Consider the following 450,199-nt stretch of genomic DNA (forward strand, 5'->3'; position numbering starts at 1 on the left):
CCGCCCTGACTCTCACGCAGCTCTCCATCTCCCGCACCTGACCCGCCGACGCGCGCATCGAGCCGCCCGAAAGCGGCACCCTTCCCTCGTCGTACCCGTGTGTCTGGAGACCCCATGAAGAACTCTGTCAAAGCGACCCTGATCGCCATCGCCGTCGCCATCGTCCTGCTGATCGCCGGAATCGTCTTCGCGATCAGCCAACAGCAACCCGCCGCGCCCGCGGAGGGCGGAGAGCCGCAGCAGACCGTCCGCACCGATTCCCATGTGCTCGACGACGGGGGCGAGGGCGCCGTGACCGTGGTCGAGTTCCTCGACTTCGAGTGCGAGGCGTGCGGGGCGTTCTACCCCGTCGTCGAAGACCTCAGGGAGAAGTACGACGGCGAGATCACGTATGTCGTCCGCTACTTCCCCCTGCCCGGGCACATCAACTCCACGCAGGCCGCGCTGGCCGCCGAGGCCGCCGGGCAGCAGGACCGCTTCGAGGACATGTACCGCCGTCTGTTCGAGACGCAGGCGCAGTGGGGCGAGCAGCCCGAGGAGACCCCCGAGGTGTTCCGCGGGTTCGCCCAGGATCTCGGGCTCGACATGGGCGCGTACGATGCCGCGATCGCCGACCCGGCCACCGCGGAGCGCGTGCAGTCCGACAAGGCCGACGGCGAGAAGCTCGGGGTGAACAGCACGCCGACGTTCTTCATCGACGGCGAGAAGATCGTGTTGCAGGAGTGGGATGACCTCGAACAGGCCATCGAGAAGGCCGTGAACGGCTGACGTGGAAAGGCGGATCGCGCGGCTTCCGTGTCGAAGCCGCGCGGTCCCGCCGCACCGATATTCTGGCCGCATACCCAGGAGAGGGCCAGAATGACCATCGACATCACGACCGCCTTGCAGACGACCCACAACGCCCGCGAACTCGCCGGGATCCCGACCTCGGGCGGCGGCACGCTCGCCTCCGGTCTGCTCTTCCGATCGGACGCGCTCGCCGCGCTGACCGACGAGGGGATGCAGGCGCTGGCCGACCTCCGCATCGGCACCGTGATCGATCTGCGCACCGAGGGCGAACGCGCACGCGCCGCGGATCGCCTGCCCGACGACGGCAGCGTGACGCTCCTGACTCTGCCCATGCAGGGCGGCGCGATGGACGAGATGGTGAAGCAGCTGCTCCCTGCAGCCAACGGAGCGGGACTCTCGGTGACCCAGGTCGCCGAGGTGCTGAAGCAGGTGCCGACGTTGGAGGAGCTGTACGTCTCGATCCTGGCGGCCAGCGCCACCCCGTTCGCGACCATCGCGCGGACGGTGCTCGAAGCCTCGCGCACCGAACGACCCGGCGTGCTGTTCCACTGCACTGCGGGCAAGGACCGCACGGGGCTCGCCGCCGCGATCCTGCTGCTCGTCGCCGAAGCACCTCGCGAGGCGATCGTCGAGGACTACACGCAGACGGAGAAGAATCTGGCGCGGGGTTTCGCCGAAGCCCTCACCGCACTGATCACCTCGCTCGGCGTCCCCCTCACGCCGGCCCTGAAGACGCTCGCGACCGAGGCTCCGGCATCCGCCATCGAGGCTGCGATGGACTGGATCGACGACAACCACGGCGACGTCGCGGGCTATCTGCGAAGCGGCGGTCTGACCGACGACGAGATCGCCGACCTTCGTCGAGTGCTTCGTGGGGAGTAGGAGTGCCCGCGCCCGTGCGGACGCAGCCCTCGCTACGCTGAGCGCATGACCGAGGAGCACTCCCCCTCTCCCCATCCGGTGATGGCCGTCGTCCGGCGCATTCCGGCGACGCTGACGATGGTGCTGCTGATCATCGCGGTGGGGGTCGTCTGGAGCGGCCTCTGGGCGCCGTTCGAGGACACCGCACTCTTCCAGACAGTCGCCTACGGGCTCCCGAACCTCGCCGACGGCAAGTGGTGGACGCCCCTGACCGGCACGTTCTTCGTGAACCAGCCCTGGGTGTACCTGTTCACGATCGCAGGCTTCTGGGGTATGGGTTACCTGGAGTTCCGTCGCGGATCGCGCGTGGCGCTCGCCTACTACTGGCTCGGTCAGCTGTTCGCGATCTTCGCCACCGCCCTGCTGCTGTACGTGCTCTCGCAGTTCCCGTGGGCGTGGGCGGCGGAGCAGGCCCAGGCGCTCGACGTGGGAGCATCGGGCGGCACCATGGCGTGCATCGCCGCCGCGGTCGGCCTGTTCCGTCCGCCGTGGCGGGTGCGCGGCTGGCTCATCCTGCTCGGCTTCGTGTTCATCGCGATGCTCTTCTGGGGCAAGGTCGCCGACCTCGAGCACCTGCTCGCGGTGCTGCTGATCCTCGTCGTCGACCGATCGCTGCGGGTGCGGCACACGACGGTCCGCGAGCAGCGGCTGATCGCCGTGGTGGCGATCCTCGTCCTGGGCGCCGTCGAGATCATCACGACCTTCCTGCCCACGGACGGACCCTTCGGACCGACCGATCCCGCGTCGGGAGGATTCATCGACCTTGCGATCGACCTCGTCGTGATCCTCGTGCTCGTGAACGGGCTCCGTCGCGGGCGGCGCTTCGCGTGGGTGCTCGCGATCCTGCTCGGCCTGTTCAACGTCTCGGGCGCCGCGCTGGTACTCACCCTCATCATCATCACGAGCCAGGCGGAGCTCGATCTGCGCTGGGACGGTGAGACCGAGCTCGCGATGGCCAACGGCTTCCTGTGGCTCATCATGCTCGTGTACCTGGTGTGGGTGCGACGCGCGTTCCGAGCCAAGCGCCGCGCCAAGCTGGGCATCCAGCCCGCTCCGAACGTCGATGACATGAAGCGCGAGCTGCGCACTCATGGCGGCGGGACGCTCTCGTGGATGACCACCTGGGAGGGCAACAGCTATGCCCGGGTGGCCGGCGGCATCGTCGCGTACCAGCGTCGCAACGGCGTCGCCCTGGCCCTGGCCGACCCGATCGGCCCGGCGGAGACACGCGCAGAAGCCGTGAACGATTTCATCCACGCCGTGGAGCTCGCCGGCCTCGTTCCCTGCTTCTTCAGTGCGGATGAGGCCACGCGGGCGGCCGTCCCCTCGACCTGGCGCAGCATCGTCGTGGCCGACGACACGATCGTCGACCTGCCGGGGCTGGAGTTCACGGGCAAGCGCTGGAACTCGGTGCGCACCTCACTGAACAAGGCCGGTCGCGAGGAGATGACCTTCCGCATGACGCACCTCAAAGCGGAGCCGTGGGGTGTGCAGCAGCAGCTCAGAGCGATCTCGGAGGCCTGGGTCGGAGACAAGGACCTGCCCGAGATGCGCTTCACCCTCGGCACCCTCGACGAGGCCGAGGATCCGGAGGTGAGGCTCGCCCTGGCGCTCGCTCCCAACGGCGACGTCGACGGTTTCCTCTCCTGGCTGCCGGTGTACGGCGACGACGGTGCGGTGCGGGGCTGGACCCTCGACCTCATGCGTCGCCGCGAAGGCGGTTTCGGGCCCGTCATGGAGTATCTGATCGGCTCCTCGGCCAAGCAGTTCGCCGAGGAGGGCGCGCAGATCATGTCGCTCTCCGGCGCGCCCCTCGCCCACGACTACCCGCCGGACGCCGGGATGATCGCCGCTCTCAGCGACCGGCTGGCCGATGCGCTGGAACCGGTGTACGGCTTCGGGTCGCTGCATCGGTTCAAGCAGAAGTTCCACCCCCGGTACGAGACCATGTATCTCCTCTTCCGCGACGAGAGCGACCTCACCCGCATCGGTGGAGCACTCACGCGGGCGTTCCTGCCGGATGCGACGCTGCGCCAGTTCGCGGGTGCCGGGCTCGAACTCGTACGGGGCGGGAAGGACTGACGGAGCCCACGCCGTCCGAGAACGCGTCGGGTGGGTCGATCTCCGGATGGCGTCTGTTCTCTCCGACGGCGTGAGACCACGTGAGTACGATCGGTGTCGTGCTCGATGAAGACCGCCTCCGCTCGATGGCCGACGAACTGAGCCGGGTTCCCGGCGTGCGTGCCGTCGCATTGGGCGGCAGTCGCGCCCGCGGGACGCACCGACCCGATTCCGACATCGATCTGGGGCTCTACGTGGACTCGGATGTCGACCGCGCCGGTATCGCGCGCGTGGCGAGCGGGTGGACGGGCGAACCCGTCGAGGTCGCCGAGCGCGGCGGATGGGGACCCTGGGTCGACGGCGGCGCCTGGCTGATGGTCGACGGCGTGCCGGTCGACCTCATCCTCCGCGACGTCACCCGCGTCGGAGAGCAATGCGCTCGCGCCGTCCGCGGCGAGTTCGCCTTCCACACCCAACCGGGTCACCCCCTCGGCTTCCTCGATGTCGCCTATGCGGGCGAGGTGGCCACCAGCGTGCCGCTTCGCGATCCGGAGGGACTCCTGGTCGGTCTGGCACGGAGCGTCACCCCCTATCCCGCGGCGCTGCGCGAGGCGTTCCTCACGAGCCTCTGGCAGGTCGACTTCCTGCTGAACGCGGCCGTGAAGGGCGCGAAGGCGGGAGACGTCGCATACGTCTCCCTCTGCGGAACCACGACGGCCATGCTGACCGCGCACGCCTGGCACGCCGCCGCCGGGAACTGGGTGACGAACGAGAAGGGGCTGGTGCCGAACGTGGCACGCCTCCCGATCGACTCGGCGGGATTCAGCGCGTCGGCGGCACTGGCACTCGGGAATCTCGGCACGACGCCGGAGGAGTTGCTCGCCTCGATCACGCGGTTGCGGGAGCTGCCGCGTCCGGCAGCTCCCGCAACCTGATGCTCAGCCGACGGTCTCGACGGCTTCGACCGGAGTCGCTCCCACACCATCGGTGACCGGGCGCTTCGCGGTGTTCGCGATGTGTGCACGGCTGACCACGATCACGGCGACGATCATCAGTGCGACACCGAGCCAGTACGGGGCGGCGTGGCTGACCAGCGCGTAGAGCGCCCCCGCGATGAGCGGGGCGGCCGTGCCCATGGCCGCGTTCAGTGACTGCGTCGCTCCGCCGAGCCAGCCCTGCTCGTCGTCGCCCACCGCGTTCGACATGGCACCGTCCATCGCCGCCTGGGATGCTCCCTGGCCGGCAGCGAGCATGAGCGCACCGACGATGAACACCCACGGCTGGGCGAAGATCGACGCGACGATGGCGAGCGCCGCGAGACCGACCATCTGCGCGACGATGCCGCTGATGATCACGCCGCGCTCACCGATGCGCGGGAGCAGGATGCCGAGCAGCACACCCTGGATGAGGATGTCGATGATGCCGACGGCCGCGGTCAGGAGTCCGATCTGCGTCGGCCCCCACTGGATGGAGTCCAGCGCGAGGACGCTGAAGTTGTTCACGAAGAAGCCGAACGGCAGGGCGAGCAGACCGAAGCCGATCATCAGTCCGCGCAGCTCCTTGCGCCCGAACGCCTCTTTGAAGACCGCGAACGGCTGCACGTCACGCAGCCGGATGGCGCTGATGCGATTGCCGGGCTTGAGGCTCTCCGGAAGCAGGAAGATGCTGAGGATCGCGATCGTGAGGGCGACGGCGGAGGTGAGGAAGACGGGAAGCTGAATGCTCACCGCGGCGAGCAGACCACCGATCCCCGGGCCGACCATGGTGCCGATTCCCGTGAGAGCGCCGAGGAGACCGAAGCGTTTCGCCCGCTGTTCCGGCGGGGTGATGTCGGCGAGGTAGGCGAAGAGGGCGGGGAGATCTCCCGCGGTCAGGCCTTGGATCATGCGCGCGAGCACGAGGACCCAGATCGCACCGCCGATGCCGAACAGCGCCATCGAGAATGCGGCGCCGAACGCGGCGACGATGATGACGGGTCGACGACCGAAGCGGTCGGAGAGCCGGCCGAGGAAGGGGGCGACCAGGAAGGCGCAGAGGCCGTTGACGGCCTCGAGCACGCCCACCCAGATGGCGAGGTCGCTCTCGTGCGAGACGTATTGCAGCACGACGAAGGGCAGGACGGGAAGGACGACCGTCATACCGATGACGGTGAGCATCGTGAGCACGATGAGCATGATCCACGCGCGGTTCTGATCCCGTCGCGTGAGGACGTTGGGTGAAGTCATACCGAAAGTGTACCGATACCAGTTTTGGTGTCAAGCCAGGTTTGTAGTCGGTCCACGATAGACTTCGGTCATGACGAACCCAGAGCCCCTCGGACGCCGCGAGCGCAAGAAGGCCGCGACCCGCAAGGCGATCTCCGACGTCGCGACGATGATGTTCCTCGAGCGCGGCTTCGACAACGTCAGCATCCGCGAGGTCGCCGATGCGGCGGACGTCTCCCCTACGACCGTGTTCGCGCACTTCCCGCAGAAGGAGGCTCTCGTCTTCGACGAGGACGACGAACAGCGCGACCGTCTGGTCTCGGCCGTGCGCGACCGGCCCGCAGGACGCACGATCAACCGCGCGATCCACGACTTCTTCGCCGCCGAGATCAGGGCGAACTTCGACGAGCACGGTGATGACGTCACCCGCGTGTTCATGCGCTTCCTCAACGAGACACCCGCCCTGCGCGATTATGCCGCGAAGATGTGGCTCCGACACGAGGATGCCCTCGCCGCGGCCATCGCCGACGAGCTCGGGCTCGCCGAGCCGGTCGCCGAGATCCGCGTCTACGCCCGATTCGTCCTGCAGATGCAACTGCTGATCAACGACAGCGAAGATCCACTCGAGACGGTGGACGCGGGATTCCGGGTGCTCGCGAGTGGCTGGGACCCTGTCGAAGAGCGTCTCGCCAGGTGATTCTCCGGCGCCGGGTCAGTCGTCGCGAGGGCGTCGTCGCAGACTCTTGACGTCGGTGCGCCGCTGCTTCGCCTTCAGCCGGCGCTCCTTCGACCCCCGACTCGGCTTCGTCGGCCGTCGCGGTGGTGCCGGCGGGCGCAAAGCCTCTGCGACGACGGCGACGAGCCGCTCCCGCGCCGCATCCCTGTTGCGCAACTGGGCACGGCGCTCGGACGCGGCGATCGTCAGCACTCCATCGACCAGGCGACCGCTCAGTCGGTCGAGCAGCCTCTCGCGCTGATGCGGTGAGAGCACCGCGGAGTTCGCCGCATCCCAGACGAGTTCAGCGCGGGAATCCGCGGTGTTGACGCCCTGTCCCCCCGGCCCGGATGACCGCGAGAAGCGCCACGACAACTCGGCCTCGGGGATCGTGAGACCCGACGAGACCCGCAGACCGGGGCGATGGGCGGAAGGCATGTGTCCATCATCGGCCCTCGCGGGGCCATCGCGCCTCACCCGGATAGCATGGCGATGGCGGCAGGACCTGTTTCCCGAGCAGTCGGCGCCGCCTCATGCGGAGCACGAATGAACTCATACCGGCAGGACGACTGGGCAGCGAGCCCGTCGTATCCGTCGACCGTGAACGAGCCGTATCTGATGGGCACCGGCGTGGTCACCGCCGAGGACACCGGCACCCGCCCGCTCTCCCCTCCGCACAGCCACGCCGACCCGATGCTGGCCTGGTGCTATCGCGGCACGGTGTGGGTGCACCTGCAGGACACGAGGTGGCGCCTCGCTCCCGGTCAGGGCGTGTGGATCCCCGCACGCACCCCGCACACGGCCCATCACGAACCCGACTCGACCGGCTGCTACACGTACATCCCCGACTCATCGCTGATCGCCCCGATCGACGACATCACACGGGTGCTGGTGCCGCGCGCGGTGCAGGAGATGCTGCTCCACCTCGGCATCAACGACATGCCCACCCACCTGCGCGTGCGCATCCAGTCGGTGCTCATCGAGATGCTGCAGCAGCCGCTTCCCGAGGCCGCGAGCGAATGGGGCGAGGTGCCGATGCCGGCGGATGAGCGGGTCGCCCCGCTCGTGCAGGCCGTTCTCGCCGACCCCGGCGACCCCCGCAGTGCGATCGAGCTGTTCCTCGCGCACGGGCTCCACGAGCGTACGGTCCTGCGCATCTTCCAGAACGACGTCGGCATGAGCTTCGGGCGGTGGCGCACCGGCGTGCGGATGACCCTCGGGGCGCGCCTGATCGTCGACGGCACTCCGATCGGTGCGGCCGCGCACCGCTGCGGCTACGCCACGACGAGCGCCTTCTCCGCCGCGTTCAAGGAGCGCTTCGGGCTCACCCCCCGGCAGCACGTGGCGCGCGTGCAGGCCGACGCGGCGCACCAGCTGTACTGGCGGTGACCTCGGGGCGATCCTGATCCCCTGACGGCGAATCCGACCGTTGTTGTCGGTTCCGCGATACAAGTCGTCGCTCCCGCGACACTGAGCGCAGGATCCGCGTTCTAGCATCGTTCTGTTAGGGCATGCTTACCTAACTTCTCGCCGCGTCGACGCGGCAACACCCTCCCCCCTTCCCGAAGGAGAACCATGTCGCTCGCTTCTGCGCGCCCGAAGATCCGCCGAGGCTCGGCCCTCGTCGCCGCGGCCGTCGCCGCCGCCCTCACCCTCGCCGGGTGCTCGTCCACCCCCGAAGAATCGAGTTCCGCCTCCACCGCAACAGACGGCGTGGTCATCGAGCACGGCCACGGCAAGACCGTGATCCCCGAGAAGCCGCAGCGCATCGTCACCCTCGGCTGGATGACGGCCGACATCGTCGCCGCCCTCGGCACCAACCCCGTCGGCATGGAGGAGGTCTGGGGTGCAGGCGACAGCGGCTACCAGCCCTGGTTCGAGGACTATGTCACCGAGGAGTACGGCGAGACCCCCGAGATCATCCCCTTCCTCGAGGACGGCCCCAACTACGAGGCCATCAAGGAGCTCAAGCCCGACCTGATCCTGAGCCTCTACTCCGGCGTCTCCGACATCGAGTACGAGCGCCTGACCGAGATCGCCCCGACCGTCCCCTACATCGAAGGCCCCTGGAACCCGGGGACCTGGGAGGACATGACCCGCACGGTCGGCAAGGCACTGTCCGAGGAGGACAAGGCCGATGAGCTGATCGCCGAGACCGAGAAGCAGATCACCACCCTGGCCGGCGAGCACCCCGAGTTCGAGGACAAGACCTTCGTCTGGGGTCTGACCCTGAACGAGGGCGGCACCGACCTCGGCGTCTACCTCGAGTACGACCCCCGCGTGCGCATCACCGAGGCCCTCGGATTCACCTCGACCCCGGCGATGGACACCTTCCTCCAGACCGCGGAGGGCGACAACTGGTACACCGGCGTCAGCCTCGAGAACCTCTACGACGTGGAGGCCGATCTGTTCGCGGCCTGGGGCGGCAGCGCCGACGAGGGCACGTACACGGTCGAGAACAAGGTCGTGTCGCGCTGGAACCCGATCGCCAACGGCTCGTACGTGATCTACGCCGACGACGCCGAGGCCTCGGCCATCAGCGCGCCCACCGTGCTCTCGCTGAAGTACATCCTGCCGACGTACGTCGACGACCTCGCCGGGGCACTCCAGGGCGAGCCCACCATCACCGGCAAGTGATCCGAGAGATGTCCCTGGCGACGGATGACGGCACGGACGTCTCGAACACGGGTGCGGGGAGTCGTGCAGTCGACTCCCCGCACCGTAACGGGACGCTCGTGGCGGGACTGGTCATCTCGGTCGTGGTGCTGGCCATCGCCGCCATCGCCTCGCTCGCCGTCGGTGCCCGCGCGATCGACCCCGTCACCGTGCTGCAGTCCCTCTTCTCCTACGACGACGAGAACCCGCTGCACCTCATGGTCATGGAGCTGCGTGTGCCGCGCACCCTGCTCGGCATCGTCGTGGGTGCCGCTCTCGCGGTGTGCGGCGGCCTGATCCAGGCCTTCACCCGCAACCCGCTGGCCGACCCCGGCATCCTCGGTGTGAACGCCGGTGCATCCTTCGCCGTCACGTTCGCCGTCGGTGTGCTCGGCCTCACCGCCCCCGGCGCCTACGTGCCCTTCGCCCTCGGCGGAGCCTTCGTCCTCACCATGCTCGTCTACATACTGGGCTCGTTCGGAGCCTCGGGGGCGACCCCCATGAAGCTCACCCTCGCCGGCGTCGCCCTCGGCGCGGCCTTCACCGGCTTCACCACCGCGATCGTGCTGCGCGACCACAGCACCCTGCAGGTGATGCGGTTCTGGGGCGTCGGCTCGATCGGTGGACGCACCCTCGACCAGCTCACCTGGGCCGTGCCTCTGATCGTCGCCGGTCTCCTGATCGGACTCCTGTGCGCGCGCTCCCTGAACGCCCTGGCCCTCGGCGACGACCTGGCGCAGGCCCTCGGTGCACGTGTGCGCGTGACTCGCATCCTCGTCATCATCGCCGTCACCCTGCTGGCCGGAACCAGCGTCGCCGCCGCCGGACCCATCGCCTTCGTCGGGCTCATGATCCCGCACGTCGTCCGCTGGTTCACCGGCCCCGACCAGCGCTGGGTGCTCGGGTACTCGATGATCATCGGCCCCGCCTTCCTGCTGTTCGCCGACATCCTCGGCCGCATCGTGCTCCCGAACGGGGAGATGCGCGTCGGCATCGTCACGGCCCTCCTCGGAGCCCCGATCCTGATCATGCTCGTGCGTCGCAAGCGGGTGAGCGGCCTGTGAGCATCGACCAGAAGCCCGTCGCTGCACCCCGCGCAGACGCCGCGCCTGCCGCGTTCGTGCCGGTCGATCACGGACGCCGCCTGTTCCGGATCGAGACCGCGCGGATCGCCGCGCTCATCCCGGTGCGATCCGTCGTCGTCAGCCTCCTGCTGGTCGTCGTGATCATCGGCGCGGGCCTGTTCTCCATGACTCTCGGCGCCTACGAGGTCGACTTCGCGGCCGTCATCCGAGCGATCTTCGACCCCGCATCCGACCCCGACATCCGCCAGGTGGTGTTCGAATGGCGCCTGCCGCGCGTGCTGTTCGCGGTGCTGTGCGGAGCAGCCCTCGCGCTCGCCGGCGGCATCTTCCAGTCCCTCACCCGCAATCCGCTCGGCTCCCCCGACATCATCGGCTTCGGCATCGGCGCACAGTTCGGTGTGACGCTGGTCATGATCGTCTTCGAGCTGAACACCTACATGTTCAAGGCGGCGGGTGCGCTCGTCGGAGGCCTGTTCACCGCGCTGCTCGTCTACGTGCTCGCCAGCAAGAACACGATGTCGTCGTTCCGGCTCATCATCGTCGGCATCGGCGTCTCGGCGGGACTCGGATCCCTCACCTCGTGGATCCTGATCTCGGTCAGCGTCGAGAAGGCCATGATGGCGGCTACCTGGGGTGCGGGCTCGATCGCCTCGCTCGGCTTCGACCAGCTGATCCCGGCGGCGATCGTGTTCGCGATCGTGACCCTGCTCTCCCTCCCCCTCGCCCGCACGCTTCCCGTGCTCGAGATGGGCGACGACGCGGCGACCGCCCTCGGCATCAGTCCCGGTCGCACCCGTCTCGCAGCGATGGTGTTCGGCGTCGCCCTGGTCGCGCTGGTGACCGCCGCGGCCGGCCCCATCTCCTTCATCGCCCTCGCGGCCCCGCAGATCTCGCAGCGCCTCACCCGCTCGAACACCCCGATGGGCACGGTGCCCGTGATGCTGACCGGCGCCGCCCTCGTCGTGGTGTCGGACGCCGTGGCCCAGCTCGTCGCTGTGCCGGTCGGCGTCGTGACGGTGTCGGTCGGCGGCCTCTATCTCGCCTGGCTGCTCGCTGCCCAGTACGCGCGCCGCACCTGAAAGGAACACCCATGACCGCTTCGCTGCGGGCCCGCGACATCACGCTGGGCTACGGGGACACCCCGATCATCTCCGACCTCACTCTCGAGGTTCCCGACAACTCGTTCACGATCATCATCGGACCCAACGCGTGCGGCAAGTCGACCCTGCTGCGCGGATTCGCCCGGCTGCTGCGCCCGACCACCGGCGCCGTGCTGCTCGACGGCGACGAACTGCGTTCGCTCAAGCCGAAGGAGGTCGCCCGCAAGCTGGGTCTGCTCCCGCAGTCGTCCCTCGCCCCCGACGGCATCACGGTCGCCGATCTCGTCGGTCGCGGGCGGTTCCCGCACCAGAGCGCCCTGCGCACGTGGAGCAGCGCCGACGAACGCGCCGTGTCCGAGGCCATGGCCGCGACCGGGGTCACCGATCTGTCGCGGCGCCTGGTCGACGAGCTCTCCGGTGGGCAGCGGCAGCGCGTCTGGGTGGCCATGGCCCTCGCCCAGCAGACCACGCATCTGCTGCTCGACGAGCCGACGACCTTCCTCGACATCGCGCACCAGATCGACCTGATGGAGCTGTTCGCCGACCTGCACCGCAGCGGCACCACGCTCGTCGCCGTGTTGCACGACCTCAACCATGCGGCCCGTTACGCGACGCACCTCGTGGCGATGCGCGACGGGGCCATCGTGGCGCAGGGCGATCCGCGCGCGATCATCACGGCCGAGCTCGTACACGCCGTGTACGACCTTCGGTGTCGTGTGATCACCGACCCCGTCTCCGGGACGCCGCTGGTGCTCCCGCTCGGTCGGCGGACACCGTGACGCCCACGCCGCGGAGGCTCTTCGGGATCGCGCTGAAGTCGGAGGGGCGTGGCATCGCCCTCGCCGGAGCGACCGCGCTGCTCATCGTGCATGCGCTCGCCGAGGCGACGATCCCCGTGATCATCGGCGCGACGATCGACCGCGCCGTGCTCCCCGCCGACCCCGCAGCTCTCGCGCTCTGGCTCGGCGTGCTGGTCGGCACGTTCCTCGTCCTGACCCTGAGCTACCAGTCGGCGTCCCGCCTCATGGTGTCGATCTACGGCTACGGCGAGCAGGCGCTGCGCCACCTCACGCTCTCCCGGATGCTGCGACCGCGGCTCTCCCGCCGCACGGTGACCCCCGGTGAGGCCCTCACCTTCGTCACGTCGGACACCTATCGGGTCGCCGGCGTCGCCTGGTCGGTCGCACAGCAGTGCTCCACGATCGCCGCGATCCTCGGAGCCGGTCTCGCGATGCTGGTGATCTCGCCCGTCGCGACGCTCGTCGTATTCGGCTCGACCATCGCGATGATGTTCGTGATGCAGGTCGTGTCGCGCCCGCTGGAACGCCGTGGCCTCGTCGAGCAGCAGGCGGCCACCGAGGCCGGGGCGGTCGCCGCCGACTTCATGAGCGGATTCCGGGTGCTCGTGGGCATCGGCGCCCGCGAGGAGGCCGTGCGCCGCTACATCGCCGCGAGCGACACCTCTCGACGCGCCGCCACGGCGGCCGGCCGATCCCTCGCGTCATACGAGGCGGTGAGCGCAACGCTGGCCGCGATCGCGACCACCGCGCTGGCGGGTATGTCGGCCTGGTTCGCCTCCGAGGGCCGCATCAGCATCGGCGAGCTGGTCACGGTGCTCGGGCTCGCCCAGTTCATCAGCGGCTACCTCGCGTATGCGGGCTCCTTCCCCTCGAACTGGATCCACAAGCTCGCCTCGGCCAAGCGACTCGCCGAGGTGATCGACGCCGACGACCTGCTCGATGCGCCCGTCGCGGCGGCCGCCCCGGCACGACCGGCGGAGGACGTCGTCCTGACCTTCCGCGCGGGATCCGCCTCCGCGCCCGTCGAGGTGCGCGAGCGCGAACTGCTCGGCATCCGTCCCGCCGACAGCGACACGGCCCGCGCCCTCTCGCGTCTGCTCGGTCTGCGCACCCGACCCGACCGCGGCCGGGTCGCGCTCGCGATCGACGGCGAATTGCACGACCTGACCGACCTCGACCCGGTCGAGTATCGCCGGCGCGTGGTAGCCCCGCCCCACGGGCAGACGATCGTGAGCGGCTCCCTGCGCGAGGCCGTGCGCGGTCACGGCGTGGAGGACCAGCCGCACGCGCCCTTCATCGAGATGGCGGCGCTGCACGACACCGTGGTGCAGGTCGGAGGGTGGGAGTCAGAGGTAGGAGAGGCCGGGCGACGCCTCTCGGGCGGACAGCGCCAGCGCATCGGCATCGCCCGAGCCCTGCACGCGGAGGCCGACGTGCTCGTGCTCGACGAGCCCACCTCGGCCGTCGACGCCATCACAGAGGCGCACATCGCCCGCGCCCTTGCAGAGCACACCGAGACCGTGATCGTGATCACCACCTCGCCGGTGCTGCTCGGAGCCTGCGACCGGGTCGTCGAGCTTCCCTCCGAAGGATCGGATACACGCCATGAGTGACTCGACCTCGACCGCCGCGCTGCTCCCGATCGCCTCCGGCTCCCGTGTGCGGGCCGTCGTGGGTGGGTTGCTGCGACAGCATCCCGGTCGTACCGCCGCTGTCGCCGCGCTGTTCCTCGCGGCATCCGCTCTCGGGATCGTGATGCCCGCGTGCCTGGGGCGCATCGTCGATGCCGTGTCGTCCGACGCGGGCTTCGCGACCATCGCCGGGTGGGTCGCCGGTGCGGGTCTGGGCGCCATCGGTGCCGCTGTGGTGATGCTGTGGGCCGTGCGCGTGCTCACCGGCTTGGTGCAGGACATGCTCGCGAGCCTGCGTGAAGACGTGTTCGCCTCGGCGATGCGGCTGCCCGTCAGCGCGGTCGACGACGGAGAGAGCGCCGATCTGCTCTCCCGCGTGACCGGCGACGTCGATGCCGTTGCCGAAGCCGGAGGGAACGTCGCTCCGACCCTGCTGTCCGCGGGGTTCGCGATCGGCGTCTCGGTGGTCGCGCTGACCGCTCTGGATCCCTGGCTGGCGCTTGCGGGCCTCGCCTCCGCGCCGTTCTACATCCTCGGTACGCGCGCTTTTCTGCGGAAGTCCCGCGTGGTGTTCCGCGAGGTACGGGTGCGCGAGGCCGCGCGCAGCCAGGCCGTGCTCGACGCCGTGGAGGGCATCGAGACCCTCACCGCGTTCAACGAGCAGGAGCCCGCTCTCGAGCGGGTGCGCGAGCGCGCGGTGGCGTCGATCCACATGCAGATCGAGGGCGTGCGGGTGACGAATCGCCTGTTCCGCTGGATCAACGGCGGTGAGCTCGTCGGGCTGGCCGCGATCCTCGGCGCCGGATTCCTGCTGCAGTCCGCCGGCGCTGTCACGGTAGGCGCGGTCACCACTGCTGCGCTGCTGTTCCATCGCCTGTTCGGCCCGGTCGGACAGCTGATCTTCGGACTCGACGACATCCAGCGGGCAGCCATCGGTCTCGCGCGACTCGTCGGGGTCATCGATCTCGCGCCCGCGCCGGCCGCCCAGAGCCCGGAGACGGAAGCTGCACCACCGGCATCCGCGGGCATCGAGGTGCGGGACGTGACGTTCCACTACCCCACCACCGGCCGGGGGATCAGCGGCGTGACCCTGCGGGTCGACCCCGGCACCACGGCGGCGCTGGTGGGCACCTCGGGGTCGGGCAAGAGCACGCTGGCGCGCGTCATCGCCGGACATCACCCGCCGACGTCGGGAAGCGTGCACCTGGCGTCCCGCACAGACGCCCCGTACTACCTGTCGCAGGAGCTGCACCACTTCCGGGGCAGCATCGCCGACAACCTGCGCCTCGTCGCCCCCGAAGCGAGCGGCGACGAGATGGTGGCGGCGCTGCGGGCGGTCGGGGCGCAGTGGGCGGTCGAGGCGATGCGTCGTGAGGAGTCCGCAGAGGGCGAGAGCTCGTCCGCCGATTCCGTCGTACCGCTCGACGAGGGGCGCATCCAGCAGCTTGCGGTCGCCCGCGCCTTCCTCGCCGACTCGGATGTGGTGATCCTCGACGAGGCCACCGCAGACGTGGGGCTCCACCACCGCGAAGCCGTCGAAGACGCGATCGCGGCACTGCGGGAGGGACGCACGGCGGTGCTCATCGCCCACCGACTGCAGCAGGCAGTGACCGCCGAGCAGATCGTCGTCTTCGCCGACGGACGGATGACGCAGCGCGGCACGCATGAAGAGCTCCTCGCGACCGAGGGGCTCTACCGCGACTCCTGGCTCGCCCAGACCCGCAGCACATCCACCCGCACCGAGCCATCCCCCACCCAAGAGATTCGCCCTACAGAGACGGAGACTCCGTGAGCATCCACCGCGGCATCGTCAGCAGCACGACCACCCTCACCCCGACCCTGGTCCGCGTCACGCTCGGCGGCGAGGGGGTCGCCGACTTCCTCAGCACCGGCATCGGCGACGAGTACGTGCGGGTGTTCTTCCCGCACGGCGAAGACCCCAAGGATGTCTCATTGCCCGTACCGGCGGGCGACTGGTGGGAGACGCCCGAGGGTGCACCCGAGGCCCCGATGCGGACCTATACGATCAGCGGCGTGCGCCCGGATGCCGGCGAACTCGACATCGACTTCGTGATCCACGAGGCAGGTGTCGCGGGCCCCTGGGCCGCGCGGGCGGAGCCGGGGCACGTACTCGGCTTCAACTCCCCGACGGGCCTGTACTCGCCGCCGGAGGGCATCACCTGGCAGGTGCTCGTCGCCGATCTCACCGGACTTCCGGCCGTGGCGCGCATCATCGCCGAGGCCCCGGAGGGCGTGCGCACGAGGGTCGTGCTCGAAGTGCCGAGCGAGGAGGACCGCGTCGCTCTCGAGGTGGGCGCAGACGTCGAGGTGACCTGGGTGGTCGGCGGCAACGGCCACGGACCCAGCGCGCTCGGCCCGCTCGTGCGCGGCATCGTCGACGACCGGCTCCCGCTCGACAAGGGCTACGTGTGGGTGGCCGGCGAGACCGTGGCGCTGCGCGACGTGCGCAAGTACCTGCGCAAGGAGCTCGGCCTGCCCGCGACCCGGTTCAAGGTCGTCGGCTACTGGACGCCGGTCGCTGCCTGGGACGAGAAGTTCGCCGCCCTGCCCGAGTCGGTGCAGAAGGAGTTGGACGCGATCTGGGCCGAGTCCGAGGGGGATGAGCCGGAGGACGTGCAGGTGCGCTTCGAGGAGAGGCTGGACCAGTTGGGGCTGTGAGGCGGATCCTCCCCGGGAACCCCGTCGTGTTCCGGTCGCAGTTCCTGCCGTTCTGCGTGCGTCGAGGCGGCAGCAACTGCGACCGGAACGGGTGAGATGCCTTCAAATGGACGCGACGGCGGGAGTCGAACCCGCAACGCCTTCAGGTATGAACTGAGGCCCGGGACCGCCCGGATCGCCGCGATGGGACTGACGTTACCCGGCCGTGATCTTCCCCGCCAGGATGGTTGCCTGGGATAACCCTATGAGTCTGCGGATGACGCCTCTTCGTCACCCGGCGTCATCCGGCTCCGGGGCGTCGAGGGCGCGCAGAAGTCGTGCGACCGCCTCGCGCAGCTCGCTGCGGTGCGGATCCGACAGGGCGACCGTGTACTCGATGCCCTCCGGGATCCAGAGCAGTCCGTACATCGCCTCGCGCCAATCGGAGCCACCGACCGGCCAGCGGGTGTGCTCTTCCCCCACAGCGGTCGCGCCCTGCGACCAGGGCCCGAAGCGCTCCTGCATCTCGGCGAGCGGCAGCTCCATCACGGCGGCCGCCTCGACCTTCTGCGGCGACCACGACGAGGCGACGAGCACGCGCTCCTCGATCTCGTCCTCCGTGATCTCGCGACGGGTGAACAGCACACGCGTGTGTTCCACCGCGGCGATGCGGTCGACGCGGAACGTGCGCCAGTCGTCCCGATCGAGGTCCCAGCACAACAGGAACCACTTGCGACCGGCCGGGGCCAGGGCATGCGGCTCGACGCGGCGCACGCTCTCGCGCCCTTCCCCGTCGAGGTACCGCAGGCGCAGCCGCTCGGTGTCGCGGGTGGCGAGCGCGATCTCCCCCAGCACCTCGGGTGAGACCACCGGCCCTTCTCCGATGCGCGGCGCCTGCACCGATGCGGCGAGCGCGTTCACCCGTTGCCGCAGCGCCGATGGAAGCACCTGCTCCAGCTTCGCAAGAGCCGTGAGCGTCACGTCGGGTCCGCCGACCAGCTGCTGCGTGGCGGCGATGCGGAGTCCGATCGCCATGGTCACCGCCTCGTCGTCGGTGAGCAGCAGCGGAGGCACGGCGCTCCCCGCCTCCAACCGGTATCCGCCCGCCGCACCGGGCGTCGACTCGACCCGATAGCCGAGTTCGCGCAGCCGATCGACGTCGCGGCGCACGGTGCGCTCGGTCACTCCCAGCCGGGCGGCGAGTTCCGTCCCCGGCCAGTGCCGGTGCGTCTGCAGCAGGTTGAGCAGATCGAGAGCACGGGAGGTGGTGTCGGTCATGCGTCTCAGATTGTCAGAATATGCGGACAGGATCTGTCCGCATTGGTTCTTACGCTCGCTCCCATGAACGAATCCCTCATCGAGACCGAAGGCCTGACCAAGGTCTTCACCGTCAAGAAGACGCCGGTCCACGCCGTGACCGACGTCTCCTTCACCGCCGTGCGCGGAGAGCTCGTCGCCTTCCTCGGTCCCAACGGCGCCGGCAAATCGACGACTCTGCGGATGCTGACCACCCTGATCCCGCCCACCTCCGGCCATGCGCGGGTCGTCGGCCACGACATCCGCTCCGACGCGGCCGGGGTACGCGCACGCATCGGGTATGTCGGTCAGCTCACGAGCGGCAGCTTCTCGCAGCGCCTACGCGACGAGCTGCTCAGCCAGGGCGCCTTCTACGGCATGTCGCGTCGGGACAGCGCCCGGCGAGCGGACGAGCTCATCGACTCCCTCGATCTCACGTCCTTCGCGACCCGCAGTGTGCAGCAGCTCAGCGGCGGACAGAAGCGCCGACTCGACATCGCGCTCGGACTCATGCACGCACCTCCCCTCATCTTCCTCGACGAGCCCTCCACCGGACTCGACCCGCAGAGCCGGGCGAACCTCTGGGAGCACATCCTCGACCTGCGCACGCAGCACGGCACCACGGTGTTCCTCACCACGCACTATCTGGAAGAGGCCGACCGCTACGCCGAGCGGGTGATGGTGATGGACAAGGGGCGGATCATCGCCGACGACGACGCCGCCTCCCTCAAGGCGACCCTTGCCGGCGACGTGCTCACCTTCGGATTCGCGGATGCCGCCGAGGCGGCGAGCGCCCGCGCCGTGGTCGCCCGTCTCAGCCCGGCGCCGGTGACCGCGGACGGGCAATCGATCTCCCTCGCCGTGCAGGACGGCGACCGGCTGCTCCCGGTGATCGTGCGCGAACTCGACGCCGCCGGGATCCTGGTCCGTCGGGCCACAGGAGTACCGCCGACGCTCGATGACGTCTTCCTCGCCCTCACCGGCCGCACCCTCCGCGATGCCGGAGAAGGAGCGGATGCCACGGGCGAAGCATCCGCTCCCGGCACCCCGAGAACAGCCCCGCCTCCGACAACCGCACGACAGGAGTCCTCTCATGACCGTCAACGACACCCTCGTGCGCCCGAACCTCGCGCGCGACACCCGGAACGTGCTGACGCGCGAACTCAAGCCCGTGCTCCGCGACCCTTTCACGCTGATCTTCAGCCTGCTGCAGCCGCTCATCTTCCTCGGGCTGTTCGCGCCCCTGCTGATCGGCGACTCCGGACAGCCGGCCGGTGAGACGCTGGCGTGGTTCGTGCCGGGCGTGCTGGTGATGATCGTGCTGTTCGGCACCGGGTCGACCGGGTCGAACCTGCAGTACGAGATGATGACCGGCTCGCACGAGCGCACTCTGGTCGCCCCGCTCGCCCGCTCCTCGCTGCTGGTCGGGCGTGCTCTCAAGGAGATCGCACCGATCGTCGTGCAGGCTCTGGTGATCGTGCTGATCGCCTGGCCGTTCGGATTCGCGGCCGACATCCCCGGTCTGCTCATCGGCCTGGCACTGCTTGCCGTGTTCGGAGTGGGTCTCGGCTCGCTGTCGTACTCGCTGGCTCTCGCGACGAAGGATCGGGAGTGGCTGTTCTGGGGTGTGCAGCAGTCGCTGATCTTCCCGCTGCTGATCCTGTCGGGGATGCTGCTGCCCCTCGACGCGGCGCCCGACTGGATGCGAGCCGTCGCCTCGGTCAACCCGGTCAACTGGGTCGTCCAGGCCGAGCGTGCCCTGTTCGCGGGAGACCTCGGCGATGTCACCGTGTTGTGGGGCTGGGTCTCGGCGCTCGCCGTCGCGGTCGTCGGACTGATCGTCGGAGTGCGCGCGATCCGTCGCAGCAACTGACCGCGCCCGGTGGTGCGCCGCTGCGGGCATGCCGAAACCCAGACGCAGTGGCGCATCATCCGCGCGTCGTGGCGCGACACCCCGACGGTGGAACGAAGCGTCTGGGTTTCGGCAGCGCCGAGGAGCGCGCTCGCTCAGCGCCGGAGGGAGTCGTCGAACGGGTTCGGCTCCAACGTGTAGTCGGTCGACGCGTCCGCCCAGGTTCCGCCGTCGGCGGGCAGTCGGCGTCCGCGCACCGCGGCCAGCGCTCGGGTCGCCGGCGCGCCCATGGCCAGCGCCACCGTCCCTCGTATCGTGCGATCCTCTGCGCCGAGCACACTCGCCCGATGCCAGGCCTCGTGCAGTGATCCGCCGCGGGCCGACGGCACCCGCCGCGCCGGCAGTGCCCCTGAACGCCGCAGCGCCACGAGCTGCTCGACCCGCTCCCACCACGTCGACTCGCCATCGGGGTGGAAGTAGTTGTCGCGCAGCCAGTCAGGGTGCGGATGCCGGAAGCGCCCCGCCACGACCTCGCTGCGACCGCCGAGCAGCCCGCTTCCCACGAACACCGTGTTCAGCAGGTCCTTGCTCACCCCGAACGCGTCGAGGGCGATCACGGGCACACCGAGAGCCGTGGCCTCGATCGCGGCGGTGGAGCTCACCGTGACGAGGCCCGCGGCCGTCTCGAGCGCGGTGCTCATCGAGTCGTAGGAGAAAACGAGGTTCGGCGGCAGGCGCGACGGCAGCAGCCCCGCATACGGTTCGCGCTCGAGGTGGGTCTCCGACTCCCCCGGCCGCGAACGCAGCTTCACCACCACACGGCGACCCGGCTCGGCCTCGGCCGCCCGCACGAGCATGGCCGCGATCTCGGCCCGCTGGTCTTTCGCGAGCGGAACGAGGGCCTGCGCGGCGAAGACGACGTCGGTCGCCGGTGGCTTGACCGGGGCAGGCCGCGGAGGGCGCTCGGCGACCGCGACGCCACCGCCCCGAGAGGCAAGACCGGCTCGCCGACCCGCCACCGCATCGATGCCGACGCGCTCCGGACGCAGCATGCGCTGCCGCCGCCGGGCGAACGGGAGGGTGGCGAGCGCCACCGGCGTCTGCACCCCGATGCGGCGGCCGAGTTCTTCGAAGGCCCGCACCTCCCTGTGGGAATGCACGACCAGCAGATCGGTGTGGCGGCGGTAGTCCAGCGCCCCGCGCTGGGCGGGGATCGCCATGCCGGGCAGTCCCGAGACCGTGACCGGTCGATGCTCCAACGCGTCGATCACGCGTCCCATCAGCCGCACGAACGGTCCGCGCCCCGCGAGCAGGACCACGTCGGGGCGCTGTCCGGCCAGCCAGGCCTCCGTCTGCGCGAACCCGATGCGGGTGACGTCATCCGGTCTGAGCGTCGTGCCGGCGAGAGCCGTGCGCTGCTGCTCCGCGCTGGCCGTGAGCGGTGTGCGCACGAGCAGCAGGTGCGGGCGCACACCCGGCACGGAACCGAGAAGGGAGGCGGCCCACTTCACGAACGAGTCGGCATCCGCGATGGCGACGACGCGGATGCCGGTGGCCGCCGTCATGCCGGAACGCGGCGCAGCTTCGCCATCGGCGCACGCTCGCTGTCGAACACCCGCTTGACGCCGTCGCCGGTCGCACGCTCGATCACACGGATGTCGCGTACGAGGTGCTCGAGGCCCGTCGGCTCGAGCGAGGCCGCATGGTCGGATCCCCACATCGTGCGGTCCAGGGTGATGTGGCGCTCGACGGCGACGGCTCCGATGGCCACGGCGGCGAGAGAGATCTGCAGTCCGCGCTCATGACCCGAGTAGCCGACGGGCACTCCGGGATAGCGGTCGCGCAGCGTCGCGATCACCCGCAGGTTCGCCTCTTCCGGCTCCAGCGGGTAGGTCGACGTCGCATGCATGAGGACCACCCGATCGGTGCCGAGCGTGTCGAGCGCCCGGTCGATCTGCTCGATGGTCGACATGCCGGTGGAGAGGATCACGGGCTTGCCGGTCTCTCGCAGCGCGATCAGCAGTTCGGTGTCGGTAAGGCTGGCCGAGGCGACCTTGTGGGCCACCACGTTCAGGTCTTCGAGGAACGCGACGCTGGGAACGTCCCACGGCGAGGCGAACCAGTCCAGGCCGAGCATCGTGGCGTGGTCGCCGATCTCGACGTACTCGTCGCGCCCGAACTCGACACGACGGCGGTAGTCGAGGTAGCTCATCACACCCCAGGGCGTCTCGCGCGGAACGTCGCGCATGTGCTCCGGCGTCGAGATCTCCGGAGTGCGCTTCTGGAACTTCACGGCATCGGCACCGGCTCGGGCCGCGACGTCGATGAGCTTCTTCGCGATGTCGACGTCGCCGTTGTGGTTCAGGCCGATCTCTGCGATGACGTAGGCAGGACGCCCGCCGCCGATCACTCGTGAGCCGATGCTGACAGTCATGATTCCTCCGGTGTTCGAGCGTTGGTGCTACCCCTCCTTCCTGGATACGGGCCGAGGATGAACACCGGGCGACCGCCGGGTTACCGGCATCGGTCAGCTCGACAACACCCGCTCGATCAGCTCCCGCACCGCACCCTCTCCACCTCTGCGACGCAGCACGACACGGGCCTCTTCGATCACCAGCGGATGCGCGTTCGCGACCGCGACCGGCCACCCCACGATCCGCATCGCCGGCAGGTCGTTGACGTCGTTGCCGAGGTAGGCGATGTCGCCGAGAGGCACCTCGTTGTCGCGCGCCCAGTTGCGCAGCGCCGTCTCCTTGTCGTCGATGCCGTGCAGCACGGGGACCCTGAGCTTGTCGGCGCGAGCGCGGACCACCGGATTCACCTCGGTCGACAGGATCAGCAGCGGCACGCCGGCTCGGCGCAGCAGGGCGACGCCCATGCCGTCCTCCCGGCTGACCCGCACCCGTTCACCGCCGTCGGCGTCGATGATCGCGGTGTCGTCGGTGTGCACGCCGTCGAAGTCGGTGACGACCGCGCGGACCGGGATGGGCGTGGGGGCCTCGTGCAGGCGGGCGAGCGCACGGGCGACGCGGAGTTGATCCGCATCGTCGATCTCGATCGCCGTCCACTCCGGCACCGCCGCGATGCGGGTCCTGCCGAAGAAGCGATGCCTGTTCTCGCGGAAGCCCGCGGCCCGGAACACATAGAACGCGCCGGTCTCGAGGTGGTGCGGCTCCCGGTCCTGTCGGCGCGGGCGGTGCGCGGCTTCGTGGTTGATCGCCACCGCCTCGCTCCCCTCCCCTTCCCGCCACAGGAACCCGTAGGTCTCGTGAGCCGAGAAGACGCTGTCGGCACGGTCGGCACGGATCTCCTCCACGGCGTCAGCGAGCGCATCGCTCGGGATGAACGGCGAGGTCGCCTGCAGGAACGCCACGATGCCGACGGCGTCTCCGTTCGCCTCGAGGTCGTCCAATGCATGCAGGATCGCGCTCTCCGAGGTCGCGGTGTCACCGGAGAGCGCCGCGGGGCGACGGACCACCCGCGCGCCGGCCGACGTCGCCACCGCAGCGATCTCGTCATCGTCTGTCGAGACGACGACCAGATCGATGCCGGGTGCGGCGGCCGCGGCGCGGACCGCACGCTCGACCAGGGGCACACCGCCGACGCGCTGCAGGTTCTTGCGTGGCACCTGCTTCGATCCCCCGCGCGCCGGGATGATCGCCACCGTGAGGGGCTTCCGCTCGTCCATCGTCCACATCCTCGTCGTCGCCATCGTCATCGTCCGCGTAGCGCCCGCCACGCACGCCCTGCCCGCCTCCTGGCCCCGAGGGCGTGAAGGCGCCACTCCTCGATCCTGCCCACTCCCCCGGCAGGACGCAGCGCACGACGCAGGGCGTTCTCCGCCGGCGCACCGGGCAGCCGCAGCTCGGCGAGCCGTCGGGGCGTGAAGTACCGAGCACGCTCGTCGGCGTCGAGGCCACGCAGCAGTTCCTCGGCCCGACCCCGCAGGTGGCCGGCGATCTCCGGCTGCATCGCATAGCCGACCGCGTCGATGAGCAGCTGCAGTCGGGCAGGATCGGCGTAGGGCGAGTCCTCACGCGTGAGGGCGTCGACCAGGGTGACGGGAATCCGGTTGCTGTTCTCGAAAGGCGTCAGGGCGGCCAGCACGGTGTCGTTTCCCGCCGAACCGATCGCCCGGCCGAAGAGCGCATGCACGGTCGGCAGCGCGGTGGAGAACCCGGCGACCACCGCCACCGCGTCCAGTCGCTCGGCGAGCAGTTCCGCGGGGAGGGGGCCGCGATACTCCTCGAAGTCGATGCCGCGACGGGCCGCTGCCCCTTCGACGGCGGCGGTCACCAGCGGCGGAGCGGCCGGATGTGGTTTGAACACGATGCGCCGCGGTCGCCACTGCGCCGCGCGGTCGACCAGGCGCGTCTGCAGATCGATCTCGGCGGCCGCCGTCATCAGTCCGAGCGCCGACAGGTACTGTCCGAGCACGAGCACCGTCGAGCCGGACTCGTCCGGAGGCTCGGTCGAGCCGGCATCCGTCTCGCCCAGGGCGGCGGCGAACACCCGCGGCGGCACCGGCACGACCTGTGCACCAGGTGACCCGACGAGCGGTCGGACCCCCGGTACGACATCGGCGTAGACGACCTGTTCGATGCGTGCGGCGACGGAGTAGGGGATCCGCACCCGCATCGGCGAGTACGTCATCAGACCATCGCCGATGATCGTGATGCGCGCCTGCGGGAACAACGCCATCAGTGTGCGGGCCGGCGCGACCTGCGGACTCTGCACGAACAGTTCGAGATCGTGAGGATCCAGATCCCACGCGCGTGCGAACAGCCGCTCCAGCATCGGCAGGTCGGAATCGGCCGGCTCCCACGAACTCGGATGCATGGGCCCGAGCAGGTCTTCCCACGGCTCGATACGGTCGAACCGCGCACGCAGAGATCCGAGCGCCGGGTCGTGCGCGATCCCGACCACCGTCTCGGGCACTCGAGACGAGGTGAAGGGAACCAGGAGGCGCTCGCCGACGGACGCGTCGAGGAGTCCGGAATCGATCCCGGCGACGGCCGTCGCCAGGCCATAGGCGCTGTGGAGCGCGAAGATCTGCGTCATGCCGCACGCCCTGCCTGTCGGAGGATGCGCGCGAGCACGCGGCGGCGCGGCCCGCCGAGGCGCCCCAGCACCGCAGTCACCTCATCAGTGGGGAGCCGGCGGAGCATGTCGCGGATCCCGGATCGCATCTCCGTGCGCAGCTGTGGGCTCATCCGCCGTGCGCGCACGAGGTGGTGGGAGCTGAGGGCGAGTGCGGTCCAGACGACCTTGGGCAGGAAGCGCTCCGCCTCCGCGTCCTGCTCGACCACTGAGACGACCTCATTCATGGCCCTGGCGAAGTCGAGTTGCCGCCGATCGTGCACCTGCGTCAGCGATGTGGCGACGCCCCGGCGGTAGAGCAGGGCAGGCGCATCGACCACAGCGAACGATCGGGCCTGCAGGTGCAGTCGCCAGATCCAAGGACGGTCCTCCGCTGTGAACAGGCCCTCCGGGAACGCCGCGAGACCGCTGTCGATGATCCGGCGGTGGAAGAGCCCTGCCCAGGCGTAGGGATAGTCGACCATCGTCGACTCGTTCTCGGGCAGGATCGCCTCTCGCGGCGGTGTCACCCGCTCCCGCCACGGGTGCGGTGCGCGGACGAGCGCCCGCTGTCCATCGGTCACCGTGACGTGGTCGGTGCGCACGAAGTCGCAGCCGAGCTCCCGCATACGCGACAGCAGTACCTCGAGCCGCCGCGGCTGCATCCAGTCGTCGCCGTCCAGGAAGCAGAAGGCGTCGCCCTCGACATGCGCGAGGCCTTGATTGCGGGCCGTCGCGAGCCCGCGCGCCGTCGGATTCCGGAGCACCTCGGCGTAATCGAAGCACTGCGCGTACTTCTGCATGAGCTCGCCGGTGTCGTCGCGGGACCCGTCGTCGATGGCCACGAGCTTGACCGCTCCGGCATCGTCGAACTGGCGGGTGAGGGTTTCGAGCGTCGTCCCGATGTACTCGCCGGCGTCTTTCGCGGGCAGGATGACGGTGACGAAGGGTGTGCGCACAGGACTCCCGGAGACGGACGGTGTCCGGGAATGGTGCCAGGCGGTCGTTGCCGGATGGCGACGCGGAGGTGAACGATGGGTGTCCACGGAGACGAGCACTGAGGTGTGGTCCCGCACCCGAACGGAACCACACCTCCCAGTGCATCGCACTGCCGAACGTGACACGTTCGGGATGCAGGATCGCAGATACGACCCCGCGGGCCACGGGGTCGTCTGACCCCCATCAGACTCCCCCGAGACGTTCTTCGTCGTCGCATTCGTTCCCAGAGACGAAATCGACCTCCGGTAACATAATACATGCCAGCATGATGGAATCTACGCGCCGCGATGCCGCGCTCTTCGAGGTTCGGTTCGCACCCGCGCGACGCATCGACGACGATGGGAGCATGCTCTGGCCCTTCGGATCGACCTGGCGTCCCGTGCGGCAGCGTCGTCGCGACACCGTCGATCTGCGATGGCTCAGCGCGAGGACGTGGACCAGGCGCTGGTACCCGCAGGGCGTCGACGTCGGCGAGTGGCGCGGGCGACGCACCCTGGCCGTGAGCTGGTTCCGTCAGGAGCTCTCCGGGGAGCACCTCGCCTCCCGCGTCACGCTCGTCGATCTGGAGCGCTCGCGCCACATCGACATCCTGCTCGCGGTCACCGATGACGAGGGCGAGCTGCAACCGGCGCGGATCCACGCCGGTGGGCTCGCCTGGTTCGGGGATCGCCTGTTCGCCGCGGCCACAGGACGCGGTGTCTGGGAATTCGACATGTCCGACATCCGTCAGGTGCACGGCGCACTCGCTCAGCGACTGGCCGGGGCACGCCGTCGCAGTGGACGCACGACGGCGCTCATCGCGGTACGCACCCGCGCGCATCCGATCGCGCTGCGCTGCTCGTACCTCGGCCGCGTGTTCGACGACGCTGGCGCGTCGTTGCCGCGAGTGCTCATCGGTGAGCACCGCACGGATGACAGCGGCCGGATCGGCGAGTTCATCGTCCCCGCGAGCGCCGAGGACGACTTCGCCGAGGTCGATCGCTTCACCCCGGGCATCCCGCGGATGCAGGGGGCCGTCCGCTGGGGCGATCGGCACTTCGTGTCGCAATCCGACCGTATGCACCCCGGTACGCTCTGGAGCGGCCGGCGCGAGGCGCTCGCTCCGACTCCGGTGCCGCTGCCGGTCGGATGCGAAGACCTCGCCCTCGACCTCGAGGCGGGACTGCTGTGGTCGCTCGGCGAGCACCCGTGGCGGCGCGTGGTGCGCGGCATCCCCTTCCCCCGACTCGGCATCCCCCGCAGCACCGACGACGGGACCGCCGACGGCACCCGCGACGGAGGCCGTCCGCAGCGAACGTAGACTGGAGGGGTGAAGAAGCCCGCGCCTTTCCTCGTCTACACCGTGCTGCGGCTGCTGGCGTTCCTCGTCCCGCTCGCCATCCTCTGGGTGTTCTTCCCGATCTTCCGAGAGTTCTGGTGGCTCGCCGCGATCTTCGCCGCGCTGATCGGCATGAGCATCTCGATGCTGTTCCTGCGTACGCCCCTCACCGACGCCTCCGCCCGGTTGCAGGAACGCCGCGAGAGCCGCTCATCCGCCGGACAGGCCGATGCGGACGCCGAGGACCAGGTCATCGACGAGTCGAACGACTCGATCGACGGCGACGCCAGGGCCTGAGCGCCCCGGCTGCGCTCAGCCGACGAACGCCCAGAAGAGGGCGCCCGCGTAGAGCAGCGACGTCAGCGACGTGAGCGCCAAAGCGGTCACGAGTTCCTTGGGCTGACGGTAGGACCACACGATGGCGATCGCCGGGAGCCCTGCGAGCAGCGCCAGCAGCGAGATCCATGCGATCGGGAACGCCAACGCCAGGAAGGCCGCGATCCCGAACGGCGCGATCACGAAGAGAGTGAACAGCACCTGGGTGGCCCGGCGTCCGATCAGCACCGTCAGCGTGCGCTTTCCCACTTCGCGGTCCTGATCGATGTCCCGCAGGTTGTTCGCGAGCAGCACGGCGCAGGCGAAAAGGCCGGTCGCGATCGCACCGAGCCACGCCTGCTGCGGCAGCGCGAAGATCTGTACCCAGGTCGTGCCGAGGGTGGCGACGAGCCCGAAGAACACGAACACGAAGACCTCGCCGAGGCCGTAGTAGCCGTAGGGCCGCTTGCCGCCGGTGTAGAACCAGGCGGCCACGATGCAGGCGGCGCCCACCGCGAGCATCCACCACTGTCCGGTGCGCACGACGATCGCCAGCCCGACGAGCGCGGCGAGCGCGAAGAACACCAGCCCGATGATGAGGACGGTGCGCGGCGCGACCCGCCCGGATGCGGTCAGGCGCGCGGGCCCTACCCGGTGGGCATCGGTGCCGCGCACGCCGTCGCTGTAGTCGTTCGTGAAGTTCACGCCGATCTGCAGCAGCACCGCGACGGCGAGACAGGCGAGCGCGATGACCCAGTGGAACTCGGGCCCGGTGCTGCGCGCGGCTCCCGTGCCGATCACGACCGGCGCGATCGCGAGAGGAAGGGTGCGAAGACGCGCGGCCCCGACCCAGTCGGAGGCCGTCACGGGGCCCGCTTCGATCGCCGGACGCTTCGCCGGGTTGCCGCTCGTGCGGACCGGGGTGCGCTTCGCGGTCGGGGTCTTCTTCTTGCGCTGGGAGGATGCTGCCACGCAGGGAATCCTACTGGCCGGGGCGATGCCCGACCTCAGCGTGAGGGCCCATCAGGAGTTCGGGTTGCTGTCCTTGCCGTCGAGCCACAGGGTGTCGGACGCGTCTGCGTGGGCACCGCCCGTGCCCACGTGCTTGTCGCTGATCTGCGGGCCCTTGGTGATCACGTGCACGAGCGCCATGGCGTGCCCCTGACCGAGTTGGTAGTCCTCTTTGAGCCACGCGACGATCGGCGTCGCCTTGGTGGTGCGGTCGAACCCCTTCTCGGTCGCGAGCGCGATGAACTGCCGCGGGGTGAGGCCGGTCTTGGTCTCGATGTTGTCGAGGTATGCCTGGAAGGACATCGGTGCTCCTGTGGTCAGTCCTCATCGAGGAACGTCTGGATGATGGTGGCGGAGGCGTGGATGCCGATGATGCGGAGCACCCCGTCCCCCACGTTGGTGAAGCGGTGCGGGATGAAGGCGGGCCCGGTGGCCGTGTCTCCCACCCCGGCCACGAAAGTCTCCTCGCCCACCGTGATCGAGGCAATGCCCTCGATCACGACCCAGGTCTCAGGATAGGGATGCCAGTGCAGCCCCGGCCCTTCCCCCGGCTGGTTCTCGACGAAGAAGTACGACACCTCGGCGCCGTGCTCGGCTCCCACGAACCTGCGGCTGCCGCCCGTACCGATGCGGATGTCCGCCCCGGAGACGACCCCGTTCGATGGTGATGTGCTGTTCATGGCACCAGTCTCGACAGACTCGCGAAGAGTCCCTAGAGTTTCGACGTGGATCGAAACTCCGGCCCGATCGAGGGCGTCGAGCACCCCGATCACCGCGTCGAGTTCCACCTGAGCCCGGGTGACGTCGAGGCGGTGCGGTTCGGCATCTCGCCCGGACACGAGCTCGCGCACGCGGTACGGGTACTACGGCGACCGACCGCCCACCCCCTGCAATGGGGGTGGCTGCGTTCCGTACGCGACCGCCTCCCCCGCGACGACGTCGCGCTGCTCGCCACTGTGATCGGCGACGACGGCTACCTGCCCGACTTCCTGACGACCACGCCCCGCTGGGACCTCACGCCCGAGATCGAGCTCGACGAACTGCGTGCCGCATCCCTCGGCCCGATGCGCGTCGACTTCGGGAAGATGGTGGCGCGGTCGAGCGGAACCCGGCGAGAGGCTCTCCGCGAGATGCGGGATCACCCCGCCCGCGCCCGCAGCCTGATCGCCGACGCGTGGGGCGCCGTGTGGGACGCCGCACTCGCCCCGGTGTGGCCGCAGGTCGACCGGCTGCTGCGCGCCGACATCGCCGTCCGCACACGCACGATGGCGAGCGCGGGCATCGCCGGCATGGCCGGCGATCTGCACCGACAGGTGACCTGGGGGTCCGGTGCCGTCCGCGTCTCGCTGCGCCGCCACAGCGAACAGGTCGACTGCTGGGGAAGCGGCATGGTCCTGGTCCCGTCCGTCATGTCGTCATGGGGATGCATGGTGCTCACCGAGCCGCCGGCACAGCCCACCCTGTTCTATCCCGCCCGGGGAGTCACGGCCGGATGGGCCCGCGACGCCACCGAGATCGCCGACGCCCTCGGCGCCCTGTTGGGGCCGGCCCGAGCGGCCATCCTGCTCGGCGCCGGCACGGCCCGCACGACCTCGCAGGTGGCACGCGATGCCGACATCGCGATATCGACGGCATCGCACCACCTCTCGGTGCTGCGGGGCGGCGGTCTCATCGCCAGCGAACGCCACGGCGCCAGGATGCTGCATCTGCGCACGCCGCTGGGCGAGGCGATGGTCGGCGCGATGCTCTGACGCCCGCTCGTCCGACTACTCGGTGGAGCCCACCGGGATGATCGGCCGGTGCTCGTAGTACGTCTGCAGGACCACGGTCGTGCGGGTGCTGACGTTCGCCGCGAGCCGCACGTCGCGCACCAGTTCTTCGAGCGCACGCGGTGACGGAACCCGCACGAAGAGCATGTAACTGGCATCGCCGGCGATGGAGTGACATGCCTCGATCGCGTCCAGGTGCTCGAGCAGCTCGGGCGCATTATCGGGCTGCGCCGGGTCGAGCGGGGTGATCTCGATGAACGCCGAGAGCGGCGTGCCCACCTGCTCGGGGTCGAGGATCGCCTGGTATCCGGAGATGACTCCCCGCGTCTCCAACCGACGTAGGCGCGACTGCACCGCCGAGACCGACAGCCCCACCGCATCCGAGAGCTGGGAGAGCGTGGCACGGCCGTCACGGGAGATCGCGGTCAGGATCGCGCGGTCGACAGAGTCATCCATGGCTGTAAGATTATCGTCAGGATTCCGTTTGTGCAGGAATCTTTCCGTCAAAAACTCCGATCGGAGGTCCCGATGTCCCTTCTTTCCGCCAACAGTTCCGCTGTTCAGGCCATCGTCGGCGAACCCGAGGTCGTCGAGGACGCATCGATCGCCGAGCAGTCGACCGCCTGGGCACAGCTCAAGGACGCGGCGATCGCGATCCGCGAGATGCAGATCAAGGACGGCTCGATCCCGGACGCCGCTCATCATGCCGCGGCCCGCGAGCTGGTCGGCGCCATCACCGCCGCGATCCACGCGCTCGCCCCGGCCTTCCCGCACGACGCCGAGTATCTCGCCGCCTCCGTGGTCGACTTCGACCGCTGGTCCGCCTCGGACTTCGGCGTGCCGGACTTCCTCGACTCGCTCATGGCCTTCCAGCCGCAGCAGCACCGCGTCGACGGCATCCGTCACCTCGTCGTGTTCCCGATGTACACGCAGAACGGATCGAGCGACCGCCTGGTCGAAGCGCTGATCGTCGAGACGATCTGGCCGGAGTTCATCGCGGCGCTCGAAGCGGGCGACTACGGCAACAAGCTGTTCGTCTCGCTGCGTCTGGTCGACTTCACGCCCGGATACGACACCAACTCGGCCGTGCTGTTCCCCGAGACCGTCGCGATGCGCGAGATCCCGTCCTTCACATGGGGCGCGATCTTCCAGGACCGCGAGGCGGCCCGCTACCGTCGCGTCACCCGTGCCGCTGCCGAGATCACCAACCTCGACCTGCCGGAGCGCGCGGCCGCGATGCTGGACGATCAGCAGGTGGCAGAGAAGACGTTCGTGATGTGGGACATCATCCACGACCGCACCCACATGCGCGGAGACCTGCCGTTCGACCCGTTCATGATCAAGCAGCGGATGCCGTTCTTCCTCTATTCGCTCGAGGAGATGCGCTGCGACATGACGGCGTTCCGCGAGTCCGTGAAGATCGAGCGCGCCCTCGCGGCACGCATCGACGCCGGCGAGGAGCTCACCGCGACCGAGCAGGAGATGCACGACTACGCGCACCTCGTGCAGTACGCGGTGATCTTCGACCGCATCTTCCGCTTCTCGATCACGGGCACCCGCACCCGCAACTACGACGCGGTCGGCGGGCAGCTGCTGTTCGCATGGCTGCACCAGCGCGGCGTGCTGCACTGGACCGACACCGCTCTGGCGTTCGACTGGGACAACGTGCCCGATGCCGTGGTGGCTCTGGGCGATGCGATCGACGACCTGTACTGGCACTCGATCGACCGCCCGAAGGTCGCGCACTGGCTCGCCGCATACGAACTGGTGCGCGGCACGCTCACCCCGCACCCGGCATCGCAGTGGGCTCGCGGGCTCTCGGACGAGATCCTCGCCGGTGCGCCGAAGGGCTACACGGACGCCGTGATGGACGACGAGTTCCCGCTGTCGATGTTCTTCGAGACCCTCGACAAGAAGATGAAGCCGGTCATCGAGTCGACTGTCGGCATCCGCGGTACCGACGACTGAGGATGAAGACCACGCGCGCACCGCGCGCGTTCCGAGTGTGACGCTGGGGCGCACCGCGCTGCGGCCGGAACCTGTTCTGCGGATCTCTCCGCGGGTTCCGGCCGCAGAAGCCCCGACGACGCGGAAGAGTGGACACATGGCTGAACGCACCGATTCGAACGCCGCCGGACGCACCGTCGTCCTCGCCGGAGCGACCAGCGCCGCCGGCCTCGCCGCCACACGCGCACTGGTCGCCGCGCATGCCCGTGTCATCGCCACCGGCCGCTCCACAGAGCGCCTGCGGGAACTCGCAGATGCCGGGGCTCAGGTCGAGGTCGCCGATGCGACCTCCCTCGACGCGATGACCGCCGTGGCCTCGCGGATCGGCCCCGTGGATGCGGTGGTCCCGCTGGTCGGCGGCTGGCGCGGTGGTGGAGGGCTGGCCGGGCAATCCGACGCTGACTTCGCCGCCCTGCTGCCGGCACTCGAAGCGGTGCGCGCCACGAGCCGGGCGTTCGACACTGCCCTGCGCGCCTCCGCGGCCGGACGCTTCGCGATCGTCTCCTCGACCGCCGTCGCACGTCCCCTCGCCGGCGGGGCGAACTACGCCGCCGTCAAGGCCGCGAGCGAAGCCTGGGCCCGAGCGGTCGCGCAGGGGTATGCCAAGGCGTCGCGCGAGGCCGGGGAGCCACTGCGGGCCGCATCCGTCGTGTTCCGCGCCCAGGCGCTCGACGCCGAGGTGCTCGCTGCACGGATCGTCGCGCTGTGGGATGCGGACGCCGCCGAGCTCAACGACCGGGTGTTCGACGTGGCCTGATTCCGCCCGGGATCACCGACGCGGTCCCCCGGATTCGGGGGGAATCCCCGGCACGACGGGCGGCGCGTCCGCACGCCGGGTCACGACGGGCTCGGTCTCGTCATCGTCCGGTGTCCGGTCCGAGATCTCCTCCTCCGCCCCCGCGATCTCCTGCTCCGGAGCCTCTGCGTACAGCTCTGTGAGCTTGCGGTACGAGCGGGTGAAGAAGGCCAGGGTGGCGGCGACGACCATGATCAGTCCGGCGAACAGGCAGATGAGCGCGATGCCTCGAGCCTCTCCCTCGCCGAGCAGCCACCCCCACTGCCGCTGCCCCTGCGCCGTGTCCATGTACGGGATGATCAGGAACTCGGCGATCGGTGCGATCAGGAATGCGGTGATCGGGGCCGCTGCCGCCTCCATCGCGGCGGCCACTCCGAACACGCGCCCCTGCCGCTCGAACGGCACGACCTTCTGGATCACGGTCTGCTCGGCCGCCTCCACCGGAGGCACCAGCGCCATGTACACCCACATGCCGACCACATACAGCGGCCACCACTCCCGCAGCATGAACACGGAGCCCAGCAGCCCCATCGCGATGACCACGAGCAGCATCGTGCGCATCGGCTTCGGACCGAGACCGAACTTGGCCACGAGTCCCCCGCCGACCAGGAATCCGGTCGACGCGAACGCCAGGGCGAATCCCCAGGTCTGGGCGTCGAAGAGCGTCAGCCCGTAAGGATCCATGAGCGCCATGTAGACGCCGCCGATGAGGTTGTTGAACGTGGAGAAGATGATCAGTGCGAAGAGGCCGGGAGCCAGCCGGATGGCCCGCACGCTCCCCCGGAAGTCGAGCGCGCTCGACGCGTTCGGGTCGGGCTCCGGATCGCCCTCGGGGATGCGTACGAACAGCAGATGCACGAACGTGAGCGCCATGGTGGCGATCGCGATCGCGAGCGTCCACCCCATGCCGAGGAAGCCGATCGAGAGTCCCGAGAACACGCTCGTGACGAGGAAGGCGATGCCCTGCACCGTGCCGACCAGGCCGTTGGCGTTCGCACGTCTCTCTTCGGGGATGAGCAGGGTGACCGTCGTGGACAGCGCGATGTTGCGCAGCTGCTCGATGACTCCGCCGAACAGGATGATGCCAGAGAACAGCCAGAACCACGGTCCTCCCAGGTTGAGCAGGGCCGCCTCGGGCTGCCAGAGGTAGAGCACCCCGGCCACCAGGAAAGCGGCAGCCGAGATGACGCTCGAGATCACCATGACGGTGTGCTTGCGGTTTCGATCGACGATCGTGCCGAACGCCATCGCGAAGAACGCGACGAACAGCATGTAGGCACCGCCGATGATGCCCGTGGCCAGCACCGACTGCGTCTCGATGTAGACCCAGAACGTGAGCGCGAACCACAGGAAGCTCGTCGTCACGTTCGCGATGAGCGTGTTGACGAGGACGTTGGCGAAGGCCCTCTTCGCTGCGGTGCGCTGCATGCCTAAGAGGGTAGGACCGGCCTCCGACATCCGGAAGCCCCTCTCCGGACAGAACATCGTCGTCGCACCGCAAGCACCGGCCGGACAATTAGGCTGGGGAGGTGAGCATCCAGCATGACCCCGCGATCCGGGGCTTCGCCAGTGACAACTACTCCGGTATCCACCCCGAGATCCTCGCGGCGATCGTCGCGGCGAACGGCGGCCACCAGAGCGCCTACGGCGAGGACGCGTACACCGCGCGCCTGCAGGAGGTCTTCCAGGAGCACTTCGGCGAGGGCGTGGAGGCGTTCCCGGTGTTCAACGGCACCGGCGCGAACGTGACCGGCCTGCAGTCGATGCTGCCACGTTGGGGCGCGGTGATCGCCGCCTCCACCGCGCACATCAACGTCGACGAGGCTGCGGCGCCCGAGAAGATCGGCGGCTTCAAGCTGCTCACGGTCGCCACCGACGACGGCAAGCTCACCCCCGAGCTGATCGACCGCGAGGCCTGGGGCTGGGGCGACGAGCACCGCGCGCAGCCGCTGGTCGTCTCGATCACCCAGACCACCGAGCTCGGCACGCTGTACACGGCCGACGAGATCCGCACGATCGCCGACCACGTGCATGAGCGCGGCATGAAGCTGCACCTCGACGGCGCACGCCTCTCGAACGCCGCTGCCGCCCTCGACCTGCCGCTGCGCGCGTTCACCCGTGACGCGGGCGTCGACGTGCTCACCTTCGGCGGGACGAAGAACGGTGCCATGCTCGGCGAGGCGATCGTCGTGCTGAACCCCGAGGCCTCCCACGGACTGAAGTACTCGCGCAAGTTCAACATGCAGCTGTCGTCGAAGATGCGATTCGTGTCGGCGCAGCTGATCGCCCTGCTCGAGAGCGACCTCTGGTTGCGCAACGCCCAGCACGCCAACGCCATGGCGGCCCGTCTGCGTTCCGAGATCGAGGCCGGCATCGCCGACGGCTCCATCCGCGGCGTCGGATTCACCCAGCCGACCCAGTCCAACGGCGTGTTCGCCACGCTCCCCGACGGAGTCGCCGACCAGCTCCGCGACTCGTTCCGCTTCTACGACTGGGACGCGGCGCGCAAGGAGGTGCGGTGGATGTGCGGCTTCGACACCGAGCAAGCCGACGTCGACGCCTTCGTCGCCGAACTCGCCCGGCTCACCACGGTCTGAGCGCCGCGAAGGCCAGCAGAGCAGACGTCAGCGCAGCGGACGTCAGCGCATACGACGTCAGCGCAGCAGACCGAGGCTCGCGAGAGCCTGGCGGATGAGCGTGCCCCGGCCGTTCTCCATCTCGGCTGCGACCGCGTCGGAACCGGCGGCCTCCGGCGAGAACCAGGTGACCTCGAGAGCGTCCTGACGCGGCTCGCACGTTCCCGTCACCGGCACCACGAACGCCAGCGACACGGCGTGCTGCCGATCATCGTGGAACGCACTCACCCCGGGGATCGGGAAGTACTCGGCCACCGTGAACGGCAGCGGCTGCGGCGGCAGCAGCGGGAAGGCCATCGGTCCCAGGTCGTTCTCGACGTGGCGGAAGAGGGCGTCGCGGATCGTCTCACCGAAGCGGACGCGACCGGACACGATCGTGCGCGTCATCTCGCCCATCGGAGTGGAGCGCAGCAGGATGCCGATCTCGATCACCTGGCCGGAGCCGTCGGTGCGCACCGGGATCGCCTCGACGTAGAGCATCGGCAGACGGCGCCGAGCCTCTTCGAGCTCGAACTCGCTCAGCCAGCCGGGATTCGCGTCGGGCGCGGGCCGGTTCGAATCCGGGAAGTCACCGAGACCGTCGTCATCGGGCTCCGGATCGGGATCAGGTGTGCGGACGGCCATGTGTCCTTTCTACCAGCCGCCTCCTCGAACCGACACCGCGTGCACGTCTGTCGTCCCTGGCAGGATGACGGTGTGAGCGAGAACCTGACGATCGACGACACCGCGACCCGATGGTCGTCCCCCGACCGCGCGGGGATGCCACTGCTGGTCCTGCTGCACGGCTACGGCGCCGACGAGCACGACCTGTTCGGACTCGTCCCCTTCCTCCCCGAGGGCATCGCCGTCGCATCCGTCGCTGCGCCCCTCGCACCCCCGTGGCCGATGCCGGGGCGCTCCTGGTATCCGATCGAGGGGCTCGACGGGCGCAGCTCCGAGGCCGTGACCGTCGCGGCGGAGGCATTCCTGCGCTGGCTCGACACCGCGGCGGCCGATGCCCCCTCGGTCGCCCTGCTCGGCTTCTCTCAGGGCGCGGCGGTGTCGCTGCAGGCTCTGCGCCTGGCACCGGAGCGCTTCGGAGCCGTCGCGGTCCTGAGCGGCTACGCGGCACCGGGCGAGCTGCCGAACGACGAGTCGCTGGCAGAACTGCGCCCGCACGTGTTCTGGGGTCGGGGCACGCACGACGACGTCATCCCGCCCGCGTTGATCGATCACACCGCGCAGTGGCTGCCTGCGCACTCCGAGCTTTCCGGACGGGTGTACACCGGCCTCACGCACAGCATCTCCGAGCAGGAGCTGACCGACGTGCACCGGTTCCTCACGAAGTGGCTGGAGGGGATCACCAACGGCTGATCAGAGCTCGGGCTTCTCGTCGGGCTTCTCCTCTGGCTTCTCCGCGGAAGCGCCGGGATCGCCGTCAGGGCCGTCGTCGGTGTCGTCGCCGTCAGGGCCGTCGCTGTCAGGGGCGTCGTCAGGGTCGCCCTCAGGCTGTCTTCCCGGGCGGGAACCCCCGCCCGACGTGATGGCGACGGAGAGCGCGACACCGATCGCCACTCCGATCCCGATACCGAGCGCCCAGTTCTGCAGGGCGGCGCCCATCGACGCTCCGATCGCCACCCCGAGCGCGAGCCCGACGCCCAGCCCCATGCGCGAACGCGACTCCTGCGGACTCGGATCCTGATCTGCCATGACTCCACGGTACGGACCCGTCGGCTCGACGGCATCCCCCACGCGACGGAGATTCGACACGCCCGGGAGTTGCGCGATCCTGACAACCCCGGGTATCGTCGGGGAGTCCTGTCCGCCGTGTCTGGAAGTCCTTTGATCTGATCCGTCGCCTCCGCGCTCTTCTTTCCGCGCGCTGACCCGACGATCGCCGACTCCACGGCAGACCCTCTCCTCTCGCATCCTGTGACGCGTGTCACGGCCCGGCAGGGGCTCGGTGTCAGTGCACCCTCGCACTCGACAGGAGACACTCATGTCAACTCCCACCACTCTTCACGCGTCGGTCATCCTCGACCGGCTCACCTTCGCCTGGCCCGACGGCTCGGTCGCGCTCGACGGCGTCTCGGGCGCATTCGGCTCGGGACGCACCGGCCTGGTCGGTCGCAACGGCGCGGGCAAGTCGACGTTGCTGCGGCTGATGGCCGGCGAGCTCGAACCGACCTCGGGCATGGTCACGGCATCCGGCGAGGTCGCGTACCTTCCGCAGCAGCTGACTCTCGACGTCGACCGCCGCGTCGCCGAGCTTCTCGGAGTGTCGGAGGCGCTCGACGCCGTGCGGGCGATCAGCGCCGGCGACGTCGATCCCGCCCACTTCGACGCGGTCGGCGACGACTGGGACATCGAGGCGCGCGCCGAGGCGTCCCTGGCGGAGGCCGGTCTCGCGCCGGACTTCCTCGACCGCAGGGTCGGAGAGCTCTCCGGCGGGGAGGCCGTGCTCGTGGCGATCGCCGGCATCCGCCTGCGCCGCGCACCGATCACGCTCCTCGACGAGCCGACCAACAACCTCGACCGTGACGCCAGGGCGAAGCTCGCGGCGATGGTGCGCGCCTGGAAAGGCACGCTCATCGTCGTCAGCCACGACCTGTCGCTGCTCGAGCTGATGGACGATACCGCCGAGCTGTACGCCCAGACCTTGAGCGTGTTCGGCGGTCCGTATTCGGAATGGCGTGCGTGGCTGGACGCCGAGCAGGATGCCGCGAAGCAGGCCGAGGTCACCGCCGCCCAGGTGCTCCGCAAGGAGAAACGGCAGCGGATCGAAGCCGAGGTGAAGCTCGCCCACCGCGCGCGCACGGCGAAGAAGGCGGAGATCGAGAAGCGGGTCCCGAAGATCGTCGCGCACGGCCGGAAGATGGCCGCCGAGGTATCGGCCGGCAGGCTCCGCACCGAGGTCGGAGCGAAGGAGGATGCCGCGCGCTCGGTGCTCGACGAAGCCGGGCGACGGGTACGCTCCGATTCGTCGATGAAGATCGAGCTGCCCGACCCTCAGGTGTCGCGCAGCCGCCGCATCGCGACGGTCGGCGATCACGAACGCGCGTGGGTGATCCAGGGGCCGGAGCGGGTCGCGCTGATCGGACGCAACGGCGCGGGGAAGACCACACTGCTGGGGCGGTTGGTCGCCACCGGCGTTCACAGCTCAGGAGCAATGACTCCCGTCGGGCCGCAGGGGCGGGAAGGAAGCGGATCCGAGACGGAGGTCCTGAGTTCCGTACGGCCAGCCCTGCATGCCGAAGCCCATACCGACCTGATCGGCTACCTGCCGCAGCGGGTCGACGGCCTCGACGAGGAGCGGTCGGTGTTCGAGAACATCGCGGCCGCGGCGCCGCACGTCCCGGAGAAGGAGCTGCGCAACCGCCTCGCGCGGTTCCTCATCCGAGGGGCCACCGCCGAGCGACCGGTCGCCGCCCTCTCCGGTGGCGAACGCTTCCGCGTCGCGCTGGCGAAGCTGCTGCTCGCCGACCCGGCACCCCACCTCGTGGTGCTGGACGAGCCGACGAACAACCTCGACCTCGACACGGTCGACCAGCTCGTCGACGCCCTCCGCGCCTACCGCGGGGCCGTGCTCATCGTGAGTCACGACGATGCGTTCCTGCGGCGGCTCGACCTCGATCTGACACTCCAGATCGACGCCGACGGCGCGCTCCAGGAGGTCTCGCTGGAGCAGTGACGCGCGGGAGGACGACAACGCGCGGAAGACGACGACGCGCGCCGGGACTCCGTTTCCTCGGCGCGCGCCGTCGTCGCACCGGAACCGTCAGACGAGGCCGACCTCGTAGGCGAGGATGACGGCCTGCACGCGGTCGCGCAGATCGAGCTTGAGCAGGATGCGGCCGACGTGGGTCTTCACCGTCGACTCCGACACGAACAGGCTCTCGCCGATCTCGGTGTTGTTGTATCCCTTGGCGATCGCGAGGAAGACATCCCGCTCGCGTTCGGTCAACACGTCCAGCCGCGAATCGACCGCCTCGGCCTGTCGGGGAAGACGGGTGGCGAACAGGTCGAGCATCGACCGTGTGACGCGCGGCGAGACAAGGGCGTCACCGGCGGCGATCGCGCGGATCGCGGCGGTCAGCTGCGCGGGCGGGGTGTTCTTCAACAGGAACCCGCTCGCTCCTGCGCGGAGGCTGCCGAACGCGTACTCGTCGAGGTCGAAGGTCGTGAGCACCAGCACCCGGCTCGACGGCGTGCTCCGGACGATGCGCCTGGTCGCCTCGATCCCGTCCATCTCCGGCATCCGGATGTCCATCAGGATCACGTCGGGTCGCAGATCGGCCGCGAGGTGCACGGCCTCCGCTCCTGAGACGGCCTCCCCGACCACCTGCATGTCATCTTCGGCATCGAGCACCATCCGCATACCGCGACGGATCAACTCGTGGTCGTCCACGATGAGCAGCCGGATCTTCTCCTCGGTCATCCCTGTTCCTCCTGTTCGGGAAGTTCCACCCGCACGCGCCATCCGCCCTCGGGGAGCGGACCGGCGTCGACCGTCCCGCCGGCCAGCCGCGCACGTTCCCGTACGCCCACGAGGCCGCGGCCCGATCCGACCGAGGCCGCCGGCGGGCCCTGCCGGCCGTCATCGGTGACCTCGATCACGAGGACCTCTCCACGGAGATCGAGACTCACGAGCACCTCACGCGGGTCCTTGGCATAGCGCAGCGCGTTCGTGAGCGCCTCCTGCACGATGCGGTGGATCGTGTTCTGCAGCGCCGGTGACCCGGGCGCCGCCCCTTGCATATGCACCGTCACCGGCAGACCCGCGGAGCGGAAGGTCTCGACCAGGGCCGTGAGTTCCGCCAGTCCGGGGTTGGGGCGCAGCGGGCTCTGCTCCTCGCCGTCGTCCGCGTCGTCGCCGAGCGCGCCCAGCAGCTGGCGCATCTCGACGAGCGATTGCCGTCCGACCTCGCCGATCTCCTGGATGGCGCTGCGCGAACGCTGCGGATCCTTCTCCGCGAGCGCGCCGGCGCCGTCGGCGAGCGACACCATGACCGACACGCTGTGCGCGACGACGTCGTGGATCTCGCGGGTGATCCTCGCGCGCTCGGCCAGCGTCGCGATCCGCGCCTGCTGGTCACGTTCGCGTGCGAGCTGGTTGGCGCGGTCGAGGATCGCCCCGATGTAGCGCCGCCGGTCACCCACGGTGACTCCGAGGAGCGCGGCGATCAGCATCACGACGAGGAACAGCAGGCTGCCCGGCACATACGTGAAGCCGCCATCGGGGGCACCGCGGCGCAGCCAGTCGAGAGCGGGGAGCACCACGACCCCGGCCAGCACCGTCACCCCGAAGGCGACCCATCCGCTGCGGTTCGAGCGGTAGACGAAGAGCGCGTAGAGGGCGAAGCCGACGCCGATCGGCTCGGCAGGCGTGTCGGCGATGAGCGCGACGACCGCGACGACCGCGAAGACCGCGAACGTGAGCCACGGCCGATGCCTGCGGAAGAGGAGTCCTCCCGCCGCAAGAACGCCCAGCACTACCGGGACGACGATCGGAGCGAGCGGAGTCCAGTCGCCCGAGGAGAGGGGAGCGACGACCGCCCAGAACACGCTCACGATGAGGTAGGCGAAGGTGAGCAGACCGTCGAAGAGCCAGGGGTGGTTTCCCCAGAACCGCCGGACGACCCCCGGCGGCCGCGGCAGGTCCACCGACCGGACCCCGCTCTCGCCGACGGATGCTGACTCTCGCATGTGACGACTCTACGCACCGCACGTCGGGTTCCTCAGCGGGAGACGGCGACGAGCGCACCCGTCGCGGTGCGACGCGCGGTGCTCTGATGCGGGTCGAGGGTCGGCGCCACCGGTTTCCACGTCTCGCGCCGCACCGCACGACGCCGCTGCGCGACCGCCGTGTCCATTCCGAGGATCGCGAGCCACCCCATGCCGATGGTGGTCGCGACGAGCTCGAAGATGCTGCCGATGTCCGTGCGGAACTGCAGCAGGGAGAGGATGCCTCCCGCCGCGGCGATCACGGCCGTCGAGATGCCTGCGCCGAGCGACAGCACCCGGAGCGTGCGCCGACCTTCGACGAAGGAGACCTGCAGCATCGCGAACGCGGCCAGGGCGAAGGCGAGCACGGCGACCGTGGTGTGCACCAGATCCTGCCAGGTGAACGCGGGCCCCACCGGCAGCGGGCACCCGGTCGTGCACGTGACCTGCGAGGCCACCAGGAACAGCGATGATGCCATCGCCACCGAGAACGACGGCGACCAGATGCTCAACCACGGCACCGTCGAACGCAGCCCGCGCGAGGCCCAGGCCACAGCGAAGCCACCGGTGACGAGGAGCAGCAGTGCGAGCTCGAACCATCCCGCGGTCGGCTCGCCGTCGGCTCCGAGTCCGCTCACATACAGGACGCGGTCGATGCTCAGACGGGCGACCCAGATGATGGTCAGCGCGACGGCGACGAGCAGGCTTCCGACGATCGAGGCGACGATGCGGAGAGCGTTTCCGGCGGACGGAGGGGTGGTGTTCTCGGTGGGCATAGGGAGACGGTATGAGCGGAGGCCACCCCGTCGCGTCGGCCCGAAGTGCCCACTGTCGAGGGGCGTCGTACCGAGGTACGACGCCCCTTCGCCGTCGCGATGTGAGGGGAACGACCTCCGCCGAAAGCCGTCGCTTCGCGGTCGCGGGAGGTGTGCGCATGCGAACCTCCCGCCTTCCGCCGACATCGTTCACGACCCCGATGTCCCCGGCCTCGACGAAGATGGAGGGATGAGCGACGTGCTCGACCGTTTCACCTCCGCGACGCAGGACTGGTTCCGGGGGGCCTTCCCCGCGCCCACGCCGGCGCAGGCAGGCGCCTGGAATGCGATCTCCGCGGGCAAGCATGCGCTCGTGGTGGCACCGACCGGGTCGGGCAAGACACTGTCGGCGTTCCTGTGGGCGATCGACAGCGTGTTCCGGGAGCGCATGGCGGAGACCGCCCCTCCGGCGAAGGGCGAGCCACGCACGCGCATCCTCTACATCTCTCCGTTGAAAGCGCTCGGCGTCGACGTCGAGCGCAACCTCCGCTCGCCCCTGATCGGCATCGGACAGTCGGCCAGACGGCTCGGAGTCCCGGCGCCGGCGGTGACGGTCGGCGTGCGCTCGGGCGACACGACCTCGAGCGATCGGCGCAAGCTCGTGTCCGACCCGCCCGACATCCTCATCACGACCCCCGAGTCTCTGTACCTCATGCTGACGAGCCGCGCAGGTGAGACGCTGCGCGGCGTGCACACCGTGATCATCGACGAGGTGCACGCGGTCGCCGCCACCAAGCGCGGCGCGCACCTCGCCGTGAGCCTGGAGCGCCTCGACGCGCTGCGCCGCGCGAACGGCATCGAGACTCCCGCGCAGCGCATCGGACTCTCGGCCACCGTCCGCCCGATCGACGAGGTCGCCCGGTTCCTCGGCGGCTCGGCTCCGGTCGAGATCGTCGCGCCCCCCGCATCCAAGACCTTCGAGCTCGGCGTGGTCGTGCCGATGGATGACATGACCAACCCGCCGCCCCCTCCCGGTGTGCCGGGGGATGCCGCCGATGCCGAGTACTCCGAGGTCACCGGCTCGGTCTGGCCGCACGTCGAGGAGGCGATCGTCGACCGCATCCTGCAGAACAACTCGACGATCGTGTTCGCCAACTCCCGTCGGCTCGCCGAGCGCCTCACCGGGCGTCTGAACGAGATCTACTCCGAGCGGATCGGCGTCGAACTTCCGGCGGCGACCGTACCCGCCGCCATGATGGCGCAGGCCGGAGCGACCGCAGGTGCCGATCCCGTGCTCGCGAAAGCGCACCACGGTTCGGTCTCGAAGGAGCAGCGCGCGCAGGTCGAGGAAGAGCTCAAGTCCGGCGTGCTGCGCTGCGTCGTCGCGACGAGCAGCCTCGAGCTCGGCATCGACATGGGAGCGGTCGACCTCGTGATCCAGGTCGAGGCACCACCCTCGGCGGCCTCCGGTCTGCAGCGGGTGGGCCGCGCCGGTCACCAGGTGGGCGAGATCAGTCGCGCCGCGCTCTTCCCGAAGCACCGCGGCGACGTGCTGCACACCGCGATCGTGACCGAGCGGATGCTCGCGGGCAAGATCGAGGCGATCCAGGTGCCGCGCAACCCGCTCGACATCCTCGCGCAGCAGACCGTCGCCGCGAGCGCCCTCGGAGCCATCGGGGTCGAGGAGTGGTTCGAGACGGTTCGCCGGTCGGCGCCCTTCCAGGCTCTTCCGCGTTCGGCCTACGAGGCGACGCTCGATCTGCTGGCCGGTCGATTCCCGTCCGACGAGTTCGCCGAGCTGCGCCCTCGACTGGTGTGGGATCGCGATGCCGGCACGCTGACCGGGCGACCGGGAGCACAACGGATCGCGGTGACCAGTGGCGGCACGATCCCGGACCGCGGCCTGTTCGGCGTCTTCGTGGCCGGCGAATCGACGGGCGCGCGGGTCGGCGAGCTCGACGAGGAGATGGTCTACGAGTCGCGGGTGGGCGACGTGTTCACGCTCGGTACGACGAGCTGGCGGATCGCGGAGATCACCCACGACCGCGTCAACGTGATCCCTGCCTACGGGCAGCCGGGCAAGGTGCCGTTCTGGCACGGCGACGGGATCGGCCGGCCGTTCGAGCTCGGCGAGGCTCTGGGCGCGTTCTCCCGCGAGGTGTCGGCGGCCACGCCCGAGAAGGCGGCGCAGAGACTGATCGACGCCGGACTCGACGAGCAGGCGCGAGCGAACCTGATGGCGCACCTGACCGAGCAGCGCGAAGCGACGGGCACGCTCCCGACCGACCGCACGCTCACCGTCGAACGCGGTCGCGACGAGGTCGGCGACTGGCGTGTCATCCTGCATTCCCCCTACGGCATGAAGGTGCACGCACCCTGGGCGCTGGCGATCAATGCCCGGGTGCGTGAGCGCCTCGGCGTCGAGGGGTCGGCGGTCGCGAGCGATGACGGCATCATCGTGCGCATCCCCGATGCCGAGGCCGAGCCGCCCGGCGCAGAGCTGTTCGTGTTCGAGCCCGACGAGCTGGAACACCTGGTCACCGAAGAGGTGGGTGGCTCCGCCCTGTTCGCCTCCCGCTTCCGCGAGTGCGCGGCGCGGGCACTGCTCATGCCCCGCATGAATCCCAACAAGCGCACCCCGCTGTGGCAGCAGCGACAGCGGTCGGCTCAGCTGCTCGAGGTGGCCAGGCGCCATCCGACCTTCCCGGTGATCCTCGAGACCCTGCGCGAAGTGCTGCAGGACGTCTACGACCTCCCCTCGTTGCGCACCCTCGCGACGTCGATCGCCGACCGCCGCATCCGCCTCGTCGAGACCGAGCCCGGCCAGCCCTCGCCGTATGCCCGTGACCTGCTGTTCGGCTACGTGGGCGCCTTCATGTACGAGGGCGACTCCCCTCTCGCCGAGCGCAGAGCGGCCGCTCTCTCGGTCGACCCCGCACTGCTCGGCGAGCTGCTGGGCACGGTCGAGCTGCGCGAACTGCTCGACCCCGACGTGATCGCCCAGTTCGAGCGCGAGGCGCAGCGTCTCGACCCCGATCGCCGAGCGCGCGGACTCGAGGGCGTCGCCGACCTGCTGCGGATGCTCGGCCCCCTCGACGCCGACGAGGCGACGGCCCGCCTCGACCCCGACTCGATCGTCGACACCTCGGCAGCCGCCCTGCTCGACGAGCTGATCACCGCGCGCCGGGCGATCCCCGTGACCATCGCCGGCACGAGCCGGGTCGCGGCGATCGAAGATGCAGGACGCCTGCGCGATGCCCTGGGCGCTGCGCTCCCGACCGGTGTCCCTGTCGCCTTCCTCGAACCCGTCGCCGACCCGCTCGGCGACCTCGTCGCCCGCCATGCCCGCACGCACGGCCCGTTCACGACGGATGCCATCGCCGCCCGGTTCGGACTCGGCGCCGCGGTGGCCCGGCACACCCTGCAGCGCCTCGAGACCGCGGGGCGGATCACGAGCGGCTACTTCCTGCCGGAGGCGGCGGGCAGCGGCGATGCGATCGAATGGTGCGACACCGAGGTGCTGCGCCGCCTGCGGATGCGCTCGCTCGCCGCGATCCGTGGATCGGTCGAACCGGTCTCCCCCGAGGCGTACGCCCGATTCCTGCCCGACTGGCAGCACATCGGTCGCCCCCTCGACGGCGTCGACGGCGTGCTCAGCGTGATCGAGCAGTTCGCCGGTGTTCCGATTCCCGCGAGCGCCTGGGAATCGTTGGTCCTCCCCTCCCGCGTGCGCGACTACTCCCCCGGGATGCTGGATGAGCTGACGGCCGCCGGCGAGGTCATCTGGTCGGGGCACGGCACGCTTCCGGGGCGCGACGGCTGGGTGTCGCTGCATCCCGCCGACATCGCGCCCTTCACCCTCCCGGAACGCGACACCGAGATCGCCTCCGACTCCCTGGAATCACGTATCCTCATCGCCCTCGACGTCGGCGGCGCCTACTTCGCCGGCCAGCTGAAAGAGATGGCCGCGGCCGAGAACGAGCAGTCCGTGCTCGAGGCGCTGTGGTCGCTGACGTGGTCGGGCTACGTCACCAACGACACCTTCGCCCCGATCCGCTCTCTCCTCGCCGGCGGCTCGCAGGCACACAAGGTGAAGCGCCGCGCCCCCCGTGCCCGCACCTACCGCGGCGTGTCCTTCACCGGATCCGCCGCACCGCGGCCCGCGTCGATCGGCGGACGCTGGTCGCTGCTGCCCGCACTCGAGACCGATCCCTCCCGTCGGGCGACCGTCACCGCCGGCCTCCTGCTCGACCGCTACGGCGTCGTGACCCGCGGCGCCGTGCAGGCCGAAGGCGTGCCCGGCGGCTTCGCGCAGGCCTATCGAGTGCTCGCCGGTTTCGAAGAGGCGGGGCACTGTCGCCGCGGCTACGTGATCGAGAAGCTCGGCGCCGCGCAATTCGCCGCCTCAGGCACCGTCGACCGACTGCGCACCTACGCGGGCCTCGCCGATCCACCACCCCGCACGGCCGTCACCCTCGCCGCGACCGACCCCGCGAACCCCTACGGTGCGGCGCTCGGCTGGCCCAAGCTCGACGGGGTGTCGCACCGCCCCGGGCGCAAGGCGGGCGGTCTGGTCGTCCTGGTCGACGGCACCCTGGTGCTCTCCCTGGAACGCGGTGGCCGCACGGTGCTGTCGTTCAGCGATGACGTGGACGTGCTGCGTGCCGCCACCGCCGACCTCGCTGCCACCGCGCGCAGCCGACGCCTCGATACCCTCACCGTCGAGAAGATCAACGGCGAGGGGGTCTACGGCACCGCACTCGCGCTCGCCCTGCAGGAGGCCGGCTTCGTGGCGACGCCGCGCGGATACACCCTCCGCAAGGTCGTCTGAGCGATGCCTCTACGCTGGAAGCCATGATCCGAGAGTTCGCCGCCGGCATCCGTACGCTGCTGCGCGGATTCGGCCTGTGGCGCACGCGGCCCGGTCTCATGGTGCTCGGACTGATCCCCGCGATCATCGCGCTGATCCTGCTCGCCGCCGCACTCGTTCCGCTGATCATCTCGCTGCCGTCGGTCTCCACCTGGCTGACGCCGTTCGCCGCGGGGTGGCTCGAACCGTGGCGCGGACTGCTGCGGTCCGCAGTGAGCTTCGTGATCGTCGCGGCGGCGCTCGCCCTGGCCAGCGTCGTGTTCAGCGCTCTGACCCTGACGATCGGCGACCCGTTCTATCAGCGCATCTGGCACGCGGTCGAGGTCGATCTCGGTGACGCTCCCCCTGCCGACGGCGGCGGCTTCTGGAGCGCCCTCGGCGAAGGGCTCCGACTGGTCCTGCTCGGCATCCTGATCGCGGTCCTCGTGCTGCTGATCGGCCTCATCCCGGCCGTCGGTGGATTCCTCGGCACCATCGCCGGTGTCGTGCTCACCGGTCGACTGCTCGCACGCGAACTGACGGGCCGCGCCTTCGACGCCCGCGACCTCAGCCCCGCCGACCGAGCCGTGCTGTTCTCCGGCAGCCGCGCACGGGTGCTCGGCTTCGGTGTCGCGACCCAGCTCTGCTTCCTCATCCCCGGCGGCGCCGTCGCGATCATGCCCGCCGCCGTCGCCGGGAGCACCATGCTCGCGCGGGACATGCTCACCCGCGCCGGAACCGCTGCGCTGCCCACGACGACGACCCCGACGCCGCCCCCGCCCGCGCCCCTCGGGGCTTCCTGATGCCCGAAGGCGACACGGTCTTCCGCACGGCCCGACGCCTCGACGAAGCGCTGGCCGGTGCGGAGGTCACCCGCTTCGACCTCCGCGTCCCCCGGTTCGCCACGCTCGATCTGACCGGGCAGCCCGTGCACGGCGTGGTTCCCCGCGGCAAGCATCTGCTCATGCGCATCGGCGACAGCACACTGCATTCGCATCTGCGCATGGACGGCGCCTGGTTCACGTACCGCCCGGGAGAGAAGTGGCGGCACCCGGCGTTCAAGGTGCGCGCCGTCGTCGGCACACCGCGGAGTGAAGCCGTGGGCGTCGACATCGCCGAGATCGAGGTCGTCGCCACGCGCGACGAGGACCAGCTCGTGGGGTACCTGGGGCCGGATCCCCTCGCCGACAGCTGGGACGCGGCCGAAGCGGTCAGGCGTCTCGGGGCCGATACGCGCAGCATCCATGTCGCGCTCCTCGATCAGCGCAACGTCGCGGGGTTCGGCAATGAGTACGCCGCGGAACTCCTGTTCCTGCGCGGAATCCTGCCGACCACGCCAACGCCGGACGTCGATGTGTCCACCCTCATCGATCTCGGCGTCCGCACCATCCGCGCCAATCGCGACCGCCGCCACCGCACCTTCACCGGCATCGATCGCCCGGGTCAGGGCACCTGGGTGTACGGTCGCGCCGGGCGCCCGTGCCGACGCTGCGGAACCCTCATCCGACGCGGCGAGCAGGGCGCCGATCCGACCCGCGAGCGCGTCACCTTCTGGTGCCCCTCCTGCCAGCGCTGACCACATCCATCCGCGGGAATGAATCCGCCTCTGCCGTGGTTGTTGATATATCCGGAGAACTCCGGAGCACGGGAGGAATCGTGGGCAAGAACTACGTCGACATCGAGAACGACCAGGGCGCGACGCTGCGGTATCGCAAGCACGCGAACGGCCGGGGGCTCGTCGCGCACGGCGCGAAGGTGCACCCGAAAGCGCACATCGAGGCCGGTGCGTATATCGAACCGGGGGCGCGCGTCGGCGCCGGGGCCACGATCGCCCGCGGCGCCTGGATCGACGAGGATGCCGTGATCGGCGAAGGCGCGTTCGTCGACGCGCACGCGCACGTCGGCCACGGTGCGGCGATCGGCGATCACGCCTACGTGGGTGTCCGCACCGACATCGGCGCCGGAGCGCGCATCGTCCGCGGCGCCAGGATCGGCGACGACGAGACGGTCGCCGCGGGACTCACCATCGCGACGGACCAGAAGGGCCTGTGGCTCGCGGCCTGACCGCCCGAGCCCTCGGCAGCATTACTGCTGCCTTTCCAGATGCCGGAACCGGCGTGAGCCGGTGATCGCCAGAACACCGAGCGTGACCAGTACCACGCCGAGTCCCGGTAGCGCGCTCGGCGACAGTCCACTGTCCGCCAGCGTGTCGGCTTGCGATGTACCGCCATCCGACGTGTCCGGGTCAGGCTCCGGCGGGAGCGGGATGAGTGTTCCCTGCCCGACGCCGCGTGCGGTCTGACGTTCCGCGAACCCGACGAACGAGACGGTCTGCGTGGACCCCGCATCGCTCGTCGCTAGCACCGCCTGGAACTCGGGCTGTTCATCCGAAGTGATGCCGGCGATGAGCCGGAACTCGCGGAGCGTTCCGGCCGGCACCTGTGCTTCCGGCACGACGCTGACGACCTGCGTGGCCGAATCGAGTCCCCCCGACACGGGCGTGCAACTCGCGGTCGGGATACCGACCGGCGCACCGAACTGCGCGTCGCTCGGATACGGATCTCCCGGCGTCCACGCGGCGTCGCGGTATTCGAGATGCAGCGCCGCGCAATCCACGACGCTGGCACCATCCATCAGGGCGAGATCGAGGTTGTACAGCGGAATAGCGCTGAAGTACCTCCACTCGAGGGATGTGTCGTCGAGCACCGTTCCATGTACGCCTACGGCCTCGGTACTGACGTCGGTGATGCGATAGATCCTCACCGTTGCAGGAAACTCGCCACTGGACACCGCGATGGGGATGCCGAAGGCCGACGGCGTCGCTGCGGCGGCCGAGGCGCTCACCCTGGCTTGAAACGTCCCGGAACCGCTGACGGCGGTATGCGTGTCCACGTACGCGGCGAACGTCACCGTCACGGTGTCGCCTGCCCCGGTGCCGATGGCGATCGTCTCACCGTCCGCGGAAAGGATGGGGAAGGGCGCCAGGTCGGCGACCGACGTCGTGACGCCTCCAGAGCTCCGGAACGTCATGGTGGCGGTGTCGCCGGCTGTGGCCTCGTCGGGGAGGGTGAAGGCGAACGACACATCGACGAGCGATCCATCGGGAATCGACGTGGGATCACTCGTCTGCTGCCACGGCGTTCCCAGCACCGGCGAGATCGTGATCGAAGTGAACACGTCCCCGATCTCGGCGGCCGAAGCCTGCCGTGGCGGCGAGGCGAATGCGAAGGCGAAAGCCAGCAACGAGACGGCCCCGATCGCTCCGAATGCTCTTCCTGCACTCATTTTCGCTCCGTCCCGCTGTGCTGCCGATGGCTCGGCGCCCGGTTCGTTCAAGGCCAGAGTCTCGCGAATCGGAGCGACGCACAAGCCGGTTCTGCGCCACGACTACAGCAGGCGCCGCTCCGACGCCCATGCGGTGAGTTCGTGCCGCGACGACAGCTGCAGCTTCCGCAGCACCGATGACACGTGCGTCTCGACCGTCTTGATCGAGATGAACAGCTCCGACGCCACCTCCTTGTAGGCGTACCCGCGGGCGATGAGGCGCATGACCTCCTGCTCGCGCGCCGAGAGCCGGTCGAGCTCGTCGGTCGCGGTGGCGGTCTCTCCGGAGACCGCCCCGAACGCGTCCAGCACGAAGCCGGCGAGTCGCGGCGAGAACACGGCGTCTCCCTCGGCCACCGCCCGCACCGCGCTGCTGACCTCGATGCCGGACGAGCCCTTGGTGATGTAGCCCCTGGCCCCCGCACGGATCACCCGCACCACGTCGGCCGCCGCATCCGAGACGCTCAGCGCGAGGAACCGTGCGCCGGTGGGTGCCGAACCGCGGATCACGGCTTCGCCGCCGGCCGCATCGTCGCCGCTTCCGCCCGGGAGATGCACGTCGAGAAGAACGACATCCGGCCGTGTCGCGCCGATCACGGTGATGGCGGAGGGCACGTCGGCCGCTTCGCCGACCACGTCGACGCCCGCGTCGAGATCGGCACGCAGGCCGGAGCGGAAGATCGAGTGGTCGTCGACGATCACGACCCGGATGCTGTCAGCCACGTTGTTCCTCCCGAGCGGGTGCCGGCCGCGCGGCCGGGCGATCCTGGAGCGGGCCCGTCATGATCCGCAGGTGCACCTCGGTGCCGTTCTCGTCGCTGCGGACCGCTCCGCTGCCACCCGCACGCCGCATGCGCCCGATGATCGACTCCCGCACGCCCAGCCGATCGCTGGGCACGTCGTCGAGGCGGAACCCTGCACCTCGGTCACGGATGAACACGTCGACGCCCGAAGCGCTCCCCTCGATGTACACCGAGATCTCGCCACCCGCATGACGGGCTGCGTTCAGGATCGCCTCCCTGGCGGCCGCCGCGAGCTCCCCGCTCGCACGTTCGGTCGACAGTCCGGCCGAGACCACGTCGATGCGCACCGGATAGTCGAGCTCGAGAGCTCCCGCATAGTCGCGCAGGTCTGTCGGAAGGTCGCTGTCGGCCGGGGCGTCCCCGTCGTACAGCCACGCGCGCAGCTCGCGCTCCTGCGCCCTGGCGAGGCGTGCGGCCTCGCTGGAGGCCCCCGCCCTGTTCTGGATCAGCGCCGTTCTGGATCAGCGCCAGCGTCTGCAGCACCGAGTCGTGCAGGTGCGCGGCCATCTGGCTGCGCTGCTCCTCGCGGATGCGGCGCACGCGTTCACCCGAGAGCTCGCGCCATCGGGGGATCAACGTCGACGACACCACGGCCGCGAGTCCGGCCAGAGGAAGGAGCACGAGTGCCACGCCGGATCGAGCGATCGGCCAGGACAGCAGGATCGTGAACAGCAGAGCCAGCAGCAGGATCGAGAGGATCCGGATGCTCATGCTGTGCCGGGGTCCTCGAGCCGTGTCCGTGCGGTCGACCAGCGTGGCCCAGAGCCCGGCACCCGTCGCAAACGCCGCCGTACCGCCCACGACCAGCGCGGCGAGGTCCGGCGGGATCGATCCGCTCAACCAGTCGCTGCCCCCGCGCCAGACCAGCACGACGAGCATCCCCACGGCCGCGGGAGTGAGCAGCAGCCAGGCCACCGGCATCCGCCTCGTCGGCGCGCCCTCCCCCTCCTCCCACGGCGTGAACATCCAGCACCAGGCGTAGAGGAGCACTCCTGCGCCGCCGCACAGGGTGAGGGCGATGAACAGTGCCCGCACGGTCCACACCCGCACGCCGAGATGACGCGCGAGCCCGGTGCTGACGCCGGCGACCAGGCAGTCGCGATCGCGCGTCAACGGCGGGCGCGGCGGTGCCGCGGCACGCGGGGGTCGCGCGGGAACGTGCGCCGAAGAGGACATGTGGCAATCCAATCACCCGCACGTGTGCTCCGGGGGCTCCCCTGCCCGGAATCAGGGTCCGTTCAGGGGTTCCCCCCATGGCAGCAATCCCGCTGTCGCCGCCAGGATCGAAGCATGACGATTCCGACTGCGCCCCCACCCCCCGCCGACCCCGCCGCTCCGGCCGTCGGCGCTCCGGGCACCGACATCCCGCGCGGTGCCGATCGCTTCCTGCTCTGGGTCGCCGGTCTCGGCGTCGCCCGTTCCGAGGGCTGGCTCGGCGGTGTCGCCGCCGGCATCGCCGCCCGCCTCCGCATCGACCCGCTGATCGTGCGGGGTGTGCTCGTGGTCGCGGCCCTGTTCGGACTGCCGGTGATCTTCCTCTACGCCGCCGCCTGGGCACTGCTGCCCGACATCGACGGACGTGTGCATGTGCGCGACCTCCTGCGCCGCGATTACCAGCCCGTGCAGTGGGGCATCCTGGCGATGGCCGTCATCGGCCTGTTCCCGACCGCGCCCCTCGCCGGCCGCCTGTTCGGGCTCGGATACGACGGCTGGTCCGCTCTGTCCCTCATCAGCTGGATCCTCGGGCTGGTGCTCGTCGCCGGTCTGCTCTTCCTGATCGTGCGCGCGGCCAGCCGCACCCCGGGTGCTTCCGCGTCCGATCTGCCGATGGCTTCCACAGATCAGACGGCCCCGGCCGCGTCCGCTCCCCTCGACGGTTCGGGTACCGCCGAGGGGGCGGACGCCACTCTCTCCACGCAGGCGCTCCCCGCTGCCGACACCGTGACGGAGCCCGCCGCGCCGGATGCCGGGCTCGGGCTGACCCCGCCGGCGCCGCCGGCCCCGCTGCCGCCCGGATCCCAGGACCCTCTCGCCCTCGAGGCGTGGCGCGCCCAGCATGCCGCCTGGAAGGAACAGGATCAAGCGTGGCGGCGCCAGCAGCAGGATGTCGAACGGGCCGCCCGCGACCAGCTGCGCCGGGAGCGACAGGCTGAGGCCGCCGTGTTCGCCGCGGAGGCGGCCGAGCGCCGCCGCATCCGCCGCGCATCGAACCCGCGAGCGGGCTTCGCCTTCGCCGCGACCATGATCGGCCTCGCCATCATCACGGGTGCCGCCGTCGGTCTCGTCGCCGGTGGGGAAGCCCTCGGCGGGGCACTGGGCCTGCTCGCCGCCGCCCTCATCCTCGCCCTCGGGATGATCGTCGCCGGGGCGTTCCGTCGGCGGAGCGGCTTCCTGGCCTTCGCGACAGTGCTCACGCTGGTGGGCGGACTGGTGGCCGGTGCATTCTCGGCCTTCCCCGGCGTCACACTCGGCTATGCCTCGATCGGCAACAACGCGCCCGCTCATGTGCGCCAGCCCTTCGGAGATGTGTACGTCACGCTGAACCCGCACGACGACAGCCCCCGGTCGATCGTCGTGGACAAGGGTTCCGGGAACACCTTCATCTACGTGCAGCCGGGAGTGGAGCTCGATCTGCGGGCCACCGTCGATACGGCCACCGTCTCCTGGACGCGGCAGGATGAGGAGAGAGGCGGGATCGTCGACAGCGGCGTCTGGCCCGTCGAGGAACGCGACGGACGCTCGTCCGTGTCGGAGAAGATCGCCGCGGAGAACGCCTCGACGACCACGGTCCAGCCGGTCACCGTCCATCAGTCGAGCGGCGAGATCGCCGTCATCGTCATCGAGCCCGCGAAGGAAGACCAGTGATGAGCACGCCGACGATCACCGAGACGACCACCCCGCCCCGCACCCGTTGGGCCGCCATCATCTGGGGGCTCCTGTTCGCCGCCATCGCGGGAGGTGCCCTCTGGGCGCTCGCCGACGAAACCCGACGCGAAGCGGTCGCGGACGCGCTCCTGGCTCTGACCCCGCCCACGATCATCACGATCCTGCTGCTGACCGCGGGGGTGCTGCTGCTCGTCGGCGGCGCCACGGGACTCATCCGCCGGGCGCAGCGCAAGCTCGCGGCCGCGACCCCCGCTGCGTCACCGGAGGTGCCGGGGCCGCTCGCCGAGTAGCCTGGTCCCCATGGCGAATCAGGGAAGACGGCCCGCGAAGGGCGCAAGCCGCGGCACGCCGGTTCGCCGGAACAAGGCCGCTCCTGCCGAGCGCTTCCCCCCGCAGAAGCCGAAGAAGAAGACCACCAAGGTGGTCTTCGACTCTCCGCAGCCCGAACCCGAGGCACCGCGCACCTTCCGTCTGGGCGCGGTGCCCGGCGCGACGCCCGGCAAGTGGGTCGATGCGTGGAAGCAGCGGATGCCGCACGTTCCGCTCGAACTCGTGGAGATCGAGGCGGCGTCCTCGCGGGCAGCGCTGGACGATCTCGATGCCGCCCTGGTGCGCCTGCCCCTCCTGGACGAGTCGTTGCACATCATCCCGCTCTACGACGAGCTCCCCGTCGTGGTCGCCGCGGCGGACTCGCATCTGATGGCGGCCGATGACCTCACGGCGGCAGACCTGGAGGGTGAGATCGTGATCGCGCTGACCGACGATGTGCTCGGTCCCCTCGATCTCCCGGGCGCACTCCCGGCGACGTTCGCGGCGCTCCCCACCGATGACGCGATCGCGACCGCAGCATCCGGAGTCGGCATCGTGATCGTCCCGATGTCGCTCGCCCGCAAGCACCACCGCAAGGACGCCGACCACCGCATCCTCACGGACGGACCGACCTCGACCGTGGCCCTGGCCTGGCCCCGCGAGCGCACCACACCCGATGTCGAGACGTTCGTGGGCATCGTCCGCGGCCGCACGGCAAACTCCTCGCGCTGACGACCGCGACGGCCGACCGCCGCACGCTCGTTAGAATCTCCTGATGGCCTCGCTTCTCTACATCTGCGTGCGTCCCGAGATCGGGGCGGCGGATGCCGAGCACGCTTCGTTCCGGCGGGCGCTGGGCGTGGACGTGGTGGACCGGCTCGACCTGCTGCAGACGCCGTTGCACATCGAGCGCCTGCGCGGCTACCGCGGCGTCGTGGTCGGCGGCTCGCCCTTCAACGTCTCCGACGCCGTGAAGACTCCGGAGCAGATGCGCGTCGAAGCCGATCTGCGGACTCTCGCCGATGCGGCGATGGCGGCGGAGATCGCGGTGTTCTTCACCTGTTTCAGCATCGGAGTCGTCACCCGCATGCTCGGTGGAGACGTCGTGACCGACACCCCCGAGCCCGCGAGCGCCACCGTGATCGAGACGACCCCCGAGGGCGCGCTCGACCCGGTTTTCGGTCCCAGCGGCTCCGCCCTCACCGTGTTCACCGCGCATAAGGAGAGCGCAGCGAACGTGCCTCCCGGTGCGGTGCTGCTGGCGACGAACGAGGTCTGCCCTGTGCAGGCCTACCGCGTGGGCACGCACCTGTATGCGGCGCAGTTCCACCCCGAGCCCACGCCTCGCGACTTCGCCGACCGGATGACCTTCTACCGCACCACCGGCTACTTCGACCCCGACGAGTTCGACGCGGTGCAGCAGCAGGTGCTCGCCGCATTCGTCACCGAGGGCGCAGCACTCCTGCGCCGCTTCGCCGAGACCTTCGCCTGAGTCGGTCCGCCGGAGTCGCTTCGCCGGAGTCGCTTCGCCGGCGTCAGCTCGACGCGGAGTCGCGCAGCAGCGCCACGCGCTCGCGCAGGTATGCCTCCAGCGGCATGAATCCACCGGCGGTGCTCCACAGCACGGAGGGGACCGCATCGATGAGGGCGAGCGGACCCGAGGAACCGCCGGCATCCACCGCATCGACGTCGATCACGCTCCACCCCACGTGCACCACGTCGCCCTCGTCGAAGCCGCCGCGCAGGGCCTCGGCACGGCGCTCGGCGCGCTCCCTCGCCGACTCGGCCGTGTAGCCGCGGCGACCGGGGTCGGCGGCGCGCAACACTTCATTCGTGGCCAGCGCATGCGTATCGGTCAGCAGCAGCACGCCCAGGTGCCAGGCCGCGCCGACCCGCACGATGCGACGCCCGCGCCACCGGGAGTCGCGCTGCTCGCCGAGGCCCTCCTTCGGAGCGTCCTTCAGGTCCTTCACGGCCTGGGTCAGGAGGGCGGATGCGGTGGTCACAGTTCTCCCTGCGTGGATTCGGCGGCGTGCGTCGGCCCGACGACCTCGGCGCGATCGCCGCGGAGCGTCATGCCGATGAGCGGATACAGCAGCACCGACAGCATGCCGGCCCCGACCAGCGCCGCGGCCGTGCCGGTGTCGAGCATCTTCTGGTCGACACCGATGGCCGTCACCGCGACGATGATCGGCAGGCCGGTCGCGGCGAGGAGCCCGAGGGCCGCCCGATCGCGCACGCTCGCACCGTGCGGAACAGAGAGCTGCGCCGCCGATCCACGGATCACCAGCAGGGCGACCAGGAAGATCGGCACCATTGCGAGCGCGGACGACGAGGTGAGCAGCGCCTGCAGGTCGAAGGTGACGCCGGTGTAGAGGAAGAAGATCGGCACGAGGAAACCGAAGGCGATCGCCTCGATCTTGCTCTCGACCTCTTCCGCGTCCTTCTTCGGGGCGCGCGCCATGATGATGCGCCAGATCGCACCTGCCACGAAGGCGCCGAGCAGCATGTCGAGGTCGAGCATGACGCTGAGGCCGACGAGCGCGGCGATGAGGAGGATCACGAAGCGTACGCCGAACTGGTCGGAGGTGTGCAGCGTGGCGCGCACGATGCGGTGCAGCCGTCCATGCGGCACACGATTGGCGAGAAGCACGGCGAGACCGGCGAGCACGACGAAGGTCAAGAGGATCACGGTGGCGATCGGCGTCGTCCGCGTGCTCAGGAAGATCGAGATCGCGATGAGCGGCAGGAACTCGCCGACCGCGCCGATCGCGCTGATCGCACGGCCGAAGGGGGTGTCGAGCTCGCGGGCATCGCGCAGGATGGGCATCAGCGTGCCCAACGCGGTCGAGCTCAGCGCGATGCCGATCACCACCATGCCCTCCCCCGGCGCGAAGAAGAACCCCAGCCCGATGCCCAGCAGGACGCTGAGCAGCCACCCGAGCGATGCGCGCGCCAGCGGCTTGCCCGCGACCATCTTGAAGTCGATCTCGGTTCCGGCGACGAAGAACAGCAGCGCCAGGCCGAAGTCGCTGAGCTTCTCGAGCAGCGGTCCCGGCTCGACCCAGCCGAGCACGGCCGGGCCGACGAGGATGCCGAGCACGAGCTCGAACACGACGATGGGCACCCGCACCACGGGTCGCACACCACGCGCGAGCAACGGCGCGGCGACCGCCAGCAGGGGGATCAGCACCAGACCGAGGTCGCTCGCTTCCATGCTCTCAGGGTAGGTGAGCCCGCCGCCTCGCGGGTGACGCGCTGCGGGTGATCTTTCGCGATTCGCCCGCTCGGCGCATCCACGGCAGAATCGATGCACACCCTCGAGGAGCCCCCATGTCTCAGCCCGATACCGCCCGCCTGCTCATCGCCTGCGACGACCAGCCCGGCATCGTCGCCGCCGTGGCCGGCGTGCTCGCGCAGCACGGGGCGAACATCATCTCGCTCGATCAGCACTCGACCGACTCCGAGGGGGGCCGCTTCTTCCAGCGCACGGTCATCCACCTCGACGGGCTGGCGGCCGCGCGTCCCGCACTGGAGGCCGACATCGCGGTCGTCGCCGAGCGCTTCCGCATGGAGTGGTCGCTGCATGACGTGGCCCGTCGCAAGCGCGTCGCGATCTTCGTCTCGAAGTACGATCACTGCCTGATGGAGCTGCTCTGGCGCACCCAGCGGGGACAGCTCGACATCGACATCACGATGGTCGTCTCCAACCACCCCGACCTGGCGGAGGCCGTCCGCTCGTTCGGGGTGCCGTTCGTGCACATCCCCTCCGGCGACAAGTCCGCGATGGAGGAGCGACAGCTCGAACTGCTGCGTGGCAACGTCGACCTGGTCGTGCTCGCCCGCTACATGCAGATCCTCACCGACGACTTCATCACCCGTCTCGAAGCCCCGGTGATCAACATCCATCACTCGTTCCTGCCCGCGTTCATCGGGGCGAACCCGTATGCGCGCGCCAAGGATCGCGGCGTCAAGCTCATCGGCGCGACCGCGCACTACGCGACCGCCGACCTCGACGAGGGACCGATCATCGAGCAGGATGTCACGCGCGTGACCCACTCCGAGTCGGCGGCCGAGCTGCAGAGCCGCGGTGCCGACGTCGAGCGCCTGGTGCTCGCCCGCGCCGTGCAGTGGCACGCCGAGGACCGCGTGATCGTGCACGGAAAGTCCACCGTCATCCTCTAGAGCAGCGTCTGGCTCGTGGAGCAGCGTCTGGCTCGCGAGGGTTCCGGTCGCACTTCCTGTCGCTCCGAGGCCGTCAGCGCGGCAGGAACTGCGACCGGAACGCCGCAGAGCGAGCGTCAGCGAGCGTCAAGGAGCCCCCGGAACCCCCGCGAGCAGTTCGGCGAACACGTCCGCGGCGACGCCATGGCGCACGAGCGGCGCGGCCTGCCCCATCCACAGCGACTGCAACGCGCCCAGGTTCTGCTCGCCGGCCGCCGTGCGAAAACGTCCGGTGAGCCAGTTCTGCATCGGGAACGGCGCGATCGTGCCGCTCGCCTCGATCGCCCGCACCACGCGGTTGCGCGCACCCCGGGCGAGGCGTCCGCTCATCGCGCGCGTGAGCACGGTCTCGTCGGCGGCGGTCGAGCGGATCGCGTCACGGTGCGCCTGGTTCGCCGCCGACTCCGCCGTCGCGAGGAAGGCCGTACCGACCTGCACACCGGTGGCGCCCAGAGCGAACGCCGCGGCCGCACCGCGCCGGTCGGCGATGCCTCCCGCGGCGATCACGGGCACGTCGACCGCATCGACGACCTGCGGGATCAGGGCGAACGTCCCGACGAGCGACTCCTCGGCAGGGCGCAGGAACGACACCCGATGACCGGCGGCCTCCGCGCCGGTGGCGACCACGGCATCCACTCCTGCTGCGGCGAGCGCGACCGCCTCCGCCACCGTTGTCGCCGTGCCGACGATCCGGACGCCGCGACGTCGGGCCTCCTCCACCAGCGCGTCGGAGGGCACCCCGAACACCACGCTCAGCACCGCGGGGTCGATCTCCCAGATGGCGTCGAGCTGCTCATCGAGGGAGGGCGTATAGCGCTCGGGTCTTCCGGGAACCTCGACCCCCACGGCTTCGTAGAAGGGCTCAAGTGCCTGCGCGAACACCGTGTGCTGCGGGTTCGGTTCGACCTCATCGCCTCTGGGCAGCCAGATGTTCACCGCGAACAGTCGATCGGTCAGGGAACGCAGCTCGGCCCCGGTCGCGCGGATGCGATCGCCGTCGTAGCCGTACAAGCCGAACGATCCCAGTCCGCCCGCATCGCTCACGGCCGCGGTGAGCGCCGTCGAGGAGAGCCCGCCGAAGGGGCCGAGGATGATCGGATGATCGATGCCGAGCAGGGCGCGCAGGTCACTCATGCTTCGACGTTACGCCCGCGGCGCAGGTATCGTCTCCGTTCGGATCGCGCGAACGGTTGCATTCGAGCCGCCGATGCGACGCTTCGCGCGATTCGAAGCCGGGGCGAAGCGCAGACCCCGGTGATACCCTCGTCGCAGGGAGGAGCGCGCACATGAGCGAGTGGTTCGGGCAGATGCTGAGCTTCGTCGCGACCGCGCTCGGTCTCGTCTCGATGCCCGACGCGGCGGCTCTCGGCCTCGCGATCGCGCTGCTCGCCGTGACCGCCCTCACGCTCGCCATCGTGCTGAGCGTGCGCCCCGGGGCCACAGCCGACGCCCCGCATCCGCTGCGGGCCATCGACGTCGGCACCCTCCTCACGCAGAGCGATCCCGATGCCGCGGGGCATCCGCGCCCTCGGGCGCCGGGAGTCGCGACCGCCGCGTAGTCCGTTCACACGACGGGACCACGCGGCTTTCGCCGACCCTTCCCGACGCCACGAACGGACACCCGCATGGACATCTTCGCCTTCCCCCCTCTCGCCGCCCTCCTCGACGCCGCCTATGGCGCCCTGACCGGGCTCTCCGACCTCCTCACCCCCCTCGCCGGTGCCTCGGCGGCCGCCCTCGCGGTGGTCCTCGTCACTCTGCTGGTGCGGGCGCTGCTCATTCCCGTCGGCATCTCCCAGGCCAAGGCCGAGCAGACCAGGGCGCGCCTCGCCCCGAAGCTGCGTGAGCTGCAGCGCCGCCACAAGAAGAACCCGAGCGCTTGCAGAAGGAGACGCTGGCGCTGTACAAGGCCGAGAACACGTCGCCGTTCGCCGGGATGCTTCCCGTGCTGGCACAGGCCCCGGTCGTCGGCATCCTCTACACGCTGTTCCTCCGACCGGAGATCGCGGGGCACCCGAACGAACTGCTCGCACACGACCTGTTCGGTGCGCCGCTCGGGACGAGCCTGGTGTCGGCGCTCTTCGGCGGCACGGCGACCCCTGCCACGTTCCTCGTCTTCGGCGCGCTGCTGGCGGTGATGATCGTCGTCGCCGAGATCACCCGTCGCGTCTTCCGTCCGGCACCGGTGGAGGGCGACGATTCTCCGCTGAACTCCCCCGCCATGCTGCGCGTCGTCTCGGCGATGCACTACCTCACCGCCGTCTTCGCCGCGTTCGTCCCGCTCGCTGCCGCGCTGTATCTCACGGTCACCGTGGTGTGGACGCTCGTGCAGCGTGTCATCCTGCGGCGGCGGTTCCCGCTGCCGACGCCCGCGGTCAGTCGGGCAGCGGTATCGGCGCGGTGAAGGGGCCGGAGGGGCCGCCGTCGCGACGGTCCCTCCGTACGCCGAGCGTGGTGCCGACGCTCGCGGCGATCACGAGCCCGACGGCGAGCATCCGCAGCGGTGTCGCGTCCTGCCCGAGGATGAGCCACCCGGCGAGGGTCGCGAACGCGGGTTCGAGGCTCAGCAGCACCCCGAACACCCGCTGCGGCAGACGGCGCAACGCCGCGAGTTCGAAGCTGTAGGGGATCACCGACGACAGCACCGCGGTGATCGCCGCGAGCAGCAGGAGCTGCGGGTCCATCGCGACCGTCGATGCGGCGGGGATACCGACCGGGATGAGGAGCACGGCCGCGACCACGAGGCCCATCGCCAGTCCGCTGCTCCCGGGGATCAGCGCGCCGACACGGGCGCTCATCCGGATGTACATCACCCAGAAGCCGGCGGCGATGAGGATGAACACGACCCCGAGCGGATCGAGCGGCTCGGCGCCGATCATGCCGTCGATGCCCAGGACGACCATGCCGAGCAGGGCGACCCCGACCCAGGCGAAGTCCGCGAGCTTGCGGGTGAGCACGGCGGCGAGCACGAGCGGACCGAGGAACTCGATCGCGACGGCGGGGCCCAGCGGGATGCGATCGATCGCGGCGTAGAAGAAGCCGTTCATCGCGGCGAGCGAGACACCGAAGAGCACCGCGGCGAGCCACTGCGGGCGGGTCCACTTCCGCGGTCGCGGGCGCACGATGACGACGAGCAGGATCGCGGCGATCGCGACGCGCAGCGAGGTCACGCCCCACGGCCCGAGCACGGGGAAGAGCTGGGCCGCGACCGCGGCCCCGAAAGGGAGCGAGAGGCAGGAGCCGATGACGAGCGCGACCCCCACGAGGGGACTGGACGCGGCGGGCTTCTGCACCAGACAAGCTTAGGCGGCGGCCCCCGGCCGGACCGCCGCCTCGACGCAGATCAGAGAGCCTTGCCGCCCGTGACCGCGATGACCGATCCGGAGGTGTACGACGACTCGGACGATGCCAGGTACACGTACGCCCCGGCCAGTTCTGCCGGCTGTCCCGCCCGGCCCAGCGGGGTGTCGTCTCCGAAGGTCGCCAGCCGCTCGGCGTCCCACCCGGTCGCCGGGATCAGCGGCGTCCAGATCGGCCCGGGCGCGACGGCGTTGACCCGGATGCCCCTGGTTCCTGCCTCCTCCGCGAGCGCCTTCACGAACGCCACCTGCGCCGCCTTCGTCATGGCGTAGTCGATCAATCCCGGCGACGGGTTGTAGGCCTGGACGGACGCGGTCACGATGATGCTCGCTCCAGGCTCGAGCCGGGGGTAGGCCGCCCGTGCCGAGAACAGCATTCCCGCGAGGTTGGTGTCGAACACCCGGCGCATCCGCTCCGTCTCCAGGTTCTCGAAGCCGTCGATGTCGTGCTGGTAGCCGGCATTGAGCACGAGCACATCGAGTCCGCCGAGCGCACTCCGCGTCCCCGCCACGATCTCGGTCGCGAACGCCTCGTCCCGCAGGTCACCGGCGAAGCCCACTCCGGTGCGTCCCGCCTCGCGGACCAGGGCGAGGGTGTCCTCCGCGTCGTCCTGCTCCTCGGGCATGTGCGCGATCGCGATGTCCGCACCCTCGCGTGCGAAGGCGATCGCCACGGCCCGCCCGATGCCCGAGTCTCCGCCGGTGATGAGGGCGCGGCGTCCGTCCAGGCGGCCGTGGCCGACGTAGGTCCGCTCGCCGTGGTCCGGTTCGGGCCTGGTCTCCTCGGTCAGTCCCGGCTGGTCCTGGTGCTGTGCGGGGAAACCCTCCTCGCGGTGCGCGTGCCGTGGGTCGGTGGTGTCGTCGGTCATGGCCGATCCTCCTCGTCTCGTCGGACGTGTCGTCGTCGGAGCAACCCTCCCCGATCGTCCCGTCCTTCGTCAGGGGGTTGACAGATCTCGCCGTTCGCCAGGGTGCCGTCGATGTCCGGGGCGCAACGCCGAGACCCACCGACGGATGCTCCGCGCCGGTGGGTCTCGATGAGGTGCGTGGGCTCGAGGAGAGCCCCGGAGGTCAGAGCGGGGGCGTGACCGGAACCTCTCCGGCACCGGGCTCGTCGCCGGCCTCAGCCGGTTCGGGAACCAGGTACAGACCGCTCGGAGCGTTCGCCGTGAACGCCAGCGCCTCGATCCACGCGCGGTTGATCGAAGGCTGACGGCTGCCGAAGTACTTGAAGACGAGCGAGCTCCCGGGCTGGATCCAGACGGTCGTGCGCCCGCCGCCCACGCTCGCATCTTCGCGCCAGCTGAACGGGAACGGCTCGCCGCGCCGCAGCTTCGCGGTGATGACGAGTTGCAGGTGGGTGAGGGCGCGGTCCTCGATCTCGGTCTTCACGCCGCCTTCGTAGACGAACTTTCCCATTGGTGGTGCTCCTTGGTCGCTGCCTGGCCGAGACGACGGCTTCGATCCATTGTCGCGCACTCCTCCGCCGGATGCCGCCCTCACGGGCAGGTGTGCCCGATGCCGACTCGATACACCGAAGTCAACCCCCTCGGCGAGACATCGACCGGAGCCTAGCCTCGGGGTCACTCGAACTCGAGAAGGGCAATGCCATGAACGACCGACACATCGACGACCGTCCCGACGAGGGCTACACGCCGACGACCACCCACGCCCAGTGGGGCGCGGGAAACCCGCGGCTGCGCATCACGCGGGACGACGAACGCACCGAATTCGCCCTGGAAGACGACGTGGTGCGCATCGGCTCGGCCGACGGCAACGAGCTGCGCCTCGCCGACACCGACCCCGTGCATGCCACGATCACGCACGACGACCGCGACGAGTATGTGTTGACCATGCACGGCGAGGGCGAGACGAACGCGAGCCTGGGTGTGGACGCGACCCATGTCGATGAGGACTCCGAGACACTGCGCACGGGAGCGCACTTCACGGCCGGTCCGTGGACTCTCGTGTTCGCGCGGGATGAGTTCGCCGATCACGGTCGCCCGTACGGAGGCCGCGCGGGCGGCGAATACTCCGACCAGCCGCTCCAGCCTCCTCGCCCCGACTATGACGAGAGCGAAGAGCGATGACCACCACCCGCGATCTGATGACGCCGAGTCCGCGGTGCATCGGGGTGAACGATTCGCTGCGCATCGCCGCGTCCGTCATGGCGGATCTGGATGTCGGCGCCCTGCCGATCTGCGGCGAGGACAGCAAGCTGAAGGGCATGCTCACCGACCGCGACATCGTCGTCGGAGCGATCGCCCTCGGGATGGACCCGGAGACGACGCCGGCGTCCGCACTCGCGAAGGGCAGGCCCGTCACTGTCGACGCCGACGACGACATCCGTGTGGCCCTCGATCGGATGCAGGAGAACCAGGTGCGACGCCTGCCGGTGATCGCCGATCGGCGGCTGGTCGGGATCGTCAGTCAGGCGGACATCGCCCGTTCGCTCTCCGCGGCGACGACCGGCAAGACGGTGGAGAGCATCTCACGGTGACCCTGCACGACGACCCCACAGCCGATCCGGACACCGAGACGGACGACGCGAACGACACCGAGACAGACGGCGCGAGCGGCGGCCCCGGCATGCGCAGCCACATCGCGCGACTGAGTGAGCTGGCCGCCGAGCGACCGCTGCGGGTCGGGGTGGCGGAGTCGCTCACCGCCGGCCTGCTCGCGCACACCATCGGCTCCGGCGACGCGGCCTCGGACTGGTTCGCCGGCGGCGTCGTCGCCTACCGGACCGACGTCAAGGAGCGGGTGCTCGGGCTGACACCGGGGACCGATCCCTGCTCCGCCTCGTGCGCAGAACAGCTCGCCGCGGGGGCACGGCGCCTCTTCGACGCCGACATCGCCGTGTCGACCACGGGCGTCGGAGGCCCCGAGCCGCAGGGGGGTCACCCCGCGGGGACGGTCTACCTGGGCTGGGCCACCGCTGACGATACGGGTCATCGGAGGCTCGCTCTGGTCGGCGACCCGGAAGAGGTCCTGGCCGCGACCGTCACCGCCGCCGTTCGCCTGCTCGCCTTCCATTCCGAGGGGCTCCGCCCGCTCGGGCCCCTGCGCGGTCAGGACGCCGACGAGTAGCGTCGGCGATCCGGGCGTCACTGCCCCGGGATGAGCCCGATCCGCAGGGGCGCGCCCGGGCCGGCGGCTGCCGCCAGAGCCGCGTCGATCTCGAACAGCCCGCGCACCGCGCCGACCGCATCCGCGAACGGGTAGGCCCGCCCCCGTCCGGCGAGGAAGGCCACGGCATCGGCCAGCTCGGCACCGGTGTAGTTGTGGACACCGGCGACCGTGACCAGCCGTCGCACGATGCTCTCGGCATCGAACGGCACCGGGTCGGCGGGGAACACGCTCCCGACGAGCACGACCGTTCCCCCGACCGCGACACCCGCGAGTGCCTCGGCCACAGCATGCCCCGAGGCCTCGATCACCACGTCGGGTTCACGGGCGAGACCCGTCGCGCCGAAGCGTGCGGCGAGCGCACGTCGATCCGGATTGGGGTCGAGCACCTCGACGGTCGCGCCCTGCTCGGCTGCGATGGCCGCAGCCGACAGCCCGACAAGTCCGGCCCCGTGAATCCGCACGGCGGCCCCGTCCAGGTCGCGGTCCTTGGCGGCCCTCGCCACCGCCGCCCAGGCGGTCGCCGTGGCGCACGACGCGGGGGCGAGCACCGAGGCGGGGAGCGCCTCCGGCACGCGCACGATGGCCGTCCCCTCCCGCAGCTGCACATGACTCGCGAAGGCTCCGGTGAGATCGCCGTGCGCGCCGACGCGGTCGTGTCCGTACTTCCCCAGGTCGCGGCATTTCTGCGGCATGCCCTGCAGGCAGCGGTCGCAGCACCCGCACGACACCGTGACCGACCAGACCACCCGGTCGCCGATCCGCAGCGGAGTGCCGTCGACGGTGAGCGCTCCGGCGTCGCCGGTCGCGATCACCCGCCCGACGCTCTCGTGTCCGAGCACGAGCGGCGTCGGCGCGGATCGACGGCCCTGCACGGTGTGCACATCGGAACCGCAGATCGTCGACATCTCGACCGCCACGAGCACGTCGCCGTCGGCGAGCGCGACCCCGGGCACGGCGATCGTCTCGTGCGGATGGCCCTCGCCGATCCAGACCATCGCGGTCGCCGCCGGGCGCAGGGCGACGTCTCTCCGGTGCCCGGGAGGACGGATCAGCAGCGTTCCCATGTCGGGCCTCTCAGGAGGTGGCGACGAGCGGGAGCAGTTCGCGCTGGACGAGCACGCCGCGCAAGGCGGTCACATCGCTCAGCACGGCATCCGCCCCTGCGGCGCTCAGCGCCGGACGATCGTGTGCACCGGTCAGCACGCCCGCGACGAATCCGGCACCGGCTCGGCGGCCCGACTCGACGTCGCTGACGGTGTCGCCGGCGACAGCGACGGCCTGGACAGAGGCGGTCTGCGTGCGCAGCAGCGCGGTGAGCACCAGGTCCGGGGCGGGACGCCCGCGTCCGGCATCGATCGGCGACAGGACGAGGTCGACGAGATCGCCCCAGCCCAGACCGTCGATCAGGGCGTCGCGGGTCACCGGGGCGAAGCCGGTGGTGAGCACGACCGTCAACCCGGCATCCTTCAGCCCCTGGATCGCGTCGGCGGCGCCAGGGACCTCGGAGACTCCCTGCTCGGAGACGATCTCGGCGTACGCGCCCTCGAACGCGGCGGTCGCCCGTGCGGCCGACTCGGCGTCGCCACCGGAGAGGTGCGTGAAGACATCGATCTTCGACTGCCCCATCGTCACACGCACGTAGTCGAGCGCCTCGTCCCACGGCATCCGGTCCGCGACGCCCGTGCGCTCGGCGGCGCGCTGGAACGCCTGTTCCACGACGCCGTCGTCGAGCACCGTGGTTCCCGCCATGTCGAGGACGACGAGTTCGAGAGGAGTGGTCATGATGTTCCTTCCATTGCTGCCGCCCACCCGAAGGCGGCGGTGAGATTCTCTTCGGCGAGCCCCAGCCCTGTGGTCATCCCGATGCCGGTCGTGGCGGCGAGCACCAGCACACCGTCGTCGGTCCGGTCGATCAGGAACTCCTGCCGCCCCTTCGCGTATACGCCCTGCCACCGCTCGATCACGCGGGGCGCCGGCGCATCGAACAGCGTTTCCGCCTCGCTGAGGAAGGCGGTGAAGGCGGCCTCGGGCTGGAACGGCGCCGGGGCCACGGCGGTGGAGTGCGAGTCGCCGATGATGAGCGTGCCGTCGGGGAGCTGCGTGTACATCTGGTTGAGGTCGATCGCGGCGAGGTCGGGCCGCTCGGTGTGCAGTCGCTCCCGCAGCACGGCGGCCTCGAGTCCGTCGGAGAACCGACCGTAGCGGACGAGCGACCAGCCGGTGAGCAGCGGCGCCGCCAGCGGATGCCGGAACGACACGGCCGCCCGCATCATGTCCAGGGCGCAGCGGACCACCCCGTGCCGTTCGGCGACCTCGGGGAGCAGCTGATCGATGTCGTGGTTCACGGCGACGACGACGCTCCCGCAGGCGATCGGACCGCGGGTGGTCTCGACACGTCCGTCTCCGACCGCGGTGACGGCGGTACGGAAGCGGAACTCGACACCCAGACGAGCCAGGTGACGCACGATGGCATCCGCCGCGGTGCGCGGATCCGTCTGCAGGTCGGTCTCGATGTGCGCGCCGCCGATGAGTCCCTCGGCACGGAGCGGGGCGAGACGCAGGAGCTCCGTGGAATCCAGCATCCGGATCCCGCCCTCGCGGGAGGCGGCCTCCAGCACGGCGAGCTCATCGTCGTGCCGGGCGGCGACCAGCGTGCCCGACTCGCGCAGCCAGAAGCCCGCATCGTGGGAGAGGCGCAGCCACAGGTCGCGCGAGATGTCGGCGTACCGCCGGGCCTCCCCGCCCTGAGCCCCGATGCAGAGGTGCCCGAAGTTGCGGATCGTGGCGCCGACCGGTGCCTCGGTGCGGTCGACCACGATCACGCGCAGACCGCGCCGGACCGCTGCGTAGGCCGCACCGAGACCGACGATCCCGGAGCCGACGACGACCACGTCCGCCGTGTCGAGAGGACGATTCATCGGAACACCTTCCGCATCCACATCGCGAGCCCTTCGACCACCAGCACGGTGGCGAGGATCATCAGCACGATCGCCGTCACGGTCTCGTAGCGAGAGCCCTGGCTGGCGTTGAGCAGGTAGTAGCCGACGCCGCCGCCGCCGACGATGCCGAGGATCGTCGCCGCGCGGATGTTCGTGTCGAGCATGTAGAAGCTGTGACCGATGAGCGCCTGCATCCCCTGCGGCACAGTGGCCGAGGTGTAGGTCTGCAGTCGTGTCGCCCCCACGGCCCGCAACGCCCGCTCCGGCCCGCGATCGACCTCTTCGAACGAGTCGGCGATGAGCTTGCCGAGCAGCCCGATTCCGCCGATCGCGAGGGCGATGACGCCGGCCTGTGCGCCGAGGCCCGTGATGACCACGAGCACGATCGCGAGGATCAGCTCCGGGATGCCCCGGATGCCGACGAGCAGCAGACGTGCCGTGCCACGGGCACCGGAGCTCGGGGCGACGTTGCGTGCCGCGAGCGAACCCAGCAGCAACGACGGGAGCAGGGTGAGCACGGTGGCCGCGAGGGCGATCGCGACGGTCTCGCGCATCGCCTGGAACATCGCGCTCGCGTCGTAGTTGCCGAACGACGGCGGCCAGAACTTCTCCGCCACCTCTGGCAGCTTGGCCCAGAACGTGATGAGGTCCATCCAGTTGATCTGGCTGACCACGACGCTGCCGATCACCACGAGCACCGCGATGACGCCGGCGATCGTGTGGCGCACGCGCTGCGCGGTCCAGGGCCGCCGCACCGCGGTCTCCGGGCTGGCCGCCCAGGCGGGGCGGGCGTCGGGTGCCGATGCGGCGTTCGCGCCGAGACGCGGATGCAGGATCCTGTCGATCCACGATCGGGTGTGCTTCTGCTCGCCGAGCATCGCGCCGCGGACCATGCTCGAGACGATCTCCATCGCGACGCACAGGATGAAGATCACGAGGGCGATGCCGAGGCCCTTGCCGTAGTTGAGCGACTTGAACGCATACGACATCTCCAGGCCCAGACCGGCGACGCCGACGTAGCCGAGAACCACGCTGCCGCGCAGGTTGATGTCGTTGCGGTGCAGCACGGTGGCCACCCAGCTGGGCAGCACCTGCGGCAGGATGCCCGATGTGAACTCCTGCATCTTCGAGCCGCCCGCCGCACGGATGGCGAGGCGGGGGCCTTCATCGATCTGCTCGATCGCATCGGCGAACATCTTCGAGATCATGCCGATCGAGTGGATGCCGATGGCGAGGATCCCGGGAAGGGTGCCGAGCGAGAACATCAGCACGAACGCCATCGCGAGCACCACGTCGGGAAGCGCACGGGTGAGCACGCCGATGAACCGCGCGGCTGCGCGCCATCCGTTGCCCGGCGTGGTGTTGGCGGCGGCGAGGTAGGCGATCGGCACCGACAGCACGGCGGCGAGCAGCGTGCCCACGAGCACGAGTCCCACGGTGAGGGCGATCAGCCAGGCGAGGTCGCCAGGGGCGGGGAAGGTGAGACCGCCGACGCGTGCCATGAAGTTCTCGGCGTTGCCCCAGCTCTGCACCATCGCCGGGAGGGAGATGTCGACATCGCGGACGGCGAGGATGCCGAGCACCACGAGGGCGACCAGGGTGAGGGATGCCGCGATCCGCTCCGGCGAGATCGGACGCTTCGGGGCACGCTCGGCGACGCTGCGCCCGCCGCCCTGACTCACGGGGCCTCCGCCGCGTGTGGCGGCATCCGTCGCGGAATCGAGGGCCGTCATGATGCGGCCACCTGCGCAGCCGCCTCGACCAGCTCCTCGGCCACGGCACGGATCTCGGCGGTCGTGGTGGCGACGCGGCCGTAGATCTCCATGACCTCGGCCTTGGTGAGACCGTCGGTCGGGGTGTCCAGCACCACTTCGCCGTGGCGCAGACCCACGATGCGGTCGGCCCAGGAGATCGCGAGGTCGACCTGATGCAGGCTGCACACGACCGTGAGTCCCTCGTCGGCGGCGATCTCCCTGATCAGCGCCATGACCTGCTCGCTCGACTCCGGGTCGAGCGAGGCGACCGGCTCGTCGGCGAGCAGGATGTCGGGCTTCTGCATCAGGGCCCTGGCGATGGCCACGCGCTGCTGCTGCCCACCCGAGAGGGTGTCGCTGCGCTGGTAGGCGCGGTCGAGGAGCCCGACGCGGTCGAGGTGCTCGAGCGCGGTGAGCTTTGCCGCCCGCGAGTAGCCCCAGAGACCGAGACGCGGCCCGCGCACACCCGACAGAGAGCCGGTGAGCACGTTCTCGAGCACGGTGAGAGAGGGAACCAGCTCGAACTGCTGGAAGATGAACCCCACACGGCTGCGGAGGTCGCGCAGTGCCCTTCCCTTCAGCGACGGGACCTGGGCGCCCAGCACCTCAACGGAGCCCGCGGTGGGGATCTCGAGGCCGTCGAGGTGGCGCAGCAGGGTCGACTTCCCCGAGCCGGAGAGGCCCAGGAGCACGACGATCTCTCCGCGGGACACCTCGAGCGAGGCATCCTTCAGCGCGGTGGTCGTCCCGAAGGTCTTCGTCACGCCGTCGAGGCGGATGAGGGCGTCGGATGCCGAGGCGGTCATGTCGTAGCTCCTGTGTTGTCGTGAGTCGTGCGGTGGTGCCCTCCGTCTCGTCCGGGGTGAGGCGGACGAGACGGAGGGCGCCGGGTGAGGCGAAAGGTCAGGCCGGGCTCAGGCCTTGCACTGCTCCGCTTCGGTCTCCTTGCAGATGTCGCGGATCAGGTCGTAGTACGCGTCGTCGACCGGCTTCGTGGCGTAGAACACGCTGCGGAAGGCGTCGGTGTCGGCACCGTCGATGCCCGCGGCGATGATGTCGTCGATCGTGATCTCGGCGAGGCCGTCGATGAGCTTCTTCGAGACGTCGTCCGGGAGCGTGGAGGAGTAGACCAGCGGCGCACCGGGCACCATCGTCTCGTCGACGACCTTCACCTTGTCCGACTTCTCGACCTCGGAGTCCTCGGCGAAGCCCGCCTCGCACTCCACACCCTCGCCGACCTTCGTGACGCTGACATCGTGCTTGCCGGCGAACACCGGGGTGATGTCGGTCTTGGGGTCGATGCCGGCCTTGAGCAGGTTGTACGACGGGAACAGGTAGCCCGAGGTCGACGACGGGTCCACGAAGCAGACCTTCTTGCCCTTGAAGTCGTCGATGCTCGTGATGTCGCTGCCGACCGGGACGATCGCCTGCGAGAAGTAGCCCGGCTCCTGGCCCTCTTCGGTCACGATCGAGGAGATCGGGGTGAGCTTGGCACCGTTGTTGGTGGCGGTGACGTAGGTGAATCCGGAGAACGACGCGACGTCGACCTTGCCGGCGACCGCGGCCTCGATGAGTGCGGCGTAGTCGGTCGACTCGTGGTACTCGACCGTCTTGCCGGTGATCTCGGCGATGTAGTCCATGAGCGGCTGGTAGTTCGTCTCGGTGTCGACCGAGTCGGGCACGACGCCGAAGACGAGCGTGTTCTCGTCGACCGCGAATCCGCTGGCGGAGGACGACTCGTCGGCACCGGGTGTGCCGGCTGCGTCGGCCGAGCCGGAACAGGCGGCGAGGCCGAGGGCGAGGAGCGCGACGCCGGCGAGGGCGGGAAGAGCGCGAAGCTTCATGAGGACCTTTCAGGGTGTGAGGGGTGATCCACGGAAGACTCTCTCAGGTGCCACGCCGAGATATGTACCTAACTCGGAAGAGTTCAGGGCTCGTTTACCGAGCATTCGCCTGGATGAACACTCCTCGAACGTGATCGCGCTCACCGAGATGGCGAAGTAATGTACCTATGTGGCCGAAGCTGTGTACACCCAGATCGCGGACGACCTTCGCGCGCAGATCGCGGCGGGCACCCTGCGCCCGGGCGACGACGTCCCGACCGAGGCGGACCTCGCCGAGAAGTGGCGCACATCTCGCGGTCCGATCCGCAACGCCCTGGCCGCTCTGCGCGGCGAAGGCCTGATCGAGACGAGCCGCGGGCGGCCGGCGCGCGTGGTCGCCCGCAAGGCCAATCAGGCCGTCGACGTGTCGGTGCCGTTCACGCGCTGGGCTCGGGAGCTGGGCGTCACCCCGGGGGCACAGACGCAGGAGCTGAGCCTGCGGCGCGCCGGCGATCTGGGAGCAGCACTCGGCGTCGACGCGAGCGACACCATCGTGAGCGTGGTCAGGCTGCGCCTGCTCGACGGCCGGCCGACCATGCTGGAGCGCCTCCACTACACGGAGGTCGCGGGACGACGACTGTTCGAGGTGAACCTCGACGAGGTCTCGATCACGGAGTACCTGGGCTCGGTCGGACACCCGATCGTCACGCTGCAGCACGTCATCGATGCGGTGGCCGCCGACGATCAGGATGCCGCACTGCTGCGCGTGCCCCGTGGCACGCCTATCCTGCGCCTCACACGCACGTCGCGCGATGCGGAGGGGCGGATCTTCGAGGCCTCGGAGGACCGCTACCTGAGCGAGGTCGTGCGCTTCACGGTCGCCGCGTCGGGGATCTCCACCGACGGCCATTTCATGCGTGCCGTCGGCGCCTAGCAGGACGTGCATGAGCACCGGTCGGGAGGCCGGAGAATCGGCCGTTAACGCAGAAGGCGATCGCGAGCGCGCAAGGTGTTTCAGAAGCCAGAAAGACCGCGCCCGCGATCGCAGCGCTGGGGACGCTTTATCTGGGGAGCCTTCAGATTACGGGAGGCTGCAACGCGTTCCACAGGGTCGAACGTCGAGACTTCTCTAGACTTTCGTCTAGGTTCTCGCGGATCGTGGAAGGGGTGCTCACACACTCTAGAGCATCAGACGACCGGAAGTCGGGCCGACACGACCCAGAATCCCTCGACTTCGCCGGCGCTGAACTCGCCGCTCGCGCCCATGACGCGCTCCGCCATCCTTCCCAGGCCGGTGCGACTGGAGGAGAGCTCGCGGCGCGGCGTCGTCGGGAGCGGGCTGCGCAGCGTGAGGTGGGCGACGTCGTCGTCCACGGCGAGGTCGATCTGCACCTCACCGGGTCCTGCGTATTTGAGGATGTTCGTGGCGGACTCGCGCACGATGCGCGCGAGGACGATCTCGACGGCACGCGGGATGCGCTCGTCGCGGGGGTCTCCGTCGCGGGCCACGGAGTGACCCGCGGATTCGAACTCGCTCTGCGCCTCGTCGATCGCCGCTGCGAGGTCGCCCGTCTGCACACTGGACGACTGCGGACCGTCGTCCGCCAATTCGATCACGAAGCGAAGATCGGTCATCGCCTTGCGCGCGGCGACACGGATCGCTTCCTGCGAATCGGTGCTGGTCTCGGGGTCTTCGAGCATCTGCACGTGCAGCGCCACCACCGTGAGGTGGTGCGCGATGCTGTCGTGCAGCTCACCGGCGATCCATCGTCGCTCGGCGAGCACTGCTTGACGTTCTTGTTCCGCGCGCTCCTCGAGTTCGCGTTCGAGGCGACTGCCCCGAGCGAAGGCGAGCCGCAGGGCGAACCCGACAGCTCCGGCCACCGTGGCGAAGATGAGGAACAGACCGACGTTCACATCGGTGTCGGCATCGCCGTTGGCGACGAGTGCTGCAGCGATGAGGAACGCACCGGTGTACGACAGGATCAGGGAGGTCCATCCCAGCCTCATGACCAGCCCGGCCGCGACAGCGGCTGCGGTCAGAACCTGGGACTCGGTTCCCACGAGGAATGATGTCGCGAACACGACGCCGAGGGCGCATGTCGCGATGAGTGGATTCCAGAGATAGAGGGCGAACGCTGCGGTACATGCGACGCTCACCAAAAGTGCGACCGGGTTCACACCCGGCGTGGTGAAAAAACCTATGACGTCCGTGGCGATGGTGATGGAGACGATGACCAGGACGACGATCCGCTCGATCGCGCTGAGCTTCTCGCCCCGACCCAACCGGAACGAATCCGCAGATCGTCGGGTGGACTGGTCGAAGGCCATGGTTCACTATCTCCTATTCGCCAGGTACGCTAGCGGACGAGACCAAAAAACTTGCCAACCTGCTGCCAGAAAGTCATTACGTTCACCTCCATTATGTAGTCGTTCGTCGATGTCTGTATTCATCTTCTCGGCGAACAACGCGGCGCACATCTGTCTCACGTCTAGAGGTTTTTGGCCAAAGGTCTACATGACGTCATCGAAGCGCTCCCGCCGTTAGGCTTCCCCCTATGCAGGAAATCCGTGTCGTGATCGTCGACGATGATCCATTGGTCCGTTCGGCGCTGTCGCACTTCGTGTCGCGTGACCCGGAGATCACCGTGATCGCGCAGGCGGAGGACGGCCTCGAAGCGATCGCCACGGTGGAACGCGAGCAGCCCGATGTGGTGATGATGGACGTGCAGATGCCCGAGATGGACGGCATCGAGGCCACCGGCGTGATCGCCGAGCGCTGGCCGCACGTCCGCGTCCTCGCGGTGACGACGCTCGACGGCAGCGACACGGTGCTTCCGATGCTCAGCGCCGGCGCCTCCGGCTACCTGCTCAAGGACTCCAGCGCCGACGACATCGTCACGGGCGTCCGCGAAGTGCACAGCGGCGCCAGCTCCCTCTCTCCCCGGATCGCCTCGATGCTGATCAAGCACGTCCGCGAATCTACGCCCGTGGCGGCCGACGCCGACGCCCTCGAGCCGCTCACCGAGCGCGAGGTCGAGGTGCTCCACTGCCTCGCCCAGGGCATGTCGAACGCCGAGATCGCCAAGGCGCTGATCGTCTCCGAGGGTACGGTGAAGGCGCATCTCGGCCGCATGATGTCCAAGTGGCACCTGCGCGACCGCGTGCAGATCCTCGTGACGGCCGCGCACGCTGGTCTCGTCAGCTTCCGCTGATCACCACGCGAGCAGGACGATCCCCGCGACGACGACGAGCGACGCCGCGATCCGCCAGGCGGGACGCGACTCCCGCAGCACGAACACCCCGAACAGGCTCACCAGCACCACGCTGACCTCGCGCAGGGGGGCCACCAGCGCGACCGGTGCGATCTGGATCGCGGTCAGCACCAGGATGTACGACAGCGGCGACAGGATGCCGAAGGCCAGGATGCGGCGCCATTGCGTGCGCCCGAGCGCCCACACCGCACCCCAGCGCCGACGCACCGCGATCGAGTAGAACGGCACCTGCAGCAGCGTGGTTCCGACCATGAACGCGACCGGCGAGAGGCCCCAGGTGCGTACCGCGTGCGCGTCCCAGATCGTGTAGACGGCTATCGCGACACCGGTGAGGAGCCCGAAGACGATGCCGGGATCGAGCCGCCGAGAACCCGCCCCTCTCCCCCGGTCGACGAGTCCGATGGCGACGACGCCGACGATCACGGCGGCGACGCCCACGAGCGCGACCGCCGAAGGACGCTCGCCGAGCAGCAGCACGGCCACGATCACCGAGAGGAAGGGGCCCGTGCCCCGCGCCGTCGCGTAGACGGTGGAGAGGTTGCCCTCCCGGTACCCGCGCTGGAGCACCGCCATGTAACCGACGTGCAGCACCGACGAGACGGCGACGCCGAGGGCGAACGACCCCAGGTCGTCGGCCCCGAGACCGCCGGTGAACGGCACCGCGCCGATCCACACGACCGTGCTGCCGACTGATCCCCACCACAGGAACGGCGCTCCGGCCCGGCTGATGCCGTGCGCGATGATGTTCCACCCCGCGTGGGCGATGGCGGCGCCGAAGACCAGGACGAAGGCGAGTGGAGACACGACGAGACCCTTCCGTCCGGCGCGCGGCGCGACGAACAGGGTCCTCCGGGCTTTTGTCCTGTCAGATGACGGCTCTCCTGTGGAGGAGGGCCGTGGCGCCGCTCGGACCAGACGGGCGCGAACCCCGGAACCCTAGGCGCTATCGGGACGAGCCTAACGCGACCGGATGAACGGCGGGGAAACGACGACGCGCCCCGCTCGATCATCGGGCGGGGCGCGTCGTGCGGATGGAGCGGCGTCAGACCTCGACGTCGCGGCGACGCACGCGGGCGATCAGCAGCACCAGGGCCCCGACCGCGAGCAACGCGAGCGCCCAGCCGATTCCGGTGATCACGCCACCCGTGGCGGCGAGCCCGTTCAGGTCGACCGTCGCGGTGGCGGCAGCCGTGACCGTCACGGCCCCGCCGACGCCACTCGCCGTGGCCACGTTGACGACCGTGCTCGCCGCGATGTCCGCCGTGGTGAGGGCGTAGGTCACCGGACCGCAGCTCGCCGTGGCGCCGGGAGCGAGGGCGGGGATCGCGCAGTCGACGACGCCACCCAGCTTCGGGTCGTCGATCTTCACGTTCGTCAGCGTCACCGCTCCCGTGTTGGTGACGGTGAACCGGAAGGCGATGGTGTCGCCCGCGTTCATCTTCCCGTTGCGGTCGGCATCGACGTAGTCGCCGCCGGTCTTCGTCAGGGCGATGGCCGGCTGTGCCACGAGCGGGGTCACCACGGTGTCGGTCGCGACCGGCGGGATCTCCGAGGTGCCGGTTCCCGTGGCGGTGGCCGTGTTCTCGATCTCGCCCGCATCGATCTCGGCCTGCGTGAGCACGGCAGGGGCGCCGGCCGCGCAGACGGTCGACTCACCCGGGGCGAGCTCGGTCGCATCGCACGTGACCGCCGCCCCGAGGCGCGGGTCGCTGACCGTGACGCCTGTGAGGGTCGTCGTGCCCGCGTTCGTCACGGTGAACGTGTACGCGATGGTGTCACCGGCATCCGTGCGTCCGTTGCCGTTGGCATCGACCACGGCTGCCGCGGACTTCAGCAGCGTGATGTCGTCGGTGCCCGCGACGCGCACGTCGGCCTCGTCCTGGGCGTCGGCGCTGCCGTTGCGCGACTGCCCCTCGACGGTGGCCACGTTGTGCACGGTCCCGTCGTCGACGTTCTGCTGCGTGAGCACATAGTCGACCGGCCCGCAGGTGACCTCGTCACCCGGACTCAGCTCGAGACCGTCAAGAGCGGCGCAGTCGACCCTGCCACCCAGCAGTGGGTCGTCGAGGATGATGTCGCGCAGCACCGTCGTGCCGCTGTTGCGGATCGTGAACGTGTAGCCGACCGTGTCACCGGCTCCTGCCCGACCGTCTTCCCCGAGCGCGATCGCTCCCGGGGTCTTGGTCAGCTCGATCGAGCTCGTGCCCGTGATCACGACGTCGGCCGATGCGTCGTCGCTGACCGGACCGAGCGGGCTGGTGCCGGTCGTCGTGGCGGTGTTGCGGACGATCTCGGCCTCGATGTCGGCCTGGGTCAGCGTGTACGTGAACGAGCCACAGTCCGAGGTGCCGCCCGGCGCGAGAGCACCGACCGCGCAGAGGGTTCCCGCACCGAGCATCGGGTCGGTGATCACCACACCCGTGAGGGTGGTGGTGCCGAGGTTGCGCACCGAGAAGGCGTAGTCGACCGTGTCACCGGCACCGATGAAGCCGTCGCCGTCGGCGTCGAGCACGCGCCCGACGTTCTTGAGCAGTTCGATCGCCGCGGTACCGGTGATGTCCACGTCCGCCTGCGCGGTGTCGGTCACCGTGCCGATCGGTGCGTTCGCCGTGACCGCGGCCTCGTTGTGCACGAGCCCGCCGTCGATGTCGGCCTGGGTGAGCGTGTAGGTGATCGGTGTGCAGGAGACCGACTGCCCCGGTGCGAGCGCGATTCCATCGAGCTCGGGGCACGTCACGGTTCCGCCGAGCATCGGGTCGGTGATCACCGCGTCGCGCAGCGTCGTCGTGCCGTTGTTCGTGACGGTGAACGTGTAGTCGATCGTGTCACCGGCTCCGACGGCGGAGTCGCCGTCCACGTCGACCACGGTCGACGGGTTCTTGGCGAGACTGATGCCGTTGGTCGCCGCGATCGTGACGTTCGCCTCGGCATCGTCGGTCGCGGGGCCCTGGGCCGACTGGGCCGTCACCGCGGCGGTGTTGCGCACCGTCCCGGCATCCACGTCCGCCTGCGTGAGCGTGTACGAGACCGGCGCGCAGGTCACCGTGCCGCCCGGTGCCAAGGGTGCGGCGAAGGCCGCGCACGCCACCGCACCGCCGAGCAGCGGGTCGGTGATCGCGGCACTGGTGAGCGTGACGTCGCCGGTGTTGCGGACCGTGAAGGTATAGGCGACCGTGTCACCCGCACCGATGCGTCCGTCGCCGTCGGTGTCGGTCGGAGCGCTGACGCTCTTGACGAGTTCGACCTGCGGCGTTCCCGAGACCGGAACGGTCACCGTCGAGGTGTTGTCGCTCGGGTCGGGGTCAGGAGTGTTCGAGGTCACCGTCGCCGTGTTCGACAGCGTCGCACCCGCGATCGACGGGTCGACCGTGCCGCTCACCGTCGCGGTGAAGGTGGCGCCGACCGCGAGGGTCGGCTGCGTGCACGCGAGCTGCGATCCGGTGACCGTGCACCCGGGGGTGGCGGTCGACGGATTCAGCAGGCCGGCGGGAAGGGCATCGGAGACCGCGACGGCGGAGGCGATGCTCGGCCCGTTGTTGGTCACGACGAGCGTGTAGGTCACGGCGCCGTTGAGAGGAGCCGGGTTCGCCGAGATCGTCTTGACGATCGCGAGGTCGGCGGAGGGCGTGACGGTCACCGACGCGGTGCCGGTGTTGTTCGACGTGTCAGGATCCGGCGTACGCGAACTCGCCGTCGCGGTGTTGGTCAGCTGTCCTTCCGTGTTGACGGTCGCGGTGACGGTGATCGTCTCGGAGTCGCCCGGCAGCAGGGTGCCCACCGTCCAGCGCGCGTCCTCCATCGACCACGTGCCTGTCGACGGCGTGGCTCCGGTGAGCATGAACCCGACGGGGAGCAGCTCGTCGAGCACCACGCCGGCGGCCGCCGACGGACCTTCGTTGGTGACCGTGACCTCGAACGTCGCGGTCCCGCCGAGCGGAACCGTCGGGGTCGAGGTCGTCTTGACGACGCTCACGTCGGCGTTCGGCGCGAGCGTGACGTCGACCGTCGAGGTGTTGTTGTCGGTGTTCGGATCCGGAGTCCCAGAGGTGGTCGTCGCGGTGTTCGACACCACGCCCGTCGCGGTCGTGCTCCACGTGCCCGTGACCTCGATCGCCACCGATCCCCCGGGAGCGATGTCGCCGAGCTCGCACCCGACCGTCCCTCCGACGATCGAGCAGCCCAGTCCGTTGACGACGACGTCGAGGAATCCCGCCGGGAGCGTGTCCGAGACCGAGGCGCCGCGGGCGACGGAGGGCCCCGCGTTCGCAACCCGGAGCGTGTACGTGAAAGAGCTCCCCGGCTCGCCCGTCGTCGGCGCCGTCTTGACGATGCTCAGGTCAGCGCTCTGGACGACCTCGACGTCGACCGAGCTGGAGTTGTTCGTGGTGTCCCGGTCGGCCGCGGGGGCCGCGACGGACGCGGTGTTCGTCACGGTGCCGACGGGTGCATCGGCGTCGACCAGAGCGTGCACGACCACGTTCGACGGTCCCCCGACGAGGAACGACGCCCAGGTGCACATGATCGAACTCGCGGTGGATGTGCACGTCGCGCCGGGCGGGGCGTCGACACCCGTCACCGAGAACCCTTCGGGCACGGTGTCGACGAGCGCCACGTTCACGGCGTCCGACGCACCGAGGTTGCGTACAGCGAGAGTGAAGTCGATCGTGTCGCCGGCCGAGACCTGCGCGGCGGAGGCCGTCTTCACGACGGCCATGTCGGCGATCACATCGGGCTGGAAGCTGGTCGACGAGACGTTGTTCGCCGGGTTCGTGTCGGTCGTGCTGGTCGTCACCGTCGCGGTGTTCTGCAGCACAGCGGTGGCGCCGGGGTTGATCTCCACCACGACGAAGGTTTCGACGGAGCTCGCGCCGGGGGCGAGCGTACCCACCTGGCAGGTGAGCATCGACCCCTGGGCCGTGCACGTGCCCTGGCCGGGATCGGCGCTGATGAAGGTCGTGTCCGGGTCCAGCGGGTCGGTGACCACGACGTTGCGCGCCTCGGACGGCCCGGCGTTGAAGACCGAGAGGGTGTAGGTCACCTGCTCGCCGGCGACCGGCGTGGACGGGGAGAACGTCTTGACGATCGACACGTCGGTCTGGGCGGACATCGTGCTGACGACGCTCGCGGTGTTGTTCGCGAGATTCGGATCGGTGCGGGTGCCCGAGACCGTGGCGGTGTTCGACAACGAGGCCCCGGGGTCGCCCGACGGGGAGAGCGTTCCGGTGATCTTGATCTCGGTGCTCTGCCCGACCGCCATGTCCGGTACGGCGCAGTTCACCGTCGCGGTGACGGTGCACGTCACGTCACCCGAGTCGACCGTGACGTTCGTGATGCCTGCAGGGATGGGGTCGGTGACCGTCACCCCTGTCGCGGTCTGCGGGCCGTTGTTCGTCACACCGATCGTGAACGTCACCGGCTGGCCGGCGACCAGCGGATCCGTGTCGATGCTCTTGGTGATCGCCAGGTCGGCGGCGGCGTTCACAGGGGTCTGGGTCTCCTGGCTGACCGAGGTGCGGTCCTGGCCGACGACGTTGTCGCGGAAGGCGACCCGTGCCTCATTGACGATCGTGGTCGCCGCGGCCGAGACATTGACCTTGGCGTCGAAGGTGTAGCTCGTGCTCGCTCCCACGCCGATGGACCCTCCGGCGGTGGCGGTACCCCCGTCGCCGAGGCGCACCTGCACCGTGCGGCTCCCCGAGGTGTACGAGCCGCGGTCATCGCCGGCGGCGTCGGTGAGGGCGCCCGTGCCCGCTCCGCTGATGATCTTGAGCGAGCCCGGGACGAAGTCGATCCCTGCGGCGAGCACGTCGGACGACACCGACTGCAGCGCCGGGTTCCCGCCGCCGTTGTTCGTGGTGACCGTGTAGCGCAGCGTGTCGCCCACCTCAGCGGTCGTGCCTCCGCGCGTCAGATTGGTCACCGACTTGTTCGTGATGAGACAGGGGCCGGTTCCGAAGGTGATGTCGTCGAGGAAGTTGCCGACGGAAGCGCTGCCACCAGCCGAGCTGACCGCCTCGAAGCCGAAGCGCGTCACCGTCTGACCCGCGGGAACGGTGTACGTGCCGGTGTGCGCGCCCCAGGCCGTGTTCCCGTCGGAGAGGTTGGGGCCGCTCTGCACGAGGGCTCCGGTCGGGGTGCCGATCACGACGCGCATGACGTCGGTCCCGGTGCGCCCGCGGTGCTTGAGCGACCACGACAGCGTCTGGCCCGGCGTCGTCGCCACGTCCTGATAGAGCCGGCTGGGGCTGTTCGCGTTGAGCTCGGCGAACTGCCGCCCCGCGGCGGCGGTGACGCCGTTGAATCCGCTGCTCCACAGCTCGATCTGGTTCAGGCTGTCGTTCGTGAACCACCCGGGGACCTGGTTCTCGTCGGGGAGCGACACCGAGGCGTTCGGGATCACCGGCGCCTCGAACCCGCCGTTGACGAGGGCGACCGTTCCCTGACAGCTGGTCGGGGTCTGCGCCGCCGATGCCGATGTCGGAGCGACCGCTTCGGTGACGACGGTGAGGCCAGCAGCCAGCAGCAGTACCGAAGTCGCCCCCGCGATGGCGCGACGAATGGACAGACGTGGGTGTGCACGCATGTGAAGTTCTCCCCGGTTCACGGAAGAGCCCGAACCGGCATCTCCCCCGCTGGAAGGCTAACCCGGGTGTAGCCGAAAGTGGTAGACCCGCCTTCGGACGAAGTCCCCGACTACGCTCGAAGCACCGCGTTCTCCAGGAAGGTCACGACATGCCCGTCACCCCCGCAGCCCTCGCCCACGCCGAGGACCTCGCCGACTTCGTCGCCGCCTCGCCCTCGAGCTACCACGCGGCGGCCGAGGTCGCTCGACGACTGGAGGAATCCGGGTTCACGCGGCTGCACGAGGAAGACGAATGGCCTCTTCAGCCCGGTGGGCGCTTCGTGGTCGTGCGCGACGGCGCGGCGATCGCCTGGGTCGTGCCGTCGGACGCCGCGACCACCACGCCGGTGCAGATCTTCGGCGCGCACACCGACTCCCCCGGGTTCAAGCTCAAGCCGCAGCCGACCACCGGTTCGCGGGGCTGGCTGCAGGCTGCAGTCGAGGTGTACGGCGGACCGCTGTTGAACTCCTGGCTCGACCGCGAGCTGCGCCTCGCCGGGCGACTGGCGCTGGCCGACGGCCGTGTCGTGCTGGCGGACACCGGCGCCCTGCTGCGCCTGCCGCAGCTCGCGATCCACCTCGATCGCGGCGTCAACAACGGGTTGGCCCTCGACAAGCAGACCGAGACGCAGCCCGTGTGGGGGCTGGGCGACCCGACCGAGGCCGACATCCTCGCCGAACTCGCCGCAGCGGCCGACGTGGCAGCGTCCGAGATCCGCGGATACGACGTGGTCATCGCCGACTCCGCACGCGGCGCGGTGTTCGGCAAGGACGACGCGTTCTTCGCCTCCGGCCGTCTCGACGACCTCGCCTCGGTGCACGCCGGCGTGGTCGCACTCGCGACGCACGAACCGCCCGCGGGCGCACCGATCGCGGTGCTCGCCGCGTTCGACCACGAGGAGCTCGGCTCGGAGTCCCGTTCCGGGGCCGCCGGCCCCTTCCTCGAAGACGTGCTCGAGCGCGTGTACTCGAGGCTGGGCGCCGATGGATCCGCGCGCCGTCAGGCGTATGCCTCGTCGTGGTGCCTGTCGAGCGACGTCGGACACTCGGTGCACCCGAACTATGCCGCCAAGCACGACCCCGTAGTGCAGCCGGTGCTCGGCTCGGGACCGATCCTGAAGATCAACGCCAACCAGCGCTATGCGACGGATGCGATCGGCACGGCGTCATGGCGGAGCTGGTGCGAGCGCGCAGGCGTCGCGACGCAGGAGTTCGTGTCGAACAACAGCGTGCCGTGCGGCTCGACGATCGGCCCGATCACGGCGACCCGCCTCGGCATCCGCACGGTCGACGTGGGCATCCCCATCCTTTCGATGCACTCCGCACGAGAGCTCGCCGGGGTCTCCGACCTGCACGATCTGGCCCGCACCGCGCAGTCGTTCTTCGCCGGCTGAGCACGCGGGCGGATCCGGCCCACGCGAAGTCCGCCCGGCCGCGCCCCCGCAGTGCCAGGATGTGAGCATGACGGACATCAAGCCGGCCCTCATCGAGCGTGCGGGCATCGAGATCATCCCCGAATCCGAGCGCACCGCGAAGCCTCGTGACCTGTTCTGGCCGTGGTTCGCGGCGAACGTCTCGGTGTTCGGCATGTCGTACGGCTCGTTCGTGTTGGGCTTCGGCATCTCGTTCTGGCAGGCGACGCTCGTCTCGATCATCGGCATCGTGGTGTCGTTCCTGCTGTGCGGGCTCATCGCGATCGCCGGCAAGCGCGGCTCGGCGCCCACCATGGTGCTCTCCCGCGCGGCGTTCGGCGTGCAGGGCCAGAAGGTTCCGGGTATCGTCTCGTGGCTGACCTCGATCGGCTGGGAGACGTTCCTCGCGATCATGGCGGTACTCGCCACCGCGACCGTCATCACGCAACTCGGCGGTGACGGCGACAGCATCTGGCTGCGCATCGTCGCGACCGTCATCGTCGCAGCGCTGATCGTGACCGCCTCCGTGCTCGGCTATCACACGATCATGAAGCTGCAGTCGGTGCTCACCTGGATCACCGGCGTGGTCACCGTGGTCTACATCGTCCTCGCGGCGCCGGCGATCGACTTCGCCGCCGTGCTGGCCCGCCCCGACGGCGGTGTCGGTCAGGTGATCGGCGCGCTCGTGATGGTGATGACCGGATTCGGGCTCGGCTGGATCAACATCGCCGCCGACTGGTCGAGGTACCAGAAGCGCACGGCGTCCGACGGGGCGATCGTCGCCTGGAACACGATCGGCGGCTCCGTGGCACCCGTGATCCTCGTGGTGTTCGGCCTGCTGCTCGGCGGCTCCGACGAAGACCTCATGAACGCGATCGCCGCCGACCCGATCGGCGCGCTCGCCTCGATCCTCCCTCCCTGGGTACTCGTGCCGTTCCTGCTGACGGCCGTGCTCGCGCTCGTCTCGGGCGCGGTGCTGGGCATCTACTCCTCCGGGCTCACCCTGCTCAGCCTCGGCATCCGCATCCCGCGCCCGTCGGCGGCCGCGATCGACGGCGTGATCCTCACGCTCGGCACGATCTTCGTGGTGTTCTTCGCGACCGACTTCCTGGGGCCGTTCCAGAGCTTCCTGATCACTCTCGGTGTGCCGCTCGCCTCGTGGGCCGGCATCCTGATCGCCGACATCCTGCGTCGGAAGAAGGACTACGACGAGGAGGCCCTGTTCGATCAGAACGGTCGTTACGGCGCGTGGGACTGGACATCGATCGCTACCCTGGTCGTCACGAGCGTGATCGGTTGGGGCCTGGTCGTGAACAACTTCGCCGAGGATGCCGCGTGGAACAACTGGCAGGGCTACCTGCTGTTCCTCATCGGCGGCAGGGACGGCGAGTGGGCATACGCGAACCTCGGGGTGTTCTTCGCGCTGGTGCTGTCGTTCCTCGTGACCTACGTCGCCAGGGCCGCGAAGATCCGGCGCCAGGAGGCCGTGTGAGCACTCCGGCGGCCGGGGACACCTGGCTCGTGGTGATCGATCCGCAGGCGATCTTCGCCTCGCCGGCGTCTGCGTGGGGTTCACCTTTCTTCGCCGAGGCGATGCCGAGCATCCGCGCCCTGGCGGAGGCGTTCGGCGACCGCGTGCTCGTGACGCGCTGGGTGCCGACCGCCGATCGGTCCACCTCCTGGGGCGACTACTTCGCGGCCTGGCCGTTCGCCGACCAGCCGCCGGGCGACCCGCTGTTCGCCCTGGTGCCCGAAGCGATCGACCTCTCCCCGCATCCGAGCCTCGACCTGCCGACGTTCGGCAAGTGGGGCCCCGAGCTCGAAGCGGTGGTCGGTCGCGGAGGGCGCCTGGTACTCGCCGGGGTCTCGACGGACTGCTGCGTGATCTCGACGGCTCTGGCCGCGGCCGACGCGGGTGCGCACGTCACGATCGCCGCCGATGCCTGCGCCGGCTCGACTGCGGAGAACCACGCGACCGCGCTGCACGTCATGGGACTGTATCCCCCGCAGATCACCGTGAGCGACACCGCCACCGTGCTCGGCAACCGCTGACGGCGGGCGTGGGCCTCAGTCCGAAGCTCGCACGGCGGCGGCGATGTCGGTCGGGGAGCCGTGCCAGGGCGCGCCGTGACCCGGCAGCACCCAGGAGGCCGAGACCGCGGCCAGGCGGTCGAGCGAGGCGAGCGCCTCGTCGGGCTCGTCCGTGAAGGGCGCGCGCTGCGCCCCGGTCCGTCCCGTGAGCACGTGCCGAGTGGTCAGCGCGTCGCCGACGAACACCGCGTCGACGGCCGGCACGTGCACCGCGATGCTCCCCGGCGAGTGGCCGGGCATCCCGATGACGACCGGAGCACCGGGCAGATCCAGCACGTCGCCGTCGCCGACTTCCGTGACGACCGACACGTGATGTGTGCGCAGGGCGTTCTTGCGCAGGCCGTAGGCGAAGAAGCCGAGCGTGGGCCCGATCTTCGCCGGCCCCATCGCGGTCTTCGGCTTCTCCCCGGTGCGCACACGATGGCTGTCGGCCGCATGGATGAACACCGGCACTCCCGCCTCTGTGCGCAGCCGCTCGGCGAAGCCGATGTGATCGCCGTCGCCGTGGGTGAGGACGAGTCCGCGGATGTCGGACAGCGAGCGACCGAGCGCGGCGAGTTCACGCTGCAGATCGTGCCAGTGCCCTGGCAGCCCCGCGTCGATCAGGGTGATGCCCTCGGGCAGGTCGATCAGGTACGAGGCGACGATGTCGTTGCCGAGGCGGTGCAGGTGCGGTGCGAGCTTCATGGCGGATCCTCTCGGGATGATTGCGATGGCTACGTTACGTAGCTATCATGGCTATTGTCAATAGCCATCCAGGGAGGATCCGATGCCGACACCGGAACGCACGTCCACCGACGAGATCGTCGCGGCCGGACGGGAGATCCTCGAGGTCGCGGGACCTTCGGGCCTCACGATGCAGGCGGTCGCGAACAGGGTGGGCGTCCGCGCCCCCTCGCTCTACAAGCGGGTGCGGGACCGGGATGCTCTGCACGCCGCCGTCGCCACCGCGTCGATCGATGCGCTCACGGCGCGGCTCGAAGCCGCGGGCGACGACATCGGTGCGCTCGCTCATGCCTACCGCGACTTCGCGCACGCGCATCCGGAGGGCTTCCGGATCATGTTCACGATCGCGGCTCCGCATGACGCGCTGGAACGTTCGGCGGCACCCCTCATGCGCGCCGCCGCCTCCCTGGTCGGTGACGACGACGCGCTCGACGCCGCCCGTCTGTTCACCGCCTGGGCGACCGGCTTCCTGCAGATGGAGCTGTCCGGAGCGTTCCGGCTCGGCGGCGACGTCGACCGCGCTTTCGAGTACGGCCTGCGTCGACTCATCGCCGGGATGGCCGGCTGAACCGCCACGGGTTCGATCACTGTCGCGCACCGGCATCCGCAGCCGGACTCGCGCACCGGGGCCGCCGGGCTACTTCATCGTGTCGAGGATGCCGACGAGGTCTTCGAACGTGGTGAGGGGATTCAGGATGGCGAAGCGTGTGTTCGGACGCCCGGCATGGGAGCTGGGGACCACGAACGCCCGCTGCGAGTCGAGCAGGGCCGCCGACCATCGGTCGTAGTCGGCACGCTCCCAGCCGTCGCGCTCGAACACCACGATCGACAGCTGCGGGTCTCGCACCAGACGCAGCTCCGGACGTCGGGCGATCTCCGCGGCGATCCGTCGCGTCAGCGCGAGTCCGGCACTCACCGCCTCACGGTAGGCCGTGACCCCATAGGTCGCGACCGAGAACCACATGGGCAGGCCGCGCGGGCGACGCGTCAACTGGATGGAGTAGTCCGAGGGGCTGAACTCGTCGACGTCGGTGAGGATGTCGAGGTATTCGGCATGCTGCGTGTGCGCCCGGCGCCCGCTGTCGGGGTCGCGGTAGATCAGCGCGCAGCAGTCGAACGGTGCGAACAGCCATTTGTGCGGATCGACGATGACCGAGTCGGCGCGCTCGACGCCGGCGAAGATGTGCCGCGCTTCCGGCGCCAGCATCGCGGTGAGGCCGTAGGCACCGTCGATATGCAGCCAGAAATCGAACTCGTCCTTGAGCGCCGCGATCCCCTCGATGTCGTCGACGATGCCGAAGTTGGTCGAGCCGCCGGTCGCGACGACCGCACAGATCTCGTCACCGTGCGCGAGGAGGGCTTCGCGCACGCCCTCCGCACGCAGCACGCCGTCGTCGCCCGCAGGAACCAGCAGCACGTCGGCATCCATCACCTTCGCGGCCGACTTGTTCGAGGAGTGCGCCTCGACGCTGCACAGGATCTTCCATCGGCTCGGCAGCTCCTTGCCGGCCGCGATCAGCCGCGCCTTCGCCGCCTCGCGCGCGGCGACCAGTGCCGAGAGGTTGCCGATCGTGCCGCCCTGCACGAACACTCCGCCCGCGGTCTCTGGCAGCCCGAACTCGCTCGCGAGCCACGACAGCACCTCGTTCTCGGCGTGCACGGCCCCCGCACCCTCGAGCCAGCTGCCGCCGTAGAGTCCGGATGCCGACACGACGAGGTCGAACGCGATCGCCGCCATGGTCGGCGCTGTCGGGATGAACGACAGATACAGCGGGTGGCTCGTGGTCAGGCACGCCGGGGCGAGGACGTGCTCGAACACGCTGAGGGCCCGCGCGGCCCCGAGTCCCGCATCGGTGATCGTGGGCCCGACGAGGCGGTTCAGCTCGGCCTCGGACTGAGGCTTGTCGAGCGGCACGTCGGCGGCGAGCATGCGACGACGCGAGTAGTCGAGCACGGCGTCGACGATCGCCGTCGATTCGGGCGAGGCCGCGTGCATGCGCACAGCATCCATGGGCGTTCCTTTACTTGTCATCAGATCGGGAGTCGGCAGATCGGGAGTCGGCAGATCGGGTGTCGGGCGGTGCGGTGTCGAGCGGTGCGGTGTCGAGCACGGCCGACAGTGCACGCCTGGCCAGGTCGGCGCGGTCGCGGGGCGCCCACTTCACGAGGGAGTGCGCGTTCATTCCGTCGACCATCGCGAGCAGCAGCCACGCGGCCATGTCGGCGCGGCCGGCCGCGATCGCACCGGTCGCCGCGACCCGGGCGAAGATCTGCTCCAGCGCGCTCTGCCACGCGTCCATCTCCTGCCGCACGCGGGCGGCGAGCGCCTCGTTGCGAGCACCGAGCGCCCACGCCTGCACCCAGATCAGGGTGACGTCGTCGCGGTCGGCGTCGAGGAGTGTCTCGATCAGGCGCAGCAGACCGGCCCGCAGCGCGGCGGGGCCGTCGGCGCCATCGAACGCGGCGATCACCTCGTCGCGCTCAGCCGCCACGATCAGCCCGAACACATCGGCGACGAACGCGTCCATCCCCGGCCGGTAGTGCGCCACGAGCGCCGGAGTCACCCCGACGCGAGCGGCGACCGCCCGCACGGTGAGGCTCTCGAGACCACTCTCGCGCGCAAGGCCGATCGCGCCGTCGAGGATCGAGTGATCGCGCTCCTCCGGCGACATCCGGCGAGCGCCCGCACCTGTTGACGTGGTCTTCATCAGGGGTTACCGTAACACCTGTTGATCGCATGTTCAATAGAAGAACCGGCAGCAGCGAGGAGATCACGATGAGCTGGCGCATGCCCACCGAGACCGCACGTCACGAGCGCACCTGGATGGCGTTCCCTGCAGAGGGCGAGACCCTCGGCGACACCGACACGGCGCGCGAAGAGGGCTACGCCACCTGGACCGCCGTCGCCCATGCGGTCGCAGAATTCGAGCCCGTGTCGATGCTGGTCGACCCGAGCGAGGTCGACAGGGCCCGGCGCATGCTCAGCAGCAGCATCGAGATCGTCGAAGCGCCGGTCGACGAGTTCTGGATGCGCGATTCCGGGCCGACGTTCGTGGTCGACGACGACCGGCCGGGAGTGCTCGGTGCGGTCGACTGGATCTTCAACGGCTGGGGTGCGCCGGAATGGGCCGAGTGGCGCAAGGCCGCGCAGCACGCGCGCATCGTCGCCGGCGCCGTCGGGGCGGAGCTCGTGAGCTCCACACTCGTGAACGAGGGCGGCGGCATCCACGTCGACGGCGAGGGCACCGTGCTCCTCACCGAGACCGTGCAGCTCGACCCTCGGCGCAACCCCTACGCCGACAAGCAGCGGATCGAGGCCGAGATGGCCCGCACGATCGGCGCGACCACGGCGATCTGGCTGCCCCGTGGGCTCACTCGCGACTACGACGACTTCGGCACGAACGGCCACGTCGACATCGTCGCCACCATCGTCTCGCCCGGGCGGCTGCTGCTGCACGATCAGCAGAACCCCGAGCACCCCGACCACGCCGTCACCCGTGAGCTGCGCGCCCTGCTCTCGGAGCAGACCGATGCCGCCGGGCGCCGCTTCGAGGTGATCGACCTGCCCGCACCCTCCACGCTGACGGACCAGGAGGGGCCCGTCGACTGGAGCTACGTCAACCACCTGGTCACGAACGACGGCGTGGTGGCGTGCGGCTTCGGCGACGAGAAGGCGGATGCCGCGGCGCGCGCGATCCTCGCCGACGCCTACCCCGGACGCCGGGTCGTCACGGTGGATGCGCGCCCGCTGTTCGACCGCGGCGGAGGGATCCACTGCATCACTCAGCAGCAGCCCGCCCTCGACGGAAGCCACTGATGTTCGACGTGGTGGAGGCATCCATCGCCGAGCTGCGGCGCGCCCTCGAGACCGGCGAGACGACCGCGGTCGAACTCATCGACGCCTACCTCGCGCGCATCGCCGCCTTCGACGCCCCCGGCACGGCTACGGCGCTGAACGCCGTCGTCGTCGCCAACCCGGAGGCCCGTGCCGAGGCGGCGGCATCGGATGCTCGTCGCGCCCGCGGCGAGGCCCTCGGGCCCCTCGACGGCATCCCCTACACAGCGAAGGACAGCTACCTCGTGCGCGGCCTCACCGCCGCCGCGGGAAGTCCCGCTTTCGCGGAGCTCGTGGCCCAGCGCGATGCCTTCACGATCGAGCGGCTGCGTGCGGGCGGAGCCATCTGCCTCGGGCTCACGAACATGCCTCCGATGGCGAACGGCGGCATGCAGCGTGGCGCCTACGGTCGCGCGGAGAGTCCGTACAACGCGGCCTTCCTCACAGCGCCCTTCGCCTCCGGCTCGTCGAACGGCTCCGGCACGGCGACGGCGGCGAGTTTCGCCGCTTTCGGCCTCGGCGAGGAGACCTGGTCGAGCGGCCGGGGCCCCGCGACCAACAACGCGCTGTGCGCCTACACCCCCTCACGCGGCGTGATCTCGACCCGCGGGAACTGGCCTCTCGTGCCGACCATGGACGTCGTGGTGCCGCACACCCGCTCGATGGCCGATCTGCTCGAGGTGCTCGACGTGATCGTCGCCGACGACGCCGAGACCCGCGGCGACTTCTGGCGGGCGCAGCCGTGGGTCGAGCTGCCCGCCGCATCCGCCGTCCGCCCGGAGTCGTATCGCGCCCTCGCCGCGGACACGGCGCGCACGCTCGTCGGTGCACGCATCGGTATCCCCCGCATGTACATCAATGCGGACCCGGATGCCGGCAGCACCGAGAGCCCGGGCATCGGCGGCCCCACCGGCCGGCGCATCGACACACGGGCGAGCATCATCGCGCGCTGGGAGGCCGCCCGCCGCGTCCTCACCGCTGCCGGAGCGACAGTGATCGAGGTCGACTTCCCCGTGGTGTCGAACTACGAGAGAGACCGTCCGGGGGCGCACACCATCGCGACTCGCGGCCTGGTGTCACCCGAGTACCTGCACCGCGAGATCGTCGACCTCTCGGCGTGGGCGTGGGAGGACTTCCTGCAGGCGAACGGCGACCCGGGCCTGCGCTCGCTCGCCGAGGTCGACGGCGCCAGGATCTTCCCGCATCCGGAGGGCGCGCTTCCCGACCGTTACACCGGGTTCGACGACGATATCGCCGAGTATCCGGACTGGGTGCGCCGCCATCCCGACGTCTCATTCAGGGACATGCCCGAGCTCGAAGACGGGCTGCGCGGCCTGGAGGAGACCCGCCGCCGTGACCTCGAGGTGTGGATGGATGTGCTGCGGCTCGACGCCGTGGTCTTCCCCGCGATCGCCGACGTGGGGCCGGCCGACATGGACGTGAACCCGGAATCCGCCGACCTCGGCTGGCGCAACGGCGTGTGGATCGCGAACGGCAACCTCGCGATACGTCACCTCGGCATCCCGACCGTCACCGTGCCGATGGGACTGATGAGCGACATCGACATGCCGATCGGGCTGACATTCGCGGGACGGGCGTACGACGACACGCGACTGCTGCGTTTCGCCTCGGCATTCGAAGCGGCAAGCGGCCCTGGCACGCGTCGCACGCCGCCGACGCGCACCCCCGCGCTCTGAAAGAGCCGCCAGCGTGACATAACACTCCTGTGACGCTCGCCACGATAGTGATATGTTCGGCGCATGCACACCGAGAACGAACGCGCCCTCGAATCCGGTATCGTCACCGACCTCTCGGGGCGGATGACCTACGGCTCGTACCTGGCGCTCGACCAGCTGCTCACCGCGCAGCACCCGGTGAGCGCACCGCAGCACCACGACGAGATGCTGTTCATCATCCAGCACCAGACCACCGAGCTGTGGCTCAAGCAGCTGCTGCATGAGCTGTCCTCCGCTCGCGAGCTGCTCGCCCGCGACGACCTGCGCGAGGCCCTGAAGCGCATCGCCAGGGTCAAGCGCATCCAAGACGTGATGACACAGCAGTGGTCGGTGCTCGCCACGCTCACCCCCACCGAGTACGCACAGTTCCGCGGGGCACTGGGCAACTCGTCGGGCTTCCAGTCCGTGCAGTACCGGGCGGTGGAGTTCGCCCTCGGCAACAAGAACGCGAAGATGCTGAGCGTCTTCGCCGACCACCCCGCCAACCTCGCTCTGCTCACCGCCGAGTGGGAGAAGCCGACCCTGTACGACGAATTCCTGCGTTTCGCCGCCCGCCGTGGGCTGCCCATCCCGAGCTCGATCCTCCAGCGCGACGTGCGCGAGCCGTACCGGGAGACCCCGGAGCTGGTGCCGGCGATCCGCGAGATCTACCAGGATCCGAGCCGGTACTGGGACCTGTACGAGGCGTGCGAAGACCTGGTCGACCTCGAGGACAACTTCCAGTTCTGGCGCTTCCGGCACCTCAAGACCGTCGCCCGGACCATCGGAATGAAGGTCGGCACCGGTGGCTCCAGCGGGGTCGGATTCCTGCAGCGCGCGCTGGACCTGACGTTCTTCCCCGAGCTCTACACCGTGCGCACCGAGATCGGCAGCTGATGAAGGCCGCGACGTTCTTCGACGGGACCGCATGGCGCGAGGGCGTCGTCGAGCTCGCCGACGGGCGCGTGCGGCTGCGCGATGAGCGCCCCACCCCCGACCTCCCCCGCATCCGCGGCGCCATCACCGGCGGATTCACTGACCACCACGTGCACCTGCAGCTCGTCGCGCACGGCCTGCTGGCAGGGTCGCGCCTCGGCCGCGTGATCGACCTCGGCGGCAACCCCCAGGTGCTGAGCCGGCTCGCCGTGCAGGCGGTCGCGATCGACTATGCCGGCGCTTTCCTGACCGCTCCGGGCGGTTACCCCTCCGACCGCGACTGGGCACCGGAGGGCTCCGTCCGCGAGATCACCGACGCGGATTCCGCCGCCGCCGCGGTCGCCGGGATGGCGGCGGCCGGAGCCACCCGCCTCAAGGTCACCAGCAACAGCGCCGCAGGACCGGTGCTCTCCGACGACCTCTTCCGCGCGATCGTGCGGGCGGCCGACGAGCACGGCCTTGCGGTCGTCGCGCATGCCGAAGGGGCGGGCGAAGCGCAGCGCGTCGTGCGTCTCGGCGCCTCCCACCTGGCCCATGCCCCGTTCACGGAGCGCCTCGACGACGCGGAGATCGTGCGCCAGGCGGCCTCGGCCTCGTGGATCTCGACGCTCGCGATCCACGAAGACCCCGAGCGCGCGATCGCGATGGACAACGTGCGTCGCTTCCACGCCGCAGGCGGGACCGTGCTCTACGGCACCGATCTGGGCAACGGGCCGATGCCGGTCGACCTGAACCCGCGCGAGATCGCCGCCCTCCGCGAAGCCGGGCTCGACGACGCCGCCCTCCTGCGCGCACTCGCGCCCGGGGATCCGTTCGACCCCACCTCCGTGCTCCTCCTCTCGGGCGGACCAGCCTCGACCGCCGATCCGCTCGACGCCCGCCCCCTCACCCCCGCAGACCTGAAGGTGTGACATGACCATGACGCCCGACTCCTCGCTCCTCGACCTCGCCCGCGCTCTCGATGCGGCCGACCCGCTGCGCGCCCACCTCGATGCGTTCGCCGAGGCTCCCGGCGTCACCGCGTACCTCGACGGCAACTCGCTCGGGCGTCCCCTGCGCGATGTCCCCGAGAAGATCGCCGCCTTCGTGCGGGACGACTGGGGCACGCGGCTGATCCGCTCGTGGGACGAGCAGTGGATGGCGCTGCCGATGGAGCTGGGCGACCGCATCGGACGGGTCGCTCTCGGCGCCGCCCCCGGCCAGACCGTCGTGGCCGATTCGACCAGCGTGCTGATCTACAAGCTCATGCGCGCCGCCGCGTCGGCCGATCCGGACCGCACCGAGCTCGTGATCGAGGCGGGCAACTTCCCCACCGACCGGTTCCTCGCCGAGGGCGTGGCCGCCGAGACGGGGATGACGCTGCGGTGGATCGAACCCGACCCGGTGCACGGGGTGACCATCGCCGATGTCGAGGCCGTCGTCTCCGCACGCACCGCCCTGGTGTCGCTGAGCCATGTCGACTATCGCTCGGGAGCCCTGGCCCACATGCCGGGTATCACCGCGACGGTGCGCGAGGCCGGCGCCCTGATGATGTGGGACCTGTGCCACTCGGCCGGCGTCGTGCCGATGCAGCTCGACGAGTGGGGTGTCGACATGGCTGTCGGCTGCACCTACAAGTACTTGAACGGCGGGCCGGGCTCCCCCGCCTTCGCCTACCTCCGACGCGGACTGCAGGGTGTGCTGCGCCAGCCGATCCAGGGCTGGTGGAGCGCCGCCGACATCTTCGCGATGGGGCCGGAGTACGTACCAGCGGGCGACATCCGCCAACTGCTCAGCGGCACGCCGCCGGTGACCTCGATGCTCGCGATGCAGGGCATGCTCGACCTCATCGAGCAGTCGACGGTCGAGGGCGTGCGGGCGAAGTCGCAGTCGCTGACCGATCTTGCGGTGCAGGCCTACGACGAGCTGCTCGCCCCTCTCGGCGTGCGACTGCTCAGCCCCCGCGACGCCGAGGTGCGCGGCGGTCATGTGACGATCGGCCACCCCGACTTCCGTGAGGTCACGCGGCGCCTGTGGGCGGACGGCATCATCCCCGACTTCCGGTTCCCGGATGGCATCCGCCTCGGCCTCTCCCCGCTCAGCACTTCGCACGTCGAGACGGTCACCGGCGTTCTCGCGGTGCGTGACGCGTTGGAGTCCGGTGACCTCTGACCCCGCCGTCGCCCCCGTGCTCGACGACATCGATGCGCGCCCCGGCAGCACCGCCTCGCTGCTGCGGACGTTCATCGGCGTCTTCCTGCGCCCGCTCGGCGGATGGATCTCGACGGCCGACCTGGTCGCTTTCGCCGGCGACCTGGGCATCGAAGCGGCACAGGCACGCACGGGTGTCGCCCGCCTCAAGCAGAAGGGCCTGCTGCTCGCCTCGCGCGAAGAGCAGATCGGCTATCGCCTCAATCCCGCAGCCACCGGGATGCTGGAACGTGGGGATCGACGCATCTTCGAGATGCGGGAGATGACGGATGCCGACACCTGGTGCCTGGTGTCGTTCTCGATCCCCGAGAGCGCACGGAGCGTACGCCACCAGTTGCGTCGACGGCTGCAGTGGATCGGCGCGGGTGTCGTATCGCCGGCGCTGTGGATCTGTCCCGGCCACCTTCAGGCGGAGGTGGAGCAGATCCTCCAGGAACTCGACGTGCGCGGCTGGGCGACGCTGTTCCCGACATCCGTGCCCGTCCCCGCCGGCACGCTGATCGAGGCCGCGGCGCAGTGGTGGGACCTGGAGGCGCTGCGCGGCGAGCATCTCTCTTTCCAGGGCGCGCTCGCGACGCTGCCCGCCGAGCCGTTCGCCGCGTACGTGCAGCTGATCGACCGTTGGCGGGTGCTGCCGTACACCGACCCGGGGCTTCCCCCCTCGATGCTGCCGACCGATTGGCCCGGTCGTCGCAGCTTCGACGAGTTCGCCCGTCGGTCGGCGGAGCTGGCCGCACCCGCCTGGGCGCATGTGCGCGCCCGGATCGTCTAGCCCGCCTGCCCCGCGACCTCGGCGAGGAAGCCGGCCACGTGCTCTTGCAGTCGCAGGATGCGCAGGTCGCGCGCGAACTCGCGGTCGAACCCCTGGTAGGCCAGGGGCGGCAGGATGCGGACATTGTGGTTGCAGCCGAACTCGGCGCAGGTGAGCACGCCCACGCTGTCGCCCTTGCGTCCGGCCGGCCCGGCCTTGCGCGCGACGTACAGCTGCACGTCGTTGCGGAGCGTGACGTCTTCGCACCATGAGCATTGCGCCCGCGCGATCACGCGCTGTTCGGCGCGCTGCAGGAAGACGCCGACCGGGGCGTCGTCGATCCAGCTGACGACGTAGGCCCGGCGGGGCATCTTCGGGTCAGCCCAGCCGAGGAAGTCGAGGCGATCGAAGTCGATCTCGGCGAAGCCGTGCGGCAGGGTCAGGTCGGAGACCTCCTTGCGGGAGGCGTTGAGGAAGGAGGCGCGGATGCCGCGCTCGTCGATGGGACGCATGAGAATGAGTGCTTTCGGGGTGGTCGCCGCGAGGGCGAGTCGATGGGAGGAAGGTCCCGGACGCGGATGCCGGGTACGTCACGACACCGGGGACGGGGGTTCCGCCTCCGGTGGGTCCTCAGCCTCTGTCTGCGGCGCGGAAGGCGCCTGCAGCTCCGTTCTGCGCCCCGTGGGCGCTCATCGACGACAGCACCCGGCGAGCTTACACCCGTTTGTTTCACTCCGTGTCGACCCGCCTGGGCACAGCGCGACGGGCGTCTTAGTCTTTCCGGAACGTCCGACCAGAAGGAGACCACCGTGTCCACGCCGCTGAACCGCCTTTCGCCCCTCCCGGTGCGTGAGCGTGCGGCGTGCATGTGCAGCCACGGCGGCCGGTGCTCCTCCTTCGCCCCCGGCCATGCTCTGCACCTCATCCAGGCACGCATCGCCTCGGCGACGCCCACGGAGTGGGTCGACGCCCTGGTCGAGTCTGCCGACGCCGTATCGGGAGACCTCGTGGTGCGCACGCTCGACGGCGAAGCGCACGATCTGTGGAACGGCTCCGGCGCTGCGCTCGAAGCCGCTCCGGGCACCCCCGTCGCACTCCACGCGCGCTACGGCGTGCTGGCCGTCGGCGGCACGCAGTTCAACGTCGCAGCCGTCTGATCGTTCTTCCTGAGCCCCGACCCTTCCCGACAGGTAAAGCCACTACCGCGCCCGCGGCAACGTCGTCGTGACAATTCTGCAGCGCGAGGACCAGGGTAAGCAGGTATGGCCGAACGGTGGATTCGAGAAGCTGCTCGCTGCGTCCATGTGGTGGATCTACGCCGGCGGTAACGCCTCCGCGTCGTTCTACCGCAACGTGTCCGACCTGATCGGCGACTACGAATACACCGAACGCTCCACCAGCGCCGGCCGTGGCAGTGGCTCCACACAGGTCTCCCGCCGCACGGAACGGATCATGGACGTCGCAGATCTCGACGCCCTCTCCGTCGGCCGCATGATCGTCTTCGCCTCCGGATGCCGGGCCGCGCTCGTACGGGCGCGGCCGTGGTTCACAGACAAGCGCCTCCGGCAGCTGGTCGCGATGCGCCCCGAACGTGTGCACCACCAGGTGGAGGAGGACGCTTATGTCTGAGACCGCCGAAGACGGCTTCGTCGTCGACGAGCTCGCGATCGCCGCCGCTGCGATGGACGTCGCCGCTGCCGAGAAGGCTCTGCACAGCGCCGAGGAGAAAGCGGACGCCGCCGACGATGCGCTGGCCGACGCGAACGACGATGTCACTGTCGCGGAAGCGAAGGTCGATGACTACACGAGCGACGACGCGAAACTGCCCTGGCAGGTTGCGGCCGCGCAACGCGAACTCGCCAAGAAGACCCGCGCACACGCACGCGCAGCACGGCGCCACGAAGAAGCCCACCACGAGCTCACCCCCGCACAACGAAAGCTCGACGTCGCCCTCGAGACGCTGGACGCGGCGAAGAGCACACCGGTTACCGAGGACGACGAAGACGAATCATCGGTCTCGTTGCTCGCATGGAGTGTCCCTCTCACCACCGCGCCGCCTGAGCTCGTCGAGTGGGTGGAAGGCACATTCCAGGACTACCTCACCGGCACGATCGGGCTCGTGAAATCCGGGCGATGGTGCATCCGCTGGACCGAGCACCCCGACGCCGTGCACCGGCTCGCCGGCATCTACGACGAATGGACCCACATGCGCCTCCGCATCAAGGGCGCCCCCCCTCACTACACACCTTCTACCGCGAGATCCTCGACTACCACATCCCACAATTCACCAGCCGCGAGTACGGCGTCTTCCAACGATGCGACGGCGCCGGCCACGAACCCCACGAACGCATGGACACCGACTAGCCCGCCACCTCAGGCAGCCGATGTAGTAGAATCAAAAACAGCGACGGGCCGGTTACCGGAACGTTGCACGCCTAGGACCTCGCATTGCGGGGTCCTAGTTCTTTTACGGCTCCCAGGTGTGGTTGTGCGCCGTCATCTCGTCGAGGATCCCGCTGAGCCTGGACATGACGCGCACCGCCTGTGGGTGGCGCTCCGTCTGCGTCGATCGGCGCCGGTGCAGGTAGGCGCCGAAGTCCGCGATCTGGAGCCCATTCACGGAGTGCGACGGAGCGAAAGAGATAGGCGCCACGATCGTCGAGAGCGTCGAGCTTCGGTAGCCGGGCGTGCCCCACTTCTGATATCCCTCGAACTGGTCGAGATGCTGCGCCTGAGTAGCGATCTCATCGGCGACGACAGTGACCTTTGCACTCATGTGATGGTCCCTTGAGCGCTCGTGCAACCGCTCGAGCGTGTGCCCCAGAACGATCGCATGTGGATGGTCCGGGTACTTGTAGCGGGCATGCAGCCTCTGGAGATCGAGCCCTCGGAGCACGAACCGCACGCTGCAGTCAGATGCAGCCTGGAGGACGGCCGCATAGATGCCGGCGGCCTCACGGTGCTTCCCCTTCAGCGGAGCCCAATCCTTGCGCCCGTTCATGAGCTCGTCGGCGTGGAACTCAATATCAAGCGGGGTTCCGTGCGCGTTGTGGGTTCTTACCCTGATCTCTGTGAGCTTGGCGTCAACGCACGCCCAAGCAGCTTCGTCGGCGACGGCCGCAGCGACGTAGTAGCGATCTGTCGTGTACGACTCGTCAACATAGGCATAGAACACGGTTCTACGGTACCGCCCCCACTTGCGCTGAAGAGAGCGCCTACCCATTCGAAACCCCAGCACCGTCCAAAGAGAGGAGCACTCAGGTTCTGACCCACTCGGGCCATAGTGGAGACAGAACTGATGGAACTTCGACGATCGGTGGGGGCTAGAAGAGCATGGAGCACGTACAGGCAACTGTTCTAGATGTAATAGAGAACGCATTGGGCGAACGCGGCGACCGACTGGCCTGGGGCAAGTTATCCCGAGCCCAGCTTGAGGATCTTCGCGACCGGCTGCTGGAGTTTAGTCAGGCAGACGCAGAACGCGCCGCGCCTGAGGGGACTCACGTGATGGGGGGAATGTTCGCTCGGTACTGGGAGGATCCCGTAGCTCGAGCGGAACTGAGTGACGCTCTTCTCTACTATCCACAACTCCTCGCACTGGACCCGTTCGCCGACTTCTTCGCTGACACCTCGGCCCTGCCGACCCTGCGCGATCTTCGGTACATGCGAAACGGGCGTGAAACAATGCGGATCAGCACCGGTGGCGCTATCTGGGCTCATGCCGACTCCGCCGCGAGCTTTGGCGACGATTGGGCCGGTGTCGCCGCTCGCCTGTCGGAGATCTCTCGAAACTTGTATGAACTCGAGATACCGATCCGATCCGGCGTGATCATCCTGCGCAACCAATGGGCTGTCTTGAGGAGACGCCGATCCGCTCTAGAAGCATCAGTTCGGTTCGATGCCCGCTCTGAACGAATGCAGACCGTGATGCGCTCCCTCCAGGATGAGGACGCAAGGCTGCCACTCTGGGACAACCTGCGAGGCTTCCACATCACTGGCAGCGGACGGCTGAAGCCTGCCGACGCAGCGTGGGAATATCAACACTTCTTCTTCTACCTGGCAAAGACACTGGCCGTCGCGGACTCCGCGCAGGCCACGTATGCGCCCAGTCGGCCTGGAGATCTCGCGCTGCTGAAAGCAAAGGTCAACGCAACGCCCACGGCTGGCTACCCACCACAGATACTTGCTCAGGTGTCCTCGATCGTGCTGCCCACGACAGACGTATCCATTCGCGAGGCGGCGGCGATACGAGCGTCCTCTGCCGATTTCGCTGACTGGCGTGCGCAGTTACGCACGTTTGCCCGCGACGCAGGAGCCGCGACACCTCAAGAACTAGAGGAGCGCGCCAAAGACGTATTCGAGCCTCAGGTTCGACGCGTAGAGCGAGAACTCTCCGGCCAGAAGCAACGCGCCACCAAGGCCGCGGTGACAGAACTTCTCCTGTACGGCACCATCTCGACGCTTGCCACCACAGCCACTTCTGACAACCTGGCGTTAGGCGCAGCCGTAGGCGCAGCAGCAGCCGCAACCACGGGCGTCGTGAGCTGGATCCAACACGCCTACCGCAAACCGCAGCTGCACGGTGCAGACGCGGTCCTGGCAACACTGATGCGATCGGATCGGAAGTAGTCGAACGATGCTCCGCGTCCCGATTCTCAGTAGTTCTGGGCGGGCGCGATTGAGGCCGGATCCGCACGGTAGTGTTCCGCCATGGATCCCGTGTCAACTGCAGCTCTCGGCGCCGCTTCAAAAGCACTCAGTGACAGCTCGGCCGAGGGCACGAAGGTCGCTGCCAACCTCATTACCCGCCTATTCGGCCCGAGCGCTGATGTAATCGGGGAGAATTGGGCAGATCGCCTTCGAGAAGGCAACCTTCGACGCCTTCTCGCCAAGACTGAAGCGCGCGAAGCTGCAGCAAGCGCACGAGGCGAAGATCCTGGGTTCGCAAGTACACGGGTAGCATCACAAGTCTTTGAAAGCGCACAGTTCACGGACGCCGCCGTCGTCTCCGAGTATCTGAGCGGAGTTCTCTCGTCTTCCCGCAGCCCGTCCGGCCATGACGACGCCGGGGTCGCCTGGACGTCGGTCGTTTCCCGGTTGTCGAGCGACCAACTACGACTGCACTACGCGATATATGCCAGCCTCCGGCCACTGGTGCTGGCAGACCCTCCCGAGCGAGTGTCATCGCTTCATTCGAGGGATGTTGTTCTTGACCTCCGCGAGCTTCGACAGCTGTCCGCCGAAGACGACTACGAACGTTTCGCCGACGCAGTGGATGGCTTAGTGCGCGAGAATCTGATCGATGGGCACTACAGCTACGGGCCGCGGGAGAAGGTCTTTGAACAAGAACTACAGCACAACAACGTCGCGTTCCTCAGCGCGTTTGTGATCAAGACCGCGCTCACAGTTCACGGAATCCGGCTATTTCTATGGGGCAACGGCTCCGGACGTCTAGGGGTGGACGCGTACGCGGACCCTAACGTGGACCTCTCCGCTGTTGACCCAGACGAGATGCCCAGCCTCGTCGATGCCGCCTTCTCCGATCGAATCCTCAGTATTCGGTCACCAGAGCAGTCATTTGGTTAATGAGGAATAACCGATAATGGATCTTATTTCAGTTCGGTTGACGAATGCTCCTCCGGAGTGATCGAGAAGATCGCCGCAATGATCCCCGATCACCAGACTCTCCCTTGCCCTCGATTCGCGCTTCCAAAGCAGCTGCTCCCGGCCACTCAGAGTTGAGTGGCCGGGAGCCCGCTTTTTCGGTCAGATGGACTCGAAGCTGTTCCAAGCTGCGTTCTACCGCGGGCGCACCGCTGGTTGCGCAATTGAGGGTCCTTCCGTCATTTGCTGGGAGGGCCCTCCATCGGCCGAGGCTTAGCCGTAGGTGACGGCGGTACCGGTGGGCGTGACCTTTAGTTGCAGGTATCCGGGGATGCTCCCCCAACCCGCGAGGCCGGTGGTGAACGAGTACCGGATACGAGTTCCGTTGTCGTAGGTGTTGACCGCCTCGTTCGAGACGGTCATGGTCACAGACACGAACTGCGCTGTTCCGTTGATGTACTGAGCCTTCGAACCACCGCTCCACTGCTGGTAGTTCGCCTTGAAGCTGTTGCTCGCCGTTACGCCGTGGTAGTAGATGTGGCAGTTGCTGGCGTATCGCACGCCCGCGCTGTATCCGAACTTACAGCTGGTGATGCCACTCGCACGGCTTGTGAGCGGAGTCACCGTGTAGTCGCCGGTGTATCCATCATCGAGGAAAGGCGCGGCGGCTGCGACCATCGCCGCGAGTTCGGCCTGGGTAGCTTCCTGACCGATTTCCTGGCCGGTCTCCGTGACGGATCCGTCTGCGAAGTGCTCGGTGGTGACGGTGTATCCATCGCGCACCTCAGTCTCGACGTCGACCGGCGCTTCCCCCGTCATCGAGTCCCACAGCACCCCGTCCTCGAGCTTCTGCACAAGGGCGTCCTGCGTGTCCGGATCGACTGCTACGGTGCTCAACGCTTCCCGTATCGCTTGTTCGTTCGTACTGGACAGATCTGATCCGGCAGCGTGTGCCGGGGCCCCAACAAAGAGGACGGCGCTCAGAGCTACCGCCGTTGCAAGGGTCGTGCTGAATACTTTCATGAGTTCTCCATCTCTGGCCTATTTCGGTGGACGGCGCGGAACAGGAACCAGAGAAGCGGCCCGACGATGGGCAGGAAAACGATCACGAAGAACCACACGAGCGACACAATGAGAGTCATCCGAGGTGCCCGTCGAAACAAGCTCACCAGCGCCGCCCCCGTGAGAACGAGCACCGGCACCAACCCAATGGACCACACGATGTCGTAGGGAGCCATGCGCACCGCCTCTCTTTCTCCGGTCTGTTCACTGCCAGGCCGGTTTCTACCTCCAGGCAATCATCACTCGCCACCGGCTGTCTGTCCCCTCTTTGGTGGACAGAAAGGGAATCGAAGTAGTGCTAAACGGCGACGAGGCCCACGACGGCACGGAATCGTCAATCTGCGCGACTACTCAGCGCTGTTCAAGTGCCCGCACGACGGCCACCGCGGGCAGACCCGGATCTACCAGTTCGACATCGGTCTCGACGAGACGATCCGTCGCCACGCAGGACGGCCACTGTTGAAGAAGTTCGGCGAGGACACGATCCGCGACCGGTACGACGGGTGGCAACCGCTCCCCTGGCACGACGAAACGCGCGTACGCGGGACGACGTTTCGACCGAAGGTCTGGTGACGTCGATCCTGAAGGACCTCAGCCTTCAAGGCTCCCCACGGCGGGCGATTGAGGGCGAATAGTCCTCGCAGCGATAAGCCGGATATCCAGTCATATCGTGTCCTGGACGCTCCGACGAGCAGCGCCCAGGCGTTCGTCACAGCCGGGCGCGATCGCTTCACGGCGCCATGTCTCGCGCAGCTGCTCGGAAGGCTGGGGAGCTGGTTCATTGCCGTGCTTGCTGATGAACTGTCGCCGCGCTCTCTCGTAGGCCTCCTCGGCAGTGCAACGGCGGAAAAATGTGGCTTCAGTCGCGTTGACGCGCACCTGTTCCACCATCGCGTAGTCACGTTCCCAGGTTGCGATGCTTGCGCGTTCGTGTGCTCCAACGCGTTCGTGTTCGGCGCTGGATACCCCCTCGAGTGCGCTCCGGTACTCCTGCTCGAGCGCGGCGATCCCGGCAGCGGGGTCGGTGTCAGAGATCCCCGGGGGCCGTTTCTCCCAGCTCGCGGTTGCGAGCTCGTCGCGCAGCTTCAGGTCGACGCCGGGGGCGGGGAGGACGATGCCGTGGAGGTCGCGGCTGATGTTCTCGCAGGCGGCTTCGACACCGCGGTCTCCGGATTCGCGGCGCAGCGCTCCGGTGAAGATGGAGCGTGCTTCGGCGACGTCGACGTCGCCGGCGACCAGGTGCAGGGTGTTGTGCTCCCGGCCGCGGGTCGCGGAAACGTAGACGGCTTGCGCGCTGGACGAGTCGGTGACGATGTCGTGCGCGAAGTCGACGGTGGCGCCCTGGACGCCGTACTCAGTCGAGGCGTAGGCGAGGTGCGTGTGCCTCGACGTACTCGGCGGGTAAGCATGCCTTCCGCCCGTGCTCCTTCACGGTCACAGATCCGTCGCGGTGGACGCGGGCGACGGTCCAGGTGTCGCGGTTCACGACACGCAGGTCTTTGTCGTTGCTGCGGGTCATGATGCGGTCGCCGACACGGATGTTCAAGCCGTCGCTGCCGGCGACCTCAACGGCCGGTGTGCGGGTGAGGCTGGCGCGGGCGCGCGCGTCTTGGGCAAGGGAGTTTAGCTGTGTCGCGGCGTCGTTGGAGGTGACGACGACGGTTGCGCCGGCTTCTGCCTTGCGGACGACGTCCGTGCTGATCGCTGCCCATGCTTCCGCGTCGGTGGCGTGGATGGTGATGTTGCCGCGTTCGAGCCTTCCGGGTTCGTGACGGTCGCGCATCGCGATCGTGAGCTTCGCGTACTCCTTGTCCTTGAACCGGTGCACTTCGGTGAGGTCGATGGGGCGCCGGGATGCCGCGACGGCCAGGTCAAGGACACCGCCGGGTCCGACGGCGGGCAGCTGCGCACGGTCGCCGATGAGTGCGACACCAGCCCCGGTTTTGTCAGCGATGGTGATGAGCGCGTGGGCGAGGTCTTGGTCGAGCATGCCAGCCTCGTCGATGACGATCCGGGTCGATGCCGCCTGAGCCCGCCTCCGGTTCAGGCGCTCGCCATCAGCATGTCCTTCATGGCGGTGCAGGCATCCATGCAGGCCTGGCACGCCTGAGCGCACATCCGGCAGACGTCGCTCTCGTCGGCATGCCGCGCGCACGCGTCCATGCACGTCCTGCACATCGCGATGCAGGCGTTCAGCATCGCCATCATCGACGCCGGGGTCATGCCCTGCATCCGCATCATCGACCGCATCATGGTGTTGCACATGTCGGCGCAGTTCATGCACGCCGGTGAGCAGTCCATCATCTGCGTCGAGCACACCGTGCAGGCCTGCTCGCAGGCAGCGCACGCATCCATGCACGCCTGCATGACGGCCATGTCCATCATCTGCATGTCGGGCATCGACTCCATGTTCTTCGACATGGCGCCCATCATCATCGAGTCCATCGCACACCGCTTCCTTGGTCGAGGTCCGCGGGCAGGACCACCCGCCTGGCGCCAGGCTAGTCCTTCCCGGTGCATGAGTCGATGGGCGCCGAACGTTGTCATGGTGCGAGCCGATTGTCAATCCCGTGGCCGCTTCTCCGCAGGAGTGAGAGTGTCGGAAGCAATCGATCCGCCTACGAGAGGAGCCGCACATGAGTGCCGCAGACGACATCAAGAACGCCGCCGAGAAGGCCGCCGGAAAGGTCAAGGAAGGCGTCGGAAAGCTCACCGACAACGAGAAGCTCGAAGCCGAGGGCAAGGCGGATCAGGTCAAGGCCTCCGCCAAGCAGGCCGGCGAGAACGTGAAGGACGCCGCGGGCAAGGCCGGCGACAGCGTCCGGGACGCGTTCGAGAAGTAAGACGCCCCACACACCGAAGAGGTGAGGCCCGCCGAACGGCGGGCCTCACCTCGATGGGTCAGACGTGTGGAGTCGTCAGACCTTGCGGCTGCCGCTGATCGCTCGGATCAACCAGGCGATCACAGCGATCGCGAGGAGGACGAGCCCGACCCACAGGAGGAACTGGAGCGACTGCACCAGTCCTCCGGTGATCGCAAGGATCACTGCGACGACGATGACGATGATCAGGAGGATGTTCATCGGTCTTTCCCTTCTTTCGGCAGGCGCGAACGCCCGACTGTGGTGCCTCCACGCTAGCCGTGGGAAGCGTTATGCCCGAGGGGGTTGACTTACCCCCTCCGAGTGCGCGAAGGAGACGAGCACATGCCAGGAAGACGCGACAACTCGCTGAAGGATCCCGAGCTGTACGAAGAGCTGAGGAAAGACGGCGCCTCGAAGGAGAAGGCCGCGCGCATCTCGAACGCCGCGGCGAAAGAGGGGCGCAGTGCCGTGGGGCGCCGCGGCGGCGAACACGGAGACTACGAGGATTGGACCGTGCCGGAGCTGCGCGCGCGTGCGAAGGAACTCGGTCTGACCGGCTACAGCGGCAAGCGGAAATCCGAGTTGATCTCCGCGCTCAGGAATCACTGAGGCCGGGGATGGCGCGCTTCGGCATCGAGGAGGAGTTCCTCTTCCTCGATGCGCACTCGCTGGTGCCCGTGACGCTCACCGCCGGCACTCGCGAGCGCATCACGCGCCTCCGGACGGGCGGAGAGGTGACGAGAGAGTACCTGACCTCGCAGATCGAGTGCCTCACCGAGCCGGTCACGACCGCGACGGACGCTGAAGCGCAGCTGGCCCATCTGCGCGGCCTCATCGGATGGCACGCCCAGGATCAGCATGCCATCGCCGCCGGCACCGGCACCCCGTTCGCCTCCACCCGGTCCTCCGCTGTATCGCCCTCGCCGCACTACGACGACGTCGCATCGCAGCTCGGACATCTCACGCGCGACCACGAGGTCAACGGGCTGCACGTGCACGTCGAGGTCACCGACGACGAGGAGCGGGTCCGCGCCCTGAACCGGGTGCGCGGCTGGCTCCCCGTGCTGCTGGCGCTCACCGGGAACAGCCCGTTCGTGAACGGACGGGATTCCGACTTCGCCAGTTGGCGCAGCATCCTGATCCGTCGGCTGCCGTCGTCATGGGCGCCGCCATGCTTCCGCGACTACGACGACTATCGCTCGGGTGTGCAGCGTCTCATCGACGTCGGCGCGCTCACCGATGCGGCGTCGCTGTCATGGTCGGCCCGGATATCGGAGCGGTACCCGACCGTCGAGGTCCGGGTCTTCGACGCCCAGCTGACAGCCGAGGAATCGGTGTCCGCCGCGCTCCTCTCCCGCGCGCTCGTGCTCACCACCGATCTGCCGCTCGCCGACATCGGCGTCGACGGCATCGACGCCTCTCTGTGGACGGCGGCCCGCCGAGGGATGGACGCACGCCTGCTCGATCCGAAGACCGGCGAGGCCGAAGACGCCTGGAAGCTCGCCGACCGCATGCTGTCCGCGATCGCTCCCACGCTCCGCGAACTCGGCGACGAGGATCGGGTCCGCGACGGCATGGATCGGCTGCGCACCGACGGGTCCGGTGCGCAGCGCCAGCGACGCGCCGTCGCCGAGGGCGGGACGCGTGCCCTCGGCGATCTTCTCCGCGCAGGGACAGCCGCACCGCTTCCCGCCCCCGCAGAGCAGCCGGCCTGATCTTCGCCGGCCCTGATCTTCGCCGGCCCCGACGTCCGACGACGACGGTATGGTCGGCCTGTGGCCTCCTTCGCCCCGCTCCAGCGCCTCGTGATCTCGATCGCGGTGCTCGCGTCGTTCGTGACGTTCCTCGACGGCACGGTCGTCAACGTGGCGCTGCCCGCGATCAGTCGCGAGCTCGGAGGCGGCATCACCACCCAGCAGTGGGTCGTCGACGCCTATCTGATCACTCTGAGTGCCCTGATCCTGCTGGCCGGATCGGTGTCGGACGCCTACGGCCGGGTGCTGGTGATGCGTATCGGGCTGATCGCGTTCGGCGTGGCATCCATCGCCGTGGCCGCGGCATTCGATCCACTCGTCCTGATCATCGCCAGGGCCGCGCAGGGGGCCGCCGGTGCGCTGCTGGTGCCGAGCTCGCTCGCACTGATCACCGCGACCATGCGCTCCGACGTGCAGTCGAGGGCGATCGGCGTCTGGACGGCGTTCACCACGGGAGCACAGCTGGTCGGTCCGCTGCTGGGCGGATTGTTCGTCGACTACCTGTCCTGGCGCTTCGTCTTCCTCATCAACGTGATCCCGATCGGCATCACTCTCCTCCTGCTCTCCCGTCTTCGTCTGCCCGAGCATCCCCGTGGCATCACGGTCGACTGGTGGAGCGGGGCGCTGTGCGCGGTCGGACTCGGCGCCGTGGTCTTCGCACTCATCGAACAGCCGAATCTGGGGTGGCAGTCGCCCGCGATCTGGATTCCGGCCGTGGCCGGCGCCGCCCTGTTCGCCCTGTTCCTGTGGCGTCAGCAGCATTCGGCGTCGCCCCTCATGCCCCTGTGGCTGTTCCGGGTGCGCGACTTCGGCTGGGGCAACCTCGCCACCTTCTTCGTGTATGCGGCCCTGTCGCTCAACGGCTTCGTGGTCGGCGTCTACCTGCAGCAGGGGGCGGGCCTCAGCGCGACCGCCGCGGGATTGGCCAGCCTGCCCATGACCATCCTGATGATCCTCGTCAGCTCGCGCGCGGGCCAGTGGGCCGGCCGGTGGGGACCGCGCATCTTCATGACGGTCGGACCGCTGCTCATGGCCGTCGGCGCCCTCATGCTGCTCCTCGTCTCGGCCGACTTCGACTACTGGTGGCAGGTGCTGCCGGCGATGATCGTGATGGGCCTCGGGCTCTCGCTCACGGTCGCTCCGCTCACGGCCGCGATCCTCGGAGCGATCGACGAGAACCACTCGGGTATCGCCTCGGCCGTCAACAACGCCGTCTCGCGTGTCGCCGGGCTGCTCGTGGTGGCGATGCTGTCGACGATCGTCGGCGGTGCGCTCGACCTCGACGGGTTCCACAGCGCGGCATGGGTCACGGCGACGCTGCTCGTGATCGGCGGCGTGGTGTCGTGGATCGGCATCCGCCGCAATCCGGCCGAACCGACACCGGCCGACGCCGCCGCGACCGGCCCCGTGCCGCGATGACCGTGGCCGCACTCGCGCGAGGCCGATGGGCCGGTCTGATCGTCGTCGGAGCGCTCGCGCTGACGGCCTGCTCCCCCGCGCCCGCGCATTCGCCTTCGTCGGGCGTCACCCTTCCGCCCTCCGGCTCGGTGCCCGACTACCAGCTGGGCGGAGCCTACGCACCGGACCCCGAGGTCGGCATCGTCGGGCGGGACCGGAGCGCCGAGCCCGTACCCGGCGTGTACTCGATCTGCTACGTGAACGGCTTCCAGACGCAGCCGGGCGAACTCGCAGACTGGCCGCGCGATCTGCTGCTCCAGCGCGGGGGCGAGGTCGTGTTCGATCCGGACTGGCCGGACGAGGCGCTGCTCGACACCTCGACCGCGGAGCATCGAGACAGGATTTCCGAGACGGTGAAGCCCTGGATCGACGACTGCGCGGATGCCGGCTTCGACGCGGTGGAATTCGACAACCTCGACTCGTACTCACGGTCCGATGGTTCCCTCTCGTTCGACGACAACCGGGCACTGGCCTCGCTCCTCGTCGATGCCGCCCACACCGCGGGACTCGCCGCCGGGCAGAAGAACGCCGCCGAGGACGCGGCTCCGCTCCGCGCGCGGGCCGATTTCGACTTCGCCGTCACCGAGGAATGCGCCGCGTATGAGGAGTGCGAGGCCTACACGTCGGTCTACGGCGACCACGTCATCGACATCGAGTACGCCGACGAGCTCCCGCGGTCCTTCGCCGAGATGTGCGCCGACGACGCCTCTCCCGCCGCGATGGTGCTCCGCGACCGCGATCTCGTCACACCGGACGACGGCGCCTACGTGTTCGAGACCTGCGGCTGAGCGATCCGGCTGCTCAAAGACCGTCGTCCTCGTGCCAGTGCTCCTGCCAGCGCCAGTCGATCGGCTCGGATGCCCGCTGATAGCGGATGTCGGTGGAGAGACGGATACGCCCCTGCGGGTCGACGTTGTCGGTGCTGGCGTGCACCACGTACGACGAATGGACCATCACGTCGCCGGCCCGGTAGTCGGCGAGCAGCCACCGCGCATCGTGCGCCTCGGCGAGAGCGGGGAGGTCGGCCGTGATCGACGCAGCCGGGGGCCTGTCACCGCGCTCCCGCTCGGCGGCGAGGGCCCAGTGGTGGCTGCCTTCGAGATAGGTGAGACCGCCCTGCTCGACGGGACAGTCTCCCAGGGGGATCCACATCGAGAGCACGCGCTCGCTTCCCTCGCGCAGATAGACGAGGTCGTAGTGTGCCTGTGTGGCGGTGCCGATGCCCGATTCGCCCGGACGGATGTGGCGGATGATCTTGCGCCGGTGCAGGTGCACGTCATCGCCGAGGAACCATTCGAACCACCCGCGGATGTCGGGGTGTCCGGTCAGCGCCGCGTATCGCTCCCCCGGAACGATCTCCTCGAACAGGGCGGCGCGGATCTTCGCCCTGTCGATCTCTCCCTGCGCGCCGATGCCGACGGCGGGATCGGAACCGTGCTCCGTGATCCCGGTGTCCGCCATCGCCGTGAAGTAGTACTCGCGGAACGAGGCGACCAGCTGCGGATCGAGCTGCTGCGGCAGATAGAGATAGCCGTCGCGACGCAACCGATCCCACAGCGCATCCTTGTCGCTGCGAATGGCGTCCGGCACGGGCTCCATCCTGCCCAGGCGGGACGGAGAATCGTCGAGGGTGTATCCGTTGGAGGTGAGCATGACTCCAGCGTCGGCGACACTTGGACTTCCGTCCATGGACTTTTCCGCCGGATCATTGGATTATCCGGGATGAACCGACCGCGACTTGGAGTATTCAGTCGAAGCGCGATCGGGCCTGCTGCCGGCGGAACGCCGATGGCGCGGCCCCCGTGCGCCGGCGGAAGAGTCGGGAGAAATAGGCCGCGTCGTCGTAGCCGACCTGCGCGGCGATCTGGCCCACATCGAGCCTGGTCTCCGCCAGGAGCGACTGGGCCTGCGCGATGCGCACCTCGATGACCAGATCGTTCACTGTGAGCCCGGTCGCGGAACGCACGGCATCCCCCAGCTCGCGCGCGGTGAGCCCGACGGCGGCTGCCCGCTCGGCGACCGAGAGGGTCCGGGTCGCACCACGAGTGACGAGGTCGACGATGGTGGCACCGGCCGCCGCCCCTTCCGCCGGATCCGCGGCATCGAGGATGGCGAGCAGGAGCCGTTGCGTCGCGACCGATGCGGCGATCTCCGCCCGCGCCCCCACCGCGGCGACAGCCACGCAGAGCTCACGGAAGATCGCATCCGCGTCTTCGACCGGCCGGAGGAGTTTCTGCACCGGCCGGTGGCGCCCTCCCAGTCCGGTCGTCTCGAATGCCGCGAAGGGCTCGCCCTCGAACAGCACCCAGTGCTCCGACCACCCCCGGGCGTCGGAGCCGTATCCGTGACGGACTCCGGGCGTGAGCCAGATCACCGCCGGGCCCGCCACCGGCACCTGCAGGCCGCGCGGCTCGTACTCCTCGTAGGTGCCGCGCCCTTCGGAGATGTAGACGAGGCCGCGGGTCGGGAGTGCCCGCTGACGGAAAGGCGGCTGCAGGCCCGCCTGTTCCCCGGCTCCATGGCACGAGATCAGGAATCGTCGCATCGCATGGCGCGGTGAGGCGTAGTGGGACCAGGAGGCCGTCGGCGTCATCGACGTCAGCCTACTGCCGCGCCCGCAGTCCACCCCGCGCATCGCTCCGGCAGCTCCCGCGCGTGGCTCACGGAAGAGCCCACGTCAAGTCCCTGGCCGGATCCCACCGTTCCGCGCAGGATACGGAGTGTCCGCATCGATTGGGAGCTCGACACATGACCTCATCCGCCCCGGCAACCGCCCCGGCATCCGCACCAGCCCTGGCATTCTCCGACAGAGGGCCGGTGAGCAGCGCCGTGATCGCGCATCTCACCGGCGCGGAAGACGCCGGCGACCACACCACCCTCGCCGAGGAGGTCGTCGCGGCGAGCGCCGACGTCGTCCGCGACGACGACGTCCAGCTCGCCCTGTTCGTGCTCTACGCCTCCGCCTACGGATCGCTCCCGCAGCTCGATCCCGATCGGGAGTGGGATCCCGCGCTCCTCGCGACCCGGTGCCTGCTCGAAGCGGCCTTCGAGGGCGAGTTGCGCGCGAAGGTGCCGATGCCTGACCTCCCGGAGCCGACGGTGGATGCCGTCGGTCGAGCGCTCTTCGCGCTCGCGGGCGCCGATTCCGGACCGAGTCTCTCGCGGTACTTCGCGAAGAAGGCCACCGAGGCGCAGGCGCAGGAGATGCTCATCCAGCGTTCGGCCTACACACTGCGCGAGGCGGACCCGCACTCCTGGGCGATTCCTCGATTGGACGGACGCGCCAAGGCGGCGCTCGTCGAGATCCAGTCCGACGAGTACGGCGGCGGACGCCCGCATCGCGTGCATGCCACCCTCTTCGCGCGAGCGATGCGTGCGGCCGGTCTCGATGACACCTACGGCGCATACATCGACGATCTGCCCGCCGTCACGCTCGCGTCACTCAACATGATGTCGATGTTCGGACTCAATCGCCGCCTGGTCGGTTCGATCGTCGGACACCTGGCCGCCTACGAGATGACCTCGTCGATTCCCTGCCGCCTGTACGCCGACGGTCTGCGCCGGCTGGGGTTCGCCCCCGATGTCACCGAGTACTTCGACGAGCACGTCGAGGCCGACGCGGTGCACGAGCAGATCGCCGCCCGAGACCTCGCCGGCAGCCTCGCCGAGGACCGCCCGGAGCTCCTGCCCGACATCATGTTCGGTGCCGCCGCCGGCCTCACGATGGACGGGTGGGGCGGGGCGCACATCCTGGAGTCCTGGTCCGCGGGTGCCTCATCCCTCCGCGAACGGACACCGTCGTGAGCGGCGAGGATCGCGCGACGATCACGCCGTACCCCGACGGCCCGCTGCTCGTGCGGGGCGAGATCGATCTGCGCACGGCCGACGGCGAGCAGATCGCACAGCACCGCCGCACGGTCGCACTGTGCCGCTGCGGCCTCTCGGCGCTCAAGCCCTTCTGCGACGGCACCCACAAGCCGGCGGGCTTCCGCACCGACGACTGAGGCTCCCTCCGCGGCGCGGCGTCATCGCGTCATCGCGTCATCGCGTCAAGAGCGGATCGATGCCCACCGCCAGGAACAGCACCGCGAGATAGACGATCGACGCGCGGAAGACGAGCATGGGGCGCAGCTCCGCACCGCGCCGGTCGCGCACGCGCATGCGGTACGCAGAGAAGAGGAAACCCGCGCCTGCGGCGAGTGCCGTCACCACGTACAGTCCGCTGACTTCGGCGACGAGCGGGAGGGCCAGCGAGCACACGACCGTCGCCACGGCGAACCCGATCACCCTGACGGCGACATAGGCCGGGGCGCGCGTCGCACCGAGCATCGGCACGCCCGCACGCCGGTAGTCGTCCCGGTACCGGATCGAGAGCGGCCAGTAGTGCGCCGGAGTCCAGAAGAAGACCACGAGGAACAGCACGACGGCCGGCCATTCGATGCCGCCTCGCACCGCGCTCCAGCCGACGAGCACGGGAACGCACCCCGCGACACCGCCCCAGACCACGTTCTGCTCGGTGCGACGCTTCAGCAGTACCGTGTAGAACGCCACGTAGAGCACGAGTCCCGCTGTCGAGAGCGCAGCGGGCAACGGACCGACCAGAGTCAGCATCCACACGACGGAGCCTGCGGCGAGCACCCACGCGAAGGTCAGCCCAGCCCGCGGTGAGACGATGCCAGTGACCAGCGGACGCTGAGCCGTCCGTTCCATCAGCGCGTCGCTCTCCCGCTCGATGTACATGTTGAACGCACCGGCGGACCCGGCACTCAGCGCCCCGCCGATGAGCACCGCCGCCATCAGACCCAGATCGGGCAGGCCATCGGCAGCGAACACCATGACCGGGATCGTGGTGACGAGGAGGAGCTCGAGGATGCGGGGCTTGGTGAGTTCGACGTACGCGCGCAGGGTCTGCAGCACGCGCGTTCAGCCCTCGGGCCAGTAGTAGCTGTCCGGGAGCGCGCGGGCTCCGAAGATCGCCTGCCCCACGCGCACGCAGGTCGCCCCCTCTTCGACGGCGATCTCGTAGTCGCCCGACATGCCCATCGACAGCTCGCCCGCACCGATCAGGTCGGGGGCGTCTTCTCTGGCCTGATCTCGCAGCGTGCGCAGCAGGGAGAAGCACTCACGTACGCGGGTGTCGTCGGGGGTGAGGATGGCGAGCGTCATCAGGCCCCGCACCCGCAGCGTCCCGTAGGAGGGAAGCGCCTCCAGGAATGCCGGGAGCTCTTCGGGGGGCATCCCGAACTTCGAGTCCTCGGCCGAGGTGTTCACCTGCACGAAGACATCGAGGCTGCGACCCGCGGCCTGGAGACGCCGATCGAGCGCCTCGGCGACGCGCAGCCGGTCGAGAGCCTGGAACTCCGCAGCGAATGCGGCGACATCTCTCGCCTTGTTGGTCTGCAGGTGTCCGATGATCGACCACGACACATCGAGGTCGGCGGTCTCGCCGTTCTTGCGCACCGCCTCCTGCACCTTGTTCTCGCCCAGCAGGCGCATACCCGACTGGATCGCGACCCGGACGCGATCGGTCGGAACGGTCTTGCTCACCGGCAGCAGCGTCACCTCGTCCGGGTCACGGCCCGCTCGGCGCGCCGCCGCGGCGATGCGTGCTTCCACGCCCGCGAGGTTGCGCCGGAAGTCCTCGACGGTGAACGCCGTGGGATAGCGGTCGTCGGAGCCGACCGGTGCTTCCATTTTTGACATAGGTCAAACTGTAACATAGTCTTAGGCCGAATCGACCGGGCGAGGTCCTTCGCTCGGCACCGCTCACCCAAGGAGCCGCCATGCCCTCGTCTCTCGTCCTCCCCGACGCGTCCGCCGCGCCTTCCCTCCTGACCGAGGTGCCCGGCCCGCGCAGCCGGTCGATCCACGAACGTCGCACGAGAACGGTCGCGCGCGGTGTCGGGAGCATTCTGCCGGTGTACATCGCGCACGCCGAGGGTCCCTGGGTGACCGATGTCGACGGCAACCGCTTCCTCGACCTGGGCAGTGGCATCGGCGTCACCACCATCGGGCACGGCAATCCGGCCGCGATCGCCGCCGCCGCCGCACAGCTCGAGCAGGTGACGCACACCCTCTTCACGGTGACCCCCTATGAGGGCTACGTGCGACTGGCGGAGCGCCTCGCCGAGAAGACGCCGGGCGACCATGAGAAGCGCTCGGTGTTCGTGAACTCCGGCGCGGAGGCCGTCGAGAACGCGGTCAAGATCGCTCGTCGATACACCGGTCGCCGCGCGGTCGCCGCCCTCGACCACGCCTTCCACGGGCGCACCAACCTCACACTCGCGATGAACCACAAGGCCGCGTACGGCACCGGGTTCGGGCCCTTCGCCCCCGACATCCACCGCGTGCCCAACTCGTACCCCTACCGCGATGGACTCACCGGCGCGCAGGCGGCGCAGCGGACGATCGCCCACCTCGAACAGCGCATCGGCACCGCCGACCTCGCCGCTCTGATCGCCGAACCCATCCAGGGCGAGGGCGGATTCGTGGTTCCTGCAGACGGATATCTCCCCGCCTTGCAGGAATGGTGCACGCGCAACGGCGTGGTGTTCATCGCCGATGAGATCCAGACGGGGCTCGGCCGCACGGGCACCTGGTTCGCGAGCGAGCACTTCGGCGTGATCCCCGATCTCGTGCTCACGGCGAAGGGCATCGCGGCCGGACTCCCGCTCGCCGGCGTCACCGGTCGCGCCGAGATCATGGATGCGCCCGACCCGGGTGGGCTCGGGGGCACCTTCGGCGGCAACCCGGTCTCCATCGCCGCCGCCCTCTCGGTCTTCGACGAGCTCGACCGCGGCGACTTCTTCGCGGAGGCTCTGCGCATCGGCGCACGCCTCCAGGACCATCTCGCCGCCCTGGCCTCCCGCCACCCGTTGATCGGAGACGTCCGCGGGATCGGCGCGATGTACGCGTTCGAGCTGAGCGACCCCGACACGTCGCTGCCGGCAGCCGGGGCCGCGTCGGCGATCGCGGCCTACGCGGCCCAGCACGGCATCCTGCTGCTGACCGCGGGCAGCGACTCGAACGTCATCCGATTCCTGCCGACGCTCACGACCACCGACGATCAGATCGACATCGCCATGGACGTGATCGACCGCGCCCTGACGACGCTCGACTGACGCTCTACCGGCACGTCAGTCGACCCCGCCGGCGGTGTCGACCACGAGGACGCCGTCCCGCCACCGAACCGCGCGGAGGTCTGCGACCACCACGTCGGGATCGCCGTCGGCCGATCCTGCTCCGACGCCGACGACGAATCCGGCACCCGCCGCGCGAGCCGAGCGGATCCCCGGGACCGAGTCCTCGAACACGATGCAGTCCTCGGCAGCACGCGCCAGCCGGTAGGCGCCGAGGAGGTACGGGTCGGGTTCCGGCTTACCGCGAGGCACGTCCTCCGCCGCAACCAGGGTCGGAGGCCGTGGCACGTGGGAGCTCTGCAACCGGGCCAGCGCCACGGCGCTATTGCTGCTCGTCACGACCGCCCAGACATCACGCGGCAACGACCCCACGAGGCGTGCGGCACCGGGGATCGCTCTCGTATGCACGGCCGCCTCGATCTCGAGGGCGACCAGTTCTGCAGTCGCGGCGGCCGCGGCATCCGGGCCCACCAGACCCGCGACGACTTCACTCGGCCTCATGCCATGCGGCGCATCCCGGAGGAAGTCGAACGACGGGGCGTGCCGACGCGCCCAGGCCTCCCAGGCGGGAGCCGCCGACGCGACCGAGTCCACCAAGACGCCATCGCAGTCGAACAGCACGCCGGCGCGTTCGAACTCCCAGGAATCTCCGCTTCGCACATGTGATAATTTTGGCATAGGCCAAAACTATCATCGGCACGGGGGGACCGCGCCACGGAGGGGACCACCATGCCAACGAGGATCGCCGTCAACGGGCTCGGCCGGATCGGCCGCAACCAGCTCCGCCTGCTGCTCGCCCGCCGCTCGGAGCTCGAGCTCGTCGCGGTGAACGATCCGCGCGGGCCCCGTGCTCTCGCCGAGCTGCTGCAGCGAGACGGTCACAGCGGTCCGTCGACCCGCGGCGTGCGGTTCGACGACAAGCACCTCTTCCTCAACGGCCACGCGATCCGCATGTTCACGGAGCGCGATCCGCTGCGGCTTCCGTGGGCGGCACTGGGGATCGACATCGTGATCGAGTCCACGGGGGCCGAGACCCGGTCCGAAGACGCGAGGAAGCATCTGACCGCAGGGGCCAGGAAGGTGATCATGACCGTTCCCACCGCGGGCGACGACGGCACGTTCATGCGCGGGGTCAACGAGCACACCTACGACCCGACCCGGCACCACGTCATCTCCAGCGCCTCCTGCACGACGAACTGCCTCGCCCCCGTGGCGAAGGTCTTCCATGAGGCTTTCGGCATCGACGCCGGCCTCATGACGACGATCCACGCCGACTCGGCAGACCTTCTCCTGCAGGACATCCCGCACTCCGATCCACGATCCGCCGGAGGGAAGGGCACGAAGATCTCCGCCGGCGACACCGGGGCGGCGCTGGCCATCGGACGCGTGATCCCCGAACTCGAGGGCCGTCTCGACGGCTTCGCCCTGCGCGTCCCGGCGATCAGCGGTTCCATCACGCATCTCACGGTCACCGCTTCCCGTCCGGTCACGGTCGACGAGGTCAGAGCCGCTTATGAGACCGCCGCCGACGGCCCGCTGAAGGGCATCCTGCGCTGCGCCGACGACGAGATCGCCATCGCCGACACCGTCATCGATCCGCATTCGTCGATCCTCGATGCCGGGCTGATCCGGGTGATCGGGTCGCAGGTGAAGATCTCCGCCTGGTACGACGACGAGTGGGGGTACTCGCACCGTCTCACCGAGCTCGCCGAATACGTCGCAGAAAGGCTGCCCGCATGACGAACGCCACCCCGTGGGAGCGCACCGCGCTCGCCTTCCGGCACGTGCACTTCGAAGACCTGGGAAACATCGAACCGCTCCTGCGCGAACGCGGGTATCGCGTGCAGTACGTCGACCTCGGGATCGAGGCCATCGACATCGAGCGGGTGGATGACGCCGATCTCCTGGTCGTCTTGGGGGGTCCGATCGGCGTGCACGACGCCGACGGCTATCCGATGCTGCATGCGTCGAAGGAGGCCGTCTCCCATCGACTCCGCTCCGGGCGGCCTCTGCTGGGGATCTGTCTCGGCGCGCAGCTGATCGCCGAGGCGCTGGGTGCCGAGGTGCGCCCGACAGGTGCGGTCGAGATCGGCTATGCACCGCTCGACCTCACCACGGAGGGCCTCGATTCGCCGTTGCGTCCGCTCGACGGCATGCCGGTGCTGCACTGGCACGGCGACGCCTTCACGATTCCCCCGAACGCCCGCCATCTCGCCTCTACGCCCGAGTTCCCGAACCAGGCTTTCAGCACGGACGCCGTGCTCGCCCTGCAGTTCCACCTCGAGGCCGACCACCGCACGATCGGTCGCTGGCTGATCGGCCACGCGCACGAGCTGCACCACAACGGCATCGATCCGCGCATCATCCGCGAGGATGCCAGAGCCTACGGACCGAAGCTCGAGAAGGCGGCTCGTTCCACCATCGCCGCCTGGTTGGATGCGGTCGAGAAGCCGACTTCCCCCGCCTGACGCCGCCGCCTACGAGGCGCGCAGCACACGCAGAAGCCGACCGTGCACGCAGAAGGGGCCGGGTCCGCACGGACCCGGCCCCTTCTGCGTGGCGGCGTTCAGCTCGCGCGACGCAGCGCCACGCTCGGGAAGTCGATCGGGACATCCAGAGCGATGTTCACGTAGTTCGTGAACAGATTCAGCGCGACCTGTGCGATCGTCTCGACGATCTGCTCGTCGGTCCAGCCCTGCGCGCGCACGGCGTCGACGTCCGCCGAGGACACCTGGCCGCGTTCCTCGACGAGCTTCAGCGCGAAGGCGAGCAGTGCCGCCGTGCGCGGGTCGTCGGACTCGCCGCTCTGCGCGGCGGTGAGCGTCTCGCGGCTGAGACCGGCCTTCTTGCCGAGGGCGGTGTGCGCTGCGAGGCAGTACTGGCACGAGTTCCGGTCGGCGACGGCGACGGCGATCTGCTCGCCGAGCGCCGCGCCGAGGGATCCTCCGCCGAAGGCACCGAATGCGCTCCACATGCTCGTGAGAGCAGCAGGAGAATTGGCGACGGCGCGGAACATGGCCGGCACGGCTCCGAAAGCGCCGGCGATCTGGTCGAGCTGCTCCTTGACGTTTCCGGTGGCGTTGTCGCGGTCGATGAGAGGGACGTTGGGCACGGGATGCTCCTTCGATGACGGGATGGGCCCGGATCCGGGCTCACTTCAGTCTTTCGAAACATATCGGACGATACGCACCAAAGAGTCTTGCTTTCATGACATATCGTCCACGATACTGAAGGTATGCCCGCCGTCGACCGCCTCTCTCCCCTGCTCGAACGCTTCCGCGTGCGGACCCGGCTGTTCCACAACGGCCCCCTCTGCGGAACGACGGTCTTTCCGGCGAGCGGCGGCCACGGCTTCCTGCACGTCCTGCGCCGCGGCGAGATGGAGGTGACGCACCGCCGTGCGGACGGCAGCTCAGAGCGCGAGGTCATCACCCGACCGAGCCTGCTGTTCTTCCCCCGCCCGATCGACCACTCCTTCCTCAACGCACCGACCGATGAATCCGACTTCGCCTGCGCGACGCTCGACTTCGACGGCGGCGCCACGCACCCGCTGGTGCGCACTCTGCCGTCGTCGATCGTCCTGCCGCTCGACGAGGTCGAGACGCTCAGCCCCGCACTCGACCTGATGTTCTCCGAGGTCGACAACGTGCGGTGCGGTCGCCCCCTGGTGGCGGATCGCATGTTCGAGGTCGTGCTCATCCAGTTGTTGCGGTGGATGCTCGATCACGCCGAACGACTCGACCTCCCGCCAGGCTTGATACCCGGCCTCGCCGACGAGCGGCTCGCCCCCGCACTGGTCGCGATGCACGAGGCCCCAGGAGAGTCCTGGAGCCTGGAGGCCCTCGCCCGCACCGCCACGATGTCGCGAAGCGCATTCGCCGCCCGCTTCAAAGAGGTGCTCGGGCGCTCCCCCGGCGACTATCTCACGGAGTGGCGGCTCACGATCGCCCAGGAGCAACTGCGCGCGGGCGTGTCCGTGAGCACCGTGGCGGCGGAACTGGGCTACGCCAGCTCATCGGCGTTCTCGCGGGTGTTCGCTCAGCGCATCGGGCACTCGCCTCGAGCGTGGCTGACGCTCGCCGCGTGATGATCGACCGTGACAGGTCCGTGTGACGGAACCGATCAGCGACCGGCCGCGAGCACCGCTCGGAGCCCATCGATCACCCGTTCGAGATCGGCGGACGAGAGTGAGGGATGAACCGGGATGGAGAGCACTTCCTGCGCTGCCCGCTCGGTCTCCGGCAACTCCGCTTCCGGGGCGAACCTCTGCAGGGACGGCAGCCGATGGTTCGGGATCGGGTAGTAGACGCCTGCGCCGACCCCATGCTCGTCCCGCAGGGCATCACGCACACGATCCCGCTCGCCGTCGGCGATGCGGACGGTGTACTGGTGGTAGACGTGCTCGGCTTCGGGAGCGACCGGAGGCACGGTGAGACCGGGGAGGCCGGCGAGCTCGGCATCCAGCAGGGCGGCGTTCCGCTGTCGCTGCCGCGTCCACTCTCCCACCTTGCGCAACTGCACACGCCCCACCGCAGCATGTACCTCGCTCATGCGGTTGTTGTACCCGACGATCTCGTTCGCGTACTGCGTCTCCATCCCCTGATTGCGCAGCAGGCGGACGGTCCTGGCGAGATCGTCCCGAGCACACGAGACGATGCCGCCCTCGATGGCGGTCATGTTCTTGGTGGGGTACAGGCTGAACATCCCGAACGCACCGATGGTTCCCGCCGGACGTCCGCGCCAGGCGGCTCCGTGCGCCTGCGCGGCATCCTCGTAGATGGCGAGTCCGTGCTCTGCCGCCAGCGCTTCGATGCCATCGACGAGGAAGGGGTGCCCGTACAGGTGCACGGGCATGATCCCCTTCGTCCTCGGGGTGATCGCCGCCCGCACCCGTTCGGGGTCGAGGGTGAAGTGCGCCGGCTCGATGTCGGCGAAGACCGGAGTCGCCCCAGCAAGGACGACGGAGTTGGCGACGGCCGCGAAGGTGAAGGAGGGGACGATCACCTCATCCCCCGGACCCACGCCTGCGGCGATGAGCCCGAGCAGCTGACCGCTCGTGCCGGAGTTGACGGCGACCGCCGTCCGTCCGTCGAGGAACTGCGCGGAGAACTCGGCTTCGAAGGCTGCGACTTCCGCCCCCTGGGCGAGCATGCCGCTGCGGAGCACGCGTTCGACGGCGGCGACCTCGTCATCGCCGATGATCGGCTTGGCGGCGGGAATGAATGCGCTGTCCATCGTGGAAGCCCTTCGTCGGCGGCGGCTCGCATGAGCCCGGTTGAGGTGGAGGCAGGAATCGAACCTGCGTGCACGGTCTTGCGGACCGCGACCTGGCCACTCGGTCACTCCACCGGGTCGGATGTGCTCAGCGTCCTGGCGGCGAGTACCCGTTCAGGAACGTTCCGAGCCGACGGAGCGCGTCGGTGAGCACTTCGGCCTCCGGAAGGAAAGCGATTCGGAGGTGGTCGGGCGTCTGCAGGTTGAAGGCCCTGCCGTGTACGAGGAGGATTCGCTCGGCGTCGAGGAAGTCGAGCACCAGCTGCTCGTCGTCTTCGATGCCGTGCACCTCGGGATCCAGTCGCGGGAAGAGGTAGAGCCCCCCACCCGCCGGCTGCGTATCGACCCCGGGAATCGCCTCGAGCGCTTCGAGGGCCGCATCCCGTTGCCGCGTCAGCCGGCCGCCGGGCGCCACCAGAGCGTCGAGCGAGTCGTCGTGGGTGAGGGCCGCGGTGATCGCGTGCTGGGCCGGCACCGACGCGCACATGCGCATCGAGGCGAGCAGACGCACCCCGGAGAGGAAGGGATCGTCGCGGTGGAACCCCGTCGTCGTCATCCATGCCGCACGGTAGCCCGCGACACGGTGGGTCTTGGACAGCCCGGCGAACGTGACGCACGGAACGTCGGGGGCGACCTGCGCCATGGACACATGCGCGTATCCCGGAAAGACGACCCGGTCGTAGATCTCGTCCGAGAGCAGCAGGAGGCCGTGGCGCCGCGCGAGCTCGGCGATCCGCTCGAGGACCGTACGCGTGTAGACCGCACCGGTCGGATTGTTCGGGTTGATCACCACGATGGCCGCGGTTCGCGGACCGATCGCCGCCTCCATCGCGGCGAGGTCGGGCGTCCATCCTTCGGCCTCGAGGCACGGATAGTGCACCGCTCGCCCTCCGGCCAGCACGGTCGACGCCGTCCATAAGGGGTAGTCAGGGCTCGGGATGAGCACTTCGTCGCCCGGCTCGAGCAGCGCCTGCAGCGTCAGCCCCACGAGCTCCGAGACGCCGTTCCCCACGGTGATGTCGTCGATCCCCAGTGCGGGAAATCCGGGGCGCAGCGCGTAATGCGCTCCGATCGCTTCGCGGGTCTCGGGAAGACCGGCCGACTCGGAGTAGCCGTGCGCCTGAGGCAACGCCGAGCGGAGAGCCTCGACGATGGCCGGCGGGGCGTCGAAGCCGAACGGGGCGGGGTTGCCGATGTTGAGACGGAGGATGGACTCTCCGCGCTTCTCCAATTCGGCCGCGCGCTCGGCAACCGGTCCGCGCAGGTCGTACAGGACGCCTTCCAACCGCGAGGAGCGTCCGATCCGATGATCGGCCCTCTCCGGCCGGGACGTGGTCACGCCTCCACCCCCGCCGCGCTCGAGCCCCCGGCGACCCCGACGAGGTCGTCGACGAGGCGCTGCATCTCCGCGTCGTCGAGCGTGTGCACGGTCAGGCGAAGCTGGGTGGAGCCCTGCGAGCTGCCGGGATCGAGCGCGAACTCGGAGCCGGGGCGCACGAGCCACCCGCGCGAAGCGAGGCGACGGCTGATCTCCGTCGCATCGTCGCGGACGTCGACCCACACGTTGAGCCCGCTGTCCGCCTGCGCATGCATCCCCTGTTCGACGAGCATCGACACGAAGAGGCGGTTGCGCCCCGCATAGTGCGCGCCCGCCTCGATGATGAGCTCCCGGGTCTCGTCATCGCGCAGCATCGTGGCGGCGAGCCGCTGCATCACATGGCTCACCCACATGGTTCCGGGGCTCAGGCGCAGCGCCAGACGCTGAGCGGTCACCCGATCGGATGCCGTCACCGCGAGGCGCATGTCGGGCCCGAGGAACTTCGACACCGAGCGGACCAGCGCCCACCGCTGCTGCGTGGGGGCGATGATGCTCTCGTAGGGCGTGGGTGCGAGCATCGAGAAATGGTCGTCTTCGATGACGAGCACGTGCGGATGATCGGCGAGGACCTCGCGGAGCTCTCGTGCGCGTGCAGGACTGGTGCCGACACCGGTCGGGTTGTGGGCACGCGGCGTGCAGACGATCGCGCGCGCGCCGCTCTCGAGGGCCGCACGCAGGCCGGCGACGGTCATCCCTTCGCGATCGACGGGGATGGTGACCGGCACGTATCCGGCGAGACGCGCGGTGTGGATGCTGGAGAGGAAGCACGGGTCTTCGAGCCCGACGCGGTCGCCCTGCACCAGGGTCTGGGCCAAGAGGCGCTCGACGGCATCGACCGCCCCGGCGGTGATCGACAGGCGGAACGGACGCGGATGGTCGGCCGCGATCCACTCGGTCGCCCATTCGGCGAGGTCGGCGTCGATGACGGACTCACCGTAGAGCACGTGGCCGGGCGTGACAGCGGCGAAGGCGGCTGCGAGGTCGGGAAGGTGGGCGGGATCGGGATTGCCGCTGCCGAGATCACGCAGCACCGAGCCGGGGGTGAATCCCTCGTCGGGGTTCTGCGCCGGCCCGAGCACCGTGGTTCCGGTGCGGCCACCCGTGGCGGCGATGCGCGCGGTGACCAGCGAACGATAGGCCGCCAGCACCGTGTTCCTGTTCACGCCGAGGCGAGCGGCGAGGGATCTGACCGACGGCAGCTGGTCTCCCGGAGCGTATGCGCCCCGCTCGACGAGGTCGCGCACGCTCTCGGAGATCTCCGCCGCGGTCGACCCGACGATGCCATCTTCGACGTCTTCGCGATCGGGTGCCTGGGCCATGGTTCGACCGTAGGCGATCTTTTGACCTATGTCAAAAGATCCGCATGGTCTGCTTCGACTTCGGGGTGCGCACGTCGGAGGCACCGGGCACGATGGGGGCATGACCGACGGCTACGAATCGGACTTCCTCGGGAAACGGCTCCCCCTCCCCTGTCCCGAACGCGAGATGCGTTCGCTCCCGTATCCGCGATTCACGGTGCTGCTCGACCCCGAGCGGCGTCTCGCGGCGGTCACGGCGGTGAACATCGACGGCGCCACGCTGCAGGACCTGCCGCGCACCGGCGACTGGCGACTCGACGACCGCCTCCCGGCCGACGAGCAGACGGGACCCGAGGTGTACACGCGGAACGACCTCGACCGCGGGCACCTCGTGCGGCGACGAGACCCGGGATGGGGACCGACGCAGACCGCGCGCGCCGCCAGCGAGGCGACCTTCTTCTATCCCAACGCTGCACCGCAGGCTGCGGGATTCAACCAGTCGAAGGAACTGTGGCTCGGCCTCGAAGACCACGTGCTCGCTTACGCCGAGAGCACCGATCAGCGCCTGTCGGTGTTCACCGCCCCGGTGCTCGCCGAGAGCGATCCTCCCTACCGAGGCATCCGCGTGCCCCTCCGCTTCTGGAAGGTCGCCGCGTGGCAGGGACCGGATGGCCTCGCCGCCGCGGGCTTCGTGCTCGATCAGTCCGACCTCGTCGACATGCGGGATGAGACGCTCGCCGTCCCCCCGCTCGGCGCCTTCCGCACGTTCCAGGTGCCGATCGCCGACATCGCCGCACTCACCGGCATCGACCTCGGAGCACTGGTCGAGGCGGACACGCTCCCGCGACCGGGAGCGCGGGAGTCCGGATGGCGGACTCTCGACACCGCGGGCGACATCGTGCTGTGATCCGGGAGCGATCGCGCCACACTGGACCGATGGAGTACAGCGGAGTGGTCCCGACCGATGCCCCCGACCCGAGCATCGAGTCCGATGCCCGATTGCAGAGCCTCCCCTTCCCGGTATTCGAGCTGAAGCCGCAGCGCGCTCTCACGCGACTCCCCGTGGCCGGCTTCATGGAGATCTCCGGCGCAGCGGGCCGCGACGAGGTTTCGGCATCGTTCAGCTACACGCTGTGGCGGCACCCCGACGACCATGCCGATCCCCGCAACGAGATCGAGCTGGACGAACCCACACGGCGCTCCCTCACGGAAGAGCCGCCCTGGGGTCGTCCGGCCTGGCTGATCGCGCAGGTGCAGGCCCTCCGGTACCCGATGCTGTGGGAGGCGGTGCGGACGACCTGGCATGCATCGCCCGGCCGGGAGGGGGCCTCTCTCGCCGAGCAGCTCGCCGCGCACACCGACCACATCCTGCGCAACCGCTTCCGCGGCGAGCTCGGCCTCTCGACCGACCCCCGTGCCGACGCCGACGGGACCGGGAAGACCACGGCCGCCTCGGCATCGGACGCCTCGGTCGAGGTCGACGGCGAGGAGCATCCCGCGCTGTGCGTCGACACCGACCCGTTCGTCTACAGCATCGGCTTCCGGGTCGACGAGCACGTCGTGTGCACCGCGGTGATCCCGCGGGACGCTCTCGCCCTCATCGACCTCGCCCTCACGCGCCTGTCGACGCCGCCTCAGACTCCGGCGCGCACCGACTCCAGCGACGGGTAGTCGCTGTATCCCTCGGCGGTCCGGCCGTAGAACAGTTCGGGACGCGGGTCGTTGAGCTCGGCTCCCTGGATCCAGCGCTCGACCAGGTCGGGATTCGCGATCACGGGACGACCGGCGGCGACGGCGTCCGCCCGTCCGTCGGCGACGAGCGACTCGGCCTCATCCTTGGTCGTCTCCGCCGCGAAGCCGGTGTTGACGATCAGGGGCGCACCCGCCGTGCGACGGATGTGCTGCACGAGCTCTCCGGCGGGGTCGGCGTTGAGCACGTCGATGAACGCGAGGCCGAGCGGCGCGAGACCCTCGGCGAGGGCCGTGTAGGTCGCGCGGACATCCGCATCGTCCTCCTCCAGCACACCCTGGATGTTGTGCTGCGGCGACAGGCGGATGCCGGTGCGGTCGGCTCCGACAGCACCGGCGACGGCCGCGGTGACCTCGATCGCGAAGCGCGCGCGGTTCTCGGGCGATCCGCCGTACGAGTCCTCGCGGATGTTCGACACCGGCGAGAGGAACTCGTGCACGAGGTACCCGTTCGCGCCGTGCACCTCGACACCGTCGAAGCCGGCGGCGATCGCGTTGCGGGCGGCCTGCGCGAACTGGTCGACGACCTCGGGGATCTCGTCGAGGGTGAGCGCATGAGCAACCGGCAGATCGGCCTTGCCCTCGGGCGTGCGCGTCTGCCCGGGTGCCGCGAGCGCACTCGGACCGACGACTCGCGCCTCGCCCGAGATGGCGGGGTGCCCCACACGGCCACCGTGCATCAGCTGCATGACGATCGTTCCCCCCGCGTCATGGACGGCTGCGGTGATCGGCTTCCACCCCTCGATCTGCCCGGGCGTCACGATGCCCGGCTGCCCGGGGTACGACTTGCCTTCGGCGACCGGCCACGTGCCCTCGGAGATGATGAGCCCCTGCCCCGCACGCTGCCGGTAGTACTCCTCCATCGTCGCGGTCGGGACACCGTCGTCATCCGCACGGGTGCGGGTGAGAGGCGCCATGACGACGCGGTTGGACAGCTGCAGGGCGCCGAAGACGGCGGGCTCGTAGAGATTCACAGTGGGAGGTAAGGCGCGAGGGGATCAGCATATTCCCGGTCGGCGTTTCGCTCCGCCGGACGAGGTCGGTCGTCTCCCTCAGCCGCCGAGGCCGGCGAGCAGATCGGCGAAGTGGTCGAGATCGGCCGCGGTCCAGTTGCGCAGCCGCTCGCCGATGCGCCCCTCATAGCGCGAACGGGCGAGCGCCACCCGCTCCTGCGCCAGGTCGGTCGCCACGAGCACACGGGCCCTGCGGTCTTGCGGGTCCGGCACACTCTCCACGAGTCCGAGCTGTTCGAGCTGTCGCACCTGGCGGCTCACCGCCGACTTGTCGGTCTGCAGCCGTTCGATGATCGCTCCGGCCGAGGTCGCCTTTCCCGTCGCGATGGAGGTCAGCACCTGATAGCCGAGGGGCTGCAGATCGGGATGCACGGTCGCTGCGGCCTCACGCCAGCCGATGCGGATCCGCGCGAAGAGTCGACCCAGTTCCTGCTCGACCCTGGTGACGGCCTGGTCGAGGTCGGCGTCGCCCAGCAGGTCGGTCGCGGCAGCGGATGCACGGGTCTCGCCAGGGGCCCCCGCGGCATCATCGGCGGCATCATCGGCGGCATCATCGGCGGCATCATCGGCGGCATCATCGGCGGCATCATCGGCGGCATCATCGGCAGGGGCGTCGGAGGAGGCGCTCATGCTCGCCAGTGTACGGCGAAGCCCCGCCGTCGATCGTGACGGCGGGGCTTCGGGTCAGACCTCGGCCAGCAGCCGGAAGGCCTTTGACGCCGCCCGGATCTCTTCGGGAGTCAGCTCATCGATCACGGCCTGGAGACGGGTGCCGTAGTCGCGGCGGACCGCGGCGAGCGCATCACAGGCCGTGGCGGTCACGCTCAGCACCCGCAGCCGACCGTCGCGCTCGTCGGGGCGGGACTCGAGGAGACCGAGCTCTTCCAGCATCCGCACCTGACGGCTGATGACCGACTTGTCCATCTCGAACCGCTCGGCGATCTCGTGCGCGTTGGCCGTTCCCGCCCTGTCGATGAAGGTCAGCAGTTTGTAGCCGGCCACCTGCAGCTCCGGGTGGACCCGGGCTGCGGATTCCTTCCACAGCGACCGGGTCCTCGCGAAGATGAGGTTCAGATGCGCCTGGAGGTCACCGAGCGCACTGTCGACATCCGACGCCGCGACCCCTGCCGAGGCCATGACCTCAGCGCTCCCCGTCCCGGTCTTCGCGGGCAACGTCATCACGGGCACGATCGTCGCGCTCGAGAACGCGGACCGCACCGGTCGCGGGGGCGCTGCCGGCACCCTCGATCCGGATGGTTCCGGTGGAGAGCGAGGCTCCGACCTCGGCCTCGGAGACCTCGATCACCGATTCCTCAGCCTGCTCGAGCATCTGCTCGGCGGCGTTCTTGGTCGACAGCGGCTTGTTCTTGATGAACGCGATCGCGATGATCGCGATCACCGCGAGCGGGATCGCGATGATGAAGGAATCGGCGATGCCGTGGCCGTATGCTCCTTCGACGATCGTGCGGATCGTGTCGGGCAGCTGACCGACCTTGGGGACGTCACCCGAGGCGAGGTGCTTGAGCGCGTCGATCTCGGCGGGTGTCGACGGGACGAAGCCGTCGAGCGCATCGGTGATGTAGTTCGCGACGCTGGTGGACAGCAGCGAACCCATCACGGTGACGCCGATGGTGCCGGCGATCGTGCGGAAGAAGTTCACGTTCGACGAGGCGGCGCCCAGCTGCTGCGGAGCAGTGTCGTTCTGCACGATCAGCGTGAGGTTCTGCATGACCATGCCGAGGCCGGCGCCGAGCACGAACATGTAGACGGCGACGAGCGGGAACGGGGTGTCGTAGCGGAGCGTGGCCATCAGGCTGACGCCGGCGGTCGCGAGGACCGACCCGGTCAGCATCCAGCCCTTCCACTTGCCGAAGCGGCTCACGAGCTGGCCGATGATGATCGACGCCCCCATCTGGCCGATGATCATCGGGATGGTCATGAGGCCGGACTCGGTGGGCGTGGCGCCACGGGCGAGCTGGAAGTACTGCGCGAGGAACACCGACGTCGCGAACATCGAGACGCCGATCGCGATCGAGGCGATGACCGACAGGGTGAAGGTGCGGTTGCGGAACAGCGACATCGGGACGATCGGTTCCTTGACGAAGAACTCGACCGTGATGAACGCGGCGATCGCGACCGCGGCGGTGACGATCAGCATGATGCTCGTCGAGGAGTCCCAGTCGAACTGGTTGCCGCCCATCGAGACCCAGATCAGGAGGGTCGAGACGCCGACCGCGAGGAGCACGATGCCGAAGTAGTCGATCGAGACCTTGGTGTCGCGCTGGGGCTTCGGCAGGTGCAGGGTGAACTGCAGGAGCACCAGGGCGAGGATCGCGAACGGCACGCCGACGAAGAAGTTGGAGCGCCAGCCCCACACGTCGGTGAGGAGTCCGCCGAGCAGCGGGCCGCCGATGGTGCCGAGGGCCATGATGCCGCCGACGACGCCCATGTACTTGCCGCGCTCACGCGGGGAGATGATGAGGGCCACGGCGATCATGACGAGCGACATCAGGCCGCCGACGCCGATGCCCTGGATGACGCGGACCGCGATGAGCATGTTCGTGTCGGTCGAGAAGCCGGCGATCACGGTGCCGACCGTGAAGAGGATGAGGGAGATCTGGACGAGCACCTTGCGGTCGACGAGGTCGGCGAGCTTGCCCCAGATCGGGGTCGAGACGGCGGTGGCCAGAAGGCTCGCGGTGATGACCCAGGTGTACTGGGACTGCGTGCCGCCGAGGTCGGCGATGATGACCGGCATCGAGGTCGACACCACGGTGCCCGAGAGCACGGCGACGAACATGCCGACGACGAGTCCGGAGATCGCGGTGAAGACCTCGCGAGCCGACCGGGTCGTCTCGGGGGGTGCGGATGGGGTGTGTGTCACGGGGTAACGCTCCTGCGTAGAAAGTTGATCGAGGTCAACCATACGCCTTTAGTTGCCAAAGCGCAACTAAAGGCGTATGTGCTCGCGTCGTGCTTCTGCTCGGCGGAACCGAGCGGTACCGTGTCAGCGTGTCGACTGATTCCAGGAGCGGACGGGCGCCCGGCGCCCCGGCCTCTCTCGACGCGGCCATCGGGGACGTCGACTGGACCGTGCCTCCCGCCGGATCGACGAGATCGTGGTTCCGCGCCCCCAGCGGCGAGTTGTCCGTGATCTCGCTGGGCGCACCCGAGCGTCCGCGCGTGGTCCTGGTGCCCGGGGCCACCGGCTCCAAAGAAGACTTCGCCCTGATGCTGCCGCTGCTGGCCGAGGCGGGGTACTTCGTGCAGTCGTTCGACCTCGCCGGGCAGTACGAGTCGCACGCGGCCGGCGCAGACTCCGCCTACACGTACGAGCTGTTCATCGCCGACCTGGTCGCATTCCTCGACGCGGGCGCGCCGGCGCATCTGCTCGGGTACTCGTTCGCCGGCACCGTCGCACAGCTGGTCGCCGTCCGTCGCCCCGACCTCGTGCTCTCCCTCACGCTCCTGACCACTCCTCCCGGTTCCGGCAACGTGTTCGCGAGCATGAAGTGGCTGGGACCCCTCGCCCCGATCGCGAGTCCTCGTCGCGGCGCCGGCCTCATGATCTGGGGGATCGTGACGAACAAGAACCGGGTGCCCCCACGGCGCCTCGAGTTCGTCCGCTCGCGGTTCGCGCTCACGAGCAGACGCAGCGTCGATGAGATCGTCGGCCTGATGATGGCCGCTCCCGATCTGCGCAGCCGCGTGCGGGGATTGCCGATGCCCAAGCTCGTCGTCGCGGGATCGCACGACCTGTGGCCGCTCGCCGCCCACGAACGGTATGCACGCGAGATCGGCGCGGAGTTCCGGGCGTACCCGACGGGACACAGCCCGAGCGAGACCACACCGCACCAGCTGACCGCCGACCTGCTCGATCTCTACACGCGGGCTCGCGACTGACCCGCCTCCGGCGTCACCGACCGGCTGCGGACCTATCGGCCTCGCGCCGAGCCCGGCGCCGCTGATGCAGAGGCTCCGGCGACAGATGCAACCGCACCGTGGGCAGCACGTAGCTCAACCGCCGTCGCAGAGACGCCCAGTCCTGGAACGGTCGCGCCGACACCTCGACCACGAGGCCCCGATCGCGCAGCACCGTCATCTCCGGACGCACATGGAACGACAGGTCGAAGTCGTCGTGGATGTTCGTCGCCTCCCGATGCACCTCTCCGCTCAGCACCCGCCAGACGGAGGCACGCATCGCCATGTTCGATCCATAGAGGGGTGCGTGCCCGAGGACCGGAGTCATCGAGGCGTACATGCCGCCGATGTACAGATGCGTCCCCATCCAACGCACCAGAGGCGTCGAACCGTAGAAGCGCGGTTCGCCGGTGACGAAGTCGACGTCGGGGCGGTCGCGGAAGGTGCGCTCGATCCGCTCCACCCAATCCGGCCCCGGGCGGGAATCGGCGTCGAGCCGGGCGATGATGTCGCTCGTCGCCGCGTCGTAACCGGCCGCCGATGCGCGCGGGATGCCCGGGACCGGCTCGGTGACGACCCGTGCCCCGAACCCCTCGGCGACGGCGACCGTGTCGTCGCTGCTGCCGTTGTCGACGATGACGATCTCATCGGCGATCCGGGTCTGATGCTCGAGCGCCCGCAGACACACCTCCAGCAGGCGGGCGTCGTTCCGTACCGGGATCACCACGGAGACGGAACGAGAGAAGGCGGTCGTCATCGTCCCCCCATTGTGCGCGTAGCCGACCGTTTCGGCCGTGTGCCCCGCCCTCACCCGAAACTGCGTCGTGCAGAAGCTACTCCGCGGCGGGGAAGTGAGGTCGCGTCCCACTCCCCCGCAGCCGGTCACTCGATGGCGTCGTCCGCTCGCTCGCGCCTGGTCGTGCTTCCGTGCGCCGGGATCAGACCGAAGTCGGTGAGGAGCTCGCCCATCTGGGTGTTGTCGAGCTTGTCGAGAAGCTTGCCCTTCACGAAGTTCGGCCCGGGGATGTGCACGGCCTCGCCGTCGCGCAACCGCGCGGTCGCCTTCAGCAGGTAGCGGATGTCGTAGGTGGAGTTGAACACCTCCGGCACACCGCGCTCGATGTCGAGCAGCTGATAGGTCGCCTCCATCGCGGTGCGCACCGAATACTCGGTCGTGAAGATGGTGTCGCGGGTGGTCTCGGCGAACTGACCGAGGAAGGCGAAGTTCACGCTGCCCTCCGGCACCACCTGCGGGCGGTCGCCGGCCTTGCGCGGCAGGAAGAACGACGTGACGTACGGCATCATCACCGGCACCGTCTTCGCGGCGGATGCGGCGAGCTCGGGAATGTCCGCGACGGGAACCCCGAGGTGATACAGCCACTCCTGCGCGATCTCCTCGCCCGTGCAGTCCTGCATCGGCTTCTTGATGAAGTCGCCCGGCGTCTCGACGAACAGCCCGTACACCCACACCACGATCTCGTTGGGCTTCTGCGCCTTGAAATGCGGCTGCCGGTTCACGGTCCAGCTCATCAGCCACGACGAGTCCTTCGCCGTGACGATGCCACCGGTGACGACCTTCCCCGAGAAGGGGTCGCGCTGCGCGATCTTCTCGATGTACGCGGGGATGCGCTCGTCGATCGTGGTGACCGTCGCCGACTCCCACTTCGTCTTGTCGATGTCGTTGCAGAACACCTCGGGGCGCCCGAAGTCGGGCGACTTCGCGGCGACCTTCTTCCAGAAGTCCCACGCGGGGGCGGAACCGTCGAGGAGCCGGGGCGCCGTGTTCTGATCGCCGTTGTCGGAGTTCTCCGTCAGCGACCCGATCGTCATGAGGCACAGATCGTCCGGTCCGAGGTCCACGCCACCGGGCTCGCCATCCACGATCCAGTCGATGCGCGTCGCCTGCTTGCGCCCGTCCGTGAGGTCGAAGTGCACGTCGGTGACGGTGTGATGGAAGCGGAACCGCACCCCGTGGTCGTCGAGGTACTTCCGCATCGGCAGCACGAGCGATTCGTACTGGTTGTACTTCGTGAACTTGAGCGCCGACAAGTCGGGGAGACCGCCGATGTGGTGCATGAAACGGTGGAGGTACAGCTTCATCTCCAGGGCGGAGTGCCACTCCTCGAAGGCGAACATCGTGCGCCAATAGAGCCAGAAGTTGCTCGCGAGGAACTCCTCGCCGAACACCTCATCGATGCGCTTGCCCTCCATCTGCTCCCGCGTGGCGAGGATCACATCGATGATGTCCTTCTGCGCCTTGTCGGAGAGCGTGAACAGCTTGTTGGTGTGGGCGTCCTGCCCCTGCTTCTCCGTCACCCGGCACAGGGACGAGTTCGGGTCGTCCTTGTTCAGCCAGTAGAACTCGTCGAGCACGCTGGCGCCGTCGATCTCGAGCGATGGCACCGAGCGGAACAGATCCCACAGACACTCCATGTGGTCCTCGAGCTCGCGCCCGCCGCGGATCACGAATCCCTTCTCCGGATACTTGATGCCGTCGAGCGCTCCACCGGGAAGACCCAGCTCCTCGAGGATCGTGATCCGCTCGCCGGCGATCTGGCCATCGCGGATCATGAAGATCGCCGCCGCCATCGCGGCGAGGCCGCCCCCGACCAGCCACACGGTCTTGTCGTCCGCCCCTTCGGGTTTGCGGGGCCGCGCGAAGGCCTCGTAGTTTCCGTTGCTCCGATACATGTCGATCTTCCTTCCCGCCCATCGGTCGATTCGCGTCCAGTAGACCGCAGGAGCGCGAGGAACGGAAGGCGGGCCGGGGCATCTCACCCGTAGTAGACCGGGCTGGGAGAATCGACCCATGACGGATTCCTTCGAGGCGCTGATCGAGGCCGGCGACACCGCTGACGTCACCGGGTGGGACTTCGCCTGGCTGGATGGCCGAGCGACCGAGGAGAGGCCGCCGTGGGGCTACGCCCGCCTGCTGTCCGACCGTCTCGGCACCGCTTCGGCGTCGCTCGACATCCAGACCGGGGGCGGCGAGGTGCTCGCCGAAGCGGCGTCTTTCCCGCCAGCGGCCGTGGCGACCGAGTCGTGGCCCCCGAACGTGCGTCGCGCGACGCAGCTGCTGCACCCCCGCGGCGTGGTGGTCGTCGCCGACCCCGACGAGCCTCCACTGCCCTTCGCCGACGAGGCCTTCGACCTGGTGACCAGCAGGCACCCCGCGACGATCTGGTGGTCGGAGATCGCACGGGTGCTGACGCACGACGGCACCTATTTCGCGCAGCACGTGGGGCCGGCGAGCGCGTTCGAGCTGATCGAGTTCTTCCTGGGCCCGCAGCCCGAGGCACGCCGCGGACGCCACCAGGATGATGAGGTCGCCGCCGCGGAGGCTGCCGGGCTCGAGATCGTGGACCTGCGCACCGCGCGCCTGCGCATCGAGATCCACGACGTCGCCGCCGCTGTCTATCTCCTGCGCAAGGTGATCTGGTGGGTGCCGGGATTCACCGTGGAGAACAGCCGCGACCGACTGCGCGACCTCCACGACCTGATCCAGCAGGACGGTCCGTTCATCGCGCACTCGACCCGTCACCTCATCGAAGCGCGCCGCCCCTAGCGAGCGCCACCGCCGCGGCAGGCATGCGCACTCAGTACACGGTCCCCATCGCCTCCCGCACCTCGTCGAGGGTCGCGTCGGCGATGCCACGGGCACGCTCGTTCCCCCGGCGGAGCACGGAGCGTACGAGGTCGGGATCAGCGGCGAAAGCTCGGCGGCGCTCCCGCAGGGGAGCGAGGAACTCGTTCACAGCGGTGGCGGCGAGCGACTTCAACGCGCTGCTGCCGCCGTCGCCGATGCGATCCGCCAGCTCCTCGGGAGAGACGTCCAGGCACAGAGCGGCCGTCGTCAGAAGCGCCGAGATGCCGGGGCGATGCTGCGGGTCGAAGGTGATCCGCCGATCCTGATCGGTCCGTGTGCGACGGATCGCCGCGACGGTCTCGTCCGGTGTCATCGACAGCGCGATCGCGTTGCCGTAGCTCTTCGACATCTTCCGGCCGTCGAGCCCCGGCACCTCCGGGGTCGCGGTGATCAGCGCCTCCGGAACCGGGAAGATCGCGCCGTACCGGTCGTTGAACCGCCGAGCGATCACCCGCGTCATCTCCACATGCGGCAGGTTGTCCTTCCCCACCGGCACGAGGTTGCCCTTGCAGAAGAGGATGTCGGCGGCCTGATGCACCGGGTAGGTCAGCAGCAGCCCGCTGAGCGCCCGCCCCGACGCCTCGAGCTCCGATTTGACCGTCGGGTTCCGGTGCAGCTCCGCCTCGGTGACGAGGCTGAGGAACGGCAGCAGCAGCTGGTTCAGCGCCGGAACCGACGAGTGGGTGAAGATCGTCGTCCGCTGCGGGTCGATCCCCGCGGCGAGGTAGTCGAGGACCGCACCGTACACGTTGTCGCGCACGTGCGCCGTCGTGTCGCGATCGGTGATGACCTGGTAGTCGGCGAGCACGAGGAACGTCTCGACCCCGGCATCCTGCAGCCGCACGCGCTCCCGGATGGTGCCGAAGAAATGTCCGAGGTGGAGCGCCCCAGTCGGGCGCTCCCCCGTGAGCACGCGGAACCTTTCCGGGTGCCGGGCCACGGCGTCGGCGACCTCCGTCGATCGCTGCGCGGTCGCGGTGAACGAATCCATCTGTCTCTCCCTGCGTCGGGAGCCGCACGGAGTTCTCGGGTGCTGTCACGAACTGCCGCGCAGCCCGTGATCTTGCTTCAACCGGCTGCTATCGCAGCCACCACCATGCGGAGAGGTTGAAGTTCATGGAACAGATGCTATCGCGCACCGCGACCCAAGGAGTCACGACGGATGCCGACGCCGACCGCTCACGGGGTGAGCCGGTGCAGATCGCGTGGGAAGAGCGTCACCTCACGGATGTTCGACGCCTCGATGAGCCGCGACACCCAGCGCTCCAGCCCGATCGCGAAACCGCCATGCGGCGGCATCCCGTGGGCGAAGGCCGAGAGGTACGCGGAGTAGGCGTCGGGCGATTCACCCCGCGCCTCGATGGCCGCGACGTACTCGGAGTGACGGTGCAGGCGTTGCCCGCCGGTCACGAGCTCGAGGCCACGGAAGATCAGGTCGAAGCTGTTGCTCCACCGCGGGTCGTCCGGCTGGGAGTGCGTGTAGAAGGGCCGCTTGCGCATCGGATACCCCTCCACGGCGAGCACGTCGCTGCCGTACCGCTCCTTCGCCCATTCGCCGAGAGCGCGCTCGTGCGCGGGAGCCAGGTCGGGCTCGTCGTCCGGGGCGCCGACCCGCCGCAGCGCGTCCTGGAAGTGGATCACCGGGATCTCGTCGGGGATCGTCGGAAGAGCGAGACCGAGGCGCTCGACGGCCTCCGCGCTCTCGGTGCGGATGCCGTCGATCATGCCGAGCAGGACCCGATGCAGCAGCGCGAGCACATCGCGATGGTCGCGGATGAAGCCCAGCTCGGCGTCGAGCGACACGTATTCGGCGAGGTGCCTCACCGTGTCGTGCGGCTCGGCTCGGAACACAGGCCCCGTCTCGTAGACGCGCTCGAAGACGCCGACCAGCTGCTGCTTGAAGAACTGCGGACTCTGCGCGAGGTAGGCGGTGGTGCCGAAGTAGTCGACGGGGAACACGTTGGCCCCCGACTCCGTGACGGAGTCGACGAGCTTGGGCGTCTGGATCTCGGTGAATCCCTCGGCGTCGAGCGTGTGACGGAATGCGCGCATGCTCGCCGCCGCCAGCTCCCACTTGGCACGCTGGGCAGGATGCCGCCAGGTCACGGCCGCATGGTCGAGCACGGTCGGAAGCGCGGCGTCGAGTGTGGGACGCCACAGCTCGACGACCGGGGTGCGCGCGGGCTCCGAGAGCAGGGTGATGTCGGGAGCGGTCACCTCGATGCCGCCGGGGGCATGCGCGTTCGCCGTGGCCGTACCTTCGATGCGCACGACCGTCTCCTCACCCGGCAGGCCGCCCTCCGGCAGCTGTTCGGGCCGGAACACGATCTGCGCGAGTCCGGTGCGGTCGCGCAGGATAAGGAACGACACGGTGGCGAGTTCCCTGCGCCGATGCACGTGTCCCATGAGGGTGATGCGCGCGCCAGGGGGCGTGAACGGAAGCCGGGCGGCGAGAGTGCGAGCGGGGTCGGATGACGACATGATTCCTCCAGGTGGCGAAAGCCCTGGAGGTGCGGGCGGGGGCTAGATCGCGGTGCCACCACACCTTCGCCGATCGCTCATCGGCCTCTCGTCGATACGCCGGACGCGCGGGAGCCGCCTGCCCGAAGGCCGAGGGTCGTCACTCCCTCGCAGCTGCCGTCGCCATCGTAACATCGCGCTCACCCTCTCCCCCGGCACGTGCTTCGCTCACGAGCACGGCCGCGACGCCGGCAGCACACAGGACGAATCCGAGGAGCGTGATGACGGTGAGCGGCTCCCCGAGCAGCAGCGCTCCCGCGGCTGCGGTCGTCGGAGCGACCAGGAAGAGCAGCGCGTTCAATGCTGTGATGCCCACCCGGCGCAGCAGCCACCAGTACAGCCCGTAGGCGGCGAGAGTCGGGAAGGCGGCGGCGAATCCTGCGGCGAGCCAGAACGAGACGGATGCCGGGGGCGCGAGCGCTCCGAAGACCGCGGCGATGGGCACGAGTGCCACGGCCGTCACGGTCACGTGGATGGCCAGCGTGACGAGGGTGCCGGTCCGCGGCGCCGAGCGGCGCTGGAGGAACGTGCCGACGATCAGACAGGCCATCGCCAGCGCCGGCCAGACGTAGGCGAGCGGGTGCGCCTCCGAATCGTCGAGCTGCGACCGCACGACCAGGAGCACACCCGCCGCCCCGACGAGGAGTCCGGCCCACTGCACTCCGCGGACGCGCAGGCCCAGCAGCGGACCGACCAGGACCGCGACGATGAGCGGCTGCACTGCGTCGATCAGCGCGGTCGTCCCTGTCGCGACGCCCGCCGCGATCGCCGCATAGACCGATGCACAGTAGCCGAACTGCGCGAAGAAGCCGATGAGCGCCTGCCGCCCGACATCGACGCGAGTGATGCCCTCGGAGGCCCCGGTGAGCACCACGATGACGACCAGGATCACCGCGAGCGGCACGAACCGCCACACGAGCAGGGTCAGGGGCGCCACGGCCTCGACGGCGATCGCGGGCACGAGGAAGCCGGAGCTCCACGTCACGACGAACGCCGCGGAGGCCAGCACCGTCACCACGAGACGAAGTACACCGATCTGTTTACTCATCTCGATGACTATACAGGTCGGTGTAGTCAGAGCGGTATAGTGAAGACATGGCCGTCCCGGTTCCCGAACTCGCCCCGCTCACCCCCGGCGCCACCCGCGTGCTCGACGCGGCGTCACGACTCTTCTATGAACGCGGCATCCATGCGGTCGGCGTCGACACCATCGCCGACGCGGCCGGGGTCACGAAGAAGACGCTCTACGATCGGTTCGGCTCGAAGGAAGCCCTGGTCATCTCCTACCTCCAGCACCGCGACGCACTCTGGCGCGCGCACGTCGCCCGGCACCTCGACCGCACTCCCGAGCCCGGCATCGATCGGGTCCTCGCCGTGTTCGACGCGGCGATCACCTGGTCCGACGAATACAGCCCGAAAGGGTGCAGTGCCATCAACGCCCGAGCGGAGATCGGCGACGGCCACGACGGCCACCCGGTCTTTCCCGAGGTGTCGCGGCAGAAGGCCTGGCTGCTGGAGCTGTTCTTCGAGCTGTGCCGCGAAGCGCGCCTCTCGAAACCCGCACTGATGTCGAAGGCCATGATGCTGCTCTACGAAGGTGCGATCGTCACGGTCGGGATGGAGACCTTCGCCGAGCCGTTCCAGGTGGCGCGAGAGCTGGCGCGCACCACTCTGGAGCAGGACCGGCGCTGACCGACCCGTCAGCCGATCGACCGCTGCGGAGCCCCGGTCCGGCGACGGACGAGCGGCATCACGGCAGCGGCGACCACGACGATCGCGGCGACCAGCACCGCCGTGGTGAAGCCGCCGACGACCACCGCGGCGATCGTTCCCAGAACCGCGATCCCGAGACCGCCGCCCAGCGCGAAGCCGACCTCCTGGATCGCGCCGACCTGACCGGCGTCGTCTTCGGTGGTGACATCGAAGAGCGCGGTGGCCGCGAGCGTCGCCCCGATGCCGAAGCCGAAGCCGACGAGAGCCAGCGGCGCGGCGACGACCTCGGGATCGGTGAAGAGCCACGCCATTCCGCCGGCCTGCAGCAGCAGCGCCCCGACGGTGAGCGCTTCGGCCCGCACCCAGCGGAGCGCGATCGGGGCGATCACTCCGCCGATCGCGATGGCTGCCGCCTGCGGGAGGATCGCGAGACCGGCATCGGCGGCGCTCCATCCTCTCGTGTCCTGCAGGTGCAGGCTCACCAGGAGCACGGATGCCGAGGAGACGCCGCTCGCGACGAGGATGCGGGTGATGGCGGGACTGAATCCCGGGATCCCGAACAGGCGCATGTCGATGAGCGGTTCGGACAGCCTCCGCTGGCGAAGGACGAAGAACACGAGACTGCCGACGGCGACCACTGCGGCGATCCCCGCCGGCACGGGGGCGACGAGCGCCTCGTGCAGGGCGAAGGCGAGCGCGCCGAGAGCCACGATCGACGTGGCGATGCTCGGAAGATCCCATGACGGCGCCCGGGAGCTGCGGGAATCGGGCACCAGCCAGAGGGCGAGCACGCCGGCGAGCACTGCCAGGGGCACACTCCCCAGCAGCAGCCAGCGCCATCCCGGCCCCTCCGCGAGGAGCCCACCCAGAACCGGTCCCAGCGCACTGCCCACTCCGAACGTCGCCGTCCACAGCCCGTACGCCAGCACTCGTTCCCTGGCGTGGTACTTCGCACCGATCGTGGCGACCACGCCGGCGACGACGAACGCCTCGGCGACGCCGAGGAGCGCCCGGACCGCGATGAGCAGCAGTCCGCTCTGCGCGAATCCGCCGACCGCGTTGAGCACCGCGAATCCGGCGAGGCCGATCAGCACGATCCGCTTCCGCCCGAAGGCGTCGCCGATCCGCGCCGCGAGGATGAGCGTCGCTGCGAGCGAGAGTGCGTAGACGTCGGCGAGCCAGAGACCCTCGGTGTCGCTGAGGGCGAGCTCGCCGCGGATGGCCGGAAGCGCCGTGGAGACGCTGCTGATGGCGAGCGCGCCGATCAGGATCCCGAGCAGCAGAGGCACCATCGCGAACCAGAGACGAAGGGTCGAACGCGCAGCGGTCACGGTGGGGGTGGAAGTCACGTGTTCAGTCTGTAAAGTACAGACAGAAGCTGCAAGTACGGTCATTCCTGTCACGTACTGACACCACGGATACTATGGGCGACCGGCACGAGGAGGGTGCGATGAGGGAGAAGACCGAGCGGATCGTGCGCGACTGGTCGGAGTCATGCGACGCCGAGGTGTCGATAGCGGTCCTCGGCGGGGCCTGGAAGCCGAGCATCCTCACGCTTCTCGGCGAGCACGAGGTGCTGCGGTTCGGAGAACTCGGGCGCCTCTTGGAGAACCCCACCGCGCGCGTGCTCACCCGCCAGTTGCGCGAGCTGGAGGAGGACGGACTCATCACCCGCACGGTGTACCGGCAGGTGCCGCCGAAGGTCGAGTATCGCCTCAGCGAACTCGGCACGACCGCGACGCCGCTGCTCGTCGAACTGACACGGTGGGGCACGCAGTACGCCGAACGGCAGCGCGCCTCGGTGACAGCCGGCACGTCCGACGACCGGGATCCGGTCGTCGGCTAGCGGTCTGCTCCCTCGCTGTCGAGGAAGACCCCGACGCGCTCGCCGTCGTACACGAACTGCAGCGCCGTTCCCGAGGGGAACCGTTCGCTGAGTTCCTTCGGCGCGCTGCTGTCGAACGGGACCTCGACGGTCGCGGGGAACGTGCCGACGGCGCAGCCGGTGTAGATGGGTCCGTCATAGCTCCAGCTCGAGGAGGCGTCGAACTCCTCCGCTTTCGGAACCTGGTCGGCGCGGGCGACGGTGAAGCACTCGCTTCCGATGCCCCCGCCGCCATACCCTCCCGTGGTCTCCATCAGAGCCAGGCCATAGAAGTCGAACACGGCGGAACTCGGGCCGGCCCCCATCCACCCTGCCGGGATCTGCAGGGCCGACGTGGGTTCGAGGGTGGCGATCTGCGGCGCTCCGGAGGAGACGGCGACGGGAGCGATCTTCACGAGAGCGAAGGTGACGGCCGCCGAGATCGCGGCAGCAGCCACGATCGCGACCCACCACAGGACCGTGGTCGTGCGCTCCGAGAACCAGGCCGCCATGCGCTCCGCCGGTTCCTCCTTCGGTGCGACCGGATCCGACGGATCGGCGGGAACATCGGCGGGGGCGTCGGCGAACACGTCGAGCGCATCCCCCTCCGGCTCCGGCGTGCCTTCTCCCGGCCATGTCTCGTGCCGAGCGGAGTCGGCCGATCGGTTTCGGGCGGCCCGCCCGAGCTGCTCGACGTCGGGAACGGGCATGACGGCATCGGTCACCGCGGGCTTCGGCTGCTGCATCGCTTCCAGCTGCTGGAGGCGCCGGAGCGCGGCCGGGTCGTTCTCGATGTCCGCCGTCGGACCATAGGCGCGGGCCCGCAGGACGCGGAGCTCGTCTTCAGCCGCAGTGCTCATCTCCGGCATCGTCTCACAGGCCGGAGGATCAGCCGCAGAACGCCGAGGCCGAGTCCTTGAGCTGCTCGATCGCCTCGACCGTCTCGGGAGCCTGCAGGTCTGTCATGCCGCCGATCTGCGTGGCACCCGAGCGGATGAGGTCTCCCAGCTGGCCGTCGACATTCGCCGCGAGCCCCTCGAGCGATGAGACGAGCTCATCGCGGGCGGCATCGGCCTGCTCCGCCGAGACCTCACCCTGGTCGAGCAGCGACTGGTACTGCCCGTAGGCGTCGTCGATCGTCGTGCAGGTCGCCTCCACGTCGATGCCCACGGCGTCGCCGGCCATCTGCGTCACCTGCGAGCACCCGGCGAGGAGCCCGGCGGCGAGTCCGGCAGCGAGAACGACGGGGAGGACCACGATTCGGCGCATGCCACGAGGGTAGCCGGTCCGCCTGACGGCCTCCTGCGCCGCGTGCGATCTCCTGCGGCGCGTGCGACCACGGGCGTGGAGCATGCGCACGGGCGCGCCCGTCTATCATCGCAAGCGCACGATGGCCGAGGAGGTGGGCACCTGATGAAGGTCATGCTCGTGGACGACGATGCGGAGATCCGCCTCGGTTTCACGACCGCTCTGCGACGCCGAGGTCACACCGTCGATACAGCCGAGGATGTCGCCTCGGCCCGCCGGCTCGCCGAACTCATCGTCCCTGATGTCGCGATCATCGACGTCATGCTCCCGGACGGCGACGGGTTCTCGCTGTGCCGAGAGATCCGCACCCGATGGGGCTTCCCGACCGTGATGCTCACCGCGCGAGACGAGGATGCAGACGTCGTCGTCGGCCTCGACGCCGGAGCCGACGACTACATCGCCAAGCCCGTCAGCGTGGCCGTGCTCGAAGCACGCCTGCGGACGGTTCTGCGTCGCAGCTCCCGCCTCACCGTGGAGCCCCTGCGTGTCGGGTCGCTCGAACTGCACGAGGACTCCGCCGAGGCGCTGGCCGACGGCGAGCCCCTCCCGCTGAGCGCCACCGAGTTCCGGCTCCTCCATGAGCTGGCCCTGAATGACGGACACGCTCTGAGCCGCTCCCGACTGATCGACGCGGTCTGGGCGCAGTCGCCGCCCGACACCCCGCGGGTCGTGGACACCGCCATCCAGCGGCTGCGTGCCAAACTGACCGCAGCGAACGTCTCGACGCCGCAGCTGGAGACCATCCGCGGGATCGGGTACCGGCTGCGATGACCGCACGTCGTCGTCGCCCCACCCTCCGTGCGGCGATCGCGCTCGCCCTCGTGGGCAGCACGATCGCGGTGTCGGTCCTCGTCACCGGGGTCGTGGTGCTCACCGCGGGACGGATCGTCTACGAATCCCGGCAACAGGGGCTGCTCGACGAGTTCTCGACCACCGCGGACGCCCTGTTCACGTCCATCTCCACCGGGTCCCCCGAGGACACCTGGAAGTACTACGCCGAGATCCTTCCCGGCGAGACGGTCATCATCGACCTCGACAGCGGCCGGAGCGCGGGCGAGCTCCGGCCGGACCAGGTGCCGGATGCGCTCGCCATCGACGACACCCGTCGCTCCGGAGACCTGACGTCGCTGATGACCACGCTCGAAGGACGCGATGTCTTCTTCGTCTCCGTGGTGCGGGACGATCTCCCCCAGGACCCGAACGCCCGACTCGCCGTGGTCACGGCGTACTCGATGGAGCCGCAGCGGGAGCAGGTGCGGGAGCTCGTCATCTCCGGGGCGCTCCTGAGCGGCGGCGTGGTGGTGCTCGTCGTGCTGCTCGAACGCCTTCTCGGCGGAGCGTTGACACGCCCGCTCCGCCGTCTGGTCGACACCGCGCAGGCGGTCGGGTCCGGCGAGGGGCCACCGGCGTGGAAACCGTCGTTCGACGACGTCGACCGGGTAGCCGATGCTCTTCGCCTCTCCTCCGAACAGTTGGGGTCCACCATCGCGCAGCTGCAGCGCCGGGAAGCGGAGTCCCGACGGCTCGTCAGCGACGTCGCCCATGAGCTGCGCACGCCCCTCACGTCGATGATGGCCGTCGACGAACTCCTCGACGACGACGAGCAGACGACGGCGGAGGAGCGGGCGGTCGCCGCCGCGGTCGTACGCACCGGAACCCGCCGCCTGCATTCGCTGATCGAGCACCTGCTCGAACTCTCCCGCCTCGACGCCGGGGTCGCGCGCGTGCACCGCACGACTCTCTCTCTCCCCGATCTGCTGGACGACGTGATCGACGCGACAGGGGTCGATCACGTCGAGGTGTCGGTCTCCCCCGATCTCCGCATCCACACCGACCCCGCCCGGCTGCACACCGTGGTGGCGAACCTGCTCACGAACGCCTCCAGGCACGGGCGACCACCCCTCACCGTCCGGGTGCACGAAGACGGGGACGCGGTGCACATCGACGTCGGCGACCAGGGCCCCGGCATCGCCGAGGCCGACGCGGAGCGGGTGTTCGACCGCTTCGTCACCACCGACCGTTCGCGCCCCGACGGGGTGGGAACGGGGCTCGGTCTCGCGATCGCCCGCGACAACGCACGGCTCCTCGGCGGAGACCTCACACTCCTGGTCCGGTCTCCCGGGGCGACGTTCCGTGTGACCATGCCCCGCGTGTGACACTCGTGTGACATTCCTCCTCGACACTGGCCGTTCGCCGATGTCGAGAGGTCGTGCCCATGAGTCTTCCCCCGTCCCCTTCTCCGCGCAGACAGGCGTCTCCGAGCGGACAGCGCCGGAGACGCCTGCGGCGCTTCCTCACCCTGACCGCAATCGCCGTCCTGGTCATCGGCGGAGGAACGGTCGCGGTCGCGGCGATCCGGTTGTCGCAGAACGTCACCACGGTCGACCTGCACCCCGCACGCACGGACGAGCCACCCGTCGTCGCGGATTTCGACGGCGAGTTCGACGTGCTGCTCGTCGGTTCCGACGGTCGCGCAGGGCAGGGGGCACAGTACGGTGAGGGCGGCGACGTCGAAGGCAGCAGGAACGACGTGACGCTGCTGCTGCACGTGAACGAGTCGCACGACGCGGCCACCGTGATCTCCTTCCCGCGCGATCTGCTCGTCGACATGCCCGCATGCACCGACCCCGACTCCGGGAAGACCTGGGATGCCGGTCACCGGGTGCAGTTCAACGAGTCCCTCGCCCGCGGCGGACTGGGGTGCGTCGCCTCCACGGTCACGGCACTCACCGGGATCGATCTCGCCTACGCGGCGGAGATCAGCTTCACCGGGGTGATCGACGCTTCCGACGCGGTCGGCGGCGTGCCCATCTGCTTCGCAGGTCCGGTACACGATCGGCACTCCGGCTTGGAGATCCCCGAAGCCGGGACCTACGACCTCAGCGGAGAACAGGCTCTGGCGCTCCTGCGCTCCCGCTACGGCATCGGCGACGGGAGCGACCTCGCCCGCATCTCGACGCAGCAGGTGTTCCTCTCCTCTCTGGTGCGCACGCTCCGCGATCGGTCCACCTTGACGGATCCGGTGAAGCTGTACGGGATCGCCGATGCGGCGACCAGGAACATGACACTGTCCACGCCGCTCGCCGACCTCGGCACCCTCGCGTCGATGGCGAAGGTCTTCAGCGACCTCCCCCTCGAGAACCTCGCGTTCGTCTCCTATCCGCACCTTCCGGCGGGCGATCGTGTCGTCCCCGATGAGCAGGCCGCGGCCGCGCTGATGGAGCGGGTGACCTCGGGCGAGACGGTGGACATCAGCGCCGACCACACCGGCCGCGGCAGCGAGCTGGCCACCCCGCCGGTCGCCTCGCCGTCCGAAGGACCGACGACGACGCCCGGAACCGAGGCGCAGCCCGGCACCGAGACGCAGCCCGAGAGCCTGCCGGCGAACGTCGACGGGCAGAGTGCGGCGCAGGACACCTGCGTGCGCCCGTACTCCGGGTAGCGCGGGAGACTCCGCCGCCACCCGGGACTTTCGACGGTTCGACCGTCACAAAGACCTCTCGGGAAGGTACTCGGCGAGGTCTCGGCGGCTGGTCGTCGCGGTCTTCTTCATGATGCGGTGCAGATGGCTCTCCACCGTGCGCACGCTCAGCACCAGCTCCGTGGCGATCTGCTGGTTCGACCAGCCCATGGCTGCCAAGCGCGCGAGTTGGATCTCGCGCTTCGTCAGCAGGATATCCGCGCTGCGGAAGCGTGCCGCGTCGAACGTCCCCGGTTCGAGACCGGCGATGAGTTCCTCCCCGGCACGGCGTACGCGTTCCGCATCCTCCGCATGACCCGCGTCTTCGAAGAGCTGTGCCGCGCGGTCGTAGGCGTTGACGGCGAAGCCGGCGCGTCCGGTGCGCAGGAGCCGCGGTGCGGACTCCTCCAGTTGCGTCGGATTCTTCGTGACGAGTGCCTCGACATATGTGCGAAGGGCGCCGACGAACTCCCCCTCGACGGCATCGAGACGCGGACGGAGCTCCTCGAATCGCTCGGGATCAGGCCACAATTCCAACTCGATCAGATGCACCAGCACCGCGCTCCACCGTGCCCCGCGTCGCCAGAGGCGCTCAGCACCCTGGAGAAGCTCCTGACGTGCGGTATCGGCGCGCCCGGCGGCGAGCTGAATCTGGCTGCGCGGCCAGCTCGTCGACATGGCGGGAAACGGTCCATCCGAGATCGCGAGGCGCTCCGCCTGGTCCAATCTCGTCTGGGCGAGGCCTGCGCTCCCGGTGCGTCCCGCCACGATGCTCCCGATACACAGCGCTCCCAGAAGCGAGGTCGGCGCGTTCGAGCTCGGAGTCCCGACCGCGAGCGCCGTCTCCACCAACGTCGTGGCCTCCCGATAGTCTCCGCGGACCAGCTGGCACAGCGCAGCGAAGTAGGCGGTCGTGCGCACGGCGGTGGCATCCGCGGAGGCGCGCGCGTGATCGAGCGCACTGTAGGCGAGAAGAGTGGCTTGGGCATGTTCGCCTTTCGCGAGGCGCACCAGGCCGCGAACGGTCTCGTGATCTGCCCAGTCCGCGCCCAGACTGTGAGGATCCACTTCAGCCAGCTCCTCCTCCGCGGCCATGATCCGTCCGGCGATGAGGAGTCCGGCGGCCCGGATGACGCGGACGAATCCGCGAACGTCATCGGGGAGCCCCTCTGGTGGCGCGACTTCATCGCGGATGTCTCCGTCGTATCCCTCATAGAGCAGCTCCAGACGCATCCGCGCCGCCTGCAGCGCTGGACGGAACTTCCCTGCAGACGACTCACCGTCGCGCAGCAACTGCTTCGCCTGTGCGACGCTTCCCCGTCCGGCGAGCCAGGCCGAGTGCCAGCCCCGCAATCGCACACTCGCCATGAGGTCGTCATCATGGACCGTGCGGTCGAGGATCGAACGAACCTCCCGCTGTCCGAGGTCACCGGCGCCCAGCGCGAGCAGATACGCGAAGGCGTTCCTCGCGCTCGGGTCCTGCTCCCATCCGGCTCGAGCGAGAAGGAGTCGCGCGCGGGCCGCGTCCTGCACCGAGCGAACGAACATCGCGTCCGGCTGCGCGGCGTGGAGGTCGCTGACGTCGGTGACCCCGCGAAGGATTGATTCATCCGCGATGTATCCCGCGTCCCCGCGCGCCAACCGGGCGGCACGCGCAGGAAGCGCGAGGTGTCGGAAGTACTCGGCGATCAGAGGCGGAGCGACGGCCGACCGCAGTTGACCGTTGACCGGCTCGAATGTGAGAAGAGCCTTTTCCTCGAGCTTCTCGACGAGAGCCCCACCGAGGAGAGCCACGGTGCTGTCGAGATCGAGCGGGCCACCGAGACTCAGGCGTTCGAGCGCACCTCTCTCCCGTCGCCCCAGCGGTCCGATGTGGCGTTCCACGAGACGACCGAGCGTCGGGCTCCACAGCTCACTCTGCGCCACCCATACGCCGTCGACCAGAACCAGTTGCCCCTCCTGGATACCGACCTCCCAGATGCCGATGGCGAGGCCCGCGAGCCCTCCGGACTTGCCGAAGATGCGGCTCAACGTCGCGGGGTCGATCGCCGCGTCGGCGCGCTGTTCCAGCAGAGCCTCGAGTTCATCCAGCCGCAACGGCTGCAAGCGGAGTTGGTAGGCGCGTCCGAGGTGAGGGTTGCGCGCTCCCTGAAGCACTTCCTTGACGCGGCGGTGCGTCGTCACGACGGGGAACATCATCTGGTGCTGAACCGCCCGGATGACCCCCCACGACGCGTCGTCGAGGTGGTCGGCATCATCGACGAGCACGACGAAGTCCGCCTGCGCCGCCTCTCTGAGGCGTTGGGAGTAGCCACTGACGTCCGGCAACCGCGACACCTGCGCGGGGTCACCGAAGAACGCCGCGAGTGCTCCCAGCGGAACGCGCTTCAGTCCGGGCGCGCCGGCAATCAGCAGGACGGAGAAGCCGCTCGCCCGCAGCACCTCCTGAAGGCGGCGCAGGAAGGTGGTGCGTCCGTTACCCGGCCGACCATAAACCGCGACGTCGACACCGGATCGGACGTAGGCGACCGCATCGGTGAGGGCAACCTGATTGCCGAACATGCGTTCAGTTTGGCCTGGAAGGACAGAAGAAGCGAGGGATCGGAGGAATCGAGACCCCGATCGGGTCTCAAGAGGCAACGAGGTGGGCTTCGATCACCGTGTTCTGGACCGAGCGCGCGCCGGAGGGAAGCTGCTGACAGGTGATGATCACGAGCCGTCCCGGACGGTCGGCCCACAGCGCGGACTGCGCGGAGAGCTCCCCTTTGTCCACCGAGTACGACGAGTCCACCGCGTAGACCTTCTCTCCCACCAGCACCTGCGCACCCGCGGGCACGGCGGCACGTCCGTCGGCGACATCGATCAGGTAGTTGCCCGGCGCGACGCCAGGAGCGGGGATCGAGTGCATGACGACGTAGGTCGTGCCCGCAGACGGATCATCGGGGACGCCCAGGTTCCGCACGGTGTACGCCGATGTGAACCCCGGTGGGGTGATCTCACCATCGACCATGTCGAGCCCGCCGAGCGGCACGTCCAAGCCCACCGACGGTACGGCGAAGCGCTCACCGAGGTCCTCGACGACGTTCATGAGGGCGAGGGACTGAGGGGTCTGGATCGGGTCTTCGAGCACCACCGCGTTGCCGGCCATGTCTCGTGTCGATTCCGCAGGCGCGGAGGGCTCCTCGCCCGCGCCGAAGAGAAAGGTAAGTGCTGCCGCGACGACGATCAGAACCGCTGCGCCGGCGATCCACACGAAGGGGAGCCTGCGCTCGCGCCGGACGGACGCGGTGTCGGCATCGCCGGGAGTCGGGGAGACGGTCGGAATGTTCATGTCATCGAATCTGTCAGGAGGGAGCGGGAGAAAGGACGAGCCCGCGAAGGACGAGACGCACCGAGAAGCCGGCCCACGTCGTCATCGAGACGACGGGGCCGACCTCGGGACGGAGGACTCAGCTACGCTGCGCCCGGACCTTGCGGAAACCGATCACACCGGCCGCCGCCGCCAGCAGTGCGAGCAGCGCGGATCCGCCGACCGCCCAGGGAGCCGTCGAGTCCGCATCGGCGGCGAGCGCTCCTCCGGTGTGCACGGAGGGTCCACCCGCAGTCGCCGTGCCACCGTCGGAGGTGTCGGCCCCGGTGCTGTCATCCGGGATCGGTGCGGATGCTGCGCTCACGGTCCAGAGGAACGTGGTGTCGACCGTTGCCGCCGAGTCGGAGGATGCCGACACGGTGACGGTGTACTCACCGGCCGCAGTAGGAACGCCCGAGATCACACCGGTCGCGGAATCGATGGTCACTCCGTCCGGCAGGTTGTCAGCCGAGTAGCTCAGCGCGGATGAGTCGCTCGACGACGCCTCGACCTGAACCGCCACATCATCGCCGACGGTGTTGACCTGGTCGTCGACTCCGGTCACGGTGATGGCCGGCACGGGAATGTCGTCGGAGGCGGCGACGGTGAGGGTGCTCGTGGCCGCGGCCGTGGGAGTGATCGCGCCCGTCGTCGGGTCCATTGCTGCTTCGAGCATGCGGCCCTCGGAACCGAACAGAGGGTGGAAGCCGTATCCGCCGGCAATGACCTGCAGGGCGGAACCCTCGGCCGTGTCATCGTCGACCGTGACCTGGAACGTGGCGGTCTCAGGGTCTCCCGAGCCGTTGTCGCCGACACCGGCGGGGTCGAGCTCGGCGGTGCTCCAGTGGAGGCGGTTGTCTGCATCGATGTCGACGGAGCCGCTCGTGGTCTGCAGCGAGCCGTCGACGAGGGTGGCGTGCGTGAGAAGGTCCGTCAGATCAGCTGCGGCGACGACGTTCTCGTTCGCGTTCCACAGATGAGTGAGCGCCGTGAGCGAGTAGGTGATCGTATCCCCCGCCTGCACCGTGCCCCCGGTTGCGGGAGTGCTGGCGAGTGTGAGTTCCTCCGAATACCACTGCGGGACATCCCATGTCGCGCGACAGTCCGTTTCGGTGCCGGTCTGGCAGTTTCCCGGCACCGTGTCGGTGCTCGTGGTGAGCGTGCTCGCCGAGACGGTGGCGTACTCGGAGTGGGTATCCGTGGTCCACGCTCTCATGGTGAACGGAGCAGAGACGAGAGCAGTCTTTCCTGCGGGGACCTCGAAGCTCAGGTGCTTCTCCTGCGTTCCGGACCAGGTGAGCGGAACTTGGGAGCCGTCGATCGTCACGGTCGGTGCAGACGTGTGGCCCAGGATGTCCTGTCGCCATTCCTGACCGTTCGTGCCGGAGACGCCGAAGGTGAGGTCGACGACGCCGGATTCGTCGGTGTTGTTCGAGGCAGCGATGCTGACGATCTGCTCGTCACCGTTGGCCCACTCGGAGGTGGGGTTGACGGCGACGTCGAGAGCATCCGTCTCCGCAGCGCTCGCGGCAAGCGGGGCGGCGAAGAGCCCCCCGGCGAGGATGGCGACCGCGCCCGCGCTGAGCGCGAAACGGCCGGACTTGGTGTTTCTCATGCTGTTCCTTACCTCGGCACCCGAATGGAGGATCGGATGCTGCTGTCGATGGGCACGGTTCGTGTTGTGCTGTCCCCCAGATCCGCGGACCGTGCACAACCCACCCCACCGCACCGCGGGGAGCTCTCCAGAGGACGGGATCCCCTTGACGTGGCACTTCCGAGCGATTGCAGTGATGGCCACGAGTCGCCTCAGTGGCCGCGCACGCCGGCATCAGAGGAAGTGCCGCCGGGGAATCGTGACGCGCCCCGCGTCCTCCCGCCGATACCTACGTCGACGGCGGCGACCACTTCACGCCTTACGAACGGCACCTCAGTCGGGGGACATCGATACGGAGTCGAAGCTGAACTGCGATCGAACGACTCTCCGGCTGATGTGATGGGACCGGTGATGCAGGCGGTGGGGACCGTCTTCATCTCGGGAGCGGCCTCTTCCGCTCCTCCCACTGCTGGCTCCCCGGCCAGCGGAGGTGGGTGACCCGCGCTCTCCCCAGTGTCCCGGTCACCCCCTCCATCCTCCTCGGGCGCGATCTCCGGTCGGTCGACTCTCGGACGCGGTCATCGACGGAGCGGGCCCCGGGAGGATCTGCTTCCCGGGGCCCGCTCCTTCGCACGACGTGGACTATCGTGCGGCGCTCGTCACGGCGAACCACCCGTCAGGGTGAACGGGACGGTCGTGGCATTGCCCGCCACGTCGTACACGATCAGAGTGTTCGCCCCGGCGACGGCTCCGAACGCTCCCGGCTTCACGAAGTTGAGGTCTGACCAGACGTTGTCCGTCAGGTCTTTCCCCACCCCGTTCAGGACCAGCCGATCCACCCTGCCCGCGTCGTTGAGCTTGTACGACACCAGGCCGTACGAGCCGCCCGCACCGACGGTGAACGCTCCACCGTCTTTGACGGTGACCGCGGGACCGGTGACGTCGAGGGTGAATCGCACGGTGGTGGCGTTGCCGGCCACGTCGTACACGACCAGGGTGTTCTCCCCCTCGACCGCCCCGAACGCGCCGGGGACGACACCGTTGAGGTCCGACCAGACCGCGTCCGTGAGGTCCTTCGGCACCCCGTTCAGCGTCAGCCGATCGATCAACCCGACATCCTGGAGCTGGAACGATGCCCTGCTGTAGGCGCCGTCCCGTCCGACCGTGAACTCCGCACCGCTCTTGACCGTCACCGCGGGCGCCGTGGTGTCCACGGCCGCCGCGGTGATCGAGAGGTCGCGCAGGCGCCCGAAGTTGTCGAAGGAGCCGAAGCCCACCCGGCCCTCGGGGAACGTCGTGTCGTTCGCGGTCATCAGCGGGGTGTCGAGGCCGTCCACGTAGACGGCGATTTCGCCGCTGTCGACGCAGCGGACCACACGCACGTCGTGCCACTCCTCGTCCGTGACCGCCGGTGGAGCACCGATCGCGCCGTCCCACTGATCGTCGATCCGCTCCCGATCCGCCTTGTTCACCTTGAAGATGCCGTTGTGCGGGTAGATCGAGTTGTCCTGCGAGAGGTGTGCGTAGTAGTACTCCGTGTCCGACTTCCAGCCGAACACGATGATCACGTCGCGGTTGTTCACGGAGGCCTTCTCGTCGAGGCGCACCTCGCCGGTGAGATCGAACGAGCCGAGCTCCGGCCCCTCGGTGAGCACGGCGTACTCGAACGGCCGGCGGATCCCGTCGTTCGGGTTGGTCCCCGCCTCGGTGAGCACGATCTGGTCACCGGGGAAGTCCCACTTGGCCGGTGTCCGCGGCGCCCAGTCGCCCTCCTCCATCACGTCGGTGATGACCTCGCCGTCCGGTGTGCAGGTCGGCGGCGTCGGCGGTTCGACCGGCGGCACGGCGTACAGCGCATACTGCGCCGCGACCTGCTCGGCCGTCGGCACCGTGTCGAGCAGCATGATGTCGTCCATCCGCCCGTTGAACGGATTGGCCTCCTTCGTGTTCTGCGGGAAGCTGCCGCCGATCTTGATGCCGGCCGGTGCGGTGTCGGACGTGGCTCCTCCACCCCACGGGTTCGCCGCGGTGTACTTCCCCGCGAGCTCCTCGCCGTTCATGAACAGCTTCATCTCGCCCGCCGCGAAGTCGAAGGTCGCCGCGAGGTGAACCCACTGCCCCTTCTTGAGGATCTCGTTCCACGGCAGGTCGGCCGCGAACGTCCACGAACCTGCGCCGTCGACTCGACGCCCGAGCGCCACGAGCTTGAGCTCGCCGTCGACCGTGATGACCTCGAGCAGCGCCCGCACCGCGTGACCGTCGGAGGTACCGGTGAGCACGCCCGCGAGACCGATCGCGTTGTACACGTCGTCGGGGTTCGCCGTGCCCGAGTTCGGGGCCGGGTGATCGCCGGTCGGCTTGAACCACCCCATGACGGCGGCCTTGTCGGTGTCGGCGAACGCGCCGAGCGAATCGACGCCGTCCGCGTCGTAGATGCCCGCCTTCCAGTCGTCGTTCGACGCGGTCCGCGGACTCATCTGCTGTGTCTGCAGGGCCTCTCCCGCACCGGGATAGGCGCGGTCCGCGACCCGCATCTCGACCCCGCCGTTGATCAGCGAGATATCGGTGCCGGAGCGCCCCTGATCGACCTCGATCGTCGGCGTCGCCGCGTCCGGGTGGTCGAAATCATGGTGCGTGACCACGTTCGGGGCGAGCGCCGGAAGGACGAACGGGTTGGTCGGCTCATCGACCGTCCGCGCCCCTGTGACCTTCCAGATCTTGCCGTTCGCCTTGGAGACGAGGTAGAGCTCGCCGTCGGCGTCGGAGCCGAACCGCAGGTCGACGCGTGTGTCGCCGACCAGCTTCTGGAACGTCGTCTCCTCACCGTCGGCGAAGACCCGCAGTTCCTCGATCGTGGCGAGGTCGTCGATGTCGCCGTCGTTGCGCACCATCTCCTCGGCATCCGTGGACAGCACCCAACCGCGCACCAGATCGGTGAAGAGGTAGCGCCCCTGGAGTTCGGGGATCTCACCGCGATAGACGAATCCGCCGTTCACGGCCACTCCCGCATCACCGGTCTGGCCGGGGTCGCGGTTGTGATCGTAGGCGGCCACCGGGTAGGTGAAGCCGTTCTCGGCCTCGTCCGTCGGCAGCGGGAAGATCTGCCGGTTCTCGGCGAGGAAGGAACCCTCCCGCACCGACCAGCCGAAGTTGTCTCCTGGTTCGACGGCGTAGATCGACTCGACCTGCCACTCGCCGATGTGCGCGAGATACATGGTGTGGTCGCCCTCGGTGTCCCAGCTGATGCGGTGCGGGTCGCGCATGCCCACCGCGTAGATCTCCGGCAGGGCATCCGCCTCGTCCACGAACGGGTTGTCGGACGGGACGCCGTACTCGCCGTTCTCGCTGTCGTCGCCCGTGGGGTTCACGCGCAGGATCTTGCCCTGCGGTGTGGCCAGATCCTGCGGGTTGCCGTTGCCGACACCGTTGCCGCCGTCTCCGACCAGGATGTAGAGGTTGCCGTAATCGGCATCGCCCTCCGACACCGTCGGGTTGAACGCGATCTGCTGCACGGTGTGCACCCGACCCGCGAACGGGATGCGCATGACTTCGCGGTGCGTTCCGGCGAAGGTCTCCGCCGACGGGTCGTCGGCCTTCCACTCGGTGATCACGCTGTGGAACGCGGTGGTGCCGAAGGCCGGGAAGTCCGGGGTGTCTTCGGTCAGCGCCGTGCCGCCCTCGGTGTGGACGGTGTAGAACAGCCCGTTCTCGGCGAAGTCGGGGTGGAACTCCGCGGAGCCGAGGCCCGTCCCGAGCCCTGCACTGTTGTGGAAGTTGTCGATGAACTCGTTCCGGACGTTGAGGTATGGGACGTATTCGCCCGATTCCTTGTCGACCAGGTAGAGGATGTCGTTGTTGTCGGGCACCATCAGCCGGCCGGAGTCGTCCGGCACCTCGTCGAGGTGCGTGATGCGGTTGTGGCGCACGAGGCGCGGGTCCTGCGTGGCCGGCGTCGTCTGCGACGCGGGCAGCTGCGCGAGCTCGGTCACCTCGATGCCGAGGTCGGCCATTCCCGGGTCGGGCAGCGGGTTCAGCAGTGGCTCGTTCGCCGTGCCGCCCGGTGCGCAGTCGCCCGGGTTGCCCGTCGCGATCGCGAGGTTCTCGCCCGTGTTGTCGACGGCCACGTCGTCGAGCAGGAGGCGACCCGTGCTCGTGGCGCCGTTCTTCCAGAAGAATCGGTCGAGCGCGCCGTTCACCGCCTGGCGGAAACCGAACTGCTGCTCGGCGCCCTCGGGGAGGCGGGTCTGCTGCTCGTATGCGCCGCCCTGGCTGTACACGGTGACCTTGTCGGCCGCGTTGTCGGCGACGATCCACACGCACTGCCAGGCGTCCTTCGACCACACGCCCGCCGGCGCGAACGACCCGCCGTCGCGCACGCGCAGAACGTCGTCGTTCTGGTTGTTCACGTAGGCGCGGCTGTGCGCGTAGTCGTTCGGCGCATCCACATCGGTCACCCCGAAGGAGGTGTCGACGCTGCCGGTGCGCAGGAAGCGGAAGAACAGCGTGCCGGTGGTGCCCTCGGCGATGGCCGGGATCGCGCGATACGACTGCTGACCGCCGCCGACGGACTCGACGACCTGGTTGTTACCGTTGAGCGGATCGGCGATCACACGGGGAGCCGCGGACGACGTCCATCCGTCCTGCCCGTTCAGTGCGACGCGCTCGTAGGCCTCGAAGTCGACGAGTTCGGTGAACGGCTCCGCCGCGGCAGCAGGGCTCGTGGTCAGCAGCGCTCCGACCACGGCGGCCGCGGCGACGACCGCACCCGTTCGTCGTATGCCGAAGGATCGAGGAGGCGGTGCGACCGATCGGGAACTCGAGCTCGCGGTTCGCATGATTCGTTCGTGCATCAGAAACCTCTCAACGTCGTCGTCGTGTGGTGTCGTGCCGATGGTCGTGCCCCTCTCCGGGCCGGCACTGCAGCGGAGAAGGCTCGAGCGGTACTGCAGTTCGGGGCATAAGCGCCTTCGGAAGCGCTTTCGCCGGATGGACGGGAAAGGCGGGAGGAGGCCGTCGCTGCCTCCTCCCGCCCGGGTTTCATCCCGCGTCGGGGACGGCGGGCTTGCCGCCGAGATACAGCGCGGCGAGGGTCGGATCGGCCAGGAGCTCGGATGCCGGACCTGAGATGTGCACGCGGCCGAGGTCGAGGACGCACCCGATGTCGGCGGTCTCCAGCGCGCGCCGGGCGTTCTGCTCGACGAGCAGCACGGCGGTGCCCGCATCGCGCATGCGCACGATCTGCTCGAACACCTTCTCGGTGGTCTTGGGGTCGAGACCCATCGACGGCTCGTCGAGGAGCACGACCTTGGGGCTGACCATGAGCGACCGTGCGAACTCGACCTGCTTCTGCTGGCCGCCCGAGAGCAGGCCGGCGAGCTGCTTCCACCGCTCCCCCACGATGGGGAAGAGGTTCTGCACGAACTCGACGCGCTCCTGGATGACCTTCTGATCCTTGAGCGTGAAGGCGCCGAGCATCACGTTCTCACCGACCGTCATCTCGCGGAACACGCTGTGTCCCTGCAGCACGTGCGCGAGCCCGTGACGCAGCATCGACTGCGGCCCCTCCCCCGTGATGTCTCGGCCGTCGACCTCGATCGTCCCCGACCGGGGCTTGAGCATGCCGCTGGCCACCTTGAGCACGGTCGACTTGCCGGCCCCGTTGGGGCCCACGAGGCAGACCACCGACCCGGGCGGCACTTCGACGGTGAGACCGCGCAGCACGAGCGCCGCACGGCCGTAGCCCGCCTCGATGTCGCGCAGCTCGAGCAGATTCTTCGCTTCAGACTCCAAGGTAGGCCTCCAGGACTCGGGGGTCTTGCTGGATGATCGCCGGGGTCCCCTCGGCGATCTGACGCCCGCGGTCGAACACCACGACGTGGTCGCACAGGCTCATGACCATCTCCATGTTGTGCTCGACGATGATGAACGTCTTGCCCTCGTCGTTGAGCTCGCGCACCAGGGTGGCGATGCGTCCGATGAGCGCGGGGTTCACGCCTCCCGCCGGCTCGTCGAGCATGATCGTGTCGGGTTCGGCCATGAGCACCCCCGCGAGCTCCAGCAGCTTCTGCTGGCCGTAGCTGAGGTTGCGCGCCTCGGCGTGCTCGAGGTGGTCGATGCCGACGCGTCGCAGCCATCCCCGCGCCCGTTCCACCTCGTCCGGGTCGGCTGCCGATCGGAGCTGATGCCAGACGCTCGGACTGCGTACCGCGACGAGCAGGTTCTCCATCACCGTCATGCGCGGGAACACCCGGCACAACTGGAAGCTGCGTCCGATCCCGGCGCGGGCGATGCGGTCAGGCGACTTGCGGGTGATCGCCTGCCCCCGGTAGCGCACCTCTCCCGAGTCCGGCTTGATCATGCCGGTCACGCAGTTGAAGAAGGTGGTCTTGCCCGAGCCGTTCGGCCCGATCAGGCCGTTGACCTTGCCCTCCTGGAACGTGACCGTGGCACCGTCGACCGCTGTGACGCCGCCGAAGGACTTGGTCATCGAGACGGTGTTCAGGCTCTCGAGCGTCGTGGACTGTGCGGTGGGGGCGTTCATGACGAGGTCTCCTTCGTCGGGACATCCGCTGTTCGGGTCTTGTTCTGTTCGAGCAGTTCGCCGGCCGTCACCTCACGGATCGACGCCGCGTGGGACTTCCGGGTGAAGAGCCCCTTCACGGCCGGGATGATGCCGTCGGGCATGAAGAGCACGACGATGCCGAGCAGGATGCCGGTGGCGATGAGGTGGAACTGGGTGTCGCCGAACTCGAGCTTGAAGTACTCGAGCGCGATGCCGACGACGACGGCCCCGAGCAGCGGGCCGAAGAGATTCCGCACCCCGCCGAGCAACGCCATCAGCACCATGTACGAGCCGATCAGGATCGAGAACTGGAAGATCGGGTCGAGATCGCCGAACCACAGCGCGTAGAGTCCGCCGCCGAGCGCGACGAACAGCGCCGAGAGCACGTAGGCGATGAGCTTGTACCGCGTGGTCGGCACCCCGAGCGCCTGGGCCTTGTCCTCGTCCTCGCGGATCGACTTGAGCGCCGTTCCGAACTTGGACCGGTCGATGATCCACCACACCACGAGAACTGCGGCCAGCAGCCCGGCGAACAGATAGTAGAAGATGCGGTGGTGCTCCGGCCGCAGCACGTCGAACGGACGTGGCACGTTCAGTCCCTCGGATCCGCCGGTCACATCACGCCAGCTCTGGAACACCAGCAGCATGATCAGTACGAAGGCGATGGAGACGATCACGAACGAGGCGCCACGCACCCGGAGGGCGGCGATTCCGATCGGGATCGCGATGATCACGACGAGCACGGCGGCGAGGATCCAGGCCACGAACCCGGGAAGGTCGAGGAACTTGATCAGCAGTCCGGTGCCGTAGGCACCGAGCCCGAAGTACGCGGCATGCCCGAGGGAGATGTAGCCCGTGAATCCGCCCATGAAGTTCCACCCCGTCGACAGCACGGCGTAGTTGAGGATCACGACGCCCGCCGAGAGGATGTACGGGTTCGGGGCGATGGTCGGGAAGGAGAGCACGAGCGCGGCCCCGACGATCAGGAGGACGATGCCCACCCACTTCGTGGAGGGGCGACGCACAGGGGCGGGTGGAGCGATCACGACCGTCTCGGTGGCGATCGGCTCTCTGCTAGAAACGCTGGGCAAGACGACCTCCGAAGAAACCTTGCGGACGGAACATGAGCGTGGCGAAGAGCGCGACGTAGAACACCGTCTGCGCCCACGTCGGCCCCAGCGGAAGCTGGAGCAGGCTCTGCGCGACTCCGAGGATGAGAGCCGCGATGGCGGCACCGGGGATGCTGCCGAGTCCGCCCACGACGATGATCGCCATGAGCGGCCCGATCCAGTGCCAGTGCAGGGAGGGGTAGATCGTGGCGTCGAGCGAGAGCGCGGTGCCGCCGATCGCCGCGGTGGCGAGCCCGAGTCCGAATCCGTACCCGGCGACCCGATCGGTGTTGATGCCGACGAGCCGCGCAGCCTCGGGATGCTGGATCGTCGCCCGCAGCGCCTGACCGAACTTCGTGTACTTGAGCAGCACGAAAAGGAGCGCGAGGGCCACGGCCGCGAGACCGAACGCGATGAGCTTGACCACCGGCACCTGTGCGCCGAAGAAGTCGAGGCTCGCGCTGGCGTACGGCAGCGGGATGCGGCGCTGGGTCCCCGTGAAGAAGAACCCGAGAGCTCCCTCGATGATCAGCGCGACGGCGAAGGTGAGCAGCACCGACATCATGGTCAGAGTCAACGGCTTGAGTCGCGAGACGAGCAGCCGCTGCATCACGACGCCGGTCACGAAGAACAGGGGCACGGTGACGATGAGCGAGACGAGCGGATCGATGCCCGTCTCCCGGTTGAACCACCACGCGAGGTAGGCGGCCAGGATGAGGAAGGCCGAGTGCGCGATCATGACGACGCGCATGATCCCGAAGTACAGCGTGAGCCCGGCCGCCAGGAGGGCGTAGAGCCCTCCCAGCAGGACGCCGAGGATCAGGCTTTGCAGCAGCAGTGATCCACTCACGGGTGGATCACCACGTCGGCTTCGGGAAGAGGAAGTCGGCTTCCTTGACGTCCTCGGGGAGGACGATCAGGATCTCGCCGTCGATCCACTGCTGGATGAGGTGGGCGCCGGTGGGCTTGCCGGTCTCATCCCAGCTGAGCGGACCGACGACGGTCTCGACCTCGTTGTCGCGCAGCCAGTCGATGAGCTCCTGCTGGCACTCGCCCTGCTCGGCACAGCCGACGGCTTCCACCGCAGCGGCGACGACCTGACCGGTCGTGTAGGCGTTGGCCTCGTCCTCCGACGGCGGGTTGCCGTGCATCTCGGTGTACTTCTCGACGAACTCGATGTTGCTGGGGAACTGCGACTTCGGCGAGTACCCGGTGGGGGCGAGGATGCCCTCGGTCGCACCGCCGATGGCGGCGGCGAACTCGGGGTTGGTCGGAGCGGTGGAGAATGCGGCGAGCTCCGGCTGATAGTTGAGCTGCTGCAGCGCGATGATCAGGTTGACGGCGTCCTGATACTGCGTGCCGCCGATCACGATGTCGGCGTTCGACTGCGCGATCTTCGCCGCGATGGTGGAGAAGTCGGTGGTGTTCGGCGGGTACACCTCGTTCACGAGGATCTCGACGCCGGCATCCTCGAGCTTGTCCCTGAGGCCGTAGGCCGTGCCCTGCGCGAACGGGTCGTCCATCGAGGCGACGGCTGCCGTCTCCGGGCGTTCGCCCTCCGGGAGCGCGAGCAGGTAATCGGCGAGGTTGTTGTAGTGGTCGTTCGCGATGGCGGGAGCGGCGTAGAAGAGGTTGTCGAAGCCCTGATCGAAGACTTCCTCCGCGGCACCGGCCGGCTCGACGAAGAGCATCCCGTACTCCTGCGCGACGCGGGCGGAGGGAACCACGAGACGTGTGGAGAACGGACCGAAGACGAGGTCGACCCCGTCCTGCGCGATCAGCGACTCGTAGTCGGAGACGACCCGGTCGGCGTTGGACTGGTCGTCGAGGATCTTCAGTTCGACCTGTCGGCCCAGGAGGCCGCCGTTCTCATTGACGATGTCGCGCCAGGCTTCGTAACCGCGCTCGACGCCTTTCCCCGGCTCCGAGAAGTCTCCCGTGAGCGGCAGCGAGATGCCGATGACGATCGGATCGTCGGAGCCACCCCCCTCGGATTGATCGCCGGTCGCCGAGCAGGCCGAAACCGTGAGCGCGGCGATCGACAGCGTTCCGATCGCTGCAGCGATCCGTCGACCGTATCTGGGTGCAGTCATCCGAGTCTCCTACGTCATCGTAGCGAAAGCGCTTTCGTAAGCGCTTCCGCCACTATAGTGGGACCGAAGAACGAAGAGCAACCTTCCGCGCAATCAGCGTTGATCTTGCTCCATGGGGGAGGTTTCGTGAAGCGTGAAGGGGCGCCACGACTCATCGATGTGGCCGAAGCCGCCGGGGTCTCGCTCGCGAGCGCGTCACGAGCCATGACCGGCGGCTCCGGAATCTCTCCGGAGGTCGCCGCGCATGTACGCGGGATCGCGACGCAGCTGGGATACGAACCCAACATGCACGCACGGGGCCTCGCCGGGGGGCTCGTACCGACGATCGGCCTCGTGGTGCACGAGATCGGCGACCCCTACTTCTCCGACATCGCGAGCGGTGTGATCCGCAGCGCGGCCCTCGAGAACCGTTCGGTGCAGATCGCCCAGGCCGACCGCACGCCCGACAGCGAGCTCGCGCAGGTGAAGTCGCTGCTGCGCCAACGCGTGGGGTCGATCATCATCGCCGGATCGGGATACGCCGATCCGGATCGCGAGCAGGGGATGACCGAGGCGCTGCTGGACTTCACCCTGGCCGGCGGCCGTGTCGCGGTCATCGGTCGCCACCACCTGCCGGTCGATGCCGTGCTGCCCGACAACCAGCGCGCCGGAGTCTCCGTCGGACGACACCTCGCGGAACGGGGACACCGCCGGATCGGCGTCGTCGCCGGTCCACTCGACCTCAACACGGTCGCCGACCGTATCGCGGGCCTGCGTGAGGGCACGGACGGCACCGGCGTCGAGCTGACGGTGGTGTCCAAGGCATTCACCCGCGAGGGCGGCATCGAAGGCGCCCGCGAGCTCCTCGACCGCGACGTCACCGCCATCGTCGGGCTCAACGACGCGATGGCGATCGGCATCCTCAGCGAGCTGCGGCAGCACGGCATCCGGGTACCCGACGAGATGTCGGTCGTGGGCTTCGACGACATCGCCGTCGCCGCGGACGTGGCCCCCGCCCTCACCACCGCGCGGATCCCGATGTTCGAGATGGGCCAGCACGCCGTCTCCCTCATCCTCCGCCCCGCGAGCGACGAGGCGCGGACGATCGAGACCGCGCACGAGCTCATCATCCGTCAGTCGTCGGGCCCGCCCCGCGGCTGAGCGGACACCCACGCGGATGTCTCACGCGACGCTTAGAATGAGGCGGCGGAGGGAGGCAGACATGACGATCGCTCAAGCTCGATCACGTCGGGTCGAAGACACGATTCACAGCGCAGAGATCGAAGGCCTGGAGGTCACGCCCGAGACCCGTGCTGACGCCGACTCCTACGTTGCAGGAACGATCGACTCGCATGAGCTCGTGGATCGGGTGCGCGCACGGTATGGACTCTCCTGAGTTCGCCGACCCCTATCTGATTCCGCACAGCAATGTGCTCCGGAACCTCGTCGGAGCCGCAACAGCCGAGACGCTCGCCGCCGCTGAGGCCGACCTCTCCTTCCGCCCGTGCGCTACAGCTCCTCGATGCACCTGTCACCCCGACCAACGATCTCCGGGAGCTCCAGGCAATCCACCGGCACCTCTTCCAAGACCTCTATGACTGGGCGGGGAGTCTCCGCACGGTTGATGTTCGCAAGAACGTTCCCGGCGCTGACTGTTTCCTCCCTTACGGCTTCATCGAGCGTGCGTCCGGCATCTGCTTCTCCGAACTCGCCGCCGATCACTTCCTGGCCGGCCTGCCTCGCGCTTCCTTCGTCGAGCGGCTCGCCTACCACTACGAGAAGATCAACTACATCCACCCCTTCCGCGAGGGGAATGGGCGGACCCAGCGCATCTTCTGGAATCGCGTTGCGCTCGAAGCGGGCTGGCAACTCGACTGGCGCCCGGTCCACGGCGAGGAGAACCACCTGGCCGCGCGAATCGGGTCCGATGACCAGGACCTCCGTCCCCTCATCTCTATGTTCGACAGGATCGTCACGGAACCCGATACCTTCGACTCTGCCGGCTGGACGGCCGACGAGATACGACGCCTCTCGATCAATCGATCGGATGATCGAGGCACGCACGCCTGATCCAGCCGATCCCCCCTCGTCCGAGCCACCCCGGGCTGAGGGACTGTCGTGGACCGTCAGGAGTTGCCGGCCGTCGACTCCAGCTTCGCCATTACCTGGTTGATCGTGAACGACGCCGATTCCTGCCGTGCCGGGAACTCGACGAGCGTCTGCAGCATCCGCGCGACGTACGCCTGTGCCGGGACGAACAGGAAGACGTGGTCGAGCACCCAATCCCAATAGGTGTTCGATGTGATGTCGGCACGCTCGTATGGATCGGTGCGGAGGTTGAACAGCTTCGGGAAGCGCAGCTCGATGTAGGGCTCCTGCCACACCTGCAGCGTCCCCACGGCACGCTGCTCGAGGAACACGAGCTTCCAATTCTCGAAGCGCAGCGCCGTGAGGTCGCCGTCGTCCGAGACGTAGAAGAAGTGTCGACGTGGGCTGTGCTCGACGGCACCCGTTATGTAGTCCAGTTGGTTGTTCCCGTCCAGGTGCACCGTGAAGTCCGTGCCGTGCAGCTCTGTTCCCGCCTTCAACCGCTCGGCGATATCGGTGTCTCCGACGGCGGCCAACAGCGTGACGAACCAGTCGTTGTGGCTCACGATGCCGTTGAGCGTCGTACCGGCGGGAATGTGTCCGGGCCAGCGGACCATCGCGGGCACGCGGTACGCGCCCTCCCAGTTGGAGTTCTTCTCATTGCGGAACGGGGTCATACCCGCATCCGGCCAGCTGTTCATGTGCGGGCCGTTGTCGGTGGAGTACATGACGATCGTGTTCTCGGCGAGCCCGAGCTCGTCGAGCAGGTCGAGCAGACTCCCCACGACGTCATCATGGTCGAGCATCGTGTCGTGATAGTTGGACTGCCAACGCCCGGCCCGCCCCTTGCTCTCCTCCTTGGTGTGGGTGCGGAAGTGCATGTGCGTCGAGTTGAACCAGACGAAGAAGGGCGTATCATCCTCGGCCTGGGCGCGGATGAAGTCGGCGGCCGCATCGCGGAACTCCTCGTCGACGGTCTCCATGCGCTTCTTCGTCAACGGACCGGTGTCCTCGATCCGCTGGGTGCCGTCCTCGTTCGCCCACGAGTGGAGCACACCCCGCGGGCGGAACTTCTCACTGAAGCCCGGGAATTCCTCGTCGGTCGGATAGTCGGGGTGCTCCGGCTCCTCCTCGGCATTGAGGTGGTACAGGTTGCCGAAGAACTCGTCGAAGCCGTGCGCGGTCGGCAGATGCTCGTCACGGTCACCGAGGTGGTTCTTGCCGAACTGACCGGTGGCGTAGCCGTGGTGCTTGAGCGCGTCGGCGATCGTGGGGTCTTCGGGCTGCAGACCCAGCTTCGCCCCCGGCATCCCGACCTTGGTGAGTCCGGTGCGATACGGGTTCTGGCCGGTGATGAAGGCCGCGCGCCCCGCGGTGCAGCTCTGCTCGCCGTAGTAGTCGGTGAATTTCACACCCTCGTCGGCGATACGGTCGATGTTCGGCGTTCGATAGCCCATGAGGCCGTCGGAGTACGTGCTCAGGTTGCTGATGCCGATGTCATCGCCCCAGATGATGAGGATGTTGGGCTTGTCAGCCATGACGACTCCTTGCTTCGACGCGTGAGACGGGGCGATCGCCCTCGCTCGAAGCCAAGCACCTTCTCGCGGCTGCGCCCAGGGCGCCTCACTCGGAGCGGGTGAGACGGAATCCGATGTGCGACATACCGGTGTCCTCGGCCTGCGGCGAGCGCGCAGCCGGGCGGAAGCGCAGGCAGTAGTCCGGTGAGCAGAGGTGCGACCCACCCTTGAGCACGCGGCGCGGGATGTCGGGGAAACCCTCCTGCGCGCTGGCGACGGCGAGCAGGTTGGTGCGCTTGCCGGCGTCGACGGGGGTGTCGGAGAGGCGGATGTGCCGAGGGGTGTAGAAGTCGGTCGTCCACTCCCAGACGTTCGCGATCATGTCGTAGAGGCCGTAGCCGTTCGGGGGGTACGAGCCGACCGGCGCCGTACCTCCCACGCCCTGGTTGTCGTAGGGGAAACGTCCGAGCCACGAGTTCGCCTGGGCGATGCCGCCCGGGTAGGCCTCGTCGCCCCAGGCGAAGGGGGCGCCGTCCACTCCCCCGCGTGCCGCGTACTCGTGCTCGGCTTCGGTGGGCAGCCGCATCCCCACCCAGTCGGCGTAGGCGACCGCGTCTTCGAACGCGACATGCACGACCGGATGCTGCGGGCGATCGTCGATCGTCGAGTCGGGTCCGAACGGACGACGCCAGTACGCGCCGGGCTGCCAGCGCCACCAATTGCGCCAATCGCCCAGGTTCGTCGGCCCGGAGGTCGGTGTGAACACCATCGCGCCCGGCACGAGATCGGCGGGATCGGCGCCGGGGAACGCGGCAGGATCGAGCTCGCGCTCGGCGACGGTGACGTACCCGGTGGCGTCGACGAACTCGGCGTACTGTGCGTTCGTCACCTGGTAGCGGTCGATGAAGAACGAAGCGACCTCACGCCGGTGCGCCGGGCGCTCGTCGGGATAGAAGTCGTCTGACCCCATCAGGAAGGTCCCGCCCGGGATGTGGACCATATCGCGCGCGTTCGTCACGTGCTCAGCGTAGTGTCCGGGCTCTGCGACATCCGGACCGATCTGGAAAGATCATCCGCATGATCACCGTTCATCTGCGTTACGAGATCGACCCCGACAAGCTGGACGACTTCACCGAGTACGGGCGCACCTGGATCCGGCTCGTGGAGAAGCACGGCGGCACCCACCACGGCTACTTCCTGCCGAGCGAAGGCGACAGCGACGAGGCCTTCGCCCTGTTCACCTTCCCTTCCCTCGCGGAGTACGAGGTCTACCGGACGGCCTCGAAGACCGACCCGGAGTGCGTCGAGGCGTTCGACTTCGCGCGCAGGACGCGGTGCATCCGCCGCTATGAGCGCCGCTTCCTCAGTCCGGTCTTCGAGGGGGTGTAGGCATGAACCCGCCGGCCGTCGACGTCTCGGCGCTCACGGACGTCGCCACGCTGTCGACCCCGCGACTTCGCCTCGAACCCCTGGGCGTCGCCCACCTCGACGGCGTGTGGGAAGGGTTGCTCGACGACGAGAGCATGCGGCTCACGGGCACGCGTCAGGTGTTCACCCGCGAGGCGGTGGTGCGACACCTCGATTCCCTCGCCGACCGCGACGATCGCGCCGACTGGGCGATCATCGAGCTCGGCTCCGAGGAGTACGTCGGCGAGATCGTCCTCAACGAGCTGGAGCCGGACGATGCGTCGATGAACTTCCGCATCGCGCTGAATCCCGGCCGGCTCGGGCGCGGCTTCGGCACCGAAGCGACCCGCGCCGTTCTCGATCACGCGTTCGACCGCATCGGGCTGCACCGAGTGAGTCTCGACGTCTTCTCGTTCAACCCCCGCGCGCAGCGCTCCTACGAAAAGGCAGGGTTCCGGTACGAGGGCCACCAACGCGACACGCTGTTCTGGGACGGCGAGTGGGTCGACTCGATCCTCATGTCGGTCTTGAGCACCGACGAGCGGCCCGCCGCTCCCGAAGCCGTTGACATCGCGGATCGCCCCGAGAGAACCGCGGTTCCGCGGCCCCTGAGCGACTTCCCGTTACACGCGTCCGTCGCCGTGTCGGACATCGACCGCGCCGTCACCTTCTATGAGGGCACTCTGCGGCTCCCCCTGGCACGGTCGGGTCCGAGCGCGCGGATCTCGGGTGGCAGTCGCGTCTATCGCTCAGGCGGCGACGAGGCATTGCACGTCTATCAGTCGACGACCGCAGGCACCTCGCAGGCGACCGTCGCGACCTGGCACGTCGACGACCTGGATCAGGTTGTCGACGAGCTCGCGGCGAACGACCTCGATTTCCTGCGCTACGACGGACTCAGCCACGATGCTCGGGGCATCACGGCGAGGGCCGGCGGAGGTCGGATCGTGTGGTTCGCAGACCCCGATGGCAACACGTTCGCCCTGGAGAGCGACCGCTGATCGTCGCTGCTCCGACGCGGGTTCTTCGGAAGTGCCGTCGGAGGCGGGTCGGAGGTGCCGGCGCCTGGCTGCGGTCAAGACGAGGCCCGACCGGCGACCGCGCGCGATCGACGAGCGCGTGCGGGCGGAGTGATCAACCCGCCGCGATCCACGATCGCGTGAAGCCGAGCACGCCGCTGCCGTCGGTGTCGGCGAGGGAGACACCCACGAACCGCGTCGCACCCTCCGAGCTCTGCCAGCGGAAGCGGTATTCGTCGGAGAGGACTGCCGCCGCGATCGCCGCCCCCGCGGATTCGGCGGACTGCGCGTTCGCGAAGGCCCCGGTGCTTCGCACGATGTACGCATCCAGGAGCGAACCGTAGGGACCACCGCTCTCCGGCCGGATCGCGTTCTCGACGAAGGCGCTGGCGACCGCGGCTGGCTCGATCACGCTGATCCCGACACCGAAGCGCTCGGCGACCACCGCGAGCGACTGCATGAAGCCCTCCACGGCGAACTTCGCCCCGCAGTAGGCATCGGCGAACGGCTGGCCGACCGCGCCGCCGACACTCGTCACCGTGAGGATGCGGCCGTTGCCACGCTCGCGCATCCCCGGCAGCACGAGCTTGGCGAGGTTGACCGGCGCCAGGTAGTTGATGTCGAGCTGCGCCTGGATCTGCTCCATCGTCAGCTGCTCGGCGGTGGCGACGTTTCCCTGTCCGGCGTTGTTCACCAGGACGCGGATGCCGCCGAGCTCCGCCTCGATCTCGGCCACCAGCCGGGCCGCGGCCGCATGATCCACGACATCGAGGGCGCGCACGTCGACCTCGACGCCCGCCTCGGCCGCAGCGTCCCGCAACGCCCCGGCCTTCCCGGTGTCGCGCATGGTCGCGACGACGTGCAGGCCTCGTCGTGCCAGTTCGACGGCGGCGTGGAGCCCCATTCCGGACGAGGTGCCGGTGATCAGTGCGATGTCGTTCATCAGGCGACTCTACGACCCGCCGTCCGGAATCCCCTGACGGTCACGACCCTGGACTGACGCATGCATCCGCTTCCAGCTAACTTGCACGTTGATGTGCACGTAATGTGTAAACTCGTCCTGTGAAACAGAGCTGGCGGGTCTACAAGCGCGACGTCAAGAGACTCTCCCGCGTCCCCAAAGCGTGGATCATCATCATCGGGGTGCTCATCACCCCTGCCCTGTACGCGTGGTTCAACATCAACGCGTTCTGGGACCCCTACGCCCACACCGCGAACATCCGCGTGGCGGTCGTCGACCTCGACGAGGGCGCCACCTCCGACCTCACCGGCCACATCGACATCGGCGCGCAGGTGACGGAGCAGCTCGAGGACAACGACCAGCTCGGCTGGACCTTCATGGGCGAAGACGAGGCCCAGGAGGCCGTGAAGAAGGGCGACGTCTACGCGGCCATCGTCATCCCCGCCGCATTCAGCGAAGACCTGCTCAGCATCACCAGCGGCGACTTCACGCAACCGTCGCTGCAGTACTACGTCAACGAGAAGGCCGGGGCGATCGCGCCGAAGATCACCGACGTCGGCGCCTCCGAACTCGACAAGCAGGTCACGAGCGCGTTCAAGGAGCAGGTGGCACTCGCGGCGACGAACGCGCTGAAGGACGTCGGCGACTCCACCGAGCTGCGGCTGCTGAACGCCAGGGACAACACCCTCGATGCGTTCGACCAGGCGACGCAGACACTCGCCTCGGCCCGCGAGAACCTCGCCGAGACCCAGGACGGGCTCGCCTCCTCGCGCGGCACGCTCTCGTCCGCACGGAACACGCTCGGCGACGTCGACAAGACGCTCGGCGATGTGCAGAAGTCGCTCGCCCAGACGCAGTCGATCATCGCGGAGACGCAGAAGGAGGTGATCGCGTTCAGCGACAGTGCCACCACCGCGTTCCTGCGGGGCACGACGCTGCTCGCCGACGTCTCATCGAAGGCGAACGTCTCGATCACCCGTCTCACCCAGAGCCTCGAGCAGGCGGGGGTGCGCATCGACGCCGGGATCGACGACGTCTCGAACGTGCTGAAGGCGAACGAGGCTGCGGTCACCCGACTGCAGGCGCTCCTGGACGACACCGATCTCAGCGAGGACACGAAGCAGCGCCTGACCGAGGTCATCGCCTCGCTGCAGCAGCGCAACGCCACCGACCAGCAGCTGCTCGCCGACCTCAAGGACCTCAAGACCGCCGCCTCCGACACGGTGCGCTCCGTTCAGGCGACAGCCGACGCGGTCGACCAGGCGATGCAGGACACCCGCGACGCCTCATCGGCGATGCGCGACATCCTCACCCGCACCGTCCCCTCACTGAACAGCGCCATGTCGCAGCTGTCGGCGAGCGTCGGATCGCTCTCAGGGGCGCTGGACGCGCAGAAGGGCGTCCTCGCACAGGCCGATCAACTGCTGGCAGGGTTGGACTCGCAACTCGTCGCCACCTCGTCGGCACTGGAGAGCTTCGACAACGACCTCGCGGGCATCGAGCAGGGTCTGCAGACGTCGCGCACCGACGTCGTCGCGCTCAACGCTGCATCCGAATGGGGCCTGCTCGGTACCCTGACCGATCTGGAACCCGAGCAGATCGCCCAGTTCATCTCCTCTCCGGTCGAGGTCGACGAGCACCTGGTGTTCCCGGTCGACACCTACGGGTCGGCGATGGCCGCGCTCTTCACGAACCTCTCGCTGTGGATCGGCTCCTTCGTGCTGATGGTGATCTTCCGCGTCGAGGTCGACACGGAGGGCGTCGAGGGCGTCACGGTGCGCGAGGCCTACTTCGGCCGCTTCTTCCTCTTCGCGACGCTCGCCGTGGGCCAGGCGCTGATCGTGTGCATCGGAAACCTCATCATCGGCGTGCAGACCGTGAGCGCCGCCGCGTTCGTCGGCACCGGTGTGCTCATCGCCCTCGCGTACGTGAGCATCATCTACGCCCTCTGCGTCGCGTTCGGGCACGTCGGCCGCGGTCTGTGCATCCTGCTGGTGATCATGCAGATCCCCGGTGCGTCCGGCCTGTACCCAATCGAGCTGATGCCCGGATTCTTCCGTGCGATCTATCCCCTCCTCCCCTTCTCCTACGGCATCGACGCCATGCGGGAGACGATCGGGGGCTTCTACGACGGCCACTATTGGCGCTTCCTCGGCGCCCTCGCCGTGTTCGTCGCCCTCGCCTTCCTCCTCGGACTCGTCCTGCGTCGCCGCCTCGCGAACTTCACCCTGCTCTTCAACCGGCAGGTGCTCTCGACCGACCTCCTCATCGGCGAGAAGGTGCAGGTCGTCGGCAGCGGATACCGGCTCACCGACGTCATCCGGGCGCTGTCGAACCGCGCCGAGTACCGCGACGACCTCGCTCGGCGGGCCGAGCCGTTCACACGCCGCTACCCGACGCTGCTGAAGGCGACAGTGCTCACGGGTGTCGCGGGGCTCGTCGTTCTCGGCGTCCTCACCTGGGCGCTCCCCGGATCGAAAGCGCTGCTGCTGGGACTGTGGACCCTCTGGATACTGCTCGTGATCGGGTTCCTCGTGGCCATCGAGTACATCAAGCACAGCTTCGAGCACGGCGCAGAGGTCGCTGCTCTCGACGACGCCGAACTGCGCCAGCTCGCTCTCGCCGGCCCCGCCGGCCCTGCAGCGGTTCTGCGACCCGCGGCTGATGAGTCGTCCGCCACCGTCCCGTACGTACCGGTCGCCCCGGTCGCACCGGTCGCACCCGCTGAGGCGGATGACCGGGACACCTCCGAGGCGCCGCTCGCCGGCGCCGAGGCCGACGCACTGCTCACGGAGTGGTTCGATCCGGAAGCACAGTCGGAGACCACCGGCGACACGGAAGCGGAACCGGAGGCCGACCCCGCGGCTTCCGAGCCGACGGAGGAAGCGACCGCCACCGGGGCGGCAGACGACCCGCTCCCCCCGGAGGAAGAAGCACCCACCGCAGACGACGAGCCCGCCGACGACGAGCCCACAGAAGGGGAGGACCGCGCGTGAAGGACATCCTGCACCTGACGGCCCGCGACATACGTCACGCGACCCAGAACGTGATGGCGTGCATCGTTCTGTTCGGCCTGGTCGTCATCCCCTCCCTGTTCACCTGGTTCAACGTCATCGCCAGCTGGGACCCGTTCGCGAACACCAAGGACCTGAAGATCGCCGTCGCCAGCACCGACGCCGGGTACGAGAGCGACCTCGTCCCGATCCGGGTGAACGTCGGCGAGCAGGTCCTCTCCCAGCTCCGCGGGAACGACCAGCTCGACTGGGTGATCACCGATGAGCACGACGCGATCGATGGGACCAAGTCGGGCGAGTACTACGCCGCCATCGTGCTGCCCGAGACGTTCAGCGCCGACATGCTGACGTTCTACGCCGACGGCGGCGACCGCACGCACATCGCGCTCTACACGAACGAGAAGAAGAACGCCCTGGCGCCGAAGATCACCGGCCAGGGCGCGGAGGGGGTGTCGTCCGCGATCAGCGACACGTTCGCCGAGACACTCGGCGACGTGGCGCTCGGCCTCGTCTCGTCGATGTCGGACTACCTCACCGATGAAGACACGCAGGCGACGCTCACGCGCATCGAGACTCGACTGGGAAGCGTGGGCGCTCAGCTGCGCTCGGGCGCGCGCACGGCCGACACGTTCACGGCCCTGCTCGAGACGAGCCGACCGCTGCTGGACAGCGCGTCGGCCCTGGTCGACGAGGCCGGCGACGCGTTCTCGGACACCTCGGGCGCTCTCGGCAGCGGAGTGGATGCGGCGAGCACGCTGAAATCGACCCTGCAGACGGCGGCGCAGTCGCTGGCGGACGCCCTCGAGGCCACATCGAACAGCTACGACGCGGTGGGCCAGCGCATCGACGAGCTCTACGCAGGTGCCGCCTCGCTCAGCGGCAGCCAGGTGCAGGCGATCACCACGCTCGCGGAGCGCGTGCAGCAGCAGATCGATCAGTATGCCGCGGTGAAGAACACGCTGGTGACGCAGGTCGGACCGAACCTTCCCGAATCCGCCCAGCCCGACTTCGACGCCGTGATCAGCCGACTCGACGAGGCGATCGCGCGGCAGCAGGCGCTGCAGCAGCGCCTGCAGACTGCGGCGACCGAGATCGCGGCCGGCAACGACTCGGCACAGAGCTCGCACCAGGAGATCACGGCGGCGATCGCCGAGGCCAAGAAGGCGATCGCCGACGCCCGGAGCACCTACGACGACGGGCTGAAGGCGCAGCTGAACGCCCTGTCGTCCACGCTCACGCAGATCGGGTCCGACGTGTCGGCGATCCGCTCCGACCTGTCCGGCATCACCTCCGGGCTGTCCGGAGCATCCGACTCCGTGCTGTCGACGCTGTCGCGAGCGCAGGAGGCCACGACGCAGCTGTCCGCATCGTTGAACGCCCTGGCCGACAGGTTCGACACCGTGCAGCAGTCGATCGCGAAGGCCGCGGACACCGGCGATCTCAGCGCGCTGATCGGCGCCGATCCGGGTGTGCTGGCCACGTCGCTCGCCGAGCCCGTGCGCCTCGATCGCACCGCGGTCTTCCCCGTGGCCGGGTTCGGTGCGGCCATGGCCCCGCTGTACATGATCCTCGCCCTGTGGGTCGGTGCCCTTCTGATGACGGTGACGATCCGCGTCGATGTGAACGCCGAGACGCTCCCCGACCGCCCCGAACTCACGCCGACGCAGAAGTACCTCGGCCGCTACGGCATCTTCGGTCTGGTCGGTCTCGCGCAGAGCACGTTGCTGACGCTCGGCCTGATCCTCTTCGTCCAGATCGAACCCGCGCATCCGCTTCTGCTGATCCTGGCCGGGTGGGCGATCTCGACCGTGTTCACGCTCATCGTGTACACGGCGGTGGTCGCGTTCGGCAACGCGGGCAAGGCGCTCGCCGTGCTGCTGCTCGTGATCCAGATCTCCGGGTCGGGCGGTGCGTACCCCCTGCAGCTGCTTCCGGACTGGTTCCAGAGCGTCAGTCCCTTCCTCCCCGCGACCTATGCCGTGAACATGGTGAGATCGGCGATCGCCGGCGTCTACCAGGCCGACTTCTGGTGGGCGCTCGGCGCACTCGCGCTGTTCATCGTTCCGGCGCTGCTCCTCGGACTCGTGCTGCGGCGGCCGTTGATGACCTACAACCGCAAACTGGTCGAGGCGCTCGCGTCGACCAAGCTGATGTCCTGATCCCCGCGCCCCCGAAGGACCCGAAGTGACCGCACCGAACCCGCCGCGTCGACGCGACGCCCTGGCCAACCGGGAGGCCCTGCTGCGCGCGGCGCAGTCGGTGCTCGCGACCAACCCCACGGCGTCGCTCGATGTCATCGCGCAGGCGGCAGGCCTCACCCGCCGCGCCGTCTACGGACACTTCGCCGACCGCGACAGCCTGCTCCGCGAGGTGATCGCGGTCGGTGCGCAGCGGTTCAACGCGATCGCCGAGACGACCGACGAGTCCGACCCCCGGGTGACCCTGGCACGGATGGCGACGCGGCTGTGGCGGGAGGCCTCCGCCGTGCGCGCCTCGGCCAACATCGCCCTCGACGATGCGCATCTGGCCGATACCGTGCTCGCCCTGGCGCCGCTGCGTCGCCGCATCCGCGATCTGACCAGCGTCGGAGTGGACTCGGGGGCGTTCCGGGGAGACATGCCGGCCGATCTGCTCGCCTTCCTCATCGAGGAGACCGCCAGAGCAACGCTGCGCGAACTGCGGCTCACCACGACCGACGCGGATTCGACCGTCGTCCGCGTGGTGCTGAGCATCGTGGGCCTCTCGTGGACCGAGCAGGCCGAGCTCATCGCCGCGCACCCCGAGGTCTTCGCGCAGGACTGAACCCTGCGTCCCACACCGAGAGCTGCGACACCGAGATCTGCGACACCGAGATCTGCGACACCGAGATCTGCGTGCAGTGCGGGGCTCTGGAGCAGGGCCGAGGGGACCGTTCCGTACCGTTCCCGGCCCGGCCGGCCCGGACGCGAGACCGCTCAGACGATCGCGTCGTCGTGCCGCGGCACCCCGTCCTCATCCAGGACCTCATCCGGGTCCGACTCCACCGGCGATGAGGACCGATCATCCGCGCGCACACGGAACCAGAGCGTGAGCTCGGTCAACGCTCTCACCGCTGTGCCGACATCCGATCCCGCATCCAGATCTGCGAAGGAGTCCCGGTACCCGGTGGGAGCACTCGCGCGGCGCTGCAGTGGCCGATACCCCATGGTCCAGTCCGCGAACCGACGCTCGCGGATCGGTTCCTCCAGGAGCACCCGCAGATCATGGTGTCGGGAATCCCCTCGGATGCTCTCGAGCACGCGCGCCACGGTGTCCGGATTCCCTTCCAGCACCTGAATGAACCGCCCCTCCCGATGAAGGAGCATCCCGGTGATGCCCCGTCGAAGATTGAGACGTCGACACACGGTCAGCAGATGCTCGAGAGCCGTCGCGCGAAGCGGCTGAGACGCGGTGCTCGTGTACACCAAGGAGATCAACCCGGGTGCCGTGCCGCCGTTCACAGCGCCACCCCCTGCTCACCGTCGCGGACCGTCGGCGAGGGCTCCCCCGTCAGCTGCTCCACCGCGTTCGTGGCTGCTGCCAGCGTCGCGAAGTCGCCGAGCATACGGGACCGGGCGTCGAACGCGCGATACGCGCCGCCCGCCTGCCTGTCGACATATCCGAGGAAGTCGCCGCGGCGGCTCCCGACGTGGAAGCCCTCCTCGACGCACGCCCAGAGGACGTCATGATCAGGTGGGGCAGAGTGCGGCACCCCAGCAGAATATGCGTGCGGCGCGCTCACCGCGCTCCCCTTTACAGCGGCCCAGCGGGTGCGCTAAGCGCGGGTACCGTGCTCGATGTCGATGTCGACCGCGGGAATCCCGAATCCGCCGTCGTCCTCGTCGTCGCCGGGGGTCCGCTGCGGGAACAGGGGGTGCATGCGGATCTGGGCGGCGTCTTCGGAGAAGTCGGGGTCATCGCCGTCGGAGGTCTGCGGACCGACGAGCAGATCGTTGCCGACGCCGACGATCAGGTCAGCGGAATCCTTCTTCCCGTCCACCACGATGGGAAGCCGCAGAGCCGCCGACTCCCCTTCACTCGCGAGGGCGGCGGCGAGAGCGACGAGCGCCTCGGCGACGTCGTCCGTCGTGACCACCTGTTGGCCTGCGTACGATACGAGTTTCATGTCTCCGACGGTGCCATCACGCGGAGCAGGCCCCAAGGGGGTTGTGCGGACCACGTCCGACGCGCTAACCGCGAGCGAGTGCACCCACGACCGGACAGCCTTCCCCCGATCACCCGCCCGGGCGGGAGAATGGAGCATATGTCCGCGAGATCCCGCCGGCCACTGCTCTCCTCCGTGCGCCGTCTGCTGCACACCGATCCCTCGGCCGTCGCGCACACCGAGGCGATGCCCGTCATCGACGAGCGCACGGTCCCCCGGGTGCTCGATCTCGCGACCCGCATCGGTGAATCGATGTTCGCCGTCGGCGCCTCAGCACACGAGGTCACGCTCGCGATCACCCGTGTGTGCGATGCCTACGGGATGCGGGGCGTGCAGGTCGACGTCACCTACAACTCGATCACGGTGTCGTTCCATCTGAGCGGCGAGGTCTGGCCCGAGACCCTCGTGCGCGTCGTGCGTGTCACCGCTCCCGATCACGCGAAGCTGCAGCGCGTGCAGGCCCTGGTCGCCGACATCGACGGCGGCCTCGACCTCGAATCCGCGCGCACCACGTTCCGCGCCATCCGACGGGTACCGTTCCGGTACCAGCAGCCGGTCGTGATCGTCGCGCGCGCCCTGCTCGCCGTCGGCGTCAGCATCATGCTCGGCGCCGCCCCGATCATCGTCGGTCTCACGTTCGTCGCGGCGCTGTGCGCGGCACTGACACAGGCGGGGCTCGCGCGACTCCGGGTGCCGCTGTTCTTCAGCCAGATCGCCGGAGGATTCGTGACCACGGTCGTGGCTGTCGTGGTCTCCGCGCTCGGTACCGCCGGGATCGAACCGTTCGTCGGCATCCGCCCGTCGATCATCGTCGCCTCCGGCATCGTGCTGATGCTCGCCGGCCTGACCGTGGTCGGCGCCGCGCAGGACGCGATCGACGGCTTCGCCCTCACGGCCGGCGGACGCATCCTCGATCTCACCATGCAGACACTCGGCGTGGTGATCGGCATCCTCGTCGGCCTGGAACTCGGCGGCGTCCTGGGCTTCACCATGGACCTCCCCGACGACCCCGCGCCGTTCGGACCGCTCGTGAACCAGTTCGCCGGAGCGATCATCATCGCGGTCGCCGTAGCCGTGTTCAACGGTGCCGGCATACGGATCATCCTCGTCAGCGCGCTGCTCAGCGCTGTCACCCTCGCCGGCTACTCGACATCGGTGGCGCTGAACCTGCACCCCGCGGCGGCGAGCGCGGTCGGTGCCCTGCTGGCGAGCTTCCTCGGGATGCTGATCGCACGCAACCTGCACGTGCCCTCGGTCGCGGTGACCACCGCCGCGATCGTGCCGCTCGTCCCGGGAGTCGCGGTGTTCCAGGGGCTGCTCGAGATGGTCCACGCGGCCGGCACCTCCACGGGCATGCTGCTCGCGGGGGGATCGCTCATCGATGCGGCGGTCATCGGCATCGGCCTGGCCTCCGGCGCCTCGCTCGGCCTCTATCTCGGCACCCCGGTGCGTGCCACGCTCGCGAGCGTGGCGAAGACGCGGGCCCGCGTCCGCCGCTGATCGGCGCCCACGGTGTTACCTGCTCGTCGAGTGCACGGGATCTCGCCGAGTGCACGGGGTGTTCGCGTCGACAGACCGTGCACTCGCGCGCACGCCGTGCACTCGGTGAACCGCGAGCACCGTGAGCACCGCGGGTTGAGCAATATATCGGTTCGGATTACAATTCCAGTGAATTCTGGCGGGCTGAAGAGCGCCCGTTGACCGCGCGGACGCATGCACCGCGCCGCGCGGGGTGGTGCGCTCCTCGGCAGCCGATACCGGTCCACCGATGGGAGTGTTGAGTTGTTCACAATGCCCGATCCCCGATTCGAGCTGAGGAAGATCACCGATACCGAGTGGCTGATCCTCGATCACCGCTATGCCCAGAATGACTCGCGACGCACGGTCGCGTGCATCTATGAGGTCGATGCCGCGGAGGTGGAGGTCGTCTGGCTGCGAGACCTCCCGCTCGCGAGTTCGTACATGACTGCCGCCGACGTGTGGGAAGACGTCCAGCGTTTCCATGCGCCGCGCCGCGCCGGCCGACCGATCCCGATCCCGATCCCGCATCATCCGCCCCTCGCGACCGCCTGACCGGGCGATCACGCTCACGCAGGCGGGATTCTCCGCTCGCTCGCGCACGCCTGTCAACGGGCAGACGTGCACGCCTCACAGGGGCAAGACTGGGCGATCAATCCACCTCGGTGAACGGAGAACATGATGTCAGACCCGCAGGACCACACGGACGACACACCCGCAGTCGAAGCCCAAGGCATCGATCCCGACATGCCCTCGACCGACGACGGCCCCGAGACAGACGAGGACGAGGACGAGAACGACAACCTCGGTGCGGAGAAGGGCAAGGGCACCCCTCCCACGGTGCCGCCCACGGGCGGTGGCTCCGAGGGTGTTCACGCCGAGGATGCTCGACGCGACTGACCGGAGTGGAGCGCCGTTGCATGCTCCCGCTCCAGGGACGGTGACGCGGGCTTCGGGCTCGGAGAAATGGGTGCCGGGCTCGGAGAAGTGAATGGCGGACGGCGGGGACGGGAACGATCTCCGACTGTTCGCCGATCACTTTTAGCCGAGCTGATCGAGGACGAGTTCTCCGCGGGCGTTGAGGTTCTCCATCATCCGCTCGATGCGCTTGGTGTCGATCTCGGGCATCTTGGAGCCGTCGAAAGCGAGCGCCAGCGGAATCGCGGGGTGCATCCAGATGGTGAGCCGACCGGCAGGGTTCTTCTCCTCCGGCAGCCACGTCATCATGAAGCTCTCGTGTCGACGGAGCTTCGTGCCGATCACGATCTTCAGGTGCGCCAACGTCGCATCGTCGATCACGATCGGAGGGCGTGAACTGTTGTACTCGAGAGTTCCCATGCTCCGAGAATACGCGCCTCTGCGCGTCTCCGAGCCCGATGTCGACGCGTGATCGAGGCCGGACGGCCACCACCAGGCAGCCGCCTCTCAGTGTCCGTGCGCAAGCTGTTGGATCAGAACGACAACGCTGCCGAGCGCAACGAGGATTCCGAGCGCGATGGCCTGTTTCCACCATGGAGCGTCGGTCCGGCGTACGGCCACGTAGCCGATCAGTCCGAGGATCGCGACGTAGGTGATCGATGCGATCGTGAGAGCGGTTCCCAGATCGATCCACCCCAGTACAGCGAGGAGAAGGACGAGGAGAGGCACCGCCGCTGAAGCCATCGCCGTCCCGGTCAGACGAAGGAGTCGGCCGAACTCGCGGCGGTCAGGGAAGGTCGCATGCACGGCCAGGTGCGCCAGCAGCTCCGCGACGAATCCAGCGATGGCGATCGCGACGATTCCGACGAGGAGCGTGATGGTCGCGCGACCAGCGTCGGTGTGGGCGACGTTCGAGTTCTGGACGAGCACGATGGCGAGCCCCGTGAACGTGGCATAGACCCGCTCCTTGATCGACGCGGTGTCCACCCCCACCTCCTCGTCGTGGGTGCGCCCGTCGTCGGAAAACCGCATGCGCCGCAGATTATCAGCCATCACCCGCGGGCCCATGTCGGATGTCGTAGCCTCGACGCATGGTGAGTCCCAGCGACAGCGCGGTCGTCGAAGCCCGGTCGGCTCCGCGGACCACGGCCGGACGTTCGCTGGCGGTGATCGGACTGACGATCCCGCTCATGCTTCTGATCGACTACGCGGTGTCCTACGCAACGGTCATCGCACTCTTCGGCGGTCTGCCGTTCGTCCTGATAGCGGCGATCCTCATCGCGTTCGCCGTGCTCGCAGGCGGTATCGCGCTCCTGAGCACGGCGTTCACGGGACGGCCGGCGATCCTCGGTGGAGTGGTCGCTGCCGGGGTGCTCACGTGCGCGGGGGCGTTCGGGCTCGTGCACGGCATCCTCGGTCCCCTGGCTCTTCAGACCGATGCCCTGCTGCATGTCGCGGTGTGTGCTCTCGCGGCTCTCACGTTGGGAATCTTCCTCGGGCCGCTGCCGCTGCGGGTCGCAGGCGCGGTGTCCGCCGCGGCGCTGGTGGCCGTGCTGGCCCTCGTCCCGACACCGACCGAGACCGCGGCCGTCGATCGCGCGAATGCCGAGGCCGACCGTTCGGCCGAGGTGAAGGCGAGCTGGATGAGGTCGGGGAAGTTCCCGCTCGTGACCGACCTCGACGATTGGTCGAACGTCGAAGTCAGAGCGACCGGGACGGATGCCGCCACCTGGGTGCGCAGTGACACCGGCTCCGTCGCACGCATCATCATCCAGTGGAACGCGGTCGAACCCGACCCCCTCGCGCCGTGCAACTTCATCGGCGGACCCGGACGGGAGTGGGATCGGGGTCCCGACCAGCTGCCGTCGTGGTGCGTGCGCACAGGCGACCAGTGGTCGCGGTCAGACGGTACTGCCGTCTACAGCTACGACGCGGGCACCGGCACCACGATGTGGATCATGGCGTTCGGCGGGTACGACGCCGAACGTGTCGGCGGATCGAACGCTGCGACCGCGGAGGACATCGCCGCTCTGATCCCGTCGCTGCACCCGATGAGCCGGGAGGACGCGGAGCGCTACCTGCTTCCGACGTTCGACGGCATCGACAGCCCCGAGGTGCAGACGCCCGACCTGTGAGTCGACGTCACGCGTGAACCCCGCCGCCCGTTCAGGCGGAAGGCGCATGGGGCAGTGCCAGATCCACGAGGCTCACGACGAACTTCCCCGGCTCCTCGAACATGCACAGGTGTGCGGAGTTCTCGAACCAGACGACGTCCACCGACGGCGCCGACACCTCGTCGATCCAGCGTTCCACCGGAGCCGTCGGAGTTGTCCAGTCATGGCGTCCGAGGAACTGCAGCATCGGCACCGCGAACGAGGTCTTCGCACGAGCGTCGAAGGACAGCAGCGCCGGAAGCACGTGGGGCATGGTCACCTGTTGTCCGACGCCGATCAATGCCCGCTCATCAGCCGTGTAATACGGCGACAGCCCGGCCGCGTCCGTGAAGTAGGCGAAGTCCGAGCGGTAGGCGGAGAGTCCGCCGTAGTGCTGCGCCCATCTCCGGCACGTCACGATGCGCTCGATCGTGAGAGGCTGCGTGCCGGGATACTCGCCGAGCGACTGCAGTTCGGCGATGGCCTGCTCATTCCCGTCCGTGAGTGCGCTGCGCATCGCGAAACCGAAGCTCTCGGCCTCGTTCTCCGGACCGGAGATCACCTGCCCGACCCCGATGTAGGCCCAGAGCAGGTCCGGCCGCCGCTCCGCCAGGGTGAGGCCGATGATCGTTCCCCAGCTGTGCCCGAGTACGCCGACCGTACTCACCCCGAGTTCATGCCGGAGCCAGGCGATCAATTCCTCGAGGTCTTCGACGTACCGCTCGACGCTCAGATCCATCCCGTCGTGCGCCCCCGCCGCAGACCTCCCACTGGCACGCTGGTCGTAGTTCACGACGGTGAAGTAGTCCTCGACCGCGCGTTGCCAGATCCACGATGACGGCAGCGAAGGGAGGGCCGGGCCGCCATGGCAGACGATGAGCACAGGGTTGCGGGTATCGCGCCCTCGAATCGAGACGAACTGCTCGACGCCGCCGAGCTCGACGAAGGTCGTGCGATCGATCGCTTCGGGATTCGGGAGGCGGCAGAGATCGGCGATCACTGCGGGGCCGTTTTCGTCGGTCATGCCGTCACACTAGCGAGACGTCGGTACGGTCTTCCCTCCCGCCGCCCTCTCGCTCGCAGAAGTGTTCAGAGCAGTGCGGCGACCTTCTCTGCCGTCTCCTTCGCGGAGCCGGGGTTCTGGCCCGTGACGAGATTCCCATCGACGACGGCATAGGAGACGAACGGCAGCAGCGCCTTCTCGTACAGGGCGCCGCGCTTCTTCATCTCCTCCTCCGCGTTGTACGGCACGAGCTTGTCCACACGGGCCAGCACCTCCTCCTGCCAGGCGAAGCCGGTGACCTTGCGACCGTCGACCAGGAGAGAGCCGTCCGAGAGTCGCGTGTTGAGCAGACCGCAGTAGCCATGGCAGACCGAGGACACGATCCCTCCCCGCTCCCAGATCTCTCGCGTGATCCGCTGCAGTCCTTCACTCTCCGGGAAGTCGTACATCACCGCGTGACCACCGGTGAAGAAGATCGCGTCGTAGTCGGCGGAATCGACTTGGTCGGGCCGCAAAGTGGTCTCCAGCAACGCCATGCGTGCGGGGTCGGCGCGCCATGCCTTCGCTGTCTTGTCGTAGCTGGGGAACTTCAGCGACCGGGGCTCCAGCGGCGAGGGCCCGCCAGCCGGACTGACGATCCGCTGCTCGAAACCTCGCTCCTCGAAAACCTCCCATGCATGGGTGAGTTCCGACAACCAGAGCCCGGTGGGGTGGTCGGGGTCGTCGTAGTGTCCGATGTTGGTGACGACGTGCAGGATGCGTCTGGTCATGCGAGTCCCCCGGGGATCGAATCGGCCGCCGATGGCGGTGCCGCATGGGTGGGGATCGCGAAGATCGCCGCAACGGACGACCGCACCCGCTCAGCCACCGCTTCGGCGGGTTCGGGACGGAACTTGCCGTCGAGGTGCAGGAAGGCGAGGCCGTGGGCCATGCTCCACAGCGCCGTGGACAGGCTCGGCACGTCAGCCCCGGGGAACAGCTCTTCGATCGCGTCGTTCAACACGGCGTGCAACCCATGGGACGCCCGCACACGGTCGCTGTCGGATTCGTCGCATTCGTTGCCGAACATCAGCCGGAAGACCGCGGGACGACGCAAGGCGAATGCCACATAGGCGATTCCGAGCTGCGTGATGACGGCGGGCGCCGGCGAGGCGGCGGGGACTCGTTCCAGAGCGGCGGCGAGGTCGGCCTGCAGGTCCTTGAAACCTTCGACCGCGACGGCGGAGTCCAAGGCCTCCCGGTCGGCGAAGTGCCGATACGGGGCGGCCGGCGACACCCCCGCCCGACGCGCGACGGCGCGAAGCGAAAACGGCTCCCCGGCCTCGAGAGCCTGTATCGCCGCATCCAGAAGAGCTGCACGGAGATCGCCGTGATGGTAGGTCTTCTCAGAAGTTGACACCGATAACATCCCCTCGTACGATCATGTAAGCAGTGTAAACATACCGTGTCGGATATCGCAATCGAAACGCCGCAATCGAAAGTCGAGTCGAGGAATGCAGACCATACTGGGCGCGAACGGACAGATCGCCGTGGAACTCGCACGCGAGCTGAACCGGAACCACACGTCCGACCTCAGACTCGTCAGCCGCAACCCCCGCAAGGTCAACGCCACCGACACCCTCGTACGAGCCGATCTTCTCGACGCCGTACAGACCGCCGCCGCGGTCGACGGCAGCGACGTCGTCTACTTCACCGCCGGCCTGCCCGCAGACACCGAGCTGTGGGAACGGCAGTTCCCGACGATGGTGAGGAACGCCCTCGACGCGGCCCGCGCCGCCGGCGCGAGTTTCGCCTACTTCGACAACACCTACATGTACCCGCAGGATGACCGGCTGCAGACCGAGGACACGCCCTTCGAACCGGTCGGCCCGAAGGGCAGGGTGCGTGCGGCGATGGCGTCGATGGTGCTCGACGAGATGGCGCGCGGCGACATCCCCGTGCTGATCGCCCGCGCGCCGGAGTTCTACGGCCCCGGGCGGACGCAGAGCTTCACGAACGCGCTCGTCATCGACAGGATCAAGAGCGGCAATCGTCCGCTCGTACCGGTGCGCGACGACCGGCAGCGCACTCTGATCTGGACGCCGGACGCGAGTCGTGCCCTCGCGACGCTGGGCAACGCCGCCGATACCTTTCACCAGACGTGGCACCTCCCCACAGACTCCGACCGTCCCACCTATCGGCAGTTCGTCGCCATGGCAGAGTCCGCCTTCGGTCGACCAGCCGGGTCCGGGTACACCGTCGTCCCGAAGTGGGCGCTGAGCGCGGCCGGTCTCGCGTCTCGCCAGGCGCGTGAGATCAGAGAGCTCCTGCCGCGGTACGAGCACGACAACAGGTTCGACTCATCGAAGTTCGTCGGGCGATTCCCGGAGTTCGAGGTCACGAGCTACCGTCGCGGCGTCGACATCATCCGCGAAGAAGCGGTCGCGTCGAGCTTCTGACGGGGCGACGCTTACCGCCCGCTCGTCGGTGCCACGGGCTCGTGGACGTCCCTACGCGTTCGACCGCGCCTCATCCCGGAACTCGATCGCACTCACACGGTGAGTCCGCCATCACGATTCACCGATCCGAGAGCGATTCATCGCCGCGGTCAACCCCCTGACGTTCCCCCTCCGTCAGGAGTAGCTTCGCGAGACCGAACGAAGGAGACGGATATGAGCGACCCGAAGAACACGCAGGGCACACCGGGCCCCGACGAAGAAGCTGACACCGCATCGGGCGGCGCTCCCGACGACGGGCCCGACACCGAAGAGGTGCTCGAGGCGGAGACGACCGACGAGAACGGGAAGCCGCTCGAGAACCCGTCCGGGGGGTGACCGATCGGGCCGGAGCCGCCTCCTCGCCGGAGCCTCAGACCCTTGCGGGCACGAGCTCGTCGCGAAGGATGTCGGCTCCCGCGCTGAGTGCTCGGAGCTTGCCACGCGCGACGTCACGCGACACCGGAGCCATGCCGCAGTTCGTGCTCGGGATGAGCTTGTCGGCGTCGACGAATCGGAGGGCGTTGCGGAGGGTGTCGGCGACCTCGTCCGGGGTCTCGATGGTCGGGCTGGCCACGTCGATGGCCCCGAGCATGACGTTCTTTCCTCGAATGAGCTCGATGAGGTCCAGAGGAACGTGCGAGTGGTGGCTCTCCAGTGAGACGGTGTCGATGATCGAGCGCTGCAGAAGCGGGAAGGACTTCTCGTACTGCCGCCATTCCGCGCCGAGGGTCGCCTTCCAGTCGGTGTTCGCCTTGATCCCGTATCCGTAGCAGATGTGCACCACGGTCTCCGCGCGGAGTCCTTCCGCCGCTCGCTCGAGCACCGCCACGCCCCAGTCCTGCACATCGTCGAAGAAGACGTTGAATGCCGGCTCGTCGAACTGGATGATGTCGACCCCGGCTGCTTCGAGCTCCTTCGCCTCCTGGTTGAGGATGGTCGCGAACTCCCACGCCAGCTTCTCGCGGCTCTTGTAGTGACGATCGTAGAGAGTGTCGATCATCGTCATCGGGCCGGGCAGCGCCCACTTGATCGGCTGATCGGTCTGCTGACGCAGGAACTTCGCATCCTCCACGAACACGGACTTCTCGCGGCTCACGGCCCCGACCACCGTCGGCACGCTGGCGTCGTATCGGTCGCGGATCCGCACGGTCTCGCGCTGGTCGAAGTCGACGCCGGAGAGGTGCTCGATGAACGTGGTGACGAAGTGCTGTCGGGTCTGCTCCCCGTCGCTGATGATGTCGATGCCGGCCTCGCGCTGCTCTTGGACGGCGATGCGCAGAGCATCCTGCGTACCCTCGATCAAGGCGTCGCCCTGCAGTTTCCACGGAGACCAGAGCGTCTCCGGCTCGGCCAGCCAGGAGGGCTTCGGCAGACTGCCGACGATCGAGGTGGGGAGCAGCTCGCGCACGATCGACGATCTCTGGTTCGTCATCCGACGGCCACCAGGGATGCGGCGGAGGTGCCGGCGGCCCACTGCTCGAGCAGCTCACCGTGCGGGGTCATGAGGTGCGCATCGGCGTACTGCCCCTGCTCGGCCGCGAGCCGGCTGCGCTCCTCGCGGTCGTAGGCGATCTTGGTCACCGAGTAGTCCTGCTGTTCCAGAGTCGGCCGGTAGATGCTCGCGGCCTCGGAGTTCGCATTGTAGATCTCCGGACGGTAGATCTTCTGGAACGTCTCCATCGTGCTGATCGTGCCGATGAGCTGGAGGTTGGTGTAGTCGCTCAGCAGGTCCCCGCGGAAGTAGAAGGCCAGCGGGGCCACGCTGCCTCGCGGCATGAAGTACCGGACCGAGAGGCCCATCTTGCCGAAGTACTCGTCGGTCAGCGAGCCGTCCTTCTGCTCGTACTCGACACCGAGGATGGGGTGGTGGTTCTCGGTGCGGCGGTACGTCTTGCTCGTCGAGACGCTGATGCAGATGACGGGCGACAGCGAGAAGCGCTCCCGGTAGGCCTCGGAATCGAGGAAGTGCTGGAAGAGCTTGCCGTGCAGGTCGCCGAAGTCGTCGGGGACGGCGAAACCACCCGCGGCCTCGCTGGCCGCCGGCAACCGCACACTGAAGTCGAAGTCGCGGATGTACGACGAGAAGTTGTTGCCCACGATCCCCTGGGTGCGCGTGCCCGTCGACCGGTCGACGATGGTCACCTCCAGCACCTCGAGAAGAGGGAACTCCCGATCCTCCGCCTCCGTGGCGAACTGGATCGCGACCGAGACGATCTCGAGTTCGAGGGTGTAGCGGTCACGGCTCGGGTTGTCCCAGTGCGCCAGATCGTTGAACCGCCGGTCGATCATCGTCAGGGCATTGCGGAGGTTCTGCTGACGGTGCTCGCCGCGCGCCAGATTGGCGAAGTTCGTGGTGATGCGGGAGTCGTCGGAGGGCGAGTAGTCCTCGTCGAAACGGGTCGTCGTGATGCGGAACGTGAATTCGGATGCCATGAGCGGCCAATCGGTGGGATGATCGGCCGGGCTCGGCCTCGATCGGGGGTTTCTCCATGATGACGAGTGCGGGCGCCCATCGGGTAATGCGCGCGAACTATGCCGTGACATAGGCTAAATCTATGGCCAAGCGTTCGAGCGGCATCACCCTGCAACAGCTCACCTACTACATCGAGGTCGCTGCGGAAGGATCGATCAGCGCCGCCGCCGACCTGCTCTACGTCGCACAGCCCACCATGTCGGCGGCGATGAAGGATCTGGAGAGCAGAGTGGGGCGCGTGCTCCTCCTCCGCTCCGCCCGCGGCGTGACGCTCACGACCGACGGTGTGGAGTTCCTCGGGTACGCCCGGCAGGTCGTCGAGCAGGTCGCGCTCCTCGAACAGCGCTACCTCGGTCGTCCGCCGTCGCGACGCCTGCTCGGAGTGTCGACCCAGCACTACTCGTTCGCTGTCGACGCGTTAGTGCGGATGGTGAAGGCGACCTCGGCTGCCGAGTACGAGTTCTCGCTGCGGGAGACGCGGACGTGGGACATCATCGAAGACGTCCGCACGCTCCGCAGCGAGCTGGGGATCCTCTACCGGAACGACTTCAACCGCAACGTGATCGACAAGCTGCTCCGCGACTCCGGGCTCGCCTTCCACCCGCTCTTCGTCGCACAGCCGCACATCTTCATCTCCCGCAAGAACCCCCTTGCCACCCGAGATCGCGTGACCCTCGACGATCTCGCCGACGTGCCGAGGCTCACCTTCGACCAGGGTGCGAACAACTCCTTCTACTTCGCCGAGGAGATCCTCTCCACCCTCTCCAGCCCCCAGGACATCCGCGTCTCCGACCGCGCGACCATCTTCAACCTGATGATCGGCCTCGACGGCTACACCATCTCGACGGGCATCATCAGCGACGACCTCGATCCCGAGATCGTCGCCATCCCGCTCGACGTCGACGAGAACATCGAGATCGGCTGGATCGGGCATGCGGCGATCCCCCTCACCGAGCAGGCACAGCGCTACCTCGCCGAACTGCGCACGGTGGTCTCCGAGTTCGGGGTGGAGTTGCTCGGCTGAGGGGTACGCCTCCGGGGGGAGAGGAGCTCCGCTCCACAGGGCACCGAAAGATCGTGCACCCCGCCAAAGATCTTTATACAATGGCTTATACAGAGCTTCCGCGAAGGAGGAGCCATGGCCGTCACATCGATTGACATCGACCCCGACGAGCTTCAGCAGGCCAAGAAGCTTGCCGGCACGACCTCCAACCGCGAGACGGTGGATCTCGCGCTGCGCACGCTCATCGCGGTGCGCCGCCAGCCCGCCGCCGTGGAGCGCATCATCGCTCGCCACTTCGACACTGACCAGATCGACGCGCCGACGATCGCTCCGGACACGGGTCCGGATCCCGACAAGAGCGCTCCCCGGGAGAAGAGCACCGTTCGGTGACCACTTACCTCGTCGACAACAGCATCTGGCAGAAGGCAGGCAGGAGCACGGCGATCGGCGACAGGCTCCGGGCCCTGTCGCCGAATCACCTGATCATCACGTGCCCGCCGCAGGTCCTCGAGTACTGCCACTCCGCGCGCAATGCGAAGGAGTACGCAGAGTTGCGTGCGGACATGGAGGGGCTGCTCCCCGCGTGGGAACACCCCGACGAGCGTGACGCCCTCGACCTTCAGCAGGCGCTGTGGGACACAGGGCTCATGAGAGCAGCCGCAGCCTTCGACTGCCTCATCGCCGCATACGCGGTCGCCAACGACGCAGTGATCCTGAACTCGGACCAGGATTTCGGGTACATAGAGATGGCGACTGAGGGACGAGTCCGCCAGGAGTACGTCGCGGCCTGAGGTCAGACACATGTGAGCGTGCGGCGCCATCGAACTTCCAGGCAAGAGCGCTCGCTCTCGGAGAGCCCCGTGATGATACGGAAAAACCCCCTCACTCGGAGGGGGCTTCCATGGCGGTGACGGTGGGATTTGAACCCACGGTAGGGGGTTACCCTACACAACTTTTCGAGAGTTGCACCTTCGGCCGCTCGGACACGTCACCGCGGAATAGCTTACGCGACGCGGGGCCTGCACGCGAATCGAGACCCGCAGGTCACCAGGCGGCGGCGACGTCGGCGTGCGTGCGCAGGATGCCCTCGGTCGATCCTGCGGGCGCGCGGCCGATGCCGCACTCGGTCGCGACCCCGAACTCGGGGGCGAACGGAGTCGCGGCGGCGACGCGACGGGCGGCGCCCTCCACCCCGTCCTCGCGGTGCACGAGGCCCAGGTAGAGCTCGCCGACCGGGGCGAGGCCTGTGAGCGGGGCGAAGTAGGCCTCGTCGTCGTGGTCGATCGGCACCGGCAGGTGCAGCCACGTGAGCGGACGGGCGGATGCCGCCACCACGGCGTTCGCGTAGCGGACCAGGTTCGCGGCGTCTCGCGGCTCAAAGAAGTGCTTCTCCCCCGCGTCGCCGTAGCAGAGGTGCACACCCACCTCGACGTCGGCGGGCACCGCATCGACCAGTGCGGCCAGGCGCGAGACCAGACCGTCGAACGGGTCGCCGGGCCACCACGCCTCCATGACCGCTCCGTAGCCGGCGGCGCGCTCGATGATACCCATCTCGCTCGCGACGTCCCACTGCACCGCGAGGTCCTCGTGCGGGATGGCCTCGAGGATCTCGTCGAGCTCGCGCAGGATCGCGGCGGTGTAGACGGGCTCGATGGCCGCGCGGTCATCGCCGTGGAAGAACGAGGAGATCACGGCGAGGGGCGTCGGCAGCGACACCTGGAACCGCACGCCGGCGGGCACCGCGCCCTCGGCCCGCAGTCGCTCGAACACCGCATACGACTCGATCGCGGCGGCGGCGTACCCCAGCGGCGGCATCTCGATGCTCGCGGCATCCACTCCCTCGGCGATGCGCAGGCCGCGGGCGTCGATGCCGGCGGGGAACGGGATGGGTTCGTCGCCTGTGCGCTCGATGCCCTCGGCCTCACCGATCACGTCGGGCTGGAACATGATCCAGTGGAACCGCTTGCCGACCTCGCCGTCCGGAATGCGACGGAGCCGGGTGCCGAGCAGTTCCGCAGCGGTGCGGATCGTGGTCTCGGCATCGTCATAATTCACGCTGCCCACGAGGAGGGCACCCTGCGGCTGAGTCATACCCTCAGGATATCGACGCTCCCGGCGGGCCAATTCCCCGGCGAGACCCCCACGCTGCGATGGGCATTCGAGTTAGGATGGCCTAAGAACCCGCCGCCTGTGGGGGCAGCGATGACGGGAAGGTATTCATCATGGGCTTCATCACGTCCGAGGCGCTGTCCGAGACCGGCTACGTGGTCCTCGACGACCACACCTCCGCCACCGATCCCGCCGAATGGCTGGGCCTGGAGTACGTCGGCTGGCGCTCCTCCGGCATCACGCGCTTCGCCCCGCTCACCAGCTATGCCGGCGACGTCGACTGCAACGGCTTCTGGAACCACACCCCGCCGCGCACCGACAAGGATGGCGTCTGGGTCGACTCGCAGGTCGCAGTCGCCCCGACGCTGCAACGCCGGGCACAGGAACCGGGCGCCGGCATCGGCCGCTGCCGCGTGATCGAGCTGCAGCCGAACGAGTACGCCGACGCGATCTACAACCTGCACCAGGACGACAACAACCGCCTCAACGAAGAGGGCACCGGCTGGGTCGTCCGCGGGTTCTTCAACCTCTCCGACGACACCGAGTCGATGTTGATCCTGCGCGCCGACCGTTTCGATCCGGCGACCGAGATCCGCCTGCCGCTGCGCGCCGGCTCGCGCATCATCGTCGACACCCAGCGCTTCTGGCACGCGGTCTGGCACCGCGGCACCGCCCCGCGGTACGCGCTCATCACGTCATGGACCAGCGGCCCCGAGCTCGACGCCTACATCGCCGCCAACCACGGCGACCCGCACCCGAAGACCGTCGACCTCGACCCGCAGTTCGTCGACGATGCGCAGGTCGAGCTGCACCGCCGCATCGAAGAGCGTCGTCGTGCCTTCGAGGCGCAGGGCATCGTGATGGAACCGCCCGTCGACATGAACGTCTGAGGCGACGGCCCGCGGGTCTCCCCACAGGCTCCTTCTCGCTGCCCCTCAGATCGTGCGGCCGTCGTGAATCCGCACCACGCGGTCGACCGTTCCCGCGGGAGGCGCCACGTGCGAGATCAGCAGCACCGACTGCTCCCCCGCGGCCTGCAGCAGATCACGCAGCAGGGCATTCGATGCTTCCGGATCGACCCCCGCCGTCGGCTCGTCGAGGACCAGCACGGGGAAGCCGCGCAGCAGCGCCCTGGCGAGCGCGATCCGCTGCGCCTGGCCACCGGACACCAGCGCACCGCGGTCGCCGACCCTCGCATCGAGGCCCCCACGCTCCCGCACCCAGTCACCGAGTCCGACCCGCTCCAGCACCGCCTGCAGGTCTTCGTCCGAGGCGGAGTCCCGCGCGAAGAGCAGGTTCTGGCGGATGTCCTCGTCGAACAGCTGAGGGCTCTGCTCGCACAGCCCGATCACGCGTCGCAGCGCCGGACCCGAGAGCTCCGCGGCATCGCGACCACCGACCAGATACTCGCCCTCCACGCGCAGGAAGCCGACCAGGGTCGCCGCGAGCGAACTCTTGCCCGCCCCGCTCGGCCCCGCGACCAGCACCCGTTCGCCGGGTCGGAGGTCGAGATCCACGCCTCTCAGAGCGGGCGTCCCGCCAGGCCAGGTCGCACGCGCGTCGCGCAGGCTTACAGCCGGGGTGCCTTCGAACTCGACGTCATCACCCGCGTCGGCGCGCAGCTCGTCCGGCATCCGCTCGGGCAGCACGTCGACGATGCGCTCCGCGCTGGAACGCACGCTCCGCCACGATGCGGCGGCGATCGGCACCGCGCCGAAGATCTCGAACACCACCATCGGCACGAGCACGGCCACGGCCAGCCACGGCCCGTCGATCGAGCCGTCCGAGAGGCCGGGAGCCGCCGCGGCGAGCGCCCAGACCGAAGCGACTCCGGCGACCGCGGAGACCACGCCGGCGGCTACGGCCTGCGCGAGCGAGGCACGGTCGACAACGCGTCGCAGCGCGGCATCCGCTGCGGTGATCCGTGCACGGGCCTGCTCCTCCGCGCTATAGGCGATGAGCACGTCGAGGCTGCCGAAGTAGTCGACGAGGGCCGCCGAGAGCTCGGCCCGACGTTCCGAGACCTGCGCTTCGGCGCGTGAACCGAACACCCACCCCAAACCGATCGCGGCTGCCGCAGCGACGAGCAGGCACACGGCCAGCGTGAGCGCGGCGGCGGGCGATACGAACGCGATGAACCCGACGGCCCCGACAGCGACCAGAGCGGCGACCCCGAGCGGCTGCACCACCCGCAGCGGCAGGTTCTGCAGGTTCTCGACGTCGTCGACGAGAGCTGCGAGCACCTGTCCGCGATCCGTCGCGCCGAGTCCCGCTGGCGACAGCGGGATGAGTCGGCGCACCATGTCGGCGCGGGTCGAGGCGAGTTGACGCAGCGCGGCATCGTGTCCGCTCAGGCGCTCCAGATAGCGGGTGACCGCGCGCGAGACGGCGAAGAAGCGCACACCGACGACGGCGATCGACAGCGGCACCAGCGAGTCGACGATCGATGCGCTCACGATCAGCCACCCGCTGACGGCGAGCAGGCTCACGGCGGCGGCGGCCGAGAGCAGACCCCAGATCAGACCCGGCACGAAGCGGCCGAGCGGCGGTTGCGCGAGTCGCAGGATGGCGCCGACCCGGTGACCGCGGGAATGCACGGTGTCGGTTGTGCGGGGTGCAGTCATGCGTTCACCCCCAGCTCCACGATCTGATCCGCGATCTCCCGTGCGGTCCGACGGTGGGAGACGAGGAGGATCGTCGCACCGGCATCCGCCTTCTCGCGCAGCGATCGCCACAGCCGGTCCTCGGTCTCGGGGTCGAGTGCACTCGACGGCTCATCGAGTGCGAGCACGCGTCCGGACGCCGATGCCTGGCGATACAGGGCTCGAGCGACAGCCACTCGCTGCGCCTGCCCACCCGACAGCCCCGCTCCCTGCACGCCGAGCTCCAGCGCGGGGTCGATGCCCTCGGCGCAGGCATCGTCGAGCGCATCGCGCACCCGGTCGGCGTCCGGCTCAGGATCACCGAGGGTGACGTTCGCCGCCACGGTCCCGCGCGTGAGGCCAGGTGCCTGTCCCGCCCAGGCGAGCCACACCGACGGCGCGATCCCCCTCACGTCCGCGCCGCCGTAGGACGCTGTCCCCTCGAACTCGACCGCGCCCCGGAGCGCGGCCAGCAGCGACGACTTCCCCGACCCGCTCGGCCCTTCGAGGACCGTGATGGTCCCCGGCCCGGCAGCGAACGACACCGGCGGCAGGTCGCGCACCCGCAGACCCTCGACCACGAGGTTTCCGCCCTTCGCCGGTTCCCCCTGCATGACCGATTCCCGGATGCCGGGGGCTTCGACGGCGATTCCTCCGGCATCCGTCGAAAGCTCCTGCAGCCGTGCGCGCTCCCCCGCCGCATCCAGCACCTCGAACACGTCCTCCGTCGCCGCAACCCCTTCGGCGGCAGCGTGGAACTGCACCCCCACCTGCCGGATGGGCAGAAACGCCTCGGGAGCGAGCAGCAGCACGAACAGCCCCACCTCGAGAGTCAGATCACCCGACAGCAGCCGGAAGCCAACCGACACCGCGATCAGGGCCACCGCGATCGAGGCCAGCAGCTCCATCGCGAAGCCGGACAGGAACGAGAACCGCAGCACCTTCATGGTCTCGCGGCGGTACTCGTCCGCGGTGACCTCGATGCGGTCGGCCGCACGCCGGTCGCGTCCGAACAGTCGCAGCGTCGACAGCCCCTGCACCGTGTCGGCGAAGCGTGCCGCGAGGCGCTGCAGCGTCTGCCACTGCCGGGTCTGCACGGTGCGGGTCGCCATGCCGATCAGGATGAGGAACAACGGGATCAGCGGCAGCGTGATCACTGCGGTGAGTCCGCTCGGCCAGTCCTGCCACCACATGACCGCGACGAGCACCGGAGTCGCGATCACGGTCAGCACGAGCTGCGGGATGTACCGGGCGAAGTAGGCGTCGAGAGCTTCGAGCCCGTGACCGGCCGTGACCGCGAGCGCCGTCTGATTGCGCTGCGCGAGCCACCCTGGCCCGAGCCTCCCGACCGCAGCCACGAGCGCCGTGCGCAGCTGCATCCCCGTCTTGGCGGCCGCCCGTGTGCCCGCGGCATCCGAGGCCGCGATGAGCAGGCCGCGCAGCAGAGCCGTGAGCAGCAGCCAGAGCAGCGACGAGGTGACGTCACGCCCCGCGAGCGCCCCCGTGATCGCATCGGTCAGCAGCCACGCGAAGGCGATCGTGACCGCCGTCTGGACGACGCCGATCAACGCGGATGCCGCGAGGAAACCCCTCGCGGCACCCGCGTATCGCAGCAGTCTCGGATCGACGGGTTTCACGCGTGCGCCGGAGCCCCCTCGATGGATTTCCGGGTGACGCGCTTGCGGAACACCCAGTAGGTCCACGCCTGGTACGCGAGCACGAGCGGCATCGCGATCAGGGCCGTCCAGCTCATGATCTGCAGCGTGTACGGGGTGCTCGAGGCGTTGGCGATCGTGAGGCTGTAGGCCGGGTCGATCGTCGACGGCATCACGTACGGGAACAGGGCGGAGAACAGCATGACCACGGCGAACATGACCGTGAGCATGCCGGCGAAGAACGCCCACCCGTCGCGACGGACGAGCGAGAAGCCGACCGCCGCGATCAGGCTGACCGCCGCGAGCGCACCGGCTGCGATGACCAGCCAGAGCAGCGGAGCCTCGCGGCCCATCGCGATCGCGACCGTCCAGATCACCGTCGCGGCTGCGACGAGGATCGTCGGGATGGCGGCCTTCTTCGCGAGCTTCTGCGCATCCTCATGCACCTGACCATCGGTCTTGAGTGCCACGAACAGCACCCCGTGCAGGAAGAAGAGCAGCAGCGTGGTGACGCCCACCAGCAGTGCGTAGGGGTTCAGCAGGGAGAAGAAGCCGCCGACGAAGATGTGGTTCTCGTCGATCGCGACGCCCTGCACGATGTTGCCGAACGCCACACCCCACAGCAGCGCGGGAACGACCGAGCCGATCACGATCATCCGGTCGAAGCCGGCCTTCCACTTCGCGCTGTCGCGCTGGTGCCGGTACTCGAACGAGACACCGCGCAGGATCAGCGCGAGCAGGATCAGCAGCAGCGGCAGGTAGAAGCCGCTGAACAGCGTGGCGTACCACTCGGGGAACGACGCGAACAGCACGGCGCCGGCCACGATGACCCAGGTCTCGTTGAGATCCCAGACCGGGCCGATCGTGTTGATGACCTGTCGGCGCGAGACGTCGTTCTTGCCGAGGAACGGCAGGGACATGCCGACTCCGAAATCGAAGCCGTCCAGGACGAAGTAGCCGACGAAGAAGAAGGCGACGATGAAGAACCAGAGTGTTGCGAGATCCATGATGCTCCTCCCTCTCAGTAGACGACCGACGGCAGCTGGGCCGTCTCGTCATGCGGCTTCTCTTCGGTGTCGGGCCCCTTCTGGGCGGCCCGGATGATGAGGCGGATCTCCACGACGGCGAGCGCCGCATAGATCGCGGTGAACGCGATGAGCGATATCAGCACCTCGAGCCCGCTGACGCCCGGCGAGACACCGTCCTGCGTCGTCATCAGCCCGAACACGATCCAGGGCTGTCTGCCCATCTCGGTGAAGACCCAGCCCATGATGTTGGCGGCCAGCGCGAGCGGGAACGACCAGATGGCGACCTTCCACATCCACGGTGCGACCGGCTTCTTGGCGCCCTTGCGGGTGACCCAGAGGCCCGCGACGGCGACGAGCGCCGCGGCGATGCCCAGGCCGATCATCCAGCGGAAGGCCCAGTACGTGATCCACAGCACCGGGGCGAAGTCGGTCAGACCGGTGGCGGCGTAGGTCTGCGCGTACTCGGCGTTCAGATCGTTGATGCCGTGCACACACGCGTCGAGGGTGTGTGTCGACAGCAGCGAGAGCAGATAGGGCACGCGGATGGAGAACAGTTCGGAGCTGCCGTCCGGGGTGCCGAGCGTGAAGATGCTGAACGAGGCATCGGGACCGCAGACCGTGTTGAACGTGGCCTCGGCTGCCGCCATCTTCATGGGCTGCGCAGCGTACATCGCGAGGCCCAGCTGGTCGCCCGTGAGCACGACGCCCGCGGTCGAGACGATCATGGCCCAGAGCCCGAACTTGAGCGAGATGCGCATGGTGTCGAAGTGCTGGCCGCGCGAGAGGTGCCAGGCCGAGACCGAGATCACGACACCGGCGGCGAACATGAACGCACCGAAGATCGTGTGCGGGAACGCGGCGAGCGCGACGGGGTTGGTCAGCAGCGCCCAGAAGTCGGTCAGCTCGGCGCGGTTGGTCGCCTCGTTGAACGTGTACCCGACGGGGTTCTGCATGAAGGCGTTGGCGGCGATGATGAAGTACGCCGACAGGATGCTGCCGATCGAGACGCACCAGATCGTGGCGAGGTGCAGCTTCTGCGGGAGCTTGTCCCAGCCGAAGATCCAGAGGCCGATGAAGGTCGCCTCGAAGAAGAAGGCCAGCAGGCCCTCGAAGGCGAGCGGGGCGCCGAACACGTCACCGACGAAGCGGGAGTAGTCGGACCAGTTCATGCCGAACTGGAACTCCTGCACGATGCCGGTGACGACGCCCATGGCGAAGTTGATCAGGAAGATCTTCCCGAAGAAGCGGGTCAGGTGCAGGTACTGCACCTTGCCGGTGCGCACCCACGCGGTCTGGAAGATCGCCGCGACCAGCGCCATGCCGATCGTGAGCGGCACGAAGAGGTAGTGGTAGACGGTCGTCAGGCCGAATTGCCATCGGGCCAGAGCGAGCGGATCAAGCCATTCCATGCACGACTCCTGTTCTGTGGTGCCGCTGCTTCGTGCTGTGACGCAGCGTTCCCTCGACCAGCGGCGCGGTGGTGTCGCGCAGCTGCACGGTGCAGTCCGACGGGAGGACAGCGTCGCGCACGCACTCGGCTTCGAGTGGTCCGCCTGCCTCGTTCAGGACGCCTTGCATGAGTTCCAGGTGCACGCGGCACAGCATCGGGCGGTCTTCCGACCGTCCGGCGGCGTGCGGGCACGGGCTGAGGTCGACCGTGAGACTGCGGTCGTCGAGCACGGGCTCGAAGCCGCTCTCCTCCAGGTGCTCGACGAGCGCATCGAGCTGATAGGTGGCTTCGCGACCGAGTCCGGACGCCGCGTCGGGGAGCATGCTCCGCATCAGGTCGCCACGGCGGGCGGCCGCCTTCGCCTTGTCTCGGGCCACGGGACTGGAGGCCCCTGGCGCTCCGGTCGCCGCGCTGTACAGCGTGCGCGGTCGGCCCCGTGTCGTGCGGTGCTCGATCGTCGGGATCACGTAGCCGCCCTCGATCAGGCGCTGTAGGTGCTCGCGGATCGTGTTGGGGTGCAGCCCTGTGGCTTCGCACAGCTGGGTGATGGAGAGCTCGCCCCGGGTCTGCGAACTTCCCGCTTCGAAGAGCAAGTGCAGGATCTGCACCCGGGAGTAGCTCGAGATCGGCCCGCACACGGGCCCGCCGTTGGCCATGAACCCAGTATCCCGCGACACTGCGAGTTTGCCGAGAGGATGGGCCGTGAATAAACACCTGGCCGATAGGGATGTCTGATGCCGGCGATAGCCTGGGGGCATGGCCACCCGGAAACCCGCTCCTCCTGCGTACGTGTGCACGGAATGCGGGTGGACCACCGCCAAGTGGGTCGGACGCTGCGGCGAGTGCCAGCAGTGGGGAACGGTGCAGGAGCAGGCAGCGCAGACCGGCATCCTCCGTCGGGTGGGGCCGGTCGCGCCGACGGCCGACCGTGCCGCCCGGCCCATCACGCAGATCACGACGCAGGATGCACCGCGTCGTTCGAGCGGCGTCGGCGAGTTCGACCGTGTCCTCGGCGGCGGCATCGTGCCGGGGGCGGCGATCCTGCTCAGCGGTGAACCCGGCGTCGGCAAGTCCACGCTTCTGCTCGAGGTGGCAGCGCAGGCGGCTCGCGGCGGACGCCGTGTGCTCTACGCGAGCGCCGAGGAATCCCCCGGTCAGGTGCGCCTGCACGCCGAGCGCACTGGCGCGCTGCACGACGAGCTGTATCTCGCGAGCGAGACCGATCTGGCGACCATCCTCGGCCACATCGACGAGGTCAAGCCCCAGCTGGTGATCGTCGACTCGGTGCAGACCGTCTCGTCGTCGCTGATCGACGGTGCCGCCGGGCAGCCGAGCCAGGTGCGCGAGGTCGCGGCCACCCTGATCCGCATCGCCAAGGACCGCGATCTGCCGATCATCATCGTCGGCCACGTGACAAAAGACGGTCAGGTCGCCGGGCCCCGTGTGCTCGAGCACCTCGTCGACGTGGTGTGTCACTTCGAGGGCGACCGTCAGACCTCGCTGCGCTTCGTCCGCGCGCTCAAGAACCGCTTCGGTCCGACCGACGAGGTGGGCTGCTTCGAGATGACCGGCGACGGCATCGCCGAGGTGCCAGACCCCTCAGGGCTCTTCCTCTCGCAGGGGGCGACCGAGCCAGGCACGTGCGTGGCGATCTCGCTCGAGGGTCGACGCGCCCTCCCCGTCGAGGTGCAGGCGCTCACGGTGCCGAGCAACGCCCCGAACCCGCGCCGCATCGTGCACGGCGTCGACTCTTCGCGGGTCGCCATGGTGCTGGCCATCCTCGAGAAGAGAGCCGGCATCGCGACCGGCAGCCTCGACGTCTACGTGTCCACGGTCGGCGGTGTGCGCTTCACCGAACCCGCGGCCGACCTCGCGATCGCCATCGCCGTGGCGGGTTCCATCCAGCAGATCTCGGTTCCGCGCACGGTCGCGGCGGTGGGCGAGCTGAGCCTCGCCGGGGAGATCAGGCCGGTCACGCAGGCGGCCCAGCGACGCTCCGAGGCCGCGCGCCTCGGCTATGAGCAGGTGGTCGACGATCGTTCGAAGACGCTCCGAGCCGCGCTGAGCGATGTGCGCGCGCGCAACACCTCACGCCGCGCCGACCGCGACATCCCGCCGTTCTGACCGGTACCGCGCCGACGGGAGGCTGGGCTCAGGCGTCGAGCGCCTTGAGCAGTTCGGCGGGGTCCGCCTGCATCGGGTGGGGCCCTGCGATGTCGAGGAAGACCGTGGTGATCGGATGCGCCGCCAGGAACTTCCGCAGCCACTCCGCGCTGTAGATGCCCACGCCCGGCGGCAGATTGGCCGGCTTGTTCTTCGCGTCGCTGAACAGCAGCAGCGCGAGGTCACCGGTCTTCGGGTCACGGTATGTCCACACCTCGCCGCTGTCGAGCGGGTTGTCACGCGCCCCGGGCTTGATCAGCGGCACGACGGTGGTGCCGTGACGGAGAGCGAGAGCGACCGCGGCGACGTCCTGCTTCTCCAGGGCCTGTGCCAGAGCATCCGACCGGAAGTCCTCGGGTGCGGGCTTGTTCTTCGCGGACTTCGCCTTCTTCGCTGCCATGTGTCCAGCTTATTCACGGCGCAACCCGCAGAGCACCGATTCGGCCGTGGATACGATTGGGGCCCTCTCGAGTCCCACATTGGGGACTGGGGTACTCGAGAGGGCCCTCGGACTCTCGGGCGGCGGTGTCGAAGCGCTGGGGACGCTGTAGTTCGACGCCACTGGGGATGGCTTGGTGCCGCTAATGCGGAGAGTCGCTTCTATGGTATCCCAAAGACCCACGGATGTCAGCATCGCGGGGGGATGACCGCCGATGTCGCTCCGTTTCGTGCGAGATCCGCCGATTCGCAACGATTTCCGACGAGGTTCACCGGGATCCCTTCGAACTCAGCGGAGCGCGATCCGGCACGACTCAGTAGAGCAGGATCTGCGCGCTCGACGGGCTCGTGAACCCGCCGATCGAGACCTCGACGTGGTACGAGGCTCCCCCGCCCGGTGCCCGCTGTCGGTTCTCCTGCGCGCAGGTCTCGACGCTCGAACGCGTGCGATCCCAGGTGACCGGGTCCTTGCTCGTGACGGTCGTGCCGGCCGTGAGCGTGGCGATCATGCTGCTCGGGTTCTCCTGGCAGTCGGTCGAACGCCACCACACGTCGGCACCGCTGGAGATGGTGAAGGACTGGGTCGTCGATCCCACGTCGATCGTGCAGTCCTTCGTGCCCTTGTTCGTGAGCGAGATCGAGAGCTTCGGCAGCACGCCGGCTGCGTACGTCTCGGCGTCGGTCACGGCCGCGACCTCGATGTCGGCCGCCTCGCAGGGCGCGACCGCCGGAGTCTGCTCGGCTGACGGATCGGGGGTCGGCGACTCTCCGTCAGCGGTGGAGCTGGAGGAGGGCGAGGGAGATGTCGACGGCGTCGGAGACGGGGTGGACGCCGTGCCTGCGGCAGCCCACGGTCGCGCGATCAGAAGCCACGCTCCGATGCCGATGGCGGCGACGGCCAGCACGAGCGCGATCAGGACGACCAGTCGCCGACGACGGTACACGGCGGCGGAAGGACGAGGCATGTCTCCAGGCTAAGCGATCCTCTGCCACGACCCGGGGAGGCCCCTCGGCACGGACCGGCGAAGGAGTGTCAGAGCACCTTGAGCATGCGGGTGTTGCCGAGGGTGTTCGGCTTCACGTGCGCGAGATCGAGGAACTCCTCGACACCCGCGTCACCGCTGCGCAACAGCTGCGAGTACACGTCGGGGTCGACGACCTGCTCACCGATCGGCGTGTAGCCGCGTCGTCCGAAGAACTCCACCTCGAAGGTGAGGCAGAACAGGCGGGTCAGGCCGAGCATCCTGGCGTTCTCCTCGAGGCGGTCGACGATCGCACGTCCGACGCCGTGGTGCAGCCAGTCGTCGCGCACGAGCAGGGTGCGCACCTCGCCGAGGTCTTCCCAGATCACGTGCAGCGCACCGCACCCGATCAGCACCCCGTCGGCCTCTGCCACGACGAACTCCTGCACGGCGCCGTACAGCACCGCCAGATCCTTGCCGAGCAGGATGCGCTGCTCGACGAGCGGCTGCAGCAGGGTGCGGATGCCGACGATGTCAGCGCTCCGCGCCGGTCGGACGATGTACTCGCTCACACCACAAGCCTAGAACCCGAGACCCGGCGGCACCTGTACCGGACACAGGAAAGGGGCGGATGCCGCAGCATCCGCCCCTTCTCATGAATCGACTGAGGTCACTCCCCGCTGGCGACCGCCAGATCGGGGGTGCCGGCGATCGCGCCGCCGCCGGTGTTGACGCCGACCGCGACGGGGCCGCCGTCGCGCGGGCCGTGCTCGAAGAGGAACTGCCCGTCCTTCGCGTCGACCTTCACGTGGTCACCAGAGTTGAGCTCACCGTGCAGGATCTTCTCCGAGAGACGGTCCTCAACCTCGTGCTGCATCGCGCGACGCAGCGGTCGGGCACCGAGCGCGGGGTCGAACCCGATCTCGATGAGGCGCTCCTTGGCGGCCTGCGACAGCTCGATCGTCATGTCGCGGTCCAGCAGACGCTCGCCGAGGCGCTTGGTGAACAGATCCACGATCTGCACCAGCTCCTCCTTCGAGAGCTGCGGGAACACGATGATGTCGTCGACACGGTTCAGGAACTCGGGCTTGAAGTGCCGCTTGAGCTCTTCGTTCACCTTGCCCTTCATGCGGTCGTAGCTGGTCGAGTCGTTGCCCTCGATCTGGAAGCCGACAGGACCGCCCGCGATGTCGCGTGCACCGAGGTTGGTGGTCATGATGATGACCGTGTTCTTGAAGTCCACGATCCGACCCTGACCGTCGGTGAGTCGACCCTCTTCGAGGATCTGCAGCAGCGAGTTGAAGATGTCCGGGTGGGCCTTCTCGATCTCGTCGAAGAGGACCACGCTGAACGGCTTGCGCCGCACCTTCTCGGTGAGCTGGCCACCCTCTTCGAATCCGACGAATCCGGGAGGGGCACCGAACAGACGCGAGACGGTGTGCTTCTCACCGAACTCGCTCATGTCGAGCGAGATCAGCGCAGCCTCGTCGTCGAACAGGAACTCGGCGAGAGCCTTGGCGAGTTCGGTCTTTCCGACGCCCGTGGGGCCGGCGAAGATGAACGAGCCCGAGGGACGCTTCGGGTCCTTGAGGCCGGCACGCTGGCGACGGATCGTCTTGGAGAGGGCGGCGATCGCCTCTTCCTGACCGATGACGCGCTGGTGCAGGGCCTTCTCCATGAAGACGAGTCGGCTGGACTCCTCTTCCGTGAGCTTGAAGACCGGGATGCCGGTGGCCTGTGCGAGCACCTCGGCGATCAGACCCTCGTCGACGACCGCGGAGGTCGCGACGTCGCCCGCACGCCACTGCTTCTCGAGACGCAGACGCTCGGCGAGGAGGCTCTTCTCCTCATCGCGGAGGGCGGCGGCCTTCTCGAAGTCCTGCTCCTCGGAGGCGATCTCCTTCTGCTCGCGCACGGCGGCGATCTTCTCGTCGAATTCGCGCAGCTCGGGCGGGCTCGACAGGATCGACAGACGCAGGCGTGCGCCGGCCTCGTCGATCAGGTCGATGGCCTTGTCCGGGAGGAACCGGTCGGAGACGTAGCGGTCGGCGAGGTTCGCCGCGGCCACGATGGCGCCGTCGGTGATCTGCACCTTGTGGTGCGCCTCGTAACGGTCGCGGAGTCCCTTGAGGATGTTGATCGCGTGCGGCAGCGTCGGCTCGTTGACCTGCACCGGCTGGAAGCGGCGCTCAAGCGCGGCATCCTTCTCGAAGTGCTTGCGGTACTCGTCGAGCGTGGTCGCACCGATCGTCTGCAGCTCGCCACGGGCGAGGAGCGGCTTCAGGATGCTGGCCGCGTCGATCGCGCCCTCGGCGGCACCCGCACCCACGAGGGTGTGGATCTCGTCGATGAAGACGATGATGTCGCCGCGCGTGCGGATCTCCTTGGTGACCTTCTTCAGGCGCTCCTCGAAGTCACCGCGGTAGCGGGAACCGGCGATGAGCGAGCCGAGGTCGAGCGAGTAGAGCTGCTTGTCCTTCAGCGTCTCGGGCACATCGCCCTTGACGATCGCCTGGGCCAGCCCCTCGACGACGGCGGTCTTGCCGACACCGGGCTCACCGATCAGGACGGGGTTGTTCTTGGAACGGCGGGAGAGGATCTGCATGACCCGCTCCGCCTCCTTCTCGCGCCCGATCACCGGGTCGAGCTTGTTGTCGCGCGCGGCCTGGGTGAGGTTTCGGCCGAACTGGTCGAGCACCGCGGAACCACCCTGGGTGCCGGCCGGCGAGTCGTTGGTCTGCGCACCGACGGAAGCCGGCTCGCGACCGGGAGCTCCGGAGAGCAGCTGGATGACCTGCTGGCGAACCTTGTTGAGGTCGGCGCCGAGCTTGACGAGCACCTGGGCGGCGACGCCCTCACCCTCGCGGATGAGGCCGAGCAGGATGTGCTCGGTGCCGATGTAGTTGTGGCCGAGCTGCAGAGCCTCGCGGAGGCTGAGCTCGAGCACCTTCTTGGCGCGCGGGGTGAACGGGATGTGCCCGGTCGGCTGCTGCTGACCCTGGCCGATGATGTCCTGCACCTGCTCGCGCACGGCGTCGAGGGAGATGCCGAGGCTCTCGAGGGCCTTGGCGGCGACGCCTTCACCCTCGTGGATGAGGCCGAGCAGGATGTGCTCGGTCCCGATGTAGTTGTGGTTGAGCATCTTCGCCTCTTCTTGGGCGAGGACGACCACTCGACGGGCTCGGTCCGTGAATCTCTCGAACATGCTGTGACTCCTTATTCGCACGGGGCGAAGCGCTGACACCTGTGGCGTTCTCTGCGCCTGTACATCGAGAGTAACCACCGTGCGGGGCACGTATGCCCGTGTTCGCCGTGGGCATACCGGGGCTATGGCAGGCGGTGTGACGCGGTGTCGAAAGCGACGGGGATTGACGAGCTTATCGATTGTCGTTATCTTATCGTTTATCGCTAACAACGATCATCGATAAGGAGCGATCATGACCTCGACGAAACAGGGCACGCTGTCCCGCGGCGACGCCGCTGCACTCATCGCCTTCTGCGTCGCCGGCGTGGCGATCGCGGCGTACATCACGGTCTTCTCGATCATCCGCATCATCACCCTGCTCAGCGGCACGATGATCCCGGTGATGGTCGAGTTCGTGGATCAGCCGATCGAGGCTCCGCTCGGCGCAGGTGGTGCGAACATCACCCTCGAACTGGACAGGGCGATCCTCACCGCCCCGACCCTGCCGGGGATCGCGATCGGCGCGGGCGTCCTCGGACAGCTCGCCCAGATCGTCGCGATCATCGTCGTGATCGGATGCCTGATGCTGCTGGCGCGCAGCATCCTGAGCGGCACAGTGTTCAGCCGACGCAACACGCGACTCGTGATGGTCGCCGGCATCGTCGGCCTGCTCGGCTTCGCGGCCGTGCGGTTCTTCGACAATATGCTGGCCAACGCTGCCGTCTCCGTGCTCACCGAGAACGCTGTCGACAATGCGGTGATCAGCATCGAGCCGTTCACCTTCATCCTGGCTGCGTTCATCATCTCGGTCATCGGCACCACGTTCGTGATCGGCGATCGACTGCAGCGCGAGACGAAAGGATTGGTCTGATGACCACGACGAAGACGACTTCCCCGGCCACCCGCTCCGAGACCGCTGACGCCATCACCGTGATCCTCTACGCTGCAGCGGCGCTCGTCACCGTCGCATTCGCCACGATCCTGCGCGTCGCCGGCACCTTCCGCGAAACGGGGATCGCGTGGACGGTCCCCATCGACCAGCAGCCGATCTCCGCCACGACCGACTCCGGTGCCATCTCGATCGAGGGGTTCGCGGACGAGGCGATGGTCATCGCCGACGGGGTGAACGCGGCCTCGGTCACGGCCATCATCGCCGCCATCGCGCTGTGGGCTCTCGCGGCCGTCGCGGTCATCGCGGCGGTGACGCTGGTCGCCTGGAACTTCCTCCGCGGACGCTTCTTCGTCCGTCCGAACGCGCGAGCCTTCGACGTGATCGGTTGGACGCTCGTCGGCGCTCCGATCCTGATCGTGATGTTGGAGACGATGGGCCGCAACGGCGTCACCTCCGCTCTCGGCATCGGCGACGGGGAACCGGTGCATCCGATCGAGTTCTGGAGCGTCGCGCCGATCTTCGCCACCGGCGTGACGGTGGGCCTGATCGCAGTGGCATTCCGCCGCGGCATCCGGTTACAGAACGAGAAGCTCGCGCTCGAGAAGGAAACGGAAGGACTCGTCTGATGCTCAGCTTCGGTTCGGACGAGGTGTGGCCGTCCCTGCTCAACATCGGGATCGCGCTCGCGGTGATCGCGGTCATCCTCGGTGTCGTCGTGTGGAGAGGGCGCCGGAGGGGCAGCCGCACGATCGCGCTCGACGCGGCACTCACGCTCTCCGGGTGGTGGATCCTGATGTCGGCGGTGGGCGCTGTGATCTACATCTTCAAGGCGTTCACCGTCCCCTGGGCGGAGTTCGACGGTCAGACCCACGTGTATCTGGATTGGCCGGCCGGTCTGGCGTGCTCGGAGTTCGGTGACAGCGCAACGACGATGCTGACCTGTGGCAGCGAGCAGCTCTCCGAGTTCACTGTCGGCCAGGCGTCGCTGGGGCTCCGGCTGCTCGCGGCGTCCGCACAACTGAGCAGCCTTGCTCTGGCCACCATGCCCGCGGTCATCGTGGCGGTCATCTGCTTCCAGACGTTGCGGGGCCGCGCGTTCTCGCGCTCCGTGACGCGCGGCCTCACCGGCGGCGCGATCGCCGTGCTCGTGTTCGGCGTGGCGGCCGATCTCCTGAGCGGTATCGCAGCCACAGCCGGCCTTCGCGAGGTCTTCTCACCGGACAGCGAGTGGTACCCATCGTTCTACCAACTGACCGTCACGCCGCTCCCCTTCGTCGGCGCGCTCGGGCTGCTCGCTCTCGCCGCCGTGTTCCGTCAGGGCACACGTCTCGAGCAGGAAAGGGCGCAACTGCAGCAGGAGAAGGCGGTTCTCGAGAAGGACACGGAGGGACTGGTGTGAGCCCGGCGGAGAGCGACGACGAGTTCACCGGCATCCACTGCCGACTCGACGAGCTGCTCGCCGAACGCGGCATGACGCTCACCGAGCTGAGCGCCGCGGTCGGGGTGAGCATCGTGAACCTGTCGGTGCTGAAGAACGACCGCGCCCGTGCCATCCGCTACTCCACACTGCGCGCGATCTGCGAGGCCCTCGACTGCGAGGTCGGCGAGCTGCTGGTGCTCACCCCGCGCTGACGGGGAACGCTCTCCCCGGTCGCAGTTCCTGCCGCCGGTGGCGCGTGCAGGCGGCAGGAAGTGCGACCGGAACCGGGCCTTCCCGCCGCACCGAACGGATTCCGGCTCGCAACGTCATCCTTCGTCATATCCACCCAGGGAATTCTCAGGGAGTCATAGCGTTGGGCCTCATGGCGCGCACACGGTGCGCCGCGATTCTGGAGTCCCCACCCTCATGAGCACCACCGCACGCGCCCAGAAGGCGCCTGATACCCGCGGACCGGTCCGGAAGCTGCTGACCTCGTTCGGCTTCCAGATCCTCGCCGCTCTCGTCCTCGGCATCGCCGCCGGTCTGATCGGCCGCCAGCTCGGCGCGACCGCCGAGAACCCGACCGGGCTGTCCGCGACACTCGACACCATCGGCAACTCGTATGTGACGCTGCTGCGCGCCGCCGTCGTCCCCCTGATCTTCACAGCGATCGTCGCCAGCATCTCGAACCTGCGCCGCGTGCAGAACGCCGCACGCCTGGCGGGCCAGACGATCCTGTGGTTCGCGATCACCGCGTTCATCGCCGTGATCATCGGCATCGTCCTCGGCCTCGTGATCCAGCCCGGCAACCGCGCCGGCGAGGGCCTCGAACCGGGCGACCCGTACACCGTGGGCACCTGGTGGAACTTCCTGCTCGGGCTCATCCCGCAGAACTTCCTCGGCCTCACCGTGAGCACCAACCCCGGAGCGGCTGAGGGCACCTTCTCGTCGAGCGTCGGCTTCAACATCCTGCAGGTCATCGTGGTCGCGGCCGTCGTCGGCATCGCCGCACTCAAGGCCGGTAAGAAGGCGGAGCCGTTCCTCGTCTTCACCGAGTCGCTGCTGAAGGTCATCCAGCGCGTGCTGTGGTGGATCATCCGCATCGCCCCGCTCGGCACGTTCGGCCTCATCGGCTCGGCGGTCATCAAGTACGGCTGGGAGAAGCTCGCCTCCCTCGGCTGGTTCGCCGCCGCCGTCTACATCGGTCTGGCCCTCGTGCTGTTCGTGGTCTACCCGATCCTCGTGCGCACGCACGGCCTCTCGATCAAGCAGTACTTCTCGGGCGTCTGGCCCGCCGTGCAGCTGGCCTTCGTCAGCCGCTCCTCGATCGGCACCCTGCCGCTCACCGAGCGCGTGACCGAGCGCAACCTCGGTGTGCCCCGCTCGTACGCCTCGTTCGCCGTGCCGCTGGGCGCGACGACCAAGATGGACGGCTGCGCCGCGATCTACCCGGCCATCGCCGCGATCTTCGTCGCGCAGTTCTTCGGCATCGAGCTGAACTTCGTGCAGTACCTGCTGATCGTCATCGTCTCGGTCGTCGGCTCGGCCGCCACCGCCGGCACCACGGGTGCTGTGGTGATGCTCACGCTGACGCTGTCGACCCTGGGCCTCCCGCTCGAGGGCGTGGGACTGCTGCTCGCGATCGACCCGATCCTCGACATGGGCCGCACCGCGGTCAACGTCGCCGGCCAGGCGCTGATCCCGACGATCGTCGCCAAGCGCGAGGGCATCCTGAACGAGGAGCTCTACAACGCGCCGCGTGAGGGCCTGCCCTTCGCCGACGACTCCGGAGACGACGACGCTCACGAAGCGGATGCCTCCGCCGACAAGGAACCGGTCAGCGCCCGCTGACCTCGCCGCGGAACGGCAGAGCGCCTCGTCCCCTCGTGGGGCGAGGCGCTCTGCCGTTCGAGCATCGAAGCGGTCAGGGGATCAGGCGCGGCCCTCCTGGCGCGTGGCGCCGCGGGTGTCGAGGGCGAGCTCCTCGGCGTCCATCGCCGCGATCAGCTCGCGCATGACCTCCTCATCGAGGTTGCCCGCGTCGCGTTCCGCGAGGAGGATGTCGCGACGCACCTGCAGCCACCCCTTCGACAGGGCGACGAGGTCTTCGTAGGAGGGTCGGCTCGCGGCATCCTCCACCTTCTGCGCCTCGTCGGTGTCCTTCTCGACCCGTGTCATCCGCTTGGTGAAGGCATCGAACACCCGGAGGTCGACCTCCCCGTACTTCGCCTCCCACTCGACCCGCTTCTCGGCGAGGAACTTCTTGCCGGCCTCACGGCTCTTCGCGCGCACTTCGGCGAGCGCCGCCTCATCCTCCTCCTCGTCCACATCGCTGGCGATGCCGAGGCTGCGGATGAGAAGAGGCAGGGTCAGACCCTGGATCAACAGCGTTCCGACGGTGACGATGAAGGCCACCACGACGATGGCGTGCGATGCCTGCGCGTCGAGGGTCGCGAGGTCGGCGGCGGCCACCGCGATCGCCAGCGTCACGACGCCGCGCATGCCCGCCCACGAGATGACGGCACTGTCCTTCCACGTGAGCGTGAGTCCGGCCATCCGGTCGCGCACGATCTGACTGCGCAGCTCGTCGGCGGTGTAGTTGCCCCAGCGCCGCGACTTCTGATGCCGTTTCTCGAACTCGCCGGACTCGACACCACGATCCCAGCGCTCGAGCTTGCGGCGGTCCTGGAAGTTCGCCCACGCACTGGTCGGATAGATGTAGAGCGGCCGCACGATGACGACCACGAGCAGCACCGCCCCGGAGAGCAGCAGGATCTGCCCGACCGACTCGCTGCCCAGGTCGCTGAGCACACGGGGGAACTGCAGCCCGATGTAGGCGAACACGAAGCTCTCCAGCAGCAGGTCGGCCGAAAGCCACAGCGGCTTCTCCTGCTGGCGGGTGGTGTAGTCGGTGCGCGGCGAGTTGTAGCCGACGTACAGCCCCATCGCCACGACCGCCAGGACGCCCGATCCGAGCAGATGCTCGGCGATCGCATAAGCCCCGAACGGCGCGAGGAGTCCGAACGTGCCGATCACCACGGGATCGCTGATGCGCATGCGCAGCTGGTGCAGGACGATCCCGAACACCAGACCGACGGCCACACCCACTCCGACCGCCACCAGGAACTGCCAGATGCCGCCCCAGATCGAGACGGTGGCGCCCGCGAGGATCGCGGCGAAGACGCGGTACAGCGTGAGCGAGGTCGCATCGTTGATGAGGCTCTCGCCCGAGAGCACGGTCATGATGCGTCGCGGCAGCCCGAGCCGACGGCCGATCGCCGCAGCGGACACCGCGTCCGGCGGAGCCACGATCGCGCCCAGGAGCAGCGCGCCGGGGAGGGTGAGGGACGGCAGGATCCACCATGCGACGAAGCCGACGGCCACGGCGGTGAGAAGCACCAGCCAGATCCCGAGCCGGCGGATCTGCGGCAGGCTGCGCTTGAATCCGACGAACGACACATCGAGCGCGGCCGAGTACAGCAGCGGCGGCAGCACGAGGCTCAGGAGCACATGCCCATCGATGTCGAGGTCGGGCACGAAGGGCAGGAAGGATGCGGCGAGCGCCACGATCGTCACCAGCAGCGGGGCCGGCCAGCCTCGCCAGCGTGCGAACGCGGCGATCGCGACGGACCCGACGAGGACGTAGAAGATGCCTGCTTCCATGCCCCCACGGTATCGGGGGAATGGAGGCGCTCAGGTGCGCGTTGTGGTTGAGGATGTCCGATACAGCTCTCTCCGTCCTCGACCTCGTTCCGGTGCGCACCGGCCAGACCAGCGCGAAGGCCATCGCCGCCTCCCTCGCGCTCGCGGAGACCGCCGACCGTCTCGGCTATCGCCGCTACTGGTTCGCCGAGCACCACAACATGCCGTCGGTGGCGTCGACCACTCCCCCGGTGCTGATCGCCGCTGCGGCCACCCGCACCTCGCGTGTGCGGCTGGGCTCTGGCGGAGTGATGCTGCCCAACCACGCACCGCTCATCGTCGCCGAGCAGTTCGCGGCACTCGAAGCGATCGCGCCGGGACGCATCGACCTGGGCCTCGGCCGGGCACCGGGAAGCGACCCGGTGATCACGCAGCTGTTGCGCGGCTCGGGGACCACCAGCGACGTCGAGCAGTTCCCCCGCCACGTGCAGGACATCGCGGCCCTGCTGTCGGCAGACGGGGCTGCGCTGCGTTTCACCTCCGGCGGGGAATACACGGTGCGTGCGACGCCGGCCGCGACCGGCACCCCCGAGGTGTGGCTGCTCGGGTCGAGCGACTATTCCGCGCAGCTCGCCGCCTCGCACGGGCTGCCCTATGTCTTCGCGAACCACTTCTCGGGGCAGGGCCTCGAGCGCGCGCTCGACCTGTACCGCACCGGCTACCGTCCGAGTGAGGAGCACCCGGAGCCGCACACGTTCCTCACCGTGAACGCGGTCGCCGCGCCCACGCAGGAGGAAGCGGAGGCCCGTGCACTCCCCCAGCTGCGGATGATGGCACGGCTGCGGCTGAACCAGCCGCTCGCCGCTCTCGAGACCGTCGAGCAGGCGGCGGCGGCCGTGACGGATGCCGCCACCGACGAGGTCGTGCGGGCCGCCCGTTCGCGCTGGTTCGTCGGCACCGGCGAGAGCGTCGCCGCCGAGCTGCATTCCTTCGCCGAGCGCTACGGCGTCGACGAGGTCATGCTCTCCCCCGTCGCCGGCGCCTACGACGCCGAGGCGAACGATGCACCGACCGGTCGCGCACAGACACTGGAACTGATCTCCGCCGCACTTCGCAGTTGACGTCGCGCGCCTGTCAACCCCTGGCTTTCCCGGCGGCACAGGCGTAGCGTCACGAACAGTGCCGTCGACAGGGGCGCGGCCCCCTCGGCGAACGCACTGTCGGCAGCAGCAGAAGGAGTTCGACGATGAGCACGACCAAGACTCTCGCCCTCTGGGTCGCCTACGGACGCAACGGTGTCGTCGGCAGCATCCGCCACGACGAGGACGGCTACACGGTCACGATGGTCGGATCGGATGCGACGACCGGAACCTACCCGAGCCTGGCCTCCGCGAAGGGTGCTCTGCACTCCCATATGGCTCCGGGCAGCGACTGGCCGCGCTTCCAGGAGCACTGAACCACCCACACTGAACCACCCGCACTGGACCACGGCATCCGCCCGGGTCGCGTACGGGGATGGCGCGCAGCGGGCGGGTGACGTCAGGCTTCCGGCTCGCCGGAGAGGATGCCGCGCAGCCAGTCGCGCGCCTCGACGAACACGTCATCGGAGTAGCGGTCGGGGTACTGCACGATCTGCCGGTCCGCCCGCGGATACGACCCGAGGAAGACCACACGAGGGCTGAATCGACGGATGCCGAGCAGCGCGTCGGCCATGCGCTCGTGCTCGATGTGCCCGTCGGCGTCGATCACGAATCGGTAGCGCCCGAGTTCGTCGCCGATCGGCCGCGACTCGATGAGCGACAGGTTGATGCCGCGGGTCGAGAACTGCTCGAGCATCTCCAGGAGCGAACCGGGGTGGTCGTGCGGGAGCTCCACGATCAGCGAGGTCTTGTCGGCACCGGTCGGCTCGGGCGAACGGGTCGTGCGGGTGACCAGCACGAAGCGGGTCACGGCCTGCGCGTTGTCGCCGATGCCGTCTGCCAGCACCTCGACGTCGTAGTGGTTGACGATGCCGGGTGCCGCAATGGCCGCCTGCGCGGGCAGCGTGCCGTCGAGGACGCCGATCGCGGAGGCGACGTTGCTCGACGCGGGAACGTGCGAGTGTGACGGCAGGTGCGCGCCGAGCCACCCATGACACTGGGCGTAGGCGACCGGATGCGCCGCGATCACCTCGACCTGGTCGAGTGTCGTCCCCCGCGGAGCCACCAGCACGAAGTTCACCCGCACGAGATATTCGCCGATGATGCGCAGCCCCGGAAGCGTGGCCAGAGCATCCTGCGTGGTGGACACCCCGCCCTCGATCGAGTTCTCGATCGCGATCATCGCGGCGTCGCTCCGACCCTCGAGCACGTCGGCCAGAGCCTCGCCCACGTTGTGCACGGGTCGCCAGTTCTGGCCGCGGGCCTCGGCCACCTGATCGAGCGCCGCCTCCGTGAAGGTTCCGGCAGGGCCGAGATAGCTGTAGGTACGGCGTTCAGTCACGGGTTTCACCTTAGCCCTCGGCGGGCCGACGGCTCGTCCGGGCGACTTCTCGGATGCGGTCCCGCCGAACAGGGGGCAGACTGAGAGGATGACCAGCCGTGCCGGCCTCCCCGCGGAGGAAAGTGACCTGATCGATGTCGACGAACTGATCGCCGCCTACTACGACCGCACGCCGAACCCCGAGGTTCCCGCGGAACGCGTCGTGTTCGGCACCAGCGGTCATCGCGGTTCCTCGCTGTCGAACAGCTTCAACGAGAACCACATCCTCGCCACGACGCAGGCGATCGTGGACTACCGCGACGCGCAGGGCATCACCGGCCCGCTCTTCCTCGGCCGCGACACGCACGCGTTGTCGCTGCCCGCCGAGCGCAGCGCGATCGAGGTGCTGCTGGCGAACGGCATCGACGTGCGGGTCGACTCCCGCGACTCGTGGGTGCCCACTCCGGCGCTCAGTCACGCCATCCTCACCTACAACCGCGGCAAGGCGGCCGACGACCCGAGCCGCGCGGACGGCATCGTCGTCACCCCCTCGCACAACCCTCCGCGCGACGGTGGCTTCAAATACAACCCGCCACACGGAGGACCCGCCGACACCGACGCCACGGGCTGGATCGCCGACCGCGCGAACGCCCTCATCGCCGCCGGACTCGACGGCGTGAAGCTCGAGCGCTTCGCCGACATCGACTGGGATGCCCTCACCGGCTACGACTTCCGAGACGCCTACGTGCGCGACCTGCCGTCGATCATCGACATCGACGCCATCCGCAGCGCCGGGGTGAGCATCGGCGCCGACCCGCTCGGCGGAGCCTCCGTCGAATACTGGGCACTCATCGCCGAGATGCATGACCTCGACCTGACCGTCGTGAACCCCGAGGTCGATCCGACGTGGCGCTTCATGACGCTGGACTGGGACGAGAAGATCCGGATGGATCCGTCCTCACCGTCGGCAATGGCCTCCCTGGTCGCGAAGAAGGGGTCGTACGACGTGCTCACCGGGAACGACGCCGACGCCGACAGGCACGGCATCGTGACCCCCGACGCCGGACTGATGAACCCGAACCACTATCTCGCGGTCGCCATCGACTATCTGTTCTCGCACCGCGACGGCTGGCCGCGCGACGCCGCGATCGGCAAGACCCTGGTCTCGTCGATGATCATCGACCGGGTCGCCGAGTCGCTCGGACGGCGTCTGCTGGAGGTTCCGGTCGGGTTCAAGTGGTTCGTGCCGGGACTCCTCGACGGCTCGGTCGCCTTCGGCGGCGAGGAGTCGGCCGGGGCCTCGTTCCTCCGCAAGGACGGCTCGGTCTGGTCCACCGACAAGGACGGCATCCTGCTGTGTCTGCTGGCCGCCGAGATCATCGCCGTCACCGGCAAGACCCCGTCGGAGCGGTACCGCGAGCTGGAGACCGCCTTCGGTGCCTCCGCGTACCAGCGGGTGGATGCCCCGGCGACGCCCGAGCAGAAGGCCACGCTCGGCCAGCTCGCCCCCGAGGCCGTCACGGCGACCACGCTCGCGGGCGAGGACATCACCGCGAAGCTCTCGCATGCGCCCGGCAACGGCGCGGCGATCGGCGGCCTCAAGGTGCAGACCGAGCATGCCTGGTTCGCCGCCCGCCCGTCGGGCACCGAAGACGTCTACAAGCTCTACGCCGAGAGCCTGCGCGGCCCGGAGCACCTCGCCGAGGTGCAGGCCGAGGCGCGCGCCGTGGTCTCCGCCGCCCTCGAAGGCTGAGCGGGCTCCGACCGTCGGAGGGAGGGCCGGCGGTCGGAGGGCCGGCGGGCCGGCGGTCGGAGAGCCGATGGCCGGGACGCTTCTCGGCTCAGCCCCGCACGATCCGGTGCGCTCGATCCTGCGCGGCCCGTGCCAGGTCGGCACCTGCGGCGCGCAGCCAGCGCACGGGTTCGGTGCGCGCAGCCTCCGACGATCCGGCCAGATCGGTGAGGGAGGCGGTGGCCGCGAACAGCGCGGTGTCGGCGTCCGGGGTGATCCGACCGGCCGCGAGCATCGCGTCGGTCCCCGCGACGGCGGCGAGTCCGGCGAGGAACGAAGGGACCTTGCCGTCACCCGACTGCCCATCGTACGAACCCTCCCCCGTGATGACCACGTCGGCGCCGGAAATCGCGGCGTCGAGGCCGATGAGGTCGGCCACCTCGGCGGCGCCGGGAGCGAGCGCGCCTCCCCAGGCCACGAGCGCAGCGCCCGTGCCCCCGGCCGCACCGTTGCCCTCGCCCGCGGGATCGACGCCGAGCAGCACGGCGAGACGACGAAGCCCGTCGTCGACGAGAGCGATGTCGTCCGGCGATCGCAGGCCCTTCTGCGGGCCGAACACCGCGGCGGCGCCGCGCGGACCGGTGAGCGGATTGGTGACGTCGGTGAGCACGCGCACCTCGGGTGCCGGGCGCAGGGCGGTCAGATCCGCCGATGCGACGGAGGCGACCCCACGCGCACCGCGGGGAACCGGAGCCCCAGCGGCATCGAGGAACAGCGCACCGAGCGCCGAGAGCATCCCGGTGCCACCGTCGGTGGAGGCGCTGGAGCCGATGCCGACGACGAGTCGCGAGACGCCATGGTCGAGAGCCGCGGCCAGTGCCTGCCCCAGACCGGTCGTGTCGGCATCCCACGGACGCAGCTCGCGCAGCAACTCGATCCCGGAGGTCGACCCGAGATCGATCACGGCCGTGCCCGCCGGGGTATCGCGCGTCGGCGGGAGCAGCAACCAGGAGGTGTCGATCTTCTCGCCGGCCGGTCCGTCAACCGTGATCGGCATCCGCACGGCGCCGGGCACCGCCGCCTCGAACGCAGCCACCGTGCCCTCGCCGCCGTCCGCCATCGGCCGGTGCACGAACTCGGCGGTGGGATCGACCGTCGCCCAGCCGTCGGCGAGGGCCGTCGCGGCATCCGCCGCCGTGATCGTGCCCTTGAAGCTGTCCGGGGCCAGCACGACCCGCGTCACCCGGTGATCCCCGGGGTGCTGTCGCGCACGATGATCTCGAGCGGCAGGGGCGCCTGCTCCCATTCCGCATCGACCGTCGCGCGGAAAGCCTGATATCCGACCTCGCTCAACGGCACGCGCACGGTCGTCAACCGCGGGGTGGCATCGCTGCTCGCCGGCACGTCGTCGAACCCGCAGACCGCGATGTCGCTGCCGACCTCGCGCCCGGATTCACGGATCGCGGACATCGCACCGAGGGCCACCACGTCACTGATCGCGAAGATCAGGGTGCCGGGTGCGATGCCGTCGACGAGAGCTTCTCTCATCTGGGCCGCCCCCGACTCCCGGCGGAAGTCACCCCGTCGCACGCTCTCGACCGCACCGCCTGCCGCCTCGAACCCGGCGTGGAAGCCGGCCAGACGATCATCCGAGGTCCGGACTCCGGCCGCCGCCCCGAGCGCGATCGCCGAACGGTACCCGAGCTCGGCCATCCGTCGGCCGAGCGCCTCCGCCCCGGAGCGGTTGTCGATCTCGATTCGACGCTCGCCCTCGCCGTCCGGCCCGAACGCCACGACCCGGCCGCCCAGGCGCACGAACTCCGCGAGTTCCTGCGCGGTCTCGGTCTCCGTGGGCTCCTGTGTGCGCGAGGCGGCGAGGATCAGACCTCGCGGCCGCTGCCCGCGAAGCGCACGCACGATCCGTGCCTCACGCGCCTGGTCGCGCTCGGTGATCGCGATCGTCACGACCAGGCCCTCCTCGTCGGCGCCGCGGGCCACACCCGACGCGATCAACCCGAAGTAGGGGTCGGCGATATCGGCGACGAGGAGGGCGATGACCGGTGATGTGCCGCGGGCGATCGACTGGGCCGAGACGTTCGCGGTGTATCCGAGCTTCTCCGCCGCTGATTCGACGCGTTCCCGGAACGACTCGGCGACTCGGCGCTCGGAACCGTTGAGCACCCGGGAAGCTGTCGCCAGGGAGACCCCGGCTTCTCGGGCGACGTCGTGCAGTGTGGGCGCCGGCCCCCGGGCGTGGCGCGGAGACCGCGTCGGCGACGGCCGCTCCGCGGACGTTGCGGGCTTGGTCATGACCCAGATCCTACTTCCCGACACGTGCGCCCGCCGGCACGGACGTCGGGTGGCTGCACGGCTGTCGGCCCGGATCCGCGGTCTTCTCCGTGCATCCGTGCATCCTCCTGAGAGGCGGTAAGAGACCGGTGTCCGAACACCTTCACGCGAGATGCGGAGAGACCGCGGCGGCGAACGTCTCGGCGGTGCGGCGCACCACGCTCTCGGGATCATCGGCCCAGATCTCGGCGTTGAAGATCTCGACCTCGATGTCGCGGTCGTACCCGGTCGCGACCACCGCGCGGGTGAGGGTGCCGAAATCGATCACGCCCTCGCCGGTGTAGTGCCGTGAGAGCAGCACGTCGGATGCGAGAGGCGTCTTCCAGTCGCACACCTGGTACGTGGCGATGCGTCCTTCACGACCGGCCCTCGCGATCTGCTCGAGCACCTGCGGGTCCCACCAGATGTGGAAGGTGTCGACGGCGGCGCCGACCACCTCCGGATCGAAGTCCCCGGCGATGTCGAGCGCCTGGCCGAGCGTCGAGACGACGGCGCGATCGGACGCGTACATCGGGTGCAGCGGTTCGATCGCGAGCGTCACACCGGCCGCCTTCGCCTCGGGAGCCAGCACACCGATCGCATCGCGCACGCGCTGCCGAGCCCCGATCAGGTCGCGCGATCCCGCGGGCAGGCCGCCCACGACCAGGACGAGCACAGCGGTCGAGCCCTCGGCACCGGCCGCGGCCAGCGTCGCGGTCTCCTCGATCGCCCGGCGGTTGTCGTCCAGCGCCGCCGCCCGCTCCGCCCCGTCCGGCAGCGTGAAGAACCCACCACGGCAGTGCGTCGAAAAGCGCAGGCCCGAGTCGCCGAGCATGCGGGCCGCGACGTCGAGGCCGACGTCGTTCACCGGCTCACGCCACAGTCCGATCGCCTCCACACCCGCGGCCGTCGTGACCCGCAGGGCCGTCGCGAGGTCGGCATGCTTGATGGTCGCCTGATTGATCGACAGGCGCGGGTCCGGGGCCGGCGCCTGGGCCTGGGCCGGGGAGGGGAGGCTCATGCGTCCACGCCGTTCAGACGCAGCATGCCGTGCCACCGCTCGCGGGCGAGGTCGGGCTGCTCCAGCGCCAGGGAGGCGTTGGCGAGCTCGATGATCCGGCTCAGGTGCGGCAGGCTGCGCGCGGAGTGCAGCCCGCCCACCATCTGAAAACCGGGCTGATGGCCGTTCATCCACGAAAGGAAGGCGACGCCCGTCTTGTAGTAGAACGTGGGAGTCGCGAAGACCTGCCTGCTCAGTTCCTCGGTCGGTCCGAGGATGCGCCGATACCGTTCCGGGTCGCCGGCGTCGAGTGCCTGGATCGCCGCCGACGCGACCGGGGTGATCGCAGCGAAGGCGCCGAGCAGGGCGTCGGAGTGCGTGCGCACGCCCGCTGCGTCCCCCGTGTCTTCCCCGAGTGCACGACCTGTCGCCGAGTGCACGCCCTGTTCACGCGAGGGAGCCGTCCGCTCGGCGAGATCGCGTGCAGTCGACGAACCCGCCGCGGCACCTCCGATCAGGCTCACGTAGTTGAAGTCGTCGCCCGTGAACATCCGGACGCCCTCGGGGAGACGATCGCGCACCGAGACCTCGGACTCGGCGTTCAGCAGGCTCATCTTGACTCCCGCCACCTTGTCCGGATTCTCGGCGATGATCTCCAGGAGCACGTCCGACGCCGGCTGCCAGTCGTCCGCGCCGAAGTAGCCCGCGAGTTCGGGATCGAACGCCGCACCGAGCCAATGCAGCACGACCGGAGTGGTCGCACGCGAGAGGACCTCTCGATACACACGCCGGTAGTCGTCCGCGTCCGTCGCGGCACGGGCCAGGTGACGGGAGGCCATGAGCACGGGGCCGGCGCCCTGCTCCTCGGTGAAGTGCAGTTGCTCGAGGTAGGCGGAGATGAGCTGGTCGAGCGAGATGTGCGGTTCGGCGATGTGGTCGGTGTTGACACCCACCACGACGGATCCGCCCTCCTCACGGGCGACCTCGGCGCTGCGGGCGATCAGCTCGCGGGTGGCAGCGGCGTCCAACCCCATGTTCCGCTGCGCGGTGTCCATGGCATCGGCGACGCCGAGACCCCACGAGTACACGTTGCGGCGGAACGCGAGCGTGGCGTCCCAGTCGATGTCGGCCGCCTGCCCGGGAGTGTTGTCGGCGTGCACCTTCGGCACGACGTGTGCGGCGGCATACGCGACGCGGCTCTGCAGCGGGCCGGTCGGGCGCGTGTAGGTGCCGGAGTCGTTGAGGGCGACGTCAGCGACATCGCCGTTCGCGCGGAGGAGGCGCAGGGTGCTCATGCTCACCTCAGTCCAGCGTCAGCTGCGACAGGGCGATCTTGCGACCCTCGGCGCTGGAGGTCAGACCGGCCTCGGCGAACTGCACGCCGCGCGCGCCCGCGAGCAGGTCGAACGGGTAGTCGGTGCCTTCGACGTACGAGACCAGGTACTCCTGCCATTGCTGGCGGAACCCGTTGAGGAACACGTCGTTGGTGGGTACGTTCTGCCAGTCGGCGTCGTAGTCGCGGGTGTCTTCCAGATCGGGGTTCCACACCGGCTTCGGCGTGGCATCACGCGGCTGGATCTTCGCCCCGAACAGTCCGACGACGGCGGAGCCGTGCGTGCCGTCGACCTGGAACTCGACGAGCTCGTCCCGGTTCACCCGCACGGTCCACGAGGAGTTGATCTCGGCGATCACGCCCCCCTCGAGCTCGAAGATGCCGTAGGCCGCGTCCTCAGCGGTCGCGGTGTAATGCTCGCCCTTCTCATCCCAACGGTCGGCGATGTGCACCGCCGCCTGCGCGTAGACGCTCTCGACCTCGCCGAACAGGTTCTCGAGCACGTAGTTCCAGTGCGGGAACATGTCTGTGATGATCCCTCCGCCGTCTTCCGTGCGGTAGTTCCAGCTCGGGCGCTGCGCGGGCTGCCAGTCGCCCTCGAAGACCCAGTAACCGAACTCGCCACGCACCGAGAGGATGCGCCCGAAGAAGCCGGAGTCGATCAGACGCTTGAGCTTCTGAAGTCCGGGGAGGTAGAGCTTGTCATGCACGACGCCGGTCTTCACTCCCGCCCGGTCGGCGAGGCGGGCGAGGTCGAGCGCCTCGTCGAGCGATTCGGCGGTGGGCTTCTCGGTGTAGATCGCCTTGCCGGCCGCGATGGCCTTGCGGATAGCCGTGGCCCGGGCCTTGGTCACCAGGAAGTCCGCGTAGATCTCCCACCGCGGGTCGGCGAGGGCGGCGTCGAGGTCGGTCGTCCAGTCGTCGATCCCGTGCTTCGCGGCGAGTTCGGCGAGCTTGGCCTCGCTGCGGCCGACGAGGATCGGCTTCACCGTGATCTTCGAACCGTCGGGGAGCTCGATACCGCCCTCGTCACGGATCGCGAGGATCGAGCGCACCAGGTGCTGCCGGTACCCCATGCGTCCGGAGACGCCGTTCATGATGATCCCGATCTCGCGGGTGTTCGCCTGTGCCATGGTGTTCCGTTCCTGTCGCGGGACGCTGTCGTGCTTTCACCGAACGGGCGGGAAAGCGCTTTCCGAGATCATGGCATGAGATGAGCGACGATCGCAACCACGGGTGGGGATCCCACGATCGGCCCGCCGGGAGGCAGACGATTGCGCACGGCGGACGCTGCAGCGTGCGCGGCAGCCGCGTCGTGCGATTCGACGCACAGGACGGCCGACCGATTCGACGCGCAGGGCCGCCGACCGGTTCACTGCGCGGGGTAGCCGGCCCGCACGGGAATCAGCGCGACGCGGTACTGGCGCGCTCGACGAGTGCCGTCGGGATGACTCCGGATCCCTCTGCGGGCGCAGCGCCTTCGATCGCGTCCACCAGCGCTGACACCGCACGCTGGGCGAGCGCGGCGAAGTCCTGCCGGATGGTGGTCAGCGGCGGGCGGTAGTTCGCGGCGTCCGGCACATCATCGAAACCGATCACGCCGACGTCTTCCGGCACCCGACGGCCGTAGTCGGACAGCGCCCGCAGCAGCCCGAGCGCCATCTGATCGTTGGCGCAGAAGACGGCGGATGCCGTGCGCAGTTCCGCGCCGGCGGCGTACCCCGAGTCAGCGCTCCAGTCACCCCGGACGACGGCGGGCGGACGGACGCCGGCGGAGACGAGCGTCTCCCGCCATCCGCGTTCTCTCTCGGCCGCCGCGAAGGAGTCGGCTGGACCGGCGAGATGATGCACCCCGCCTCCCCCGAGGGCGAGAAGCCGGCGTGTGGCTGCGGCGGCGCCGCCCGCGTGATCGCTGTGCACCGACGTGACCCCGTCCTCGCTCGAGGCGTCGACGACCACGAGGTGCAGCCCGGCAGGCCGCTGCGCGTCGGAGACCAGGGCCGATGCCTCGTTCAGGACGATCGCACCGTCGACCTCCTGCTCCGCGAGCCGATCGAACGCGTCAGCGACGCCGCGGGTGGCGGTCACGAGGGTCACCGCGTACCCCCGTTCCGCCGCAGCTTCGGCCGTGGCCTGCAACATCCGGGAGTTGCCGACGGTGGCGAGGGTGGTGACGACGAGTCCGATCGTCTGCGAGCGCCCGGTGCGCAGAGCTCGGGCCGCGCGGTGGGGGCGATAACCGAGCTCCGCCATCGCGTGCTCGACGCGGGCACGGGTGTCGGGGTCGACGCGGGGGCTGCCGTTGACGACCCGCGAGACAGTCTGTCCCGAGACACCGGCACGGGCAGCGACCATGGCCATGGACACCCGTCCGGACGGGGGATTCCGACGATTCGACCCCGATCCGTCGACGCGGTCGCGTCGGCTCTGCCCCACCTCATCCTCCATCCGCTACGACGTCGCGCCGGCCCCGCCTTCTATCTCAGAGGCGTGCGATCTGCCTCAGAGGCGTGCGCGCAACTCCGTCATGTTGACGTTACCACGGCGTTGTGCGTACCATGTTGACGTGAACACGGACGATCTTCCTGAGTTGCGCACCGAGACTCTCGGCGCCGGCGTCGTCAGACGCGCCACCACCCTCGCCGACGGCCGCGACCTCATCTACTACGACGATCCCGGCACCGCGCTGGGCGCCGACCGAGCCGTCGACGCGCGTGCCCTCGACCCCCGCCCGGAGACCGCGACGATGCGTCTCGACGTGCTCACCGGCGACTGGATCACGGTCGCCGCGAACCGACAGAACCGCGTGATGATGCCCGGCGCAGACGCCGACCCGCTGGCCCCGCAGACACCCGGAAACCCCTCCGAGGTGCCCTCGCGGTACGACGTCGCCGTGTTCGAGAACCGCTCGCCCGCGTTCGGACCCGCCCTGGCCGCAGCGACGGGCGCCGCACCCCGGGCGTCGAACGCTCCTCGCGGGCTCGACGACCTCGCGGCCCTCGGCCTCGGCCGCACGCGCACCGCCGTCGGCCGCTGCGAGGTCGTCTGCTTCAGCCCCGAGCATGCCGGATCCTTCGGTACACAGACCGTCACCCGGGCGCGTACCGTGATCGAGGCATGGGCCGACCGCACCGCCGCACTCTCGCAGCTGCCCGGCATCGAGCAGATCTTCCCATTCGAGAACCGGGGCGAGGCGATCGGCGTGACCCTGCCGCACCCGCACGGGCAGATCTACGCCTACCCGTATGTGACCCCGCGCACCACCCGCGTGCTGGAGGCGATCGGCCGCACCGCCCCCGACCTGTTCCAACACATCCTCGAGTCCGAGCAGGCGTCCGAGCGCGTGGTGTTCCGCGGCGAGCACTGGACCGCCTTCGTGCCGTTCGCCGCACGCTGGCCACTCGAGGTGCACCTGATGCCGCACCGCCATGTGCCCGACTTCGCCGAGACCACTGAAGCCGAGCGTGATGAGCTCGCCCCGCTCTACCTGCGGCTGCTGCGCGGCGTCGATGCCCTCTACGACTCCCCGACGCCCTACATCGCCGCGTGGCACCAGGCCCCCGTGCACGTCGGGCGCGACACCGTGCGCCTGCACCTTCAACTCACGAGCCCGCGCCGTGCCGCCGACAAGCTGAAATTCCTCGCCGGCTCGGAAGCGGCGATGTGGGCCTGGGCCGCCGAAGTGCCTCCGGAAGTCGGTGCCGCACGCCTCCGCGAAGCGATCGAGCGCGCCTCGCACGACCAGCCCGACACCGGAGATTCTGCATGACCGCCGCACACGACGATGCCCTCGCCCTCTTCACCCGCCTGACCGGGCGTGAACCCGACGGAGTCTGGTCGGCGCCCGGGCGCGTGAACCTCATCGGCGAGCACACCGACTACAACGACGGGTTCGTGCTGCCGTTCGCCATCCCGCAGCGCACGGTGGCCGCGGTCGGTCGGCGCGATGACGACCGCGGTCGCGTCCTGGTCGGCTCCACATTCGCCGAAGAACCGGTCGAGGTCGCCCTCGACGAGCTCGACCGGCTCTTCCCCACTGCACCCGGCTCGCATCCGGCCGTCCCGGAGTGGGCCGCCTACCCGCTCGGGGTCGCCTGGGCGCTCGGTCAGGCGGCCGCCGAGCGCGGACCGTTCGGCGGGATGGACATCGCCATCGCCTCCGACGTGCCCGTGGGCGCCGGGCTCTCGTCCTCGGCCGCGATCGAGGGGGCGACATCCTCCGCCTTGAACGACCTGTGGGGCACCGGGTTCGACGGAACGGCCCTCGCCCGCATCGGACGACGGGCCGAGAACGAAGCCGTCGGCGCCCCCACAGGGATCATGGACCAGATGGCGTCGATGCTCGGCCGGCCCGACACCGCGATATTCCTCGACTGCCGCACACTGGAGACCCGGCTCGTGCCTCTCGGCGTCGCCGAGGCAGGCCTCGCGATCCTCGTGATCGACACCCGTGTGAAGCACGCCCACTCCACCGGCGGCTACCGCGAACGCCGGGCCTCGTGCGAACTCGGCGCCTCGATCATGGGAGTGCCTGCGCTGCGCGACATCTCGATCGACGACCTGCCGCGCGCTCAGAAGCTGATGGACGAGGTCACCTTCCGGCGCGTGCGTCACATCGTGACCGAGAACCAGCGGGTCCTCGACACCGTGCGGGTGTTGCGCGAGCAGGGCGTCCGAGCGATCGGCGACCTCCTGGTCGCCTCGCACGCATCGATGCGCGACGACTTCGAGATCTCGACCCCCGAACTGGACACCGCTGTCGACACCGCTCTGAGCGCCGGCGCCCTCGGTGCACGGATGACCGGCGGTGGGTTCGGAGGTGCCGCGATCGCCCTCGTCGAGCAGGCTGCCGTCGCATCGGTGTCGGATGCCGTGAACGCCGACTTCGCGAAGTCGCGGTTCGCGCCGCCCCTCCTGTTCACGGTCACCCCGTCGGCCGGCCCCCGCCGCGACGCCTGACAGAATGATCCATCGGGCCGCGACGACTCCGCGGCAGGAGAGGAATGCAATGTCCTGGATAGTCACCGGAGGCGCCGGCTACATCGGCGCCCACGTCGTCCGCGCTCTCGCGGATGCCGGGCTCACCCCGGTCGTGCTCGATGACCTGTCCAGCGGCGTCGAGTCCTTCGTGCCCGAGGGCGTGACATTCGTGCGGGGCAGCATCCTGGACCGTGAGCTGGTCGAGAAGACGCTGCGCGACCACGGTGCCGAGGGCGTGATCCACGTCGCGGGCTTCAAGTACGCCGGCGTCTCGATGCACCGCCCCCTGCACACCTACGCGCAGAACGTCGAGGGCACGCGGGTGATCCTCGAGGCCATGGAGGCCGCGGGAGTCTCGAACATCGTCTTCTCCTCCTCCGCCGCCGTGTTCGGCACGCCCGATGTGGCCCTCGTCGTGGAAGACACCGCCAAGAAGCCGGCCAGCCCTTACGGCGAATCGAAGCTCATCGGCGAATGGCTGCTGCGCGACCAGGCGATCGCGACGGCGGAATCCGAGCGGCCCCTGCGACACACCTCTCTGCGGTACTTCAACGTGGTGGGTTCCGCCGATCCAACGGTCTACGACGTCAGCCCGCACAACCTCTTCCCGATCGTGTTCGAGGCGCTGCTGGCCGGGAAGACGCCCCGCATCAACGGCGACGACTACGCCACGGAAGACGGGACGAACGTGCGCGACTACGTGCACGTCGGCGACATCGCGGCCGCCCACGTCGCGGCCGCGCAGCGTCTGTCCGACGGCCGCCCGATCGAAGCCGCCTACAACCTCGGCTCCGGCGACGGACTGAGTGTGAAGCAGATCATGGATGCCGTCGCCCGCGTGACCGGCATCGACTTCACCCCCGAGATCGGCCCGCGCCGCCCCGGTGACCCCGACCGCATCGTCGCGACCGGTGAGCTCGCAGCCCGCGACCTCGACTGGACCATGCGGTACTCGGTCGACGAGATGGTGCGCACGGGGTGGGAAGCGCGGCAGGCCGCTCGCCCCTGACGGTCAGAGGTCGCGGGAGCGGATCGGGTACGCCCAGAAGCAGAGCCAGGCGAGGGCGGTGAACCCGAGCGGGATCACCGCGAGCATCAGCCGGATGCCGCCGTCGACGCTGTCGGGCTGCGTGTCACCGAGGGCGGCGTCGAAGCCGGAGGCCGTGAGCACCACGGCAGCGACGATCGCCTGCAGCACCACCGAGCCGCGCACCACGAACCCGTTCACCCCGAAGTAGGCGCCTTCGCGACGGTGACCGGTGCGCACGGCATCGTCGTCGATGATCTGCGCGAGCATGACCTCGAGCAACTGCAGCAGGCCCCCGACCCCCACGCCGACCGCGATCCCGACCAGCGCCGCGCCGATCACGTTCGACGGCGCGAGGTAGCCGAGCACGGACACCCCGAACACCGCGACGCTCCACAGCACAGCGGTGCGAGGTGAGGTCCGGCGGACGACCGCGCTCCACAGCATGATCGACGGGATCGCGGTGACGAAGATGGCACCGAGCAGCAGGCTGCCCTGCCCCTCCGGCGCATGCAGGGAGTAGCGCACGTAGAAGGGGATCGCGGCGAGGATCACCGCGATCGAGGTCTGCACGAACAGCGAGCCGAGCACGTACGGAACGAACGCCCTGTTGCGGAACGTGTACTTCAGCTGGTCTCCCCAGCGCATCGCTTCCGACGATGCCGTCGACTCCGCATCCGGAAGCCGGCGCTCGATCATCCCGCCGAAGAACGACCAGACGAGCAGCACCAGGCAGACGGCGGCGAGAACCAGGGCCATTCCGGGCCACCCGATCGCGCTGTACAGCGCAGGGGCGCCCGCGGTGCCCAGGACCATGCCGAAGATCGCGAAGATCTGTCGCGGCACGTTGCCGCGGGCGCGTTCCTCCGTGGTGCGGAACATCTCGGGGAACAGCGCCGAGATGTTCAGCACCACCACGACGAACGCGATGTCGTACACCGCCACGACGACCAGGAACCAGGTGATGAGGCCGGCGACGGGGAGCTCCGGCGGCATCCAGACCAGCGCGAATGCGACGACCAGCGGCACGATGCCCAGGCCGATCCACGGGATGCGCCGGCCCCACGGAGTGCGCAGTCGGTCGGAGATCGTGCCGACGACGGGGTTGAGCACGGCGTTCAGGATGCCGTGAGCGATCATCGCGACCGCCACCCACGTGGCCGGTACGGCGAGGTGCGAGACGTAGAAGTACACGACGAAGGCCGAGAACGTCTGCGCCATCAGCTGCGTCGGGAAGCCCGAGGCTCCGAAGGCGATTGCCTGCGACCTGCTCGGGGCCGCGTCGAGGCGTCGGTCGCGCACCCGATCGCCCAGGGAGGTCACCGCGCGTCTCCCCGTTGCAGGTCGCGTCCCCGCTGCAGGTCGCGCAGGTCGCGCCAGCCGATGCGCACGAGGCCCTCATCGTCGATGGCCTGCCGGACCGCGGGGTCCTTCAGCAGACGAAGCTCATATCCGCGCTTCGTCGCGCTGAAGTCCACGGCGGCGCGGAGCTCATCGTCGTCGACCATCGGATGGAGGTAGATCTCCGTGACCCCTGCCGGCACCGCGCGCAACAGCGCGATGAAGCCGTCGCGCATCTGCGCGTACGTCTCCTCGTCCGGCGTGCCTTCGCGCAGCAGCTCGAACGGGTGCGACCAGAGCCGGTCGATGATCTCGACGCCGGAAGCATCGGCGGCCGTTGCCGCGGCATCGAGTTGAGACTGGAGCGCGGAGTCCTCGCCCACGCCGTCCATGCTGCGGGGCAGCCGGAACGGGAGGCCGTGGCGTGCAGCGAGCTCGAACACCGGCTGGAGGAAGCCGCGTCCGGTCACGAGCCCGTAGACAGAACCCATGTGGTTGTCGAGATGCGTCACATCGACGCCGGCATCGAGCGCGGCCTGCACCTGAGCGGCGAGTTCGGCAGCGACGTCGTCGTCGGCGGCGTTCCGCTCGACGGAGAGCACATCGGTAGGGAAGAAGCCCGCATCATCGACAAGGGTCGTGGCGGTGCCGGTGAGCGGGCGCCACCGGTAGCGCGCCCATTCGCTGGTGAGCACGAGATGCACGCCGATATCGAGATCGGTGCGGGATGCGGCGAAGGCGAGCGCCTCCGGCGACCACGAGCACGGGACCATCACGGTCGACGAGTCGATGCTCCCGGATGTGAGCAGATCCATGATCGCGGTGTTCGCCGCGTGGCACATGCCGAAGTCGTCCGCATTGAGGATGATCGCCCGTGCGCCGGGCGGGAGGCCGAGTCGGTCGGCGAGATCGGACGGTGCGGTCATCGGGAGTCCTGTCGGGTGGTTCGAGCGACACTGCTCGGGCGGGCGATGTTCGGCGGGTGGTGTTCAGCAGGCGTTGGGGGCGGGGTGTTCAGCGGGCGCTTTTGGGGGCGGGGGTGAGGATCCGGGTGAAGAGGTCGCCTCTCAGTGCGGCCGCAGCCTGGTCGACGGCGCCGATGAGCGGAGCCTCAGGCCCGAAGGAGGAGACGAGGAACCGCAGCGGGAGCTGCGCGTCATACTCGCCGGCGACGCGCTCGATGGCAGCGACGAGCACGGGATGAGCCGCCTTGCCACCGAGGACGAACGCCTCAGGGTCGAGCACCAGCCCCACGCTTCCGGCCACGAGAACGATGCGGCGGGCGACCTCGGAGATGATCTGGAGCGCTCCATCGTCTCCGTGGACTGCGGCCTCCAGATGATCGCTGAGAGATGCGGCGGGATCGCGACCGACGCCGAGCGCGAGGTCGCTGACGACTGCATCGCCCACGAGGGGAGCACCGATCGGGATGGGGGTCTGCGGCAGGTACATGACCTCACCGGCGACGCCGGAGAATCCACGGTGCAGCGCGCCGTCGATCACGATGCCCGCTCCGAGTCCGTCGTCGAGGAGCAACAGCGCGAAGCTGGTGAGGCTTCCTCCTCCGCCGCCGGTGAGTTCGGCGAGGGCCGCGAGGTTGACGTCGTTCTCGATGCGGACAGGACAGTCGAGGGCCGCGGCCAGTGCCGCACGGAAGGCGCCGCCGTCGGGACCGAGGTCGTCACGGATGCCTCCGTCAGCGGTGACGATGCCGGGCACCCCGACGACCGCGAGGTGCACGGCGCCCTTCGCCGCCTTCAACGAACGGCGGCACTCATCGACGAGCCCGACGATGTGGGCGACACGGTTCTCGGCGTCGGGGAACGGCGAGTGCGCCTCCGCCCGCACGATCCCGGTCGCGTCGACCAGCACGACGTGCGCCGCGTGGTGATCGACGTGCACGGCCGCGGCGAATCCGAGGCGCGGATGCAGGGCCACACGTCCGGCGGCGGGACCCCTCGTGTCCCGGTCCACTCCCGCAGGCGCGACTGCTCCGGCGTTCTCGAGCATCCGCAGCACCTGAGTCACAGCGGTACGCGACAACCCCGTGGCGGACATCAGCTCCGAGCGGGTCTGCGGGCCGCTGCGGGCGAGGGCCTCCAGGATCGCGCGGCCGTTGAGCGTGCGTAGCAGGCCCTGCGGTCCCGCGAGTGGTCTGGACATAGGTGTTCCGGAGGCGCCTCTCGTTTCGCGTACTTCACCCGGCTTCTGAGGCGGGCGCAGTGCCCGCCAGCATGCCACATCGCGTCGCACCAGTCGAGACTTCGCGCCGATTCCGGTGCCGGTGAGTGCGGTGGGGCAAGTCACGGTCACGGTCACGATCAGAGCCTCGAGTCGGCGCGGCTCGGCTCGGCTCGGCTCGAAACGGCACGGTACGGCACGGCTCGAGTCGGCTCGGTGGCAACAATTCACACCCTGAGTGGTGGCGTCACACCCTGAGTGGTGCCGCGCGGCTGATGGCCGGCTCTCTGCGCCCGCCACCTCGGGATCGCCGTGTTCGCCACTGCCGGGTCGGGTCCCACCAGGCGGGGCCACGGATGTGCGGGATGCCGTGGCGCATGCGGATCTCCCATCCGCTGGTGCCGAGGGTGCGGTGGTGGTGCCAGCAGAGAGCGACGCCGTTGTCGGTGTGGGTGCGCCCGCCGCGCGCATGCTCTTGGACGTGGTGGATCTCGCACCACGTGGCGGGGACATGACAGCCGGGAATGAGGCATTCCCCGTCGCGGATGGCGATCGCGCGGCGTTGATGGGCGGTGAAGATCCGGTCGGTGGCGCCGATCCCGATGATGCGCCCGCCGGAGTCGAACATCACGCGCTGTATTCCGCCGGCGCAGGCGGTGTGCGCGGCGACCCGGATGGGAACGGGGGTGTCGATGCCGTCGATGTGGGCCCATCCGTTTCCCGTGGCGTAGTCGTCGGCAGCGACGGTCACGACCAGGGTCGGGGCGGCGCCTCCGAGGCGAGGCATGTCGTCATGGCGGGCGGCGATCCCGAGCGCGGCGGCGAGGATGTCGTGCTGCTTCTGCGCCCGAGATCGGGTGTCGACCATTCGGCCCGGATCACCGGATGGAAGGTCACCGTCGTCTGGCCCCGTGGGCTCGGTATCGCGACAGGGGGATTCTTCCGAGGGTCGGAACATCACTCCGGGGAGGGGAGGCCCGTCGACTTTCGGATTCAGGTAAGCGTCGAAGATGCGTTGCAGTTGTCCCGCGACTTCGGGCAGGAGCCCGCCTCGGACCGGGATGACCCCGTCTTTCGCCCGCCCCAAGACGATCCCCCGGGCGCGCATCGCGATGTCGTCCGCGGGTTCGGCGCCATCAGGATCGAGGTACTGCACGATGACCTGCGCCAGAATCCTCAAGTCCTCCGGCGTCGCCGCCGGCGCGGAGTCTCCTTCGACGCCCGCACCCGAATCCGCTCCTGGAACGTCCTGTGCACTCGCACCCGCGGCCGGGATCCCCCGCGAGTAGGCCGCCAGCTCCCCGTCCGCGAGCAACCGGTCTGCTGTCCCGACACGGATCCCGGCCTGTTCCACCGGCCCGATCGCGGCCAACAACCCGGCCACACCGAGGGCCCCGTCGAGTAGCGCCGCCCGCAGTTCGGGCCATCGCGCGGGCGAGCGGAACCCGGATGACAACTCCACCTCCCGGCGCACCGCCCGCGCCGCCTTCAGCATCCGCCCTGCACCGGGCCCGTCCGTCCGCAGGACCCGCTGCAGCAACTCGCTCATCGTCCGGCACCCGAACTTCCCGCAGAATCCGGCCTCTCCCGACCCGGCGGGACGCCCATCGACCGACGCGACCGCCTCCACGACGACTGCCTCCGCCCGCCGCTGCACCTCACCCGCCACACGCAACAGGTCCATCTTCACCGCATCGGACATCACCGCCATCGCGTCAGAGTGCAACACGGCATCCAAGTCGGTCACCACCTGTTCGAGCACTTCCACGGGGTTGTTCATGGGTCGAGTTAACTCGGGGTACCGACATTCCTTCCCGGATAAACCCCGATCAGAGCAATATTCCGGAACACGCGTAGAGCTCATGCGTCCTCCACGAACTCACCCCGAATCCGTCTTTCCACATCTCAGGTAGAGGCGTGATGCCGCCGCCCCCGAAGGTCCGACGCCGGTAGCAGAATCGGTACATGAGCATCGACACGACCCACACACAGAAGCCCATGAGCAAGAGCACCGATGACCGAGAGGCGAGTCGAATCATCCACCCTCGATTTGACGCTCGCGGTTTCGCGAATTAAATTACAGATCGGTAACGGTGGCATCCGGGGGATCGACCGCCGCGCACGCCAGCCTCCCGGAAGGATCCCGTCACGAATTCCCTGCCACCCGAGCGCGATCACGACGCCTCGGAAGCTCCCACCGAAGTCCCTGACTCATCCCGACCGCTTTTGCGGCGTGACCTGCGACGCTCCGTTTCCGCGGACTCGCAGACCCGCCGCCCGGCGAACACCGCCCATGCTGCTGCGGTACCGGAGACGACCCCGGAACCCGATCCGGCCGCCGCCTCCGCAGCAGTCACAGGGCCCACGCACGCAGCAGACACGGAACCCGCATCCTCTGCAACCCCCACATCCCCCGCGCCGGAGACAGTCCAGGCCGCACCCGACGCGGCTACCCCTCGCGCACAGCCACAGCCACAGCCACAGGTTCCCCACACCCCTCGCGCCTGGGATCCTCGCCTGCGCCCCCGCCACATGGCACCGAAGTCGACGCCGAAGACGGCCCCGACCTCTCGCGGCGAAGCCCGGCGACAGAAGCGCCAGTGGGCGAAGACCAAGGCACTCGGCGCCACGCTGGCGATCGGCGTGATGATCACCGGGGCAGCGCTTCCCGCCCTCAACCCCGCGGGTGGCCCTGCCGCCGCCGCCAGCTCCAGCGTCTCGACCCTCGCCGACGGCACCGCGCAGTCCTACACGGCGAAGTCCGAGATCCGCGCTGTGATCGACCCCCGGGGCAGCTTCTCCGCGACCACGCCCGAGGAGATCAAGGAGACCCGTTCGCGCGCCGCCGCCGCAGCAGTCGCCGCCGGCATGCCGCTCTCGAGCGCGATGGACATCCCCCTCGCCGGACGCATCGTGATGCCGATGGCCGATGGGACCTACTCGTTCACCGACGGCTTCGGCGCCTCGCGGCCGGGACGTTCGCACCTCGGGCAGGACTTCGCCGCCCCGGTCGGCACACCGATCAATGCCGCCATGAAGGGCTGCGTCTCACGGTCCACGGAGAGCTACCAGGGCTACGGCGTGACGATCCAGATCGAGAGCATCGTCGACGGGCAGGCCGTGAGCACGGTCTACTCGCACATGACGTACGGAAGCCGTGCGGTCGAGGTCGGTGATTGCGTCGACGAGGGGCAGTACATCGGCGACGTCGGATCGACCGGCTACGTGTTCGGCTCCTGCCTGCACTTCGAGGTGCACATCAACACCGCGCCCGTCGACCCGCTGCCGTGGCTCAAGAAGAACGTGAGCTGATCGGCGTCGACCGCCCCCTTCTCCCGTCTGCGGTTCACCGTAGGGTGGATGGATGAGCTCCCTGGAGATCCGCAGCGCCCGCGCGGAGGACGCCGACGACATCGCCGGGGTGCATGTCCGCTCGTGGCAGGTCGCCTATCGCGGGCTCATCGACCAAGCCGTGCTCGACGGCCTCTCCATCGACGAGAGAGCTGTGGGCTGGCGTCGCACCCTCGCCGAACCGTTGCCGACGAGCCTCGGGACCGTCGTCGCCCTGCGCGACGACCGTATCGTCGGATGGGCTTCACTCGGCTCCGGACGCGACCCCGACGGGGTCGCCGACGGCGAGGTGTACGGCATTTACGCCGATCCCGCCGCCTGGTCTACGGGCGCGGGTCACGCCCTGTTGGAAGCCGCCGAACAGCGGATCGCCGAGGCCGGCCACAACCGCGCCTACCTCTGGGTGCTCGACGGCAACGAACGCGCCGATTCGTTCTACGCCCGCCACGGCTGGATCGAAGACGGCGCGATCAAGATCGAGGAACGCCCCCAGCTCACACTGCGCGAGCATCGTCGCGTGAAGCTGCTCGGCACCTGACCTCGCACCTTCCGGCACCTGACCTCGCACCTTCCGGCACCTGACCTCGCACCTTCCGGCACCTGACCTCGCGCCTTCCGGCACCTCAGTCCCGCCTGCCCTCCGTCCCGCCTGCCGTCCCGCCCTCCGGAACCTCCGGCACCGCTCAGTCGAGAGCGCTCATGACGTGCTTGATGCGGGTGTAGTCGTCGAACCCGTATTGCGACAGGTCCTTGCCGTAGCCGGAGTGCTTGAACCCGCCGTGGGGCATGTCCGACACGAACGGGATGTGGGTGTTGATCCACACGCAGCCGAAGTCGAGGTCGCGAGAGAACCGCATCGCCCGGGCATGATCCGTGGTCCACACCGAGGCGGCGAGCGCGTAGGGCACGTCGTTCGCCATCCGCAGAGCCTCGTCGTCCTCCGAGAACGCCTGCACCGTGAGCACGGGTCCGAAGATCTCCCCCTGCACGACCTCGTCGTCCTGTCGTACTCCCGACACGATCGTGGGCTCCCAGAAGTACCCTCGATCGCCCTGGCGGCGTCCGCCGGTCTCGATCGTCGCGTGCGCGGGGAGCCGGTCGATGAATCCCTGCACCTGCGCGAGCTGCGCGGCACTGCTCAGGGGCCCGTACAGCACCCCCTCCTCGAGCGGGCCACCGGTGCGAGCGTGCGTCTTCGCCCGGGCGACCAGAGCGGCGACCAGCTCATCGTGCTTCGATTCGTGCACCAGCACCCTGGTGGCGGCAGTGCAGTCCTGTCCGCCGTTGAAGAAGGCACCGGTGATGATGCCCTCGACGGCCTTCTCGATCGACGCATCCGAGAACACGATCGCCGGAGCCTTGCCGCCCAGCTCGAGGTGCACCCGCTTGACGTCGTTCGCCGCTGAACGGGCAACGGCCATACCGGCCCGCACGGATCCGGTGATCGCCACCATCTGCGGCGTCGGGTGCTCGACCAGCGCGACACCGGTGTCCCGGTCGCCCAGGACGACGTTGAGCGTGCCGACGGGAGTGTGCCGGGCAACGATCTCCGCGAGCAGCAGCGTGGTCAGTGGCGTGGACTCCGCGGGCTTCAGCACGACGGTGTTCCCGGCGGCCAGCGCGGGGGCGATCTTCCACACGGCCATATTCAGCGGGTAGTTCCACGGCGTGACCTGACCGATCACGCCGACCGGCTCGCGCCGCACGAACGAGGTATGCCCGGCGAGGTACTCCCCCGCCGCCCGACCCTCGAGGCTGCGCGCCGCACCCGCGAAGAAGCGCAGCTGGTCGACCGACTGCATGATCTCGTCGGCCACCAGGCTCGCGCGCGGCTTACCCGTGTCCTGCGATTCCAGGTCGGCGAACTCCTCCGCCCGCGCCTCCATCTCATCGGCGATGCGGAACAGCGCCAACTGGCGGTCGGCGGGCGTCGTGTCGCGCCAGATCGGGAAGGCGGCGGATGCGGCGGCGTAGGCGGCATCGACGTCGACGGCGTCCGACACCGGGAGTTCCCCGTACGTCCCTTCGGTGACAGGATCGAGGAGCGGCATCCGCTCGGCACCACTCGCGTCGACGAAACGGCCGCCGATGAAGTTCTGCAGCGGCGCGGAGTTCTTCAGAAGATGACTGGGCATGGCGCCATCGTACCGACATCAGTACGGAATCTGAAGATCCAGCAATATGAAACAACTGAATCAGTTGCAGATTGTTGGCATGACTGACAATATCGACACATGAGTACGAAGTCTTCCCAGCCTGCCCTTGATGACATCTCGAAGCGCATCGTCGAGCTGCTGCAGGAGGACGGGCGACGCCCCTACGCCGAGATCGCCCGCGAGGTCGGCCTCAGCGAGGCTGCGGCGCGCCAGCGGGTGCAGCGGATGACCGAAGCCGGGATCATCCAGATCGTCGCGGTCACCGACCCGATGCAGCTCGGCTTCCACCGTATGTCGATGATCGGAATCCGCGTCTCGGGCGATCCGCGGGAGATCGCCGAAGAACTCACCCGGATCCCCGAGCTGGCGTACGTCGTCGTCACGCTCGGCACGTTCGACATCCTCGTCGAGGCCGTGTGTGAGAACGACGAGCACCTGATCGACCTCATCGCGACCCGCATCCGCACCATCCCCGGCATCACCCACACCGAGAGCATGCTCTACGCCGGTCTCTACAAAGACCTCTACAACTGGGGCACGCGCTGACGCGCACCCCGCTCCCGTACCTCGCACCCGCACACCACGGAGAGAAACCATGGGCACCACCGTCTTCGAACGTCAACAGCCGTCGCCGTCCGTCATCGACGACTCCCTCCGCGACACCGCGCTGCGGGTGTTCTGGCTCGACGACGTCGACCGGCCGACACATCCGCGGCTGAACGGCACGGTCCGCGCCGACCTCGCCATCGTCGGCGGCGGGTACGCCGGACTGTGGACGGCGGTGCGCGCCAAGGAGCGCGACCCCGAACGCCGCGTCGTGCTGCTCGAGGCCTCGCGCATCGCCTGGGCGGCCTCCGGCCGCAACGGCGGCTTCTGCGAGTCGAGCCTCACACACGGACACGAGAACGGCGTGAACCGCTGGCCAGAGGAGATCGACCGCCTCGAAGAGCTGGGACACGCGAACCTCGACGCCATCGGCGAGACCGTCGAGCGCTACCGGATGGATGCGGAGTTCGAGCGCACCGGACAGCTGGCCGTCGCCATCGAGCCCCACCAGGTGGAGTGGTACCGCGATGAGCCGGGCTTCCTCGACCGCGCAGCGGTGCAGGCCGAGGTGCACTCCGAGACGTTCCTCGCCGGCGACTGGGACCGCGACGGCTGCGCGATGGTGCATCCGGCCAAGCTGGGTGTGGAGCTGGCCCGCGTGGCCGCCGACCTGGGCGTCGAGATCTACGAGCACAGTCTGGTCCGCGCCATCGAGGGCGACGGATCGGGACCGATCACGCTGGTCACTGCGAACGGCCGCGTGATCGCGGATGCCGTGGCGCTCGGGACGAACGTCTTCCCCTCGCTCCTCAAACGCAACCGCCTGATGACCGTGCCCGTGTACGACTACGTGCTGATGACCGAGCCGCTCTCCTCCGAGCAACTGGCCTCGATCGGCTGGTCGAACCGACAGGGGCTCGCCGACAGCGCGAACCAGTTCCACTACTACCGGCTCACGGGCGACAACCGCATCCTGTTCGGCGGCTACGACGCCATCTACCACTTCGGCGGCAAGGTACGTGCGGAGTACGAGGACCGCATCGAGAGCCACCGCAAGCTCGCCTCGCACTTCTTCACGACCTTCCCGCAGCTGGAGGGTCTGCGCTTCACACACCGCTGGGCCGGGGCCATCGACTCGTCGAGCCGCTTCTGCGCGTTCTTCGGCACCGCCCGCAAGGGCCGCGTGGCCTACGCGACCGGCTTCACCGGGCTCGGCGTCGGGGCCGCACGCTTCGCGGCCGACGTCATGCTCGACAAGCTGTCCGGTGAGGAGACCGAGCGCACCGCGCTGCGGATGGTGCGTGAGAAGCCCATCCCATTCCCGCCCGAGCCTGCCGCCTCGATCGGCGTCAACCTCGTCCGCGCCGCGATGAACCAGGCCGATCACAACGAGGGCAGGCGCAACCTGTTCCTCAAGACGCTCGACGCCGTCGGCATGGGCTTCGACTCGTGAACGGTCTCGCCGCCGGGGCGGGACTGGATGCCGCAACCCTGCCTCTGGCACACGAGTCACTGCCTGCGGATGAGGTGCTCGCCGGCGCGCCCACGACCGCCGCGCAGGAACTCGCGACACTCGGCGGGACCGAGATCGGCGTCTGGGAGATGACCCCCGGCACCGCGACCGACACCGAGGCCGACGAGGTGTTCGTCGTGCTGTCGGGCCGCGCCACGATCGCGTTCGCCTCGTCCGGACTGCCCGACCTCGAGGTCGGTCCCGGCTCGGTCGTGCGCCTCGCCGAGGGCATGCGCACCACCTGGACCGTCACCGAGACCCTCCGCAAGATCTACATCACCTGACGCGCTCGAATCGCGCGAAGGGCTGCATCCCCGGACGAGATGGAGCCGTTCGCGCGATTCGAAGGCGAGAGATCAGCCTTTCCGAAGGAACCAGACGCGGCGCTCCTGATCGCGCCGCAGCCAGGGCAGGAACGCCCACCACAGCAGGAGCGCGACCGCCGCGCCGCCGATCAGTCCGGCGCACGTGTCGGTGAACCAGTGCGCGTTGATGAGCGTGCGCTGCCACACCATGCCGACGGCCAGGAGCACTCCGAACACGATCCAGACGCGGCGCGCCCAGACCGCGGATGCCGGGATCAGTGCGAGCACCGTGATGATGATCGCGGCCATGCTCACGGAATGTCCGGACGGGAACGAACCGTGGTCGACCTGCACGAGCGGTCCGAAGAGTCCGCCGGCCACGTCTTCGGCCGGGCGCGGCCTGTCGACGAGATTCTTCGTGAGCTGCGACAGCAGCCCTGGGCCGGTGAGCTGCACCGCGATCACGAACAGCGCGGAACGCCAACGCCCCATCAGCGACAGCACCAGCGGGAGGAGGATCATCATGAGCACCGCGCCAGGGAGCTGACCGAGATGCTGGAACATCTGCGCCAGCACGAAGCCGGGCAGCGTCGATTCCGGTCCGACCCCGACACCTCTGCGCCACAGCTCGTCGAGGCCCTGCGTCCACGGCGCATCGGGCGCTGCGAGCACGCCGATCGCGAGAGCCACGAACACCGCGAGCAGCCCGAGAGCGGTCCACAGCATCCACCGAGGGCGCGGCGAAGCCACCGGTCGGGTGGCATCCCCGACCGCGACAGCCGTGGTCACGACGGCGTTCCCAGCAACGGCCACACGGAGGCGTAGGCGTCGGACATGTCGCGGGTCGGCACGTCGTAGACCCGCGCGATGCCCTTCGATCCCTGGTGACGCGGCCAACCGGGGTCTCCCCCGACGATGAACGCGACAGCGGCGCCGTGCACCTCGTCAGCCAGCTCCTGCGGCGGGTTCGGACCCGCGAGCGGCTCCATCGCCGGACCGTCGAGGCAGTCGAAGAAGAACGGCACATCGAGGCAGTGCTCGGCGAAGCCGAAGTGTCCGGACGGCCACGAGAAGCGGTACAGCCAGGTGGGAGCGGCGCCGCGGTCGGCGACGATCTTCAGCAGCGCCGAGCGGAACATCCGGTCCGTCAGCAGCCGACCGCCCACCCGGGCGTTGCCGAGTCCGGTGATGTCGGCGTTGGCGGCGAGGTACTGCCGACGCGCACTCTTCGGCAAGCCGAGCTTGTTCAACAGCAGCGACCTCGGCACCCAGCGCAGCTTCTTCTCGGAGCCTGCGAAGACCATCGTGAACTCGTCGTCGGTCGCACCGATCACGAGCGGCTTGTCGGCACCGACACCGGCGCGGAGGGCCTCACGCGTCGGGCGTGGCATCAGGTCGCCGTCGACGGCCGGACCGAGCGGAAGGCCCTCTTCGACCACACTCCCGAGCGAATCAGGACCGAGCTCGGTCGCCTTCTTCTGCAGTTCGAGGATGCGGTCCTCGGACAGCGTCGAGAACCCGGCCACGGTGGGCGCGACCCGGGCCGCTGCGGCGAGTCCGCGCCCGAAGGCCTCGGCGCGGGCCGGAGCCACGTCGGCGAGCGCACCGGAGATCGCGTACACGCCGTGGAACAGATGCTGCGCCTTCTCCATGCCGAGCAGGGTCAGCACGGCTCCTCCGCCGGCGGATTGCCCGGCGATCGTGACGCGCGACGGATCCCCGCCGAACTCGGCGATGTTCTGCTGCACCCATTCGAGGGCGAGCAGCCAGTCGCGCACGCCCCGGTTCGAGGGGGCATCCTCGATCCAGCCGAAGCCGTCGAAGCCCAGGCGGTAGGAGAGCGACACGGTCACGACGCCGTCACGGTTGAAGTTGCGGCCGTCGTACCAGGGACTCGCGGGTGAGCCGGCGAAGTATCCGCCGCCGTGGATCCAGACGAGAACGGAAAGACCGGCGCCCTGCGCGGCAGGGGTCGGGTCCGGCGTGAAGACGTTCACGTTGAGCGTCGAGTCGCCCTCGACGCTCGGTTCGGGGATGAGCGTCACACCGGGGTCGCCGCGCTGGGCCGTGGCGGCGAACTCGAGCGCATCGCGCACTCCCTCCCACGGCGCTTTCGGCACGGGCGCCTGAAAACGCAGCGCGCCTGTCGGCGCCTCCGCGAACGGGATGCCCAGGAACGCCGCCGACCGCGGATTCCCGCGCCCGCCCGTGGTCGGGCGCCAGCGGCCCCGCACCCGTCCGGCGGCCGTGGCCACCTCGACGAAGTCGGCGGTCGTCTCGAAGTCGGTATCCGTCATCACAGCATTCTCCTGCTCATTCCCGGTCATCAGCGCACTCCCTTGATCGGCGCGGTCGCGACGGCGGCGAGGATCACGAACACGATCGCGAAGACGAAGAGCATCGCGTAGCCGCCGACGGACGTGATGATGACACCGCCGATGGCGGGACTCAACGCCTGCGGCACATTGGTCGCGACGTTGAGGATGCCGAGATCCTTACCCGCCGAGACGCCCTCGTTCGGCAGCACCTCGGTCATGAGCGCCGCATCCACCGACATGTACAGGCCGAAACCGACGCCGTTGATGATGCTCATCAGGACCATGCCGGTCATGTTCGGCTGCAGCAGCGGCATCGCGAGGCCCGCGACCATCACGGCGGAGGCGGCGTAGATGAACACCTTGCGGCGCCCGACCCTGTCGCTCCACCACCCGGAGAGGGCGATCGCGATGAGCGTCGGGATGAAGGCCACGAGTGTGAGGGTGACGACGGCCCCCTGGGCATCCGCGAGTGGCAGGCCGATGTAGTCGGTGAGCATGTACAGCTGATACGCGCTGACGACGAAGTAACCGAGGATCAGCAGGAACCGCGCGGCGAACGCCCAGGCGAAGTCCGGGTGACGGCGCGGGTCGATCCAGAATCCTCGGAAGAATGCACCCCAGCGGAACGCATCCACGGCCGCGTGCTTCGACGACCAGTCGCGGTTCACGAGTGCGAACAGCAGTGCCGCCACGATCACGGCACCGCCGAACACCGCGTAGCCGATGCCGATCTGCGCGGCGAATGCACCGGCGAGCATGATGCCGACGGTCATGCCGACCTGCGTGCCGAGTCCGATCATCGCGCTCGCCCCGCCGCGCTTCGAACGCGGGAACCGATCGGCGGTGATCGCGGTCAGGGGCGCCTGGAAGAAGTTCAGCGCCACCTGGATGATCACCCAGAACACCGTGATCCAGAGGATGTCGGTCAGCGAGCCCAGCCCGAACAGAAAGATGCCGCCGATGATCGCGCCGAGCACCATCCACGGCACGCGGCGTCCGAAGCGCGAGCGCGTGCGGTCGCTCAACGCCCCCACGATCGGCTGCGCGAACAGCGTGAACACGAAGGAGATCGTGGTCACGACGGCGAGGTTGCCGACCTTGTTCGCCTCGTCGATCATCAGGATCTGACTGGGAAGAAGAATCGCGATGAGTCCGCCGTAGGTGGCGAACAGCGTGAGGGAGGCGATCAGCAGGCTGGGCAGCAGCCGCCGGTTCGCCGGCGGACTCGCCGCCGGCTCCCCCGCTTCGGGCGGGACGGCGCGGATGGTGCCGGTCGGCGCCAGTTCGGCGGCGGGGTCGAGCGGGGACACGGACATGTCGGCTCCTCGTTGAGCGGAATGTTGAGCGGAATGTTGAGCGGATCTGATCAATACCAAACGGCATTCGGTATTCACCCGACATGCTGACAGATCGTCTCCACCCTTCGCAAGTCATTCACGAACGTTGTTTGGTTTTTGTGATCCGGTCGTGACGGTTACCCTGGAGCCATGGCGACACGAGGGGCGTATGCGAAGGGTGTCGCGAAACGCGAGGAGATCCTCGAGGCCGCCCTCGCCGTCGTCGCGGAGCACGGATACCGCAAGGCCTCCGTACGCGAGATCGCGGATGCCGCCGGACTCAGCCCCGCGGGACTCCTGCACTACTTCGGCAGCAAGGAAGAGCTCTTCGTCGCGATCCTCCGCGCCAGAGACGACCGCGACGAGCAGGAATACGCGGGCGAAGACGCCTCCTCCGCGTTCCTCGCGGTCATGCGCCACAACACCTCGGTACCCGGTCTCGTGCAGCTCTACGCACAGCTGGCCGCCGAGGCCGGAGACCCCTCCCACCCCGCCCACGCCTATTTCCGCGAGCGCACCGAGCGGGTCGAGGCCTTCACCCGCGCGCAGGTCGCCGAAGACCAGAAGGCCGGACGGATGCGCGACGACCTCGACCCCGCCTGGGTGGTGCGTACTCTGCACGCCCTGGCCGACGGGCTCCAGGCCGCGTGGATGCTCGATCCGTCCCTCGACATGGCCGCCGAGATCGAGCAGTTCCTGGTTCTGCTGCGTCCGGCCTGACGACCCGCCTCAGTCGAGCGTCGTCGCGACGGCGTGCGGCATTCGGGCCCTCATGATCCGGACCGCCTCGGGGTTGTCGTCGACGAGCACGGCGTCGCGGCCGAGCGCCGAGGCGACCGCTCCCGTCGTGCCACTCCCCGCGAACAGATCGAGCACCCGGTCGCCGGGGCGACTCGACGCCGTGATGATACGCCGCAGGATCCCCTCAGGCTTCTGCGTGGGGTAGCCGGTCTTCTCCCGTCCGGTCGTCGGCACGATGGTGTGCCACCAGACGTCGGTGGGGAGTTTGCCGCGCGCGGCCTTCTCGGCCGTGACCAGCCCGGGCGCCATGTAGGGCTCGCGGTCGACCTCGTCGGAGTTGAAGACATACTCCCGTGGGTTCTTCACGTAAACCAGGATCGTGTCGTGCTTGGTCGGCCAGCGGCTGCGCGACTTGGCGCCGTAGTCGTACGCCCAGATCAGCTCGTTGAGGAAGCAGTCCCGTCCGAAGACCGCGTCGAGCATGACCTTCGCGTAGTGCGCCTCGCGATAATCGAGGTGCAGGTACAGAGTGCCGTCGTCGGCGAGCAGCCGCCAGGCCTCCTCGAGCCGCGGCATCAGGAAGGCGCCGTAATCGTCGAAGCGGTCGTCATAGGCACGCAGCATCCCGCGTACGCGCTCGTACGCATGGCCGTGGAAGCCGTGCCGCACCTCGGTCCCCGGCTCGGACTCGCCGGCACCCGGTGCAGAACTCAGGACGACCGGCTCCGTGTTCCCGGTTCGGACGGCTGCCGTGCCTGAATCCGCGCTCTCCTCCTGAGTCATGAACGTCCGCCGCGCAGTGACCACCTGCCGCTCCTGCGTGCGGCCGGTGTTGAACGGCGGATCGAGGTACACCAGGCTGAAGGACCCGGAGGGCAGGGTCGCCGCGACGGCGAGGTTGTCGCCCTCGACGATCGTCACCGCCCCCGGCACGACCGGCGCGATCACCGGCATGACGTCAGGCGCCACGCCCTGCGGGTCCGCCGCGGCGGGAACAACCGGGTCCGGCGCCGTCACGGCACCCGATGCAGCCACGCCTCGGTGGCGAACTTCGACTCGACGAGCGCCTCGGCGTCGGCGTACTCGTCCGCAGAGATCGAACCGGTCTCGGCATGGGTCAGCGAGCGGAAGGTGTCCTTGAAGCGCTCGATGATCTCGGCGCGCTCGAGTCCGGTCTGGCTGCGCAGCGGATCGACGCGCTTGGCGGCGGATGCAGTGCCCTTGTCGCTGAGCTTCTCGCGGCCGATGCGCAGCACCTCGGTCATCATCTGCCCGTCGATGTCGTACGAGAGGGTGGCGTGGTGCAGGACGCCGCCGTTGGCGAGGCGCTTCTGGGCGGCACCGCCGATCTTGCCGGTCGGGCTCGCGATGTCGTTGAGCGGCTGGTAGACCGCGTCGATGCCGAGCGAGCGCAGCGCCTGCAGCACCCAGTCGTCGAGGAAGGCGTAGGAGTCGGCGAAGGTCATCCCCGCGACCAGGGATGCCGGCACATAGAGCGAGTACGTGATGATCTGCCCGGCGGCCATGAGCATCGCACCCCCGCCGGAGATGCGGCGGACCACGTCGAATCCGTGCTTCGCGGCACCCTCGGGGTCGACCTCGTTGCGGTACGACTGGAACGAGCCGATCACCACGGCCGACTCGTCCCACTCCCAGATGCGCAGGGTGGGTCGGCGGCGCCCTTCGCCCACGCGGGAGGTGAGCACCTCGTCGAGGGCCAGGTTCATGCGCGGCGAGACCGCCTTCTCGTGCACGATCTCCCAGTCGAAGTCACGCCACCCCGGGGCGGTCACGAGTGCGCGGCGCACCGCGGTGCCCACGGCCTCGGGTGTGAAGCCGAGCAGCTGAGCCCCGTCGGGGAGGGCTGCGCGCACCGCGGTCGCGATCGCGGTCGCATCGGACTCCACGGGCAGCCCATCGACCGCGGCGTTGATGTCGTCGAGCGCCGAGTCGGGTTCGAGGAAGAAGTCTCCGGCGAGGCGGAAGCGCGAGATCCGGTCGTCTTCGATCTCGAGGTCGACGACGACGAGCTTTCCCCCTGGGACCTTGTATTCACCGTGCACGGTTCCAGCTTAAGGCGCGCAGCCCTCGTTCCGGCGGTCAGCCTCCGAGCACCACCACGCGCTCTCCCGCCCTGATCGGCGTCGAATACCTGTTGCCGGCGGGCGGCAGCGGGCACACGAACTGATCCGAGAACGCACACGGTGGCAGGTAGGCGCGGTTGAAGTCGATCACGGCCGTGCCGTCGGCGGCGGGTTCGTCGACAGGGAGGAAGCGGAAGCGGTAGGTCTCGAGCCCGTTCGTCCCGTCGGCGAACACCGCGCTCAACGCGCCCTGAGCGCTCCTGGTCACGGTGAGCGTCTGCGGCGCCCCCGCCAGCTCGAACCGCAGCCGCCCGGCGACGGGAGTCTCGCGCGCATCGCCGTCGACCGAGGTGATCACGATCCGCTCGTCCGGGGTCTCCTCGAACACGGCCGGCAGCCGCCAGCGCTCATCGGGGGCGTAGGCGTCGATCGCCGTGAACCACTCGCGCTGCGGGCGCGCCGGATTCAGCACACGCAGGGCGAGCGTGCCGTGGCGCTCGAACACCCGCAGCTCACGCCGGCCGAGACGGATGCTCTCGCCTCCGCGCAGCACGACGGTGGATCCCGCCTGGCCGAGCTCGCTGCCACGGATACCCCCGTCGCCGGTGAGCGCCCAGAGCCCGGGGATGCCGTCGACGGCCGCCGCTTCGGTGATGAGCCAGTTCGTCGACTCGAGCGCCGACGGACCGTACTCCGAGCCCGCATAGCGTTCGCGTGACGCGTGCCAGTCTTGCCAGTCCTTCACGAAGCTCAACGGAGCGCTCCCTCCCGGCGAGGGAACCGCACAGCGGGGGCTCTCCTCGCTCATGCGCGGAATATTGCCCCGAATCTACGGGGGCTCCGCGGCCGGCGAGGCGGTCGTGTCACACGCCTTCACCGCGCGTAACGCCGCGTCATACCGGCATCGTCGGAAAGATCTCACACCGAGACCCACGCTCTCCGCCGACACCCATGTTCACGTACGCGCGCCACGGTGGGTATGGGCGCGGGCCGTGGGTCTCGCCGATGGCGACGTGAGTCTCAGCGCGCGGGGATGTGCGTGTCGAGCCAGGCGAGCACGTCGGCTCGCACCTCTTCCTGCTGCAGCTCGGCGAAGATCTCGTGCCGCGCATCCGGGTAGACGAGCGTCGTGACGTCGGTGAGACCGGAACGGCTGCGGTACTCGTCGGCGAGCTTGTGCACGCTGCGGGGTCCACCCACCGGGTCGTCGCGACCCACGAGCAGCAGCATCGGGATGTCGTGTCCCAGGTCCTTGGCCGGACGACCGTAGAGCTTCGCGGCCTCGATCGGGCCGAAGAGCTTGAGCAGTGGCACGTCGGTGGTCAGCGGATCCTCATCGAACGCGGCCCAGACGGCGGGGTCGCGGCTGAGCCATTCGAGACCGGTCGCGCCCTCGCCTGCCCAGCGCGCGTTCAGGGGCGCGGCGTTGAGCGACCCCGGCATCCGCAGTGCCGAGCCGGAGAGGATGACAGCGTCCCAGGCTTCCGGGTGGTCGTTGACGAGCATCTGCGCCAGGAACGAACCCCAGGAATGACCGAGCAGCACGAGGGGCAGATCGGGGTTCTCGTCGCGGATGATGCCCGTCAGCTGCCAGACGGCGTCCTCGGCCGCGCGCAGCCCGCCCTTGCCCAGACGGCCGAGCTTCTCCGGGCCGCCGTGCTGACGGATGCCGGTGCGACCGTGTCCACGATGGTCATCGGCGTAGACATGGAAACCGGCAGCGGTGAGCGCCGCGATCAGCGCGCCGTACCTCCCCGCGTGCTCGCCGACGCCGTGCAGCAGCTGCACCACGCCGCGGGGAGTCCCCTCGGCGGGATGGACGTCGTAGACGATGTCGACGCCATAGGCATCGGTGAACTCACGGGTATCCATCACGGTGCGAGCCTACCCATCACGCGAGAGGGCGGCTACCGGGCGAGGCGGGCGGCTACCGCGCGAGGGCATCCCGGATCGCGAAGGCGATGTCGCGATCGGTGACCTCGTATCCGCCGACCCCGTCGGAGGCGGAGCCCATGCGCACGCCGCCGTCCTGGGTCACGGCGCGCTTGGCGGAGAAGTGGATCGCATCGACCCCCGCCGCCGCCAGAGCTGGGGCGCTGGCCACGTCGACGCCGCTGCCCGCCATGATCTCGATCTCGCCCTCGGCTGCGGCGACGAGGGCACGCAGCGTGTCGATGCCGTCGATCGCCGCGGACGCTCCCCCGGACGTGAGCACACGACGCAGGCCCAGCTCGCGGGCGCTCTGCAGTGTCGCGACAGGGTCGGCCGTCACATCGATCGCACGGTGCAGCGTGGCGGGCGCTCCCCCGGCCGCGTCACGCAGACGCGCCATCGCGAACAGGTCGAGACGCCCGTCGGCATCCAGGGCACCGATGACCACACCGGAGGCACCGGAGGCGATCGCACGGCGCACGTCGAGCTCGGCGACCGCCAGCTCGTCGTCGTCGTAGTGGAATCCACCCGCGCGTGGGCGGATCAGCACGTGCACCTCGGGGCCGTCGGCTCCTGCCGCCTCGACGGCGAGTTCGAGCGTCGCCGGCGACGGGGTGAGTCCGCCGAGGGCGAGGGCGGTGGCGAGTTCGACGCGTGCAGCGCCGACCTCCTTGGCGATCCGCACTCCGGCGGGGTCCTGCACGGCGATTTCCAAGGCGAGCGATCGGGTCACCCCTCCATTGTGCCCGCTCTCCTGCCGGCATCCGGAAAATTAGATAGGCTATCTAAGTAATGTCTGCGTCTGATGAATCCCTCGACCTCACCGCCACAGACCTTCGCATGGCCACGTTCCGGCTGGCCCGCCGCCTTCGCTGCGCCCGCGCCGCCGACTCGATGAGCGACGCGCAGCTGGCGGTGCTCGCCGACCTGCGCATGAACGGACGCCGTACGATCTCGACCCTCGCCCAGCGCGAGCGCGTCACCGCACCGTCGATGACCAGCACGATCAACGGCCTCGAAGAGCAGGGCTTCGTCGTGCGCACCCCCGATGAGGACGATCGCCGCCGCGTGCAGGTCGACATCACCGAGGCCGGCAGCGAGATCGTCGTCGAGACCATCCGCCGTCGCGACGAGCTGCTCGCCGACATGCTGCGCGAGGTCGACTACTCCGAGGCCGAGCTGACCACGCTGCGTGAAGCCAGCGCCCTGATGAGGCGGGTGGTGGAGCGATGAGCGCCATGTTCCGCTCCTTCGCGAACATCAACTACCGGATCTGGTTCGCGGGCGCCCTGATCTCCAACGTCGGCGGGTGGATGCAGGCCACGGCGCAGGACTGGGTGGTGCTCACCGAGCTCACCGACAACGACGCCACCGCGATGGGCGTCACGATGGCCCTGCAGTTCGGGCCCCCGCTCGTGCTCGTGAGCCTGACCGGGTGGGTGGCCGACCGCTTCGACCGGCGGCACATCCTGTTCGCCACCCAGTCGGCGCTGCTCGCCCTCGCGATCGCGGTCGGCGCGCTGCTGCTCGGCGGCCTCATGACCCTGCCGATGATGTTCGGCTTCGCCCTCGGATTCGGCATCGTGAACGCGTTCGACGCTCCGGCTCGACAGGCGTTCGTCTCCGACATGGTCTCCACCGGCGACACCTCCAACGCGGTGGCCCTCAACTCCGCGTCGTTCAACCTCGCCCGTATGGTCGGACCCGCCGTCGGCGGCCTGCTGATCGTGGCGATCGGCTCGGGCTGGGTGTTCATCGTGAACGCGGCGACGTTCCTGGCGATGCTGCTCGCCCTGCTGCTCATGCGCCGCAGCCTGCTCGCCCCACGTCTGAAGAACCGCAATCGCGGGGGGCTCGCCGACGGGTTCCGGTACGTGTGGGGGCGCAGCGACCTGCGCGTGGTGTTCGTGACGGTCTTCCTGATCGGCGCCTTCGGCATGAACTTCCCGATCTTCGCCTCGACCATGGCGCTCGAGTTCGGCGCGGGCGCCGACGGCTACGGCGTGCTCAGCTCGGTACTCGCGATCGGATCCCTCATCGGGGCGCTCCTCGCCGCCCGGCGCGATCGCGCCAGAGTGCGCGTGGTGATCCTCGCTGCCGGAGGTTTCGGCGTCGCCGCGTTCGTGTCGTCGGCCATGCCCACGTATGCCTCCTACGCCGTCACTCTGACCTTCACCGGCTTCATGATCGTGACGCTGCTCACCACCGCCAACGGCTACGTGCAGATCACGACCGACCCCGCTCTGCGCGGACGCGTGCTCGCCCTGTATATGGCCGTCATCATGGGTTCTACCCCCATCGGGGCCCCCATCGCGGGATGGGTCGCCGACACGTTCGGCCCGCGGGCCGCGATCATGCTCGGTGGCACGGCCGGGTTCGTGGCCTGCGCGATCGGGGTGATCTGGGTCGCGACCTCCGGCCGACTCCGCCGGGACGAGAACCGCCGGTTCCTGCTCACGCTCGACGAGACCCGCCCGCTTCGCGTGATCGAGGTCGACCCGATCGAGTTCAGCGACGAGGCCGCCGTGACCACGCCGATCCGCACCGCCGAGAAGCGCGACCTCGGAGACTGACCCTCGTCGCGGGATTTGTCAACGCCCTGCACGACCCGGGGCGACCGGTCGTACCGTCTGTGCATGGACGAGAACACGGAACGCACCCCCCATCCGCAGGATCCGGCAGAGGGCGCGCCCGGCGTCGGAGCACCGGACGAAGACTCCGGCCAGGGCGACGGCACCGGCGGCGCCATCCAGGGCGACAGCTCGCGCGGCGAATCCACGGGCGGCGCCATCCAGGGCGACGCCGGCCAGGGCCATCGCGCAGCGCTCGGTGGCGACGAGCACACCGAGGATCAGCTCGACGCGGACAACGCCGCCGAAGAGGACACCCTCAAGACGCTCGATCCGGATTCCCCGCCCGCCTGAGCGTGCACGAAGGCAACGCCACCGCCAGCCGTCCATCCCCAGAGACGGCCCTCCCCCGCGGTGGCGTTGCTCGTGTCGCGTCGAGCCGCGCGGGTAGGGTTCTGCGCGTCGGGCCTAGGCGCCCAGCACGAGCTTGAGCTGCTCCACCGCCCAGTCGAGCTCGGTCGCGCGGATCACGAGCGGCGGAGCGATGCGCACCGTCTGTCCGTGCGTGTCCTTGACGAGCACGCCGCGTTCGAGCAGCTTCTCGGCGATCTGACGCCCGGTGCCCTTCGCGGGATCGATGTCGACGCCGGCCCAGAGCCCGGCGATGCGCACGGCCGTGACGCCGTGCCCGATCAGCGGCTGCAGCGCCTGCTCCAGGTGGGCGCCGAGTGCGCGCGCCCGCTCCTGGAACTCACCGGTCTGCAGCATCTCGACCACGCGCAGGCCCACGGCCGCGGCCAGCGGGTTGCCGCCGAACGTCGACCCGTGCTCGCCCGGTCGGATGACGCCCAGCACGTCGGCGTCGCCGACCACGGCGGATACCGGGAGGATGCCGCCGCCGAGCGCCTTGCCCAGGAGGTACAGGTCGGGCACGACGCCTTCACGATCGCACGCGAAGGTCTCGCCCACGCGGCCGAGCCCCGCCTGGATCTCGTCGGCGATGAACAGCACGTTCTTCTCGTCGCAGATCTCGCGGATGCGGCGGAGGTAGCCCTCCGGCGGGATCACGACACCGGCCTCGCCCTGGATCGGCTCGACCAGCACGGCCGCCGTGTCGTCGGTGATGGTCGCGGCGATGGCATCCGCATCTCCGTACGGCACCACATCGAAGCCCGGCGTGTAGGGGCCGAAGTCGTCACGCGCCGTGTCGTCGTCGCTGAAGCTGACGATCGTCGTCGTGCGGCCGTGGAAGTTACCGGCCGCGACGATGATGCGCGCCTTGCCCTCGGGGATGCCCTTGACGCGATAACCCCAGGCGCGGGCGACCTTGATGCCGGTCTCGACGGCCTCGGCACCGGTGTTCATCGGCAGCACGAGATCCTTGCCCGCCAGCTCCGCGAGCGCCGCGGCGAACGGCTCCAGCCGGTCGCTCTGGAACGCACGGCTGACGAGCGTGACCCGGCCGAGCTGCTCGGTGAGCGCGGCGACGAGGGCCGGATGCCGGTGGCCGAAGTTCACGGCCGAGTACGCCGCGAGCAGGTCGAGGTAACGCTTGCCCTCGACGTCGGTCACCCACGCACCCTCCGCGCGGGCGATGTTCACCGGCAGCGGGTGGTAGTTGTGGGCGACGTGCGGCTCGGTGCCCGCCTCTCCCGCCGTGGCCGCTGTTCCCGGGGTCGCTGTTCCCGTGGTCTCGTCGACCGCGGTCACTTCGCACCCCGCAGCTCGAGCGTGCAGCACTTGATGCCGCCGCCGCCGAGCAGCAGCTCGGACAGGTCCACCATGATCGGGTTGTAGCCGCGCTCGCGCAGCTGCTTCTCGAAGCCCTTCGCCCTCGGCGAGATGACCACGTTGTAGCCGTCGCTCGCCGAGTTCAGGCCGAACACCGAACCGTCCTCGTCAGAGACCAGGATCGCGTCGGGGAAGCGCTCCTCGAGGATCGCACGGCTGGCGTCGTCGAAGGCGCCGGGGAGGTAGGCGATGTTCGCGCGCTCCGGGCCGCCGTTCTCCACACCCTGCACCGGATCGAGCACGGCGATCGCGGTGTCGAGGTGGTAGAAACGCGGGTCGACCAGGTTGAGCGACACGACCTCGCGCCCGAAGACCTCGCCGACCTCGCGGTGGCTGTCGCCCGTGGAGCGGAAGCCGGTACCGGCCAGGATCACGTCGCCGACGAGCAGGAAGTCGCCCTCGCCCTCGTTGACCTCCTTCGGCATCACCGTGTCGTAGCCGGCGGCACGGAACCAGTCGGCGAAGGCCGGCGACTCGCCCTGACGCTCGACGAAACGGAACTCGGGCACGTAGGCGCGACCGTCGATGAGGAATCCGCCGTTGGCCGTGTAGACCATGTCGGGGTAGCCGGGAAGCGGCTCGATGAGCTCGACCTCGTGGCCCAGCTCGATGTACAGGTCGTGGAGCTTCTGCCACTGCGCGACCGCGTTGGCGGTGTCGGTGGGCTTGGTCGGCTCCATCCACGGGTTGATGGAGTAGTTGACCGTGAAGTGCTCCGGCTTGCACATGAGATAGCGGCGGTGGTGCGCGGTGCGGGCGGGGGCGGTGGAGACGGCGGCTTCAGGCGTCGACATGGGTGCTCTCCTCGTGGGACGGGCGCGGCGGACGCTGTCCAGGGGCCCGGCGGTCCTTCGACCCTTCGCTCGATCGAGCGGGCGTCGGGGAAGATGCGACTCGGGCACGCCGAGGTCCATTCTGTCACCCGCCCCCTGTACGCCGCCAGAGCGCCGACCGTTCCCCTCCAACCCCGCCCCGCCCCTCCCCGTCCCATCTCCGTCCCCCATCTCCGTCCCCCACCCCCGTCCCATCTCCGTCCCATCCCCCGACCCCGTCCCCCGACCCCCGGCCCCCGGCCCCCGATCGCTCCGGTCGCACTTTCTGCCGCCGAAAGCGTCTGAAGGCGGCAGGAAGTGCGACCGGAACACGCAGAGGGTGCGACCGGAACACGCAGAGGGTGCGACCGGAGGGTCAGAGGGCGGAGCCGGTGACCACCAGCTTGCCGACGGTGTGGCCCGCCTCGAGACGGGCGAGAGCGGCGGATGCCTCGGCGAAGGGGTACTCCCGCTCGATCACGGGAACCACGCGGCCATCGGCGACGAGTTCGAGGAGCTTCGCCAGCACCTCGGGACGCGGCGTCGCGGCGAGTGGTCGGATGCTCCGCGAGCCGATCGACAGGAACACCGCGCGGAGCATCCGCGGGATCGGGCCCAGCACGTGTCCCCCGTCGCCCGTGACCAGCACGACCGTGCCGCCGGGAGCCACGAGACGCTTCAGCTCCCGCAACGGCATCCCTCCGGCGATGTCGACGATCGCATCGAATCGGCCGTCCGGCAGCGCACTCAGGGGCGACGTCCGGTGGTCGAAGGTGCGCACGGCACCCAGCTGCTCGATCAGCGGTGCGTTGCGGTCACGGCAGGACGCCCAGACCTCGGCGCCGCGGAGAGCTGCGAGCTGCACCGCGAACGTGCCCACCCCTCCGGAGGCACCGATGATCAGCACTCTCGGCGCGCCATCGGCGCGAGCACGTTGCGTGAGGCCGACGCCCGCGAGGTCGAGCGCCTGCCAGGCGGTTCCCCCGGCCACCGGGAGGCACGCGGCGGTCTCCGGGACGATATCGATCGGGACGGGAACGAGCCGCGCGGCGGGAACGCTCACGTACTCGCCGAGACCTCCGCCGCCGACGAGCTCACCCACCACGTCTTCGCCGATCTCCGCGCCCACGACGTCGGGTCCGACGGCGACCACGGTGCCCGCGACCTCCATCCCGCGCACCGGGTGCTTCGGGCGGGTCAAGCCGAACACCGGACGCACGAGCAGCGGATCGCCGAGCAGGAGGCGCACATCGCCCGCGTTCAACGCCGTGGCGCGCACCCGCAGCAGCACCTCGCCGCGGCCGGGCGTCGGAACCGGGATGCGCTCGAGGGCGACGCCGTCGGCCGGACCGTACGTCTCCCGACGCCACGCCTTCATCGAACGGCTCATGATGATGCTCCTGACGTGTCGGGGTATTCGAAGATGTCGTCGAGCCCCACGCCGAACGCGCGGGCGATCTGGAAGGCGAGTTCGAGTGTCGGCGAGTACTTCTGCTGCTCGATCGCGATGAGGGTCTGGCGCGTCACGCCGACCGTGCGCGCGAGCTCGGCCTGGGTGAGTCCGGCCTGTTCGCGATGCGCGCGGATGGTGTTCGAGACGCGGGTGGGCTTGACCATCAGACGAGGCCCCGCCGGTAGGCGACCACCCGGGCGATGCCGCCGATGAACGCCGACACCGCGAAGCCCGCGAACATGGTGTTCGCGATCCAGAAGACATCGGCGCCGACGGCGCACAGCGCGATGACCCCGAGACCGGCGATCACGACGAAAGCCTGCTCCACTCGGCCGCCCATGCGGCTGATGTCGCGGTCGCGGATGTCGGAACGGCCGACACCGTCGGGCTCTCTCAGCCCCGCGATGATGCCCCACCCGACGCTGAGGATGATCGTCGCGACGATGCCGCCGCCGATCACCCACAGCATGAGCGGGAACCAGTCGACAGCGGTGAGCGGCCCTCCCCCGGCCTGCTGGAGCACCAGCACGACGTAGACGACCATCACGATCGGGCTGACGATGAGTCCCGCCCAGGCATTGCGCTCTTCGTAGACCATGACGACTCCGATGTAAAAGATTATTGACACGCTCAGCGTACGTCCGTCGGTGAGGTGTGTCAAGAATTCTTTACACCAGGCTCAGATCACGTCGCTGCTCCACGGGTCGAGGTTGCCGTAGCGGTGGGCGGTGATCGAGATCGACTGCTCGTGCACGAACGGCAGCAGCTCGATGCGGGCGGCGGCCGTCACCTCGCCGTCGTACACCGCCAGGTCGGGGTCGCCGGCGGAAGCCGTGGCGAGCTTCGCGCGAAGGGCGGCGACACCGTCCCGCCCGCCGACCAGCCGCACCCGATCGCTCACCGGCAGCGCGACGCCCTCGGGTGCATCGTCCTGTCGCTGCAGCCGCTGCAGCCACTCGTCGTCGCTCTCCAGGAACACCGGGGCATCCAGGTCACCGAGAGCGCGACGCACCTCGCCGGGCACCCCGACCGGGGTCGAGATGACGAACTTCGCCCCTGACCGCACACCTGCGATCACGACGCGCAGCAGATCCTGCAGTGCCGCATCGTCGGTCGCGCGGACCTCGACCGGCACCGGGCGATAGCGGAACAGGTTGCGCTCGACGCCGAGACGCGAGACATCACGGACCTGCCCGAACTCGCGGTCCCAGGCCAGCGCATCCGACAAGGCCGAGCGCCGCAACCACTCGAACGACTCGTAGGCGAGCGACGACTGGGCCGCCTCGATGAGGGCGGTGATGCGGGAGTCGAGTCCCCGCAGATGCAGCGTGCTGGAGGCCGGCCCTCCCGGCAGGGAACGCCAGGACCCCAGACCGATGAGGTAGTTCGGGCCGCCCGCCTTGGCACCGGGGCCGACGGAGGAGCGCTTCCACCCTCCGAACGGCTGGCGCTGCACGATGGCTCCGGTGATGCCGCGGTTCACGTAGAGGTTGCCCGCCTGCACACGGCCGAGCCAGAACGCGAGCTCCTCCGGGTCCTGGGTGTGGAGTCCTGCAGTGAGGCCGTAGGCGACGGCGTTCTGCATCTCGACGGCGCGCGCGAGCGTCGGCGCATGCATCACGCCGAGCACCGGCCCGAAGAACTCCTCGGTGTGGAAACGCGACCCCGGCTGGACGCCGACACGCACCCCGGGCCGCCACAGACGTCGGCTGCCGTCGTCACCCGCCGCGAGCGACGGTTCGATCAGCCATTGCTCGTCGCCCTCCAGCTCGCTCAGCGCCCACGCGAGCTTTCCGGTCGGCTGGTCGATCACCGGGCCCACCTCGGCCAGCGGATCGGTGGGCTGCCCGACGTGCAGCGACCGCACGGCGTCGGCCAGCTGGCGCGCGAACCGGGCGGAGCGTCCGACCGGTCCCACGAGGATGGCGAGCGAGGCCGCCGAGCACTTCTGCCCGGCGTGTCCGAAAGCGCTCTTGACGAGGTCGGCGACCGCGAGATCGAGATCCGCCGAGGGGGTGATGATGATCGCGTTCTTGCCGCTGGTCTCCGCGAGAAGCGGCAGATCGGAGCGCCAGGAGCGGAACAGCGCCGCCGTGTCCCACGCGCCGGTGAGGATCACCCGGTCGACGGCGTCGTGCGTGATGAGCTCGCGGCCGAGCTCCCCCTCCTCTATGTCGACGAGCGCGAGCAGGTCGCGCGGCACCCCCGCCTGCCACAGGGTCTCGGCGATGACGGCGGCGCAGCGGCGGGCCTGCGGAGCGGGCTTGAAGACGACACCCGAACCTGCGGCGAGCGCGGCGAGCACCCCACCCGCGGGGATCGCGAGGGGGAAGTTCCAGGGCGGCGTGACGACGGTGACGGATGCCGGAACGAACACGGCGCCGGCGATCGCGTCGAGCTCGCGCGCCTTGGCGGCGTAGTAGCGGGCGAAGTCGACGGCTTCGCTGACCTCGACGTCGGCTTCCGCCAAGACCTTGCCCGTCTCGGAGGCCGCGACCTCGATGAGGTCCCCTCGCCGCGACTCGAGTGCGGCCGCCGCACGCAGCAGCACCTCGGCCCGCTCGGCAGCCGGCCGCCCACCCCAGGATGGAGCGGCCCGGCGCACGCCCTGCACGATCCGCTCGAGATCCTCGGGATCGGACACCCGTGCAGACGCGATCGTGGCGTCTCCCAGATCGGAGGCGGCGATGCGCTCGCGCACCTCGCGTGCCCACTCCCGGTTCGCGGGGAGAGCAGGATCGGTGTCGACCGTGTTCGAGAAGCCCGGAGCGCCACCGGCATCCTGGTCCAGCTCGCGCGCCGAGTACACGGCGGTCTCGAGGAACGCCTCGCGCCCGCCGTCGTCGGATCCGCGCGAGATGCCGAGCACCGCCTTGGTGAGGTCGGTCTCGGGCACCGGGGCTGCGGGTGCCGTCCGCACGGACTCGTGCACGGGCGCGCTGCGGTCCTGCATGCGACGCGGGCCGATGCGGAGCGTGGCGTCGGCCGACCTGTCGAGCGCATCGAGGAAGCGATCCTGCTCGCGCACGAACAGCGCCTCGTCCTCTCCGAGCCGGAACGCGGCGGAGAGGAAGTTGTCCGACGAGGCGTTCTCCTCGAGCCGGCGCACCAGATAGCTGATCGCCACATCGAACTCGGCGGGCTCGACCACCGGCACGTACAGCAGCACGGGGCCGACCTCACGCGAGACGGCCTGCACCTGCCCCTGCGCCATGCCCAGGAGCATCTCGAACTCGACGGCCTCGCGCACCCCCCGTTCTCCGGCGAGCAGCCAGGCATAGGCGATGCCGAAGAGGTTGTGCCCTGCGATGCCGAGCTTCACGGCCGCGGTGTGCTCGGGCTGCAGAGCCCAATCCAGACAGCGCAGGTAGTTCGCGTCGGTGTCGAGCTTGGTGTCGTAGGTCGCGGGCGTCCACCCGTGCATCCGGGCCTCGACGTTCTCCATCGCGAGGTTCGCCCCCTTCACGAGGCGTACCTTGATGCGGGCGCCGCCGTGCGCGACACGGTCCCGCGCCCAGGCGGTGAGCTCCTGCAGGGCGGGCAGGGCGTCGGGCAGGTAGGCCTGCAGCACGATGCCCGCTTCGAGCCCGGCCAGGCGCGGGTCCTCGAGGATGCGCGTGAAGACCGCGATCGTGAGGTCGAGGTCGCGGTACTCCTCCATGTCGAGGTTCAGGAAGGTGCCGTCGGCCGCCGCCGTCAGGTACAGCGGGAGCAGTCTTTCGACCACCTCGTCGACGACCTCGTCGAACGCCCACATGGAGAGGTGGCTGATGATCGCCGAGACCTTCACCGAGACGTAGTCGACATCGGGACGCCGGATGAGCGCATGGATGCCGTCGAGCCGTCGCCGCGCCTCCGCCTCGCCGAGCACGGCCTCGCCGAGCAGGTTCAGGTTGAGACGGGAGCCGCTCTCCCGGATCCGCTCGATCGCCGCCCCGAGCTTCGCGGGTCGCACATCCACCACGAGATGCCCGACCATGTCACGGAGCACCCGACGGGCGATCGGCACGACGGGTGACGGCAGGACCTGCGCGACACCACCACCGAGACGCACGGCCGAGCGCAGGTACCAGGGCAGGAACTCCGGCACGATCGGGGCGATCCGGTGCAGCTGCGAGGCTGCGGCGGTCAGGCTCTCCGGGCGCATGACGCCGTCGACGAAGCCGAGGGTGAACGGCAGCCCGTTCGCGTCCTGCAGCACGCCCGCGAGCCGTGCGGCCGCGGGGTCGGGTTCGATCGCCGCGGCCTCGATCGCCCACCGCCGAGCCAGCTCGACGGCACGGTCTGCGAGGGGTGCGGATGCCACGGCATCCGGCGGGAGGTCTGCCATGGATTTCAGCCTAGGTCTGGAGCAGGATCCTCCCGCCGTTCGAATCGCGCAAATGGTCGCTTTTCCCGCTCGGATGCAGTCATCTGCGCGATTCGAAACGGATTCAGAGCGCCGCGATGATGTCCTCCACCCGCTGTTTCGCATCTCCGAACAGCATCGACGCGTTGTCGCGGAAGAACAGCGGGTTCTGCACCCCTGCGTACCCGGCGGCCATCGAGCGCTTGAACACGATGACGCTCTCGGCCTCCCACACCTTCAGCACCGGCATCCCGGCGATCGGGCTCCCCGGGTCCTCGGCGGCGGCCGGGTTCACGGTGTCGTTCGCGCCGATGACCAGCACCACCGAGGTGGAGGCGAGGTCGTCGTTGATCTCGTCCATGCTCAGGACGATGTCGTACGGCACCTTGGCTTCGGCCAGCAGCACGTTCATGTGACCGGGCAGCCGTCCCGCGACCGGATGGATGCCGAACCGCACATCGACGCCCCGCTCGCGGAGCCGCCGGACCAGATCGGCGACGGGGTACTGCGCCTGTGCGACGGCCATGCCGTAGCCAGGGGTGATGACGACGCTGTCGGCGGCGACGAGCATCTCCGCCGCGCCCTCGGCGGTGATCTCGCGGTGCTCGCCGTATTCGGTGTCGTCGGAGGTCGGCGCCGCGACCCCGAATCCCCCGGCGATGACGGAGAGGAACGAGCGGTTCATGGCCTTGCACATCACGTACGAGAGGTACGCACCCGACGATCCGACGAGCGCGCCCGTGACGATCAGCAGGTCGTTGTTCAGGAGGAACCCCGCCGCGGCGGCGGCCCAACCCGAATAGCTGTTGAGCATCGAGACGACGACCGGCATGTCTCCGCCGCCGATCGAGGCGACCAGGTGCCAGCCCAGGGCGAAGGCGAGCACGGTGACCGCGATCAGGAGCCACAGCTGCTGGTCGTTCACGAACCACACGGTCAGGGCGACGAACGCGATGAGAGCCCCGATGTTGAGCCCGTTCTTGCCCGGGAGCATGAGCGGCTTCGACGACATCTTCGCCGAGAGCTTGAGGTACGCCACGATCGACCCGGTGAAGGTGACGCCGCCGATGAAGATCCCGATGAACACCTCGGCGTTGTGGATGCCGACGAGCTCGGGGGCGATCTCCGGGTGCGCGAGGTAGCCGTTCCAGCCGACGAGCACCGCGGCGAGGCCGACGAAGCTGTGCAGGAGCGCGATGAGCTCGGGCATGCCGGTCATCTCCACGACCCGCGCTCGCCAGAGCCCGATGGCCGCCCCGATCAGCACCGCGGCCACGAGCAGGCCCAGCCCGAGGAAGGCACCGGTGCTCCATGCGTCGGCCATGGTGAGGGCGACCGTCGCGACCAGCGCGATCGCCATGCCCGCGATGCCGTAGACCACACCGGAGCGGGCGGATTCATGGCGACTGAGGCCGGCGAGGCTGAGGATGAACAGCAGGGCGGCGACGATGTAGGCCGCCCCGGCGAGCGCGTCGACGGTCATTTCCGGCCGCCCTTCGCCGATGTCCCGAGTGTGAACATCGCGAGCATTCGTCGGGTCACCGCGAACCCTCCGAAGATGTTGATGGAGGCCAGCAGCACCGCGATCGCGGCGAGCACCTGCACCACCGGCAGCGGCGACGTGATCTGCAGCATCGCGCCGACCACGATCACTCCCGAGATGGCGTTGGTCACCGACATGAGCGGGGTGTGCAGCGCGTGATGCACCTTGCCGATCACGTAGAAGCCGATCACCACCGACAGCACGAGCACCGTGAAGTGCTGCGGCAGCGGGGCCGGGGCGAACGCGTTCACGGCGAACAGCGCGGCGACGCCCACCACGATCAGCGTGACCTTGCGGGCGGCGGACATCTTCTTCGGCGGTACGTCCTCGACCGGCGCCGCCGCGGCCTTCGGGGCGGGAGCGGCGGCGACCTGCACGGCAGGCGGGGGCCAGGTGACCTCGCCGTCGCGCACGACCGTGACCGAGCGCTGCACGACATCGTCGAAGTCGATCACCAGCCGCCCGTCCTTCGCAGGCGTCAGCAGCGCCACGAGGTTGGCGAGGTTCGTGCCGTAGAGCTGGGAGGCCTGTGCGGCCAGACGCGAGGCCAGGTCGGTGTAGCCCAGGATGATCACACCGTTGTCCGTGACGACGCGCTCGCCCGCGACCGAGCCCTCGACGTTGCCGCCCTGGCCCGCGGCCATGTCGACGATCACGCTGCCCGGCTTCATCTGTGCGACATCGGATGCCGTGATCAGGCGCGGCGCCGCGCGTCCGGGGATCAGCGCAGTGGTGATGATGATGTCCACGTCGGCGGCCTGCTCGGTGTAGATCTCGGCGGCCCTGCGGTCATAGTCCGCGCTGGTCGCCTTGGCATAGCCGTCGGTGGAGGCCGCGACCTCGACGTCGACCGGGAGGTAGCTGCCACCGATCGAGGTGACCTGGTCGGCGACCTCGGGGCGCGGATCCGTGGCGCGGACGATCGCACCGAGACTCGATGCCGCGCCGATGGCCGCAAGCCCCGCGACTCCGGCTCCCGCGACCAGCACCTTCGCCGGCGGCACCTTGCCCGCGGCGGTCACCTGCCCCGTGAAGAAGCGGCCGAACTCGTGCGCGGCCTCGACGACGGCCCGGTACCCGGCGATGTTCGCCATCGAGCTGAGCACGTCCATCGACTGTGCCCGCGAGATGCGCGGCACCGCATCGAGCGCGAGCGCCGTGATGCCGCGCTGCGCGAGCGACTGGACGAGATCGGGGCGCAGTGCCGGTGAGAGCAGGGCGATGAGGGTGGCGTCATCGGAGAGGAGGGCGATCTCCTCCGCCCCGGGAGCTGTGATCGCGAGGACGATCTCGCTCCCCCAGGCCTCTGCGCGATCCACCAGCGCCGCACCCGCCGCCGCGTGCTCGGCGTCGGGGTACGAGGCCGCAGCGCCCGCTCCCCGCTCGACTCTGACCGTGTGGCCCAGCTTCCCGAGCGACGCGATCGTCGCCGGGGTGGCCGAGACCCGCGCTTCGCCCGCAGGCTCCCGCACGATGCCGATGACTGCCACTACTTCCTCCTCCGCCCGTCTGCGTCGACGGGATCGCCGGGGCGTCTGCGCCCCTGACTTCCCGCTCAGAGTACTGAGGAGCGCTCCGGAAGCGCCCCTCCTTCGGCTCTGTGACAGGGAAAGAAGCGGGGTTCTTACGGAAAGCGGAGGAGGAAGATCTCGGGGCGCTCCCCCGGCGGCGAAGCGATCGTGTTCGGATCAGGAGGTTTCGACGAGCGCGGCCTGCGGAATCGGTCGGCCGCGAAACCACCTCCGCGATGGCGGAAGGAACAGCAGCACCGATTGACCGCCGCAGACCAGCACCGCCCAGAGTCCGAACGGCGTCGCGATCAGCAGCGCCATCATCGCCAGCGCCTGCACCACGACGACCCACCGCATCCACGCGGTGCGTCGGGCGAGCCCGATGAGGATCGTCATGTTCACCAGAAGGCCGAGCAGCACCACGACGCCCCAGAGAATCGACGATGTCCCGTTCGCCGGCGTGGGGAAGGCGCGGAAGAGCCAGACCAGGATGAACCCGGCCGCGATCCACGCCGCGACGAGAGTCGCCGAGAGCAGCATCGGGAGGACGATCGTCACGGGCATCCATTCCCGATCTGCTCGCGGGCGCTCCTGCGGCATGGATCCTCCCGACGTCATCGCGCTCAACCGTGCTCGTCTCGCGCGACACCCACCCTAAGGTCCGCCCGCCCGGGGTGTCGACAACCGCTCAGCCCCAGACGCTCGGCGCCTTCACGCGAACCGGCGGGAGCGCGGATGCCGCGGCCCAGTCGTGCACCCACGCATCGATCTCCGGCACGCCCTCGGGCTTGCCGACGGCGGCGAACAGCTCTTCGTTGCTGACGGTGCCGCCGGTACGGCGCAACATGCGCGAGCGCACGATCACCCGCGCGTAGATCTCTCCGTCGACGACGGCCCTGTGCTCGAGGAACACCGCCTTGTCGTCGTGCCCGATGAAGCGCGACTGCACCTCGAACCGCTGCCAGAGCTGGAGCGACTTGCGGAACGTGACCGTCTCGCTGGAGACGACCGCGTACCAGCCGCGGTCCTTCATCGCGTCGAACAGCCCGGTGCGTATCAGCAGATCCCAGCGTCCGAGGTCGAAGAGCGACAGATAGCGCCCGTTGTTCATGTGGCGCAGGATGTCGATGTCGGTCGGCAGCGTGGTCAGGTGGATGCTGCTGACCGACGACGCATCGAGAGTCCTCCCCCGCCGCACGCGGCGGCGAGCGCCGAGGATCACCAGGAGGGTCCGCCAGATCACGTTCACGAAGAATGATCGTAGCCAGGCGTGCACGATTCGCGAACATCATTGTACGAACCCTCCATGCCCGCGTATCGGGCGTCATCGAACATCCCCTCGATTTCCTCTTCGTGGACGCCGCGCGTAGAGTCACGAACATGAGCGCCGAAGCCCAGCCTGAAGTCATCGTCCGTCCGGTCCGTGATGTGGATGCGGAAGCCCTCGGTCGCGTGCATGCGCAGTGCTGGCACGAGACCTACGACCACCTGATCAGCAAGGCGGCACTGGAGAAGGTCTCGCCCCGCCGCATGGCCGAGCTGTGGACGCACTGGGCCTCGCAAGGCCCCGAGTTCAAGATGAACGCCGCGCTCGTCGACGGCGAGATCGTCGGCTTCGTCGGCTCCGGTCCTGCCCGCGACAAGGATGCCCCCGCGTTCCGCGAGCTGTACTTCATCTACCTGCTCGACGCGTGGCACTCGACCGGCATCGGTCAGAAGCTGTTCGACGCGGCCGTCGAGAAAAACGAGCCGCTGTACCTGTGGGTGGCCGAGGACAACCCCCGCGCGCACCGCTTCTACACGCGCAACGGATTCCACCTCGACGGAGCATCGCACACGGAGCCGTTCCTCGGCGAGACGCTGACCGAAGTGCGCTTCGTCCGCCCCTGACACACCGCCGCGCACGCACGCAGAACGGGCCGTCTCCCCTCGGAGGCGGCCCGTTCTCGCTGTCGGTTCCGGTCGCTCCGGCTCAGAGGCGCTCGATGATGGTCACGTTCGCGATGCCGCCACCCTCGCACATCGCCTGCAGGCCGTACCTGCCGCCGGTGCGCTCGAGTTCGTTCAGCATGGTCGTGAGCAGTCTGGTGCCGGTCGCACCGATGGGGTGCCCGAGGGCGATGGCCCCGCCGTTGACGTTGACCTTCTCGTGCGGGGCATCGAGTTCGCGCATCCAGGCGAGCACGACGGGCGCGAAGGCCTCGTTCACCTCGAACAGGTCGATGTCGGCGACACCGAGTCCCGCGCTCTCCAGAGCGTGCCGGGTCGCCGGGATGGGCGCGGTGAGCATGAGCACCGGACTGGCACCGCGAACGGTCATCCGATGGATGCGCGCGCGGGGCGTGAACCCGTGCTCGCGCACCGCCCGTTCGCTGGCGATGAGCACGGCGCTGGAGGCGTCGCTGATCTGCGACGACACGGCAGCGGTGATCCGTCCCCCCTCCCGCAGCGGTGCGAGTCCGGCCATCCGCTCCAGGGTCGTGTCCCGCCGCACCCCCTCGTCGTTGGCGAGGCCGTTCAGGGGCGCGATCTCGTTCGCGAAACGCCCCTCGTCCTGAGCGACGGCCGCACGACGGTGGCTCTCCAGGGCGAACTGCTCCATCTCCGCACGGGAGATGTCCCATTTCTCGGCGATCATCTCCGCACCGGCGAACTGCGAGATCTCCTGATCGCCGTAGCGCTCGCGCCACCCGGAAGACTCCGCGTACGGGGTGGTGAAACTGTACTGCTCCCCGACGGTCGCGGCCGCGGTCAAAGGAACCTGGGACATGTTCTGGAGACCGCCCGCGATGACGAGGTCGTTCACACCGCTCATCACGGCCTGCGCCGCGAAGTGCACGGCCTGCTGGCTCGATCCGCACTGACGGTCGATCGTGACGCCGGGCACGTGCTCGGGGAATCCGGCGACCAGAGCGGCGGTGCGTGCGACATTGCCCGACTGCCCGCCGATCGCGTCGATCGTGCCGAGCACGACGTCGTCGATCGCGGCGGGATCGACACCGACGCGGTCGACCAGCGCCCGCAGGCTGTGTGCCCCGAGATCAGCGGGATGGATGCCGGAGAGCGATCCCCCACGCCGCCCCACCGGGGAACGGACCGCGTCGATGATGTATGCCTCGACCATGATCTTCCTTCCGTCGCGGGAGACGCGGTGACGTCAGCGGCCCGAGACCTTGCCGAACGCCTTCGCGATGGGCGCGAGCACGAGGGGCCGGGCGGCCACCCAGCCGATCGCGATCACCACGAGCGAGAGGATGAACACCCAGAATCCGGTCCAGGTGACCGCGTCCTGCGAAGCGAACATGTGGTTCAGGTTGCGCAGGAAGCCGGTGAGCATCACGAGGGCGACGTGGGCGATGATGAACGCCACGAAGTAGAGCATGATCGGGAAGTGCAGCGCGCGCGCCCACTCGACCGGGTAGGCCTTCGACAGCTTCTCGGCCTTCTTCGGCCAGAGCCCCGACATGCGGAATCCGGTGATCGCCGCCAGCGGCGCGGCGATGAACACGGTCGCGAAGTAGGCGAGCTGCTGCAGGCTGTTGTAGTTGTTCCAGCCGTTCTCGTGCGGCCAGTCGAACGAGACGTACTGGAGGGCCGCCGACAGCGCGTTCGGGAAGACCTCCCAGCTCGTCGGCACGATGCGCACCCAGTGACCGGTCACGAACAGCAGCACCACGAAGATCACGCCGTTCACGAGCCACAGGATGTCGAGCGACTGGTGGAACCAGAGGTTCAGGCTGATCTTGCCCTTGGCGTTGCCGCGGGGCGTCCAGAAGACGGTCGGCCGCTTCTCGGTACGCACCTGGAGCCCGGAACGGATGATCAGCACCATCAGGAACATGTTGAAGAAGTGCTGCCAGCCGACCCAGGGCGAGAATCCGGGTTCGACCGCGATCCCCGGCTCGTACTCGCCCGGGAAGGCTGCGAGGAAGTCCTGCATGAACGGGAAGCTCAGGAGTGCGCGCACGAACGCGATGGCGGCGCCCGCGAGGACTCCGAGCGCGGCGGCGCCGAACAGCACGGCGACGGCCTGGGGCCACGTCGGACGGCGTCGACCGGTCGCAGCGGCGGGTACCTCGGCGATGCGACGTGGCGCGCGCCCGTTCCAGACCGTGCGCGTCCACGGCAGCGGGGTCGCGACGTCGGCGATGGCGGGTGCGTTCACGGGCGCCGCGACGACCGGGGTGCTCTCCGGTCCGGTGCTCTCCGGTCCGGTGCTCTCAGGAGCGATCGGCGCCGGAGCCACGGGCTCGACGGATGCCGCGACAGCGTGTGTGCGCGGGACGGTGTCTGCGGCGGGCCACGGCTCGCCGCCGACTACTCGGGGCAGGCCACGACGGACACCGCCTGCGGCAGCGATCGGCGCTTCGGGTGCGCTGACGCTGACGGCGGGCGAGGGTGCGGTCGGGGGTGCGGTCGTGGCAGCGGTCGAGGCACGAGCCGTCGCCGGTGCGCTCCCGGTCGCCGAAGATGCGGGAACTGCTGTCCCGACAGCCGATACCGGCTGCGTCGTCTGCGGAGCGGGGGTCGCCACGGCGGCGGCGGGAGCGACGGCGACCGATGGCGGCCAGGGCTCTCCGCCCGGCACGCGTGGCAGGCCGCGACGGATTCGCGCTGCTCCGGCGGTCGCCGCGGGAGCGGGGCTCCCGGTCGGTGCTGCGGTGGCCACGGCTGCCTGATCCACCGCTATGACGGACTCGCGGTCGGCGGGGACGGCATCCGGCGTCGCCGCAGGCTCAGCCTCTGTCGACGTCGGAGCCTCGGTTGCCACGGCAACCGCCGGCTCCTCCACAGCCGCCGCATCGGCGGGGGGCCAGGGCTCCCCGCCCGGTACACGCGGCAGACCGCGTCGCAGCATCCGCGTCGCCATGGCTACTTCTTCCGCGCCTCGAGGGCGGCGATCACCTGCGGCACCACCGCGAACACGTCGCCGACGATCCCGAAGTCCGCCACGTCGAAGATCGGCGCCTCGGGGTCCTTGTTGATCGCGACGATGTTCTTCGACGTCTGCATGCCGGCACGATGCTGGATGGCGCCGGATATGCCGAGGGCGACATACAGCTGCGGCGACACCGAGACACCGGTCTGGCCGACCTGATGCGACTGCGGGATGTACCCCGCGTCGACGGCGGCCCTGGAGGCACCCACCGCGGCACCGAGCGCATCGGCGAGCTCTTCGACGAGCACGAACTTCTCCTTCGAGGCGAGACCTCGACCGCCGGAGACCACACGCGTGGCTCCGCGCAGGTCGGGACGGGACGAGGCGACCTCGACCGCCTCGACCGGACCGGCCGTCGCCGCGACCGCACCGGACGGGGTGACGTCGAGCACCTCGACCGAGTGCGACGGCACGGCCTCGGCGCGCGCGTCCACCGCGCCCTGGCGCACCGTGATCACCGGAGTGCCGAACGTGGGTGCCGAATCGACGAGGTAGGCCCCGCCGTAGACCGAGTGGTGGGCGACGACACCCTCGTCATCGCGCGACACTCCGACCGCGTCGACCGACAGTGCGCTCTTCGTGCGCACCGCGAATCGTCCGGCCACGTCGCGTCCGGAGATCGAGTTCGAGATCAGCACGGCGTCGGGGCGCACCTGGGCGGCGGCCGCCTGCAGGGCGTCCACGATCGGCACGGTCAATGCCGTCGGCTCACCGTCGGCGGTCAGCACCACCGATGCACCCGCCGCGGCGGCCTGATCCACCGCGGCCGGACTGCCGCCCACGATCAGCGCGACCGGCGTGCCGATCGTCGAAGCCGCGCCGATGAGCGCCGCCGTGCTGCTCGCGACGTAGCCGGAGGGGTCGACGTCGACGAGGACGAGGATCGGGTTCTCGGAGGATGTCATCTCACACCAGCCTGTTCTGCACGAGGTAGTCGACGAGCTTGTCGGCCGCGTCACCCTCATCGGTGATCTTCACGCCGGCCGCCCGCGGGGGCTTCTCCGACACAGTGGTCATGATGGTGCGCGGAGCGACGGACGGATCCGCCGAAACGTCGAGGTCGGCGAGCGCGAGCACCTCGAGCGGCTTCTTCTTGGCCGCCATGATGCCCTTGAAGTTGGGGAACCGCGCGTCGGGAAGCGCCTCGGTGATCGAGATCACGGCGGGCAGCGGCGCCGAGACCGGCTGGCTGCCGGCATCCGAGCCACGGACGCCCGAGACGCCGTCGGCGGTGATCTCGACCGACGTGAGCGCGGTGGCCTGCGCGAATCCGAGGTGTTCGGCCAACATCGCGGGAATGACGCCGCCGGAACCGTCGGTCGACAGGTTGCCCGTGATCACGAGGTCGGGGGCGCCGCGGCGGATCGCGGCGGCGAGGACCTCGGCGGTGAGACCGAGGTCGGCGCCGGCGAGCTGCTCGTCGGCGATGTGCACGGCCGAGCCCGCACCGATCGCGAGCGCCCGGCGCACGGACGCGGTCGAGCCCTCCGGAGCCATCGAGACCGCCACCACCTCGGTGCCGTCGTTCTTGTCGGCGTAGCTGAGCGCCACTTCGAGCGCCCGCTCCGTGATCTCGTCGAGGACCACGTCACCCGCCGCACGATCGGCGAGGCCGGTCTCGAGATTCAGCTTGCGATCGCCATAGGTGTCCGGCACCTCTTTGACCAGGACGAAGATCTTCATCGATTGCTCCTCACGACTGCTGCAATTCTAGACCGCGATACTGAGTTCCAGCTCACCTGCGACTGAGACTCATGGATGTCCACAGCGGATGCGTCGCGCGCCGTCGCCGCCCCCCGCGCTCGCGCCACTACCGTAGAGAAATGGCCCGACCCCGTCCGCTCCCCATCGATCCGCTCGCCGAGGCGAAGCGGCAGTGGCTCGCGCACGGTTGGACGGATGCCGCGGACGGCATGGCCCTGGTCACTTCGGTCATGCGGGCCCAGCAGCTGCTGCTCGCCCGTGTCGACGCGGCCCTGAAGCCCTTCGCTCTGAGCTTCGCCCGCTACGAGGTGCTGCGTCTGCTGGCTTTCAGCCGCGCCGGCAGCCTGCCCCTGTCGAGCGTGGTCGCCCGCCTCCAGGTGCACCCGACCACCGTGACGAGCACGGCGGAGCGCCTGGTGCGCGACGGTCTGGTCGCGCGTGAACCGCACCCCCATGACGGACGCGCTGCGCTGCTCGTGCTGACGGAGTCCGGCCGGGAACTGGTCGAGCGCGCCACACAGGCTCTCAACGCCGACGTGTTCGCCGAGCCCGGTCTGAGCCGCGACGACGCCGCCGAGCTCGTCGCGATCGTCGCCCGGCTGCGCAAGGACGCCGGCGACTTCGCCGATCCGCGCCCGCAGCCCGAAGCCCTCTGACATGCCCCGGTTCGCGCTCGAGACGATCATCAGCGCGCCTCCTGCCGAGGTGTTCGCCGCATCGCTCGACCCGGCACTGCACGTGAAGAGCATGGCCCGGTTCGGCGAGACCATGGTCGAGGCGCCGGCAGGCGGCGTGTTCACCGAGGGGACCACCGCGACCTGGCGGGCACGCCACTTCGGCATCCCCTTCCGCCTGCGCTCGATCGTCTTCGACATCGATCCTCCCCACGCGTTCTCGGATCGGCAGATCTCCGGTCCGTTCGCGGCATTCCTGCACGAGCACCGTTTCGAGGAGCATCCGGCCGGCACGCTCATGCACGACACCGTGACCTTCCGCTCGCCGTTCGGCCCGCTCGGCCGAATCGTCGACGCGATGTTCCTCGGCGGGTACATGCGCCGCCTCATCATGGAGCGCAACGCGATTCTCGCCGCGGAATTCGAGGAGCCCGGGCGTACCCTTTCGGCATGAGCGAACTGCGCCTGCACACCGTCCTCACCGGCCGCGGCCCCGCTGCGGCGATCCTCCTCAGCGACGAGCAGGTGGCCTCTCTCGGCGCCGGCAAGGCGTTCCCGGTCGCCGTCACGATCGGCGGACGCACCGCCCGCCTGCGTCTGGCGCGGATGGGCAGCGAGAACATGATCGGTTTCAGCAAGGCCGTGCGCGCCGACCTCGGACTCGAGATCGACCAGGAGATCGACGCCGTGATCCGGGTGGACTCCGCCGAGCGCACGGTCGACGTTCCGGCCCAGCTCGCCGCGGCCCTGGACGCCGACCCCGCGCTGCGCACCGCCTTCGACGCCCTGTCGTACACCGCACGCAAAGAGCACGCGAGGAGCGTGGCCGAAGCGAAGCAGGAGGCGACTCGCGAACGTCGCATCACGAAGATCGTCGACGCGCTCCGCGGCTGACTGCTCCCCGATTCCGGCAGACATCTCGTCAGGCACTCGTCTCGTCAGGCACTCGTCTCATCAGGCACTCGTCTCGTCACACGCTCAGCGGTTCTGGAAGTCGGGTGCCCGCTTCTCCCGGAAGGCCGACATGCCCTCCTTCTGGTCCGCGGTGTCGAACAGCGCGGCGAACGCCTGCTTCTCGTGAGCCAGCCCCTCGGCGAGGGTCGTCTCCATCGCGGTATCGAGCGCGGCCTTCGCGGCGTACACCGACGGCAACGACTTGGAAGCGATCGTGTCGGCGAGCTTCGTCGCCTCGGCGAGGAGATCGGATGCCGGCACCACGCGCGACACGAGCCCGGAACGCTCCGCCTCCTCTGCGCCCATGAAGCGCCCGGACAGCACCAACTCGGCCGCCTTGTAGTATCCGACCGCACGGATCAGGCGCTGCGTACCGCCCATCCCGGGGATCACTCCGAGGTTGATCTCGGGCTGCCCGAACTTGGCGTTGTCGGCCGCGATGATGATGTCGCACATCATCGCCAGCTCGCATCCACCGCCCAGCGCGAAGCCGGAGACCGCGGCGATCACGGGTGTGCGCACGGCCGCGAAGCCGTGCCAGACACCGAAGTGATCGGTCTCCAGCATCTGCGCCGCGGACATGCCCTCCATCTCCTTGATGTCTGCACCGGCGGCGAAGGCCTTCTCGGAGCCGGTGACGACGATCGCACCGACGCCCTCGTCCGCATCGAAGGCGAGCGCCGCTGCGGTGACCTCCTCCGCGAGCCGACTGTTCAACGCGTTCAGCGCTTCCGGGCGGTTCAGGGTGATCCACCCCACCCGTCCGCGCTGCTCGACCAGGATCGTCTCGTACTCGGTCATGTCGCCCTCTCCGTCGAAGTACCGATCATCACACGCGGTCGTCGCGGATGTCGGTGATGATGCCGGAGAAGTCTCGCGTCGCGCCGTCGCCGGCCGCGAAGACGGCGTAGATCTCCTGGGCGAGCCGGCCCATGCGCGCATCGGTCGAGGTCTGCTCGATCGCCTGCAACGCGAGCCCGAGATCCTTGGCCATCAGCGCGCCGGCGAAGCCCGGCTGGTAGTCGCGATTGGCCGGGCTCGTGGGCACCGGACCCGGCACGGGGCAGTTCGTGGTGATCGACCAGCACTGGCCCGAGGCCTGCGAGACGACGTCGAAGAGCGCCTGATGCTCGAGTCCGAGCCGCTCCCCCAGCACGAACGCTTCGGCGACCGCGATCTGCGAGACCGCGAGCACCATGTTGTTGCAGACCTTGGCCGCCTGTCCGAGTCCGGGACCGCCGCAGTGCACGATGCGCTTTCCCATGATCTCGAGCAGCGGCAACGCCGCGGCGAAGTCCTCGTCCGAGCCGCCGACCATGAACGCGAGCGTGCCGTTCTCCGCACCGACCACTCCGCCCGACACCGGAGCATCGACGTTGCGGTGACCGGCGGCGAGCGCGAGAGCGTGTGCAGCGCGCGCCTCGTCGACGGCGATCGTGGAGGATTCGATGAAGAGGGTGCCGGGTCGGGCCGCCGCCAGCAGTTCTGTGCGATAGGCCTCGATGACGTGCTTTCCGGCGGGGAACATCGTGATGACGACGTCGGCCTCGGACACCGCGTCCGCGCCGCTCGGGGCCACGCGGATGCCGGCCACCCGCGCCGCCTCGACGGCGGCGGGGACGAGGTCGAAGCCGTGCACCTCGTGACCGGCTTCGACGAGGTTCTTCGCCATCGGCAGTCCCATGTGGCCCAGGCCGAGGAACGCGACGACCGCCTTCGACGAGGAGGCGTTCATGATGCGCTCCGCGTCTGATCCCCGCCGCTGCGCTGGACCGACGCGGAACCCGCAGGTCGCAGCATCTCGCGTCCGACGATCAGTCGCATGATCTCGTTCGTCCCTTCCAGGATCTGGTGCACGCGCAGATCGCGGACCACCTTCTCGATCCCGTAGTCCTGCAGGTAGCCGTAGCCGCCGTGCAGCTGGAGGGCGCGGTTGGCGACGTCGAACCCGGCATCGGTCGCGAAGCGCTTGGCCATGGCGCAGCGCATCGTCGCATCGGGAGCGTGCTCGTCGACCGCCTGCGCGCCGTCACGCACCATGAGGCGTGCGGCGTGCAGGTCGGTGCGCATGTCGGCGATCGCGAACAGGATCGACTGCTTCTCGGCCAGCGGCTCTCCGAACGCCATCCGCTCGTGCACGTACTGCACGGCCTTGTCGAGCGCCCACTGCGCGCCGCCCAGCGAGCAGGCGGCGATGTTGAGCCGTCCGCCGTTGAGCGCCGACATCGCGATCGCGAAGCCGCGGCCCTCATCACCGAGCATGGCGGACGCCGGAACCCGGACACCGTCGAGGATCACCTGACGGGTGGGCTGAGCGTGCCAGCCCATCTTCTTCTCCGGTGCGCCGAAGCTCAGCGCTTCGGAATCGCCCGGGACGAGGAACGCGCTGATGCCGCGTGCTCCCGGCTCCCCCGTGCGCGCCATCACGACGTAGACGGCGGCCTCCCCGGCTCCGGAGATGAACTGCTTCACCCCGGTGAGCACGAAATGGTCGCCGTCGCGCACCGCGCTGGTCGCGATGTTCGCGGCATCCGACCCCGCGCCCGGCTCGGTGAGGCAGTAGCCGCCGAACTCGGACATGGCGGTGAGCTTCGGCAGCCATTCGCCGCGCTGTGTGTCGTCGCCGTAGGTGTCGATCATCCAGACCACCATGTTGTGGATGGAGATGTAGGCGGCGACGGCGGGGTCGCCCTTCGCGAGCTCCTCGAAGATCGCCACGGTGTCGAGGCGGCTGAGGCCGCTGCCACCGAACTCCTCGTCGACGTAGATGCCGCCGAGGCCGAGCTCGCCGGCACGGTTCAGCGACTCCCTCGGGAACAGGTGCTTCTCATCGCGTTCGGCGGCGTAGGGGGCGAGCTCGGTCTCGGCGAACTCGCGGACGGCGCCGATGATCGCCTCGCGCTCCTCGGCGGTGGTGGTGACGGTGGTCATGGTCATCGTGATTCCTTGTGGGAGGTGTCCGGGGCTAGTGCATGGTCGGGATGACGAAGCTGGCTCCATCGCGGATGCCTGCCGCGGGCCACCGACTCGTCACCGTCTTGGTCTTCGTGTAGAACCGGAAGGCGTCGGTTCCGTGCTGGTTGAGGTCGCCGAATCCGCTGCGCTTCCAGCCGCCGAACGTGTAGTACGCGATCGGGACCGGGATCGGCACGTTCACGCCGACCATCCCGACCTCGACACGGGCCGCGAAGTCGCGGGCGGCGTCACCGTCGCGCGTGAAGATCGCGACGCCGTTGCCGTACTCGTGCTCCGAGGCCATCCGCAGCGCCTCCTCGTAGTCGGCGGCGCGGGCGATCACCAGGACAGGGCCGAAGATCTCCTCGCGGTAGATCGCCATGTCGGTGGTGACGTGGTCGAACAGGGTCGGGCCGAGGTAGAAGCCCTCCTCGTGCCCGTCGACCGTGAAGCCCCGGCCGTCGGCGAGGAGCGTCGCCCCCTCGTCGACCCCCTGCTGGATGTAGCCTTCGACCCGTTCGACGGCGGCTCGCGTGACCAGGGGCCCGTAGTCGACGTCGGGTGCGAGAGAGGGGCCGACCCGGAGCTGGGCGACACGTTCGGTGAGCTTGGCCGCGAGGGCGTCCGCCGTCTCCTGCCCCACCGGCACCGCGACCGAGATGGCCATGCAGCGCTCACCCGCCGAGCCGTAGCCGGAGCCGATCAGTGCGTCGACGGCCTGGTCGAGGTCGGCATCGGGCATCACGATCATGTGGTTCTTCGCTCCGCCGAAGCACTGCGCCCGCTTGCCGTGGGCCGCGGCCGTCGCGTAGATGTACTCGGCGATCGGGGTCGAACCGACGAAGCCGACCGCGCGGATGCGGTCGTCCGTGAGCAGGGTGTCGACGGCCTCCTTGTCGCCGTGGACCACGTTGAGGACGCCGGCAGGGAGGCCCGCCTCGAGGAACAGCTCGGCGATGCGCACCGGCACCGAGGGATCGCGCTCGCTGGGCTTGAGCACCACCGCATTGCCGGCGGCGAGAGCGGGCCCCGCCTTCCACAGCGGGATCATCGCGGGGAAGTTGAAGGGGGTGATCGCGGCGACGACCCCGAGCGGCTGGCGCATCGAATAGACGTCGATGCCGGTTCCGGCGCCGGTGGAGTACTCGCCCTTGAGCAGGTGCGGAGCGCCGGCGGAGAATTCGATGACCTCGAGACCCCGCTGGATGTCGCCCTTCGCGTCGTCGACCGTCTTGCCGTGCTCGCTCGCGAGCAGCTCGGCCAGCGACGTCATCTCCTGCTGCACCAGGTCGAGGAACCGCAACAGCACACGAGCGCGCTTCTGCGGATTGGTCGCCGCCCATGCGACCTGCGCCTCTTCGGCGTTCGCGATAACGCGACGCACCTCGTCGGCCGAGGCCAGGGGCACACGGGCCTGCACCGCTCCGGTGCTCGGATCGAACACGTCGGCGAAGCGACCCGAGTCGGGAGTGAGAAGCGATCCGCCCACGAAGTGCGGGATAGTACGAGTCATTGTGTGACATCCCTCCGTGCCGTCGTTGGCACATTGGGGAGTTTACTCGGAGTACCGGATATTTACTAGGATATCCTTGTATCGCCCCGCGCCCGCCGCTCGACTCGTGATCGAGGTTGTTCGCGTCTCGTTCACCACCGCGTCATCTCGCCCGGGTACAACTGCAGGTGCGCGGACAGAGACTCAGACCGGATCGGGTGTCACGTCTACCGCGCGCACGGTGAGCGCTCTCGCTCCCGTCGCGGCTCCCACGCCGCGAGACCCCCGCCGAATCGGGTCGGCGGGGGTCCTCCTCGTTCAGGCGGCGACGGCCTGGGCCACGCCGCATCCGAATTAGAATCGACGGTGCGCTGCCACCCCTGGCGCATCCGCTTCGGCGTTCTCACCCCGGACGCCCGTTCCCCCGAGGACCGCACCATGTCCGAACCCCTCACCGTGTCCATCCGCCGCGAAGTCGACCCCGAGCGCATCGTCGAGGCGACCGCCTGGGTGCAGACGGGGGTGAACCTCGCGACGAAGTATCCGGGCTTCCTCGGCTCGGGCTGGGTGCGCACCGGCGAGGACTCGCAGGTCTGGCACATGCTCTACCGCTTCGCGAGCGAGGATTCGCTCACCGCCTGGGAGCAGTCGGCCGAGCGGGCATGGTGGTTGTCGATGGGCGAGGGCTTCGTGCGCAGCGAGCGCTCCAAGCGTCGCACCGGAATCGAGGGGTGGTTCGACGAGCCGACGACCGGGACGATCACGCTCCCCGCGTCCGACGGCAGCACCGAGACCGTCACGGTCGCGCCCGCTCCGCCGCGCTGGAAGCAGGCCACCTCGATCTGGCTCGGTTTCTTCCCCGTGAACCTGGCCTTCACCTACGCGATGAGCCCTGTGCCGGGCTGGAACGAGCTGCCGATCTGGCTGCGCGTGCTCGTCACCACTCTCGTGCTCACGCCGATCATGGCCTACTGGGTGCTGCCGTTCGTGACCCGTTCGCTGCGGAGCTGGCTCACCCGCTGAGGCGCCGCACCTCTTCCGCATCCGTCACGCGACGGCTGCCCGCAGCGCCCGATCGATCTCGGCCACCGCAGCCGTGAGCGGACCTGGCCGGCGCACCAGGTAGAGGGTGTTGATCGGCGGATCGTCGGTCTCGCGCAGCACGACCAGCCGACCGTCGGCGAGCTCCTCGGCGATCAGATAGGTCGGCAGCACCGTGATTCCCGCTCCGGCGACGGCTGCGGCGGCGAGCGCCCGGAGGTCGGACACGATCAGCGCGGGCTCGCGCTCGAGTCGAATGCCGAACGCATGCCGCCAGTACCGCCGCAGGATCGGTACGTCGTGGGCGTAGGCGAGAAGGGGGACGGTGTCGAGGTCGCCCGGTGCGAGCGCGGACGAAGGAGCGAGACCGAGGGAAGGGGCCGCGACGAGCACGAAGTCCTCATCGACGAGGGCCGCAGAAGGAAGGGCGCGGCCCTTCGGTCGGACGGCGGAGATCACGAGGTCGAGGCTTCCGGCACGGAGCTGATCGAGCAGGTCTTCCGCGAGCCCCGCGGCGACCGTGATCCGTTGCCCCTCCGCGATCATCGACGCCAGCGCGGGCATCAGCACCCGCTCGACGAACTCCGCTGCGCCGCCGATTCGCATCGGGGGCGCCTCGGTCGGCGACGGGCTTCCGAGGGCGAGGGCGAGCGCGTCGAGCGGACCGGACAGGCGCGCAGCCAGGTCATCGGCGCGAGGGGTCGGGAGGATCCCCCGCGCGTGACGGACGAAGAGAGGCTCCCCGATGCTCCGCTCCAGAGCCTGCAGCTGCGTCGTCACCGAGGACTGGGCGACTCCCAGCGTGCGCGCCGCCGCCGACACGGACCCGGAGCGGTGCGCGGCGAGGAAGGTGCGCCACAGTGCGAGGTCACGCAACCCATCGCCATTCCGATCACTCATATCGGAAATCTATCGGAATCGGATGCGAGAGCTGTCCGTTGTCCTCGATATCCCATCCTGCACGGCGTCTGCCGTCCGACCCCTCTGGAGCACGCATGTCCTCTGTTCTCTTCGTCGTCACCGCCGCCCGCACCTGGACCCTCACCGACGGCACCGCGCACCCGACCGGTTACTGGGCCGAGGAGCTGCTCACTCCCTATCGCGCGCTGCGCGACGCGGGTCACTCGGTGTCGTTCGCGACCCCGGGCGGCGTCGCCCCCGTCGCCGATGCGTCCAGCCTCTCCGAGGGCGACGCCGAAGCGATCGCCGCGATCCATCAGCTCGCCGCCCCGCTGATCCTGGCCGACGTCGACCCCGCGGACTACGACGCCGTCTACTACCCCGGCGGGCACGGTCCGATGCAGGACCTCGCGGTCGACGAGGACTCGGCCGCGCTGATCACGGCGACGCTCGCCGCCGGCCGCCCGCTCGCGGCCGTCTGCCACGGACTGGCCGCCCTGCTTCCTGCCCGCACCGCAGCCGGAGAATCGGTCGTGGCCGGACGCCGCATCACCGGGTTCACCGATGAGGAGGAGCGCATCGGCGGCCTCGCCGACCGCGCACCCTTCCTGCTCGAGAGCGAACTGCGGGCCCGGGGCGCCGAGCTCGACATCGCCGCCCCGTGGAGCGACAACACCGTGATCGACGGCCTGCTCATCACCGGTCAGAACCCGCAGTCATCGGCATCCGCCGCCCGCGCGCTCATCGCGGCGCTCTCCTGAGCCGTCGCCGGCGCCGCGATCATCGCGGCGCCGGTTCTGCTCAGGCCCCCGATTCCCTGCCGCTCGCCTTCGCCTTCCCTCCGGACTCCACCAGCGAGAGCGGATCCGCGATGTCTTCCAGCGACTTCCCCGCGGCGCTGACCCCGAAGACCCCGCAGACGATACCTCCGAACATCATGATCGCCGCGCCGAGCACGTAGCCCCAGAACAGCGGACCCCGGTCCCCGCTCTCGGCGCTCTGACCGATCAGGGCGCCGTAGAGCACCGGCGCGATCGCTCCGACCAGCTGCCCGATCGAGAAGATGTACGAGATGACCTGGCTCCGGAGCTCCAGCGGGAAGATCTCGCTGACCGTCAGGTAGGCCGCGGAGGCGCCGGCCGAGGCGAAGAAGAACGAGGCGCACCAGAATGCCGTGTGCGTCGCGGCGTTGAGCACTCCGGCGTTGAACAGGAAGGCGCTCACGAGAAGGATGAGGCCGGCGAGCATGTACGTGCCGAACAGCATCCGCCGCCGACCCCAGGTGTCGAAGAAGTGCCCGAGGATGAGCGCGCCTGCGAGGTTTCCGACCGCGAACACGATGAAGTACTGCGATGCCGACGCCGGCGGGGTGTCGTAGAAGTTCTCGAGCACCAGCGCGTACGTGAAGAAGATCGCGTTGTAGAGGAACGACTGCGTCACCATCATCGTGATGCCCACCAGGGTGCGCCGCGGGTATTTGCGGAACAGCACCTTCGCGATGACGAGGAACGGGACACGGCCGTACTCCTTGACCGTGATCGCCTTGCTCTCGTCGACCGGCGGGATCGTCTTCCCCTCCTTGCGGATGCGCTCCTCGATCTCGTCGACATTGCGCTCCGCCGCTTCCTCGCGCCCGTGGGTCATCTGCCATCTCGGGCTCTCCGGGATGTGTCGGCGCATCCAGATGAGCAGAATCCCGAGAACCGGACCGAGGAAGAAGCTGAGTCGCCAGCCGATGTCCTCAGGGAGGATGTCGGTGTTCAGGAAGAACACGTTCGCCACGGCGCCGAGCGCCGCGCCGCCCCAATAGGTGCCGTTGATCGCGATGTCGACGCGGCCCCGGTACTTCGCCGGGATGATCTCGTCGATCGCCGAGTTGATCGCCGCATACTCGCCGCCGATGCCTGCACCCGCGACGAACCGCCAGATGTAGAAGAACCAGGGCGCGAAGGCGAGTCCGGCGACGGCGGATCCGACGAGGTACACCGCGAGCGAGACGAGGAACAGCTTCTTGCGTCCGAGGCGATCGGTGAGGCGTCCGAAGAAGAGCGCTCCGAACACCTGCCCGAGCAGGTAGCACGTACCGGCGAGTCCCACCTCGGCCGGTCCCATCCCGAGGGTGGCGGCGTAGCCGTTGGCGGCGACGATCTGCACTTCGAGGCCGTCGAGGATCCACGAGAATCCGAGTCCCACGACGATCAGCCAGTGGAATCGAGACCAGGGCAGCCGGTCCATGCGTGCGGGAACGAGCGAGCGGACCTCCTTGACGGTGGTGTCGGATGCGGACATGGACCCTCCTTCGTCCGGGACGCGCGTTCGTCCCGGATACGGTCTTACTCCCGTCGCGCTCCCCGGCGCATCCGCTTGACCCCGGGCTGCCGGCACGCTACAGCCCCGAATCGCGCGAATGGCTCCATCCCGGGCGGAGATGGAGCCATTCAGGCGATGGGAACGCGGAGCTCAGGCGGAGACGTGCCGCTCGTCCGGGCCGTCGTAGAAGGACAGCGGACGGATCAACGCGTTCGCCCCGGCCTGCTCGATCACGTGCGCGGTCCACCCCGTCACCCGCGCCGCGACGAACAGCGGCGTGAAGGTCAGGGTGTCGAAGCCGACCAGGTTGTACGCGGGCCCTGAGGGGTAGTCGAGGTTCGGGTAGATGCCCTTGCGCGCGACGAACTCCGACTCGAGCGCATCGTAGAGAGCGGCGACCTCGGGGCGGTCGTAGTGCTCCACGAGGGTGTCGAGCGCGGCCTTCATGGTCGGCACCCGAGAGTCGCCCTTCTTGTAGACGCGGTGCCCGAAGCCCATGATCTTGCGCTTTTCGGCGAGCGCCTTGTCGAGCCACGGCACCACGTTGTCGGCTGTGCCGATGTCATCGAAGATGTGCAGCACGGCTTCGTTGGCGCCACCATGCAGCGGGCCCTTGAGAGCGCCGATCGCACCGACCACCGCCGAGTAGATGTCGCTCAGGGTCGAGGTGATCACGCGCGCGGTGAACGTCGAGGCGTTGAAGGAGTGCTCGGCGTACAGGATCATCGAGCGGTTGAACGCGTCGACCACCACGTCGTCCGCTTCTTCGCCGAAGGTCATCCAGAGGAAGTTCGCCGAGTAGTCGAGGTCGTCGCGCGGCGCGATGATCTCCTGTCCACGACGGCGACGCTGACCGTAGGCGACGATCGCCGGGAGGGCGGCGAACAGGCGGATGCTCCGCTCGAGGTTCTGCTCCGGACTGCCGCCTGCATCGAGCACGGAGCCGCCGGCACCGGGATCGGAGGCACCGATCAGGCTGACCGCGGTGCGCACTTCGTCCATCGGGTGCGCATCCAACGGCACCAGATCGATCGCGGTCTTGACGTTGTCGGCCAGCGCACGGTGCTTCCGCTCCTCCAACCGGAACGCCGCGAGCTCCTCGGGCGTGGGCAGCTCACCGTTCCACAACAGGTACGCGACGGCTTCGAACGGCTGCGTGTCGGCCAGCTCCTGCACCGGGTAGCCGCGGTACAGCAGGCTGTTCGTCTCGGGGTTGACCTTCGAGATCGCGGTCGTGTCGACGACGACTCCCGCGAGGCCCTTCTTGATGTCCGGCTCGGTCATGGTCACTCCTTCGTGATGGTGAAGTTGAAGACGCCGGAGTCGAAGTGGTTGTACGACTCGTAGTCGATCAGATCGTAGAGATCGGCGCGATGCTGCATCTCGCCGAGCTTCGAGGTCAGGTGCCCCTCCTCGTTCAGAGTATCCAGTGCGCGGCCCGCAGCCCCCATCGAGATGCGCAGCAGCGACACCGGCCAGATGACCAGGTTCACTCCCGCGTCGCGCAGCTGGTCGACCGAGAAGAGCTCGCTCTTGCCGAACTCGGTCATGTTCGCCAGGATCGGCACGTCGAGCGCCTCGGCCATGGCCTCGAACTCGGCGAGCGTGCGCATCGCCTCGGGGAACACCGCGTCGGCACCGGCATCCACCAGGGCCTTCGCGCGGTCGATCGCCGCGTCCAGCCCCTCGACCGCCCGGATGTCGGTGCGCGCCATGATGAGGAAGTTCTCGTCACGACGGGCGTCGGCGGCGGCACGGATGCGCTTGATCGCGGTGTTCTCGTCGACCACGGCCTTGCCGTCGAGGTGGCCGCAGCGCTTCGGGTTGATCTGGTCCTCGATGTGCGTGCCGGCGAGGCCCGCGTCTTCGAGCTCCTGGATCGTGCGGGCGACGTTCATCGGCTCGCCGAAGCCGGTGTCGGCGTCGACGATCGCGGGGAGGTCGGTCATGCGGGCGATCTGCTTCGCGCGTCCGGCGACCTCGGTCAGCGTGGTCAGGCCGATGTCGGGCAGCCCCAGGTCGGCGGAGAGCACGGCGCCGGAGATGTAGACGCCGTCGAAGCCCTTCTGCTCGATCAGGCGGGCGCTCAGGGGGTTGAGCGCGCCGGGGAAGCGCAGCAGTTCACCGCTCGCGAGCCGCTCACGGAACAGCCGCCGCTTCTCGGCGGGGGTGACGGTGGAGTACAGCATCAGAACAGTCCTGCCGGCGTGGGTGCGGCCTCGAGCAGGCCGAGCTTCGCGACGATCGACAGCTCACCGACCTCGGCAGCCGTCAGCTCGGGCAGACGCTGCACGAGGGCGAGGAACCGCTCGATCTCGGCCGGCTCGAGCACGGGCTCTGCCAGCAGACGGAACTTCGCGATGTAGTTGTCGCGGGCGAACGGACGGGCTCCCAGCGGGTGCGCGTCGGCCACGGCGATCTCGTCGACCACTGTCGAGCCGTCGGTCAGGCGGATCTCGACGCGACCTCCGAACGCCTTCTCTGCCGGGTCCTCCGAGTGGTAGCGGCGGGTCCACTCGGCGTCTTCGGCCGTGGTGATCTTGTGCCACAGCGCGACGGTGTCGGCGCGGCCCGCGCGCTCGGGGGCGTAGGAGTCGACGTGGTGCCACCCGCCATCCTGCAGCGCCACCGCGAAGATGTACGGCACCGAGTGGTCGAGCGTCTCGCGCGAAGCGGTCGGGTCGTACTTCTGCGGGTCGTTCGCGCCGGAGCCGATCACGTTGTGGGTGTGGTGGCTGGTGTGGATCACGATCTGATCGATGTTCGCGGGGTCGCGCAGCGCCGGGTTCTCGATGCCGAGCTTGCGGGCGAGGTCGATGAGCGCCTGCGCCTGGTACTCGGCCGAGTGCTCCTTCGTGTACGAGTCGAGGATCGCGCGCTTGGGCTCGCCGGCGGCGGGCAACGGCACGTCGTACGCCGCGTCCTTGCCGTCGAGCATCCAGGCGATCACACCGTCTTCGCCCTCATAGATCGGGGCGGGACTGGTCTGTCCGCGCATCGCCCGGTCGACGGCTTCGACGGCCATCTTGCCGGCGAAGGCCGGAGCGTGCGCCTTCCAGGTCGAGATCTCGCCCTTGCGGCTCTGACGCGTCGCGGTCGTGGTGTGCAGCGCCTGGCCGACGGCCTGGTAGATGGTCTCGACGTCGAGACCGAGGAGGGTGCCGATGCCGGCCGCGGCAGACGGGCCGAGGTGGGCGACGTGATCGATCTTGTGCTTGTGCAGGCAGATCGCGCGCACCAGGTCCATCTGGATCTCGTAGCCGGTGGCGATGCCGCGCACGAGCGCCCGGCCGTCCTTGCCGGTGTGCTGTGCGACGGCGAGGATCGGCGGAATGTTGTCGCCGGGGTGCGAGTACTCCGCCGCGAGGAAGGTGTCGTGATAGTCGAGCTCGCGCACGGCCACACCGTTGGCCCAGGCCGCCCACTCGGGGCTGGTGCGGTGGTCGAGGGCGGCACCGAAGAGGTTCGCTCCGACGCCGCCGGTGGAGACAGGATGGCTGAACGCCTGCGCGCGGGCCGCGTTGATCGGGGCGCGGGTGAGGGAGGCCGCCGCCACCGAGGCGTTGTCGATGATGCGGTTGATGATCATGTCGACGACGTCCTGCTCGACCTCGACCTGATCGGCGGCGACCTGGGCGATCTTCCAGGCGAGCTGGTCCTCCCTGGCGAGGTTCTCGTCGCTGCGGTGCACGCGGACGTGGTGGGTGACAGTCATTTCTTATCCTTCACTGGTGCGGGGGTCGACGGTGGTGCGGGGGTCGAGCGAATCGAGGATGCCGGCGAGCGCGTTGTGCAGGTGCACGTGCGTGGCGTGGGCGGCGAGGTCGCCGTCGCGCGCGGCGAGCGCCTCGGCGATGGTGCGGTGCTCTGCGGCGGAGGCGGCGAGGCGGGCGGGCTTGTCGCGGGCCATCCGACGCACGCGCACGAGGTGCGTGCGCACGGTGCGCAGCGCCGAGGCGATGTAGTCGTTGGCGACGGCCGCATCGAGCGCGGCATCGAAGCGGGCGATCAGGGCGTAGTACGCGTCGCGTCCCTCGACGGCGTCGAGATCGACGTGTGCGAACTCGTCCGCGAGTGCCGCGAAGAGCTGCGCGTCTCCTCTGGCGGCGGCGAGACGGGCGGAGCTCTCCTCGAGGGCGCGGCGGATCTCGAAGAGGGAACGGATGTCGTCGGCATCGAGACCCGCCACCACGGTGACCCGCGGCGACTGCTGCACGACGAGCCCGTCGGCGATGAGGCGCCGGAGCGCTTCGCGCATCGGCGTGCGGCTGACACCCAGCCGCTCGGCCTGCTCGACCTCGCCGAGCACGACGCCGGCTGCCAGCGTGCCGGACTGGATGTCGTCGAGCAGGGCCGCGTACGCACGATCACTCGCGGAGGTGCGTTCGACGGCGATGGTCATGCCCTCAGTGTATACATAAAGCCAGGCTGCGGGCTCAGAACTCTTCCTCAGCCCGCTTCCCGTATACATTATCGGCCGCGGACATCGGCTCCACAGGCACCGGCCCCACAGGCACCGGCTCCACGAACTCCGGCGCCGCGGGTTCGCCCAGCTTGACGACCACCACACCCACGAGCACCAGCACGCCACCGAGAGCCTGCAGCAGGTCGGGGAGCTGTCCGAGCAGCAGCCAGCCGAACAGGAGCGCGGCGACCACCTCGGCGAGCGCCACGAACGAGGCGAGTCGCGACCCCAGCATCCGCGTCGAGGCGATGCCGAGCAGGTACGCGAGCGCGGTCGCGACGACGCCCATCGCCAGCACCGGCACGAACCAGGGCACACTGCCGAACCGGTAGGCGATGTCGTCGGTCGTCCACCGGATCGGCAGCACACCGATCGCGCCGGCCACGGTGAGCCCGAGCGCGCCGAGCAGCAGACCGCTGCCGGCGAGAGCGATCGGCGGCAGCCCCGTGTCGGCTTTGGCCGAGAGCACGAAGTACGTCGCCGCCCCCACCATGGCCCCGAGCGCCCACAGGATGCCGGCCACGTTGACGTCGGCGCCGGTGAGGATGTCGAGCATGAGCACCAGTCCGACGAAGGCGATGGCCGCACCGATGATGCTCCGGCGTGTCGGACGCTCCCCCCGCCGCAACCAGAGCCACAGCAGCACCGCGATCGGAGCGGTGTACTCGATGAGCAGCGCCAGTCCGACATCCATGACCGCGACGGCCTGGAAGTAGAAGAGCTGGGTCGCGGCGACTGCCAGCAGTCCATAGGCGAGGATCATGCCCGCGTTGCGCCGCAGCAGCCCCCACCGTCCGCGCAGGGACAGGATCGCGGGGATCAGCAGTACGAGCGCGGCGACCCAGATGCGCGCGGTGACCGCGGCACCGGGCGTCCATCCCGCATCGATGAGCCCACGCGCCCATCCACCCGACATTCCGAAGGCGAAAGCCGCGGCGATCGCCAGCGGCAGCCCGAGGCGCACCCCGCGGGCGGACGCGACCGCCCTGTCACTGCTCACCGTGCTCATGATCGATGATGCTACTCGCGCGCGCTGTAAGATGTCAACATGATCTTCACCGATGACACGGAGGAGGCGCTGCGGTCCGCCGTCTGGCTGGTGAACTCCGCCGAACAGCCAGACACACTGACCGACCTCGACGATGAAGACACGTTCCTCCGCGAGTTCCCGTACACCGGGCGCCTCGACCGCGACGAGCTCGAGGTGGCGTCGCTGCGCGAGCTGCGTCCACGCCTGCGCACCATGCTGCTGGCACCGCGCGACGAGATGGCCGCGCACGTCAACGACGCCCTTGCGGAATCACGCCTCACCCCGGCTCTGCGCCGGCATGACGGCGTGGACTGGCACCTGCACGCCGTCGCCGACGAGCAGCCCTTCGCCGAGCGCATCCTGATCGAGACCGCGATGGCCCTGATCGACGTCATCCGCGCCGACGAGGGGTCGCGTCTCACCGTGTGCGAGGACGACACCTGCCGATCGATCGCCCTCGACCTCTCGCGCAACCGCTCGAAGCGGTACTGCTCGACCACGTGCGCGAACCGCAACGCCGTCGCCGCCTACCGAGCGAGGCTCGCGGCCGAGTGACCCGGCACTGACTCCGACGCCTTCCCCCCGGCTGCGCGCTCCGGCCCCGGCTGACCCCGCGTTCCGGTCGCGCGTGGCCCCCGCGTTCCGGTCGCACTTCCTGCCGGGTTTTTCCCGATCAGGCGGCACCAACTGCGACCGGAGCAGCAGTATCCGGCACCAACCGCGACCGGAGGACCAGCAGCCGGCACCAACTGCGACCGGAGGACCACCGCCGACCGCCGCACCGTGCGCAGATGCGCGCCGCGGATCGCGCGCGGGAGCGATCCGCTCTGGACGCCACCTGTCATAACAGGTACAGTGAACCTGTCATTACAGGTTGCGCAGCGCCGCAGCACCGTTACGAGGAGCACCGATGCCCGAGTTCCATACCCCGCCGATCTCTCCGATGGCGATCGCCTTCGACGCCGAGAAGCTCACGCTCTCCCCCGAGGGCCCGACCCTCACCCGGCGGATGTCCGACCTCGAGGGGCTCTTCCTCGACGCAGATGCCTGGGCTGCGGCATCGGCCGGCGAGAACCCCGTGGTCTACACGGTCGTCAGCTCCCCCGTGCCCGAGATCGACCGCGAGCTGCCGCAGTCGATCACCACGATCATGCCCGGCGACACCTCCGGCGAGCTCTGGATGACCAAGGGCCACCAGCACCCGGACCACCAGGGCGAGATCTACCTGGCGTTGAAGGGGCAGGGCGGACTGCTGATGTTCGACGGCGAGCGCACCGAGTGGCTCGACATGCTCCCTGGCACGATCGGCTACATCCCTCCGGGCTGGGCTCACCGTTCCGTCAACACCGGCGACGAGCCCTACGCCTTCCTCGCGGTGTACCCGGGAGGAGCAGGACACGACTACGGCTGGGTGCTGGAGCACGGCATGGGCTCGCGCGCCTACCGCGGAGCCTCCGGCGTCGACCTGCGTCCCTACGCGGAATAGGCTCCGGCCATGATCATCGCGCACGACCTGGGCACCACCGGGAACAAGGCGTCGCTGCACCACGATGACGGCCGTCTCGTCGCCTCGGTCACCGTCCCCTACCCCGCGCACTTCGCCGCGGGCGGGGTCGCCGAGCAGGATCCCGCCGACTGGTGGGATGCGGTCGTCGCCGCCACGCGCGATCTGATCGCCCGCACCGGCACGGCCCCGACCGACATCGCCGGACTCGTGGTGAGCGGCCAGATGATGGGTGCCGTGCTGCTCGACGCCCATGGTGAGCCCGCACGCCCGGCGATCATCTGGGCCGACACCAGGGCCGGCGCGCAGCAGCGCGAGCTCGAGGCCGCGATCGGCGCCGAACGCGCCTACGGCATCCTGGGCCACCGCCTCAACCCCACCTACTCCGTCGAGAAGGTCATGCGGGTGCGCGACAACGAGCCCGACACCTGGGCGCGCGTGCGACGCGTCTGCGTCGCGAAGGACTTCATCGTGCTGCGCCTGACCGGGCGCCTCGCGACCGATCGCTCCGACGCGTCGGGCACGAACGCCTACGACCAGGCCGCGGGCACGTGGTCGGACGAGGTGCTGCAGGCTGCGCGCCTCGACCCGGCGTTGTTCCCCGAGATCCTGGAATCCACGCAGATCGCCGGCACGTTGACGGATGCCGCAGCCGACGCCCTCGGCCTCCCCGCGAGCGTGCGTGTGGTGATGGGCGGCGGCGACGGCCCGATGGCCGCCGTCGGCTCGGGTGTCGTCGCGCCGGAGGACGGCCCCTACGTCTGCCTGGGCACATCGTCGTGGATCTCGTTCGCGGCCGACGCCCCGCTGCACGACCCTGCGATGCGTACCTTCACATTCGACAACGTCGTGCCAGGCTCGTTCGTGCCGACCGCCACCATGCAGGCCGGCGGCGCCTCGGTGCAGTGGATCGCCGAGGCCCTCTCCCCCGATCCTGCGCACCCCGAGACCGGACGACTGACGGCCGAGGCCTCCGCCGACGTCGACACCGACGATCTCTACTTCCTCCCTTATCTGCTCGGCGAGCGCTCTCCGATGTGGGATCCGGAGGCGCGGGGCGCATTCGTCGGCCTCGCCCGCCACCACGCCAGGGCGCACCTCGTGCGGGCCGTGCTGGAGGGCACCGCGTTCAACCTGCTCAGCTGCATCCAGGCGTTCCGCGAAGCCGGCACCGTGATCGACCGCATCGACGCGGTCGGCGGCGGAGCCCAGAGCGACGTATACCTCTCGGTGCTCGCCGACGTGTGGGGTGTGCCCGTGCGCCGCCGGACGATCGTCGAAGAGGCGAACAGCCTCGGCGCCGCGGTGACCGCCGCGGTCGGGCTCGGCCTCACCGACTTCTCGGCCGCCCGCGCCCTGAGCGAGGTCACGGCCGAGTTCATTCCGGATGCGGCACGTCACGCCGTCTATGCCGAGCGGCACGCCCGCTTCGCCGACGCCTACACGGCTCTCGCGCCGTGGTTCGCCGGACGGCCGCGCTGATGGGCGTCATCCTCGTCACCAGCCGCTCGTTCTCCGACGGCGACCTCGACCTGGTCGAGCGCGCGGCGCAGGCGGGTCACCGCATCCTGCGCGGGCCTGCCCACCACGACCTCGACGAGCTGCGGTCGCTGCTGCACGGTGCCGATGCGTGGATCGCGGGCACCGGGTCCGTCACCGACGCGCATCTCGCGGCAGCCCCGAAGCTCAAGGTGGTCGCCCGCTATGGTGTCGGCACCGAGTCCGTCGATCTCGACGCCGCGCGCGACCGCGGCATCCCGGTGACCAACACCCCCGGTGCCAACGCCGACGCGGTTGCCGACCATGCGGTCGGACTGATGCTCGCGGCCCTCCGCTTCGTGCCCGACGGCGACCGCCGCGTGCGCGCGGGCGACTGGGGTGTGCGGCGTGGTCGCGAGCTCGGCGCCGCCACGGTCGGCATCGTCGGCTTCGGGCGCATCGGCCAGGGCGTCGCCGCACGGCTGAGCGGCTTCGGACCGCGCGTGCTGGCGGCCGATCCGTTCCTTCCCGACGATGTCGTGCGGGAGCGGGGTGCGGAGCCCGTCTCGCTCGGCGACCTGTTCCGCGCGGCCGACGTGATCACCCTGCACGCTCCGGGCGGGCAGCGGCTCGTCGACGCCGAGCGCCTCGCCGGCATGCGGCCGGGAACCGTGCTGGTCAACACCGCCCGCGGCGACCTGATCGACGAAGCCGCCGTGGCACAGGCGCTGCACGACCGCATCCTCGCCGGCTACGCGGCCGACACCCTCGACGGCGATACCGCGGCGCACGACAGCCCGCTGCTCGCGCCGGAACTCGCCGACCGCGTGATCGTCACCCCGCACCTGGGCGCACAGACCACGCAGGCGGTCGACAACATGGGCTCCCTCTCGCTCGCTGACGTGATCGCGATCCTCGCAGGCGCCGAGCCCGCCCACCCCGTTCCCGCCCCCACCGCTGTCCCCGTCCCCGGCCCCGCCCCCGTCACCGAGGAGACCCGATGACCACCACCGCCGACGTCGTCGCCACCGCACACGCTCCGGCATCCGCCGACTACATGGGCTTCGTCGGGGTGACCACCGCGTCGTCGTCGATCATGAAGGTCTTCCCCCTGTGGGCCGACATCCTGGAGCTGCCGACGCGCACCCTGGTCGGCCACGACCTGCCGATGGATGCCGATCCCGCGCAGTACCGCGCCATGGTCGAGCAGATCCGCGACGACCCCCATCACCGCGGCGCGCTCGTCACCACGCACAAGATGAACGTGTACGCCGCGGCATCCGACCTGTTCGACGAGCTCGACCCGTTCGCGGTGTCGTGCTCCGAGATCTCCAGCATCTCGAAGCGCGGCACTGTCCTGTCGGGGCGGGCGAAGGATCCGATCACGGTCGACCTGGCGCTGAACGACTTCCTTCCCGCCGACCACTTCGCTCGCACGGGCGGTGCGGTCGTGATCCTCGGGGCCGGTGGATCGGGCACCGCGCTGAGCTGGGCACTGGCCGAGCGGGCCGACGCCCCGTCGAAGATCACGGTCACCGCCCGCACACAGGACAAGCTCGACCACCTGCGCGAGGTGCACCGTCAGCACGGCACCCGCGAGGGCCTGATCGACTACGTCGTGACGGCGACCCCCGCAGAGGCCGATGCCCTTGTGGCTGCGGCCCCCGCAGGATCGGTCATCGCGAACGCGACCGGACTCGGCAAGGACCGCCCCGGATCGCCCCTGACCGACGCCGTGGTGTTCCCCGAGGGGGCGTACGCATGGGAGTTCAACTACCGCGGCTCGCTCGAGTTCCTGCACCAGGCCGAGGCTCAGGCATCCGCCCGCGGGCTGCACGTGGTCGACGGGTGGCGCTACTTCATCCATGGCTGGTCGCAGGTGGTGGCCGACGTGTTCGAGCTCGACCTCACGCCCGACGTCGTCGAACGGCTCGCCGAGGCCGCGGAGTCGGTGCGCTGATGCCCACCGTCGTCCGAACCGTGCTCGGCGACATCGCCCCTGCGCTCCTCGGGCGGGTGGACTATCACGAGCACCTGTTCCAGGTGACTCCGCTGCTGCCGGGCGACGAACTCGACGACGAGAAGGCCTCGGGCGAAGAAGCCGCCCTGCTGCAGGCGAGCGGGTTCGAGACGATGGTGGATGCCACGCCGTTCGGTCTCGCGCGCGACCCCGCAGCCCTCGCCCGGATCAGCGCCTCGACCGGGCTGCACATCGTCGCGACGACCGGACGACACCGGGAGGCCCACTACGGCGCGGACCATCCGATGCAGGTGTGGACCGCCGACCGTCTGGCCGCCCTGTTCATCGCCGACATCACGCGCGGTATGCCCGCCGACGACGGGGAGATCTTCGAGACGCCCGACGTGCCGCTCGCCGCGGCGCCCGATGGCAGCCCCGTGCGTGCGGGCCTCCTCAAGGGCGGCGCCGACTACTGGCGCATCAGCCCGTTCGAGCGCACCACCCTGATCGCCGTGGCCGAGGCGCACCGTGCGACGGGCGCCCCGGTCATGGTGCATCTGGAGTTCGGCACGGCAGCCCACGAGGTGCTCGACCTGCTCGGGGCCGAGGGTGTGCCCGCCGACCGTGTCGTGCTGGCGCACGCCGACCGCGACCCCGACCCCGGGCTGCACGCGTCGCTCGCCGAACGCGGTGCCCACCTCGGGTACGACGGCTTCGCGCGTCCGCGCACCCGCTCCGACGCCGAACTGCTCGCCCTGACCGTCGCGGTGGTCGAGCGTGGCGCCGGCGACCGGATCGTGCTCGGCGGCGACGTCGCCCGGCGCACGAGGTACATCGCGTACGGCGGCATGCCCGGACTCGCCTACCTCGGCGACCGCTACCTCCCGCGCCTCCGCGCGGCCGTGGGAGACGAGGCCGTGCACCGGATGCTCGTGTCCACCCCGGCGCGGTTGCTGACCCTCTCACCCTGACCCTGCCGCCCTGATCCGCGCCCTGAGCACGAGCATGGCCATGAGCATCCGCTTCCACCCCCGACACCCCGAGGAGACGCCGTGTCCGAGCCGACCATCCTGCACGCCACGTTCACCGCCCGGCCCGGAGCCGGCGATCGCGTGGCCGCCCTGGTGCGTGACTTCGCCGAGGTCGTGCGCGCCGAGGAGGGCAACGTCGTCTTCGATGCGACCCGGCTCGTCGACGACCCCGACCGCTTCTTCGTCTACGAGGTCTACCGCGACGAGGTGGCCTTCCAGGCGCACATCGCCGCCCCGGCCGGCGTCCCCTTCAACGCGGCGTTGCAGGAGCTCATCGTCGAGCCGTCGTCGCAGCTCACCTTCCTCCGCCGCCTCTGACGGCCCCACGCCGTCACGCGGCGCCGTGTCGCCGTGGCACGCCGTCCGTGACCATGCGGGGTGAGACCTCCGTGTGGGTGGGACCGCCGCGCGCGCTCCCGGCCTCTCCGCCCTGTTCACCTGTCGGAGGAATGCACGCATGTCGGAGGAATCGCCGGCGTCCGCTCCTGCATCCGGGAGACCTTCCGACATCCGGCACACGCGCACACCACACGCGCACAGCACACGCGCCCACCCCGAACAGGAAGAAGCCCCCCACCCGAAGGTGAGGGGCTTCTTCATGCATGCGGTGTCACTCGTAGAGCACAGCCGCGATCTTCGGGTCGTCGATGTTGCTCTTGTCGTACCAGTACGAACCGGTGTCGTAGAACTTCTCGACGTCCTTGCCGTTGGCGGCGTCGTACGCGGCCTGCACGACCTGGGCACCGATGCCGATCGGGTCCTGCGTGATGGCACCGGCCATGGTGCCGTCCTTGATGGCGTTGATCTGTGCGGCACCGGAGTCGAAGCCGACGATGGTGATCTTGCCCTTCTCGAGGCCGAGCTCGTTCACGGCGTTCACGACGCCGATGGCCGAGCCCTCGTTGGTGCCGTAGATGCCCTTCAGGTCGGGGTGTGCCGCGATCAGGGTCTTGGCGATGTCAGCCGACTTGAGGTGGTCGCCGTCGCCGTACTGGATGTCGACGATCTCGATGTCGGGGTAGTCCGCCTTGATCTTGTCGACGAAGCCGTCGCGACGCTCGACACCGGTCGAGTTGATCTGCGAGTGGCCGACGATCGCGACCTGTCCTTCGCCGCCGATCAGGTCGGCCATGTGCTCGGCAGCGAGCGCACCGGCGACCTTGCTGTCGGTGGCCGACAGGCTGAGCCCGACGTCACCGTTGCAGGGGGCGTCGAAGTAGACGACGGGGATGTCCTTCGCCTTGGCCTGCTCGAGCGGAGCGACGCACGCCTCGGGGTCGAGGGCGGCGTAGGCGATGGCGTCGGGGTTCTTGTCGATCGCAGCGGTCAGCATCTCGAGCTGGCCGGCGATCTCGGTCTCGGCTGCGGGGCCCTCGAACGTGATCTTCACGCCGAGCTCCTTCGCCTTGTCCTCTGCACCCTTCTTCACGGCCTGCCAGAACTGGTGCTGGAAGCCCTTCGAGACCATGGCGATGTACATCTCGCCGTCGTTGCTGCCGCCGCTGCTCGAGCCTTCCTCGATCACGTCGCCGCCACCGCCGGCACAGCCGGCGAACACCAGTGCGGATGCGGCCACGAGGGCCACGAGTGCGGTCTTCTTCCCGAATTTCATGAAAACTCCATTGTTTGGGTACGGCTCGGTTTGTTCTGTGTGGATGCCGGACGGGCCGGCGCTGTGGACATTCCAGGTGCCTGTGCGGATGTCTCCGCGGAGCCGGCCGGAGCCGGAGGACGACGACGGGCACGGGTTTCGCCGCCGTCCAGGTCTCAGGTGCGCTGTCGGTTGCGGAGCGAGTCGAGGAACACCGCGAGCAGCACGACCACGCCGACGACGATGTTCTGCCACTCGGGCTGGATCGACATGATGCGCAGGCCGTTCACGAGCACGCTCATGATGAGCGCGCCGATCACGGTGCCGAGGATCGATCCGCGTCCGCCCAGCAGCGAGGTGCCGCCGATGATGACCGCGGCGATCGCCTGCAGTTCGTATCCGGTGCCGATCTGCGGCTGGGCCGAGTCGAGGCGGGAGGCGATGACGATGCCCGCGACGCCGGTGAACGCCCCGGCGAACATGTAGATCAGGATCGTCCAGCGACGGGTGTTGACGCCCGAGAGGCGCGTGGCCTCCTCGTTCGATCCGATCGCGAACGTGTAGCGGCCGAGCAGCGTCTTCGACAGCACCAGGTACGCGATGATCGCGAGCACGGCGGTGACGAGCACGGCGTTCGGGATGCCGGGGATGATCACGCCGAGGGCGATCTTCTTGAAGTCGGGGGCCGAGGTGGAGAAGTAGATCGGTGCGACCCCCGAGATCACGAGGGCGAGGCCGCCGGCGATCATCATCATCGCGAGGGTGGCGATGAACGGAGGAAGCCGGAGGAACGTGATGTTCACGCCGTTGACGAGTCCCATCAGCACACCGGTCAGGATGCCGCCGATGACGCCGACCCACACCGGGAGCCCCATGTTCGTCACGAACACACCCGTCATCACGGCGCAGAGCGCCATCCCGGTGCCGATCGACAGGTCGATGCCGCCGGTGATGATGACGAAGGTGGTGCCGAGGGCGAGGATGCCGATGACGGCGGTCGACAGCAGCACGGTGGCGATGTTGCTGAAGGTGAAGAAGTTGGGGCTGGCGATCGAGAAGAAGATGATCAGCACGATGAGCGTGCCGAACGCCAGCGACTGCTGGAACTGACGCTTCAGGAACGCCCCGACGTCCCTCTTGTCCGTGTTCTCGTTCACGGCGGTCTGGATGATCGTCGTCGTCGACGATCCGGGCTGCTGCGGAGCGCTCATCAGTCTTCCTCCCCGTGGGCTGCGAGTTGCATGATCTTCTCCTGGCTTGCTTCCTCGTTGCGGAGCGTCCCGGTGATGCGACCGTTGGCGAAGACCGCGATGCGGTTCGCCACACGGAGGATCTCCGGGAGCTCGGATGAGATGACGATGATGGATTTGCCTGCGTCAGCGAGCTGCTGCATGAGGCGGTAGATCTCCTCCTTCGCGCCGACGTCGATCCCTCGGGTCGGCTCGTCGAAGATGAGGATGTCGCAGTCGCGCATCAGCCACCGGGCGATGACGACCTTCTGCTGGTTCCCTCCGGAGAGGAGCTTGACGACCTGGTTGACCGATGGCGTCTTCACGCGCAGCTGCTGCACGTACTCCTTGGTACGGTTCTTCGCCTTGCTGTCGCCCATCCAGCCGATCGCATTGGCGTAGGAGCCGAGCGAGGCGAGCACGGTGTTGAACGTCACGTCCTGCTCGAGCATGAGTCCGAGGAGCTTGCGGTCCTCCGAGAGGTATCCGACACCGTGGTGCACGGCATCCGCCGGCTGGGCGATGCGCACCGCGCGACCGTCGATGGCGATCGTGCCGCTGTCGCGGTGGTCGGCACCGATGACCGCACGGGCGGTCTCGGTGCGACCAGCGCCCATGAGCCCGGCGAAGCCGAGGATCTCACCCTTGTGCAACTGGAACGAGACGTCTTTCAAGAGGCTCTTGGTCGACAGACCCTGCACTTCGAGGACCACGGGGTCGTTGGCGTGCTCGCGGGCCTGGGGGCGGGTCCCCTCGTCGATCACACGCCCGACCATCATCTCGATGATCGTCGGGATGGTGATCTCGGACTTGTCGAGTGATCCGATGTATGTGCCGTCACGCAGGACGGTCACGCGGTCGGCCAGACGGCGCAGCTCGTCCATGCGGTGCGAGATGTAGACGATCCCGGTGCCGCGCGCCTTGAGCTGCTCGATCAGCACGAAGAGCGTCTCGACCTCGGTGTCGGTGAGGGCCGAGGTGGGCTCGTCCATGATGAGGACCTTGGCGTTGAAGGACAGCGCCTTGGCGATCTCGACCATCTGCTGCTCGGCCACCGTGAGCTCGCCGACGAGCTGACGGGGGTTCAGGTGGATGTCGAGGCGCTGCAGCAGGTCGGCGGTCTGCGCGTTCAGCTTGCGCTCCGACAGGAACGGCCCCGTGGTGGGCTCTCGCCCCACGTAGATGTTCTGCGCCACGGTCAGATCGGGCATCAGATTGAGCTCCTGATGGATGATCGTGATGCCGAGCTCCTGCGCCTGGAGGGGGCTCGTGAGCTCGACCTCCTGACCCTCGAACGTGATCGTGCCCTCGTCCTTGGTGTAGATCCCGGAGAGGATCTTCATCAGGGTCGACTTTCCCGCGCCGTTCTCGCCCACGAGCACGAGCACCTCGCCGGCGTGCACCTCGAGGTGCACGTCTTTCAGCGCCTGCACGCCGGGGAATCCTTTGCTGATCCCCTCGACCCGGAGGATGGGTCCACTCATGCGCTCACCTGCTTCCTTGAAGGTTCTGCTTCGACGTCGACGGATCATTCCGTCGCAAACATCGGATCAATTCTGCGTCCTACGCTACGGGCAGCGCAAGTTGTATCTAAATGTATCTAATGACGGCCGGATGGGGAAGACCTGTAATGACATCTTGATCTTCCGATGCTCCCCCGGCCGGATTCCCACTCAGTGGAGGCGGATCGACTCGACCGCCACGAGCTTGTCGCGGATGTACGCGTTCGCGTGGGCGCCGAGTTCGACGTTGTCGTTCCAGAGGTTGCGCCAGATGCCGAGCATGCGGCTGAGGTCGGGGGCGACGACCGCCGACGAGAACGACTCGAAGACGATCGGACCGTCGTAGCCGATGCGGCCGAGCGCCTTGAAGAACGTGTCGAAGTCGACCGTCCCGGTCCCGAGATAGCCACGGTGGCTCTCGCCGATGTGCACGTAGCGCAGGGCGGGGGCGGCATCGAGGACCGGCGCGAACATATCCGACTCCTCGATGTTCATGTGGTACGTGTCGATGTGGATCCCGAGGTTCGGCCGATCGACCTCGGCGACATACTCCAGAGCCTGCCTCGCCGTGTTCAGCACGTTGGTCTCGTAGCGGTTCACGACCTCGAGCGCGACGGAGACCCCACGCTCGGCGGCATGGTCGGCGACCCGCGCGATCGCGGCCTTGCTGCTCGCGAGCCCTTCGGCCGTCACCGGCTCCATGTACTTCTTCATGGCGCTGTAGATCACCCCGCAGAAGTGCTGACCGCCCAGATCCGCGAGCACGTCGACGGCTTTCAGGAGCAGGGCTTCGCCGGCCGCGACGATCGTGGGGTCGGAGCTGGTGACGTCGGTCGCCTCGGAGAGTCCGAGCGAGGCGCTGACGGCGAGGTCGTACTCCTCCAACGCATCCTTCGCGACGGAGACGTCGAACGAGAACGGGTCCATCAGCGGGAACTCGATGAGGTCGAAACCCGCCTCCTTGGTCTTGCGCACCGCCAGACGGATGCCCTCGGCATCGAAGTTCCCCGTCCAGACGAGCCCGTGGCAGCCGATGTTCATGAGACCTCTCCCAGCGGGTGTGCGGCACCGTCGCCGTCCGGGGTTGGCACGTGCCAACCCCGGTGTGCGAGTCACGCTACGTCGGTCGGACGAGCCCTGTCAAGAACTTTCTTGGCACGTTGCAACTCCTCCGATATCCTGAGGCCGCCGACGTGGTCAGGAGCCCCGACCGACGCGGCGACGATGAAGACAAAGATGACGAAGGAGCCCCATGCCCGCGAGCGTCAAGGACGTCGCCGCCCTCGCCGGAGTCTCCTCCTCCACCGTCTCCAACTACCTCAACCATCCGCACGTGCTCGGAGCCGCGACGCGGGAGCGGGTGCGCGCGGCGGTCGAACAACTCGGCTTCGTGCCGAACGAATCCGCCCGTCAGCTGCGTGCAGGATCGAGCAAGGCTCTCGCGCTCATCCTTCTCGACGCCTGGCTGCCCTACTTCCACGACCTCTCGCGTGGGGTCGAGGACGTGGCGCGAGAGGGCGGCTGGTCGCTGTTCTTCAGCAACAGCAATCGCGACGACGCGCAGGAGCGGCGCAACCTCGACATGTTCGAGGCGCACCGGGTGCAGGGCATCGTCATCTATCCGCTCGGCGACGTGGTGCCGCGCCTGGAGGGGCTCGCCGATCGCGGCATCCGTTCGGTCGTCGTGGGCCCGATCCCCGACTCGTCGAAGGTCGCCTCCGTGCTGTTCGACGACCGCGCCGGGGGGCGGCTCGCCGGCGAGCATCTCGTCGGACTCGGGCGAGAGCACATCCTGTTCCTCGGCAATCCGGCTGTGAGTCAGTCGAACGACCGCCTGGCCGGGCTGCGCGAAGCGGTGGCCGGCACCGACGTGACGGTATCCACGATCGAGGTACCGCACCTGGCGACAGAGGACGGCCTGCAGGCCGGCGCGCAAATCATCGCGATGCCCGCCTCCGAACGACCCGACGCCGTGTTCGCGGCGAACGACATGGTGGCGCTCGGCGTGCTCACCACGCTGCTGCGCCACGGAATCCGCGTGCCCGAGGAGATCGCGCTGGTCGGCTTCGACGACGTGGCGCAGGCCCACCAGGGCGTCGTACCGCTCACGAGCGTGCGGCAACCCGGCTACGAGATCGGCCGCGCCGCCGGGGCCGCCCTGCTGCAGCAGCTCGCCGATCCCTCGGCTCCCCCGCCTGCGACGACGCCGTTCCCTGCCGAGCTAATCGTGCGGGAATCGACCGTCGGTCGCTGAACTCGGCGTTCACAACTCCCGGTGTTCACAGCTCCCGGGTGTTCACAACTCAGGAGAAGAGAGCAGCTCAGAGTCGAAACGGCCGATCCGGCCGCCTCCGCCGAGGCCGTTCCCGGGTGGTGAACGGCGTCACGCCGACGCGTGCCCGACGACACCCTTGCGCAGCAGCGCGTTGCCGTACTTGCGGGTCTCGCCCGTGCGCACGAGCAGGTACGCGGCCTTCGCGACCTCGTAGTAGGCGAACCGCTCGACGAAAGCCGTCGTATCCACGGCCGTCCCCGCCGCGGCCATCAGCTCGTTCTGCACGTCGAGCACCTCGCCGTCAGCCGAGGTCATCAGGTCGATCCCGGGCGCATCATCCAGAGGGAGCACCGTGCGGATGGCCGCCACGACCTCGGGCGTCGTCGTGCCGGGGAGGTCGATCACCCGTGCGCCCAGACCCCATGCCGGGAAATGCGCGTCGGCGACGACCACGGCATCGGAGTGCCCCATGCGATCGAGGTGCAGCAGCAGCTCTCCGGTGAGCAGGGGATGGATTCCTTCGAGCACGAGTGCTCCTCTCGGTGAGGCGTCGGGTAATTCCGGCGACGGGTCGATCAGGCGGGGATGAGCCCTTCCGCCGCCAGGTTCTCCCACAGGGCCGTCGGGATCTCGATCGCTGCGTACTCCGCATTCTGCCGCAGCTGCGCCGGGCGGCTGCCGCCCACCACGACCGATCGCACGACGTCGGACTGCAGCGGGAACTGAATCGCCGCCGCGGGGAGCGGCACGTCGTGGTCGGCGCACACGGCGGCGATGCGCACGAGCCGGTCCCACAGCTCGTCCGGCAGCTGCCCGTACTCGTAGCGTCCGTCGCGACGCGGCTCGCTCGACGCGAGCAGACCCGAGTTGAAGACGGATGCCGCCACGATCCCGGTCCCGGTCTCGCGGCATGCGGGCAGCACATCGACCGCAGCCGGCTGTTCGAGGAGCGTGTAGCGACCGGCCACCATGACGAGGTCGAGGTCGGCCGAGCGCACGGCCGCCGCGAGCGCATCCGACACCATCGACCCGATGCCGATCGCGGTCACCTCGCCATCGGCGCGCAACCCCTCCATCGCGGGCAGAGCCTCGGCGAGCGCGAGGTCGAGGTCGTGCCGCTCAGGGTCATGCAGGTAGAGAAGGTCGATGCGCTCGATGCCGAGGCGCTCGCGCGACTCGTCGACGCTCGTGCGGATACCCGCTTCCGAGAAGTCCCACACGCGCTGCAGGTCATCGGGAACGTGGAAGTCGTTCGCGGTGTCGAGACCGCCGCCGACGTGGTCGGGGTTCGGCCGCAGCAGGCGCCCGGCCTTGGTCGAGAGCACGTACTCGTCACGCGGCTTGGTCTGCAGGAAGGCCCCGAGCCGACGCTCGGAGAGTCCGAGCCCGTAATGCGGCGCCGTGTCGTAGAAGCGGATGCCGCTCTCCCACGCGGCATCCAGCACGGCCCAGGCCTCGTCATCGGTCAGCGGCCGAAACAGGTTGCCCACGTTCGCGGCACCGTAGCCGAGCGTCGGGACGGTCAGCCGGTCAGGCACTCCCGCGCGATCAGGCACCGACATGTGCACCCTTCCAGGTGTAGGTCGCGATGCTGTCGGCCTTCATCTCCATGCCCGTTCCCGGCGCGGTGGGTGCCATGTACGAACCGCCCTGGATGTCGGTGGGCACGACGAAGTGCTCGTGCAGGTGGTCGACGAACTCGATCATGCGGCCCTCGCGCGTGCCGGTGACGGCGACGAAGTCGAACATGGACAGGTGCTGCACAGCCTCGCACAGGCCCACACCGCCGGCGTGCGGGCAGACCGGCACGTCGAACTTCGCGGCGAGCAGCAGGTTGGCGATGTTCTCGTTCACGCCGGCGACGCGCACGGCGTCGATCTGCATGACGGAGATCGCCTCGGCCTGCAGCAGCTGCTTGAAGATGACGCGGTTCTGGGCGTGCTCGCCCGTCGCGACGCGGATCGGTGCGACGCCGCGGGCGATCTCGGCGTGACCGAGCACGTCGTCGGGGCTGGTGGGCTCCTCGATCCAGGCGGGGTGGAACTCGGCGAGCGCGTTGACCCACTCGATAGCCTCCGACACCTCCCAGCGCTGGTTCGCGTCGATCGCGATCGGGAAGTCGGGCCCGCACACCTCACGTGCCTTGCGGAAGCGGCGGATGTCGTCGTCGAGGTCGGCGCCGACCTTGAGCTTGATCTGGGTGAAGCCGTCGGCCATCGCTTCGCGGGCGAGGCGCTCGAGCTTCTCGTCGGAGTAGCCGAGCCATCCGGGGCTCGTGGTGTAGCCGGGATATCCGGAGGCGAGCAGTTGCTGTTCCCTCTCGGCCCGACCGGGCTCGGCGGCACGCAGGATCTCGAGGGCGTCGTCGCGGGTGAGGGCGTTGGTGAGGTACCGGAAGTCGACGAGGTCGACGAGCTCCTCCGGCGTCATACGGGCGAGCAGCTGCCAGAGCGGAAGGCCGGCGCGCTTGGCCTTGATGTCCCACAGCGCGTTGATGACCGCGCCGATGGCCATGTGCATGACGCCCTTCTCCGGCCCGAGCCAGCGCAGTTGCGAGTCGCCGATGATGTCGCGGAACGTGCCGCCCATGTCGTCGAGGAGGGGCTCGATCTCGCGACCCACCAGGTGACCTGCCAGCGCGTCGATGGCCGCGACCTGCACGTCGTTGCCGCGGCCGATCGTGAAGACGAACGCGTGGCCCTCGATGTCGTCGTCGGCGTCGGTGCGCACGATGACGTACGCGGCCGAGTAGTCGGGGTCGGGGTTCATCGCGTCCGACCCGTCCAGGCTCAGGGACGTGGGGAAGCGGATGTCGGTGGTGTCGAGGGCGACGATACGGCTCACGGGATTCCTCTCGATGCGCGGCTGATTTCTTCCGCGCGGATCTCTTGGAGTGTAAACATCGGATGTCTATACTGTCAACGAGACCGGCCGCCTCATCGCGGCCTCCCGACCGATCAGGAGAAACATGAAGTTCGCGCGGCTCGGCACCCCCGGGAATGAGATCCCCGTCCTCGTGGAGGGCGACCGATACCTCGACCTCCGCCCCGTAACATCCGATGTGAACGGCGATTTCCTCGAGGGTGACTTCGTCGCCCGCGTCGTTGCCGCCCGCGATGCCGGAGACCTCCCCGAACTCGCGGACGCCGCATCGCTGCGCGTCGGCGCCCCGATCGCCCGCCCGAGTGCCGTGATCTGCATCGGCATGAACTACGCCGCTCACGCCGCCGAGTCGGGGTCGGAGCCGCCCACCATCCCGATCCTCTTCCTCAAGACGCCGAACACGGTCGTGGGCCCGAACGATGCGGTCACGATCCCCCGCGGCAGCGAGAAGACCGACTGGGAGGTCGAGCTCGGCATCGTGATCGGCACCCGCACCGCCTACCTCGACTCCCCCGACGAGTCGATGGCGCACGTGGCCGGCTTCGTCGCCGCGAACGACGTCTCCGAGCGCGACTTCCAGATGGCCGTCTCGGGCGGGCAGTGGTCGAAAGGCAAGATCGCGGCCGGCTTCAACCCCACCGGGCCCTGGCTCGTCACCCCCGACGAGGTGGATCACCACGCGCTCGGTCTTCGCAGCTTCGTGAACGGCGAGCCGCGGCAGGACTCGAACACGAGCGACATGATCTTCACCGTCGAGCACATCGTGCACCACCTCTCGCAATATGTGACGCTGGAGCCCGGTGACCTCATCCTCACCGGCACGCCGCAGGGCGTCGCCCTGTCGGGCAAGTACCCCTATCTCGCCGCGGGCGACGTGGTCGAGATCGAGATCGACGGCCTCGGCCGTCAACGGCAGGAGTTCGTGGCATGGGAGGCCCGGAAGTGAGCGCATTGAACGGACTGGTGGCGATCGTCACCGGTGGAGCATCAGGGATCGGCGCGGCGATCGCCCAGCGTCTGCACGCCGACGGAGCGCGCATCGCGGTCCTCGACCGGGACACCACGGCGGCCGACCCCGCCTTCGCCGCCTTCACAGCCGATGTCTCCGACCGCAAGAGTGTCGACGCGGCGGTGAGCGCCGTGGCCGAGCGGTTCGGGCGCATCGACATCGTCGTCAACAACGCCGGCATCGGCGCACAGGGCGACATCACCGCGAACGACGACGACGAGTGGGCGCGCGTGCTCTCGGTCAACGTCACAGGCATCGCCCGCGTCACCTCGGCAGCCCTCCCCTGGCTGCGGAAGTCTCCGTCCGCCGCGGTCTGCAACACGGCATCCATCGCCTCGACGACAGGGTTGCCGCAACGGGCGCTCTACAGCGCGTCGAAGGGAGCCGTCGCAGCCCTCACGCGCGCGATGGCCGCCGACCACCTGCGCGAGGGCATCCGTGTGAACGCGGTCAACCCCGGCACGGCCGACACCCCGTGGGTGGGCCGACTGCTCGATTCGGCAGCCGACCCCGCCGCCGAGCGCGCCGCCCTCGAAGCACGCCAGCCGCACGGACGCCTGGTCAGCCCCGACGAGGTCGCCGCTGCGGTCGCCTACCTCGTGAGCGCCGCAGCGGGATCGACCACCGGCACCTTCATCGAGGTCGACGGCGGTATGGCCCAGCTGCGCCTGCGCGCGGAGTAGCATCCGCCTGCGTTCCGGTCGCAGTTGACGCCGCCTCCGTCGCGCGAGGGCGGCAACAATTGCGACCGGAAGCGCAGAGACCGACGCCGGACGACGGCAACTGCGACCGGAACCACCGAGACCGACCCCACGGCAGCAACCGCGACCGGAGCCGCAGGAATGCCGGGCTAGCCGCGGTGACCGCGGATCCAGCCCCGGAGGCCCGATCGCGGAGCAGCATCAGACGGGATCCGCCGCGGCTGAGCGGTGCGATAGAACCGCTCGGCGTTCCCCCACAGGAGGGCGTCGAGGTCGTGGCCCCGCGACTCCGCCCACGCCACGACGGTGTCGGCCCAGCGCGACCGCGCGGTGGGCTGGTACGTCGCGGAGCCGTCCTCCGGCGCGTGCGGGTCGCCGGGCTCGGCGGGGCCGATGGCCGAGACCGGCCAGTCACTCCCCCACATCAGGCGCTCGATCCCGAAGGCATCCGCCGCCACGTCGAGGAACGGCTCCAGCTGCTCGGCGTTCCAGTCTCCGCCTGCCTCTCCCGGCAGGCCGGAGAGCTTGCAGAAGGTGTGCGGATGACGGGCGAGTTCGGCGAGATCGCGAGCCCACTCCGCCGACGGCGGGAGCGGCGAGGCCGCCGTGCCGACGGCAGGCTTGCCGAGATGGTCGAGCACGATCCGCAGCTCCGGGATCGCACCGGCGAAACGGGCGATCTCCGGGAGCTGATCGGCGCGCACGCACGCGTCGAAGGTCAGATCGCGCGCGGCGACCTCACGCGCGCCGGTCACGAACGCGGCCGAGACGGCCAGTCCGTCCGGCTCGCCCTGCAGGTTGTGCCGCACTCCGACGACGAGGGGCTCGGCCATGAGCCCCTCCAGGTGCGCGACCGTGTCGGTTCCCCGGTCGAGACGGATGCCGGCGACGATCCCGACGATGCCGAGCGCAGGCGCCAGCCCCGCGACCCACTGCACCTCGTCGAGGAAGTCGTCTTCGATGGTCTCCGCCTGCACGAACACCGACTTCTCCGGGTGCGCGGCGGACAGGCGGGCGAGCTCCAGCTCCCGGTCGGCGAACCGGTACGCCAGCGGCCCCTCGAGCCAGGTGTAGGTCAGCACCCCCGGATCCCAGAGGTGCAGGTGTGAATCGAGAACGCGCATGGCTCCATCCTGCCGGAGACATCCGATCAATCGCTAGGATGACGCCATGGCAGTCACCGACGAGGCGATCGAGAAGATCAAGGCGATGATCGTGGCGGGCGAGCTCGCCCCCGGCGATCGCCTTCCCCCGAGAAGGAGCTGTCCGAGCGGCTCGGCCTCTCCCGCAGCTCGATGCGCGAGGCGGTCAAGGCGCTGGAGGTCATCCGGGTCCTCGACGTGCGACGCGGCGACGGCACCTACGTGACGAGCCTCGAACCGCATCTGCTGCTGGAGGCGATCGCGTTCGTCGTCGACATGCACGACGACGACTCGATGCTCGAGATCTTCGCGGTGCGCCGCATGCTGGAGTCGCAGGCGACAGGGCTGGCGGCCACCCTCGGCACGGAGGAGCAGATCGCCGAGCTGCAGGACGAGGTCGATTCGGTCGACGCGGCCGTGACCATCGAGTCTCTGGTCGACCACGACATCCGGTTCCATCGCGAGATCGTCGCGATGTCCGGCAACGCGTACCTCGCGAGTCTGATCGAGCATCTGAGCAGCCAGACCGTGCGCGCCCGCGTGTGGCGCGGCCTCACCGAGGGCGGCGCGGTCGAGCGCACCCTGTCCGAGCACCGGGCCATCGCCGACGCGATCGCCCAGCACGACTCCGCCCTCGCGACCTCGCTCGCCACCGCGCATATCGCGGGCGTGGAGCGCTGGCTGCGCCAGGCCGCGGCGAGCTGACCCCGCCTGCGGACTTCAGCGGACCGCGCTCACGCGCCCAGGCGCACCATCGCGGCGTCGAACTCGGCGGCCGAGCTGTCGCTCACCTCATGGAAGAGCACCCGGTCGAGCACGTCCGGCGCAGCAGTGAAGTACGGCACTCCTGCAAGGCGCAGACCGGTGATGTCGTCCGGCGAGCGCAGCGATGCGGCGAGCACGTTCGAGTCGCTCCCCGCGCACACCTCCTGCATGCGGGCGATCGTCGCGTCGCCGTCGAGGCCCGCGTCGCGCATCCGTCCGAGGTATGGAGCGATGTACTGCGCACCGATCGAGGCGCACGCGAGGGCCTGCGTGACCGAGTACACGGCGGTGACGAGCACGGTGGCGCCGTCCCCCACGAGAGCGGATGCGGCGGCGAAGCCCGCCGCCGTGGCCGGGACCTTCACGGCCACGCGGTCGCCCAGTGCGCGGATGCCCTCGGCATTGCGGAGGAAGGACGCGGTGTCGCCGCCCCAGGTCTGGAAGAAGATCTCGCGCGCCCCCTCCGACTCCCACCGGGCGTAGAGCTCGGGGATCTCGGCGGCGGTGCGGCCTCCCCGTTCGAGGATGGTCGGGTTGGTGGTGACACCGTGCACCACACCAGCGGCGAGCAGTCGGGAGACACGGTCGACGTCGGCGCTGTCGACGTACAGGCGTGGCGCGATCGGGTTCATCGGGGTCTCCTCGCGGACAACCTGTCGTTACAGGTGCGGTTTCGGCTAATGTAATGACAGCCACCGCGGTCTGTCAAAGCGTCGGCTACGCCTGCCGTCGAGGAAGATCAGGAGCGAGATGACCCCCGCACACCCCGAGGACCGTACCGGCGTCGTCATCGTCGGCAGCGTCACAGCCGATGTGACCACCTTCTCCGGGCGTCTGCCCGCCAGGGGCGAGACGATTCTCGGGGACGAGTTCACGCTCATGCTGGGCGGCAAGGGCGCGAACCAGGCTGTCGCCGCCGGGCGCTCCGGTGCGCGCACGAGCTTCGTCGGCTGCGTCGGAGACGACCTGTTCCACGACCTGGTCGTCGACGGGCTGACCGCGGCCGGCGTCGACCTCGCGCACCTGCGCACGGTTCCCGGCCCGACAGGCGTGGCGCACATCCGCGTCGACTCGTCGGCGCAGAACGACATCGTCATGGTTCCGCTCGCCAATGCCGCCCTCAGCGCCGCGCAGATCGACGAGGCGCTCGCAGCCCTCGCCCCCACGACCTCGGTGCTGCTCACCCAGCTCGAGACGCCCTCCGCGCTCACCGCCCACATCACCGCGCGCGGTCGCGAGCACGGCATGACCGTGATCCTCGATCCCGCCCCGGCCGCCGAGCTCGACGCCGAGATCTGGCGGAGCATCGACATCGTCACCCCCAACGAGACCGAGGCGACGCTGATCAGCGGTATCGAGGTGACGGATGCCGCGTCGGCCGAGCAGGCCGGACGCTGGTTCCTCGCCCAGGGGGTCGGCGCCGCCGTGATCACCCTCGCGGGCCAGGGCTCGTGCGTCGTGACGGCCGAGGGCGCATCCGTGATCCCGCCGTTCCCCGTGGATGCGGTCGACACGACCGCGGCGGGAGACGCCTACGCCGGCTATCTCGGCGCGGCGCTCGCGAGCGGCAGCACCCTGGCGGATGCCGTGCGCCTGGCCACCGCGGCCGGCGCGCTGACGGTCACGAAGCAGGGGGCATCGCCGAGCCTTCCGCACCGCGCCGACGTCGACGCGTTCCTGGCGGAGCGCAGCTCAGCGCACGCCCCCGCACCCGTCGCGAGCTGAACCTGCGAACCGAGCATCCGGAGAACCGAGGAGACACATGCGCAAGACGGCCACCACGATCAATCCCGCGCTCTCCCGCGTGATCAGCGAGACCGGGCACACCGATCTGATCGTCGTCACCGACGCAGGCCTGCCCATCCCCCCGGGATCCGAGCGCATCGACCTGGCGTATCGCCCGGGTGCTCCCGCCTTCCTCGACGTGCTCGACACCGTGCTCGCCGAGCTGGTGGTCGAGGGGGCGACGGTCTCGGCCGAGGTCGCCGAGAAGAGCCCGGAGGTGCTGGCCGCACTGCGCGAGCGGTTCGCCGGCATGGGGTTCGAGATCGACCTCGTGCCGCATGTGGAGTTCAAGAAGCTCAGTCACGGCGCACGGGCGTTCGTGCGGTCCGGCGAGTTCACCCCCTACGCGAACGTGATCCTGCACGCGGGGGTGGCGTACTGATGGCCATCGTCGACGACGCGATCGACCGGCACTCCGCCGCGCCCATGTACGACCAGCTGCGCCAGCTGATCATCGACGGCATCGCCCGCGACGGTCTGCAGCCCGGCGACCCGCTGCCCGGCGAGCACCGCCTGTGCGAGCGCTACGGCATCTCGCGCACCGTCGTGCGCCAGGCGCTCGCCCAGCTGGAGCACGAGGGGCTCGTCGAACGGGTGAAGGGCAAGGGCACGTTCGTCTCCCGTCCCCGCACGAGCGAGAGCCTGGTGCACACGCTGGTCGGCCTCTACGACGACGTCGAGCGCCGTGGCGGCCACGTGCACAGCGATGTGCTGCGGCACGAGCAGACGGCAGCCGATGACGAGGTCGCGCTCGCCCTCGAGGTGCCCGTCGGCTCCCCTGTCGTCGTGCTCGAGCGTCTGCGCCACGTCGACGGCGAACCGTGGTCGCTCTCGACGACCTGGATGCCCGAGGCCGTCGGATCCGTCACCCTCGGCAACGACCTCACAGAGGGCTCGCTGTACAGACTCCTCGCCGAGAACGACATCGTCGCGACGCACGGTGTGCGCTCGGCGGAGGCGACCGTGGCCACGCACGAGCAGGCTCAGCACCTGGGCGTGAGCGCCGGTTCGGCACTGCTGCGTCTACGCAGCGTCAGCCGCAGCGCCGACGGCACGCCCATCGAGTACTTCATCGCGTATCACCGCGGCGACCGTTCGCGTTTCGAGTTCCAGCTGCAGCAGGAGCAGTCTCAGGCATCGCTCCTGCACGTCGACGGCGACGGCGGGGCCTCCCCGGCCGGAACGGTCGGCTGAGGAGACCCTGTCGGCGGCACCGCGCCGGGTGTACCGTCACCGCATGATCACCGACGATCCCACCCTCACCGACCCCGACCACTACCGCACGCTCTGGGAGAACGAGCACGTCCGCGTGCTCGACTACACCGATGAGCCCGGCGACAAGACGACGCCGCACGATCATCCGAACAGCGTTCTGGTCACCCTCAGCGATTTCTCCCGCCGCCTCAGCCTGGGCGACCGCACCTTCGACACCGTCCTCGCCGCGGGACAGGCCGTGTGGTTGCCCGCGCAGCGTCATTCCGGCGAGAACACCGGAACGACGCCGACGCACACCATCCTCATCGAGCTCAAGGGCGATGCGGCAGGCGAGCCGACCTCCACCCACCTCGGCCCCGAGCGTCCCGCCGCCGCGTGATCGACCAGGGTGCCCGGCCGAGTGGCAGGTAGTGTCGAGGGCATGAGCGACTGGACCAGCACCGCGATCGCCCTGCTGGAAGCCGATGCCAACCGCAGCGCCGACACGCACCTGCACCTCTTCCCGCTGCCGCCCGAGTGGGGCATCGACCTGTACCTCAAGGACGAGTCCGTGCACCCGACGGGCTCCCTCAAGCACCGCCTCGCGCGTTCGCTGATCCTCTACGGCCTGGTCAACGGACGCATCCGCGAAGACACCACGCTCGTCGAGTCGTCGAGCGGATCGACCGCCGTGTCCGAGGCGTACTTCGCCCGCATGCTCGGGTTGCCGTTCATCACGGTCGTGCCCCGTTCGACCGTGCAGGAGAAGATCGACCTCATCGAGTTCTACGGCGGGACCTGCCACTTCGTCGACCGTGCGGAGGACATGTCGCCCGAGGCCCAACGTCTGGCCTCCGACTGCACCGGCCACTACCTCGACCAGTTCACGTTCGCCGAGCGCGCGACCGACTGGCGCGGCAACAACAACATCGCCGAGAGCGTGTTCAGCCAGCTCGCTCAGGAGCGGCATCCGATCCCCACCTGGATCGTCACGGGTGCCGGAACCGGCGGCACGAGCGCGACGTTCGGCCGGTACGTGAAGTATCGCCGACATGACACGAAGGTCGCGGTCGTCGACCCCGAGGGCTCGGCCTTCTACGACGGCTGGGCAGGGACCGTGGATCCGCCGGCCGGGCGCCCGAGCCGCATCGAGGGCATCGGCCGCCCCCGGGTCGAGGCCTCGTTCGTGCCGACCGTGATCGACGAGATGATCCAGGTGCCGGATGCCGGGTCGATCGCCGCGATCCGCCTGCTGCGCGAGCGCACCCTGCACTGGGCCGGCGGCTCGACCGGCACCAACCTCTACGGTGCGTTCCAGCTCATCGCCCGGATGCGGGCCGCGGGCGAGACCGGCAGCGTCGTGACCCTGATCTGCGACAGCGGCGTCCGCTACGCCGGCACCTACTACTCCGACGAGTGGGTCGCCACCCAGGGCTGGGACCTCGCCCCGCACCGCGCGCGCCTCGAAGGATTTCTGGAGTCCGGGGTCTGGGGGGACTGAGGGCTGCGGGCTACGCTGGCCGCAGAGCCCTACTGCACGGGTCTGCTCACCGTCACAATCACTGGGGAATCCTCATCAGACTCCGGTGCGACGAGGACGAAGCGAACTGTCTCGGCATGCTGAGGTGAGTGGAGTATTTGCTCAAGTCGCCGGGTTGCGGGAGCCGGCGATTTTTTGACGACCGCCTCGTCGATGCCAAGCCACCCCGATTCCAAGCGCGGAAAGACTACGAGCACGGCAGGCTCGCAGTCGACGCGAAGAAGAACAGCATCGTCCTCGAGCAGCCACGATCCTTCCAGCCTTTTCGAGGCTCCCCGGAACTGTTGCGCCTGTTCTTTGCTGATGAACACGCGCAACGCACGAAGTTGGAAAGGCAGCCGCACGAGCGCCCACCCTTGCCCCGGAACGATGCGAGCATTCCGATGCCTACGGCGCAGGGCCACCAACCTGCCGCAAGCCTCGATGAGTGTCCATAGTGGGCGGTCGGATCGCACACCACGGCCGCCGGAAACACGATTCCCACTCAGTCCTTCGAGCGCGGCCAACATCTCGTCGTCGATGTCGCCCTCATGAACTGCGGTAGCCAAGCGACAGACGTCCAGGCGAGACTGGCTCTGCCTCTGCGATAGCTCGATGTCGGCAAAGGCCTGATACAGGCTGCCGACTAGGTCATGGTGAAACGGCACGTCTCCGAGAAACCGATGTGTCAGTACCGCCAACCAGGCATTAATCAGGACGTCGGCGACTTCCTCGATCCCGAAGGCGCCGTCAGCAGCGCTCCTCGTTTCTTCCACCGCACGCGTCGCAGCTTCGAAGCGTCCGAGATAGACGAGGGTTTCCACACGCAGCGCCAACGCAGCACGCCTGAGAAAGTCGGGCGCCGTCGAGTCCGCGATGACTCTCTCGATACGCACGAGCGCGTCGCCGTCCCGCTCAGCAAGATCGAGAAGCTCGCGCGCGGCCCTGATGTCCTCGAACGCAGGGTGGCCGGCGCGGGAGAGCTGCCGTTCTAAGGCGCTGTAGGCGACGTCGATCAGTGTCCTGTGCGAAGGATCCTCCCGCGGATTTCGCCTGAGGAGATTGAGCACGGTCTCGAGCTGATACAAGACCGCTGTGCGATCCGACTCGGCGTCATCGACGGGCCACTGATCGAGCATCAGCACGCATTTCGATACGGCGTCGAGAATCTCCGGAGTCGGTCGTTCCAGCGTCGCCAAGTTAGACGCAATGGCAGCGTGAATCTTCGCTCGCAGTACGGGCGCGTGCTGACCCAGCGTGTTCAACACGTGAAGCTCGAGCTCGAAGTACTCGAGGCTAATCTCGGGCTGATTCAGCGCGCTCCACAGCACCGCCAGATTTCCCGCGAGGAGCGTGCCATACATCGACGCATAGCCCGATTCCAGGAGCCATCTCAGCGCAGATGTCGCTGAAGGCGCGACAAGTTCTGCATCCGCCCGAGCCCGCTCGTCGATCGCGCGAGTGACGTGCCCGTATGCAGACTCGATGACGCTGCGGAGCACCTCAGCGCGTCTGCGCACCGAGTGCCGCGCACGGACCACATGGAGCACGACTTCGTTGACTCGGAAGGTGCTCTGCAGAGATCGCGATTGTGCATCCATCCTCCGAGAGGCAAGCGAGAACTCGGCCAAAGCGAAGGCGACCGCGTCCACCACGGCGTCTGGATCGTCCTGAAGCTCCTCGTCCAGCAGATCGACAGCTGCGGTCACTGCGAGGTTCGCATGGGCGCTTCGCCCTGGGAGATAGGCCATCGTTTCCATGGTCGCGCTCGCCACGCCGTGCCGCCGGCTTCCCGGACCGGGCGATGACTTCGCTCTCGACTCCAGACCCTCGAGGGCAACCACAACGGCGCGGAGGAGCGTGCTGTGAGTCTTGTATCCCTCCGGCATCAGCACCTCTTCATCGATGATCTTGCTCATCAAGAGACTCACGTACTGAGGGGCGAACTCGATCCCCCGCCCGGAGGCGCTCAGGTACGCGCAAGCTAGATCGAGGGTGAGGGGCCAATCATCCAGATCCGCCGAAAGCTGACTCGCCTTCCTCCGCCAATCGGCGCTCGGCGCCGAAACCCCCATTCGCATCTCTAACAAGGCAATGGAATCGGTACGAGCGAGATGTGGTACCCCATGCGCCCGCCACCCGGACCACGCAACGGCGTTGGTCGACGTCGCGACGATATCCACGTGTCCGACCAGAGGACGCCACGGCTGAACTTCCTTCGCCGAGGCCGCATTGTCGAACACCAGCAGCCAAGTGTCCGAACTGGCAGCGAAGAGGTCTCGGAAGGATGCCGCGAGCTCAGCGCCGTCCGTTCTCTCGTCGCCGATCCCCTCGGCCTGCTCTGACTCGCCGAGGATTCGCCGGACCGACTGTCGAATCGTGCTCAGATCGTGAGCGTCGATCCACAGGATGTGGTCGTATGACGCAGCGCGATCTCTAGCGAAGGAGGCAGCGATAGTCGATTTTCCCGCCCCCGAGAAGCCTGTCAGAACCGCTCGTCGCGGCTGCCTCGTAGGCATTCCTCGCAGAGCCTCGTCCAGGAAAGCGCGAGCTTCGACACGGGGTATTGCTTCGATGTTGGGGATGGGTCCAGCCACAACACCCCAGTCATACGCGCCTCTAGCCTGCGCCACGACATGATCGGCGGGATAGAGCATCCGCTCGATCTGTTCGGCGGGAATCTCACAACCTGGGGTGGTCGCAGAACGCTCGAGCAGCCTCATCGCCACGCTGTAGACGAGGATCTCGGACGACTCCCGGCCGGTTCCCCAACCGAAGGAGTGGCGGAGCGCACGAATACGAGCGGCGAGAAACTCGAACGCATCGGGGAGTTGCCAGGCATCGACCACGACTTCGCATCGCGCGATGCGCCCGAGAACCTCGCTCGTGCTTTCGACGTTGAGAACGGCGCCCGCAGCCTCGAGAGCACCCTGTATCTCTCGCATGACGTCCGTCCCACCCAGAAGCTGCTGACGGGCAGCGTCCAGTGCAGCCCCGAGTTGCAGCAATGCTGATGCGACCGGGCGGTTAGTGCGAAAAGTGAATGTGGTGGAGGGCTCTCCTTGGACCATTCGTTCGAACACCCGAAGCGCTTCGGCGACGGTTACTCGGCGACCTGCAGAGCCAGAGACGCTCGACTTCGCTTGAACGACCCGAACGAACCTGCCCTCCTTGCGAAACGCGTAGTCGACGATGTCGTCGTCCGCACTCTCAAGGGACAAGGTCCAGTCACGCTCGCCCTGCTCCAAGAGACCGATGACCTCTTCCAGTACGGCAAGGTGCTGGTACCCAATCCCATACGCCGTCGCAGCCCCACCGCCCCTTCCCACCATGGTCTCAGTCCTCTGGAGGGCAGCAAAGGTTGGTCGTGAAGGCGTACGCACCGAGCCGCGCGGTGCAGCCCGCCGCCGACGGGCACGAGAGTCTCATTGCGCTCTTCCGTACCCTAAGGATCTGGGGATGCTCTGAATGCACATCGAACATGCGTCGACAGTATCGAACGGGCAGACAGAAGCAATCGCCAACTCTGCCAATACTTCCCCGTACGCTGGCCGCATGACTACTCTGATCCTCACCGTCGCGGGTGCAGACCGTCCTGGCCTCGTGGCCGCCGTCGCCGATGTCGTGGATGCGCACGGCGGCAACTGGGAGAACAGCTCACTGGCCGAGCTCGCCGGCACGTTCGCCGGCGTGATCGAGGTCTCGGTCGCGGATGACCGGGAGGCCGAGCTGTCGTCCGCACTGCGCGGCCTGCAGGGTCAGGGACTCCTCACGCTCGCCGTGCTCACCGGCACTCCGGATGCGGCTGCCGACGACGATCAGCTGCTCGAGATCCAGGTACTCGGCAACGACCGCCCCGGCATCGTGCGCGAGGTCTCCGGCGTGCTGAGTGCGCACGCCCTGAGCATCGAGGAGCTCGCCACCGAGACACGAGATGCCGCGATGGCCGGAGGGCGTCTGTTCGAAGCATCGGTCACCGCGAAGGTCCCCGCCTCCGTCGACCTCGACGCGCTGCGCACCGACCTCGAACGCATCGCCGCCGAGATCCAGGTCGACATCACCCTCGGCTGACCGGCCCGCAGGACGCGCGTCAGTCCTCGAGCCCCGAGTACCGCCGCACCCAGTACTCGGTGTAGGCGACGTGGGCGGAGGCTGCGGCACTCGCAGCGACCGGATCCGCCGCCGCCAGACCGCGCAGGATCGCGCGGTGCCCGGCATCGGAATGCACCTTGAGCTCGGCCGCATCCTCGGGGTCGGAGATGCGATACGCCCGCGACCGCGATCGCAGCACGTCGATCAGGCTGGTCAGCGCTTCGTTCCCCGCGACGCCGGAGATCGCCATGTGGAACTCGTGGTCGAGCCGCGACTGCGCCTCGAAGTCGGTGGTCGCCTCGATCTCGTCGAGCACGCGGTCCAGGGCCTCCACGGTCTCGTCGTCGATGCGGGCGGCGGCGAGCGCGGCCGCATGCGGTTCGAGCACGCGGCGGAGTTCGGTCAGTTCGAGCACGCCCGCCATCGGCAGCAGCCCGACCGTGAGCGACAGACTGCCGATCAGGTCGGCCGCGCGCAGCTCGCTGACGTAGCTGCCCGAGCCGTGACGGGTGTCGAGCACGCCGAGGGCGGCCAGCATCCGGATCGCTTCGCGGAGGGACCCGCGGGAGACGCCGAGACGTTCGCAGAGCTCGCCTTCGCTCGGCAGTCGGTCTCCGGGCCGCAGCGCACCGTCGGCGATCAGCGCCCGCAGCCCGTGCAACGCCGTGTCGAGTGCGCTCATCGTCATCCTCTCTGACACTCCCCCACCCCTCGTGAAGTCTGTCGGAACTCCCCTTCGCAGGAAACTCGTATGACAACTATGTTTCATCTTCACCTTTTCGTGGCAGTTTTCCACGGCATGTGGCAAAGTTGTGCAACAACTCGCCCGACTCATCGATGAGGACTGATGCCCACACCGCTGTTCCCCGCACCGCTCACGCTGAACTCCGGCATGCGAGCGCGCGACGCCTGGCCCCTCGACCCGGCGGTGATCCACCTCAATCACGGATCCTTCGGCGCGGTCCCGTCCGTCGTCGTCGAGCACCAGGACGCCCTGCGCCGCCGCGCGGACCTCAGCCCCGTCGAGTGGTTCCCGCGCATCGCCGAGCGCGTGCAGGCGGCCCGCGAGCGCACCGCCCCGTTCGTGGGCGCGCGCGCCGAGGACAGCGCCTTCGTGCCCAACGCCTCGGCCGCCGCGACCGTCGTCTACAACGCACTGCAGCTCGAAGCCGGCGACGAGATCCTGGTGACCGACCAGGGCTACGGCGCCATCACCATGGGAGCCGAGCGCCTCGCCCGCCGGTTCGGGGCGCGCGTGCGCACCGTCGCCCTGCCGCTGCTCTCCTCCGACGACGAGATCGTTCAGCTCTTCGCCGATGAGCTCACCCCCCGCACACGTCTGATCGTGGTCGACCAGATCACCTCCCCGACCGCCCGCGTGCTGCCCACCCGACGCATCGCCGATGCGGCAGCCGAGCGCGGCGTGCGCACGCTCGTCGACGGCGCCCACGCCCCCGGCCTCATCGCGGATGCGGCCACCGTCGCGGGTGGCGACTGGTGGTTCGGGAACATGCACAAATGGCCGTGCGCCCCGCGCGGCTCCGCCCTGCTGGTGACCTCCGCCGCCGACCGCGACGAGCTCTGGCCGCTCATCGACTCGTGGGCCGCGCGGGAGGCGTACCCCTCCCGTTTCGACACGCAGGGAACGATCGACGCCACCACGTACCTGGCCACCCCGACCGCGATCGACTTCATCGAGAGCGAGTTCGGCTGGGCCTCGGCACGCACGGCCATGGCGGAGATCGCCGACGCCGGCGCCGAGCTGATCGCCGAAGCCCTGCGCCCGTACGGTGACGAGGATCCGCTCACGCCACTCCCCTCTCCGGTGCCGTCGATGCGACTGGTGCGTCTTCCGCTCGGGCTCGGCGCGACCCGCGAAGAGGCCGACGGCCTGCGGATGGACCTGCTCGACGAGGTCGGCGTCGAGACGGCGTTCACGAGCTTCCGCGGGGTCGGCTACTTCCGGCTCTCGGCCCACCTCTACAACGAGGCCGCCGACTACGAGACCTTCGTCGAGCGCTGCGTGCCGCAGATCCTGAGCCGGGCCGGCATCCGTCCCGCCGACTCCCTCATCGTCCCCTGACCGCAACACCCACCCGACCGCAACACCCACCCCCACCCCACCGAGAGGCACATCGTGAAGAACAAGATCTTGACGACCGCAGCGGGATTCGGCACCGTCGCCGTCCTCGCTCTCACCGGCTGTTCCGCAAGCTCCGGCCCGTCCACCGACGGCACCGTCACCCTGCAGATGGTCGAGAGCCTGACCAACCCCGCCCGCACCGAGCTCCTGCGCGGGCTGCTCGACGACTTCGAGAAGGCGAACCCGAAGATCACGGTCAACCTCGTCTCGCCTCCCACCGAGCAGGCCGACGCGAAGATCCAGCAGATGCTGCAGTCCGGCAAGGGCGTCGACGTGCTGGAGGTGCGTGACATCACGGTCGGGCCGTTCGCGAACAACGGCTGGCTCTACGACCTGGGCCCCGACCTCGAGAAGTGGGACGGCTGGGACGCGCTGACCGACAACGCCCAGTCCGCTTCGGTCGCCGCCGACGGCAAGAGCTATTTCGTGCCCTACGGCTTCTACGGGCTGTCGCTGTTCTACCGCACCGACCTGGTGAAGGACGCGGGCTTCGACGGTCCGCCGCACAGCTGGAAGGACCTTCTGGAGCAGGCGAGCACGATCCAGGACCCGTCGAACAACATCTACGGCTACGCCTTCCGCGGCGGTCAGAACGCTAACAGCAACGTGGTCGCGGCGATCGAGGCGTACACGATCGACGGACTCGACGTCGACGACGCGTTCCTGATGGAGGACGGCTCGACGATCTTCGCCGCACCCGAGGCACAGGACGCCGTCGACGACTACTTCGATCTGTTCAAGGAAGCCTCCCCGCCCTCCGCGGTCTCGTGGGGCTACCCCGAGATGGTCGCCGGCTTCACGAACGGCACCACGGCGTTCCTGCTGCAGGACCCCGAGGTCATCGCGACCGTGCAGGACTCCTCGCTGACCGAGGACCAGTGGGACACCGCTCCCCTGCTCGTCGGCCCCTCGGGCAAGGCCGCGCAGCCACTCGCCGTCGCGGGCTGGGGCGTCGCCGAGAACAGCGAGAACAAGGAGGCGGCCGTCAAGCTCGTCGAGTTCCTGTCGTCCGCCGAGCCCGCCACGGAGTTCGCACAGGCCAACAGCCTGGTGCCGATCATCACGGCCGCCGCCGACGACGAGTTCTACTCGTCCGGCCCGTGGACCAGCTACGTCACCATGACCGAAGACCCGGAGACCTACGTCAACGTGCGCCAGCCGCGCGGGGTCAGCTGGTGGACCGAGTGGATCCAGAAGTCCGACCAGGACGTGCAGAACGTGCTGCTGGGCAACATGTCGACCAGCGACCTGCTGGCCTCGTGGGATGCGTTCTGGACCGAGAAGTACGCCGCGGAAAAGGGCTGACCTGTGGCCCGCACCGCTCAGAAGGGAGGCTCCGTCGGCACTGCTTCGCAGCAGACCGCCGCCGGGGCCTCCCCGGCATCCCGCCGACGCCCGTTCCGCGGCCGCCAGGCGTGGACGCTGCTGGCCTTCCTCGCGCCGGCGATCGTCTTCGTCTGCTGGTTCACCTACTGGCCGATGCTGCAGGGCGCGCGCATGGCCTTCCACGACTGGAACCTGTGGGACCTCACCTCGACGCCCTTCGTCGGCTTCGACAACTTCCTCGCGGTGTTCCGGGATCCTGCCTTCCCGACCGTGGCGTGGAACTCCGTGCTCTGGGTCGTCGGCTCGCTCGTGCCGCAGCTCGTGATCGGATTCCTGATCGCCCTGGCCCTGCGCAAGAGGTTCCGCTTCCGCGGCCTCTACCAGGCGCTCGTGTTCTTCCCGTGGGCGGTGTCGGGCTTCCTGATCGGCATGCTGTTCCGCTGGATGTTCAACGCGGAGTTCGGCGTGGTCAACGACCTGCTCATGAAGGCGGGGCTGATCGACGCCCCGCTCCCCTGGTTGGCTGATCCGAAGCTCGCGATGTTCGCGGTGATCGTCGCCAACGTCTGGTACGGCGTGACGTTCTTCGCGATCATGATCCTCGCGGCGCTGCAGTCGGTGCCCGACGAGATGCTGGAGGCGGCGAGCCTCGACGGCGCGGGCAAGTTCCGGCAGCTGTTCTCGATCATCATCCCGTACATCTCGATGACGCTGCTGCTGACGATCCTGCTGCGGGTGATCTGGATCTTCAACTTCCCCGACATCATCTACGCGATGACCAACGGCGGACCCGCCAACCAGACGCACATCATCACGACCTGGATGATCAACTACACCCAGCAGGGCAACTACGGCTTCGCGAGCGCGATCGGCCTCATCGTGATGGCGGTCCTGTTCGTGTTCTGCGCGTTCTACCTGATGGCGATGCGGAGAGTGCAGCGATGACCATGACAGACGCCTCGCGGACAGGTTCCTCGATCACCGAGACCCGGCGCATCACCGTCCCCGATCCGGCATCCGCCCCGCGACCGAAGCCGCGTGTCACGGTCGGCGGTGTCATCCGCGTCCTGGGTCTCGGACTCTGGCTCGTGATCACACTGTTCCCGCTGTACTGGATCGCGCTGACGTCGATCAAGTCGCCGGGGACGATCAACCGGTTCCCGATCGAGTACTGGCCGAGCGAGCCGTCGCTCGAGAACTACATCAGCCTCTTCCAGAAGAGCTCGTTCGGCGTCTTCCTCGGCAACTCCGCCCTGGTCGCGGTCGTCGGCGGTGCCGTGGCCACCCTCATCGCCCTGTTGAGCGCCTACGTGCTGGCCCGGTTCGAGTTCCGCGGCAAGGGGACGATCCTGATCGCGTTCCTGCTCACGCAGATGATTCCGGCGTTCATCGCGCTCGGCCCGCTGTATTCGATGATGACCGACCTGGGACTGGTCGACACCAAACCCGGCCTGATCCTCGTCTACATCGCGATCTGCATCCCGTTCTCGACCGTCATGCTCCGCGGCTTCTTCGAGAACGTGCCGGACGCGCTCGAAGAGGCGGCGATGATCGACGGATGCTCACGCCTCGGCGCTCTGTTCCGGGTGCTCGTCCCGGTGATGACCCCCGGCATCATCGCGGCGTTCATCTTCAACTTCGTCAACTGCTGGAACGAGCTGTTCCTGTCGGTCGTGCTCATGAACACCGACGCGAACCGCACCGTGCCGTCGGCGCTGAACGGCTTCATCTCGACGTTCAACATCGACTGGGGCTCCATGAGTGCCGCCGCGGTCCTGACGATCCTGCCGACCATGGCGATGTTCGCCCTCGCGAGTCGCTGGATCGTGCAGGGCCTGACCGCGGGTGCGGTCAAGGAATGACCGTCGCCGAGACCCACGCCCAACGTCGAGACCCACCCGCGCGTACGTCAGCGGGGGTGGGTCTCGACGTTACCGATGGGTCTCGGCGTCAGATCAGGGCACTCAGACCAGGCGCGACTTCGGCGACACCGAGTAGGTGTTCTCGGCGTCGCGGTTGACCGTGTCGCCGAGGGCCGCGTCGATCGCCGCCTTCGTGTCGGCGTCGAGCGTCACGCCCGAGGCCTTGACGGTCTCGGCGAGCTGCTCCGGACGGGACGCGCCGACCAGTGCGGCCGCCACGTTCGGGTTCTGCAGCACCCACGCGATCGCGAGCTGCGGCATCGACAGGCCGGCCTGCTCGGCGATCGGCTTCAGGCGCTGGACGGCGGTGAGGATGTCGTCCTGCAGGAAGCTCTTGATGAAGTCGGCGCCGCTGTGCGGGTCGGTGGCGCGCGAGCCCTCCGGCACCGGCTGACCCGGCAGGTACTTGCCACTGAGCACACCCTGCGCCATCGGCGACCAGACGATCTGCGAGATGCCGAGCTCTTCGGACGCCGGGACGACCTTGCCCTCGATCACACGCCACAGCATCGAGTACTGGGGCTGGTTCGAGATGAGCTGGATGCCGAGCTGCTTCGCGAGGGCGTGCCCTTCGCGCAGCTGCTCCGCAGTCCACTCCGAGACACCGATGTAGAGCGCCTTGCCCTGGCGGACGACGTCGGCGAAGGCCTGGAACGTCTCCTCCAGCGGGGTCTCGTAGTCGAAGCGGTGTGCCTGGTACAGATCGACGTAGTCAGTGCCGAGGCGCGCGAGCGAACCGTTGATCGATTCGAAGATGTGCTTGCGGCTCAGGCCGGTGTCGTTCGGCCCCTTCGGACCGGTCGGGAAGTAGACCTTCGTGAAGATCTCCAGGCCTTCGCGGCGCTGCCCCTCCAGGGCCTTGCCGAGCACGACCTCCGCCGCCGTGTTGGCGTACGTGTCGGCGGTGTCGAAGGTGGTGATTCCGGCGTCGAGGGCGGCGTGGACGGTCTTGACGGCGGCGTCGTCGCCGACCTGCGAGGCGTGGGTGACCCAGTTGCCGTAGGTGATCTCCGAGACCTTGAGACCGCTGTTGCCGAGATAGCGATAGTTGACCATGGATCAACGCTACTGGCTGCCCGCCATGACGGGGCCGGACGCGAGGGAAGAGGTCAGGCCGACGCAGGAGCGGCGCGTGCCCGGAGCACGGCGACCACCCCGCCGAGCATCAGCAGGGCTGCTGCTAAGGCGCTGATGATGTAGAACGCTCGCACTCCGGGGAGGGAGACGCCCGCCGAGATCATGAAGGTATCGGCCAGCGCCATGCCCGGGGCGAACGAGGCGAGGAAGAAGCCCGGGGCTCCGAGCATGAGCAGACTCAGGAAGCCGGCAGCCGCGATCATCGGAGCGGCCCTCGACGTCATCGCGATCACACCGAGGGCGAGGGCGAGCACGACTCCCACCCCGAGAATCATGAAGGTCGTCGGCGCGTTGAGCGACTCACCCGCTCCGCTCAGCTCAGCTCGGATCTGGTCGAGAGTGAGCCCGGGAGCGGCCGCGAGAGGCGTCCACTCCAAGATCTGCACCGCGGCGAGCGCAGCATAGATCGTGACGGCGAGCACACCGGCGATCGAGATCCACAGCGTCTGCACCCGCATGGTCCGACGCTGCATCCGAGTCATGCGGGTCAGCCTAGGAAGACATCCCGAGAGTCTCCCGATACTCGCGCCAGGCCGCTCCGAGGCGGCGGATGCCCTCGGCGAGCACGTCGTCGGGTGCGGTGAAGGGGATGCGGATGTGATCGTCCGGCGACGCGGAAACGGCGAACGCCGCACTTCCGGCGATCGAGACACCGTGTGCGGCCGCCGTTCGGGCGAGCGCTGCTGCCGACCCCACGGGCACCCGCACCCATAGCGACAGCCCGCCACGGGGCGGCTCGACCGTCCAGTCGGGCAGGTGCTCTGCCATCAGTCGCTGCAGCAGCCGGAGCCGCTCCTGGTGGATGCGGCTGTTCGCGCGGCGCAGGTCGTCGGCGCGGGCGATCAGGTCGAGAGCGAGCAGCTGACCCGGCACGCTGGTGGACTGGTCGGCGAGCTGACGCGCGCCACGCAGCCGTCGTACGAGCACGGGGTCCGCCCGCAACCAGCCGATCCGCAGGCCCGCCCACACCCACTTCGACACCGACTCGACCACGATGACGGGCGCGTCGGCGCGCTCGGCGGCGAGCGTGGGCGGCACCACCCCGTCGAAGGAGATGCCGGCGAGCACGCGATCCTCGATGACCGGAACGCCGTACTGCGCGGCGAGCGCGGCCACCCGATGCCGAGCAGCTGCAGGCAGGCGCGACCCGGTCGGGTTCTGGTGATGCGGGTTGAGGGCGACGAGTACCGGACGCAGACGAGCGAGGGCCTGCTCCAGCGCGTCGACGTCGAGACCGTCGTCGCCCATCGGGACGCCGTGCACCGAACCGCCGCGCAGGCCGACCGAATCAGTGACGCCCGGCCAGGTGATCTCCTCGGCGAGCACGATGTCGCCTGGGCCCACGAGCGCGTTGACGACGAGACTGATGGCCTGCTGCGCGCCGTGCGTGACGAGGATCTGCTCCGGTGTGGTCGGTGTTCCCTCGGCGGCGTACATGTCGGCGATGAGGGTGCGCAGCGCAGGCAGGCCCGCAGGGTCGGTCTCCGGCAGCAGGGCGAGGTCGAGCCGCGGCTTGTGATCGCGAATGAGCTGCACCCCGAGGTCGGAGATCTGCGGCACGGTGCGCAGGAGATCGATCGCGTTCGGCAGCGCCGAGAAGAGGGCCTCTCCGCGTCCTGGTCGTGAGGCAGGCACGGCGGTTGCGGCTGTCCCGGCGATGCGGGTGCCGCTCCCCTGCCGCCGGTCGACGAGACCGCGGTCTGCGAGGTCGCCGTACGCAGCGACGACCGTGCCGCGCGAGACGGACCCTGCCGCTGCCAGTGCGCGCTCCGCGGGCAGCCGGTCCCCCGGGCGCAGCTCTCCACTTGCGATCAGCCCCTCGATGCCTCGCGCGAGCCGGGCGGCGAGAGTGCCGTCTCCCTGTGTCCAGCGGCCGAGCCGCGCCGAGAGCGCCTCCGAGGACACGTCACCTGCGTGGACGAGAGATGCCGCTCGTACCGCAGGAATGGCCGATACCTGATCCATTGGCCCGCTATTGGCCCTGTCCTTCACGCTCATGAGAACCGATTCTGGACCAATGAACACGCATCTCGCCAGCCGTCCTTCAGAGACTGGACCGATCAATCCCGATTGGACCATCGCGCAGCTCCTGGAGTGGCTCAGCGATGATGTCCGCCAGCACGATGTCATGCTTCAGCATCCGCTCGCCCGCATCGAGGCGCTGATGACCGGGGCGCGCTGGGCACGCACCCCGTCGACCGTGGCGTTGATCCGCTCGATCGCCGCCGCCGTCCGCGACGAACCGGTGCGGGGAAGCATCCGGGTCGGCGAGCTCTCCCCGCAGCAGGCGCCACGGATGCCGGAGCGGATTCCCCAACCCGCCTGACCGGAGCCTCGCGCAGCCTCGCCGCACCGCGATGCCCGGTTCAGCCGATCGTCGGACGAACGAGCTGCTCCTGCTCCTCGAGCGTCTGCGCCTGCGCGCGCTTCTCCGCCCGTTCCCGCTCCTGCGCCTCGGCCGCCTCTCGGCGTTCCGCACGCGTCTGCGGCTCACCGGAGCCGGCCTCCGCTTCTATCCCCTGAGACTGATCCGTCACGATCTGCGCACGGTCTCGGAAGCCCTCAGCCGTCACCTTGTCGAGGGCGACCTGCTTGCGGATCGCGGCGGCTTTCTCGTAGAGGCTCGGATCACCGTAGCTCGTGAGCACCTTCACCAGCACCGGCAGCAGCTCGATCATGAAGAACAGCGCGGCGATGAGGATGTGCGCCCACAGAATCGAGGGCTCCTTCTCGCTCAGCCGGTTCAATCCGCTGATCTGACTGAGCAGGCCGACCGCTCCGGCGTTGCCCTGCGCGACCGCATCGGCGCGGGCGTTGTACGCGGCGAGCGCCTGATCGTAGGAGTCGCGAGCTGTCGGCAGCTGCGACTTCGCCTGCTCGCGGTTCTGCGCCTCGGACGACGAGGTGTTCTCCTTCGCCGCAGTGCCGGCCGCGGCGAGCTCCTCGTTGGCGGTGCGCAGTTGGGCGGCGAGGGCGTCGTAGGTCTGCTGAGCCTCGGCGAGCTGCGCCTTGGCGGCGTCCGAACTGGCGCCCTGGCCGTTGACGCCGGTGCAGCCGGGAACGGTGCCGGCACCCTCACCCGTGAGCTCGCACTGGTACAGCACGCGCGCCTGGTCGATCACGGCCTGCTGGGCGGTCATCTTCGCGGTCACGTCGTCGACCGTGGCCTGAGCCGCGGACTCGGTCGCCGACGAGGAGTCGGTGCCGGCGACGATGCCGGTCGCCGCCTGGTTCTCGAGTTCGGCGACCTTGGCAGATGCCGCGTCGAGTGCGATCTTCTCCGGGCCGTTCTCGAGCGCCTCCTGGTCGGACTGCGACTGGGTGATGTTGGTGGAGGCGACCTCGCGGGCGATGTCGTTGTGGAAGATCTGCAGCACGAGTGGCTCGGCCACGACGAAGCCGATGATCGCGGCCATGATCACGCGCGGGATCGCAAGCCCGATGAGTCGCCAGACGTTCCTGGTCGAGCTCATGGTCGATGTGAGGAATCGGTCGAGGTTGAAGATGATGAGCGCCCAGACGAGCGCCAGGGGCACGGCCAACCAGACGGCCGCCTGCACCCCGGTGGTGAGTGCGAAGAGCATCGAGATCGCCGAGACGAGCGCGGTGCCGGCGAGCACGAAGAACATCTGCACGAAGCGCGGGGTCTCGCCGGGAACACGGTCGAGGATCTCGCCCTCCGCACCGCCGAGGATCGCGAGGGTTCGCGCGCGCGAACCGGGAGTGCGCGGTGCGCGCTTCGCGCGGGGACGGCGGATGCGCGGCTCCCGCGGCGGCTTCACCGGAGCGTGTCCTTCGGCGGCGGAATCGTCCGCGGCGATCGCGTCGGCAATCGGGGTCGTCTCTGCGGGCACGGACTCGGGCACCTCACGGGTGGCGTGGTCGGTGCCGGTGGGCTCGAACTCACGCAGGAAGTCGAGGTCATCCGTGACGGCGTCGGGTTCGCCGTCGAGGATGATCCGACCCTGCGAGTCGTAGCGACCCGGTCGATGGGCGGAATAGGGCATTCGAACAATCTACGAAACCTCGCCTGTGCATCGCGTGGAAGAGTGCTTTGAGCGACTCACAGGTTGGACGACGCAACCGTGACGGATCACTCCGCGAGAAGCAGCCGATCGAGGGCCGCGGCGTAGGCCGACAGTCCGTCCTCGAGCGTGAAGTGGCCTGCCGCAGCGAGCGTGCCGAGCCCGTGGATCAGTCCCCACAGCGCGACGACATCCGTCGGTCGATCAAGGCCGACTGCCGCCGCCCCCTCGGCGAGCACCGCCTCGAGTCCGTCGATCAACGGCGCCATGGTGGGAGTCGGGGATCCGGGCACGCAGACCGTCGGGTCGTAGACGGCGTCGAACGCGTGCGGGTGCTCGACGGCGAAGCGGATGTACGCCGAGCCCCCGTCGGCGAGCGCGGCCCGCGGGGTCGAGGCCTTCACGGCAGCGGTGCTCACCTGGCCCAGGAGATCGGCCATGCTGCGTTCGGCGATCGCCTTGAGCAGTCCCAGGCGGTCGGAGAAGTGATGGTACGGGGCGTTGTGGCTGACGTTCGCGGCCCTGGCGACCTCGCGCAGGCTGATCTCCGCCGCGGGCATCCGCTCCAGCAGCTGCATGGCGGCGTCTTCCAGAGCACGGGCGAGATCGCCGTGGTGGTACCCGTCCTTGGAACTTGACATGAGCAACATCCTCTCCTATCTTGACAGTGTCCACCAGCTTGACACTGTCCAGATAGGAACCGGAAATGCCCGCTCTCGTGATCGACGGCCACCCCGACGCCCGCTCCCTGACCGCGGCTCTCGCCCAGCGCTACGCCGCAGGGCACGGCGACGCCCGTGTGCTCGCCCTCCGCGACCTCGACTTCGACCCGAACCTGCGCTTCGGCTACCGCGAGCGCATGACGCTCGAGCCCGACCTCGTCGAGGCGAAGCGCGCGCTGCAGGACGCCGACACGATCATCATCGCGACGCCGCTGTGGTGGGGGTCGGTGCCCGCGCTGCTCAAGGGCTTCTTCGACCGCGCCCTGCTGCCGCAGCAGGAGTACCGCTACACGAAGCTCGGGCTCGTCGAGGGACTGCTGCCCGCGCGAAGGGGCAGGCTGCTGCTGCTCGCGGACACGCCCTGGTACTTCACACCCTTCACGGGGCTGCCCGCCCAGACCCACGTCGCCCGAGGCACGATGCGCTTCTGCGGGATCCGCTCGGTGCGCACCCATCGCATGCTCGGCGTGAAGGATGCGAGCGAGACCACGATCTCCCGGTGGCTCGACCGCGCCGAGCACCTCGGCGCCGTCGACGCCCGCCGTGCCGGCCGGCCTCAGGCCATCGCGGCGGAGGCGGCCTCATCCTCGGTCGTGGCGACGAGCTGACCGCAGGCGCCGTCGATCTCCTTGCCGCGGGTGTCGCGGAGAGTCGTCGGGATGCCGGCGTCGTTGAGCCTGCGCACGAACTCGTTCGTGACGTCTTTCTCCGACGCCGTCCAGATCGAGCCCGGCGTGGGATTCAGCGGGATCGGGTTCACATGCACCCAGCCGCGTCCACGCTGGTTGAGCTTCTCCGCCAGCAGATCGGCACGCCAGGCGTGATCGTTCATGTCCTTGATCAGGGCGTACTCGATCGAGACGCGGCGACCGGTCTTGGCGTAGTAGTCGTAGGCGGCGTCGAGGGCCTCGTCGACCTTCCAGCGCGAATTCACCGGGATGAGCTCGTCACGCAGGTGGTCGTCGGGGGCGTGCAGCGACAGCGCGAAGGTCACCGGGATGTTCTCCTCGGCGAGCTTCTTGATCGCGGGCACCAGGCCCACCGTCGAGACCGTGATGCCGCGGGCGCTCATCCCGAGCCCGTCCGGCTGCGGAGCGACCATCGAGCGCACCGCATCCATCACGCGCTTGTAGTTGGCGAGCGGCTCGCCCATCCCCATGAAGACGATGTTCGAGACGCGCTCCATGCTGTGGTCGTCGGACTTCTTGCCGCCCAGACCGCCCTCGGCGATGAGCCGGTTGGCGCGCACGATCTGTTCGATGATCTCGGCGGTCGACATGTTGCGGGTCAGGCCCGCCTGGCCGGTCGCGCAGAACGGGCAGTTCATGCCGCAGCCGGCCTGGCTCGACACGCACAGCGTGATGCGGCCGGGGTAGCGCATGAGCACCGACTCGACCAGGGCGCCGTCGTGCAGACGCCACAGGAACTTGATCGTGTCGCCGCGGTCGGTCTCGAGGCGGCGGACCTCGGTGAGCAGCGGCGGGAGCATCCCGGCGACGAGCTGCTCCCGGGTGTCGGCCGGGAGGTCAGTCATCTGCTCGGGGTCCGACGTGTAGTGACGGAAGTAGTGCGTCGACAGCTGCTTGGCGCGGAAGCCGGGCAGGCCGAGCTCTTTCACCTTCTCGACGCGCTCGGCCGGCGTGAGGTCGGCCAGGTGCACCGGCGGCTTGCCGCGCTTGGGGCTCGCGAACTGCAGCAGTGGACGCCCCTCGGCGTCCTTCTGCTGGGTCCATCCCTCGGTGGCAGGGCGCACCTGTGGCTTCCTGGTCTCGCGCACCTTGCCCTGGGCGGGGCGTCCCTGCGGGGCGGACGCGGATGCTGCGGGGCGCGTCTCGCGCGTGCGGGGAGTCTCGGTCATACCCTCCAGGGTACGCGGTGGCGGATGGGAAGGCCCTGGGGCGCGGGCGGTGACCTCTCTAGACTGAGCCCATGGATGCCGTGCTGTGGATCATCGCGATCGTCGTCGGCCTGATCGTCGTCGTCGCGATCCTCGCCGTCGCGGTCCGCGGCATGCGCCCCAAGCTGCCAGAGCCGCAGGTGTTCACCCCGTCGCCGACGACCGCGCGCACGGCTCCCGCTTCGTCGGCGTCGACGGCCGTCTCCGGTTTGACGCCGAGCGTGATCGCCGAGATCGACCGGCTCGTCGGGGCCGGGCAGAAGATCCACGCCATCAAGCTGTACCGCGACCACTCGGGCGTCGGCCTCAAGGAAGCGAAGGACCGCATCGATCACTGGTCGGTCAGCACCACGGCGCCGCACCTCGCCGCCGTGTCGAACGCCACGGCCACGCGCTCGTCGATCACCCCGATGGTCGCGACCCCTTCGTCCGTGCGTGCGTCGCTGCCGGCTTCGGTGGCCTCCGAGATCGACCGGATGGTCGCTGGGGGTTCCGCCATCGCCGCGATCAAGGCGCTCCGCGAGCACACGGGACTCGGACTCAAGGAATCGAAGGACCTGATCGAGGCCTGGCCGCACACCCACGCGTCCTGACCAACTTGTCATTACAGGGTGCGCCCGGGAGAATGGACGTGCCCGCCCGATGAAGGAGCCCCATGTCCGACCGTCTCGACCGCGCCCGCACGACCGGCATCCTCGCCGTCCTCCGCGCCCCCTCCCCTGAACTGGCCATCGAGGCCTCGGAGGCGATCATCCGCGGCGGTGTCACCGGCATCGAGGTGACGTTCTCCACTCCGGACGCTCCGGCGGTCATCCGCGAACTCATCGCCCGCCACGGCGACACCGCCTACGTCGGCGCGGGCACTGTGACCACGGCTGCACAGGCCGAGCACGCAGCGGATGCCGGAGCCGAGTTCCTGGTCAGCCCCGGCACACTGCCGCACCTCACGCGCAGCATGCTCGACACGGGCCGCGTCGTGATGACCGGCGCGATGACGCCGACCGAGGTCATGGGCGCGCTCGAGCTCGGCGTCGACGTCGTGAAGATCTTCCCGGCGTCGCTCGGCGGCCCGTCCTACCTCGGCGCCCTGCGCGGACCGTTCCCCGATGCCCCACTCATGCCCACCGGCGGCGTGAACCCCGACAACCTGGCCGCCTGGTTCGCCGCCGGCGCGGTCGCGGTCGGCGCGGGCGGAGATTTGGCGAACGGAACCTCGATCGCGAACGGCGACTGGGCCGACATCGAGCAGCGCGCCGCGCGATTCGCCACGGCACTCACCGCCGCGCGGAGCTGACCGCCACACGGGACTGATCACCGCGCGAGGTTGATCACCCGATGTCCGGCATCTTTTGGTATACCGGATGCATGCGTGCGCGAAGGATGTTGGCCGTCGGCGCCGTCACAGTTGCCCTGCTGACCGTGACGGCCTGCACAGCAGCGCCGCATCCTTCCCCGTCGACCCAGGAGGCTGCCATGACCGAAGCCACTCGCGATCTGCTCGCCGCCGCTGAGGACGGAGACGCGATCGCCGTGCAGACGGCGATCAACGAGGGCGCGGACATCGAGGCGCGCGGATCCGGCGGGATGACAGCCCTGGTGGCGGCGACCAAGGCGAACCACGTCGACGCGGCCCGGGCCCTGATCGAGGCGGGGGCGGACGTGAACGCCAAAGACGACATCCAGGACTCCGCCTACCTCTACGCGGGCGCGCGCGGACATGACGAGATCCTCCGTCTGACCCTCGACAACGGCGCCGACCTCGCGAGCACCAACCGCTTCGGCGGCACGGCCCTGATCCCGGCGTCCGAGCGCGGACTGCTCGCGACGATCGAGATCCTGCTCGAGGCCGGCGTCGACCCGAACCACATCAACAACCTGAACTGGACGGCGCTGCACGAGGCGATCGTGCTCGGCGACGGATCCTCGACCTACGTCGACGTGGTTCGTGCCCTCCTCGACGGCGGGGCCGACAGTGGCATCACGGACGGCGACGGCGTGCTCCCGGTCGACCTCGCGAAGGCCAGGGGCTACGACGCGATCGTCGCCGAGCTCGAACGGTGAGCGCCCTCGACCCGTGGGCCTGGGCGGCGCTCGCGGTGGCGGCGGCGGTCATCGGCATCTCGAAGACCGCACTGCCGGGCGGGAGCATCCTGGCGATCGCGCTGTTCGCGGCCGTCCTGCCCGCCCGCACCTCGACCGCGGCGACCCTGCTGCTCCTGATGGTCGGCGACCTGTTCGCCCTGTTCGCCTACCGCCGGCACGCGCACTGGCCCACGCTGCTGCGGCTCGCCCCCGCGGTCATCGCGGGATTGCTGGTCGGATTCGCGTTCCTCGCGCTCGCCGGCGATGGTGTGGTGCGCCGTGCGATCGGAGTGATCCTGCTGCTCATGATCGCCGTGACGCTGTGGCGCCGGTGGCGGCAGAGCAGAGCGGATACCGCGTCACCGCCCTCCAGCGGCATCCTGCTCGCAGGCGCCTACGGCACGCTCGGCGGCTTCACGACCATGGTCGCGAACGCCGGCGGGCCCGTCATGTCGATGTACTTCCTGGCCACCCGCACCCCGGTGCAGGTGTTCCTCGGTACCTCCGCGTGGTTCTTCGCCATCATCAATGTGATCAAGGTGCCGTTCCTCGCGGGCCTCGGGCTGTTCGAGCCACCGGTACTGCTGATGGATGCCGTGCTCGCGCCGCTCGTGGTGGTCGGCGCGCTCCTCGGGTTGCGGGTCGCCCGTCGCATGAATCAGCGTGTGTTCGACCGCATCGTGATCGCACTCACGATCGTCGGTGCGGTCTACCTGCTGATCTGACCCCATCTATCTGCTCCCGCTCTGTCTCCGGCGCCGCGGGAACCTCAGTCGAGGAAGATGTCGGGGAAGAGCGCACTGTCGGGAGTGCCGGGGATCGCGGCATAGCCGGAGAAGTCGGTCACACCGTCGGCTTCGAGCACGTCCTCGACGATGAGCGTCTGACCGGTGTACGACGCCGCGGGCTTGAGCAACACGGCATACGCGGCGTCCGCATAGATGTCGGGCGTGCGACTCGCAGCCATGACCTTGTCACCACCGAGGAGGTTCTGCACGGCCGCCGTCGCGATCGTGGTGCGCGGCCACAGGGTGTTGGCGGCGATCCCGTCGCGTGCGAACTCGGCGGCGAGGCCGAGGGTCGCCATGGTCATGCCGAACTTCGCGAGCGTGTATCCGGTGTGCGCGCCCAACCACTTCGGGGTCGGGTTGAGGGGCGGCGACAGTGAGAGGATGTGCGGGTTCTCGGCATCCTTCAGGATCGGCACGGCGGCGCGCGAGAGCATGAACGTGCCGCGTACGTTGACGTCCTGCATCAGGTCGTACTTCTTGGCGTTCAGGTCGAGCGAGCGCGAGAGGTCGATGACGCTGGCGTTGTTGATCACGATGTCGATGCCGCCGAACTCGCCCTGCGTCTTCATGACCGCTTCGGTGATGTCGTCGTCGTCGCGCACGTCGCCGACGATCGGCAGAGCCTGGCCGCCGGCCGCGCGGATCTGCTCGGCCGCGGTGTGGATCGTGCCTTCGAGCTTCGGATGCGGGGTGTCGGTCTTCGCGAGCATCGCGATGTTCGCTCCGTCGGCAGCCGCCCTCAGCGCGATCGCGAGGCCGATGCCGCGGCTGCCGCCCGACATCAAGATGGTCTTGCCTGCAAGGGACATGGGTTCTCCTGTGTTCTCGATCGCGGGTTCTGAGGGGTGCCGCGGGTCAGCGCGGCGCCATGCGGATGGCACCGTCGAGACGGATGGTCTCGCCGTTGAGGTAGCCGTTCTCGACGATCTGCTGCACGAGAGCGGCGTACTCGTCGGGGCGTCCGAGGCGCGAAGGGAAAGGCACCTGCTGGCCGAGCGAGTCCTGGGCCGCCTGCGGAAGACCCATCAGCATCGGGGTCTCCATGATGCCCGGAGCGATCGTGCACACCCTGATGCCGTAGCGGGCGAGCTCGCGCGCCACCGGGAGGGTCATGGCGTGCACGCCGCCCTTGGATGCGGAGTAGGCGGGTTGGCCGATCTGACCGTCGAACGCGGCGACGCTCGCGGTGTTCACGATGACGCCGCGCTCCTCGTCGTGCAGCTCGTTCTTCGCGATCACGGCGGATGCCTGCGAGATGACGTTGAACGTGCCGACGAGGTTGATGCGGATCACGCGCTCGAAGTCGGCGAGCACAGCCGGGTTGCCTTCGCGGTCGAGCACCTTGGCGGGCGGCGCGATGCCGGCGCAGTTCACGACCACCCGCAGCGGAGCGGCGGACTGCGCGGCTGCGACGGCCGCCTGCACCTCATCCGCGTTCGTGACGTCGGCCGCGACGAACAGCCCACCGAGTTCGTCCGCGATCTCGGCACCCTTCGACGAGGCGAGGTCGATGATCGTGACGTGCGCTCCCGCGGCGACGAGCCGGCGCGCCGTGGCGAGTCCGAGACCCGAGGCTCCGCCGGTGACGAGTGCACCCTGTCCGCTGATCTGCATCTGATGTTCTCCTTCGAACGTCGTCGTGCGACATGCATTGATGGAACGCAGTCCCAGCCTACGTGGTTCTTGGTTTCACCACGAGCCGAGGTACGGCGTCGAGAGCGAGCCTACGACACCGCCTCGCGCGCGAAGGAACCCGATAACCGATGCGGGTAGGATCCGGAGAATGCGCCGCTCGCCCGGGATCCTCCGATCCGCGGGCACCGTCGCCCCGCCGGTGATAATGCGGCTCATTACCACGGCGAGCCTGGCGCTCCTGCTGCTCTTCGCCTTCGCCGTGACCACCCACGGGGCGCAGGACGAGAACGGCGCTGCCCCCTCCCTCACCGCCGCAGTCGTCGACGCGTTCGACGATGCGGCCGCAGCCGCCCAGGAGCAGGTCCTCACCGCCGCACCCGACAGCGGGACGAGCGCTCTCGTCGGAGCTGCGCTCTGCGCTCTGGGCGTGCTGTGCGGGCTCGCCGTGATGCTCCTGCGAACTCGCGCAGCGCACCGCCGGGCACTGGTCACGCGACTCCGAGCCGGATCCGAGGCTCTGCGTCGATCGTCTGCATCTCCTCCGCGCCCACGCGCGACGACGCTCTCCCTTCTCCAGCTCGGCCTCTCCCGAACCTGATCCGCCGGCCGCACCCGCGCGACCGCATCCATCGCTCGCAACCGGCCTCCCCCGCGGCATCCCCTCGATGTCCCTGTCGACCTCCTGTGTCGACGTCTCGCGTCGACATCTCGCGTCGACTCCGTGCGACCCCGACTCCTGAAGCCGTGCGTTGCGTGCGCGGCACCATCCGAGGCTCCGCCCTCTCGAACAATCTGCTCTCACCCCTCGAAGGAGACCCATGAAAAGCCCCGTGGACGACGCCGATCGGCGCGCTCCCCAACGACCGAGTCCGCAGACGAACCCGATCGGCTGGACGATGCGGCGCGCGATGGGCACGACCGTCATGGGAGCGGTGCTCAGCGTCCTGATCCTGCTCGTCGGCGGGGAGTCGGCGGCCGCACACGTGCCCCACAGCATGGTCGGCCGCTCAGAGGCGGATACGCCCGCGACGACTCAGACCCCCACACCCACACCCACCCCCACACCGACACCGACACCGATACCCACACCCACACCGACACCGACCAGCAGCACGACGCACGAGCAGCAGAACGGCGAGCGGAGGGTGCAGCGCGACGACCTCGGATTCCTGGGGACCGTCTTCCTCGTCGGGATCGGCTTCCTCCTCGCCCTCGGAGCGACCGGGGTGGTCTTGGCGGGGCGCGCGCGGCGGAGACGCGATCGGGCAGCGGAGACGGGACCGTCCGATGAAGCGTGAGAGCGTCCCGAAGTACGCCGTCGCCTTCGTGATAGCCGGCCTCGTCGTCCTGATCGACCAGAGCACCAAAGCGGCCGCGATCGCCGGGCTCAGCCAGACGGAACGGATACCCGTTCTGGGTGATGCGCTCGGCCTGCAGCTCGCCTACAACCCCGGGGCGGTGCTGTCGCTGGGCTCCGGGGCGACCTGGGTGCTGACCGTGGTCGGCGTGGGCGCCGTCGCCGCCCTGTTCGTCGCCGCGGTCCGCGCACGCACGACGTGGCGGGCCTGGGGGTTGGGTTTCATCCTCGGGGGTGCCATCGGGAACGTGCTGGACCGTCTGCTCGCTCCCCCCGGGTTCGGCATCGGCCATGTCACCGACTTCCTCGCGTACGGGAACTGGTTCATCGGGAACCTCGCCGACGTCGCGCTCGCGATCGGAGGCTTCGTCCTCGTCATCGGGGCCGGGGTCCGTCACCGTGCGCAGACACGGAACGCGGCGCTCGGCGACCGGCCGGACGACGAACGAGAGGGCGCGAACGGATGAACAACTGGATGCCGGACGCGCCGCCGACCTTCGCCGACCTCGTGCTGCCCGCACCGGGCCCGTTCCCCCTCCTGCCCCTGGTCGCCGCCGTGCTGGCCATGGCGTACCTCGTCGGCGCGATCCGCCTCTGGCGGCAGCACCGCCGGTGGCCCGTCTGGCGCACGGTCGTGTTCCTCCTGGGCTGCCTCGCGCTCGCGGCCGTCACCGGTCTCGGGGTCGAGGCATACGGCTACGCGCTGATGTCGGTGTTCATGTTCCAGCAGCTCACGCTGATGATCGCGATCCCGCCCCTGCTGGTGCTCGGATCACCGGGCACCCTGCTCCTGCGTGCCACGCCCCACCACGGGCTGGGTGCCGCCGCGCTGCGTGCCGCGCACGGCGGACTCCGCAGCCGCGTCGCCCGATGGATCCTGAGCCCGTGGATCGCCCTGCCGGTGTACCTGATCGCGTTCTACGGTCTGTATCTGGCCGGTCTCGCCGATCGCGTCCTCGCTGCTCCCGGCGGTCACATCGCCCTGGAGGTCGGGTTCCTCATCGTGGGCATCCTGTTCGCGATCCCGGTGCTGAGCTCCGATCCCCTCCCCGTGCGTCTCGGGCACGGCGGGCGGGCACTCGACGTCTTCGCCGAGGCCGCCCTGCACGCGTTCTTCGGGGTCTTCCTGATGATGGCGACGACGATGCTCGTCGACCACTTCGTCGCCCCGACCCTCGCCCTCGGGATGGATCCGCTCGAGGACCAGCGTCTGGCGGGCGGTCTGGCCTGGTCCTACGGCGAGGCGCCGACGCTGCTGATGCTCGTGTACGTGATGCATCGGTGGTTCCGTGACGACACGGCCCGCGCCGCCGCCGATGACCGCTACGCCGATGCGCACGGCACGACCGAGCTCGACGCCTACAACGCCTACCTCGAAGGCCTGCGCGACGAGAGCCGATGAACCGCACCCGTCGCTGTCACCCGTCGCCGTCGGGCAGGATGGACGGATGAGCATCCCCTCCGCCTCCCTCGACGTGCCGACGCGGGTGCGCGAGCTCGCCCGCGGTGCGGCGCTCGTGCCGGTCTGGCTCAACGGGATCGGCGGGCTGACCTTCCGCACCGACGACGGCCGGTACATCAAATGGGGGCCGCTCGACGACGAGGCGAACATGCGCGACGAAGCCGAGCGCATGCGGTGGGCGCGCACCTGGATCGCGGTGCCCGAGGTGCTCGAACAGGGGCAGGACGAGACACACGAGTGGCTCGTCACCGTCGCGCTCGACGCGAGCAGTGCCGTCGACCCGCGCTGGGCCGACCAGCCCGAGACCGCGGTACGGGCGGTCGGCGCGGGCCTGCGGGCGCTGCACGACGCCCTGCCCGTGGCCGAATGCCCCTGGGAGTGGAGCACGCAGTGGCGGATCGCCAACGCCGCCGACCGCGGAACGATCGTGCCCGACGAGCTGCTCCAGACGCCGCCGATCGACCGACTGGTGGTGTGCCACGGCGATGCCTGCATGCCGAACACGCTTCTCGATGCCGCCGGCCGTCCCGCCGCGTTCGTCGATCTCGCAGCTCTCGGAGTCGCCGACCGCTGGGCCGACATCGCCGTGGCATCGATGAGCACGATGTGGAACTTCGGATCCGGCTGGGAGGACACGCTCATCGAGGCCTACGGGGTCGAGCCCGACCGCGAGCGCCTCGAGTACTACCGGCGGCTCTGGAACGAGACATGAGCGTGGCGCCCCCGCCCGCCGGTCGACCGCCGGTGTTCGGCCCGGTCGTCGACGACATGACCCGGTGCGTGCACTACCGGGGCCCGACAGACATCATCGCGATCCGCTTCGCCTGCTGCGGCGACTACTACCCGTGCCACCGCTGCCACGAGGAGTCGGCGGGGCATCCGGCGCAGCAGTGGGCGCCGGATCAGCACGACACCGCGGCGATCCTCTGCGGCGCGTGCGGGCACGAACTCACGATCACCGAGTACTTCGCGGTGACGGGCTGCCCTCGCTGCACCGCCCCGTTCAACGAGCGCTGTGCTCTGCACCGGGAGCACTACTTCCAGCCGAGTTGGAGCTAGCCGGCCCTAGCTCCACACGAACCGGAAGGTCCCGACGAGGACGGCGGCGGCGAGGGCGAGCGCCATGATCGCGATGCCGCCGATCAGCGCCACCGCATCGCGCGGGTGCAACCGCGACGGTCGCGACCAGGTGCGGGGGATGCCGGAGCCGAAGCCGCGCGCCTCCATCGCGAGTGCCAGCGTGGACCCGCGCCGCACCGCGAACACGAGCAGCACGAAGGCCATCGAGAAGAATCGTCGCAGCACACCCCGATCCCCCACGCCCCGTGCACGACGGGCCAGGCTCATGGTGCGCCAGTCGTCGAGGAACAGGCCCAGCATCCGGGTGCCGGCGAGGATGCCGAGCACGAAGCGACTCGGGAGCTTCGCGACCTGGGCCAGCGCATCGGCGAGCTCTGTGGGGTCGGTGCCGCCGAAGAGCAGGATCGTCGGCAGTCCGAGCGCGATCACGCGCAGGCTCACCGCGATCGCGAGCGTGATCGAATCCTCGCTGATCGTGGCGAATCCGAAGGTCCAGTAGATCCGCCCTGCGGGTTCGGCGTAGAGCAGCATGCTCACGCCGGCGATCGGTGCGAAGATCGCGATCGGCAGCAGGCGCTTCAGCACCGTCGACAGCCGCAGTCCGGTCAACGGCAGGCAGAGCAGCTGCAGGACGATCGCGGCCAGCGCGCTCGTGACGTCGATCGACGCGAACAGCGGCACCGACAGCAGCACCGCGAGCACCAGCTTCGTCACCGGGTTCACACCGTCGAGCCATACCGTCCGTGCGGTCTCGACCGCCGTCACGATGTCGCCTCCCCTTCGCGTCCCAGTTCGATGCGATGCCCGCCCAGGTGTCGGATCACGGCGTCGTCGTGCGTGACCGCGACGATCGACCGACCACGCGCGATCTCCTCCTGCAGGAGCGCGACGAGCGAGATCCATCCACGCCGGTCCTGCCCGAAGGTCGGCTCGTCGAGCACGATCACCTCGGGTGCTCCCGCCAGCACGGTCGCGACGGACAGTCGACGCTTCTGCCCGCCGGAGAGCGTGAACGGGTTGGCGAGCGCGAGAGATGCGAGTCCGAGGCGCTCGAGCAGCTCCTCGACGACGCCGTCCGTCTTCCCACGGTCCCACCCGAGGGCGCGCGGGCCGACGGCGAGCTCGTCGCGCAGCGTCTGCGTGAGGAACTGATGCTCCGGCTCCTGGAAGACCATGCCGATACGGGTGAGCAGCTCCCGCGAGGACCAGCGGATCGGGCGGGGGCCCTTGCGCCCCGCCAGCTCGGGTGCCGAACGCACTTCGCCGGCCTGCTCCGGGATCAGACCGGCGAGGGTGAGTGCGAGCGTCGACTTGCCCGCGCCGTTCGGCCCGGTGATCACGGTCGCGTTCGCACGCGGCACGCGCAGGTCGAGCCCCGACTGCACGACGACGCCCGCCTCTCTCGCGATCGAGAGCGCGGAGGCCGTGAGGGCATCGGAGGCGGGAACCTGTTCGAGCATCGGAAGGTCGATGCCGCGGTCGGGCACCCACACCCCCGCATCGGCGAGCACGTCGCCGTGGGCCGCGAACACCTGCGCGGGCGCACCGTCGGCGAGGAGTCCTCCGTCGGCCGCCAGCACGATCACGCGCGTCATCAGATCGACCCAGATCGGGGTGCGGTGCTCGACGACCACGAGCGTCGCGCCGGTCGTCTCGACGGCGCGCTCGACACTCGCCCGCACCTCCCGCACCCCGTCCGGGTCGAGGTTCGCGGTGGGCTCGTCGAGCAGCAGCAGACCCGGTCGCATCGCGAGCACACCGGCCAGCACCAGCCGCTGCTTCTGCCCGCCGGAGAGCGCCTTCGTGGGGCGTCGCAGCGGAACATCGAGGCCGACGGCGTCGAGCGCCTCGGCGACGCGCCCCGGGATCTCGGACGCCGCGACGCCCAGGTTCTCGCAGCCGAACGCGACGTCGTCGCCGACCTTCGACAGCACGATGCCGGCGTCCGGGTCCTGCAGGACGAGTCCGACCTGACCGTGCCGTGACTCGGGGGCCGCACCGTCGATGCGCAACGAACCCGTCCGTTCCCCCTCGTCGTCATCGCCGAGGACCCCGGCGAGACCGGCGAGCAGCGTCGACTTCCCTGCACCCGAGGCGCCGAGCAGGAGCACCCGCTCCCCCGGTTCGATCGTGAAGGAGACGTCCGCGACGGCGGGACGCTTTCGACCGGCGTACCGCCAGCCCCAGCCCGCAGCCTGCACGCGGGCCGGGGGGGCGAGGGTCACGCTCAGACCTCGCGCACGTGCTCTCGCCCGACGGCGAAGCGGTTGAGGGCGCCGGTGACGGCGAGGGCACGCACGAGCAGCCAACCGACCACGCCGGCCAGGATCGCCCCGGAGACGACCACGCTGATCAGATAGATCGTGTTGAACTCGACCGACTTCAGGATGTTCGGCGAGCTGCCGTAGAACAGCTCGAACACCCAGGCGGCCACGGCGGCTCCGACGCCGGCGAGCGCAGCGACTGCGATCCCGAAACGACGGTAGAAGAACAGGGCGAAGATGATCTCTGCACCGAGGCCCTGCACGATGCCCGACAACACGGTCGAGACACCCCACACGTTGCCGATCAGCATCGACACGATCGCGGCGACCAGTTCGACCACGAGCGCGGCCCCCGGCTTGCGGATCACGAGACCGCCGACGACACCGCCGAGCAGCCAGATGCCCACGGCGATGCCACCGAGGCCCGGTGTCAGGGCGTCGGCCGCGCCGAACCAGGCGTATCCGATGGTGTTCCATCCCCAGAACACGAGACCGATCGCGACGCCGAGGACAGCGGCGACGACGATGTCGACGACGCGCCAGCGCCAGATCGATGGGCGGTGCAGCCCGTTCGCATCGGCGGATGCCTGCTGTGCGGATGTGGACGTAGGCGTACTCATCTGAACTCCTCCCTGCGCTGGCATGACCCAGATCAGGTTCGACGGTCGAAGCGCGATTCGCTCCCTCTCAGCCCGGCTCGCCGGACTCCCGTGGTTGTGCTGAAGATCCTACCCGCTGGCGACACCCGCGTGGCGACAGGGCTGTGCGCCGCGGAACCCGCCCGGGATTGGGTACCGTGAACGAGTGACCGCAACAGATCCCGCCGACGAGGCGACGGGCGTCGTCCGTGACGACGGCCCCGCGACCACCGCCCCCTCCGGCTCCGTCGATGCCGCGTCTGGCGGTTCGGTGCTCACGGCCGAGCAGACGTCGACGCGCGCGCTCGCACCGGAATCGGTGGTCGCCCCGGAACCGGCCACGCACGCTCTGACGAAACCGCCATTCGTTCCGCGTGAGACTGCCGCAGGAGACGCCGACGATCCCCTCGCCGCGCTCGACGCGACCACCCCCCAGTGGGCGGACGAGACCACCACCGCCACCGCTCTGACCTGGGTGGACCCCGCGACGGTGGCCGACCACACCGCCACCGCGACTCTCGACGAGACGTCGGAAGCCGAGCGGACGAACGGCCTGCTCCGCGGGGCACGCCTGCGCCCGGCCATCGCCCGTCCCGGCATCCTCGTTCCGCTGGCCACGCTCGTGGGCCTCGTCGCCGCGTATGCCGGCACCACGCTGCTCTGGCCGCTGCACGAGGTACCTCCGACAGTGCAGTCCGTCGAGTTCGCGACGACGCCCGCTGCCGCAGCCACCGTCACCTGGCCCACCGAGGGCGCGGGCGCCGTCGGCATCTCCGGCATGACCACTGCGGCCTCGATCCCCGATGCGGTGAGCATCGCGAGCATCACCAAGGTCGTGAGCAGCCTGATGGTGCTCGACCGTATGCCGCTGGCGGTGGGCGAACAGGGGCCCGAGTTCTCGTTCACCCGGGCCGACAGCGTGAAGTACTGGGACTACCGGCGCAGCGACCAGTCCGCACTGGATGTGCCGATCGGCGGGGTGCTGACCGAATATCAACTCCTGCAGGGCACGCTGATGGGATCGGCGAACAACTACATCGACCGGCTCGCGAGCGAGATCTGGGGGTCCGATCGCGAATTCGCCCGGGCCGCCGAGGTGTGGCTGCGCGAACGAGGCCTCACCGGCATCACCGTGGTGACGCCGTCCGGCTTCGACGAGCGCAATGTGGCCACCCCCGAGGCGCTGGTCGCCCTCGGCGAGCGTGCCATGCAGAACCCGGTGTTCGCCGAGATCGTCGGCACCAAGTCGGTGGACCTCCCGGGCGCCGGCACCGTCGTCAACACGAACGGGATGCTCGACGATCCCGGTGTCGTCGGCGTCAAGACCGGCACGCTCGTCGGCTGGAACCTGCTCACCGCGAAGGACGTCGTCATCGGCGACACGACCGTGCACCTCTTCGCCGCGGCGCTGAACCAGGCCGGCAACGATGAGCGACTCGCTCTCACCCGCTCCCTGTTCGCGGAGGCGGAAGCGGCGCTGGAGGCGCAGCCGCCCGCCGTCGCGAAGGACACCGTGGTCGGTCAGGTCACGACCCCCTGGGGGGAGGAGGTCGACGTCATCACCGAGACCGATGCCGATGTGGTGCTGTGGAACGGGGCGACCGCCACCGCGGCGACGGCCTTCGATCTCGGCGAAGACCGTGAACAGGACGACGCCGTGGGCACGCTGACGACGACCGGTCCGCTCAACACCGTCACCACGCCTCTGGTGCTGGCCGAGGATGTGGAGGGGCCGAGCCCGTGGTGGCGTCTGACCCACCCGCTCGAGCTGCTCGGAATCAGGGCCGACCGCTCCTGACACCTCGTCACGCGCGCCGTGCCGGCGCCCGCGACGACGCATCCCTACGACGACGCCCCACCCCGCGTGAGCGGAGTGGGGCGTCGTCGTAGGGATGCCGCAGGGCGGGAACGCTCAGGAACGGTGGCTCGAACCGTCGGCCCCGTCTTCCAGCAGTGCCTGGGCTGCCGCCGTCTCGGCAGCGGGCAGCTGAGCACCGATCGAGGCTCCGGCAACGGCGGCCGCAGCCTCCTCTCCTGCACCTTCGGCATCGCTCGCATCGCCCGAGACGACGACGGGCGTCGTGCCGGTGAGGGCGTCTTCGGCGTCGATGTCGGTCGCCGCCTGCTCGAACTGCGACTGGTACAGACGCCAGTAGGCGCCCCGCGCGGCGATGAGCTCGTCGTGCGTCCCCTTCTCCACGATGTCACCGTGCTCCATCACCAGGATGAGGTCTGCGTCGCGGATGGTCGACAGTCGGTGCGCGATCACGAACGACGTGCGTCCTTCACGAAGCGCGGCCATCGCGTGCTGCAGCAGCAGTTCGGTGCGGGTGTCGACGGCCGACGTGGCCTCATCGAGGATGAGGATCGACGGCTGAGCGACGAATGCCCGCGCGATGGTGATGAGCTGACGCTCGCCTGCCGACACGTTCGCGGCATCCTCGTCGAGCACCGTGTCGTAGCCCTCGGGGAGGGCGTGCACGAAGCGATCGACATAGGTCGCCTTGGCGGCGGCGAGAACCTCGTCATCGGTCGCGGTGGAGCGACCGTAGCGGATGTTCTCGCGGATACTGCCGGCGAACAGCCACGGATCCTGGAGCACCATGCCGGTGCGCGACCGCAGTTCGTCGCGGGTCACCTCGGCGATGTCCTGGCCGTCGAGCATGATGCGCCCGCCGCTGAGCTCGTAGAAGCGCATGATCAGGTTGACCAAGGTCGTCTTTCCCGCACCGGTCGGACCGACGATGGCGACGGTCTGCCCCGGCTCCACCCGGAATGACAGGTCGCGGATGAGCGGACGCTCGGGTGTGTACGAGAACGCGACGTTCTCGAACTCGATGACGCCCTTGCCCTCGACCAGCGCGGGGGCATCGGCGTCGTCCGCCTCCTGCTCCTCGGCGTCGAGCAGTTCGAAGACCCGCTCGGCGGAGGCCGTGCCGGACTGCACGACCGCGGCCATGCCACCCAGCTCGGACAGCGGCTGCGTGAACTGCTGCGAGTACTGGATGAACGCCTGCACGTCGCCGAGACGGAGCTGGCCGTTCGCGACCATCAGACCCCCGAGCACCGCGATGCCCACGTAGCTGAGGTTTCCGACGAACATCATCGCCGGCATGATGATGCCGGAGAGGAACTGTGCCTTGAAGCTCGCCTGGAACAGCTCTTCGTTCTCGACCTGGAACTTGTCCAGCGCATCCTTCTCCCGGCCGAAGACCTTCACGAGCGCGTGGCCGGAGAATGCCTCCTCGACGCGGGCGTTCAGGCGACCGACCTTGCGCCACTGGGTGCCGAAGGCCTTCTGCGAGCGCGGTCCGATGATGCCGAAGATGACGCCCATGAGCGGCAGCGTGATGAGGGCGACGAGCGCGAGCTGCCACGAGATCGAGAACATCATCACGAGCACGCCGATCACGGTGAGCACCGAAGTGAGTGCTCCCGAGAGCGACTGCTGCATCGTCTGCGTGATGTTGTCGATGTCGTTCGTGACGCGCGAGATCAGCTCGCCGCGCTGCACCTTGTCGAAGTACGCCAGCGGCAGGCGGTTGATCTTCGCCTCGACCGACTCGCGCAGCCGCCACATGGTGCGGACCATGATCACGTTGATGACGTAGCCCTGGATCCAGGTGAGGAAGGCCGCGGCCACGTAGATGCCGAGCACCGCGGCGATGACGAGACGCAGTGCGTCGAAGTCGATGCCCTGGCCGACCGTGAAGTCGCCCAGCGCGCCGACCTGGTTCGCGAAGTCGTCCTGCCCACCGGCCCGCAGCGCCTCGACGACGGCGTCCTGCGACGTCCCGGCCGGGAAGCCGGGGAACCCGTCGGTCGGCTGTCCGAGCTGGATGGAGATGAAGCCCTTGTAGACGAGGTTGGTGGCCTCGGCGAGCACCTTGGGCGCCGCGACCGTCAGGACCACGCCGATCGCACCCAGGATCGACACGAAGACGAACCAGATGGCCGACGGCTTGAGCAGCCCGATCATGCGCGCGAAACTCGGACCGAAGTTGTCGGCCTTGCCCGGCGCGACGCTGTCCCAGTCGCCGGAGTTCTGACGTGCCTGCTCGGCGAGCTCGGCCTCGTACTTCTCCTCGGCGCTCAGCTCGACCTCGGCGACGGGCGCTGCCGCCTTGCCGCGGCCGCGTCTGGCCGTGCGCTTCTCGTTGTTGTCCTGCGCGCTCATGCGTCCACCCCCAGCTGCGACTCGACGATCTCTCGGTAGGTGTCGCTCGTCTCGAGCAGTTCCTCGTGCGTGCCGACGCCGACCATGGTTCCGCCGTCGAGGACGACGATGCGGTCCGCGTCCGTGATGGTGGAGATGCGCTGGGCGACCACGATCTTCGTCACGTGCGGGAGCTCCCGCCACAACGCCTGCCGCAATCGCGCGTCCGTCGTGAGGTCGAGGGCCGAGAACGAGTCGTCGAAGACCAGGATCTGCGGCTGGTGCACGATCGCGCGGGCGATCGCGAGTCGCTGACGCTGACCACCCGAGACGTTCGTGCCGCCCTGGGCGATGCGGGAGTCGAGACCATCGGGCATCTCCTCGACGAAGTCGCGACCCTGTGCGATGTCGAGCGCGTGCCACAGCTCTTCGTCGGTGGCCTCTTCCCGGCCGTAGCGCAGGTTCGACGCGACGGTGCCGGTGAAGAGGAACGGACGCTGCGGCACCAGGCCGATGCTGTCCCACAGCGACTCGACGTCGGCCTCGCGCACATCGGTGCCGCCGACGTGCACGGAACCGCCCGAGACGTCGAACAGGCGCGGGATGAGCGACACGAGGGTCGTCTTGCCCGAGCCGGTGGATCCGACGATCGCGACGGTCTCACCCGGCTGCGCGGCGAAGCTGATGCCGGTGAGCACGGGGGAATCGGCACCGGGGTAGGTGAACTCGACGTCGTCGAGCGCCACGGATCCGGGGACCGGGAACTCGGTGACGCCGTTCTCGGGGCGGACCAGCGTGGACTCGGAGTCGAGAACCTCGCCGATGCGCTCGGCCGACACCGCGGCGCGCGGGATCATCATCGCCATGAAGCTCGCCATGATGACGCCGCCCATGATCTGGCCGATGTACTGCATGAAGGCGAACAGTGTGCCCACCTGCACCGTGCCGTTGTTGACCTCGATGCCGCCGAACCAGATGACCGAGACGACCGTGACGTTCAGGATGAGCATGAACAGCGGGAACAGCAGCACGAAGAGCGAGCCCACCTTGCGGCCGACGACCATGATGTCGGTGTTGGCGCCGCGGAAGCGGTCCTCCTCGATGCGCTCGCGCACGAATGCCCGCACGACGCGAACGCCGGTGAGCTGTTCGCGCATGATGCGGTTGACGTTGTCGAGCTTGCCCTGGTAGCTGCGGAACAACGGGACCATGCGCCCGATCACGAGGGCGGCCAGGATCAGCAGCAGCGGCACAGACACGGCGATGAGCCAGCTGAGGCCGACGTTCGTCTGCACGGCGAAGATGATGCCGCCGATCGCGAGGAGCGGCGCCGTGACGAGCATGGTCGCGCCCATCATCGCCAGCATCTGCACCTGCTGCACATCGTTCGTGTTGCGGGTGATGAGCGAGCCGGCGCCGAACTGCGAGACCTCACGCTCGGAGAAGCCGCTGACCTTGCCGAAGACGTCGGCGCGGATGTCGCGGCCGGCGCCCATCGCTGCGCGCGCGGCGAAGTACGTCGCGGTGACCGAGGCGATGATCTGCCCCAGCGAGACCGCGAGCATGAACAGACCGGTGCTCCAGATGTAGCCGGTGTCACCGCGGGCGACGCCCTTGTCGATGATGTCGGCGTTCAGTCGCGGGAGGTAGAGGGTCGCTGCGACGCTGGCGAGCTGGAAGACCAGCACCGCGAGCAGCAACCATCGGTATCGGGAGAGATAGCGGAGGAGGATTTTTCCCAGCACAGGCGGACTTTCTAGGAAGGATGGAGCGGCGGATTTCTCGGCAGACGGATGCCGACCGACAATCGGCCACAAGACAGAGTGCCACGATCCGCGGACATTCGTATCCCCCTCATGGGGGACCTTCGCTCACAGCGAACCGCTTCCCGTCCCGATCAGCGGTTTCTGCACACGGGCGAACAACGGCGAAGGAAGTCGCCGAACCCCTTCTCAGAACAGGGCGGGCTGCGGGACGTACGCGCGTGCAGGGGCGCCGGCGTCCGGGGCGAGCTCGGCCAGCGTGGGCGGGTCCCACTTCGGATCCCGGTCCTTGTCGACGATCTGCGCGCGGATGCCCTCGACGAGGTCGGGGTGCTCGTTCACGAACCACAGCACGCGGCGGTACTCGCCCTCGAGTGCGGCACGAAGCCCCGAAAGTTCACGCGCCTCGCGCACCGCATCGAGCGTGACAGCGAGGCCGGTCGGCGCGAGGCCCTCGAGAAGGTCCGCGATCGCGGCGGCCTCCGTCGTGCCCTGGGCCTGCAGGCGATCGATGATCTCGATCACGGTCGGAGCGGAGAAGGCGTCATCGATCCACTCCCGCCACGCCGGAAGCCGCGAGGGCTCCGGCGTCTCGTCGAACAGCAGGACGATCTCGCTGGGCCCCGTCGGATCGGCGCGGAAGGCGAGAGCCTCGCTCAAGGCGTCGAGGCGGTCCGACGGCACGAAGTGATCGGCGAAGCCGAGGTACACGGCATCCGCGCCGCTCATCGTCGCTCCGGTGAGGCCGAAGTACTCGCCGAAGCGCCCGGGGGCACGGCCGAGAAGCCAGGTGCCGCCGACGTCGGGCGTGAATCCGATGCGCGTCTCCGGCATCGCGAGCTTCGAGCGCTCCGTGACGATGCGGATCGCCGCGTGCCCGGCCAGGCCGATGCCTCCCCCCATCGTGATGCCGTCGGCGAAGGACACGACCGGCTTGGGGTATTCGGCGATCATCGCGTTCAGCGCGTACTCGGCACGGAAGAACTCCGCGGTCTGATCAGCCTGCCCCGCCACGATCTGCCCGTGCAGAGCCCGCACGTCGCCGCCGGCGCACATGCCGCGATCCCCCGCTCCGTCGAGCAGCACGATCTGCACGTCGGTGTCGTCGCGCCAGGCGTTCAGCGCTGCGGTGAGGCTCTCGATCATGCCGACGTCGAGGGCGTTGATGGCCTCGGGGCGGTTGAGCGTGAGCCGCCCGAGCGCCCCTTCGGTGCGGACGAGGACGCGGGATGCAGCGTGAGAATCGGTCACGCTGGCCAGGCTACCCCTTTCGGCAAGGGCGTCATTCCGCGCGAAATGCGGGATCCGACAGGGTTTTCCGGCAGGATAGGGAGGAACTGTTCAAATGCGACGAGAGGTCACGGATGCCTGAAGGACAGGTGCTCGAGTTCACGCACGTGACGAAGCGCTTCAATGAGGTGACCGCCGTCTCGGACTTCTCCGCGCGCGTCGAGCCCGGAGCCGTCACCGCCTTCCTCGGCCCGAACGGAGCCGGCAAGACCACCACGTTGCGCATCCTGCTCGGCCAGGTGCGCGCCACATCCGGCACGGCGACGATCGGCGGCACGACGTATGCCGAGCTCCGCCAGCCGCTGCGCACGATCGGCGCGGTACTCGAAGAGACCGTCTACCGTCCCCGTCGCACCGCCGAGCGCCAGCTGACCATCGCCGCCAAGGCGAACGGCATCCCGCTGGCACGCGTCGGCGAAGTGCTCTCCCTGGTCGGCCTCGAGGGCGAGGGCGACTCGCGCATCGGCGGCTTCTCGCTCGGCATGCGTCAGCGGCTCAGCGTCGCGAACGCGCTCCTCGGCGACCCCGGGGCCCTCGTCTTCGACGAGCCGGCCAACGGACTCGACCCCGAGGGGATCCGCTGGATGCGACTCCTGATGCGTCGCCTCGCCGACGAGGGACGCACGGTCCTCGTGTCGTCGCACGTCCTCAGCGAGGTCGAACAGGTCGCCGACAACGTGCTCGTGCTCTCGAAGGGCACGCTCGTGCTGGCCAGCGGAATCGAGACGCTCGCCGACCCCAAGGGCGGCTCCGTGATCGTGGACGCCGCGGATCGCGCCGGGCTGACGTCCGCGCTCGCTGCGGCCGGGTTCGACATCGAAGTGCTGCGCTCGGGTCTGACCGTGCGCGGCGGAGACGCCGAGACCGTGGGAGCCGTCGCGGCCGACGCAGGCATCGCCCTGAGCACCCTGGTGCAGCGCGGGCCGACTCTCGAAGACGTCTTCATCGACCTGATGCGGGGTGGCCGGTTCGCGCCGAGCGCTCCCGCAACGGCGACCCCGCTCGTCGCGCCGAACACCCCGGAGATTGCGCCCGAGGAGTCGACTCCCGCAGAGGCCGCTCCCGAAGAAGCATCTCCGGCACCCGCCGACTCCGTGGTCGCCATCCCGGTGGCCGCAGCAGCCGCCTGGGCGGCCGAGGCTGCGTCTGCTCCCGCAGGCGAGGCCGTGGCCTCGAATCTGGCAGCCTCCGTCGGCGCTGACGCATCCGACGTGTCCGACGCATCCGAGGCCTCCGTGGCAGAGAGCGCGGAGAGCGCTGCGGACGAGTCCTCCGCCGACGTGGATTCCACCGATACGATCGCGACCGGAGAGTCGACGTCCGAGGAGGAGACTCCCGCCGAAGACGCTCCGGACGAAGAAGATTCTGTCGACGAAACACCGGGCGAAGAAGCATCGATCGGCGAGTCCGGCGACGTCGCCTCGGGTCCGTTCGAGGTGGGCGACGCTCCGACCCTCGGCGAACAGTCCACAGACGAACAGGCTCCGGCTCGATCCTTCGATGAGATCCTGTTCGGCGCCGCCGTGCCGGCGGACACCGCAGACACGACGCCGTCCGACCTGACCTCCGGTGACGAGGACCACAGCGGGGTCGAGATCTTCGCGGATCTCGACGACGCATCGGTCGCCACGGAATCGGACGCGCTGTCCTCCCACAGCGATGGCCCCTCATCCGCCGACACCGAGGACACCAGCTCTTCCGACGATGACGAGGAGGACCCGCGCTCTGCAGCGGTGAGTTCCATGCTCGCGGCCGCCGCCCGCGCGTACTACGAGGACGAGCCCAAGGACTACCCGTTGGGCGCAGAGGACGAGCCCGCCCAGGGCGAGGCGTCGGACAGCGAGGCTGCGGACAGCGAGGTTGCGGACTTCGAGGCTGCGGACGGCGATACGCCGGAGGCCCCCGCGGAGAACGCACACTGGAGCGTCGCCTCCACGGGCGTCATCGACACCGTGCCCCTGGCCGAGGGTTCCGCGGAAGGCGACGAGACGACTCCCGATGACTCTGACGAGAACACCGGTGAGAACCACGACGGCGAGAACCACGACGGCGAGAACCACGACGGCGAGAACCACGACGGGGATCACCAGCACGGCTGAGCGCCTCGCCGACGAGAACGCCCTCCGGACCTGCGGGTCCGGAGGGCGTTCTGCGTTGAAGGGAGGCCGTGCATCGCGAGGCACCGCCTCCCGACGTCGGCGTCAGGCGGGCCGGGGGCGGATGACGGGGCGTCGTCGTCCCTTCGAGACCGGGACCGGTGCCGTGGCCACGATCTCCTCGACGTTCGCCGGTTCGGTCGACACATCGAGCCGGAGTGCCTGAGTGAGCGCGAGCCCGTGGCTGGTGGTGAGGATCAGTCGGCGGTACTGCGGGTCGCCTTCGAGATCGATCACGACGCTCGGGCGACGCCGGCGGATCAGCACGAAGTCGAGGCTGCCCGCGGCCTTCCAGCTGCCTGCGGCGAGAACACCGGGAATGTGCGTCCCCGGGTTCGGGACTCCGCGGAGCCAGGTCCAGGCGTCTTCCGTCAGCTGCACCTTGGTGATGGTGTCGCGCGCGATACGGAGGTTGTCACGGTGGAAGGTGGCGGCACGTTCGATCGGCGAGAGCACGACCTCCAGTTGCGTCTGGTCCAGCAGCAACGTCACCATGTCCCCCAGTCTGCCAGCGCGGCCCTGCCAGTTGTCTGGAAGTTGCTCACAGGAACGCAACGATCCCTTGTCGATCAGCACCAGTCATCATGATTCCCTTCCGTCATTCGAACATATGTACTATACTCGAAGAATGAAGGCATCTGCGAACAGCATCGATCAGCGCGAGGCCCTGCTCGATGCCTGGGTGGAGAAGCGGCGAGGCATCGCGGCGCTCGAAGCTGAAGCCTCCGCCCTCCTCGCCGATCGACTTCGGCTGCTCGACGACGATGTCCGCGAGCAACCGCAGCATCGCGATTCGATCCATCGGTCGATGATCGCGGAGTACTCTGCGGCCGGTCGCATGTCGAAGGGCAGCATCGAGTACGCCTTCAGCGACGCCCACTTCCTCGAGGCCGAGCACCCCATCGTGCGAGACGCGTTCCGCCGCGGTGCGCTCAGTGCGGCCCATGTCCGAGAGATCGTGCGGGAGGGAATCATCGTGCGGCAGGGGGTCCGCGAGGGTCGAGTAGACGCCGAAACCCTCACCGTCTATGACACGGCGGCGCTCGTCGTGGCCGAACAGGACTCTCCCGCGCGCACCCGCACGATGGTGCGCCAGATCGCCTCCTCCCTCGCCGGCGAGACCGTGGTCGAGCGTCACCGACGGGCCCACGGCGAACGATCGGTCACGTTGAGGGCGCTCGACGACGGCCTCGCACTGCTCCAGGTCGTGCTTCCGGAGTACCTCGCCCACGCGATTCTCGACCGCCTGACGCGGCTCGCACAGCACGTCATCGCCACCCGCGGTGATCGCGCCGCTCGCGCCGACGACTCCCGCCGAGACGACCCTGTGCTCAACAGGTATCCCGTCGACGACACCCGATTCGATGCCCACGTCATCTTCGGTGAGGGCGACACCTTCACGACCGATCCATCCCTAGGCGGCCCGCCCCTCCTGACCGACGAGCGCGGCATCGATGCGGTGCGCGCCGACCTGCTCAGCGACCTACTCCTGACCACCGACCCCTCTACGGCCGAGGGCACCGCGCTGGAGAGCATCCGGGCGCGCATTCAGGTCACGATCGCTGCCGAGACGCTGGCAGGAGGAGACGAACGGCCGGCCGAGCTCGATGGGATCGGCGCGCTGCATCCCGACGTCGCCCGCGATCTCGCCGGTCGCAACGGAGGCTGGTCCCGCCTCTTCCTCGACGGCGCGGGCACCGTGACAGCCACAGCCTCCTACGCCCCGACGACGGCGATGCGGCGGCACCTTCAGGCCCGCGATCAGCATTGTCGATTCCCCGGGTGCCGCACACCGGTCCACAGGTGTCAGGTCGATCACAATCACGACCATGCCAAGGGCGGAAGCACGTCGATCGACAACCTCAGCCACTTCTGCGTGGGACACCACTCGCTGAAGCACCCCGACATCGCCGAGAAGCACCGTTGGCGTGCGAGACAGCTCCCCGGAGGCGACATCGAGTGGACCAGCCCACTCGGCCGCGTCTACACAGACGCGTCACCGCGCCGCGTCATGTTCGTCTGACCGGACTCGCGCCTACGGCCGCGCCGCAGCCGCAGCGGTCGCAGCGACTGGAAGTGCGGCCTCGATCTGCTGCAGTTCCTCCTCGCCGTGTGCGGCGGTGAGGAACCAGGCTTCAAACACGCTCGGCGGAAGAGCGACGCCCTGCTCGCGCAGCGAGTGGAAGAACGGCGCGTAGCGGAACGACTCCTGCGCCTGGGCTTCGACATAGTTGCGCGGCGCCGAGGCCCGGAACGAAGCGTTGAACAGGTTGCCGGCGGTGGCCACCGCGTGCGTGACACCGGCCGACGTGAGCGCGGCGTCGAGCGCGATGGACACCCGAGCGGATGCGGCGTCGACGGTCGCATAGACCTCGGGGGTCGCGAGCCGCAGCGTCGCGAGACCCGCAGCGACCGAGAGCGGGTTTCCGGACAGTGTGCCCGCCTGGTAGACCGGCCCGAGCGGGGCCAGCAGGTCCATGACCTCGGCACGTCCACCGAGCGCGGCCAGCGGCATGCCCCCGCCGACGACCTTGCCGAACGTGAAGATGTCGGGCAGGTAGTCCTCGCCGGCGGCGGCCTGCAGCCCCCAGAATCCGGCCGGGTGCACCCGGAATCCGGTGAGCACCTCGTCGAGGATCATCAGTGCGCCATGAGCATGCGCGGTCTCGGCGATCAGACGGTTGAATCCGGGCAGCGGAGCGACCACGCCCATGTTCGCAGCCGAGGCCTCGACGATGACGGCGGCGATGCGCCGACCGTGCTCGGCGAACACGGCGGCCAGAGCCTCCGGGTCGTTATAGCCGATCACGAGGGTCTGGGCGGCGATCGGCGCGGGCACCCCGGCGGAGCCCGGCAGCGCGAGCGTCGCGACGCCGGAACCGGCTTCCGCGAGAAGGCCGTCGGAGTGGCCGTGGTAGTGACCGGCGAACTTCACGAGCAGGTCGCGACCGGTGGCACCGCGCGCGAGGCGGATGGCCGTCATGGTCGCCTCGGTGCCCGTGGAGACCAGGCGCACGCGCTCGATGGGTCGGGTCTCACCGAACCGCACACGGTCGGCGATCAGCGCGGCGAGTTCGACCTCGCCCTCGGTCGGAGCGCCGAACGAGAGCCCACGGGACGCGGCTTCCTGCACCGCGGCGACGATCTCCGGGTGCGCATGCCCGAGAAGCGCAGGACCCCACGAGGCGACGAGATCGACGTACTCGCGACCGGCGGCATCGGTGACCCTCGCGCCCTTCGCCGAGGCGAGGAACCGCGGCGTGCCGCCGACCGATCCGTAGGCGCGCACCGGCGAGTTGACCCCACCGGGAATCACCGCGCGGGCAGCGGAGAACAGGTCGTCGTTGCGGTCGGTCATGAAGGAGAGCTCCTCGCAGAAGTCAGTCGCGCAGCCAGCCGGCCACTTCGGTGGCCCAGTAGGTGAGCACCGCATCCGCACCGGCGCGGCGGATGGAGAGAAGGGACTCGAGGATGGCCGCGCGACGGTCGATCCACCCGTTCGCACCGGCGGCCTCGATCATGGCGTACTCGCCGGAGACCTGATATGCCCACACTGGAATACTCACGGTGTCGCGCACCTCGCGCAGCACGTCGAGGAAGGCCATCGCCGGCTTCACCATGACGATGTCGGCCCCCTCGGCCTCATCGACGACGGCCTCGCGCACACCCTCGCGCCGGTTGCCCGGGTCGAGCTGGTACGTGCGACGATCGCCGGTGAGCTGAGAGTCGACAGCCTCGCGGAAGGGTCCGTAGAAGGCGCTGGCGTACTTCGCGGCATACGCGAGCAGGAGGGTGTCGGTGAACCCCTCGGCGTCGAGCGCCCGGCGGATCACCGCGACCTGGCCGTCCATCATCCCGGAGAGCCCCAGCAGCTGAGAACCTGCGCGCGCCTGTGCGAGCGCCATCGAGGTGTACCGCTCGAGAGTCGCGTCGTTGTCGACGGAGCCATCGGCGGCCAGAACGCCGCAGTGGCCGTGATCGGTGAACTCGTCCAGGCACAGGTCGGTCTGCACGACGAGCGCGTCGCCGACCTCGGCGGCCAGCGCCTCGGTCGCGACGTTCAGGATGCCGTGCGGATCGTCGGCTCCCGACCCGACGGCGTCGCGGACGGCGGGCACGCCGAACAGCATCACTCCGCCGACACCGGTCTCCGCCGCCTGGACCGCCGCCGCGCGCAGTGAATCCAGGGAGTGCTGAGCGACGCCGGGCATCGAGCCGATCTGCACGGGCTCGGAGATGCCTTCGCGCACGAAGAGCGGAAGCACGAGCTGTCGAGGCTGCAGCGAGGTCTCACGCACGAGATCTCGCACTGCCGGCGACTGCCGCAGACGCCTCAGTCGAACGTCGGGAAAGCTCACGGCGCGAACTCGTCGGCCGCGTGCGGAAGAGTGAAGTGCGAGACCGCATCGATGAGCGCGTCGACGGTCTGGCGGTCGGCGACGACCGACACGGGCAGGCCCGCACGCTGCGCGTCCTTCGCGGTCCGCGGTCCGATCGCGGCGAGCAGCGTCTCGTCCGGGATCTCCGGGAACTGCTCGCGCACCTGCTCGGCGACCGACCCACTGGTGATCAGGATCGCGTTGATCCGTCCGTTCTCGACGTCGCGGCGGATGCGCTCCGTCACCGGCACTCCCACCGTGCGATAGGCGACGACGCCGTGCACGTCGTGACCAGCCTCGGAGAGCAACCGGCTCAGCACCGGCTTCGCGATCTCGCTGCGCAGGGCGAGGATACGGCGCGGCTCCTTCTCGAGGGCGATGAGCTGCTGCGCCATCCCCTCGGCGGAGTTGTCCTGCTCGGGAACCAGCGTCACCTCGTAGCCGACCGCCTGCAGAGCCGCGGCGGTCGTCTCACCGACGGCGGCGATCTTGGTCGCACGCGGCACGACGGCCCGGTGCGCGAAGAGCACGTCGACGGTGGTGGCGCTGGTGACGGTCAGCCAGTCGAACTCCCCCGCGGCCAGTTGCGCGAGCGCGGAGTCGAGCGTCGCCTGATCGGTCGTCGGCGCGAAGTTGATGAGCGGCGCGACGACGGGCACGGCGCCCAGCGCGCGCAGACTCGCGGCGACGCTGTCGCCCCACGGCCCGCCACGGGGCACGAGGATGCGCCAGCCGTCCAGCGGTCGGTCCTGCTTGATTTCGGAAGTGGTCATGAGGATTGCTCTCGGGATACGAGGCCGGCCGCCCCTTGATCGAGCAGCCGACGGGCAACAGTGAACCCGAGCTCGCGCGCTGCGTGCATCGGGTCTGCACCATCGGCAGCATCCGCTCCATTGCCACTGCCGTTCCGACGAATATACTCCCCGTTCAGGTCTTCGGTGACGTCGAGGCCGATCCGGCGCCCTCCGTCAGCGGCATAGACGACCGTCCTGACCCGGATCGAGGAGCCGTCCACCACGGCGTGCGCGGCCATCGGCGCCTGGCATCCGGCATCCAGTCCCTGCAGGATCGCGCGCTCGACGGTGATGGCCAGACGGGTGTCGGCGTCGTCGAGACCGGCGAGAGCCGCGAGCAGCTCTTCCGGTGCATCGGCACGGGTCTCGACGGCGAGCGATCCCTGCCCGGGCGCGGTCGGCCATTCGGCGAGACCGAGCTCTTCCCGTCGCAGCGGAGACTTCGCTCCGAGTCTCGAGAGGCCCGCCGCCGCGAGGATCACCGCATCCAGCTCCCCGGACGCGACCCGGGCGAGACGGGAGTCGACGTTGCCGCGGATGTCGACCACCTCGGCGCCCGGCGCCCGACGACGCACCTGCGCGATACGCCGCGGCGAACCGGTTCCGACCGTGCTGCCGGAGCGCAGTTCGTGCAGTGCGGTGCCATCGCGGGTGAGGACAACATCGCGCGGATCCTCACGCTTCGGCGTCGCGGCGATCACGAGGCCATCGGGGATCGCCGTCGGCAGATCCTTCAGCGAGTGCACGAGAAAATCGCACTCCCCCGCGAACAGCGCCTCGCGAAGGCGCGTGGCGAAGATGCCCTGGCCGCCGATCTCGGAGAGGGATGCACGATTCGTGTCGCCCTCGCTGGTGATCGGGACGAGTTCGACCCGACGCCCCGAGAGCTTCTCGAGGGCCGTGGCGACATGGCCCGACTGCGCCTGCGCGAGCGCACTGCGACGGGTACCCAGACGGATGGGGGTGCTCATGGGCTTACTGGAGGACGTCCGCGATCTCGTCGAATCGGAGCCTGCGCCCCGTGTAGAAGGGCACCTCCTCCTTCACATACATGCGGGCGTCGGTGTAGCGGAGGTCGCGCATCATGTCGACGAGGTCGGTGAGCTCATCGGCCTCGAGCGGAAGCAGCCACTCGTAGTCGCCGAGCGCGAACGACGCGACGGTGTTCGCGAGCACACCCTTGAAGGCGGCACCCTTGCGGCCGTGGTCGGCGAGCATCTTGCGACGCTCCTCCTCCGGCGCGAGGTACCACTCGGGCGTGCGCACGAACGGGTACAGGCACAGCCATTCCTTGGGGTCGACCCCGCGGAGGAAGCCCGGAACGTGCGAGCGGTTGAACTCGGCGTCGCGGTGCACGCCCATCACGTTCCACACCGGGAGCAGCGCACGCAGGAGTTCGGTGCGACGAAGGCGGCGGAGCGCCTTCTGCAGTTCCTCGGCGGTGTCGCCGTGCAGCCACACCATGAGGTCGGCATCGGCCTTGAGGCCGGAGACGTCGTAGAAGCCGCGGACGGTGACGCCGGAGTCCTCGATGTAGGAGACGATCGTCTCGAGCTCGGTCGAGTCGGTCTCCGTCACAGGGACGTCGGGGTTTCGTCGCCAGACAGCCCAGAGGGTGAAGCCGGACGGGTTCTCATCGCGCTCTTCGGACATCATGCTCCCCAGTCTGCCTCGTTTGCGCAGGAGCCGCTAATCACCCGCGAGGGCTGCTCACGGCATCCTGGAATGCTGCACCTCAGCGCGAGAGGAAGCGCGCGATCGCCCAGACCGCGCCCCCCACCGCCGCGGCGATGCCGACCGCGGCGGCGATCGCCCCGATCGGGTTGCGGTCCGCGAACACGCGGGCCTTCGCCGCCGCACGCGTCGATGCCTTCTCGACCCGGCGTGGGATGTTCCCCTTGACCTCGATCGCCGCGAGGGCGGCCTTCAGCTCGGCGCGGGCCGAGGCGACGGGGTCGACGATCCCGCCGGGAACGGCGGTGCGCGGCAGCGACTCAGAATTCGTCATCGCCGGCCTCCTTCACGAGTCGGATGTCCTCGGCGACGGCCTGCGCCGGGTTCTGGCGCGCGAGCACCTTGCGGAACTTGAGGATCCCGAGCAGCGCGAACAGCAGCACGGCGAGGATCAGGATGCCGAACACCGCGATCGCGGAGAGCCACACGGGCCACCAGGAGGACAGCCCGGCGATCGCGAACACGAGGATCACCGGCACGGCCCAGAACAGGAAGAACAGCGCGACGAGGAACCACACGGAACCGATGCCGGCGTCCTTCGAGGTGCGCGAGATCCACGCCTTCGCGGCGTCGATCTCGGCCTTGACCAGATTCGTGACGAGTTCCGGCAGGTCTCCGAGGAGAGTCAGCAGGCTGTCGTCGGCGCGATCGCGGTATCCGCGGGGCATGTCAGGCGCCGGACTTCTTGGGGGCGGACTTCGCAGCCGGCTTCTTGGCCGCGGGCTTCTTCGCGGCGGGCTTGGCTGCGGTCTTGGTCGACGTCTTGCTCGACGAGGCATTCGACGACGCGGTGGCCTTCGCGGCTTCGACCGCCTCTTCCGTCGCCTCGGCGAGGTCTTCCGCCGCCTCGCGTCCGGTGGCGATGGCGGAGTCGAGCCGCTGACCGGGCGTGCCGTTGCCGCTGACCGACTTCGCGACCTTCACGACCCCGGTCCAGAGAGCGCCGGGGACGGCCGCGGCCTTGTCGCCGACGAAGCCCTTGACCTTGGTGACCTGCTCCTGCACGGGATCGAGGTTCCACACCTTGAGCCACTGCGTCTTGATCTGCTCGTAGCGCTCACGTCCGGCACGGGTGCCGAGGACGTAGCCCACGCCGAGCCCGACGACGAGTCCGATCTTCCCCTTCATGGGGTCTCCTCACCTTGTTCCGGTAGTCCGGCCAGATTCGCCCGGTTGGGACCGGCCGCAGGCTTTCGCACCCCGCGGCCAGGTACCCAGCGTAACCCCGTATGCCGATTTCGGCATCTATGGGTCAGAGGGTTGACACGGAGGGCACTCCCACTCCGACGATCAGTCCCACAACAGGGCGCGTCGCAGACGGTCGGCCTCGTCCCGCGCGTCCGGGACCACCTGAGCGAGCCCCGTTCCCGCCAGCCAGGCCCCCACCGCGGCCACACCGGGCACCGCCTGGACAGCTGCGCGCGCCGCTGTGCGCCTTTCTCCGGACCCGATGATCGACGCCGGCTGCGACTGCACGAAGCGCCCACGATGCGAGGCGACGACGGCCGCAGGGCCGATGGCGACGCCGAGCAGGGCGGCGGCTTCTCGCCGCGCCAGGTCTGCGGCCGCGTCGTCGCTCAGGCCCGCGGTGGCCGCCGGCTCGCCCTGCGCGCCGAACGACACCCGGACGATCTGCCGAGCACCTGCGGCCTCGCGCACCCAGCCCCACTTCGCCGTCGAGTGGGTGAGCGCCTTGGCGGTGTGGCTGCCCGGGACGGTGAGCACGCCGGTACCGCGGGGCGGGGTGGCGAGTTCCGGCGCGTCGAGCAGGAGGGTGACGATCTCGATCTCGGGAGAGGCTGCGGCCTCTGTCTTCAGAAGGTCGGGCACCGCCGAGGCGAGGAGTTCCCGCGCTGCGGATTCGGGGGTCGCGATGATGACGGCGTCGGCGGCGAGCTCCTCGATCACGGGCGGCACGGAATCCTCGACGGCCGCCTGCAGCTCGACCACGAGCGCGTCTGCGTCGTCGACGCTCGAGGGAACCTCACGGGTAGGCGCGACCTCGACGTCGACAGTCCAGGCCGCCCCCACCTTGCGCACACGGCGCACGCGCACGCCCGTGCGCACGTCGGCGTCGAGCCGCACCAGGTCGGCGGCGAGCGCGTCGACGAGGGTGCTCATACCTCCGGAGAGTCCCTCCACGGCGGCTCCCGGTGTCGTAGAGGGGGTCTTCGCTGCTGGCGACTTCGCCCCCGACGCGGCGTGAGAGGCTTTCGCCGCAGCCTCGTCACGGAGCGTCTGCACGGCCCCCGAGAGGGAGCCGACCCGGGTCAGGGCGGCATTGAGTCCGGGCGCCGCGACATCGATGTCGACGTCGTCGGGAGAGGCGGAGTAGACACCGGTCGTCACGGGAGCGACGAGGCGATCCCGCACCTTCGCCCCCATGCGCGAGGCGACGAGCTTGCCGAGGCTGAGCTGGTGGCCGATCGTGAGTGGCGGCCGCACGCGATCCAGATAGGCGCGCCAGACGCCGGACCACCCGATGATGCGGCGGACGTCGGGCTGGAAAGGGTTGGCGGGGATGCCGAGGATGCCGCCGGCCGGGAGAGGTGCCGCGCCCACTCCGGGAATGCCGGCGAGCCATGCGCCGCCGGCCTGCGGGACCACGATGCGGTCGGCCAGTCCCAGCTCCTCGACGAGCGCTCGCACGAGGCCACCCCTGGTCGCGTAGCTCTCGGCGCCGGCATCGACGATCACGCCATCCAGATCGACTCGACGGATCGCGCCACCCAGATCGTCGGCAGCTTCGAGCACGGTGACGCGCATCCCGACCTTGGCGCACTCCCGCGCAGCGACGAGGCCCCCGATGCCGCCTCCGACCACGACGACATGCTTGTCCGCCGCACGGGCGGCGAGGTCGGACGGCTCGGCAGCGGAGGGCTCAGGGCTCATGCGTCAATTCTCGCACCGGGCCGGTCGGGCCCCGGCGACGGACGGTTCACGCCTCGACGGGCTCCGACGCACCGCGCCCGCGCTTGCGCACCTCGCGCAGCACGATCTGCTCAGGGCACACCGTGGAGAGGAAGTCGCCGACCGAGAGAGCCAGGCGCTCGCCGACGAGGGAGTAGAGGATGCGATTGGCGTCGCGGCGCTCGCTGATGAGTCCGGCCTGGCGGAGCACGCTCAGATGACGGGAGATGGTCGGGCCGCTCGCGGAGAAGCGCGACGCGATCTCGCCGGCCGCGAGCTCACCGTCTTTCAGGTCCTGCAGGATCTGGCGCCGGGTAGGGTGCGCCAGCGCTGCGAAGATGTCGGTCGCGCTGTCTGCCATGGTTGCAATATAGCACCTTTGCTAGATAGTGTTTAGCCGCGTAGCTAATGAGCGAAGGAGAGGCATCATGCGAGTTGCCATCACGGGCGGTACCGGTTTCGTCGGCAGGAACCTCGCCGAACGTCTCGACGATGCGGTCGTCGTCTCCCGTCGAAACGGCGTCGACATCACCGACGTCGACGCGCTGGCCTCCGCGTTCGAGGGGTGCGACGCCGTCGCGCACTGCGCCGGGATCAACCGCGAGATCGGAGAGCAGACCTTCCGTCGCGTGCACGTCGACGGCACGAGAGCCGTCGTGGAGGCCGCTCGCCGCGCGGGTGTGCAGCGCATCGTCCTCGTCAGCTTCCTCCGGGCACGCCCCGACTGCGGGTCCGGCTATCACGAGTCGAAGTGGGAGGCGGAGCAGATCGTGCGCGTCTCCGGCATCCCGCACACGATCCTCAAGTCCGGCATGATCTACGGCCCCGGCGACCACATGATCGACCACGTGACCAAGGCGGTGCGGACCCTGCCGTTCTTCTGGACCGTCGGATATCGCGAGCGCACGGCACGGCCGGTACCGGTCGAGGATGCGGTCGATGTGCTCGTCGCCGCTCTCGAGGGCCGCATCGAGGAACCGACGATCGCCGTCATGGGAGCCGACGAGATCACGCTCGGCGAGGCCATCCGCCGCATCGCCCGCGTCGCCGGACGCCGACCCGCCTTCGTCCCCGTGCCGACATGGATGGTGCGCGCACTGGCGCAGGTGACGGAGTGGACCATGGTCGTGCCGCTCGTCGCGAAGGCCCAGGCGCGGATGCTCGCCGAAGGCGTGAGCGAACCCGCGCCGTTCGCTCCGGAAGCGCCCCTCGGGATCCGGCCGTCACGCCCGTTCGACGATGCGCGCATCCGCGAAGCACTTCCGCAGGGACGCTTCACCCTCGACGACCTGCGGATCACGCACCGCCTGCAGCCGGCACGGAGGGCCTGAGGTCAGATCGCGTGCGCCAGCTCGACGATGCGGGTGAGCTGGTCGGGATCGGTCTCCGGAGGAACGCCGTGGCCGAGGTTGAGGATGTGGGCTCGCGCCGCACGGCCGCGCTCGACGACGTCGCGTACGTGGGCCTCGAGCACCGGCCACGGGGCTGCGAGGAGCGCCGGGTCGATGTTGCCCTGCACCGTGACATCCGGCCCGAGGATCGCGGCCGCTTCGTCGAGCGGCTGGCGCCAGTCGACTCCCACCCCGTCGGCCGCACCGTCGAGGCGCATGTCGGCGAGGAACGGGCCGGTGCCGACGCCGAAGTGGATCGTCGGCAGACCGATGCCCGCAAGCGCCGCGTGCGAATGCGGGGCGACGAAGGCGCGGTAGTCGGCGGTGCTGAGGGATCCTGCCCAGCTGTCGAAGAGCTGGACGACCGAGGCTCCGGCGTCGCGCTGCGTCTCGAGGAAGCGGCGAGAGACCTTGGCGAGCCAGCCAGCCAGACGGTTCCACGAGTCCGGGTCGGAGTGCATCATGGCCCTGGCCCGCAGGTGCTCCTTGGAGGGACCGCCCTCGACGAGATAGGCCGCGAGCGTGAAGGGCGCGCCCGCGAACCCGATCAGCGGGGTGTCGCCCAATTCCGCCGTGACGAGACGGACCGCTTCGGCGATGGCCGTGCCGTCCAGGTCGTCCGGGTCGATCGCGGTGATGCGCTCGACGTCGGCTGCCGTACGCACCGGGTTCGCGAACACCGGGCCGCGACCGGGCTCGATCTCGACATCGACGCCGGCGAGGCGCAGCGGGATCACGATGTCGCTGAAGAACACGGCCGCATCGACCCCGTGGCGACGCACCGGCTGCAGAGTGATCTCGGCGGCGAGGTCAGGGGTGAGGCAGGCATCGAGCATCCTGGTTCCGACGCGCAGCTCGCGGTACTCGGGCAACGACCGGCCGGCCTGTCGCATGAACCACACCGGAGGGTGGGCAGGACGGTCGCCGGCGAGGGCGCGCAGGAGCGGGGCGTCGGAGAGGGCCATGCGTCCATCCTCCCATCCGCGCCTTATGGAGCCGCCGAGTTCGACGGGTCGGACCCTCGCCCGCAGACGCTCCGGTACAATCGATCTGTGCTGCTGTGTGTGACGGCGAGTCACAAGACCGCCTCCTTCGAATTGCTCGAACGCCTGAGCCGCACCCCCGACGACGTCGCTCCCACCATCGTGGGCATGACGCCGTGCGTGCAGGGTGCGGTCGTCCTGGCGACGTGCAACCGGTTCGAGGCGTACGTGGAAATGGACGAACCGGTCACCGCCGCCGGCGCCATCGGCGTCGAGGCCGTGATCGAGGCGGTCGAGTCCGCGACCGGCATCTCCGCCGCCGACCTCGACGGCGCCTACACCGTGCACTCGGGTCGACGCGTTGCCGAGCACCTCTTCTCCGTCGCCTCCGGCCTCGAATCCGTCGTCTCCGGCGAGGGCGAGATCGCCGGCCAGGTGCGCCGCGCCCTCAAGTCCGCCCGCAAGGACGGCACCACCTCGCCCGAGCTCGAGCGCCTCTTCCAGCGCGCCAGCCAGGCACAGCGCAAGGTCAAGAACGTCACCGCCCTCGGTCGTGCCGGCCGCTCGCTCGTGCGCCTCGCGCTCGAACTCGCCGACAGCCGCATCGCCGACTGGTCCGCCGAGCGCGTGCTTCTGGTCGGCACCGGCGCCTACGCCGCGGTCACTCTCGCCACGCTCCGCGAGCGCGGCGCCGTGAACATCTCGGTGTACTCGCCCTCCGGCCGCGCCGAGGTCTTCGCCGCGAAGCACGGCATCCGTCCGATCACCGCCGACGAGTACGCCCGCACCGCTGCACACTCGAGCCTGCTCATCACCTGCACCACGGCCACCGAACCGGTGCTCGGCCCCGAGCACCTGCAGCTGCCGACAGGTCCCGCCGCAGCCGGCTGCCCCGTGGGCGCGCACAGCCAGCTCGTGGTCGATCTGGGCATGCCGCGCAACGTCGACCCCGCCGTCGCCTCCCTCGAGGGCGTCGCACTGCTCGACCTCGAGACCATCCGCCTGCACGCACCGCTCGAAGAACTGCAGGCGACGGATGCCGCGCGCAGCGTCGTCCGCGAAGCCGCCGAGACGTTCCATGTCGTGGGCGCGCGTCAGAGCGTGACCCCGTCGGTCGTGGCCTTCCGCTCGCACATCTTCGAGCTGCTCGAACGCGAGATCGATCGTGCCCGGGCGCGCGGCGACGAGGACGGCAAGGTCGAACAGGCCCTGCGTCACCTCTCCGGCGTGCTGCTGCACACTCCGACCGTGCGCGCTCACGAGCTCGCCGCGGCGGGTCGTGCCGACGAGTTCACCGCGGCACTGGCCGCGCTCTACGGCATCGCACCCGAGGCTGAGTCGTCGGAGGACGCCGCCACCGCCTGACACGCGCACGCGTGGGTGGGACACTGGAGGCATGGCCCTTCACATCACCGGAGACACCGCCGCCGACGAGCTGCTGACCGACAATCCGCTCGCCCTCCTCGTGGGGATGCTGCTCGACCAGCAGGTTCCGATGGAGACCGCGTTCGCCGGTCCGCTCAAGATCGAGCAGCGCACCGGAGCAGCCGACGCCGCGACGATCGCCGGCATGGCACCGGACGAGTTCCTCGAGGCGTTCAAGCAGACTCCGGCCGTGCACCGTTTCCCCGGGTCCATGGCGACACGCGTGCAGACACTGTGCCAGACCCTCGTCGACGACTGGGACGGCGACGCCGCCACGCTGTGGACCGAAGGGGACCCGTCGGGGCCCGAGGTGCTGAAGCGACTGAAAGCCCTTCCCGGCTTCGGCGAGCAGAAGGCCAAGATCTTCCTCGCCCTCCTCGGCAAGCAGTACGGCTTCACGGGCGAGGGGTGGCGTGAGGCCTCCGCTCCCTATGGTGAGGACGGGTCGTACCGCAGCGTCGCCGACATCGTCTCGCCGGACTCGCTCGCGAAGGTGCGCGAGCACAAGAAGGCCATGAAGGCCGCGGCGAAGGCCCCGAAGTGAAACCCACGGGGGACGATGTCGCGGGGCTCATCGCCCGCTCCTCCCCCGCGGTCCGCCGCCGGGACGCCGAGACCCTGACCGCGCTCATGCAGGAGATCACCGGACGCGAACCGCAGACCTGGGGCACGATCATCGGGTTCGGATCCTGCCACTACCGCTACCCCACCGGCACGGAGGGCGACAGCGGACTGCTCGGCTTCGCACCGCGCAAGGCCGCCACCACGATCTACCTGTTCGACGGCGTGGCCGAGCACGCCGAGGCCCTGGCGGAGCTCGGCCCGCATACCACCGGCGTCGGCTGCCTGTACATCAAGGACCTCAAGCAGATCGACCTCGACGTGCTGCGCGGCATCCTGGAGCGCTCACTCGCCTGGGTCGAGGCCGGCGGCACCTCCGAGGTGCAGCTCACCGTCACGGGCTGAGTCGCGTCGCGAGCATGCTCGCAGGGTTCGAGGTTCGAGACCCATGCTGCGCGACGAGACCCATCCGCAGCAGCGTCTGCGCGGATGGGTCTCGGCGAGGAGCGTGGGTCTGGCCCGACGTGACAGGAGTCAGCCCTGAGCGGCGAAGAAGGTGCGGATGTCGCCGGCGAGCAGGTCGGGGCGCTCCAGAGCGGCGAAGTGCCCGCCCTCGTCGAAGCGGCTCCAGTGCACGATGTTCGAGTTGTCGCGTTCGGCGAACACCCGGATCGTCTGGAAGTCGTCGGCGAAGACCGCGACTCCGGTGCGCGCGGCGTTGATGCGCGGCTCGGCGCCTTCGGCCGCGGCGTCGGCCCTGGCGTTCTCCAGGTAGCTGCGGCTCATGCCGGATGCCGCGTTCGCGAACCAGTTCACGCTGACCTCGAGCAGGATCTTCTCCAGCGGTACGAGGGAGGTGCCGTTGCCGAACGAGTTGAACAGCTCGCTGTACGCGAGCAGTCCGACCGGGGAGTCGCTGATCCCCACCGATACGGTCTGCGGGCGCGAGGAGTTCATCGTGTTGTACCCGCCGACCGACTGGAACCACTGCATGTGCTCGAGGCCGGCGTAGTCCGCGGGCTCCAGCCTCTCGAACTCCGCCGGGTCACCGGAGGGGAACGAGAACAGCTGCAGCACGTGCAGTCCGAGGAAACCCTCCGGGTTCAGCAGTCCCAGCTCGCGCGCCACCATGGCGCCGTTGTCCGAGCCGTGGATGCCGTAGCTATCGTAGCCGAGCCCGCGCATCAGCCGGTCGTAGGCCTGGGCGACCCGGGCGGTCGTCCACCCCGCAGAGGCGAGCGGCTGCGAGAAGCCGTACCCCGGCGCATCCGGGATGACGACGTCGAACGCGTCTTCCGCGCGGCCGCCGTGCGCCACCGGGTCGACGAGACGGTCGATCAGGTCGAGGTAGTCGATCGATGAACCGGGGTAGGTGTGCGCGAGCAGCAGCGGCGTCGCGCTCTCGTAAGCCGACCGCACGTGGATGAAGTGGATCGTCTGGCCGTCGATCTCGGTGGCGAAGTGCGGAACGGCGTTGATCTGCTCCTGAGCAGCAGCCCAGTCGAAGTCGCGCCAGGCGGCGATGGCCTCGCGCAGGTAGGAGTTGGGGGTGCCGGCATCCCAGTCATCCGTCGGAGAAGGCTGCGGAAGACGGGTACGGGCGAGGCGATCCTGGAGATCGGCGACCTCGGCGGCGGAGACCGAGACGGTGAAGGGGCGGAACGTGAGTGTCGTGTTTTCCATATCTTGAAGGTAGGAGTGCATTAGGTTGGATTCGTTCCTAATGGATGAAGAACTTTCGAGGAGCTCTCATGGCTGATCCCACCGCGCGGCTGCTGGCCCTGCTCGCCCTGCTGCAGACCGGCCCCGACCGCTCCGGAACCGAGCTCGCCGCCCGGCTCGGCGTCTCCTCGCGCACCGTGCGGCACGACATCGAGCGGCTGCGCGACCTCGGATACCCCGTCGACGCCACGCGCGGATCGGTCGGCGGATACCGTCTCGGGGCCGGTGGCAGCCTCCCTCCGCTGCTCCTCGACGACGAGGAAGCCGTGGCTGTCACGGTCGGACTCCGCGCCGCAGCGGGCATCGCCGGGGTGGCGGAGTCGGGGGCCAGGGCACTCGCCAAACTCGAACAGGTGCTGCCCTCGCACCTGCGCCCGACGGTGGATGCGCTGCGCTCGAGCGTCGACCGCGCCCCGGAGAACAACGACACCGACGCACCGGACCCCGAGGTCGACGCCGCGTCGCTGCAGGCCATCGCGAGCGCGATCCGCAACGAGGAATGGCTGCGCTTCGACTACGAGGGCGCGCCCGTGCTGGTCGAGCCGTATCGGCTGCTCACCTGGGTGCGCCGCTGGTATCTGGTCGCCCGCAACCCCGCGACCGACGAGTGGGGCACGTACCGTGTCGACTGGATGGAGCTGCGGATGCCGACCCATCGCCGCTTCGATCCCCAGCCGCTGCCCGGCGGCGACTACACGGCGTTCGCGATGCGGACCATCGCCGTGAGCGGGTGGATCGTGCACGCCCGGCTGCGCATCGATGCGCCGGCCGCGGCGGTGCTCGATCGGATCCACGCCGCAGTCGGGGTGGTCGAGCCGGTCGACGACGAGCACTGCATCCTCGTCACTGGTGCGGACAGCCTCGACACCGTCGCCGCCTACATCGGCATGCTGATGATGGACTTCACGGTCGAGAGCCCGCCCGAGCTGATCCCCCGCCTGCAGCTGCTCTCCGAGCGCTACGCACGCGCGGTGGCCGGGAGCACATGAAAGACCCCGCCGGCCTGCATGAGGCCGACGGGGTCCGGATGCCGCGTGCTCAGGCGCCGCGCAGGCGCTCGGCCAGGTACGCGTGCAGCTCGTCGATCGAGACGCGTTCCTGCGCCATGGTGTCGCGGTCGCGCACGGTGACGGCACGGTCGTCGAGGGAGTCGAAGTCGACCGTGACGCAGAACGGGGTGCCGATCTCGTCCTGGCGACGGTAGCGGCGACCGATCGCACCGGCGTCGTCGAAGTCGACAGCCCACGAGCTGCGGAGCGTGTCGGCGACCTCGCGAGCGAGCGGCGACAGGTTCTCGTTACGGCTGAGCGGCAGCACGGCGGCCTTGACCGGAGCCAGGCGCGGGTCGAGCTTGAGCACCGTGCGCACATCGGTGCCGCCCTTGGCGTTGGGCACCTGCTCCTCGCGGTAGGCGTCGACGAGGAACGCCATCATCGCGCGCGTGAGGCCGAAGGACGGCTCGATCACGTACGGGGTGTAACGCTCGCCCGTTGCCTGGTCGAAGTACGTCAGGCTCTGGCCGGACGCCTCGCTGTGGCTGGAGAGGTCGTAGTCGGTGCGGTTCGCGACGCCCATGAGCTCGCCCCACTCCTTGCCCGCGAAGCCGAACTTGTACTCGACGTCGATCGTGCCGGCGGAGTAGTGCGCGCGATCGTCCTCCGGCACGTCGAACTGACGCATGTTCTCGGGGTCGATGCCGAGATCGATGAACCAGTTCCAGCAGGCCTCGACCCAGTGCTCGAACCACTCCTGCGCCTCGGCCGGCGGCGTGAAGAATTCGATCTCCATCTGCTCGAACTCGCGAGTGCGGAAGATGAAGTTTCCGGGCGTGATCTCGTTGCGGAACGCCTTGCCGACCTGGCCGATGCCGAACGGCGGCTTCTTGCGGCTCGCGGTGAGCACGTTCGAGAAGTTCACGAAGATGCCCTGCGCGGTCTCGGGGCGCAGGTAGTAGAGACCCGACTCGTCGTCGACGACGCCGAGGTAGGTCTTGACCAGACCGGAGAACGCCTTGGGCTCGGTGTACTGACCCTTGGTGCCGCAGTTCGGGCAGGGGATGTCGGCGAGACCGTTCTCGGCCTTCCGGCCCTTGCGCGCCTCGAAGTCCTCGATGAGGTTGTCGGCGCGGAAGCGCTTGTGGCACTGCAGGCACTCGACCAGCGGGTCGGTGAAGGTCGCGACGTGACCCGACGCCTCCCACACGCGCTTGGGCAGGATGATGCTGGAGTCGAGGCCGACCATGTCGCCACGACCGCGCACGAACGTCTGCCACCACTGCCGGCGGATGTTCTCCTTGAGCTCCGTACCGAGGGGGCCGTAGTCCCAGGCCGACCGGGAACCGCCGTAGATCTCACCCGCTTGGAACACGAACCCGCGGTGGCGGGCGAGGGCGATGACCTTGTCGAGGCGGGACTGTTCGGCCATGGTGGCTCCAATGGTCGGATGCGGGAGGAAACCCGTGAACACGGGCACCTCATTCTATCCGTGGTTCCCGCGCGCTCCCTGGCCCCGGCGGCTGCGCCGGAGTAGCGTCCTGGGGATGAGCACTGCAGCGCGAACACCGCGGACCCGCGACGACGACACCCGGTTCTTCGGGCAACCGTGGGCCCTGGTGCACATCTTCGGCGTGGAGATGTGGGAGCGCTTCAGCTTCTACGGCATGCAGGGCATCCTGCTCATCTACCTGTACTTCTCGCTGACCGAAGGCGGCCTCGGCATCCCCAAGGCGATCGCGGGCGGCATCGTGGGCGCGTACGGAGGATCGGTCTACCTCTCGACGATCCTGGGCGCGTGGCTCGCGGATCGCCTGTTCGGCGCGGAGCGGGTGCTGTTCGTCAGCGCGATGGTGATCGTGGCGGGACACCTCGCCCTCGCCCTGCTCCCCGGAGCGGTGGGTGTCGGCGTCGGCCTGGTGCTCGTCGCACTCGGCTCCGGTGGACTCAAGGCCAATGCGACGTCGGTCGTGGGCAGTCTCTACGGCGCCGACGATCCGCGACGGGATGCCGGGTTCTCGCTGTTCTACCTCGGCATCAACCTCGGCGCCTTCCTGGGTCCGATCCTCACCGGCATCCTGCAGTCCTCGCTCGGCTTCCACTACGGCTTCGGGCTCGCGGCCATCGGGATGACACTGGGACTCATCCAGTACGCGTTCGGCCGCACGTCGCTGCCCGCCTCGGCGCGGGAGGTGCCGAACCCGCTCCCGAAGTCCCGCTACCTCCTGGTCGGGCTCATCGCCGGTGGCGCGGTCGTACTCGTCGCCGTCCTGGTGCTGACCGGCGTGATCCGGCCCGACAACCTCGCCACCCTCGTGATCGGCGTCACGATCGTCGCCGCCGTCGCCTACTTCTCGGTGATCCTCGGCAGCCGTCGCATCGACGCCACCGAACGCTCCCGAGTATGGGCGTTCCTGCCGCTGTTCATCACGAGCGTCGCATTCTGGTCGCTGTACCAGCAGCAGTTCACCGTGCTGACGATCTACTCCGACCAGCGCCTGGACCGGAATCTCTTCGGATGGGAGATGCCCGTGTCGTGGGTGCAGTCCATCAATCCGGTGTTCATCATCATCCTGTCCGGCGTCTTCGCGGCGATCTGGACCAAGCTCGGGAAGCGACAGCCCTCGACCCCGGTCAAGTTCGCGCTGGCCGCGATCATCATGGGATCGGCGTTCCTGCTCTTCCTGCCGTTCGCCGGCGGAGGAGCGAACTCCACGCCGCTGCTCGCGATCGTCGGGATCCTCTTCGTGTTCACCGTGGCCGAGCTGCTCATCTCGCCGGTCGGCCTGTCGGCGGCGACCAAGCTCGCGCCGACCGTGTTCCGCACGCAGATGGTCGCGCTGTTCTTCCTGTCGATCGCGCTGGGCACGGCGATCTCCGGCTGGCTCGTGCAGTTCTACGACCCGGAGAACGAGGTGCCCTTCTTCTCGATCCTCGGCGGCATCGCCATCGTGGTCGGCATCGGGCTGCTGCTCAGCGTGAAGCCCGTGCTGAAGCTCATGCGCGGGGTGCGCTGAGCGCTCCGCGTCCGCAGATCACGCGGTGAAGCGGATCCTCTCAGGCCGTGAAGAGGTAGCCGCGCGCGGTGTCGTACCCGGCGATCCGGAGGCCGCTGCCGAGCAGACCCTCCATCTGCGCACGCAGGCGCAGGCGCCACTCGTGAGCGGCCGCAGGATCGGAGACGCGCAGCGCCTCGATGTCGGCCGGGATCTCGAGGGTCTCCACGACCGTGTCGTCGGCCGGAGGCTTGGCGATGTCGGCGAGCGCCCACTCGACATCGAGGCGGTCGCTCTCATCGCCCGCGTCGCCGCCGCCGAAGATGCCGTAGCGGTTGACCGAGTAGCCGGTCGCGCGTGCGCCGAGCACGGTGAAGAAGAAGTGCGCGTTGCGTGCCACGAGCGGATCGAACACCCACGTGATGCGGCCGACGTCGCGGGAGAACGCCCACTGGCGCTGGTGCTCCTTGAGCTCGCGACCCCAACCGCGACCGCGGTATTCGGGGAGCAGGGCGGTGATGTGCGAGTGCATCGCACGGCGCGCGGGCTCGCCGAAGAAGGCGATGGAGGCGCCCACCATGCGCTCGTCGTCGCCCTCACCGTCGAAGAAGCCGACGACGTAGTTGCCCGACTGCTGCAGGGCACGCAGGGTTCCGGCATCCACCACGCGCTGCGGACCCCGGATGGAGTCGAGCAGGCCCTGCGCGTCGAGGATGAGTTCAACGGTGTCGAGATCACGGATGGTTCGCACGCACCCAGTCTGCCCCTCCTCGGCCCGTTCGAGGAATCGGAGGCGCGGATCGCATCCGCTGATCGACCCCGCACCGCTCGATCGCCGATAGCCTGAGCCGGTGGGTGCGAGTGACGACAGAGCCAGGAAGCGGCTCTCCCGCACCCCTCCCAAGTGGGCGATCGTCGCCGTGCTCGCCTTCGCGGGTCTCTGCTCGTCGTTCATGTTCACGCTGGTCGTGCCGCTGCAGGCCGAGCTGCCGCAACTGCTGAACGCCTCGCGCGAGGACACGACGTGGGTCGTCACGATCACCCTGCTCGTCGCCGCGGTCGCCACCCCCATCTCGGGCCGCCTCGGAGACATGTACGGCAAGCGCCGCGTCGTGATCGCACTCCTCGCGATCCTGATCCTCGGTTCCGTGATCGCCGCGGTCTCCGGTTCGATCGTCGGCGTGATCATCGGTCGCGCACTCCAGGGTGCGGTGACGGGCGTCGTGCCGCTCGGCATCGCGATCATGCGCGACGTGCTGCCACCCGAGCGCCTCGGCACCGCCGTGGCCCTCATGAGCGCGACGATGGGCGTCGGTGGGGCGATCGGCATGCCCGTGGCCGCCCTCCTCGCCCAGAACGCCGACTGGCACATGCTCTTCTGGCTCGCGGCCGCCCTCGGTGCCGTCGGCCTCGCGCTGGTGATCGCGGTGATCCCCGAGGACGTGCTGCGCTCCCCCGGCCGACTCGACGTGATCGGCGCCATCGGCCTCGCGATCGGCCTCACCGGCATCCTTCTCTTCGTCTCGCGGGGCGCGCAGTGGGGCTGGACCTCACCGCTGACGCTCACGTGCATCATCGGCGGACTCGCGGTGCTCCTGGTGTGGGGCTGGTACCAGCTGCGCACCACGGACCCTCTGCTCGATCTCCGCGTCGCCGCGCGGCCGGCGGTGCTGTTCACCAACATCGCCGCGATCGGCATGGGTTTCGCGCTCTTCGCCTCGAACGTGACGTTCCCGCAGATGCTCGAAGCGCCGGCCACCGGTGGCGGCTTCGGCCTCGACATGGTCGCCGCATCACTCGTGATCATGCCGGCAGGCCTGGTGATGATGGTGATCTCGCCGCTCTCGGGCTGGCTCGAGCGCACGGTCGGTCCGCGCCCGCTGTTCACGGTCGGCGCCACCGCGATCGTGCTCGCCTACGTGTTCGTGCTGCTGTGGTCGAGCGAGGTGTGGCACGTCCTCATCGCGAACCTGCTGATCGGCGTCGGGATCGGCTTCACGTTCGCCGCGATGCCGATGATCATCATGCGTTCCGTCCCCGCCAACGAGACCGGAGCGTCGAACGGGCTGAACGCGCTGTTCCGGTCGATCGGAACGTCGGGAGCCTCAGCCGTGATGGGTGGCGTCCTGGCCGCGATGAGCATGGACATCGACGGCGTCGCCGTTCCCACCAGGGCCGCGTTCGAGGTGTGCTTCTGGCTCGCGATCGCCGCGGGGGCGATCGCCGTGGTGCTGTCGCTCTTCATCCCGAGGCAGCGCGCAGCGGAGCAGCATCCGTCACTGCCCGACTGAGCCCGTCAGCGATCCACCTCAGCGCGCGATCGTGCGCGGATCCGGGTCGTCCTCGCGCGGTGGGCGCAGCCTGTCCGGGATCGGCCACGACAGGATGAACTGCGTAGTCGCTGGACGGGTCATATCGCCGAAGTCGTCGATCTTCACCACGATCCGTCCCGGAGCACCGTGCTCGTCGGGCGTCACCTCGAGGATGCGCACCCGCAGCGGGCGCTCGTCCTCGCCGTCCAGCATCCACGGATCGGCGAGCCAGGCGATGCCGTGCTGTTCGAGAGCAGCCTCGGCATCGAGCCACTCCGCGGGAGCGGAGATGGGTCGCCCGAGCACGTCGACGGGCACCCACTCGTCTCCATCGGGGTGGATCCATCCGAGCAGCTCGCCGTCGTCACGGCGGTGCGGGGTCCAGTCAGATCGCGGCATCCCTCGATGCTAGCGAGGGGACCCCTGGGTCAGTGCGTGTATTCCATGAGCTCGACGCCGAGCACCCGGAAGGCGTCGTGCGCACGCAGGCGATGCGTGATCGAGAGGTCGTCGAAGCACACGATGAGCGAATAGGCGACCCCGGCGCGAGGACCGGCGAGCACACCCGCCTCGGCGCGCACTCCGCGATCGCGACCGGTCTTGTTCACGAACAGGAGGCCGTGCGCATCGTGATCGTGCGCGAACGGGTCGAGACCCGTGGAGGCTGCGACCAGGCTCAGATCCTGGTTGAGGCTCAGCCACTCCGACACCTGCGCGCTGACGGCGGCGTCGACCACCTGCGAGTTCACCAGAGCGGAGAAGAGCCCGGCGAGCTCCCGCGCGGATCCCACGGCGACCTGCGGGGCGTCGTCGAGGCCGCGGCGGTCGCGGAAGCGGTCGAGCAGCGCGGTGCGACGCAGCCCGAGCGATTCGATGCGCTCGCGCACCCGATCGTGTCCGACCCGCTGCAGCAGCGCGTTCACCGCGATGGGATCTCCCGCGGTCGCCGCCATCACGGCGAGGTCTTCGAGGGGCAGCGCCGGCGCATGCAGATGACGCCACAGTCCCGAGGTCTCCACCGCCTCGACACTCTCGCGCTCGACGATCTCGAACGGATCGAGAGCACCGCTCTGGAAGCCCGCAGCGACCTCGATCAGGAGCGGCACCACGCCGAGGCCCGCGATCGGCATCGTGACGTGGTCGTCGCCGGCAAGCACGTGCACGTGGTTGTCGAGGTCGACGACGTGCACCGAGACCTGCGCACCGGCATCGACCAGCCCCTCCAGCGAGCGGAGGGTGGCCGTGAACGACCGGCGTCCGGCGGCGGCTCGTCGCGGGAGTCGACGGCTGGTGCGCTGGGAGCGGCGACCCGCGCCGGATGCCTCCGGGGCGCCGTCGAGGGACTCGGGGGCCGAGGAGTTGCGGAAGCCTTCACCAGGCTCGAGAGCGCCCACGCTGATCCTTAGGGGGGTGGATGTGCGGGATACCGAGGGGAGACGCTCCCCGGCGGCAGGGCTATCGTAACCCCACCGCCGGGGGATGCTTCACAGAGTGCGACGATTGGTCACCAGATGGTCACTCGCGATGCCGCGGGCAGCCAGAGGGCGTCGGTCTCGCTCACTCCGAACGCCTCGTAGAAGGCGTCGATGTTGCGCACGATCTGGTTGCAGCGGAACTCGTTCGGCGAGTGCGGGTCGATCGTCAGCAGGCGCAGCGTCTCGGCATCCCGGCTCTTCTGCTGCCACACCTGTGCCCACGACAGCAGCAGGCGCTGCACGCCCGTGTACCCGTCGATGACCGGGGCCTCCGCGCCGTCCAACGACAGCTCGTAGGCCTTCAACGCGATGCCGAGTCCGCCGAGGTCGCCGATGTTCTCGCCGATCGTGAGCGCGCCGTTCACGTGGTGCTCGGCATCCAGCCCCTCGGGGACGAGCGCGTCGTACTGCGCGATCAGGGCCTTCGTGCGTTCCTCGAAAGCCGAGCGGTCGGCATCCGTCCACCAGTCCTGCAACCGGCCGTCGCCGTCGTAGCGGCTGCCCTGGTCGTCGAATCCGTGGCCGATCTCGTGACCGATGACCGCCCCGATGCCCCCGTAGTTCGCGGCGGCGTCGCGACCGGCGTCGAAGAACGGGTACTGCAGGATCGCAGCCGGGAACACGATCTCGTTCATCGACGGGTTGTAGTACGCGTTGACCATCTGCGGCGGCATGTGCCACTCGGTGCGGTCGATGGGCTTGCCGACCTTGTCGACGTGGCGGTCGTGCTCGAAGATCGATGCGCGACGCACGTTGCCGAACAGGTCGGCCCGATCGATCTCGAGGCTCGAGTAGTCGCGCCACACCTCGGGGTGTCCGATCTTCGGGGTGAACGAGTCGAGCTTGGCGAGCGCGCGCTCCCGGGTCTCGGCCGTCATCCACTCGAGCTCGGTGATGCTCTGGCGATACGCCTCGATGAGGTGCGCGACCAGCTCGTCCATCGCGGCCTTCGCCGTCGGCGGGTAGTGCCGCTCGACGTAGACCTTGCCGATCGCCTCGCCGAGCGCGCCCTCGGTGAGCGAGACGCCGCGCTTCCAGCGCTCGCGCATGGTGGGGACGCCGGTGAGCTCGGTGCCGTAGAACGAGAAGTTCTCCTGCACGAGGTCGTCGGTCAGGTACGGAGCCGCCGCGTGCACGACCTTCGCACGCAGCCACGCCTTCCAGTCGTCGAGGCGCTCGGGCGTCAGCAGCGAGCCGAGCCCCTCGAAGAAGCTGGGCTGCGAGACCACGACCTCATCGAAGGCCGCCGGGTTCGACGGCGAGACCGCCTCGCGCCACGGGGTCAGGTCCACCCCGGCGAGCGCCTGCAGTTCGTCCCACGTCTTGAGGTTGTAGGTGGCCACGGCGTCACGGCTGCGCACGTTGTCCCAGTGGTGCCCGGCGAGCTCGGTCTCGAGCGCGATCGCACGGTCGGCGTTCGTCGCGGCGTCGGCGACGCCGGCCAGGCCGAGCAGCCGCTCGAGGTGTGCACGGTAGGCGGTCCGGGTGGCGGCGAACGTGTCGAGGCGGAAGTAGCTCTCGTCCGGCAGCGACAGACCCGCCTGCACGAGCACCGGAAGGTAGCGCTCGGGGTTGCCCGGGTCGCCGTCGACGTACAGGCCGATGACCGATGCACGGCCGTCGCGGTCGTAGGCGCCGACGGTGCGCAGGAACGAGGGGATGCCGTCGATCGCGTCGATCTCGGCGAGGGTCTCGGCCAGCGGCGTCACCCCGGCGGCATCGATGCGCTCGGTGTCCATGAAGCTCGCGAACAGATCGCCGATCTTGCGGGCGAGGGTCCCTTCCTCGGCGTCCTGCGACTCCTCGATGATCGCGCGCACGTCTTTCTCCGCCTGCTCGGCGAGGAGGTGGAACGAGCCCCAGCGCGCCTTGTCGCCCGGGATCTCGGTGCGGGCGAGCCACGCCCCGTTCACGTGACGATAGAGGTCGTCCTGCGGGCGGATGTCGGAGCTGAACTCATCAAGGGCGAGGCCCACGGGAAGAACGTCAGTCATGCGCTCCAGCCTATGACCCGCCTCCCCCGAACGGCAGGAGCACGTTCATGCGGAACCCCTCGTCGGTCCGCTCGGCGAAGACCTCTCCGCCGTGCGCACGCGCCAGGCCGCGCGCGATCGAGAGCCCGAGACCGGCTCCGGAAGCCACGCCGTCCTGGTCGATCGGGGCCGTGCGGGCCGCGTCCTCGCGCCAGCCGACGTCGAACATGCGGTCGAGATCCTCCACCGCGACACCCGCGCCGTGATCGAGGATGCCGAGCACGAGGCGGTTCCGCTCGACCTCGGTGGCCGAGATGACGATGTCCGTACCGCGCGGCGCATGCCGGATCGCGTTGGTCAGCAGGTTGACGACGATCCGTCCGAGCTGATGCGGGTCCGCCCAGAGCACGTGACCGCCCACGCCGCGCTCGACGATGCGCACGCCGTGGCGATCTGCGGCGGCCGCGACGTCGGCGACCGCATCTGAGACCACGTCGAGCAGCTCGACCTGCTGGGTCTGCAGCTGCACGGCTCCCGAGGTCAGCGTCGACAGCTCGAACAGGTCGTCCACCATGCGGCTCATCGTCTCCACCTGCACCCGCACCTGCCCGGCGAAGCGCTCCGGAGCATCGGCCGCGCCGTCTTCGATCGACTCGGCGAGCGCACGGACCGCCGTCAGGGGCGTGCGCAGATCGTGCGAGATCCAGGCGAAGAACCGCCGTCGCGCCGAGTCCAGCCGCTCCAGCTCGGCATTCGCGGCATCCACCTTCGCCGACACCTCGGCGAGCCGTACCGACAGATCGTCCAGCTCGCGCGATCCTCCCTGCTCGGCGACGATCACGCCTCCGCGGCCCACCTCGTCGAGCGATGCCGACAGACGGTCGAACGACGACCGCATCGCCCTGGCCACCACCCAGGCAGTCGTGATCCCGAGGACAAGGGACACCCCGATCACCACGAGGAGCACGGTCAGGTCGTGCGTCGAGATGTACATCTCCAGCGAGATCGCGACGACCGAGGCCGCCATCGTGACGACCCCCGCGCTCGCGACCAGCATCAACTGCGCGCGGACAGAGCGACGGCGCAGCACTCGCAGCACGGCGAGCGTGAGCGCCGCGACGCACACGGCCACGAGCAGGCACGTCATCACGATCAGCAGCACATCGGCCCCGGCGAGCATGATCACGAGCGATCTCCCTCTGCCGAGAAACGGTATCCGACTCCCCACTCCGTGCGCAGGTGGACGGGGTCTCGCGGATCCACCTCGATCTTCTCCCGCAGCCGGCGCACGTGCACGGTGACGGTCGAGGCCTCGCCGAAGCTCCAGCCCCAGGCTTCGCGGAGGATCTCCTCGCGACCGAGCGGGCGCCCCTCGTTGCGCACCAGGAAGTGCAGCAGGTCGTACTCACGACCGGTGAGGGCGATCTCCTCGCCGCGCACCCACACGCGCCGACGGAGCGGATCGATCGCGAACACGCCGGCACGCACCTCGCCGACCGCGGCCTGCGTCACCTGCGAGCGCCGTACCAGCGCACCGACGCGCATGAGCAGTTCCCGCAGCGAGAACGGCTTCGCGAGATAGTCGTCGACGCCGAACTCGAAGCCCTCGATGCGGTCCTCCACCTGTCCGAGAGCGGTGAGAAGCATGATGGGCACGTCCGAGAACGAGCGCAGATCACGGCACAGCTCATCACCGCTGATGCCCGGGAGCATCCGGTCGACGATCACCACGTCCGGGATGCTCCCGCGCAGCGCCGTCCGCGCCGAGACACCGTCGCCGAAGCTGGAGACCGCGTAGCCGTGGGCTCGCAGATAGGCGCCCACCGCCTCCCTGACCGTGGGGTCGTCTTCGACCACGACGACCTCGGCTGGCTCCTGCATGGGGTCGACACTAGTCGCGCGATGCACGCCCCCGGCCGGTTCCTTACAGTCTTGAAAGGTCTTCTCCACCGGCGTCTGCGCGTTCGTAGCGTTCATCGAAGTGCGATCCGCCGCGGCATCCGTCGCTCCGGGCACAGAGTCGCACACACAGTGAACTGGAGAATCTCATGCGCAAGATCGCTCTCGCCGCCACCGCGGCCCTCACCCTCGCCCTGGCCCTGTCGGCGTGCAGCTCGCCGGCTGCGACGGAAGACGCCAAGCCCTCGTCTTCGGCGTCGCAGAGCGCCGACTCCGGCACCTCGTCCACGAAGATGGACATGGCCGAGAAGACGGGCACCTTCGCGGGCCTGAACGACAAGAAGGTGTCGGGCACCGTCACCGTGACCGACGACGAGATCGCCCTGTCCGGCTTCTCGTCAGATGAAGGCCCCGATCTGCACGTCTACCTCACGAACGGCACCGATGAGGCCGCCGTCTCTGCGGGCATGCTCGTGGATGCCGTCTCGTTCGACACCGCCACCCAGACCTTCACGCTCGACGGCGTCGACACCTCGGAGTACTCCTACGTCGTGATCCACTGCGACAAGGCGAAGGCCGTGTTCGGAGCAGCCGAGCTCTCATGATCGGATCGCGACCCGCAGGCGTCCTCACCCTCTCGCTGCTCGGCGCCGGGGCCAGGGTGGCGGTCGGGGTGCTCTGGCTGATCGAGGGCATCCTGAAGTACCGGGCCGGATTCGGAGCGGCCGACATCGAGCTGGTGGCGCAGAGCACGGAGGGGAACCCTCGGGTGCCGTGGTTCTTCGAGCCGCTCGCGTCGTTCATGGGCATGGCGCCCGGTGTGTTCGGTGTGGTGATGCCCGCTCTCGAGGTCGCTCTCGGCGTGCTGCTGGTCGCGGGATTCCTGACCAGGATCGCGGCTTTCCTGTCGATCGGGACGCTCATGCTCTATTGGAGCGCGGACCAGCTGATCGCCCAGTACCCGGCGATGGTCGTGCTCTCCGCAGTCGTGCTCCTCCTCACCGTCTCCGGACGATTCGGGATGGACGGATGGCTGCGCGCTCGTCGGCGCGAATCGACCGAAGCGACCGAAGCGACTGCTGCGACTTCCGGTCTGTGGGAGGCCTGAAGCGTCGGCAGAGCCCGACCGTTCAAACGGGGACGCGGGTGCGGCCGGGTGGGGGCCCGGTCGCATCCGTATCAGCCGCGGCGTCGCAGGGAGAACCGGCGGCGTCGCGGCTGCTCGGCGGGCGCGGCCTTCGGGCGCGCCGCCCGACGCGCGGCCCAGGCGGCCACCTCGGCGTCGACGTCACGCGGCGAGGTGACCACGGGAGGGCCGCCCTGCAGCTGGCGGCGCGCTTCCCGCACTCGCCGATTGAAGTCCTCGAGGACGTCGCGCACATCGGACTCGCGCCCCAGCAGGTCGAGCTGATCGTCCAGCTCCCGATCCTCGGTGCGCAGCAGGATCGCCGGCGGACCGAGACCGGTGAGGTTCTCGGTCTCGATCTTGCGACGGATCCACCAGTCCGGGTCGTGATGGGTGCCGAGTCCTTCGAGAGGCTTGCCCGCACCGGGAAGGTCGTCGAACTCCCCCCGGCGGATCGCCACCTGGATGGCCGTCTCGATGAATGCGGCACGATCGACCGCCGCGGCGATCCCGGGCGGCGTGCCCGACTCCTCGTCGCCGTCCACGCTCTCGCCGTGCTGTCTGCTCGCGAGATATCGTGCGGCCGCTTCTCTGGGATCCGTCATGATGCACCTCCGTGGCATCCGAGCTCCCCTCCACCCTACGACGACCGCCACCGCCCGGATCGGGCCCGCAGCCGGTGAGGTCGACCCCAGGTCATAGGCTCGGAGGATGACCGCGCGCGCCTCCCTCAATCGAGAGATCCTGCGGCTCGCCGTCCCCGCGCTCGGCGCACTGATCGCGGAGCCCGCCTTCCTGATCGTGGATGCCGCGCTCGTCGGGCATCTCGGGACCACTCCGCTCGCCGGGCTCGGCATCGCGGGGGCTGTACTCCAGACGATCGTCGGACTGATGGTGTTCCTGGCCTACTCGACGACCCCGGCGGTCGCTCGCCGCTTCGGGGCGGGACAGCCCGGCGAGGCCGTCTCCGTCGGCGTCAACGGCATGTGGCTGGCGCTCGGTCTCGGCGCCGTGCTCGCGGTGATCGGCGCCGTGTCCTCCCCCTGGTTGGTCTCGCTGTTCGGGGCGAGCGAAGCCGTTTCCGCGCAGGCGAACGAGTACCTCGTGATCTCGATGTGGGGCTTGCCGGCGATGCTCATCGTGTTCGCCGCGACCGGTCTGCTGCGCGGCATGCAGGACACGATGACGCCGCTGTGGATCGCGGGGCTCGGATTCGGGGCCAACGCCCTGCTCAACTGGCTGTTCATCTACGGACTCGGCTGGGGCATCGCGGGTTCTGCGGCGGGCACCGTGACCGCGCAGTGGGGAATGGTCGCCGCCTACGTGCTGGTGGTGCGCCGCCTCGCCACCCGGCACAGCGCCTCGCTGCGCGCACAGGGCGCAGGCATGCGCAACACCGCGACGTCGGGCGGCTGGCTGTTCCTGCGCACCGTGAGCCTGCGCGTCGCACTGCTCGCGACCGTCGGCGTCGCCACCGGCATCGGCACCGACGAGCTGGCCGGGTGGCAGATCGTCTTCACGATCTTCTCCGCGGCCGCCTTCGCCCTCGATGCACTCGCGATCGCGGCCCAGGCCCTCATCGGCAAGGAGTTCGGAGCCGGGGACGAGCAGCAGGTGCACCGTGTGCTGGCCCGCACCGTCGCGTGGGGCGCCTGGTTCGGCGTGGCCGTCGGCGGGCTGATCGCCGCGCTCTCGGGCGTGCTCGGCATCGTCTTCACCGGATCGGCGGAGATCGCAGCGCTCGTGCAGCCGGCACTGCTCGTGCTCGCCGTGGCCCAGCCGATCGCCGGCGTCGTCTTCGTGCTCGACGGCGTGCTGATGGGCGCGAACGACGCCCGATACCTGGCGATCGCCGGTGGTCTGAACCTGGTGCCGTTCCTGCCCGCGCTCTGGATCGTCGCCGCCACCGGGGTCGATGGCACCGCCGGTCTCGTCTGGCTCGCGGTCGCCTTCTTCGGCGTCTACCTGCTCGCACGCCTCGGCACCCTGGGGTGGCGGGTGCGGTCCGGTCGCTGGCTTTCGGCCACTGTCTGACGCCGCCGCCGCGTCCGGCTGTTCCTGCACGGACATCGACGATCGCGACTTCTTCACAACCGCTGGAATCCGCGGAATACTACGTCGCCTGCCCCTGGCGCCCTCAACGATGATCGGGGGACACTGAAGGGATGCTGGGGATGACCGAACCACAGGTCTGGACACTGATCGGCGTCTTCGCCGCGGGGATGTTCGGCACCATCACACTGATCTCGACGATGTTCCTGCGCACGATGCAGAACGGGTTCGACGGCGTGCGCACGGAGATGCGGAACGAGTTCGCGAGCGTGCGGACCGAGATGCGGAACGAGTTCGCGAGCGTGCGGACCGAGATGCGAAACGAGTTCGCGAGCGTGCGGACAGAGATGGGAAACGAGTTCGCGAGCGTACGCACGGAGACGGGCAGCGAGTTCGCCGGCGTGCGCACGGAGATCCGGACGGTGCATGAGCGCATGGACCACCTCGATCGCGACGTCAACGCGATCTACCGTCATCTCTTCGGCATCGACCGCGGGTGACGCCGGGCACTGTCGAGATGGCGAGGGTCAGGCCGCGTATCTCCGGCACCACTCGTACATGATCACGGCCGCCGCGGCACTGGCGTTGATCGAGCGCGTCGAGCCGTACTGCGTGATCTCGATGTGGGCGGAAGCGGCGGCGAGCGCTTCGGCGGAGAGCCCCGGGCCCTCCTGGCCGAACAGCAGCACACAACGCTGAGGTAGGTCGGCCCTGTCGACGGGCACTGCGCCGTCGACGTTGTCGACCGCGATGATCGGAACCCCTTCGGCCGCGGCCCATGCGGCGAACGTGTCGACGTCTTCGTGATGCACGACGTGCTGGTAGCGGTCGGTGACCATCGCCCCGCGCTTGTTCCAGCGGCGGCGGCCGATGATGTGCACGGTGTCGGCGAGGAACGCGTTGGCGCTGCGCACGATCGACCCGATGTTCATGTCGTGCTGCCAGTTCTCGATCGCGACGTGGAACGGGTGTCGCTGGGTGTCGAGGTCGGCGACGATCGCGTCCATGCGCCAGTAGCGGTAGCGGTCGATCACGTTGCGGGTGTCGCCGGTGGCCAACAGCTCCCGGTCGTACTCCGCACCTTCGGGCCAGGCCTCCTCGCCGCCGGGCCAGGGCCCGACGCCGTAGCCGGGTTGAGCGATCGACCCGGTCCTCACCGCGTCGGCGGGGGCATCGGGGAGCGTGCTGTCCGGCCCGGCGTCTTCCATCCCGCCAGGCTATCGCCCTCGTATCCCCGTTCGAATCGCGCAACAGGCTCCCTCCGGGCGCGTATGCAGCGATTCACGCGATTCGAAGAATATTTAGGCACACCGAAAAATACGCTACGGTTTCGGTGTGCCTAAAAATTCCCCTGTCCCGATGACGACTGCTGCCACACCCCCCGCCCGCGCCCCTCGCAGCCTGTGGTTGCTGGGCCCCGCCCTCGTGGCGGGCGTCGCCTACCTCGACCCCGGCAACGTCGCCAGCAACATGACCGCAGGAGCCCAGTACGGATACCTGCTGGTGTGGGTCGTGCTCGCTGGCAACGTGATGGCGTGGCTGATCCAGTACCTCTCCGCGAAGCTGGGCGTCGTCACCGGGCAGAGCCTTCCCGAGGTGCTGGGGGCGCGGCTGAAGCGTCCATGGGCACGCCGCGCATACTGGCTGCAGGCCGAGCTCGTCGCGATGGCCACCGACCTGGCCGAGGTCATCGGCGGCGCGGTCGCCCTGAACCTCCTGTTCGACGTGCCGCTGCTGCTCGGCGGCCTGATCACGGGTGCCGTCTCGATGATCCTGCTCACGGTGCAGAGCCGGCGCGGTGCCCGTCCGTTCGAGTTCGTGATCATCGGCCTCATGGCGATCATCACGATCGGATTCGTCGCGGGAGTGTTCGTCGCCCCGCCGGACCCGGCGGGGGTCATCGGCGGGATGGTCCCCCGTTTCGAGGACACGGGCTCGGTCCTGCTGGCCGCGTCGATCCTCGGCGCGACGATCATGCCGCATGCGATCTACGCGCACTCCTCACTCGCCCGCGATCGCTTCGGCGCCTCGACCTCTCACGCCGGCGACGAGGCGGCGCGCACCGAGACCTCGCGCATCCGCCGACTGCTCACCGCCACCCGATGGGATGTCTCCATCGCCATGGTGATCGCGGGATCCGTCAACCTCTGCATCCTGCTGCTCGCCGCCGCGAACCTCGCCGGCGTCGAGGGCACCGACTTGCTGGAGGGCGCACATGCCGCTCTCGCCGCCGGACTCGGACCGGTGGTGGCCACGTTCTTCGCCGTGGGACTGCTCGCCTCGGGACTGGCATCGACCTCGGTGGGCGCTTACGCGGGGGCGGAGATCATGCACGGACTGCTGCATGTGCGCATCCCGCTGCTCGCCCGGCGCCTCGTGACGCTGATCCCCGCGCTCGTGATCCTCGGCATCGGCTTCGACCCCACCCTCGCGCTGGTCCTCAGCCAGGTGGTGCTCTCCTTCGGCATCCCGTTCGCGCTGATCCCCCTGGTCGTGCTCACCGCGCAACGACGCACCCTGGGGGCCTGGGTCAACCGGCGATGGACGACGGCTGCGGGGGTCATCGCCTCCGTGTTGCTGATCGCGCTCAACGGCGCCCTGCTCTGGCTGGTGCTGACGGGAGCGTGAGCCCGGATAGGCTCGAAGCATGTCTGCCGAGAACGCCCGTCGCAACGTCCGCATCCTCACCTGGATCGGCTTCGCGACCGGCGTCATCGGCGGCCTGCTGATCGCGTTCCCGACGGTCATCGGGTTCGGCAGTCCGTGGGTGCAGCTCGCCTTGGGAGTCGCCACGCTCGTACTGGCCTTCCGGGCCCGCAAGATCGGCATGGCCGAGGTCGAGGGGTTCGACGGCCGACTCTCGCTGGCCGCCGCCCTCCTCGGATTCCTCGTGCTGTTCTTCGCCGGCCAGGCCGCGTTCGGCATCCTCGTCGCCGTCGCGAACTGACTCCTCGCCGTCGCGAACCGACTCGTCCCGCCTACGCCGTGACGAAACCCGTCACGAGGTAGAGCACGAACGACAGCCCTGCAGCGATGCCCGCATACGGCAGGATCGCGAGCATGAGGTTGATCGGCTTGATGCCGATCGATCTCGACGCGAGGATGATGCCGTCGCCGTAGAGGCAGGTGGTGCTGCCCAACGCCGCCCCGGAGAACACCGCGGCGCCCGCGAGGATCGGATCGGCACCGAGCGCGAGCGCCAGCGGGAGCACGACCGGGGTGATCACCGCGGCGAGATCCCAGAACGACCCGGTCGCGTACGCATAGATGCCGCACACCGCGAACACGATCGCCGGCAGCAGCGCCGGGGTGAGCACGGGCTCGGTGACCTGGATCACGAACTCGGCCAGCTGCAGGGTGATGTTCATCTCCTGCACCATGAACGCGAGGACCGTCAGGATCATCACGAACAGCATGCTCTCGATGCCCTCGAGCGCGGCATCCAGCACCCCACGGATGCGGAGTCGGCGCTGCACGAGCACGATCACGATCGTCACGGCGAGAGACGCGGCGGTGCCGGCGACGACGTTGGCGTTCGTCGCGATCGTCACTCCGACGAGCACGGCCATGGCGATCAGGAAGCCCCACGGCTGCGGCTTGCGGTCGGTCTCGGTCGAGGTCGCGAGCGCCGTCGCGACACGCTGCGCGGTCGAGCCGTCGGGGTCGTCGGCCTTCAGCTCGGCCAGGAGCGCCGCGCCTTCGGCCCGTCGCTCGTCGTCGGTGGTGCCGACGGGGAAGACGTCGCCGTCCCGCTCCGCCCGGATCGCGTCACGCTTGATCGCGCCGAGCTTCGGAAGCCAGCCGATGCTCATGAGAAGCGCGACGGCGAGAGCCGCCCAGCCGAAGAAGATGAAGGGGATCGCCTGCAGGTAGGCACCGAACCCGGTGCCTCCGACCGTGACCCCCTGCGCCTCGAACAGTCCGGAGAAGAACAGCGCCCACGTCGAGACCGGGATCAGGACGGCGATCGGCGCGGCCGTCATCTTCATGATCGCGCCGAGCTGCGTGCGCGGCACCCGGTAGCGGTCGGTGACCTGCTTCATCGACGTGCCCGTGGTGAGCACGTTCAGGTAGTCGTCGACGAACAACACGACCGACAACAGGAACGTCAGCACCATCGACTTGCGGCGGGAGGTGACGAACCGCTCGGCCCAGTTCGCGAAGTCGGTCACGATGCCGGACTTCTCGAACAGCATCATCAGGATGCCGAACAGCGCGACGATCAGCAGCAGCCACTGCGCCGTCTCGTTGGAGAGGGCTTTTCCGGTGTATTCGACCCAGACGTCGAAGCCGCCCCAGCCGCCGAGGATCAGTGCCCCGGCGACGGTGCCGCAGAACAGGGCGAAGAGGGTGCGTCTGGTGGCGACCGCGACGATCAGGATCACCACGATCGGGAGGAGCGCGAGAGCGCCGAATTCAGGCATGGGAGTCACCTCAGTGTGAAGGGGGGGTACGAATCCGAAGGGAGAGCGCGGGAAGGTGCGGGAGGGTGCGGTCGAGCCCGGGGTCAGGGCTCGGTGCCACCGACGACGGTCCCCTGCACGGGGAGGTCGGGGAGGTCGTCCGGGGAGACGTGCAGCGGGTTCTCCGCCCACACGGCGTAGTCGGCCCGGAACCCGGGGGCGATGCAGCCGAGGTCGGCATCTCCCTGGGCCCGGGCGGCGCCGACGGTGTATCCGTGCAGCGCCTGGTACGGGGTGAGCACCTGGTCGGGCTCGAAGACCGGGGCGTCGGGGTCGCCCGGGCGGCGGCGCAGCATCGACCACGCGAGGCCGATGCGGGCATCGTTCTGCGCGATGGGCCAGTCCGACCCGAGGGCGAGGGGCGCCCCGGCCTCCCAGTAGTCGCGCACACGCCAGGCGCGAGCCGCACGCACGGGCCCGAGCCTGCTCGACCAGTCATCCGAGCCGTCGGCCTTGCGCCACTGCATGTGCAGGGGCTGCATCGAGGCGGTGATCCCGGCTGCGGCGATACGGGCCACGTCGCGGTCGGTCGTGGTCTCGAGGTGCTCGATGCGGTGCGGAGCTCCTGCGGCGCTGCGCACCCCGGCCGCGAGATAGGCGTCGACGACTTCCCCGACGGCCCGGTCGCCGATCGCGTGCGTCGCCACCTGGAATCCGGCCTCGGCGTATCTGCGCACGGTGCGGGCATAGGCGGCCGCGTCCTTCCAGAACGGCTCCAGGCCCGCGCCCGCGCTGTCGGGTTCGTGCAGCCAGGCGGTGCCGGTCTCGACCACGCCGTCGGCGTAGAGCTTGACCACGCCCCCGCGCCACCGGTCACCACGGCGGTCGCGCATCGCGAGGTTCGCGGCGGTCCGATCCTCGTCGAAGCCGGGCTCGTGGTCGATGGCCGAGACGATGCGGATCGGCAGCCCCGGCCCCTGCTCCAGGGCGTCGAGCAGTGCGAGCGTGGCGAAACCGCCGTCCATGATCGTGCCGCCGGTCAATCCGGAACCACGCAGTCCGCGCAGCAGCTCGTGCCCCACCGCGAGGGTCTGATCGCGGGTCAGTGCCGGGGCGCTCAGTCGCACGGGCTCATAGGCGCCGAGCTCGCGCAGTTCCCCGGTCGGGCGGCCGTCGGCATCGACGACGACGCAGGACGAGTCCTCGAACTCGCGTGCGCGGGTGATGCCCGCACGCTCGAGTCCGGCACGACTGGCGAGGGCGGTGTGGCCGTCGAACACGATCAACAGCGCGGGGAGTCCGCGCACCGCATCCTGGATCGCCTCCGCCGTCATGGGCAGCTCGTGGAACACGTCGTAGTCGAGGTTCCAGCCGCGCACCCACGGGTCGGCATCTTCGGCGAGCGCACGATCGGCCTCGGCGCGCAGCGCCGTCAGCAGCGCCGCGCCGGTGGTCAGACCGCCCAGGTCGATCCCGGCCGTCAGCTCGATCCCCTGGATCGGATGCAGGTGCGCGTCGATCAGGCCGGGGGTCACGGTCGCGCCGCCGAGGTCGCGCACGACGGTACGGGGCCCGCGCAGCTCCCGGACCAGGGCGTCGTCGCCCACGGCGAGGAAGCGACCGTCGCGTACCGCGAAGGCGCTGGCGTGCGGGCGGCGCGGGTCCATCGTCACCACGTGCGCGCCGGTGACAATGGTGTCGGCGTCGAAACCGGTCATGGCTGTACCTTCGTCGGTATTGGATCCTTCGGTATTGAAAGAGTTTCAATAAAATACCAGACGCCCGAGCAGAATCGAGCACGATGACGAAATCTCCGCGCAGCGTCGGCCGACCGTCGACCCGGGTGCTCACCGAGGAGCGCATCCTGAAGGCCGCGTTCGCCCTCAGCGCGCAGCGCACACCGCGCCAGTTCACGATGACCGCGCTCGCGGAATCCCTGGGCGTTCGCACCTCGGCGCTCTACCACCACTTCGCGAACCGCGACGCCGTGATCCGGGCCATGCGCGGGCAGGTCAGCCGCGCGCTCATCTCCCCCGTGCGGCACGAGATGTCCGTCGAGGAGGCACTGCTCACCTGGGCCCACAGCTACCGCGACGCCGCGATCGCCGCCCCCGAGGCCATGGTGATGCTGGCGACCTCACCGATCGATGCCGACGAGGGCTCGTTCGCCGACTACGAGCAGATCGCACGCCTGCTCGCGGACGACGGCTGGCCGACCGTCACCATCGTGGACGCCATCGTGGCGCTGGAGTCGTTCATCATCGGCTCCGCCCTGGATGCCCTCGCGCCCGCAGACAACATGGCCCCGGGTGCACTCGCGCCGGATTTCCCGACGTTCGCCGAGGCCGAGGCCGCCAGGGCGCAGCTCAGCACGGACCCCGCCCGCCGCACGTTCGAGATCGGGGTGCGGGCACTCATCCACGGACTCACCGCGTGGGCGCGCGACAGCACCACGTAGGCTGGACCGGTGGCATCCCCGGCAGCTGACGATTATCTGAAGACCGTCTACGCGCACACCGAGTGGCAGGACGCACCGATCACTCCCTCGGTGCTTGCCGCGAAGCTCGGCATCGCGCCGTCGTCCGTCACCGAGATGGTGAAGAAGCTCGCCGCCGCCGGCCTCGTATCGCACGTGCCCTACGGCGCGGTGCGGCTGACGGACACGGGCACGGCGCGCGCCCTCGCGATGGTGCGCCGACACCGCCTGATCGAGACCTGGCTGGTGCAGGAGTTCGACTACGGCTGGGACGAGGTGCACGACGAGGCCGAGGTGCTCGAGCACACCATCAGCGACCGACTGCTCGAAGGCATCGACGCGCGCCTGGGACGCCCCCGCTTCGATCCGCACGGCGACGCGATCCCCGACGCCGACGGTCGCATCGAGCGCGTACCGTTCGTGCTGCTCGCCGACGCGCCGGTCGGGCACACGGGACAGGTGCTGCGGGTCGACGACCGCGACCCCGAGCTGCTCCGAGCCCTCGAAGCACTCGGACTGGCGGTCGCGTCGACCGTGACGGTCACGGCATCCGGGGCCGAGATCGACGGCACGGAAGCGGCGTTGCCCGATGGCGCGGCCCAGGTGGTCTGGCTGAGCGCCTAGCCACCGCCGCAACACGGTCAGGTGCGCGTCGCCTGCGGCCTCTAGGCTGTGCTCATGGCACAACGTGACGACATCGAATGCTGGCTGACCGACATGGACGGCGTGCTCGTCCATGAGAACGACGCCATCCCCGGAGCCTCCGAACTGCTCGCCGGCTGGGAGAGCGCAGGCATCCCGTACCTGGTGCTCACGAACAACTCGATCTTCACCGCGCGCGACCTGTCGGCACGCCTGCGCATCAGCGGGCTGCACGTGCCGGAGGAGCGCATCTGGACCTCGGCGCTCGCGACCGCCGACTTCCTGAAGCAGCAGCTCCCCGGCGGCTCGGCGTTCGTGATCGGCGAGGCGGGCATCCTCACCGCCCTGCACGATGCCGGCTTCATCATGACCGAGACGAACCCCGATTTCGTGGTCGTCGGCGAGACGCGCAACTACTCGTTCGAGGCGATCACCAAGGCCATCCGCCTCATCATCGGCGGCGCGCGCTTCATCGTCACGAACCCCGATGCCACGGGCCCGAGCACCGACGGACCGCTCCCCGCCACCGGAGCGATCGCCGCCCTCATCACCAAGGCCACCGGTAAGGAGCCGTACGTCGTCGGCAAGCCGAACCCGATGATGTTCCGTTCGGCGTTGAACAAGATCGGCGCGCACTCGAAGCGCACCGGCATGATCGGCGACCGCATGGACACCGACGTGGTCGCCGGCATCGAGGCGGGCCTGCACACGGTGCTGGTACTCACCGGCATCAGCGATCAGGCCGAGATCGAGAAGTACCCGTTCCGCCCCGACGAGATCGTGCAGTCGGTGGCCGACCTGCTGCCGCGGATCACCGAGACGATCACGACGGTGAAGACCAAGAAGTAGCCATGGGCGCGCTCGACGACGGCGAACGGCTCAGAGCGGCGGATGCCGCGGCCTGGCGTGTCTGGCTCGCGGAGAACCATGAGCGCACGGCGGGCGTCTGGCTGCTCAGCGTGCGCGGATCGTCCGACGGCGTCGGCTACGAGGACGCCGTGCGGCAGGCACTCTGCTTCGGATGGATCGACGGCCCGGTGCGCGTGTTCGACGACGGCACGGGCGACCGCGCCAACGGTCAGTGGTTCTCTCCTCGTCGTCCCGGCAGCGGCTGGGCGGCCACGAACAAGGCGCGCATCGCGGAGCTCGAGGCCGAGGGGCTACTGGCTCCCGCCGGTATCCGTGTGCTCGAGGTGGCGAAGGCGAACGGCTCCTGGACGGTTCTCGACGGACCGGAGGCCGGGATCGAACCCGAGGAGCTCTCCGCCGCGCTCGATGCCGTCCCCGCCGCACGCGAGAACTGGGACGCGTTCCCGAAGTCGGTCAAGAAGTTCGGCCTCACGCACATCGCGATGGCCAAGCGGCCGGAGACCCGGTCCGCCCGCATCGCGAAGATCGTGGCGGATGCCGCGGAGGGGAAACGCCCATGAATCAGAACGACCTGCTGTTCCTCGTCGTCTTCCTCATCCTGCTCAGCTCGCTGACGGTGTTCATCGTGCAGTTCGTGCGCTCGCGCCGAGGACGCGGCGGCTCGGACGACGGGCGCGCCGGCTGGTGGGAAGGCCCCTGGGACGACGACGACCGCAGACGCTGAGCCTGCGGCCGCCGGAGAACCTCGCGGGATCGGAACTCTGTCAGGACGCCAGCGAAGCCCCGGGGATCGCGGCCAGCAGCTCGCGCGTGTACGGGTGCTGCGGAGCGTCGAAGATGCGCTCGGGCGTGCCGCTCTCGACCACGACACCGCGCTGCATGACGTGCACCTCGTCGGAGATCATCCGCACCACAGCGAGGTCATGGCTGATGAAGAGGTAGCTCAGGCCCAGGCGCTTCTGCAGGTCGGCGAGCAGGTCGAGGATCTGCGCCTGCACCAGCACGTCGAGCGCCGACACCGCCTCGTCGAGCACCACGAGCTCGGGTTCGAGCGCCAGGGCCCGGGCGATCGCCACACGCTGACGCTGTCCGCCCGAGAGCTCGTGCGGCAGGCGCTCGGCCATGGCGGCCGGCAGCGCGACCTGCTCCAACAGCTCGAGCACGCGCGCGTGACGCGAGGCCGTGGTGCCGATGCGGTGCACGCGCAGCGGCTCGGCGATCGACTGCTCGATCGTGTAGCGCGGGTCGAGCGAGGCATAGGGATTCTGGAACACCGGTTGCACACGACGACGCAGGGCGAACAGCTCCTTGCGGCGGAGCGTGGTGAGGTCGAGCCCGTCGAACAGGATCGAGCCGGACGTGGCGTCTTCGAGCCCGAGCACCATGTTCGCGGTGGTGGACTTGCCGGAGCCCGACTCTCCCACGATCGACACCGTGGTGCCGCGGCGGATCTCGAAGCTGACGCCGTCGACGGCCGTGAAGGTCTGCGGCTCCCCGGCCTTGGGCGCGCGGAGGGCGAACTCCTTGCGGAGGTTCCGGATCTCGACGAAGGGCGTGCCCGTGGCGGCCTCGCGCTGCGGCAGCGCATCCCGGCGCGAGGCGAGGCTCGGGGCCGCGGCGAGCAGCTGCCGGGTGTACTCGTGCTGCGGGGCGCCGAGCACCTGCGCCGAGGTGCCCTCCTCGACGACGCGGCCGCGGAACATCACGACGATGCGGTCGGCGCGCTCGGCGGCGAGGGCCAGGTCGTGCGTGATCAGGAACACCGCGGTGCCGAGCTCGTCGGTGAGCGTGTCGAGCTGGTCCAGGATGCGTCGCTGCACGGTCACATCGAGGGCGGAGGTGGGCTCGTCCGCGATCAGCAGGCGCGGCTTGCAGGCCAGACCCATCGCGATCAGCACGCGCTGGCGCATGCCGCCGGAGAACTCGTGCGGGTACTGGTGGGCGCGCTGCGCGGCATCCGCGATCCCCACCATCTCGAGCAGCTCGACGACCCGCGCCTTCGTGGCATCGCCGTGTGTGTGGCCGTGCACCTCGAGCGCCTCGCCGATCTGCTCGCCCACGCGCATGAGCGGATTGAGGTTCGACATCGGGTCCTGCGGCACGAGGCCGATCCCGGCGCCGCGCAGGGAGATCATCGCGTTCTCGGGCAGGTCGGTCAGCTCGCGCCCGTCGAAGCGGATGCTGCCGGCCGTGATCACCCCGTTCTCGGGGAGCAGACGGTTGACCGCAGCCGCGGTGGTCGACTTGCCCGACCCCGACTCGCCCACGATCGCGACCGTCTCACCGGCGGCGATGTCGATGTTCACGTCGCTGATCGCGGTGACCAGCTCGGAACCGGTCCGGAAGGCGACGGCGAGGCCGCTGATGCTCAGCACGGGCTCGGTGGTGCTCATGGTGTTCTCGTTCCTTCGTTTTCGCGGAGAGGTTCGTGGTCGTCGAGGAGTGCGGGAAGCGCGGCGCGCCACAGCAGATCGGTCGGTGCGGGTGTGACCGCGAACAGGCGGTTGGTCAGCAGCACGGCGGCTGCTCCCGTTCCCGGAACGAGCCCGAGGGCGCAGCCTGTGAATCCCGGGTGCCAGACCATGCGGGTCGGCCGCCCGGAGACGGCGATCGTCTCGCTGCGCCAGCCCAGCGCCTGCCCGGCATCCGGTCCGTCCCGGAACAGTTCGGCGACCGCATCCGGCCCCCACAGCTCCGGATGCCGCTCCGGAGCGGCGAGCGCCGCCCCCAGGGTCAGCAGGTCATCGACGGTGCTGAACAGCCCGGCGTGACCGGAGACGCCCCCGAACGCATGGAAGCAGTTGCCGTCGTTCGCGACGCCGGCGATCTCGCCGTCACGCCAGGCGAAGTCCTTATCGACGGTGAGGATCGGATACGGCTCTCCGGTCGCGACCATGCGACGCTCGGCGGCGTCGCCCACGGCGGACGAGGCGACGGGGCGGTCGACGGGTCCGTACCCGGTGTGATCGAGGCCGAGGGGCGCGGTCACCAGTTCGCGCACCGCGGCATCCAGGGGCAGTCCGGTGACCGCCGCGACGATGCGGCCGAGGAGCATGAACCCGAGGTCGGAGTAATGACGACCTTCGTCGAGGCCGTAGCGCAGCGGGAGGGCGTCGGCGGCCGCAGCGGCATCACCGGCGTGCTCGCGGTCGAGGTAGAGCGGCTGCCACTCCCAGAGTCCTGCACGGTGCTGGAGCAGATGGCGCACGGTCGCGCCCGGGGCGCAGGCGGTGCCGGGCACGAAACGGTCGACCGGGTCGTCGAAGCCGAGGTCACCGCGGCTGACCAGTCGCAGGATCGCGGTCGTCGTCGCGGCGACCTTCGATACCGAGGCGATGTCGAAGGAAGTCGCGGTGGTCATCGGGGTTCCGGCCAGGTCAGCCAGACCACCCGCGGCGACGTCACGGCCGGCATCGGTCACGACACCGGCGACGGCGCCCCGCGGCGCGGCATCCGTCGCCAGAACAGCGGTGACGGCAACGGCGGCGGTCATGCGCGCACCTCCGAGCGGTCGACGAGGTCGACGAGGGTGTCGGGCCGGGTATCGGATGCGAGGGCGGTGATGCCCAGTCCGGTGCCCGATCCGAGTTCCAGCATGTCTCCGGACAGCGCCACGCCACCCACCACGGGCGAGCTCCGCAGCCACAACGCGGCATCCAGGTCGTGCACCACGTCGGGGGCGACAGCGGCGGCCAGGTGGGCGGCGGCCGTCACGCCGACGTGCGATTCCATCATGCAGCCGATCAACACGCCCAGACCCGCTGTGCGGGCGACTTCTGCCGCAACGAAGGCCTCGGCCAGGCCGCCGGTCTTGGCGAGCTTGATGTTCACGAGGTCTGCGGCACCACGGTCGGCGACGACCCGGACATCCCGCGCCGTGCGCACCGACTCGTCGGCCATGATCGGCGTGCCGACGGCGGCCGTGACCGCGGCGAGCGCGTCGAGGTCGTGCGCCGCGACCGGCTGCTCGACGAGTTCGAGCCCGAGCCCCTCGTCTTCGGCGGCCCGGATCACCCGGATCGCGGTCTCGACATCCCAGGCCTGGTTGGCGTCGACGCGCAGCGTGATGGCAGGCCCGACCGCGGCACGCACGGCCCGGAGCCCGGCGACCGTGTCGTGCGCCGCGGACGCCTTGATCTTGAGGCATCCGAAGCCCGCGGCGACGTGCTCCTCGGAAACGGCTGCCAGCGCGGACGGCTCACCCGCGGACAGGGTCATGTCGGTGCGGATGCGCGCGGGCGCCGGTGCGCTCGTGAGGCTCTGCGCAAGCGGGAGTCCGCGCTGCTGGGCGGCGAGGTCGGCGACGGCGCACTCGACCGCGCTGCGGGCCGCGGCATTGCCCCACACTGCACGGGCGATGTCGGCGGCGATCCCGGGATCACCGACGTTCCGTCCGAGCACGACCTCGGCGAGGGGTCCTGCCACCACGGCGGCAACGCTCGGCGGACTCTCCCCCGTCACGCGCCAGCTCACGGCGGCTTCGCCGTATCCTCGACGACCGTCGACGTCGCTCACCTCGACGAGCACGACGTCGAGGTGCTCCGTCTGCCGCACCGCCGTGACGAACGGACGCACCAGGGGCGAGGGGACGCGGAGCACGCGGATGCGCTTCACGGTGCTCATCTCAGGACTGCGCTCATCTCAGGACTCCGCTCATCTCAGGACTCCGCTCATGCCCACTCCTTGCGCATGCGCTGTTCGGGCTCACCGAACTCCGGCTGCGTGCGGGTGGCGCCGTCGGGGTGCCAGCCCTTCGCCTCGTAGAAGCCGATCGACGGCGCGTTCGCCGCGAACACCCACAGCGTTGCGGCCTCGGCGCCGGCGTCCCGCAGGTCTGCGGTCGCCTGCGCCAGCAGCGCACCGCCGATCCCACCGCCATGGGCGCGTGGCGAGACGTACAGGGAGTGCACGGCCCCGTCGATCCGCCCGTCGTCGGCAGTGGTCGCGGCGTACCGGGTGATCCCGACGATCCCGCCGTCGCGGACGGCCACGAGCACGACGCCGACCGGTTCGGCGAGCACCCGGCGCCACAGGGCCTCGGCACGCTCATCCGTCATCGCGTCGATCCCCGCGTCGGGGAGAACACCCCGGTAGCTCTCCCGCCAGCACGCGAGGAACACCTCGAGCACCCCGGACAGGTCGTCCGGGGTGGCGGGGCGCACCTGGAGGCTCACGATGCCGCGGCCTCCGTGAGCACGAGGGAGTCGATGGAGGCGACGGGTTCGGGCATCTGCAGCGGTCCGACACCGGGCGTGATGGTGCCGAGGATGCGCGGCTCGCGCGCTCCGGTGCCGCCGGGGACGATCGCGGGGACGCCGTGCATCGTGGACCAGCCGATGAGAGCGAGGAGGATCGCCTCCTTGCTGTCGGCCGCGGCGCCCAGCTCGTCGGCCAGCACGACCTCGGTGTCCGGCAGCGCGGCGCGCAGTCCGTCGAGGATCAGCGGGTTGCGGCATCCGCCGCCCGACACGGCGAGGAACCCGATGCCGGCGGCCTCCACGTCGCGCGCGACCGTGCGGACCGTGAGCTCGGTCAGGGTGCGCACCACATCGGCGACCGGGATCTCCCGGTTCTGCGCGGCGAGGTGCTCGTGCACGTAGCCGAGGTGGAAGTGCTCCTTGCCCGTGCTCTTGGGCGGGGTGAGAGCGTAGTACGGGTCGTCGAGCAGAGCAGCCAGCAGCGCCTCGTCGACCTGACCGGTGCGGGCGATCGCGGCGTCGTCGTCGTAGCCGAGCGGGTTGAGGTCGTGCTCGACGATGACCGCGTCGACCAGTGCGTTCGCGGGGCCGATGTCGTACGCGACCAGGCCGTCCTGCCGCACCACGGTCATGTTCGAGATGCCGCCCAGGTTGAGAGCTGCAGAGACCCCGGCGCGCGAACGCAGCAGCAGCTCGTCGAGGAACGACACCAGCGGGGCACCGTGGCCGCCGACCGTGATGTCGCGGATGCGGATGTCGGAGACCACGGGGGCGCCGACCTTCTCGGCGATCCAGGCCGGCTGCCCGATCTGCAGGGTGCCCAGCGCGTGCGCGCCGTCGACCCAGTGGTAGACGGTCTGCCCGTGCGAGCACACGGCATCGACACCGCCGACCTCTGCCGCGATGTCGGCCGCGACCGCGGCGAACGCCTGCCCGATGAGGGTGTCGAGCTCCGCCACCTCGGCGAGCGTGGTCTGCGCCGGTGGCAGCGCAGCGATCAGGCGCGCCCGCAGCTCGGGGGCGTAGGGCACGCTCGTCGCCGCCAGCACCGTGCCGTGCAGATCCACGCCGTGGGCGGTGAAGCCGCCACTGGTCGTGAAGTCGACGACGGCGGCATCGATCCCGTCGTGCGAGGTGCCGGAGATCAGTCCGAGGACGCGCATCAGTTCTCCTCCAGTGCGGTGCGCAGCCGACCGTCGGCCGCGTCCAGTCGTGCGGTGGCCGCGGCGAGGTCCTCGCCGCGGCGGATCATGATCGACGCGAGCTTCACGTCGTATGAGGTCGCCTCCAGTGCCGCCTTCGCCGCGCCCCGATCGACATCCGCGATGGTCTGCACCATTCGGATCGCCCGCTCGCGGAGCTTGTGGTTGGTGGCCTTCACGTCCACCATCAGGTTGCCGTAGGCCTTGCCGTTCCGCACCATCGAGATGGTCGAGAACATGTTGAGCACGAGCTTCTGGGCAGTACCCGACTTGAGCCGCGTGGAGCCGGAGAGCACCTCGGGGCCGACCTCGACCTCGATCCCGTGCTCCGCCGCCGCGCTCAGGGCGGTCCCGACGTTGCAGGAGAGACCGATGCTGAGAGCACCGCGTTCGCGCGCCCGACGGACGGCGGCGATCACGTAGGGCGTGCGTCCGCTCGAGGCGATCCCGATCACGGTGTCGAGCGGACCGATGCCCGCGGCATCGATGGCCGCTGCGCCCGCTTCCGCGTCGTCCTCTGCTCCCTCGACGGGGTTCACGATCGCGCCCGGCCCTCCGGCCATGATCGCGAACACCAGCTCGGGCGGAGTGCTGAAGGTGGGCGGGCACTCCGAGGCGTCGAGCACGCCGATGCGGCCGGGGGTGCCCGCGCCGACGTAGACCAGGCGTCCGCCCTGCGCCATGCGATCGGCCGTCGCCTCGATCGCGGGCACGATCTGCGGGAGGGCGCGCTGCACCGCGGCGGGCACCGTGGCATCCGCCTCGTTCATGGTCTGCGCGAGTTCGGCGACGCTCATGAGGTCGAGCTCCGCATAGCGGGGATCGCTGGCCTCCGTGGCCAGTCCGCCGAGATCCTCCATGGTCATCGCTTTCCTCTGTTCCGGGGATCGAGGCTGTCGCGCAGCCCGTCGCCGAGCAGGTTCAGTCCGACGACGAGCAGCACCACGATCACGCCGGGCGCGATCATGGTCCACGGGGCGATCGTGACGAGCGTGCGCGCCTCGAAGATCATCGAACCGAGCGAGGGTGCGGGCGGCGGCGTGCCGAGTCCGAGGAAGCTCAGCGAGGCCTCGGTGAGCACAGCCCACGAGAGCGAGAGCGTGACCTGCACGATGATGATCGACGTGATGTTCGGCAGCACGTGGCGGAACATGGTCGCCATGCGGCTCTGGCCGGTGCTCTTGGCGGCCTTGACGTACTCGACCTCGCGCAGCGACAGCACGGGCCCGCGGGTGACGCGGATGAAGATCGGCACGTAGACGATCGCGATGGCCACGGCGATGGTGAACCAGTTGCGCTCGAACACCGAAGCCAGCGAGAGCGCGAGCAGCAGCGGTGGGAAGGCGAACAGCACGTTCGTGACCGCGGTGATCGCCCCGTCGGAGAAGCCGCGGTAGAACCCGGCGATGAGTCCGCAGACGGTGCCGACCACGGTCGCAAAGGCCACGGCGACGACCGAGATCAACGCCGAGTTGGCGACGCCGGCGGCGACGCGGGAGAACACGTCGCGCCCGAACTGATCGGTGCCGAACCAGTGCACGGCCGACGGCGGCTGCAGGCGGGACGGCGGGTCCTGCGCGAGCGGGTCGAAGGGCAGCAGGCCGAACGCCGAGACGAGGCTGAGCACGGCGAGCAGGACCACGATGATGAGGCCGGTGAGTCCGCTGCGGCTGCGCAGCAGGAGACGCACGCGCTCCATGGTGCGCCCGCCGCCGGGGGCGAGGGCCGGGGTCTGAGAGATGTCGGTCATGCGGCACGCACCCGAGGATCGATGACCCGGTACAGCAGGTCGGTGAGCAGGTTGACGATGACGAAGGCGAGCGCGATCACGAGCACGGTGCTCTGCACGAGCGCGTACTCCTTCTGCTGGATGCCGAGCAGCACCTGGCGTCCGATGCCGGGGAGCGAGAAGATCTGCTCGACCACGACGGCACCGCCGAGGAGGTAGCCGAACTGCAGGCCGGTCATCGTGACGATGGGCACGAGAGCGTTGCCGAGCACGTGGCGCACCTGCAGGCGACGCGGAGGGACGCCCTTCGCCCTGGCGGTGCGGATGAAGTCGTTGGAGCGGATCTCGAGCACGGCCGTGCGGGTGGTGCGCATGATCGGTGCGGCGATGCCGAAGCCGAGCACGATCGAGGGCAGCAGCATCTGCTGGAGATTCAGCAGCGGATCCTCGAACAGCGTGGCGTAGGCCTGGCCGTTCGGGTTGAAGCCGAACGACGAGGCGAGGATCGCCAGGAGTGCCGTGCCGAGCAGGAACGCGGGGATGGAGAGACCGGCGAGGCCGACGACCTGTCCGACGCCGTCGCGGAACGAGTCGGGCTTCGAGGCGGAGAGCATGCCGAGCGGGATGCCGATGGCCAGCGCGATCACGATCGAGAAGATCGCCAGCTCGAACGTCACGGGGAGGGCGGCGGCGGTGAGGTCGAGGACGCTCGTCTGCGCCCGGGACGAGAAGCCGAGGTTGCCGGTGAAGATGTTGCCCAGCCACGAGAAGAATTGCACGACGAGCGGCTGGTCGAGGCCGTAGTAGGACTCGAGGGCGGCGCGCTGCGAGGGCGTGAGAGCGGCCGCCTCGGTGCCGAGGCCGGAGCTGATCTGGTCGCCAGGGATGGCGCGCAGCATCAGGAAGACGAAGATGGCGACGCCGAGGAGCGTGCCGAGGGCTGCGAGGATGCGTCGCAGCACGCTGTTGCGGAGGAGCTGTCTGAACATGCGCGTGTGTGGGTGCCTGTCGTCGGGGAGGGAGGGGGCGCGGGGTGGCCGCGCCCCCTCCGATCCGCTACTTGATGGAGGTGGTCCGCAGGTACTGCAGCGAGCCGTTCACCATCGGGACGAAGCCGTCGACGGTCGACGCGGTCGCCGTGTAGGTGTAGCTCGTGAACAGCCAGATCCACGCGGCGTTGTCCTCGAGGTTCTCCGCGACCTGCGCGTAGATGTCCTTCCGCTTGTCCGGGTCGGCCGTCTGGCGGCCCTCGGCGAACAGTGCGTCGAGCTCGGGCGAGGAGTAGCCGGCGACCTTGTTCAGGTTTCCGGTGCTCGTGAAGTACCGGCCGTACATGCCGTCGGGGTCGGGGCGACCGCCGTTGAGCGCGACCGCCGCGTCGAAGTCGGCCGCGATCCAGCGGTCGACGAACGCGCCCGACTCGAGCACCTCGAGGTCGAGCGTGATGTTCGCGTCCGCCAGCTGGGCCTTGAGGTTCTGCGCCTCGTTGACCGAGGTGGCGTACTCCCCCTGCGAGACGATCGTCTTGATGGTGACGCCGTCTTCCTTGCCCGCCTTCTTCAGGTACTCGGCGGCCTTGTCGAGGTCGCGCTCGGGGCACGGACGGGCATCCGGGTCGGACTTGTACGCGGGCGAAGTGATCGGGCCGGTGACCTCGCCCTCGCCGAGCGCAGCGGTGTCGAGCACCTCCTGACGGTCGATCGCGCACTGGATCGCGAGGCGCACGTTGACGTCGGTGAGGTCGCCGCGCGTGGCGTTCAGCTGCAGCGCGTGGTAGCTCAGCTGCGGGGTCGTGGCGACCTCCACATTGGCACCCTCGGCGGTCTGCGCGACCAGCGGGTCGTCGAACACGGCCAGCTGCACGTTGCCGGACTGCATCGCCGAGACGATCGACGACTCGTCGGGGATCACGCGGAACTCGACCGTGTCGAGCAGCGCGGTGTCTCCCCAGTAGTCCTCGTTCTTGGCGAGCGTGATCGACTGGCTCGCCTTGCGGTCGTCGAGGATGAAGGGGCCGGTGCCGTTCGGCGTGGTGTTCAGCCCCTCTTCGGTGTCGTCCGAGGACAGCATCGCCATGTTGATGACGGCGAGGTTCGCGGGGAGCGCGGCGTCGGGAGCGCTGAGGGTGAGGGTGACGGTCTTCTCGTCCGTGGCCTCGACCGCGGTGACCGAGGCGAGGGAGCTGCGCGCGACGGCGGCCGTGGCCTCGGCCGCGATCGCGTCGAGCGAGTACTTGACGTCTTCCGAACCGAAGGTGCTCCCGTCGGCGAACGTGACGCCCTCGCGCAGGTGGAAGGTCAGGGTGAGGCCGTCTTCGGAGACGTCCCACGACTCGGCGAGGCCGGGGACCACGTTGAGGTCCTCGTCGAACTCGGTCAGCGTGCCGTACAGGTTCTGCAGCACATTGACGGCCTGGAACTGGGTGGCCTTCCAGGGGAACAGGGTGTCCGGGTCGCTGGTGACGCCGATGACGAGGTCGCCGCCCGCCGCGCCCTCGGAGGGCTTCGGGTCGGATGCGGGTGCGGAACACCCGGTGATGACGAGGGCGAAGGCGAGGCCCGTCGCCGTGAGAGCGCCGAGTGACGCCCAGCGTGCTGTGCTCATTGCTGGATCCTCCTGAATGTGACGCGCCGCCGTGGCGTCGGGTCAGGCGCTGTTGCCTGCCGCCCCGTGAACGTCGTCGGTCGTGGTTGGTACCAAAAGTACACGAAGGTCACTATAGATGTAACAGAAGTTCCTCTACTGTTATGAACAGTGATCGGAGACCCCATGCCTCATGAAGCCGCCCGCGACGATGCCGGCGCACACCCCGTCCTCGTCCGCATGCGCGCGCTCCGCCCCGAACTGCGTCCGAGTGAACAGCGCATCGCCGATCTGTTCCTCGCCGACCCTGCGGGCACCGCCGGCCTCTCCGTCGCCGAGCTCGCCCAGCGCTGCGACACCTCGACCACCTCGGTCGTGCGCTTCTGCAAACGCCTCGGATACGAGCACGTGCGCGAGCTGCGCAACCACGTGCTGCGCGACGTCGAGCGCGAGACCTTCGACACGGCCGCGCTCCCCGCCGTCTCCGGCGACATCGACCGCAACGACACCCTGACCGACATCGTCGCGAAGGTGTCGCTCGCCGAGACGCTCTCCCTCGCCGACACCGCCAAGGTGCTCGACACCGACTCGCTGCGGGCCTCGGTCGACGCCATCACCTCGTCGACCAGGGTCGACATCTTCGGTGTGGGCGCGAGCTCCATCGTCGGACTCGACCTGCAGCGCAAGCTCACCCGTATCGGACGCACGGCGCTGGAGTGGTCGGACCCGCACGCGGCATGGACCTCGGCGGCGACGCTCGGCCCCGGCAATGTCGCGATCGCGGTGTCGCACACCGGCGCCACCACCGACACGATCGAGTTCCTGCTGCTCGCCCGGCAGGCCGGGGCGACCACCATCGCGATCACGAACCATGCCGGCGCCCCGCTGGCCGATCAGGCCGACATCGTGTTGACGACGGCCGCCCGCGAGACCGGCTTCCGCTCCGGCGCCCTGGGCAGCCGCATCGCCCAGCTCATGGTCGTCGACTGCATCTTCATCGGCGTCGCCCAATCGAACTACGACCGCTCGATGGAGGCGCTGCGCGACACGTTCGCCGCCGTGCACCGCGTGCGGACGGCAGGGGCGTGACCGACAGCATCCGGCGCACGCGGGCGGGGCTGTTCACTGCATTCGCGGGTCTCGGCGTCACGGCCGCCTTCGTTCCCGCGATCCTCCCCTCGGCAGAGCGCACGATCGGCGGCGACCTCAGCACCGCCGTGCCCGCACTGTTCGCCGGACTCCTGGTCGGGGTGCTGATGTCGGGGCCGCTACTGGTGCGTCGGCCGCCGCGCACCGCGTTGATCCTCGGCAGCGCGCTCCAGACCGCCGCGATCGTCGCCGTGGCCCTGGCCGGCACACCCGCCGTGTTCATCGCCGCAGCCGCCGTCGCCGGGTCCGGGTTCGGGTTGGTCGAGGCCTCCGGGTCGGTCGCCGCGAAGTCCCTGTCGGTCGGCAGCGCGACGGGTCTGCTCAGCGCACTGCTCGGCACAGTGGCCGTCTGCGCCGCCGTCACCCCGCTGATCGTCGCCGCCGGCTCGGGTGTGCGTGCGACGCTCGGCATCCTGGCGGTCGTTCCGCTGCTCACGATCGCGATGCTCACGGGGTCGGTGTCACCGGATGCCCGCACCGCGGCTCCCGCGCGCCGCGACGTCCGCGGGCTGCTCGTGCTCCTGCCGTTCGCCGTCGCCCTCCCCCTCTACGTCGGCGTCGAGACCGTGCTCTCCGGCTGGTCGGCCGTGATCCCCGAGCGGATCCTCGGGGTCGACCCAGGCCTCGCCGCGCTGGGGACCTCGGCGTTCTGGACGCTGATGGCCGTCGGTCGCTTCGGCGCGGCGGCCCTGCGCCGTCTCTCCGTGTCGCCGATCGCGATCCTCATCACCGCCACGAGCACGGCGGCGATCCTGATGGCCACGGCGGGGCTGCTGGTGGGGCCCGCTCCCGTGGGGGCACTCGTCGCGCTGGGCGCGGTGGTCGTGCTCCTCGCCCCGAGCTACGGGCTCATCCTGGGCCTGGCGCTCGACCACCTCGACCCCGCTCGCAGCGCCGCGGTGACAGGCGCCCTCGTCGCGTGCGGAGCCGTTGGCGGCACCTTCGTGCCCGCGCTGATTCTCCTGATCGGTCGGGACCCGGCATCGAGCACCACGTTCCTCGTGTCGGCCGCCCTGTGCGCACTCGTGCCTGTGCTGGTGCTGATCGCCGGGCGGTCGCGGCAACGGGCCTCCGCGACGAGCTGACGCCTCCTGCACACCCCACGCTTCTCGGAACCTCTTCACAGATGCCGGAATACCGGCGCGCACCGGGCTGACCGCGGCGTAACCTCGCTGACACGCCCATCCGCAACAACCCCATCCGCAGGAGAGGAGAGCGCACGTGTCCCCCGAGGTCCTCGCGATCGTCCTCAGCGCCATCGGCATCGTGTTGACGATCACCACGGGCCTCTTCACCGCCGGCGCCTGGATGATCCGCCGCATCGATGACAGGATCGACGCCGTCGACGAGAAGCTCAGCACCCGCATCGACGCGGTCGCCTCCGACGTCACCGACCTCAAGATCTCCGTCGCCCGCCTCGAAGGACCCCCACGACATCTGCTCACCACGAGAAGAGGCTGAGACCGTGACCACCGAGACCCTCACGATCATCCTCAGCGCCATCGGCATCGTGCTCACCCTCGGCACCAGCCTCTTCGCCGCCGGCGCCTGGATGATCCGCCGCATCGATGATCGCTTCGACACGGCGGAACAGAAGCTGACCGGCCGCATCGACGCCGTCGACGAGAAGCTCAGCGCGCGCATCGACGCGGTCGCCACCGACGTCACCGACCTCAAGATCTCCGTCGCCCGCCTCGAAGGACCACCGCGACACCTGCTCGCGGCGCGCGGCTGATCAGCGCGTGCCGACAGGCCTGCCTAGCGCAGCACGAGGGCGGCGGCACCGATGAGCGGGCCCTCGTCACCCAACCCGGAGCGCACGACCCGTGTACGGCGCGAGTACTCGTGCGCCGCGCTGCCGGTCAGAGCCTGCCACACGAGGTCGATGTAGTCAGAGGACACCCGAGAGAAGCCGCCGCCGATGGCGACGACATCGAGGTCGACGAGTGTGGCGGCATCGGCGAGCGCCTCCCCCACCTCGCGTGCAGAACGTTCGATCGCCGCCCGCGCGATGGGGTCTCCGGCGGCGGCGTCCCGCGCGAGGTCCTCGCCGGTCGCACCTGCCCAGCCCTGCTTCTGCGCCCAGGCTGCGCTCGCCGGCCCCGAGGCGATCTCCTCGAGCGTCAGACCGCCCTCGCGGCGCACCTGACCGAGGTGGCCGGCATTGCCGGTCGCGCCGGGAATGTATGCGCCGTTCGCAACGAATCCCCCACCGACCCCCGTCGAGACGACGATCGACAGCGAGGCACCAGCTCCCTGCGTGGCCCCGAGCCACGACTCGGCGAGCGCGAGCGCACCGCCGTCGTGACCGAGCACGGTGGGCACGTCGCTCCCCATGACCGTGGATGCCGCCGCACGGACCGACTCCTCGAGCCTGAAACCACGCGCCAGAGGCATGTTCACGGGCATGATCGCGCCGGCGGTGCGGTCGATCGGGCCAGCGCTGCCGACTCCCGCTCCGACGAGCTCACCGTCCGAGGGCAGAGCCGCGAGAGCATGTTCGACGATCGCGACCACCGAGGCGTCGAGCGACGCGAGTGTCGCTTCGCGACCGGTCGCCTGCCGGCTCCGGCTGCCCTCGACGAGCACGCCGTCCTCCGCGACGAGCGCAGCCTCCATCTTGGTGCCGCCGATGTCGACGGCCAGGGCGTAGCGGGTCACTGCGGGTCGAGTCCGAGGTCGTCGAGGTCGAAGGCCGCGCGCCACTCGAGGCCCTCGGCTTCGATCGCCGCCTGCGCACCGGTCTTGCGGTCGACGATCACGGCGACGGCGACGATCTCGGCGCCTTCCTTGCGCAGGGCTTCGACGGCCTTGAGCGCCGACTGCCCGGTGGTCGAAGTGTCTTCGAGCACGACGACGCGCTTGCCCTTGACATCGGCGCCTTCGATCTGGCGGCCGCGGCCGTGGTCCTTTGGCTCCTTGCGCACGACGAACGCGTCGAGCGGAGTGCCGGCAGCGACCGAGGCGTGCAGCACCGAGTTCGAGATCGGGTCGGCGCCGAGCGTGAGCCCGCCGACGGCCACGACATCGAGGTCGCCGATCAGGTCGAGCATGATGCGGCCGATCGCGGGAGCGGCACGGTGGTCCAGCGTGAGCTTGCGCATGTCGACGTAGTACGTCGCCTTCTTGCCGCTGGAGAGGGTGAAGTCGCCATGGAACACCGCCTCGTCCTTGATGAGGTCGAGGAGTGTCTGGCGGTCTGCGTCGAGTGCGGTCACGGCATCCAGTGTAGAAGCCTGGGACGCACTGCGCGGAGGCATGAGGCTTGACCGGATGCATGAACTCCCGGCCTTGCGGCTCATGCATCCGTCCGGCGGTCATGCAGGTGGCGGCCATACAGGTCGCGGGCGACGGACCCAGCGCGGGCTCGTGTGTCGGAACTCGCAACTAGGCTGGACGCATGCGCTTGGCCACCTGGAACGTCAACTCCATCCGCACCCGTGTCACCCGCACCGTCGAATTCGCCGTCCGCGAAGACATCGACGTGCTGGCGATGCAGGAGATCAAGTGCAAGCCCGAGCAGTTCCCCTACGGGCCGTTCGAAGAGGCCGGATACCACGTCGAGGTGCACGGGCTGAATCAGTGGAACGGTGTCGCGATCGCGAGCCGCCTGCCGATCACCGATGTGCGCACGTCCTTCGACGGGATGCCGGGGTTCGCCAAGGGACATGAAGGACCGGATGCTCCGCTCGAGGCCCGCGCGCTCGGCGTGATGGTCGACGGGGTTCGGGTATGGAGCCTCTACGTGCCGAACGGCCGCTCGCTGGAAGACCCCCACTACCTCTACAAGCTGCACTGGCTGGAGCAGTTGAAGAAGTCGACGGCCGCCGAGCTGTCGGCGAACCCCGATCTGCCGCTGGCACTGGTCGGCGACTTCAACATCATCCCGTTCGACGTCGACAACGGCGATCCCGACATCGTGATCGGCCGGTCCACCCACGTCTCTCCGCAGGAGCGCGACGCGTTCTTCGCGTTCCAGGATGCCGGGGTGACCGACGTCGTGCGCCCGCTGATCCCCGAAGGCTTCACTTATTGGGACTATCAGCGCCTGAAGTTCCCGCGCAACGAGGGCGTGCGCATCGACTTCGTGCTCGGCTCGCGCACGCTGGCCGAGGCCGTGCAGGGCGCGTCCATCCACCGCGACGAGCGCAAGGGCGAGCAGCCCAGCGATCACGTCCCTGTGGTCGTCGATCTCGACAGCCGACGGCTCGGAACCGGCGGCGCCGATGACGACGACGACATGCCGATGATCTTCTCCTGAATGCCGATCCCGTGAGTGTGCGTCTGATCGCCACCGATCTCGACGGCACGCTTCTCGATTCGACGTCGTCCGTCACCCCGCGCACCCGCTCGGCTCTCGACGCCGCCCGCGCCCGTGGGATCCACGTCGTCCCGGTCACAGCCCGCCAGCCGATCGGTCTGCGTGCGATCGCGGCCGACGCCGGGTTCGACGGGTGGGCGCTGTGCAGCAACGGCGCCTACGCGGTGCGCCTCGACGACGGGCGGATGCTGTTCGCCGAAGAGCTTCCCGCTGACACGATCCGCACGCTGGCCGAGGCTCTGCGCGCGAGCATCCCCGGCCTGCTGTTCGCAAGCGTGCGCGACGCCGGCGAGACGTTCGTGGCACAAGACGGCTACGCCGCGATCGCCGCTCTCGCCGACCACAAACGCGACCCTGCGACCATGGGCGGCGTGCCGCTGGATCAGGTACTGTCAGCGCCGAGTCTGAAATTCGTGATCCGGCACCCCGAGCTCGCGCCCGACGCGCTGTTCGACGCGGTGCGCGCACTCGGACTCACCGGCTTCGAGGCGACACTCTCCGGCGCCCCCTTCGTCGAGGTCATGGCGGAGGGTGTCACCAAGGCGACGGGCCTCGCCCGGCTCTGCGACCACCTCGGCATCGACCGCGCCGACGTGGTGGCCTTCGGCGATGCGCTCAACGACGTCGAGATGCTCCGCTGGGCAGGTCACGGGGTCGCGATGGCCGACGCCGAACCCGTCGTGCAGGATGCCGCCGACGAGACGACGGCATCCAACGACGAAGACGGTGTGGCGCAGGTGATCGAGCGCTTGCTCGGCTGAGGTGATGCTGCGCGCCGACCGAGAACGAACCGCGTGCCGGGGCTGGCGTACCGCGACCGCCTCGATTGCTATTCCTTCACGAAATAGATGAACTGTTCGTCGGTCGCGTCGTCGATGCTCTGCGGTGCAAGGTTGATTCGTAGGTTGGTCGCCCCGTCGGCAACCATCCAGGCATCCGCCCTCCAGTTTGATGGGCACTCGGGCGCAGAAGACACAAATCTGACGCCTTTGAAACTCATGTCCCATTCGCCGGAATAGTCAACAGTCTTCCGCCAAAGCAATTCGCTGTCTCGAGTCTGTTCCGTCGTCTGGTTATTGCATATGAGAGTCGCCGGCCAGCCCGTCGCGTCATACTCCCCATCCTCCGTAAGCGTGAGGGTAACCGCGGAAGGGGTATCCTGCGACACCCACACTCCGACCGCATCCTCACCATTGAAGTTGTCGTCATAATACCCACCACCGGCACAGCCCGTCAGGCACAACAACATCCCCACGACCAGAGCAGAGGCGCAAGCTGGATATCGCCCTTTGTCTACCATGCGTACTCCTAATGCCAGGTGAACGTTTGATGGACTGTCGAGAATGGCCCGCTATCCCCGGCCAGGCTGTCTCCAATTTCGCGTATCACAGGCGTAATGCTAACCAATGAGCCCAAACTCATGTCGTTCCGAACTTCGTATACAACCATTGCAGAGTTCGAAGAGGTGTACGTGACCTTCGAAGACACAGAGTATGACCCCACGATCGCCAAGGATCGATCGGTGTTCGAGGCCGAGCCCCAGTTTGCCATCGTCTTCAGATCATGCACAAAGCGCGGATTATCAGGCCCCCGGAGCGCCAGCCGAATAGTAGTCATCCCCGGGGAGCGAATTACCATTCTTCAAGGCTTTAAGCCTATCGTCTTCTTAAATTTGCATAAACGCCGAACCCGTCGTGCAGGATGCCGCCGACGAGACGACGGCATCCAACGACGAAGACGGTGTGGCGCAGGTGATCGAGCGCTTGCAGGGCTGAGTCTCAGCTCTCGACGCGGCGACGCCGCACGAGCAGCCCACCCATCATGGCCAGGACGACGCCGATCACCACGATCGCGATCGGAGCCTCGAGACCGGTGGTGGCCAGCCCTGCGCCCGGTGCCGCCGCGGCTCCTCCGGCCTGACCACCCGTCCCCGCTGCCGCGGTGACGGTCAGCGCCGTGCGGGAGATCACCGTCGTGCCTGACAGCGCCACCAAGGTGTGCGCACCGGCCGGTACGTTCGCAGGAATACGCAACGTGCCCTGAAGTGCACCGTCCGCGTCGGCAGTCAGCGTCCCGAGCGCGATCGGGTCGGAGTGCAGCTCGAATGCGATCGTCGCTCCCGGCGTGAACCCCGTGCCCGAGATGGTGATGTCATTCCCGGCGCGGATCGATCCTGCGCCGAGCGCGAGGGCGGGCCCCGGCTGCGGCTCAGGATTCGCGACCGCGACGAGGGTGAAGTCGATCCCCGACACGGGAGCGCCCACGGTCACGACGACGGGAGTCGCCTGCGCCGCCGTGGCGACGCCGTCGTAGAACTGAGGCTGCGCGGTCGTTGTGCTGTCGTTGTAGAAGTTGGCCGAGGCCTTCAGGATGAACGACCCTTCAGGAAGGGCGAGCGAATACGCGCCGGTCTGAAGATCAGCGAAGGTCGTGCCGACGATCTCGTTTCCGGACCAGGCCTCGACGATGACCTCTCTCCCCTCACTGCTGTCGAGAGAGACCGTGCCGGTCACGAGGGCAGCCGCGTCGAGTTCCGCGTCGATTCCGACGACGTTCGCACCGGACGTCACCGTGACAGGGTTCGCGGTCCCCGCCGTGTAGGCGTCGGCCCAGTACTCGGCTCGCAGACCGGGCTCATACGGCGCGAAGTGCACGCGATAGGTGCCAGGCGCGACGGCCACCTGATAGGTGCCGTCGTTCGCGACGCCGAGGAAGTATGCGTGACTGCTGTCCTCCACATCGGTGACGGTGATAGCGGTGAGTGCACGAGAGCCGTCTGCGCTCTTGGTCACCGAACCGCTGATGTACCCGACCGAGTCAAGAGCCGCGTTCACCCCGGCGGTCGTCTGCAGTTCACCGACGGCGACGACCTTCGCAGCGTTGAAGCTGTACGCGTTCTCCCAGTACTCCGTGACGAGTCCGGGAGCGGGCGCGCCGAACTGCACGCGATACGAACCGGCAGGAAGTCCGCCGACAACGTACGCGCCGGCAGGGTTGGTGCGCGCGAAGGCGACGATCTCTCCGTTCGCATCGAGCGCGTTCACCGTGACGTTTGCGAGAGGCGCGCCGTCATCGGCGCGCGTGACGACGCCGGCGATCGCGCCCCCGGCCACGAGGGAGGCATCGATGCCGGAGACAGCTTCTCCCTCGGCGAGGACGACAGGGGTCGCCTGGGAGTAGTCGAAGGCGTTCTGCCAATACTCGCGCTTCAGATCGGTTCCCTCCGGCTGGAACCTCACGATGTACGAGCCGGCGGGGAGGGCGTTGAGAGTGTAAGTGCCGGACGCATCGGTGAAGCCCGATGCCCAGGCCGTGCCGGGGCCGGTCACCGAGACGGCGATGCCCGAAACCGGTGTCCCGTCGTCCTCGCGGGTGACCGTTCCGGTGATAGACGCCGAGGGCGCGGGGGCGAGCGCGGCGTCGATGCCCGTCGCCGCAGACCCGTTCGTCACCGTGACGCGCTGCGCGCCGAGTGAGTCGCTGGCGTTGTTCCAGTACTCCGTGGCGAAGCTGCGGTCCGGCGCAGAGAAGCGGACCAGGTAGGTGCCGTCGGCCAGGCCGGTGAGCGTATATCCGCCAGTCGCATCAGTGACGGCGTCGGACCGGCCGAGCGCGCCATCTCGCTGTGCGGAGACCTGGATGCCCGCCAGCGCCGCTCCTCCGACGTCGGCCGTCACCGTCCCGGACATCGAACCCGTTGGCGCGGGATCTTCCGCCGCCACGACGGCTGTCGCACCTCCCAGGGCGATCGCGATCGCCGCCATTCCGCCCAGCACAGCCCGCAGCATCCCGCGTCGTCGCGTCATTCTTCTCACCTTGCGAGGGAGTCCGTTCGCTCGGTGATCCCACCGTCGCGTACAGTCTCGATTCATCCGCCGATCGCCGGCAGCTTTCCTCTCGAACCTAGAGGATCAGCACATAGGAAGGGAATAGTCGATACACGGGAGTTACCCCCTCGTGATCACTCGAACGTCCCGACCTCCGGCACCCGATCGGTGCGCCCGTACCGGAGCAGGGTCACACCCGCCTCGTCGGTGATCGGCGGATCCAGCAACCGCAGCACGCTCGGCATCGCGTCGTCGTCGAACACCTTCTTGCCCGCGCCCAGCAGCAGCGGATAGACCCAGAGGTTGAGCTCGTCGAACAGCCCTTCCGCGAGCAGGGTGTGCACGAAATCGATGCTGCCGATCACATGCACCTCGCGGTGGGCCGCCCGCATCGAGGCCACCTCGGCAGCCAGATCGGCACCGACGCGCGTGCTGCCCTCCCAGTCGAGTGCGAGTTCGGCATTCCGCGTCGCCACGTACTTCGGCACCCGGTTGAAGAGCGTGCCGATGGCGCCCGACTCCCCCTCGGTGTGCTCCGGCCAGTACGAGGCGAAGATGTCGTAGGTGCGGCGCCCGAGCAGCAGCGCGTCGAGCCCGCGCATGCCTTTCTCGATCTCGGGACCGACCCCGGAGGAGGGATACCCGGCCTGCCAGCCGCTGAAGAGGAAGCCGCCGGAGGTGTCCTCGTCGGTGCCGCCGGGGCCCTGGGCGACGCCGTCGAGAGAGGTGAAGAGATCGATCAGGATGCGGCCGGATGCCTGTTGTTCATCGGGATACTGGCTGTTCATGTCGTACTCCCTATTGTCAGTCGTGCGATGCGGAAGGTGTCGGCGAACGAGTCCAGCAGCGATTCGTCGCCCCGGACGACCGCGACGATGTCCTGCGCGAGGGCCTCCGCCGGGGTGACATCGCCGCCGATGAGGCGACGGATGCCGGGCCCGGCGACGATCACCGCGTCCGGAGCGCCGTCGGGAAGACGTCCGCCGACCGGCGGCGCCGGCGGCGTGATCTGCGCGACGCGGAGCTCGCCGTCGTGCACGGATGCACGGAGGGCGACGTCGCCGACATGCAGCTCGTACTCGGCATCCACGGCGGATTCCGCCTGGAACGCCGTGCGCAAGGCCATCGTGAGCGAGTCGGGCGTGACGACGTCACCCTCTGCGGGATCCCCCATCGCCTGGAAACCCCAGCGTCCGAGCGCGAGCATGATCGGCTCGAATGAGCGGCCGTAGGGGGTGAGCTCGTACACCAGGCCGCAGTTCAGCAGCGGCACCCGTCGCACGACCCCACCCTCCTGCAACTCCTTCAACCGGGTGGACAGGATGTTGGTGGGGATGCGCGGCAGGCCCTGCTTGAGGTCGGTGTACCGACGCGGCCCCACGAGCAGATCGCGGACGATGAGCAGCGCCCAGCGCTCGCCGATCAGCTCGACGGCCGTCGTCACGCCGCAGTACTGGCCGTAGCTGCGCGCCGCCATGTCAGACCGACGCGGCGGTGTCGCCCACGTGGTCCGGGCCGTTCTCGACGGTCTCGGGCGTCATGTACAGGAAGCCGAGCGAGTTGCCGTCCGGGTCGTCGAGGTCGCGCGAGTACATGAAGCCGTAGTCCTGCACGGGCTTGGGCTCGGTGCCGCCGGCGGCCAGACCCTTCTCGAGAATCGCGTCGACCTCGTCACGCGAGTCCTGACTGAAGGCCACGGAGACCTGCACGACCTCATTCGGGTCGGCGATCGGCTTGTCGGTGAACGTGGCGAAGAACTCGCGCTTGAGCACCATGAAGTAGATGTCCTCACTCCACACGATGCATGCGGCGTTCTCATCGGTGAACTGGGGGCTGATCTCGCAGCCGAGCGCGGTGTAGAACGCCTTGGCACGGTCGAGGTCGCTGGTGGGCAGGTTGACGAACACCTTGGTCATGATGACTCCTCCGGAGATGCGAGCCCATCGGTCGGTGAGCCCTTTCGGACTAGCTTGCAAAAAACAACCACGCTTGTCAATAGCAAGTAGCGCGACGATCCCCCACGCGGGGGATGCGCCCCGAACGAGCCCCGCCCTACGGTGGAGGGATGCCCGCAGCCCCGTTCCTCCGCACGCCGACTGAGCGCGAGCGGCGCAGCGACATCCTGCTCGCCGCCGTCATGTTCGTCGGGGCCGTGTTGAGCGCTGCACTCTCCTCGATCGCCGAGATGTACGGCGATGAGCAGGCGCCGCTGTGGACGGCCCTCGTGTACGCGGCGGTCGTCACTGCTCCCCTGGCCGTCCGCCGCCGCTGGCCCGGCACGGTCGCCGTCATCGTGGTCGCCGCCTACTTCACCGCGGTGACGATCCGGATCCCTGAGATCTATGTCGGCAACATCGCGATGTTCATCGCCATCTACACGGCAGGCGCCTGGATGAACAACCGCCGGCGCGCGATCATCGTGCGCGTCGGGATCATCGTGAGCATGTTCGTGTGGCTGCTGATCACGATGTACCGCGATGCGATCAACGAAGCCGACAAGGCGGATGTGATCGCCGGGGCCATGTCGCCGTACGTCGCCTTCATGCTCATCCAGCTGCTGCTGAACGTGCTCTACTTCGGTGGGGCGTACTACTTCGGCGAGCGCTCCTGGGCTGCGGCCAGCCAACTGGCGGTTCTCGAGCAGCGCACGGCCGAGCTGGAGCGCGAGCGGGAGGTCACCGCTGCTCAGGCCGTCGCCCTCGACCGGGTGCGCATCGCGCGCGAGCTGCACGACGTCGTCGCCCACCACGTGTCGGTCATGGGCGTGCAGGCGGGAGCCGCCCGCCTGGTGCTGGAACGGGATCCCGCGGAGTCCGCGCGCATCCTCACCGGGATCGAGGGATCGGCACGCGACGCCATCCACGAGCTGCGCCAGCTGCTCGAGACTCTGCGGGCCCCCGGCGGGGAGACCACCGATGCCGCCTCCACCCTCGTCCTCGACGACATCGCCGAACTCGTCGACGCCTCGACCGAGGCGGGACTGCCGACCGCGTACACGGTCATCGGCGACCCCGCGCCCGTCCCTTCGCTCGTCGCCGTGAACCTGTACCGCATAGCGCAGGAGTCCCTCACGAACGCCCGCCGTCACGCCGGCCCCGACGCGACAGCCGACGTGCGCGTGCGCTACGACGACGACGGCGTCGAGATCGAGATCGTGAACACGGGGCGCCCGGTCGCCCAGCTTCGGCCCGGGCTCGGCCAGCTCGGGATGCGGGAACGCGCCGCGGCCTCCGGAGGCACGCTCGAGGTGATCCCCCGGCCGTTCGGCGGCCTGCGCGTGCGCGCCCGCGTGCCCTTTCCCGTCGCGAGCGAATCGAGCAGGAACCGATGAACGATCCGATCCGTGTCCTGCTCGTCGACGACCATGCCCTGCTGCGCGCCGGCTTCCGCACGATCCTCGACACCCAGCCCGACATCACCGTGGTCGGCGAGGCATCATCGGGTGCTGAGGCCGTCGCCAAGGCATCTGCCCTCCATCCCGACGTCATCATGATGGACGTGCAGATGCCCGACATGGACGGTATCGAGGCGACCGGACGTATCGTCGCCGACCCGGAGGTCGACGCGGCCATCGCGATCGTGACGACCTTCGATCGCGACGACTACCTGTACCGTGCTCTGGATGCCGGGGCCGGTGGATTCCTGCTCAAGAACGCCGGCGCGGAGGATCTGATCTCGGCCGTCCGGGCGCTCGCCGCCGGTGACGGCATGCTCGCCCCTGAGGTGACCCGCCGCGTGCTGGCACGTTTCGCCGCGACGCCTGCTCCGGCGGCGGCCGCGACCACGAACAGCGGCGTGTCGAACGTCACACTCGCCGAGCCCCTCACCGAGCGCGAGGCCGAAGTGCTGACGCTGCTCGCCGATGCCCGGAGCAACGCCGAGATCGCGCAGGCCCTGTTCATCGGCGAGGCCACTGTGAAGACACACGTCTCGCGCATCCTCCAGAAGCTGGGCGCCCGCGATCGCGTGCAGGCGGTCGTGCTCGCGCACCGCATGGGTCTCGCCTAGCGCGGCACCCCCTGATCCGCGGCGCCCCTCCGTCTCCGCGATACCCTCGGAGCCATGCCCGAAGCCGCACCCCTGTCCCGCCCGATCCTGGCGGGGGTGGTGACGGCACTCGTCGGATTCACCAGCTCGTTCGCGGTGGTGCTGACCGGGCTCGACGCGGTCGGGGCGAACGCGGCGCAGGCGGCGAGCGGGCTTCTCGCGGCCAGCCTCACGATGGGTCTGGCCTGCGTGGTGCTCGCATGGCGGTATCGCATGCCGATCACGGTCGCCTGGTCGACTCCGGGAGCCGCCCTGCTCGTCGCCACGGGCACCGTCGAGGGTGGATGGCCGGCAGCGGTCGGCGCGTTCCTGGTGACCGCCGCACTCATCCTGCTCAGCGCGCTGTGGCCGGCCCTCGGCGCGCTGATCGCCCGCATCCCTCCGTCGATCGCGCAGGCGATGCTCGCCGGCGTGCTGCTGCCCCTGTGCCTGGCCCCGATCACCGGGATCGTCGCGAACCCCTGGGGCGTGGTGCCGGTCGTGCTCACGTGGCTGCTGTTCGCACGCCTCGCACCGCGCTGGGCGGTGCCACTGGCCTTCGTCGCCGCCGCCGTCGTGGTCGCGGTCTCGCTGACGATGGAGCATGCGACCTTCGACCCCGCGCTGCTGCTCCCGCGCCTCGAGTTCACTGCACCCACGTTCACGGTCGGCGCGCTGGTCGGCCTCGCACTGCCGCTGTTCATCGTGACGATGGCGTCGCAGAACGTGCCGGGCGTCGCGATCATGCGCAGCTTCGGATACGAAGTGCCGTGGCGTCCCGCCATGCTGGTCACCGGGGTCGGCACGGCACTGGGAGCGACGGCGGGCGGGCACGCCATCAACCTCGCCGCCATCAGCGCCGCACTCGCCGCCTCGCCGGACGCCGACCCCGACCCGAAGAGGCGGTGGGTCGCCGGGGTCTCGACCGGGGCGTCATACCTCGTCCTCGCGGTCTTCTCGGCCACCTTCGCCGCTCTGGTGGTGCTCGCGCCGACGGCCGTGATCCCGGCCGTCGCCGGTCTGGCGCTGTTCGCCGCGTTCGGCTCGTCGGTGCAGCAGGCGATCGACGAACCGGGCGAACGGATCCCCGCCGTGGTGACCTTCCTGGTGGCCGCATCCGGGATCGCCGTGCTCGGGGTCAGCGCCGCGTTCTGGGCCCTCCTCGCCGGACTCCTCGTCCGCACGGTGCTCCACACCCCCCGCCCCTGATACTCCTCCCCACCCCTCACCGCGAGTGCACCGCTCCTCGTCGAGTGCACGACTTGTCCGCGTCTCCATCCCGTGCACTCGGCGAGATCCCGTGCACTCGGCGAGATCCCGTGCACTCTCCCCCGCACGGGTGATCCTGCAGAGTCCGCCGTGCGGGGGATGCCGGAGACGGGCGCGCTCCGTAGCGTGAAGGCATGACCACAGGAATGCTCGAACTCTCCGGCATCACCAAGAGCTACGGCTCTCGGCGCGTGCTCGATGACGTGTCCTTCTCGGTCGCCCCGGGGCGGCTGACGGGCTTCGTCGGCGGCAACGGCGCCGGCAAGACCACCACCATGCGGATCGTGCTGGGGCTGCTGTCGTCGGACGGCGGCCGTGTCGACCTGGATGGCGCTCCGCTGACGACCGCCGACCGCCGCCGCTTCGGCTACATGCCCGAGGAGCGCGGCCTCTACCCGAAGATGAAGGTGCTCGAGCAGATCGTCTACCTCGCCCGCCTGCACGGCTTCGGCAAGCAGGAGGCCACGGAGCGCGCGACCGCCCTGCTCACGGAGCTCGGGCTCGGCGAGCGGCTGAACGACACCATCGAGTCGCTCTCGCTCGGCAACCAGCAGCGCGCGCAGATCGCCGCGTCGCTCGTGCACGACCCCGAGGTTCTCATCCTCGACGAGCCGTTCTCGGGCCTCGACCCGCTCGCGGTCGACGTGGTCGCGGGAGTCCTGCAGGCCAGTGCCGCCAAGGGCGCATCCATCTTGTTCTCCTCCCACCAGCTCGACGTGGTCGAGCGCCTGTGCGACGACCTCGTCATCCTCGCCGGCGGCACGATCCGCGCGGCCGGTTCCCGAGACACGCTGCGCGCCGAGCACGCCCGCGACCGGTACGAGCTCGTCTCGGCCGGCGACGCCGGATGGCTGCGCACCGAGCCCGGTGTCACGGTCGTCGACTTCGAGGGCGGGTACGCGCTGTTCGACGCGGACGGCCCCGAAACGGCGCAGCGCGTGCTGCAGTCGGCCGTGCAGCGTGGCGACGTCGCCAGCTTCGCCCCCAAGCATCCGTCCCTCGCCCAGATCTTCAAGGAGGTCATCCAGTGAGCGCCCCCACCCCTGTCCGCGCCTCGAACGGCATCTGGCTCGTCGCCGAGCGCGAGATCGGCTCGAAGCTGCGCAGCAAGGCGTTCCTGATCTCGACCGGCATCCTGCTGGTGCTCGCGCTCGCCGGTATCATCCTCGGTGGTTTCGCGAGCAAGAACACCGATGCGATGCCGGTCGCAGCGACCGCGGAGACCGCCTCCGCCGTCTCCGCCATCCCGAACGTCGAGGTCACCACGGTCGCCGACCAGGCTGCAGCCGAACAGCTCGTGCGCGACGACAAGGTCGACGCTGCGGTGCTGCCGGGCGATGGCCCCTCGGGCTACACGATCGTCGCGCTGCAGGAGGCGCCGGGCTCGCTCGTCTCGGCCCTGTCGATCACTCCCGAGGAACTGATCCTGGAACCGGCGACCACCAACCCGCTGCTGCGGTACTTCATCGCGATCGCCTTCGGTCTGGTGTTCATGATGGCAGCAGCGACGTTCGGCGGCACGATCGCACAGAGCGTCGTCGAGGAGAAGCAGACCCGCGTGGTCGAGGTGCTGCTGTCGGCCATCCCGGCGCGCACACTGCTCGCGGGCAAGGTGATCGGCAACACGGTGCTGGCGATGGGGCAGATCCTCGCCCTGGCGGCCGTGGCCACGATCGGGTTGATCGTCACAGGTCAGCGCGAGGTGCTCACGACCCTCGGGGCGCCGATCATCTGGTTCGCGGTGTTCTTCCTGTTCGGCTTCATCCTGCTGGCGGCGATGTTCGCGGCTGCGGCCTCGATGGTCTCCCGCCAGGAGGACATCGGTTCGACGACCACCCCGATCACGATGCTGATCATGGCCCCGTACATCCTGGTCATCGTCTTCAACGACAACCCGCTGGTGCTGACGATCATGTCGTACGTGCCGTTCTCGGCGCCTGTCGGCATGCCGATGCGCCTGTTCGTCGGCGAGGCCCAGTGGTGGGAGCCGCTGCTGAGCCTGGTGATCCTGCTCCTCAGCTGCGTCGCGGCCATCGTCATCGGCGCCAAGATCTACGAGAACTCGCTGCTGCGCATGGGCTCCCGGGTCAAGCTCGCCGAGGCGCTGCGCGGCTGAGGCTGCGTACCCAGCAACCCGCCCGCCCGCGCAAGGGTGCGAAAACGGAGACGATCATGCTCGTCGTCCGCGTGTCGGCACATGACACGCGGACGGCCGCATCGATCGTCTCCGTTTTCGCTTCCGGGAGCGAGCCCGGGTCAGATCACGCCGTCGGCGAGGGTGGTCGGGTTGCCGAAGCGGTGGTTCGTGATCGATACGGCCTGCTCGTGCAGGAACGGCAGCATCTCCACTCGGCCGGCACCGGTCACGGCGTGCGACCAGACCGCCACATCGGGGCTTCCGTCGAGCGCCTCATGCAGGGCCGCGGCGTCGCCGCCGACCAGCCGTACGCGGTGCCACGAGTTCGCCGCCTTGGCGTAGCGCTTGGTCCACGCCGCGTCCGACTCGTGCTTCACGGTCACACCGTGCGCACGCAGCGCCTTCTCGATGCGTGCGGGCAGGGCCGGTGCCGACACCGTGAACGGGCTGCCGCTGCGCAGGGCGGCCGCGAGCACGCGGACACCGTCGACCAGCGGCGCGCTCTCGCCGATGCGCACGTCGACCGCGACCGGACGGTAGCGGAAGAGGTTGCGCTCGACCCCGAGCCCGGACTTGTCGCTCACCGCGCCGAACTCGTCGACCCAGGCGCGCTCGTCGGATGCGGCGGCGCGGTGCAGCCACTCGGCCTCGGCCGTGTCGACCTCGGAGGCCGTCGCGTCCAGCAGTGCGCCGACCGCGGGCACGACGGCCGCGCTCGGGGCGGCGGCCGGAAGCTCGGCCGGGGTCCACTCGCCGAGACCGAAGAGGTAGTTCGGGCCTCCCGCCTTGGCGCCCGCTCCGACGGCCGAGCGCTTCCAGCCACCGAACGGCTGACGCTGCACGATCGCGCCGGTGATGCCGCGGTTCACGTACAGGTTGCCCGCCTCGACACGGTCGAGCCAGGTGGCGACCTCGTCGGAGTCGAGCGAGTGGATGCCGGCGGTCAGGCCGTAGTCGACAGCGTTCTGCAGGCGCAGCGCCTCGTCCAGGTCCTTCGCGTGCATGATGCCGAGCACCGGCCCGAAGAACTCGGTGAGGTGGAAGTACGAGCCCTCGCGCACGCCGGTCTTCACACCGGGCGTCCACTGCTTTCCCTCGTCGTCGAGCTTGCGCGGCTCGACCAGCCAGCGCTCGCCCTTCTCGAGCTTCGTGAGCGCGGTGAGCAGCTTGCCGTTCGCCGGCTCGATGATCGGGCCCATCTGGGTGGCGGGGTCATCGGGCAGGCCGACGCGCATCGAGGTCACGGCATCCACCAGCTGACGCTCGAATCGCTTCGAGTCGGCGACGGATCCGACGAGGATCGCCAGCGACGCTGCGGAGCACTTCTGCCCCGCGTGGCCGAACGCGCTGCGAGCCACGTCGGCGGCCGCCAGGTCGAGGTCTGCCGAGGGCGTCACGATGATCGCGTTCTTGCCGCTGGTCTCGGCGAGCAGCGGCAGGTCGGCGCGGAACGAGCGGAACAGCTGCGCGGTCTCGTACGCCCCCGTGAGGATCACGCGATCCACCGCAGGACCGGCCACGAGGCGCGTACCGAGGTCGCGCGAAGCGAGGTCGACGAGCGCGAGCAGGTCGCGCGGCACACCGGCGGCCCACAGCGCCTCGACCATCACCGCGCCGCAGCGCTGCGTGAGCTTCGCGGGTTTGATGATGACGGCCGAACCCGAGGCCAGACCCGCGAGCACCCCACCCGCGGGGATGGCGACGGGGAAGTTCCACGGCGGCGTGACCACGGTGACCTTCGACGGCACGAAGTCGGCACCCGACACGGTCTCGAGGTCTTTCGCGCGCTCGGCGTAGTAGTGCGCGAAGTCGATGGCCTCGCTGATCTCGGGGTCGGCCTCGGCGATGGTCTTGCCCGCCTCGTGGGCCATGATCTCGATGAGCTGACCACGGCGCGCGGCGAGCTCGTCTCCCGCGCGATGCAGCACGGCAGCGCGATCAGCGGCAGGGAGCGCTGCCCACTTCTCGGCGGCGGCGGTCGCTGCGGAGAAGATGCCGTCGAGCTCGGCATCCGTCTCGACCTTGGCGATCGCGATGGTGTCGAGGCCGAGCGTCGAGCCCACCGAGCGGCTCAGGATCTCGCGGCCCCATGCGCGGTTCGCGGCGATGGCCGGATCGGTGTCGGCCTGGTTCTCGAAGCCGGTGGTGGTTCCGGAGGGCGCCTCGGCGTCGGAATCCAGAACCGTACGGTCCTGCACGCGGTGGGGACCGGGGACGAATCCCGCCTCATCGGTCGCGAGCGCGGCCAGCGAGCGCTCGAAGCGCTCCCGCTCGCGGGTGAGCAGCGTCGGGTTCGAGGCCAGCTCGAACACGGCCGACATGAAGTTCTCGGGGCTGGCGTTCTCTTCGAGGCGGCGCACCAGGTACGCGATCGCGACGTCGAACTCGGCCGGGTTCACGACCGGCGTGTACAGCAGCAGGCGGCCGACGTCCTTGCGGACGGCCTCGGCCTGCCCGGTCGCCATGCCCAGCAGCATCTCGTACTCGACGAGCGGATCGGCGCCGGACGGGTCGGCGACCCCACGCGCCTGGGCGAGCAGCCAGGTGTAGGCGATGTCGAACAGGTTGTGGCCGGCGATGCCGATGCGCACGGCGTCCAGTCGCTCCGGGGTCATGGCCCAGTCGAGCACCCGCTTGTAGTTGGTGTCGGAGTCCTGCTTGGTGCCGTAGGTGGCGAGCGGCCAGCCGTGGATCGCCGCGTCGACCTCTTCCATCGCCAGGTTCGCGCCCTTGACGACGCGCACCTTGATCGGCGCTCCGCCCTTGGCACGGCGGGCGGCGGCCCACTCCTGCAGGTGCTGCATGGCACCGAGGGCGTCGGGCAGGTAAGCCTGCAGCACGATGCCGGCTTCGAGGTTCTCGAGCCCCGGCTGGTCGAGGATGCTCGTGAAGGCCGCGATCGTCAGGTCGAGGTCGCGGTACTCCTCCATGTCGAGGTTGATGAACTTGGCCTTGCCCTTCGCCTCGGCCTTCGCGGCGAGCTCGTAGAGCGGGGTCAGCTTCCCGACGACATCGGCCACGGCCTCGTCGAACGACCACATCGACAGCTGGCTCACGACGCTGGAGACCTTGATCGACACGTAGTCGACGTCGTCGCGGGCGAGGAAGTCGCGGGTGCCCTGCAAGCGGTGTCCCGCTTCGCGCTCGCCGAGCACGGCCTCGCCGAGCAGGTTGAGGTTGAGCCGGTTGCCACTCTTGCGCAGCTTCGCGATCGCGGGGCCGAGCTTGGAGGGCGTGGCGTCGAGCACGAGGTGCCCGACCATGGCGCGCAGCACGCGACGCGAGATCGGCACGACCACGCCGGGGAGCTTCGGCGCCCAGAAGCCGCCCGTCTTGATCGCGGCGCGCAGGTAGCCGGGCAGCAGCGACGGGGTGATGTCGCTCAGCTCGGCGAGCTTGCGGCCGGCGACGCGCAGGTCTTCCGGACGCATCACGCCGTCGACGAAGCCGACCGTGAACGCGAGTCCGTTCGGGTCCTTGAGTACCTCGGACAGGCGCTGGGCGGCGGGCTCGACGGGGTGGGTCTCGCTCTCGACGAGCCAGCGCTTCACCAGGGCGGCGACGTCTTCGGTGCGGGGAGTGGTGGTGTCGGCGGCGACAGGCATCGGTGGGACCTTCCAAGAGAGCGCACACCGGGTTTTCGTGTGCGGGCTGGTTCATTGTCCTGCCGCTCGGTAGGCTCCGTCTATCAACCGATTTGCGTGGATTCTGTTCATTCAAGCTGAACAATATCCGCAGAGCAAGGGACCACTGTGCTGGACGTCAACAGACTGCGGATGCTCGTGGAGCTCTCGCGCCGCGGAACGCTGTCGGCAGTGGCCGACGCCCTCTCGTACAGCAAGGCCTCGGTGTCGCAGCAGCTGAGCGCCCTGGAGCGGGATGTGGGTGTGCCGCTGCTGCGACGCGTGGGGCGTGGAGTGCAGTTCACGCCCCAGGGGAACGTGCTCGTCGCGGAGGCCATCGGCATCCTCGATCAGCTCGAGCACGCCGAGGTCGCCGTGGCCGAATCGCTCACCGAGGTGACCGGGACCGTGGGCATCGCGGTGTTCCAGTCGACGGCGCACTCCCTGCTCCCGCGGGCTCTCGAGGCTCTCAAGGACCGACATCCGGCCCTGCGCGTCGAGGTCACCGAGTGCGATCCGGAGACCGGGCTGGTCGGGGTGTCCAGCCGCGACTTCGACCTGATCCTCGCCGAGCAGTACCCGGGGCACACCCGACCGATCCACGCCGACCTCGACCGGGTGATGCTCGCGCACGATGCGATCGCGCTCGCCCGACGGCCCGGAGCACCACGGCATGCGGATGCGCTCGCCGAGCTCTGGTCGACGCGCGAGGAGCCCTGGGTGCTCGAACCCGCCGGCACCGCCTCCCGCGCCTGGGCCGAGCAGCTCTGCCGCACCGCGGGGTTCGAGCCCGACGTGCGCTTCGAGATCGCCGACCTCACCGCGCACGTGCGGCTGATCCATGCCGGGCTCGCGGTCGGATTGCTGCCGGAGCTCGTCTGGGCGGGCGACACCCCGACCGTCGATCTGGCACCCCTCCCCCACGAACCGCGGCGCGAGATCTTCTCCTCGGCACGGCGGGTGTCGGCCGATGCCCCCTCGATCCGCGCGGTGCGCAGTGCGCTGGCCGACGCGGCGTCGCACAATCTCCCGGTCTGAATGCACGACCTCCCTGTCCGACCGGACGCCGTCCGGCGCCGACACGGAGGAATCCCCGGGAATATGCATGCACATGCATCTGTTGGCACCCGTGTACCCGGACGAAGGAGTCCGATCCCCTCCTTCCGAAAGGCACCTCTGTGAGCACTCCCGTCATCGACCGCACCGCACCGACCGAGCACCCCGTCCTCGACGTCCTCGCCGGCCGCTGGAGCCCCCGCGCCTTCGACGCGCAGAGCTCGATCGACGAGGCCAAGCTCGCCACCGCTCTCGAGGCCGCCCGCTGGACGCCGTCCGCCAACAACACGCAGCCCTGGCGCTTCATCGTCGCCCGTCGCGGCACCGCGCTGCACGCGCAGGTCGTCGACGCCCTGATGGGCTTCAACCAGGCCTGGGCGGGCAACGCGGCCGTTCTCGTCGTCGCGATCGCCGAGACGACCACGGCCGACGGCACCCCGATCACGCATGCCCTCTACGACCTCGGCCAGGCGGTCGCGCACTTCTCGGTGCAGGCACACCACGACGGCCTGGTCGTGCACCAGATGAGTGGCTTCGATCCCGAGGTCGTCCGCGAGTTCGCCGACCTCGAGGAGCGCTTCGTGCCCTTCACGGTCTTCGCCGTCGGCGAGTTCGGCGACATCGAGGCTCTGCCCGAGGTGCTGCAGGAGCGCGAGGTCGCTCCGCGCGTACGTCGCCCGATCGCCGAGACGGTCATCCTCAGCGCCTGACCTCCGCGCTCTCGACACCTCTGCACCGACGGGGCCTCCGGATTGTCCGGGGGCCCCGTTAGCGTGTGCGGATGGACCTCCTCCGCATCACCGGCGCGCGGACGAACAATCTCCGCGACGTCTCCGTCGACGTTCCCAAGAAGCTGCTGACCGTCTTCACCGGCGTCTCGGGTTCGGGCAAGTCGTCCCTCGTGCTCGACACGATCGCCGCCGAGGCGCAGCGACTCGTCAACGACTCCTATTCGACCTTCATCCGTGCCCGGCTGCCGCAGATGCCCGCACCCGACGTGCAGGCCATGGACGGGCTGACCTTCACGGTCCTGATCGACCAGCGCCGGTTCACGGGCAACGCGCGCTCGACCGTGGCGACCGCGACCGACCTGGCATCGCTGGTGCGCCTGGTCTTCTCACGCGTCGGCGAGCCCTCCGCCGGCTACTCCCCCGCCTACTCGTTCAACGACCCGTCCGGCATGTGCCCGACCTGCGAAGGCCTCGGCACGGTGTACGACATCGACATCGACGCGCTTATCGACCCCGAGAAGAACATCGACGAGGGACCGGTCCGGTTCAGCCTGTTCCGCCCCGGGGTGTACCGGTGGAAGCGCTTCGCGTACTGCGGACTGTTCGACCGCCAGAAGCCGCTCAAGGACTACACGGCCGAGGAGATGGACCAGTTCCTCTACGCCGACAAGCTCAAGCTCGACGACCCCGATCCGCGGTTCCCGCAGAGCGCCCGGTTCGATGGGGTGATCACGCGCATGCGCGATGTGTTCCTGAAGCAGCGCCCGGTGAAGATGTCGGCCTCGGTGCGCGAGGAGCTCGACCGGCTCGTGACACATCACACATGCCCGGACTGCCACGGTGCGCGGGTGAACGCGGCAGCGCGGGAGAGCCTGATCGACGGACGCTCGATCGTGGACTGGATGCGCATGCCCGTGTCCGACCTGCATGCCCTGCTCGGCGAGTTCGACGATCCCCGCGTCGCCCCGGCCGTCGACGGTGTCCGCCACGTGCTCGATGCCCTGCTCTCGGTGGGCCTCGGCTACCTCACGCTCGACCGCGAATCGGCCACGTTGTCCGGCGGTGAGGCTCAGCGCGTCAAGATCGTGCGACACCTCGGCAGCGCTCTCACCGACGTCACCTACGTGTTCGACGAGCCCAGCACCGGATTGCACCCCGCCGACATCCAGCGGCTGGTCGCCCTGCTGCAGCGACTGCGCGACGCCGGCAACACCATCCTCGTCGTCGAGCATCATCCGCAGGTGATCGCGGTCGCCGATCACGTCGTCGACCTCGGGCCGGGGGCGGGCTCCGCCGGCGGCATCGTGCAGTTCGAGGGCACCCCCGCAGCGCTCCGCGCCGCCGATACCCTCACGGGGCGTGTGCTCGCCGAGCCGCTGACGATCCGTGCGACGACGCGGACTCCCTCGGGCCGCGTCACCGTGCGGAATGCGCGCGCGCACAACCTCCGCGGGTTCGACGTCGACATCCCGCTCGGCGTGCTCACCGCCGTCACAGGGGTCGCGGGGTCGGGCAAGAGCTCCTTTGCGACCGCCGAGCTGCCGCGCCAGCACCCGGAGTTCACGGTCGTCGGGCAGGACCCACTGCGGGGCGGAGCGCGGTCGACGACGCTGAGCATGCTGCGTATCGCCGACACGGTGCGCGAGGTGTTCGCACGCTCCTCAGGGCTCGATGCCTCCTGGTTCAGCTTCAACTCCCGTGGGGCGTGCCCTACCTGCCGCGGCCGTGGACACATCACGACCGAGCTCGCATTCCTCGACGACGTCTCCCTCCCGTGCGATGCCTGCGGAGGGCTGCGTTTCAATGAGACCGCGCTCGGCGTGCAGGTCGACGGCTCCTCGATCGCCGACGTGCTGGCGTCGACGCCGGCCGACGTCAGCGCGCTCTTCTCCGACCACCCGGACGTGGTCGACGCGCTGGACTGGGTGCAGCGCACCGGCCTGAGCTACATCCCGGTCGGACGCTCGCTCGACACCCTCTCCGGCGGCGAGAAGCAACGGCTGCTGCTGGCCCGGCACCTCAGCGAACCGCAACGCGATCGCGCCGACCGCATCATCCTCGACGAGCCGACCTCAGGACTGCATCCGACCGACGTCGACACCGTCAACGCCCTCTTCGACGATCTGCTCGACGAGGGGGCGACGCTGGTCGTGGTCGAGCACAATCTGCGCGTGGTCGCCCGCGCCGACCACGTCGTCGACATCGGTCCGGGTGCCGGTTCCGATGGCGGTCAGCTGATCTTCACCGGCACTCCGGCAGAGATCTCGGGCGACGACGACTCCCTCACCGGTCGGGCGCTCGCGGCAGCGTCTCGCCCGCATCCCTGAAGCAGGGCGCATCAGACGGGCAGAGGGGCTCGTGGATCATCCACGAGCCCCTCTGCTGTGCGTCTCAGCTCAGCCCTTGAGCAGCTCAGTCCTCGAGCAGCTCAGTCCTCGAGCAGTTCGGCCTCGATCACGTCGTCTTCCTCCGGCTCGGGGTCGGGCGTCGTCGAGGTGAGCACGAGGCCCGCCCCGTCGGCGGCCACGTCGACCCGCACGGTGTCGCCGTCGTGCACGTTGCCCGAGAGCAGCGCGGTGGCGAGCTTGTTCTGCACCTCGCTCTGGATGAGGCGGCGCAGCGGTCGCGCACCGAACATGGGGTCGTACCCGCGCTCGGCGAGCCAGGCCCGCGCATCGGGGGTGACGGCGAGTGTGAGGCGACGGTCGCGCAGCCGGTCGTGCAGCTGGTCGACCGAGAGCTCCACGATCTGGGCGAGGTCGTCCTCGCTCAGGGCCGAGAACATCACGATGTCGTCGAGTCGGTTCAGGAATTCCGGACGGAATGCCTGCCGCACGAGGGCCATGACCTGATCGCGCTTCTCATCGGGTGCGAGCACCGGGTCGATGAGGATCGGCGATCCCAGGTTCGACGTGAGGATCAGGATCACATTCGAGAAGTCGACCGTGCGCCCCTGACCGTCGGTCAGGCGACCGTCGTCGAGCACCTGCAGCAGCACGTCGAACACCTCGGGGTGGGCCTTCTCGACCTCGTCGAGCAGGATCACGCTGTACGGGCGGCGTCGCACAGCCTCGGTCAGCTGACCACCCTGCTCGTATCCGATGTATCCGGGAGGGGCACCGACGAGTCGCGAGACCGAGTGCTTCTCGCCGTACTCCGACATGTCGATGCGCACCATGGCGTGCTCGTCGTCGAAGAGGAACTCGGCCAGCGCCTTGGCCAGCTCGGTCTTTCCGACACCGGTGGGGCCGAGGAACAGGAACGATCCGGTCGGCCGACCGGGGTCGCTGATACCCGCACGCGAACGGCGCACGGCATCCGATACGGCCTTCACGGCGTCCTTCTGACCGATCAGGCGCTTGCCGAGCTCCTGCTCCAGGTGCAGCAGCTTCTCGCTCTCGCCCTGCAGCAGACGCCCGACAGGGATACCCGTCCACGCGGCGATCACGGCGGCGATGTCCTCGTCGGTGACCTGTTCGTTGACCATGCGGGGTTCCGCCGGCGTCGCGGCCTCGGCCTGCTCGGCCTCGGCGATGTCGCGCTCCAGACGCTTGATGGTCTCGTACTCCAGCTTCGAGGCCTTCGTGTAGTCGGCGTTGCGCATGGCGAGGTCACGCTGGGTGATCGCGTCGTCGAGCTGCTTCTTCAGCTCACCGACCCGGTTCAGCCCCTGCCGCTCGCGCGCCCACCGGGCCTCGAGCTCGGCGAGCTGCTTCTCCATGCCGACGAGTTGCTCGCGCAGGGCACTCAGACGCTCCTTGGAGGCGGCGTCCTTCTCCCGCTTGAGCGCGAGCTCTTCGAGCTTCATGCGGTCGACCTGGCGCTTGAGCTGATCGATCTCGACCGGAGACGAGTCGATCTCCATCTTCAGCCGCGACATCGACTCGTCGATCAGGTCGATCGCCTTGTCCGGAAGCTGGCGCGCGGGAAGATAGCGGCTCGAGAGCGCGGCGGCGGCGACGAGGGCGCTGTCGGAGATCGTGACCCCGTGGTGGGCCTCGTAGCGACCCTTGAGTCCACGGAGGATCGCGATCGTGTCCTCGACCGAGGGCTCTCCGACGTAGACCTGCTGGAAGCGGCGCTCGAGTGCGGCGTCCTTCTCGATGAACTCGCGATACTCGTTGAGAGTGGTCGCGCCGATCAGGCGCAGCTCACCGCGGGCCAGCATGGGCTTGAGCATGTTGGAGGCCGCGACCGACCCCTCGCCACCGCCGGCACCCATCAGCACGTGCAGCTCGTCGATGAACGTGATGACCTGTCCGTCGGACTCGGTGATCTCCTTGAGCACCTGCTTCAGCCGCTCCTCGAACTGCCCGCGGTACATGGCGCCGGCCACGAGGGCGGAGATGTCGAGGGTGACCAGCTCCTTGTCCTTGAGGGACTCGGCGACATCGCCCGCGACGATGCGCTGGGCGAGTCCTTCGACGACGGCGGTCTTGCCGACGCCCGGCTCACCGATCAGCACGGGGTTGTTCTTCGTGCGGCGGGTGAGCACCTGACTGACGCGACGGATCTCGCTGTCTCGTCCGATCACGGGGTCGAGCTTGCCCTCGCGGGCGCGGTCGGTCAGGTTGATGCCGAACTGCTCGAGGGCGGACTGCTGCTCTTGGTTCTGGTTGCCGGTCTGCGGGGTGGTCATGCGCTCCTCCTTGGAGATGCTCCTTCTGGTCGTCTCCCGCCTGCCGGATCGGGAGGCGGGATCAAAGTTGAGTTGTGTTGACTCAAGTTTAGCACTCGCCGAGATTCTCCTCCAGTCCGTTCCCCCGCCCGCCGTCGCCGATCCTGCGCTCAGCGCTCGCGCCGGACGGCATCCCAGATCGCCGCCGCGACGGCGCGCTTGGACCCAGATGCCACCCCGGCGTCGACACCACCCGGCTCGAGGATGTGCACCGCGTTCTCGGCGGACTCGAACCCGCGCTCCCAGCCGACCTCGTTCACCACCAGCAGGTCGACGCCCTTGCGCTGCTGCTTGCCGCGCGCGCGGGCGAGCAGTTCGGCTTCGTCCTCCGGGGTCTCCGCGGCGAAACCGACGACGAGCTGCCCCGGTCGGCGTGACGAGGCGAGAGCCGCGACGATGTCCTCGTTCTCGACCAGCTCGATGGCCGGTATCCCGCCGCCCTCCTTGGTGAGCTTGCGTTCCGACACCTCGACCGGGCGGTAGTCCGCGACCGCCGCGGCCATGACGACCACATCGGCGTCGGCGGATTCCCGCTTCATCGCCGCGGAGAGCTCCGCCGCCGCGCCGACCGGCACGATGCGGATCGACGGATGCCGCACCTCGGCGAGCACATCGCTCGAGATGTTGGCCGAGATCAGGATGACCTCGGCGCCGCGCGCGGCGGCTTCGGCCGCGAGAGCCGCGCCTTGCCGACCACTGGAGCGGTTGCCCAGGAAGCGCACGGGGTCGATCGGCTCCCGCGTGCCGCCGGCCGACACCACGACCCGCACCCCGGCGAGGTCACCGGGGGCCAGCAGCGCCTGCGCCGCGGCGAAGATGTCCTCCGGCTCCGACATGCGGCCGGGTCCACTGTCACCGCCGGCGAGCTCTCCGTCGGCCGGGCCGACGATGTGGACGCCGCGCTCACGCAGCGTGGCGATGTTCGCCTGTGTCGCGCGATTCCGCCACATCTCCGCGTGCATCGCCGGAGCGAGCAGCACCGGGGCCTCGGTGGCGAGCAGCGTGGTGCCCAGCAGGTCGTCGGCGAGGCCCGCGGTGATCTTCGCGAGGGAGTTCGCGGTCGCGGGTGCCACGATCACCAGCTCGGCGGCTTGGCCGAGAGCCACGTGCCGCACCTTCGCCACATCATCATGCACGCTCGTGGTGACCGGGTGCCGACTGATCGCCTCCCATGTGGGCAATCCCACGAAGCGCAACGCATCCTCGGTGGGCACCACGGTCACGTCGTGCCCACCCTTCGTGAGCAGGCGCACGAGGTGCACCGTCTTGTACGCGGCGATGCCGCCCGTGACTCCGACGACGATGTTCACGTCTCGATTCTGCCCCAGCATCCGCCGCCATGGGCCGACACCTCATCCCCGACCTAGACTGGGGTCCGTGTGCACGGTCGTGATCGATGTCGAGAATGCCGGATCCGCACGTCTTCTCGCGGTCCGCGATGAAGACCCGCTACGCGCATGGGACTCGCTCGGAGCCTGGTGGCCGGAGGACTACCCCGGCGTGGTCGGGATCCGCGATCGCCGCGCCGGTGGCGCCTGGCTCGCCGCGAACCCCGCCGAACGTCGACTCGCCGTGCTGCTGAACCGCGCCGACGTGGGCGACCTTCCCGATGCGCGCGCCGTCTCTCGTGGCGCTCTCGCGCTGGAATCGGTGGGGGGCCGCTCCCCCGTCGCCCCGCTGGCCATGCACGGCTTCAACCTGCTCGAGGTGCGCCCCGAGGGTGCACGGGTGCTGTCGTGGGACGGTGTCGAGCTGCGCGAGACGACCATCGATCCCGGCACGCACATGATCGCGCATGACGACCTCGACGACGCGACGACCCCGCGCATCGAGGCCTGGCTGCCGGAGTTCCGCGCCCTGGGACCGACGGCTGACAGCGACGACTGGACGACGGAGTGGACCGCGCTGCTCGCCTCCTCGACCGCGCTGCCCGCGGAGGATGACCGGGCGATCATCCGCGACAACCGTCCGCATGGCTACCCCACGCAGTCGCTGCTGTACTGCATCGCCACGGTGACCCCCGGCGGCGTCGAGGTGAACGACGTCACGCTCCCCTCGCCGGCCCACTGGACTGAGTAGCGGACCGAGTAGCGGACCGCCGAGGAGCCGATACCCGCTCAGGCGGCGGGAACAGCCGACTCCTCGGCACAGGAGAACCGCGCGCGATAGGCCGTGGGAGTGAGGCCGAGCACCCGGGCGAAGTTCTGCCGCAGCACGGCCGCCGAGCCGAACCCGCATTCGTCGGCGATGTGCTCGAGCGGCAGGTCGGTGCGCTCCAGCATCCGCTGCGCATGGATGATGCGCTGACGCGCCAACCAGGCCGCGGGTGTCGCGCCGTACTCGGCCTTGAACCGACGGGCGAAGGTGCGCGGTGACATCAGGGCCTTGGCCGCCAGCTGATCGACGCCGAGGTCGTCACGCAGGTGCTCGACCGCCCAGTCGGCGACGGCCGCGAGCGAGTCGGTGGGAACCACGGGGATCGGGCGATCGATGAACTGCGCCTGCCCGCCGTCGCGCTGCGGCGGCACGACCATGCGGCGGGCGATGCGGTTGGTGAGCTCCGCTCCCACCTCCTGCCGCAGCAGGTGCAGGCACGCGTCGATCCCGGCGGCCGTGCCCGCGCTCGTGATGATCTTGCCGTCCTGCACGAACAGCACGTCGGGGTCGATGTCGATCTGCGGGTACATGTCGGCCATGACGTGCGCGTACATCCAGTGCGTGGTGGCGCGCCGACCGTCGAGCACTCCTGCGGCGGCGAGGATGAACGACCCGCTGCACACGCTCATCACCCAGGCGTCGCGTGCCACCGCGTGACGGGCGAGGTCGAGCAGGAGCGGATCGATGTCGCCCCACCTCTCCCGAGGGAGCGGACAGAACACGACGAGGTCGGCGTCGTAGGCGAAGGTCAGATCGTGCTCGACGTTGACCGAGAAGCCGATCTTCGAGGTCACGACACCGGCACGGGGAGCGACGATGCGGAAGTCGAAGTTCGGCACCCCGTCGTCGGCGCGGTCGAGGCCGAATGCCTCGCAGGCGACGCCGAACTCGAAGGGCGCGAACCCGTCCTGGATGACGCAGGCGACCGTCCTCATACTCACTCCTGTTGGCAGTTTTCCGACGTTCATAGTCTATTCTGCCACTCGTGGCTGTTCGACATCGAACGTAGCGTTTCTGCCATGGTACTCCTCATCGCACTCCTCCTCCTCGCTGCGTGGGCCACCGTCGCCACCATCATCGAACTGCGCCGGGACGGCTACCGACGCACGCCCACCGATTGGACGCGCGTCGCCGGCCGCGACGTCGGCCACCAGGCCGAGTCCGGGCACATCTATCGCTGATCGCCTGCCGCCGATCCTCGCAGCGGCGGCTACGCTCGTCGTCATGAGCGAGCCTCAGCAGCCTCCCGTCCCGACCGCGCATCTGCCCGCCGCACCGCAGTATCCGGCCGCAGCGCAGTATCCGGCCACGCCGCAGCGCTCGACCCCGCCGCCTCCGTCTCCTGCACCCGCGCCCGACGGCTCACCTCCCTCCTCGACGGCTTCCTCGACGCCCTATCCACCGTCGTCTCCGACGGCGTATCCGGCGCCCACTCCCGGATGGCAGGCGTACGCACCGGCGCATCCCGCGTTCCCCGGCCAGGCGATACCCCCGGCGCAGGCCCGCACCGGCAACCCGCTCGCGGTCGCGGCGTTCGTGATCGCGGTGGCCACTCTCGCGGTCAACCTGTTCAGCTCCGTCGCCCGGCCGTTCGTCTACGGCGGTGATGGCGGATTCGCGTTCATGCTCGCGTTCGACAACGGCATCGGGATCCTCAGCTTCTTCGCCTACGTCGTCGCCCTCGTGCTGGGGTTGATCGCGGTGCGCCGGCCCACGAATCGGCTGCTCACGGGCATCGCCGTCGGCATCGCGGGGGCAGGTGCCATCGGGATCGCCGTCACCGGACTGACGATCGCCCTGTACCAGTACCTCTGAGGCGGCGCCTACCTCTGAGACGGCGCCTACCTCTGAGACGGCGCCTGCCTCTGAGCCAGCGCCGGTTCAGCTGTCGGCGCGTACCCTCCGGTAGACCTCGACCATCGCCGCCGTGCGCGACGACTGCTGGAAGGCTTCGGCCACTTCGGGGAGCGGGGTGGGTGCGGTGCCCGCGGCGATATCGGATGCAGCCTGCCGCAGCGTCTCGGCGAGTGCTGCCGTGCGCTGGGCTTCGAGGTCTCGTCCGCTCGCCGACTCCTCGGCATCCGGAACGGCCCAGAGTCCGCCGCCGAGCTCCGCCGCGATGTCGGGGTCGCAGATCACCGACGGGGTTCCGAGCGTCGCCGCCTCGAACGGGGTCATGCCCTGGGTCTCGAAGCCGATCGACGTCTGCACGAGGGCATCGGCCGCGGCGATCCGCGCCAGCGTCTGCGGGTAGGTCAATCGGCCGGCGAATCGGATGCCCCCGCGCCCGCGCACGATCTTCTCTGCCGCGGAACGCTGCGCTCCGCCGCCGATGATCTCGAGATCCGCATCGATGCCGGAGGCGATGAACGCTTCCAGGAACGGGAGCAGTCGCTTCTCGGGGCTCATCCGGCCGAGCCACACGAAGCGCGGGCGTCCCGGCGTGCGGTCTGCGGGTCCGGCGGCGAGCGTCTGCGCGCGGAGGTCGTCGTCGATGCCGTTCCAGATCACGTCCACGTGTGGGAAGACATCGTGCTGTTCGAGGCGGCGGGCGAAGTGCGTCGAGGGCGCGGTGACGGCGGATGCTCCGGCGGCGAGTCCTCGCAGGAACGCCCAGCCGTCGGTGCCGGGCACGGGGGCTCCGATGCCGCGCATCGCGATCCGGCGCCAGATGTTCAGCGCCGCCAGCACCGGCCCGTGCAGCGGGGTGACGGCGGCGATGCCGACGTCGACGCGGTTGTGCATGGTGTGCACGACCGGGATGCCGTGGCGCTGCGCGTAACGGTGCCCGATGAACGCGCCCCAGAAGTCGGCCTGCACGTGCACCAGATCCACCGCGGGACGATGGGTCATGGCCGTGTCGAGGAAGCGGTCGCTCCCACGCCCCGGCCAGCTCATCGCGTACTCGCGATCCGTCGTGATCGGCATCGACGGCAGGTCGATGTACGCGCCGCCGTGCGAACCGGATGAACGGCGCGACCCGTGCATCCTCGGGGCGACCACGGTGACGATGTGACCGGCACGCTCGAGGAACTCCCGCTGGAGCCGCATCGACACCTGCGCACCGCCGAGCGAGTCGAGGTGCTGGTCGCCGAAGAAGACGATGTGCATGCGTGCTACTCCGCCGCCGGCGCGTCACCGCGGCGTGATCGGATGGGGGTACCGTGCATGGGCGCTACTCCGGCAGCGGCTCGTCGCGATACAGCGCCTCGAAGGTGTCGAGGGTGCGGTTGATGTCGTGGATGGCGACGCCGTCGAGCGATGCCTGCTGCATCCGCTGGTATTCCGCGGGCTCCGCCGTGAGCACGTCGGTGAGGCGCGCGGCGAGCGCATCGACGTTCCCCGGCTCGAACAGGTATCCGTTCTCACCGTGGTGCACGAGGTGCGGAAGGGCGACGGCGTCCGCGGCGACGATCGGCAGAGCCGAGGCCATGGCCTCCATCGTCGCGATGGACTGCAGCTCGGCGATCGAGGCGATCACGAACAGGCTCGCGCGCGACAGCAGGGCGCGGAGCTCTTCATCGCTCGTCCGTCCGTGGAAGGTCACACGGTCGGCGAGTCCGAGCTGCGCGGTCAGGTGCTCCAGCTGCTTGCGCTGATCGCCGCCGCCCACGATGTCGAACGTCGTCTCCAGCGCCGGGTCGAGTTTCGTCATCGCCTTGAGGATGACCTCGACCTGCTTCTCGGCGGTGAGCCTGCCGACGAAGATGATCCGGTTCTCGTCGCGCGGGGCGATCACCGGCGTGTACTGCGTGCGGTCGATGCCGCAGCTGACCGGGATCACACCCTTCACCTCGACGGTCTTCTCGAGGAAGTCGGCGGCGCGACGGGTGGGAGTGGTGATCGCGCGGGTCATGTCGAAGGTGCGCTTCGCATCGGCCCAGGCGAACTTGAGGACCAGGTCGTCGATGAACTTCGGCATGGTCGTGTGGTCGAGGATGTTCTCGGCCATGACGTGGTTCGTGGCGATGACCGGGATCCCGCGCTCGTGCGCGATGTACGCGAGACCGCGGCCGATCACGATGTGCGACTGGATGTGCACGACGTCGGGCTGCACATGGTCGAGGACCTTGCGGGCGTAGTGCTTCGAGCGCCACGGCCACACGAAGCGCAGCCAGTCGTGCGGCGCCCAGCGCAACGACGGCAGACGGTGCAGCGTCATCGGCTCGCCCTCGATCACCTCGGTGTGCGGCTGCGCACGGCGATAGGCCTGGTTGGGGGCGACGACATGCACGTCGTGGCCGCGCTGCACGAGGCCGGCGGCGAGACGCTCGGCGAACCGGGCGGCGCCGTTGATGTCGGGCGCGAACGTGTCGCAGCCGATCACGATCTTCAATGGTCGGGGCGCGGGTTCGGCGGCGGGGCCGCTCGACGGATCGATCGGATCGTCGGAGGAGGTCACAGACATGCTGCCTTACGATGTGGCGGCCAAGGGAAAGCCCTGGTCGGGCGCTGGCCACTCTACCCGAGGGCCCTGTTCGCGCGGCCGAGGCGTACCGGGCATCCCTCAGGTGCAGCCGATACCGTGGAGCCATGCGACTGACTGCCGACGCCGATCCCCAGCTGTGGATTCCCGTGACGGACTCGCTCGGCTGGAAGGGCCGCCGCCACCGCAAGGCCGCGATCCGGATGCTGCTCGGTCAGGTCAATGCGGCCGTGGGGGCGACGGAGCGGCCGGGCTCGAAGTTCGGCGCGTGGGCGATGAGCCAGGCGGCGCCGATGCTCATGAAGCGGGCAGACGGGCGCGTGCTGGTGTGGACGTGGAAGGCCGAGCCGGAGCTTGTCGTGGCGATGGCGACCGCACAGGTCCTGACGCCGGATGTGCGCATCGCGCGGGCCTCGATGCCGATGGACTACGACGACACGGAGTCGTTCCCCACCCGGCTCGGCGTGGGCGAGAAGCTGCTGGTACCGATGCCGCCGTCGCCGGCGTCGCCGCCGTTCGCGACGTACACCTGGGACACCGGGACCCACCTGGTGACCCTGACCGCGGTGTGCAGCGACAAGGAACGGTTCGGCACGCTGATCGGCGCGCTCGACGATCTGGCGCGCAGCCTCCGCATCGCCGACGACCTCACCGGCGGCGAATCGCCCGACGTGCTGCGCCTCGATCCGGCCTGAGCGCGGAAGCGGCTCGGTTCAAGACGATTCCGCCGGTGGTTGCCACAGCTCGATCGCGAGACCTTCGGGATCGTGGATGCGGGCGAACGTCCCGTACTCCTCGGTGTTCCACTCGTCTCGGCGCTCCACCGGGATGCCCTCGGATTCCAGCCTCACGGCGAGCTGTTCGATGTCGGTGACGCGCAGGTTCAGCATGAACTGCTGGTCGGCGGCGAAGTAGTCGCTGTCGGCGGGGAACGGCGCGAAGACGGTCATCCCCGCGTCCTGCTGCCAGGTGCCGGTGTGACCGGCGCTGATGCCGAGATGCTGCTGATACCACGTGGCCCGTGCCTCCGGATCCCTGCTGCGGAAGAAGAGGCCGCCGATCCCCGTCACGTCTGAAGTCATGCTCCCGTTCTAGCGCATCACTGCCACGTCGATGCTATGGAAACATTGCCGACGTGGGAAATGCATCGAGGAGACGGGAGCAGAGACAGCGGAGAGCCGTGTCTGGTGCGATTCGCCCCACGCAAAGCCGCGAGGCCATCATCGAAGGGCCTCGCTCGTCGCTTATCGTCGGGAGTGACCTCAGAGCTGAAGTCGTTCAGCCATGCGGACTGTGCCGAACGGTCAAGCCGTTGGTCCTGGGGCACGTCACGCCGAAGTGGGCAGCCCGCTGGGCGAAGAACGAAGGCGGGCTGCTCGGCGTCTACAACTCTCGCGGCGTCGTCACGAAACGACAGGACTTCATCAAGAGCTACCTGTTCTGCCGGGAGTGTGACCAGCGGTTGGGAGATGCCGAGCGCTACCTCTCCACCCTGACCAGCGGCACAACCCCAGCGCTCACATCCATCTCTGTCACGGCGTCGCCGTCCGACGGCGACGTCCTTTTGGCTGGTGTCGACACGACGCTTGTGAAGAGGGCGCTTGCGGGGATCGTCTTGAAGGCACATCTCTCACCAGCGACGCTCTACTCCCGAAACTCGCTCTCACGCGGCGAGACCAATGAGCTGGTGAAGATGATCGTGTCCGACGTCTACCCTGCGAGCCGACTCGCCGTGGAGGGCTATCGGCTCGCCAACACGGTCATACCGGATGTCAACCCACGGGCACAGGCCAACATCGTCCAGTTCCGGGGATTCGGAGGTTGCCTCTCACATATCGTTCTGGCCGGGTGGCATTTCACGGCGTTCCTGGGACCTGCGGCGCGGTGGATCGAGGACACCGCACAGGTCCTGGGTGAATCCGCCGCCTGGCACCTCGGCATGGACACGTATTGGCGTACCGGCATGAATGAGTGGATCGATGAGAACGACGACACACTCTCGTCGGGAGACATGGTCCCCGATCGACCGATCGAGGATCAGGAAGATTGCCCGTGCGGTTCGGGCCTTCCATTCGCCGACTGCTGCTCAGGAATCTGGCTCCCGTCGGATACTTCGTGGAAGCGCCCCCGGTTAGAGACCATCTCGTCTCGCAGCGGATCGCCGGGGTCGCCCGCGGCCGGACATGGTTCCGATCCAGCGAGCTCGACGGGGCTTTGATCGCGGGGGAGCGCCGCGAGCGAGGACCGCGCCGCCTGGCCGACGTCCACGTCCGCGCCTCTCTCATTCCAGCCCGCGCTCCGCGAGCCACTTCTTCGCGACGCGGGAGGGCGCCCGCACCAGCCAGGCGTCGGTGATGATTTCCTCGATCCGGGCGCGGTCGACGGCGTCGAGACGCACGAGCAATCCGGGGTAGCCCTCGAAGTGCGGGATCGTGAACAGGGCATCGGGTTCGGCGGCGAGCAGCGCCTCCTTCTCCTCGAGGTCGGCGACGCGCACCGCGAGCACCTCGCCGGAGGGCCACTCACGTCCGAGCTCCGCCAGCTGCCGCAGGTCGGTCGCGCTCGGGCCGCGGAGCCACGCGAACTGTCCGCTCTTCAGCCGCCACGCCGCCTCGCCGGTGTGGCCGCTCACCGATTCCTCGGCTTCCGGGAGGGCGAGGGCGATCGCCCGCACGTCGTCGATGTTCGCCATCACGCCATCGTCCTCCCGGTCACCCGGCCGCCACAACAGGCGGGCACGCGAGCACGCACGCGAGACCAGGCACGCACGCGAGATCAGGCACGTGCGCCTGATCACACGCCTTTCCTCAGCGCACGATGCGCATGGTCCGCACCTCGAACGGGCGCAGCCGCAGCTCGCCACCGATCCGCGCCTCGTCGATGTCGTCCTCGATCAGGCTCACCTCGCGCACGTCTCGGTGTGCGAACCCGACCGACAGCTCACCGACCGCGCGACGGCCGAGCGCCTCGTACACACGCACGATCACATCACCCGAGCCGTCGTCCGCCAGCTTGACGGCCGACACGACGATCCCCTCGCCCTGCACGGAGACGAGCGGTTCGACCTCCCGCTCACCGCGCACGATCGACGGGAGGGTGTTGATCCGGATGCCCTCGGCCGTGGCGATCGCGGCATCCGCGCCGATCACGAAGCCGACCTCGATCTCGTGGACGCCGTGGTCGGTGTCGGGGTCGGGGAACCGCGGCGCCCGCAGCAACGAGAGCCGCACCGTCGTGGTCACGGCATCGTCCGAGACCTCGCGCGACGTGTCGTAGCCGTAGATCGAGTCGTTCACGAGGGCGGCGCCGAAGTCCTGCTCGCGTACGAGCACGAATCGGTGCATCGACGTCTCGAACTTCGCGGCCTCCCAGCTGGTGTTGGTGTGCGTCACGCGCGACTGGAACCCGAACTGGGTCTCGGCCTCGGTGTGCGCGGCCTGGATGTCGAGCGGGAAGGCGAGCTTGAGCAGCTTCTCGGTCTCGTGCCAGTCGACCTCGTTGCGCAGCAGCACGGTGCGCGAATCCGGAGCGAGGAGCATCGTCTGGGTGATCGTCGACTCCGAGAACGCACGGACGACCACGATCTGCGCGACGCCGTTCACGACCGAGGCCTCGATCGACGAGACCCCGGTGAGGTCGTCGACGCTGTTGCGGTAGTACCGGTCGATGTCCCACGCGTCCCACATGTTCGGGAAGTCCTGGTGCAGCTGGAACAGGTTCGCGGCCTTGCCCGGCGCGACGGCGTCACGCCCGGAGGCCTTGTCGACCGCCGAGACGATGAGTCCCTCGGCCGAGACGAGCACCGACACGAGCTCGTTCTCCAGGCGCCAGCCGCCGTCCTCTTCCGTGAGCGACACCGGTGCTGCCGTGGGCTCGGCGACGAACGCCGCCCCGAGCGCGCGGCCGCCCTTCGTGGCATACCCGACGGACGTCGGCTCGAAGCGCAGTGCGCGATCACCGTCGCCGGCGAGCGAGCGGCGGGCGGCATCGGCGATGTCGCGCGCGTCCGACAGCACATCCGACAGCACCGCGACGGCCTCGCGGTGCACCCACGCGATCGAGGTGCCGGGCAGGATGTCGTGGAACTCGTGCAGCAGCACGGCCTGCCACAACCGGTCGAACTCGGCCTGCGGGTAGTCGGCGCCGGTGCGCACGGCATCGGTCGCGGCCCACAGCTCGGCCTCGATCAGCGCGTGCTCGGCCCAACGGTGCAGCGCTTTCGTGGCGTGCTGGCTGGTGAGCGTGCCGCGGTGCAGCTCGAGGTACAGTTCGCCGACCCACACGGCCGGATTCGGCAGCTCCGCCTTCGCCGCGTCGAAGAAGACGTCCGGGTGCTCCCACACCACCTGCGCACTGCCCTCGAGGTCGCGCAGGCGCTCGGCCTTGCCTGTCATCTCCCGGGTGGTGCCACCGCCGCCGTCGCCCCAGCCGACCGGAGCGATCGACCGCGAGCTGAGGCGGTTCTCCTTGAACTGGCGCGACGCCTTCGCGACCTCCATGCCGCTCAGCTGCGAGTTGTACGTGTCCATGGAGGGGAAGTGCGTGAACACCTGCGAGCCGTCGATGCCCTCCCAGAGGAACGAGTGGTGTGGGAAGACGTTCTGCTGGTTCCACGAGATCTTCTGCGTGAAGAACCACTCGAAACCGGCACGGCGCATCAGCTGCGGCAGGGCGGGCGAGTAGCCGAAGCTGTCCGGCAGCCAGACCCCCTTCGAGCGGATGCCGAACTCGCGCTCGAAGAACCGCTGCCCGTGCGAGAACTGCCGCACGAGCGATTCGCCGGTCGGCATCACGGTGTCGGACTCGACCCACATGCCGCCCAGCGGCAGGAATCGCCCGGAGGCGACAGCGGCCTTGACCCGCTCCCACACCTCGGGGCGGTGCTCCTTGATCCAGGCGTACTGCTGCGCGCTGGACATGCCGTACTGGAACTCGGGCTGCTCGTCGATGAGCGTCGTCATCGACGAGGTCGTGCGTGCGACCTTTCGGATCGTCTCGCGCACCGGCCACAGCCAGGCCGAGTCGATGTGCGCGTGCCCGACGGCCGAGATGCGGTGCGCACTCGCCTCGGCCCGAGCGGCCAGCACCTCGGCGAGGCGGGCGCGGGCGTCGGGAGCGGTCTGCACGATGTGCTGCAGATCGAGCACGTCGAGGGCATCGTCCATGGCCTGCAGGATGCGCATGCGGCGGGGCGACGTCGCCGGCAGCTCGGCCTGCAGCTCGAACAGCACCTCGAGGTCGAGGGACAGGTCGAAGACCTCCTGCTCGAACACGGCCAGGTCCATCCGCCGCGCGCGGTAGAGCGGCTCCTTCGAGGAGGTGAGGATGTCGCCCTCCTGCGTGGGCAGGAAGGGGTGGTAGTCGAGGAGCACCGGGTTGGACGCAGCCTCGAGGTACAGCTTGACGGGCTCATCTCCCGCGGCCGTCTCGGCGATCGGAACCCACTGGTTGCGCGGATTGATGCTCTTCACGGGAATCGGGTCGCCGTCCGCGCCACCCGGGCGATAGGCCAGGGCCTCGCACTGGAAACCGGTCATGTTCACGTCGAAGCCGAGGTCGATGAGAGCTTCGACACGCCGCCCCGCCCATTCGGACGGCACCCGACCGGTGAGCTTGAACCAGGTGGTGCCCCACGCGGGACCCCAGGGAGCGCCGACAGCGCCGGGCGCGTAGTCGAGGGCGAGTCCCTCCGCGGGCGCGATCGGCTCGCCGGGCAGCTCATGGATCTCGACGTCCAACGGCACGGAGGCCGAGTGGATCGCCGGGCGGATGCGCTCTTCGAGTACGCGCTTGACGCGGCCGACGGTGAGCGAGGTGTCGTCATGCATGGGTGGATCTCCGGGCTCGAAGGTGGGTGGTGGCGGTCGTGTGGCTGGTGGCGGTCGTGTGGCTGATGGCGGTCGTGTGGGTGGTGGATGCGGTCGTGGTGACGGCAGTCGGGACACCGATCGCCGCATCGATCGCGCAGAAGTCGTCGTGCGAGAGCGAGCTCCCTCCGTTCCAGGCGCGCTCGGCCATGGCGCGAAGCGGTCGACGGATGCCGTCTGCGACCTCGACCGGCGTCTGCGCTGCGGCATCGTCCGACCAGACCGAGAACGACGCTCCGAGGAGCCGCTGCGGATAGGGCGGCCGGATCTCCTGCCGCGCCCCGCCAGGAAGAGACGGAAACAGCCCGGGATGCCAGTCGGCTTCCCAGATGCGCTCGCTCGTCGGGTAGAGGTAGCCCGCCTTCTCTCCGAGGACGTAGTAGAACAGCGCATCGTGGAAGTTCACCAGCGGATTGCCGGCTTCGATGCCCACCCCGAGGGACGGCATCTGCGCATGCCAGTTCGTCCACCAGGTCAGCACGATGTCGTGATCGAGGACAACTTCTCCACTACGCAGCATCCCGTCGTTCCAGACCCGGGGGGCGAGCCCCTTCGCACGGAGATGCACGGCGATCTCGTTCACGAAACCCGTCAGCAGGTCGAAACCGGTGCCGGATGGCCCATGCCGCTCTCGTGCCGCTTCTGCGAGCGCGGGGTACTCATCGATGCGGGCGAAGTCGACGAACTCGTCTCCGCCGAGGTGCCAGTTCGTGCTGTGCGGGAACACGGCGGCGACGTCGTCGATCAGCGCCGACGCGAAGTCGATGGACTCGGCACGGGTGATGTCGAGCGCATGGTCGGTGCACGGTCCGCCAGCTGCCGGCAGCCGATGCTCCGGGTGCACGGAGAGGACGTGGCGGAGGTGCCCTGGCATGTCGAGCGAGGGCACGAGGTCGATGTGCAGGTCAGCGGCCGCGTCCGCCACGGCCGCTGCCTCCGCGCGGGTGACGTGCGCGGGGGAGACGATCTCGGGGAAGGCTGTCGACCCGATGCGGAAACCCTCGTTGTCGGAGACGTGCCACTGGAACGTCGTGATCCCGACGTCGGCGAGCGCGTGCAGCAGTGCGATGATCCACGAGGCAGGAAAGTAGCGGCGGGCGGCGTCGAGGTGGAAGCCCCGTTCCGCCACCACAGGGACCGATGACACCCGCCCCTTCGGCACCCGCCCCTGCGCGCGCAGGTTGTGCAGCAGCTGTCGCGTCGCCCGGAACGCTCCGGCGGCTCCGGCCGCCCGCACGTCGATGTCGGCGTCGACGTCGATCTCGAACGACTCGCTGTCGCCGGCCGTGTCGCCGTCGCCGTCGGCGTCCCCGCGCCGCAGCCGAATCACCGCGGCCTCGCCGCTCGGGATGCCGAGGGCTGCGAGCTCGCCCGACAGCCGTTCCGCCTCCCGCGCGTACGCGGGCTCCTCAGCGATGACCCGTACGGATGACGGGCGCCAGACCCCGACCCTGAGCGCGAGGGTCGTCGGCTGCGGGATCGCCAGCCATCGCGCGATCTCCTCACCTCTTGCCGACTGCAGACGAGTGCCCACCTCGGCGAGCGACGTGTCGTCATGCATGGGTGGATCTCCGGGCTCGACGGTGAGGGCTGATTCGGGTCTGCTGGTGATGCGCTGCGACTGATGCTATCTGGTGTACTAAAGCGATCTAGTCGAAGAGTCTAAGGCACGTCGGCGCTTCTTTCCCGAGGCTAAACCGATCAAGTAGGGTGAGGGACTATGAGCCCGGCGAAACGCGTGACGATCGCCGATATCGCGCGCATGGCGGGGGTCTCCCCCGGTGCGGTGTCCTTCGCGCTGAACGGCCGCCCCGGCGTGAGCGACGAGACCAGGCATCGCATCCTCACGATCGTCGAGGAGAACGGCTGGCAGCCGAGCTCCGCGGCGCGGGCCCTCGTCGGGGCCCGCGCGAACACGGTCGGATTCGCCCTCGCCCGCCCCGCCCGCTCCCTCGGCTCCGAGGCCTTCTTCACCGACCTGATCGCGGGCATCGAGTCGCGGCTGTCGGAGAGCAAGGTGAGCCTGCAGCTGCGACTGGTCGCCGACATCGCGGAGGAGATGGAGGTGCACCGCCAGTGGCGCTCCTCCAACCAGGTCGACGGCTTCATCTTCATCGACCCCCGCGACGACGACCCGCGCATCGGACGCATCGAGGCGCTCGACGCGCGCGCCGTCATGATCGGGTCCGAGCCCTCCCCCGAAGGCTCGGTGCCGAGCGTCTGGATCGGCGACGACACGGTCGCCGAGACCCTCTTCTCCTACCTCGCCGCCCTCGGCCACGCCCGCATCGCCTACGTGGCCGGTCCGGCCGAACTCGAGCACACCCGACTGCGCGCCGAGGTGCTCGAGCGCATGACCGTCGACGGCCTCGAGGGCGAGGTCATCACGACCGACTTCTCTCCCGCCCGCGCCTCTGCCGTGACGCGGGCGCTGCTGTCGGGACGGCAGCGACCGACGGCGATCGTCTACGACAACGACGTGATGGCCGTCGCCGGCCTGCGCGTCGCGCAGGAGATGGGACGCGCGGTTCCGCGCGACGTCTCGCTCGCCTCCTTCGACGACTCGGTGATCGCCGGTCTGATCAACCCCTCGATCACGGCGATGACGCGCGACACCTTCGAGCTCGGCGAACGCGCCGCCACTCTCCTGCTGCAGCAGATCGAGGCGGGAGCCAACCTGCCCAGCGTCGAGGGTCCGACACCCGTGCTCACCGCGCGCGAGAGCACGGCCCCGCCCTCCCGCCTCGGGTGAGCCGCCCTCAGCTCGCAACGACGGTGTTGACCGATCCGTAGGGGTCGACGACATCGGCCGATGCATCGGGACGGATGAGTCGGCGGATCCCCGCGCATCGAGCGCAGTGGGATCGAGCGCGTCACGGGACGTGATCAGTGCGGGATCGAGGCCGGCGGCACACGCGTCGACCCAGGCCTGGAACACCGCTCCGCCGGGGCTCAGCGCCGCCCGGCTCACGGGAACCTCGCGCTCGTCGACGTCCACGACGATCGCGGTGTCTCTCGCGGGCGCCGCGACCCGTTGCCGCAGCTCGGGGATGATCTCGGCGAGCCGGCGGCCGATGGGCTTCGCTGCACCGTCCTGACCGATCAGACCGAGGGTGTACTCCAACTCGGGGAAGTCGCCGAGGTCACGGCTCACGTCATGCGAGCACCACCACGTGATGCCCCACAGATTCTCGGTGCGCACGGCGGAGCGCACCGTCGCCTCCAGGAAATCCGGCATCTCGTCATCGGCGAGGCAGTTTGAGGGCGCCCCGACCTCCTGCAGCCATACGACGCGGTCGGGGTCGGTCGCGAAGGCGCGGGAGAGCTCGATCAGGTACTCGGCATGGCGATCGGAAGCGACGGAACGGCCACCGTAGCGCTGCGCGGTGCCGTTGAAGATCCAGGAGTGGATCGTGGTCATCGCCCCCAGCCGCGAGGCATGCGCCGGGGTGAAGCCATGGCCGTCCATGTACCAGACGGCGTCGTACTCGCTGTGGACGTGCGGGAGCCCGGGGGCCGCGGTCTCCGCCGCCTGCAGCAGGGCCGAGATCCAGCCGCCGGCCTCGTCCTGCGTGACCGGCCAGGGAGAGGGATGCGTGTGCGCGGAGAACTGGTTCGTCTCGTTGCCGAGCGTCAGCCCGAGGAAGTTCGGAGCGTCGCGCAGACCCCGGGCGAGCCGGTCGACGAGCGCGACCTGGCCTTCGAGCGCCCGCGGATCGGTGAACATGTTCTTGTCGTGCCACGTGTACAGCCACGACGGCACGAAGTCGAAGCTCGACAGGTGCCCCTGGACAACGTCGATACTGGCGTCCATGCCGAACTCGCCGGCGATGTCGACGACGGCGCGCACATCGTCGATCGCCTTCTCGCGGATGAGAGTGCGGTTCGGCTGCAGCACGGTCCACAGCGGGAAGACGCGGACATGGTCGAGGCCGAGCTCGGCGAGGGCCGAGAAGTCGCGGCGCACGTCGTCGGGGGTGAAGTCGAGCCAGGAGTGCATCCAGTTCTTCGACGGCGTGTAGTTCGCCCCGAACCTCAGAGGAGCATCGAGGGCGCCGCGCTGCGTCATGTGTCAGGCCTTTCGGACATGCCCTTCGGCGAGGGCGGATTTCGCACCACTATAACGCTTGAGCAACAGGTGATCCACCCTGCGATGCCGGTCACCGGTATTCCGTCGACGGACCGTCTTGACAGGGAGGGGATCGGATGGTTTCATCTGCTAAAGCGTTGTAGTCCCCGGTGTGCGCAGGCCGCTGATCCGGACGTCACGCGGATTCGCCCGCCTCGAGGAAGAAGCACGATGAAAGTTCCCACACGCATTGTCGCTCTGGCAGCATTCAGCATCGGCGTTCTGGCGCTGACGAGTTGCACGGGAGGCGGGGGCTCTTCCGGCGCCTCGGGCCCCATCGACACCTCGGGCGAGCTCAGCGGCACGATCCAGTTCCAGACATGGTCGCTCAAGAACGAGAAGTTCACTCCCTATTTCGAAGACCTGATCGATGGCTTCGAGAAGGAGCACCCCGACGTCACCGTCGAGTGGCTCGACCAGCCGGGCGACGGCTACCAGGACAAGATCCTGAGCCAGGCGAACGCCGACACTCTTCCGGACGTGCTGAACCTCCCGCCCGACATCGCCTACCCGCTGGTGGCGGCGGGCAAACTGGTCGACCTGGAGACCGCCGATCCCGACCTGAAGTCGGGCTACAACACCGGCGCCTGGGAGGCCTACAGCCAGTACCCCGGCATGGAAGGCACCTACGGGCTGCCGTGGTACCTCTCCAGCGACGCGTCCTGGTGGAACCTCGCCCAGCTCGCTCCCTTCGGCGTCACCCAGGAGAACCTCCCGACCACCGTCGACGAACTCCTCACGCTCGCGAAGGACGTGGCGACGGAGTCCGGCGGAAAGGTGCAGCTCCTCTCCTCCATCCCGGCGCTGGACACCTTCACTGCCGCCGGCATGGAGGTCATCAACGACAAGGGCGAGTTCGACTTCAACACCGACGAGGCCGCCGCGATCATCGACAAGTACGCCGACGCGTACGCGGCGGGCGCGATGCCCGCCGAAGCGTTGACCGGCGACTACGGCGGGAATGCGGAGGCGTACATCCAGGAGAAGGTCGCCTTCACGACCGGCGGCACCGGTTTCACGACCGATCTGCAGAAGGACGCACCGGCACTGCTCGCGAGCACGGTGGCCACGCCGCGGCTCGGCATCGCGCCCCTGTACGTGCAGGGCCTCAACGTCTCGGCCGACTCCGACAACAAGGAAGCCGCACTCGCATTCGCGGAGTTCGCGACGAACCAGGAGAACCAGGTGGCCTTCTCGTCGCTCGCCGTCGGCACCGCCCCCGGCACCGCCGAAGGCGGCGACGAGGTCGTCGACAACATCGCCTCCACCGTCACCGACGAGAAGCAGCTCTCGGCGATCGATACCGTCTTCGGCGCGATGAAGGACGCCAAGGCGCTGCCGTTCCAGTGGACCTCCGACATGGCCACCTACATGACCCAGCAGATCGCCCTCGCCGTCAACGGCGAGGCGGACTCCAAGGCCCAGCTCGACAAGATCGTCGAGTACGCCAACGCCAACCGCGTGGACAAGTAAGCCATGCGTGCGAACACCGGCATCCGGGCCGGCAGGAAGACGATGAGAACCCATCGGTGGTTCACACCCTGGCTGCTCCTCGGGCCCGCCGTCGCCTGGGTGCTGGTGTTCGCGCTCTGGCCCTTCCTGAACACGGTCTTCCTCAGCTTCACCGATGCCCGGCCGCTGCGGAACCCCGAGTTCGTGGGCGGGGCGAACTACGAGCGCATGTTCGGCGACGAGATGTTCTGGAACGCCCTGACGACGTGCCTCATCTACGTGGTCGTGTGCGTGCCGCTGCTCACGATCCTCCCGCTGCTGCTGGCGCTGCTCGTGCAGAAGAAGCTCCCCGGCATCTCGTTCTTCCGCACCACGTTCTACTTCCCCGTGATCGCCTCGGTGGTCGTGGTCGCCCTGATCTGGACCTGGCTGTTCGACAGCCGTGGCATCATCAACCAGACGCTCGAGTTCCTCGGGCTGATCGACAAGCCGATGGCGTTCCTCGTCGACCGGTGGCTGCTGCTCGGCTGCGCGATCCTGCTCACGGTCTGGAAGGGCCTGGGCTACTACATGGTCGTGTACCTCGCGGCGCTCGGGAACGTCGGCAAGGAGCTGCACGAGGCCGCGATGCTCGACGGCGCCGGCTCGTTCCGCCGGTTCCTGTCCGTCACCATCCCCTCCGTGCGCGGCGCGATGCTGCTCATCTCGGTGCTCATCGCCGTGTCGGCGATGAGGGTCTTCGCCGAGCTCGACGTGCTGTCCAAGAGCACGGGCGGTCCCGGGGGATACGACATGTCGCTCGTGATGCTCATCCGTCAGGTGGGATCCGGCCTCAACGGGAACATCGGGTACGCCTCCGCCATCAGCGTGGCGCTGTTCCTGCTCACCCTCATCCCGCTCGTCGCGATCGCCGTCATGAATCGCGAGAAGAAGGCGAAGGTCTCCGCATGAGCACGCTCACGTCGCCCCGTTCAGCAGAAGACGTCCGCGCCTCCGAGGAGTCGGCTGCACCGACCCGCGAGCGCATGTTCCGCCGCCGCGGCTCCGGCGACTTCAGCAAGCCGACCCTCGGCGGGCTGATCGGCCGATACGCGCTCCTCCTCTTCGTCCTCGTGATCGTCATCGGACCGTTCCTCTGGCAGTTGTCGACCTCGTTCAAGGGCGCCCAGGAGAACATCTACTCCTTCCCGCCCGAGCTCATCCCGCGCGAGCCGACCCTGCAGAACTACACCAGGGTCGCCGACATCGTCCCGGTGTACCTGTACGCCTGGCACTCGCTGCTCGTCTCGGTCGGCACGGTCATCAGCAACGTGGTCCTGGCCACCTTCGCGGGCTACGCGCTGGGCTGCATGCGGTTCCGTGGCAAGTGGATCGTCATGGGGATCCTGCTCTCGACGCTGCTCTTCCCCGGCGAGGTCACGGTGACGAGCAACTTCCTCACGATCCGCGCCCTGGGCCTGGCCGACACCCTCTGGGGCGTCTTCCTCCCCGGCGCGATCAGCGCGATGAACGTGCTGTTGATCGCCACCGCCTGCCGCATGATCCCGAAGGACGTGCTGGATGCGGCGACCGTCGACGGTGCGACGACCTGGCAGCGCATCCGGCACATCGTGTGGCCGAACATCCGCGGCATGGTCTCGGTGGTCGCGATCTTCGCCTTCATCGGCGCCTGGGACGACTACCTCTGGCCGCTGATCGTGCTGTCCGACCCGTCGAAGTACACGCTGACGGTCGGGATGGCCTACCTGAACAGCAGCTTCTCGGTCGACCCGCGCCTGATCGCGGCCGGCACCATGATCGCTCTCGTGCCGATCGTCATCATGTTCTCGTTCACGCAGCGGTTCTTCTTCAAGGGCGTGCAAGAGGGCGCGATCAAGGGGTGAGCGCCGTGCATCTCACGCCGGCGGACGGGCCGGCAGATCCCCCGTCGTCCCGTCCCCGATCGGGTGTGCTGTCGAGCCCGGTGCACGCCTTCGTGTTCGACCCCTCCGCCGGCGAGCAGCGGATCGACGTCCCGGGGTTCGACGCCCTCGAGATCACCCCGGACACCGTGCTGCACTGGGCGTTCTACGCCGACGGTCCCGACGCGACCCTGGCCCCGCATGCGGCCCTCGCCGTGACGGTCGATGTGCGATTCGCCGACGGCACGCGACTGAGCGAGACCTCGGCGGTGCGCGACCGCTACGACTTCCCCGTCACGGCGCCGGCGCAGTTCGACGCCCGATGGAGCCTGCCCGAGCAGTGGAACGCCGACACCGTCTCCCTCGCCCCCTTCGCGCGCCGCCGCGGTGTGGTCGAGCTCGTGCTCGGCACCGTTTCGCTTCCCCACGCCGCGGACCTCCCCGCCCGATGCACGGGCTACGTGCAGGTCGAGGTCGAGCAGAAGACGCCGACGCCGGCCGACGTCGCCCCCGTCGAACGCGTCGACGCCCGGCGCGGCACGCATTCCGGCCCGCGATTCTCTCGCGGCAACACCATCCCGGCGGTCGCCGTGCCCCACGGATTCACGTTCGTCACCCCGGCGACCGATGCAGAGGACTCGCGCTGGCCCTACCGCCCCTTCGTGCACGACGACCCGCAGGGGCGTCGCCTCGAAGCCCTGCAGTTCTCCCATCAGCCGAGCCCCTGGATCGGCGATCGTTCCGTGCTGCAGCTGATGCCGTTCCTCGGCACGCCCACCTCGCACCGCGTCGGCCGCCGCCGCTGGATCACTCCCGGTTCCGAGCGCGCGCGACCGCACGAGTACGCGGCGGAGCTCGGCGACGGCCTGCGCGTCGAGATGACCGCGATCGCGCACGGGGCCGTCTTCCGCGTGCACAGCGCAGACCCCGATGCCCCGGTCGGCTTCGTCATCGACCAGCTCACCGACGACGGGCACCTCGCCTGGACGGACGCCGGAGGATTCGAGGGGTGGATCCCGGAAGGGTCCGAGGAGTGGGGCAATGCGCCCCGGTGCTACTTCGCGGGCGCCATCCTGCCTGCCAGGGGCGACGTGCAGGGGGCCGTGGGGGCTCCCGAGCACGGCCCGCTCGATGACGACGGACGCGGCGAGGTCGCGGGCTACGTCGCCGGACGCGGATCGCTCGAGGTGCGGATCGGCCTCTCCTTCCTGTCGGTGGCGCAGGCCCGGCATGCTCTGCAGACCGAGGCACCGCCCTCGGTCGCCTACGAGGAACTGCGCGACGCCGGCGCCGCCTCGTGGAATCGGCTGCTGTCGCGCGTGACGATCCCGCCGCTGCCCGACGCCGACCTTCCCTATCGCACGCTCGCCGACGAAGAGCATCGCTCCCGGATCGCCGGGGCGTTGCACCGCATGCACCTGTACCCCAACAGCGCGGCCGAGAACGTGGGCACCCCGGAGACGCCCGCCTGGCGGTTCGCCGATGTGTTCGCCGCACGACACCCCTCCGGCGAGGAGGCACCGGCCGTCGACGGGAAGCTCGTCGTGAACAACGGGTACTGGGACACCTATCGCACGGAATGGCCGGCGCTCGCCCTGCTCGATCCGGGGCTCGCCGGGACGCTGCTCGACGGCCAGCTCGAGCAGTATCGCCGCGGAGGGTGGATGGCGAGATGGAGCGCGCCGGGGTACGTCGACAGCATGGTCGGCACCTCAAGCGACCAGATCTTCGCCGACGCGGCCCGCTGGGGCGTGGAGTTCGACCGGGTCGGCGCGTTCGAGAGCGGATGGCGGAATGCCTGCGAGCCGGGGCCGGACGCACGCCGCGGTCGCAAGGGCATCGCGAGGGGCCGATTCACGGGGTACATCTCCTCGGACGTACCGGAGGGCATGAGCTGGAGCATCGAGAACGCGGTGAGCGATGCCGCACTCGGCCGCTTCGCCGCGCAGCGGGCTTCCGACGTCGATTCCGGATCGGAATCAGCACGCTATCGATCCTTCGCCCGGTACTTCGCGAATCGATCCCGGTCGTATCGCACACTGTTCGACGAGGGCACGGGGTTCTTCCGGGGAAGGGACGACAGCGGTGCGCGCACCCCCGGATTCGATCCGCGATCCTGGGGCGGAGACAACGTCGAGACGAATGCCTGGGGCATGTCGGTCGGGGCTGTGCACGACGGAGCAGGCATCGCCGAGCTCTACGGGGGGCCGGCCGTCTTCGGCCGCCACCTCGACGCCCTCTTCGCGGAGCCGGAGACCGCGGACGAACGGTTCGGCGGCGCGTACGGCACCGTCATCCACGAGCAACGCGAGGCGAGGGCGCTGCGTTCCGGGATGTGCGCGATCTCGAACCAGCCCGCTCACCACATCCCCTTCATGTACGCGTTCAGCGATCGCCCGTGGCGGTCGGCGCCCCTCGTGAACGAGCTCGCCGGACGGCTGTTCGCCGGCGGGCACATCGGCCAGGGTTTCCCCGGCGACGAGGACAACGGCGAGATGAGCGCGTGGTGGCTGTGGGCGGCGCTCGGGCTGTACCCGCTCGAGCTCGCCTCCGGACATCTGCGGATCGGATCACCGCTCTTCGACGACATCCGCGTGGATCGCGGCGACGGCTCGACCCTGCGCATCCGGTCCCGACGCTCCTCCCCCTCGGCCCACGTGCTGCAGGAGGCGCGACTCGACGGGGCTCCCATGGCGTCGGCCACGCTGCCGATCGACGCTCTCGCCGGCGACGCCGTGCTCGACCTGGTCTTCGGTGACGACCCCGTGTGCGCGCTCGAGACCGGCGAGCCGACTCCGCGCGACACCCCCGAACCCTGGCGCGCGGACCTGACTTCGACCGGGGGCGAGGTCATCTCCTCCGTGGCGCTCGCGCACCCCGAGCGCGTCTTCGACGACGGGGATCCGGCGGGGGATCCCGGCGTCACCCTCCGCGCCGGGGAATGGGTCGGGTGGCGGTTCCCCGAGCCGCGCGGCGTCAGCGACCTCAGTGTGACGACGACGGCCGCCTCGAACTCGTCTGCACTGTGCTGGGAGATCCTGGGAGCGGACGAGAACTGGACTCCCGTGACGACGACGCATCAGGAGGCTCTGCTTCGCGATCGCACGACGCCGTTCACGCTCACCGACCGGGTCGTGACCCCGGCGCTCCGCGTGCGTGCGGAGGCCGAGGTCACGATCCGTCAGCTCGAGGTGTTCGATCTGGATTGAGCACTCGAGACGGCACGTAGCCGGCTCGCGGCACGTGGCCGGATCACGGCGCAGCCGTGTACTGCGTCGCCTCTCCCTTGAGCTGCTGCGTGATCCCTGACAGCAGCGCGGACTGGTCCGTCGCGGTGAGGTTGTACGCGACGTACACGCCGTACCCGTCGGCCACCGTGCGCTCGGCGAAGTCCGCAGCCGTCGACGAGCTCACGTTCGCGAGGTCGATCGCCGCAGCCCCGAGGCGGGTCTTGTCCCCGAAGCCCGGGATGGTCGGCGCGTTGTACGTGGGGTAGTACGGGTTCCAGGCGTAGTCGATCACGCCCGCGACGTCGAACAGGCTGAAGTCGGTCACGGTGTACGTCTCGCCGATCGCGTACAGGCTGATGATCTTGTCGGGGCCCAGGCGATCGCGGAGAGCCGTCGCCAGCCATCCGAAGGACTGCGCGTTGGGCTGCGGCGTGCCGTCGACTCCGTACTGCGCGTACTCGTCATCGAAGTCGATGCCGTCGAGGCCGTAGGTCGTCACCGCGTCGGCGAGTTGGGCGGCGAAGGCATCGGCTTCTTCGTACGAGGTGAAGTTCGCGAATCCCGCCCCCTGGTGGTTGCCGAGCACGGAGAGCAGCACCTTGGTGCCGCGCGCCTGGACAGGGCGGATCTGGTTCTCGGCATCGTCGAGCGTCGCGGTGACGCGGTCGTTGAAGTGCAGGTATGCCTTCTCGCCGTCGTAGTTGATGTTGGCGGCGAAGATGATCGCCATGTCGACGGCGGGCTTGCCCGAATCCGCCAGGGTGTAGTCGGCGACATTCGCTAAATCGTTCGAGTTCACCTCGACGTATGCCACCACCTGCGGGTCGATCGCCGAGCTCTCGGCGACGGCAGGCGAGGCCGCGGCGGCGCCGACCGCTGCGAACGCCAAGCCCGCGAGTGCCGCGAGGCCCCTTCGGAAACGGTGAATCCTGATGTGCGGCTGAGTCATGGCTAATCGTCTCCTTCATCATCGATATCGAGATCAGGCCGCTTCGGTGCGACCTGCGGCCGACTATATCGCTTAAGTGGACGGAGGTGAAGAAGTCGATGAAGTGGATGATTCTCTCCTCCTGCACCGGAGCCGCAGGAGGCGACCTCCCCACAACGACTGGGTACGTGACTCACGGACACCGAAATACCGTGACAACCTGGCCGCTCCGACTCACACTGGAGGCATGCGCTTGACCGACCCACAGGTATGGACGCTGATCGGCGTGTTCGCCGCCGTCATGCTCGGCGGCATGACGCTCATGACGACACAGCTGAGCCGCATCATCCGCGTCGAGGTCGATCGCGTCGAGGGCTCGCTCACCGCTCGTATCGATCGCGTCGAAGGCATCCTCTCGGCTCGCATCGACGGCATCGACGGTCGACTCGGGCGCATCGAATCGAAGGTCGACGATCTCGACACGGAGCTGACGAATCTCGCGACGCGTTTCTGGCGATCGCAGTAGCTCTCGTGAGAACTCTCACGAGAGCTACTCACGAGCCGATCAGACCGCCACGTCTCCCACCAGGTTGACCTTGATGCCCATGCCGGCGAACATCGCGGCCTTCGCGATCAGGGCCTTGTCGGCCGTCTCGGCATCCGGGGCGTAGACCAGCTGCGCGTGGTTGGCCTTGTGGCGGGCCATGAACTGGTCACGCGAGATGCCGTGCAGCACCACGTGCGCGATCGGCCATTCCGGGTTGGTGGCGTCCTTGCGCCGCTGCGTCTCCTCGGCAGGAAGCTCGACGACCGAGGCGCGGAAGATGTCGGCCTGCAGGATCCCCTCGGCGATGAACACCCGCGACAGCACGATCTCACCCGGCTTCGAGACGCCGTTGATGGTCGCACCGCCGGCCGGGAAGAACACGTGGCCCTGGCGCCAGCCCTCGGCGTTCTGCCACCCGCCCAGGTGCGAGGCGGGCACCGAGCCGGAGATCTCGTAGACCCAGACGAACTGCCCGTCGTAGTCCTCACCCCAGCGCACGTCGTGCAGGGTGTTGTCGGGCACGAGCCCCATCGCGCGCCACACCCGGTCGGTCACGAGCGCGTCGACCGCGACCCCCTCGTCGGCCTCGTTGAAGTGCGGGAACGCGCGCCCCTCGTGCAGCACTCGTGAGCCGTCGCGCGAGGTGACGGGCGGCCGCTCGGTCGAGTTCAAGATGCCCTCGGCCAGGTCGGACGCCGGCACCAGGTCCTTGAGCCCCTGCTGGTACTGGATGCCGACCGCATCGAGTCCGAAGTCGTCGGCGATGCGGAGCGCGGCGATGTACATCTTCAGCTGCCACTGCACCTGTTCGCGCGTGAGCTCGGTGACGGCGTCGTCGCCGTAGCGGAACGTCATGCCCGCATCGATCAGCCAGTCGTAGGCGGCATCCGCCTCGTCCTCGGTGACGTTCAGCATCTCGGCATACAGCGCCGACTGCGACAGCCGCTCCTTGTAGATGCCGGTCCTGTTGAGCAGCTCGTCGTCGAAGATCGCGTTGTACATGCCCATGCATCCTTCGTCGAAGACGCCGATGATCGCCTTCTCGGCGCGCAGCTCGGCCGCGAGCGCCTCACCCAGCTGCTTCTCGGGGCTCTCCGGCAGTGCGGGCAGTGCGCGCACGTGCGAGGCGTCGTGGGCGATGGCACCGGTCTCGGTCCATTCCCTGATGCCGTCGGTGAACCACTGATCGGTGAAGTCGACCGACCACGTCGTCGCATAGGGCTTGTCCATCTTGGTCAGACCCGCGTTCAGCCCGAGCAGCCCGACGAGTCCTGGCCAGTCCCCCGCGAAGTTCGCGACGGTGAGGATCGGCCCCTCATGCGACCGCAGACCGGCGAGCACGTGGTGGGAGTACTGCCAGTTGGCGATGGCGACGACGAGGGGAGCATCGACGGGAATGCTCTTGAACACCTCGAGTCCCATCCGCTGGCTCGAGATGAAGCCATGGCCGGTCTCGGGGTCGACGCCGAACGGGCGGATGACTTCCCAGCCGAGCGCGTTCAGCACACCGGTCACGCCGCTCTCCAGCTCGACCTGCGTCGGCCAGCCGGCGACGTTCGCCGACTCGCGCAGGTCTCCGGACGTGATGATGTATGCCGTCTTCGGCGCGGTGGCCGGACGGGTCGCCGGCGTCGGCAGGGTGTAGGTGGTCATGATGCCTCCGGGGCGGTGGGGGTCGGGTTGTCGATGGTCGCGGGCGTGCCGCGCTGGGCAGCGGCGAGTTCGTGGACGACGGGCTTCGACCCCTCGTACAGCCGCACGTAGCGGTCGAAGAGGGCGTCGTAGAGCGGGCGCACCGCCTCGTCGGGGTGGATGCGCTCGGAGATCGGGTTCCAGTCGGCGATGACCGGAGTCCCGTCTGGTGCGGCCGTCGCGGTCGCGGCGAGGAATGCCGCCCCGTAGCTCGCCCCGATCGTGGTCGCGGGCACCTCCTGCACGAGTCCGGTGACATCGGACACGATCTGCAACCACAAGCGCCCCTGGGTGCCGCCGCCGACCGCGACGATGCGGAGGATGTCCGCACCCGCCGCGCGCATGGTCTCGACGTTGTGGCGCACCCCGAGAGCCGTGGCCTCGAGCGCGGCCCGGTAGAGGTCACCGCGGGTGTGGTCGAGCGTGAGTCCCGCGATCACGCCCCGGGCGTCCGGGTCCTGGATCGGCGTGCGTTCGCCCGCGAAGTAGGGCAGGACGAGGAGGCCCCGCGCTCCGGCCCCCGAGGTCTCCGCTTCGGCGAGCAGCTCGGGATAGTCGGCGCCGGTCAGCCCCACGAGCCAGGCCGTCAGCGCGCCCGAGGTCGAGAGGCCGCCGGCGAGGTTGCGGGTGCCGGCGAAAGCACCGGCCGTGGTCCACATCGATGGCGTCCGCAGCGTCTCGGCACCGTTCGTGAAGACCATGAACATCGTGGTGCCGTACATCAGCATCAGGTCGCCGACCTCGTGCGCGCCGACGCTGACGGCCTCGGTCCAGGCGTCGATCGTGCCCGTGATCACGGGAGTGCCTGCGGGGATTCCGGTGAGCGCCGATGCCTCGGCCGTGACTTCGCCGGCGACATCTCCCGCCCACTGCAGAGTCGGCTGCTCGACATGCGCCGCGTATCGGTCCCACCAGGGGCCGTGCCAGCATTCGCCTTCGATGTCATAGAGGGGGGACACCTGACTGGCGGACTGGTGATCGAGCACGTAGGCGGCGGTGAGCTTGCGCACGAGCCACGTCGCGGGCATGTACAGCCGCCGCGCCCGTTCCCACGCCGCGGGCTCCTCGTCGGCGACCCAGGCGATCTTCGGTCCGCCCGCCTGCGAGGTCAGCGTCGACCCGCCGATGCGAGTGATGTCGTCGACGCCCAGCTCCCGGGTGAGGCGCTCGATCTGCACGGTCGAACGGGTGTCGACGCCGTACAGGATCGCCGGGCGCACCGGGACGTCATGCTCGTCGGCGAGGAGGATGCAGGGGCCCATTCCGCTGACGCCCACACCGACGATCTCGGCGTCCGGGACTGCGGCGAGCAACTCCCCCGAGATCGCGACGAACTCGTCCCACCAGATCGCGGCGTCCATCTCGACCCAGCCCGTGCGCGGACGATCGACATCGTGCGCCCTCGTCGCCGATGCCAGGATTCCACCGCCGGCATCCACGAGCACGCCCTTGCTGCTGGACGTGCCGATGTCCACCCCGAGGGTGCAGCGCATGGAGTCCTCCTCGTGCCCGGACGACGGAGTCCGGGCTTCATCGCCACTGTACGCGAAATCGATTTCATGACGCAAGGCGCGAGTCGTCCTGCACCACTCACGCCGAAGGGTGGTGCGCCCACCGACCGCAGCTTTCTGGCTGACCAGCACCGGAATACCGTGACATTCTGGGCACCCCGAATCAGACTGGAGGCATGCGCTTGGACGACCCGCAGGTATGGACGCTGATCGGCGTGTTCACGACCATGATGCTCGGCGGCATGACCCTCATGACGATGCAGTTCAGCCGGGTGATCCGCGCCGAGGTCGGTGGCCTGCGCGGCGAGCTGCGGGGCGAGATCGGCGGACTGCGCGGCGATCTGAGCGGGCGGCTGGAGAGTCTCGAGGGCCGGCTCACCGGCCGCATCGACGCCCTGGAGCACAAGGTCGACAGCCTCGACAAAGAGGTGGCGAACCTCGCGACGCGGTTCTGGCGCTCGCAGTAGCCGGCCCGACCGCCCGCTCAGCTCCGCACGGCGCTCGCGGGCTGAAGCTCGTTGCGCAGCACGACCGTGCGCGCCGGCTGGGTATCACCCTTGATCCGTTCGAGCAGCATCCGCGCCGCGGTCACACCCATGTGCCGCGCCGGAAGGCGCACCACGGTCACGACACTCGGCGAGAGCGTCGTGAACGGCAGCGAGCCGATCACGGCGACACCCACGTCCGGCGGGGTGAGTCCGTGCTCCGTGAGCACCTGGATCGCTCCGACACCGATCAGATTGTTGCCGGCCACCACCGCATCCGGAGGTTCCGGGAGGGCGAGCAGTTCCTCCATCGCGGCACGCCCGCCGTCGACGCGGAACGTCGCGAAGCGCTCGAGGCCGTCGAGGGCGAGATCGGGATATGCCGCGGCGAGCGCGGAACGCCATCCCGCAGCGCGCTCGGCGGCGGTGTCGATGTGCGCGGGCCCTCCGATATAGGCGATGCGACGGTGCCCGGCATCGATCAGACTCCGCGTCGCCGATGTGCCTGCCGCCCGATTGGCCATCACCACGCCGTCGATGTCGTAGGTCGTGCTGCGGTCGACGGCCACGACCGGGCGGCCGGTGGCGAGGAGGCTGTCGAGGTCGGAGTGCTCATCAGCGGTCGCGATGATCACGCCGGACATGTTCTCGGCGATCGCGATGCGGAGGTACGTGGCCTCCTTCTCCACCTGCGCATCGGAATTGCAGAGCACGACGGAGTACCCGGCCTCCGAGGCGACATCCTCGACCCCTCTCGCCATCTCGGTGAAGTACGGGTTCTCGATGTCGGGGATCACGAGGGCGATGACCTCGGAACTCTGTCGACGCAGCGAGCGGGCGGCCCGATTGGGCGTGAAGTCGAGCGTCGCGGCGGCCGCACGGACGGCGGCGACCTTCTCGTCCGACACGCTCGTGCCGTTGAAGACGCGCGAGACCGTCGCGGGCGAGACGCCGGCGAGCGCGGCGACGTCGTAGATCGTTGCCATGCGCTCCTCTGCTTCCCGCCGACTGCTGCTGCCCCGGCTCGCCCGCCGACAACGCCCTGATGATGCGGCAGCCGGGTGGTGCAACAGGTGCAACAGTATCGCGCGGCGCCGGCGGCGCACCCGTCGGCTGCTCCGCCGTCCCGAGTACGCTGAGGGGATGCCAGAGTGGTCGCAGACGGTCCCCGCAACGGTGCGGCGCGAGCAGATCGTGTCGATCATCGAGCGTCAGGGCTTCGCCCGCGTGCAGGAGCTGAGCCGCACCCTCAGCGTGTCCGAGGTCACGGTGCGCAGCGACCTCGACCTCCTCGCCGAGGAGAACGTCATCCAGCGCGTTCACGGCGGAGCGATCTCGGGCATCAAGTCCACCGCCCACTCCCCGGACTACGAGCGGGCCCTCACGCGCGCCGTCACCGAGAAGCGACGCATCGGCAATGCTGCGGCCGCGCTGGTCGAGAGCGAGATGGCGATCCTGCTCGATGCCGGGACGACGACGCTCGCGATCGCCCGCGCCCTGCGAGCCCGGGAGGATCTGCGCGGCGTCGTGGTGTTCACCAACTCCCTCACGATCGCGCTCGAGCTCGGCGTCGCGGAGCCGCACCAGATCACTGTCGTCGTCACCGGCGGCACCGTGAACTACAAGCAGCGCTCGCTCATCGACCCGATGGGCGACATGTTCATCGGGTCCGTGCACAGCGACATCTGCTTCATCGGCTGCAACGGGGTGTCGGAGCGGGGGTTCACGAACTCCAGCCTCCCCGAGGTCACCATGAAGAGGCGCTACCTCGACTCGGCGGCGCGGGCCATCGTGGTCGCCGACAGCTCGAAGATCGGCAAGAGTCAGGTGATCCAGGTGGCTCCGCTCGCGCGCGTCGACGTGCTGATCACCGGCGTCGAAGCGCCTCCGGCCGAGCTGGAGACGCTTCGAGAGGCCGGACTCGCGATCGAGCTCGCCTGACCTGCGAGATCGAGCTCGTCACGCCTCACCCGCGGGGCCGGCGCCTCAGGCGCGACCCGAGGAGCCGAACTCACGCATGCGCTGCGTGACCATCGCCCGGAATGCGCCCATCGCGGGGCGCAGCTGCTCGCTGGGCTCGACCACCGCGGGGTTCTCCTGCAGGAATGTGCGCAGCGCGGCACTCCAGGCCAAGTGGGAGTCGGTACCCTGATTGATCTTGCGGATGCCTGCGGCGATCCCCTCCGCCTTCTGCTCAGGAGAGATCCCGTACGAGGGCCGCACGTCACCGCCGTGTGCGTTGATCCTGGCGACCGCCTCGGCGGGCACCGACGAGGAACCGTGCAGCACCAGGAAGGTGTCCGGCAGACGTCCTCTGATCTCCGAGATGAGGCCGAGCCGCAGCCGTTGGCCTCCGGCCTCGTCGGTGAACTTGACCGAGCCGTGACTCGTGCCCACTGCCACCGCGAGCGCGTCCACCCCGGTCTGTTCCACGAACTCGACGGCCTGATCGGGGTCGGCGAACACGATCTCCTCGAGCACCCCGGTGACACCCGCCTCCGCCCCGCCGATCGTGCCGAGCTCGCCCTCGACGCTCACGCCGAAGGGCACGGCCGCCTCGACCACCCGACGCGTGAGCGCCACGTTGTCGGCGAAGGAGGCGGGTTCATCGGTGCCGCTCGCTCTGCTGGCGTCGATCATCACGCTGGTGAAGCCGTGGTCCATGGCCCGCGCGCAGTCGTCATGGGTGCGCCCGTGATCGAGATGCAGCACTGCGGGGACATGCTCGTATTCGGCGACCAGACGCCTCAGGCGGTGCCACCAGCGCGATTCGTCGTCGTAGGCGGACATCCCCGCGATCGCCTGCACGATCACGGGCGAACGCTCCGTTTCGGCGGCATCGAGCACCGCGATCGCCTGATCGATGCTCGACACGTTGAAGGCGCCGACGGCGTAGCCGCCCGCGTCGGCGTCGGCGAGCGCGGTACGCAGAGTCTGCAGTGCCATCCGTGATCCTCAGAGCGACTCGGTGATGCCGAGCGTGTCGTAGTCGAGCACGATCGGGGTGTCGGTGAGCGCGCGGGCGTAAGCCTGCACCTTGGCCGCCGACTCCACCGCGACACTGGTCTTGAACGCGTCACGCAGGTTCGGCCCGACGGTGAGCAGGCCGTGGTTCGCCCACACCACCGCGTTGAGGTCGCCCATCGCGTCGCACATGTGCTCGCCGAATTCGGTGTTGTTGCTGAGCTCGAACGGCATGATCGGCACGTCGCCCTTGGTGTAGATCACCATGTTCACCAGCGTCCCGAGGATCGGCGACCCCACGACGCCCCAGACGTTGGAGAACACCGGCTCGGAGTGCACGATCGCGTTCACGTCGGGTCGACGCCGGTAGACGGCCATGTGCACGGTGACCTCGCTCGACGGCCCGAGCCGTCCGTCGATCACCTCGCTGTCGCCGTTCACGAGCACGATGTCATCGGCGCTCATCTTGTCGTACTCGAGGTCGGTCGGCGTGATCAGGAACCGGTCCTCGACGCCGGGAACGCGGATGCTGATGTTGCCCTGCGTGTTGAAGTTGAGTCCGTACTCCATCGAACGCAGGCAGTAGTCGAGGATCTCCTCGCGCGCGGCGTCGATGTCGAAGTCGAGCTGGAGCGTCGTCTCGGTCATTTCGTGTTCTCCTTCTGGTGGGGCGGGTTCTGGGTCGGCCACGATGGCCGGGCCAGGTGCGGCGCGATGCCGCGGGTCACGTCGTAGAGGGCGGCGTAGGCGGCTCGCTGCACGGCGTACCACTCGCCCGATGCGGGGTCGGGCTCGGCCGCAGCCGCGGGGTCGGGGGCGACGAGGAGATCCGAGGAATCGGCGCCGAGACCGCGGAGCGCGAGCATCGCCGCCCCACGCGCGGATGCGTCACGGGCGACCGGCGTGAGTCGCGTCCCGGCCGCGGCGGCACGGGCGGAGAGCGCCTCGGCGTTCTCGGAACCTGCGCCGGTGACCTGGAGGTCATCGACGCGGACCCCGTGGCGGTCCAGGGCCGCGATGATCTTGTGGAACTCGAAGCCTGCGGCCTCCACGACGGCTCGCGCCAGTTGCGGCACGGTCGTGTCGAGCGTGAGGCCGTGGATCGTTCCGCGCGCGGAGGGGTCGTTGTCGAGGGTGCCGGAGCCGGCGAGGTACGGCAGCACGAGGAGAGAGGGCGGATCCTCGGCGAGCGCGCCGAACACATCGCCGACGTCACGGCCCAGGAGGGTCGCCAGCCATTCCAGCGCCCATCCGCCTGCGGCGGTTCCGGCGAGGGTGATCCATGTCTCGTCATCGAGTCGGTAGCCGGCGAAGCCGGTCGACTCGAGTCCACGCGGGCGTTCGCGGGTGGCGACGGAGAGGCAGTCGCTCGACCCGAGCGCGATCACGGACCGCACTCCCGCCTCTCCACCGGCGCCGAGGAAGGCAGCCGCCTGGTCGTGCGTGCCGGCAACCAGGCGCGTGCCGGGTGCGACGCCGAGCACGGCAGCCGCCTGGTCGTGGACGCCGGCGATCACGGTTCCCGATGCCACGGGGACCGGGAGCCGGTCTTCCCGCACCCACGGGGCGGAGGCGGCCACGGCTTCGAGGATCTCGCTGCTCCATTCGCCTCGATCGACGTCGAGGATGCCGGTACGCGCGGCCTGACCGAGGTCGATGGCAGCGACACCGCTCCACCGCTCGGCGACCAGATCCCCGATGCAGCGGTAACCCGCGGCCGCAGACCAGGCATCATCGCCGGCCATGATCTTGAAGACCGAGAACATCCCGTGCAACGGCTGTCCGGTGATCGCGGTGAAGCGGCCGTCTCCGAGCCGCGCCCCCAGCACGGCGGCGTGTTCGATGCCGCGCGTGTCCATGCTCACCGCCACCGGAGCGAGCGGTACGCCGGCCCCGTCGACAGGCACGACGGCCTCGCCGAGCACGCTGAAGCCGATCGCCTGCACCGCGTCGCCGAGTTGCTCTGCCTCCGCCGCCGCTGCGCGCACCACGCTCTCGGCGGCGACGATGATCTCCTCGGCATCGAGCTCGACGCGCCCGCGACCGTCGCGCCGCAGCATCAGCGGTGCCGACGCCCCACCGAGCGTCCGTCCGTCTGCGGCGAAGGCGACGGCCCGCACGCCACTGGTTCCGAGATCGAGGCCGATGACGCTCATTTGATCGCTCCCGACAGGCCGTTCACCAGGTACTTCTGGATGAAGACGAACAGCAGCACGACCGGGATGGAGATCAGCACCAGGATCGCGAACAGTGCCCCCGGCTGTGACAGGTACATGCCGCGGTAGGCGAGCGGTACGAGGGTGAGCGGCTTGAGCTCGTTGTCGCCGAGCGTGACGAGCGGCAGCAGGAAGTCGTTCCAGCTCATCATCGTCTGCCACACCGCGACCACGGCGAGGGCGGGCTTGCCGAGCGGCAGGTAGATGCGCCAGAAGATCTGCCAGCTGTTCGCCCCGTCGAGTCGTGCGGCCTCGTAGGTCTCGAGCGGGATCGCGAGGTAGGAGGTGCGGATGATGATGACCGCGAACGGCAGGCCGAGTGCGCTGTACACCAGGACGAGCCCGAGGAGGTTGTTGTACAGCTGCATCGACTGCAGGATGCGGAACGTCGCGACCACGATGCTCGACATCGGCAGGATCAGCGCGAGGATCAGCACCCCGAAGATCAGGGCCTTCAGCGGAACCCGCAGCCGGGCCAGGGCGAAGGCGGTCATCGATCCGAGCAGACAGACCAGCAGCACCGAAGGCACCGTGATGAGGAGGCTGTTGAGCAGGTGCAACAGGATCGGGTTCTGGTCCCAGATCGTGAGGTAGTTCTTGACGCTGAATTCCGCGGGGAACAGCCCGAAGAACTGCGTGCCGGGGTTGTTCGGCGGCATCATCGAGAGCCCGACGACCATGATGATCGGTACGAGCCAGAGCACGGCGAGCGGCACGAGCACGAAGTGCAGCCAGCCGACGCGGCGTCCGGGAGCACCGTGGCGGTGACGGCCGACGGTGTCCTTCGGGACGATCAGGGTGCGGGTCTCGCTCGTCGCGGTCATTTCTCGTCTCCTGTGATGAATCCGGCGCCGAACACCCGCACCATCGAGAGCGAGCTCACGACGGCGACGACGAGCAGCACGACGCTGATGGCCGAGGCGTACCCGACGTTCTGCAGCTGGAACGCCTCCAGGAACGCGAAGGTGGGCAGCATCTCCGACGCGTGGTTGGGTCCGCCCTGCGTGAGCACGTAGACGAGCTCGAAGGTCTTGAGCGAACCGATGATCCCGAGGAGCACGAGCGACAGTGTGGTGGTCTTCAGCAGGGGGAACGTGATCCGCACCATGGTCTGGAAACCGTTGGCGCCGTCGATGCGCGCCGCCTCCACGAGGCTGGGATCGATCAGCTGCAGCCCCGCGAGGTAGAACAGCATCGAGAACCCGGTCCACATCCAGACGTTCACGAAGATCACCGCGAAGATCGC

426 protein-coding genes, 3 tRNA genes, 5 pseudogenes and 1 riboswitch (2 of these 435 cut by a window edge) are annotated in these 450,199 nt (G+C 69.0%); of the genes and pseudogenes, 201 read left to right on the forward strand and 233 right to left on the reverse strand.

The annotated features are described in order from the left end of the window. The 5 genes from MST3598_RS14340 to MST3598_RS14360 form a co-directional block, all read left to right on the forward strand. Positions 1-41: the end of a hypothetical protein gene (locus MST3598_RS14340; RefSeq protein ID WP_021201146.1), read on the forward strand. It extends 385 nt beyond the left edge of the window; only the last 41 of its 426 coding nucleotides appear in the window; its start codon lies off the left edge, out of view; it ends in the stop codon at positions 39-41. Positions 42-114: 73 nt separating this feature from the next. Next, complete coding sequence (locus MST3598_RS14345) at positions 115-768, forward strand: DsbA family protein (RefSeq protein WP_029260036.1); 654 nt, start codon at positions 115-117, stop codon at positions 766-768. Positions 769-858: 90 nt separating this feature from the next. Then, on the forward strand, positions 859-1,671 hold the full coding sequence (locus tag MST3598_RS14350; RefSeq protein ID WP_029260035.1) for a tyrosine-protein phosphatase: 813 nt from the start codon (positions 859-861) through the stop codon (positions 1,669-1,671). Between the two features lie 45 nt (positions 1,672-1,716). Continuing rightward, complete coding sequence (locus tag MST3598_RS14355; protein ID WP_029260034.1) at positions 1,717-3,792, forward strand: bifunctional lysylphosphatidylglycerol flippase/synthetase MprF; 2,076 nt, start codon at positions 1,717-1,719, stop codon at positions 3,790-3,792. A gap of 98 nt (positions 3,793-3,890) precedes the next feature. Then, a complete protein-coding gene (locus tag MST3598_RS14360) occupies positions 3,891-4,706 on the forward strand; it encodes a nucleotidyltransferase domain-containing protein (RefSeq protein ID WP_029260033.1) in 816 nt (271 codons plus the stop codon). A 3-nt stretch (positions 4,707-4,709) separates the two neighbouring features. Here the strand turns inward: MST3598_RS14360 and tet(42) are convergent, their stop codons facing one another. Further along, the gene (gene tet(42), locus MST3598_RS14365) at positions 4,710-5,996 is read right to left on the reverse strand and encodes a tetracycline efflux MFS transporter Tet(42) (protein WP_231494481.1); all 1,287 of its coding nucleotides are present in this window, start codon (positions 5,994-5,996) and stop codon (positions 4,710-4,712) included. A 70-nt stretch (positions 5,997-6,066) separates the two neighbouring features. Here tet(42) and MST3598_RS14370 point away from each other — a divergent pair, with 70 nt between their 5' ends. Further along, a complete protein-coding gene (locus MST3598_RS14370) occupies positions 6,067-6,672 on the forward strand; it encodes a TetR/AcrR family transcriptional regulator (RefSeq protein ID WP_021201152.1) in 606 nt (201 codons plus the stop codon). Between the two features lie 15 nt (positions 6,673-6,687). Here MST3598_RS14370 and arfB read toward each other — a convergent pair whose 3' ends face one another. Continuing rightward, a complete protein-coding gene (arfB, locus tag MST3598_RS14375; RefSeq protein WP_029260031.1) occupies positions 6,688-7,128 on the reverse strand; it encodes an alternative ribosome rescue aminoacyl-tRNA hydrolase ArfB in 441 nt (146 codons plus the stop codon). A gap of 108 nt (positions 7,129-7,236) precedes the next feature. On the opposite strand from arfB, the gene MST3598_RS14380 reads away from it, so the two are divergent. The 8 genes from MST3598_RS14380 (at position 7,237) to MST3598_RS14415 (ending at position 16,640) form a co-directional block, all read left to right on the forward strand. Beyond that, positions 7,237-8,079 carry a helix-turn-helix transcriptional regulator gene (locus tag MST3598_RS14380; RefSeq protein WP_029260030.1) on the forward strand — a complete coding sequence of 281 codons (843 nt, stop codon included), beginning with the start codon at positions 7,237-7,239 and terminating at the stop codon, positions 8,077-8,079. Between the two features lie 186 nt (positions 8,080-8,265). Beyond that, the gene (locus tag MST3598_RS14385) at positions 8,266-9,327 is read left to right on the forward strand and encodes an iron-siderophore ABC transporter substrate-binding protein (RefSeq protein WP_029260029.1); all 1,062 of its coding nucleotides are present in this window, start codon (positions 8,266-8,268) and stop codon (positions 9,325-9,327) included. Beyond that, on the forward strand, positions 9,324-10,409 hold the full coding sequence (locus tag MST3598_RS14390) for a FecCD family ABC transporter permease (protein ID WP_096359608.1): 1,086 nt from the start codon (positions 9,324-9,326) through the stop codon (positions 10,407-10,409). Before MST3598_RS14385 ends, MST3598_RS14390 begins: the two co-directional genes overlap by 4 nt. Next, complete coding sequence (locus MST3598_RS14395) at positions 10,406-11,509, forward strand: FecCD family ABC transporter permease (RefSeq protein WP_029260027.1); 1,104 nt, start codon at positions 10,406-10,408, stop codon at positions 11,507-11,509. Before MST3598_RS14390 ends, MST3598_RS14395 begins: the two co-directional genes overlap by 4 nt. An 11-nt stretch (positions 11,510-11,520) precedes the next feature. Further along, the gene (locus tag MST3598_RS14400) at positions 11,521-12,309 is read left to right on the forward strand and encodes an ABC transporter ATP-binding protein (RefSeq protein ID WP_029260026.1); all 789 of its coding nucleotides are present in this window, start codon (positions 11,521-11,523) and stop codon (positions 12,307-12,309) included. Then, complete coding sequence (locus tag MST3598_RS14405; protein ID WP_036271721.1) at positions 12,306-13,943, forward strand: ABC transporter transmembrane domain-containing protein; 1,638 nt, start codon at positions 12,306-12,308, stop codon at positions 13,941-13,943. Before MST3598_RS14400 ends, MST3598_RS14405 begins: the two co-directional genes overlap by 4 nt. After that, positions 13,936-15,753: an ABC transporter ATP-binding protein gene (locus MST3598_RS14410; protein WP_051671169.1), complete on the forward strand. Its 1,818-nt coding sequence runs from the start codon at positions 13,936-13,938 to the stop codon at positions 15,751-15,753. The genes MST3598_RS14405 and MST3598_RS14410 overlap by 8 nt, the downstream gene beginning before the upstream one ends. Next, entirely contained in the window at positions 15,750-16,640 is an 891-nt protein-coding gene (locus tag MST3598_RS14415; RefSeq protein WP_029260023.1) for a siderophore-interacting protein, read from the forward strand. Before MST3598_RS14410 ends, MST3598_RS14415 begins: the two co-directional genes overlap by 4 nt. 107 nt (positions 16,641-16,747) lie before the next feature. Here MST3598_RS14415 and MST3598_RS18405 read toward each other — a convergent pair. Together MST3598_RS18405 and MST3598_RS14420 are read right to left on the reverse strand one after the other, a co-directional pair. Next, a tRNA-Met gene (locus MST3598_RS18405) sits at positions 16,748-16,823 on the reverse strand. Between the two features lie 87 nt (positions 16,824-16,910). After that, the gene (locus tag MST3598_RS14420) at positions 16,911-17,897 is read right to left on the reverse strand and encodes a helix-turn-helix transcriptional regulator (RefSeq protein WP_029260022.1); all 987 of its coding nucleotides are present in this window, start codon (positions 17,895-17,897) and stop codon (positions 16,911-16,913) included. Positions 17,898-17,960: 63 nt separating this feature from the next. Here MST3598_RS14420 and MST3598_RS14425 point away from each other — a divergent pair. Further along, positions 17,961-18,950 (forward strand): annotated as a pseudogene (locus tag MST3598_RS14425) (ABC transporter ATP-binding protein); the annotation flags it as partial. Between the two features lie 58 nt (positions 18,951-19,008). Beyond that, complete coding sequence (locus MST3598_RS14430; RefSeq protein ID WP_029260020.1) at positions 19,009-19,788, forward strand: ABC transporter permease; 780 nt, start codon at positions 19,009-19,011, stop codon at positions 19,786-19,788. Between the two features lie 134 nt (positions 19,789-19,922). Here the strand turns inward: MST3598_RS14430 and MST3598_RS14435 are convergent, their stop codons facing one another. The 5 genes from MST3598_RS14435 to MST3598_RS14450 all read right to left on the reverse strand — a co-directional run bounded on the left by MST3598_RS14435 (position 19,923) and on the right by MST3598_RS14450 (position 25,805). Next, entirely contained in the window at positions 19,923-21,332 is a 1,410-nt protein-coding gene (locus MST3598_RS14435) for a DUF6716 putative glycosyltransferase (protein ID WP_051671168.1), read from the reverse strand. After that, positions 21,329-22,201: an N-acetylneuraminate synthase family protein gene (locus tag MST3598_RS18605; protein WP_029260018.1), complete on the reverse strand. Its 873-nt coding sequence runs from the start codon at positions 22,199-22,201 to the stop codon at positions 21,329-21,331. Before MST3598_RS18605 ends, MST3598_RS14435 begins: the two co-directional genes overlap by 4 nt. Positions 22,202-22,294: 93 nt before the next feature. Continuing rightward, complete coding sequence (locus MST3598_RS18610; protein WP_029260017.1) at positions 22,295-23,455, reverse strand: acylneuraminate cytidylyltransferase; 1,161 nt, start codon at positions 23,453-23,455, stop codon at positions 22,295-22,297. Between the two features lie 26 nt (positions 23,456-23,481). Next, positions 23,482-24,828, reverse strand: a complete 1,347-nt coding sequence (locus MST3598_RS14445; protein WP_029260016.1) for a polysialyltransferase family glycosyltransferase — start codon at positions 24,826-24,828, stop codon at positions 23,482-23,484. Beyond that, on the reverse strand, positions 24,825-25,805 hold the full coding sequence (locus tag MST3598_RS14450; protein WP_029260015.1) for a glycosyltransferase family 2 protein: 981 nt from the start codon (positions 25,803-25,805) through the stop codon (positions 24,825-24,827). Before MST3598_RS14450 ends, MST3598_RS14445 begins: the two co-directional genes overlap by 4 nt. 305 nt (positions 25,806-26,110) lie before the next feature. On the opposite strand from MST3598_RS14450, the gene MST3598_RS14455 reads away from it, so the two are divergent. Together MST3598_RS14455 and MST3598_RS14460 are read left to right on the forward strand one after the other, a co-directional pair. Further along, a complete protein-coding gene (locus MST3598_RS14455) occupies positions 26,111-27,145 on the forward strand; it encodes a hypothetical protein (protein ID WP_036271720.1) in 1,035 nt (344 codons plus the stop codon). Between the two features lie 9 nt (positions 27,146-27,154). Then, positions 27,155-27,460 (forward strand): DUF4229 domain-containing protein, encoded by a 306-nt coding sequence (locus MST3598_RS14460; protein WP_029260013.1) that lies wholly within the window; start codon positions 27,155-27,157, stop codon positions 27,458-27,460. Positions 27,461-27,475: 15 nt separating this feature from the next. Here the strand turns inward: MST3598_RS14460 and MST3598_RS14465 are convergent, their stop codons facing one another. From MST3598_RS14465 to MST3598_RS14475, 3 genes are read right to left on the reverse strand one after another with little or no spacing between them, the layout of a single operon-like run. Continuing rightward, positions 27,476-28,450: a 1,4-dihydroxy-2-naphthoate polyprenyltransferase gene (locus MST3598_RS14465; protein WP_029260012.1), complete on the reverse strand. Its 975-nt coding sequence runs from the start codon at positions 28,448-28,450 to the stop codon at positions 27,476-27,478. 51 nt (positions 28,451-28,501) lie between these two features. Beyond that, positions 28,502-28,792, reverse strand: coding sequence for a DUF4287 domain-containing protein (locus tag MST3598_RS14470; RefSeq protein WP_021201172.1), 291 nt, complete (start codon positions 28,790-28,792; stop codon positions 28,502-28,504). A gap of 14 nt (positions 28,793-28,806) precedes the next feature. After that, positions 28,807-29,169 (reverse strand): cupin domain-containing protein, encoded by a 363-nt coding sequence (locus MST3598_RS14475; protein WP_029260011.1) that lies wholly within the window; start codon positions 29,167-29,169, stop codon positions 28,807-28,809. Positions 29,170-29,214: 45 nt separating this feature from the next. Between MST3598_RS14475 and MST3598_RS14480 the strand changes: the two genes are divergently transcribed. Next, complete coding sequence (locus MST3598_RS14480) at positions 29,215-30,240, forward strand: ArsR/SmtB family transcription factor (RefSeq protein ID WP_081860167.1); 1,026 nt, start codon at positions 29,215-29,217, stop codon at positions 30,238-30,240. A gap of 15 nt (positions 30,241-30,255) precedes the next feature. Here the strand turns inward: MST3598_RS14480 and MST3598_RS14485 are convergent, their stop codons facing one another. Further along, positions 30,256-30,714, reverse strand: coding sequence for an Lrp/AsnC family transcriptional regulator (locus MST3598_RS14485; protein WP_017829260.1), 459 nt, complete (start codon positions 30,712-30,714; stop codon positions 30,256-30,258). Positions 30,715-30,786: 72 nt separating this feature from the next. On the opposite strand from MST3598_RS14485, the gene MST3598_RS14490 reads away from it, so the two are divergent. Further along, positions 30,787-32,226 (forward strand): DUF6421 family protein, encoded by a 1,440-nt coding sequence (locus tag MST3598_RS14490; protein WP_029260009.1) that lies wholly within the window; start codon positions 30,787-30,789, stop codon positions 32,224-32,226. 136 nt (positions 32,227-32,362) lie between these two features. Next, positions 32,363-33,022 carry an SDR family NAD(P)-dependent oxidoreductase gene (locus MST3598_RS14495; RefSeq protein WP_029260008.1) on the forward strand — a complete coding sequence of 220 codons (660 nt, stop codon included), beginning with the start codon at positions 32,363-32,365 and terminating at the stop codon, positions 33,020-33,022. 12 nt (positions 33,023-33,034) lie between these two features. On the opposite strand, the gene MST3598_RS14500 is transcribed toward MST3598_RS14495, so the two are convergent. After that, complete coding sequence (locus MST3598_RS14500; RefSeq protein WP_036271718.1) at positions 33,035-34,489, reverse strand: MFS transporter; 1,455 nt, start codon at positions 34,487-34,489, stop codon at positions 33,035-33,037. Positions 34,490-34,590: 101 nt separating this feature from the next. Between MST3598_RS14500 and MST3598_RS14505 the strand changes: the two genes are divergently transcribed. Next, entirely contained in the window at positions 34,591-35,658 is a 1,068-nt protein-coding gene (locus MST3598_RS14505; protein ID WP_029260006.1) for a threonine aldolase family protein, read from the forward strand. Positions 35,659-35,715: 57 nt separating this feature from the next. On the opposite strand, the gene MST3598_RS14510 is transcribed toward MST3598_RS14505, so the two are convergent. Next, entirely contained in the window at positions 35,716-36,321 is a 606-nt protein-coding gene (locus MST3598_RS14510; protein ID WP_021201180.1) for an NUDIX hydrolase family protein, read from the reverse strand. 72 nt (positions 36,322-36,393) lie between these two features. Here MST3598_RS14510 and MST3598_RS14515 point away from each other — a divergent pair, with 72 nt between their 5' ends. Next, complete coding sequence (locus MST3598_RS14515; protein ID WP_029260005.1) at positions 36,394-37,050, forward strand: alpha/beta hydrolase; 657 nt, start codon at positions 36,394-36,396, stop codon at positions 37,048-37,050. Here the strand turns inward: MST3598_RS14515 and MST3598_RS14520 are convergent, their stop codons facing one another. Beyond that, the gene (locus MST3598_RS14520; protein ID WP_136053542.1) at positions 37,051-37,386 is read right to left on the reverse strand and encodes a hypothetical protein; all 336 of its coding nucleotides are present in this window, start codon (positions 37,384-37,386) and stop codon (positions 37,051-37,053) included. Between the two features lie 289 nt (positions 37,387-37,675). On the opposite strand from MST3598_RS14520, the gene MST3598_RS14525 reads away from it, so the two are divergent. Beyond that, entirely contained in the window at positions 37,676-39,367 is a 1,692-nt protein-coding gene (locus MST3598_RS14525) for an ABC-F family ATP-binding cassette domain-containing protein (RefSeq protein WP_029260004.1), read from the forward strand. A gap of 87 nt (positions 39,368-39,454) precedes the next feature. Here the strand turns inward: MST3598_RS14525 and MST3598_RS14530 are convergent, their stop codons facing one another. Genes MST3598_RS14530 through MST3598_RS14540 form a run of 3 tightly spaced genes read right to left on the reverse strand, consistent with a single transcriptional unit; the run spans position 39,455 to position 42,176 of the window. Further along, positions 39,455-40,114, reverse strand: coding sequence for a response regulator (locus MST3598_RS14530; protein WP_029260003.1), 660 nt, complete (start codon positions 40,112-40,114; stop codon positions 39,455-39,457). Further along, complete coding sequence (locus MST3598_RS14535) at positions 40,111-41,382, reverse strand: sensor histidine kinase (protein ID WP_051671167.1); 1,272 nt, start codon at positions 41,380-41,382, stop codon at positions 40,111-40,113. Before MST3598_RS14535 ends, MST3598_RS14530 begins: the two co-directional genes overlap by 4 nt. A gap of 32 nt (positions 41,383-41,414) precedes the next feature. Then, positions 41,415-42,176, reverse strand: a complete 762-nt coding sequence (locus MST3598_RS14540) for a DUF998 domain-containing protein (protein WP_197024854.1) — start codon at positions 42,174-42,176, stop codon at positions 41,415-41,417. A 229-nt stretch (positions 42,177-42,405) separates the two neighbouring features. Between MST3598_RS14540 and MST3598_RS14545 the strand changes: the two genes are divergently transcribed. From MST3598_RS14545 to MST3598_RS14560, 4 genes are all read left to right on the forward strand, one after another. Beyond that, complete coding sequence (locus MST3598_RS14545) at positions 42,406-46,986, forward strand: ATP-dependent helicase (RefSeq protein ID WP_029260000.1); 4,581 nt, start codon at positions 42,406-42,408, stop codon at positions 46,984-46,986. Positions 46,987-47,009: 23 nt separating this feature from the next. After that, positions 47,010-47,807: an EI24 domain-containing protein gene (locus MST3598_RS14550; protein WP_029259999.1), complete on the forward strand. Its 798-nt coding sequence runs from the start codon at positions 47,010-47,012 to the stop codon at positions 47,805-47,807. Continuing rightward, positions 47,807-48,580, forward strand: coding sequence for a DNA-formamidopyrimidine glycosylase family protein (locus tag MST3598_RS14555; RefSeq protein WP_029259998.1), 774 nt, complete (start codon positions 47,807-47,809; stop codon positions 48,578-48,580). Before MST3598_RS14550 ends, MST3598_RS14555 begins: the two co-directional genes overlap by 1 nt. 80 nt (positions 48,581-48,660) lie before the next feature. Further along, positions 48,661-49,068, forward strand: coding sequence for a DapH/DapD/GlmU-related protein (locus MST3598_RS14560; protein WP_017829277.1), 408 nt, complete (start codon positions 48,661-48,663; stop codon positions 49,066-49,068). Positions 49,069-49,089: 21 nt separating this feature from the next. On the opposite strand, the gene MST3598_RS14565 is transcribed toward MST3598_RS14560, so the two are convergent. The 4 genes from MST3598_RS14565 to MST3598_RS14575 all read right to left on the reverse strand — a co-directional run bounded on the left by MST3598_RS14565 (position 49,090) and on the right by MST3598_RS14575 (position 52,307). Beyond that, on the reverse strand, positions 49,090-50,289 hold the full coding sequence (locus MST3598_RS14565; RefSeq protein WP_029259997.1) for an Ig-like domain-containing protein: 1,200 nt from the start codon (positions 50,287-50,289) through the stop codon (positions 49,090-49,092). A 102-nt stretch (positions 50,290-50,391) separates the two neighbouring features. Continuing rightward, a complete protein-coding gene (locus MST3598_RS14570; protein ID WP_029259996.1) occupies positions 50,392-51,051 on the reverse strand; it encodes a LuxR C-terminal-related transcriptional regulator in 660 nt (219 codons plus the stop codon). Continuing rightward, positions 51,044-51,268, reverse strand: a complete 225-nt coding sequence (locus MST3598_RS18705; protein ID WP_231924887.1) for a hypothetical protein — start codon at positions 51,266-51,268, stop codon at positions 51,044-51,046. The genes MST3598_RS14570 and MST3598_RS18705 overlap by 8 nt, the downstream gene beginning before the upstream one ends. Further along, a complete protein-coding gene (locus MST3598_RS14575) occupies positions 51,255-52,307 on the reverse strand; it encodes a PspC domain-containing protein (protein ID WP_231924888.1) in 1,053 nt (350 codons plus the stop codon). The genes MST3598_RS18705 and MST3598_RS14575 overlap by 14 nt, the downstream gene beginning before the upstream one ends. 114 nt (positions 52,308-52,421) lie before the next feature. Here MST3598_RS14575 and MST3598_RS14580 point away from each other — a divergent pair, with 114 nt between their 5' ends. Genes MST3598_RS14580 through MST3598_RS14595 form a run of 4 tightly spaced genes read left to right on the forward strand, consistent with a single transcriptional unit; the run spans position 52,422 to position 55,818 of the window. Beyond that, the gene (locus MST3598_RS14580) at positions 52,422-53,996 is read left to right on the forward strand and encodes a PspC domain-containing protein (RefSeq protein ID WP_029259994.1); all 1,575 of its coding nucleotides are present in this window, start codon (positions 52,422-52,424) and stop codon (positions 53,994-53,996) included. After that, complete coding sequence (locus MST3598_RS14585) at positions 53,996-54,307, forward strand: hypothetical protein (RefSeq protein ID WP_029259993.1); 312 nt, start codon at positions 53,996-53,998, stop codon at positions 54,305-54,307. Before MST3598_RS14580 ends, MST3598_RS14585 begins: the two co-directional genes overlap by 1 nt. A 10-nt stretch (positions 54,308-54,317) precedes the next feature. After that, positions 54,318-55,058 (forward strand): LysR family transcriptional regulator substrate-binding protein, encoded by a 741-nt coding sequence (locus tag MST3598_RS14590; protein ID WP_036271716.1) that lies wholly within the window; start codon positions 54,318-54,320, stop codon positions 55,056-55,058. A 43-nt stretch (positions 55,059-55,101) separates the two neighbouring features. Next, on the forward strand, positions 55,102-55,818 hold the full coding sequence (locus tag MST3598_RS14595; protein ID WP_029259991.1) for a glutamine amidotransferase-related protein: 717 nt from the start codon (positions 55,102-55,104) through the stop codon (positions 55,816-55,818). Between the two features lie 43 nt (positions 55,819-55,861). Here MST3598_RS14595 and MST3598_RS14600 read toward each other — a convergent pair whose 3' ends face one another. Both MST3598_RS14600 and MST3598_RS14605 read right to left on the reverse strand, forming a co-directional pair. Next, positions 55,862-56,332: a hypothetical protein gene (locus tag MST3598_RS14600; protein WP_029259990.1), complete on the reverse strand. Its 471-nt coding sequence runs from the start codon at positions 56,330-56,332 to the stop codon at positions 55,862-55,864. After that, positions 56,329-57,543, reverse strand: coding sequence for a cation:proton antiporter (locus MST3598_RS14605; protein WP_029259989.1), 1,215 nt, complete (start codon positions 57,541-57,543; stop codon positions 56,329-56,331). Before MST3598_RS14605 ends, MST3598_RS14600 begins: the two co-directional genes overlap by 4 nt. A gap of 116 nt (positions 57,544-57,659) precedes the next feature. On the opposite strand from MST3598_RS14605, the gene purU reads away from it, so the two are divergent. After that, on the forward strand, positions 57,660-58,511 hold the full coding sequence (purU, locus tag MST3598_RS14610; protein WP_021201197.1) for a formyltetrahydrofolate deformylase: 852 nt from the start codon (positions 57,660-57,662) through the stop codon (positions 58,509-58,511). A 126-nt stretch (positions 58,512-58,637) separates the two neighbouring features. Here purU and MST3598_RS14615 read toward each other — a convergent pair whose 3' ends face one another. Then, complete coding sequence (locus MST3598_RS14615; protein WP_029259988.1) at positions 58,638-59,684, reverse strand: NAD(P)H-dependent flavin oxidoreductase; 1,047 nt, start codon at positions 59,682-59,684, stop codon at positions 58,638-58,640. A gap of 152 nt (positions 59,685-59,836) precedes the next feature. On the opposite strand from MST3598_RS14615, the gene MST3598_RS14620 reads away from it, so the two are divergent. Together MST3598_RS14620 and MST3598_RS14625 are read left to right on the forward strand one after the other, a co-directional pair. Next, a complete protein-coding gene (locus tag MST3598_RS14620; RefSeq protein WP_029259987.1) occupies positions 59,837-60,109 on the forward strand; it encodes a DUF6412 domain-containing protein in 273 nt (90 codons plus the stop codon). A 66-nt stretch (positions 60,110-60,175) separates the two neighbouring features. After that, a pseudogene (locus tag MST3598_RS14625) lies at positions 60,176-60,954 on the forward strand (YidC/Oxa1 family membrane protein insertase). Here the strand turns inward: MST3598_RS14625 and MST3598_RS14630 are convergent. The 3 genes from MST3598_RS14630 to MST3598_RS14640 all read right to left on the reverse strand — a co-directional run bounded on the left by MST3598_RS14630 (position 60,926) and on the right by MST3598_RS14640 (position 63,328). Continuing rightward, on the reverse strand, positions 60,926-61,843 hold the full coding sequence (locus MST3598_RS14630; RefSeq protein ID WP_029259985.1) for an EamA family transporter: 918 nt from the start codon (positions 61,841-61,843) through the stop codon (positions 60,926-60,928). The pseudogene MST3598_RS14625 and the gene MST3598_RS14630 overlap by 29 nt on opposite strands. 50 nt (positions 61,844-61,893) lie before the next feature. Beyond that, positions 61,894-62,778: an SDR family oxidoreductase gene (locus MST3598_RS14635; protein WP_029259984.1), complete on the reverse strand. Its 885-nt coding sequence runs from the start codon at positions 62,776-62,778 to the stop codon at positions 61,894-61,896. 202 nt (positions 62,779-62,980) lie between these two features. After that, on the reverse strand, positions 62,981-63,328 hold the full coding sequence (locus MST3598_RS14640) for a DUF7882 family protein (protein ID WP_021201203.1): 348 nt from the start codon (positions 63,326-63,328) through the stop codon (positions 62,981-62,983). 191 nt (positions 63,329-63,519) lie between these two features. Here MST3598_RS14640 and MST3598_RS14645 point away from each other — a divergent pair, with 191 nt between their 5' ends. From MST3598_RS14645 to MST3598_RS14655, 3 genes are read left to right on the forward strand one after another with little or no spacing between them, the layout of a single operon-like run. Beyond that, positions 63,520-63,999, forward strand: coding sequence for a hypothetical protein (locus MST3598_RS14645; RefSeq protein WP_021201204.1), 480 nt, complete (start codon positions 63,520-63,522; stop codon positions 63,997-63,999). Then, the gene (locus MST3598_RS14650; protein ID WP_021201205.1) at positions 63,996-64,409 is read left to right on the forward strand and encodes a CBS domain-containing protein; all 414 of its coding nucleotides are present in this window, start codon (positions 63,996-63,998) and stop codon (positions 64,407-64,409) included. Before MST3598_RS14645 ends, MST3598_RS14650 begins: the two co-directional genes overlap by 4 nt. Further along, positions 64,406-64,999: a CinA family protein gene (locus tag MST3598_RS14655; protein WP_231494480.1), complete on the forward strand. Its 594-nt coding sequence runs from the start codon at positions 64,406-64,408 to the stop codon at positions 64,997-64,999. The genes MST3598_RS14650 and MST3598_RS14655 overlap by 4 nt, the downstream gene beginning before the upstream one ends. Before the next feature lie 17 nt (positions 65,000-65,016). On the opposite strand, the gene MST3598_RS14660 is transcribed toward MST3598_RS14655, so the two are convergent. From MST3598_RS14660 to MST3598_RS14685, 6 genes are all read right to left on the reverse strand, one after another. Continuing rightward, on the reverse strand, positions 65,017-66,105 hold the full coding sequence (locus MST3598_RS14660; protein WP_029259982.1) for an alcohol dehydrogenase catalytic domain-containing protein: 1,089 nt from the start codon (positions 66,103-66,105) through the stop codon (positions 65,017-65,019). A gap of 10 nt (positions 66,106-66,115) precedes the next feature. Further along, positions 66,116-66,823 (reverse strand): phosphonatase-like hydrolase, encoded by a 708-nt coding sequence (locus MST3598_RS14665; RefSeq protein ID WP_021201208.1) that lies wholly within the window; start codon positions 66,821-66,823, stop codon positions 66,116-66,118. Continuing rightward, positions 66,820-67,959, reverse strand: a complete 1,140-nt coding sequence (locus MST3598_RS14670) for a TIGR03364 family FAD-dependent oxidoreductase (protein WP_029259980.1) — start codon at positions 67,957-67,959, stop codon at positions 66,820-66,822. The genes MST3598_RS14665 and MST3598_RS14670 overlap by 4 nt, the downstream gene beginning before the upstream one ends. Further along, positions 67,956-69,713, reverse strand: coding sequence for a phosphonate ABC transporter, permease protein PhnE (phnE, locus tag MST3598_RS14675; RefSeq protein ID WP_029259979.1), 1,758 nt, complete (start codon positions 69,711-69,713; stop codon positions 67,956-67,958). The genes MST3598_RS14670 and phnE overlap by 4 nt, the downstream gene beginning before the upstream one ends. Beyond that, on the reverse strand, positions 69,710-70,540 hold the full coding sequence (gene phnC, locus MST3598_RS14680) for a phosphonate ABC transporter ATP-binding protein (protein ID WP_029259978.1): 831 nt from the start codon (positions 70,538-70,540) through the stop codon (positions 69,710-69,712). The genes phnE and phnC overlap by 4 nt, the downstream gene beginning before the upstream one ends. A 108-nt stretch (positions 70,541-70,648) precedes the next feature. Beyond that, positions 70,649-71,578 carry a phosphate/phosphite/phosphonate ABC transporter substrate-binding protein gene (locus tag MST3598_RS14685; protein ID WP_029259977.1) on the reverse strand — a complete coding sequence of 310 codons (930 nt, stop codon included), beginning with the start codon at positions 71,576-71,578 and terminating at the stop codon, positions 70,649-70,651. Between the two features lie 169 nt (positions 71,579-71,747). On the opposite strand from MST3598_RS14685, the gene MST3598_RS14690 reads away from it, so the two are divergent. After that, positions 71,748-72,491: a GntR family transcriptional regulator gene (locus MST3598_RS14690; RefSeq protein WP_029259976.1), complete on the forward strand. Its 744-nt coding sequence runs from the start codon at positions 71,748-71,750 to the stop codon at positions 72,489-72,491. 254 nt (positions 72,492-72,745) lie between these two features. Here the strand turns inward: MST3598_RS14690 and MST3598_RS14695 are convergent, their stop codons facing one another. Then, complete coding sequence (locus tag MST3598_RS14695) at positions 72,746-73,888, reverse strand: sensor histidine kinase (protein WP_021201214.1); 1,143 nt, start codon at positions 73,886-73,888, stop codon at positions 72,746-72,748. A 227-nt stretch (positions 73,889-74,115) separates the two neighbouring features. Here MST3598_RS14695 and MST3598_RS14700 point away from each other — a divergent pair, with 227 nt between their 5' ends. Next, positions 74,116-74,772: a response regulator gene (locus tag MST3598_RS14700; RefSeq protein WP_021201215.1), complete on the forward strand. Its 657-nt coding sequence runs from the start codon at positions 74,116-74,118 to the stop codon at positions 74,770-74,772. Here the strand turns inward: MST3598_RS14700 and MST3598_RS14705 are convergent, their stop codons facing one another. Next, a complete protein-coding gene (locus MST3598_RS14705) occupies positions 74,773-75,636 on the reverse strand; it encodes an EamA family transporter (protein ID WP_029259975.1) in 864 nt (287 codons plus the stop codon). A 238-nt stretch (positions 75,637-75,874) separates the two neighbouring features. Next, complete coding sequence (locus MST3598_RS14710) at positions 75,875-81,415, reverse strand: DUF11 domain-containing protein (protein WP_029259974.1); 5,541 nt, start codon at positions 81,413-81,415, stop codon at positions 75,875-75,877. A gap of 149 nt (positions 81,416-81,564) precedes the next feature. Between MST3598_RS14710 and MST3598_RS14715 the strand changes: the two genes are divergently transcribed. The 3 genes from MST3598_RS14715 to MST3598_RS14725 all read left to right on the forward strand — a co-directional run bounded on the left by MST3598_RS14715 (position 81,565) and on the right by MST3598_RS14725 (position 84,918). After that, positions 81,565-82,848 carry a M18 family aminopeptidase gene (locus tag MST3598_RS14715; RefSeq protein WP_029259973.1) on the forward strand — a complete coding sequence of 428 codons (1,284 nt, stop codon included), beginning with the start codon at positions 81,565-81,567 and terminating at the stop codon, positions 82,846-82,848. A 67-nt stretch (positions 82,849-82,915) separates the two neighbouring features. Next, a complete protein-coding gene (locus tag MST3598_RS14720) occupies positions 82,916-84,358 on the forward strand; it encodes a purine-cytosine permease family protein (RefSeq protein ID WP_029259972.1) in 1,443 nt (480 codons plus the stop codon). Continuing rightward, entirely contained in the window at positions 84,355-84,918 is a 564-nt protein-coding gene (locus tag MST3598_RS14725) for a cysteine hydrolase (RefSeq protein WP_029259971.1), read from the forward strand. Before MST3598_RS14720 ends, MST3598_RS14725 begins: the two co-directional genes overlap by 4 nt. A 15-nt stretch (positions 84,919-84,933) precedes the next feature. Here MST3598_RS14725 and MST3598_RS14730 read toward each other — a convergent pair whose 3' ends face one another. Beyond that, the gene (locus tag MST3598_RS14730) at positions 84,934-85,644 is read right to left on the reverse strand and encodes an MBL fold metallo-hydrolase (RefSeq protein ID WP_029259970.1); all 711 of its coding nucleotides are present in this window, start codon (positions 85,642-85,644) and stop codon (positions 84,934-84,936) included. Positions 85,645-85,726: 82 nt separating this feature from the next. Here MST3598_RS14730 and MST3598_RS14735 point away from each other — a divergent pair, with 82 nt between their 5' ends. Then, complete coding sequence (locus tag MST3598_RS14735; protein ID WP_029259969.1) at positions 85,727-86,251, forward strand: TetR/AcrR family transcriptional regulator; 525 nt, start codon at positions 85,727-85,729, stop codon at positions 86,249-86,251. A gap of 69 nt (positions 86,252-86,320) precedes the next feature. Here the strand turns inward: MST3598_RS14735 and MST3598_RS14740 are convergent, their stop codons facing one another. Both MST3598_RS14740 and MST3598_RS14745 read right to left on the reverse strand, forming a co-directional pair. Further along, complete coding sequence (locus MST3598_RS14740) at positions 86,321-87,694, reverse strand: pyridoxal phosphate-dependent decarboxylase family protein (RefSeq protein ID WP_021201223.1); 1,374 nt, start codon at positions 87,692-87,694, stop codon at positions 86,321-86,323. 10 nt (positions 87,695-87,704) lie between these two features. Beyond that, complete coding sequence (locus MST3598_RS14745; protein WP_081860165.1) at positions 87,705-88,391, reverse strand: TetR/AcrR family transcriptional regulator; 687 nt, start codon at positions 88,389-88,391, stop codon at positions 87,705-87,707. 68 nt (positions 88,392-88,459) lie between these two features. On the opposite strand from MST3598_RS14745, the gene MST3598_RS14750 reads away from it, so the two are divergent. The 6 genes from MST3598_RS14750 to MST3598_RS14775 all read left to right on the forward strand — a co-directional run bounded on the left by MST3598_RS14750 (position 88,460) and on the right by MST3598_RS14775 (position 95,131). Continuing rightward, positions 88,460-89,500, forward strand: coding sequence for an agmatine deiminase family protein (locus MST3598_RS14750; RefSeq protein WP_096359610.1), 1,041 nt, complete (start codon positions 88,460-88,462; stop codon positions 89,498-89,500). After that, a complete protein-coding gene (locus MST3598_RS14755) occupies positions 89,500-91,215 on the forward strand; it encodes an amidase (protein ID WP_029259965.1) in 1,716 nt (571 codons plus the stop codon). Before MST3598_RS14750 ends, MST3598_RS14755 begins: the two co-directional genes overlap by 1 nt. A 63-nt stretch (positions 91,216-91,278) precedes the next feature. After that, positions 91,279-92,130 (forward strand): tryptophan 2,3-dioxygenase, encoded by an 852-nt coding sequence (locus MST3598_RS14760; RefSeq protein WP_029259964.1) that lies wholly within the window; start codon positions 91,279-91,281, stop codon positions 92,128-92,130. Beyond that, on the forward strand, positions 92,130-93,080 hold the full coding sequence (locus MST3598_RS14765; protein ID WP_051671166.1) for a hypothetical protein: 951 nt from the start codon (positions 92,130-92,132) through the stop codon (positions 93,078-93,080). Before MST3598_RS14760 ends, MST3598_RS14765 begins: the two co-directional genes overlap by 1 nt. A 1-nt stretch (position 93,081) precedes the next feature. Beyond that, on the forward strand, positions 93,082-94,320 hold the full coding sequence (locus tag MST3598_RS14770; RefSeq protein WP_029259962.1) for a kynureninase: 1,239 nt from the start codon (positions 93,082-93,084) through the stop codon (positions 94,318-94,320). Then, positions 94,310-95,131, forward strand: coding sequence for a PaaX family transcriptional regulator (locus MST3598_RS14775; RefSeq protein WP_029259961.1), 822 nt, complete (start codon positions 94,310-94,312; stop codon positions 95,129-95,131). Before MST3598_RS14770 ends, MST3598_RS14775 begins: the two co-directional genes overlap by 11 nt. Here MST3598_RS14775 and MST3598_RS14780 read toward each other — a convergent pair. Continuing rightward, positions 95,128-95,622 carry an FBP domain-containing protein gene (locus MST3598_RS14780; protein ID WP_029259960.1) on the reverse strand — a complete coding sequence of 165 codons (495 nt, stop codon included), beginning with the start codon at positions 95,620-95,622 and terminating at the stop codon, positions 95,128-95,130. The genes MST3598_RS14775 and MST3598_RS14780 overlap by 4 nt on opposite strands. Positions 95,623-95,919: 297 nt before the next feature. Between MST3598_RS14780 and MST3598_RS14785 the strand changes: the two genes are divergently transcribed. The 3 genes and pseudogenes from MST3598_RS14785 to MST3598_RS18875 form a co-directional block, all read left to right on the forward strand. Then, positions 95,920-96,267 carry a hypothetical protein gene (locus MST3598_RS14785; RefSeq protein WP_021201232.1) on the forward strand — a complete coding sequence of 116 codons (348 nt, stop codon included), beginning with the start codon at positions 95,920-95,922 and terminating at the stop codon, positions 96,265-96,267. A gap of 49 nt (positions 96,268-96,316) precedes the next feature. After that, positions 96,317-96,739 (forward strand): annotated as a pseudogene (locus MST3598_RS14790) (TraM recognition domain-containing protein); the annotation flags it as partial. A gap of 52 nt (positions 96,740-96,791) precedes the next feature. Next, positions 96,792-97,316: pseudogene (locus MST3598_RS18875) on the forward strand (DUF4913 domain-containing protein); the annotation flags it as partial. A gap of 261 nt (positions 97,317-97,577) precedes the next feature. On the opposite strand, the gene MST3598_RS18880 reads toward MST3598_RS18875, so the two are convergent. Next, positions 97,578-98,489: a DUF3800 domain-containing protein gene (locus tag MST3598_RS18880; RefSeq protein ID WP_442922811.1), complete on the reverse strand. Its 912-nt coding sequence runs from the start codon at positions 98,487-98,489 to the stop codon at positions 97,578-97,580. Here MST3598_RS18880 and MST3598_RS14805 point away from each other — a divergent pair. Both MST3598_RS14805 and MST3598_RS18410 read left to right on the forward strand, forming a co-directional pair. After that, positions 98,444-99,739 (forward strand): hypothetical protein, encoded by a 1,296-nt coding sequence (locus MST3598_RS14805; RefSeq protein WP_029259958.1) that lies wholly within the window; start codon positions 98,444-98,446, stop codon positions 99,737-99,739. The genes MST3598_RS18880 and MST3598_RS14805 overlap by 46 nt on opposite strands. Positions 99,740-99,820: 81 nt before the next feature. Next, complete coding sequence (locus tag MST3598_RS18410; RefSeq protein WP_136053546.1) at positions 99,821-100,696, forward strand: hypothetical protein; 876 nt, start codon at positions 99,821-99,823, stop codon at positions 100,694-100,696. Positions 100,697-100,987: 291 nt separating this feature from the next. On the opposite strand, the gene MST3598_RS14815 is transcribed toward MST3598_RS18410, so the two are convergent. The 4 genes from MST3598_RS14815 to MST3598_RS18420 form a co-directional block, all read right to left on the reverse strand. Continuing rightward, positions 100,988-101,611, reverse strand: coding sequence for a hypothetical protein (locus tag MST3598_RS14815; protein ID WP_136024474.1), 624 nt, complete (start codon positions 101,609-101,611; stop codon positions 100,988-100,990). A gap of 122 nt (positions 101,612-101,733) precedes the next feature. Further along, the gene (locus MST3598_RS14820) at positions 101,734-101,952 is read right to left on the reverse strand and encodes a PLDc N-terminal domain-containing protein (RefSeq protein ID WP_029259955.1); all 219 of its coding nucleotides are present in this window, start codon (positions 101,950-101,952) and stop codon (positions 101,734-101,736) included. 1,178 nt (positions 101,953-103,130) lie between these two features. Beyond that, positions 103,131-103,931, reverse strand: a complete 801-nt coding sequence (locus tag MST3598_RS18415) for an AAA family ATPase (RefSeq protein ID WP_231924889.1) — start codon at positions 103,929-103,931, stop codon at positions 103,131-103,133. Continuing rightward, a complete protein-coding gene (locus MST3598_RS18420; RefSeq protein ID WP_157749866.1) occupies positions 103,820-104,197 on the reverse strand; it encodes a hypothetical protein in 378 nt (125 codons plus the stop codon). The genes MST3598_RS18415 and MST3598_RS18420 overlap by 112 nt, the downstream gene beginning before the upstream one ends. A gap of 215 nt (positions 104,198-104,412) precedes the next feature. Between MST3598_RS18420 and MST3598_RS14830 the strand changes: the two genes are divergently transcribed. Then, on the forward strand, positions 104,413-104,619 hold the full coding sequence (locus MST3598_RS14830) for a CsbD family protein (protein ID WP_017829324.1): 207 nt from the start codon (positions 104,413-104,415) through the stop codon (positions 104,617-104,619). 75 nt (positions 104,620-104,694) lie between these two features. Here MST3598_RS14830 and MST3598_RS18555 read toward each other — a convergent pair whose 3' ends face one another. After that, positions 104,695-104,859 (reverse strand): hypothetical protein, encoded by a 165-nt coding sequence (locus MST3598_RS18555; protein WP_017201713.1) that lies wholly within the window; start codon positions 104,857-104,859, stop codon positions 104,695-104,697. 123 nt (positions 104,860-104,982) lie between these two features. Here MST3598_RS18555 and MST3598_RS14835 point away from each other — a divergent pair, with 123 nt between their 5' ends. From MST3598_RS14835 to MST3598_RS14850, 4 genes are read left to right on the forward strand one after another with little or no spacing between them, the layout of a single operon-like run. Continuing rightward, positions 104,983-105,249, forward strand: a complete 267-nt coding sequence (locus tag MST3598_RS14835) for a DUF7218 family protein (RefSeq protein WP_021201234.1) — start codon at positions 104,983-104,985, stop codon at positions 105,247-105,249. An 8-nt stretch (positions 105,250-105,257) separates the two neighbouring features. Further along, positions 105,258-106,355, forward strand: a complete 1,098-nt coding sequence (locus tag MST3598_RS14840) for a carboxylate-amine ligase (protein WP_029259952.1) — start codon at positions 105,258-105,260, stop codon at positions 106,353-106,355. Positions 106,356-106,415: 60 nt separating this feature from the next. Beyond that, positions 106,416-107,813 (forward strand): MFS transporter, encoded by a 1,398-nt coding sequence (locus tag MST3598_RS14845; protein WP_029259951.1) that lies wholly within the window; start codon positions 106,416-106,418, stop codon positions 107,811-107,813. Next, positions 107,810-108,640 carry an endo alpha-1,4 polygalactosaminidase gene (locus MST3598_RS14850; protein ID WP_029259950.1) on the forward strand — a complete coding sequence of 277 codons (831 nt, stop codon included), beginning with the start codon at positions 107,810-107,812 and terminating at the stop codon, positions 108,638-108,640. The genes MST3598_RS14845 and MST3598_RS14850 overlap by 4 nt, the downstream gene beginning before the upstream one ends. 13 nt (positions 108,641-108,653) lie before the next feature. Here MST3598_RS14850 and MST3598_RS14855 read toward each other — a convergent pair whose 3' ends face one another. Together MST3598_RS14855 and MST3598_RS14860 are read right to left on the reverse strand one after the other, a co-directional pair. After that, positions 108,654-109,505: a phytanoyl-CoA dioxygenase family protein gene (locus MST3598_RS14855; protein ID WP_029259949.1), complete on the reverse strand. Its 852-nt coding sequence runs from the start codon at positions 109,503-109,505 to the stop codon at positions 108,654-108,656. Positions 109,506-109,599: 94 nt separating this feature from the next. Then, positions 109,600-110,445, reverse strand: a complete 846-nt coding sequence (locus tag MST3598_RS14860) for an AraC family transcriptional regulator (RefSeq protein WP_051671165.1) — start codon at positions 110,443-110,445, stop codon at positions 109,600-109,602. Between the two features lie 155 nt (positions 110,446-110,600). Here MST3598_RS14860 and MST3598_RS14865 point away from each other — a divergent pair, with 155 nt between their 5' ends. After that, positions 110,601-111,656 (forward strand): iron-containing redox enzyme family protein, encoded by a 1,056-nt coding sequence (locus MST3598_RS14865; RefSeq protein WP_096359614.1) that lies wholly within the window; start codon positions 110,601-110,603, stop codon positions 111,654-111,656. Beyond that, positions 111,653-111,856: a CDGSH iron-sulfur domain-containing protein gene (locus MST3598_RS14870; protein WP_029259946.1), complete on the forward strand. Its 204-nt coding sequence runs from the start codon at positions 111,653-111,655 to the stop codon at positions 111,854-111,856. The genes MST3598_RS14865 and MST3598_RS14870 overlap by 4 nt, the downstream gene beginning before the upstream one ends. A gap of 37 nt (positions 111,857-111,893) precedes the next feature. Here the strand turns inward: MST3598_RS14870 and MST3598_RS14875 are convergent, their stop codons facing one another. Next, positions 111,894-112,769 (reverse strand): heme o synthase, encoded by an 876-nt coding sequence (locus tag MST3598_RS14875; protein ID WP_029259945.1) that lies wholly within the window; start codon positions 112,767-112,769, stop codon positions 111,894-111,896. Positions 112,770-112,775: 6 nt separating this feature from the next. Continuing rightward, the gene (locus MST3598_RS14880) at positions 112,776-113,555 is read right to left on the reverse strand and encodes a YggS family pyridoxal phosphate-dependent enzyme (protein WP_051671164.1); all 780 of its coding nucleotides are present in this window, start codon (positions 113,553-113,555) and stop codon (positions 112,776-112,778) included. A gap of 80 nt (positions 113,556-113,635) precedes the next feature. Here MST3598_RS14880 and gabT point away from each other — a divergent pair, with 80 nt between their 5' ends. Then, complete coding sequence (gabT, locus tag MST3598_RS14885) at positions 113,636-114,973, forward strand: 4-aminobutyrate--2-oxoglutarate transaminase (protein ID WP_051671163.1); 1,338 nt, start codon at positions 113,636-113,638, stop codon at positions 114,971-114,973. Between the two features lie 15 nt (positions 114,974-114,988). Here the strand turns inward: gabT and MST3598_RS14890 are convergent, their stop codons facing one another. Then, positions 114,989-115,651, reverse strand: coding sequence for an HAD-IA family hydrolase (locus MST3598_RS14890; protein ID WP_197024853.1), 663 nt, complete (start codon positions 115,649-115,651; stop codon positions 114,989-114,991). Between the two features lie 69 nt (positions 115,652-115,720). On the opposite strand from MST3598_RS14890, the gene MST3598_RS14895 reads away from it, so the two are divergent. Together MST3598_RS14895 and MST3598_RS14900 are read left to right on the forward strand one after the other, a co-directional pair. Beyond that, a complete protein-coding gene (locus MST3598_RS14895; RefSeq protein WP_096359616.1) occupies positions 115,721-116,731 on the forward strand; it encodes a type I glyceraldehyde-3-phosphate dehydrogenase in 1,011 nt (336 codons plus the stop codon). Continuing rightward, entirely contained in the window at positions 116,728-117,459 is a 732-nt protein-coding gene (locus MST3598_RS14900; protein WP_021201247.1) for a glutamine amidotransferase, read from the forward strand. The genes MST3598_RS14895 and MST3598_RS14900 overlap by 4 nt, the downstream gene beginning before the upstream one ends. 98 nt (positions 117,460-117,557) lie before the next feature. On the opposite strand, the gene MST3598_RS14905 is transcribed toward MST3598_RS14900, so the two are convergent. Then, a complete protein-coding gene (locus MST3598_RS14905; RefSeq protein WP_021201248.1) occupies positions 117,558-118,103 on the reverse strand; it encodes a carboxymuconolactone decarboxylase family protein in 546 nt (181 codons plus the stop codon). A 123-nt stretch (positions 118,104-118,226) separates the two neighbouring features. On the opposite strand from MST3598_RS14905, the gene MST3598_RS14910 reads away from it, so the two are divergent. Continuing rightward, positions 118,227-119,078 (forward strand): AraC family transcriptional regulator, encoded by an 852-nt coding sequence (locus MST3598_RS14910; RefSeq protein ID WP_021201249.1) that lies wholly within the window; start codon positions 118,227-118,229, stop codon positions 119,076-119,078. Positions 119,079-119,113: 35 nt separating this feature from the next. Here the strand turns inward: MST3598_RS14910 and MST3598_RS14915 are convergent, their stop codons facing one another. The 4 genes from MST3598_RS14915 to MST3598_RS14930 all read right to left on the reverse strand — a co-directional run bounded on the left by MST3598_RS14915 (position 119,114) and on the right by MST3598_RS14930 (position 122,962). Next, the gene (locus MST3598_RS14915; protein WP_029259940.1) at positions 119,114-120,226 is read right to left on the reverse strand and encodes a DegT/DnrJ/EryC1/StrS family aminotransferase; all 1,113 of its coding nucleotides are present in this window, start codon (positions 120,224-120,226) and stop codon (positions 119,114-119,116) included. 43 nt (positions 120,227-120,269) lie between these two features. Next, positions 120,270-120,340: transfer RNA gene (locus MST3598_RS14920), tRNA-Cys, on the reverse strand. 13 nt (positions 120,341-120,353) lie between these two features. Beyond that, a complete protein-coding gene (locus MST3598_RS14925; RefSeq protein ID WP_051671161.1) occupies positions 120,354-121,604 on the reverse strand; it encodes a pyridoxal phosphate-dependent aminotransferase in 1,251 nt (416 codons plus the stop codon). After that, entirely contained in the window at positions 121,601-122,962 is a 1,362-nt protein-coding gene (locus tag MST3598_RS14930) for an aminotransferase class I/II-fold pyridoxal phosphate-dependent enzyme (RefSeq protein WP_051668103.1), read from the reverse strand. The genes MST3598_RS14925 and MST3598_RS14930 overlap by 4 nt, the downstream gene beginning before the upstream one ends. Positions 122,963-123,062: 100 nt before the next feature. On the opposite strand from MST3598_RS14930, the gene MST3598_RS14935 reads away from it, so the two are divergent. Continuing rightward, positions 123,063-123,848: a DNA/RNA non-specific endonuclease gene (locus MST3598_RS14935; protein ID WP_029259937.1), complete on the forward strand. Its 786-nt coding sequence runs from the start codon at positions 123,063-123,065 to the stop codon at positions 123,846-123,848. 29 nt (positions 123,849-123,877) lie between these two features. Further along, the gene (locus MST3598_RS14940) at positions 123,878-124,612 is read left to right on the forward strand and encodes a hypothetical protein (protein WP_051668106.1); all 735 of its coding nucleotides are present in this window, start codon (positions 123,878-123,880) and stop codon (positions 124,610-124,612) included. Here the strand turns inward: MST3598_RS14940 and MST3598_RS14945 are convergent. The 4 genes from MST3598_RS14945 to MST3598_RS14960 all read right to left on the reverse strand — a co-directional run bounded on the left by MST3598_RS14945 (position 124,576) and on the right by MST3598_RS14960 (position 128,587). Further along, on the reverse strand, positions 124,576-125,664 hold the full coding sequence (locus tag MST3598_RS14945; protein ID WP_029259935.1) for an alkene reductase: 1,089 nt from the start codon (positions 125,662-125,664) through the stop codon (positions 124,576-124,578). The genes MST3598_RS14940 and MST3598_RS14945 overlap by 37 nt on opposite strands. Before the next feature lie 78 nt (positions 125,665-125,742). Beyond that, positions 125,743-126,333, reverse strand: a complete 591-nt coding sequence (locus MST3598_RS14950) for a MarR family winged helix-turn-helix transcriptional regulator (RefSeq protein ID WP_231924890.1) — start codon at positions 126,331-126,333, stop codon at positions 125,743-125,745. A 54-nt stretch (positions 126,334-126,387) separates the two neighbouring features. Continuing rightward, on the reverse strand, positions 126,388-126,882 hold the full coding sequence (locus tag MST3598_RS14955) for a MarR family winged helix-turn-helix transcriptional regulator (RefSeq protein WP_021201257.1): 495 nt from the start codon (positions 126,880-126,882) through the stop codon (positions 126,388-126,390). Beyond that, positions 126,845-128,587 (reverse strand): MDR family MFS transporter, encoded by a 1,743-nt coding sequence (locus MST3598_RS14960; RefSeq protein ID WP_029267562.1) that lies wholly within the window; start codon positions 128,585-128,587, stop codon positions 126,845-126,847. Before MST3598_RS14960 ends, MST3598_RS14955 begins: the two co-directional genes overlap by 38 nt. A 128-nt stretch (positions 128,588-128,715) precedes the next feature. Between MST3598_RS14960 and MST3598_RS14965 the strand changes: the two genes are divergently transcribed. After that, complete coding sequence (locus MST3598_RS14965; RefSeq protein WP_029259931.1) at positions 128,716-129,606, forward strand: alpha/beta fold hydrolase; 891 nt, start codon at positions 128,716-128,718, stop codon at positions 129,604-129,606. A 13-nt stretch (positions 129,607-129,619) separates the two neighbouring features. On the opposite strand, the gene MST3598_RS14970 is transcribed toward MST3598_RS14965, so the two are convergent. After that, on the reverse strand, positions 129,620-130,381 hold the full coding sequence (locus MST3598_RS14970; RefSeq protein WP_029259930.1) for a glycosyltransferase family 2 protein: 762 nt from the start codon (positions 130,379-130,381) through the stop codon (positions 129,620-129,622). A gap of 125 nt (positions 130,382-130,506) precedes the next feature. Continuing rightward, positions 130,507-132,315 carry an oleate hydratase gene (locus MST3598_RS14975; RefSeq protein ID WP_036271713.1) on the reverse strand — a complete coding sequence of 603 codons (1,809 nt, stop codon included), beginning with the start codon at positions 132,313-132,315 and terminating at the stop codon, positions 130,507-130,509. A 118-nt stretch (positions 132,316-132,433) separates the two neighbouring features. Here MST3598_RS14975 and MST3598_RS14980 point away from each other — a divergent pair, with 118 nt between their 5' ends. Next, complete coding sequence (locus MST3598_RS14980) at positions 132,434-133,189, forward strand: class I SAM-dependent methyltransferase (RefSeq protein ID WP_029259928.1); 756 nt, start codon at positions 132,434-132,436, stop codon at positions 133,187-133,189. Positions 133,190-133,220: 31 nt separating this feature from the next. Here the strand turns inward: MST3598_RS14980 and trpS are convergent, their stop codons facing one another. From trpS to MST3598_RS14995, 3 genes are all read right to left on the reverse strand, one after another. After that, positions 133,221-134,261: a tryptophan--tRNA ligase gene (gene trpS, locus MST3598_RS14985; protein ID WP_029259927.1), complete on the reverse strand. Its 1,041-nt coding sequence runs from the start codon at positions 134,259-134,261 to the stop codon at positions 133,221-133,223. 188 nt (positions 134,262-134,449) lie between these two features. After that, positions 134,450-135,751, reverse strand: a complete 1,302-nt coding sequence (gene aspS, locus MST3598_RS14990; RefSeq protein WP_096359618.1) for an aspartate--tRNA(Asn) ligase — start codon at positions 135,749-135,751, stop codon at positions 134,450-134,452. A gap of 139 nt (positions 135,752-135,890) precedes the next feature. Beyond that, entirely contained in the window at positions 135,891-136,838 is a 948-nt protein-coding gene (locus MST3598_RS14995; RefSeq protein WP_231494478.1) for a DMT family transporter, read from the reverse strand. Positions 136,839-136,885: 47 nt separating this feature from the next. Between MST3598_RS14995 and MST3598_RS15000 the strand changes: the two genes are divergently transcribed. Then, positions 136,886-137,482 (forward strand): TetR/AcrR family transcriptional regulator, encoded by a 597-nt coding sequence (locus tag MST3598_RS15000; RefSeq protein ID WP_029259924.1) that lies wholly within the window; start codon positions 136,886-136,888, stop codon positions 137,480-137,482. An 8-nt stretch (positions 137,483-137,490) separates the two neighbouring features. Here the strand turns inward: MST3598_RS15000 and MST3598_RS15005 are convergent, their stop codons facing one another. After that, complete coding sequence (locus MST3598_RS15005) at positions 137,491-138,852, reverse strand: MFS transporter (protein WP_051671160.1); 1,362 nt, start codon at positions 138,850-138,852, stop codon at positions 137,491-137,493. 101 nt (positions 138,853-138,953) lie between these two features. Here MST3598_RS15005 and MST3598_RS15010 point away from each other — a divergent pair, with 101 nt between their 5' ends. Next, on the forward strand, positions 138,954-139,349 hold the full coding sequence (locus MST3598_RS15010; protein WP_029259922.1) for a winged helix-turn-helix transcriptional regulator: 396 nt from the start codon (positions 138,954-138,956) through the stop codon (positions 139,347-139,349). Here the strand turns inward: MST3598_RS15010 and MST3598_RS15015 are convergent. Both MST3598_RS15015 and MST3598_RS15020 read right to left on the reverse strand, forming a co-directional pair. Next, entirely contained in the window at positions 139,346-140,227 is an 882-nt protein-coding gene (locus MST3598_RS15015) for a hypothetical protein (protein WP_029259921.1), read from the reverse strand. The two genes, MST3598_RS15010 and MST3598_RS15015, sit on opposite strands and share 4 nt — an antisense overlap. Positions 140,228-140,255: 28 nt before the next feature. Further along, entirely contained in the window at positions 140,256-140,636 is a 381-nt protein-coding gene (locus tag MST3598_RS15020; RefSeq protein ID WP_029259920.1) for a hypothetical protein, read from the reverse strand. Between the two features lie 144 nt (positions 140,637-140,780). On the opposite strand from MST3598_RS15020, the gene MST3598_RS15025 reads away from it, so the two are divergent. From MST3598_RS15025 to MST3598_RS15035, 3 genes are read left to right on the forward strand one after another with little or no spacing between them, the layout of a single operon-like run. Further along, on the forward strand, positions 140,781-141,446 hold the full coding sequence (locus tag MST3598_RS15025; RefSeq protein ID WP_051671159.1) for a response regulator transcription factor: 666 nt from the start codon (positions 140,781-140,783) through the stop codon (positions 141,444-141,446). After that, on the forward strand, positions 141,443-142,831 hold the full coding sequence (locus tag MST3598_RS15030; RefSeq protein WP_051671158.1) for a sensor histidine kinase: 1,389 nt from the start codon (positions 141,443-141,445) through the stop codon (positions 142,829-142,831). The genes MST3598_RS15025 and MST3598_RS15030 overlap by 4 nt, the downstream gene beginning before the upstream one ends. Positions 142,832-142,890: 59 nt before the next feature. Next, entirely contained in the window at positions 142,891-144,117 is a 1,227-nt protein-coding gene (locus MST3598_RS15035; protein ID WP_029259917.1) for an LCP family protein, read from the forward strand. Positions 144,118-144,162: 45 nt separating this feature from the next. Here the strand turns inward: MST3598_RS15035 and MST3598_RS15040 are convergent, their stop codons facing one another. The 9 genes from MST3598_RS15040 to MST3598_RS15080 form a co-directional block, all read right to left on the reverse strand. Further along, positions 144,163-146,697 (reverse strand): helix-turn-helix transcriptional regulator, encoded by a 2,535-nt coding sequence (locus tag MST3598_RS15040; RefSeq protein ID WP_029259916.1) that lies wholly within the window; start codon positions 146,695-146,697, stop codon positions 144,163-144,165. A 67-nt stretch (positions 146,698-146,764) separates the two neighbouring features. Continuing rightward, entirely contained in the window at positions 146,765-147,466 is a 702-nt protein-coding gene (locus MST3598_RS15045; RefSeq protein ID WP_051671157.1) for a class F sortase, read from the reverse strand. Between the two features lie 118 nt (positions 147,467-147,584). Beyond that, on the reverse strand, positions 147,585-149,099 hold the full coding sequence (locus MST3598_RS15050) for an Ig domain-containing protein (RefSeq protein ID WP_029259914.1): 1,515 nt from the start codon (positions 149,097-149,099) through the stop codon (positions 147,585-147,587). Positions 149,100-149,737: 638 nt separating this feature from the next. Then, complete coding sequence (locus MST3598_RS15055) at positions 149,738-153,913, reverse strand: PQQ-dependent sugar dehydrogenase (RefSeq protein WP_029259913.1); 4,176 nt, start codon at positions 153,911-153,913, stop codon at positions 149,738-149,740. Positions 153,914-154,115: 202 nt separating this feature from the next. Next, a complete protein-coding gene (locus MST3598_RS15060) occupies positions 154,116-154,868 on the reverse strand; it encodes an ABC transporter ATP-binding protein (protein WP_029259912.1) in 753 nt (250 codons plus the stop codon). Continuing rightward, entirely contained in the window at positions 154,858-155,619 is a 762-nt protein-coding gene (locus MST3598_RS15065) for an ABC transporter ATP-binding protein (RefSeq protein ID WP_029259911.1), read from the reverse strand. Before MST3598_RS15065 ends, MST3598_RS15060 begins: the two co-directional genes overlap by 11 nt. Beyond that, on the reverse strand, positions 155,616-156,731 hold the full coding sequence (locus MST3598_RS15070; RefSeq protein ID WP_231924891.1) for a branched-chain amino acid ABC transporter permease: 1,116 nt from the start codon (positions 156,729-156,731) through the stop codon (positions 155,616-155,618). The genes MST3598_RS15065 and MST3598_RS15070 overlap by 4 nt, the downstream gene beginning before the upstream one ends. Continuing rightward, positions 156,715-157,599: a branched-chain amino acid ABC transporter permease gene (locus tag MST3598_RS15075; RefSeq protein ID WP_029259909.1), complete on the reverse strand. Its 885-nt coding sequence runs from the start codon at positions 157,597-157,599 to the stop codon at positions 156,715-156,717. Before MST3598_RS15075 ends, MST3598_RS15070 begins: the two co-directional genes overlap by 17 nt. A 7-nt stretch (positions 157,600-157,606) precedes the next feature. Beyond that, positions 157,607-158,842, reverse strand: coding sequence for an amino acid ABC transporter substrate-binding protein (locus MST3598_RS15080; protein ID WP_172889157.1), 1,236 nt, complete (start codon positions 158,840-158,842; stop codon positions 157,607-157,609). A gap of 126 nt (positions 158,843-158,968) precedes the next feature. Between MST3598_RS15080 and MST3598_RS15085 the strand changes: the two genes are divergently transcribed. The 3 genes from MST3598_RS15085 to MST3598_RS15095 all read left to right on the forward strand — a co-directional run bounded on the left by MST3598_RS15085 (position 158,969) and on the right by MST3598_RS15095 (position 160,891). Beyond that, the gene (locus MST3598_RS15085; protein WP_029259907.1) at positions 158,969-159,982 is read left to right on the forward strand and encodes a LacI family DNA-binding transcriptional regulator; all 1,014 of its coding nucleotides are present in this window, start codon (positions 158,969-158,971) and stop codon (positions 159,980-159,982) included. A 61-nt stretch (positions 159,983-160,043) separates the two neighbouring features. After that, a complete protein-coding gene (locus MST3598_RS15090; RefSeq protein ID WP_168436336.1) occupies positions 160,044-160,217 on the forward strand; it encodes an antitoxin VbhA family protein in 174 nt (57 codons plus the stop codon). 32 nt (positions 160,218-160,249) lie between these two features. Continuing rightward, the gene (locus MST3598_RS15095; RefSeq protein ID WP_051671155.1) at positions 160,250-160,891 is read left to right on the forward strand and encodes a Fic/DOC family protein; all 642 of its coding nucleotides are present in this window, start codon (positions 160,250-160,252) and stop codon (positions 160,889-160,891) included. A gap of 56 nt (positions 160,892-160,947) precedes the next feature. On the opposite strand, the gene MST3598_RS15100 is transcribed toward MST3598_RS15095, so the two are convergent. Both MST3598_RS15100 and MST3598_RS15105 read right to left on the reverse strand, forming a co-directional pair. Next, positions 160,948-162,447: an arylsulfatase gene (locus MST3598_RS15100; protein WP_021201276.1), complete on the reverse strand. Its 1,500-nt coding sequence runs from the start codon at positions 162,445-162,447 to the stop codon at positions 160,948-160,950. An 85-nt stretch (positions 162,448-162,532) separates the two neighbouring features. Further along, positions 162,533-163,426 (reverse strand): formylglycine-generating enzyme family protein, encoded by an 894-nt coding sequence (locus MST3598_RS15105; protein ID WP_029259906.1) that lies wholly within the window; start codon positions 163,424-163,426, stop codon positions 162,533-162,535. Between the two features lie 77 nt (positions 163,427-163,503). Here MST3598_RS15105 and MST3598_RS15110 point away from each other — a divergent pair, with 77 nt between their 5' ends. Both MST3598_RS15110 and MST3598_RS18710 read left to right on the forward strand, forming a co-directional pair. After that, positions 163,504-163,815, forward strand: coding sequence for an NIPSNAP family protein (locus tag MST3598_RS15110; RefSeq protein ID WP_021201278.1), 312 nt, complete (start codon positions 163,504-163,506; stop codon positions 163,813-163,815). A gap of 2 nt (positions 163,816-163,817) precedes the next feature. After that, entirely contained in the window at positions 163,818-164,834 is a 1,017-nt protein-coding gene (locus MST3598_RS18710; RefSeq protein WP_231494476.1) for a GNAT family N-acetyltransferase, read from the forward strand. Positions 164,835-164,967: 133 nt separating this feature from the next. Here MST3598_RS18710 and MST3598_RS15120 read toward each other — a convergent pair whose 3' ends face one another. Continuing rightward, positions 164,968-165,795 (reverse strand): SDR family NAD(P)-dependent oxidoreductase, encoded by an 828-nt coding sequence (locus MST3598_RS15120; RefSeq protein WP_029259905.1) that lies wholly within the window; start codon positions 165,793-165,795, stop codon positions 164,968-164,970. A gap of 119 nt (positions 165,796-165,914) precedes the next feature. On the opposite strand from MST3598_RS15120, the gene MST3598_RS15125 reads away from it, so the two are divergent. Genes MST3598_RS15125 through MST3598_RS15135 form a run of 3 tightly spaced genes read left to right on the forward strand, consistent with a single transcriptional unit; the run spans position 165,915 to position 171,629 of the window. After that, positions 165,915-168,809 (forward strand): YhgE/Pip domain-containing protein, encoded by a 2,895-nt coding sequence (locus tag MST3598_RS15125; protein WP_029259904.1) that lies wholly within the window; start codon positions 165,915-165,917, stop codon positions 168,807-168,809. Next, entirely contained in the window at positions 168,806-170,986 is a 2,181-nt protein-coding gene (locus MST3598_RS15130; RefSeq protein WP_029259903.1) for a YhgE/Pip domain-containing protein, read from the forward strand. The genes MST3598_RS15125 and MST3598_RS15130 overlap by 4 nt, the downstream gene beginning before the upstream one ends. Before the next feature lie 25 nt (positions 170,987-171,011). Next, on the forward strand, positions 171,012-171,629 hold the full coding sequence (locus MST3598_RS15135; protein WP_021201283.1) for a TetR/AcrR family transcriptional regulator: 618 nt from the start codon (positions 171,012-171,014) through the stop codon (positions 171,627-171,629). Between the two features lie 152 nt (positions 171,630-171,781). Here the strand turns inward: MST3598_RS15135 and MST3598_RS15140 are convergent, their stop codons facing one another. The 3 genes from MST3598_RS15140 to MST3598_RS15150 form a co-directional block, all read right to left on the reverse strand. After that, the gene (locus MST3598_RS15140) at positions 171,782-172,306 is read right to left on the reverse strand and encodes a BLUF domain-containing protein (protein WP_292775245.1); all 525 of its coding nucleotides are present in this window, start codon (positions 172,304-172,306) and stop codon (positions 171,782-171,784) included. Beyond that, positions 172,303-172,557 (reverse strand): hypothetical protein, encoded by a 255-nt coding sequence (locus tag MST3598_RS15145; protein WP_029259901.1) that lies wholly within the window; start codon positions 172,555-172,557, stop codon positions 172,303-172,305. The genes MST3598_RS15140 and MST3598_RS15145 overlap by 4 nt, the downstream gene beginning before the upstream one ends. A gap of 63 nt (positions 172,558-172,620) precedes the next feature. Further along, on the reverse strand, positions 172,621-172,971 hold the full coding sequence (locus MST3598_RS15150; RefSeq protein ID WP_021201286.1) for a hypothetical protein: 351 nt from the start codon (positions 172,969-172,971) through the stop codon (positions 172,621-172,623). 138 nt (positions 172,972-173,109) lie between these two features. Here MST3598_RS15150 and MST3598_RS15155 point away from each other — a divergent pair, with 138 nt between their 5' ends. The 3 genes from MST3598_RS15155 to MST3598_RS15165 all read left to right on the forward strand — a co-directional run bounded on the left by MST3598_RS15155 (position 173,110) and on the right by MST3598_RS15165 (position 175,428). Then, complete coding sequence (locus MST3598_RS15155; RefSeq protein ID WP_029259899.1) at positions 173,110-174,510, forward strand: threonine/serine ThrE exporter family protein; 1,401 nt, start codon at positions 173,110-173,112, stop codon at positions 174,508-174,510. A 291-nt stretch (positions 174,511-174,801) separates the two neighbouring features. Further along, complete coding sequence (locus MST3598_RS15160; protein ID WP_029259898.1) at positions 174,802-175,083, forward strand: hypothetical protein; 282 nt, start codon at positions 174,802-174,804, stop codon at positions 175,081-175,083. Between the two features lie 126 nt (positions 175,084-175,209). Next, positions 175,210-175,428 (forward strand): hypothetical protein, encoded by a 219-nt coding sequence (locus MST3598_RS15165; RefSeq protein WP_029259897.1) that lies wholly within the window; start codon positions 175,210-175,212, stop codon positions 175,426-175,428. 141 nt (positions 175,429-175,569) lie between these two features. On the opposite strand, the gene MST3598_RS15170 is transcribed toward MST3598_RS15165, so the two are convergent. Both MST3598_RS15170 and MST3598_RS15175 read right to left on the reverse strand, forming a co-directional pair. Then, complete coding sequence (locus MST3598_RS15170; RefSeq protein WP_021201290.1) at positions 175,570-175,866, reverse strand: DUF7882 family protein; 297 nt, start codon at positions 175,864-175,866, stop codon at positions 175,570-175,572. Positions 175,867-175,953: 87 nt separating this feature from the next. Beyond that, a complete protein-coding gene (locus tag MST3598_RS15175; protein ID WP_136024508.1) occupies positions 175,954-176,478 on the reverse strand; it encodes a hypothetical protein in 525 nt (174 codons plus the stop codon). A gap of 59 nt (positions 176,479-176,537) precedes the next feature. On the opposite strand from MST3598_RS15175, the gene MST3598_RS15180 reads away from it, so the two are divergent. Next, positions 176,538-177,581: a hypothetical protein gene (locus MST3598_RS15180; RefSeq protein ID WP_029259895.1), complete on the forward strand. Its 1,044-nt coding sequence runs from the start codon at positions 176,538-176,540 to the stop codon at positions 177,579-177,581. Positions 177,582-177,612: 31 nt separating this feature from the next. On the opposite strand, the gene MST3598_RS15185 is transcribed toward MST3598_RS15180, so the two are convergent. The 3 genes from MST3598_RS15185 to MST3598_RS15195 all read right to left on the reverse strand — a co-directional run bounded on the left by MST3598_RS15185 (position 177,613) and on the right by MST3598_RS15195 (position 180,001). After that, on the reverse strand, positions 177,613-178,623 hold the full coding sequence (locus MST3598_RS15185; protein WP_096359624.1) for an alpha/beta fold hydrolase: 1,011 nt from the start codon (positions 178,621-178,623) through the stop codon (positions 177,613-177,615). Positions 178,624-178,688: 65 nt separating this feature from the next. Then, entirely contained in the window at positions 178,689-179,372 is a 684-nt protein-coding gene (locus tag MST3598_RS15190) for a type 1 glutamine amidotransferase domain-containing protein (RefSeq protein WP_029259893.1), read from the reverse strand. Beyond that, positions 179,369-180,001 (reverse strand): TetR/AcrR family transcriptional regulator, encoded by a 633-nt coding sequence (locus MST3598_RS15195; RefSeq protein WP_029259892.1) that lies wholly within the window; start codon positions 179,999-180,001, stop codon positions 179,369-179,371. Before MST3598_RS15195 ends, MST3598_RS15190 begins: the two co-directional genes overlap by 4 nt. Before the next feature lie 94 nt (positions 180,002-180,095). On the opposite strand from MST3598_RS15195, the gene MST3598_RS15200 reads away from it, so the two are divergent. Together MST3598_RS15200 and MST3598_RS18560 are read left to right on the forward strand one after the other, a co-directional pair. Next, positions 180,096-181,040 carry an NAD-dependent epimerase/dehydratase family protein gene (locus MST3598_RS15200; protein ID WP_029259891.1) on the forward strand — a complete coding sequence of 315 codons (945 nt, stop codon included), beginning with the start codon at positions 180,096-180,098 and terminating at the stop codon, positions 181,038-181,040. Positions 181,041-181,253: 213 nt separating this feature from the next. Beyond that, a complete protein-coding gene (locus MST3598_RS18560) occupies positions 181,254-181,415 on the forward strand; it encodes a hypothetical protein (protein WP_167255440.1) in 162 nt (53 codons plus the stop codon). Positions 181,416-181,449: 34 nt separating this feature from the next. Here the strand turns inward: MST3598_RS18560 and MST3598_RS15205 are convergent, their stop codons facing one another. Both MST3598_RS15205 and MST3598_RS15210 read right to left on the reverse strand, forming a co-directional pair. Further along, complete coding sequence (locus MST3598_RS15205; protein ID WP_197024856.1) at positions 181,450-182,487, reverse strand: methionine synthase; 1,038 nt, start codon at positions 182,485-182,487, stop codon at positions 181,450-181,452. 20 nt (positions 182,488-182,507) lie between these two features. After that, positions 182,508-183,512, reverse strand: a complete 1,005-nt coding sequence (locus MST3598_RS15210; protein WP_036271711.1) for a DUF1852 domain-containing protein — start codon at positions 183,510-183,512, stop codon at positions 182,508-182,510. 122 nt (positions 183,513-183,634) lie between these two features. Between MST3598_RS15210 and MST3598_RS15215 the strand changes: the two genes are divergently transcribed. The 3 genes from MST3598_RS15215 (at position 183,635) to MST3598_RS15225 (ending at position 185,346) form a co-directional block, all read left to right on the forward strand. Next, on the forward strand, positions 183,635-184,576 hold the full coding sequence (locus MST3598_RS15215) for a LysR family transcriptional regulator (RefSeq protein WP_021201300.1): 942 nt from the start codon (positions 183,635-183,637) through the stop codon (positions 184,574-184,576). Positions 184,577-184,690: 114 nt separating this feature from the next. Beyond that, positions 184,691-184,945 carry a type II toxin-antitoxin system VapB family antitoxin gene (locus MST3598_RS15220; protein WP_051671150.1) on the forward strand — a complete coding sequence of 85 codons (255 nt, stop codon included), beginning with the start codon at positions 184,691-184,693 and terminating at the stop codon, positions 184,943-184,945. After that, complete coding sequence (locus MST3598_RS15225) at positions 184,942-185,346, forward strand: PIN domain-containing protein (protein ID WP_021201302.1); 405 nt, start codon at positions 184,942-184,944, stop codon at positions 185,344-185,346. The genes MST3598_RS15220 and MST3598_RS15225 overlap by 4 nt, the downstream gene beginning before the upstream one ends. Before the next feature lie 111 nt (positions 185,347-185,457). Here MST3598_RS15225 and MST3598_RS15230 read toward each other — a convergent pair. Both MST3598_RS15230 and MST3598_RS15235 read right to left on the reverse strand, forming a co-directional pair. Then, positions 185,458-185,548, reverse strand: a tRNA-Ser gene (locus MST3598_RS15230). 51 nt (positions 185,549-185,599) lie between these two features. Then, the gene (locus MST3598_RS15235; protein WP_029259887.1) at positions 185,600-186,646 is read right to left on the reverse strand and encodes a hypothetical protein; all 1,047 of its coding nucleotides are present in this window, start codon (positions 186,644-186,646) and stop codon (positions 185,600-185,602) included. 131 nt (positions 186,647-186,777) lie between these two features. Here MST3598_RS15235 and MST3598_RS15240 point away from each other — a divergent pair, with 131 nt between their 5' ends. Next, a complete protein-coding gene (locus MST3598_RS15240) occupies positions 186,778-187,554 on the forward strand; it encodes a hypothetical protein (RefSeq protein ID WP_029259886.1) in 777 nt (258 codons plus the stop codon). A gap of 45 nt (positions 187,555-187,599) precedes the next feature. Here the strand turns inward: MST3598_RS15240 and cydC are convergent, their stop codons facing one another. From cydC to MST3598_RS15265, 5 genes are read right to left on the reverse strand one after another with little or no spacing between them, the layout of a single operon-like run. Beyond that, entirely contained in the window at positions 187,600-189,288 is a 1,689-nt protein-coding gene (gene cydC, locus MST3598_RS15245) for a thiol reductant ABC exporter subunit CydC (protein ID WP_051671149.1), read from the reverse strand. Beyond that, the gene (gene cydD / locus MST3598_RS15250; protein WP_029259884.1) at positions 189,285-190,943 is read right to left on the reverse strand and encodes a thiol reductant ABC exporter subunit CydD; all 1,659 of its coding nucleotides are present in this window, start codon (positions 190,941-190,943) and stop codon (positions 189,285-189,287) included. The genes cydC and cydD overlap by 4 nt, the downstream gene beginning before the upstream one ends. Next, positions 190,940-191,968, reverse strand: coding sequence for a cytochrome d ubiquinol oxidase subunit II (cydB, locus tag MST3598_RS15255; protein WP_029259883.1), 1,029 nt, complete (start codon positions 191,966-191,968; stop codon positions 190,940-190,942). Before cydB ends, cydD begins: the two co-directional genes overlap by 4 nt. A gap of 14 nt (positions 191,969-191,982) precedes the next feature. After that, positions 191,983-193,398 carry a cytochrome ubiquinol oxidase subunit I gene (locus tag MST3598_RS15260; protein ID WP_029259882.1) on the reverse strand — a complete coding sequence of 472 codons (1,416 nt, stop codon included), beginning with the start codon at positions 193,396-193,398 and terminating at the stop codon, positions 191,983-191,985. Then, entirely contained in the window at positions 193,385-194,095 is a 711-nt protein-coding gene (locus MST3598_RS15265; RefSeq protein ID WP_029259881.1) for a helix-turn-helix transcriptional regulator, read from the reverse strand. Before MST3598_RS15265 ends, MST3598_RS15260 begins: the two co-directional genes overlap by 14 nt. Before the next feature lie 100 nt (positions 194,096-194,195). Between MST3598_RS15265 and radA the strand changes: the two genes are divergently transcribed. After that, entirely contained in the window at positions 194,196-195,563 is a 1,368-nt protein-coding gene (gene radA, locus MST3598_RS15270; protein ID WP_096359626.1) for a DNA repair protein RadA, read from the forward strand. A gap of 28 nt (positions 195,564-195,591) precedes the next feature. On the opposite strand, the gene MST3598_RS15275 is transcribed toward radA, so the two are convergent. From MST3598_RS15275 to MST3598_RS15290, 4 genes are all read right to left on the reverse strand, one after another. Next, positions 195,592-196,002 (reverse strand): hypothetical protein, encoded by a 411-nt coding sequence (locus MST3598_RS15275; protein ID WP_021201311.1) that lies wholly within the window; start codon positions 196,000-196,002, stop codon positions 195,592-195,594. Between the two features lie 352 nt (positions 196,003-196,354). Next, entirely contained in the window at positions 196,355-197,005 is a 651-nt protein-coding gene (locus MST3598_RS15280) for a hypothetical protein (protein ID WP_021201312.1), read from the reverse strand. Positions 197,006-197,073: 68 nt separating this feature from the next. After that, entirely contained in the window at positions 197,074-197,574 is a 501-nt protein-coding gene (locus MST3598_RS15285; protein ID WP_021201313.1) for an amino-acid N-acetyltransferase, read from the reverse strand. Positions 197,575-197,672: 98 nt separating this feature from the next. After that, the gene (locus MST3598_RS15290; protein ID WP_021201314.1) at positions 197,673-200,207 is read right to left on the reverse strand and encodes an ATP-dependent Clp protease ATP-binding subunit; all 2,535 of its coding nucleotides are present in this window, start codon (positions 200,205-200,207) and stop codon (positions 197,673-197,675) included. 232 nt (positions 200,208-200,439) lie between these two features. On the opposite strand from MST3598_RS15290, the gene MST3598_RS15295 reads away from it, so the two are divergent. The 5 genes from MST3598_RS15295 (at position 200,440) to MST3598_RS15315 (ending at position 204,349) form a co-directional block, all read left to right on the forward strand. Continuing rightward, a complete protein-coding gene (locus MST3598_RS15295; RefSeq protein ID WP_029259879.1) occupies positions 200,440-201,057 on the forward strand; it encodes a hypothetical protein in 618 nt (205 codons plus the stop codon). After that, a complete protein-coding gene (locus MST3598_RS15300) occupies positions 201,057-201,704 on the forward strand; it encodes a hypothetical protein (RefSeq protein WP_029259878.1) in 648 nt (215 codons plus the stop codon). Before MST3598_RS15295 ends, MST3598_RS15300 begins: the two co-directional genes overlap by 1 nt. Continuing rightward, positions 201,704-202,477, forward strand: coding sequence for a hypothetical protein (locus MST3598_RS15305; protein WP_029259877.1), 774 nt, complete (start codon positions 201,704-201,706; stop codon positions 202,475-202,477). The genes MST3598_RS15300 and MST3598_RS15305 overlap by 1 nt, the downstream gene beginning before the upstream one ends. Further along, positions 202,474-202,710 (forward strand): helix-turn-helix domain-containing protein, encoded by a 237-nt coding sequence (locus tag MST3598_RS15310; RefSeq protein ID WP_029259876.1) that lies wholly within the window; start codon positions 202,474-202,476, stop codon positions 202,708-202,710. Before MST3598_RS15305 ends, MST3598_RS15310 begins: the two co-directional genes overlap by 4 nt. A 214-nt stretch (positions 202,711-202,924) precedes the next feature. Then, positions 202,925-204,349, forward strand: coding sequence for a dicarboxylate/amino acid:cation symporter (locus tag MST3598_RS15315; protein WP_029259875.1), 1,425 nt, complete (start codon positions 202,925-202,927; stop codon positions 204,347-204,349). Between the two features lie 81 nt (positions 204,350-204,430). Here MST3598_RS15315 and MST3598_RS15320 read toward each other — a convergent pair whose 3' ends face one another. After that, positions 204,431-206,161, reverse strand: a complete 1,731-nt coding sequence (locus tag MST3598_RS15320; protein ID WP_021200012.1) for a cation:proton antiporter — start codon at positions 206,159-206,161, stop codon at positions 204,431-204,433. Between the two features lie 53 nt (positions 206,162-206,214). Here MST3598_RS15320 and MST3598_RS15325 point away from each other — a divergent pair, with 53 nt between their 5' ends. Both MST3598_RS15325 and MST3598_RS15330 read left to right on the forward strand, forming a co-directional pair. Continuing rightward, a complete protein-coding gene (locus MST3598_RS15325) occupies positions 206,215-207,261 on the forward strand; it encodes an LLM class flavin-dependent oxidoreductase (RefSeq protein WP_029259874.1) in 1,047 nt (348 codons plus the stop codon). Positions 207,262-207,386: 125 nt separating this feature from the next. Next, positions 207,387-207,596 (forward strand): hypothetical protein, encoded by a 210-nt coding sequence (locus MST3598_RS15330; RefSeq protein WP_021200014.1) that lies wholly within the window; start codon positions 207,387-207,389, stop codon positions 207,594-207,596. A gap of 83 nt (positions 207,597-207,679) precedes the next feature. Here the strand turns inward: MST3598_RS15330 and pheA are convergent, their stop codons facing one another. After that, positions 207,680-208,630 (reverse strand): prephenate dehydratase, encoded by a 951-nt coding sequence (gene pheA, locus MST3598_RS15335; protein ID WP_029259873.1) that lies wholly within the window; start codon positions 208,628-208,630, stop codon positions 207,680-207,682. A gap of 79 nt (positions 208,631-208,709) precedes the next feature. Between pheA and pgm the strand changes: the two genes are divergently transcribed. Then, complete coding sequence (gene pgm / locus MST3598_RS15340; RefSeq protein WP_021200016.1) at positions 208,710-210,353, forward strand: phosphoglucomutase (alpha-D-glucose-1,6-bisphosphate-dependent); 1,644 nt, start codon at positions 208,710-208,712, stop codon at positions 210,351-210,353. A gap of 88 nt (positions 210,354-210,441) precedes the next feature. Here the strand turns inward: pgm and MST3598_RS15345 are convergent, their stop codons facing one another. From MST3598_RS15345 to MST3598_RS15370, 6 genes are all read right to left on the reverse strand, one after another. Next, entirely contained in the window at positions 210,442-211,575 is a 1,134-nt protein-coding gene (locus MST3598_RS15345) for a glycerate kinase (protein ID WP_051671148.1), read from the reverse strand. After that, positions 211,572-212,642 (reverse strand): LacI family DNA-binding transcriptional regulator, encoded by a 1,071-nt coding sequence (locus MST3598_RS15350; protein ID WP_029259871.1) that lies wholly within the window; start codon positions 212,640-212,642, stop codon positions 211,572-211,574. Before MST3598_RS15350 ends, MST3598_RS15345 begins: the two co-directional genes overlap by 4 nt. A gap of 142 nt (positions 212,643-212,784) precedes the next feature. Further along, positions 212,785-213,681: a sugar phosphate isomerase/epimerase family protein gene (locus MST3598_RS15355; RefSeq protein ID WP_051671146.1), complete on the reverse strand. Its 897-nt coding sequence runs from the start codon at positions 213,679-213,681 to the stop codon at positions 212,785-212,787. After that, positions 213,678-214,955 (reverse strand): dihydrodipicolinate synthase family protein, encoded by a 1,278-nt coding sequence (locus MST3598_RS15360; RefSeq protein ID WP_029259869.1) that lies wholly within the window; start codon positions 214,953-214,955, stop codon positions 213,678-213,680. Before MST3598_RS15360 ends, MST3598_RS15355 begins: the two co-directional genes overlap by 4 nt. Before the next feature lie 7 nt (positions 214,956-214,962). Continuing rightward, positions 214,963-216,126 carry a Gfo/Idh/MocA family protein gene (locus tag MST3598_RS15365; RefSeq protein WP_029259868.1) on the reverse strand — a complete coding sequence of 388 codons (1,164 nt, stop codon included), beginning with the start codon at positions 216,124-216,126 and terminating at the stop codon, positions 214,963-214,965. A gap of 271 nt (positions 216,127-216,397) precedes the next feature. Beyond that, positions 216,398-217,354 carry a LacI family DNA-binding transcriptional regulator gene (locus MST3598_RS15370; protein WP_029259867.1) on the reverse strand — a complete coding sequence of 319 codons (957 nt, stop codon included), beginning with the start codon at positions 217,352-217,354 and terminating at the stop codon, positions 216,398-216,400. A 205-nt stretch (positions 217,355-217,559) separates the two neighbouring features. Between MST3598_RS15370 and galT the strand changes: the two genes are divergently transcribed. From galT to galE, 3 genes are read left to right on the forward strand one after another with little or no spacing between them, the layout of a single operon-like run. Beyond that, positions 217,560-218,762, forward strand: a complete 1,203-nt coding sequence (gene galT, locus MST3598_RS15375) for a galactose-1-phosphate uridylyltransferase (protein WP_029259866.1) — start codon at positions 217,560-217,562, stop codon at positions 218,760-218,762. Further along, complete coding sequence (gene galK / locus MST3598_RS15380; RefSeq protein ID WP_029259865.1) at positions 218,759-219,952, forward strand: galactokinase; 1,194 nt, start codon at positions 218,759-218,761, stop codon at positions 219,950-219,952. The genes galT and galK overlap by 4 nt, the downstream gene beginning before the upstream one ends. Before the next feature lie 49 nt (positions 219,953-220,001). After that, positions 220,002-220,982: a UDP-glucose 4-epimerase GalE gene (galE, locus tag MST3598_RS15385; protein WP_021200024.1), complete on the forward strand. Its 981-nt coding sequence runs from the start codon at positions 220,002-220,004 to the stop codon at positions 220,980-220,982. A 3-nt stretch (positions 220,983-220,985) separates the two neighbouring features. On the opposite strand, the gene MST3598_RS15390 is transcribed toward galE, so the two are convergent. From MST3598_RS15390 to MST3598_RS15405, 4 genes are all read right to left on the reverse strand, one after another. Beyond that, positions 220,986-222,323, reverse strand: a complete 1,338-nt coding sequence (locus tag MST3598_RS15390; protein WP_029259864.1) for an MFS transporter — start codon at positions 222,321-222,323, stop codon at positions 220,986-220,988. Next, on the reverse strand, positions 222,320-223,267 hold the full coding sequence (locus MST3598_RS15395) for a polysaccharide deacetylase family protein (protein WP_029259863.1): 948 nt from the start codon (positions 223,265-223,267) through the stop codon (positions 222,320-222,322). Before MST3598_RS15395 ends, MST3598_RS15390 begins: the two co-directional genes overlap by 4 nt. A gap of 88 nt (positions 223,268-223,355) precedes the next feature. Continuing rightward, the gene (locus MST3598_RS15400) at positions 223,356-224,504 is read right to left on the reverse strand and encodes an ROK family transcriptional regulator (RefSeq protein ID WP_029259862.1); all 1,149 of its coding nucleotides are present in this window, start codon (positions 224,502-224,504) and stop codon (positions 223,356-223,358) included. 265 nt (positions 224,505-224,769) lie between these two features. After that, positions 224,770-226,302 carry an HNH endonuclease signature motif containing protein gene (locus MST3598_RS15405; protein ID WP_051671144.1) on the reverse strand — a complete coding sequence of 511 codons (1,533 nt, stop codon included), beginning with the start codon at positions 226,300-226,302 and terminating at the stop codon, positions 224,770-224,772. A gap of 752 nt (positions 226,303-227,054) precedes the next feature. Here MST3598_RS15405 and MST3598_RS15410 point away from each other — a divergent pair. Both MST3598_RS15410 and MST3598_RS15415 read left to right on the forward strand, forming a co-directional pair. Next, complete coding sequence (locus tag MST3598_RS15410) at positions 227,055-227,834, forward strand: M23 family metallopeptidase (RefSeq protein ID WP_051671141.1); 780 nt, start codon at positions 227,055-227,057, stop codon at positions 227,832-227,834. 52 nt (positions 227,835-227,886) lie between these two features. Beyond that, positions 227,887-228,411, forward strand: coding sequence for a GNAT family N-acetyltransferase (locus tag MST3598_RS15415; protein WP_021200286.1), 525 nt, complete (start codon positions 227,887-227,889; stop codon positions 228,409-228,411). A 145-nt stretch (positions 228,412-228,556) separates the two neighbouring features. Here the strand turns inward: MST3598_RS15415 and MST3598_RS15420 are convergent, their stop codons facing one another. Further along, positions 228,557-230,008 carry a gamma-aminobutyraldehyde dehydrogenase gene (locus tag MST3598_RS15420; RefSeq protein ID WP_029259858.1) on the reverse strand — a complete coding sequence of 484 codons (1,452 nt, stop codon included), beginning with the start codon at positions 230,006-230,008 and terminating at the stop codon, positions 228,557-228,559. A gap of 99 nt (positions 230,009-230,107) precedes the next feature. Here MST3598_RS15420 and MST3598_RS15425 point away from each other — a divergent pair, with 99 nt between their 5' ends. Genes MST3598_RS15425 through MST3598_RS15435 form a run of 3 tightly spaced genes read left to right on the forward strand, consistent with a single transcriptional unit; the run spans position 230,108 to position 232,372 of the window. Continuing rightward, entirely contained in the window at positions 230,108-230,575 is a 468-nt protein-coding gene (locus tag MST3598_RS15425; protein ID WP_021200288.1) for an Lrp/AsnC family transcriptional regulator, read from the forward strand. A 49-nt stretch (positions 230,576-230,624) separates the two neighbouring features. Further along, positions 230,625-232,028, forward strand: a complete 1,404-nt coding sequence (locus MST3598_RS15430; RefSeq protein ID WP_029259857.1) for an NAD(P)/FAD-dependent oxidoreductase — start codon at positions 230,625-230,627, stop codon at positions 232,026-232,028. Continuing rightward, on the forward strand, positions 232,025-232,372 hold the full coding sequence (locus MST3598_RS15435) for a cupin domain-containing protein (protein ID WP_021200290.1): 348 nt from the start codon (positions 232,025-232,027) through the stop codon (positions 232,370-232,372). Before MST3598_RS15430 ends, MST3598_RS15435 begins: the two co-directional genes overlap by 4 nt. 72 nt (positions 232,373-232,444) lie before the next feature. Here the strand turns inward: MST3598_RS15435 and MST3598_RS15440 are convergent, their stop codons facing one another. Genes MST3598_RS15440 through MST3598_RS15450 form a run of 3 tightly spaced genes read right to left on the reverse strand, consistent with a single transcriptional unit; the run spans position 232,445 to position 236,027 of the window. After that, complete coding sequence (locus tag MST3598_RS15440) at positions 232,445-233,182, reverse strand: phosphatase PAP2 family protein (RefSeq protein ID WP_051671139.1); 738 nt, start codon at positions 233,180-233,182, stop codon at positions 232,445-232,447. Beyond that, positions 233,179-234,690, reverse strand: coding sequence for a carboxylesterase/lipase family protein (locus tag MST3598_RS15445; RefSeq protein WP_036271723.1), 1,512 nt, complete (start codon positions 234,688-234,690; stop codon positions 233,179-233,181). The genes MST3598_RS15440 and MST3598_RS15445 overlap by 4 nt, the downstream gene beginning before the upstream one ends. Before the next feature lie 29 nt (positions 234,691-234,719). After that, positions 234,720-236,027, reverse strand: coding sequence for an MFS transporter (locus MST3598_RS15450; protein ID WP_021200293.1), 1,308 nt, complete (start codon positions 236,025-236,027; stop codon positions 234,720-234,722). Between the two features lie 171 nt (positions 236,028-236,198). Between MST3598_RS15450 and MST3598_RS15455 the strand changes: the two genes are divergently transcribed. Then, positions 236,199-236,768, forward strand: a complete 570-nt coding sequence (locus tag MST3598_RS15455; RefSeq protein WP_021200294.1) for a TetR/AcrR family transcriptional regulator — start codon at positions 236,199-236,201, stop codon at positions 236,766-236,768. Between the two features lie 9 nt (positions 236,769-236,777). Here the strand turns inward: MST3598_RS15455 and MST3598_RS15460 are convergent, their stop codons facing one another. The 5 genes from MST3598_RS15460 to MST3598_RS15480 all read right to left on the reverse strand — a co-directional run bounded on the left by MST3598_RS15460 (position 236,778) and on the right by MST3598_RS15480 (position 241,538). Further along, complete coding sequence (locus MST3598_RS15460; protein ID WP_036271722.1) at positions 236,778-237,743, reverse strand: site-specific DNA-methyltransferase; 966 nt, start codon at positions 237,741-237,743, stop codon at positions 236,778-236,780. A gap of 59 nt (positions 237,744-237,802) precedes the next feature. Continuing rightward, the gene (locus MST3598_RS15465; RefSeq protein ID WP_029259853.1) at positions 237,803-238,852 is read right to left on the reverse strand and encodes a lipoate--protein ligase family protein; all 1,050 of its coding nucleotides are present in this window, start codon (positions 238,850-238,852) and stop codon (positions 237,803-237,805) included. Positions 238,853-238,889: 37 nt separating this feature from the next. Beyond that, positions 238,890-239,681, reverse strand: coding sequence for a DUF1684 domain-containing protein (locus MST3598_RS15470; RefSeq protein ID WP_231494475.1), 792 nt, complete (start codon positions 239,679-239,681; stop codon positions 238,890-238,892). Between the two features lie 212 nt (positions 239,682-239,893). Then, positions 239,894-240,745, reverse strand: a complete 852-nt coding sequence (locus MST3598_RS15475) for an alpha/beta fold hydrolase (protein ID WP_029259852.1) — start codon at positions 240,743-240,745, stop codon at positions 239,894-239,896. 55 nt (positions 240,746-240,800) lie between these two features. Continuing rightward, positions 240,801-241,538 (reverse strand): copper homeostasis protein CutC, encoded by a 738-nt coding sequence (locus MST3598_RS15480; protein WP_029259851.1) that lies wholly within the window; start codon positions 241,536-241,538, stop codon positions 240,801-240,803. Positions 241,539-241,597: 59 nt separating this feature from the next. Here MST3598_RS15480 and MST3598_RS15485 point away from each other — a divergent pair, with 59 nt between their 5' ends. The 3 genes from MST3598_RS15485 to MST3598_RS15495 all read left to right on the forward strand — a co-directional run bounded on the left by MST3598_RS15485 (position 241,598) and on the right by MST3598_RS15495 (position 243,729). Continuing rightward, entirely contained in the window at positions 241,598-242,038 is a 441-nt protein-coding gene (locus MST3598_RS15485; protein ID WP_021200300.1) for a MarR family winged helix-turn-helix transcriptional regulator, read from the forward strand. A 5-nt stretch (positions 242,039-242,043) separates the two neighbouring features. Further along, positions 242,044-243,378 carry an MFS transporter gene (locus tag MST3598_RS15490; protein WP_029259850.1) on the forward strand — a complete coding sequence of 445 codons (1,335 nt, stop codon included), beginning with the start codon at positions 242,044-242,046 and terminating at the stop codon, positions 243,376-243,378. A 63-nt stretch (positions 243,379-243,441) separates the two neighbouring features. Continuing rightward, the gene (locus MST3598_RS15495; protein ID WP_021200302.1) at positions 243,442-243,729 is read left to right on the forward strand and encodes a hypothetical protein; all 288 of its coding nucleotides are present in this window, start codon (positions 243,442-243,444) and stop codon (positions 243,727-243,729) included. A 114-nt stretch (positions 243,730-243,843) separates the two neighbouring features. On the opposite strand, the gene rocD is transcribed toward MST3598_RS15495, so the two are convergent. The 10 genes from rocD to MST3598_RS15545 form a co-directional block, all read right to left on the reverse strand. After that, positions 243,844-245,085 carry an ornithine--oxo-acid transaminase gene (rocD, locus tag MST3598_RS15500; RefSeq protein ID WP_051671137.1) on the reverse strand — a complete coding sequence of 414 codons (1,242 nt, stop codon included), beginning with the start codon at positions 245,083-245,085 and terminating at the stop codon, positions 243,844-243,846. Beyond that, entirely contained in the window at positions 245,082-245,960 is an 879-nt protein-coding gene (gene ddaH / locus MST3598_RS15505; RefSeq protein WP_021200304.1) for a dimethylargininase, read from the reverse strand. Before ddaH ends, rocD begins: the two co-directional genes overlap by 4 nt. A gap of 394 nt (positions 245,961-246,354) precedes the next feature. Continuing rightward, positions 246,355-247,368 carry an NAD(P)-dependent alcohol dehydrogenase gene (locus tag MST3598_RS15510; protein WP_029259525.1) on the reverse strand — a complete coding sequence of 338 codons (1,014 nt, stop codon included), beginning with the start codon at positions 247,366-247,368 and terminating at the stop codon, positions 246,355-246,357. Continuing rightward, positions 247,365-247,595 (reverse strand): helix-turn-helix transcriptional regulator, encoded by a 231-nt coding sequence (locus MST3598_RS15515; protein WP_021200351.1) that lies wholly within the window; start codon positions 247,593-247,595, stop codon positions 247,365-247,367. The genes MST3598_RS15510 and MST3598_RS15515 overlap by 4 nt, the downstream gene beginning before the upstream one ends. Beyond that, positions 247,595-248,029, reverse strand: coding sequence for a hypothetical protein (locus MST3598_RS15520; protein WP_029259524.1), 435 nt, complete (start codon positions 248,027-248,029; stop codon positions 247,595-247,597). Before MST3598_RS15520 ends, MST3598_RS15515 begins: the two co-directional genes overlap by 1 nt. Before the next feature lie 81 nt (positions 248,030-248,110). Next, positions 248,111-251,761 carry a proline dehydrogenase family protein gene (locus tag MST3598_RS15525; RefSeq protein WP_029259523.1) on the reverse strand — a complete coding sequence of 1,217 codons (3,651 nt, stop codon included), beginning with the start codon at positions 251,759-251,761 and terminating at the stop codon, positions 248,111-248,113. 103 nt (positions 251,762-251,864) lie between these two features. Then, a complete protein-coding gene (gene pntB, locus MST3598_RS15530) occupies positions 251,865-253,262 on the reverse strand; it encodes a Re/Si-specific NAD(P)(+) transhydrogenase subunit beta (RefSeq protein WP_021200348.1) in 1,398 nt (465 codons plus the stop codon). Further along, on the reverse strand, positions 253,259-254,812 hold the full coding sequence (locus MST3598_RS15535; RefSeq protein ID WP_029259522.1) for a Re/Si-specific NAD(P)(+) transhydrogenase subunit alpha: 1,554 nt from the start codon (positions 254,810-254,812) through the stop codon (positions 253,259-253,261). Before MST3598_RS15535 ends, pntB begins: the two co-directional genes overlap by 4 nt. 198 nt (positions 254,813-255,010) lie before the next feature. Beyond that, positions 255,011-255,391 carry a hypothetical protein gene (locus tag MST3598_RS15540; RefSeq protein WP_136025510.1) on the reverse strand — a complete coding sequence of 127 codons (381 nt, stop codon included), beginning with the start codon at positions 255,389-255,391 and terminating at the stop codon, positions 255,011-255,013. Between the two features lie 130 nt (positions 255,392-255,521). Then, entirely contained in the window at positions 255,522-256,082 is a 561-nt protein-coding gene (locus tag MST3598_RS15545; protein WP_021200345.1) for an acyl-CoA thioesterase, read from the reverse strand. Positions 256,083-256,213: 131 nt separating this feature from the next. Here MST3598_RS15545 and MST3598_RS15550 point away from each other — a divergent pair, with 131 nt between their 5' ends. Then, positions 256,214-256,723 (forward strand): GNAT family N-acetyltransferase, encoded by a 510-nt coding sequence (locus MST3598_RS15550; protein ID WP_029259520.1) that lies wholly within the window; start codon positions 256,214-256,216, stop codon positions 256,721-256,723. Positions 256,724-256,805: 82 nt separating this feature from the next. On the opposite strand, the gene MST3598_RS15555 is transcribed toward MST3598_RS15550, so the two are convergent. From MST3598_RS15555 to MST3598_RS15570, 4 genes are read right to left on the reverse strand one after another with little or no spacing between them, the layout of a single operon-like run. Beyond that, the gene (locus tag MST3598_RS15555) at positions 256,806-257,957 is read right to left on the reverse strand and encodes an acetyl-CoA C-acetyltransferase (protein ID WP_029259519.1); all 1,152 of its coding nucleotides are present in this window, start codon (positions 257,955-257,957) and stop codon (positions 256,806-256,808) included. A gap of 33 nt (positions 257,958-257,990) precedes the next feature. Beyond that, positions 257,991-259,703, reverse strand: a complete 1,713-nt coding sequence (locus tag MST3598_RS15560; protein WP_029259518.1) for a cytochrome b/b6 domain-containing protein — start codon at positions 259,701-259,703, stop codon at positions 257,991-257,993. A 2-nt stretch (positions 259,704-259,705) separates the two neighbouring features. Continuing rightward, positions 259,706-260,677 carry an electron transfer flavoprotein subunit alpha/FixB family protein gene (locus tag MST3598_RS15565; RefSeq protein ID WP_029259517.1) on the reverse strand — a complete coding sequence of 324 codons (972 nt, stop codon included), beginning with the start codon at positions 260,675-260,677 and terminating at the stop codon, positions 259,706-259,708. Position 260,678: 1 nt separating this feature from the next. Beyond that, entirely contained in the window at positions 260,679-261,455 is a 777-nt protein-coding gene (locus MST3598_RS15570; protein ID WP_029259516.1) for an electron transfer flavoprotein subunit beta/FixA family protein, read from the reverse strand. Between the two features lie 140 nt (positions 261,456-261,595). On the opposite strand from MST3598_RS15570, the gene MST3598_RS15575 reads away from it, so the two are divergent. The 3 genes from MST3598_RS15575 to MST3598_RS15585 are packed head-to-tail and all read left to right on the forward strand — an operon-like array spanning position 261,596 to position 263,044. Further along, positions 261,596-262,132, forward strand: coding sequence for a MarR family winged helix-turn-helix transcriptional regulator (locus MST3598_RS15575; protein ID WP_021200339.1), 537 nt, complete (start codon positions 261,596-261,598; stop codon positions 262,130-262,132). A 1-nt stretch (position 262,133) separates the two neighbouring features. Next, the gene (locus tag MST3598_RS15580; RefSeq protein WP_029259515.1) at positions 262,134-262,604 is read left to right on the forward strand and encodes an SRPBCC family protein; all 471 of its coding nucleotides are present in this window, start codon (positions 262,134-262,136) and stop codon (positions 262,602-262,604) included. Then, entirely contained in the window at positions 262,601-263,044 is a 444-nt protein-coding gene (locus tag MST3598_RS15585; protein ID WP_029259514.1) for a YdeI/OmpD-associated family protein, read from the forward strand. The genes MST3598_RS15580 and MST3598_RS15585 overlap by 4 nt, the downstream gene beginning before the upstream one ends. Positions 263,045-263,128: 84 nt before the next feature. Here MST3598_RS15585 and MST3598_RS15590 read toward each other — a convergent pair whose 3' ends face one another. Genes MST3598_RS15590 through MST3598_RS15605 form a run of 4 tightly spaced genes read right to left on the reverse strand, consistent with a single transcriptional unit; the run spans position 263,129 to position 267,572 of the window. Then, a complete protein-coding gene (locus MST3598_RS15590) occupies positions 263,129-263,905 on the reverse strand; it encodes an enoyl-CoA hydratase-related protein (RefSeq protein WP_029259513.1) in 777 nt (258 codons plus the stop codon). Positions 263,906-263,933: 28 nt separating this feature from the next. Continuing rightward, entirely contained in the window at positions 263,934-264,839 is a 906-nt protein-coding gene (gene mmsB / locus MST3598_RS15595) for a 3-hydroxyisobutyrate dehydrogenase (protein WP_029259512.1), read from the reverse strand. Then, a complete protein-coding gene (locus tag MST3598_RS15600; protein WP_029259511.1) occupies positions 264,836-266,041 on the reverse strand; it encodes an acyl-CoA dehydrogenase family protein in 1,206 nt (401 codons plus the stop codon). Before MST3598_RS15600 ends, mmsB begins: the two co-directional genes overlap by 4 nt. A gap of 28 nt (positions 266,042-266,069) precedes the next feature. Further along, positions 266,070-267,572: a CoA-acylating methylmalonate-semialdehyde dehydrogenase gene (locus MST3598_RS15605; protein ID WP_029259510.1), complete on the reverse strand. Its 1,503-nt coding sequence runs from the start codon at positions 267,570-267,572 to the stop codon at positions 266,070-266,072. 417 nt (positions 267,573-267,989) lie between these two features. Here MST3598_RS15605 and MST3598_RS15610 point away from each other — a divergent pair, with 417 nt between their 5' ends. Next, the gene (locus tag MST3598_RS15610) at positions 267,990-268,574 is read left to right on the forward strand and encodes an antibiotic biosynthesis monooxygenase (RefSeq protein ID WP_029259509.1); all 585 of its coding nucleotides are present in this window, start codon (positions 267,990-267,992) and stop codon (positions 268,572-268,574) included. 24 nt (positions 268,575-268,598) lie between these two features. Here the strand turns inward: MST3598_RS15610 and MST3598_RS15615 are convergent, their stop codons facing one another. Next, on the reverse strand, positions 268,599-269,492 hold the full coding sequence (locus tag MST3598_RS15615; RefSeq protein ID WP_029259508.1) for a LysR family transcriptional regulator: 894 nt from the start codon (positions 269,490-269,492) through the stop codon (positions 268,599-268,601). Positions 269,493-269,587: 95 nt separating this feature from the next. On the opposite strand from MST3598_RS15615, the gene MST3598_RS15620 reads away from it, so the two are divergent. Further along, complete coding sequence (locus MST3598_RS15620) at positions 269,588-270,253, forward strand: type 1 glutamine amidotransferase domain-containing protein (protein ID WP_021200330.1); 666 nt, start codon at positions 269,588-269,590, stop codon at positions 270,251-270,253. A gap of 40 nt (positions 270,254-270,293) precedes the next feature. Here MST3598_RS15620 and MST3598_RS15625 read toward each other — a convergent pair whose 3' ends face one another. The 6 genes from MST3598_RS15625 to MST3598_RS15650 form a co-directional block, all read right to left on the reverse strand. Continuing rightward, positions 270,294-271,781, reverse strand: a complete 1,488-nt coding sequence (locus MST3598_RS15625; RefSeq protein WP_036271644.1) for an MFS transporter — start codon at positions 271,779-271,781, stop codon at positions 270,294-270,296. 171 nt (positions 271,782-271,952) lie between these two features. Beyond that, on the reverse strand, positions 271,953-273,086 hold the full coding sequence (locus MST3598_RS15630) for a bifunctional 2-methylcitrate synthase/citrate synthase (protein WP_029259506.1): 1,134 nt from the start codon (positions 273,084-273,086) through the stop codon (positions 271,953-271,955). Positions 273,087-273,088: 2 nt separating this feature from the next. Further along, on the reverse strand, positions 273,089-273,991 hold the full coding sequence (gene prpB / locus MST3598_RS15635) for a methylisocitrate lyase (protein ID WP_029259505.1): 903 nt from the start codon (positions 273,989-273,991) through the stop codon (positions 273,089-273,091). Beyond that, a complete protein-coding gene (locus MST3598_RS15640; protein ID WP_029259504.1) occupies positions 273,991-275,517 on the reverse strand; it encodes an MmgE/PrpD family protein in 1,527 nt (508 codons plus the stop codon). The genes prpB and MST3598_RS15640 overlap by 1 nt, the downstream gene beginning before the upstream one ends. A gap of 3 nt (positions 275,518-275,520) precedes the next feature. Then, positions 275,521-276,204 (reverse strand): GntR family transcriptional regulator, encoded by a 684-nt coding sequence (locus MST3598_RS15645; protein WP_096359634.1) that lies wholly within the window; start codon positions 276,202-276,204, stop codon positions 275,521-275,523. Between the two features lie 34 nt (positions 276,205-276,238). Continuing rightward, on the reverse strand, positions 276,239-277,276 hold the full coding sequence (locus MST3598_RS15650; protein WP_029258489.1) for an EamA family transporter: 1,038 nt from the start codon (positions 277,274-277,276) through the stop codon (positions 276,239-276,241). A 39-nt stretch (positions 277,277-277,315) separates the two neighbouring features. Here MST3598_RS15650 and MST3598_RS15655 point away from each other — a divergent pair, with 39 nt between their 5' ends. The 7 genes from MST3598_RS15655 (at position 277,316) to MST3598_RS15685 (ending at position 283,589) form a co-directional block, all read left to right on the forward strand. Then, positions 277,316-277,852: a CGNR zinc finger domain-containing protein gene (locus MST3598_RS15655; RefSeq protein ID WP_021200323.1), complete on the forward strand. Its 537-nt coding sequence runs from the start codon at positions 277,316-277,318 to the stop codon at positions 277,850-277,852. Positions 277,853-278,207: 355 nt separating this feature from the next. Next, entirely contained in the window at positions 278,208-278,783 is a 576-nt protein-coding gene (locus MST3598_RS15660; protein WP_021200322.1) for a glucose-6-phosphate isomerase family protein, read from the forward strand. Between the two features lie 9 nt (positions 278,784-278,792). Then, on the forward strand, positions 278,793-280,283 hold the full coding sequence (xylB, locus tag MST3598_RS15665; RefSeq protein ID WP_029258490.1) for a xylulokinase: 1,491 nt from the start codon (positions 278,793-278,795) through the stop codon (positions 280,281-280,283). Further along, positions 280,259-281,284, forward strand: a complete 1,026-nt coding sequence (locus tag MST3598_RS15670) for a phosphoglycerate dehydrogenase (RefSeq protein WP_029258491.1) — start codon at positions 280,259-280,261, stop codon at positions 281,282-281,284. Before xylB ends, MST3598_RS15670 begins: the two co-directional genes overlap by 25 nt. Then, positions 281,281-282,240: a shikimate dehydrogenase gene (locus tag MST3598_RS15675; RefSeq protein ID WP_081860077.1), complete on the forward strand. Its 960-nt coding sequence runs from the start codon at positions 281,281-281,283 to the stop codon at positions 282,238-282,240. Before MST3598_RS15670 ends, MST3598_RS15675 begins: the two co-directional genes overlap by 4 nt. Beyond that, positions 282,240-283,211, forward strand: coding sequence for a phosphotriesterase family protein (locus tag MST3598_RS15680; protein ID WP_029258493.1), 972 nt, complete (start codon positions 282,240-282,242; stop codon positions 283,209-283,211). The genes MST3598_RS15675 and MST3598_RS15680 overlap by 1 nt, the downstream gene beginning before the upstream one ends. 81 nt (positions 283,212-283,292) lie before the next feature. Then, positions 283,293-283,589, forward strand: a complete 297-nt coding sequence (locus tag MST3598_RS15685) for a putative quinol monooxygenase (RefSeq protein WP_029258494.1) — start codon at positions 283,293-283,295, stop codon at positions 283,587-283,589. Between the two features lie 292 nt (positions 283,590-283,881). Here the strand turns inward: MST3598_RS15685 and MST3598_RS15690 are convergent, their stop codons facing one another. The 4 genes from MST3598_RS15690 to MST3598_RS15705 form a co-directional block, all read right to left on the reverse strand. After that, a complete protein-coding gene (locus tag MST3598_RS15690) occupies positions 283,882-284,883 on the reverse strand; it encodes an ABC transporter substrate-binding protein (RefSeq protein ID WP_021198327.1) in 1,002 nt (333 codons plus the stop codon). A 155-nt stretch (positions 284,884-285,038) separates the two neighbouring features. Further along, complete coding sequence (locus tag MST3598_RS15695; protein WP_029258495.1) at positions 285,039-286,073, reverse strand: ABC transporter permease; 1,035 nt, start codon at positions 286,071-286,073, stop codon at positions 285,039-285,041. Continuing rightward, positions 286,073-287,575: a sugar ABC transporter ATP-binding protein gene (locus MST3598_RS15700; protein WP_021198325.1), complete on the reverse strand. Its 1,503-nt coding sequence runs from the start codon at positions 287,573-287,575 to the stop codon at positions 286,073-286,075. Before MST3598_RS15700 ends, MST3598_RS15695 begins: the two co-directional genes overlap by 1 nt. Before the next feature lie 189 nt (positions 287,576-287,764). Further along, positions 287,765-288,634, reverse strand: coding sequence for a sugar phosphate isomerase/epimerase family protein (locus MST3598_RS15705; RefSeq protein ID WP_029258496.1), 870 nt, complete (start codon positions 288,632-288,634; stop codon positions 287,765-287,767). Positions 288,635-288,845: 211 nt separating this feature from the next. Here MST3598_RS15705 and MST3598_RS15710 point away from each other — a divergent pair, with 211 nt between their 5' ends. Further along, a complete protein-coding gene (locus MST3598_RS15710; RefSeq protein ID WP_029258497.1) occupies positions 288,846-289,847 on the forward strand; it encodes a LacI family DNA-binding transcriptional regulator in 1,002 nt (333 codons plus the stop codon). A 129-nt stretch (positions 289,848-289,976) separates the two neighbouring features. Here the strand turns inward: MST3598_RS15710 and MST3598_RS15715 are convergent, their stop codons facing one another. From MST3598_RS15715 to MST3598_RS15725, 3 genes are read right to left on the reverse strand one after another with little or no spacing between them, the layout of a single operon-like run. After that, positions 289,977-290,396 carry an RbsD/FucU family protein gene (locus MST3598_RS15715; protein ID WP_021198322.1) on the reverse strand — a complete coding sequence of 140 codons (420 nt, stop codon included), beginning with the start codon at positions 290,394-290,396 and terminating at the stop codon, positions 289,977-289,979. A gap of 47 nt (positions 290,397-290,443) precedes the next feature. Next, positions 290,444-291,430 carry an aldo/keto reductase gene (locus tag MST3598_RS15720; RefSeq protein ID WP_029258498.1) on the reverse strand — a complete coding sequence of 329 codons (987 nt, stop codon included), beginning with the start codon at positions 291,428-291,430 and terminating at the stop codon, positions 290,444-290,446. Then, on the reverse strand, positions 291,417-292,712 hold the full coding sequence (locus MST3598_RS15725; protein ID WP_029258499.1) for an L-fuconate dehydratase: 1,296 nt from the start codon (positions 292,710-292,712) through the stop codon (positions 291,417-291,419). Before MST3598_RS15725 ends, MST3598_RS15720 begins: the two co-directional genes overlap by 14 nt. Before the next feature lie 124 nt (positions 292,713-292,836). Between MST3598_RS15725 and MST3598_RS15730 the strand changes: the two genes are divergently transcribed. Together MST3598_RS15730 and MST3598_RS15735 are read left to right on the forward strand one after the other, a co-directional pair. Beyond that, positions 292,837-293,697 (forward strand): fumarylacetoacetate hydrolase family protein, encoded by an 861-nt coding sequence (locus tag MST3598_RS15730; protein ID WP_029258500.1) that lies wholly within the window; start codon positions 292,837-292,839, stop codon positions 293,695-293,697. After that, entirely contained in the window at positions 293,679-294,443 is a 765-nt protein-coding gene (locus tag MST3598_RS15735) for an SDR family NAD(P)-dependent oxidoreductase (RefSeq protein ID WP_029258501.1), read from the forward strand. Before MST3598_RS15730 ends, MST3598_RS15735 begins: the two co-directional genes overlap by 19 nt. 167 nt (positions 294,444-294,610) lie before the next feature. Here MST3598_RS15735 and MST3598_RS15740 read toward each other — a convergent pair whose 3' ends face one another. Then, a complete protein-coding gene (locus tag MST3598_RS15740; protein ID WP_029258502.1) occupies positions 294,611-295,585 on the reverse strand; it encodes an amidohydrolase family protein in 975 nt (324 codons plus the stop codon). A gap of 46 nt (positions 295,586-295,631) precedes the next feature. Between MST3598_RS15740 and MST3598_RS15745 the strand changes: the two are divergent. Then, positions 295,632-296,308, forward strand: a pseudogene (locus tag MST3598_RS15745) (FadR/GntR family transcriptional regulator). Positions 296,309-296,337: 29 nt separating this feature from the next. Here the strand turns inward: MST3598_RS15745 and MST3598_RS15750 are convergent. Beyond that, on the reverse strand, positions 296,338-297,000 hold the full coding sequence (locus tag MST3598_RS15750) for a transaldolase family protein (RefSeq protein ID WP_051670935.1): 663 nt from the start codon (positions 296,998-297,000) through the stop codon (positions 296,338-296,340). A gap of 118 nt (positions 297,001-297,118) precedes the next feature. Here MST3598_RS15750 and MST3598_RS15755 point away from each other — a divergent pair, with 118 nt between their 5' ends. The 5 genes from MST3598_RS15755 to MST3598_RS15775 are packed head-to-tail and all read left to right on the forward strand — an operon-like array spanning position 297,119 to position 300,848. After that, on the forward strand, positions 297,119-298,093 hold the full coding sequence (locus MST3598_RS15755; RefSeq protein WP_029258504.1) for a ribokinase: 975 nt from the start codon (positions 297,119-297,121) through the stop codon (positions 298,091-298,093). 37 nt (positions 298,094-298,130) lie between these two features. After that, positions 298,131-298,535 (forward strand): D-ribose pyranase, encoded by a 405-nt coding sequence (gene rbsD / locus MST3598_RS15760; protein WP_021198313.1) that lies wholly within the window; start codon positions 298,131-298,133, stop codon positions 298,533-298,535. Beyond that, entirely contained in the window at positions 298,535-299,347 is an 813-nt protein-coding gene (locus MST3598_RS15765) for a GntR family transcriptional regulator (RefSeq protein ID WP_029258505.1), read from the forward strand. Before rbsD ends, MST3598_RS15765 begins: the two co-directional genes overlap by 1 nt. Before the next feature lie 43 nt (positions 299,348-299,390). Further along, entirely contained in the window at positions 299,391-299,747 is a 357-nt protein-coding gene (locus MST3598_RS15770) for a cupin domain-containing protein (protein ID WP_029258506.1), read from the forward strand. A 42-nt stretch (positions 299,748-299,789) separates the two neighbouring features. After that, positions 299,790-300,848 carry a PLP-dependent cysteine synthase family protein gene (locus tag MST3598_RS15775; protein WP_029258507.1) on the forward strand — a complete coding sequence of 353 codons (1,059 nt, stop codon included), beginning with the start codon at positions 299,790-299,792 and terminating at the stop codon, positions 300,846-300,848. 29 nt (positions 300,849-300,877) lie between these two features. Here the strand turns inward: MST3598_RS15775 and MST3598_RS15780 are convergent, their stop codons facing one another. After that, positions 300,878-304,198: a hypothetical protein gene (locus MST3598_RS15780; protein ID WP_029258508.1), complete on the reverse strand. Its 3,321-nt coding sequence runs from the start codon at positions 304,196-304,198 to the stop codon at positions 300,878-300,880. A 223-nt stretch (positions 304,199-304,421) separates the two neighbouring features. On the opposite strand from MST3598_RS15780, the gene MST3598_RS15785 reads away from it, so the two are divergent. Further along, a complete protein-coding gene (locus MST3598_RS15785) occupies positions 304,422-304,937 on the forward strand; it encodes a glycine cleavage system protein R (protein WP_029258509.1) in 516 nt (171 codons plus the stop codon). A 19-nt stretch (positions 304,938-304,956) separates the two neighbouring features. Here the strand turns inward: MST3598_RS15785 and MST3598_RS15790 are convergent, their stop codons facing one another. After that, complete coding sequence (locus MST3598_RS15790; protein ID WP_021198307.1) at positions 304,957-305,640, reverse strand: FadR/GntR family transcriptional regulator; 684 nt, start codon at positions 305,638-305,640, stop codon at positions 304,957-304,959. A 165-nt stretch (positions 305,641-305,805) separates the two neighbouring features. Here MST3598_RS15790 and MST3598_RS15795 point away from each other — a divergent pair, with 165 nt between their 5' ends. The 4 genes from MST3598_RS15795 to MST3598_RS15810 are packed head-to-tail and all read left to right on the forward strand — an operon-like array spanning position 305,806 to position 310,289. Continuing rightward, positions 305,806-307,041, forward strand: coding sequence for an aminotransferase class V-fold PLP-dependent enzyme (locus MST3598_RS15795; RefSeq protein ID WP_029258510.1), 1,236 nt, complete (start codon positions 305,806-305,808; stop codon positions 307,039-307,041). Between the two features lie 54 nt (positions 307,042-307,095). After that, on the forward strand, positions 307,096-308,406 hold the full coding sequence (locus MST3598_RS15800) for an ABC transporter substrate-binding protein (protein WP_021198305.1): 1,311 nt from the start codon (positions 307,096-307,098) through the stop codon (positions 308,404-308,406). Between the two features lie 3 nt (positions 308,407-308,409). Further along, a complete protein-coding gene (locus MST3598_RS15805) occupies positions 308,410-309,372 on the forward strand; it encodes a carbohydrate ABC transporter permease (RefSeq protein ID WP_021198304.1) in 963 nt (320 codons plus the stop codon). Further along, complete coding sequence (locus MST3598_RS15810; RefSeq protein ID WP_197024836.1) at positions 309,369-310,289, forward strand: carbohydrate ABC transporter permease; 921 nt, start codon at positions 309,369-309,371, stop codon at positions 310,287-310,289. Before MST3598_RS15805 ends, MST3598_RS15810 begins: the two co-directional genes overlap by 4 nt. 102 nt (positions 310,290-310,391) lie before the next feature. On the opposite strand, the gene MST3598_RS15815 is transcribed toward MST3598_RS15810, so the two are convergent. Genes MST3598_RS15815 through yczR form a run of 3 tightly spaced genes read right to left on the reverse strand, consistent with a single transcriptional unit; the run spans position 310,392 to position 313,391 of the window. Then, entirely contained in the window at positions 310,392-311,405 is a 1,014-nt protein-coding gene (locus tag MST3598_RS15815) for an aldo/keto reductase family protein (protein WP_029258513.1), read from the reverse strand. Between the two features lie 53 nt (positions 311,406-311,458). Next, positions 311,459-311,968 (reverse strand): hypothetical protein, encoded by a 510-nt coding sequence (locus tag MST3598_RS15820; RefSeq protein WP_136053506.1) that lies wholly within the window; start codon positions 311,966-311,968, stop codon positions 311,459-311,461. 10 nt (positions 311,969-311,978) lie between these two features. Beyond that, positions 311,979-313,391: an aminotransferase-like domain-containing protein gene (yczR, locus tag MST3598_RS15825; RefSeq protein ID WP_029258515.1), complete on the reverse strand. Its 1,413-nt coding sequence runs from the start codon at positions 313,389-313,391 to the stop codon at positions 311,979-311,981. A gap of 112 nt (positions 313,392-313,503) precedes the next feature. Between yczR and MST3598_RS15830 the strand changes: the two genes are divergently transcribed. Further along, entirely contained in the window at positions 313,504-313,812 is a 309-nt protein-coding gene (locus MST3598_RS15830) for a hypothetical protein (RefSeq protein WP_029258516.1), read from the forward strand. 40 nt (positions 313,813-313,852) lie between these two features. Here the strand turns inward: MST3598_RS15830 and MST3598_RS15835 are convergent, their stop codons facing one another. Continuing rightward, positions 313,853-315,493: a DUF4407 domain-containing protein gene (locus MST3598_RS15835; protein ID WP_029258517.1), complete on the reverse strand. Its 1,641-nt coding sequence runs from the start codon at positions 315,491-315,493 to the stop codon at positions 313,853-313,855. Between the two features lie 86 nt (positions 315,494-315,579). Beyond that, complete coding sequence (locus MST3598_RS15840) at positions 315,580-316,152, reverse strand: TetR/AcrR family transcriptional regulator (protein WP_029258518.1); 573 nt, start codon at positions 316,150-316,152, stop codon at positions 315,580-315,582. Between the two features lie 65 nt (positions 316,153-316,217). On the opposite strand from MST3598_RS15840, the gene MST3598_RS15845 reads away from it, so the two are divergent. Next, on the forward strand, positions 316,218-316,841 hold the full coding sequence (locus tag MST3598_RS15845) for an NAD(P)H-dependent oxidoreductase (protein WP_029258519.1): 624 nt from the start codon (positions 316,218-316,220) through the stop codon (positions 316,839-316,841). Here the strand turns inward: MST3598_RS15845 and rlmN are convergent. Then, on the reverse strand, positions 316,790-318,091 hold the full coding sequence (gene rlmN / locus MST3598_RS15850) for a 23S rRNA (adenine(2503)-C(2))-methyltransferase RlmN (protein ID WP_029258520.1): 1,302 nt from the start codon (positions 318,089-318,091) through the stop codon (positions 316,790-316,792). The two genes, MST3598_RS15845 and rlmN, sit on opposite strands and share 52 nt — an antisense overlap. A gap of 71 nt (positions 318,092-318,162) precedes the next feature. Between rlmN and MST3598_RS18885 the strand changes: the two genes are divergently transcribed. From MST3598_RS18885 to MST3598_RS15870, 4 genes are all read left to right on the forward strand, one after another. Further along, positions 318,163-318,723 carry a ribosomal protein L7/L12 gene (locus MST3598_RS18885; RefSeq protein ID WP_021198294.1) on the forward strand — a complete coding sequence of 187 codons (561 nt, stop codon included), beginning with the start codon at positions 318,163-318,165 and terminating at the stop codon, positions 318,721-318,723. Positions 318,724-318,785: 62 nt separating this feature from the next. After that, positions 318,786-319,424, forward strand: coding sequence for a bifunctional 4-hydroxy-2-oxoglutarate aldolase/2-dehydro-3-deoxy-phosphogluconate aldolase (locus MST3598_RS15860; RefSeq protein WP_029258521.1), 639 nt, complete (start codon positions 318,786-318,788; stop codon positions 319,422-319,424). A gap of 179 nt (positions 319,425-319,603) precedes the next feature. Beyond that, positions 319,604-320,191, forward strand: a complete 588-nt coding sequence (locus tag MST3598_RS15865) for an ankyrin repeat domain-containing protein (RefSeq protein ID WP_051670938.1) — start codon at positions 319,604-319,606, stop codon at positions 320,189-320,191. After that, complete coding sequence (locus MST3598_RS15870; protein WP_029258523.1) at positions 320,188-320,937, forward strand: sulfite exporter TauE/SafE family protein; 750 nt, start codon at positions 320,188-320,190, stop codon at positions 320,935-320,937. Before MST3598_RS15865 ends, MST3598_RS15870 begins: the two co-directional genes overlap by 4 nt. A 44-nt stretch (positions 320,938-320,981) precedes the next feature. Here the strand turns inward: MST3598_RS15870 and MST3598_RS15875 are convergent, their stop codons facing one another. Both MST3598_RS15875 and MST3598_RS15880 read right to left on the reverse strand, forming a co-directional pair. Next, the gene (locus tag MST3598_RS15875; RefSeq protein ID WP_021198290.1) at positions 320,982-321,812 is read right to left on the reverse strand and encodes an SDR family oxidoreductase; all 831 of its coding nucleotides are present in this window, start codon (positions 321,810-321,812) and stop codon (positions 320,982-320,984) included. Between the two features lie 46 nt (positions 321,813-321,858). Continuing rightward, positions 321,859-322,617 (reverse strand): SDR family NAD(P)-dependent oxidoreductase, encoded by a 759-nt coding sequence (locus MST3598_RS15880; RefSeq protein WP_021198289.1) that lies wholly within the window; start codon positions 322,615-322,617, stop codon positions 321,859-321,861. A gap of 226 nt (positions 322,618-322,843) precedes the next feature. On the opposite strand from MST3598_RS15880, the gene MST3598_RS15885 reads away from it, so the two are divergent. From MST3598_RS15885 to MST3598_RS15910, 6 genes are all read left to right on the forward strand, one after another. Next, positions 322,844-323,236 (forward strand): hypothetical protein, encoded by a 393-nt coding sequence (locus MST3598_RS15885; protein WP_157749867.1) that lies wholly within the window; start codon positions 322,844-322,846, stop codon positions 323,234-323,236. Positions 323,237-323,456: 220 nt separating this feature from the next. Then, complete coding sequence (locus MST3598_RS18615; RefSeq protein WP_136053507.1) at positions 323,457-323,936, forward strand: hypothetical protein; 480 nt, start codon at positions 323,457-323,459, stop codon at positions 323,934-323,936. Next, complete coding sequence (locus MST3598_RS15895; protein WP_036271470.1) at positions 323,926-324,462, forward strand: signal peptidase II; 537 nt, start codon at positions 323,926-323,928, stop codon at positions 324,460-324,462. Before MST3598_RS18615 ends, MST3598_RS15895 begins: the two co-directional genes overlap by 11 nt. After that, a complete protein-coding gene (locus MST3598_RS15900; protein ID WP_029258527.1) occupies positions 324,459-325,397 on the forward strand; it encodes a cytochrome c oxidase assembly protein in 939 nt (312 codons plus the stop codon). The genes MST3598_RS15895 and MST3598_RS15900 overlap by 4 nt, the downstream gene beginning before the upstream one ends. A 46-nt stretch (positions 325,398-325,443) precedes the next feature. After that, the gene (locus MST3598_RS15905) at positions 325,444-326,169 is read left to right on the forward strand and encodes an aminoglycoside 3'-phosphotransferase (RefSeq protein ID WP_029258528.1); all 726 of its coding nucleotides are present in this window, start codon (positions 325,444-325,446) and stop codon (positions 326,167-326,169) included. Further along, on the forward strand, positions 326,166-326,516 hold the full coding sequence (locus MST3598_RS15910) for a CHY zinc finger protein (RefSeq protein ID WP_029258529.1): 351 nt from the start codon (positions 326,166-326,168) through the stop codon (positions 326,514-326,516). Before MST3598_RS15905 ends, MST3598_RS15910 begins: the two co-directional genes overlap by 4 nt. A 6-nt stretch (positions 326,517-326,522) precedes the next feature. Here MST3598_RS15910 and MST3598_RS15915 read toward each other — a convergent pair whose 3' ends face one another. From MST3598_RS15915 to MST3598_RS15925, 3 genes are all read right to left on the reverse strand, one after another. Beyond that, positions 326,523-327,302, reverse strand: a complete 780-nt coding sequence (locus MST3598_RS15915; protein ID WP_029258530.1) for an energy-coupling factor transporter transmembrane component T family protein — start codon at positions 327,300-327,302, stop codon at positions 326,523-326,525. After that, positions 327,299-328,768 (reverse strand): ABC transporter ATP-binding protein, encoded by a 1,470-nt coding sequence (locus MST3598_RS15920; protein ID WP_029258531.1) that lies wholly within the window; start codon positions 328,766-328,768, stop codon positions 327,299-327,301. Before MST3598_RS15920 ends, MST3598_RS15915 begins: the two co-directional genes overlap by 4 nt. Then, on the reverse strand, positions 328,765-329,421 hold the full coding sequence (locus MST3598_RS15925; RefSeq protein WP_021198280.1) for an ECF transporter S component: 657 nt from the start codon (positions 329,419-329,421) through the stop codon (positions 328,765-328,767). The genes MST3598_RS15920 and MST3598_RS15925 overlap by 4 nt, the downstream gene beginning before the upstream one ends. Next, positions 329,414-329,523: riboswitch (TPP riboswitch) on the reverse strand. (Overlaps the previous gene by 8 nt.) 82 nt (positions 329,524-329,605) lie before the next feature. Between MST3598_RS15925 and MST3598_RS15930 the strand changes: the two genes are divergently transcribed. Continuing rightward, positions 329,606-331,237: a D-alanyl-D-alanine carboxypeptidase family protein gene (locus MST3598_RS15930; RefSeq protein WP_051670939.1), complete on the forward strand. Its 1,632-nt coding sequence runs from the start codon at positions 329,606-329,608 to the stop codon at positions 331,235-331,237. 114 nt (positions 331,238-331,351) lie between these two features. On the opposite strand, the gene MST3598_RS15935 is transcribed toward MST3598_RS15930, so the two are convergent. From MST3598_RS15935 to MST3598_RS15945, 3 genes are all read right to left on the reverse strand, one after another. Next, on the reverse strand, positions 331,352-333,616 hold the full coding sequence (locus tag MST3598_RS15935) for an ABC transporter ATP-binding protein (RefSeq protein WP_029258534.1): 2,265 nt from the start codon (positions 333,614-333,616) through the stop codon (positions 331,352-331,354). Further along, positions 333,613-335,340: an ABC transporter ATP-binding protein gene (locus tag MST3598_RS15940; RefSeq protein WP_029258535.1), complete on the reverse strand. Its 1,728-nt coding sequence runs from the start codon at positions 335,338-335,340 to the stop codon at positions 333,613-333,615. Before MST3598_RS15940 ends, MST3598_RS15935 begins: the two co-directional genes overlap by 4 nt. A gap of 207 nt (positions 335,341-335,547) precedes the next feature. Continuing rightward, positions 335,548-336,609 (reverse strand): enoyl-CoA hydratase/isomerase family protein, encoded by a 1,062-nt coding sequence (locus MST3598_RS15945; protein ID WP_029258536.1) that lies wholly within the window; start codon positions 336,607-336,609, stop codon positions 335,548-335,550. 113 nt (positions 336,610-336,722) lie between these two features. Here MST3598_RS15945 and MST3598_RS18620 point away from each other — a divergent pair, with 113 nt between their 5' ends. Beyond that, positions 336,723-338,747 carry an ATP-binding cassette domain-containing protein gene (locus MST3598_RS18620; protein ID WP_096359638.1) on the forward strand — a complete coding sequence of 675 codons (2,025 nt, stop codon included), beginning with the start codon at positions 336,723-336,725 and terminating at the stop codon, positions 338,745-338,747. Between the two features lie 102 nt (positions 338,748-338,849). On the opposite strand, the gene MST3598_RS15955 is transcribed toward MST3598_RS18620, so the two are convergent. Continuing rightward, positions 338,850-339,299, reverse strand: a complete 450-nt coding sequence (locus tag MST3598_RS15955; protein WP_021198274.1) for a hypothetical protein — start codon at positions 339,297-339,299, stop codon at positions 338,850-338,852. A 133-nt stretch (positions 339,300-339,432) separates the two neighbouring features. Between MST3598_RS15955 and MST3598_RS15960 the strand changes: the two genes are divergently transcribed. Further along, on the forward strand, positions 339,433-340,827 hold the full coding sequence (locus tag MST3598_RS15960) for an HNH endonuclease signature motif containing protein (RefSeq protein ID WP_029258538.1): 1,395 nt from the start codon (positions 339,433-339,435) through the stop codon (positions 340,825-340,827). Positions 340,828-340,839: 12 nt separating this feature from the next. On the opposite strand, the gene hemL is transcribed toward MST3598_RS15960, so the two are convergent. The 10 genes from hemL to MST3598_RS16010 form a co-directional block, all read right to left on the reverse strand. Then, positions 340,840-342,162 (reverse strand): glutamate-1-semialdehyde 2,1-aminomutase, encoded by a 1,323-nt coding sequence (gene hemL / locus MST3598_RS15965; protein ID WP_029258539.1) that lies wholly within the window; start codon positions 342,160-342,162, stop codon positions 340,840-340,842. Positions 342,163-342,184: 22 nt separating this feature from the next. Then, a complete protein-coding gene (hemB, locus tag MST3598_RS15970; protein ID WP_029258540.1) occupies positions 342,185-343,162 on the reverse strand; it encodes a porphobilinogen synthase in 978 nt (325 codons plus the stop codon). After that, entirely contained in the window at positions 343,159-343,956 is a 798-nt protein-coding gene (locus tag MST3598_RS15975) for a uroporphyrinogen-III synthase (protein ID WP_021198270.1), read from the reverse strand. The genes hemB and MST3598_RS15975 overlap by 4 nt, the downstream gene beginning before the upstream one ends. Continuing rightward, positions 343,953-344,948, reverse strand: coding sequence for a hydroxymethylbilane synthase (gene hemC, locus MST3598_RS15980; protein WP_021198269.1), 996 nt, complete (start codon positions 344,946-344,948; stop codon positions 343,953-343,955). Before hemC ends, MST3598_RS15975 begins: the two co-directional genes overlap by 4 nt. Before the next feature lie 4 nt (positions 344,949-344,952). Beyond that, complete coding sequence (gene hemQ, locus MST3598_RS15985; RefSeq protein WP_021198268.1) at positions 344,953-345,633, reverse strand: hydrogen peroxide-dependent heme synthase; 681 nt, start codon at positions 345,631-345,633, stop codon at positions 344,953-344,955. Between the two features lie 79 nt (positions 345,634-345,712). Further along, the gene (locus MST3598_RS15990) at positions 345,713-345,985 is read right to left on the reverse strand and encodes a hypothetical protein (protein WP_021198267.1); all 273 of its coding nucleotides are present in this window, start codon (positions 345,983-345,985) and stop codon (positions 345,713-345,715) included. Then, positions 345,972-346,379, reverse strand: a complete 408-nt coding sequence (locus MST3598_RS15995; protein WP_021198266.1) for a phage holin family protein — start codon at positions 346,377-346,379, stop codon at positions 345,972-345,974. Before MST3598_RS15995 ends, MST3598_RS15990 begins: the two co-directional genes overlap by 14 nt. Position 346,380: 1 nt before the next feature. Next, entirely contained in the window at positions 346,381-346,839 is a 459-nt protein-coding gene (locus MST3598_RS16000) for a hypothetical protein (RefSeq protein WP_021198265.1), read from the reverse strand. A 162-nt stretch (positions 346,840-347,001) separates the two neighbouring features. Beyond that, positions 347,002-348,603, reverse strand: a complete 1,602-nt coding sequence (locus MST3598_RS16005; RefSeq protein ID WP_029258541.1) for a protoporphyrinogen/coproporphyrinogen oxidase — start codon at positions 348,601-348,603, stop codon at positions 347,002-347,004. A 46-nt stretch (positions 348,604-348,649) separates the two neighbouring features. After that, positions 348,650-348,982 (reverse strand): metalloregulator ArsR/SmtB family transcription factor, encoded by a 333-nt coding sequence (locus MST3598_RS16010; protein WP_021198263.1) that lies wholly within the window; start codon positions 348,980-348,982, stop codon positions 348,650-348,652. Between the two features lie 67 nt (positions 348,983-349,049). Between MST3598_RS16010 and MST3598_RS16015 the strand changes: the two genes are divergently transcribed. Beyond that, positions 349,050-349,952, forward strand: coding sequence for an NAD(P)H-binding protein (locus tag MST3598_RS16015; RefSeq protein ID WP_029258542.1), 903 nt, complete (start codon positions 349,050-349,052; stop codon positions 349,950-349,952). Positions 349,953-349,954: 2 nt separating this feature from the next. Here the strand turns inward: MST3598_RS16015 and hemE are convergent, their stop codons facing one another. After that, the gene (gene hemE, locus MST3598_RS16020) at positions 349,955-350,977 is read right to left on the reverse strand and encodes a uroporphyrinogen decarboxylase (RefSeq protein WP_029258543.1); all 1,023 of its coding nucleotides are present in this window, start codon (positions 350,975-350,977) and stop codon (positions 349,955-349,957) included. 87 nt (positions 350,978-351,064) lie between these two features. Between hemE and MST3598_RS16025 the strand changes: the two genes are divergently transcribed. The 3 genes from MST3598_RS16025 to MST3598_RS16035 are packed head-to-tail and all read left to right on the forward strand — an operon-like array spanning position 351,065 to position 353,386. After that, entirely contained in the window at positions 351,065-352,360 is a 1,296-nt protein-coding gene (locus tag MST3598_RS16025) for a glutamyl-tRNA reductase (RefSeq protein WP_029258544.1), read from the forward strand. A gap of 31 nt (positions 352,361-352,391) precedes the next feature. Next, entirely contained in the window at positions 352,392-352,964 is a 573-nt protein-coding gene (locus MST3598_RS16030) for an HhH-GPD-type base excision DNA repair protein (RefSeq protein WP_029258545.1), read from the forward strand. Continuing rightward, positions 352,961-353,386, forward strand: coding sequence for a DUF1801 domain-containing protein (locus MST3598_RS16035; protein WP_029258546.1), 426 nt, complete (start codon positions 352,961-352,963; stop codon positions 353,384-353,386). Before MST3598_RS16030 ends, MST3598_RS16035 begins: the two co-directional genes overlap by 4 nt. A gap of 129 nt (positions 353,387-353,515) precedes the next feature. On the opposite strand, the gene MST3598_RS16040 is transcribed toward MST3598_RS16035, so the two are convergent. Next, positions 353,516-354,664, reverse strand: a complete 1,149-nt coding sequence (locus tag MST3598_RS16040; RefSeq protein ID WP_029258547.1) for an epoxide hydrolase family protein — start codon at positions 354,662-354,664, stop codon at positions 353,516-353,518. A 68-nt stretch (positions 354,665-354,732) separates the two neighbouring features. Between MST3598_RS16040 and MST3598_RS16045 the strand changes: the two genes are divergently transcribed. After that, positions 354,733-355,692 carry a helix-turn-helix transcriptional regulator gene (locus MST3598_RS16045; protein WP_029258548.1) on the forward strand — a complete coding sequence of 320 codons (960 nt, stop codon included), beginning with the start codon at positions 354,733-354,735 and terminating at the stop codon, positions 355,690-355,692. A 49-nt stretch (positions 355,693-355,741) separates the two neighbouring features. Here MST3598_RS16045 and MST3598_RS16050 read toward each other — a convergent pair whose 3' ends face one another. Continuing rightward, positions 355,742-357,127: a glycine--tRNA ligase gene (locus MST3598_RS16050; protein WP_029258549.1), complete on the reverse strand. Its 1,386-nt coding sequence runs from the start codon at positions 357,125-357,127 to the stop codon at positions 355,742-355,744. 115 nt (positions 357,128-357,242) lie between these two features. Here MST3598_RS16050 and MST3598_RS16055 point away from each other — a divergent pair, with 115 nt between their 5' ends. Then, positions 357,243-358,712 carry a peptide MFS transporter gene (locus MST3598_RS16055; RefSeq protein WP_029258550.1) on the forward strand — a complete coding sequence of 490 codons (1,470 nt, stop codon included), beginning with the start codon at positions 357,243-357,245 and terminating at the stop codon, positions 358,710-358,712. 40 nt (positions 358,713-358,752) lie between these two features. Here the strand turns inward: MST3598_RS16055 and MST3598_RS16060 are convergent, their stop codons facing one another. Next, on the reverse strand, positions 358,753-359,442 hold the full coding sequence (locus MST3598_RS16060) for a GNAT family N-acetyltransferase (protein ID WP_029258551.1): 690 nt from the start codon (positions 359,440-359,442) through the stop codon (positions 358,753-358,755). Between the two features lie 100 nt (positions 359,443-359,542). Here MST3598_RS16060 and MST3598_RS16065 point away from each other — a divergent pair, with 100 nt between their 5' ends. Further along, positions 359,543-360,982: an MFS transporter gene (locus MST3598_RS16065; RefSeq protein ID WP_081859788.1), complete on the forward strand. Its 1,440-nt coding sequence runs from the start codon at positions 359,543-359,545 to the stop codon at positions 360,980-360,982. Positions 360,983-361,000: 18 nt separating this feature from the next. Here the strand turns inward: MST3598_RS16065 and MST3598_RS16070 are convergent, their stop codons facing one another. The 5 genes from MST3598_RS16070 to MST3598_RS16090 form a co-directional block, all read right to left on the reverse strand. After that, complete coding sequence (locus MST3598_RS16070; RefSeq protein WP_029258553.1) at positions 361,001-361,402, reverse strand: hypothetical protein; 402 nt, start codon at positions 361,400-361,402, stop codon at positions 361,001-361,003. A gap of 29 nt (positions 361,403-361,431) precedes the next feature. Next, positions 361,432-362,397, reverse strand: coding sequence for a serine hydrolase (locus MST3598_RS16075; protein WP_029258554.1), 966 nt, complete (start codon positions 362,395-362,397; stop codon positions 361,432-361,434). A 110-nt stretch (positions 362,398-362,507) separates the two neighbouring features. Further along, positions 362,508-364,472: a M13 family metallopeptidase gene (locus MST3598_RS16080; RefSeq protein WP_029258555.1), complete on the reverse strand. Its 1,965-nt coding sequence runs from the start codon at positions 364,470-364,472 to the stop codon at positions 362,508-362,510. A 10-nt stretch (positions 364,473-364,482) separates the two neighbouring features. Next, positions 364,483-365,631 (reverse strand): sensor histidine kinase, encoded by a 1,149-nt coding sequence (locus MST3598_RS16085; RefSeq protein ID WP_029258557.1) that lies wholly within the window; start codon positions 365,629-365,631, stop codon positions 364,483-364,485. Positions 365,632-365,633: 2 nt separating this feature from the next. Further along, positions 365,634-366,332 carry a response regulator transcription factor gene (locus MST3598_RS16090; RefSeq protein ID WP_029258558.1) on the reverse strand — a complete coding sequence of 233 codons (699 nt, stop codon included), beginning with the start codon at positions 366,330-366,332 and terminating at the stop codon, positions 365,634-365,636. Between the two features lie 167 nt (positions 366,333-366,499). Between MST3598_RS16090 and MST3598_RS16095 the strand changes: the two genes are divergently transcribed. Further along, a complete protein-coding gene (locus MST3598_RS16095) occupies positions 366,500-366,955 on the forward strand; it encodes a DM13 domain-containing protein (RefSeq protein ID WP_029258559.1) in 456 nt (151 codons plus the stop codon). Further along, positions 366,952-367,458 carry a DoxX family membrane protein gene (locus tag MST3598_RS16100; protein ID WP_051668161.1) on the forward strand — a complete coding sequence of 169 codons (507 nt, stop codon included), beginning with the start codon at positions 366,952-366,954 and terminating at the stop codon, positions 367,456-367,458. The genes MST3598_RS16095 and MST3598_RS16100 overlap by 4 nt, the downstream gene beginning before the upstream one ends. Before the next feature lie 71 nt (positions 367,459-367,529). Here MST3598_RS16100 and MST3598_RS16105 read toward each other — a convergent pair whose 3' ends face one another. Further along, the gene (locus tag MST3598_RS16105) at positions 367,530-368,081 is read right to left on the reverse strand and encodes a J-domain-containing protein (protein WP_029258561.1); all 552 of its coding nucleotides are present in this window, start codon (positions 368,079-368,081) and stop codon (positions 367,530-367,532) included. Positions 368,082-368,187: 106 nt separating this feature from the next. On the opposite strand from MST3598_RS16105, the gene MST3598_RS16110 reads away from it, so the two are divergent. Further along, a complete protein-coding gene (locus MST3598_RS16110; RefSeq protein ID WP_096359640.1) occupies positions 368,188-369,510 on the forward strand; it encodes an MATE family efflux transporter in 1,323 nt (440 codons plus the stop codon). A 140-nt stretch (positions 369,511-369,650) separates the two neighbouring features. Beyond that, positions 369,651-370,028 (forward strand): hypothetical protein, encoded by a 378-nt coding sequence (locus tag MST3598_RS16115; protein WP_096359719.1) that lies wholly within the window; start codon positions 369,651-369,653, stop codon positions 370,026-370,028. 27 nt (positions 370,029-370,055) lie between these two features. Here the strand turns inward: MST3598_RS16115 and MST3598_RS16120 are convergent, their stop codons facing one another. Next, positions 370,056-370,736, reverse strand: a complete 681-nt coding sequence (locus MST3598_RS16120; protein WP_029259450.1) for a TrmH family RNA methyltransferase — start codon at positions 370,734-370,736, stop codon at positions 370,056-370,058. 151 nt (positions 370,737-370,887) lie between these two features. On the opposite strand from MST3598_RS16120, the gene MST3598_RS16125 reads away from it, so the two are divergent. Then, entirely contained in the window at positions 370,888-372,156 is a 1,269-nt protein-coding gene (locus tag MST3598_RS16125; protein WP_029259449.1) for an Nramp family divalent metal transporter, read from the forward strand. Positions 372,157-372,175: 19 nt separating this feature from the next. Further along, positions 372,176-372,475: a hypothetical protein gene (locus tag MST3598_RS16130; RefSeq protein WP_029259448.1), complete on the forward strand. Its 300-nt coding sequence runs from the start codon at positions 372,176-372,178 to the stop codon at positions 372,473-372,475. Positions 372,476-372,506: 31 nt separating this feature from the next. On the opposite strand, the gene MST3598_RS16135 is transcribed toward MST3598_RS16130, so the two are convergent. Both MST3598_RS16135 and MST3598_RS16140 read right to left on the reverse strand, forming a co-directional pair. After that, positions 372,507-373,952, reverse strand: a complete 1,446-nt coding sequence (locus MST3598_RS16135) for a Na+/H+ antiporter NhaC family protein (RefSeq protein ID WP_029259447.1) — start codon at positions 373,950-373,952, stop codon at positions 372,507-372,509. Between the two features lie 83 nt (positions 373,953-374,035). Beyond that, positions 374,036-375,649 carry an amidohydrolase gene (locus MST3598_RS16140; protein ID WP_029259446.1) on the reverse strand — a complete coding sequence of 538 codons (1,614 nt, stop codon included), beginning with the start codon at positions 375,647-375,649 and terminating at the stop codon, positions 374,036-374,038. Between the two features lie 83 nt (positions 375,650-375,732). Between MST3598_RS16140 and MST3598_RS16145 the strand changes: the two genes are divergently transcribed. The 5 genes from MST3598_RS16145 to MST3598_RS18570 are packed head-to-tail and all read left to right on the forward strand — an operon-like array spanning position 375,733 to position 378,643. Beyond that, positions 375,733-376,389, forward strand: a complete 657-nt coding sequence (locus MST3598_RS16145) for a TetR/AcrR family transcriptional regulator (protein ID WP_021198235.1) — start codon at positions 375,733-375,735, stop codon at positions 376,387-376,389. A gap of 9 nt (positions 376,390-376,398) precedes the next feature. After that, positions 376,399-377,031: a metal-dependent transcriptional regulator gene (locus MST3598_RS16150; RefSeq protein ID WP_029259444.1), complete on the forward strand. Its 633-nt coding sequence runs from the start codon at positions 376,399-376,401 to the stop codon at positions 377,029-377,031. Between the two features lie 54 nt (positions 377,032-377,085). Next, positions 377,086-377,898 carry an HAD-IIA family hydrolase gene (locus MST3598_RS16155; RefSeq protein WP_021198233.1) on the forward strand — a complete coding sequence of 271 codons (813 nt, stop codon included), beginning with the start codon at positions 377,086-377,088 and terminating at the stop codon, positions 377,896-377,898. Positions 377,899-377,900: 2 nt separating this feature from the next. Next, a complete protein-coding gene (locus MST3598_RS16160) occupies positions 377,901-378,479 on the forward strand; it encodes a YdeI/OmpD-associated family protein (protein ID WP_029259443.1) in 579 nt (192 codons plus the stop codon). Next, a complete protein-coding gene (locus MST3598_RS18570) occupies positions 378,476-378,643 on the forward strand; it encodes a hypothetical protein (protein ID WP_021198231.1) in 168 nt (55 codons plus the stop codon). Before MST3598_RS16160 ends, MST3598_RS18570 begins: the two co-directional genes overlap by 4 nt. 40 nt (positions 378,644-378,683) lie before the next feature. Here MST3598_RS18570 and MST3598_RS16165 read toward each other — a convergent pair whose 3' ends face one another. The 9 genes from MST3598_RS16165 to MST3598_RS16205 form a co-directional block, all read right to left on the reverse strand. Then, entirely contained in the window at positions 378,684-380,312 is a 1,629-nt protein-coding gene (locus MST3598_RS16165) for an ABC transporter ATP-binding protein (RefSeq protein ID WP_029259442.1), read from the reverse strand. Then, on the reverse strand, positions 380,309-381,412 hold the full coding sequence (locus MST3598_RS16170) for a serine hydrolase domain-containing protein (protein ID WP_051671075.1): 1,104 nt from the start codon (positions 381,410-381,412) through the stop codon (positions 380,309-380,311). The genes MST3598_RS16165 and MST3598_RS16170 overlap by 4 nt, the downstream gene beginning before the upstream one ends. Continuing rightward, on the reverse strand, positions 381,409-382,542 hold the full coding sequence (locus MST3598_RS16175; RefSeq protein WP_051671073.1) for a dipeptide epimerase: 1,134 nt from the start codon (positions 382,540-382,542) through the stop codon (positions 381,409-381,411). The genes MST3598_RS16170 and MST3598_RS16175 overlap by 4 nt, the downstream gene beginning before the upstream one ends. Before the next feature lie 47 nt (positions 382,543-382,589). Then, positions 382,590-383,093 carry a GNAT family N-acetyltransferase gene (locus MST3598_RS16180; protein ID WP_021198227.1) on the reverse strand — a complete coding sequence of 168 codons (504 nt, stop codon included), beginning with the start codon at positions 383,091-383,093 and terminating at the stop codon, positions 382,590-382,592. Further along, positions 383,090-384,280, reverse strand: coding sequence for an anhydro-N-acetylmuramic acid kinase (locus MST3598_RS16185; RefSeq protein WP_029259438.1), 1,191 nt, complete (start codon positions 384,278-384,280; stop codon positions 383,090-383,092). The genes MST3598_RS16180 and MST3598_RS16185 overlap by 4 nt, the downstream gene beginning before the upstream one ends. Further along, the gene (gene murQ / locus MST3598_RS16190; protein WP_021198225.1) at positions 384,280-385,185 is read right to left on the reverse strand and encodes an N-acetylmuramic acid 6-phosphate etherase; all 906 of its coding nucleotides are present in this window, start codon (positions 385,183-385,185) and stop codon (positions 384,280-384,282) included. The genes MST3598_RS16185 and murQ overlap by 1 nt, the downstream gene beginning before the upstream one ends. After that, on the reverse strand, positions 385,182-386,069 hold the full coding sequence (locus MST3598_RS16195) for an ABC transporter permease (protein ID WP_021198224.1): 888 nt from the start codon (positions 386,067-386,069) through the stop codon (positions 385,182-385,184). Before MST3598_RS16195 ends, murQ begins: the two co-directional genes overlap by 4 nt. Beyond that, on the reverse strand, positions 386,066-387,037 hold the full coding sequence (locus MST3598_RS16200; RefSeq protein ID WP_021198223.1) for an ABC transporter permease: 972 nt from the start codon (positions 387,035-387,037) through the stop codon (positions 386,066-386,068). The genes MST3598_RS16195 and MST3598_RS16200 overlap by 4 nt, the downstream gene beginning before the upstream one ends. A 67-nt stretch (positions 387,038-387,104) precedes the next feature. After that, a complete protein-coding gene (locus MST3598_RS16205; RefSeq protein ID WP_029259437.1) occupies positions 387,105-388,652 on the reverse strand; it encodes an ABC transporter substrate-binding protein in 1,548 nt (515 codons plus the stop codon). A 165-nt stretch (positions 388,653-388,817) separates the two neighbouring features. Between MST3598_RS16205 and MST3598_RS16210 the strand changes: the two genes are divergently transcribed. From MST3598_RS16210 to MST3598_RS16225, 4 genes are all read left to right on the forward strand, one after another. Continuing rightward, complete coding sequence (locus tag MST3598_RS16210) at positions 388,818-389,720, forward strand: MurR/RpiR family transcriptional regulator (protein ID WP_029259436.1); 903 nt, start codon at positions 388,818-388,820, stop codon at positions 389,718-389,720. Then, positions 389,717-390,865: an MFS transporter gene (locus tag MST3598_RS16215; protein WP_029259435.1), complete on the forward strand. Its 1,149-nt coding sequence runs from the start codon at positions 389,717-389,719 to the stop codon at positions 390,863-390,865. The genes MST3598_RS16210 and MST3598_RS16215 overlap by 4 nt, the downstream gene beginning before the upstream one ends. 136 nt (positions 390,866-391,001) lie before the next feature. Continuing rightward, positions 391,002-391,241 (forward strand): hypothetical protein, encoded by a 240-nt coding sequence (locus tag MST3598_RS16220; protein WP_096359642.1) that lies wholly within the window; start codon positions 391,002-391,004, stop codon positions 391,239-391,241. A 4-nt stretch (positions 391,242-391,245) separates the two neighbouring features. Further along, positions 391,246-391,515: a hypothetical protein gene (locus MST3598_RS16225; RefSeq protein ID WP_096359644.1), complete on the forward strand. Its 270-nt coding sequence runs from the start codon at positions 391,246-391,248 to the stop codon at positions 391,513-391,515. A gap of 23 nt (positions 391,516-391,538) precedes the next feature. Here the strand turns inward: MST3598_RS16225 and MST3598_RS16230 are convergent, their stop codons facing one another. Beyond that, positions 391,539-392,441, reverse strand: a complete 903-nt coding sequence (locus MST3598_RS16230) for an ROK family protein (protein WP_029259641.1) — start codon at positions 392,439-392,441, stop codon at positions 391,539-391,541. Further along, positions 392,438-392,998, reverse strand: coding sequence for an orotate phosphoribosyltransferase (gene pyrE / locus MST3598_RS16235; RefSeq protein WP_029259640.1), 561 nt, complete (start codon positions 392,996-392,998; stop codon positions 392,438-392,440). Before pyrE ends, MST3598_RS16230 begins: the two co-directional genes overlap by 4 nt. Positions 392,999-393,180: 182 nt before the next feature. On the opposite strand from pyrE, the gene MST3598_RS16240 reads away from it, so the two are divergent. Next, positions 393,181-394,041: an exodeoxyribonuclease III gene (locus MST3598_RS16240; protein ID WP_029259639.1), complete on the forward strand. Its 861-nt coding sequence runs from the start codon at positions 393,181-393,183 to the stop codon at positions 394,039-394,041. Between the two features lie 11 nt (positions 394,042-394,052). Then, positions 394,053-394,862 carry a Cof-type HAD-IIB family hydrolase gene (locus tag MST3598_RS16245; protein ID WP_096359646.1) on the forward strand — a complete coding sequence of 270 codons (810 nt, stop codon included), beginning with the start codon at positions 394,053-394,055 and terminating at the stop codon, positions 394,860-394,862. Positions 394,863-394,930: 68 nt separating this feature from the next. On the opposite strand, the gene MST3598_RS16250 is transcribed toward MST3598_RS16245, so the two are convergent. The 5 genes from MST3598_RS16250 to MST3598_RS16270 form a co-directional block, all read right to left on the reverse strand. After that, positions 394,931-395,401 (reverse strand): hypothetical protein, encoded by a 471-nt coding sequence (locus MST3598_RS16250; RefSeq protein WP_136053557.1) that lies wholly within the window; start codon positions 395,399-395,401, stop codon positions 394,931-394,933. A gap of 478 nt (positions 395,402-395,879) precedes the next feature. Next, positions 395,880-397,907 (reverse strand): MSCRAMM family protein, encoded by a 2,028-nt coding sequence (locus MST3598_RS16255; RefSeq protein ID WP_168436353.1) that lies wholly within the window; start codon positions 397,905-397,907, stop codon positions 395,880-395,882. 155 nt (positions 397,908-398,062) lie between these two features. After that, positions 398,063-398,716: a dihydrofolate reductase family protein gene (locus MST3598_RS16260; RefSeq protein WP_029259309.1), complete on the reverse strand. Its 654-nt coding sequence runs from the start codon at positions 398,714-398,716 to the stop codon at positions 398,063-398,065. After that, positions 398,713-399,405 (reverse strand): winged helix-turn-helix transcriptional regulator, encoded by a 693-nt coding sequence (locus MST3598_RS16265; protein WP_029259310.1) that lies wholly within the window; start codon positions 399,403-399,405, stop codon positions 398,713-398,715. Before MST3598_RS16265 ends, MST3598_RS16260 begins: the two co-directional genes overlap by 4 nt. Before the next feature lies 1 nt (position 399,406). Further along, entirely contained in the window at positions 399,407-399,844 is a 438-nt protein-coding gene (locus MST3598_RS16270; protein ID WP_029259311.1) for a VOC family protein, read from the reverse strand. Positions 399,845-399,993: 149 nt separating this feature from the next. Between MST3598_RS16270 and MST3598_RS16275 the strand changes: the two genes are divergently transcribed. From MST3598_RS16275 to MST3598_RS16295, 5 genes are all read left to right on the forward strand, one after another. Then, complete coding sequence (locus MST3598_RS16275; protein WP_021198208.1) at positions 399,994-401,259, forward strand: sensor histidine kinase; 1,266 nt, start codon at positions 399,994-399,996, stop codon at positions 401,257-401,259. Further along, complete coding sequence (locus MST3598_RS16280; protein WP_029259312.1) at positions 401,256-401,936, forward strand: response regulator; 681 nt, start codon at positions 401,256-401,258, stop codon at positions 401,934-401,936. Before MST3598_RS16275 ends, MST3598_RS16280 begins: the two co-directional genes overlap by 4 nt. 54 nt (positions 401,937-401,990) lie before the next feature. Then, positions 401,991-403,163: a benzoate/H(+) symporter BenE family transporter gene (locus MST3598_RS16285; protein ID WP_096359648.1), complete on the forward strand. Its 1,173-nt coding sequence runs from the start codon at positions 401,991-401,993 to the stop codon at positions 403,161-403,163. Positions 403,164-403,369: 206 nt separating this feature from the next. Then, positions 403,370-404,254 (forward strand): ABC transporter ATP-binding protein, encoded by an 885-nt coding sequence (locus MST3598_RS16290; protein ID WP_029259314.1) that lies wholly within the window; start codon positions 403,370-403,372, stop codon positions 404,252-404,254. Beyond that, positions 404,251-405,339 carry an ABC transporter permease gene (locus MST3598_RS16295; protein WP_029259315.1) on the forward strand — a complete coding sequence of 363 codons (1,089 nt, stop codon included), beginning with the start codon at positions 404,251-404,253 and terminating at the stop codon, positions 405,337-405,339. The genes MST3598_RS16290 and MST3598_RS16295 overlap by 4 nt, the downstream gene beginning before the upstream one ends. Before the next feature lie 140 nt (positions 405,340-405,479). Here MST3598_RS16295 and MST3598_RS16300 read toward each other — a convergent pair whose 3' ends face one another. Beyond that, positions 405,480-408,965, reverse strand: a complete 3,486-nt coding sequence (locus MST3598_RS16300) for a proline dehydrogenase family protein (protein WP_029259316.1) — start codon at positions 408,963-408,965, stop codon at positions 405,480-405,482. 147 nt (positions 408,966-409,112) lie between these two features. Between MST3598_RS16300 and MST3598_RS16305 the strand changes: the two genes are divergently transcribed. The 3 genes from MST3598_RS16305 to MST3598_RS16315 all read left to right on the forward strand — a co-directional run bounded on the left by MST3598_RS16305 (position 409,113) and on the right by MST3598_RS16315 (position 413,097). After that, entirely contained in the window at positions 409,113-410,021 is a 909-nt protein-coding gene (locus MST3598_RS16305) for a LysR family transcriptional regulator (RefSeq protein WP_021201735.1), read from the forward strand. 140 nt (positions 410,022-410,161) lie between these two features. Then, positions 410,162-410,749 (forward strand): nitroreductase family protein, encoded by a 588-nt coding sequence (locus MST3598_RS16310; RefSeq protein WP_096359650.1) that lies wholly within the window; start codon positions 410,162-410,164, stop codon positions 410,747-410,749. 71 nt (positions 410,750-410,820) lie between these two features. Continuing rightward, positions 410,821-413,097, forward strand: a complete 2,277-nt coding sequence (locus tag MST3598_RS16315) for an ATP-binding cassette domain-containing protein (RefSeq protein ID WP_172889159.1) — start codon at positions 410,821-410,823, stop codon at positions 413,095-413,097. A gap of 101 nt (positions 413,098-413,198) precedes the next feature. Here the strand turns inward: MST3598_RS16315 and MST3598_RS16320 are convergent, their stop codons facing one another. Beyond that, on the reverse strand, positions 413,199-415,409 hold the full coding sequence (locus tag MST3598_RS16320) for an ATP-dependent Clp protease ATP-binding subunit (RefSeq protein WP_021201732.1): 2,211 nt from the start codon (positions 415,407-415,409) through the stop codon (positions 413,199-413,201). Positions 415,410-415,558: 149 nt separating this feature from the next. After that, a complete protein-coding gene (gene coaBC / locus MST3598_RS16325; RefSeq protein WP_029259320.1) occupies positions 415,559-416,758 on the reverse strand; it encodes a bifunctional phosphopantothenoylcysteine decarboxylase/phosphopantothenate--cysteine ligase CoaBC in 1,200 nt (399 codons plus the stop codon). 67 nt (positions 416,759-416,825) lie between these two features. On the opposite strand from coaBC, the gene MST3598_RS16330 reads away from it, so the two are divergent. Further along, positions 416,826-417,527, forward strand: a complete 702-nt coding sequence (locus MST3598_RS16330) for an NRDE family protein (protein WP_029259321.1) — start codon at positions 416,826-416,828, stop codon at positions 417,525-417,527. Positions 417,528-417,565: 38 nt separating this feature from the next. On the opposite strand, the gene MST3598_RS16335 is transcribed toward MST3598_RS16330, so the two are convergent. Beyond that, complete coding sequence (locus MST3598_RS16335) at positions 417,566-418,540, reverse strand: GlxA family transcriptional regulator (RefSeq protein ID WP_029259322.1); 975 nt, start codon at positions 418,538-418,540, stop codon at positions 417,566-417,568. An 84-nt stretch (positions 418,541-418,624) separates the two neighbouring features. Between MST3598_RS16335 and MST3598_RS18575 the strand changes: the two genes are divergently transcribed. Continuing rightward, positions 418,625-418,786, forward strand: coding sequence for a hypothetical protein (locus tag MST3598_RS18575; protein WP_168436354.1), 162 nt, complete (start codon positions 418,625-418,627; stop codon positions 418,784-418,786). A gap of 43 nt (positions 418,787-418,829) precedes the next feature. Continuing rightward, positions 418,830-419,420, forward strand: a complete 591-nt coding sequence (locus tag MST3598_RS18435; protein WP_029259323.1) for a hypothetical protein — start codon at positions 418,830-418,832, stop codon at positions 419,418-419,420. A gap of 66 nt (positions 419,421-419,486) precedes the next feature. On the opposite strand, the gene MST3598_RS16345 is transcribed toward MST3598_RS18435, so the two are convergent. Continuing rightward, entirely contained in the window at positions 419,487-420,716 is a 1,230-nt protein-coding gene (locus tag MST3598_RS16345; protein WP_029259324.1) for a glycosyltransferase, read from the reverse strand. Between the two features lie 64 nt (positions 420,717-420,780). Continuing rightward, positions 420,781-422,013 carry a glycosyltransferase gene (locus MST3598_RS16350; protein WP_021201726.1) on the reverse strand — a complete coding sequence of 411 codons (1,233 nt, stop codon included), beginning with the start codon at positions 422,011-422,013 and terminating at the stop codon, positions 420,781-420,783. Between the two features lie 125 nt (positions 422,014-422,138). Between MST3598_RS16350 and MST3598_RS16355 the strand changes: the two genes are divergently transcribed. Next, positions 422,139-422,726, forward strand: coding sequence for a hypothetical protein (locus MST3598_RS16355; RefSeq protein ID WP_029259326.1), 588 nt, complete (start codon positions 422,139-422,141; stop codon positions 422,724-422,726). A gap of 18 nt (positions 422,727-422,744) precedes the next feature. Here MST3598_RS16355 and MST3598_RS16360 read toward each other — a convergent pair whose 3' ends face one another. Beyond that, positions 422,745-423,113: a VOC family protein gene (locus tag MST3598_RS16360; protein WP_029259327.1), complete on the reverse strand. Its 369-nt coding sequence runs from the start codon at positions 423,111-423,113 to the stop codon at positions 422,745-422,747. Positions 423,114-423,211: 98 nt separating this feature from the next. Between MST3598_RS16360 and MST3598_RS16365 the strand changes: the two genes are divergently transcribed. Then, positions 423,212-424,249 (forward strand): SEC-C metal-binding domain-containing protein, encoded by a 1,038-nt coding sequence (locus MST3598_RS16365; protein ID WP_029259328.1) that lies wholly within the window; start codon positions 423,212-423,214, stop codon positions 424,247-424,249. 63 nt (positions 424,250-424,312) lie between these two features. On the opposite strand, the gene MST3598_RS16370 is transcribed toward MST3598_RS16365, so the two are convergent. From MST3598_RS16370 to MST3598_RS16380, 3 genes are all read right to left on the reverse strand, one after another. After that, entirely contained in the window at positions 424,313-424,723 is a 411-nt protein-coding gene (locus tag MST3598_RS16370; RefSeq protein WP_029259329.1) for an MmcQ/YjbR family DNA-binding protein, read from the reverse strand. 115 nt (positions 424,724-424,838) lie between these two features. Beyond that, positions 424,839-427,859: an alpha-mannosidase gene (locus tag MST3598_RS16375; RefSeq protein ID WP_096359651.1), complete on the reverse strand. Its 3,021-nt coding sequence runs from the start codon at positions 427,857-427,859 to the stop codon at positions 424,839-424,841. Further along, complete coding sequence (locus tag MST3598_RS16380; RefSeq protein WP_051671049.1) at positions 427,852-429,459, reverse strand: family 20 glycosylhydrolase; 1,608 nt, start codon at positions 429,457-429,459, stop codon at positions 427,852-427,854. The genes MST3598_RS16375 and MST3598_RS16380 overlap by 8 nt, the downstream gene beginning before the upstream one ends. 159 nt (positions 429,460-429,618) lie before the next feature. Between MST3598_RS16380 and MST3598_RS16385 the strand changes: the two genes are divergently transcribed. From MST3598_RS16385 to MST3598_RS16410, 5 genes are all read left to right on the forward strand, one after another. Further along, the gene (locus tag MST3598_RS16385) at positions 429,619-430,650 is read left to right on the forward strand and encodes a LacI family DNA-binding transcriptional regulator (RefSeq protein ID WP_021201719.1); all 1,032 of its coding nucleotides are present in this window, start codon (positions 429,619-429,621) and stop codon (positions 430,648-430,650) included. Between the two features lie 840 nt (positions 430,651-431,490). Beyond that, positions 431,491-433,500 carry an ABC transporter substrate-binding protein gene (locus MST3598_RS16395; RefSeq protein ID WP_172889161.1) on the forward strand — a complete coding sequence of 670 codons (2,010 nt, stop codon included), beginning with the start codon at positions 431,491-431,493 and terminating at the stop codon, positions 433,498-433,500. A 3-nt stretch (positions 433,501-433,503) separates the two neighbouring features. Next, positions 433,504-434,430 (forward strand): carbohydrate ABC transporter permease, encoded by a 927-nt coding sequence (locus tag MST3598_RS16400; protein ID WP_021201716.1) that lies wholly within the window; start codon positions 433,504-433,506, stop codon positions 434,428-434,430. After that, on the forward strand, positions 434,427-435,362 hold the full coding sequence (locus MST3598_RS16405; protein WP_029259335.1) for a carbohydrate ABC transporter permease: 936 nt from the start codon (positions 434,427-434,429) through the stop codon (positions 435,360-435,362). Before MST3598_RS16400 ends, MST3598_RS16405 begins: the two co-directional genes overlap by 4 nt. Next, positions 435,359-438,589 carry a GH92 family glycosyl hydrolase gene (locus MST3598_RS16410; RefSeq protein ID WP_029259336.1) on the forward strand — a complete coding sequence of 1,077 codons (3,231 nt, stop codon included), beginning with the start codon at positions 435,359-435,361 and terminating at the stop codon, positions 438,587-438,589. The genes MST3598_RS16405 and MST3598_RS16410 overlap by 4 nt, the downstream gene beginning before the upstream one ends. A 43-nt stretch (positions 438,590-438,632) precedes the next feature. Here the strand turns inward: MST3598_RS16410 and MST3598_RS16415 are convergent, their stop codons facing one another. Next, on the reverse strand, positions 438,633-439,559 hold the full coding sequence (locus MST3598_RS16415) for an endo-beta-N-acetylglucosaminidase H (RefSeq protein ID WP_081860120.1): 927 nt from the start codon (positions 439,557-439,559) through the stop codon (positions 438,633-438,635). A 226-nt stretch (positions 439,560-439,785) separates the two neighbouring features. Here MST3598_RS16415 and MST3598_RS16420 point away from each other — a divergent pair, with 226 nt between their 5' ends. After that, positions 439,786-440,064 carry a hypothetical protein gene (locus MST3598_RS16420; RefSeq protein WP_029259338.1) on the forward strand — a complete coding sequence of 93 codons (279 nt, stop codon included), beginning with the start codon at positions 439,786-439,788 and terminating at the stop codon, positions 440,062-440,064. Positions 440,065-440,103: 39 nt separating this feature from the next. Here MST3598_RS16420 and MST3598_RS16425 read toward each other — a convergent pair whose 3' ends face one another. Then, positions 440,104-441,738: a fucose isomerase gene (locus MST3598_RS16425; RefSeq protein ID WP_029259339.1), complete on the reverse strand. Its 1,635-nt coding sequence runs from the start codon at positions 441,736-441,738 to the stop codon at positions 440,104-440,106. Then, positions 441,735-443,270 (reverse strand): FGGY-family carbohydrate kinase, encoded by a 1,536-nt coding sequence (locus tag MST3598_RS16430; RefSeq protein WP_029259340.1) that lies wholly within the window; start codon positions 443,268-443,270, stop codon positions 441,735-441,737. Before MST3598_RS16430 ends, MST3598_RS16425 begins: the two co-directional genes overlap by 4 nt. A gap of 194 nt (positions 443,271-443,464) precedes the next feature. On the opposite strand from MST3598_RS16430, the gene MST3598_RS16435 reads away from it, so the two are divergent. Further along, entirely contained in the window at positions 443,465-443,755 is a 291-nt protein-coding gene (locus MST3598_RS16435) for a hypothetical protein (protein WP_021201709.1), read from the forward strand. Positions 443,756-443,772: 17 nt separating this feature from the next. On the opposite strand, the gene MST3598_RS16440 is transcribed toward MST3598_RS16435, so the two are convergent. Continuing rightward, entirely contained in the window at positions 443,773-444,759 is a 987-nt protein-coding gene (locus tag MST3598_RS16440; RefSeq protein ID WP_021201708.1) for a LacI family DNA-binding transcriptional regulator, read from the reverse strand. A gap of 157 nt (positions 444,760-444,916) precedes the next feature. Between MST3598_RS16440 and MST3598_RS16445 the strand changes: the two genes are divergently transcribed. Continuing rightward, on the forward strand, positions 444,917-445,714 hold the full coding sequence (locus tag MST3598_RS16445) for a DeoR/GlpR family DNA-binding transcription regulator (protein ID WP_021201707.1): 798 nt from the start codon (positions 444,917-444,919) through the stop codon (positions 445,712-445,714). A gap of 45 nt (positions 445,715-445,759) precedes the next feature. Here the strand turns inward: MST3598_RS16445 and MST3598_RS16450 are convergent, their stop codons facing one another. The 5 genes in view from MST3598_RS16450 to MST3598_RS16470 are tightly spaced (at most 9 nt apart) and all read right to left on the reverse strand, a layout consistent with a single transcriptional unit that may run on beyond the window. Continuing rightward, entirely contained in the window at positions 445,760-446,719 is a 960-nt protein-coding gene (locus tag MST3598_RS16450) for a ketose-bisphosphate aldolase (RefSeq protein ID WP_029259341.1), read from the reverse strand. 9 nt (positions 446,720-446,728) lie between these two features. Then, positions 446,729-447,385: a class II aldolase/adducin family protein gene (locus MST3598_RS16455; protein ID WP_021201705.1), complete on the reverse strand. Its 657-nt coding sequence runs from the start codon at positions 447,383-447,385 to the stop codon at positions 446,729-446,731. Continuing rightward, positions 447,382-448,893, reverse strand: coding sequence for an FGGY-family carbohydrate kinase (locus tag MST3598_RS16460; protein ID WP_029259342.1), 1,512 nt, complete (start codon positions 448,891-448,893; stop codon positions 447,382-447,384). The genes MST3598_RS16455 and MST3598_RS16460 overlap by 4 nt, the downstream gene beginning before the upstream one ends. Then, positions 448,890-449,777 carry a carbohydrate ABC transporter permease gene (locus MST3598_RS16465; protein WP_021201703.1) on the reverse strand — a complete coding sequence of 296 codons (888 nt, stop codon included), beginning with the start codon at positions 449,775-449,777 and terminating at the stop codon, positions 448,890-448,892. Before MST3598_RS16465 ends, MST3598_RS16460 begins: the two co-directional genes overlap by 4 nt. Continuing rightward, on the reverse strand, positions 449,774-450,199 hold the end of the coding sequence (locus MST3598_RS16470; RefSeq protein ID WP_021201702.1) for a carbohydrate ABC transporter permease. Its footprint extends 465 nt past the window's final position; the window shows 426 of its 891 coding nt (coding positions 466-891); the start codon falls outside the window, past its right edge; it ends in the stop codon at positions 449,774-449,776. The genes MST3598_RS16465 and MST3598_RS16470 overlap by 4 nt, the downstream gene beginning before the upstream one ends.

Source organism: Microbacterium sp. TPU 3598, assembly GCF_002356155.1.
In the GTDB taxonomy this organism is placed as follows: domain Bacteria; phylum Actinomycetota; class Actinomycetes; order Actinomycetales; family Microbacteriaceae; genus Microbacterium; species Microbacterium maritypicum_A.

What these genes read in the sequence shown, in the direction of transcription:
- MST3598_RS14345 (WP_029260036.1), top strand. Translation starts at nt 115, where the DNA reads ATGAAGAACTCTGTCAAAGCGACCCTGATCGCCATCGCCGTCGCCATC.
- MST3598_RS14350 (WP_029260035.1), top strand. Translation starts at nt 859, where the DNA reads ATGACCATCGACATCACGACCGCCTTGCAGACGACCCACAACGCCCGC.
- MST3598_RS14355 (WP_029260034.1), top strand. Translation starts at nt 1,717, where the DNA reads ATGACCGAGGAGCACTCCCCCTCTCCCCATCCGGTGATGGCCGTCGTC.
- MST3598_RS14370 (WP_021201152.1), top strand. Translation starts at nt 6,067, where the DNA reads ATGACGAACCCAGAGCCCCTCGGACGCCGCGAGCGCAAGAAGGCCGCG.
- arfB (WP_029260031.1), bottom strand. Translation starts at nt 7,128, where the DNA reads ATGCCTTCCGCCCATCGCCCCGGTCTGCGGGTCTCGTCGGGTCTCACG.
- MST3598_RS14380 (WP_029260030.1), top strand. Translation starts at nt 7,237, where the DNA reads ATGAACTCATACCGGCAGGACGACTGGGCAGCGAGCCCGTCGTATCCG.
- MST3598_RS14385 (WP_029260029.1), top strand. Translation starts at nt 8,266, where the DNA reads ATGTCGCTCGCTTCTGCGCGCCCGAAGATCCGCCGAGGCTCGGCCCTC.
- MST3598_RS14400 (WP_029260026.1), top strand. Translation starts at nt 11,521, where the DNA reads ATGACCGCTTCGCTGCGGGCCCGCGACATCACGCTGGGCTACGGGGAC.
- MST3598_RS14410 (WP_051671169.1), top strand. Translation starts at nt 13,936, where the DNA reads ATGAGTGACTCGACCTCGACCGCCGCGCTGCTCCCGATCGCCTCCGGC.
- MST3598_RS14420 (WP_029260022.1), bottom strand. Translation starts at nt 17,897, where the DNA reads ATGACCGACACCACCTCCCGTGCTCTCGATCTGCTCAACCTGCTGCAG.
- MST3598_RS14430 (WP_029260020.1), top strand. Translation starts at nt 19,009, where the DNA reads ATGACCGTCAACGACACCCTCGTGCGCCCGAACCTCGCGCGCGACACC.
- MST3598_RS14435 (WP_051671168.1), bottom strand. Translation starts at nt 21,332, where the DNA reads ATGACGGCGGCCACCGGCATCCGCGTCGTCGCCATCGCGGATGCCGAC.
- MST3598_RS18605 (WP_029260018.1), bottom strand. Translation starts at nt 22,201, where the DNA reads ATGACTGTCAGCATCGGCTCACGAGTGATCGGCGGCGGGCGTCCTGCC.
- MST3598_RS18610 (WP_029260017.1), bottom strand. Translation starts at nt 23,455, where the DNA reads ATGGACGAGCGGAAGCCCCTCACGGTGGCGATCATCCCGGCGCGCGGG.
- MST3598_RS14445 (WP_029260016.1), bottom strand. Translation starts at nt 24,828, where the DNA reads ATGACGCAGATCTTCGCGCTCCACAGCGCCTATGGCCTGGCGACGGCC.
- MST3598_RS14455 (WP_036271720.1), top strand. Translation starts at nt 26,111, where the DNA reads ATGATGGAATCTACGCGCCGCGATGCCGCGCTCTTCGAGGTTCGGTTC.
- MST3598_RS14470 (WP_021201172.1), bottom strand. Translation starts at nt 28,792, where the DNA reads ATGTCCTTCCAGGCATACCTCGACAACATCGAGACCAAGACCGGCCTC.
- MST3598_RS14475 (WP_029260011.1), bottom strand. Translation starts at nt 29,169, where the DNA reads ATGAACAGCACATCACCATCGAACGGGGTCGTCTCCGGGGCGGACATC.
- MST3598_RS14485 (WP_017829260.1), bottom strand. Translation starts at nt 30,714, where the DNA reads ATGGATGACTCTGTCGACCGCGCGATCCTGACCGCGATCTCCCGTGAC.
- MST3598_RS14490 (WP_029260009.1), top strand. Translation starts at nt 30,787, where the DNA reads ATGTCCCTTCTTTCCGCCAACAGTTCCGCTGTTCAGGCCATCGTCGGC.
- MST3598_RS14495 (WP_029260008.1), top strand. Translation starts at nt 32,363, where the DNA reads ATGGCTGAACGCACCGATTCGAACGCCGCCGGACGCACCGTCGTCCTC.
- MST3598_RS14500 (WP_036271718.1), bottom strand. Translation starts at nt 34,489, where the DNA reads ATGCAGCGCACCGCAGCGAAGAGGGCCTTCGCCAACGTCCTCGTCAAC.
- MST3598_RS14510 (WP_021201180.1), bottom strand. Translation starts at nt 36,321, where the DNA reads ATGGCCGTCCGCACACCTGATCCCGATCCGGAGCCCGATGACGACGGT.
- MST3598_RS14520 (WP_136053542.1), bottom strand. Translation starts at nt 37,386, where the DNA reads ATGGCAGATCAGGATCCGAGTCCGCAGGAGTCGCGTTCGCGCATGGGG.
- MST3598_RS14525 (WP_029260004.1), top strand. Translation starts at nt 37,676, where the DNA reads ATGTCAACTCCCACCACTCTTCACGCGTCGGTCATCCTCGACCGGCTC.
- MST3598_RS14530 (WP_029260003.1), bottom strand. Translation starts at nt 40,114, where the DNA reads ATGACCGAGGAGAAGATCCGGCTGCTCATCGTGGACGACCACGAGTTG.
- MST3598_RS14535 (WP_051671167.1), bottom strand. Translation starts at nt 41,382, where the DNA reads ATGCGAGAGTCAGCATCCGTCGGCGAGAGCGGGGTCCGGTCGGTGGAC.
- MST3598_RS14540 (WP_197024854.1), bottom strand. Translation starts at nt 42,176, where the DNA reads ATGCCCACCGAGAACACCACCCCTCCGTCCGCCGGAAACGCTCTCCGC.
- MST3598_RS14545 (WP_029260000.1), top strand. Translation starts at nt 42,406, where the DNA reads ATGAGCGACGTGCTCGACCGTTTCACCTCCGCGACGCAGGACTGGTTC.
- MST3598_RS14550 (WP_029259999.1), top strand. Translation starts at nt 47,010, where the DNA reads ATGATCCGAGAGTTCGCCGCCGGCATCCGTACGCTGCTGCGCGGATTC.
- MST3598_RS14555 (WP_029259998.1), top strand. Translation starts at nt 47,807, where the DNA reads ATGCCCGAAGGCGACACGGTCTTCCGCACGGCCCGACGCCTCGACGAA.
- MST3598_RS14565 (WP_029259997.1), bottom strand. Translation starts at nt 50,289, where the DNA reads ATGAGTGCAGGAAGAGCATTCGGAGCGATCGGGGCCGTCTCGTTGCTG.
- MST3598_RS14575 (WP_231924888.1), bottom strand. Translation starts at nt 52,307, where the DNA reads ATGTCCTCTTCGGCGCACGTTCCCGCGCGACCCCCGCGTGCCGCGGCA.
- MST3598_RS14580 (WP_029259994.1), top strand. Translation starts at nt 52,422, where the DNA reads ATGACGATTCCGACTGCGCCCCCACCCCCCGCCGACCCCGCCGCTCCG.
- MST3598_RS14585 (WP_029259993.1), top strand. Translation starts at nt 53,996, where the DNA reads ATGAGCACGCCGACGATCACCGAGACGACCACCCCGCCCCGCACCCGT.
- MST3598_RS14590 (WP_036271716.1), top strand. Translation starts at nt 54,318, where the DNA reads ATGGCGAATCAGGGAAGACGGCCCGCGAAGGGCGCAAGCCGCGGCACG.
- MST3598_RS14595 (WP_029259991.1), top strand. Translation starts at nt 55,102, where the DNA reads ATGGCCTCGCTTCTCTACATCTGCGTGCGTCCCGAGATCGGGGCGGCG.
- MST3598_RS14605 (WP_029259989.1), bottom strand. Translation starts at nt 57,543, where the DNA reads ATGGAAGCGAGCGACCTCGGTCTGGTGCTGATCCCCCTGCTGGCGGTC.
- purU (WP_021201197.1), top strand. Translation starts at nt 57,660, where the DNA reads ATGTCTCAGCCCGATACCGCCCGCCTGCTCATCGCCTGCGACGACCAG.
- MST3598_RS14615 (WP_029259988.1), bottom strand. Translation starts at nt 59,684, where the DNA reads ATGAGTGACCTGCGCGCCCTGCTCGGCATCGATCATCCGATCATCCTC.
- MST3598_RS14620 (WP_029259987.1), top strand. Translation starts at nt 59,837, where the DNA reads ATGAGCGAGTGGTTCGGGCAGATGCTGAGCTTCGTCGCGACCGCGCTC.
- MST3598_RS14635 (WP_029259984.1), bottom strand. Translation starts at nt 62,778, where the DNA reads ATGACCGACGACACCACCGACCCACGGCACGCGCACCGCGAGGAGGGT.
- MST3598_RS14640 (WP_021201203.1), bottom strand. Translation starts at nt 63,328, where the DNA reads ATGGGAAAGTTCGTCTACGAAGGCGGCGTGAAGACCGAGATCGAGGAC.
- MST3598_RS14645 (WP_021201204.1), top strand. Translation starts at nt 63,520, where the DNA reads ATGAACGACCGACACATCGACGACCGTCCCGACGAGGGCTACACGCCG.
- MST3598_RS14650 (WP_021201205.1), top strand. Translation starts at nt 63,996, where the DNA reads ATGACCACCACCCGCGATCTGATGACGCCGAGTCCGCGGTGCATCGGG.
- MST3598_RS14660 (WP_029259982.1), bottom strand. Translation starts at nt 66,105, where the DNA reads ATGGGAACGCTGCTGATCCGTCCTCCCGGGCACCGGAGAGACGTCGCC.
- MST3598_RS14665 (WP_021201208.1), bottom strand. Translation starts at nt 66,823, where the DNA reads ATGACCACTCCTCTCGAACTCGTCGTCCTCGACATGGCGGGAACCACG.
- MST3598_RS14670 (WP_029259980.1), bottom strand. Translation starts at nt 67,959, where the DNA reads ATGAATCGTCCTCTCGACACGGCGGACGTGGTCGTCGTCGGCTCCGGG.
- phnE (WP_029259979.1), bottom strand. Translation starts at nt 69,713, where the DNA reads ATGACGGCCCTCGATTCCGCGACGGATGCCGCCACACGCGGCGGAGGC.
- phnC (WP_029259978.1), bottom strand. Translation starts at nt 70,540, where the DNA reads ATGACCGCCTCGGCATCCGACGCCCTCATCCGCCTCGACGGCGTGACG.
- MST3598_RS14685 (WP_029259977.1), bottom strand. Translation starts at nt 71,578, where the DNA reads ATGAAGCTTCGCGCTCTTCCCGCCCTCGCCGGCGTCGCGCTCCTCGCC.
- MST3598_RS14695 (WP_021201214.1), bottom strand. Translation starts at nt 73,888, where the DNA reads ATGGCCTTCGACCAGTCCACCCGACGATCTGCGGATTCGTTCCGGTTG.
- MST3598_RS14700 (WP_021201215.1), top strand. Translation starts at nt 74,116, where the DNA reads ATGCAGGAAATCCGTGTCGTGATCGTCGACGATGATCCATTGGTCCGT.
- MST3598_RS14710 (WP_029259974.1), bottom strand. Translation starts at nt 81,415, where the DNA reads ATGCGTGCACACCCACGTCTGTCCATTCGTCGCGCCATCGCGGGGGCG.
- MST3598_RS14715 (WP_029259973.1), top strand. Translation starts at nt 81,565, where the DNA reads ATGCCCGTCACCCCCGCAGCCCTCGCCCACGCCGAGGACCTCGCCGAC.
- MST3598_RS14720 (WP_029259972.1), top strand. Translation starts at nt 82,916, where the DNA reads ATGACGGACATCAAGCCGGCCCTCATCGAGCGTGCGGGCATCGAGATC.
- MST3598_RS14730 (WP_029259970.1), bottom strand. Translation starts at nt 85,644, where the DNA reads ATGAAGCTCGCACCGCACCTGCACCGCCTCGGCAACGACATCGTCGCC.
- MST3598_RS14735 (WP_029259969.1), top strand. Translation starts at nt 85,727, where the DNA reads ATGCCGACACCGGAACGCACGTCCACCGACGAGATCGTCGCGGCCGGA.
- MST3598_RS14740 (WP_021201223.1), bottom strand. Translation starts at nt 87,694, where the DNA reads ATGGATGCTGTGCGCATGCACGCGGCCTCGCCCGAATCGACGGCGATC.
- MST3598_RS14745 (WP_081860165.1), bottom strand. Translation starts at nt 88,391, where the DNA reads ATGAAGACCACGTCAACAGGTGCGGGCGCTCGCCGGATGTCGCCGGAG.
- MST3598_RS14750 (WP_096359610.1), top strand. Translation starts at nt 88,460, where the DNA reads ATGAGCTGGCGCATGCCCACCGAGACCGCACGTCACGAGCGCACCTGG.
- MST3598_RS14755 (WP_029259965.1), top strand. Translation starts at nt 89,500, where the DNA reads ATGTTCGACGTGGTGGAGGCATCCATCGCCGAGCTGCGGCGCGCCCTC.
- MST3598_RS14760 (WP_029259964.1), top strand. Translation starts at nt 91,279, where the DNA reads ATGCACACCGAGAACGAACGCGCCCTCGAATCCGGTATCGTCACCGAC.
- MST3598_RS14765 (WP_051671166.1), top strand. Translation starts at nt 92,130, where the DNA reads ATGAAGGCCGCGACGTTCTTCGACGGGACCGCATGGCGCGAGGGCGTC.
- MST3598_RS14770 (WP_029259962.1), top strand. Translation starts at nt 93,082, where the DNA reads ATGACCATGACGCCCGACTCCTCGCTCCTCGACCTCGCCCGCGCTCTC.
- MST3598_RS14780 (WP_029259960.1), bottom strand. Translation starts at nt 95,622, where the DNA reads ATGCGTCCCATCGACGAGCGCGGCATCCGCGCCTCCTTCCTCAACGCC.
- MST3598_RS14805 (WP_029259958.1), top strand. Translation starts at nt 98,444, where the DNA reads ATGGAGCACGTACAGGCAACTGTTCTAGATGTAATAGAGAACGCATTG.
- MST3598_RS18880 (WP_442922811.1), bottom strand. Translation starts at nt 98,489, where the DNA reads ATGCGTTCTCTATTACATCTAGAACAGTTGCCTGTACGTGCTCCATGC.
- MST3598_RS18410 (WP_136053546.1), top strand. Translation starts at nt 99,821, where the DNA reads ATGGATCCCGTGTCAACTGCAGCTCTCGGCGCCGCTTCAAAAGCACTC.
- MST3598_RS14820 (WP_029259955.1), bottom strand. Translation starts at nt 101,952, where the DNA reads ATGGCTCCCTACGACATCGTGTGGTCCATTGGGTTGGTGCCGGTGCTC.
- MST3598_RS18420 (WP_157749866.1), bottom strand. Translation starts at nt 104,197, where the DNA reads ATGTCGAAGAACATGGAGTCGATGCCCGACATGCAGATGATGGACATG.
- MST3598_RS14830 (WP_017829324.1), top strand. Translation starts at nt 104,413, where the DNA reads ATGAGTGCCGCAGACGACATCAAGAACGCCGCCGAGAAGGCCGCCGGA.
- MST3598_RS18555 (WP_017201713.1), bottom strand. Translation starts at nt 104,859, where the DNA reads ATGAACATCCTCCTGATCATCGTCATCGTCGTCGCAGTGATCCTTGCG.
- MST3598_RS14835 (WP_021201234.1), top strand. Translation starts at nt 104,983, where the DNA reads ATGCCAGGAAGACGCGACAACTCGCTGAAGGATCCCGAGCTGTACGAA.
- MST3598_RS14840 (WP_029259952.1), top strand. Translation starts at nt 105,258, where the DNA reads ATGGCGCGCTTCGGCATCGAGGAGGAGTTCCTCTTCCTCGATGCGCAC.
- MST3598_RS14850 (WP_029259950.1), top strand. Translation starts at nt 107,810, where the DNA reads ATGACCGTGGCCGCACTCGCGCGAGGCCGATGGGCCGGTCTGATCGTC.
- MST3598_RS14855 (WP_029259949.1), bottom strand. Translation starts at nt 109,505, where the DNA reads ATGCTCACCTCCAACGGATACACCCTCGACGATTCTCCGTCCCGCCTG.
- MST3598_RS14860 (WP_051671165.1), bottom strand. Translation starts at nt 110,445, where the DNA reads ATGACGCCGACGGCCTCCTGGTCCCACTACGCCTCACCGCGCCATGCG.
- MST3598_RS14865 (WP_096359614.1), top strand. Translation starts at nt 110,601, where the DNA reads ATGACCTCATCCGCCCCGGCAACCGCCCCGGCATCCGCACCAGCCCTG.
- MST3598_RS14880 (WP_051671164.1), bottom strand. Translation starts at nt 113,555, where the DNA reads ATGTCAAAAATGGAAGCACCGGTCGGCTCCGACGACCGCTATCCCACG.
- gabT (WP_051671163.1), top strand. Translation starts at nt 113,636, where the DNA reads ATGCCCTCGTCTCTCGTCCTCCCCGACGCGTCCGCCGCGCCTTCCCTC.
- MST3598_RS14895 (WP_096359616.1), top strand. Translation starts at nt 115,721, where the DNA reads ATGCCAACGAGGATCGCCGTCAACGGGCTCGGCCGGATCGGCCGCAAC.
- MST3598_RS14900 (WP_021201247.1), top strand. Translation starts at nt 116,728, where the DNA reads ATGACGAACGCCACCCCGTGGGAGCGCACCGCGCTCGCCTTCCGGCAC.
- MST3598_RS14910 (WP_021201249.1), top strand. Translation starts at nt 118,227, where the DNA reads ATGCCCGCCGTCGACCGCCTCTCTCCCCTGCTCGAACGCTTCCGCGTG.
- MST3598_RS14915 (WP_029259940.1), bottom strand. Translation starts at nt 120,226, where the DNA reads ATGGACAGCGCATTCATTCCCGCCGCCAAGCCGATCATCGGCGATGAC.
- MST3598_RS14930 (WP_051668103.1), bottom strand. Translation starts at nt 122,962, where the DNA reads ATGGCCCAGGCACCCGATCGCGAAGACGTCGAAGATGGCATCGTCGGG.
- MST3598_RS14935 (WP_029259937.1), top strand. Translation starts at nt 123,063, where the DNA reads ATGACCGACGGCTACGAATCGGACTTCCTCGGGAAACGGCTCCCCCTC.
- MST3598_RS14940 (WP_051668106.1), top strand. Translation starts at nt 123,878, where the DNA reads ATGGAGTACAGCGGAGTGGTCCCGACCGATGCCCCCGACCCGAGCATC.
- MST3598_RS14950 (WP_231924890.1), bottom strand. Translation starts at nt 126,333, where the DNA reads ATGAGCGCCTCCTCCGACGCCCCTGCCGATGATGCCGCCGATGATGCC.
- MST3598_RS14955 (WP_021201257.1), bottom strand. Translation starts at nt 126,882, where the DNA reads ATGACGTTGCCCGCGAAGACCGGGACGGGGAGCGCTGAGGTCATGGCC.
- MST3598_RS14970 (WP_029259930.1), bottom strand. Translation starts at nt 130,381, where the DNA reads ATGACGACCGCCTTCTCTCGTTCCGTCTCCGTGGTGATCCCGGTACGG.
- MST3598_RS14975 (WP_036271713.1), bottom strand. Translation starts at nt 132,315, where the DNA reads ATGTATCGGAGCAACGGAAACTACGAGGCCTTCGCGCGGCCCCGCAAA.
- MST3598_RS14980 (WP_029259928.1), top strand. Translation starts at nt 132,434, where the DNA reads ATGACGGATTCCTTCGAGGCGCTGATCGAGGCCGGCGACACCGCTGAC.
- trpS (WP_029259927.1), bottom strand. Translation starts at nt 134,261, where the DNA reads ATGGATTCGTTCACCGCGACCGCGCAGCGATCGACGGAGGTCGCCGAC.
- aspS (WP_096359618.1), bottom strand. Translation starts at nt 135,751, where the DNA reads ATGTCGTCATCCGACCCCGCTCGCACTCTCGCCGCCCGGCTTCCGTTC.
- MST3598_RS14995 (WP_231494478.1), bottom strand. Translation starts at nt 136,838, where the DNA reads ATGAGTAAACAGATCGGTGTACTTCGTCTCGTGGTGACGGTGCTGGCC.
- MST3598_RS15000 (WP_029259924.1), top strand. Translation starts at nt 136,886, where the DNA reads ATGGCCGTCCCGGTTCCCGAACTCGCCCCGCTCACCCCCGGCGCCACC.
- MST3598_RS15010 (WP_029259922.1), top strand. Translation starts at nt 138,954, where the DNA reads ATGAGGGAGAAGACCGAGCGGATCGTGCGCGACTGGTCGGAGTCATGC.
- MST3598_RS15015 (WP_029259921.1), bottom strand. Translation starts at nt 140,227, where the DNA reads ATGAGCACTGCGGCTGAAGACGAGCTCCGCGTCCTGCGGGCCCGCGCC.
- MST3598_RS15020 (WP_029259920.1), bottom strand. Translation starts at nt 140,636, where the DNA reads ATGCGCCGAATCGTGGTCCTCCCCGTCGTTCTCGCTGCCGGACTCGCC.
- MST3598_RS15025 (WP_051671159.1), top strand. Translation starts at nt 140,781, where the DNA reads ATGAAGGTCATGCTCGTGGACGACGATGCGGAGATCCGCCTCGGTTTC.
- MST3598_RS15030 (WP_051671158.1), top strand. Translation starts at nt 141,443, where the DNA reads ATGACCGCACGTCGTCGTCGCCCCACCCTCCGTGCGGCGATCGCGCTC.
- MST3598_RS15035 (WP_029259917.1), top strand. Translation starts at nt 142,891, where the DNA reads ATGAGTCTTCCCCCGTCCCCTTCTCCGCGCAGACAGGCGTCTCCGAGC.
- MST3598_RS15040 (WP_029259916.1), bottom strand. Translation starts at nt 146,697, where the DNA reads ATGTTCGGCAATCAGGTTGCCCTCACCGATGCGGTCGCCTACGTCCGA.
- MST3598_RS15045 (WP_051671157.1), bottom strand. Translation starts at nt 147,466, where the DNA reads ATGAACATTCCGACCGTCTCCCCGACTCCCGGCGATGCCGACACCGCG.
- MST3598_RS15050 (WP_029259914.1), bottom strand. Translation starts at nt 149,099, where the DNA reads ATGAGAAACACCAAGTCCGGCCGTTTCGCGCTCAGCGCGGGCGCGGTC.
- MST3598_RS15055 (WP_029259913.1), bottom strand. Translation starts at nt 153,913, where the DNA reads ATGCGAACCGCGAGCTCGAGTTCCCGATCGGTCGCACCGCCTCCTCGA.
- MST3598_RS15065 (WP_029259911.1), bottom strand. Translation starts at nt 155,619, where the DNA reads ATGAACGCCCCCACCGCACAGTCCACGACGCTCGAGAGCCTGAACACC.
- MST3598_RS15080 (WP_172889157.1), bottom strand. Translation starts at nt 158,842, where the DNA reads ATGACTGCACCCAGATACGGTCGACGGATCGCTGCAGCGATCGGAACG.
- MST3598_RS15090 (WP_168436336.1), top strand. Translation starts at nt 160,044, where the DNA reads ATGACGATCGCTCAAGCTCGATCACGTCGGGTCGAAGACACGATTCAC.
- MST3598_RS15095 (WP_051671155.1), top strand. Translation starts at nt 160,250, where the DNA reads ATGTGCTCCGGAACCTCGTCGGAGCCGCAACAGCCGAGACGCTCGCCG.
- MST3598_RS15100 (WP_021201276.1), bottom strand. Translation starts at nt 162,447, where the DNA reads ATGGCTGACAAGCCCAACATCCTCATCATCTGGGGCGATGACATCGGC.
- MST3598_RS15105 (WP_029259906.1), bottom strand. Translation starts at nt 163,426, where the DNA reads ATGGTCCACATCCCGGGCGGGACCTTCCTGATGGGGTCAGACGACTTC.
- MST3598_RS15110 (WP_021201278.1), top strand. Translation starts at nt 163,504, where the DNA reads ATGATCACCGTTCATCTGCGTTACGAGATCGACCCCGACAAGCTGGAC.
- MST3598_RS18710 (WP_231494476.1), top strand. Translation starts at nt 163,818, where the DNA reads ATGAACCCGCCGGCCGTCGACGTCTCGGCGCTCACGGACGTCGCCACG.
- MST3598_RS15120 (WP_029259905.1), bottom strand. Translation starts at nt 165,795, where the DNA reads ATGAACGACATCGCACTGATCACCGGCACCTCGTCCGGAATGGGGCTC.
- MST3598_RS15150 (WP_021201286.1), bottom strand. Translation starts at nt 172,971, where the DNA reads ATGAAACTCGTATCGTACGCAGGCCAACAGGTGGTCACGACGGACGAC.
- MST3598_RS15155 (WP_029259899.1), top strand. Translation starts at nt 173,110, where the DNA reads ATGTCCGCGAGATCCCGCCGGCCACTGCTCTCCTCCGTGCGCCGTCTG.
- MST3598_RS15160 (WP_029259898.1), top strand. Translation starts at nt 174,802, where the DNA reads ATGCCCGATCCCCGATTCGAGCTGAGGAAGATCACCGATACCGAGTGG.
- MST3598_RS15165 (WP_029259897.1), top strand. Translation starts at nt 175,210, where the DNA reads ATGTCAGACCCGCAGGACCACACGGACGACACACCCGCAGTCGAAGCC.
- MST3598_RS15170 (WP_021201290.1), bottom strand. Translation starts at nt 175,866, where the DNA reads ATGGGAACTCTCGAGTACAACAGTTCACGCCCTCCGATCGTGATCGAC.
- MST3598_RS15175 (WP_136024508.1), bottom strand. Translation starts at nt 176,478, where the DNA reads ATGCGGTTTTCCGACGACGGGCGCACCCACGACGAGGAGGTGGGGGTG.
- MST3598_RS15180 (WP_029259895.1), top strand. Translation starts at nt 176,538, where the DNA reads ATGGTGAGTCCCAGCGACAGCGCGGTCGTCGAAGCCCGGTCGGCTCCG.
- MST3598_RS15185 (WP_096359624.1), bottom strand. Translation starts at nt 178,623, where the DNA reads ATGACCGACGAAAACGGCCCCGCAGTGATCGCCGATCTCTGCCGCCTC.
- MST3598_RS15190 (WP_029259893.1), bottom strand. Translation starts at nt 179,372, where the DNA reads ATGACCAGACGCATCCTGCACGTCGTCACCAACATCGGACACTACGAC.
- MST3598_RS15200 (WP_029259891.1), top strand. Translation starts at nt 180,096, where the DNA reads ATGCAGACCATACTGGGCGCGAACGGACAGATCGCCGTGGAACTCGCA.
- MST3598_RS18560 (WP_167255440.1), top strand. Translation starts at nt 181,254, where the DNA reads ATGAGCGACCCGAAGAACACGCAGGGCACACCGGGCCCCGACGAAGAA.
- MST3598_RS15210 (WP_036271711.1), bottom strand. Translation starts at nt 183,512, where the DNA reads ATGGCATCCGAATTCACGTTCCGCATCACGACGACCCGTTTCGACGAG.
- MST3598_RS15215 (WP_021201300.1), top strand. Translation starts at nt 183,635, where the DNA reads ATGGCCAAGCGTTCGAGCGGCATCACCCTGCAACAGCTCACCTACTAC.
- MST3598_RS15220 (WP_051671150.1), top strand. Translation starts at nt 184,691, where the DNA reads ATGGCCGTCACATCGATTGACATCGACCCCGACGAGCTTCAGCAGGCC.
- MST3598_RS15235 (WP_029259887.1), bottom strand. Translation starts at nt 186,646, where the DNA reads ATGACTCAGCCGCAGGGTGCCCTCCTCGTGGGCAGCGTGAATTATGAC.
- MST3598_RS15240 (WP_029259886.1), top strand. Translation starts at nt 186,778, where the DNA reads ATGGGCTTCATCACGTCCGAGGCGCTGTCCGAGACCGGCTACGTGGTC.
- cydC (WP_051671149.1), bottom strand. Translation starts at nt 189,288, where the DNA reads ATGACTGCACCCCGCACAACCGACACCGTGCATTCCCGCGGTCACCGG.
- cydB (WP_029259883.1), bottom strand. Translation starts at nt 191,968, where the DNA reads ATGGATCTCGCAACACTCTGGTTCTTCATCGTCGCCTTCTTCTTCGTC.
- MST3598_RS15260 (WP_029259882.1), bottom strand. Translation starts at nt 193,398, where the DNA reads ATGGAATGGCTTGATCCGCTCGCTCTGGCCCGATGGCAATTCGGCCTG.
- MST3598_RS15265 (WP_029259881.1), bottom strand. Translation starts at nt 194,095, where the DNA reads ATGGCCAACGGCGGGCCCGTGTGCGGGCCGATCTCGAGCTACTCCCGG.
- radA (WP_096359626.1), top strand. Translation starts at nt 194,196, where the DNA reads ATGGCCACCCGGAAACCCGCTCCTCCTGCGTACGTGTGCACGGAATGC.
- MST3598_RS15275 (WP_021201311.1), bottom strand. Translation starts at nt 196,002, where the DNA reads ATGGCAGCGAAGAAGGCGAAGTCCGCGAAGAACAAGCCCGCACCCGAG.
- MST3598_RS15280 (WP_021201312.1), bottom strand. Translation starts at nt 197,005, where the DNA reads ATGCCTCGTCCTTCCGCCGCCGTGTACCGTCGTCGGCGACTGGTCGTC.
- MST3598_RS15290 (WP_021201314.1), bottom strand. Translation starts at nt 200,207, where the DNA reads ATGTTCGAGAGATTCACGGACCGAGCCCGTCGAGTGGTCGTCCTCGCC.
- MST3598_RS15295 (WP_029259879.1), top strand. Translation starts at nt 200,440, where the DNA reads ATGACCTCGACGAAACAGGGCACGCTGTCCCGCGGCGACGCCGCTGCA.
- MST3598_RS15300 (WP_029259878.1), top strand. Translation starts at nt 201,057, where the DNA reads ATGACCACGACGAAGACGACTTCCCCGGCCACCCGCTCCGAGACCGCT.
- MST3598_RS15305 (WP_029259877.1), top strand. Translation starts at nt 201,704, where the DNA reads ATGCTCAGCTTCGGTTCGGACGAGGTGTGGCCGTCCCTGCTCAACATC.
- MST3598_RS15315 (WP_029259875.1), top strand. Translation starts at nt 202,925, where the DNA reads ATGAGCACCACCGCACGCGCCCAGAAGGCGCCTGATACCCGCGGACCG.
- MST3598_RS15320 (WP_021200012.1), bottom strand. Translation starts at nt 206,161, where the DNA reads ATGGAAGCAGGCATCTTCTACGTCCTCGTCGGGTCCGTCGCGATCGCC.
- MST3598_RS15325 (WP_029259874.1), top strand. Translation starts at nt 206,215, where the DNA reads ATGTCCGATACAGCTCTCTCCGTCCTCGACCTCGTTCCGGTGCGCACC.
- MST3598_RS15330 (WP_021200014.1), top strand. Translation starts at nt 207,387, where the DNA reads ATGAGCACGACCAAGACTCTCGCCCTCTGGGTCGCCTACGGACGCAAC.
- pgm (WP_021200016.1), top strand. Translation starts at nt 208,710, where the DNA reads ATGACCAGCCGTGCCGGCCTCCCCGCGGAGGAAAGTGACCTGATCGAT.
- MST3598_RS15350 (WP_029259871.1), bottom strand. Translation starts at nt 212,642, where the DNA reads ATGACCAAGCCCGCAACGTCCGCGGAGCGGCCGTCGCCGACGCGGTCT.
- MST3598_RS15355 (WP_051671146.1), bottom strand. Translation starts at nt 213,681, where the DNA reads ATGAGCCTCCCCTCCCCGGCCCAGGCCCAGGCGCCGGCCCCGGACCCG.
- MST3598_RS15360 (WP_029259869.1), bottom strand. Translation starts at nt 214,955, where the DNA reads ATGAGCACCCTGCGCCTCCTCCGCGCGAACGGCGATGTCGCTGACGTC.
- MST3598_RS15365 (WP_029259868.1), bottom strand. Translation starts at nt 216,126, where the DNA reads ATGGCACAGGCGAACACCCGCGAGATCGGGATCATCATGAACGGCGTC.
- MST3598_RS15370 (WP_029259867.1), bottom strand. Translation starts at nt 217,354, where the DNA reads ATGGCCATGGTCGCTGCCCGTGCCGGTGTCTCGGGACAGACTGTCTCG.
- galK (WP_029259865.1), top strand. Translation starts at nt 218,759, where the DNA reads ATGACCGCCGCACACGACGATGCCCTCGCCCTCTTCACCCGCCTGACC.
- galE (WP_021200024.1), top strand. Translation starts at nt 220,002, where the DNA reads ATGTCCTGGATAGTCACCGGAGGCGCCGGCTACATCGGCGCCCACGTC.
- MST3598_RS15395 (WP_029259863.1), bottom strand. Translation starts at nt 223,267, where the DNA reads ATGACCGCACCGTCCGATCTCGCCGACCGACTCGGCCTCCCGCCCGGC.
- MST3598_RS15400 (WP_029259862.1), bottom strand. Translation starts at nt 224,504, where the DNA reads ATGTCCAGACCACTCGCGGGACCGCAGGGCCTGCTACGCACGCTCAAC.
- MST3598_RS15405 (WP_051671144.1), bottom strand. Translation starts at nt 226,302, where the DNA reads ATGAACAACCCCGTGGAAGTGCTCGAACAGGTGGTGACCGACTTGGAT.
- MST3598_RS15410 (WP_051671141.1), top strand. Translation starts at nt 227,055, where the DNA reads ATGGCACCGAAGTCGACGCCGAAGACGGCCCCGACCTCTCGCGGCGAA.
- MST3598_RS15415 (WP_021200286.1), top strand. Translation starts at nt 227,887, where the DNA reads ATGAGCTCCCTGGAGATCCGCAGCGCCCGCGCGGAGGACGCCGACGAC.
- MST3598_RS15420 (WP_029259858.1), bottom strand. Translation starts at nt 230,008, where the DNA reads ATGCCCAGTCATCTTCTGAAGAACTCCGCGCCGCTGCAGAACTTCATC.
- MST3598_RS15425 (WP_021200288.1), top strand. Translation starts at nt 230,108, where the DNA reads ATGAGTACGAAGTCTTCCCAGCCTGCCCTTGATGACATCTCGAAGCGC.
- MST3598_RS15430 (WP_029259857.1), top strand. Translation starts at nt 230,625, where the DNA reads ATGGGCACCACCGTCTTCGAACGTCAACAGCCGTCGCCGTCCGTCATC.
- MST3598_RS15445 (WP_036271723.1), bottom strand. Translation starts at nt 234,690, where the DNA reads ATGACGGATACCGACTTCGAGACGACCGCCGACTTCGTCGAGGTGGCC.
- MST3598_RS15450 (WP_021200293.1), bottom strand. Translation starts at nt 236,027, where the DNA reads ATGTCCGTGTCCCCGCTCGACCCCGCCGCCGAACTGGCGCCGACCGGC.
- MST3598_RS15455 (WP_021200294.1), top strand. Translation starts at nt 236,199, where the DNA reads ATGGCGACACGAGGGGCGTATGCGAAGGGTGTCGCGAAACGCGAGGAG.
- MST3598_RS15460 (WP_036271722.1), bottom strand. Translation starts at nt 237,743, where the DNA reads ATGCCGGTGATCGCGCCGGTCGTGCCGGGGGCGGTGACGATCGTCGAG.
- MST3598_RS15470 (WP_231494475.1), bottom strand. Translation starts at nt 239,681, where the DNA reads ATGAGCGAGGAGAGCCCCCGCTGTGCGGTTCCCTCGCCGGGAGGGAGC.
- MST3598_RS15475 (WP_029259852.1), bottom strand. Translation starts at nt 240,745, where the DNA reads ATGGATACCCGTGAGTTCACCGATGCCTATGGCGTCGACATCGTCTAC.
- MST3598_RS15485 (WP_021200300.1), top strand. Translation starts at nt 241,598, where the DNA reads ATGTCTGCGTCTGATGAATCCCTCGACCTCACCGCCACAGACCTTCGC.
- MST3598_RS15490 (WP_029259850.1), top strand. Translation starts at nt 242,044, where the DNA reads ATGTTCCGCTCCTTCGCGAACATCAACTACCGGATCTGGTTCGCGGGC.
- MST3598_RS15495 (WP_021200302.1), top strand. Translation starts at nt 243,442, where the DNA reads ATGGACGAGAACACGGAACGCACCCCCCATCCGCAGGATCCGGCAGAG.
- ddaH (WP_021200304.1), bottom strand. Translation starts at nt 245,960, where the DNA reads ATGTCGACGCCTGAAGCCGCCGTCTCCACCGCCCCCGCCCGCACCGCG.
- MST3598_RS15510 (WP_029259525.1), bottom strand. Translation starts at nt 247,368, where the DNA reads ATGAGCCGTTCGATGAAGGCGTGGCGTCGGGAGACGTACGGTCCGGCC.
- MST3598_RS15515 (WP_021200351.1), bottom strand. Translation starts at nt 247,595, where the DNA reads ATGGTCAAGCCCACCCGCGTCTCGAACACCATCCGCGCGCATCGCGAA.
- MST3598_RS15520 (WP_029259524.1), bottom strand. Translation starts at nt 248,029, where the DNA reads ATGGTCTACGAAGAGCGCAATGCCTGGGCGGGACTCATCGTCAGCCCG.
- MST3598_RS15525 (WP_029259523.1), bottom strand. Translation starts at nt 251,761, where the DNA reads ATGGCAGACCTCCCGCCGGATGCCGTGGCATCCGCACCCCTCGCAGAC.
- pntB (WP_021200348.1), bottom strand. Translation starts at nt 253,262, where the DNA reads ATGACCGTCGACGCGCTCGCCGGGGCGGCCTACATCGTCGCCGCCCTG.
- MST3598_RS15550 (WP_029259520.1), top strand. Translation starts at nt 256,214, where the DNA reads ATGAGCGCCGAAGCCCAGCCTGAAGTCATCGTCCGTCCGGTCCGTGAT.
- MST3598_RS15555 (WP_029259519.1), bottom strand. Translation starts at nt 257,957, where the DNA reads ATGGTCGAGGCATACATCATCGACGCGGTCCGTTCCCCGGTGGGGCGG.
- MST3598_RS15560 (WP_029259518.1), bottom strand. Translation starts at nt 259,703, where the DNA reads ATGGCGACGCGGATGCTGCGACGCGGTCTGCCGCGTGTACCGGGCGGG.
- MST3598_RS15565 (WP_029259517.1), bottom strand. Translation starts at nt 260,677, where the DNA reads ATGACATCCTCCGAGAACCCGATCCTCGTCCTCGTCGACGTCGACCCC.
- MST3598_RS15570 (WP_029259516.1), bottom strand. Translation starts at nt 261,455, where the DNA reads ATGAAGATCTTCGTCCTGGTCAAAGAGGTGCCGGACACCTATGGCGAT.
- MST3598_RS15575 (WP_021200339.1), top strand. Translation starts at nt 261,596, where the DNA reads ATGGCCCGACCCCGTCCGCTCCCCATCGATCCGCTCGCCGAGGCGAAG.
- MST3598_RS15580 (WP_029259515.1), top strand. Translation starts at nt 262,134, where the DNA reads ATGCCCCGGTTCGCGCTCGAGACGATCATCAGCGCGCCTCCTGCCGAG.
- MST3598_RS15585 (WP_029259514.1), top strand. Translation starts at nt 262,601, where the DNA reads ATGAGCGAACTGCGCCTGCACACCGTCCTCACCGGCCGCGGCCCCGCT.
- MST3598_RS15590 (WP_029259513.1), bottom strand. Translation starts at nt 263,905, where the DNA reads ATGACCGAGTACGAGACGATCCTGGTCGAGCAGCGCGGACGGGTGGGG.
- mmsB (WP_029259512.1), bottom strand. Translation starts at nt 264,839, where the DNA reads ATGAACGCCTCCTCGTCGAAGGCGGTCGTCGCGTTCCTCGGCCTGGGC.
- MST3598_RS15600 (WP_029259511.1), bottom strand. Translation starts at nt 266,041, where the DNA reads ATGACCATGACCACCGTCACCACCACCGCCGAGGAGCGCGAGGCGATC.
- MST3598_RS15605 (WP_029259510.1), bottom strand. Translation starts at nt 267,572, where the DNA reads ATGACTCGTACTATCCCGCACTTCGTGGGCGGATCGCTTCTCACTCCC.
- MST3598_RS15610 (WP_029259509.1), top strand. Translation starts at nt 267,990, where the DNA reads ATGTCCGAACCCCTCACCGTGTCCATCCGCCGCGAAGTCGACCCCGAG.
- MST3598_RS15615 (WP_029259508.1), bottom strand. Translation starts at nt 269,492, where the DNA reads ATGAGTGATCGGAATGGCGATGGGTTGCGTGACCTCGCACTGTGGCGC.
- MST3598_RS15620 (WP_021200330.1), top strand. Translation starts at nt 269,588, where the DNA reads ATGTCCTCTGTTCTCTTCGTCGTCACCGCCGCCCGCACCTGGACCCTC.
- MST3598_RS15625 (WP_036271644.1), bottom strand. Translation starts at nt 271,781, where the DNA reads ATGTCCGCATCCGACACCACCGTCAAGGAGGTCCGCTCGCTCGTTCCC.
- MST3598_RS15630 (WP_029259506.1), bottom strand. Translation starts at nt 273,086, where the DNA reads ATGACCGAGCCGGACATCAAGAAGGGCCTCGCGGGAGTCGTCGTCGAC.
- prpB (WP_029259505.1), bottom strand. Translation starts at nt 273,991, where the DNA reads ATGCTGTACTCCACCGTCACCCCCGCCGAGAAGCGGCGGCTGTTCCGT.
- MST3598_RS15640 (WP_029259504.1), bottom strand. Translation starts at nt 275,517, where the DNA reads ATGACTGTCACCCACCACGTCCGCGTGCACCGCAGCGACGAGAACCTC.
- MST3598_RS15645 (WP_096359634.1), bottom strand. Translation starts at nt 276,204, where the DNA reads ATGACCATCGCCGTCGAACGCACCTCCGCGAGTGATCGTGCGTACGCG.
- MST3598_RS15650 (WP_029258489.1), bottom strand. Translation starts at nt 277,276, where the DNA reads ATGAGCACGGTGAGCAGTGACAGGGCGGTCGCGTCCGCCCGCGGGGTG.
- MST3598_RS15655 (WP_021200323.1), top strand. Translation starts at nt 277,316, where the DNA reads ATGATCTTCACCGATGACACGGAGGAGGCGCTGCGGTCCGCCGTCTGG.
- MST3598_RS15660 (WP_021200322.1), top strand. Translation starts at nt 278,208, where the DNA reads ATGCCCGAGTTCCATACCCCGCCGATCTCTCCGATGGCGATCGCCTTC.
- xylB (WP_029258490.1), top strand. Translation starts at nt 278,793, where the DNA reads ATGATCATCGCGCACGACCTGGGCACCACCGGGAACAAGGCGTCGCTG.
- MST3598_RS15675 (WP_081860077.1), top strand. Translation starts at nt 281,281, where the DNA reads ATGACCACCACCGCCGACGTCGTCGCCACCGCACACGCTCCGGCATCC.
- MST3598_RS15680 (WP_029258493.1), top strand. Translation starts at nt 282,240, where the DNA reads ATGCCCACCGTCGTCCGAACCGTGCTCGGCGACATCGCCCCTGCGCTC.
- MST3598_RS15690 (WP_021198327.1), bottom strand. Translation starts at nt 284,883, where the DNA reads ATGAAATTCGGGAAGAAGACCGCACTCGTGGCCCTCGTGGCCGCATCC.
- MST3598_RS15695 (WP_029258495.1), bottom strand. Translation starts at nt 286,073, where the DNA reads ATGAGCGCTCCGCAGCAGCCCGGATCGTCGACGACGACGATCATCCAG.
- MST3598_RS15700 (WP_021198325.1), bottom strand. Translation starts at nt 287,575, where the DNA reads ATGAGTGGACCCATCCTCCGGGTCGAGGGGATCAGCAAAGGATTCCCC.
- MST3598_RS15705 (WP_029258496.1), bottom strand. Translation starts at nt 288,634, where the DNA reads ATGAACATCGGCTGCCACGGGCTCGTCTGGACGGGGAACTTCGATGCC.
- MST3598_RS15710 (WP_029258497.1), top strand. Translation starts at nt 288,846, where the DNA reads ATGCCCGCGAGCGTCAAGGACGTCGCCGCCCTCGCCGGAGTCTCCTCC.
- MST3598_RS15720 (WP_029258498.1), bottom strand. Translation starts at nt 291,430, where the DNA reads ATGTCGGTGCCTGATCGCGCGGGAGTGCCTGACCGGCTGACCGTCCCG.
- MST3598_RS15730 (WP_029258500.1), top strand. Translation starts at nt 292,837, where the DNA reads ATGAAGTTCGCGCGGCTCGGCACCCCCGGGAATGAGATCCCCGTCCTC.
- MST3598_RS15735 (WP_029258501.1), top strand. Translation starts at nt 293,679, where the DNA reads ATGGGAGGCCCGGAAGTGAGCGCATTGAACGGACTGGTGGCGATCGTC.
- MST3598_RS15740 (WP_029258502.1), bottom strand. Translation starts at nt 295,585, where the DNA reads ATGCGCGTTCTCGATTCACACCTGCACCTCTGGGATCCGGGGGTGCTG.
- MST3598_RS15750 (WP_051670935.1), bottom strand. Translation starts at nt 297,000, where the DNA reads ATGAACCCGATCGCGCCACGCCTGTACGTCGACAGCGCCGACGTCGAC.
- MST3598_RS15755 (WP_029258504.1), top strand. Translation starts at nt 297,119, where the DNA reads ATGACCCCCGCACACCCCGAGGACCGTACCGGCGTCGTCATCGTCGGC.
- rbsD (WP_021198313.1), top strand. Translation starts at nt 298,131, where the DNA reads ATGCGCAAGACGGCCACCACGATCAATCCCGCGCTCTCCCGCGTGATC.
- MST3598_RS15765 (WP_029258505.1), top strand. Translation starts at nt 298,535, where the DNA reads ATGGCCATCGTCGACGACGCGATCGACCGGCACTCCGCCGCGCCCATG.
- MST3598_RS15770 (WP_029258506.1), top strand. Translation starts at nt 299,391, where the DNA reads ATGATCACCGACGATCCCACCCTCACCGACCCCGACCACTACCGCACG.
- MST3598_RS15775 (WP_029258507.1), top strand. Translation starts at nt 299,790, where the DNA reads ATGAGCGACTGGACCAGCACCGCGATCGCCCTGCTGGAAGCCGATGCC.
- MST3598_RS15780 (WP_029258508.1), bottom strand. Translation starts at nt 304,198, where the DNA reads ATGGTGGGAAGGGGCGGTGGGGCTGCGACGGCGTATGGGATTGGGTAC.
- MST3598_RS15785 (WP_029258509.1), top strand. Translation starts at nt 304,422, where the DNA reads ATGACTACTCTGATCCTCACCGTCGCGGGTGCAGACCGTCCTGGCCTC.
- MST3598_RS15790 (WP_021198307.1), bottom strand. Translation starts at nt 305,640, where the DNA reads ATGAGCGCACTCGACACGGCGTTGCACGGGCTGCGGGCGCTGATCGCC.
- MST3598_RS15795 (WP_029258510.1), top strand. Translation starts at nt 305,806, where the DNA reads ATGCCCACACCGCTGTTCCCCGCACCGCTCACGCTGAACTCCGGCATG.
- MST3598_RS15810 (WP_197024836.1), top strand. Translation starts at nt 309,369, where the DNA reads ATGACCATGACAGACGCCTCGCGGACAGGTTCCTCGATCACCGAGACC.
- MST3598_RS15815 (WP_029258513.1), bottom strand. Translation starts at nt 311,405, where the DNA reads ATGGTCAACTATCGCTATCTCGGCAACAGCGGTCTCAAGGTCTCGGAG.
- MST3598_RS15820 (WP_136053506.1), bottom strand. Translation starts at nt 311,968, where the DNA reads ATGACTCGGATGCAGCGTCGGACCATGCGGGTGCAGACGCTGTGGATC.
- MST3598_RS15830 (WP_029258516.1), top strand. Translation starts at nt 313,504, where the DNA reads ATGAACACGCATCTCGCCAGCCGTCCTTCAGAGACTGGACCGATCAAT.
- MST3598_RS15835 (WP_029258517.1), bottom strand. Translation starts at nt 315,493, where the DNA reads ATGCCCTATTCCGCCCATCGACCGGGTCGCTACGACTCGCAGGGTCGG.
- MST3598_RS15840 (WP_029258518.1), bottom strand. Translation starts at nt 316,152, where the DNA reads ATGTCAAGTTCCAAGGACGGGTACCACCACGGCGATCTCGCCCGTGCT.
- MST3598_RS15845 (WP_029258519.1), top strand. Translation starts at nt 316,218, where the DNA reads ATGCCCGCTCTCGTGATCGACGGCCACCCCGACGCCCGCTCCCTGACC.
- rlmN (WP_029258520.1), bottom strand. Translation starts at nt 318,091, where the DNA reads ATGACCGAGACTCCCCGCACGCGCGAGACGCGCCCCGCAGCATCCGCG.
- MST3598_RS18885 (WP_021198294.1), top strand. Translation starts at nt 318,163, where the DNA reads ATGGATGCCGTGCTGTGGATCATCGCGATCGTCGTCGGCCTGATCGTC.
- MST3598_RS15860 (WP_029258521.1), top strand. Translation starts at nt 318,786, where the DNA reads ATGTCCGACCGTCTCGACCGCGCCCGCACGACCGGCATCCTCGCCGTC.
- MST3598_RS15865 (WP_051670938.1), top strand. Translation starts at nt 319,604, where the DNA reads ATGACCGAAGCCACTCGCGATCTGCTCGCCGCCGCTGAGGACGGAGAC.
- MST3598_RS15875 (WP_021198290.1), bottom strand. Translation starts at nt 321,812, where the DNA reads ATGTCCCTTGCAGGCAAGACCATCTTGATGTCGGGCGGCAGCCGCGGC.
- MST3598_RS15880 (WP_021198289.1), bottom strand. Translation starts at nt 322,617, where the DNA reads ATGCAGATCAGCGGACAGGGTGCACTCGTCACCGGCGGAGCCTCGGGT.
- MST3598_RS15885 (WP_157749867.1), top strand. Translation starts at nt 322,844, where the DNA reads ATGCGGCTCATTACCACGGCGAGCCTGGCGCTCCTGCTGCTCTTCGCC.
- MST3598_RS18615 (WP_136053507.1), top strand. Translation starts at nt 323,457, where the DNA reads ATGAAAAGCCCCGTGGACGACGCCGATCGGCGCGCTCCCCAACGACCG.
- MST3598_RS15895 (WP_036271470.1), top strand. Translation starts at nt 323,926, where the DNA reads ATGAAGCGTGAGAGCGTCCCGAAGTACGCCGTCGCCTTCGTGATAGCC.
- MST3598_RS15900 (WP_029258527.1), top strand. Translation starts at nt 324,459, where the DNA reads ATGAACAACTGGATGCCGGACGCGCCGCCGACCTTCGCCGACCTCGTG.
- MST3598_RS15905 (WP_029258528.1), top strand. Translation starts at nt 325,444, where the DNA reads ATGAGCATCCCCTCCGCCTCCCTCGACGTGCCGACGCGGGTGCGCGAG.
- MST3598_RS15910 (WP_029258529.1), top strand. Translation starts at nt 326,166, where the DNA reads ATGAGCGTGGCGCCCCCGCCCGCCGGTCGACCGCCGGTGTTCGGCCCG.
- MST3598_RS15925 (WP_021198280.1), bottom strand. Translation starts at nt 329,421, where the DNA reads ATGAGTACGCCTACGTCCACATCCGCACAGCAGGCATCCGCCGATGCG.
- MST3598_RS15935 (WP_029258534.1), bottom strand. Translation starts at nt 333,616, where the DNA reads ATGAGCGCGCAGGACAACAACGAGAAGCGCACGGCCAGACGCGGCCGC.
- MST3598_RS18620 (WP_096359638.1), top strand. Translation starts at nt 336,723, where the DNA reads ATGCCTGAAGGACAGGTGCTCGAGTTCACGCACGTGACGAAGCGCTTC.
- MST3598_RS15955 (WP_021198274.1), bottom strand. Translation starts at nt 339,299, where the DNA reads ATGGTGACGTTGCTGCTGGACCAGACGCAACTGGAGGTCGTGCTCTCG.
- MST3598_RS15960 (WP_029258538.1), top strand. Translation starts at nt 339,433, where the DNA reads ATGAAGGCATCTGCGAACAGCATCGATCAGCGCGAGGCCCTGCTCGAT.
- hemL (WP_029258539.1), bottom strand. Translation starts at nt 342,162, where the DNA reads ATGACCGACCGCAACGACGACCTGTTCTCCGCTGCCCGCGCGGTGATT.
- MST3598_RS15975 (WP_021198270.1), bottom strand. Translation starts at nt 343,956, where the DNA reads ATGACCACTTCCGAAATCAAGCAGGACCGACCGCTGGACGGCTGGCGC.
- hemC (WP_021198269.1), bottom strand. Translation starts at nt 344,948, where the DNA reads ATGAGCACCCCCATCCGTCTGGGTACCCGTCGCAGTGCGCTCGCGCAG.
- hemQ (WP_021198268.1), bottom strand. Translation starts at nt 345,633, where the DNA reads ATGATGTCCGAAGAGCGCGATGAGAACCCGTCCGGCTTCACCCTCTGG.
- MST3598_RS15990 (WP_021198267.1), bottom strand. Translation starts at nt 345,985, where the DNA reads ATGACGAATTCTGAGTCGCTGCCGCGCACCGCCGTTCCCGGCGGGATC.
- MST3598_RS15995 (WP_021198266.1), bottom strand. Translation starts at nt 346,379, where the DNA reads ATGCCCCGCGGATACCGCGATCGCGCCGACGACAGCCTGCTGACTCTC.
- MST3598_RS16000 (WP_021198265.1), bottom strand. Translation starts at nt 346,839, where the DNA reads ATGAAGGGGAAGATCGGACTCGTCGTCGGGCTCGGCGTGGGCTACGTC.
- MST3598_RS16005 (WP_029258541.1), bottom strand. Translation starts at nt 348,603, where the DNA reads ATGAGCCCTGAGCCCTCCGCTGCCGAGCCGTCCGACCTCGCCGCCCGT.
- MST3598_RS16010 (WP_021198263.1), bottom strand. Translation starts at nt 348,982, where the DNA reads ATGGCAGACAGCGCGACCGACATCTTCGCAGCGCTGGCGCACCCTACC.
- MST3598_RS16015 (WP_029258542.1), top strand. Translation starts at nt 349,050, where the DNA reads ATGCGAGTTGCCATCACGGGCGGTACCGGTTTCGTCGGCAGGAACCTC.
- hemE (WP_029258543.1), bottom strand. Translation starts at nt 350,977, where the DNA reads ATGGCCCTCTCCGACGCCCCGCTCCTGCGCGCCCTCGCCGGCGACCGT.
- MST3598_RS16030 (WP_029258545.1), top strand. Translation starts at nt 352,392, where the DNA reads ATGGCCCTTCACATCACCGGAGACACCGCCGCCGACGAGCTGCTGACC.
- MST3598_RS16040 (WP_029258547.1), bottom strand. Translation starts at nt 354,664, where the DNA reads ATGGAAAACACGACACTCACGTTCCGCCCCTTCACCGTCTCGGTCTCC.
- MST3598_RS16045 (WP_029258548.1), top strand. Translation starts at nt 354,733, where the DNA reads ATGGCTGATCCCACCGCGCGGCTGCTGGCCCTGCTCGCCCTGCTGCAG.
- MST3598_RS16050 (WP_029258549.1), bottom strand. Translation starts at nt 357,127, where the DNA reads ATGGCCGAACAGTCCCGCCTCGACAAGGTCATCGCCCTCGCCCGCCAC.
- MST3598_RS16055 (WP_029258550.1), top strand. Translation starts at nt 357,243, where the DNA reads ATGAGCACTGCAGCGCGAACACCGCGGACCCGCGACGACGACACCCGG.
- MST3598_RS16070 (WP_029258553.1), bottom strand. Translation starts at nt 361,402, where the DNA reads ATGCCGCGATCTGACTGGACCCCGCACCGCCGTGACGACGGCGAGCTG.
- MST3598_RS16080 (WP_029258555.1), bottom strand. Translation starts at nt 364,472, where the DNA reads ATGACTGACGTTCTTCCCGTGGGCCTCGCCCTTGATGAGTTCAGCTCC.
- MST3598_RS16085 (WP_029258557.1), bottom strand. Translation starts at nt 365,631, where the DNA reads ATGCTCGCCGGGGCCGATGTGCTGCTGATCGTGATGACGTGCCTGCTC.
- MST3598_RS16090 (WP_029258558.1), bottom strand. Translation starts at nt 366,332, where the DNA reads ATGCAGGAGCCAGCCGAGGTCGTCGTGGTCGAAGACGACCCCACGGTC.
- MST3598_RS16095 (WP_029258559.1), top strand. Translation starts at nt 366,500, where the DNA reads ATGCGCAAGATCGCTCTCGCCGCCACCGCGGCCCTCACCCTCGCCCTG.
- MST3598_RS16100 (WP_051668161.1), top strand. Translation starts at nt 366,952, where the DNA reads ATGATCGGATCGCGACCCGCAGGCGTCCTCACCCTCTCGCTGCTCGGC.
- MST3598_RS16105 (WP_029258561.1), bottom strand. Translation starts at nt 368,081, where the DNA reads ATGACGGATCCCAGAGAAGCGGCCGCACGATATCTCGCGAGCAGACAG.
- MST3598_RS16110 (WP_096359640.1), top strand. Translation starts at nt 368,188, where the DNA reads ATGACCGCGCGCGCCTCCCTCAATCGAGAGATCCTGCGGCTCGCCGTC.
- MST3598_RS16115 (WP_096359719.1), top strand. Translation starts at nt 369,651, where the DNA reads ATGACCGAACCACAGGTCTGGACACTGATCGGCGTCTTCGCCGCGGGG.
- MST3598_RS16120 (WP_029259450.1), bottom strand. Translation starts at nt 370,736, where the DNA reads ATGGAAGACGCCGGGCCGGACAGCACGCTCCCCGATGCCCCCGCCGAC.
- MST3598_RS16125 (WP_029259449.1), top strand. Translation starts at nt 370,888, where the DNA reads ATGACGACTGCTGCCACACCCCCCGCCCGCGCCCCTCGCAGCCTGTGG.
- MST3598_RS16130 (WP_029259448.1), top strand. Translation starts at nt 372,176, where the DNA reads ATGTCTGCCGAGAACGCCCGTCGCAACGTCCGCATCCTCACCTGGATC.
- MST3598_RS16135 (WP_029259447.1), bottom strand. Translation starts at nt 373,952, where the DNA reads ATGCCTGAATTCGGCGCTCTCGCGCTCCTCCCGATCGTGGTGATCCTG.
- MST3598_RS16140 (WP_029259446.1), bottom strand. Translation starts at nt 375,649, where the DNA reads ATGACCGGTTTCGACGCCGACACCATTGTCACCGGCGCGCACGTGGTG.
- MST3598_RS16145 (WP_021198235.1), top strand. Translation starts at nt 375,733, where the DNA reads ATGACGAAATCTCCGCGCAGCGTCGGCCGACCGTCGACCCGGGTGCTC.
- MST3598_RS16155 (WP_021198233.1), top strand. Translation starts at nt 377,086, where the DNA reads ATGGCACAACGTGACGACATCGAATGCTGGCTGACCGACATGGACGGC.
- MST3598_RS16160 (WP_029259443.1), top strand. Translation starts at nt 377,901, where the DNA reads ATGGGCGCGCTCGACGACGGCGAACGGCTCAGAGCGGCGGATGCCGCG.
- MST3598_RS18570 (WP_021198231.1), top strand. Translation starts at nt 378,476, where the DNA reads ATGAATCAGAACGACCTGCTGTTCCTCGTCGTCTTCCTCATCCTGCTC.
- MST3598_RS16165 (WP_029259442.1), bottom strand. Translation starts at nt 380,312, where the DNA reads ATGAGCACCACCGAGCCCGTGCTGAGCATCAGCGGCCTCGCCGTCGCC.
- MST3598_RS16170 (WP_051671075.1), bottom strand. Translation starts at nt 381,412, where the DNA reads ATGACCGCCGCCGTTGCCGTCACCGCTGTTCTGGCGACGGATGCCGCG.
- MST3598_RS16175 (WP_051671073.1), bottom strand. Translation starts at nt 382,542, where the DNA reads ATGAGCACCGTGAAGCGCATCCGCGTGCTCCGCGTCCCCTCGCCCCTG.
- MST3598_RS16185 (WP_029259438.1), bottom strand. Translation starts at nt 384,280, where the DNA reads ATGCGCGTCCTCGGACTGATCTCCGGCACCTCGCACGACGGGATCGAT.
- murQ (WP_021198225.1), bottom strand. Translation starts at nt 385,185, where the DNA reads ATGACCATGGAGGATCTCGGCGGACTGGCCACGGAGGCCAGCGATCCC.
- MST3598_RS16195 (WP_021198224.1), bottom strand. Translation starts at nt 386,069, where the DNA reads ATGACCGACATCTCTCAGACCCCGGCCCTCGCCCCCGGCGGCGGGCGC.
- MST3598_RS16200 (WP_021198223.1), bottom strand. Translation starts at nt 387,037, where the DNA reads ATGTTCAGACAGCTCCTCCGCAACAGCGTGCTGCGACGCATCCTCGCA.
- MST3598_RS16205 (WP_029259437.1), bottom strand. Translation starts at nt 388,652, where the DNA reads ATGAGCACAGCACGCTGGGCGTCACTCGGCGCTCTCACGGCGACGGGC.
- MST3598_RS16210 (WP_029259436.1), top strand. Translation starts at nt 388,818, where the DNA reads ATGCCTCATGAAGCCGCCCGCGACGATGCCGGCGCACACCCCGTCCTC.
- MST3598_RS16240 (WP_029259639.1), top strand. Translation starts at nt 393,181, where the DNA reads ATGCGCTTGGCCACCTGGAACGTCAACTCCATCCGCACCCGTGTCACC.
- MST3598_RS16250 (WP_136053557.1), bottom strand. Translation starts at nt 395,401, where the DNA reads ATGGTAGACAAAGGGCGATATCCAGCTTGCGCCTCTGCTCTGGTCGTG.
- MST3598_RS16255 (WP_168436353.1), bottom strand. Translation starts at nt 397,907, where the DNA reads ATGACGCGACGACGCGGGATGCTGCGGGCTGTGCTGGGCGGAATGGCG.
- MST3598_RS16260 (WP_029259309.1), bottom strand. Translation starts at nt 398,716, where the DNA reads ATGAACAGCCAGTATCCCGATGAACAACAGGCATCCGGCCGCATCCTG.
- MST3598_RS16265 (WP_029259310.1), bottom strand. Translation starts at nt 399,405, where the DNA reads ATGGCGGCGCGCAGCTACGGCCAGTACTGCGGCGTGACGACGGCCGTC.
- MST3598_RS16270 (WP_029259311.1), bottom strand. Translation starts at nt 399,844, where the DNA reads ATGACCAAGGTGTTCGTCAACCTGCCCACCAGCGACCTCGACCGTGCC.
- MST3598_RS16275 (WP_021198208.1), top strand. Translation starts at nt 399,994, where the DNA reads ATGCCCGCAGCCCCGTTCCTCCGCACGCCGACTGAGCGCGAGCGGCGC.
- MST3598_RS16280 (WP_029259312.1), top strand. Translation starts at nt 401,256, where the DNA reads ATGAACGATCCGATCCGTGTCCTGCTCGTCGACGACCATGCCCTGCTG.
- MST3598_RS16285 (WP_096359648.1), top strand. Translation starts at nt 401,991, where the DNA reads ATGCCCGAAGCCGCACCCCTGTCCCGCCCGATCCTGGCGGGGGTGGTG.
- MST3598_RS16290 (WP_029259314.1), top strand. Translation starts at nt 403,370, where the DNA reads ATGCTCGAACTCTCCGGCATCACCAAGAGCTACGGCTCTCGGCGCGTG.
- MST3598_RS16300 (WP_029259316.1), bottom strand. Translation starts at nt 408,965, where the DNA reads ATGCCTGTCGCCGCCGACACCACCACTCCCCGCACCGAAGACGTCGCC.
- MST3598_RS16315 (WP_172889159.1), top strand. Translation starts at nt 410,821, where the DNA reads ATGGACCTCCTCCGCATCACCGGCGCGCGGACGAACAATCTCCGCGAC.
- MST3598_RS16320 (WP_021201732.1), bottom strand. Translation starts at nt 415,409, where the DNA reads ATGACCACCCCGCAGACCGGCAACCAGAACCAAGAGCAGCAGTCCGCC.
- MST3598_RS16335 (WP_029259322.1), bottom strand. Translation starts at nt 418,540, where the DNA reads ATGAGGACGGTCGCCTGCGTCATCCAGGACGGGTTCGCGCCCTTCGAG.
- MST3598_RS18575 (WP_168436354.1), top strand. Translation starts at nt 418,625, where the DNA reads ATGGTACTCCTCATCGCACTCCTCCTCCTCGCTGCGTGGGCCACCGTC.
- MST3598_RS18435 (WP_029259323.1), top strand. Translation starts at nt 418,830, where the DNA reads ATGAGCGAGCCTCAGCAGCCTCCCGTCCCGACCGCGCATCTGCCCGCC.
- MST3598_RS16345 (WP_029259324.1), bottom strand. Translation starts at nt 420,716, where the DNA reads ATGCACATCGTCTTCTTCGGCGACCAGCACCTCGACTCGCTCGGCGGT.
- MST3598_RS16350 (WP_021201726.1), bottom strand. Translation starts at nt 422,013, where the DNA reads ATGTCTGTGACCTCCTCCGACGATCCGATCGATCCGTCGAGCGGCCCC.
- MST3598_RS16355 (WP_029259326.1), top strand. Translation starts at nt 422,139, where the DNA reads ATGCGACTGACTGCCGACGCCGATCCCCAGCTGTGGATTCCCGTGACG.
- MST3598_RS16360 (WP_029259327.1), bottom strand. Translation starts at nt 423,113, where the DNA reads ATGACTTCAGACGTGACGGGGATCGGCGGCCTCTTCTTCCGCAGCAGG.
- MST3598_RS16370 (WP_029259329.1), bottom strand. Translation starts at nt 424,723, where the DNA reads ATGGCGAACATCGACGACGTGCGGGCGATCGCCCTCGCCCTCCCGGAA.
- MST3598_RS16375 (WP_096359651.1), bottom strand. Translation starts at nt 427,859, where the DNA reads ATGCATGACGACACCTCGCTCACCGTCGGCCGCGTCAAGCGCGTACTC.
- MST3598_RS16380 (WP_051671049.1), bottom strand. Translation starts at nt 429,459, where the DNA reads ATGCATGACGACACGTCGCTCGCCGAGGTGGGCACTCGTCTGCAGTCG.
- MST3598_RS16385 (WP_021201719.1), top strand. Translation starts at nt 429,619, where the DNA reads ATGAGCCCGGCGAAACGCGTGACGATCGCCGATATCGCGCGCATGGCG.
- MST3598_RS16395 (WP_172889161.1), top strand. Translation starts at nt 431,491, where the DNA reads ATGCGTGTGCGCGGAGAACTGGTTCGTCTCGTTGCCGAGCGTCAGCCC.
- MST3598_RS16400 (WP_021201716.1), top strand. Translation starts at nt 433,504, where the DNA reads ATGCGTGCGAACACCGGCATCCGGGCCGGCAGGAAGACGATGAGAACC.
- MST3598_RS16405 (WP_029259335.1), top strand. Translation starts at nt 434,427, where the DNA reads ATGAGCACGCTCACGTCGCCCCGTTCAGCAGAAGACGTCCGCGCCTCC.
- MST3598_RS16415 (WP_081860120.1), bottom strand. Translation starts at nt 439,559, where the DNA reads ATGACTCAGCCGCACATCAGGATTCACCGTTTCCGAAGGGGCCTCGCG.
- MST3598_RS16420 (WP_029259338.1), top strand. Translation starts at nt 439,786, where the DNA reads ATGCGCTTGACCGACCCACAGGTATGGACGCTGATCGGCGTGTTCGCC.
- MST3598_RS16425 (WP_029259339.1), bottom strand. Translation starts at nt 441,738, where the DNA reads ATGACCACCTACACCCTGCCGACGCCGGCGACCCGTCCGGCCACCGCG.
- MST3598_RS16430 (WP_029259340.1), bottom strand. Translation starts at nt 443,270, where the DNA reads ATGCGCTGCACCCTCGGGGTGGACATCGGCACGTCCAGCAGCAAGGGC.
- MST3598_RS16435 (WP_021201709.1), top strand. Translation starts at nt 443,465, where the DNA reads ATGCGCTTGGACGACCCGCAGGTATGGACGCTGATCGGCGTGTTCACG.
- MST3598_RS16440 (WP_021201708.1), bottom strand. Translation starts at nt 444,759, where the DNA reads ATGGCAACGATCTACGACGTCGCCGCGCTCGCCGGCGTCTCGCCCGCG.
- MST3598_RS16445 (WP_021201707.1), top strand. Translation starts at nt 444,917, where the DNA reads ATGCCAGAGTGGTCGCAGACGGTCCCCGCAACGGTGCGGCGCGAGCAG.
- MST3598_RS16450 (WP_029259341.1), bottom strand. Translation starts at nt 446,719, where the DNA reads ATGGCACTGCAGACTCTGCGTACCGCGCTCGCCGACGCCGACGCGGGC.
- MST3598_RS16455 (WP_021201705.1), bottom strand. Translation starts at nt 447,385, where the DNA reads ATGACCGAGACGACGCTCCAGCTCGACTTCGACATCGACGCCGCGCGC.
- MST3598_RS16460 (WP_029259342.1), bottom strand. Translation starts at nt 448,893, where the DNA reads ATGAGCGTCATCGGCCTCGATCTCGGAACCAGTGGCGTGCGGGCCGTC.
- MST3598_RS16465 (WP_021201703.1), bottom strand. Translation starts at nt 449,777, where the DNA reads ATGACCGCGACGAGCGAGACCCGCACCCTGATCGTCCCGAAGGACACC.